The organism is Bartonella sp. bp_1 (assembly GCF_055808085.1).
The window spans coordinates 1,037,263-1,497,500 of sequence record NZ_CM147851.1; the positions used below are offsets into that span (position 1 = coordinate 1,037,263).

At 46.0% G+C, this 460,238-nt stretch carries 444 protein-coding genes, 10 tRNA genes, 2 rRNA genes, 2 other RNA genes, 3 pseudogenes and 2 riboswitches (1 of these 463 running past the window's edge); of the genes and pseudogenes, 213 read left to right on the plus strand and 248 right to left on the minus strand.

Annotated elements, in window-relative coordinates; all coding sequences use genetic code 11:
* Nucleotides 1–33 precede the first annotated feature (33 nt).
* From ACYZ97_RS05115 to ACYZ97_RS05130, 4 genes are all read left to right on the plus strand, one after another.
* Nucleotides 34–672: a uracil-DNA glycosylase family protein gene (locus tag ACYZ97_RS05115; protein WP_473300395.1), complete on the plus strand. Its 639-nt coding sequence runs from the start codon at nt 34–36 to the stop codon at nt 670–672.
* Between the two features lie 93 nt (nt 673–765).
* Complete coding sequence (locus ACYZ97_RS05120; protein ID WP_473300396.1) at nt 766–1,254, plus strand: Lrp/AsnC family transcriptional regulator; 489 nt, start codon at nt 766–768, stop codon at nt 1,252–1,254.
* Between the two features lie 2 nt (nt 1,255–1,256).
* Nucleotides 1,257–1,901 (plus strand): hydroxyethylthiazole kinase, encoded by a 645-nt coding sequence (gene thiM / locus ACYZ97_RS05125; protein WP_473300639.1) that lies wholly within the window; start codon nt 1,257–1,259, stop codon nt 1,899–1,901.
* On the plus strand, nt 1,843–2,058 hold the full coding sequence (locus ACYZ97_RS05130; protein ID WP_473300640.1) for a hydroxyethylthiazole kinase: 216 nt from the start codon (nt 1,843–1,845) through the stop codon (nt 2,056–2,058). Before thiM ends, ACYZ97_RS05130 begins: the two co-directional genes overlap by 59 nt.
* Here ACYZ97_RS05130 and cobT read toward each other — a convergent pair.
* Nucleotides 2,055–3,074 (minus strand): nicotinate-nucleotide--dimethylbenzimidazole phosphoribosyltransferase, encoded by a 1,020-nt coding sequence (gene cobT, locus ACYZ97_RS05135; RefSeq protein ID WP_473300397.1) that lies wholly within the window; start codon nt 3,072–3,074, stop codon nt 2,055–2,057. The genes ACYZ97_RS05130 and cobT overlap by 4 nt on opposite strands.
* Before the next feature lie 99 nt (nt 3,075–3,173).
* Here cobT and cobS point away from each other — a divergent pair, with 99 nt between their 5' ends.
* On the plus strand, nt 3,174–3,947 hold the full coding sequence (gene cobS, locus ACYZ97_RS05140; RefSeq protein WP_473300398.1) for an adenosylcobinamide-GDP ribazoletransferase: 774 nt from the start codon (nt 3,174–3,176) through the stop codon (nt 3,945–3,947).
* An 85-nt stretch (nt 3,948–4,032) separates the two neighbouring features.
* Entirely contained in the window at nt 4,033–4,728 is a 696-nt protein-coding gene (locus ACYZ97_RS05145) for a TIGR02281 family clan AA aspartic protease (protein ID WP_473300399.1), read from the plus strand.
* On the opposite strand, the gene dusA is transcribed toward ACYZ97_RS05145, so the two are convergent.
* Complete coding sequence (gene dusA, locus ACYZ97_RS05150) at nt 4,725–5,735, minus strand: tRNA dihydrouridine(20/20a) synthase DusA (protein ID WP_473300400.1); 1,011 nt, start codon at nt 5,733–5,735, stop codon at nt 4,725–4,727. The genes ACYZ97_RS05145 and dusA overlap by 4 nt on opposite strands.
* A complete protein-coding gene (locus ACYZ97_RS05155; RefSeq protein WP_473300401.1) occupies nt 5,732–6,883 on the minus strand; it encodes a pyridoxal phosphate-dependent aminotransferase in 1,152 nt (383 codons plus the stop codon). The genes dusA and ACYZ97_RS05155 overlap by 4 nt, the downstream gene beginning before the upstream one ends.
* 118 nt (nt 6,884–7,001) lie before the next feature.
* On the opposite strand from ACYZ97_RS05155, the gene ACYZ97_RS05160 reads away from it, so the two are divergent.
* The 5 genes from ACYZ97_RS05160 to aat all read left to right on the plus strand — a co-directional run bounded on the left by ACYZ97_RS05160 (nt 7,002) and on the right by aat (nt 12,104).
* Nucleotides 7,002–8,426 carry a M48 family metalloprotease gene (locus tag ACYZ97_RS05160; RefSeq protein WP_473300402.1) on the plus strand — a complete coding sequence of 475 codons (1,425 nt, stop codon included), beginning with the start codon at nt 7,002–7,004 and terminating at the stop codon, nt 8,424–8,426.
* Nucleotides 8,427–8,460: 34 nt separating this feature from the next.
* A complete protein-coding gene (locus tag ACYZ97_RS05165; protein ID WP_473300403.1) occupies nt 8,461–9,327 on the plus strand; it encodes a DsbA family protein in 867 nt (288 codons plus the stop codon).
* Between the two features lie 318 nt (nt 9,328–9,645).
* Nucleotides 9,646–10,125, plus strand: a complete 480-nt coding sequence (accB, locus tag ACYZ97_RS05170) for an acetyl-CoA carboxylase biotin carboxyl carrier protein (RefSeq protein ID WP_473300404.1) — start codon at nt 9,646–9,648, stop codon at nt 10,123–10,125.
* A gap of 11 nt (nt 10,126–10,136) precedes the next feature.
* Nucleotides 10,137–11,492, plus strand: a complete 1,356-nt coding sequence (gene accC / locus ACYZ97_RS05175; protein ID WP_473300405.1) for an acetyl-CoA carboxylase biotin carboxylase subunit — start codon at nt 10,137–10,139, stop codon at nt 11,490–11,492.
* A 6-nt stretch (nt 11,493–11,498) separates the two neighbouring features.
* The gene (aat, locus tag ACYZ97_RS05180) at nt 11,499–12,104 is read left to right on the plus strand and encodes a leucyl/phenylalanyl-tRNA--protein transferase (RefSeq protein WP_473300406.1); all 606 of its coding nucleotides are present in this window, start codon (nt 11,499–11,501) and stop codon (nt 12,102–12,104) included.
* A gap of 29 nt (nt 12,105–12,133) precedes the next feature.
* Here the strand turns inward: aat and ACYZ97_RS05185 are convergent, their stop codons facing one another.
* Nucleotides 12,134–13,246 (minus strand): ABC transporter substrate-binding protein, encoded by a 1,113-nt coding sequence (locus ACYZ97_RS05185; protein WP_473300407.1) that lies wholly within the window; start codon nt 13,244–13,246, stop codon nt 12,134–12,136.
* Between the two features lie 128 nt (nt 13,247–13,374).
* Nucleotides 13,375–13,459, minus strand: a tRNA-Leu gene (locus tag ACYZ97_RS05190).
* A gap of 328 nt (nt 13,460–13,787) precedes the next feature.
* Between ACYZ97_RS05190 and ACYZ97_RS05195 the strand changes: the two genes are divergently transcribed.
* Nucleotides 13,788–14,426: a YrbL family protein gene (locus ACYZ97_RS05195; RefSeq protein ID WP_473300408.1), complete on the plus strand. Its 639-nt coding sequence runs from the start codon at nt 13,788–13,790 to the stop codon at nt 14,424–14,426.
* An 11-nt stretch (nt 14,427–14,437) separates the two neighbouring features.
* Here the strand turns inward: ACYZ97_RS05195 and hisI are convergent, their stop codons facing one another.
* Complete coding sequence (hisI, locus tag ACYZ97_RS05200; protein WP_473300641.1) at nt 14,438–14,842, minus strand: phosphoribosyl-AMP cyclohydrolase; 405 nt, start codon at nt 14,840–14,842, stop codon at nt 14,438–14,440.
* Nucleotides 14,842–15,468: a GTP cyclohydrolase I FolE gene (gene folE / locus ACYZ97_RS05205; RefSeq protein ID WP_473300409.1), complete on the minus strand. Its 627-nt coding sequence runs from the start codon at nt 15,466–15,468 to the stop codon at nt 14,842–14,844. The genes hisI and folE overlap by 1 nt, the downstream gene beginning before the upstream one ends.
* A 143-nt stretch (nt 15,469–15,611) precedes the next feature.
* Between folE and ACYZ97_RS05210 the strand changes: the two genes are divergently transcribed.
* The 4 genes from ACYZ97_RS05210 (at nt 15,612) to cueO (ending at nt 20,500) form a co-directional block, all read left to right on the plus strand.
* On the plus strand, nt 15,612–16,049 hold the full coding sequence (locus tag ACYZ97_RS05210) for an iron-sulfur cluster assembly scaffold protein (protein WP_473300410.1): 438 nt from the start codon (nt 15,612–15,614) through the stop codon (nt 16,047–16,049).
* Nucleotides 16,046–16,375 carry a membrane protein insertion efficiency factor YidD gene (gene yidD, locus ACYZ97_RS05215; protein WP_473300411.1) on the plus strand — a complete coding sequence of 110 codons (330 nt, stop codon included), beginning with the start codon at nt 16,046–16,048 and terminating at the stop codon, nt 16,373–16,375. The genes ACYZ97_RS05210 and yidD overlap by 4 nt, the downstream gene beginning before the upstream one ends.
* Before the next feature lie 114 nt (nt 16,376–16,489).
* Entirely contained in the window at nt 16,490–18,469 is a 1,980-nt protein-coding gene (gene thrS / locus ACYZ97_RS05220) for a threonine--tRNA ligase (protein WP_473300412.1), read from the plus strand.
* 411 nt (nt 18,470–18,880) lie between these two features.
* Nucleotides 18,881–20,500, plus strand: coding sequence for a multicopper oxidase CueO (gene cueO, locus ACYZ97_RS05225; RefSeq protein ID WP_473300413.1), 1,620 nt, complete (start codon nt 18,881–18,883; stop codon nt 20,498–20,500).
* A 42-nt stretch (nt 20,501–20,542) separates the two neighbouring features.
* Here cueO and ACYZ97_RS05230 read toward each other — a convergent pair whose 3' ends face one another.
* Nucleotides 20,543–21,556, minus strand: coding sequence for a hypothetical protein (locus tag ACYZ97_RS05230; protein ID WP_473300414.1), 1,014 nt, complete (start codon nt 21,554–21,556; stop codon nt 20,543–20,545).
* Between the two features lie 26 nt (nt 21,557–21,582).
* A complete protein-coding gene (gene erpA, locus ACYZ97_RS05235) occupies nt 21,583–21,909 on the minus strand; it encodes an iron-sulfur cluster insertion protein ErpA (protein ID WP_473300415.1) in 327 nt (108 codons plus the stop codon).
* A gap of 87 nt (nt 21,910–21,996) precedes the next feature.
* Between erpA and ACYZ97_RS05240 the strand changes: the two genes are divergently transcribed.
* The 6 genes from ACYZ97_RS05240 (at nt 21,997) to ACYZ97_RS05265 (ending at nt 30,493) form a co-directional block, all read left to right on the plus strand.
* Nucleotides 21,997–23,217, plus strand: a complete 1,221-nt coding sequence (locus ACYZ97_RS05240; RefSeq protein WP_473300416.1) for a deoxyguanosinetriphosphate triphosphohydrolase — start codon at nt 21,997–21,999, stop codon at nt 23,215–23,217.
* Nucleotides 23,218–23,246: 29 nt separating this feature from the next.
* Complete coding sequence (argS, locus tag ACYZ97_RS05245; RefSeq protein ID WP_473300417.1) at nt 23,247–25,001, plus strand: arginine--tRNA ligase; 1,755 nt, start codon at nt 23,247–23,249, stop codon at nt 24,999–25,001.
* 157 nt (nt 25,002–25,158) lie between these two features.
* On the plus strand, nt 25,159–27,726 hold the full coding sequence (locus tag ACYZ97_RS05250; protein WP_473300418.1) for an SPOR domain-containing protein: 2,568 nt from the start codon (nt 25,159–25,161) through the stop codon (nt 27,724–27,726).
* An 85-nt stretch (nt 27,727–27,811) separates the two neighbouring features.
* Nucleotides 27,812–28,531 carry a lipoyl(octanoyl) transferase LipB gene (lipB, locus tag ACYZ97_RS05255; protein ID WP_473300419.1) on the plus strand — a complete coding sequence of 240 codons (720 nt, stop codon included), beginning with the start codon at nt 27,812–27,814 and terminating at the stop codon, nt 28,529–28,531.
* A 2-nt stretch (nt 28,532–28,533) separates the two neighbouring features.
* Nucleotides 28,534–30,081 carry a glucosyltransferase domain-containing protein gene (locus ACYZ97_RS05260; RefSeq protein ID WP_473300420.1) on the plus strand — a complete coding sequence of 516 codons (1,548 nt, stop codon included), beginning with the start codon at nt 28,534–28,536 and terminating at the stop codon, nt 30,079–30,081.
* Nucleotides 30,068–30,493: a GtrA family protein gene (locus tag ACYZ97_RS05265; RefSeq protein ID WP_473300421.1), complete on the plus strand. Its 426-nt coding sequence runs from the start codon at nt 30,068–30,070 to the stop codon at nt 30,491–30,493. Before ACYZ97_RS05260 ends, ACYZ97_RS05265 begins: the two co-directional genes overlap by 14 nt.
* A 3-nt stretch (nt 30,494–30,496) precedes the next feature.
* Here the strand turns inward: ACYZ97_RS05265 and ACYZ97_RS05270 are convergent, their stop codons facing one another.
* Complete coding sequence (locus ACYZ97_RS05270; protein ID WP_473300422.1) at nt 30,497–31,381, minus strand: carbohydrate deacetylase; 885 nt, start codon at nt 31,379–31,381, stop codon at nt 30,497–30,499.
* Nucleotides 31,378–32,328, minus strand: a complete 951-nt coding sequence (locus ACYZ97_RS05275; RefSeq protein ID WP_473300423.1) for a glycosyltransferase family 2 protein — start codon at nt 32,326–32,328, stop codon at nt 31,378–31,380. The genes ACYZ97_RS05270 and ACYZ97_RS05275 overlap by 4 nt, the downstream gene beginning before the upstream one ends.
* 166 nt (nt 32,329–32,494) lie before the next feature.
* On the opposite strand from ACYZ97_RS05275, the gene parE reads away from it, so the two are divergent.
* Entirely contained in the window at nt 32,495–34,594 is a 2,100-nt protein-coding gene (gene parE, locus ACYZ97_RS05280; protein WP_473300424.1) for a DNA topoisomerase IV subunit B, read from the plus strand.
* Between the two features lie 3 nt (nt 34,595–34,597).
* Here parE and recJ read toward each other — a convergent pair whose 3' ends face one another.
* From recJ to ACYZ97_RS05305, 5 genes are all read right to left on the minus strand, one after another.
* Nucleotides 34,598–36,385 carry a single-stranded-DNA-specific exonuclease RecJ gene (gene recJ / locus ACYZ97_RS05285; protein WP_473300425.1) on the minus strand — a complete coding sequence of 596 codons (1,788 nt, stop codon included), beginning with the start codon at nt 36,383–36,385 and terminating at the stop codon, nt 34,598–34,600.
* A 105-nt stretch (nt 36,386–36,490) separates the two neighbouring features.
* Nucleotides 36,491–37,480 carry a class II fructose-bisphosphatase gene (glpX, locus tag ACYZ97_RS05290; protein ID WP_473300426.1) on the minus strand — a complete coding sequence of 330 codons (990 nt, stop codon included), beginning with the start codon at nt 37,478–37,480 and terminating at the stop codon, nt 36,491–36,493.
* Nucleotides 37,481–37,650: 170 nt separating this feature from the next.
* Nucleotides 37,651–38,970, minus strand: coding sequence for a homoserine dehydrogenase (locus ACYZ97_RS05295; protein WP_473300427.1), 1,320 nt, complete (start codon nt 38,968–38,970; stop codon nt 37,651–37,653).
* Nucleotides 38,971–38,981: 11 nt separating this feature from the next.
* The gene (locus tag ACYZ97_RS05300; RefSeq protein ID WP_473300428.1) at nt 38,982–40,166 is read right to left on the minus strand and encodes an LL-diaminopimelate aminotransferase; all 1,185 of its coding nucleotides are present in this window, start codon (nt 40,164–40,166) and stop codon (nt 38,982–38,984) included.
* A 28-nt stretch (nt 40,167–40,194) separates the two neighbouring features.
* Nucleotides 40,195–40,536, minus strand: coding sequence for a hypothetical protein (locus ACYZ97_RS05305; protein ID WP_473300429.1), 342 nt, complete (start codon nt 40,534–40,536; stop codon nt 40,195–40,197).
* Between the two features lie 516 nt (nt 40,537–41,052).
* Between ACYZ97_RS05305 and ACYZ97_RS05310 the strand changes: the two genes are divergently transcribed.
* On the plus strand, nt 41,053–42,024 hold the full coding sequence (locus ACYZ97_RS05310; protein ID WP_473300430.1) for a YcbK family protein: 972 nt from the start codon (nt 41,053–41,055) through the stop codon (nt 42,022–42,024).
* 74 nt (nt 42,025–42,098) lie between these two features.
* A tRNA-Glu gene (locus ACYZ97_RS05315) sits at nt 42,099–42,173 on the plus strand.
* Nucleotides 42,174–42,283: 110 nt separating this feature from the next.
* Here ACYZ97_RS05315 and cbiB read toward each other — a convergent pair.
* The 4 genes from cbiB to cobA all read right to left on the minus strand — a co-directional run bounded on the left by cbiB (nt 42,284) and on the right by cobA (nt 46,689).
* A complete protein-coding gene (gene cbiB, locus ACYZ97_RS05320) occupies nt 42,284–43,258 on the minus strand; it encodes an adenosylcobinamide-phosphate synthase CbiB (protein WP_473300431.1) in 975 nt (324 codons plus the stop codon).
* 5 nt (nt 43,259–43,263) lie between these two features.
* The gene (locus tag ACYZ97_RS05325; protein ID WP_473300432.1) at nt 43,264–44,484 is read right to left on the minus strand and encodes an MFS transporter; all 1,221 of its coding nucleotides are present in this window, start codon (nt 44,482–44,484) and stop codon (nt 43,264–43,266) included.
* A 112-nt stretch (nt 44,485–44,596) separates the two neighbouring features.
* Nucleotides 44,597–45,895 carry a cobyrinate a,c-diamide synthase gene (locus tag ACYZ97_RS05330; RefSeq protein ID WP_473300433.1) on the minus strand — a complete coding sequence of 433 codons (1,299 nt, stop codon included), beginning with the start codon at nt 45,893–45,895 and terminating at the stop codon, nt 44,597–44,599.
* A complete protein-coding gene (cobA, locus tag ACYZ97_RS05335; RefSeq protein WP_473300642.1) occupies nt 45,892–46,689 on the minus strand; it encodes a uroporphyrinogen-III C-methyltransferase in 798 nt (265 codons plus the stop codon). Before cobA ends, ACYZ97_RS05330 begins: the two co-directional genes overlap by 4 nt.
* Nucleotides 46,690–46,801: 112 nt before the next feature.
* Between cobA and ACYZ97_RS05340 the strand changes: the two genes are divergently transcribed.
* Together ACYZ97_RS05340 and ACYZ97_RS05345 are read left to right on the plus strand one after the other, a co-directional pair.
* Complete coding sequence (locus tag ACYZ97_RS05340; protein WP_473300434.1) at nt 46,802–47,905, plus strand: cobalt-precorrin-5B (C(1))-methyltransferase; 1,104 nt, start codon at nt 46,802–46,804, stop codon at nt 47,903–47,905.
* Nucleotides 47,892–48,638, plus strand: coding sequence for a cobalt-precorrin-6A reductase (locus ACYZ97_RS05345; protein WP_473300435.1), 747 nt, complete (start codon nt 47,892–47,894; stop codon nt 48,636–48,638). The genes ACYZ97_RS05340 and ACYZ97_RS05345 overlap by 14 nt, the downstream gene beginning before the upstream one ends.
* Here ACYZ97_RS05345 and cobM read toward each other — a convergent pair.
* From cobM to ACYZ97_RS05360, 3 genes are read right to left on the minus strand one after another with little or no spacing between them, the layout of a single operon-like run.
* Nucleotides 48,611–49,354 carry a precorrin-4 C(11)-methyltransferase gene (gene cobM / locus ACYZ97_RS05350; RefSeq protein ID WP_473300436.1) on the minus strand — a complete coding sequence of 248 codons (744 nt, stop codon included), beginning with the start codon at nt 49,352–49,354 and terminating at the stop codon, nt 48,611–48,613. The genes ACYZ97_RS05345 and cobM overlap by 28 nt on opposite strands.
* A complete protein-coding gene (locus ACYZ97_RS05355; protein ID WP_473300437.1) occupies nt 49,351–50,727 on the minus strand; it encodes a cobalamin biosynthesis protein in 1,377 nt (458 codons plus the stop codon). The genes cobM and ACYZ97_RS05355 overlap by 4 nt, the downstream gene beginning before the upstream one ends.
* The gene (locus ACYZ97_RS05360) at nt 50,727–51,149 is read right to left on the minus strand and encodes a tellurite resistance TerB family protein (RefSeq protein WP_473300438.1); all 423 of its coding nucleotides are present in this window, start codon (nt 51,147–51,149) and stop codon (nt 50,727–50,729) included. Before ACYZ97_RS05360 ends, ACYZ97_RS05355 begins: the two co-directional genes overlap by 1 nt.
* Nucleotides 51,150–51,311: 162 nt before the next feature.
* On the opposite strand from ACYZ97_RS05360, the gene ACYZ97_RS05365 reads away from it, so the two are divergent.
* Nucleotides 51,312–52,097 (plus strand): TSUP family transporter, encoded by a 786-nt coding sequence (locus tag ACYZ97_RS05365; RefSeq protein WP_473300439.1) that lies wholly within the window; start codon nt 51,312–51,314, stop codon nt 52,095–52,097.
* On the opposite strand, the gene ACYZ97_RS05370 is transcribed toward ACYZ97_RS05365, so the two are convergent.
* The 6 genes from ACYZ97_RS05370 to ACYZ97_RS05395 form a co-directional block, all read right to left on the minus strand.
* Nucleotides 52,086–52,514, minus strand: coding sequence for an EamA family transporter (locus ACYZ97_RS05370; RefSeq protein ID WP_473300440.1), 429 nt, complete (start codon nt 52,512–52,514; stop codon nt 52,086–52,088). The genes ACYZ97_RS05365 and ACYZ97_RS05370 overlap by 12 nt on opposite strands.
* A 34-nt stretch (nt 52,515–52,548) precedes the next feature.
* Complete coding sequence (gene cobO, locus ACYZ97_RS05375; RefSeq protein ID WP_473300441.1) at nt 52,549–53,175, minus strand: cob(I)yrinic acid a,c-diamide adenosyltransferase; 627 nt, start codon at nt 53,173–53,175, stop codon at nt 52,549–52,551.
* Nucleotides 53,159–56,896, minus strand: a complete 3,738-nt coding sequence (gene cobN / locus ACYZ97_RS05380; protein WP_473300442.1) for a cobaltochelatase subunit CobN — start codon at nt 56,894–56,896, stop codon at nt 53,159–53,161. The genes cobO and cobN overlap by 17 nt, the downstream gene beginning before the upstream one ends.
* A complete protein-coding gene (gene cobW, locus ACYZ97_RS05385) occupies nt 56,896–57,960 on the minus strand; it encodes a cobalamin biosynthesis protein CobW (RefSeq protein WP_473300443.1) in 1,065 nt (354 codons plus the stop codon). Before cobW ends, cobN begins: the two co-directional genes overlap by 1 nt.
* Complete coding sequence (gene cobU, locus ACYZ97_RS05390; protein WP_473300444.1) at nt 57,961–58,473, minus strand: bifunctional adenosylcobinamide kinase/adenosylcobinamide-phosphate guanylyltransferase; 513 nt, start codon at nt 58,471–58,473, stop codon at nt 57,961–57,963.
* A gap of 29 nt (nt 58,474–58,502) precedes the next feature.
* Nucleotides 58,503–58,719: riboswitch (cobalamin riboswitch) on the minus strand.
* A gap of 9 nt (nt 58,720–58,728) precedes the next feature.
* Complete coding sequence (locus ACYZ97_RS05395) at nt 58,729–60,183, minus strand: cobyric acid synthase (RefSeq protein ID WP_473300445.1); 1,455 nt, start codon at nt 60,181–60,183, stop codon at nt 58,729–58,731.
* A gap of 344 nt (nt 60,184–60,527) precedes the next feature.
* Here ACYZ97_RS05395 and ACYZ97_RS05400 point away from each other — a divergent pair, with 344 nt between their 5' ends.
* Together ACYZ97_RS05400 and ACYZ97_RS05405 are read left to right on the plus strand one after the other, a co-directional pair.
* Nucleotides 60,528–61,331 (plus strand): glycosyltransferase family 25 protein, encoded by an 804-nt coding sequence (locus ACYZ97_RS05400; protein ID WP_473300446.1) that lies wholly within the window; start codon nt 60,528–60,530, stop codon nt 61,329–61,331.
* 14 nt (nt 61,332–61,345) lie between these two features.
* A complete protein-coding gene (locus ACYZ97_RS05405; RefSeq protein ID WP_473300447.1) occupies nt 61,346–62,446 on the plus strand; it encodes an AbrB family transcriptional regulator in 1,101 nt (366 codons plus the stop codon).
* A 1-nt stretch (nt 62,447) separates the two neighbouring features.
* Here ACYZ97_RS05405 and ACYZ97_RS05410 read toward each other — a convergent pair whose 3' ends face one another.
* From ACYZ97_RS05410 to gyrA, 8 genes are all read right to left on the minus strand, one after another.
* On the minus strand, nt 62,448–63,431 hold the full coding sequence (locus ACYZ97_RS05410; protein WP_473300448.1) for an LLM class flavin-dependent oxidoreductase: 984 nt from the start codon (nt 63,429–63,431) through the stop codon (nt 62,448–62,450).
* A gap of 66 nt (nt 63,432–63,497) precedes the next feature.
* On the minus strand, nt 63,498–64,640 hold the full coding sequence (tgt, locus tag ACYZ97_RS05415) for a tRNA guanosine(34) transglycosylase Tgt (RefSeq protein ID WP_473300449.1): 1,143 nt from the start codon (nt 64,638–64,640) through the stop codon (nt 63,498–63,500).
* A 3-nt stretch (nt 64,641–64,643) separates the two neighbouring features.
* Entirely contained in the window at nt 64,644–65,699 is a 1,056-nt protein-coding gene (gene queA / locus ACYZ97_RS05420) for a tRNA preQ1(34) S-adenosylmethionine ribosyltransferase-isomerase QueA (protein ID WP_473300450.1), read from the minus strand.
* A 7-nt stretch (nt 65,700–65,706) separates the two neighbouring features.
* Complete coding sequence (locus ACYZ97_RS05425) at nt 65,707–66,171, minus strand: DMT family transporter (RefSeq protein ID WP_473300451.1); 465 nt, start codon at nt 66,169–66,171, stop codon at nt 65,707–65,709.
* Between the two features lie 3 nt (nt 66,172–66,174).
* Nucleotides 66,175–66,690: a peptidylprolyl isomerase gene (locus ACYZ97_RS05430; RefSeq protein ID WP_473300452.1), complete on the minus strand. Its 516-nt coding sequence runs from the start codon at nt 66,688–66,690 to the stop codon at nt 66,175–66,177.
* 11 nt (nt 66,691–66,701) lie between these two features.
* Nucleotides 66,702–67,286, minus strand: coding sequence for a peptidylprolyl isomerase (locus tag ACYZ97_RS05435; RefSeq protein WP_473300453.1), 585 nt, complete (start codon nt 67,284–67,286; stop codon nt 66,702–66,704).
* A gap of 13 nt (nt 67,287–67,299) precedes the next feature.
* The gene (coaD, locus tag ACYZ97_RS05440; RefSeq protein WP_473300454.1) at nt 67,300–67,794 is read right to left on the minus strand and encodes a pantetheine-phosphate adenylyltransferase; all 495 of its coding nucleotides are present in this window, start codon (nt 67,792–67,794) and stop codon (nt 67,300–67,302) included.
* Nucleotides 67,795–67,827: 33 nt separating this feature from the next.
* Entirely contained in the window at nt 67,828–70,557 is a 2,730-nt protein-coding gene (gyrA, locus tag ACYZ97_RS05445; RefSeq protein ID WP_473300643.1) for a DNA gyrase subunit A, read from the minus strand.
* Nucleotides 70,558–70,845: 288 nt separating this feature from the next.
* Between gyrA and ACYZ97_RS05450 the strand changes: the two genes are divergently transcribed.
* A complete protein-coding gene (locus ACYZ97_RS05450) occupies nt 70,846–71,469 on the plus strand; it encodes a MarC family protein (protein WP_473300455.1) in 624 nt (207 codons plus the stop codon).
* A 7-nt stretch (nt 71,470–71,476) separates the two neighbouring features.
* On the opposite strand, the gene ACYZ97_RS05455 is transcribed toward ACYZ97_RS05450, so the two are convergent.
* Nucleotides 71,477–71,989, minus strand: a complete 513-nt coding sequence (locus ACYZ97_RS05455) for a single-stranded DNA-binding protein (protein ID WP_473300456.1) — start codon at nt 71,987–71,989, stop codon at nt 71,477–71,479.
* Between the two features lie 235 nt (nt 71,990–72,224).
* Between ACYZ97_RS05455 and uvrA the strand changes: the two genes are divergently transcribed.
* Together uvrA and ACYZ97_RS05465 are read left to right on the plus strand one after the other, a co-directional pair.
* A complete protein-coding gene (gene uvrA / locus ACYZ97_RS05460; protein ID WP_473300457.1) occupies nt 72,225–75,131 on the plus strand; it encodes an excinuclease ABC subunit UvrA in 2,907 nt (968 codons plus the stop codon).
* A gap of 8 nt (nt 75,132–75,139) precedes the next feature.
* On the plus strand, nt 75,140–76,597 hold the full coding sequence (locus ACYZ97_RS05465) for an FAD-binding oxidoreductase (protein WP_473300458.1): 1,458 nt from the start codon (nt 75,140–75,142) through the stop codon (nt 76,595–76,597).
* A gap of 83 nt (nt 76,598–76,680) precedes the next feature.
* On the opposite strand, the gene ACYZ97_RS05470 is transcribed toward ACYZ97_RS05465, so the two are convergent.
* Entirely contained in the window at nt 76,681–78,207 is a 1,527-nt protein-coding gene (locus ACYZ97_RS05470) for an NAD(P)H-hydrate dehydratase (protein WP_473300459.1), read from the minus strand.
* 208 nt (nt 78,208–78,415) lie between these two features.
* Here ACYZ97_RS05470 and ACYZ97_RS05475 point away from each other — a divergent pair, with 208 nt between their 5' ends.
* From ACYZ97_RS05475 to ACYZ97_RS05490, 4 genes are all read left to right on the plus strand, one after another.
* Nucleotides 78,416–78,754, plus strand: coding sequence for a P-II family nitrogen regulator (locus ACYZ97_RS05475; protein ID WP_473300460.1), 339 nt, complete (start codon nt 78,416–78,418; stop codon nt 78,752–78,754).
* A gap of 38 nt (nt 78,755–78,792) precedes the next feature.
* On the plus strand, nt 78,793–80,202 hold the full coding sequence (gene glnA, locus ACYZ97_RS05480) for a type I glutamate--ammonia ligase (protein WP_473300461.1): 1,410 nt from the start codon (nt 78,793–78,795) through the stop codon (nt 80,200–80,202).
* A 156-nt stretch (nt 80,203–80,358) separates the two neighbouring features.
* The gene (locus ACYZ97_RS05485; RefSeq protein WP_473300462.1) at nt 80,359–80,925 is read left to right on the plus strand and encodes a hypothetical protein; all 567 of its coding nucleotides are present in this window, start codon (nt 80,359–80,361) and stop codon (nt 80,923–80,925) included.
* Nucleotides 80,926–80,944: 19 nt separating this feature from the next.
* Nucleotides 80,945–81,490 carry a hypothetical protein gene (locus ACYZ97_RS05490; RefSeq protein ID WP_473300463.1) on the plus strand — a complete coding sequence of 182 codons (546 nt, stop codon included), beginning with the start codon at nt 80,945–80,947 and terminating at the stop codon, nt 81,488–81,490.
* Between the two features lie 66 nt (nt 81,491–81,556).
* Here ACYZ97_RS05490 and ACYZ97_RS05495 read toward each other — a convergent pair whose 3' ends face one another.
* The 4 genes from ACYZ97_RS05495 to ACYZ97_RS05510 all read right to left on the minus strand — a co-directional run bounded on the left by ACYZ97_RS05495 (nt 81,557) and on the right by ACYZ97_RS05510 (nt 84,525).
* A complete protein-coding gene (locus tag ACYZ97_RS05495) occupies nt 81,557–81,985 on the minus strand; it encodes an organic hydroperoxide resistance protein (protein ID WP_473300464.1) in 429 nt (142 codons plus the stop codon).
* Between the two features lie 105 nt (nt 81,986–82,090).
* The gene (locus ACYZ97_RS05500; RefSeq protein ID WP_473300465.1) at nt 82,091–82,873 is read right to left on the minus strand and encodes an ATP12 family chaperone protein; all 783 of its coding nucleotides are present in this window, start codon (nt 82,871–82,873) and stop codon (nt 82,091–82,093) included.
* Nucleotides 82,866–83,528, minus strand: coding sequence for an HAD-IA family hydrolase (locus ACYZ97_RS05505; protein WP_473300644.1), 663 nt, complete (start codon nt 83,526–83,528; stop codon nt 82,866–82,868). Before ACYZ97_RS05505 ends, ACYZ97_RS05500 begins: the two co-directional genes overlap by 8 nt.
* A gap of 13 nt (nt 83,529–83,541) precedes the next feature.
* Nucleotides 83,542–84,525 carry an RluA family pseudouridine synthase gene (locus ACYZ97_RS05510; RefSeq protein WP_473300466.1) on the minus strand — a complete coding sequence of 328 codons (984 nt, stop codon included), beginning with the start codon at nt 84,523–84,525 and terminating at the stop codon, nt 83,542–83,544.
* A 177-nt stretch (nt 84,526–84,702) separates the two neighbouring features.
* Between ACYZ97_RS05510 and ACYZ97_RS05515 the strand changes: the two genes are divergently transcribed.
* A complete protein-coding gene (locus ACYZ97_RS05515) occupies nt 84,703–86,526 on the plus strand; it encodes a glucan ABC transporter ATP-binding protein/ permease (RefSeq protein ID WP_473300467.1) in 1,824 nt (607 codons plus the stop codon).
* Between the two features lie 56 nt (nt 86,527–86,582).
* Here ACYZ97_RS05515 and alaS read toward each other — a convergent pair whose 3' ends face one another.
* The 36 genes from alaS to rpsL form a co-directional block, all read right to left on the minus strand.
* A complete protein-coding gene (alaS, locus tag ACYZ97_RS05520) occupies nt 86,583–89,246 on the minus strand; it encodes an alanine--tRNA ligase (protein ID WP_473300468.1) in 2,664 nt (887 codons plus the stop codon).
* A gap of 236 nt (nt 89,247–89,482) precedes the next feature.
* Nucleotides 89,483–90,577, minus strand: coding sequence for a recombinase RecA (gene recA, locus ACYZ97_RS05525; protein ID WP_473300469.1), 1,095 nt, complete (start codon nt 90,575–90,577; stop codon nt 89,483–89,485).
* 225 nt (nt 90,578–90,802) lie between these two features.
* Nucleotides 90,803–91,474 (minus strand): YiaD family glycine zipper/OmpA-like lipoprotein, encoded by a 672-nt coding sequence (locus ACYZ97_RS05530; RefSeq protein ID WP_473300470.1) that lies wholly within the window; start codon nt 91,472–91,474, stop codon nt 90,803–90,805.
* Nucleotides 91,475–91,592: 118 nt separating this feature from the next.
* Nucleotides 91,593–92,912, minus strand: coding sequence for a replication-associated recombination protein A (locus ACYZ97_RS05535; RefSeq protein WP_473300471.1), 1,320 nt, complete (start codon nt 92,910–92,912; stop codon nt 91,593–91,595).
* 6 nt (nt 92,913–92,918) lie between these two features.
* Nucleotides 92,919–94,277 (minus strand): DegQ family serine endoprotease, encoded by a 1,359-nt coding sequence (locus ACYZ97_RS05540; protein ID WP_473300645.1) that lies wholly within the window; start codon nt 94,275–94,277, stop codon nt 92,919–92,921.
* Nucleotides 94,278–94,518: 241 nt separating this feature from the next.
* Nucleotides 94,519–94,944, minus strand: coding sequence for a 50S ribosomal protein L17 (gene rplQ / locus ACYZ97_RS05545; RefSeq protein WP_473300472.1), 426 nt, complete (start codon nt 94,942–94,944; stop codon nt 94,519–94,521).
* A gap of 22 nt (nt 94,945–94,966) precedes the next feature.
* Entirely contained in the window at nt 94,967–95,974 is a 1,008-nt protein-coding gene (locus ACYZ97_RS05550; RefSeq protein ID WP_473300473.1) for a DNA-directed RNA polymerase subunit alpha, read from the minus strand.
* Nucleotides 95,975–96,064: 90 nt separating this feature from the next.
* The gene (rpsK, locus tag ACYZ97_RS05555) at nt 96,065–96,454 is read right to left on the minus strand and encodes a 30S ribosomal protein S11 (protein WP_002964339.1); all 390 of its coding nucleotides are present in this window, start codon (nt 96,452–96,454) and stop codon (nt 96,065–96,067) included.
* A gap of 135 nt (nt 96,455–96,589) precedes the next feature.
* Nucleotides 96,590–96,958 carry a 30S ribosomal protein S13 gene (gene rpsM, locus ACYZ97_RS05560; protein ID WP_473300474.1) on the minus strand — a complete coding sequence of 123 codons (369 nt, stop codon included), beginning with the start codon at nt 96,956–96,958 and terminating at the stop codon, nt 96,590–96,592.
* Between the two features lie 186 nt (nt 96,959–97,144).
* Nucleotides 97,145–97,723, minus strand: a complete 579-nt coding sequence (locus tag ACYZ97_RS05565; RefSeq protein ID WP_473300475.1) for an adenylate kinase — start codon at nt 97,721–97,723, stop codon at nt 97,145–97,147.
* Nucleotides 97,720–99,069, minus strand: a complete 1,350-nt coding sequence (gene secY, locus ACYZ97_RS05570; RefSeq protein ID WP_473300476.1) for a preprotein translocase subunit SecY — start codon at nt 99,067–99,069, stop codon at nt 97,720–97,722. Before secY ends, ACYZ97_RS05565 begins: the two co-directional genes overlap by 4 nt.
* 256 nt (nt 99,070–99,325) lie before the next feature.
* The gene (gene rplO / locus ACYZ97_RS05575; protein ID WP_473300477.1) at nt 99,326–99,793 is read right to left on the minus strand and encodes a 50S ribosomal protein L15; all 468 of its coding nucleotides are present in this window, start codon (nt 99,791–99,793) and stop codon (nt 99,326–99,328) included.
* A 22-nt stretch (nt 99,794–99,815) separates the two neighbouring features.
* Nucleotides 99,816–100,022, minus strand: coding sequence for a 50S ribosomal protein L30 (gene rpmD, locus ACYZ97_RS05580; protein ID WP_473300478.1), 207 nt, complete (start codon nt 100,020–100,022; stop codon nt 99,816–99,818).
* Between the two features lie 30 nt (nt 100,023–100,052).
* The gene (gene rpsE, locus ACYZ97_RS05585; protein ID WP_473300479.1) at nt 100,053–100,613 is read right to left on the minus strand and encodes a 30S ribosomal protein S5; all 561 of its coding nucleotides are present in this window, start codon (nt 100,611–100,613) and stop codon (nt 100,053–100,055) included.
* 96 nt (nt 100,614–100,709) lie between these two features.
* Entirely contained in the window at nt 100,710–101,072 is a 363-nt protein-coding gene (gene rplR / locus ACYZ97_RS05590) for a 50S ribosomal protein L18 (RefSeq protein WP_473300480.1), read from the minus strand.
* A gap of 12 nt (nt 101,073–101,084) precedes the next feature.
* Complete coding sequence (gene rplF, locus ACYZ97_RS05595) at nt 101,085–101,618, minus strand: 50S ribosomal protein L6 (RefSeq protein WP_473300481.1); 534 nt, start codon at nt 101,616–101,618, stop codon at nt 101,085–101,087.
* 34 nt (nt 101,619–101,652) lie between these two features.
* A complete protein-coding gene (gene rpsH / locus ACYZ97_RS05600) occupies nt 101,653–102,051 on the minus strand; it encodes a 30S ribosomal protein S8 (RefSeq protein WP_473300482.1) in 399 nt (132 codons plus the stop codon).
* A gap of 15 nt (nt 102,052–102,066) precedes the next feature.
* Entirely contained in the window at nt 102,067–102,372 is a 306-nt protein-coding gene (rpsN, locus tag ACYZ97_RS05605; protein ID WP_473300483.1) for a 30S ribosomal protein S14, read from the minus strand.
* Nucleotides 102,373–102,396: 24 nt separating this feature from the next.
* The gene (rplE, locus tag ACYZ97_RS05610) at nt 102,397–102,954 is read right to left on the minus strand and encodes a 50S ribosomal protein L5 (protein WP_473300484.1); all 558 of its coding nucleotides are present in this window, start codon (nt 102,952–102,954) and stop codon (nt 102,397–102,399) included.
* Nucleotides 102,947–103,261: a 50S ribosomal protein L24 gene (gene rplX, locus ACYZ97_RS05615; protein WP_473300485.1), complete on the minus strand. Its 315-nt coding sequence runs from the start codon at nt 103,259–103,261 to the stop codon at nt 102,947–102,949. The genes rplE and rplX overlap by 8 nt, the downstream gene beginning before the upstream one ends.
* Nucleotides 103,262–103,271: 10 nt before the next feature.
* A complete protein-coding gene (gene rplN / locus ACYZ97_RS05620) occupies nt 103,272–103,640 on the minus strand; it encodes a 50S ribosomal protein L14 (RefSeq protein ID WP_047144810.1) in 369 nt (122 codons plus the stop codon).
* A 161-nt stretch (nt 103,641–103,801) separates the two neighbouring features.
* A complete protein-coding gene (rpsQ, locus tag ACYZ97_RS05625; protein WP_473300486.1) occupies nt 103,802–104,035 on the minus strand; it encodes a 30S ribosomal protein S17 in 234 nt (77 codons plus the stop codon).
* 11 nt (nt 104,036–104,046) lie between these two features.
* Nucleotides 104,047–104,247 carry a 50S ribosomal protein L29 gene (gene rpmC, locus ACYZ97_RS05630; RefSeq protein ID WP_473300487.1) on the minus strand — a complete coding sequence of 67 codons (201 nt, stop codon included), beginning with the start codon at nt 104,245–104,247 and terminating at the stop codon, nt 104,047–104,049.
* Nucleotides 104,248–104,260: 13 nt separating this feature from the next.
* Nucleotides 104,261–104,674 (minus strand): 50S ribosomal protein L16, encoded by a 414-nt coding sequence (gene rplP / locus ACYZ97_RS05635; RefSeq protein ID WP_473300488.1) that lies wholly within the window; start codon nt 104,672–104,674, stop codon nt 104,261–104,263.
* Between the two features lie 38 nt (nt 104,675–104,712).
* Nucleotides 104,713–105,426, minus strand: coding sequence for a 30S ribosomal protein S3 (gene rpsC, locus ACYZ97_RS05640; RefSeq protein WP_473300489.1), 714 nt, complete (start codon nt 105,424–105,426; stop codon nt 104,713–104,715).
* Complete coding sequence (gene rplV, locus ACYZ97_RS05645) at nt 105,426–105,815, minus strand: 50S ribosomal protein L22 (protein ID WP_473300490.1); 390 nt, start codon at nt 105,813–105,815, stop codon at nt 105,426–105,428. Before rplV ends, rpsC begins: the two co-directional genes overlap by 1 nt.
* 2 nt (nt 105,816–105,817) lie before the next feature.
* On the minus strand, nt 105,818–106,096 hold the full coding sequence (gene rpsS / locus ACYZ97_RS05650) for a 30S ribosomal protein S19 (protein WP_473300491.1): 279 nt from the start codon (nt 106,094–106,096) through the stop codon (nt 105,818–105,820).
* Nucleotides 106,097–106,111: 15 nt separating this feature from the next.
* The gene (gene rplB / locus ACYZ97_RS05655) at nt 106,112–106,945 is read right to left on the minus strand and encodes a 50S ribosomal protein L2 (RefSeq protein WP_473300492.1); all 834 of its coding nucleotides are present in this window, start codon (nt 106,943–106,945) and stop codon (nt 106,112–106,114) included.
* Nucleotides 106,946–106,965: 20 nt separating this feature from the next.
* Nucleotides 106,966–107,259: a 50S ribosomal protein L23 gene (locus ACYZ97_RS05660; protein WP_473300493.1), complete on the minus strand. Its 294-nt coding sequence runs from the start codon at nt 107,257–107,259 to the stop codon at nt 106,966–106,968.
* Nucleotides 107,256–107,876, minus strand: a complete 621-nt coding sequence (gene rplD / locus ACYZ97_RS05665; RefSeq protein WP_473300494.1) for a 50S ribosomal protein L4 — start codon at nt 107,874–107,876, stop codon at nt 107,256–107,258. The genes ACYZ97_RS05660 and rplD overlap by 4 nt, the downstream gene beginning before the upstream one ends.
* Nucleotides 107,876–108,643 carry a 50S ribosomal protein L3 gene (gene rplC / locus ACYZ97_RS05670; protein WP_473300495.1) on the minus strand — a complete coding sequence of 256 codons (768 nt, stop codon included), beginning with the start codon at nt 108,641–108,643 and terminating at the stop codon, nt 107,876–107,878. The genes rplD and rplC overlap by 1 nt, the downstream gene beginning before the upstream one ends.
* 26 nt (nt 108,644–108,669) lie before the next feature.
* Nucleotides 108,670–108,978, minus strand: coding sequence for a 30S ribosomal protein S10 (gene rpsJ, locus ACYZ97_RS05675; protein WP_007477064.1), 309 nt, complete (start codon nt 108,976–108,978; stop codon nt 108,670–108,672).
* A 71-nt stretch (nt 108,979–109,049) separates the two neighbouring features.
* Nucleotides 109,050–110,225 carry an elongation factor Tu gene (tuf, locus tag ACYZ97_RS05680; RefSeq protein WP_473300087.1) on the minus strand — a complete coding sequence of 392 codons (1,176 nt, stop codon included), beginning with the start codon at nt 110,223–110,225 and terminating at the stop codon, nt 109,050–109,052.
* A gap of 60 nt (nt 110,226–110,285) precedes the next feature.
* Nucleotides 110,286–112,370, minus strand: coding sequence for an elongation factor G (fusA, locus tag ACYZ97_RS05685; RefSeq protein ID WP_473300496.1), 2,085 nt, complete (start codon nt 112,368–112,370; stop codon nt 110,286–110,288).
* A gap of 30 nt (nt 112,371–112,400) precedes the next feature.
* Nucleotides 112,401–112,871 carry a 30S ribosomal protein S7 gene (rpsG, locus tag ACYZ97_RS05690; RefSeq protein WP_473300497.1) on the minus strand — a complete coding sequence of 157 codons (471 nt, stop codon included), beginning with the start codon at nt 112,869–112,871 and terminating at the stop codon, nt 112,401–112,403.
* 17 nt (nt 112,872–112,888) lie between these two features.
* Nucleotides 112,889–113,260, minus strand: coding sequence for a 30S ribosomal protein S12 (gene rpsL, locus ACYZ97_RS05695; protein WP_473300498.1), 372 nt, complete (start codon nt 113,258–113,260; stop codon nt 112,889–112,891).
* A 612-nt stretch (nt 113,261–113,872) separates the two neighbouring features.
* Here rpsL and xth point away from each other — a divergent pair.
* From xth to ACYZ97_RS05720, 5 genes are all read left to right on the plus strand, one after another.
* A complete protein-coding gene (gene xth, locus ACYZ97_RS05700) occupies nt 113,873–114,652 on the plus strand; it encodes an exodeoxyribonuclease III (protein WP_473300499.1) in 780 nt (259 codons plus the stop codon).
* A 161-nt stretch (nt 114,653–114,813) separates the two neighbouring features.
* Nucleotides 114,814–115,725, plus strand: coding sequence for a transporter substrate-binding domain-containing protein (locus ACYZ97_RS05705; RefSeq protein WP_473300500.1), 912 nt, complete (start codon nt 114,814–114,816; stop codon nt 115,723–115,725).
* Nucleotides 115,726–115,857: 132 nt separating this feature from the next.
* Nucleotides 115,858–116,589 carry an amino acid ABC transporter permease gene (locus tag ACYZ97_RS05710; RefSeq protein WP_473300501.1) on the plus strand — a complete coding sequence of 244 codons (732 nt, stop codon included), beginning with the start codon at nt 115,858–115,860 and terminating at the stop codon, nt 116,587–116,589.
* Between the two features lie 12 nt (nt 116,590–116,601).
* Nucleotides 116,602–117,267 carry an amino acid ABC transporter permease gene (locus ACYZ97_RS05715; RefSeq protein ID WP_473300502.1) on the plus strand — a complete coding sequence of 222 codons (666 nt, stop codon included), beginning with the start codon at nt 116,602–116,604 and terminating at the stop codon, nt 117,265–117,267.
* Between the two features lie 12 nt (nt 117,268–117,279).
* A complete protein-coding gene (locus ACYZ97_RS05720) occupies nt 117,280–118,026 on the plus strand; it encodes an amino acid ABC transporter ATP-binding protein (protein WP_473300503.1) in 747 nt (248 codons plus the stop codon).
* Between the two features lie 149 nt (nt 118,027–118,175).
* Here the strand turns inward: ACYZ97_RS05720 and ACYZ97_RS05725 are convergent, their stop codons facing one another.
* Nucleotides 118,176–118,961 (minus strand): tetratricopeptide repeat protein, encoded by a 786-nt coding sequence (locus tag ACYZ97_RS05725; protein ID WP_473300646.1) that lies wholly within the window; start codon nt 118,959–118,961, stop codon nt 118,176–118,178.
* 326 nt (nt 118,962–119,287) lie between these two features.
* Here ACYZ97_RS05725 and ACYZ97_RS05730 point away from each other — a divergent pair, with 326 nt between their 5' ends.
* Nucleotides 119,288–119,524, plus strand: a complete 237-nt coding sequence (locus ACYZ97_RS05730; protein WP_473300504.1) for a hypothetical protein — start codon at nt 119,288–119,290, stop codon at nt 119,522–119,524.
* An 84-nt stretch (nt 119,525–119,608) separates the two neighbouring features.
* Here the strand turns inward: ACYZ97_RS05730 and ACYZ97_RS05735 are convergent, their stop codons facing one another.
* The 5 genes from ACYZ97_RS05735 to ACYZ97_RS05755 form a co-directional block, all read right to left on the minus strand.
* On the minus strand, nt 119,609–122,332 hold the full coding sequence (locus ACYZ97_RS05735; protein WP_473300505.1) for a valine--tRNA ligase: 2,724 nt from the start codon (nt 122,330–122,332) through the stop codon (nt 119,609–119,611).
* Between the two features lie 144 nt (nt 122,333–122,476).
* Nucleotides 122,477–123,067 carry a DUF2497 domain-containing protein gene (locus ACYZ97_RS05740; protein WP_473300506.1) on the minus strand — a complete coding sequence of 197 codons (591 nt, stop codon included), beginning with the start codon at nt 123,065–123,067 and terminating at the stop codon, nt 122,477–122,479.
* 180 nt (nt 123,068–123,247) lie between these two features.
* Nucleotides 123,248–124,603 carry a TolC family outer membrane protein gene (locus ACYZ97_RS05745; protein WP_473300507.1) on the minus strand — a complete coding sequence of 452 codons (1,356 nt, stop codon included), beginning with the start codon at nt 124,601–124,603 and terminating at the stop codon, nt 123,248–123,250.
* A gap of 148 nt (nt 124,604–124,751) precedes the next feature.
* The gene (locus ACYZ97_RS05750; protein ID WP_473300508.1) at nt 124,752–125,426 is read right to left on the minus strand and encodes a protein-L-isoaspartate O-methyltransferase family protein; all 675 of its coding nucleotides are present in this window, start codon (nt 125,424–125,426) and stop codon (nt 124,752–124,754) included.
* A 170-nt stretch (nt 125,427–125,596) separates the two neighbouring features.
* Nucleotides 125,597–125,670: transfer RNA gene (locus ACYZ97_RS05755), tRNA-Cys, on the minus strand.
* 367 nt (nt 125,671–126,037) lie between these two features.
* Between ACYZ97_RS05755 and ACYZ97_RS05760 the strand changes: the two genes are divergently transcribed.
* Nucleotides 126,038–126,112 (plus strand) — tRNA-Asn (locus ACYZ97_RS05760).
* 159 nt (nt 126,113–126,271) lie between these two features.
* Here ACYZ97_RS05760 and ACYZ97_RS05765 read toward each other — a convergent pair.
* From ACYZ97_RS05765 to ACYZ97_RS05815, 11 genes are all read right to left on the minus strand, one after another.
* A complete protein-coding gene (locus ACYZ97_RS05765) occupies nt 126,272–126,787 on the minus strand; it encodes a ClbS/DfsB family four-helix bundle protein (RefSeq protein ID WP_473300509.1) in 516 nt (171 codons plus the stop codon).
* Between the two features lie 10 nt (nt 126,788–126,797).
* Nucleotides 126,798–128,192: a D-serine/D-alanine/glycine transporter gene (gene cycA, locus ACYZ97_RS05770; protein WP_473300510.1), complete on the minus strand. Its 1,395-nt coding sequence runs from the start codon at nt 128,190–128,192 to the stop codon at nt 126,798–126,800.
* Between the two features lie 252 nt (nt 128,193–128,444).
* Entirely contained in the window at nt 128,445–128,978 is a 534-nt protein-coding gene (locus ACYZ97_RS05775) for a GNAT family N-acetyltransferase (RefSeq protein WP_473300511.1), read from the minus strand.
* The gene (gene sseA, locus ACYZ97_RS05780) at nt 128,978–129,826 is read right to left on the minus strand and encodes a 3-mercaptopyruvate sulfurtransferase (RefSeq protein ID WP_473300512.1); all 849 of its coding nucleotides are present in this window, start codon (nt 129,824–129,826) and stop codon (nt 128,978–128,980) included. Before sseA ends, ACYZ97_RS05775 begins: the two co-directional genes overlap by 1 nt.
* Nucleotides 129,827–129,831: 5 nt before the next feature.
* Nucleotides 129,832–130,860, minus strand: a complete 1,029-nt coding sequence (locus ACYZ97_RS05785; RefSeq protein ID WP_473300513.1) for a cysteine synthase A — start codon at nt 130,858–130,860, stop codon at nt 129,832–129,834.
* Nucleotides 130,861–131,012: 152 nt separating this feature from the next.
* On the minus strand, nt 131,013–132,431 hold the full coding sequence (locus ACYZ97_RS05790; protein ID WP_473300514.1) for a DEAD/DEAH box helicase: 1,419 nt from the start codon (nt 132,429–132,431) through the stop codon (nt 131,013–131,015).
* Nucleotides 132,432–132,705: 274 nt separating this feature from the next.
* Complete coding sequence (locus ACYZ97_RS05795; protein WP_473300515.1) at nt 132,706–133,242, minus strand: hypothetical protein; 537 nt, start codon at nt 133,240–133,242, stop codon at nt 132,706–132,708.
* Nucleotides 133,243–133,252: 10 nt separating this feature from the next.
* Complete coding sequence (gene ilvA / locus ACYZ97_RS05800; protein WP_473300516.1) at nt 133,253–134,518, minus strand: threonine ammonia-lyase IlvA; 1,266 nt, start codon at nt 134,516–134,518, stop codon at nt 133,253–133,255.
* A 281-nt stretch (nt 134,519–134,799) separates the two neighbouring features.
* On the minus strand, nt 134,800–135,528 hold the full coding sequence (locus ACYZ97_RS05805; RefSeq protein WP_473300517.1) for a class I SAM-dependent methyltransferase: 729 nt from the start codon (nt 135,526–135,528) through the stop codon (nt 134,800–134,802).
* 161 nt (nt 135,529–135,689) lie between these two features.
* The gene (locus ACYZ97_RS05810) at nt 135,690–135,902 is read right to left on the minus strand and encodes a hypothetical protein (RefSeq protein WP_473300518.1); all 213 of its coding nucleotides are present in this window, start codon (nt 135,900–135,902) and stop codon (nt 135,690–135,692) included.
* The gene (locus tag ACYZ97_RS05815; protein ID WP_473300519.1) at nt 135,899–136,651 is read right to left on the minus strand and encodes a hypothetical protein; all 753 of its coding nucleotides are present in this window, start codon (nt 136,649–136,651) and stop codon (nt 135,899–135,901) included. The genes ACYZ97_RS05810 and ACYZ97_RS05815 overlap by 4 nt, the downstream gene beginning before the upstream one ends.
* A gap of 393 nt (nt 136,652–137,044) precedes the next feature.
* Between ACYZ97_RS05815 and ACYZ97_RS05820 the strand changes: the two genes are divergently transcribed.
* Nucleotides 137,045–137,130, plus strand: a tRNA-Leu gene (locus ACYZ97_RS05820).
* A 110-nt stretch (nt 137,131–137,240) separates the two neighbouring features.
* Here ACYZ97_RS05820 and ACYZ97_RS05825 read toward each other — a convergent pair.
* Together ACYZ97_RS05825 and ACYZ97_RS05830 are read right to left on the minus strand one after the other, a co-directional pair.
* Nucleotides 137,241–137,504: a hypothetical protein gene (locus tag ACYZ97_RS05825; RefSeq protein WP_473300520.1), complete on the minus strand. Its 264-nt coding sequence runs from the start codon at nt 137,502–137,504 to the stop codon at nt 137,241–137,243.
* Entirely contained in the window at nt 137,504–139,819 is a 2,316-nt protein-coding gene (locus ACYZ97_RS05830; protein WP_473300521.1) for a mechanosensitive ion channel family protein, read from the minus strand. The genes ACYZ97_RS05825 and ACYZ97_RS05830 overlap by 1 nt, the downstream gene beginning before the upstream one ends.
* 175 nt (nt 139,820–139,994) lie before the next feature.
* On the opposite strand from ACYZ97_RS05830, the gene ACYZ97_RS05835 reads away from it, so the two are divergent.
* The 5 genes from ACYZ97_RS05835 (at nt 139,995) to ACYZ97_RS05855 (ending at nt 146,967) form a co-directional block, all read left to right on the plus strand.
* Nucleotides 139,995–140,978, plus strand: coding sequence for a SecDF P1 head subdomain-containing protein (locus ACYZ97_RS05835; protein ID WP_473300522.1), 984 nt, complete (start codon nt 139,995–139,997; stop codon nt 140,976–140,978).
* A gap of 64 nt (nt 140,979–141,042) precedes the next feature.
* Entirely contained in the window at nt 141,043–141,402 is a 360-nt protein-coding gene (locus ACYZ97_RS05840; protein ID WP_473300523.1) for a hypothetical protein, read from the plus strand.
* A gap of 65 nt (nt 141,403–141,467) precedes the next feature.
* Nucleotides 141,468–144,008 (plus strand): protein translocase subunit SecD, encoded by a 2,541-nt coding sequence (gene secD / locus ACYZ97_RS05845; RefSeq protein ID WP_473300524.1) that lies wholly within the window; start codon nt 141,468–141,470, stop codon nt 144,006–144,008.
* Between the two features lie 150 nt (nt 144,009–144,158).
* The gene (locus ACYZ97_RS05850) at nt 144,159–145,940 is read left to right on the plus strand and encodes a cation:proton antiporter domain-containing protein (RefSeq protein WP_473300525.1); all 1,782 of its coding nucleotides are present in this window, start codon (nt 144,159–144,161) and stop codon (nt 145,938–145,940) included.
* Nucleotides 145,927–146,967 carry a lysylphosphatidylglycerol synthase transmembrane domain-containing protein gene (locus ACYZ97_RS05855; RefSeq protein WP_473300526.1) on the plus strand — a complete coding sequence of 347 codons (1,041 nt, stop codon included), beginning with the start codon at nt 145,927–145,929 and terminating at the stop codon, nt 146,965–146,967. Before ACYZ97_RS05850 ends, ACYZ97_RS05855 begins: the two co-directional genes overlap by 14 nt.
* A 19-nt stretch (nt 146,968–146,986) precedes the next feature.
* On the opposite strand, the gene ACYZ97_RS05860 is transcribed toward ACYZ97_RS05855, so the two are convergent.
* The 3 genes from ACYZ97_RS05860 to ACYZ97_RS05870 form a co-directional block, all read right to left on the minus strand.
* Nucleotides 146,987–147,991 (minus strand): dihydroneopterin aldolase, encoded by a 1,005-nt coding sequence (locus ACYZ97_RS05860; RefSeq protein WP_473300527.1) that lies wholly within the window; start codon nt 147,989–147,991, stop codon nt 146,987–146,989.
* Nucleotides 147,992–148,005: 14 nt separating this feature from the next.
* Nucleotides 148,006–148,572, minus strand: coding sequence for an NADPH-dependent FMN reductase (locus ACYZ97_RS05865; protein WP_473300528.1), 567 nt, complete (start codon nt 148,570–148,572; stop codon nt 148,006–148,008).
* A 128-nt stretch (nt 148,573–148,700) separates the two neighbouring features.
* Nucleotides 148,701–150,260 carry a TerC family protein gene (locus tag ACYZ97_RS05870; RefSeq protein ID WP_473300529.1) on the minus strand — a complete coding sequence of 520 codons (1,560 nt, stop codon included), beginning with the start codon at nt 150,258–150,260 and terminating at the stop codon, nt 148,701–148,703.
* Nucleotides 150,261–150,669: 409 nt separating this feature from the next.
* Here ACYZ97_RS05870 and ACYZ97_RS05875 point away from each other — a divergent pair.
* Both ACYZ97_RS05875 and ACYZ97_RS05880 read left to right on the plus strand, forming a co-directional pair.
* A tRNA-Lys gene (locus ACYZ97_RS05875) sits at nt 150,670–150,745 on the plus strand.
* Nucleotides 150,746–151,183: 438 nt separating this feature from the next.
* Nucleotides 151,184–151,259: transfer RNA gene (locus tag ACYZ97_RS05880), tRNA-Ile, on the plus strand.
* 225 nt (nt 151,260–151,484) lie between these two features.
* Here ACYZ97_RS05880 and ACYZ97_RS05885 read toward each other — a convergent pair.
* From ACYZ97_RS05885 to ACYZ97_RS05900, 4 genes are all read right to left on the minus strand, one after another.
* Nucleotides 151,485–151,976 (minus strand): thermonuclease family protein, encoded by a 492-nt coding sequence (locus tag ACYZ97_RS05885; RefSeq protein ID WP_473300530.1) that lies wholly within the window; start codon nt 151,974–151,976, stop codon nt 151,485–151,487.
* Nucleotides 151,976–152,185, minus strand: a complete 210-nt coding sequence (locus ACYZ97_RS05890; RefSeq protein WP_473300531.1) for a helix-turn-helix domain-containing protein — start codon at nt 152,183–152,185, stop codon at nt 151,976–151,978. The genes ACYZ97_RS05885 and ACYZ97_RS05890 overlap by 1 nt, the downstream gene beginning before the upstream one ends.
* Before the next feature lie 387 nt (nt 152,186–152,572).
* Nucleotides 152,573–152,791 carry a glutaredoxin-like protein NrdH gene (nrdH, locus tag ACYZ97_RS05895; protein ID WP_473300532.1) on the minus strand — a complete coding sequence of 73 codons (219 nt, stop codon included), beginning with the start codon at nt 152,789–152,791 and terminating at the stop codon, nt 152,573–152,575.
* A gap of 366 nt (nt 152,792–153,157) precedes the next feature.
* A complete protein-coding gene (locus ACYZ97_RS05900) occupies nt 153,158–153,808 on the minus strand; it encodes a helix-turn-helix domain-containing protein (RefSeq protein WP_473300533.1) in 651 nt (216 codons plus the stop codon).
* A 215-nt stretch (nt 153,809–154,023) separates the two neighbouring features.
* On the opposite strand from ACYZ97_RS05900, the gene ACYZ97_RS05905 reads away from it, so the two are divergent.
* From ACYZ97_RS05905 to ACYZ97_RS05940, 8 genes are all read left to right on the plus strand, one after another.
* Complete coding sequence (locus tag ACYZ97_RS05905) at nt 154,024–154,413, plus strand: hypothetical protein (protein WP_473300534.1); 390 nt, start codon at nt 154,024–154,026, stop codon at nt 154,411–154,413.
* Complete coding sequence (locus ACYZ97_RS05910) at nt 154,414–154,812, plus strand: helix-turn-helix domain-containing protein (RefSeq protein WP_473300535.1); 399 nt, start codon at nt 154,414–154,416, stop codon at nt 154,810–154,812.
* Nucleotide 154,813: 1 nt separating this feature from the next.
* Nucleotides 154,814–155,065 carry a DUF2312 domain-containing protein gene (locus tag ACYZ97_RS05915; protein ID WP_473300536.1) on the plus strand — a complete coding sequence of 84 codons (252 nt, stop codon included), beginning with the start codon at nt 154,814–154,816 and terminating at the stop codon, nt 155,063–155,065.
* Nucleotides 155,065–155,499 (plus strand): RusA family crossover junction endodeoxyribonuclease, encoded by a 435-nt coding sequence (locus ACYZ97_RS05920; protein WP_473300537.1) that lies wholly within the window; start codon nt 155,065–155,067, stop codon nt 155,497–155,499. The genes ACYZ97_RS05915 and ACYZ97_RS05920 overlap by 1 nt, the downstream gene beginning before the upstream one ends.
* 4 nt (nt 155,500–155,503) lie before the next feature.
* Nucleotides 155,504–156,301, plus strand: a complete 798-nt coding sequence (locus tag ACYZ97_RS05925) for an ATP-binding protein (RefSeq protein WP_473300538.1) — start codon at nt 155,504–155,506, stop codon at nt 156,299–156,301.
* Complete coding sequence (locus tag ACYZ97_RS05930) at nt 156,301–156,804, plus strand: DUF669 domain-containing protein (RefSeq protein WP_473300539.1); 504 nt, start codon at nt 156,301–156,303, stop codon at nt 156,802–156,804. The genes ACYZ97_RS05925 and ACYZ97_RS05930 overlap by 1 nt, the downstream gene beginning before the upstream one ends.
* 95 nt (nt 156,805–156,899) lie before the next feature.
* Nucleotides 156,900–157,199: a hypothetical protein gene (locus ACYZ97_RS05935; protein WP_473300540.1), complete on the plus strand. Its 300-nt coding sequence runs from the start codon at nt 156,900–156,902 to the stop codon at nt 157,197–157,199.
* A gap of 1 nt (nt 157,200) precedes the next feature.
* The gene (locus tag ACYZ97_RS05940; RefSeq protein WP_473300541.1) at nt 157,201–158,157 is read left to right on the plus strand and encodes an oxidoreductase; all 957 of its coding nucleotides are present in this window, start codon (nt 157,201–157,203) and stop codon (nt 158,155–158,157) included.
* A gap of 2 nt (nt 158,158–158,159) precedes the next feature.
* Here ACYZ97_RS05940 and ACYZ97_RS05945 read toward each other — a convergent pair whose 3' ends face one another.
* On the minus strand, nt 158,160–159,245 hold the full coding sequence (locus ACYZ97_RS05945; RefSeq protein WP_473300542.1) for a hypothetical protein: 1,086 nt from the start codon (nt 159,243–159,245) through the stop codon (nt 158,160–158,162).
* 55 nt (nt 159,246–159,300) lie between these two features.
* Between ACYZ97_RS05945 and ACYZ97_RS05950 the strand changes: the two genes are divergently transcribed.
* The 5 genes from ACYZ97_RS05950 (at nt 159,301) to ACYZ97_RS05970 (ending at nt 165,202) form a co-directional block, all read left to right on the plus strand.
* Nucleotides 159,301–159,594: a DNA methyltransferase gene (locus ACYZ97_RS05950; protein ID WP_473300543.1), complete on the plus strand. Its 294-nt coding sequence runs from the start codon at nt 159,301–159,303 to the stop codon at nt 159,592–159,594.
* Nucleotides 159,591–161,213, plus strand: a complete 1,623-nt coding sequence (locus ACYZ97_RS05955) for a DEAD/DEAH box helicase (protein WP_473300544.1) — start codon at nt 159,591–159,593, stop codon at nt 161,211–161,213. The genes ACYZ97_RS05950 and ACYZ97_RS05955 overlap by 4 nt, the downstream gene beginning before the upstream one ends.
* A complete protein-coding gene (locus ACYZ97_RS05960; RefSeq protein WP_473300545.1) occupies nt 161,206–161,559 on the plus strand; it encodes a DUF6511 domain-containing protein in 354 nt (117 codons plus the stop codon). Before ACYZ97_RS05955 ends, ACYZ97_RS05960 begins: the two co-directional genes overlap by 8 nt.
* Nucleotides 161,559–163,859, plus strand: a complete 2,301-nt coding sequence (locus ACYZ97_RS05965; protein ID WP_473300546.1) for a bifunctional DNA primase/polymerase — start codon at nt 161,559–161,561, stop codon at nt 163,857–163,859. Before ACYZ97_RS05960 ends, ACYZ97_RS05965 begins: the two co-directional genes overlap by 1 nt.
* A 410-nt stretch (nt 163,860–164,269) precedes the next feature.
* Nucleotides 164,270–165,202: a DUF6161 domain-containing protein gene (locus ACYZ97_RS05970; protein WP_473300547.1), complete on the plus strand. Its 933-nt coding sequence runs from the start codon at nt 164,270–164,272 to the stop codon at nt 165,200–165,202.
* A 57-nt stretch (nt 165,203–165,259) separates the two neighbouring features.
* On the opposite strand, the gene ACYZ97_RS05975 is transcribed toward ACYZ97_RS05970, so the two are convergent.
* The 4 genes and pseudogenes from ACYZ97_RS05975 to ACYZ97_RS05990 form a co-directional block, all read right to left on the minus strand.
* Nucleotides 165,260–165,589 (minus strand): hypothetical protein, encoded by a 330-nt coding sequence (locus tag ACYZ97_RS05975; protein ID WP_473300548.1) that lies wholly within the window; start codon nt 165,587–165,589, stop codon nt 165,260–165,262.
* 287 nt (nt 165,590–165,876) lie between these two features.
* Entirely contained in the window at nt 165,877–166,146 is a 270-nt protein-coding gene (locus ACYZ97_RS05980) for a hypothetical protein (protein ID WP_473300549.1), read from the minus strand.
* A gap of 490 nt (nt 166,147–166,636) precedes the next feature.
* Nucleotides 166,637–168,409: an ATP-dependent nuclease gene (locus ACYZ97_RS05985; protein WP_473300550.1), complete on the minus strand. Its 1,773-nt coding sequence runs from the start codon at nt 168,407–168,409 to the stop codon at nt 166,637–166,639.
* 160 nt (nt 168,410–168,569) lie between these two features.
* Nucleotides 168,570–169,034: pseudogene (locus ACYZ97_RS05990) on the minus strand (transposase); the annotation flags it as partial.
* 477 nt (nt 169,035–169,511) lie between these two features.
* Here ACYZ97_RS05990 and ACYZ97_RS05995 point away from each other — a divergent pair.
* The 30 genes from ACYZ97_RS05995 (at nt 169,512) to ACYZ97_RS06140 (ending at nt 193,791) form a co-directional block, all read left to right on the plus strand.
* Nucleotides 169,512–169,940 carry a type II toxin-antitoxin system HicB family antitoxin gene (locus tag ACYZ97_RS05995; RefSeq protein ID WP_473300551.1) on the plus strand — a complete coding sequence of 143 codons (429 nt, stop codon included), beginning with the start codon at nt 169,512–169,514 and terminating at the stop codon, nt 169,938–169,940.
* 635 nt (nt 169,941–170,575) lie between these two features.
* A complete protein-coding gene (locus ACYZ97_RS06000) occupies nt 170,576–170,842 on the plus strand; it encodes a hypothetical protein (protein WP_473300552.1) in 267 nt (88 codons plus the stop codon).
* A 59-nt stretch (nt 170,843–170,901) separates the two neighbouring features.
* Nucleotides 170,902–171,456: a hypothetical protein gene (locus tag ACYZ97_RS06005; protein ID WP_473300553.1), complete on the plus strand. Its 555-nt coding sequence runs from the start codon at nt 170,902–170,904 to the stop codon at nt 171,454–171,456.
* A gap of 215 nt (nt 171,457–171,671) precedes the next feature.
* Complete coding sequence (locus ACYZ97_RS06010; protein ID WP_473300554.1) at nt 171,672–172,163, plus strand: hypothetical protein; 492 nt, start codon at nt 171,672–171,674, stop codon at nt 172,161–172,163.
* On the plus strand, nt 172,160–174,148 hold the full coding sequence (locus ACYZ97_RS06015) for a phage terminase large subunit family protein (protein WP_473300555.1): 1,989 nt from the start codon (nt 172,160–172,162) through the stop codon (nt 174,146–174,148). The genes ACYZ97_RS06010 and ACYZ97_RS06015 overlap by 4 nt, the downstream gene beginning before the upstream one ends.
* A 10-nt stretch (nt 174,149–174,158) precedes the next feature.
* Entirely contained in the window at nt 174,159–174,377 is a 219-nt protein-coding gene (locus tag ACYZ97_RS06020) for a phage head-tail joining protein (protein ID WP_473300556.1), read from the plus strand.
* Entirely contained in the window at nt 174,377–175,933 is a 1,557-nt protein-coding gene (locus ACYZ97_RS06025; RefSeq protein WP_473300557.1) for a phage portal protein, read from the plus strand. Before ACYZ97_RS06020 ends, ACYZ97_RS06025 begins: the two co-directional genes overlap by 1 nt.
* Nucleotides 175,920–177,083: a S49 family peptidase gene (locus tag ACYZ97_RS06030; RefSeq protein ID WP_473300558.1), complete on the plus strand. Its 1,164-nt coding sequence runs from the start codon at nt 175,920–175,922 to the stop codon at nt 177,081–177,083. Before ACYZ97_RS06025 ends, ACYZ97_RS06030 begins: the two co-directional genes overlap by 14 nt.
* The gene (locus ACYZ97_RS06035; protein ID WP_473300559.1) at nt 177,080–177,340 is read left to right on the plus strand and encodes a hypothetical protein; all 261 of its coding nucleotides are present in this window, start codon (nt 177,080–177,082) and stop codon (nt 177,338–177,340) included. Before ACYZ97_RS06030 ends, ACYZ97_RS06035 begins: the two co-directional genes overlap by 4 nt.
* Complete coding sequence (locus tag ACYZ97_RS06040; protein WP_473300560.1) at nt 177,340–177,705, plus strand: head decoration protein; 366 nt, start codon at nt 177,340–177,342, stop codon at nt 177,703–177,705. The genes ACYZ97_RS06035 and ACYZ97_RS06040 overlap by 1 nt, the downstream gene beginning before the upstream one ends.
* Before the next feature lie 14 nt (nt 177,706–177,719).
* A complete protein-coding gene (locus ACYZ97_RS06045; RefSeq protein ID WP_473300561.1) occupies nt 177,720–178,799 on the plus strand; it encodes a major capsid protein in 1,080 nt (359 codons plus the stop codon).
* A 10-nt stretch (nt 178,800–178,809) separates the two neighbouring features.
* On the plus strand, nt 178,810–179,130 hold the full coding sequence (locus ACYZ97_RS06050; protein WP_473300562.1) for a head-tail joining protein: 321 nt from the start codon (nt 178,810–178,812) through the stop codon (nt 179,128–179,130).
* Nucleotides 179,131–179,143: 13 nt separating this feature from the next.
* Complete coding sequence (locus ACYZ97_RS06055) at nt 179,144–179,683, plus strand: hypothetical protein (protein ID WP_473300563.1); 540 nt, start codon at nt 179,144–179,146, stop codon at nt 179,681–179,683.
* The gene (locus ACYZ97_RS06060) at nt 179,676–180,317 is read left to right on the plus strand and encodes a phage baseplate assembly protein V (RefSeq protein WP_473300564.1); all 642 of its coding nucleotides are present in this window, start codon (nt 179,676–179,678) and stop codon (nt 180,315–180,317) included. The genes ACYZ97_RS06055 and ACYZ97_RS06060 overlap by 8 nt, the downstream gene beginning before the upstream one ends.
* Nucleotides 180,314–180,652 carry a GPW/gp25 family protein gene (locus tag ACYZ97_RS06065; RefSeq protein ID WP_473300565.1) on the plus strand — a complete coding sequence of 113 codons (339 nt, stop codon included), beginning with the start codon at nt 180,314–180,316 and terminating at the stop codon, nt 180,650–180,652. Before ACYZ97_RS06060 ends, ACYZ97_RS06065 begins: the two co-directional genes overlap by 4 nt.
* Nucleotides 180,649–181,581, plus strand: a complete 933-nt coding sequence (locus ACYZ97_RS06070) for a baseplate assembly protein (RefSeq protein WP_473300566.1) — start codon at nt 180,649–180,651, stop codon at nt 181,579–181,581. The genes ACYZ97_RS06065 and ACYZ97_RS06070 overlap by 4 nt, the downstream gene beginning before the upstream one ends.
* Nucleotides 181,574–182,815: a phage tail protein I gene (locus tag ACYZ97_RS06075; RefSeq protein WP_473300567.1), complete on the plus strand. Its 1,242-nt coding sequence runs from the start codon at nt 181,574–181,576 to the stop codon at nt 182,813–182,815. Before ACYZ97_RS06070 ends, ACYZ97_RS06075 begins: the two co-directional genes overlap by 8 nt.
* Before the next feature lie 9 nt (nt 182,816–182,824).
* On the plus strand, nt 182,825–185,098 hold the full coding sequence (locus ACYZ97_RS06080) for a hypothetical protein (RefSeq protein ID WP_473300568.1): 2,274 nt from the start codon (nt 182,825–182,827) through the stop codon (nt 185,096–185,098).
* 12 nt (nt 185,099–185,110) lie between these two features.
* Nucleotides 185,111–185,278: a hypothetical protein gene (locus tag ACYZ97_RS06085; RefSeq protein ID WP_473300569.1), complete on the plus strand. Its 168-nt coding sequence runs from the start codon at nt 185,111–185,113 to the stop codon at nt 185,276–185,278.
* Nucleotides 185,259–186,827 carry a phage tail protein gene (locus tag ACYZ97_RS06090; RefSeq protein ID WP_473300570.1) on the plus strand — a complete coding sequence of 523 codons (1,569 nt, stop codon included), beginning with the start codon at nt 185,259–185,261 and terminating at the stop codon, nt 186,825–186,827. Before ACYZ97_RS06085 ends, ACYZ97_RS06090 begins: the two co-directional genes overlap by 20 nt.
* Nucleotides 186,828–186,835: 8 nt before the next feature.
* Entirely contained in the window at nt 186,836–187,516 is a 681-nt protein-coding gene (locus ACYZ97_RS06095) for a DUF4376 domain-containing protein (protein WP_473300571.1), read from the plus strand.
* Nucleotides 187,513–188,097, plus strand: a complete 585-nt coding sequence (locus tag ACYZ97_RS06100) for a phage tail protein (RefSeq protein WP_473300572.1) — start codon at nt 187,513–187,515, stop codon at nt 188,095–188,097. The genes ACYZ97_RS06095 and ACYZ97_RS06100 overlap by 4 nt, the downstream gene beginning before the upstream one ends.
* 81 nt (nt 188,098–188,178) lie before the next feature.
* Entirely contained in the window at nt 188,179–188,721 is a 543-nt protein-coding gene (locus tag ACYZ97_RS06105) for a phage tail protein (protein ID WP_473300573.1), read from the plus strand.
* Between the two features lie 137 nt (nt 188,722–188,858).
* Nucleotides 188,859–190,262, plus strand: a complete 1,404-nt coding sequence (locus ACYZ97_RS06110) for a phage tail sheath C-terminal domain-containing protein (RefSeq protein WP_473300574.1) — start codon at nt 188,859–188,861, stop codon at nt 190,260–190,262.
* Nucleotides 190,262–190,768, plus strand: a complete 507-nt coding sequence (locus ACYZ97_RS06115; protein ID WP_473300575.1) for a phage major tail tube protein — start codon at nt 190,262–190,264, stop codon at nt 190,766–190,768. The genes ACYZ97_RS06110 and ACYZ97_RS06115 overlap by 1 nt, the downstream gene beginning before the upstream one ends.
* A gap of 1 nt (nt 190,769) precedes the next feature.
* Nucleotides 190,770–191,033: a phage tail assembly protein gene (locus tag ACYZ97_RS06120; protein ID WP_473300576.1), complete on the plus strand. Its 264-nt coding sequence runs from the start codon at nt 190,770–190,772 to the stop codon at nt 191,031–191,033.
* A gap of 23 nt (nt 191,034–191,056) precedes the next feature.
* A complete protein-coding gene (locus tag ACYZ97_RS06125) occupies nt 191,057–191,170 on the plus strand; it encodes a GpE family phage tail protein (RefSeq protein WP_473300577.1) in 114 nt (37 codons plus the stop codon).
* A gap of 1 nt (nt 191,171) precedes the next feature.
* Nucleotides 191,172–193,169 carry a phage tail tape measure protein gene (locus ACYZ97_RS06130; RefSeq protein WP_473300578.1) on the plus strand — a complete coding sequence of 666 codons (1,998 nt, stop codon included), beginning with the start codon at nt 191,172–191,174 and terminating at the stop codon, nt 193,167–193,169.
* A gap of 5 nt (nt 193,170–193,174) precedes the next feature.
* Entirely contained in the window at nt 193,175–193,570 is a 396-nt protein-coding gene (locus ACYZ97_RS06135) for a phage tail protein (RefSeq protein ID WP_473300579.1), read from the plus strand.
* On the plus strand, nt 193,570–193,791 hold the full coding sequence (locus ACYZ97_RS06140) for a tail protein X (RefSeq protein WP_473300580.1): 222 nt from the start codon (nt 193,570–193,572) through the stop codon (nt 193,789–193,791). Before ACYZ97_RS06135 ends, ACYZ97_RS06140 begins: the two co-directional genes overlap by 1 nt.
* Nucleotides 193,792–193,829: 38 nt before the next feature.
* Here ACYZ97_RS06140 and ACYZ97_RS06145 read toward each other — a convergent pair whose 3' ends face one another.
* Nucleotides 193,830–194,168 carry a 7(1) septoil knot domain-containing protein gene (locus ACYZ97_RS06145; protein WP_473300581.1) on the minus strand — a complete coding sequence of 113 codons (339 nt, stop codon included), beginning with the start codon at nt 194,166–194,168 and terminating at the stop codon, nt 193,830–193,832.
* 146 nt (nt 194,169–194,314) lie between these two features.
* Here ACYZ97_RS06145 and ACYZ97_RS06150 point away from each other — a divergent pair, with 146 nt between their 5' ends.
* The 4 genes from ACYZ97_RS06150 (at nt 194,315) to ACYZ97_RS06165 (ending at nt 196,957) form a co-directional block, all read left to right on the plus strand.
* On the plus strand, nt 194,315–195,562 hold the full coding sequence (locus ACYZ97_RS06150) for a phage late control D family protein (RefSeq protein WP_473300582.1): 1,248 nt from the start codon (nt 194,315–194,317) through the stop codon (nt 195,560–195,562).
* A 10-nt stretch (nt 195,563–195,572) separates the two neighbouring features.
* Entirely contained in the window at nt 195,573–196,238 is a 666-nt protein-coding gene (locus tag ACYZ97_RS06155; protein WP_473300583.1) for a lysozyme, read from the plus strand.
* Entirely contained in the window at nt 196,235–196,504 is a 270-nt protein-coding gene (locus tag ACYZ97_RS06160; protein WP_473300584.1) for a hypothetical protein, read from the plus strand. The genes ACYZ97_RS06155 and ACYZ97_RS06160 overlap by 4 nt, the downstream gene beginning before the upstream one ends.
* A 78-nt stretch (nt 196,505–196,582) precedes the next feature.
* Complete coding sequence (locus ACYZ97_RS06165; protein ID WP_473297462.1) at nt 196,583–196,957, plus strand: hypothetical protein; 375 nt, start codon at nt 196,583–196,585, stop codon at nt 196,955–196,957.
* On the opposite strand, the gene ACYZ97_RS06170 is transcribed toward ACYZ97_RS06165, so the two are convergent.
* A complete protein-coding gene (locus tag ACYZ97_RS06170; protein ID WP_473297463.1) occupies nt 196,958–197,314 on the minus strand; it encodes a hypothetical protein in 357 nt (118 codons plus the stop codon).
* A gap of 141 nt (nt 197,315–197,455) precedes the next feature.
* Complete coding sequence (locus tag ACYZ97_RS06175) at nt 197,456–198,628, minus strand: phage antirepressor KilAC domain-containing protein (RefSeq protein ID WP_473297464.1); 1,173 nt, start codon at nt 198,626–198,628, stop codon at nt 197,456–197,458.
* Between the two features lie 359 nt (nt 198,629–198,987).
* Between ACYZ97_RS06175 and ACYZ97_RS06180 the strand changes: the two genes are divergently transcribed.
* Nucleotides 198,988–199,854, plus strand: a complete 867-nt coding sequence (locus ACYZ97_RS06180; protein ID WP_473297465.1) for a hypothetical protein — start codon at nt 198,988–198,990, stop codon at nt 199,852–199,854.
* A 343-nt stretch (nt 199,855–200,197) separates the two neighbouring features.
* Here ACYZ97_RS06180 and ACYZ97_RS06185 read toward each other — a convergent pair whose 3' ends face one another.
* The 9 genes from ACYZ97_RS06185 to ACYZ97_RS06225 form a co-directional block, all read right to left on the minus strand.
* Complete coding sequence (locus ACYZ97_RS06185) at nt 200,198–200,797, minus strand: HD domain-containing protein (protein WP_473297466.1); 600 nt, start codon at nt 200,795–200,797, stop codon at nt 200,198–200,200.
* Between the two features lie 190 nt (nt 200,798–200,987).
* A complete protein-coding gene (locus ACYZ97_RS06190) occupies nt 200,988–201,179 on the minus strand; it encodes a helix-turn-helix transcriptional regulator (protein ID WP_473297467.1) in 192 nt (63 codons plus the stop codon).
* 105 nt (nt 201,180–201,284) lie between these two features.
* Nucleotides 201,285–202,556, minus strand: a complete 1,272-nt coding sequence (locus ACYZ97_RS06195; RefSeq protein ID WP_473297468.1) for a tyrosine-type recombinase/integrase — start codon at nt 202,554–202,556, stop codon at nt 201,285–201,287.
* Between the two features lie 693 nt (nt 202,557–203,249).
* Nucleotides 203,250–204,590 carry a DUF3100 domain-containing protein gene (locus ACYZ97_RS06200; protein WP_473297469.1) on the minus strand — a complete coding sequence of 447 codons (1,341 nt, stop codon included), beginning with the start codon at nt 204,588–204,590 and terminating at the stop codon, nt 203,250–203,252.
* An 86-nt stretch (nt 204,591–204,676) separates the two neighbouring features.
* Nucleotides 204,677–206,221, minus strand: a complete 1,545-nt coding sequence (locus ACYZ97_RS06205) for an aldehyde dehydrogenase family protein (protein WP_473297471.1) — start codon at nt 206,219–206,221, stop codon at nt 204,677–204,679.
* Nucleotides 206,222–206,239: 18 nt separating this feature from the next.
* A complete protein-coding gene (locus ACYZ97_RS06210; protein WP_473297472.1) occupies nt 206,240–207,112 on the minus strand; it encodes an NAD(P)-dependent oxidoreductase in 873 nt (290 codons plus the stop codon).
* A gap of 275 nt (nt 207,113–207,387) precedes the next feature.
* Nucleotides 207,388–208,329: a LysR family transcriptional regulator gene (locus ACYZ97_RS06215; RefSeq protein WP_473297473.1), complete on the minus strand. Its 942-nt coding sequence runs from the start codon at nt 208,327–208,329 to the stop codon at nt 207,388–207,390.
* 55 nt (nt 208,330–208,384) lie between these two features.
* Nucleotides 208,385–209,545 (minus strand): M20 aminoacylase family protein, encoded by a 1,161-nt coding sequence (locus ACYZ97_RS06220; protein WP_473297474.1) that lies wholly within the window; start codon nt 209,543–209,545, stop codon nt 208,385–208,387.
* 254 nt (nt 209,546–209,799) lie between these two features.
* Entirely contained in the window at nt 209,800–210,810 is a 1,011-nt protein-coding gene (locus tag ACYZ97_RS06225) for a LysR family transcriptional regulator (protein WP_473297475.1), read from the minus strand.
* Between the two features lie 60 nt (nt 210,811–210,870).
* On the opposite strand from ACYZ97_RS06225, the gene ACYZ97_RS06230 reads away from it, so the two are divergent.
* The 8 genes from ACYZ97_RS06230 to ACYZ97_RS06265 all read left to right on the plus strand — a co-directional run bounded on the left by ACYZ97_RS06230 (nt 210,871) and on the right by ACYZ97_RS06265 (nt 219,855).
* The gene (locus ACYZ97_RS06230; RefSeq protein WP_473297477.1) at nt 210,871–212,007 is read left to right on the plus strand and encodes an iron-containing alcohol dehydrogenase; all 1,137 of its coding nucleotides are present in this window, start codon (nt 210,871–210,873) and stop codon (nt 212,005–212,007) included.
* A 102-nt stretch (nt 212,008–212,109) separates the two neighbouring features.
* Nucleotides 212,110–213,633 carry an aldehyde dehydrogenase (NADP(+)) gene (locus tag ACYZ97_RS06235; protein WP_473300647.1) on the plus strand — a complete coding sequence of 508 codons (1,524 nt, stop codon included), beginning with the start codon at nt 212,110–212,112 and terminating at the stop codon, nt 213,631–213,633.
* A 149-nt stretch (nt 213,634–213,782) separates the two neighbouring features.
* A complete protein-coding gene (locus ACYZ97_RS06240; protein WP_473297479.1) occupies nt 213,783–215,084 on the plus strand; it encodes an MFS transporter in 1,302 nt (433 codons plus the stop codon).
* Between the two features lie 57 nt (nt 215,085–215,141).
* Nucleotides 215,142–215,927, plus strand: coding sequence for a transporter substrate-binding domain-containing protein (locus ACYZ97_RS06245; protein ID WP_473297481.1), 786 nt, complete (start codon nt 215,142–215,144; stop codon nt 215,925–215,927).
* Nucleotides 215,928–216,010: 83 nt separating this feature from the next.
* On the plus strand, nt 216,011–216,682 hold the full coding sequence (locus ACYZ97_RS06250) for an amino acid ABC transporter permease (RefSeq protein ID WP_473297482.1): 672 nt from the start codon (nt 216,011–216,013) through the stop codon (nt 216,680–216,682).
* 31 nt (nt 216,683–216,713) lie between these two features.
* Nucleotides 216,714–217,463, plus strand: coding sequence for an amino acid ABC transporter ATP-binding protein (locus ACYZ97_RS06255; protein ID WP_473297483.1), 750 nt, complete (start codon nt 216,714–216,716; stop codon nt 217,461–217,463).
* A 24-nt stretch (nt 217,464–217,487) separates the two neighbouring features.
* Complete coding sequence (locus tag ACYZ97_RS06260) at nt 217,488–218,642, plus strand: fumarylacetoacetate hydrolase family protein (protein ID WP_473297485.1); 1,155 nt, start codon at nt 217,488–217,490, stop codon at nt 218,640–218,642.
* Between the two features lie 34 nt (nt 218,643–218,676).
* On the plus strand, nt 218,677–219,855 hold the full coding sequence (locus tag ACYZ97_RS06265; protein WP_473297487.1) for a pyridoxal phosphate-dependent aminotransferase: 1,179 nt from the start codon (nt 218,677–218,679) through the stop codon (nt 219,853–219,855).
* 383 nt (nt 219,856–220,238) lie between these two features.
* Here the strand turns inward: ACYZ97_RS06265 and ACYZ97_RS06270 are convergent, their stop codons facing one another.
* Nucleotides 220,239–220,832, minus strand: a complete 594-nt coding sequence (locus ACYZ97_RS06270) for a helix-turn-helix domain-containing protein (RefSeq protein WP_473297489.1) — start codon at nt 220,830–220,832, stop codon at nt 220,239–220,241.
* 55 nt (nt 220,833–220,887) lie between these two features.
* Here ACYZ97_RS06270 and kbl point away from each other — a divergent pair, with 55 nt between their 5' ends.
* Nucleotides 220,888–222,090 carry a glycine C-acetyltransferase gene (kbl, locus tag ACYZ97_RS06275; RefSeq protein ID WP_473297491.1) on the plus strand — a complete coding sequence of 401 codons (1,203 nt, stop codon included), beginning with the start codon at nt 220,888–220,890 and terminating at the stop codon, nt 222,088–222,090.
* On the plus strand, nt 222,087–223,040 hold the full coding sequence (locus tag ACYZ97_RS06280; protein ID WP_473297493.1) for an NAD-dependent epimerase/dehydratase family protein: 954 nt from the start codon (nt 222,087–222,089) through the stop codon (nt 223,038–223,040). The genes kbl and ACYZ97_RS06280 overlap by 4 nt, the downstream gene beginning before the upstream one ends.
* A gap of 202 nt (nt 223,041–223,242) precedes the next feature.
* Here ACYZ97_RS06280 and ACYZ97_RS06285 read toward each other — a convergent pair whose 3' ends face one another.
* The gene (locus ACYZ97_RS06285; protein ID WP_473297495.1) at nt 223,243–224,157 is read right to left on the minus strand and encodes a PhzF family phenazine biosynthesis protein; all 915 of its coding nucleotides are present in this window, start codon (nt 224,155–224,157) and stop codon (nt 223,243–223,245) included.
* 157 nt (nt 224,158–224,314) lie between these two features.
* On the opposite strand from ACYZ97_RS06285, the gene ACYZ97_RS06290 reads away from it, so the two are divergent.
* Nucleotides 224,315–224,656, plus strand: a complete 342-nt coding sequence (locus ACYZ97_RS06290; RefSeq protein ID WP_473297497.1) for a BA14K family protein — start codon at nt 224,315–224,317, stop codon at nt 224,654–224,656.
* A gap of 79 nt (nt 224,657–224,735) precedes the next feature.
* Here the strand turns inward: ACYZ97_RS06290 and ilvC are convergent, their stop codons facing one another.
* The 5 genes from ilvC to ACYZ97_RS06315 form a co-directional block, all read right to left on the minus strand.
* The gene (gene ilvC / locus ACYZ97_RS06295; protein ID WP_473297499.1) at nt 224,736–225,755 is read right to left on the minus strand and encodes a ketol-acid reductoisomerase; all 1,020 of its coding nucleotides are present in this window, start codon (nt 225,753–225,755) and stop codon (nt 224,736–224,738) included.
* A 10-nt stretch (nt 225,756–225,765) separates the two neighbouring features.
* Nucleotides 225,766–226,425 carry a TetR/AcrR family transcriptional regulator gene (locus ACYZ97_RS06300; RefSeq protein WP_473297501.1) on the minus strand — a complete coding sequence of 220 codons (660 nt, stop codon included), beginning with the start codon at nt 226,423–226,425 and terminating at the stop codon, nt 225,766–225,768.
* Between the two features lie 210 nt (nt 226,426–226,635).
* On the minus strand, nt 226,636–228,546 hold the full coding sequence (locus ACYZ97_RS06305) for a potassium transporter Kup (protein WP_473297503.1): 1,911 nt from the start codon (nt 228,544–228,546) through the stop codon (nt 226,636–226,638).
* A gap of 124 nt (nt 228,547–228,670) precedes the next feature.
* Entirely contained in the window at nt 228,671–229,405 is a 735-nt protein-coding gene (locus ACYZ97_RS06310) for a pyridoxine 5'-phosphate synthase (RefSeq protein ID WP_473297505.1), read from the minus strand.
* 184 nt (nt 229,406–229,589) lie between these two features.
* On the minus strand, nt 229,590–230,711 hold the full coding sequence (locus ACYZ97_RS06315; protein ID WP_473300648.1) for an ATP-dependent DNA helicase: 1,122 nt from the start codon (nt 230,709–230,711) through the stop codon (nt 229,590–229,592).
* Between the two features lie 98 nt (nt 230,712–230,809).
* On the opposite strand from ACYZ97_RS06315, the gene ACYZ97_RS06320 reads away from it, so the two are divergent.
* Complete coding sequence (locus ACYZ97_RS06320; RefSeq protein WP_473297507.1) at nt 230,810–231,895, plus strand: NAD(P)H-dependent flavin oxidoreductase; 1,086 nt, start codon at nt 230,810–230,812, stop codon at nt 231,893–231,895.
* Between the two features lie 72 nt (nt 231,896–231,967).
* Here ACYZ97_RS06320 and ilvN read toward each other — a convergent pair whose 3' ends face one another.
* From ilvN to miaA, 3 genes are all read right to left on the minus strand, one after another.
* Entirely contained in the window at nt 231,968–232,540 is a 573-nt protein-coding gene (ilvN, locus tag ACYZ97_RS06325) for an acetolactate synthase small subunit (RefSeq protein WP_473297509.1), read from the minus strand.
* A gap of 21 nt (nt 232,541–232,561) precedes the next feature.
* Nucleotides 232,562–234,361 (minus strand): acetolactate synthase 3 large subunit, encoded by a 1,800-nt coding sequence (locus ACYZ97_RS06330; protein WP_473297511.1) that lies wholly within the window; start codon nt 234,359–234,361, stop codon nt 232,562–232,564.
* Nucleotides 234,362–234,571: 210 nt separating this feature from the next.
* Nucleotides 234,572–235,471 (minus strand): tRNA (adenosine(37)-N6)-dimethylallyltransferase MiaA, encoded by a 900-nt coding sequence (miaA, locus tag ACYZ97_RS06335; protein WP_473297513.1) that lies wholly within the window; start codon nt 235,469–235,471, stop codon nt 234,572–234,574.
* Between the two features lie 23 nt (nt 235,472–235,494).
* Between miaA and serB the strand changes: the two genes are divergently transcribed.
* Together serB and ACYZ97_RS06345 are read left to right on the plus strand one after the other, a co-directional pair.
* Nucleotides 235,495–236,385 carry a phosphoserine phosphatase SerB gene (gene serB, locus ACYZ97_RS06340; RefSeq protein WP_473300649.1) on the plus strand — a complete coding sequence of 297 codons (891 nt, stop codon included), beginning with the start codon at nt 235,495–235,497 and terminating at the stop codon, nt 236,383–236,385.
* Nucleotides 236,376–236,918: a GNAT family N-acetyltransferase gene (locus ACYZ97_RS06345; RefSeq protein WP_473297515.1), complete on the plus strand. Its 543-nt coding sequence runs from the start codon at nt 236,376–236,378 to the stop codon at nt 236,916–236,918. The genes serB and ACYZ97_RS06345 overlap by 10 nt, the downstream gene beginning before the upstream one ends.
* A 1-nt stretch (nt 236,919) precedes the next feature.
* Here the strand turns inward: ACYZ97_RS06345 and ACYZ97_RS06350 are convergent, their stop codons facing one another.
* The 5 genes from ACYZ97_RS06350 to ACYZ97_RS06370 form a co-directional block, all read right to left on the minus strand.
* Entirely contained in the window at nt 236,920–238,419 is a 1,500-nt protein-coding gene (locus tag ACYZ97_RS06350; protein ID WP_473297517.1) for a Do family serine endopeptidase, read from the minus strand.
* A 276-nt stretch (nt 238,420–238,695) separates the two neighbouring features.
* Nucleotides 238,696–239,577 carry a protease modulator HflC gene (gene hflC, locus ACYZ97_RS06355; protein WP_473297519.1) on the minus strand — a complete coding sequence of 294 codons (882 nt, stop codon included), beginning with the start codon at nt 239,575–239,577 and terminating at the stop codon, nt 238,696–238,698.
* Nucleotides 239,574–240,800, minus strand: coding sequence for an FtsH protease activity modulator HflK (hflK, locus tag ACYZ97_RS06360; RefSeq protein WP_473297521.1), 1,227 nt, complete (start codon nt 240,798–240,800; stop codon nt 239,574–239,576). The genes hflC and hflK overlap by 4 nt, the downstream gene beginning before the upstream one ends.
* Before the next feature lie 101 nt (nt 240,801–240,901).
* The gene (locus ACYZ97_RS06365) at nt 240,902–241,426 is read right to left on the minus strand and encodes a dihydrofolate reductase (protein WP_473297523.1); all 525 of its coding nucleotides are present in this window, start codon (nt 241,424–241,426) and stop codon (nt 240,902–240,904) included.
* Complete coding sequence (locus ACYZ97_RS06370) at nt 241,423–242,217, minus strand: thymidylate synthase (protein WP_473300650.1); 795 nt, start codon at nt 242,215–242,217, stop codon at nt 241,423–241,425. Before ACYZ97_RS06370 ends, ACYZ97_RS06365 begins: the two co-directional genes overlap by 4 nt.
* 210 nt (nt 242,218–242,427) lie before the next feature.
* On the opposite strand from ACYZ97_RS06370, the gene ACYZ97_RS06375 reads away from it, so the two are divergent.
* Both ACYZ97_RS06375 and ACYZ97_RS06380 read left to right on the plus strand, forming a co-directional pair.
* On the plus strand, nt 242,428–243,744 hold the full coding sequence (locus ACYZ97_RS06375; RefSeq protein ID WP_473297525.1) for an MFS family transporter: 1,317 nt from the start codon (nt 242,428–242,430) through the stop codon (nt 243,742–243,744).
* Nucleotides 243,745–243,929: 185 nt separating this feature from the next.
* Nucleotides 243,930–245,237 carry an MFS family transporter gene (locus ACYZ97_RS06380; protein WP_473297527.1) on the plus strand — a complete coding sequence of 436 codons (1,308 nt, stop codon included), beginning with the start codon at nt 243,930–243,932 and terminating at the stop codon, nt 245,235–245,237.
* 49 nt (nt 245,238–245,286) lie between these two features.
* On the opposite strand, the gene ACYZ97_RS06385 is transcribed toward ACYZ97_RS06380, so the two are convergent.
* Nucleotides 245,287–245,595 carry a DUF2853 family protein gene (locus ACYZ97_RS06385; protein WP_473297529.1) on the minus strand — a complete coding sequence of 103 codons (309 nt, stop codon included), beginning with the start codon at nt 245,593–245,595 and terminating at the stop codon, nt 245,287–245,289.
* A gap of 84 nt (nt 245,596–245,679) precedes the next feature.
* Between ACYZ97_RS06385 and ssrA the strand changes: the two genes are divergently transcribed.
* From ssrA to ACYZ97_RS06410, 5 genes are all read left to right on the plus strand, one after another.
* Nucleotides 245,680–246,036, plus strand: a transfer-messenger RNA (tmRNA) gene (gene ssrA / locus ACYZ97_RS06390).
* 193 nt (nt 246,037–246,229) lie between these two features.
* A complete protein-coding gene (locus ACYZ97_RS06395) occupies nt 246,230–246,799 on the plus strand; it encodes an SspB family protein (protein ID WP_473297531.1) in 570 nt (189 codons plus the stop codon).
* A gap of 26 nt (nt 246,800–246,825) precedes the next feature.
* A complete protein-coding gene (locus ACYZ97_RS06400) occupies nt 246,826–247,035 on the plus strand; it encodes a DUF4169 family protein (RefSeq protein WP_473297532.1) in 210 nt (69 codons plus the stop codon).
* Nucleotides 247,016–247,285, plus strand: coding sequence for a ribbon-helix-helix domain-containing protein (locus ACYZ97_RS06405; RefSeq protein WP_473297534.1), 270 nt, complete (start codon nt 247,016–247,018; stop codon nt 247,283–247,285). The genes ACYZ97_RS06400 and ACYZ97_RS06405 overlap by 20 nt, the downstream gene beginning before the upstream one ends.
* Nucleotides 247,286–247,312: 27 nt before the next feature.
* Complete coding sequence (locus tag ACYZ97_RS06410) at nt 247,313–248,410, plus strand: serine/threonine protein kinase (protein WP_473297536.1); 1,098 nt, start codon at nt 247,313–247,315, stop codon at nt 248,408–248,410.
* On the opposite strand, the gene ACYZ97_RS06415 is transcribed toward ACYZ97_RS06410, so the two are convergent.
* Nucleotides 248,367–248,819 (minus strand): hypothetical protein, encoded by a 453-nt coding sequence (locus ACYZ97_RS06415; protein WP_473297538.1) that lies wholly within the window; start codon nt 248,817–248,819, stop codon nt 248,367–248,369. The two genes, ACYZ97_RS06410 and ACYZ97_RS06415, sit on opposite strands and share 44 nt — an antisense overlap.
* Nucleotides 248,820–248,922: 103 nt before the next feature.
* Between ACYZ97_RS06415 and ACYZ97_RS06420 the strand changes: the two genes are divergently transcribed.
* The 3 genes from ACYZ97_RS06420 to ACYZ97_RS06430 all read left to right on the plus strand — a co-directional run bounded on the left by ACYZ97_RS06420 (nt 248,923) and on the right by ACYZ97_RS06430 (nt 252,889).
* Complete coding sequence (locus ACYZ97_RS06420; protein ID WP_473297540.1) at nt 248,923–251,406, plus strand: ATP-dependent helicase; 2,484 nt, start codon at nt 248,923–248,925, stop codon at nt 251,404–251,406.
* Between the two features lie 153 nt (nt 251,407–251,559).
* Nucleotides 251,560–251,799 carry a hypothetical protein gene (locus ACYZ97_RS06425; protein WP_473297542.1) on the plus strand — a complete coding sequence of 80 codons (240 nt, stop codon included), beginning with the start codon at nt 251,560–251,562 and terminating at the stop codon, nt 251,797–251,799.
* A gap of 34 nt (nt 251,800–251,833) precedes the next feature.
* On the plus strand, nt 251,834–252,889 hold the full coding sequence (locus ACYZ97_RS06430) for an alpha/beta hydrolase family protein (protein WP_473297544.1): 1,056 nt from the start codon (nt 251,834–251,836) through the stop codon (nt 252,887–252,889).
* 145 nt (nt 252,890–253,034) lie between these two features.
* Here the strand turns inward: ACYZ97_RS06430 and ACYZ97_RS06435 are convergent, their stop codons facing one another.
* On the minus strand, nt 253,035–253,658 hold the full coding sequence (locus tag ACYZ97_RS06435; protein WP_473297546.1) for a DapH/DapD/GlmU-related protein: 624 nt from the start codon (nt 253,656–253,658) through the stop codon (nt 253,035–253,037).
* Between the two features lie 153 nt (nt 253,659–253,811).
* Here ACYZ97_RS06435 and ACYZ97_RS06440 point away from each other — a divergent pair, with 153 nt between their 5' ends.
* Both ACYZ97_RS06440 and ACYZ97_RS06445 read left to right on the plus strand, forming a co-directional pair.
* A complete protein-coding gene (locus tag ACYZ97_RS06440) occupies nt 253,812–254,393 on the plus strand; it encodes an SCO family protein (protein ID WP_473297548.1) in 582 nt (193 codons plus the stop codon).
* A gap of 2 nt (nt 254,394–254,395) precedes the next feature.
* On the plus strand, nt 254,396–255,265 hold the full coding sequence (locus ACYZ97_RS06445) for a 50S ribosomal protein L11 methyltransferase (RefSeq protein WP_473297550.1): 870 nt from the start codon (nt 254,396–254,398) through the stop codon (nt 255,263–255,265).
* A 36-nt stretch (nt 255,266–255,301) separates the two neighbouring features.
* Here ACYZ97_RS06445 and ACYZ97_RS06450 read toward each other — a convergent pair whose 3' ends face one another.
* Nucleotides 255,302–256,057, minus strand: coding sequence for an alpha/beta hydrolase (locus ACYZ97_RS06450; protein WP_473300651.1), 756 nt, complete (start codon nt 256,055–256,057; stop codon nt 255,302–255,304).
* A gap of 27 nt (nt 256,058–256,084) precedes the next feature.
* Nucleotides 256,085–256,348 (minus strand): hypothetical protein, encoded by a 264-nt coding sequence (locus ACYZ97_RS06455; protein WP_473297551.1) that lies wholly within the window; start codon nt 256,346–256,348, stop codon nt 256,085–256,087.
* Nucleotides 256,349–256,436: 88 nt separating this feature from the next.
* Between ACYZ97_RS06455 and ACYZ97_RS06460 the strand changes: the two genes are divergently transcribed.
* Nucleotides 256,437–258,257 carry an aminopeptidase P family protein gene (locus tag ACYZ97_RS06460; RefSeq protein ID WP_473297553.1) on the plus strand — a complete coding sequence of 607 codons (1,821 nt, stop codon included), beginning with the start codon at nt 256,437–256,439 and terminating at the stop codon, nt 258,255–258,257.
* Nucleotides 258,258–258,356: 99 nt separating this feature from the next.
* Here the strand turns inward: ACYZ97_RS06460 and ACYZ97_RS06465 are convergent, their stop codons facing one another.
* The 21 genes from ACYZ97_RS06465 to rsmH all read right to left on the minus strand — a co-directional run bounded on the left by ACYZ97_RS06465 (nt 258,357) and on the right by rsmH (nt 284,520).
* Nucleotides 258,357–259,301: a DMT family transporter gene (locus ACYZ97_RS06465; RefSeq protein ID WP_473297555.1), complete on the minus strand. Its 945-nt coding sequence runs from the start codon at nt 259,299–259,301 to the stop codon at nt 258,357–258,359.
* Entirely contained in the window at nt 259,298–261,454 is a 2,157-nt protein-coding gene (gene ligA / locus ACYZ97_RS06470) for an NAD-dependent DNA ligase LigA (protein ID WP_473297557.1), read from the minus strand. Before ligA ends, ACYZ97_RS06465 begins: the two co-directional genes overlap by 4 nt.
* 105 nt (nt 261,455–261,559) lie before the next feature.
* Nucleotides 261,560–263,248, minus strand: a complete 1,689-nt coding sequence (recN, locus tag ACYZ97_RS06475) for a DNA repair protein RecN (RefSeq protein WP_473297559.1) — start codon at nt 263,246–263,248, stop codon at nt 261,560–261,562.
* Nucleotides 263,249–263,254: 6 nt separating this feature from the next.
* The gene (locus ACYZ97_RS06480; protein WP_473300652.1) at nt 263,255–264,187 is read right to left on the minus strand and encodes an outer membrane protein assembly factor BamD; all 933 of its coding nucleotides are present in this window, start codon (nt 264,185–264,187) and stop codon (nt 263,255–263,257) included.
* 251 nt (nt 264,188–264,438) lie between these two features.
* Nucleotides 264,439–265,317 (minus strand): UDP-3-O-acyl-N-acetylglucosamine deacetylase, encoded by an 879-nt coding sequence (gene lpxC, locus ACYZ97_RS06485; protein ID WP_473297561.1) that lies wholly within the window; start codon nt 265,315–265,317, stop codon nt 264,439–264,441.
* A 266-nt stretch (nt 265,318–265,583) separates the two neighbouring features.
* Complete coding sequence (gene ftsZ / locus ACYZ97_RS06490) at nt 265,584–267,323, minus strand: cell division protein FtsZ (RefSeq protein ID WP_473297563.1); 1,740 nt, start codon at nt 267,321–267,323, stop codon at nt 265,584–265,586.
* Between the two features lie 85 nt (nt 267,324–267,408).
* Complete coding sequence (gene ftsA, locus ACYZ97_RS06495; RefSeq protein WP_473297565.1) at nt 267,409–268,707, minus strand: cell division protein FtsA; 1,299 nt, start codon at nt 268,705–268,707, stop codon at nt 267,409–267,411.
* A complete protein-coding gene (locus ACYZ97_RS06500; protein ID WP_473297567.1) occupies nt 268,704–269,633 on the minus strand; it encodes a cell division protein FtsQ/DivIB in 930 nt (309 codons plus the stop codon). The genes ftsA and ACYZ97_RS06500 overlap by 4 nt, the downstream gene beginning before the upstream one ends.
* Nucleotides 269,600–270,517: a D-alanine--D-alanine ligase gene (locus tag ACYZ97_RS06505; RefSeq protein WP_473297569.1), complete on the minus strand. Its 918-nt coding sequence runs from the start codon at nt 270,515–270,517 to the stop codon at nt 269,600–269,602. Before ACYZ97_RS06505 ends, ACYZ97_RS06500 begins: the two co-directional genes overlap by 34 nt.
* Nucleotides 270,518–270,751: 234 nt before the next feature.
* Nucleotides 270,752–271,207: a GNAT family N-acetyltransferase gene (locus ACYZ97_RS06510; RefSeq protein ID WP_473297571.1), complete on the minus strand. Its 456-nt coding sequence runs from the start codon at nt 271,205–271,207 to the stop codon at nt 270,752–270,754.
* Nucleotides 271,204–272,178, minus strand: a complete 975-nt coding sequence (gene murB / locus ACYZ97_RS06515) for a UDP-N-acetylmuramate dehydrogenase (RefSeq protein WP_473297573.1) — start codon at nt 272,176–272,178, stop codon at nt 271,204–271,206. Before murB ends, ACYZ97_RS06510 begins: the two co-directional genes overlap by 4 nt.
* Nucleotides 272,178–273,584: a UDP-N-acetylmuramate--L-alanine ligase gene (murC, locus tag ACYZ97_RS06520; protein ID WP_473297575.1), complete on the minus strand. Its 1,407-nt coding sequence runs from the start codon at nt 273,582–273,584 to the stop codon at nt 272,178–272,180. Before murC ends, murB begins: the two co-directional genes overlap by 1 nt.
* Entirely contained in the window at nt 273,581–274,702 is a 1,122-nt protein-coding gene (gene murG, locus ACYZ97_RS06525; protein WP_473300653.1) for an undecaprenyldiphospho-muramoylpentapeptide beta-N-acetylglucosaminyltransferase, read from the minus strand. The genes murC and murG overlap by 4 nt, the downstream gene beginning before the upstream one ends.
* A gap of 4 nt (nt 274,703–274,706) precedes the next feature.
* The gene (locus ACYZ97_RS06530) at nt 274,707–275,852 is read right to left on the minus strand and encodes an FtsW/RodA/SpoVE family cell cycle protein (RefSeq protein ID WP_473297576.1); all 1,146 of its coding nucleotides are present in this window, start codon (nt 275,850–275,852) and stop codon (nt 274,707–274,709) included.
* 103 nt (nt 275,853–275,955) lie between these two features.
* Nucleotides 275,956–277,350: a UDP-N-acetylmuramoyl-L-alanine--D-glutamate ligase gene (gene murD, locus ACYZ97_RS06535; RefSeq protein WP_473297578.1), complete on the minus strand. Its 1,395-nt coding sequence runs from the start codon at nt 277,348–277,350 to the stop codon at nt 275,956–275,958.
* Nucleotides 277,351–277,354: 4 nt separating this feature from the next.
* Nucleotides 277,355–278,461: a phospho-N-acetylmuramoyl-pentapeptide-transferase gene (mraY, locus tag ACYZ97_RS06540; protein WP_473297580.1), complete on the minus strand. Its 1,107-nt coding sequence runs from the start codon at nt 278,459–278,461 to the stop codon at nt 277,355–277,357.
* 29 nt (nt 278,462–278,490) lie between these two features.
* Complete coding sequence (locus ACYZ97_RS06545; protein WP_473297582.1) at nt 278,491–279,912, minus strand: UDP-N-acetylmuramoylalanyl-D-glutamyl-2,6-diaminopimelate--D-alanyl-D-alanine ligase; 1,422 nt, start codon at nt 279,910–279,912, stop codon at nt 278,491–278,493.
* Complete coding sequence (locus ACYZ97_RS06550; protein ID WP_473297584.1) at nt 279,909–281,360, minus strand: UDP-N-acetylmuramoyl-L-alanyl-D-glutamate--2,6-diaminopimelate ligase; 1,452 nt, start codon at nt 281,358–281,360, stop codon at nt 279,909–279,911. Before ACYZ97_RS06550 ends, ACYZ97_RS06545 begins: the two co-directional genes overlap by 4 nt.
* Before the next feature lie 11 nt (nt 281,361–281,371).
* The gene (locus tag ACYZ97_RS06555) at nt 281,372–283,114 is read right to left on the minus strand and encodes a peptidoglycan D,D-transpeptidase FtsI family protein (RefSeq protein WP_473297586.1); all 1,743 of its coding nucleotides are present in this window, start codon (nt 283,112–283,114) and stop codon (nt 281,372–281,374) included.
* An 8-nt stretch (nt 283,115–283,122) separates the two neighbouring features.
* A complete protein-coding gene (gene ftsL / locus ACYZ97_RS06560; RefSeq protein WP_473297588.1) occupies nt 283,123–283,536 on the minus strand; it encodes a cell division protein FtsL in 414 nt (137 codons plus the stop codon).
* A gap of 3 nt (nt 283,537–283,539) precedes the next feature.
* Nucleotides 283,540–284,520 carry a 16S rRNA (cytosine(1402)-N(4))-methyltransferase RsmH gene (rsmH, locus tag ACYZ97_RS06565; protein ID WP_473300654.1) on the minus strand — a complete coding sequence of 327 codons (981 nt, stop codon included), beginning with the start codon at nt 284,518–284,520 and terminating at the stop codon, nt 283,540–283,542.
* 211 nt (nt 284,521–284,731) lie between these two features.
* Here rsmH and ACYZ97_RS06570 point away from each other — a divergent pair, with 211 nt between their 5' ends.
* The gene (locus tag ACYZ97_RS06570) at nt 284,732–285,946 is read left to right on the plus strand and encodes an MFS transporter (protein ID WP_473297590.1); all 1,215 of its coding nucleotides are present in this window, start codon (nt 284,732–284,734) and stop codon (nt 285,944–285,946) included.
* Nucleotides 285,947–285,953: 7 nt separating this feature from the next.
* On the opposite strand, the gene ACYZ97_RS06575 is transcribed toward ACYZ97_RS06570, so the two are convergent.
* A complete protein-coding gene (locus ACYZ97_RS06575; RefSeq protein ID WP_473297592.1) occupies nt 285,954–287,240 on the minus strand; it encodes an Nramp family divalent metal transporter in 1,287 nt (428 codons plus the stop codon).
* Nucleotides 287,241–287,508: 268 nt separating this feature from the next.
* Between ACYZ97_RS06575 and ACYZ97_RS06580 the strand changes: the two genes are divergently transcribed.
* A complete protein-coding gene (locus tag ACYZ97_RS06580) occupies nt 287,509–287,865 on the plus strand; it encodes a hypothetical protein (RefSeq protein WP_473297594.1) in 357 nt (118 codons plus the stop codon).
* A gap of 10 nt (nt 287,866–287,875) precedes the next feature.
* On the opposite strand, the gene rnpB is transcribed toward ACYZ97_RS06580, so the two are convergent.
* An RNA gene (rnpB, locus tag ACYZ97_RS06585) (RNase P RNA component class A) lies at nt 287,876–288,279 on the minus strand.
* A 65-nt stretch (nt 288,280–288,344) separates the two neighbouring features.
* Nucleotides 288,345–288,782 carry a lytic transglycosylase domain-containing protein gene (locus tag ACYZ97_RS06590; RefSeq protein WP_473300655.1) on the minus strand — a complete coding sequence of 146 codons (438 nt, stop codon included), beginning with the start codon at nt 288,780–288,782 and terminating at the stop codon, nt 288,345–288,347.
* 329 nt (nt 288,783–289,111) lie between these two features.
* Here ACYZ97_RS06590 and ACYZ97_RS06595 point away from each other — a divergent pair, with 329 nt between their 5' ends.
* A complete protein-coding gene (locus tag ACYZ97_RS06595) occupies nt 289,112–290,857 on the plus strand; it encodes a chloride channel protein (RefSeq protein ID WP_473297595.1) in 1,746 nt (581 codons plus the stop codon).
* Here the strand turns inward: ACYZ97_RS06595 and ACYZ97_RS06600 are convergent, their stop codons facing one another.
* Genes ACYZ97_RS06600 through ACYZ97_RS06610 form a run of 3 tightly spaced genes read right to left on the minus strand, consistent with a single transcriptional unit; the run spans nt 290,858 to nt 292,459 of the window.
* Nucleotides 290,858–291,616 carry an N-acetylmuramoyl-L-alanine amidase gene (locus tag ACYZ97_RS06600; RefSeq protein ID WP_473297597.1) on the minus strand — a complete coding sequence of 253 codons (759 nt, stop codon included), beginning with the start codon at nt 291,614–291,616 and terminating at the stop codon, nt 290,858–290,860.
* Nucleotides 291,610–292,323: a TerB family tellurite resistance protein gene (locus tag ACYZ97_RS06605; protein ID WP_473297599.1), complete on the minus strand. Its 714-nt coding sequence runs from the start codon at nt 292,321–292,323 to the stop codon at nt 291,610–291,612. The genes ACYZ97_RS06600 and ACYZ97_RS06605 overlap by 7 nt, the downstream gene beginning before the upstream one ends.
* Nucleotide 292,324: 1 nt before the next feature.
* On the minus strand, nt 292,325–292,459 hold the full coding sequence (locus tag ACYZ97_RS06610) for a hypothetical protein (protein ID WP_473297601.1): 135 nt from the start codon (nt 292,457–292,459) through the stop codon (nt 292,325–292,327).
* A 115-nt stretch (nt 292,460–292,574) separates the two neighbouring features.
* Between ACYZ97_RS06610 and ACYZ97_RS06615 the strand changes: the two genes are divergently transcribed.
* Both ACYZ97_RS06615 and ACYZ97_RS06620 read left to right on the plus strand, forming a co-directional pair.
* Complete coding sequence (locus ACYZ97_RS06615) at nt 292,575–293,417, plus strand: glycoside hydrolase family 25 protein (protein WP_473297603.1); 843 nt, start codon at nt 292,575–292,577, stop codon at nt 293,415–293,417.
* A 254-nt stretch (nt 293,418–293,671) separates the two neighbouring features.
* Nucleotides 293,672–294,892: a lytic murein transglycosylase gene (locus tag ACYZ97_RS06620; protein ID WP_473297605.1), complete on the plus strand. Its 1,221-nt coding sequence runs from the start codon at nt 293,672–293,674 to the stop codon at nt 294,890–294,892.
* Nucleotides 294,893–294,982: 90 nt separating this feature from the next.
* Here the strand turns inward: ACYZ97_RS06620 and metF are convergent, their stop codons facing one another.
* Together metF and ACYZ97_RS06630 are read right to left on the minus strand one after the other, a co-directional pair.
* The gene (gene metF, locus ACYZ97_RS06625; protein WP_473297607.1) at nt 294,983–295,870 is read right to left on the minus strand and encodes a methylenetetrahydrofolate reductase [NAD(P)H]; all 888 of its coding nucleotides are present in this window, start codon (nt 295,868–295,870) and stop codon (nt 294,983–294,985) included.
* Nucleotides 295,870–296,874, minus strand: a complete 1,005-nt coding sequence (locus ACYZ97_RS06630) for an ArsR/SmtB family transcription factor (protein WP_473297609.1) — start codon at nt 296,872–296,874, stop codon at nt 295,870–295,872. The genes metF and ACYZ97_RS06630 overlap by 1 nt, the downstream gene beginning before the upstream one ends.
* A 96-nt stretch (nt 296,875–296,970) precedes the next feature.
* Here ACYZ97_RS06630 and ACYZ97_RS06635 point away from each other — a divergent pair, with 96 nt between their 5' ends.
* Complete coding sequence (locus tag ACYZ97_RS06635; RefSeq protein WP_473297611.1) at nt 296,971–297,273, plus strand: DUF2293 domain-containing protein; 303 nt, start codon at nt 296,971–296,973, stop codon at nt 297,271–297,273.
* 54 nt (nt 297,274–297,327) lie between these two features.
* Here the strand turns inward: ACYZ97_RS06635 and ACYZ97_RS06640 are convergent, their stop codons facing one another.
* The 4 genes from ACYZ97_RS06640 to ettA all read right to left on the minus strand — a co-directional run bounded on the left by ACYZ97_RS06640 (nt 297,328) and on the right by ettA (nt 301,631).
* The gene (locus ACYZ97_RS06640) at nt 297,328–297,996 is read right to left on the minus strand and encodes a L,D-transpeptidase (protein WP_473297613.1); all 669 of its coding nucleotides are present in this window, start codon (nt 297,994–297,996) and stop codon (nt 297,328–297,330) included.
* A 554-nt stretch (nt 297,997–298,550) separates the two neighbouring features.
* A complete protein-coding gene (tam, locus tag ACYZ97_RS06645; RefSeq protein ID WP_473297615.1) occupies nt 298,551–299,318 on the minus strand; it encodes a trans-aconitate 2-methyltransferase in 768 nt (255 codons plus the stop codon).
* 23 nt (nt 299,319–299,341) lie between these two features.
* The gene (locus ACYZ97_RS06650; protein WP_473297617.1) at nt 299,342–299,971 is read right to left on the minus strand and encodes an RDD family protein; all 630 of its coding nucleotides are present in this window, start codon (nt 299,969–299,971) and stop codon (nt 299,342–299,344) included.
* 10 nt (nt 299,972–299,981) lie between these two features.
* Nucleotides 299,982–301,631, minus strand: a complete 1,650-nt coding sequence (gene ettA, locus ACYZ97_RS06655; protein WP_473297619.1) for an energy-dependent translational throttle protein EttA — start codon at nt 301,629–301,631, stop codon at nt 299,982–299,984.
* Between the two features lie 350 nt (nt 301,632–301,981).
* On the opposite strand from ettA, the gene ACYZ97_RS06660 reads away from it, so the two are divergent.
* The 3 genes from ACYZ97_RS06660 to ACYZ97_RS06670 all read left to right on the plus strand — a co-directional run bounded on the left by ACYZ97_RS06660 (nt 301,982) and on the right by ACYZ97_RS06670 (nt 303,718).
* On the plus strand, nt 301,982–302,545 hold the full coding sequence (locus ACYZ97_RS06660; protein WP_473297620.1) for a hypothetical protein: 564 nt from the start codon (nt 301,982–301,984) through the stop codon (nt 302,543–302,545).
* A gap of 95 nt (nt 302,546–302,640) precedes the next feature.
* Nucleotides 302,641–303,375, plus strand: a complete 735-nt coding sequence (locus ACYZ97_RS06665) for a glycosyltransferase family 2 protein (RefSeq protein ID WP_473297622.1) — start codon at nt 302,641–302,643, stop codon at nt 303,373–303,375.
* On the plus strand, nt 303,368–303,718 hold the full coding sequence (locus ACYZ97_RS06670; protein ID WP_473297624.1) for a lipid-A-disaccharide synthase N-terminal domain-containing protein: 351 nt from the start codon (nt 303,368–303,370) through the stop codon (nt 303,716–303,718). The genes ACYZ97_RS06665 and ACYZ97_RS06670 overlap by 8 nt, the downstream gene beginning before the upstream one ends.
* Here ACYZ97_RS06670 and ACYZ97_RS06675 read toward each other — a convergent pair.
* Complete coding sequence (locus tag ACYZ97_RS06675) at nt 303,700–305,193, minus strand: ArnT family glycosyltransferase (RefSeq protein ID WP_473297626.1); 1,494 nt, start codon at nt 305,191–305,193, stop codon at nt 303,700–303,702. The two genes, ACYZ97_RS06670 and ACYZ97_RS06675, sit on opposite strands and share 19 nt — an antisense overlap.
* Before the next feature lie 8 nt (nt 305,194–305,201).
* Nucleotides 305,202–306,500 (minus strand): UDP-glucose dehydrogenase family protein, encoded by a 1,299-nt coding sequence (locus tag ACYZ97_RS06680; protein WP_473297628.1) that lies wholly within the window; start codon nt 306,498–306,500, stop codon nt 305,202–305,204.
* Between the two features lie 86 nt (nt 306,501–306,586).
* Here ACYZ97_RS06680 and pncA point away from each other — a divergent pair, with 86 nt between their 5' ends.
* Nucleotides 306,587–307,198, plus strand: coding sequence for a bifunctional nicotinamidase/pyrazinamidase (gene pncA, locus ACYZ97_RS06685; protein WP_473297630.1), 612 nt, complete (start codon nt 306,587–306,589; stop codon nt 307,196–307,198).
* Nucleotide 307,199: 1 nt separating this feature from the next.
* Here pncA and ACYZ97_RS06690 read toward each other — a convergent pair whose 3' ends face one another.
* On the minus strand, nt 307,200–308,258 hold the full coding sequence (locus tag ACYZ97_RS06690) for a DUF475 domain-containing protein (protein ID WP_473297632.1): 1,059 nt from the start codon (nt 308,256–308,258) through the stop codon (nt 307,200–307,202).
* A gap of 256 nt (nt 308,259–308,514) precedes the next feature.
* Here ACYZ97_RS06690 and ACYZ97_RS06695 point away from each other — a divergent pair, with 256 nt between their 5' ends.
* Both ACYZ97_RS06695 and ACYZ97_RS06700 read left to right on the plus strand, forming a co-directional pair.
* Nucleotides 308,515–309,126: a YceI family protein gene (locus ACYZ97_RS06695; protein WP_473297633.1), complete on the plus strand. Its 612-nt coding sequence runs from the start codon at nt 308,515–308,517 to the stop codon at nt 309,124–309,126.
* Between the two features lie 234 nt (nt 309,127–309,360).
* On the plus strand, nt 309,361–309,660 hold the full coding sequence (locus ACYZ97_RS06700; RefSeq protein WP_473297635.1) for a DUF2218 domain-containing protein: 300 nt from the start codon (nt 309,361–309,363) through the stop codon (nt 309,658–309,660).
* A 21-nt stretch (nt 309,661–309,681) separates the two neighbouring features.
* Here the strand turns inward: ACYZ97_RS06700 and ACYZ97_RS06705 are convergent, their stop codons facing one another.
* Entirely contained in the window at nt 309,682–310,626 is a 945-nt protein-coding gene (locus ACYZ97_RS06705; protein WP_473297637.1) for a ketopantoate reductase family protein, read from the minus strand.
* A 302-nt stretch (nt 310,627–310,928) separates the two neighbouring features.
* Here ACYZ97_RS06705 and ACYZ97_RS06710 point away from each other — a divergent pair, with 302 nt between their 5' ends.
* The 5 genes from ACYZ97_RS06710 (at nt 310,929) to ACYZ97_RS06730 (ending at nt 315,049) form a co-directional block, all read left to right on the plus strand.
* Nucleotides 310,929–313,013: a carbon starvation CstA family protein gene (locus ACYZ97_RS06710; RefSeq protein ID WP_473297638.1), complete on the plus strand. Its 2,085-nt coding sequence runs from the start codon at nt 310,929–310,931 to the stop codon at nt 313,011–313,013.
* Nucleotides 313,014–313,072: 59 nt separating this feature from the next.
* The gene (locus tag ACYZ97_RS06715; protein WP_473297640.1) at nt 313,073–313,273 is read left to right on the plus strand and encodes a YbdD/YjiX family protein; all 201 of its coding nucleotides are present in this window, start codon (nt 313,073–313,075) and stop codon (nt 313,271–313,273) included.
* Nucleotides 313,239–314,321 (plus strand): CobW family GTP-binding protein, encoded by a 1,083-nt coding sequence (locus tag ACYZ97_RS06720; protein WP_473297641.1) that lies wholly within the window; start codon nt 313,239–313,241, stop codon nt 314,319–314,321. The genes ACYZ97_RS06715 and ACYZ97_RS06720 overlap by 35 nt, the downstream gene beginning before the upstream one ends.
* A 117-nt stretch (nt 314,322–314,438) precedes the next feature.
* The gene (locus tag ACYZ97_RS06725) at nt 314,439–314,834 is read left to right on the plus strand and encodes a phage tail protein (protein WP_473297643.1); all 396 of its coding nucleotides are present in this window, start codon (nt 314,439–314,441) and stop codon (nt 314,832–314,834) included.
* Nucleotides 314,834–315,049, plus strand: coding sequence for a tail protein X (locus ACYZ97_RS06730; RefSeq protein ID WP_473297644.1), 216 nt, complete (start codon nt 314,834–314,836; stop codon nt 315,047–315,049). Before ACYZ97_RS06725 ends, ACYZ97_RS06730 begins: the two co-directional genes overlap by 1 nt.
* A gap of 91 nt (nt 315,050–315,140) precedes the next feature.
* Here ACYZ97_RS06730 and ACYZ97_RS06735 read toward each other — a convergent pair whose 3' ends face one another.
* Nucleotides 315,141–315,470, minus strand: a complete 330-nt coding sequence (locus tag ACYZ97_RS06735) for a 7(1) septoil knot domain-containing protein (RefSeq protein ID WP_473297646.1) — start codon at nt 315,468–315,470, stop codon at nt 315,141–315,143.
* A gap of 17 nt (nt 315,471–315,487) precedes the next feature.
* On the opposite strand from ACYZ97_RS06735, the gene ACYZ97_RS06740 reads away from it, so the two are divergent.
* Entirely contained in the window at nt 315,488–315,625 is a 138-nt protein-coding gene (locus ACYZ97_RS06740; protein WP_473300656.1) for a tail protein X, read from the plus strand.
* Nucleotides 315,626–315,663: 38 nt separating this feature from the next.
* Here ACYZ97_RS06740 and ACYZ97_RS06745 read toward each other — a convergent pair whose 3' ends face one another.
* From ACYZ97_RS06745 to ACYZ97_RS06780, 8 genes are all read right to left on the minus strand, one after another.
* Nucleotides 315,664–315,963, minus strand: a complete 300-nt coding sequence (locus tag ACYZ97_RS06745) for a 7(1) septoil knot domain-containing protein (RefSeq protein WP_473297648.1) — start codon at nt 315,961–315,963, stop codon at nt 315,664–315,666.
* Nucleotides 315,964–316,347: 384 nt separating this feature from the next.
* On the minus strand, nt 316,348–317,802 hold the full coding sequence (gene gabD / locus ACYZ97_RS06750) for an NADP-dependent succinate-semialdehyde dehydrogenase (protein WP_473297650.1): 1,455 nt from the start codon (nt 317,800–317,802) through the stop codon (nt 316,348–316,350).
* 64 nt (nt 317,803–317,866) lie between these two features.
* Nucleotides 317,867–318,517, minus strand: coding sequence for an ABC transporter ATP-binding protein (locus ACYZ97_RS06755; protein WP_473297651.1), 651 nt, complete (start codon nt 318,515–318,517; stop codon nt 317,867–317,869).
* A complete protein-coding gene (locus ACYZ97_RS06760; protein ID WP_473297652.1) occupies nt 318,510–319,265 on the minus strand; it encodes an ABC transporter ATP-binding protein in 756 nt (251 codons plus the stop codon). The genes ACYZ97_RS06755 and ACYZ97_RS06760 overlap by 8 nt, the downstream gene beginning before the upstream one ends.
* Entirely contained in the window at nt 319,262–320,200 is a 939-nt protein-coding gene (locus ACYZ97_RS06765) for a branched-chain amino acid ABC transporter permease (RefSeq protein WP_473297654.1), read from the minus strand. Before ACYZ97_RS06765 ends, ACYZ97_RS06760 begins: the two co-directional genes overlap by 4 nt.
* Entirely contained in the window at nt 320,197–321,093 is an 897-nt protein-coding gene (locus ACYZ97_RS06770) for a branched-chain amino acid ABC transporter permease (RefSeq protein ID WP_473297655.1), read from the minus strand. The genes ACYZ97_RS06765 and ACYZ97_RS06770 overlap by 4 nt, the downstream gene beginning before the upstream one ends.
* 63 nt (nt 321,094–321,156) lie before the next feature.
* Entirely contained in the window at nt 321,157–322,443 is a 1,287-nt protein-coding gene (locus ACYZ97_RS06775; RefSeq protein ID WP_473297656.1) for an ABC transporter substrate-binding protein, read from the minus strand.
* 70 nt (nt 322,444–322,513) lie between these two features.
* Nucleotides 322,514–323,671 (minus strand): iron-containing alcohol dehydrogenase, encoded by a 1,158-nt coding sequence (locus ACYZ97_RS06780; protein ID WP_473297658.1) that lies wholly within the window; start codon nt 323,669–323,671, stop codon nt 322,514–322,516.
* Nucleotides 323,672–323,794: 123 nt separating this feature from the next.
* Here ACYZ97_RS06780 and ACYZ97_RS06785 point away from each other — a divergent pair, with 123 nt between their 5' ends.
* Nucleotides 323,795–324,571 carry an IclR family transcriptional regulator gene (locus ACYZ97_RS06785; protein WP_473297659.1) on the plus strand — a complete coding sequence of 259 codons (777 nt, stop codon included), beginning with the start codon at nt 323,795–323,797 and terminating at the stop codon, nt 324,569–324,571.
* Nucleotides 324,572–324,586: 15 nt separating this feature from the next.
* Here the strand turns inward: ACYZ97_RS06785 and ACYZ97_RS06790 are convergent, their stop codons facing one another.
* Genes ACYZ97_RS06790 through ACYZ97_RS06810 form a run of 5 tightly spaced genes read right to left on the minus strand, consistent with a single transcriptional unit; the run spans nt 324,587 to nt 328,340 of the window.
* Complete coding sequence (locus tag ACYZ97_RS06790; RefSeq protein WP_473297660.1) at nt 324,587–325,312, minus strand: amino acid ABC transporter ATP-binding protein; 726 nt, start codon at nt 325,310–325,312, stop codon at nt 324,587–324,589.
* Nucleotides 325,309–326,052, minus strand: a complete 744-nt coding sequence (locus ACYZ97_RS06795; protein ID WP_473297661.1) for an amino acid ABC transporter permease — start codon at nt 326,050–326,052, stop codon at nt 325,309–325,311. Before ACYZ97_RS06795 ends, ACYZ97_RS06790 begins: the two co-directional genes overlap by 4 nt.
* An 8-nt stretch (nt 326,053–326,060) precedes the next feature.
* Nucleotides 326,061–326,822, minus strand: coding sequence for an amino acid ABC transporter permease (locus tag ACYZ97_RS06800; protein ID WP_473297663.1), 762 nt, complete (start codon nt 326,820–326,822; stop codon nt 326,061–326,063).
* Between the two features lie 16 nt (nt 326,823–326,838).
* Entirely contained in the window at nt 326,839–327,675 is an 837-nt protein-coding gene (locus tag ACYZ97_RS06805) for an ABC transporter substrate-binding protein (RefSeq protein ID WP_473297664.1), read from the minus strand.
* A gap of 41 nt (nt 327,676–327,716) precedes the next feature.
* Nucleotides 327,717–328,340, minus strand: coding sequence for an RraA family protein (locus tag ACYZ97_RS06810; RefSeq protein ID WP_473297666.1), 624 nt, complete (start codon nt 328,338–328,340; stop codon nt 327,717–327,719).
* 251 nt (nt 328,341–328,591) lie between these two features.
* Here ACYZ97_RS06810 and ACYZ97_RS06815 point away from each other — a divergent pair, with 251 nt between their 5' ends.
* Nucleotides 328,592–329,491 carry a LysR family transcriptional regulator gene (locus tag ACYZ97_RS06815; RefSeq protein ID WP_473297667.1) on the plus strand — a complete coding sequence of 300 codons (900 nt, stop codon included), beginning with the start codon at nt 328,592–328,594 and terminating at the stop codon, nt 329,489–329,491.
* A gap of 112 nt (nt 329,492–329,603) precedes the next feature.
* On the opposite strand, the gene ACYZ97_RS06820 is transcribed toward ACYZ97_RS06815, so the two are convergent.
* Nucleotides 329,604–329,680: transfer RNA gene (locus ACYZ97_RS06820), tRNA-Ile, on the minus strand.
* A gap of 163 nt (nt 329,681–329,843) precedes the next feature.
* On the opposite strand from ACYZ97_RS06820, the gene ACYZ97_RS06825 reads away from it, so the two are divergent.
* A complete protein-coding gene (locus ACYZ97_RS06825) occupies nt 329,844–330,548 on the plus strand; it encodes an SIMPL domain-containing protein (RefSeq protein ID WP_473297668.1) in 705 nt (234 codons plus the stop codon).
* A gap of 6 nt (nt 330,549–330,554) precedes the next feature.
* Here the strand turns inward: ACYZ97_RS06825 and ACYZ97_RS06830 are convergent, their stop codons facing one another.
* Entirely contained in the window at nt 330,555–330,971 is a 417-nt protein-coding gene (locus ACYZ97_RS06830) for a YcgN family cysteine cluster protein (protein ID WP_473297670.1), read from the minus strand.
* Between the two features lie 131 nt (nt 330,972–331,102).
* Between ACYZ97_RS06830 and ACYZ97_RS06835 the strand changes: the two genes are divergently transcribed.
* The gene (locus tag ACYZ97_RS06835) at nt 331,103–331,831 is read left to right on the plus strand and encodes a TIGR00645 family protein (protein WP_473297671.1); all 729 of its coding nucleotides are present in this window, start codon (nt 331,103–331,105) and stop codon (nt 331,829–331,831) included.
* Nucleotides 331,832–331,860: 29 nt separating this feature from the next.
* Here ACYZ97_RS06835 and ACYZ97_RS06840 read toward each other — a convergent pair whose 3' ends face one another.
* From ACYZ97_RS06840 to dnaG, 3 genes are all read right to left on the minus strand, one after another.
* A complete protein-coding gene (locus tag ACYZ97_RS06840) occupies nt 331,861–332,151 on the minus strand; it encodes an HlyU family transcriptional regulator (protein WP_473297673.1) in 291 nt (96 codons plus the stop codon).
* A 21-nt stretch (nt 332,152–332,172) separates the two neighbouring features.
* On the minus strand, nt 332,173–334,182 hold the full coding sequence (rpoD, locus tag ACYZ97_RS06845) for an RNA polymerase sigma factor RpoD (RefSeq protein WP_473297675.1): 2,010 nt from the start codon (nt 334,180–334,182) through the stop codon (nt 332,173–332,175).
* A gap of 188 nt (nt 334,183–334,370) precedes the next feature.
* Nucleotides 334,371–336,281: a DNA primase gene (dnaG, locus tag ACYZ97_RS06850; RefSeq protein WP_473297676.1), complete on the minus strand. Its 1,911-nt coding sequence runs from the start codon at nt 336,279–336,281 to the stop codon at nt 334,371–334,373.
* A gap of 240 nt (nt 336,282–336,521) precedes the next feature.
* On the opposite strand from dnaG, the gene ACYZ97_RS06855 reads away from it, so the two are divergent.
* Nucleotides 336,522–338,186 (plus strand): Na/Pi cotransporter family protein, encoded by a 1,665-nt coding sequence (locus ACYZ97_RS06855; protein WP_473297678.1) that lies wholly within the window; start codon nt 336,522–336,524, stop codon nt 338,184–338,186.
* A gap of 87 nt (nt 338,187–338,273) precedes the next feature.
* Complete coding sequence (locus tag ACYZ97_RS06860) at nt 338,274–338,522, plus strand: GlsB/YeaQ/YmgE family stress response membrane protein (RefSeq protein WP_473297679.1); 249 nt, start codon at nt 338,274–338,276, stop codon at nt 338,520–338,522.
* A 204-nt stretch (nt 338,523–338,726) separates the two neighbouring features.
* Here the strand turns inward: ACYZ97_RS06860 and ACYZ97_RS06865 are convergent, their stop codons facing one another.
* The gene (locus ACYZ97_RS06865) at nt 338,727–339,179 is read right to left on the minus strand and encodes a GatB/YqeY domain-containing protein (RefSeq protein WP_473297680.1); all 453 of its coding nucleotides are present in this window, start codon (nt 339,177–339,179) and stop codon (nt 338,727–338,729) included.
* A gap of 287 nt (nt 339,180–339,466) precedes the next feature.
* Here ACYZ97_RS06865 and carA point away from each other — a divergent pair, with 287 nt between their 5' ends.
* The gene (gene carA, locus ACYZ97_RS06870; RefSeq protein ID WP_473297682.1) at nt 339,467–340,663 is read left to right on the plus strand and encodes a glutamine-hydrolyzing carbamoyl-phosphate synthase small subunit; all 1,197 of its coding nucleotides are present in this window, start codon (nt 339,467–339,469) and stop codon (nt 340,661–340,663) included.
* A 32-nt stretch (nt 340,664–340,695) separates the two neighbouring features.
* On the opposite strand, the gene ACYZ97_RS06875 is transcribed toward carA, so the two are convergent.
* Entirely contained in the window at nt 340,696–341,235 is a 540-nt protein-coding gene (locus ACYZ97_RS06875) for a hypothetical protein (protein WP_473297683.1), read from the minus strand.
* A 347-nt stretch (nt 341,236–341,582) separates the two neighbouring features.
* The gene (locus tag ACYZ97_RS06880; RefSeq protein WP_473297684.1) at nt 341,583–342,881 is read right to left on the minus strand and encodes an MFS transporter; all 1,299 of its coding nucleotides are present in this window, start codon (nt 342,879–342,881) and stop codon (nt 341,583–341,585) included.
* Between the two features lie 131 nt (nt 342,882–343,012).
* Between ACYZ97_RS06880 and ACYZ97_RS06885 the strand changes: the two genes are divergently transcribed.
* Nucleotides 343,013–343,534 carry a DUF3592 domain-containing protein gene (locus tag ACYZ97_RS06885; RefSeq protein ID WP_473297686.1) on the plus strand — a complete coding sequence of 174 codons (522 nt, stop codon included), beginning with the start codon at nt 343,013–343,015 and terminating at the stop codon, nt 343,532–343,534.
* A 254-nt stretch (nt 343,535–343,788) separates the two neighbouring features.
* Complete coding sequence (locus ACYZ97_RS06890) at nt 343,789–344,175, plus strand: hypothetical protein (protein WP_473297688.1); 387 nt, start codon at nt 343,789–343,791, stop codon at nt 344,173–344,175.
* A 212-nt stretch (nt 344,176–344,387) separates the two neighbouring features.
* Here ACYZ97_RS06890 and ACYZ97_RS06895 read toward each other — a convergent pair whose 3' ends face one another.
* Together ACYZ97_RS06895 and ypfJ are read right to left on the minus strand one after the other, a co-directional pair.
* Entirely contained in the window at nt 344,388–346,793 is a 2,406-nt protein-coding gene (locus ACYZ97_RS06895; RefSeq protein ID WP_473297690.1) for a hypothetical protein, read from the minus strand.
* A 177-nt stretch (nt 346,794–346,970) separates the two neighbouring features.
* On the minus strand, nt 346,971–347,861 hold the full coding sequence (ypfJ, locus tag ACYZ97_RS06900) for a KPN_02809 family neutral zinc metallopeptidase (RefSeq protein WP_473297691.1): 891 nt from the start codon (nt 347,859–347,861) through the stop codon (nt 346,971–346,973).
* 288 nt (nt 347,862–348,149) lie between these two features.
* Here ypfJ and carB point away from each other — a divergent pair, with 288 nt between their 5' ends.
* Entirely contained in the window at nt 348,150–351,635 is a 3,486-nt protein-coding gene (gene carB, locus ACYZ97_RS06905; protein ID WP_473297692.1) for a carbamoyl-phosphate synthase large subunit, read from the plus strand.
* A 48-nt stretch (nt 351,636–351,683) separates the two neighbouring features.
* On the opposite strand, the gene ACYZ97_RS06910 is transcribed toward carB, so the two are convergent.
* Nucleotides 351,684–355,688: an O-linked N-acetylglucosamine transferase, SPINDLY family protein gene (locus tag ACYZ97_RS06910; RefSeq protein WP_473297694.1), complete on the minus strand. Its 4,005-nt coding sequence runs from the start codon at nt 355,686–355,688 to the stop codon at nt 351,684–351,686.
* A 294-nt stretch (nt 355,689–355,982) separates the two neighbouring features.
* Here ACYZ97_RS06910 and ACYZ97_RS06915 point away from each other — a divergent pair, with 294 nt between their 5' ends.
* The 4 genes from ACYZ97_RS06915 to ACYZ97_RS06930 all read left to right on the plus strand — a co-directional run bounded on the left by ACYZ97_RS06915 (nt 355,983) and on the right by ACYZ97_RS06930 (nt 359,281).
* Complete coding sequence (locus ACYZ97_RS06915) at nt 355,983–356,516, plus strand: iron transporter (protein ID WP_473297695.1); 534 nt, start codon at nt 355,983–355,985, stop codon at nt 356,514–356,516.
* Between the two features lie 144 nt (nt 356,517–356,660).
* Nucleotides 356,661–356,996 (plus strand): cupredoxin domain-containing protein, encoded by a 336-nt coding sequence (locus tag ACYZ97_RS06920; RefSeq protein WP_473297697.1) that lies wholly within the window; start codon nt 356,661–356,663, stop codon nt 356,994–356,996.
* Nucleotides 356,993–357,898: an FTR1 family iron permease gene (locus tag ACYZ97_RS06925; RefSeq protein WP_473297698.1), complete on the plus strand. Its 906-nt coding sequence runs from the start codon at nt 356,993–356,995 to the stop codon at nt 357,896–357,898. The genes ACYZ97_RS06920 and ACYZ97_RS06925 overlap by 4 nt, the downstream gene beginning before the upstream one ends.
* Nucleotides 357,899–357,910: 12 nt before the next feature.
* The gene (locus ACYZ97_RS06930) at nt 357,911–359,281 is read left to right on the plus strand and encodes a 4Fe-4S binding protein (protein WP_473297700.1); all 1,371 of its coding nucleotides are present in this window, start codon (nt 357,911–357,913) and stop codon (nt 359,279–359,281) included.
* Here the strand turns inward: ACYZ97_RS06930 and ACYZ97_RS06935 are convergent.
* The gene (locus tag ACYZ97_RS06935; RefSeq protein WP_473297701.1) at nt 359,262–361,076 is read right to left on the minus strand and encodes an ABC transporter ATP-binding protein/permease; all 1,815 of its coding nucleotides are present in this window, start codon (nt 361,074–361,076) and stop codon (nt 359,262–359,264) included. The two genes, ACYZ97_RS06930 and ACYZ97_RS06935, sit on opposite strands and share 20 nt — an antisense overlap.
* Nucleotides 361,077–361,417: 341 nt before the next feature.
* On the opposite strand from ACYZ97_RS06935, the gene ACYZ97_RS06940 reads away from it, so the two are divergent.
* From ACYZ97_RS06940 to ACYZ97_RS06965, 6 genes are all read left to right on the plus strand, one after another.
* Nucleotides 361,418–362,620 carry a pyridoxal phosphate-dependent aminotransferase gene (locus tag ACYZ97_RS06940; RefSeq protein WP_473297702.1) on the plus strand — a complete coding sequence of 401 codons (1,203 nt, stop codon included), beginning with the start codon at nt 361,418–361,420 and terminating at the stop codon, nt 362,618–362,620.
* Nucleotides 362,621–362,722: 102 nt separating this feature from the next.
* Nucleotides 362,723–362,949, plus strand: a riboswitch (cobalamin riboswitch).
* A gap of 40 nt (nt 362,950–362,989) precedes the next feature.
* Nucleotides 362,990–363,673, plus strand: a complete 684-nt coding sequence (locus ACYZ97_RS06945; RefSeq protein WP_473297704.1) for an energy-coupling factor ABC transporter permease — start codon at nt 362,990–362,992, stop codon at nt 363,671–363,673.
* A gap of 30 nt (nt 363,674–363,703) precedes the next feature.
* Nucleotides 363,704–364,090, plus strand: a complete 387-nt coding sequence (locus tag ACYZ97_RS06950; protein ID WP_473297706.1) for a hypothetical protein — start codon at nt 363,704–363,706, stop codon at nt 364,088–364,090.
* A 52-nt stretch (nt 364,091–364,142) separates the two neighbouring features.
* Nucleotides 364,143–364,664: a copper chaperone PCu(A)C gene (locus ACYZ97_RS06955; protein WP_473297707.1), complete on the plus strand. Its 522-nt coding sequence runs from the start codon at nt 364,143–364,145 to the stop codon at nt 364,662–364,664.
* A gap of 134 nt (nt 364,665–364,798) precedes the next feature.
* Nucleotides 364,799–365,272 (plus strand): transcription elongation factor GreA, encoded by a 474-nt coding sequence (gene greA, locus ACYZ97_RS06960; RefSeq protein WP_473297709.1) that lies wholly within the window; start codon nt 364,799–364,801, stop codon nt 365,270–365,272.
* The gene (locus ACYZ97_RS06965) at nt 365,272–366,324 is read left to right on the plus strand and encodes a glycosyltransferase family 4 protein (RefSeq protein ID WP_473297711.1); all 1,053 of its coding nucleotides are present in this window, start codon (nt 365,272–365,274) and stop codon (nt 366,322–366,324) included. Before greA ends, ACYZ97_RS06965 begins: the two co-directional genes overlap by 1 nt.
* Before the next feature lie 14 nt (nt 366,325–366,338).
* Here ACYZ97_RS06965 and ACYZ97_RS06970 read toward each other — a convergent pair whose 3' ends face one another.
* Nucleotides 366,339–366,809 (minus strand): Lrp/AsnC family transcriptional regulator, encoded by a 471-nt coding sequence (locus ACYZ97_RS06970; protein WP_473297713.1) that lies wholly within the window; start codon nt 366,807–366,809, stop codon nt 366,339–366,341.
* Nucleotides 366,810–366,916: 107 nt separating this feature from the next.
* Nucleotides 366,917–368,302: a TrkH family potassium uptake protein gene (locus ACYZ97_RS06975; RefSeq protein WP_473300657.1), complete on the minus strand. Its 1,386-nt coding sequence runs from the start codon at nt 368,300–368,302 to the stop codon at nt 366,917–366,919.
* Between the two features lie 276 nt (nt 368,303–368,578).
* Between ACYZ97_RS06975 and trxB the strand changes: the two genes are divergently transcribed.
* Both trxB and ACYZ97_RS06985 read left to right on the plus strand, forming a co-directional pair.
* Nucleotides 368,579–369,553: a thioredoxin-disulfide reductase gene (gene trxB, locus ACYZ97_RS06980; RefSeq protein WP_473297715.1), complete on the plus strand. Its 975-nt coding sequence runs from the start codon at nt 368,579–368,581 to the stop codon at nt 369,551–369,553.
* 30 nt (nt 369,554–369,583) lie between these two features.
* Nucleotides 369,584–370,489 carry a LysR family transcriptional regulator gene (locus tag ACYZ97_RS06985; protein ID WP_473297716.1) on the plus strand — a complete coding sequence of 302 codons (906 nt, stop codon included), beginning with the start codon at nt 369,584–369,586 and terminating at the stop codon, nt 370,487–370,489.
* A gap of 263 nt (nt 370,490–370,752) precedes the next feature.
* Here ACYZ97_RS06985 and ACYZ97_RS06990 read toward each other — a convergent pair whose 3' ends face one another.
* A complete protein-coding gene (locus ACYZ97_RS06990) occupies nt 370,753–371,139 on the minus strand; it encodes an acyl-CoA thioesterase (protein WP_473297718.1) in 387 nt (128 codons plus the stop codon).
* A 113-nt stretch (nt 371,140–371,252) separates the two neighbouring features.
* Between ACYZ97_RS06990 and ACYZ97_RS06995 the strand changes: the two genes are divergently transcribed.
* Together ACYZ97_RS06995 and ACYZ97_RS07000 are read left to right on the plus strand one after the other, a co-directional pair.
* A complete protein-coding gene (locus ACYZ97_RS06995; protein ID WP_473297720.1) occupies nt 371,253–372,401 on the plus strand; it encodes an alpha/beta hydrolase in 1,149 nt (382 codons plus the stop codon).
* Nucleotides 372,402–372,486: 85 nt separating this feature from the next.
* Nucleotides 372,487–373,131, plus strand: coding sequence for an SH3 domain-containing protein (locus ACYZ97_RS07000; RefSeq protein WP_473297722.1), 645 nt, complete (start codon nt 372,487–372,489; stop codon nt 373,129–373,131).
* Between the two features lie 608 nt (nt 373,132–373,739).
* On the opposite strand, the gene ACYZ97_RS07005 is transcribed toward ACYZ97_RS07000, so the two are convergent.
* Nucleotides 373,740–374,024: a hypothetical protein gene (locus ACYZ97_RS07005; protein WP_473300715.1), complete on the minus strand. Its 285-nt coding sequence runs from the start codon at nt 374,022–374,024 to the stop codon at nt 373,740–373,742.
* A 112-nt stretch (nt 374,025–374,136) separates the two neighbouring features.
* Between ACYZ97_RS07005 and uvrB the strand changes: the two genes are divergently transcribed.
* From uvrB to ACYZ97_RS07020, 3 genes are all read left to right on the plus strand, one after another.
* Nucleotides 374,137–376,764 (plus strand): excinuclease ABC subunit UvrB, encoded by a 2,628-nt coding sequence (gene uvrB / locus ACYZ97_RS07010; protein WP_473297724.1) that lies wholly within the window; start codon nt 374,137–374,139, stop codon nt 376,762–376,764.
* A gap of 488 nt (nt 376,765–377,252) precedes the next feature.
* Entirely contained in the window at nt 377,253–377,468 is a 216-nt protein-coding gene (locus ACYZ97_RS07015; protein WP_473297726.1) for a cold-shock protein, read from the plus strand.
* 231 nt (nt 377,469–377,699) lie between these two features.
* Nucleotides 377,700–378,164 (plus strand): BA14K family protein, encoded by a 465-nt coding sequence (locus ACYZ97_RS07020; protein ID WP_473297728.1) that lies wholly within the window; start codon nt 377,700–377,702, stop codon nt 378,162–378,164.
* 137 nt (nt 378,165–378,301) lie between these two features.
* Here ACYZ97_RS07020 and ACYZ97_RS07025 read toward each other — a convergent pair whose 3' ends face one another.
* Entirely contained in the window at nt 378,302–378,946 is a 645-nt protein-coding gene (locus ACYZ97_RS07025) for an MBL fold metallo-hydrolase (protein ID WP_473297730.1), read from the minus strand.
* Nucleotides 378,947–379,045: 99 nt separating this feature from the next.
* Here ACYZ97_RS07025 and ACYZ97_RS07030 point away from each other — a divergent pair, with 99 nt between their 5' ends.
* Nucleotides 379,046–379,750, plus strand: coding sequence for a response regulator (locus ACYZ97_RS07030; protein ID WP_473297731.1), 705 nt, complete (start codon nt 379,046–379,048; stop codon nt 379,748–379,750).
* A gap of 22 nt (nt 379,751–379,772) precedes the next feature.
* Nucleotides 379,773–381,113 (plus strand): ATP-binding protein, encoded by a 1,341-nt coding sequence (locus tag ACYZ97_RS07035; protein ID WP_473297733.1) that lies wholly within the window; start codon nt 379,773–379,775, stop codon nt 381,111–381,113.
* Between the two features lie 26 nt (nt 381,114–381,139).
* Here ACYZ97_RS07035 and ACYZ97_RS07040 read toward each other — a convergent pair whose 3' ends face one another.
* The 4 genes from ACYZ97_RS07040 to ACYZ97_RS07055 all read right to left on the minus strand — a co-directional run bounded on the left by ACYZ97_RS07040 (nt 381,140) and on the right by ACYZ97_RS07055 (nt 383,653).
* Entirely contained in the window at nt 381,140–382,114 is a 975-nt protein-coding gene (locus ACYZ97_RS07040; RefSeq protein WP_473297735.1) for a hypothetical protein, read from the minus strand.
* A gap of 27 nt (nt 382,115–382,141) precedes the next feature.
* Nucleotides 382,142–382,483, minus strand: a complete 342-nt coding sequence (locus tag ACYZ97_RS07045) for a tRNA-binding protein (protein ID WP_473297737.1) — start codon at nt 382,481–382,483, stop codon at nt 382,142–382,144.
* A 15-nt stretch (nt 382,484–382,498) separates the two neighbouring features.
* The gene (locus tag ACYZ97_RS07050; protein WP_473297739.1) at nt 382,499–382,999 is read right to left on the minus strand and encodes a type III secretion system chaperone family protein; all 501 of its coding nucleotides are present in this window, start codon (nt 382,997–382,999) and stop codon (nt 382,499–382,501) included.
* A gap of 357 nt (nt 383,000–383,356) precedes the next feature.
* The gene (locus tag ACYZ97_RS07055) at nt 383,357–383,653 is read right to left on the minus strand and encodes an accessory factor UbiK family protein (protein WP_473297741.1); all 297 of its coding nucleotides are present in this window, start codon (nt 383,651–383,653) and stop codon (nt 383,357–383,359) included.
* Between the two features lie 184 nt (nt 383,654–383,837).
* On the opposite strand from ACYZ97_RS07055, the gene lgt reads away from it, so the two are divergent.
* The 6 genes from lgt to ACYZ97_RS07085 all read left to right on the plus strand — a co-directional run bounded on the left by lgt (nt 383,838) and on the right by ACYZ97_RS07085 (nt 389,280).
* The gene (gene lgt, locus ACYZ97_RS07060; protein WP_473297742.1) at nt 383,838–384,686 is read left to right on the plus strand and encodes a prolipoprotein diacylglyceryl transferase; all 849 of its coding nucleotides are present in this window, start codon (nt 383,838–383,840) and stop codon (nt 384,684–384,686) included.
* On the plus strand, nt 384,683–385,792 hold the full coding sequence (locus ACYZ97_RS07065) for a class I SAM-dependent methyltransferase (RefSeq protein ID WP_473297744.1): 1,110 nt from the start codon (nt 384,683–384,685) through the stop codon (nt 385,790–385,792). Before lgt ends, ACYZ97_RS07065 begins: the two co-directional genes overlap by 4 nt.
* A gap of 51 nt (nt 385,793–385,843) precedes the next feature.
* Nucleotides 385,844–386,632: a peptidoglycan editing factor PgeF gene (gene pgeF / locus ACYZ97_RS07070; protein ID WP_473300658.1), complete on the plus strand. Its 789-nt coding sequence runs from the start codon at nt 385,844–385,846 to the stop codon at nt 386,630–386,632.
* On the plus strand, nt 386,632–387,780 hold the full coding sequence (locus ACYZ97_RS07075; RefSeq protein ID WP_473297746.1) for a M24 family metallopeptidase: 1,149 nt from the start codon (nt 386,632–386,634) through the stop codon (nt 387,778–387,780). The genes pgeF and ACYZ97_RS07075 overlap by 1 nt, the downstream gene beginning before the upstream one ends.
* A gap of 8 nt (nt 387,781–387,788) precedes the next feature.
* Entirely contained in the window at nt 387,789–388,244 is a 456-nt protein-coding gene (locus tag ACYZ97_RS07080) for a hypothetical protein (RefSeq protein WP_473297748.1), read from the plus strand.
* Between the two features lie 103 nt (nt 388,245–388,347).
* The gene (locus ACYZ97_RS07085) at nt 388,348–389,280 is read left to right on the plus strand and encodes a ribose-phosphate pyrophosphokinase (RefSeq protein WP_473297750.1); all 933 of its coding nucleotides are present in this window, start codon (nt 388,348–388,350) and stop codon (nt 389,278–389,280) included.
* Nucleotides 389,281–389,463: 183 nt separating this feature from the next.
* Here the strand turns inward: ACYZ97_RS07085 and ACYZ97_RS07090 are convergent, their stop codons facing one another.
* The 4 genes and pseudogenes from ACYZ97_RS07090 to ACYZ97_RS07105 all read right to left on the minus strand — a co-directional run.
* Complete coding sequence (locus tag ACYZ97_RS07090) at nt 389,464–390,816, minus strand: MFS transporter (RefSeq protein ID WP_473297752.1); 1,353 nt, start codon at nt 390,814–390,816, stop codon at nt 389,464–389,466.
* A gap of 202 nt (nt 390,817–391,018) precedes the next feature.
* A complete protein-coding gene (locus ACYZ97_RS07095) occupies nt 391,019–391,459 on the minus strand; it encodes a DMP19 family protein (RefSeq protein ID WP_473300659.1) in 441 nt (146 codons plus the stop codon).
* 259 nt (nt 391,460–391,718) lie between these two features.
* Nucleotides 391,719–392,225: pseudogene (locus ACYZ97_RS07100) on the minus strand (ATP-binding protein); the annotation flags it as partial.
* Between the two features lie 83 nt (nt 392,226–392,308).
* Nucleotides 392,309–393,260, minus strand: a pseudogene (locus tag ACYZ97_RS07105) (helicase HerA domain-containing protein); the annotation flags it as partial.
* Between the two features lie 241 nt (nt 393,261–393,501).
* Here ACYZ97_RS07105 and ACYZ97_RS07110 point away from each other — a divergent pair.
* The gene (locus ACYZ97_RS07110; protein WP_473297754.1) at nt 393,502–394,131 is read left to right on the plus strand and encodes a 50S ribosomal protein L25/general stress protein Ctc; all 630 of its coding nucleotides are present in this window, start codon (nt 393,502–393,504) and stop codon (nt 394,129–394,131) included.
* 56 nt (nt 394,132–394,187) lie between these two features.
* On the plus strand, nt 394,188–394,886 hold the full coding sequence (pth, locus tag ACYZ97_RS07115) for an aminoacyl-tRNA hydrolase (protein WP_473297756.1): 699 nt from the start codon (nt 394,188–394,190) through the stop codon (nt 394,884–394,886).
* A 9-nt stretch (nt 394,887–394,895) separates the two neighbouring features.
* Here the strand turns inward: pth and ACYZ97_RS07120 are convergent, their stop codons facing one another.
* Nucleotides 394,896–395,606, minus strand: a complete 711-nt coding sequence (locus ACYZ97_RS07120; protein ID WP_473297758.1) for a hypothetical protein — start codon at nt 395,604–395,606, stop codon at nt 394,896–394,898.
* 69 nt (nt 395,607–395,675) lie between these two features.
* The gene (locus ACYZ97_RS07125) at nt 395,676–396,437 is read right to left on the minus strand and encodes a L,D-transpeptidase (RefSeq protein WP_473297760.1); all 762 of its coding nucleotides are present in this window, start codon (nt 396,435–396,437) and stop codon (nt 395,676–395,678) included.
* Nucleotides 396,438–396,665: 228 nt separating this feature from the next.
* Here ACYZ97_RS07125 and ychF point away from each other — a divergent pair, with 228 nt between their 5' ends.
* Nucleotides 396,666–397,769 carry a redox-regulated ATPase YchF gene (gene ychF, locus ACYZ97_RS07130; RefSeq protein WP_473297762.1) on the plus strand — a complete coding sequence of 368 codons (1,104 nt, stop codon included), beginning with the start codon at nt 396,666–396,668 and terminating at the stop codon, nt 397,767–397,769.
* 164 nt (nt 397,770–397,933) lie between these two features.
* Here ychF and ACYZ97_RS07135 read toward each other — a convergent pair whose 3' ends face one another.
* From ACYZ97_RS07135 to petA, 5 genes are all read right to left on the minus strand, one after another.
* Nucleotides 397,934–398,425 carry a PRC-barrel domain-containing protein gene (locus ACYZ97_RS07135; RefSeq protein WP_473297764.1) on the minus strand — a complete coding sequence of 164 codons (492 nt, stop codon included), beginning with the start codon at nt 398,423–398,425 and terminating at the stop codon, nt 397,934–397,936.
* 70 nt (nt 398,426–398,495) lie between these two features.
* Nucleotides 398,496–399,047 carry an adenine phosphoribosyltransferase gene (locus tag ACYZ97_RS07140; protein ID WP_473297766.1) on the minus strand — a complete coding sequence of 184 codons (552 nt, stop codon included), beginning with the start codon at nt 399,045–399,047 and terminating at the stop codon, nt 398,496–398,498.
* Nucleotides 399,037–399,876, minus strand: a complete 840-nt coding sequence (locus ACYZ97_RS07145) for a cytochrome c1 (protein ID WP_473297768.1) — start codon at nt 399,874–399,876, stop codon at nt 399,037–399,039. The genes ACYZ97_RS07140 and ACYZ97_RS07145 overlap by 11 nt, the downstream gene beginning before the upstream one ends.
* Nucleotides 399,870–401,129: a cytochrome b gene (locus ACYZ97_RS07150; RefSeq protein ID WP_473297770.1), complete on the minus strand. Its 1,260-nt coding sequence runs from the start codon at nt 401,127–401,129 to the stop codon at nt 399,870–399,872. Before ACYZ97_RS07150 ends, ACYZ97_RS07145 begins: the two co-directional genes overlap by 7 nt.
* A complete protein-coding gene (petA, locus tag ACYZ97_RS07155) occupies nt 401,130–401,678 on the minus strand; it encodes a ubiquinol-cytochrome c reductase iron-sulfur subunit (RefSeq protein WP_473297772.1) in 549 nt (182 codons plus the stop codon).
* Between the two features lie 253 nt (nt 401,679–401,931).
* On the opposite strand from petA, the gene ACYZ97_RS07160 reads away from it, so the two are divergent.
* Complete coding sequence (locus ACYZ97_RS07160) at nt 401,932–402,519, plus strand: hypothetical protein (RefSeq protein ID WP_473297774.1); 588 nt, start codon at nt 401,932–401,934, stop codon at nt 402,517–402,519.
* Nucleotides 402,520–402,690: 171 nt separating this feature from the next.
* Nucleotides 402,691–403,812, plus strand: coding sequence for a hypothetical protein (locus ACYZ97_RS07165; RefSeq protein WP_473297776.1), 1,122 nt, complete (start codon nt 402,691–402,693; stop codon nt 403,810–403,812).
* 48 nt (nt 403,813–403,860) lie between these two features.
* On the opposite strand, the gene ACYZ97_RS07170 is transcribed toward ACYZ97_RS07165, so the two are convergent.
* Nucleotides 403,861–405,702, minus strand: a complete 1,842-nt coding sequence (locus ACYZ97_RS07170) for an ABC transporter ATP-binding protein (protein ID WP_473297778.1) — start codon at nt 405,700–405,702, stop codon at nt 403,861–403,863.
* Between the two features lie 467 nt (nt 405,703–406,169).
* Here ACYZ97_RS07170 and ACYZ97_RS07175 point away from each other — a divergent pair, with 467 nt between their 5' ends.
* Both ACYZ97_RS07175 and hemF read left to right on the plus strand, forming a co-directional pair.
* Nucleotides 406,170–406,631, plus strand: a complete 462-nt coding sequence (locus tag ACYZ97_RS07175) for a tRNA (cytidine(34)-2'-O)-methyltransferase (RefSeq protein WP_473297780.1) — start codon at nt 406,170–406,172, stop codon at nt 406,629–406,631.
* A gap of 69 nt (nt 406,632–406,700) precedes the next feature.
* Complete coding sequence (gene hemF, locus ACYZ97_RS07180; RefSeq protein ID WP_473300660.1) at nt 406,701–407,615, plus strand: oxygen-dependent coproporphyrinogen oxidase; 915 nt, start codon at nt 406,701–406,703, stop codon at nt 407,613–407,615.
* Between the two features lie 83 nt (nt 407,616–407,698).
* Here hemF and ACYZ97_RS07185 read toward each other — a convergent pair whose 3' ends face one another.
* Both ACYZ97_RS07185 and ACYZ97_RS07190 read right to left on the minus strand, forming a co-directional pair.
* Nucleotides 407,699–408,937: a CCA tRNA nucleotidyltransferase gene (locus tag ACYZ97_RS07185; protein ID WP_473297782.1), complete on the minus strand. Its 1,239-nt coding sequence runs from the start codon at nt 408,935–408,937 to the stop codon at nt 407,699–407,701.
* Nucleotides 408,937–409,554, minus strand: a complete 618-nt coding sequence (locus tag ACYZ97_RS07190) for a CoA pyrophosphatase (RefSeq protein WP_473297784.1) — start codon at nt 409,552–409,554, stop codon at nt 408,937–408,939. The genes ACYZ97_RS07185 and ACYZ97_RS07190 overlap by 1 nt, the downstream gene beginning before the upstream one ends.
* A 164-nt stretch (nt 409,555–409,718) precedes the next feature.
* On the opposite strand from ACYZ97_RS07190, the gene ACYZ97_RS07195 reads away from it, so the two are divergent.
* Genes ACYZ97_RS07195 through ACYZ97_RS07210 form a run of 4 tightly spaced genes read left to right on the plus strand, consistent with a single transcriptional unit; the run spans nt 409,719 to nt 416,559 of the window.
* Complete coding sequence (locus ACYZ97_RS07195) at nt 409,719–410,750, plus strand: AAA family ATPase (protein ID WP_473297786.1); 1,032 nt, start codon at nt 409,719–409,721, stop codon at nt 410,748–410,750.
* Nucleotides 410,750–411,658 carry a DUF58 domain-containing protein gene (locus ACYZ97_RS07200; RefSeq protein ID WP_473297788.1) on the plus strand — a complete coding sequence of 303 codons (909 nt, stop codon included), beginning with the start codon at nt 410,750–410,752 and terminating at the stop codon, nt 411,656–411,658. Before ACYZ97_RS07195 ends, ACYZ97_RS07200 begins: the two co-directional genes overlap by 1 nt.
* Nucleotides 411,655–414,486 carry a DUF4159 domain-containing protein gene (locus ACYZ97_RS07205; protein WP_473297789.1) on the plus strand — a complete coding sequence of 944 codons (2,832 nt, stop codon included), beginning with the start codon at nt 411,655–411,657 and terminating at the stop codon, nt 414,484–414,486. The genes ACYZ97_RS07200 and ACYZ97_RS07205 overlap by 4 nt, the downstream gene beginning before the upstream one ends.
* Entirely contained in the window at nt 414,487–416,559 is a 2,073-nt protein-coding gene (locus ACYZ97_RS07210; protein ID WP_473297791.1) for a glutamine amidotransferase, read from the plus strand.
* Between the two features lie 3 nt (nt 416,560–416,562).
* On the opposite strand, the gene ACYZ97_RS07215 is transcribed toward ACYZ97_RS07210, so the two are convergent.
* The gene (locus tag ACYZ97_RS07215) at nt 416,563–417,078 is read right to left on the minus strand and encodes a GNAT family N-acetyltransferase (RefSeq protein WP_473297792.1); all 516 of its coding nucleotides are present in this window, start codon (nt 417,076–417,078) and stop codon (nt 416,563–416,565) included.
* A 450-nt stretch (nt 417,079–417,528) separates the two neighbouring features.
* Between ACYZ97_RS07215 and ACYZ97_RS07220 the strand changes: the two genes are divergently transcribed.
* Together ACYZ97_RS07220 and ACYZ97_RS07225 are read left to right on the plus strand one after the other, a co-directional pair.
* On the plus strand, nt 417,529–418,242 hold the full coding sequence (locus ACYZ97_RS07220) for an OmpW/AlkL family protein (RefSeq protein ID WP_473297794.1): 714 nt from the start codon (nt 417,529–417,531) through the stop codon (nt 418,240–418,242).
* A gap of 144 nt (nt 418,243–418,386) precedes the next feature.
* Complete coding sequence (locus ACYZ97_RS07225; protein ID WP_473297795.1) at nt 418,387–419,295, plus strand: metallophosphoesterase family protein; 909 nt, start codon at nt 418,387–418,389, stop codon at nt 419,293–419,295.
* 125 nt (nt 419,296–419,420) lie between these two features.
* Here the strand turns inward: ACYZ97_RS07225 and leuA are convergent, their stop codons facing one another.
* From leuA to ACYZ97_RS07250, 5 genes are all read right to left on the minus strand, one after another.
* On the minus strand, nt 419,421–421,124 hold the full coding sequence (leuA, locus tag ACYZ97_RS07230) for a 2-isopropylmalate synthase (protein WP_473297796.1): 1,704 nt from the start codon (nt 421,122–421,124) through the stop codon (nt 419,421–419,423).
* Between the two features lie 293 nt (nt 421,125–421,417).
* A complete protein-coding gene (locus tag ACYZ97_RS07235; protein WP_473297798.1) occupies nt 421,418–421,993 on the minus strand; it encodes an NUDIX domain-containing protein in 576 nt (191 codons plus the stop codon).
* A gap of 17 nt (nt 421,994–422,010) precedes the next feature.
* A complete protein-coding gene (locus ACYZ97_RS07240) occupies nt 422,011–422,919 on the minus strand; it encodes a cation diffusion facilitator family transporter (protein ID WP_473297799.1) in 909 nt (302 codons plus the stop codon).
* A gap of 1 nt (nt 422,920) precedes the next feature.
* A complete protein-coding gene (locus tag ACYZ97_RS07245; RefSeq protein WP_473297800.1) occupies nt 422,921–425,104 on the minus strand; it encodes an anthranilate synthase in 2,184 nt (727 codons plus the stop codon).
* A gap of 253 nt (nt 425,105–425,357) precedes the next feature.
* The gene (locus ACYZ97_RS07250; protein WP_473297801.1) at nt 425,358–426,356 is read right to left on the minus strand and encodes a small ribosomal subunit Rsm22 family protein; all 999 of its coding nucleotides are present in this window, start codon (nt 426,354–426,356) and stop codon (nt 425,358–425,360) included.
* Between the two features lie 181 nt (nt 426,357–426,537).
* Here ACYZ97_RS07250 and ACYZ97_RS07255 point away from each other — a divergent pair, with 181 nt between their 5' ends.
* Nucleotides 426,538–427,353, plus strand: a complete 816-nt coding sequence (locus tag ACYZ97_RS07255) for a TrmH family RNA methyltransferase (RefSeq protein WP_473297802.1) — start codon at nt 426,538–426,540, stop codon at nt 427,351–427,353.
* 18 nt (nt 427,354–427,371) lie between these two features.
* Here ACYZ97_RS07255 and mnmA read toward each other — a convergent pair whose 3' ends face one another.
* Nucleotides 427,372–428,568: a tRNA 2-thiouridine(34) synthase MnmA gene (mnmA, locus tag ACYZ97_RS07260; RefSeq protein ID WP_473297803.1), complete on the minus strand. Its 1,197-nt coding sequence runs from the start codon at nt 428,566–428,568 to the stop codon at nt 427,372–427,374.
* 316 nt (nt 428,569–428,884) lie between these two features.
* Between mnmA and sciP the strand changes: the two genes are divergently transcribed.
* Nucleotides 428,885–429,160 (plus strand): CtrA inhibitor SciP, encoded by a 276-nt coding sequence (gene sciP / locus ACYZ97_RS07265; RefSeq protein ID WP_473297804.1) that lies wholly within the window; start codon nt 428,885–428,887, stop codon nt 429,158–429,160.
* 239 nt (nt 429,161–429,399) lie between these two features.
* On the opposite strand, the gene ACYZ97_RS07270 is transcribed toward sciP, so the two are convergent.
* Nucleotides 429,400–429,786: a flagellar export protein FliJ gene (locus tag ACYZ97_RS07270; RefSeq protein ID WP_473297805.1), complete on the minus strand. Its 387-nt coding sequence runs from the start codon at nt 429,784–429,786 to the stop codon at nt 429,400–429,402.
* 585 nt (nt 429,787–430,371) lie between these two features.
* Here ACYZ97_RS07270 and ctrA point away from each other — a divergent pair.
* Nucleotides 430,372–431,073 carry a response regulator transcription factor CtrA gene (gene ctrA / locus ACYZ97_RS07275; protein WP_473297806.1) on the plus strand — a complete coding sequence of 234 codons (702 nt, stop codon included), beginning with the start codon at nt 430,372–430,374 and terminating at the stop codon, nt 431,071–431,073.
* 57 nt (nt 431,074–431,130) lie between these two features.
* On the opposite strand, the gene chpT is transcribed toward ctrA, so the two are convergent.
* Complete coding sequence (gene chpT / locus ACYZ97_RS07280; protein ID WP_473297807.1) at nt 431,131–431,760, minus strand: histidine phosphotransferase ChpT; 630 nt, start codon at nt 431,758–431,760, stop codon at nt 431,131–431,133.
* 298 nt (nt 431,761–432,058) lie between these two features.
* On the opposite strand from chpT, the gene ACYZ97_RS07285 reads away from it, so the two are divergent.
* From ACYZ97_RS07285 to ACYZ97_RS07295, 3 genes are all read left to right on the plus strand, one after another.
* Entirely contained in the window at nt 432,059–432,640 is a 582-nt protein-coding gene (locus ACYZ97_RS07285) for a DUF1134 domain-containing protein (protein ID WP_473297808.1), read from the plus strand.
* A 126-nt stretch (nt 432,641–432,766) separates the two neighbouring features.
* Entirely contained in the window at nt 432,767–433,504 is a 738-nt protein-coding gene (locus ACYZ97_RS07290) for a hypothetical protein (protein WP_473297810.1), read from the plus strand.
* 120 nt (nt 433,505–433,624) lie between these two features.
* On the plus strand, nt 433,625–434,977 hold the full coding sequence (locus ACYZ97_RS07295; RefSeq protein WP_473297811.1) for an NCS2 family permease: 1,353 nt from the start codon (nt 433,625–433,627) through the stop codon (nt 434,975–434,977).
* On the opposite strand, the gene ACYZ97_RS07300 is transcribed toward ACYZ97_RS07295, so the two are convergent.
* The 4 genes from ACYZ97_RS07300 to ACYZ97_RS07315 form a co-directional block, all read right to left on the minus strand.
* A complete protein-coding gene (locus tag ACYZ97_RS07300) occupies nt 434,974–437,133 on the minus strand; it encodes a vWA domain-containing protein (RefSeq protein WP_473297813.1) in 2,160 nt (719 codons plus the stop codon). The genes ACYZ97_RS07295 and ACYZ97_RS07300 overlap by 4 nt on opposite strands.
* Nucleotides 437,133–437,639: an RNA polymerase sigma factor gene (locus ACYZ97_RS07305; RefSeq protein ID WP_473300661.1), complete on the minus strand. Its 507-nt coding sequence runs from the start codon at nt 437,637–437,639 to the stop codon at nt 437,133–437,135. The genes ACYZ97_RS07300 and ACYZ97_RS07305 overlap by 1 nt, the downstream gene beginning before the upstream one ends.
* A gap of 64 nt (nt 437,640–437,703) precedes the next feature.
* Nucleotides 437,704–438,822 carry a DegT/DnrJ/EryC1/StrS family aminotransferase gene (locus tag ACYZ97_RS07310; protein WP_473297814.1) on the minus strand — a complete coding sequence of 373 codons (1,119 nt, stop codon included), beginning with the start codon at nt 438,820–438,822 and terminating at the stop codon, nt 437,704–437,706.
* Nucleotides 438,823–438,942: 120 nt separating this feature from the next.
* Entirely contained in the window at nt 438,943–439,908 is a 966-nt protein-coding gene (locus ACYZ97_RS07315) for a Gfo/Idh/MocA family protein (protein ID WP_473297815.1), read from the minus strand.
* A 272-nt stretch (nt 439,909–440,180) separates the two neighbouring features.
* On the opposite strand from ACYZ97_RS07315, the gene ACYZ97_RS07320 reads away from it, so the two are divergent.
* The 3 genes from ACYZ97_RS07320 to ACYZ97_RS07330 all read left to right on the plus strand — a co-directional run bounded on the left by ACYZ97_RS07320 (nt 440,181) and on the right by ACYZ97_RS07330 (nt 441,720).
* A tRNA-Met gene (locus tag ACYZ97_RS07320) sits at nt 440,181–440,257 on the plus strand.
* Between the two features lie 21 nt (nt 440,258–440,278).
* Nucleotides 440,279–440,638, plus strand: a complete 360-nt coding sequence (locus ACYZ97_RS07325; protein WP_473297816.1) for an MmcQ/YjbR family DNA-binding protein — start codon at nt 440,279–440,281, stop codon at nt 440,636–440,638.
* Nucleotides 440,639–440,766: 128 nt separating this feature from the next.
* The gene (locus ACYZ97_RS07330; protein WP_473297817.1) at nt 440,767–441,720 is read left to right on the plus strand and encodes an aldo/keto reductase; all 954 of its coding nucleotides are present in this window, start codon (nt 440,767–440,769) and stop codon (nt 441,718–441,720) included.
* A 52-nt stretch (nt 441,721–441,772) separates the two neighbouring features.
* Here ACYZ97_RS07330 and ACYZ97_RS07335 read toward each other — a convergent pair whose 3' ends face one another.
* Nucleotides 441,773–444,835 carry an autotransporter family protein gene (locus tag ACYZ97_RS07335; protein ID WP_473297818.1) on the minus strand — a complete coding sequence of 1,021 codons (3,063 nt, stop codon included), beginning with the start codon at nt 444,833–444,835 and terminating at the stop codon, nt 441,773–441,775.
* A gap of 323 nt (nt 444,836–445,158) precedes the next feature.
* On the opposite strand from ACYZ97_RS07335, the gene ACYZ97_RS07340 reads away from it, so the two are divergent.
* Both ACYZ97_RS07340 and ACYZ97_RS07345 read left to right on the plus strand, forming a co-directional pair.
* Nucleotides 445,159–445,941 carry a 3-hydroxybutyrate dehydrogenase gene (locus tag ACYZ97_RS07340; protein ID WP_473297819.1) on the plus strand — a complete coding sequence of 261 codons (783 nt, stop codon included), beginning with the start codon at nt 445,159–445,161 and terminating at the stop codon, nt 445,939–445,941.
* A gap of 35 nt (nt 445,942–445,976) precedes the next feature.
* Nucleotides 445,977–446,909 carry a 3-hydroxyacyl-CoA dehydrogenase NAD-binding domain-containing protein gene (locus ACYZ97_RS07345; protein WP_473297820.1) on the plus strand — a complete coding sequence of 311 codons (933 nt, stop codon included), beginning with the start codon at nt 445,977–445,979 and terminating at the stop codon, nt 446,907–446,909.
* 44 nt (nt 446,910–446,953) lie between these two features.
* Here ACYZ97_RS07345 and ACYZ97_RS07350 read toward each other — a convergent pair whose 3' ends face one another.
* Nucleotides 446,954–448,162 (minus strand): pyridoxal phosphate-dependent aminotransferase, encoded by a 1,209-nt coding sequence (locus ACYZ97_RS07350; protein WP_473297821.1) that lies wholly within the window; start codon nt 448,160–448,162, stop codon nt 446,954–446,956.
* Nucleotides 448,163–448,341: 179 nt separating this feature from the next.
* Entirely contained in the window at nt 448,342–449,652 is a 1,311-nt protein-coding gene (gene hisD / locus ACYZ97_RS07355) for a histidinol dehydrogenase (protein ID WP_473297822.1), read from the minus strand.
* A 763-nt stretch (nt 449,653–450,415) separates the two neighbouring features.
* Here hisD and ACYZ97_RS07360 point away from each other — a divergent pair.
* The 3 genes from ACYZ97_RS07360 to ACYZ97_RS07370 all read left to right on the plus strand — a co-directional run bounded on the left by ACYZ97_RS07360 (nt 450,416) and on the right by ACYZ97_RS07370 (nt 452,398).
* On the plus strand, nt 450,416–450,844 hold the full coding sequence (locus ACYZ97_RS07360) for a hypothetical protein (RefSeq protein WP_473297823.1): 429 nt from the start codon (nt 450,416–450,418) through the stop codon (nt 450,842–450,844).
* Between the two features lie 603 nt (nt 450,845–451,447).
* A complete protein-coding gene (locus ACYZ97_RS07365; RefSeq protein WP_473297824.1) occupies nt 451,448–451,801 on the plus strand; it encodes a hypothetical protein in 354 nt (117 codons plus the stop codon).
* 180 nt (nt 451,802–451,981) lie between these two features.
* Nucleotides 451,982–452,398 carry a hypothetical protein gene (locus ACYZ97_RS07370; protein WP_473297825.1) on the plus strand — a complete coding sequence of 139 codons (417 nt, stop codon included), beginning with the start codon at nt 451,982–451,984 and terminating at the stop codon, nt 452,396–452,398.
* Between the two features lie 408 nt (nt 452,399–452,806).
* Here the strand turns inward: ACYZ97_RS07370 and ACYZ97_RS07375 are convergent, their stop codons facing one another.
* Complete coding sequence (locus tag ACYZ97_RS07375; RefSeq protein ID WP_473297826.1) at nt 452,807–453,325, minus strand: PAS and helix-turn-helix domain-containing protein; 519 nt, start codon at nt 453,323–453,325, stop codon at nt 452,807–452,809.
* Between the two features lie 136 nt (nt 453,326–453,461).
* Here ACYZ97_RS07375 and ACYZ97_RS07380 point away from each other — a divergent pair, with 136 nt between their 5' ends.
* The 5 genes from ACYZ97_RS07380 to ACYZ97_RS07400 all read left to right on the plus strand — a co-directional run bounded on the left by ACYZ97_RS07380 (nt 453,462) and on the right by ACYZ97_RS07400 (nt 457,826).
* Entirely contained in the window at nt 453,462–454,175 is a 714-nt protein-coding gene (locus tag ACYZ97_RS07380) for a CoA transferase subunit A (protein WP_473297828.1), read from the plus strand.
* A 2-nt stretch (nt 454,176–454,177) separates the two neighbouring features.
* Nucleotides 454,178–454,822 carry a 3-oxoacid CoA-transferase subunit B gene (locus ACYZ97_RS07385; RefSeq protein WP_473297829.1) on the plus strand — a complete coding sequence of 215 codons (645 nt, stop codon included), beginning with the start codon at nt 454,178–454,180 and terminating at the stop codon, nt 454,820–454,822.
* Nucleotides 454,823–454,901: 79 nt separating this feature from the next.
* Entirely contained in the window at nt 454,902–456,089 is a 1,188-nt protein-coding gene (locus ACYZ97_RS07390) for an acetyl-CoA C-acetyltransferase (RefSeq protein WP_473297830.1), read from the plus strand.
* A gap of 215 nt (nt 456,090–456,304) precedes the next feature.
* A protein-coding gene (locus tag ACYZ97_RS07395) for an IS3 family transposase (RefSeq protein WP_473297831.1) occupies nt 456,305–457,461 on the plus strand; the annotation gives its coding sequence in 2 pieces (ribosomal slippage) (nt 456,305–456,566 and nt 456,566–457,461; 1,158 coding nt in all).
* A gap of 113 nt (nt 457,462–457,574) precedes the next feature.
* Complete coding sequence (locus tag ACYZ97_RS07400) at nt 457,575–457,826, plus strand: hypothetical protein (RefSeq protein ID WP_473297832.1); 252 nt, start codon at nt 457,575–457,577, stop codon at nt 457,824–457,826.
* Between the two features lie 275 nt (nt 457,827–458,101).
* Here the strand turns inward: ACYZ97_RS07400 and ACYZ97_RS07405 are convergent.
* From ACYZ97_RS07405 to ACYZ97_RS07415, 3 genes are all read right to left on the minus strand, one after another.
* A tRNA-Met gene (locus ACYZ97_RS07405) sits at nt 458,102–458,178 on the minus strand.
* Nucleotides 458,179–458,280: 102 nt separating this feature from the next.
* A 5S ribosomal RNA gene (gene rrf, locus ACYZ97_RS07410) occupies nt 458,281–458,395 on the minus strand.
* 77 nt (nt 458,396–458,472) lie between these two features.
* A 23S ribosomal RNA gene (locus ACYZ97_RS07415) occupies nt 458,473–460,238 on the minus strand (it continues 1,043 nt past the right edge of the window).

Here is a 460,238-nt window from a genome sequence, read left to right on the forward strand (position 1 = left end):
CGCTTCCGATAAAGATAACTGAAAAATCATATCATGACGAACGCACCACACAATATCAATGTATTAAATGAGCAGATCAAGACTTGTCGCCTATGCGTCGATCACCCTCAATATCTACCTCCCCTACCAGTTCAACCACGTCCTGTTGTCTGCCTATCGGATAAGGCCAAGATTGCAATTTCCGGTCAAGCGCCGGGACTGCGTGTCTTCGAAAGTGGTGTGCCGTTCAACGACCGCTCAGGTGATCGTTTGCGGGAATGGCTCGGCGTTAAACGCGAAAGCTTTTACAACAAAGACTATTTTGCCATAGTTCCTATGGGGCTCTGCTTTCCCGGCTACGACAAGAACGGACATGATTTGCCACCCCGTAAAGAATGCGCAAAACAATGGCACGAAAATATCTTTGCAGCCATGCCGCAAATCGAACTTGTTCTGGCCATTGGTGGTTACGCGCAAAAATGGCATATAGACGGTATAAAACAAGCCAAGGTCAATGATATTGTCCATCACTGGCAAACGATCTTTCAACAAACGCAAAGTCGCGGATACCATGTCATCCCTTTACCCCATCCTTCATGGCGCAACACCGGATGGCTAAAGCGCAATCCATGGTTTGAACAAAAATTGCTCCCCGTCATGAGACAAGAAGTCAAAAAAAGAATAGACAATTAGAATTATTTTACGGATTTTTGATTTATTTGAATTTATTTTCTATAAAATATCAGCTAGATACTGCTTAATCAGAATAAATTGCGGATTGTAATTATGGATCGGTTGGATAAAAAAATTCTTCGCTTGCTGCAAGAAAACGCAACACTGGCTGTTGCAGACATTGCCAAAAAAGTAGGGCTGTCAACAACGCCTTGCTGGAGACGTATCCAGAAACTGGAAGAAGATGGCGTTATTCGCTCCCGCGTGGCAATTCTTTCACCCGAAAAGATCAATGCCCGCGTTACCGCCTTTGTTGCTATCCGAACCGGCTCTCATAATCATGAATGGCTCAAACGCTTTTCCGAAGTGGTTCAGGATTTCCCTGAAATCGTTGAATTTTACCGTATGAGCGGTGATGTCGATTATCTTTTGCGCGTCGTTGTACCCGATATTGCAGCCTATGACACTTTTTATAAAAAACTCATTGCAAAAATCGAAATTCGTGATGTTTCCTCATCTTTCGCTATGGAGCAGATCAAATATACGACACAACTGCCACTTGATTATATCGTACTCGAAAAAGACAGCAACAGACCAACTTGAAAATGGTAATTGGCACGCCCTTGAAACTTGGTAAAAACCTTGCTGCCTTGCGGCAAAACAAACCGCTTATTCATTGCATAACCAATCCGGTGTCAATCAAGCTTGTCGCCGATATTCTTTCCGGCATGGGCGCTTCTCCCATTATGGCAAGCCATCCTGAAGAAGCCGCTGAAATAACCCAAAAGAGCGATGCGCTGCTTGTCAATCTCGGTATGCTGACACCGGAAGTCTTCAACGCCATGAAATTAAGTGTTGCCGCCGCAAACGCAAGAAATATTCCTTTTACACTCGATCCAGTTGCCCATTTTGCAACTCGAATGCGTCGCGATGCTGTCAAATATCTCATCGCCCAACAGCCCGCCATCATTCGCGCCAATGCTTCTGAAATCCTAGCTCTCTCCACAGCACATCATGGCAAAGGCGTTGATAGCATAGCCGAACTGGAACAAGCCGAAACAGCTGCTCGTGATCTAGCAGCCCGCCAGCAATCTATCATCGCCATGACTGGTGAGACCGATCTTGTCACAACACCAGACACAGCCTTCTCCATCAAAGGTGGCTCCCCCTTGATGGAAAAAAATATCGGCAATCGGATGCACTCTCAGCGCTCTTTGCGCTGCCTTTTCAGCTGTTACAGGACCAGCTGAAGCGGCATTGACAGCATTGGCACTTTTCAAACAAGCAGGCCAAATCGCCACCCTTCATTCACAAGGTCCGGGTAGCTTTATCAGCCACTTCATTGATAGCCTCGTCCAATTAAGTGATGGAACCCTTGCTTTTGAGGCTCATATTGAACAAGTTTAATCAGCTGCTTTTTGGCTGATCTTGGCATCCGCGAAAGTTGCCATTTGTGCATGGGTCAATACAGCCGCTTTAACAACACCTGCAGCCATGGCTGCACCTGTGCCCTCGCCAAGCCGCATACCGAGATTAAGCAATGGTACCTTACCAATCTTTTCCAGCAATTTTATATGGCCAGGTTCAGCAGAAACATGCCCAACAATACAATGATCAAGGGCATGAGGATTGCTTGCATGTAATATAGCCGCGGCTGCAGTTACAACGAATCCATCCAATATAACCGGAATTTTTTCCATACGCGCGGCAAGAATAGCCCCGACCATAGCCGCAATTTCACGTCCGCCCAAACGACGCATAACCTCAAAAGGATCATTACAATATGACTTGTGCAAATCGACGGCTGCTTTAACAGCAGCCACCTTGCGCTCATAATAATGACCAGTCGAACCCGTACCCGGGCCTGTCCAATCCTCAGCCGCCCCCCCATAAAGAGCATGGGCAATGGCTGCAGCAATTGTCGTATTACCAATTCCCATTTCGCCAAGACATAAAAGATCGGTACCACCGGCAATTGATTCCATTCCAAATGCCATCGTCGCAGCCGCACCACGCTCATCCATGGCTGCGTCCTTGGTGATATTCATTGTCGGATAATCAAGCGCCAGATCAAAAATCTTCAATCCCAAATCATAAGCGACACAAATCTGGTTGATGGCAGCACCACCTGCTGCAAAATTTTCAACCATCTGTTGGGTAACCTCACGGCCAAATGGCGTTATTTCTTCATCTGTCACCCCATGATTACCAGCAAAAACAGCCACCAAAGGACGGGTAACAATGGGCTTTTCCTCGCCACGCCAGCTGGCATACCAAATAGCAATATCTTCAAGTTTTCCCAATGCACCTCGTGGTTTTGTCAGCTCGTTCTGGCGCTTGCGCGCCAAAGTTGCTGAAAACTCGTCAGCCTGTGGCATTGCAGTTAAAAGGGCACGAAAATCATCAAAAGGGCTTACGCTCACAAAAATAATCCTGTCTTGATCTTGGGGTTAGGCTATAGAATCGTCTATATCCAAATTCTATACCCATCTTCATCATTGATTTCAAAGGAATGAATATTTTTGACAAAATTTGTTGCTTCACTCCTTCGTGCATTGGGATTTCTCACCCGTATTCCTATCCCCTCAGCTGCCTATGCCGATAAAGGTACGATCGCCGATGATGCCTATATCTTCCCATTAGCCGGCGCCATTATCAGTAGTATTTGCGCGATAATTCTTATCATATGCATGATACTAGGATTCTCGGCCCTTACCGCTTCATTCATGGCAATCTTGGTCATAACCGTCATGACTGGCGCCCTACATGAAGATGGGTTAGCAGATGTTGCGGACGCCTTTTTTATGCCTAAAGATATACAAACACGGCTAAAAATCATGAAAGATTCGCATATTGGTACTTTTGGTGTGTTGGCTTTAATCGGAAGCATCGGATTAAAAACATTACTGTTTACCGAATTGGCGGGGCAAGGGTACGCAATTCTTTTCTGTACACTCATTGGTGCTGATTGCATGAGCCGCAGTGCCATGATCTGGATATGGACAACAACCCCCCTCGTCCGGCCTGATGGCGTAGCAGCCCAAGCGGGAAGACCAGATGGCCAACAAGCCAGCAAAGCTATTCTTATAGCTTCTCTCATAGTACTTTTAGCCGAATTCATATTAAGCGGCATATTAGCCTCAATCTTGGCTCTTCTCGTAACCGCACTTTCCGGTTATGCCTTTAAAAAACTAACATTGAACAAGATCGGCGGGCATACCGGTGATGTATTGGGAGCTTCACAACAAATCACCTATATTGGTTTTTTGATTGGAACACTGCTTGGACTAGGCTAGAAACAAATCTTAAAAGTCACAACAAGAAGATATTGCAAGTACCCTCATATTTGACATTCAACATATCAGCCGAAAGAAAGTCATAATGAATAAATTCTGGATATTGATCAGTATTATCGTTATCGTCATTCTTCTTTTAACATTTCGAGACAATTCATATCCGACATCCATGAGTTCAGATAATATTGCTCAGCTTACTTTTTATGGCTTGTGGGGACTTCTTTTAGCATCCGGCATTCTTGGCTCGGGCATAAAGCTCACCCATTTTATCCGTAACGGCCTGATATGGGGTGCCACATTTTTACTGCTCATCATCGGTTATAATATGCGCTATGATCTGCAGGATTTCGGCCATCGTGCTACTGCCGGTCTCATCCCGGGCAGTCCGGTCACACGCTACAATGAAGATGGGCTAACTGTTACACTAGAGCGCATGCAAAGCGGCCATTTTGAAGCGCGTGGACAGGTAAACGCCACCAATGTCAGCTTTATGATTGATACAGGTGCCAGTAACGTTGTCTTATCCTATGAAGACGCACGCCGCATCGGAATTGATGTCAACAAGCTCCTTTTTACAACTCTCGTCAGCACAGCCAATGGCAAGACCGAAGCTGCACCTGTCTGGCTCGATACCCTGAAAATCGGTGATATCCAGCGCGATAACATTGCTGCACTGGTTGCCCAACCCGGTGCATTAGACGGCAATCTGCTTGGTATGAGTTTTCTGGATCGTCTAAGTGGTTACAGTATCCGCGGCGACCGGATGATTTTAGTCGATTAGTTCATTTGATCTGTTGCAAAATGCTGGCGCACATTATGATAGGCTTTTTGTAATATATCGGTTGTCGCATCATAGGCAGTCGCTTCTGTTGATAATATCTGCCGCCACAAACGGGCACCTTTTTCCCCATGAAACATACCGATCATATGGCGTGTAACATGTGAAAGACGCCCACCTCTCTCGATATGACGCGCCGTATAATCTATCATTGCCGCAATGATATCATCATAATTGACCGTTTCTTGAGGAGCACCAAAAAGAAGATGGTCAACATCTTTTAATAGCAAGGGATTATAATAAACAGCCCGTCCTATCATCACGCCATCAACTTGTCCAAGATGCAGCAAGCCTTCATTCAATGATTGAATGCCGCCATTTATCCCAATAAAAATATGACTGTTTTTTTCTTTTAACCGATAAACACGCGAATAATCCAAAGGCGGAATATCTCGGTTCTCTTTGGGACTTAATCCTTGCAGCCAAGCCTTACGCGCATGGACCCAAAAGGCATCAACACCTTCTTTCAAAACAGCTTCCGCTAGTTGATCAAGCGCCTTTTCACTATCTTGATCATCAACACCGATGCGGCATTTGACCGTAACCGGAATGGAAACAGCCTGTTTCATAGCACGCACACATCGCGCGACTGTATCCGGCTCGCGCATCAAACAGGCACCGAATACACCAGACTGTACACGATCTGATGGACAACCGACATTCAGATTGATTTCATCATAACCGAAATCGGACGCGATACGCGCTGCCTGCGCCAATTTTTCAGGGTCACTTCCCCCCAACTGCAAAGCCAGTGGATGCTCATATCTATTAAACTCGAGAAGCCGATTTCTATCGCCATGAATAACAGCATCTGCGACCACCATTTCGCTATAGAGAAGGGCTTCCTTCGACAACAAGCGATGAAAAAAACGACAATGACGATCCGTCCAATCCAACATTGGCGCCACAGCAAAACGTGGAAAATTATCCTTATGATATAGCACAGTCATGCAAGCCATTGTTCCAATCGGCCAAGAGCCTCATCCATCTTCATGGGATCACCCGCATAGGAAAATCGCATAGTACGATGTCCCTCGATAGGATCAAAATCAAGCCCGGGCGCTGCGGCTACATTAATTTGTGCCAACATTTTTTTGGCAAAATCCATACTGTCATTGGTGAATCGGCTGATATCACAATAAGCATAGAATGCACCATCAAGCGGCGCCATAAGATCAAGCCCCATTTTCGGCAACCTTTCCATAAAAAGGGCACGACTTTGACGATAATTATCCTTGATCTTATCCAGTTCTGCCGTTGCATCAAAAGCCGCGATAGCTGCACGCTGCGACAATTCAGGCGCTGAAATATAAAGACTCTGTGCTATACACTCGACACGGCGCACCAGATTTTCCGGCAACACCATCCAACCGATCCGCCACCCTGTCATGCAATAATATTTCGAGAATGAATTAATAACTGTCACATCGTTATCAAAAAACAAAACAGTCAGATCATCCCTACTATAATTCAGACGATGATAGATTTCATCAGAAATGATCTTGATATTGTTTTCTTTCGCCACATCGACAATTGCACGCAAAGATTGCGCATCCAGCGAAACACCCGTAGGATTTGCAGGCGACGCAAAAAGAACACCTTTCAAGGATTTTTCTCTGTGGGCTTCCAATAAAGATTCTGCGGTCAAGGCACCGGCGCGTCTCTCATCGGTAGCAATCTCAACAACATCAATACCCACAGCCTTCATGATATTACGATAGGCGGGATAACCGGGACGGGTAATCGCCACACGATCACCAACATCAAAAAGCGCCAAAAAGGCCAGATTAAAGGCGGCAGAAGAGCCGGTCGTCACAACAATCCGCTCTGCCGGGATATCAAGGTTATGATGTTGCTGATAATATCGGGCAATCTTTAATCGCAATGACATAAGCCCCAAAGCATCCGTATAACCGATAGAACCACTTTTAAGAGAGACTTCGGCAGCAGCCAATATCGGGGCCGGTACTTTTGCAGAAGGCTGTCCGAGCGCCATAGATATGACAGGGCGCCCTTCATCAATGGCTTTATTGGCCGCGGCCAATACATCCATTGCATAAAAAGGCTGCACGTCACTGCGTGATGAAAAGCTATCCAAGTAAATTCTCCTGAGAAATATCTGGCATTAAAGCTACAGTGCCGTATAAATGCCTGAAAGTCATGCGTTTAACAAGGCTGATCTTTTATACAATTTGTGCAATTTCATAGGCAGTTTGATGAATACCTCTATATCCCGATTTCTTATAGTCTATTGGAAAAAAATACAAAAACTGCCCCGAAAGGCACTGGCCAGCATACTGATTCTGTCTCTTGCTTTCAGTCAGTGTGTTGTAACATCAGCACAAGCCCAAAATGCTGTTCGAATCATCCGTGATGCCGAAATAGAACAACTGGTTGCCGATTACACCATTCCTATTTTGAAAGCAGCTGGGCTGAATGCCAATAATATCGAAATCATTATTGTTAACGACCAAAGCTTCAATGCTTTCGTAGACGGGCAACGTATTTTCGTCAATATCGGTACACTGATGCAGGCAGAAACCCCGAACGAAGTTATCGGTGTATTGGCACATGAAACCGGCCATCTGGCAGGCGGCCATCAACAGCGCCTGCGTGAACAGCTCAAAACAGCACAAACACTTGCTGTTATAGGATTGCTTGTCGGCATTGGCGCAGGCATTGCCGGCGCCTCTACCGGCAATAGCGAAGCAGCCGGCGCCGGTGGCGGCATTGCCGCAGGTAGTCAAGAAATGGCCATGCGCTTTGTCCTAAACTATCAGCGCAGCGAAGAATCGGCGGCTGATCGTTCAGCCATCAATTATCTCAATAAGACGCAGCAATCTCCGAAAGGAATGTTGACGACATTTGAACGCTTCTCAACAGCACTATCCCTATCAGGTGCACGGGTTGACCCTTATCGCTCTAGCCATCCCTTGCCGCGAGAGCGTATCGCAGCACTTGAAAAACTGGCTCATGCCAGCCCCTATTATGACAAGAAAGACCCACCGGAGCTGCAGCACCGCCATGATATGATGCGGGCAAAAATTGCAGCCAATACCGGCAAATTTGCTGAATTGCGACGTATGTTCAAAGATGATCCACGCGGCCTTGCCGCCCGCTATGGTGAAGCCATTATGGCAGTCGGAAGCGGTTCACCCAAAAAAGCAATGCCCAAAGTAACCGCACTCGTTAAAGAGCAGCCCAACAATCCTTTTTTTCAGGAACTTCTGGCTGATCTGTTGATTAAGGCTAATGATCCAGCTGGGGCAGCCGCAGCCTATAAACGCGCCTCCGATCTTGACAACAACCGCTCCAGCCTTTTGCGCATCAGCTATGGCCGCGCCTTATTGCTCACCAATAACCCCAAAGACGTGCAAACTGCCATCACTGAAATCAAACGAGGAATTGCTCGTGAACCTGAGTTTTCTGCAGGCTATGGCTATCTCGCTATGGCGTATGGGCGCACCGGACAAACCGGCCTTGCCGATCTTGCAACTGCCGACATGCATTATTATTCAGGCAATCGCACACAAGCACAAGTATTTGCCACCCGTGCACAACAAAGACTAAAACCGGGATCGCAAGACTGGTTGCGTGCGCAGGATATTCTGAATACAACTAAACCGGTCAAGAAAAAATAACGGGCTTTTGCCATTTCTCAAAAAGGCTTTAAATATGAAAATTCTGCACATTCCATCCGTAGCGGTATTAGCCAAATACAAGACAGCACTGGCCCTCGTCACATCCTTGACGCTTTCAGCCATAATACCCGTTACTGCACAAGCAGCACCCGTGGATGAACAACTAGTAAATCAAATCAAAAGACAACTTTTAGAAGACAAAGACTTTATCGCCCAAATAGGTCAAAAGACACAGGCTAAAGATGAAGAAAAAATCCAGCAGGTTGTCAAAGACTATCTATTGAAAAACCCTGAAATCCTCGTAAAAATGCAGGATGAGCTAACAGCAAGACAAGAAGCCGAAATCGTCAAGAACCAGTCAAAAATCATCGAGACGATGAAAGATAAAATCTTTTCATCCCCGAATGATTTCATTTTGGGTAATAAAAACGGAAAAGTCACAATCGTGGAGTTTTTTGATTATAACTGCGGCTATTGTAAACATTCTTTCCCCGACATGCAGGCTCTGATCAAAAATAACCCTGACGTCAAATTTATTCTTAAAGACTTCCCTATTTTAGGACAAGAATCATTCAAGGCCCATATCGTTGCCCACGCCTTTCAAAAGATCAGCCCTGATAAATATGCCGCTTTCCATACCGCAATGATGACCCGTGAAGGGCGCAGCACCGAACAAACCGCTATTGATGTCGCCAAGTCATTAGGAGCAGATGAAAAAAAGCTTCGCGAAACCATGAAAAATCCAGATATCCAGAAGCCGTTCATGGAAAATGGTCAGATCGCTTATGAACTGAATATTAATGGTACGCCTTCATATATTATAGGAGACCAAGTCTTTGTTGGCGCTGTAGGTGGTGATATCCTGCAAAAAAAGATTGATACAATTGAAAAAGCGCAATAAGCGTTTCATCATCTTTTGACATATTGCTTACTGATAGAAGGCAACAAAGCGTTTCATTGGTAGTGCTTGACGGCAAGAGATGTGCTTTATGTTGATAAGGGCGCTAAAATAGCTGAATGATATCGAATTTTGGCTTTCGCTTTTTGTTTAACGCACTTATAACGGAAAAGCGCTGTTCTATGGTTCTAGATATTATATCTGAGCAACATGATGGCGCTGATATGATCGGCCTTATCCAATAAGGCAAATAAATTTAAAGAAGCGGCCCCTTCGGGCTGTGCAAGACGTACTGATCGTAAGATCAAGGAGTTGAATAAAATGGCAACAAAAGATTCAAGCGCCAATAAAAATACAGGCTTCAACACAGATCTGATCCGTGATCTTGCTGGCATCCTCAATGACACCAATCTTTCTGACATTGAGGTTGAACAGGGTGAAATGCGCATCCGCGTATCACGCAGTGCCGCACCGGTTGCACAAACCGTTTACGCCCCTGCTCCTGCCACTGCAGCACCTGCCGCCGCTTCTGTCGCACCAAGTGCGCCAACAAAAGAAGACACCTCAAAAAATGCTGTGCCGTCTCCAATGGTAGGCACTGCCTATCTTGCACCGGCACCGGGTGCCTCTGCCTTTATTAAAGTCGGACAGAAAGTGAGCGAAGGTCAGACCCTGCTCATCATTGAAGCCATGAAAACAATGAACCAGATTCCTTCCCCGCGTGCCGGCACGGTTACAGCCATTCTTGTTGAAGATGCGCAGCCTGTTGAGTTTGGTGAACCTTTGGTTATTGTTGAATAGGGCCTGATGAGATGATCCAGAAAATCCTTATTGCCAACCGCGGCGAAATTGCGCTTCGCGTATTGAGGGCCTGTAAGGAGCTCGGCATCAAGACTGTCGCAGTCCATTCTACTGCCGATGCCGATGCCATGCATGTCAGGCTGGCCGATGAAAGTGTTTGTATTGGCCCCCCGCCATCACGCGATTCCTATCTCAATATCCATCAAATTGTTTCAGCTTGTGAAATCACCGGTGCTGATGCGATCCATCCTGGCTACGGTTTTCTATCTGAAAATGCCAAATTTGCTGAAATTCTTGAAGCACATGCCATTACCTTCATCGGCCCAACCGCCGCCCATATCCGTATCATGGGTGATAAGATCGAAGCCAAGAAAACAGCCAAGCGTCTTGGTATTCCCGTTGTTCCAGGCTCTGACGGCGGTGTAACCGATGACAAAGAAGCCGCTCGCGTTGCTGCTGAAATTGGTTTTCCCGTCATTATCAAAGCGTCTGCTGGCGGCGGTGGACGTGGCATGAAAGTTGCCCGTACTGCCGAAGAATTGCCAATTGCCCTACAGACAGCGCGTAGTGAAGCCGGTGCCGCCTTTGGTGATGATGCTGTCTATATTGAAAAATATCTTGAAAAACCGCGCCACATTGAAGTTCAGGTTATGGGTGACGGTGCAGGCAACGCTATCCATCTTGGAGAACGCGACTGTTCATTACAGCGTCGCCACCAAAAAGTATGGGAAGAGGCAAACTCCCCTGCCCTTAACGCCGAAGCACGTGAAAAAATTGGCAACATCGTTGCCAAAGCCTGTGCCGAGTTAGGTTATCGTGGTGCGGGAACAATCGAATTTCTCTACGAAGATGGCGAGTTCTATTTCATTGAAATGAACACCCGTTTGCAGGTTGAACATCCCGTAACCGAAGCCATTACCGGTATTGATCTTGTCCACGAACAGATTCGTGTGGCATCCGGTGGTGGCCTGTCAGCCAAACAAAGCGATATCCATTTTTCCGGTCATGCCATTGAATGCCGTATCAATGCAGAAGACCCGCTTAACTTTACACCATCACCGGGACTGATCACACATTTCCACACACCGGGTGGCCTAGGTATCCGCGTCGATTCCGGTGCCTATTCAGGCTATAAAATACCACCCTATTACGACAGCCTTATTGGTAAGCTCATTGTCCATGGTCGCAACCGTATCGAATGTATGATGCGCTTACGCCGTGCTCTGGATGAATTTGTTGTTGACGGTATCAAGACCACATTGCCGTTGTTTCAAGATCTCATCGACAATCATGATATTGCCAATGGTGATTATGATATTCACTGGCTGGAAAAATATCTGGCTGCCAAATCAGCTGATTCAGCCTGACGTCACTTGACTAACAATTCAAATACAAATCTTACACCTGCGCTTTTGCTTCAAGCCTATGCGCAGGGTGTTTTTCCGATGTCGGATGGGGCCGAAACGGTTGATTATTATTGGGTGCGTCCCAAGCTACGAGGCATTATTCCTCTCAACCATTTCCACATTTCCCGCAGCCTGATGAAAAAAATCAACAAGGCACCTTTTGATATACGCTTTGATACAGATTATGACGGCGTGCTTGACGGTTGTGCAAAATCGCGCAAAGGGCGCCGCTCAACATGGATCAATAGTACCATACGTCAGGCTTATGGCGAGCTGTTCAAACTGGGTTACTGCCATACAGTTGAGGCATGGGAGAATGAAAAACTTGTAGGCGGCCTCTATGGAATTGCATTGGGAGGCGCATTTTTTGGTGAAAGTATGTTTTCTTATGCAACAGATGCATCAAAAATCTGTCTGGCGCATCTTGTTTCACATTTAAGAGCCCATAAATTCATATTGCTGGATACGCAGTTTATTACAGACCATCTCGCCCGATTAGGCGCGATAGAAATACCGCAGGAGGACTATGAAGTCCTCCTTGTCAATGCATTAAAAATAGATACATCATTTTAAAACAAATGGCAGAAAAGTCTGCCATCTATTTATTCAGCCGATACAATTTCACCGTCATGCCACTTGAACATCGAGAAAACCTTCGATGTCATATCACCACGATCACCATAAGTGACCGTACCAATTGTCGTCTTGATCGGCTCACCACTCTTGATCATTTTGGCAACAGCTTCCGGATCGTCACTCGAACCGGCCTTTTCAATACCGTAGGCAAGAACCTGTACGGCAGCATAAGCGTTCATCGTAAAGGTTTCAGGCGGAATGCCCTGTGCATCAAGAGCCTTCACAGCTTCGGCAGCAGCAGGATCTTTACGCACATCAATTGGATTGGTGAACATTGTACCTTCGGCAGCCTTGTCAGCGATCGCCCATAATTCAGATGTTGTAAAACCATCTCCGCCAATCAATGGCGCTTCCAACCCCTGTTCGCGCATTTGTTTGAGCAACAGCCCTGCTTCCGGATGATAGCCGCCAAAATATACATAATCGACCTTCTCATCCTTAAGTCTTGCAACAATCACGCTGTAATCTTTTTCCCCAGGCGTAATAGAACCATAATAGACTTCTTTTACCCCTCCGGCATTGAGCGCATTCTTAAACGCATTGGCAATACCTTCGCCATAAGTCGCCTTATCATGTATAACAGCAATACGCTTATCCTTGAAATGCTTGATCACATAATCAGCGGCATAATCGCCCTGCTGATCATCACGACCAATAGTACGGATAACATTCCACATACCACGAGCCGACAATTCCGATGTTGTCGATGATGGTGTCACCATCAAGATGCCGTTTTCTTCAAGAATATTGGAAACAGGCATAGCCGAATTCGATGTAACCGGTCCTACGACATATAAAATACCGTCTCCAGCAATCTGGTTAGCAACTGACACACCTTGTTTTGGATCAGCAGCATCATCATAAACTTTCAAAACCAGCTTTTCGCCGTTCACGCCACCCTTTTTATTGATCTCCTCAACAGCAACCTTGGCACCATTTCTGGCCTGTATGCCATAGGCGGCAACAGAGCCTGAGACAGGGCCGATAAATCCGATTGTGATATCTGCATAAGCGGCACTCGCCCACAGGGATCCTGCGACAAAAGCTGCAGAGACTTTTACAAAACGGGACAAACGCATACGGATCTCCTTCATGAAATTATTATTAAAATCCTTATCCCATCTTTGGGTGTAAGGATCAAGAAAAGTCAATCTTTCATATCAAGATGACCTAACGAGTTCAATAAACAATATCCAAGAAGAAAAAATGGTGCGGTCGAGAAGACTCGAACTTCCACGGGTTGCCCCACAGCGACCTCAACGCTGCGCGTCTACCAATTCCGCCACGACCGCACTCGCATGAATTCCTTACCTTCTTACAAAGAGGCAAGTTCTCCTGCAAATTCACAATGTCTAAAAAAACCATAGTCAAACATGTGAAACCGAATATGTCGGTTCGCGGCATGTAACAAATCAAGCCGGTCTATACAAGCCCCTTTTGTCGGATAAACATATTATTTTTCCATTCCTGCCTTATGTCGACAATTCAGTGCATGGCGTTTTTATTCAATGCATATTTTATGCTTTGACCTTATCATTAATTCTCAAGTTTTATTTGAATGCTTGCAAAGGGCTAACAGACCCCTCTATAAGGCAAAAAAAGATTATACGGACAAAGAACATGACAGACAGCATCATCAGACTAAAAGACAAGAAACCATTATTTGAAAATGGTCGTCATCGTGCCGTCTATCTTCATCCTGAAAATGATAATCTTCTTATAAAGGTCGTCCGTCCCAATCAGGAAGAACGATATAGTCGTGACCCTAAAATCAAACGGATTTTTAGATCAACCGGTGCCACATCGATCAATCTTTATGAATTCACCGAAGCGTTGCGCAAACATTTAGGTCCGGAACACAAACAACCTCATATTTTTACACCTGTAAGCCTATCACGCACGGATATGGGATGGGGGCTGATATGTGAGGTCGAGCGTCATAAAGACGGTTCTTTTGCGCGAAACCTTCTACAACTCAAAGATGAATTGAAAGATTATCGCGAAGCCTTCCAGCAGTTTCATGATTGGATTCATCAAACAGATACAATCATCACCGGAATCAAGTTGGAAAACATTGTTATGAGCTGGCGGGACAATAAACCGGAGCTTGTTATTATTGACGGTATCGGACGGCGGCACACTGTATTTTTGCGCCCCTTCTTTGCTTCAATAAACAGATCCAAGAATATCAAACGTTTTCACAAGATCATGCGTGCCGCAAATCTCGATAAAGTATGGCCGGAAATGCTAAAGAGTTAAAACGCAGCGCTCTATTCTTTTTCCAACCATAAAGACTGGGCATCCTTTGCAAGGCGACGGTAAAAACAGCTTCTACGCCCTGTGTGGCATGTTAAACCGTCTCCCTCGACCAAAACCTTCAACCAAAGGCAGTCCTGATCGCAATCAATATGTGCTTCCTGAACACGCAACACATTACCGGACGTCTCGCCCTTTTTCCATAACTTCTGCCGTGATCGCGACCAGAAATGGGCAACACCGCTTGTCATTGTCAGCTGCAATGCCTCTTCATTCATATGCGCAACCATTAAAAGCTCACCGCTTTGAAAATCTGTAATAACAGCCGTTAGCAAACCTTGCGAATCGAAACGTGGAGCAAAAACATCGCTCTCTTCCTGCTGGTGCTGATCACTCGAAGGCTTTGCAAAAGACATTATCAACCGCGCAATCCACGAACCATAGACATGAAAACAGCCTGTGCTTTTTCATCTTTTTCATAAGTACCACGGAATGTCGCCGTAATAGTTGTCGCTCCCATCTTCTGCACACCGCGCATTGCCATGCACATGTGCTCGGCTTCAATCAACACAGCAACACCGCGTGGCTGAAGGTAATCATTCAAGGAATCTGCAATCTGCGCTGTAATGCTTTCTTGTGTCTGCAGACGACGTGCAAAAATATCGACCACACGTGGAATTTTTGAAAGGCCAACAACCTTGCCATCAGGCAAATACCCGATATGAGCCTTCCCGATAATTGGCACCATATGGTGCTCGCAATGAGAGAAAAAGGGAAGATCACGCACAATAACCGGCTCATTATAACCGGAAACCTCTTCAAAAACCGTTCCCAAAATTTCTTCCGGTGATTGGTTATAACCACCAAAAAGTTCGCCATAGGCACGGACAACACGCTCGGGCGTCTTCAAAAGTCCTTCGCGATCAGGATTATCACCTGCCCATAACAACAATGTGCGAACGGCTTCTTCTGCTTCACGTTGACTAGGTCGCTTAGGCGCATCCCGGCCATCCGTTTTGGCATCGACATGTTTTACCGTTTTCATCGCGTCACTCCATTGATGTCATTCCCCCTGCATAAACACAGCAAAAGGCTTGGCGCATTCTCTTGAAGCCACTATATAACGATAGACGGCAGGAATAAAAAGATCGTTTATAGATTGAAACGACATTTTTGGATAAATGTTCTATGATTAATGAAATTTACAATCAGAAGATCCTTGATTTTGCTGCCAATATCGACCGTCTTGGTCGACTATCGGCACCGGATGCCTCAGCAACTAAGCATTCACGGCTTTGCGGTTCTACCGTAACAGTCGATATAAAAATGGAAAATGGTATCGTAACCGACTTTGCCCATGAGGTGCGCGCATGTGCGCTCGGTCAGGCCTCTTCAGCGATTATGGCCCGCCATGTTATTGGCGCAACAGCGCAAGAGCTCAAAACACTGCACCATATTGTTACAGCCATGTTACATGAAGATGGTCCGACACCGGAAGGAAAGTTTGCCGATTTTGCCTGTCTTTTACCGATCAAGGATTACAAGGCCCGCCAGCCCTCTACCTTATTGACCTTTGATGCTGTTGTTGATTGTATCAGGCAGATCGAAAACCGGCAAAACTCATGACTCCAAGACAAACACGAAATTATAGCGGTCCTTGGAACAAAACGCCGGGACGCATCATCGGAATCAGTCTTATTCGCCTTTATCAGCTGACACTTTCAGGCTTTATCGGCAATCATTGCCGTCATGCACCGACCTGTTCCGAATACGCCTATGAAGCTATTGCACGCTTTGGATTATGGACGGGTGGCTGGATGGGGCTCTTCCGTATCTTGCGCTGCGGCCCCGGTGGCACCCATGGCTATGACCCCGTACCGGAAATACTGGATGCAGATCTCCACTGGTTTACCCCGTGGCGGTATTGGCGGCTAAGTGCAAAAGCCAAATAAAACTTTTCTTTCGACATATTTTTCTCTAAAAGGCATGCATTCAACGGCCTCTCAAAAAAGGTCATTTATCACAACCACCCGCATTCGTTGGCGGGACTGGATCATGAGGTTTTTATGTCTTCTTCCGTTTCCCTTAACTTTCCCGATGGTTCCAAGCGTGATTATCCTGCCGATATGAGCGGATTGCAGCTGGCCGAATCCATCTCGAAATCATTGGCTAAAAAATCCGTTGCCTATAGTATTGACGGTGTTATCCGTGATCTTTCAGACCCACTTGAACATTCCGGTAGCCTTGAAATCATCACTCGCGATGATCCTCGCGCACTTGAAATGATCCGTCATGACTGCGCCCATGTGCTGGCTGAAGCCGTACAAGAGCTTTTCCCGGACACACAAGTTACAATCGGTCCGGTTATTGAAAACGGCTTTTATTATGACTTCGCACGCAGTCAGCCTTTCACACTTGAAGACCTGACGACCATTGAAAAGAAAATGCGTGAAATCATCCAGCGCAACAAGCCATTCAGCAAAGAAGTCTGGTCACGAGACAAAGCCAAAAAGGTCTTTACAGACAAGGGCGAGCTCTACAAAGTCGAGTTGATTGACGCGATTCCTGAAGATCAAGATGTCAAAATCTATTACCAAGGAGACTGGTTTGATCTTTGCCGCGGCCCACATATGCAATCGACAGGACAAATTGGCAGCGCATTCAAACTGATGAAGGTTGCGGGAGCCTATTGGCGTGGGGATTCAAACAATCCGATGCTAACACGCATCTATGGTACAGCCTTTGCCTCTGATGATCAGCTGAACGCCTATCTCCACATGCTTGAAGAGGCAGAAAAACGCGACCACCGCCGTCTGGGACGTGAAATGGATCTGTTCCACTTTCAAGAAGAAGGCCCCGGTGTCGTTTTCTGGCATGCCAAGGGTTGGAAAATGTTCCAAAATCTGGTGAGCTATATGCGCCGTCGTCTTGATGACTATGGCTATCAAGAGGTCAACGCCCCTCAAGTGCTGGATAAATCCCTCTGGGAAATTTCCGGCCATTGGGGCTGGTACAAAGAAAATATGTTCAAGGTACAGCCTGCAGGCGATGATACCGATGACAATGATCGTGTATATGCCCTCAAACCAATGAATTGCCCGGGCCATGTACAAATCTTCAAACATGGACTTAAATCCTATCGCGACTTACCAATCAAAATGGCAGAATTCGGCAATGTCCATCGTTACGAACCTTCCGGTTCACTACACGGATTGATGCGCGTACGCGGCTTTACGCAAGATGATGCACATATATTCTGTACTGATGAACAGCTGCGTGAGGAATGCCTGCTTATTAACGAGCTTATCCTCTCAACCTATGCCGATTTCGGTTTTGACCACATCACTGTCAAACTCTCGACCCGTCCCGATAAACGTGTTGGATCGGATGCTCTGTGGGATCGTGCAGAGAAAGTCATGGCCGAAGTGCTGGAAACGATCAAACAAAATTCAGAAGGCAGGATTGATACCGACATCTTGCCCGGCGAAGGCGCATTCTACGGGCCTAAATTTGAATATACACTCAAAGACGCCATTGGACGTGAATGGCAATGCGGCACGACACAGGTCGATTTCAATCTGCCTGAACGTTTTGGCGCATTCTATATCGATCAGGAATCAGAAAAACGTCAGCCTGTGATGATTCACCGCGCCATATGCGGTTCCATGGAACGTTTCCTTGGCATCTTAATCGAAAACTTTGCCGGCCATATGCCTTTATGGTTTGCACCGGTACAGGTGGTTATTGCAACCATCACGTCCGAAGCAGATGATTATGCTAAAAAGGCTGCAGCACGTTTAAAAGCGGCTGGCCTACAAGTTGTGACGGATTTCCGTAATGAAAAAATCAATTACAAAATCCGCGAACATTCCCTACAAAAAGTGCCTGTGATCCTTGTTTGCGGCATGCGGGAAGCCGAAGAAGAAACAGTCAATATGCGCCGCCTTGGCAGTCAGGATCAGGTTTCCAAACCTCTAGAAACCGTTATCCGTGAATTGATCGAAGAAGCAACACCACCGGACCTAAAGCGTCTAAAACAGGTGTAAAATTGACAATTGTCCGGCGGGGCGGCTCATGCTAATCTGCCGGACATAATGTCATCAATACTCAAAACATTACGATTTCTATTTCTGATTGCCACGATTACCCTGATATCTGGCAACACAGGTCTTACAGCTCAGACTTATAACGCCGATTGCAGTCGTCATCACATTGAAAAGAACCTGCACGACAACAAGCATACAACGACTATACCAATGATATGCTGTATCACCGTCTTTGCACCTTCTATTGCTGCCCAAAGTCTTTTTTCAAATCAAAATCTATGGATCAAAAGACCTTTCTCATTCAATATAACCGCTTATGACGACAGTATCCCTGCACCACTTGTACAACCACCAATCTATCCTCCTGCCTGATAAAATCCATTTTACACTTCAAGCAAAAGGAATAGCGCCATGTTTACAACCACCCGCCGCCAATTATTAAGTTCAGCGGCCGCCCTACTTTCTGTGCCATTTATAACAAAACTGTCCTATGCAGACAGCCCCCAGAGAAAGCTGGCCATACCATATCTTTTGACTCCTGAGGAAGATGCCAAGATCACTTTACGCATGCATAAGGGAACACACAGTTTTACACCGGGATTGCACTGCCTTTCCGGCGGCATTAGCGCATCTTCCCATCCCCTAACGGGAGGCGGCTATAGCTATGCCATCGACTATCTGGGCCCGACAATCCGCCTCCAAAAAGGCCAAACTGTCAATTTTAATGTTGTCAACCATCTCGATGAACCGACCACCTTGCATTGGCACGGATTATTTGTGCCATCAACACAAGATGGCGGTCCACATAACACCATCGAGGATAAGGGCGAATGGAATGTCAAAATAAAGGTAGATCAAGCTGCCTCGACTAACTGGTATCATCCCCATCCCCATCAAAACACGGCTCGCCAAGCCCATATGGGGCTTGCCGGATTCATAATCGTCGATGATGGAAAAGACGAGGAATTGGGGCTGCCCAACCGCTATGGCATAGATGACATTCCACTCGTCTTGCAGGATCGGCGCGTTCTTGAAGGCAGTAAAATCTATGAACCGGACTTCATGGATATGATGCATGGTTTTCGTGGCAAGCATGTCATTGTAAATGGCTCAATCGAACCGGTTGCAGAAATCCCTGCCGGCCTTGTGCGCCTACGCCTGTTGAATGGTTCCAATGCCCGCATATTCAACCTTGCCTTTACCGATAAAAGACCCATGCATGTCATTGCATCCGATGGCGGAGCGATCGGCTCTACTACACCGGTTGCGCTTGAAAAACTCGTCATTGCGCCGGGTGAACGTTATGAAGTGCTTGTCGACTTTTCCAGTAATGACAAGGCTACTTTTGTCACCTCCGCCTACGATAATGGCCAAGGCGGCGATCTGAAATTAATGGATTTTGTCACTTCAGCCGAGCTTACCCCCGCTATCACTGCATTACCGGCAAAACTCGATACCCCCGCTATTGATCGCAAGAAATGGGATATCAAAGACATACGTGAGCGGTCTTTTGTTTTTAACGAACGCATGATGGAAAATATGCAGACCATGATGGGAGACAAAAAACACAAGATGGATCATCCTATGGCGGAGAATGAGGCAACAAAGCACGACAATTCGGATATGACGGATCACGCTATGATGCATGGTGGACGCTCGAGCGAAGAGACCGGCCCTACTGTCATTGCTGCCCAATCACCAATGCGAATGGCTCTCAATGAACAGACATTCGATATGAACCGTATTGATGTCGAAGCCAAGCTAGGTTCCTATGAACTCTGGCGCCTTGCCTCACTCGAAATGCCACACCCCTTTCACATCCATGGAGCCTCCTTCTTCATCTTGTCAATCAACGGAGAAGAACCGCCAGCCCATTTACGCGGATGGAAAGATACGGCCCTTGTTGACGGTACGATGGAAGTTATCATCCACTTTAACCGCAAGGCTGACAAAGATCATCCATTCATGTTCCATTGCCATGTTCTTGAACATGAGGATCTTGGCATGATGGGGCAATTTATCACAAGCTAAACAGATATAGGGGCGGCAAAACCGCCCCTCTCTCATTCCACATCAGTCAACAGAATCAATATCATCATCAGCGGTTGCCTGATTTTGTACATCGGCAAGCAGATTGATTTCCTGATCAACACCAGATGAGACCGAAAAAGCTTTCTGATAAAATTGATCCTTGTTTTTGGCAATCGCGACATAATCGCCTTCTGCCAAAACCATTGTGGCATAAGCACCGACAGTTTCGCGGACAATATCGCCAGAATCATTGGTAATCGACCAACTTGTATCGGCAAGAGCTTCGCCCCCTTCTTGACGGACAAGCTTGAGCGTTACCAAGGCGGCATGATGTTGTAATGTTGCTTCAGTAATCTTTCCCGCATCAACACGGATATCGGAACGCGCAATCGCATTGGCCGAACCATAATTGGAAACAATATGATATGTTCCAGCATTGAGACGCGTCACGACACCCGGCTTGATATTCTTTGCGATAAGGGCCTGTTCGTCATTCTCGCTATCATCGGAATAAATTGTAAAGGACAATAATTGTTCATTAATTTTGCCCTCCGGCAGACTGGCATTCAGTTCAAGCCCGCCAGCGTCAAGAACAAAACTCTCACTGATATGTTGACCCTTTTGCAACATAACACGACGCGTTGCCGTAGCACGGCCAAAAGCCACATAAATAATATAACTGCCCGGCTCCAGATCAATTTGCGTTGCCCCCCCCTGCCTTTCCGCAATAAGAGGCAATTTTGAATCAATACCGGCAAGTGGTGAATAAATACGCCAGATAAGCCCCTCTTCAATCTTTGGTCCCTTATCGACAAGTGATACAGACAGTTCCAACTGTGCTTTTTCCACAACAGGCACTGCCTCACTAGAAGGCATTGCCAAGTCATGTGGCGCTTGTTGATTGTCCTCATGACTGAAATCAAGATCTGGAATCTGGACATCCTGCGCCGCAAGACGCGCTGTAGCGCAGATGCATACAATAAAAATTATGACAATACGGGCACATATTTTCATTATCTGTAAATAAACCGACATCATGACAGGCGCATCAAACATTATTCTCTGGCTCAAATATTTCTAGATTAAATGGCAAAACTTGTGCCGCAACCACATGACGATACAGCATTCGGATTCTGTATCTGGAAAGACTGCCCCATCAGATCATCAACAAAATCAATTTGAGCCCCTTCAAGAAAAGGCAACGACACCGGATCAATTAAAATCACAGCACCGTCCCGATCAATCACCAGATCGTCGTCTTCTCGCTCATCTACAAGATCATATCTATAAGAAAAACCTGAACAGCCGCCGCCCTCGACAGAAATACGCAGGGCACTTTTATCAGGTTCTGCCGCCAAAATTTTGGCAATTCTTTTTATCGCATTGTCGGTTGCACTGACACCAGTCATCAACATATCCTTGCAGTTTAAGCAGCCTCACCTTAAATAGCGGGCATCATCCAATAATGAATCTAGGATGAGAACGGGAAAGATGCAATGGATTTGGAAAAAACTTCTGATTTTAATGCAATCGGTTTTGGCTATCGTGAACGCGCACATTATGCATGTGACCCGGCCAAAAGCCGTGGACGTTTATTTGCCGAACCAGAAAGCCCAACCCGCACACCTTTTCAACGCGACCGTGACCGGATCATCCATTCCAATGCATTCCGGCGCCTAAAGCATAAAACGCAGGTCTTTGTTGCCCATGAAGGCGACCATTACCGGACAAGGTTGACCCATACTATTGAAGTCTCACAAATTGCCCGTGCACTTGCCCGCGCCTTGCGCCTTGATGAAGACCTTGCCGAAGCGATAGCTCTTGTCCATGATTTCGGCCATACACCATTTGGCCATGCCGGCGAAGAAATACTCGACGAAATGATGCACAATTATGGGGGCTTTGACCATAATGCCCAAGGCTTGCGGATTGTAACCAGACTGGAACATCGCTACGCCGCTTTTGACGGCCTGAACCTGACTTGGGAAACATTGGAAGGACTTGCCAAACACAATGGCCCACTTACCGGCCCCAACAGCCGTGAAACAGATCTACCGGAAGCTATTAGCGACTTTAATTCAATGTATGATCTGGAACTCGACAAATTTGCCTCACTTGAAGCGCAATGTGCTGCCATTGCCGATGATATCGCCTATGACGCCCATGATATTGATGACGGGCTACGCTCACACCTTCTCAATCTAGAACAATTGCAAGAGATTAAACTAACAAGAAATATCCTATCTAACATTCAGGAACAATATCCCGATCTTGATGCAACCCGCCGCGGTTACGAACTCGTCAGACGACAAATTACAACATTGGTTGAAGATGTCATACAGGAAACACAATCACGGATAGAGGCATTCAAACCACAGTCGGTTGAAGATATACACAATGCAGGCCGGATGATTGTCGCTTTTTCCGACAAGATGAAGGCACAGGAAAAAACGCTTAAGACATTTCTTTACAAAAACCTTTATTTCCATGAAAAAGTTATGGAACGACGCCATGCAGGTGAGGATATTGTACGGGATTTATTCGCTCGCTATATCCATGATCGCAATGCACTACCCAATGAATGGCAGGAAGAGGCAGCCTCTCTTGATCCAACCTCTTATGCACGTCTGATCTGTGACTTTATTTCAGGCATGACCGATAATTATGCAATCCGTGAACACCGACGATTGTTTGACCACACCCGATATTTGGCTTAAGCCATTTCCTTCAATACGGAATCTGCAGAATGAACACCTTTAAAGTTTTCGAGAAAAAAATTAAAAAAATAATAGAAACGTCTGATATTAAAGATCAATCAGGCGAACCGCTTGATGTTTCACGCCTAACCGTCGAAGCGCCGCGCGATTCTTCGCATGGTGACCTGGCAACAAATGCAGCAATGGTTCTATCGAAGTCCGTAGGCGAAAATCCACGCCATCTGGCCGAGCACATTTGCACATTGCTGCAATCCGACAAGAATATTGCCTCTGTATCTGTGGCCGGACCGGGTTTTATCAATTTACGCCTGACCGATGATTATTGGCGCGAACAGTTACGCTTTATGATCGACGAAGGTCTGAATTACGGTCGCTCAGACCTCGGCAAAAATATTAAAGTCAATATTGAATATGTTTCAGCCAATCCAACGGGCCCTATGCATGTAGGTCATTGCCGAGGCGCCGTTGTCGGCGATGTATTAGCAAACCTGCTTAAATTTGCAGGCTTTGATGTCGTCAAAGAATATTACATCAATGACGCCGGCGGCCAGATTGACGTATTGGCACGCTCTGTCCTATTGCGCTATCGTGAAGCCTTGGGAGAGCCTATTGTTACTATTCCAGAAGGTCTCTATCCGGGCGATTATCTTGTTCCGCTCGGTCAAAAATTAGCAGCAGAATTTGGTGACAGTCTGTTGAAAAGCAATGAAGATCCGCTACCTTTAATCAAAGAACGCGCCATTGCCGCCATGATGGATATGATCCGCGACGACCTTGAAGCACTCAATATCCATCATGATGTTTTCTTTTCGGAAAAAACCTTACATGCCAATGATTCTCAAGCTATACGCTCGGCCATTAATGAACTAACACTCAATGGTTTTGTCTACAAAGGCACCCTGCCTCCGCCAAAAGGTCAAGTGCCGGATGATTGGGAAGATCGTGAACAAATCCTGTTTCGCTCGACTGATGTCGGTGACGATCAAGACCGAGCACTTATAAAATCGGATGGTTCATACACCTATTTTGCAGCCGATGTTGCCTATTTTAAAGACAAATATGATCGCGACTTCAATGAAATGATCTATATTCTTGGGGCTGACCATGGCGGTTATGTCAAACGTCTTGAAGCCGTTGCCAAAGCTATTTCAGGCGGCACATCTAAACTGACAGCACTTTTATGCCAACTGGTCAAACTCTATCGGGATGGCGAACCGGTAAAAATGTCCAAACGTGCTGGTTCTTTTGTCACGCTGCGCGATGTGGTCGACGAAGTTGGCCGTGATCCTGTGCGCTTCATGATGCTCTACCGTAAAAGTGACGCGCCCTTGGATTTCGACTTTGCAAAAGTGACAGAACAATCCAAGGACAATCCCGTCTTTTACGTCCAATACGCTTCGGCACGCTGCCATTCCGTATTCAGACAAGCTCGTGAACAGCTGGGCATCGATGACTTTGACGCAAAAAAAGCCTCAACGCACCTTGATCTACTCAATGACGAGAGCGAAATTGCACTGATTCGAAAACTAGCTGAATATCCACGCCTCATTGAACAGGCTGCCAAGCATCAAGAACCACATCGACTGGCTTTCTTTCTTTATGATCTGGCATCTACATTCCACGGACATTGGAATAAAGGCAATGACAATACAGATTTACGTTTTATCAAGCAAAACAATACAGAATTGTCTCTCGCCAGACTGGGATTGGTGAAAGCCGTATCGAATGTTCTCGCGTCAGGTCTCCATATTATCGGAGCCGAAGCACCGACGGAAATGCACTAAGATTAACACGGAAAAAGAGTATACTACTATTGTTTTTGTGCATTACCCTGAAATAAAACGACAACTGGTTATGTATTCAATTTTTTTTACAAAATTGTTTGGCATACTAATAATAGGCTCATGCCGAATCATATAACCGGCTGAATTGGGATTCATAATGACGGACAAAAGCAACAATGGCCGCCCACAGCAACCAGGAACAGAGATCGACAATGATCCTCTGATGGAATTGACGCGCCTATTTGATCTTGATGATAAAGATTTTGCGCAAGGACCTGATTTTGATATTCCCTCGATAAACGAGACACCCGTCGCACAAGAAAAAGCAGACCCCGTACAATCGGCAGATGACTTTGATCTTTCTTTTCTGGATTCCGAGCTTGAAAACACTATCGACCAGTCATTGGCCGACACGATTCAAGATTCAAACTTCCCCTTCACCTCGGATGACGACCTGCCGTTTGATCTGACCGAAGATGCTATCGAACCAGCCGTTGAAAACGCCAATATTGAAAATCCGGCACAGCAACAACCCGATGTTCCTTTTGATGATTTCTACGATCTGCCCTCACCTGTCTCGACAACACGCTCGCCATCCCCTCTGATCGAGCCCATTTCTAATGACAGGCCTACCCCTGCAGCCCCCATGCCGCCACCCCAGACACCTTCGGCACCGGCAAGTTTCTTCCCTGACATGCAGGCGTCAGCCTATCAAAGCAGGGCTAACGAACCAACTTTTGAAGATGAACTGCAAGATCTTCTTGATAACAACCCGATGCCTTATGCTGATGAACATCAGCAGGTTGAGCACAACATAGATGACACGTCTAATACCTATGCTGAACCTATATTTGCGCAAGCGACATCCATCAAAGACACCTTGCCCGATCTACCGATTGATGAAACACCTATTGTTTCACCTATGGACGATCTTCCTATCGATCCTTTTTATGATGAGCCACAAGACCTTCAACCACCATCAATGCCTGATACGGAAGCAACTACAATTGAAGGCAATGATCCATTCGGTTTCAATCAGGTTTTTGAGGAAACAACAAATCAATCGGCAACACCTGATGTCTATATGGCCCAACCGCAAACGCCGCCGCCCTCTCCAATGGAATCGGCCAATTATGTTGTTCCTGAGCAGCCAGCCCAACATATCCAGCAACAGCAAGTCAACCAGCCGACCGAAGCCTTATTCCCCGACCAGAGTGAAGACTATGCCGCGCAAAACCCGATTGATATGTCTACGCCTCAGGAAAGCGAAGCATCCGTTGTCGCTACATTGGATGAATATACGCCCGTTAATAATGCCGTAAGCGCTGATCAACCACCAATTGTTGACAGTTACAACTTTGATGATGCGGTTGTAACACCGAGTGAACATTTTGAAATTCCAAACGTTCCCTATAATGAGAGCGAATCTGTTCCCGAAGATCAGATATATTCACAAGAGTTTGATGAAATTTTCAGTGTTGGCCAACCGGTAGCGCCACTACAGCCAAATGAATCTGAAGATTTATTTTATGAAGAAACACGACAGGCCGCACAAGCCTATGCACAAACAACACAAGTTCAAAAACCCGACCAGCCTTATGAAACCCAAGCCAATGCAAATTATATCAATAACGATATAGACCCAGAAAGCGATTTTGGTTGGAACGGCGCTGCTGCCGCTGCTCTTGCAGGCTCACAAACAGGACGACGACGCCTTGTTGGAGGCAAGACAATTGCTATAGCGGCTGTTTCCCTCATTATTGCTGTTGGCGGCATCGCAAGCACCCTATATCTCTTGAATAACCCTGCAAGCACAACTCCGACTGTTATTCAAGCAGATCGCGATCCAATCAAGGTTGAAGCAGAAGGCAGCACGCAGACGAATGTGCCCAATCAAGGACAGGCCGTCTATAATCAGGCAACAGGCACAAACCAGAACAATACGCAACAAGACCAGCTTGTCGACAATTCTGAGACCCCTGAAGACCTGACAGCATTGAATGAGCCGGCACCAAGCACAGTTGACACGCCGATTGAGCCAACCAGTATTGAAGCTGCCATTAAATCGGCTGAAGACCAGACAGTGCCAACACGGATTGCTCCATCCATTACGATTGATACAAAAGGTAATGTTGTACGAGACAGCCGGGTAAAAACCGCGCAGAATGATGATAATCTGACAGTTCCCGAGGGAAGTACGCCGTCAAACCAATCTGCTGATACAGATAATGATGTTATTTCCAACGAGATAAAAAATGCACCAGTTGAGGATTTGCCGCAACCGGCTTGGGCAACGCCACAAAATAATGATGCAGGAAGTATGCAAAATACCGCGGCACAACCGCAGCCCCAATCGCAAACATCAACACCTGCAGCACAACAAGCTCCTCAGGCACAAACCCCAGTTGCTGCTCCTGCACCGACTGCAAAACCGACACAGACGGCTGCCCAGCCTGCCAACACCACTACACCACCGCCAGCAGGCAGCTATTATGTACAAATTGCCTCTAATCCATCACAAGAGCTGGCTCAAAGTGCAGTGACATCAGCAAAAAGCCGTTATGGTGCTATTATTGGAAATCTTCCTATCAATGTTACAGCAGCCAACATCCCCAATCGCGGCACCTATTACCGTGTACGCATACAAGCAGGCAGCCGTGAAGATGCTACATCCCTATGCGAACGTTACAAGCAGGCAGGTGGCAGCTGTTTTGTCGGCCGTTAATTCTCTATAGCTAATCTATCACACTCACTTTAGTGGTGTGATATTTCCATTGCTAGTTCTACATTTTTGGTCTTAATGTTACCCCATGCAACCCGAAAATTATCAAACACGCGATAAGCTGAATATAAAATTCTTGCCCACTGCGCCTATCGCGGCTATCGAGTGGCGCATTGAAGACGGTTTGACACCTTATGATAGGGCGCTTAAATTCATGGAAGAGCGGGTTGAAAAAATACGCCGCGGTGAAGCTGGCGAACTGATCTGGCTGGTTGAGCACCCCCCTCTTTATACTGCTGGTACAAGTGCACAGATGTCCGATCTGTTGGAGCCTGACCGTTTTCCGGTTTTCAATGCCGGACGTGGCGGCGAATTCACATATCACGGCCCCGGCCAACGTGTTGTCTATGTCATGATGGACCTGAAAAAAAGGCGGGAAGATATTCGTGCCTTTGTTGCCGCTCTCGAAGAATGGATCATTCGCACAATTGCAACATTCAACATCAAAGGTGAGCGACGTGAGGACCGTGTCGGTGTATGGGTTTCTCGTCCTGAAAAGCCGCTTCTTCCAAACGGCGAGATTGCGGAAGACAAAATAGCCGCAATTGGAATCCGCATCCGTAAATGGGTCAGTTTTCATGGTTTTGCTATCAATGTAGAACCGGATTTATCCCACTATAATGGTATTGTCCCCTGTGGTATTGCGGACTATGGCGTAACAAGTCTTGTTGATTTGGGACTTCCTGTAACAATAGACGACTTGGATATTGCGCTTAAAAAAACCTTCACGCCTATATTCGGAGAGTAAGAGTGCAATCAACGCCCGGTTCTTCATCCTGCAAACAGACAATATTCGGCGATATACGCTTTGTACGTCTGGTTTCAGGTAGTCTACTGCTTTTCTACTTTCCTATCTTGCTTAATCCTTATTATTATCGTGACGATTATCGACGCGCTATAAGCGAACAGCCCGGCTATAGCTGGCTAGGACGCCCTATCGGTGATATGGCAGCCTATCTCTTCAGTTCCAATTGGCAATATATGCCTGATTCATCACCATTATTTCTGATTATAGCGCTTTCTATTACCGGTGCGACGATACTATACGCACTTAAATTACGTGCCATTCCCTTTAATGCCCAAAATAGCCTTGTTGTAACCGCCTTTATTTTTAATCCCATCTATATCCAGTGCCTGCTATACCGCTTTGACTGCCTGACAATGTCAATAGGCTATGGGCTAGCAATTTTAGGATGGGCCGTTCTCAACCGCTCCGCAATAACTGCAATCACATTATGGGTTCTTTCGATGATGGCGTATCAAACCTTCATCAACATCGCCATCATGCTAATCCTCATGGAAGCAGCCTACGCATTATACCATGGACAAAATATAAAACGTTTTATGGTGCAGACGGGACGCCATCTATTATATATTATTATTGCGCTGGTCATCTATTTCATTATCAGCAAATTTTTCCTGACATCCAACGCTGCCGCACGTAGCGATTTACCAGCCCATGCAGGTGAATATTTTATAGCAATAATGCGCCGTATAGAAGCAGCTTATTCACGCTATTTCGGTGCCTTGTCGATGAGTGGAAAGATATTCTACGCTTTTGTTATCATTGTCGCCTTTATCGAAATCCACCTGCATATCTACCGATCAACGTCCTATTCCTTGCGTATTGTCCGTTCAACACTGTGTAGCTTTTTTGTCGTTTTTTTTATCGCCTTTTCACTTGGCATCATGATCCCCATTGCAAGTGAAAACCTGATTATGCCGCGTACCATTGTCGCAGCGGGAACATTTTCATGTATCTTAGTATATCTGGCATGGAAGTTTTTTAACAGATTCAATCATCTAGCAGCATGGTGCATTATACTTCTTTTTTTGCTAGCCCCATTAAGCTTCAGCTATATTGTGAACAGAGATGTCAGCAAACAACACCATTACACCCAATTTATTGTTGAACAGCTGGCCATGGACCTCGGTAATATGGATCAAGGCCATAATATCATTGTAAAAGGACGCCTACCGTTTTCTCCCTTGGTAAAAAACGATATCAACCATATGCGTCTGGCACGCCATATCGTCCCGCCTGCTGATGGCTGGATTATTTCTTCATGGCTTCAAGTATATGACATCACCCAATTGGATGAAAACACAACATCGGAAAAAATCGATACCTTAATGACGCATATATGCGAGAAACGATTGGCCCCTATTATCCAGCGTAAAAATTATTCAATCTATGAAGACAACACTATATATTTTGTATGGCTTGTAGAAAATAATGCAGAAAGCAAGAACAAGGCCTGTAAAAAAGATATAAAGACAGACGATGAGACCGATTAGACACGTCGCATCAAAATACAGTTCTTTTTTTTGGTTTTGTGCTTCTGGCGCAATAGCTCTGATTGTTGACTTCGTGTGTTTTATACTTTTTCAGAAAACTATCGGCAACATATGGATCGACCGTGCCTTGGCATTCCTATGTGCGGCTACCTTTACATGGCATTTCAACAGACGTGTGACCTTTAGAAAACGCAAGGCAAAATATTTATCAATCAAGGGTTGGGGTATCTATGTAGGCCTAGCCATAATCGGCTTCATTTTTAATTATTCTGCAAGCATGTTTGTCATGACACGTTTTGAATCCCCCTCACCCAGCGTTGCTTTTTTATCTTTATCATGTGGATCACTCGCCGGGCTTTTTTTTAATTTTATCAGCAATAATTTTTGGTTTTTTACAGGAAAAAAAGATTAAATATTACAATCCCAACACTATGTTTTTGCGCTGTAAAATCTCAAGTAACACATCACTTTGCAATAAGTCCAATTCAGCCTTACGCTCTTTAGTCGAATGGGCTGAAACATAGCGACTATCCTTATAATAGACTTCTGAGAAATCAGCACAAACCAACGGATGCATCATGATCTCAATCACGGCATCTTTATTGCCGACATTGGCTATAACTGCCGCCAAAGCCTTTTCAATATGCTCCATTGTCATGGCACAACTTGCTGTACTGCCAACAAAATAATCTGCCGTTGCAATGCCTTTGGAAGCTAACAAGGTTTTCATCGGGCGCGCCCAATAAGAAAGCAAATTACGCCTAAGCATCCCTGAAACCTTTTGTTTAAAGGCTCCTTCCCACGAATAGGCGATTTCAAGAGGCGTACGCACATAAGACACTTTATACCGCGTGAAAATTTCAGTCATAACTGAATGGAGCTGAGGAAGAACATGGACATGGAGATGTCCATCAAGGCGTAAGGGCCGCTCTGGAAACATCATCAAAACGGCGTCAATCTGCGCACAGAATTCATTCAGAACCCATCTCCGCACAGACTCACCACCTGTGGTAAGTTTCCATATCAAGCGTCCCAATGTCAGATGGAAAAAACCGTCTTGTGTCACCAGTCCGACTGCTTCTCCGCCTGTTGTCAAAGCCTTACCTTCAAGTAGATTGAGATGAACGCCAACATGGCATGACGGATAAGTATGCAATTGTTCAAATGATGTAACATCAGCCCCACCCGGCATCAACGAGGTTGATTGTATTCGTCCCGCTTTAACAGCAGCCAATATTCCCTTGGAACAGCCCTGATCCAGCCCAAAGTCATCCGCATGGAAAAAGCAGCGCAAGCTCATCGCCGTTTCTCTTTTGACGATCCTTTATCCTGATCAAGCCGTGTCTCTATAATAAAACGAGGACGCGATTTGATCTCGTAAAAAATCTGTCGGATATAAATGGATAAAAGGCATAGGGAAGACAATATCGCAATGCCTGTAATCAAGACAACGAAAACAAGCGTCGAAAACCCGCTGACTGATAGGCCCATTATTTTCGAGATAAGCGCGTCCCCTGCAACAATAAAGGCAAAAATAGCAAACAAGCCAAGCATAACCCAGATCAGCATCAAAGGCTTTGCTGAAAAACCGGTAAGGGAATCCAGCCCTAAGCGTATCTTTTTGAAAAAAGACCAACCACTTGTTCCATCAAGACGATCCACCGGAGTGAAACTGATCGTTTCTTGCTTAAAGCCTAACCAATGGACGACACCACGATAAAAAAACAGTTTTTCAGGCATGGCGCGCAAAATATCAGCAACCCTGCGATCCAACAGGATAAAATCACTTGCCGTTGAAATATCGGTATCTGTCACCCATTTGAATAATTTATAGAATCCGCGCGCCATCAATCGGTCAAAGAAACTTTCTTTCTGTCTTTCCAGCTTAACGCCTATAACAATATCCGCGCCATTCATCCATTTTTGCACCATCTCACCAATAAGCTGCGGTGGATGTTGCAAGTCACAATCAATTGTTACCAAGGCATCTCCGCTGGCAGCTGCAATCCCTGCAGCAATGGCACCCTCCTTACCAAAATTTTTCGCAAGCTTGATGCCAATAACATGGGATTTCTTGCTATTTTCATCAACAATATTGCGCCAGCTATTATCGCGAGAACCATCATCAACCAATATAATCTCATATTGATAATCGAGCCCGGAAAACACATCGCCAACTGCAGCAATAAATTTGGCAATATTTTTGCCCTCATTATAAACCGGTGCGATAATCGATATTTTTTTCATAATTTCTATCTGCCTGTTTATGATCTTTTGACATGAAATGGTTATGAAGAAAAGCCCTGTGAACAGAGTAAGAACAAGCTCGCAATCCACAGGCTGACATGACATTATAGCGATGATTCTTTATAAACCTGTCAGCAATCAACAACTGTAAGAAAACAACCTCCCTATGGATGATAATGAAACCGATCTGTTTGACGTTCTAAGTAATACACAGGCGCGTGCCCGTCAGACAGAACCCAGCCAGATACAACCCCAGAACAAGCAGGCACCCGTTCCACCTGCCGTCACACCGATGCCTGCCGCACCGGCCAGCACAACATCTTCAAGCAAGGCCGAAGAAGCCTATGATGCATCGGCCATCCGTGTACTGGAAGGACTGGAACCGGTTCGTTTGCGTCCCGGCATGTATATTGGCGGTACAGATTCCAAGGCTTTACACCATCTTTTTGCCGAAGTGATCGACAATGCCATGGATGAGGCTGTTGCCGGACATGCCAACTTTATCGAGGTTAATCTTGATGCAGACGGCTATTTAACAGTTTCAGATAATGGTCGTGGTATTCCGGTTGAAAACCATCCGCAAATGCCGGATAAGTCGACGCTAGAAGTCATTATGACCCAGCTTCATGCCGGTGGTAAATTCGACGGTAAAGCCTATGAAACATCGGGCGGGCTGCATGGTGTCGGTATTTCTGTCGTCAATGCGCTTGCCGATGATCTTGAGGTTGAAGTTGCTCGTGGTAAAAAACTCTATCGGCAACAATTTTCTCGCGGCGTACCACTCGGCCCCTTGCAAGAGCTCGGCGATATCCATAACCGCCGCGGCACACGCGTACGATTTCACCCCGATGCCGATATTTTTGGTCCACGTGCCGCGTTCGAACCAGATCGCATTTATAAAATGGCGCGCTCCAAAGCCTATCTTTTTGGCGGCGTTGAAATTCGCTGGAGTTGTGATCCTTCAAAACTTGATCCCAATAAGGATATTCCTGAAAAGGCTGTCTTCCATTTTCCGGGTGGATTAAAGGACTTTCTCACCTCTTCATTAGGGCCTGAACAGCGTATTACGGCTGAAGTTTTTGCCGGAAAAACCCAAGACCGCGGCGGCCACGGCTCGGTCGAATGGGCCGTTGCATGGTATGGTGGCGATGGTTTTGTCCATTCCTATTGTAATACAATTCCGACTGGCGAAGGTGGCACCCATGAAGCCGGCTTGCGTCAGGTGTTGATGCGTGGTCTCAAAGCCTATGGCGAGCTGATCAATAATAAACGTGCCAATATTATCACCACAGACGATGTGATGATCTCAGCCGCAGCCATGTTATCCGTCTTTATCCGCGAGCCCGAATTTGTCGGACAAACAAAAGACCGCCTGGCTACCGTCGAAGCACAACGCATCGTCGAAAACGCAGTCCGCGATCCGTTCGACCATTGGTTGGCCAATAGCCCGCAAGAAGCTTCGCGCCTGTTGGATTGGGTTATCGACCGTGCAGACGAGCGTCTGAAGCGCCGGCAGGAAAAGGAAATTACCCGTAAAACAGCCGTGCGCAAATTGCGTCTGCCCGGCAAACTTGCTGACTGCACACAAAATGCGGCGACCGGAGCAGAGCTTTTCATTGTCGAAGGGGATTCTGCTGGCGGTTCAGCCAAACAGGCGCGCAACCGTGCCAATCAGGCTATTCTACCGCTGCGGGGTAAAATATTGAATGTTGCCAGTGCCGGACGGGACAAACTGGTCGCTAACCAGCTGATTGGCGACCTCATACAGGCTTTAGGCTGTGGCACACGCTCCAAATACAAGGAAGATGATCTGCGTTATGACCGCATCATTATCATGACTGACGCCGACGTTGATGGCGCACATATTGCATCCTTGCTAATTACTTTCTTCTACCAAGAAATGCCCGATCTTATCCACGGCGGCCATCTTTATCTGGCCGTACCGCCACTTTACCGCATTGCACAAGGCGGCAAGGTTGCCTATGCCCGCGATGATGCACATAAAGACGAATTGCTCAAAACCGAATTTACCGGCCGCGGCAAAATTGAAATAGGCCGTTTCAAAGGTCTAGGCGAAATGCGTGCGGATCAATTGAAAGAAACAACCATGAACCCGAAGAAGCGCACGCTTTTGAAGGTCGAAATTGATCAGCTAAGCGATCAGGATACCCGCGAAACGGTTGATGATCTGATGGGAACAAGACCGGATGCACGATTCCGTTTTATTCAAGAAAATGCCGAATTCGCTCACGATCTGGATATCTGATCATTAAGTAGCTGCAGCATCAATAACCCGTATTTGCGGGGTAACACGGCCATTCCAAAAATTCAGTGTCAAATTACCCGCCAGATGGATGGCCTCTCCATTATGATCGGTTAAAAAATCACCCAATGGTGTTCCAACTGATCGGAATGCAATAGCTTTTATTTTTTGCCCCTGGCTATTAGCCATAGTCAGACTAAGATGTCCCTTACCGACTTCACGCAGATTGGTCAACCGATGATCCGGCAAAACCAGAACAGGCATCGGATTACCGGCACCATACGGCCCGGCTTTTTCAAGGCTTTCATAAAGCGAAACATTTGCCCCGCCTGCAGAGACAAGTCCATCAACAAACAATGTTGCTGTATGCCTGATTTTATCGACTGTCGAGCCTATTTTCTGCTCCATCCATTGACGAAAGGTATCAACCCTATAGTCTGCAATGGTAATACCCGCGGCCATGGCATGACCTCCGCCTTTCAACAATAAGCCATCCTCCACCCCTTGGCGAACAAGTGCACCTAAATCGATCCCCATGACAGAGCGCCCAGACCCCGTACCGCTTCCATCACTCTTCAACGCAATTGCAAAAGCAGGACACTGGAAACGTTCCTTCAAGCGGGCAGCCAACAGGCCAACAATACCCGGATGCCAATCCGCACTTGCCACAACAATCACAGACGGTGTCTCTCCCGTCATCAAAAGTGGCAGTAAACTTGCTTCGGCCTGCTCCAATTGTTCACTTTCCATAGCCTGACGCATTTCATTAAGGTCATTTAACTGTTCCGCAATCTGATCCGCTTCATCAGAATCATCGATGGATAGCAGTTTGGCACCAAGAGCCTGGTCACCTATACGGCCACCTGCATTGATCCGCGGACCGATAACAAATCCGAAATGGAAAGTATTAAGAGGTTCACCAATACGCGCTACTTTTGCCAACGCAGCAATCCCCTTGTTTTGCAATGTCCGTCCAACCTGTAAACCTTTAACAACAAAAGCACGATTAACACCGATAAGCGGTACAACATCACAAACAGTCGCCAGTGCCACCAGATCCAAATAAGAAAGAAGATCCGGCAAAGGACCTACCTCCTTACCCCGTAATTGCCGGCATATCTGCGCCAACGCCATAAAGACCACGCCAGCAGCGCAAAGATGTCCCTGCCCTGATAAATCATCGGGGCGATTGGGATTAACCAATGCATTGGCCTTATCATGGATCGCATCCATCTGATGATGATCCAGTACCACAACATCACCACCCGCATTACGGGCCGCCGCAATTGCCTCAGGACTATTCGCGCCGCAATCCACCGTGATGATAAGCGAAGCACCATCCTCAACCAGCATGCGCATGGCATTTTCATTCGGACCATAGCCTTCAACCATACGATCCGGAATATAAATAGGACAGGAAATACCGAAATGCCGTAGAAAGCGGGCCATAATAGCTGATGAACATGCGCCATCAACATCATAGTCACCAAAAATTGCTATCTTTTCCCGCGATTGGATCGCCTGGGCAATACGATTTGCCGCCTTATCCATATCTGTAAAGACCAGCGGATCAGGCATTAGATTTTTTAAAGTCGGATCAAGATAGGAAAGCGCATCATATTCATCAATACCACGAGCAGAAAGAACAGAAGCAACAAGATCGGAAAGTCCGAATTTCTGAGAAATCGCCAAGGCATTATTGCGCTGCTGAACATCCAGCCTACTAAGCCAGCTTTGCCCTGATGCCGATTTTTCAACATTTAAAAGATACTTCTGATCAATACTTTGTGCCATATCTCATCTTATCCCAATCCCCTCCACCAAAAACAGGAAAAAATACATAACAATAAAAAAGCCCGATAAATCGGGCTTTTTTAACCAATATACAGACAACCTGCATCAATCAAACTTGGCTATATCCTGATGGCGCGCACGAATATTACGCACCGTACCTGTATGTGAGCGCATGACAATCGTATCGGTCTGGATATAGTTACGGGCAAACTTAACCCCCATAAGCATATTGCCATCAGTCACGCCGGTTGCAGCAAACAACACATCGCCACGGGCCATTTCACTCATGTCATAAACTTTTTTAGGGTCAGACACCCCCATTTTGGCAGCACGGGCAATCTTTTCTTCCGTATTGAGCTGCAAGCGGCCCTGCATCTGACCGCCGATACAACGAAGCGCTGCCGCTGCCAACACACCTTCAGGCGCACCACCGATACCGATATAGATATCAATACCGGTTTCATCCGGATCTGTTGTATGGATAACACCGGCCACATCGCCATCACCAATCAAACGGATTGATGCACCAGTCGCCCGAACCTCATCAATCAGCTTGGCGTGACGTGGACGATCCATGATACAAGCGGTGATCTGATTGACCGCAACACCTTTGGCTTTGGCCAATGCGTGAATATTATCAGCAGGCGCCGCATCAATATCAACAACCCCCTTAGGATAGCCCGGTCCAATAGCGATTTTTTCCATATAGACATCGGGAGCGTAAAGCAGATTGCCTTTTTCAGCGATGGCAATAACAGCCAATGAATTCGGCAAATTCTTGGCACATATTGTAGTGCCTTCCAGCGGATCAAGAGCAATATCGACAGCTGGACCTTTTTTTGTGCCAACTTCTTCACCAATATAAAGCATCGGTGCCTCGTCACGCTCGCCCTCACCGATAACAACAGTACCATCAATCGGTAATCGGTTAAGCTCTTGACGCATAGCGTCCACAGCCGCCTGATCTGCAGCCTTTTCATCACCGCGACCACGAATCCGTGCCGCCGCAACAGCTGCACGTTCCGTTACACGGGCTAATTCCAGTGTCAGAATACGGTCAAGACCTTGAAAGGAAGCGTCAGATGATTTCGGCATAATAATTTTCCCAGCCAAATAACAGAATTTACACACGTATCTGTCTTCATGACAAACACATTATTTATATCTTTTCGCAAGAACTGACGCCGCTCGCAAGAGGGAGCCATTCAAATTCCTATGATAAATGAAACATAACACCAATTTATGTGACTACCAGTCCCATTATTTTATCCCGCAGGCCGCTCAATCCTGATCATTTGCGGCTTATCAACCAGATTATTATCAGCAGTAATCGCATCAAGCGCCTTGCGTACTGCTGATTCTGTCGTCTCATGCGTAATCAGAATAATTGTTTTGGTGCCTGGCTGGATATTTTCCGCAACAGGCCGCTGAACAATTGATTCCAGCGAAATATCATTATCCGCCATACGTTTGGCAACACTGGCAAAAACCCCTGTACGGTCATGAACCGTCAAACGAATAAAATACCCACCAGCATGAGCACGCATACGCGCTTTCTTATAAGGCGCAAGTGCCATAGCCGGCGTACCAAAAACAGGACCATGCTGAAAACCCGGTTGAGACTTGGCTATATCGGCCAAATCACCAATAACGGCAGAGGCTGTTGCATCACCACCCGCGCCAGGCCCCGACAACAAAAGCTCACCCAACAGATCAGTCTGAATAGAAACGGCATTGGTAACACCTTGAACCTGTGCGATCACCGAGGATGTCGGCACCATAGTCGGATGAACGCGTTGTTCGATACCAGTATCGGTTTTAACTGCAACACCAAGCAATTTTATGCGATAACCAAGCTCATCGGCAGCCCGAATATCAGCCAGCGATATATTGCTAATGCCCTCGATATAAATATCATCAACCGCAAGGACAGAACCGAAAGCAAGGCTTGTCAGGAGTGCCAGCTTGTGCGCTGTATCATTACCTTCGATATCAAAAGCCGGATCGGCTTCTGCATATCCCAGCTTTTGTGCATCTTTAAGACAATCGGCAAATGAAATACTCTCTGCCAGCATACGGGTTAGAATATAGTTACACGTGCCATTTAGAATACCATACACACGACTGACACGATTACCGGAGAGCGATTCACGCATCGCCTTGATAACCGGAATACCACCAGCAACAGCAGCTTCAAAGTTGAGCAATACCCCCCTTTTTTCAGCAATCTTTGCTAACAATACTCCGTGACGCGCCAGAAGTGCCTTATTGGCTGTCACAACATGATGACCTGCTTTCAGCGCCTTTTCAACGCTATGATAAGCAGCCCCATCTTCACCGCCTATAAGTTCGACAAAAACATCAATCTTGTCGGATATCGCCAGCTCTTCAGCATGATCAAACCATTCGATATTATCAGCATTAAAGCCACGATCACGCTTTTTGTCGCGTGCACTGGCAGCAACAACATGGATAGGACGCCCACATTGGCGAGTCAGCATCTCTGCTTTATCCTGCAAGATGCGAACCACCGAACTACCTACCGTGCCTAATCCGGCAACACCGATTTTTAATGCGTCGCTCATTATATTTCTGTCTATTTATTCTCTTCTGAGAAGAAGCGTTTAATATTACGCGCCGCCTGTCTTAAGCGATGCTCGTTTTCAACCAGCGCAATACGCACATGATCATCACCATGCTCACCAAAGCCAAGACCGGGAGCTACAGCTACATCGGCTTTTTCAATCAACAATTTTGCAAATTCAACGGAACCAAGATGCTTGAACCTTTCAGGTATCGGCGCCCATGCAAACATAGTCGCAGCAGGTGGTGGCACATCCCAACCGGCACGCGCAAAACTTTCAACCATGACATCACGACGCTTGCGATAAACATCACGAACCATCTCAATATCATTGCCATTACCGTTCAGCGCAGCTGTTGCTGCAATCTGGATCGGCGTAAAAGCACCATAATCAAGATAAGATTTGACACGGGTCAAGGCTGCAATCAACCTTTCGTTGCCAACAGCAAACCCCATACGCCAGCCTGGCATCGAAAAAGTTTTCGACATCGAGGTAAATTCAACTGCAACATCCATTGCACCCGGTACTTCCAACAAAGATGGCGGCGGATTGTTATCAAAATAAATTTCAGAATAGGCCAGATCCGACAAAAGAATAATGTCATGCTTTTTAGCAAAAGCGACAACCTCTTTATAGAAATCAAGATCAGCCACATAAGCAGTCGGATTGGATGGATAACTTAAAATAGCCGCAATGGGCTTGGGAATCGAATGACGAACAGCCCGGTCAAGCGCCTGCATAAATTCATCCCCCGGCTTGGCCGGCAAAGAGCGAATAACACCGCCGGACATGATAAAGCCAAAGGAATGAATCGGATAGGTTGGGTCTGGACATAGGATAACATCCCCCGGTGCCGTAATGGCCTGCGCCATATTGGCAAAACCTTCCTTAGACCCCAAGGTTGCAACAATCTGAGTATCTGGATTGAGTTTAATACCAAAACGACGTTGATAATAATTGGCCTGTGCCTTGCGCAAGCCCGGAATGCCTTTGGATGCCGAATAACGATGGGTACGTGGATCATGAACCACTTCGATCAGCTTATCGACAATATGTTTAGGTGTCGGCAAATCAGGATTGCCCATGCCAAGATCAATAATGTCGGCTCCACCCGCTCGTGCCGCCGCCTTCAGGCGGTTAACCTGCTCAAAGACATAAGGCGGGAGGCGACGAATTTTATGAAATTCTTCCGACATCATTTTTCCATTAGTTTAGGTTAGTATTCTAGCGATTACCGCTTTTTTCAATTTCTTGCAGGGTCTTTTCAGCTTCCCGACGCGCATCTTCTTTTGCATCGACAGGAGATTCTGCCTTTGCGGCAGCGACACCCGGCAGGCTCTTCAAACGACGCTTATCCCGATCAAGCTGAGTGGTAAGCTTTTCACGCTCTTCATCTGTGAACTGCGCCGTTGCCGCCTGCGGCTGGGTAAAGTGTGGATAGGTATTTGTCTGCTGGGCGCTTTCATTCGCTGCAAATGAGAATTCCTGTCCTCTACCACAAGCCGACACAAGCCCGCACAGCGATAAAAGCGCCACAAAGCGCCATAATTTGGATTTAATCACCATGTGCCATCCATTCATCCTGCTAATATTGACATCTACCAATTGATTATTGTGCGCTTGTCGTCAAGACGTGTTTTACAGTAAGTGGCTGTCTTCATACAATTTTGGTGGTTTTATCGCAATAACTTGATAGAAGCACTATAAATTTAAAGCCTGAAACACAACGTGATGAACAATTGGGGACATAAACAGCGCTAACATTGCACCCTGTGCTATGATCCTTTATTCACAATAGAACGAAGCGGAAGATTTTCTGATTCTTTAACACAAGTGAATGTGCCCAATCGGAGTGGTCTTTTGGCAAAATGTCGTCAATCCTTTAAGATGCCATTATTGTATCGACTTTATCCCCTATTGAAACGGGCACTCCTATTTGCATCATTGGTTCTCACCTTATCTGCCTGTAACACGACCGGGTCCCTGTCACCCGACCTTGCCCAATCAACACCTACCAACGAAGCCAGCGCAACACCCCAAGACGCTGATTCGCCAACGGACAGCTCACAAACACAGACAGACATGCCAACCGAATCCGTAGCCACCGATCCCAATGCAACAACGGTGCCCTTGCCACAAAGCAACCCTCAAGATTCGGCACCAAAAGTCCAAACCGCTTTGGCCGAACAACAACCGACCGAAAAACCTAAAAAGACGGCGTTGTTTTCATTTGGCAAAAAAAAACAAGAACCTGAATTAACGCCCCAGCCCACACAACAGGCTGAAACACAACAAACAACGACACCACAAGTCGCTCAACAGGCCCAGATCGCCGATGACACAGCCTCAAACAGTCCAAGCGAACCATCCGGCACTGTGCAAGTTCCACCACAACGCGATGCACAAAGCCAGCAAAAGGGATCCTTGATGCGTCTTTTTGGGTCCAGCAAGAAAGAACCCAAATTGGGCTCTCCAAAACCGGAAGAAAAACAGGTTGCTGCCATCGTGCCGCTCCCCAAAACCCAACCGCCTCATAAAAAAGACCCCAGTGAATATAATGACGTTCTACCCGGTGTGCGCCCTAATGGCGGGATTGTTATCAAACACCGCAGCAGTCTTTATGACGACACAGATATCGATGCCAACGAATCAGATTATACGCCAACCTATACATTAGCCTCGCTCGGCGGTCTGGGCCGCAATCTGCCTAACGGCCTACGGGTGGCCCGGGAAGGAATCGAAGTTTCATGTCTCAAACCCCAGCTTGTTGGTATATTGAAAACAATTGAACGGCGGTTTGGCCAACCGGTTATCATTACATCCGGTTATCGCAGTCCTGCCTATAACCGCAAGGTCAACGGTGCCAAGCGCTCGATGCATATGGCGTGTGCAGCCGCTGACATACAGGTACCAGGCGTTAGCAAAATGGAAGTCGCTAAATTTGTCCGCGCTTTACCCGGCCGGGGTGGGGTCGGCACCTATTGTCATCAGTCTATTCATGTTGATGTCGGTCCAAAACGTGATTGGAATTGGGCTTGTAGCGCAAAAAAGTAATTTTTTTTGAAAAAAAACACAAACTGGGCTTGCGGATAAAAAATATCCTCTCTATAAGCCAGTCTCACTGGTCCGCGCCCATCGTCTAGCGGTTAGGACGCCGCCCTTTCACGGCGGAAACAGGGGTTCGATTCCCCTTGGGCGTACCAGTATTGTCCTACATAACCATTTGATTTCCCAAGATAATTATTGATTGATTTCAGAGTGTTTTTTGAAACACAGCGCTTTTGTGTCCCAAACTGAACAAAAAAACATACAATTAAATTAAAAAAGCAGACGCACAGATAGCCAGCAAAGCGGTCATTAAATCAAGTGTCCAACGATAAAGCCGCAAAGCTCTTTTTATATCAAACGGAGTTGGGACAGCTCCATTTTCGTTTTGATAAGAATCATCCGTCAAAATACCACCATAAAAACGTGGCCCTGCGAGACTGATCTCAAGCGCCGCCGCAAAAGCAGCTTCCGGCCAACCGGCATTAGGCGAACGATGACGAGAAGCGTCAGCGAAAAGAATATGCAATCCACGTCGAAAAGCCGCTCTACCCTTTCTCATCCAGACAATGAATAGAACCATCAAGGCGTTCAAGCGTGCGGGAATATAATTGGAAAAATCATCCAATTTGGCAGCAGCGTAACCAAAGTCACTAAACCGTTCATTCTTATGGCCAATCATCGAATCTGCGGTATTGAGCATCTTATAGGCAAAAAGCCCCGGTAACCCCAAAAGAAGAAACCAAAAAACCGGAGCAACAATACCGTCGGACATATTTTCCGCAAGGCTTTCAATCGCCGCGCGACAAACACCCGTTTCATCCAATTTTTGTGGGTCACGCCCAACAATCTGCGATACAGCATGTCGCGCCCCGGAAATTCCCGCACTGTCAAAAGCTATTGCAACCGCCTGCACATGATCACGTAGACTTTTCTGGGCAATAAAGACCGAACCGATCAAGGCTTCAATCACACTTCCCCACCAGCCAAGCGGATACAATAAAAGCTGGATTATATATGCAATACAGATACTGACAAAAAGACACGCAACAATTGTCAGCCAACCATAATAGAAACGTTTTCGCGCAAGAAAATTGGCATTGTTCAAATGTTGCTCAAACCATGCAATCAAGCGGCCAAAAAGCACAACCGGATGCGGCAAACGCCGCCATAAGCCATCAGGGTCTCCAATAAAACGGTCAAAAACAACCGCCAGCAAGACAACAATAAAGACATGCCCCAATGATTTTATTCCGTATCCTTATACGCAGAATCGCGCTTTTCCAGATACCATGAATAACAGAAAATAACCAAGCCGGTTGCTGTAAGTGCAGCTCCTAGAAATCCAGTGGCATCATAGCTGAACCCGAGAGATAGCATGATACCACCACCAAATGCCCCCAAGGCATTACCGGTATTGAAAGCCGACTGGACCAGCGCACCAGCCAATGTTTTGGCATGGGCTGCAACATCCATAATCCGCGTCTGGATCGACGGCATGCTGGCAAAAGACGTCCCAACCAGAAAACAGCCTATCGCTGCACTGACTTTAGCATGTGATAGGAAGTAAAAAAGGAAATAGATCAATGCGCTAGTTAAAGTTGTAAAACAAATTGTCTTCATAATACCGATACGCGACGAAATCATCGGTCCGACAAGATTGCCTACCACCATGCCACAACCGATAAGCGGCATGATAAAAGGAACCATATCCAATGAATACCCGGCCTCTTCAATCAATATTTTTTTGATATAGGTAAAAACTGCAAACAGCCCTCCACTCCCAATGGAAACAACAGCCAACATCAGCCAAACCTGTTTCTGTTTTAATGCGCCAAGCTCCAACAGCGGACTGGAGCTGATAGCGGTCGCAGAAGTTGGTAGATAAAATGCCACCATAATGGCACAAAAAACCGCAACAATACCAACAAGGATGAAAGCCACCTGCCAATTAAAAATTTGGCCGATAAATGTAGCCCCGGGAGCTCCAACAACGGTTGCAATCGTCAACCCCAGCATAATATAGCCAATGGCTTTCGGACGGTCACGAACCGCCACCATACCAGAACCGGCAAGAGCCGCGACACCGAAATAGATACCATGTGGTAAACCACTGAGAAAGCGCAACCCCACCAAACTTGCATAACTAAAAGCAAAAGCACTGGTAATATTGGCCAACGCATAAAAAAGCATCAACCCAATCAGCAAATTCTTGCGCGGCATTTTAGCCGTAGCAACAGCCAATATTGGCGCTCCAATCACAACCCCCATAGCATAAGCAGCAATATAATGGCTAGCTGTCGGATCATCCACACCCGTTGTTTTCGCCATTTCCGGTAACAGGCCCATACTGACAAATTCAGCCGTACCAATAGCAAAACTGCCCACGGCAAGCGCCAGCAAAGCCAAGCGGCGGCTCCGTGCACTCATATCCGGCAAGGGCGCGGATTTATAAATGATATCCGACATATTTATAGAGCCTGAAATTTAAGCAAATAACGATTGATATGCTATCTGCTGTTTTTAAATCGCCATTTCAAGAGGTAACATCATCTTGTCAACCTATTACGATTGATACAGATCATTCTTCCATGTCGAGAATATGGATGAACGAACCTGCTACATTGCCCTCGCGTAATCCCATATCACCGAGCGATGTTCCTAACGCATCACGCGCTTTGAACAATGGTGTTGCGCCACTTTCCGATATAATCGATGTATAATGATATTCATGGCCACGCAAATGGCCGCGCCATGGAAAATCCCCCATAGCCTCCAATAACCGATACCCCAAATGAAGCTTTTTCTGCTTGAAACTGGTTTCAAGCGGCAGCAGGCCAAGCATATCATGCTTGAATCCATTTTCATCTTCCAAAGACCGCCCCAAAACCATGTAGCCACCGCACTCTCCGTACACAGGCGCCCCATTGGCTGCCATCCGGCGTAGGCCATCCATAAATATTTTATTCTGACTCAGCTTTTGTGCGTGCAATTCGGGATAGCCCCCCGGCAAATAAACCGCATCAGCTGTTTGACTAGGAACTTCGTCATTCAAAGGCGAAAAAAATGATATTTCTGCCCCACGACGGCGCCACCCCCCCAATAAATGGGCATAGCAAAAACTGAAAGCATCATCGCGCGCCACGGCGATATGCTGTCCTAAAGGAGCCAACCGTGGAATCGCCGCAGCTTTGGCAAGATTGCCTGCAAAGTCTGAAATACGAATGATCGTATCAATATCCACGCAAGATGCAATTTTATCCGCTGCCTTCTGAATGAAAGAATTCAGTGTTTTACATTCTTGCGCCTGCACCAAACCCAAATGGCGCTCTTCCAAAACAAGATCCGGGTCACGATGGATGACACCTAGAATGGATACAGCAAGCGGGGCAAGTGCATCACGCAACATCCGTTCATGTCGCGGACCACCAACCTTGTTCAGGATAATACCGGCAATATAAAGCCCCGGCATATGACTGATAAAACCACGCACAACAGCCGCAATAGAGTGGGATTGTTTGGCGCAATCGACCACCAAAACAACAGGAAAAGCCAACATATAAGCAAGATCAGCTGAAGACCCCGTGCCATCGGCAGCACCGTCATAAAGTCCCATCATGCCTTCTATAACAATTGTTCTTCCACCTTCATTCAAACGAGAAGAAAGAGCACTGATCAAATCAGGGCGCATAGCCCATGGATCAAGATTATAACTGGAAACATCACAAGCGGCCTGGTGGAATAAAGGATCAATATAATCGGGTCCGGCCTTAACCGGAGATAAAGCAATTCCTCTATCTTTCAAAGCCCGTAACAAAGCCAATGTGACAACAGTCTTTCCGGAACCGGAAGTCGGCGCAGCGATTAAAAAACCTTTCATTCGGTACCCTCCCCGCTTTTCCACCACGCCAGGTCTTTGTGCAATGAGGCAACCTCGCCAATAACGACAACACAAGGTGCTTCCATTTTTTCCCGTTCGGCAACAGCAATGGCATCGCAAAGCCGTGTCTCAACCATGCGCTGTCTTGTCGTCGTCGCATGTGAGATAAAGGTAACAGGGCAAGTTCCATCCATACCGGCGCCCTGTAATTTCTGCACAATTTCACCGATATGACGTATAGCCATATAAAGGATAAGAACCGGTGCAGCCTTGACAATCGCGGGCCAATCAAAGGACTTAGGCACACCGCCATCGGCATCATGCCCCGTCAGAAAAAGCACACTTTGGTTGATCGTGCGATGCGTAATTGGAATACCAGCATAACTAGGGCCGGCAATGCCAGCCGTAACACCGGGAATCACCCGAAAAGTTATACCTGCTTTGGCCAGCGCCAGAGCTTCTTCACCTCCGCGGCCAAAAACAAAAGGATCCCCACCCTTAAGCCGCAAGACGCGTTTGCCCTCACAGGCAAGCTTAATCATCCGGTCTGTAATTTCCTTTTGCTTAGGCGATGGTATGCCACCTCTTTTACCGGCAAACTCAATGACCGCATCCTTGCGCGCCAATGTCAAACAGGACTGATCTACCAAAGCATCATAAAGAATATGATCAGCTTGGGAAATGGCGTGTGCAGCATGTAACGTCAAAAGACCAGGATCGCCCGGTCCAGCGCCGGTCAACCAGACATGACCGCCCTCAAATTCGGGTAACTTAAAAGGCTGCGGTAGCTGCATCAAAGAGACTTTCCGGCAAACAGATAAAACAGGAATCATTTTTCCCGTTATTTATTATCTTATCACAAGATAAATACTATAAAGTTTTACCTTAAAGAACTATAAAAATATCATGAAAGAACAAACGCCGACTATTGCAAGAAAACCGGACAGCCCATTAAAAAAAGGCTGGACAACCGGCGCTTGTGCAACAGCCGCCACGAAAGCCGCCCTGACAGCTCTTATTACCGGTGAGTTTCCCGACCCTGTCGGCATCATTCTACCTAAAGGCGATGTTCCCTATTTTCCTCTGGCTCTGGCAAGCCTTGGCGAAGGCTATGCCATAGCCGGCATTATCAAAGACGCCGGAGATGATCCGGATGTCACCCATGGCGCAACCATTATCGCCACAGTGCATCCTGCACCACCAGGCAGCGGTATTATTTTCAAAGCTGGCGAAGGTGTCGGCACAGTCACACGCGCCGGATTGCCGATCAAACCGGGTGAAGCTGCCATCAATCCGGTCCCACGCCAACTCATGCGTGCTGTCTGTGAAGAGCTATGCTGTGAATATGGTTTACCAGCCGATCTCGTCATTATTATTTCCGTTCCAAATGGCGCAGAAATAGCCCAAAAAACCATGAATGGCCGCCTCGGCATTGTCGGCGGCATATCCATTCTTGGCACGACCGGCGTTGTTAATCCTTTTTCCTGCTCATCATGGATCCATTCCATCCATCGCGGTATTGACGTTGCACGCGCAGCTGGTCAACAGCACATCATTGCCGCCACAGGATCGACATCAGAAGAGGCCGCTCAAAAACTATATGACCTACCTGAATTTGCCCTAATCGATATGGGGGACTTTATCGGCGGCGTCCTCAAATATCTGCGCCACCATCCTATAAATAAAATTACCCTTGCAGGCGGTTTTGCAAAATTGACCAAATTCGCCCAAGGTGCACTTGATCTCCATTCATCACGCAGTAGTGTCGATTTCAAACAATTATGGCAAATAGCACAAAAAGCAAATGTGGATGCCTCTTTACAAGATGCCATCATCAACGCCAATACAGCCAAGCAGGTGCTTGATCTTGCTGGCAGCAAAAGGGAAATACTTGCCAATTTTGTTGCGCAATCATGCCAAAGCCACGCGCTTAATATATTGCAGGGTACGCCGGTCAGTGTTGAAATTATTATTACCGATCGCGAGGGTAGCATAATTGCCCAAGTCTAGGCGTATTCTTATTCTCGGCGGCACGCATGAAGCTTATTTATTGGCCCACCATCTGATTGCACAGGGCCATGATGTGGTCTCTTCACTGGCAGGACGCACATGCAATCCGCGTTTGCCAGAAGGTCGACACCGAATTGGCGGCTTTGGCGGCATAGACGGCCTTGCCAACTATATAAAGCAACATGAAATTGCACTTATTATTGATGCAACCCATCCCTTCGCCTTTCAAATTCATGACAATGCACGATACGCGGCAACCTTAAGTGCTATACCGCTGTTACGGCTGGAACGACCAATATGGCAAAGGCAGTCTGGAGATAACTGGATCACGGTTGATAATCTGGATCAGGCAGCCTCAAAACTACCGACTGGCTCAACCGTATTTTTAGCACTGGGACGACAACACCTTACTCCTTTTTTGAAACGCCCGGATGTCAAGCTGATAGCTCGCATGATTGATAAGCCAAACCATATTGAAAATACGAGCACGTTTAAAATCATTCTGGCAAAGCCTAAAACACTAGAAGAAGAAATAAGCTTTCTTATGGAAAACCATATTCATCTGATTGTATCGCGTAATGCTGGCGGAGAACAATCCTATGCCAAAATTGCTGCCGCACGACAGCTTGGCTTACCCGTTATCATGATCAATAGACCCAAAGGTACCCCCCCCTGCGACTGTACAACAATAACAGAAATCGACAATCAACTGTCGCGCTTATTACCGGCATAGAGAGATGAAAAATCGAATTGTTCTGATGCCAAGGCTCGGCCAATAAAAACAATTGCCGTGCGTTCAATCTTTTCATCGCTCATCCGCTGTGCAATCTGCCCCAATTCTGCCCGTATAATCTTCTCATCATTATAACCGATACGATAGGCTGCCACAGCCGGACAATCATCCCCATAGAGAACACTCAACTCATCAACCATGGATGCAATTTGTCCCGCAGCCAAATGAAGCACCATTGTCGCACCGGATTGCGCCAGATTGGCAAGCGTTTCACCTTCCGGCATGGCAGAAGAGTTTTTTGCAGCCCGCGTCAAAATGAGTGACTGGTTGATACCCGGCAACGTCAACTCCTGCTTCATTGCAGCCGCTGCTGCTGCAAAAGCCGGTACGCCCGGTGTTACATCATAATCAATACCGAGTCTGTCTAATTGTGCCATTTGTTCAGCAGTCGCACCATAAATAGACGGATCACCGGAATGCACCCGAGCCACATCCAACCCACGGTCATGCGCAGCTTCCATTTCGGCAACAATCTCGTCAAGTGACAATGCGAAACTATCGATAAGTCTTGCACCTTCAGGCGCATTCGCAATAATTTCTTGCGAAACAAGAGAACCAGCATAGATACACACAGGACAAGACCGGATCAATTCCAATCCGCGCACCGTTATTAAATCCGCAGCCCCCGGCCCTGCACCAATAAAATGAACTGTCATTTCTTTGCCCCTTTTTGATAGGCAATAGCAATTGTCGCTCCCTTTATTTTTGTTTTTTCTAATACCAGTTCAGCGCCTTTTCCAGCCGTTGCTAGAGCCGCAGATTCTGCTACGCCATGGCACCCAATCTTTTTGAAAACACTATTGGACGGATTGGCAATAAATGGAGTCATATATTCAAGAAAATCGCTATCATATTGTTGTAAAGGCACGGCAAAACTACGCTGCAACGGCTCAATCAACTGCATTTGGTTTTTATCATCATATTTTATCAAAGTCGCTATCGCATTAAAGCATTCAATATCAAGCTCTTTCATTTTCTGCTGGATTAGATTGATAACGTCACCCACGTCCACATGACTAGAAAAGCCAAACCCCAGAAAATAACCTTGCCCATAGAAAAGCGCATTCAAAGCAAACAAAATTTCAAAATAAGCATCACGATCCTGCTTATCGAGAAATTCCGGCTTTTCGGTTGACAAAAAATCAACCGCAATTTGTGGGTGAATTTCCTGTCGCTCTACCCGTGCCAACAAATCATAGAAAAATTCCGCATTATTTCCATAATACCATGCGCCAAGACTCATCACCCAATCACTATCGTCCCCTGGAACAGCCTCTTCCAAAGTGGCATAAAACAAGGTGTCAAAATCATTGCCCTTGGCGTTATAAAGCAGATCATAAGGCCAGAACCACAAATAACTATCCAGCATTGTGTTTCTTTGCCCCTCCAAAATAAGCATATTGGCGCAAGAGCCGGCATGATAACGTCGCATAATATCGCAAAAAAAAGACCGGCTCCATGGCATATAGGAGACAATAGGCATCACACTTGAGCCATCCGCTATATTGACACTCAAAAAGGCCCCGACCGATGCATTGCTTTCCCAATCAACAAAGATAAAAACATCGCCATATTTTTGCGCTTTGATCTGTTTGCCATCACGTTCTAACACAATGGAAACAGCGTTATCTTCCGCCCGCCAGACACCGCAAAAAATACCATACTTAAAAAAGCCGTCATAAAAATCGACAATAAATGAATGGCTTGGCCAAAGAAGCGATGATGCCCCAGGATAATCGGCACTATTTTCGGTTTCTTCACCGTATTTTTGGGCCGACAACAGGATATAACAGTTATCGTCTGTGATTTTTGTCAAAAAAGCATAAATATCACAAATGAATGGACCGCGGAAAATAGTCAGCGCCATATCATCTTTTTGCGTATGAAATAGGCATTGCCAATCTTCTTTGAAGCAGTCACGACCTGAAAAAATAAAGCTTCCATCGTCTTTCTTGGCTGCTTCATCGGCAAAATACTCATTGAGCCTGTTGAATATAAACTGCCTTAAAGCGTTAGTGATTTCAGCCATCAGCTTTTGCGCGCTGCAGCCACTTCTTCGGCTGTCACACCAAGAATAGCGGCAATACGCTTGATCAGCGCCACTTCGTCGGCATCGATATGTTTATCGGCAACAGCAATCTGCATCAAATTTTCGATCAATGAAAAACGCCGTTCAGGTGCCATCTCTCCAAAGAGGGCCGCCGCCTGACCAGTTGTTGTCTCATAGCCAAAATCACGCAAATACTGGATGACATCAGGCAATGCATCGCGCTCGATACCGAATTGCTCCTTGGCAATTTTTGCAAAAGTCTGCGCTTCCCCCACGCTTTGTTCGCCATCGGCAAAAACAAGCTGGATCAGTAAAAGCAATTCAGCTGCCGTTGCCGGATCATCAGCAACCTTGCGCACCGCATTATGACGGGAAAAATAATTAGCAATCCGTTGAAACATATCCCGCTCCATTCAGCCTGTTTAAATTAGTGCGAGAGTGACAAGAGCAAGCGTAAAACACAAGCCTGTTACACACAAAAACCCAAAATAAAATTATCTTTATTCGCGATAAATTGAAGATTAGACGGTTTGCATATCTAATTTTTAGGCTAAAGAAGAAAAATGGATTTTTTTAGTGACCATACACTGTGGATTTTGGTCTTTGCCGCTTTTTCAGCTGGCATGATCGATTCTATATCCGGTGGGGGTGGCCTGATTACCCTTCCGGCTTTTCTGTTAGCCGGAGTCCCCCCTGTAACCGCACTTGGCACAAACAAGTTGCAATCCCTGTTCGGCTCACTATCGGCAACCATCGCCTATGCCCGTGCCGGTCATGTCAATTTAAAAACCCAATGGCAACAAGCGCTTTGCGCTTTTATTGGCAGTATTATCGGTGCCTGCGTCACAGTCTTACTGCCGCCTTCCATCCTGCAAGCCTGTCTGCCAATCCTTTTGATTTTTGTTGCTGTATATTTTGCTTTTAAACCCAACCTCAATGATGTGGATCGCAGCCATCGCATACGCCCTATCATATTCTGTCTGACAATAGCACCGCTTATCGGCTTTTATGACGGGCTTTTCGGCCCCGGTGCTGGATCATTCTATATGCTGGCCTTTGTTTCTTTAGCCGGATACGGCATTTTAAAAGCTACCGCCCATACAAAATTATTAAACTTTTCATCCAACATCGGTGGATTTATTGCTTTTGCCTTTGTTGGCAGCATCGACTTTCGCCTTGGCATTGCTATGGGCATCGCCCAATTTATCGGCGCCCAGATAGGGGCACGTATCGCTATGCGTATTGGTGCACGCCTGATCAAGCCCTTACTGGTGATTGTCTGTATTGCACTGGCTGTCAAATTATTATGGGACCCACATAATCCGCTGCGCGAATTCCTACATCTTTAATGATAAGAAAATCACGCCGATACCGATCATCGCAACGCCGAACCAATTGATCAAAGAGAGTTTTTCACCCAAAAATGAAACACCGAAAATTGCCACTAAAATAACCGAAAGCTTGTCAATTGGCGCAACGCGAGCCGCATCACCAATCTGCAAGGCACGAAAATAGGCAAGCCATGAAGCTCCCGTCGCAAGTCCTGACAAGACCAGAAAAATCCATGATTTGAGACTAATTTGCGATGGCTTATACCATTGGTCGGTCACCGTTAGAAAAAAACATAAGGCAGCAGTAATGACCAATGTACGTACCAACGTTGCAAAATCGGAATTAATGCCATGAATCCCGACCTTGGCAAAAATTGCCGTTAATGCCGCAAAAATTGCTGATAAAAACGCCCAAAATTGCCAGCTCGCCGCCATTTTATCCCATCCTTATTCTTGTTTATACGATCTTTTAAAATTCAACTCCCTGCTGGCCTTTAATACCGGCCCGAAAAGGATGTTTAACCAATTCCATTTCGGTAACCAGATCAGCCTTTTCAATCAATTCATCCTTAGCATTGCGCCCCGTTATGACAACATGTTTCATAAAAGGCCGTCTTTCAAGGGCATTTAACACCCTATCGAGTGATAGATAATCATAACGCAAGACAATATTGAGTTCATCACAAACAACAAGATCTGTCTCATCATCCAAAATCATGGCTTCCGCCAGCGCCCATGATTTTTCCGCCATCTCAATATCACGGTTGCGATCCTGCGTTTCCCATGTAAACCCTTCACCAAAGGCGTAAACCTTAACCTGATTACCAAATTTTTCCAGTGCCAGCCGTTCACCTGTTACACGCGACCCTTTGCCAAACTGCACAATGCCGACTTTCATACCATGACCCAATGCACGAAACACCATTCCGAAAGCAGCTGTCGACTTGCCTTTGCCTTTGCCCGTATTGACAATCAGCAAACCTTTTTCACCGGTTTTATCGGCGTCTATTTTTTCCCGAGCCAGTGCTTTTTTTTGCATTTTGACCGCATGACGTGCATTAAACTCTTCCTCATCCATATCAGCTTTTTGTGTCATTATTCTTGCCTTCTATAATTTGTTCCAAATCAAATTGTGCTGCATTGGAGCGCGGATTCCATAGCTTTCTACGGACCGCTTCCTGTAATCTTTGAGCTATCTCACGCAAAGCGGCCGGATTGGTCTGCTGTAAAAAAGCTCTTACATTTTCGTCACCAAGATAAGCATCATAAAGCACTTCAAAATGATGGTTCTCAACCGCCCGTGTAGTCGCGGCAAAAGCAAAAAGATAATCAACCGTTGCCGCCATCTCGACACCGCCCTTATAGCCATGCCGCATAGCACTGGTGATCCATTTTGGATTAACAGCACGAGCCCGCAAGGTACGGCCAATTTCATGACGCAGTGTTTGGATCAAAGGCCGCTCGGGACGTGAAAGGTCGTTATGATAAATTTCCGGCTGCCTATCTGAAACTTTTCTAATTGCGGTCGCCATGCCACCTTCAAAAGCATAATATTCACCTGAATCCAGCAAATCATGTTCACGGTTATCCTGATTCTGGATAACGCCTTCAATGTCAGCCAAACGTTGTGGCAATATATTACCTGCCTCACCTGCACTTTTACCATAGGCATAAGACGAATTGGCAATCCATGCCTGCGCCAGATCATCATCGTCTTGCCAATCACCACGATCAATCAATTGTTGAACACCGGTACCATAAGCCCCTGGACGCGCACCAAATATACGATAACCAGCCTTTATGCGTGCCTCATCGTCCGATACTCCCTCTGACCGCAACACTGCATAGTCATGCCTCATACGGTGGCCAATCGGATTATCCTCGACCAGTTCATCCAAAGCCCCAACAGCACGGACAGCCTGATCAAAAAGCAGAATCTGTTCAGGAAACGCATCACGAAAAAAACCGGAAACACGTAAAGTCACATCGACACGTGGGCGCTTTAGCTCGGCAAGAGGAATGATTTCATAACCCGTCACACGGCGAGAAGCATGATCCCATAACGGTTTGACGCCGATCAGGGCCAATGCCTGCGCAATATCATCACCGCCCGTGCGCATATTGGATGTACCCCATGCTGTGAGACCAAAAGAGGTTGGCCACATGCCATTATCCTGCACATAACGCGTAATCAGCAAATCAGCCGACCGCCTGCCTAAATCCCAGGCCGATGAAGTCGGTACAGAACGATTATCAATCGAGAAGAAATTACGTCCCGTTGGCAAAACATCAAGGCGTCCCCGCGTCGGTGCGCCCGACGGCCCCGGTGCAATAAAGCAACCATCCAGCGCACGAAGAAAAGCTTTTATCTCACGCGGACCACAAGCGAGCAGCGCCGGCTTGATTTCTGCTTTAACATTATCCAGCACAGCCTTGGTTTGACTCATTTTTTCTTCAACAACAAAATACTCCTGCACAAACTTTAGCGCCGCCAACTCAATACGCTCCACCGTATCACCAAGACTACGCCATGGACTATCACTGACAGAGGCAAGAAACTCGGGTTTCAAACCTTTGTAAGGTATGGAAAAGTCACAATCCAACGGGTCAAAACCAAGTTTTAGGTCATCGGCAATGGCACGATGCAAACTTCCCTGCCCACCTTCGCCGCGCGGCACACGCGCCAAAGCAACCAGCAGATTATCCAGCTGTTCGTCTTGCGGGTTACAGCCAAAAATATGCAGACCATCTCTGATTTGCAGTTCCTTAAGATCACAGAGATAAGCATCTAATTTTTGCAATGCCATGTCACCATCATCATGGGCATGGATATCGGCATCCCGATCAAGCCCCGTTATATGGACCAGTTGAAGAATTTCCTCTTTTAACTTTACCAATCGACGTGGATCGACACCCGATGCCTGATAATATTCATCAACCAAAACTTCGAGATCTTTGAGCGGGCCATAGCTTTCAGCCCGCGTCAAAGGCGGCGTCAAATGATCAATAATAACGGCACTACTACGCCGTTTAGCCTGCGTCCCCTCACCCGGGTCATTGACGATAAAAGGATAGATATGAGGCAAAGGCCCCAAGGCAATTTCTGGATAACACCGCGCAGAAAGCGCCAAGGCCTTGCCGGGCAGCCATTCAAGGTTACCATGTTTGCCCATATGGACAACGGCATCGGCAGCGTAAACATAACGAAGCCAGAAGTAGAAGCTCAGATAATGATGAGAGGGCACAATATCAGCAGCATGATAAACCTGCTTGGCATCCATCCCGTATGCGCGTTCAGGCTGTATAGCCACAACAATCTTCCCGAAACGCATGACTGGAAGGGCAAAAGCATCATCCCGCACATAAGCGTCCTGACCGGGATCGCCCCAATGGGCTAGAACCTCAGCTTGAATCTCTTTAGGAAGCTTTTCAAATAAACACCTGTAATCATTAAGCGACAAGGCTTCACGAACAATCCGCCCCTGCATTCCTTCATTGGTTGGCCCCCGCGCCAGCAAATGAATCAGTGTATCACCATCAATCGGCAAATCCTCAATATTGTAACCTGCCTGTTGCATCTCCTGCAGCGCCAGAAGTGTAGATGCCGGCGTATCCAATCCAACGCCATGTCCAAGCCTGCCGTCGCCACCAGGATAATTGGCAATGACAAGTGCAACATGGCGTTCATGTCGCGGCTTTTTTTTCAATCTTACCCAATTAGCGGCAAGGGCAGCCACATAATCAATGCGATCCACCAAAGGCTGATAGAATACAATATTGCATTGCGTTTCTTCATCGTAATGATCGGCAATCTTGAACGAGACAGCACGAGTCATAACCCGACCATCAATCTCGGGCAAGGCGACATTCATTGCAAGATCACGAGCTGAAAGTCCTTGCGTGGATTGACTCCAGCTCGCTTCATCCTGTCCCGAAAAAATAACCTGCAAGACCATCGCATCCTTATATTCAAGAATGGTCGCCTCGCGATCATCAAGCCCCGTAGAAACGGCAAAACCCGTGGCATTCAGCACAATATCCGGCGGGCAATGGTTGAAAATTTCTGAAACAACCTTGCAAGATAGCGGATCCTTCAAACTGGAAACAAAAATTGGCAGCGCCTGCATACCTTGACAATCCAAAGCTTCAATCAAAGCCTGTACCGGCTTCAATTGACCACTTTGTACCAATGCCCGATAAAAACATATCGCAACAACCGGCCTGCCATCAGCCTTAAAACGTGCCAGCAGATCATCAGAACGATTACTACCTTCCGGCCACCACAATCCTGCTTTCATTAAAGGCCGCGCAGACAAAGGCTTTTCATCCCGCCCGATCAGAAAAGCCATATAATTTAAAAACTGTTGGGCATTTTCAGCCCCACCTTCTAACAAATACTGCCACAACGCATAGCTATGTTCACGCGGCACTGTCGAAAAACGTTCAAGATTTTCATCCCATTTATCATCACCAGGGATCACAACCAGTGCAATATTATGTTCCAGTGCAGTACTATGAAACATCTGAAGGCCATAAGGCCAATAGGCTTCTCCGCCAATTACCCGTACAACAATAATTTTGGCATATTGCACGGTACGGTCAATATAAGTATCGACCGACATAGGATGCGATAATTGCATCAAATTAGCCAAACGCAATTGAGGTAGACCCTGTCCAAGCACTGCCTTAGCCGCACTCAAACAGGCAATTTCTGTGTCCGCTGCAGACAAAAAAAGCATATCTGCCGGAGACTGCCCAAGATCAATAGCTTCCTCAGCATCACTTAAGGTGCCTTTTTGTGCCAGCAATAAATGCATTAGAAAAAACTGGCCATTTCTTGTTTTATTTTTTCCTGATCCATCTCGTTCAAACCAATCACGACAAGACGGCTCTGACGTTTTTCCTGCGCCGACCAAGGCCGATCAAAATAACTATCAATGCGTGAACCGACAGCCTGAACAACCAGCCGCATCGGCTTGCCGTCCACATCAACAAAACCTTTAAGTCGTAGAACATCATGCCGAGCAATCACATCCTCGAGCCGGGCAAGAAATGCTTTCTGATCAACAATCTTATGTCCCTCGACAACAAAACTTATAAAATCGTCATGGCTATGCGGCACCCCGTCTTCATGGTGCAATTCATGATGGGATTTTCGGTTGCCGATATCCATTTCCGTGCCAATCCCAAGCCCCAGCAAAAGATCAGCGCCGAGATTACCGAAGCTCGCCTCGAGCATGCGGACAGGCCGGGTTGAACGACTGGATACTTCTTTTCTAACAATATCCATCGCCTTTCCATCAAGCTGATCGACCTTGTTCAAAACAATGAGATCAGCAGCATGAATCTGGTCTTCAAAAAGCTCTTCCAAGGGACTTTCATGATCCAACGATTCATCGCTACTACGCTGATGATCAATCCTGTCATGATCATCAGCAAAACGCCCTTGTGCCACAGCAGGTGCATCAATAACGGTAACAACACCATCAACTGTTACCTGCGTCTTGATTTCCGGCCAATTAAAGGCAGCCACCAAAGGCTGGGGAAGCGCCAATCCCGATGTTTCAATAACAATATGATCTGGCCGGTCAGCGCGTGCCAGAAGTTTGCCCATTGTCGGAATAAAATCTTCTGCCACTGTACAACAGATACAGCCATTATTAAGCTCGATTACATCCTCGTCACGACAGTTTTCAATGCCGCATCCCTTTAAAAGTCCGCCATCAACCCCCATATCGCCAAACTCGTTGATGATGAGGGCAATCCGTTTGCCTTGTGCATTCTCTAACAAAGAACGGATCATTGTCGTCTTACCCGAACCCAGAAACCCCGTAATAACAGTCACGGGTATTTTGGATGATAAAAATTCCTGACCCATCATCTATCCTTTCAATTTGAGCGGCAGACCGGCAGCGATGAAATAAACTTCATCCATTTCTTTTGCCATTTCTTGATTGAGCAAACCGGCAAGATCACGAAAACGGCGCCCCAATTCACTTTCGGGCACCAGACCAAGCCCCACCTCGTTGGCTACAAAAACTACAAGCCCCTGCATTTTTTTCAGCGATTCAATAAAGCGGTCAAATGTCTTTTCAACTTTTGCGTTATAATAAAGCAGATTACTCAGCCAAAGCGTCATACAATCAACCAAAATGGCAGAGTTCTCATCCGTTTCTTCAAGCAGTTTTTCAGCTAGCTCAAGCGGCGCATGAAGATTGTGCCATTCAGGCCCGCGCCGCGCCCGATGCCGAATGATCCGCGTTGCCATTTCTTCATCAATAATTTCAGCCGTAGCAAGATAAACGGGTTTCAAACCGCTTTTTAAAATGATATCTTCGGCAAATTGCGATTTGCCTGAACGTGCCCCGCCGAGCACCAATATAAGTTTTGCCAAAACAACCTCCGTGTCGGCACCGAAAAATCCGGCAAATCAACCAATCGGCAGGTCTCCTGGCTCGCGCTTTGACAAAATCTGCCGCCTTCCCGATTTCTCAGTGGCTGCTATAAAGCCTTGGCATCTTCTAACGCTCTACAGTCGCGGGGTCGGCTGTGATATAGCAATGAAGCTTTCACATTCCCTTTTCACTCTTTTGTTCATATTTTGAATAATCACAAAAAAGACCGATAATTGACGTTAGCGTGCCCCTCATCAACGCGCAAGAGCAAAAAGCGCATCAATATCGATTGCTTGCGCCAATGCGTTGGCAATGTCATCCAATGCCTGATCAATAATATCATGTTGATTGCAACCGGACGAAAAACCACCAAGCCTTTTAAGAAACTTCTGACGAAAAGTACCATTATTAAACAGTCCATGCAGATAAGTTCCCCATACTCTGCCATCTGAAGAAGCCGCGCCTTCCTTACGTCCATCAATTTCAAGAAAAGCATTATCACAATCAGGGCCGGCGCTTTCTCCCAAATGGATTTCATATCCCTGCAAATCAGTATGATCGCGATAGGAATGAGCCATTATATTGCGCGTAATCTTTTCAGGTTTTAAAGCTGTCACGATATCAAGCAGCCCCAAACCATTAATCCGGCGCGTGCGCCCTTCTATTCCGTCCGGATCATCAATAATACGGCCAAGCATCTGAAACCCACCACATATCCCGATGATTTCTGCACCGTTTTCATAACAACGGCGAATATCATCAGTCCATGACTGATTCTGAACCGTCTCCATATCTGCAATGGTTGCCTTGCTACCTGGAATAATCACGGCATGGCAATCATAAGCGATCGGTTCACCCACACGGACAAAAACAAGATCAACATCTTTTTCCTGAATCAGAGGATCAAAATCATCAAAATTGGCAATATGCGGCAAAACAGGAACAGCAATTTTAATCCGCCCGGTTGAAGCTCCTCGAACCTTAAAAAGGCCGACAGAATCTTCTGCCGGCAATCGGCTCATAGCCTCAATCCACGGGACAACCCCATAGCTCGGCCAGCCTGTATATTTTTCAATCTCTTTAAGTCCATCATCAAACAATGAAGGGTCACCACGAAATTTATTGATGAGATAACCGGCAATACGCTCCCGGTCGCACGAGTCCAAAATGGTATGTGTGCCGACAAGCGAAGCAATAACACCACCACGATCAATATCCCCTATAAGCACCACAGGAATATCGGCCTTTTCTGCAAATCCCATATTGGCGACATCATTTTTGCGTAGATTGGTTTCAGCAGGTGACCCCGCACCTTCAACCAAAACAATATCGGCTTTACTTTTTACTCTTTCAAATGATTTCATCACATAAGGCAGCAGCTTGCCTTTCATATCTTGGTATTCATATCCCTTGGCATTACCATAGACTTTGCCTTGAACAATGACTTGTGCACCATTTTCACTTTGTGGCTTCAACAAAACTGGATTCATATCAACGCAAGGCTCTACACCACAGGCAAAAGCCTGCAGCCATTGTCCTCGTCCTATTTCTCCCCCTCCCGAAGCAACCGCAGCATTATTAGACATGTTCTGCGGTTTAAAAGGCCTCACACGCAGACCTTTATGACGCGCAAGACGACAAAGGCCAGCAACCAGAACGGTCTTACCAACATCCGATCCCGTTCCCTGAAACATTAAAGCCCGCGCCATATTACCACCTATTCCATAGTCTTTCCGGCATCTGCATATAATAACATTTTTTCAAAAAAAAGAGCGTGATTCATACTTATTTAAGCCTTCGATAACCTGGAATTAACAGATTGCCTTTAAACAGAAGGTCAAGAGCAAATTGAAAAGCCTCTTCTTTCCGGATCAGGTATTGCGTACCGGAATGTTCCTCATAGTTCGAGGAAAACTAGTCTTAAAAAAACTGCGTATCGGCCACGTCGAACGCAGTTTTTTTTTATTTTAAGCACCTCAATCAACTGCCTGTGCATGGACTTCACCACAATGCCACGCTAAAAGACAGCATCTGCAATTTGTATTCTAAAATAATGGTATCTCCAATTCAAATACCCCAATTCTATATTATCAATCTCGATCGCGCAGCCGAGCGCTGGGCTCATATTGAGAACCAGTTCAACAAACTTGATCTAAAACCAATCCGCGTCAGCGCCGTTGATGGTAAATTATTGCGTCCCGAAGATACCCTTCTCTACCATACAGGACGATATCGGCATTTACGAGATGGAGAAATAGGCTGTTTTCTTAGCCATCGCAAATGCTGGCAAATGATTGTCGATGGCGATCATGATTATGCCTTTGTATTTGAAGATGATGTCTACATTTCCTCAAAAATTAAAGACTTTCTGAAAACCGGTTTATGGCAAAATGCGCCCGGTCTAATTTCTGTTGAACAATTCTATCCCGATATTCTCGTGCGGGGCAAAATCGTTACGGGAAAAGGCGGATTCAACGTCCATTTTGTTGCTGGAGAGAACCCTGGTACCGGCGGCTATTTGGTTTCAAAGACATTTGCACGGATTTTACTCGAAAACTCTGATCCGTTTTACCATCTAGTTGATTCATTTATGTTCAGTCCAAAAAGATTCATCGCTTCAAAATATGGCAGTTACCAGCTTGATCCCGCTCTATGCCTGCAAGGACGAAAAAACCAAGATTTTGCCGCTTCCCATCATGTCATGCCGACAATGATCGGTGGCAGTGAAGATCTTGCATCCCAAAGCCAATGCCAACCTTATGGATTAAAAGGTGAAATACAACGCGGGTGGATCAACATCAAACGTCTGTTACGCCGATTTGGAGCACGAAAACTACATATCCGTTTTGAAGAATAAAACCGGAGAGGATAATGACGCGCTTTCACACAGTCTGGCCTGACCTTGAAAACACATCTCGATATGTACAATGGCCGCTTCTTTTGGTTGTTTCCGGACTGCTTATCTTTATCCTTGAATATATCCATATTCCTGCAGCTCTTTTAATGGGGCCCATGATTGCGGCCATTATAGTTGCAACAAGCAATGGTAATATATCTATTCCCAAACCCTTCTTTGTCGCAGCCCAAGGCATTGTCGGCTGCATGATCGCCCAGACAATTACCCATAATATTATTACCGAAATTCTGGCCGACTGGCCTCTTTTTATCGGCGGCGTCCTATCTGTTGTCATCATATCAAACTTTATCGGCTATATATTGGCCAAAAAACAGATACTGCCCGGCACAACCGCTGTCTGGGGTGCTGCGCCGGGTGGGGCATCCGTTATGGTCATCATGGCCGAATCTTATGGCGCCGATGAACGGCTCGTTGCAGTTATGCAATATCTGCGTGTTGTACTTGTTGCTGGGCTAGCTTCACTTCTTGCGCGCATTATCGCTCCGGATGCAATTGCCGCTATACAAATAGACTGGTTCCCAAACATTGACCTTACATGGTTTTCTGTCACACTGGTCATTGCACTTTTTTTCTCGGTTGGCTCCAAATACTTAGGTATTCCTGCAGGTGGTATTTTAATACCGTTTCTCGTTACGGTAACCTTGCAATATTTTAATCTGATTACGGTTGTTCTGCCGCCATGGTTGTTAGCTATCAGTTATACGATCATCGGTTGGACAATCGGCCTACGTTTTACCCGCAAAATATTGAGTTATGCATTAAAAGCCCTACCCGTTTTATTCTGCACAACACTGCTCCTTATTTTTCTGTGCTCGCTTTTTGCACTCGTTATGTCATATTTAACCCAATACGATCTTCTGACAACCTATCTGGCGACCAGTCCGGGTGGAGCTGATTCTGTAGCCATTATCGCCAGCAGCACGGCGACAGCCATCAATGTGCCCTTTGTTATGGCATTCCAGATTACCCGTTTTATGGTTGTCACCGTAACAGGTCCATTTCTATCACGCTTCATTGCCAGCCGTATCGGCTTACCGCCCGCCAAAACGTCCTAATTCAAAGTGTCTTGATAACTTCGGCCAATAAAGAAAACGAATATTTGCGTTTTTCAGGATCATGGATTGGCGAAGTAACAATCAATTCATCAGCCTGTGTCTGATCCAAAATGGTTTTAAGTGCCTCACGCACGGTTTTTGATGACCCAACGGCTGAACAGGACAAAGCATGATCCAGAATAAGCCGATGCTGGGATGGCAAACTATCAACATAACCCTTGATAGGATGCGGCAAAGGACCTGCACGACCCGTCCGTAAATTAACAAAAGACTGCTGCTGTGACGAAAAAAGAAATGCCGCTTCATCATCTGTATCAGCAACAATGGCATTGAGCGCAACCATCGCACACGGTTTTTCCAAAACAGAAGGTGTAAAACGCTCACGATAAACAGCTAAGGCATGATGCAATTCAGCCGGTGCAAAATGCGAAGCAAAAGCGTAAGGCAAGCCTAATATTGCAGCAAGTTGGGCACCAAAAAGACTTGAACCCAAAATCCACATCGGTACATTCAAACCAACGCCCGGCACAGCACGAAGCTGCTGATTGGGTTCAACAGGTTTGAAATAGCTCATCAGTTCGACAACATCGCGGGGAAAGTCATTGGGGTCCGTATCAAGATTGCGCCGCAATGCCTGTGAGGTCATCTGGTCCGTACCGGGCGCACGACCCAGCCCCAACTCGACACGTCCCGGATAAAAAGATTCCAATGTGCCAAACTGCTCGGCAATAACCAATGGTGAATGATTGGGCAGCATCACACCGCCTGAGCCCACCGTAATCGATTTGGTTGCAGCAAGAACCTGCCCCATCAATACAGGCGTTGCTGCGCTTGCAATACCGGTCATATTATGATGCTCGGCATACCACACACGCGGAAAACCCAATTCTTCGATATGTTGCGCCAAGGCAATCGAATTTTTCAACGCTTGCTCAACCGTGCTGCCTTCAGGCACAGGGCACAAATCAAGTACAGAAACTTTCATCGGATCAACCACCCAATTGAGTAAGAATATAAATCAAATATAGAGCAGTATCCGATGTTCACAAGGCTAAAGATTCCCTTTAAAAGGTTCAATATCGCCTTTACCCCATAAATCTATTGTTTCATCGCTAAAGTTTTTGAAATTTCCAGTTTCGATAGCAGCGCGTATGCCTTGCATCAAATACTGGTAATAGGCCAGATTATTCCATGTCAGCAACATGCCGCCCAACGCCTCTCCGGCTTTAACAAGATGATGCAAATAGGCGCGGCTATAATCACGTGCCGCCGGACAGGACGATTCAGGATCAAGTGGGCGCGGATCATCAGCATGACGAGCATTGCGCAGATTAATCTTGCCAAAGCGGGTAAAAGCCAGACCATGACGGCCCGCACGGGTCGGCATGACACAGTCAAACATATCAATGCCACGGGCAACACTTTTTAAAATATCATCCGGCGTGCCAACACCCATAAGATAACGGGGCTTGTTTTCCGGCAAAAGGGGACAGGTTAGATCAAGCATATCCATCATGACTTGCTGTGGCTCACCCACAGCGAGACCACCTATAGCATAACCTTTCAGTTCCATATCCTTTAAAGCCAGTGCCGAACGCTCCCGCAGCCGAACATTATCGCCACCTTGTACAATACCAAACATCGCCTTACCGGATTGCTGACCAAATGCAATCTTACAACGTTCAGCCCAACGCAGCGAAAGCTCCATGGCTTCGGTCATTTCTTTTTCCGTTGTCGGCAATGCAACACACTGATCCAACTGCATCTGAATATCGGAATCAAGAAGCCCCTGAATTTCAATCGACCGCTCAGGTGTCAAGTCATAATAAGCCCCATCAATATGGGACTGAAACCGCACACCTTGCTCACTCATCTTACGCAAGCCTGAAAGCGACATCACCTGAAACCCGCCTGAATCCGTTAATATCGGTTTAGGCCAACGGGCAAATTCATGTAAGCCGCCAAGACGCGCCACACGTTCAGCACCCGGACGTAGCATCAGATGATAAGTGTTACCGAGAATAATATCGGCGCCCAAATCATTGACCTGTTCCATATACATGGCTTTAACCGTACCAGCGGTACCTACAGGCATAAAAGCAGGCGTACGAATACTTCCACGCGGCATATTGATCTCGCCGCGACGTGCTTTGCCATCTTGGGCCAATAATTTAAAACTAAATGTGTCGCTCATGCTTCAAATTTTCCGTTCAAGCAAACTTGTATCGCCATAAGAATAGAAACGATAGTTGTTTTTTATTGCATGCTCATAAGCAGCCTTCATGACATCCAACCCGGCAAAGGCCGAAACCAACATAAAGAGCGTCGAGCGTGGAAGATGGAAATTTGTGAGAAGACAATCAACAAAACGGAATTGATAACCCGGTGTAATGAAAATATCGGTTGCCCCCGACCACGCCTGCAGATTGCCATCTTTATCCGCAGCACTTTCAAGTAAACGCAAAGCCGTCGTTCCAACAGCAACAATACGCCCGCCCCGCTTTTTTACCGCCATCAGTCTTTCAGCCGTTGCAGAATCAATATGGCCTATTTCGGCATGCATCTTGTGATTTTTCGTATCTTCAACCTTGACCGGCAAAAAAGTGCCAGCTCCCACATGTAAGGTCACAAAATGTTCTTCAACACCGCGCAACAACAGCTTTTCCATCATGGCTTTTGTAAAGTGCAACCCAGCCGTCGGCGCAGCTACAGCCCCCTCTTCACGCGCATAAACAGTCTGATAATCCTTGGCATCCTGCGCATCTTCAGCCCGCCTTGCCGCAATATAAGGAGGAAGAGGCATATGACCGACCATAGCAATAGCAGCATCAAGTTTACCACCGGCCTTATCAAAGGCAAGCAGCATTTCACCATCCTCACCCTTATGGGCCACCACCGCATTAAGCATCATACCATTACCGGAAAAAACAATAGTTTCTCCTTGTTTCAACCGTTTTGCAGGCTTGATGAAAGCCTTCCATTCACTCGGCCCCATACGCATATGCAAAGTTGCGCCAATATGGGCAACAGCCTCACCACGATAACGTACTCCTTCAAGGCGAGCCGGAATAACCTTGGTGTCATTAAAAACGAGCGCATCACCGGGCAGCAACAACGCATCAAGATCCGCAACAAGACGATCTTCCAACCTGCCTTCACGAACATAGAGAAGTTTGGCTGATTCACGCGGATTAACCGGACGCAGAGCGATACGCTCTTCCGGTAAATCAAAATCAAAAAGATCAACCTTCATCTTAATATCAATATTTACGAATGAGAATAACGCCGACAATCAGCAAAATGACACCACTGATCCGCCCCAGTGTAATTTCACGCACCGTAACGCCTAAAAACCCGGTCTTATCAATAATCAATCCAGCCAAAAGCTGACCTGTAATCGCCAGTCCCATTAGGGCCGTTGCACCAATACGAGGAATAAGAAAAATTGCCATGACCACATAGACCGTACCAAGACAGCCGCCTGCAATATAGAATGGCCATGCTATATTACCCCAACCGGGGGAAACGGAACTGGTCTGGATCGTTATAAAAGAAATGCAGCCCAGAACAATCGCACCGGCAGTAAAAGAAATAGCCGCAGCCAGAACCGGATAGCCAAGCCCCATAGCAAGACGTGTATTGACCGGCGCCTGCGTCGCAAGGCAGGCACCGGCAAAAACGGCTAAAAGAGATAAAATGAGCATTGTCATTGTATCTGATTGCATGGCTTATTTTTTATCAGCCCAAATATAGGCTTTAACAATGCTATCAGGATCAGCAACCGGCTCACCGCGCTTGATCTTGTCAACATTATCCATACCTTCAATAACCTGGCCCCAGACTGAATATTGGCGGTCAAGCCATGGTGCATCCTCAAAGCAGATGAAGAACTGCGAATTACCAGAATTCGGATTTTGGCTACGCGCCATCGACAAGGTGCCACGCTTATGCGGTATATTGGAAAACTCAGCTTTCAAATCAGGCTTGTCGGATCCACCCATCCCGGCACGTGATGGATTAAACTTCTTACCATCTTTCTTACCGAACTCGACATCACCGGTCTGGGCCATAAACCCGTCAATTACACGGTGAAAAACAACATTGTCATAAGCACCTTCACGCGCCAATTCCTTGATACGGGCGACATGATCTGGTGCCAAATCGGGCAATAGCTCGATAATAACATCGCCTTTTGTTGTCTCCAGAACAAGTGTATTTTCAGGATCTTTAATTTTATCGGCCATGAGGCACTCCTTTATTTACCGGCCTGCAAACGGGCCTTGATGATGACATCGGGATTACTCACCGCGCCATTATTATTGCGCAAACCTTTTTTAATCTTATCGACAACATCCATACCGGAAACAACCTCACCAACAACGGTATATTGACCATTCAGGCTTGAGGCGTCATCAAAACAGATAAAAAATTGAGAATTGGCGGAATTGGGACTCTGCGCCCGCGCCATACCGACCGTACCACGTTTAAACGGCGTCTTGGAGAACTCTGCTACAAGATCGGGATATTTGGATCCCCCCATACCGGCACGCGCAGCGGAAAATTCCGGGCCGTCTTTCTTACCATACTGGACATCACCAGTCTGGGCCATAAAACCCGGAATAACACGATGCCAAAGTACATTGTCATAGGCGCCGTCTTTAACAAGCTTTTTAATCTGCGCCACATGCTTGGGAGCAAGATCAGGGCGCAACTTGATAACAACATCGCCATCTTTCAGTGTAAGGACAAGCATATTTTCGTTATCAGCCGCCTGCAAAGGAGAGGCAAATGAAAAAGCCAAAAACACAAAAGCCAAAATGGAAAATAATCTACGCAACACAATCAGTCTCCTATCAGGATTTAAATTTATCTTTTAAAGCGGACGAGACATTTTCAGGTACAAACGCTGAAACATCCCCGCCCATTGAAGCAATCTGGCGAACCAATGTGGCCGTAATCGCACGCACCGAAACACTGGCCGGTAAAAAGACGGTCTGCAATGTAGGCGCCATTGTACCATTCATACCCGCCATCTGCATTTCATAATCAAGATCGGAACCATCGCGCAGTCCGCGAATGATAAGCGAGGCACCAAGCTCTCTGGCTTTATCAATCAAGAGATTATCAAATGAAACTACATGCAAACGATCTGCGCTCACCCCTAATAATTTATCGCCTACCTCGTCTATAAGCTCAACACGCTCTTCAAAACTGAATAGAGGCTTTTTACCCGGATGCAAACCAATCGCAACAACAACCTTATCGGCAATATTCAAGGCACCCCGAAGCACATCAATATGACCATTGGTAACAGGATCAAACGAACCGGCATAAATAGCTATTTTCATCGCTGTCCCTGTCTTTCCTCCAAATAAGGACGATTATTCATCGTCCTTATTATCAGCAGCAGCATTGTCTGCCATTTCAACAGCCGTTTCAATAGCATTGCTATCCAAATCTTCTTCGCCGTCATCTTCCGGCTCGGAAATTCGTTCGACAGAGACCACTTTTTCACCCTGAGCCGTCTTGAAGATTGTCACACCCTTGGTTGAACGACCAGCGATACGAATACCATCGACCGGCACACGGATCAGCTGACCACCATCCGACACCAGCATGATCTGGTCAACCGGTTCAACAGGGAAAGCTGCAACCAGCTTACCGATTTCACCAATCTTGGATGGATCGGTTGCCCGAATACCTTTACCCCCACGGTTGGAAATACGAAATTCATAGGATGAAGAACGCTTACCATAACCGAATTCACTGATTGTCAGCAAAGTCTGCTCACGGGCCTGCAATTCGGCATAACGCTCATCATTCAATTCCGCCTCGGTGCCGACATCATCTTCACCGACAATCGTAATATCATCCGCTTCAGCACCTGCTGCACGACGCTCGGCAATCGACCGCTTGATATAGGCAGAACGCTCCGCCGGTGTCGCATCGACATGGCCGAGAATAGTCATGGAAATAACCATATCCCCCTTGCCAAGATTGATACCACGCACACCAATGGAATTACGTCCGGCAAAAACGCGCACATCAGTCACGGCAAAGCGGATCGCCTGACCTAAAGCCGTTGTCAGGACAACATCGTCCTGTTCGGTACAGGTCTCAACAGAGAGGATTTCATCACCTTCATCATCAAGCTTCATGGCAATCTTGCCATTACGGTTGACCTGAACAAAATCCGACAATTTATTACGACGTACCGTACCACGTGTTGTCGCGAACATTATATCCAGTTCGCCCCAGCTTGCCTCGTCTTCCGGCAATGGCATGATGGTCGTGATACGTTCACCCTGTTGCAATGGCAGCATATTGATCAGTGCCTTGCCGCGCGATTGCGGTGTTCCGACGGGTAGACGCCAGACCTTTTCCTTATAAACAATGCCACGTGACGAGAAAAACAAGACCGGTGTATGGGTATTGGCCACGAACAGGCGGGTCACAAAGTCCTCATCCTTGGTCGACATACCCGAACGGCCTTTACCACCGCGGCGCTGGGCGCGATAGGTAGAAAGCGGCACGCGCTTGATATAGCCGGAATGGCTAACGGTAACGACCATATCCTCACGGGCAATCAGGTCTTCATCGTCCATTTCTGCGCCACCAAGACCGAACTCTGTGCGACGCGGTGTGGCAAACTCATCACGTAACGCTACCATTTCATCCTTAACGATGCCCATAATCCGCAAGCGAGAGCCAAGAATATCAAGATAATCGGCTATTTCGACGCCAATTGAATTCAATTCATCAGCAATTTCGTCACGCCCCAAGGCCGTCAGTCGCTGCAAACGCAATTCAAGGATCGCGCGTGACTGTTCTTCCGACAAATTATAGGTATTGTCTTCATGAATAATATGGCGTGGATCATCGATCAGCTTGATCAATGGTGCCACGTCAGAAGCCGGCCAGCGACGTGTCATCAACTGGTCACGTGCGGTTTGCGGATCTGGTGCCTTACGGATCAATGCAATGACTTCATCAATATTAGCAACAGCAATCGCCAATCCCACCAAGACGTGGGCGCGCTCGCGGGCTTTGCGCAACAAATATTTGGTACGACGGCTGACCACTTCCTCGCGGAAGGTAACAAAAGCACGCAGCATATCAAGCAGAACCATCTGTTCCGGCTTGCCGCCATTCAACGCCACCATGTTGCAACCAAAAGAGGTCTGAAGCTGTGTGTAGCGATAAAGCTGGTTTAATACCACATCGGCAACCGCATCACGCTTCAATTCAATAACAACACGATATCCCTCACGGTCAGACTCATCACGTAGGTCGGAAATGCCTTCAATACGCTTATCACGTACCAGTTCAGCCATTTTTTCAATCATCGTGGCTTTATTGACCTGATAAGGAATTTCAGTAACGACGATTGCCTGACGGTCACCACGGATTTCTTCGATATCAACCTTGGCGCGCATAATGACCGAACCACGGCCCGTCTCATAGGCCGAACGGATACCGGAGCGCCCAAGAATGATACCACCCGTCGGGAAATCAGGCCCTGGAATAATCTCGATCATCTCATCTAATGTGATGTCCGGATTATCGATCAGTGCCACACAGCCATTAATGACCTCGCCCAGATTATGCGGTGGAATATTCGTTGCCATCCCAACGGCAATACCACCCGAACCATTAACCAGAAGATTGGGGAAGCGCGCCGGAAGAACAGCAGGTTCCTGTTCACGGCCATCATAATTGTCCTGAAAATCGACTGTATCCTTGTCGATATCCATCAGCAAGGTTTCTGAAACTTTTTCCAGACGGCACTCGGTGTAGCGCATGGCTGCCGGAGGGTCACCGTCAATCGATCCAAAATTACCCTGACCATCAATCAAGGGGCTACGCATCGAAAAATCTTGCGCCATACGTACAAGCGCATCGTAAATCGAGGAGTCTCCATGCGGATGGTATTTACCCATCACTTCGCCGACAACCGTTGCTGATTTGCGATAGGATTTATTATACCCCAGCCCCAGCTCATTCATGGCGTGGAGAATACGTCGATGCACAGGTTTCATACCATCGCGCACATCGGGAAGCGCACGTGACACGATTACGCTCATGGCATAATCGAGATAGGAACGCTGCATTTCCTCAATAATATTTACAGGCTCAATACCATTGGGCTCATCAAAAGAAGGCGGCAAGGTTTGATCGGTCACGACAACAACACTCTCTATTTCAGAATCAATTCAATCAACTTTATAGCCAAAAAAGCATCAAAGCGCCACTTGAGGCACCTTTTTTCATCCGTAATTTACTATTTTATTTCAACAACTTAAATCATCAACATAAAAAGCAGTGGATGACTTATTTTTTATAAGGTCATATTGTGGGCATTTAAGTGCGAATTAAGAATCAAACAGGGAAGTAAACCGATGATAGAAAATACCACCATCATCAGCGCCCTTATTACATTGCTGGTCGCCATCGATCCACCTGGTCTCCTCCCCATATTTTTAGGGGTAACGGAGGATATGAATAAGCATCAGCGCCACTTTACCGCACTTTTTGCTACCATTGTATCCTTTGCCGTGTTGGCATTCTTCGCTTTTGGCGGCATATCGATATTGGCGACACTCGGCATTTCCATGGGGGCTTTTCAAGTCGCAGGGGGGATCCTGCTCTTTACCATCGCCTTTGAAATGATCTTTGAAAAACGCTCAACACGCAAAGAAAAAAGCATACAAAACGACATAACCAAAGACCACATCCGCAATGTCGCCGCCTTCCCCCTTGCTGTGCCAATGATAGCCGGCCCCGGCTCAATCTCTGCCACCATACTCATTGCCAGCGACCATCATGGCATTCGAGGGGCTGGCACGACACTCTTCATCATATTGATATCCGTCATCATATGTTACGGATTCATGGCACTTGCAGGGCCAATTGACCGCCTTTTAGGCTCTACTGGCCGTAGTATTGTAACCCGTCTGTTCGGCCTTCTGCTTGCGGCATTGGCCGTGCAATTTGTTGCCAATGGGATACGCACCCTGTTGTAAGGTAAACCTAAAACGGCACTTCGTCATCGAGATCGCGGGAGAAATTACTGCTGCCAGATGATCCACCCGACTGACTACTGCCAAAGCCGCCCTGATCAAAACCGCCTTGCGAACTACCGTAACCACCGCCGGATTGATCACTAATCTGTCCACGGCCGCCGCCTTCACCACGACTATCAAGCATCTGCAATTCACCGCGATATTTCTGCAGCACCACTTCCGTCGTATAACGGTCATTACCGTTCTGATCCTGCCATTTACGTGTCTGTAGCTGACCTTCAATATAGAGTTTGGCACCTTTTTTGACATATTGCTCGACAACCTTGGTCAGATTGTCGTTGAAAATAACAACACTATGCCATTCGGTACGCTCTTTACGCTCGCCAGTATTACGGTCCCGCCAGCTTTCCGATGTTGCAAGACGCAAACTTGCAACCTGATCACCAGAATTGAGGCGACGGATTTCAGGATCAGCCCCTACATTTCCAACCAGAATAACCTTGTTAACACTGCCAGCCATAACACCACTCCAAGCAAAAAGGCGATACGCCTAAAAAAGATCGCGTCACCATACAGTCTTTTGTACATAACGGCAGTGCATGCGGATGGATTTATATGTCTTTCCACAGAACTTATAGCCATTTCATTCGTTCATGATATGCATAATGATATTATCAAAGCCATTGCATTTTAATATAAAAACACCTATCTGATAACCTTCTTGTTCCATTTTTGTTCTTATTCTGGAATCCTCCATGGTCGATCATAAATTCATTTCCATTCGCGGCGCGCGTGAACATAATCTCAAAAATATCGATATCGATCTGCCTCGCGACAAACTCATTGTCATGACCGGACTATCGGGATCAGGCAAATCATCACTTGCCTTTGATACGATCTATGCAGAAGGCCAGCGCCGTTATGTTGAAAGCCTTTCAGCTTATGCACGCCAATTTCTAGAAATGATGCAAAAACCCGATGTGGACCAGATTGACGGATTATCGCCCGCCATCTCCATCGAGCAGAAGACCACCAGCCGCAATCCACGTTCGACTGTTGGTACCGTGACTGAAATCCACGATTATATGCGTCTACTTTTTGCCCGCGTTGGCGTTCCCTATTCACCGGCGACCGGCCTGCCGATCGAAAGTCAAACCGTAAGCCAAATGGTAGACCGTGTCATGGAACTGGATGAAGGCACCCGTCTTTATATCATGGCACCAATTGTACGCGGCCGAAAAGGTGAATATCGCAAAGAGTTTGCCGAACTTTTGAAAAAAGGTTTTCAACGCGTCAAGGTTGATGGCGTCTTTTATGAAATTGCCGATGTCCCTGCTCTCGACAAGAAATACAAACATGACATCGACGTTGTGGTTGACCGTGTTGTCGTACGTGCTGATCTAGCAACGCGTCTTGCCGACAGTCTGGAAACATGCCTAAAGCTGGCCGATGGACTTGCTATTGCCGAACTTGCCGACAAGCCTCTACCGGAAAACGAAACATCCGGCGGCTCAGCCAATAAATCAAAAAATGAAACCCATGAGCGACTGATCTTCAGCGAAAAATTTGCCTGTCCCGTATCCGGTTTCACAATACCTGAAATCGAACCAAGACTTTTTTCATTTAACAATCCCTTTGGCGCCTGCCCGACTTGTGATGGTCTGGGAACGCAACAGGCGATAGATCCTTCAATCGTTGTACCCGATGAAAGCCTGACCGTACGCAATGGCGCTATTGCGCCATGGGCCAAATCATCATCGCCCTATTATATACAAACATTGGAAGCACTCGCCAAAGCCTATGGCTTCAAAGTTACAGAAAAATGGTCAACACTTGATGATGAAGCGCGCCACGCCATTTTATATGGCACCGGCAAAAAAGAAATCGACTTTATCTATAATGATGGTGTGCGCTCCTATACGACAACCAAAACATTTGAAGGCGTCATTCCCAACATGGAAAGACGCTGGAAAGAAACAGACTCAGCCTGGTCGCGTGAAGAGATCGAGCGCTACATGTCATCTTCGCCCTGCCCTTCGTGCAAAGGCTACCGTCTAAAACCGGAAGCACTTGCCGTAAAAATTGGCGGGCTGCATATTGGTGAAGTCTCGGAAATGTCGATTTTGAAATCTGACCAATGGTTTCAAAATATCGACAAAAATTTTAGCGAAAAACAAAAGGACATCGCCTATCGTATTTTGAAGGAAATCCGCGAAAGGCTAAAATTTCTCAACGATGTCGGGCTGGAATATCTGACCCTTTCACGTAACTCCGGCACACTTTCAGGCGGCGAAAGCCAGCGCATACGGCTGGCCTCACAAATCGGCTCCGGCCTGACGGGTGTACTTTACGTGCTGGATGAGCCTTCTATCGGCCTACATCAGCGCGATAATGCCCGTTTACTTGATACATTGCGCCATCTGCGCGACCTCGGCAATACAGTCATTGTTGTTGAACATGATGAAGATGCCATTCTGACAGCCGATTATGTGGTCGATATCGGACCGGCAGCCGGCATACATGGGGGTGAAGTTATCGCCAAAGGTACGCCGCAAGAAATCATGGAAAATCCGGCCTCTTTGACCGGCCAATATCTTTCCGGCAAAAAAGAAGTCAGCCTGCCGGCAGAACGGCGTAAAATTGACAAGAAGAAAAAACTGCACGTCGTGGGAGCACGTGGCAACAATTTGAAAAATGTCAGTGCCGATATACCGCTAGGCACGTTTACCTGCGTCACTGGCGTTTCGGGTGGCGGCAAATCGACTTTCCTGATTGAAACGCTTTTCAAAGCCGCATCAAGACGCATTATGGGCAGTCGTGAACATCCTGCCGAACACGACAAGATTGACGGATTGGAACTGCTCGACAAGGTAATTGATATTGATCAGTCCCCAATTGGACGCACACCACGCTCCAATCCCGCCACCTATACCGGTGCCTTTACCCCGATCCGCGACTGGTTTGCCGGTTTGCCGGAAGCTAAAGCACGTGGTTATCAACCCGGCCGTTTTTCATTCAACGTCAAGGGTGGCCGCTGTGAAGCTTGTCAGGGGGACGGTGTTATCAAAATCGAAATGCATTTTCTGCCCGATGTTTATGTGACCTGCGACGTCTGCCACGGTAAGCGCTATAATCGTGAAACACTCGATGTTCTGTTTAAAGGCAAATCAATCGCCGATGTGCTGGACATGACAGTAGAAGAAGCCGCTTCTTTCTTTTCAGCCGTACCGGCCATCCGTGACAAAATGGAAACATTGGTCAAGGTTGGTCTCGGCTACATTAAAGTCGGACAGCAGGCAACCACATTATCAGGCGGCGAGGCACAACGTGTCAAATTGGCCAAAGAATTGTCACGCCGTGCGACAGGTCGCACATTATACATTTTGGATGAACCGACAACCGGCCTACATTTCCATGACGTAGCCAAGCTTCTTGAAGTATTACATGAGCTGGTTGATCAGGGTAACACAGTAGCCGTCATCGAACATAATCTGGAAGTCATCAAAACAGCTGACTGGATCATCGATCTTGGCCCTGAAGGTGGTGACGGCGGTGGTGAAATTGTCGCCGTTGGACGACCGGAAGATATTGCTGAAGAAAAACGCTCCTATACCGGCAAATTCCTAAAAGAGCTGCTGGAACGACGGCCGATTCATAAATAGGCCTGATTATGTTCAAGCGGGGACGGCGACAATTTTTAAAACAGGGAACGGCATTCGGCCTATCATCGATTGCCACCCCTTTTTTAAGCCACCCGGCTTTGGCAAGTGTCGGAATTAATGATGCAAGCGGTCTCAATTGGACACCCCTACACCATATCGAAAATATTGCTGCCGACCAAAAAGAAAAAGCAATCATTGCCTTACGCAACGTCCTTTACAATGCTCAAAAAGCCGATGTTCCTTTTCTCACTGCTGGTGCCTTACACAGTATGGGCGGACAGGCTATTCCTAAAAATGGCGATCTCGCCCTCTTTAAAAATGGCTGGATCAATATAGACCAAGCAGCACAAACAGCCTCTGTCAGTGGCGGCATGTGTTGGAACAGGATTATTCCCATTCTTGACAAACTGGGGCTTTCACCCAAAATCATGCAATCCAATAATGATTTTTCAGTGGGCGGCACCCTATCGGCCAATGCTCATGGATGGGCTGTGCCTTGGGGACAATTTACTAACAGCATCAAAAGCTTCAACCTGATGATGGCATCCGGCAACGTCATCTATTGCAGTCGAAATAAAAACGCGCATCTTTTTCATGCTGCTATTGGCGGCTACGGTCTTATGGGTATTATTGTCGATGTAGAAATCGAACTGGTACCAAACCAAAAGCTTGTTGCCCGATTTGACGAAATACCAAGTGCCGATATTGGCCCGTATTTTGTCAAAGAAATACACAACAACCCAAACATCAACATGGCCTATGGCCGCGTCGACATAAGCCTCTCCCGCGGTTTTGAGCAGGCCATGCTGATCAGCTATCATCTCGACGATGACCAGCAGAATCTGAAACCGGTTACAGGTGCGGGTCTTATAGACAAGGCAACCAAACCCATATTGCGCAAACAGGTTGGATCCGAGCCCATGAAAAAAATGCGGTGGTTTCTTGAAACAGATATCCAGCCATTTTTATCAACAGCACCGACAACACGTAACAGCCTGCTCAATGTTCCCTACGCTGTATTGGCAGACAAAAACCCAAAGCGTAGCGATATATTGCATGAATATTTCATCCCCCCCACCCAATTAGGCGAGTTTTTAAAAAGCGCACACCAAATCATCCGTGCATCAAAGCAACAGCTCCTCAACATCACCCTGCGCTATGTTGTTGAAGATCATGAAACATTGCTCAGCTATGCTGCCGGTGAGCGCATTGCCGCTGTCATGCTTTTCAGCCAGAAAAAAACACAAAAAGCAGAAGAAGATATGGCCGCCATCACTCGCACCATGATTTCCAAAGCACTGGAATTGGGCGGCAGCTACTACCCGACCTATCGTCTGCATGCAACGGAAGATCAATTCGCTCAAGCCTTTCCCAAAGCACACGAATTTGCAGCTCTCAAACGAATGTACGATCCATCACAACGCTTTTCCAACGCATTATGGAAAACCTATCTGGAGCAAATCTAAGGCCTGCTGTGTAAATTAATCCGGCTTTGCAATAAACAAGAATACGTATCATCTGAATTCAATATATGTGCCACACTTACAACTTATAATCTCTCCTCAGCAAGCGATGATAAAACTGTTGGAATCGCTTCAACCAGATCATCCGCTATTAGCCCCACCCCAACAGATCGGGCAGCCTCGGCATGAATATAAACGGCTTCTTTGGCCGCGATAGAAGCAGCTCTACCGGACGCAGACAATCCACCAACCAACCCAGACAATACATCACCGGAACCTGCTGTCGCCAGATAGGACGTGCCATTTGTGTTAATCGACGCTAATGAACCACAAGCAATAATCGTATCTGCCCCTTTATAGACCAATGTTGCACCGTTACATCTTCCTACCGCAGCCTTTGCCTTCTCAATACGGGAGAGAGAGGTTTTCGATAGATCGGGGAAAAGACGCAAAAATTCACCCTCATGCGGCGTTAAAACAACCTGAACCGCCGATTGCCGGATCGCTTCAAACAATTCATCCGTTCGTCCTTCAAAAGCGGTAAGGGCATCCGCATCAAGAACAAGGGATTGAATAATCTCTGTCTCCAGTATCGCCAAGACAAGCTCTCTAGCTTTCGCAGCATCGACAAAACCCGGACCAAGAATGACAACCCTGACCTTGCGCTTGCGCAAGAATTCTAGGGCATCGTCCGTTGTTTCATAGCCATGCAGCATGATTGAAGTGACATGCGCAGCATGAATTCGCAAAGCCTGTTTATCACCCAACAATGTTACAGCCCCCGCTCCTGCCCGCATTGCAGCCTGTGCAGCCAGACGCGATGCGCCAGTCATGAATTCCGGCCCTGAAAAAACGGCCACATGACCACGTTGGTATTTGTGAACATCATAATTGAGAATAGGCAATTGTGGCCGTATATTAAGCTTGGCATTACTATGGATCTGACGCAGAACATCTGGAGAAATACCGATATCGACAACATGGATTTCGCCACAATAATCACGCCCGGGATAAAGAACATGACCGGGCTTTAACCGGAAAAATGTTACTGTATGATCTGCCCGGAACGCACTTCCCTTTATTATGCCTGTTGCCCCTGAAACACCACTTGGTAAATCAACGGCAATAACACTTATATTCTGGCCTTCTCTATTATGATTATGATGGATTGCTTTAATCAGGTCACCAATGCACTCATCAAGCGCGCGATCAAGCCCTGCGCCGAAAAGCGCATCAATAACAAGATCATGTTCATCAACCTTGAACTGCTCAAACGGCCTGGTCTCTCCCTGCCAATTTTGAAAAGCTTGCGCTGCATCAGTTCCTGTTCTTGGCATTTTCAATTGATAGCACGTCACCATCACACAGGAACGACGTAAAATTTCAGCCGCAGCATAACCGTCTCCCCCATTATTGCCACCGCCACAAAGAACCGCAACACTCTGTGCAGACGCATAATGTTTCCAGACACAATCTGCCACACCATAGGCTGCCCGCTGCATGAGATCATAACCACTCAAACAGCCATTTTCGATCGTGTATCGATCAGCCTCTGCCATTTGTTCCGGTGACAGCAACCGCTCATCATGACCATTCACACGATAAAAATCCATCACAGCCTCAAAAACATTCAAAATGCCTAAAATTTAATCACGCCCAAATAAAATAGTTTCAAAAAACAAACAAAAACACAAGAAGCATATTTCTACCGAGCCAAAAACGCCGAATTTCCAGCATACTTTCAAACTGGCATGATTTATGCTTACATATGAGTAGGTGCGCTTTAACGCGCAGAGTTTAAACCATGGAGGCTGTTTTCATATGAAAAAGATCGAAGCCATCATCAAGCCGTTCAAACTTGATGAAGTCAAGGAAGCGCTGCAAGAAGTCGGCTTGCAAGGTATTACAGTTACCGAAGCCAAAGGTTTCGGGCGACAAAAAGGCCATACTGAACTTTATCGCGGTGCCGAATATGTTGTCGACTTCCTACCCAAGGTAAAAGTCGAAGTTGTTGTTGCCGATGAAACAGTCGAAGCCGCGATTGAGGCCATTCGGAAGGCCGCCCAGACAGGCCGCATAGGCGACGGTAAAATATTCGTATCGAATATTGAAGAAGTTATTCGTATCCGTACCGGAGAATCCGGTGTCGATGCCATTTAATCATCAAAGACAATCGGTCATTTAACAAGGAAAACATCATGACGACTGCAAGTGACATTATGAAACAAATCAAAGACAACGACATACGCTTCGTTGATCTTCGTTTTACCGACCCAAAAGGCAAATTACACCACGTCACAATGGATATAGCCGAAGTCAATGAGGACATGTTCGCAGATGGCGTCATGTTTGACGGCTCTTCCATTGCCGGCTGGAAAGCAATCAATGAATCCGACATGGTATTGATGCCTGATCCGGCAACCGCCCATATTGATCCCTTTTTTGCCCAGTCGACACTGGTCATCATGTGTGACATCCTTGACCCGATCTCCGGTGAATCTTATGAACGCGATCCGCGTTCCACAGCCAAAAAAGCCGAGGCCTATATGAAATCGCTCGGTCTTGGCGACACAGTCAACGTTGGTCCGGAAGCCGAATTCTTCATCTTTGATGATGTTCGTTTCAAAAATGAACCATACAACACAGGGTTCAAGCTTGACTCATCAGAATTGCCATCCAATGACGACACCGAATATGAAATGGGCAACCTCGCTCATCGCCCTCGCGTCAAAGGCGGTTACTTCCCTGTTCCTCCCATTGATTCATGTCAGGATATGCGTTCCGAAATGCTGACCGCCCTGACAGAAATGGGCGTACGCGTTGAAAAGCACCACCATGAAGTGGCAGCGGCCCAGCACGAACTTGGCATCCGCTTCGATACATTGGTGCGTGAAGCCGACAAGATGCAGATTTTTAAATATGTCGTCCATCAGACAGCCAACAGCTACGGCAAGACAGCAACCTTCATGCCGAAACCGATCTTTGGCGACAACGGCTCGGGTATGCATGTCCATATGTCGATCTGGAAAGACGGCAAGCCGACTTTTGCTGGCAATGAATATGCAGGCCTTTCTGAAACCTGTCTGTTCTTCATCGGCGGCATCATCAAACATGCCAAGGCCATTAACGCTTTCACCAACCCGTCAACCAACTCCTACAAACGTCTGGTTCCTGGTTATGAAGCACCGGTTCTATTAGCCTATTCTGCACGTAACCGTTCGGCATCGTGCCGTATTCCATTTGGTTCATCACCTAACTCCAAACGTGTTGAAGTCCGCTTCCCGGATCCGACTGCCAATCCTTATCTGGCTTTTGCAGCCATTTTGATGGCCGGTCTTGACGGTATCAAAAACAAAATCCATCCTGGTCCGGCAATGGATAAGGATCTTTATGATCTTCCGCCAAAAGAATTGAAAAAGATCCCGACTGTTTGCGGTTCTCTACGTGAAGCCCTACAGTCGCTGGACAAGGATCGTGCCTTCCTGAAAGCTGGCGATGTTTTTGCCGACGACCAGATTGATTCATTCATCGAATTGAAAATGCAAGAAGTCATGCGCTTTGAAATGACACCGCATCCTGTCGAATTCGACATGTATTATTCGGTATAATCAATAAAGGGGGCGTGTTTTGCCCCCTTTCCTTTTCTGTTTACACTGCGGACAACCGCTCTTTTCCATTTGCCTTTTATAAGTCTTGCGTTACAAGCTCCTATAGCGGGATTATATACCTGCCTCTACTTTTGCTTTTAACGAAAGCTCTTCTTGATGCTATTTTCTTTCCCGCATTGCAAAACGGCTTTGCTTCTGATCATAAGTTTCTTCATATCCATTTCGCCGCTTCATGCCCGACCACTTGATGATAATGACCTAAAGCAACTTGAAGAGACGAGCGAATCTTACAAAAACGCACTACAAAGCAAAAATATCAAAGTGCTTATGGATGCCTATCCACCACAAGCGATCAACGCACTAGCCAAAAAAGCCAATGTCACCCCAGACCAGATTCGCCAAGCTATCTATAATCAGCTGATCTTATTCGTTTCAAAAGCTGTTATTGAAAATATAGATATCAACCTTAAAGAAAAAAGTATCGGCAATCTCGACAATGGTGATCCTTATGCCCTATTGCCTTTTTCTGCCCGTGTTACCACGCCGGAAAAAGGCCGCATTGATGTCAAAAGTACCATCGTAGCCCTGAATATCAGCAATCGCTGGTATCTAGTTCGAGCCGATAACCAACAATTCTCTGCCATTATGAAAAGTGTTTTTCCAGGCTTTGAAAAAATCGTTGTCCCTGCACCACAAGCAGCGCCAGCAAAATCCAATAAATAAAACAAGAGGAATATAGTCAATGACTTTGATGAAGAAAACAACTCTCGCAGCTATGATCTTCGCGCTTGGCTGTTCAATCGCCCAAGCCCGTCCTGCCACAGAAGCAGAAGACAAAGCCCTAGCACAGACAGCTCAGGATATCGCCAGCTTGATGGATAAGGGTGAGATGCTCAAAGCCATCACACAAAGCATTCCGCCAAAAGCATTGACAAAATTTGCAGCTATGACAGGTAAAAGCGAAGACGAGTTCATGCAAATGATGAATCAGCAAGTTTCCGCCATGGCACAACAGGTCAAGATTTCAGAAACAAAATATGACCTCAGCCAGAAAAAAGCCGGCGAATTTGATAATGGTGATCCCTATTACATTATTCCAATCTCTCAAACCGGCGAAGCTTCTGGCAAAAAATTCAAAGTAGATACACAAGCCGTCGCCATTCTTGAAAATGGCACATGGTATCTGATCGGCAATCAAGGCGGCGGGCAAAAAGCAGCTCTAGAAGAAACTTATCCGGGTTTTGCCAAGATCAATCTGGCAGCGCCTGTTACAACACCGATCGAATAAGTAAAATAGCCCAAACTATTCATCCGCCCCCTTAAACAAGGGGGCGGATTTTTTGATACGATCAGGTCAAACCACTTTAATCACAACATCTACATTACCGCGCGTGGCATGTGAATAAGGGCATATTTCATTATGTGCTGTGTGAACGGCAAGCTCAGCCTGCTGTTTATCCAAACCCTCAAGATGAACCGTCAACTCGACAGCCAGCTGAAAGCCGCCGGCCTTACGTGGCCCAATCCCCACTTCCGCCTCGACATAACTGCCCTCGCCAACTGTAAAACCGGATTTTTGTGCTGCCAATCGGGCTGCTCCTTCAAAACAGGCCGCATAACCTGCAGCAAACAACGTTTCAGGATTAGCGCCGACACGACCATCGCCGCCCATTTCCTTCGGTACAACCAGTTGGAGATCAACAGTACCGTCTTGTGATCTTACATGACCATTACGACCACCTTCAACCTTGACTTTTGTTTTATAAATAACAGTTGGGGTCATCAAGAATCTCCTTAAAACAAGTGAACATGGATATTGTTATGCCTATTCCAAGATCATGCGCCGAAATCAACCCTACGTCAAAGCAAAGTTTGACCGATTACTTTTTTAAGAGACTGCTTCCAATACAGCGGCAGCCGCAATCATTTCTGCCTCACGATAACGGCGGCGTGCCATCGCCTCTTCGTCCTCACCCCAATGTTCAATCGTCCAATCTTCATCCAGATGGGCTATTTTCCATGCGTCATGAACACTGATAGTACCATCGGCCAAAGCAAGAGCCAGAAGGCCGGAGCCTGTCAAACTGGCCATTGTATGAATCGCGGCAAGACGAAAGGGAGACGTAATTTGCTGTATATGGGCACCTAGTGCACCGATTGCCTCGCGCGGCTGTTCGACATGCATAACCCCCTCACCTAAAATAAAGCGAGCACCAAAACGCGTCGCAGCCCAATCAATAATCGGATCCCACTGTTTGTTCTGACGTTCGACCAGCTCTTTGGGGCTATCGGCACGATAAAAAAGCATATCGCTAGCCACAAACCGCAACAAATCTTCTTTCACCGGTTGCATATCATCAATCATGCCATCAACAACTGTATTCACAAGCCGCGTAATGGGCATTTTTGACGGATCGATCACATCGACCTGTATCGTGAATTCATCAGCAACCAATTGCCCTAAAGCAGTATTCACCAGCTTCAGATCGCGGCGTGCCGGTGTTTTGACCGCCTGCCCATCCAAAAATACGCCAAAAGAATCATCCAGTTCACGCAGTTCAACCACCTCATAAAACTTTTTAGGCAGTTTTGTGCGAGCGTGTTCACGCGCCTTACTCAAGGCATCACGTTCTTCGCCACCATCATCAAGGTCTTGCAAAATATCACGCATGATTTTTCTGTTCCAAATATTGAAGTAAATCCATGGGCCGTTCAAGAACGTCAAGCGCACCGGCATTTCTCAGAGCATCAGCCGAATGATAGCCCCACATAACCCCGATCGGTTTTGCCTTTGCAGCCTTTGCCATTTCCATATCATAAATTGAATCACCAACAACCCATGTTCGTTCCGGATCAATGCCAGTTTGGATACAACATTCAAGCACCATAGCCGGATGGGGTTTGGAAGGACAATCATCTGCCGTACGCACAACAACAAAACAGTCAAGACCATGCTCTTTCGAGATAACCTCGACCCCGCGACGTGATTTTCCAGTCACAACACCTAACAGGATATGATCGTTCACGGATAATATATCAATAAGCTCTTGAATGCCGGTATAAAGCTTTTCTTTGATTTCATTGCGTGTACGCAATGCATGATAAGTTTGCTTATAACAAACGACCATTGCTTGAACTTCTTTATCAACCGGCTTTTGCAACAAAACCGCAATGGCCTTATCAAGCGACAAGCCGATAATCGCACGAGTTGCTTCAAAGCTTGGCAGCGAATAATCAAATGACCGAAAAGTTTCTTCCATACAGCGCTGTATAAAAACTGCGCTATCAACCAGCGTACCATCGCAATCGAAAAGAACCAGTTGCAGCTCCTTCTGCATCTCAGTCTTCGTCACCATCCACCTCGTCAAAGGCCAAAAGATTGAAACTCTGTACCATATGGGGTGGAAGCGGCGCCGTTACATCAATCATACCACCGGATGGATTGGGAATACGAATACGCCGCGCATGCAGATGCAGCCGGTTCTGTATGCCTCCGGGCATATCCCAATTAGTATCAGCAAAAAAATATTTCGGGTCACCGATGATCGGGTGGTCAATAAAAGCCGCATGAACACGCAACTGGTGTGTACGTCCCGTGTAAGGCTCCATCTCCAACCATGACAATGTACGACCAGCCGTATCAATCACACGGTAATGCGAAACAGCATGATCAGAATCTGGTTCACCATGTTCACATACACGCATCTTATCACCATCCGGTGTTGATTCCTTGACCAGCCACGTTGATATCTTATCCTGTTTTTTCTTCGGCACCCCACGAACCAATGCCCAATAAGTCTTTTTTGTTTCCCGTGCACGGAAAGCCGCCGTCAAGGCTTGTGCCGCCCCTCTTGTACGTGCAATCACCAAAACACCTGAGGTATCACGATCAAGACGATGCACAAGACGTGGCTTTTCACCCTTTTTGTTTCGCCATGCCTCCAGCATGCCATCAACATGGCGCGAGACACCCGAACCGCCTTGCACGGCAAGCCCCGCCGGTTTATTCAAAACAAAAACCTTGGCATCCTCATAAATCAGCATCTGCTTTAATACATCGCCATCATCCTGAGAGCGCATTGTACGCGCCGTTAGCGGCACTTTCGACTTTTCATCAACTCCCAAAGGCGGAATACGCATCAACTGCCCGACTTCCAGGCGCGTATCGGATTTGGCACGTTTGCCATCGACACGAATCTGTCCTGAACGCAGAAGCTTTTGTAAATGCCCGAATCCCAACCCCGGATAATGCACCTTGAACCAGCGGTCTAAACGCATACCATTTTCATCATTTTCGATTTTTTTTTGCTCAACGCCAGCCATATTCTTTTTCCTTTGGGCGCTGTTTACCACTAAGAGAAAGCAATTACGAGATTGTTTATCACAAGACGTTACAATACGTATCCAAAATTGGTTTCTCACACCACAATTAACACACTAGCGCACATTATATTAAGCCCTTGGTCGCTATAACGATAACGATCTTTGATGGAGAACAGCGTGACATTATTTGGAACCTACAAGCGGGCTATTTCATATCTTGAAAAAGAAAAAAATGCAGCTTTGCTAATTTGCGCCGCCAATATAGCGCTCGCCATCATCATGGTCTACATTCCAATGCTCTTTGGCGATATCATCAATATCCTCAAAGAAAAAGCACTGACGTTTTCCAATGTCATTCCACCCTTGATTGAATGGACCGCACTCGGCATTTTCAGTATTATCGCCACCGTTCTGGTTGCGCGCGGGGCAGACCGGCTCGCCCATCGGCGCAAACTGGGCGTATTGCGTGAATCCTATGAGCGTATCATCACGATGCCGCTGGCATGGCACCAACAACGAGGCACATCCAATGCACTACATACAATGTTACGTGCAACAGATGCCATGTTTACCATGTGGCTTGAATTCATGCGCCAGCATCTGGTGATGATTGTCCAGCTTGTCATCATGCTCGTTGTTGCAGTCAAGATGGATTATCGCCTGTCGGCTGTTCTCGTTTCACTGGGCATCATTTATATCATGATCGCCCGTCTGGTGATGCAAAAAACAAAAGACGGTCAATCCGCCGTTGAGAAATATCATCATACACTTTTCGAGCATGTAAGCGACTCCATCTCCAATGTGTCGGTCGTTCAAAGCTATAACCGCATTGATCTTGAAACCGAAACATTGGCCCAAAACAGTAAAAATGTGCTCACGGCACAATATCCTGTCCTTAACTGGTGGGCGTTAGCTTCTGGTCTCAACCGTATGGCCTCGACCATCACCATGATTCTGGTTATTGCACTCGGCTCCTATCTGGTGACCAAAGGACAGATTAAAATCGGTAGTGTGGTAACTTTTGTTTTTTTTGCCCAGATGATGATTGGCCAGCTTGACCAGATCAGTAATTTTGTCAATCTGATCGGTTCCAATCGTGCCAAGCTTGATGAGTTCTACGAAATGATGGATTCCACCATTGATGCACAGGAGCCCAAAGACCTGCCTTCGCTGGAAAATGTCAAAGGCGAAATCCGCTTCGATCATGTTACCCATGAATTCGCCAATAGCGGTGTTGGCATTTATGATATCAGCTTCAAGATCAAACCGGGCCAGACCATTGCCATTGTCGGACCTACAGGCGCTGGTAAAACAACGCTGATCAATCTGCTGCAGCGTGTCTATGATCCGGCCATTGGTCAAATCAAAATTGACGGTATCGATACAAGAAGCGTCAATCGTGCGTCTCTGCGCAATGCCATGGCAACAGTCTTTCAAGACGCAGGCCTATTTAATCGCTCCATTCGAGAAAATATTGCTGTTGGGCGGCGCGATGCCAGCGAATCCGAGCTCCATGAAGCTGCAAAAGCTGCTGCTGCCGATGATTTTATTCAGGCAAAAAGTAATGGCTATGATACTGGCGTTGGTGAGCGCGGCTCGCTTTTATCGGGTGGGGAACGCCAGCGCTTGGCCATTGCCCGTGCCGTATTGAAGAATGCACCTATTCTAGTGCTAGACGAAGCAACAAGCGCGCTTGATGTTGAAACTGAAGCCCGCGTCAAAGAAGCTATTGATACGGTGAGCCATAATCGCACAACAATCATTATTGCACATCGCCTTTCAACCGTGCGGAATGCCGATCTGGTACTGTTTATGGATCGCGGTCGCCTGATTGAAAAAGGAAGCTTTGACAAGCTTGCCCGCAAGAAAGGCCGTTTTGCCGCACTGCTTAAAGCTGGAGGTCTAACCATTGATGAGACGCCAGAAGAAAAAAGTGTACAAAAAACACCCAATAATGTTGTTCCGCTTCCGCTAAAAAAGCGTTTGATTGATCGGCAATAGCCACGACAAAAAAGGCGTGTCAAAGACACGCCTTTTATTCAATCTATATTTTTATCTTATAAAGCCTGCCGTATAGCTTGAATAGCGGCTTCAGCCTTATCCCCATCAGGGCCACCGGCCTGGGCCATATCGGGACGTCCACCACCGCCCTGCCCGCCAAGCGCATTCGAAGCAATGCGAACCAGATCCACGGCGCTATATTTTCCAACCAGATCATCGGTCACACCGACAACAGCACTGGCCTTTCCATCTTCGGCTACCCCGATAAAGGCAACGACACCGGATTTCACACGGTTTTTGCCTTCATCTGTCAATGGCTTGAGATCTCTCGGACTAACACCGCTAACAACACGCCCCATAAAGGCAACGCCATTGATCTGTTCAATATCGTTCCCTCCCTTTTGGTCGGAACCGTCACCACTCAGTGCCAGCTGCTTGCGTGCATCATTCAGCTCTTTTTCCAATTTGCGACGTTCATCCATCAAGATACGCACACGCTCTACTGCATCTTGCGACGTGGTTTTCAGACTTGATGCAATATCATGAACACGTGCATCCTGCATGGCAAGATATTGGCGTGCCGCCATACCTGTAAGCGCCTCAATACGGCGAACACCGGCGGCTACTGCACTTTCCGAGACAATACGAATAAGACCGATATCGCCGGTACGACGCACGTGTGTACCGCCGCAAAGCTCGACCGACCATGCACGATTTTGTTGTTCATGCCCATCCAATTGATGTCCCATCGAGACAACACGCACTTCATCACCATATTTTTCACCAAAAAGCGCCATTGCGCCTTCTGCAATAGCATCATCAACCGCCATCAAGCGGGTTGTGACCTTGGTATTTTGCAAAACAATCTCATTTGCCAGATCTTCAATGATCTTGAGCTCATCTCCCGAAATCGGCTTAGGATGGGAAAAATCAAATCGCAAACGATCTGGTGATACAAGCGATCCCTTCTGCGCCACATGGGATCCTAATGTTTCACGCAGGGCCTCATGTAATAAATGGGTTGCCGAGTGATTGGCACGAATTTTACTTCGCCGCTTATGATCGACAAAAAGGATCGCCTGATTAGCAACAGCAATCTTGCCTTTGACGACTTTACCAATATGGATAAATACGCCATCCGCTTTTTTCTGGGTGTCTTCAACCTCGAAAGCAAAACCATCGCCTTCAATACGACCCGTATCACCAAGCTGGCCACCTGATTCACCATAAAAAGGTGTCTGGTTTAAAACCAACATAGCCTGCTGTCCCTCGCCAATATTATCCACCATCTTGCCATTATGGACAATCGCGGTGACAACAGCTTCAGCTTTTTCAGTCTCATAGCCCAAAAATTCGGTAGCACCCGTTTTTTCACGGACAGCAAACCAGATGGCTTCAGTTGCCGCCTCCCCCGATCCCGACCAGTTGGCACGGGCTTCGGCTTTCTGGCGTTCCATAGCCTTGCTAAAAGAATCTGTATCGACACCGATATTACGACGACGTAAGGCATCCTGCGTAAGATCAAGCGGAAAACCATAAGTATCATAGAGTTTGAAAGCGACTTCACCATCTAGCTGATCGCCATCTCTCAATTTATCCGTGGCTTCATTGAGAAGCCCCAGACCACGTTCCAAGGTTTTACGAAAACGCGTCTCTTCTAATTTCAATGTTTCAGAAATCAGAGATTCAGCACGTAAAAGTTCAGGATAAGCCTGCCCCATTTCGCGCACCAATGTCGGCAGAAGACGATACATCAACGGATCTTTTGCCCCAAGAAGCTGGGCATGACGCATGGCACGACGCATAATACGGCGCAAGACATAGCCGCGTCCTTCATTGGACGGCAACACCCCATCGGCAATCAAAAACGCAGATGAACGCAAATGGTCAGCAATCACACGATGACTGGCTGTAAAATCACCCTCAGCCTTGATACCGGTTGCGTCTTCTGAAGCCCTGATCAATGTTTTAAACAGATCGATGTCATAATTATCATGAACACCTTGTAAAACAGCTGCGACACGCTCCAATCCCATACCCGTATCAATAGAAGGCTTGGGTAAATCAACACGCTCTTCCTTTGTAACCTGTTCATATTGCATAAAAACAAGGTTCCAAATTTCAATGAAGCGATCGCCATCCTCATCCGCACTTCCCGGTGGTCCGCCCCAGATCTTGTCACCATGATCATAAAATATTTCAGAACATGGACCGCAAGGCCCCGTATCACCCATTGCCCAAAAATTATCGTTCGTTGTAATGCGGATAATTTTTTCATCACTAAGACCGGCAATCTTCTTCCAAAGCAATGCCGCATCATCATCCGTATGATAGACGGTAACAAGAAGCTTTTCCTTCGGAAGGGCAAATTCCTTGGTCAAAAGGTTCCAAGCCAAAGAGATCGCTTCTTCCTTGAAATAATCCCCGAAGGAAAAATTACCAAGCATCTCAAAAAAAGTATGATGACGAGCCGTATAACCTACATTATCCAGATCATTATGCTTACCACCTGCACGAACGCATTTTTGCGACGTTGTTGCACGGCTATAAGGTCGTTGCTCAAAACCGGTAAAGACATTCTTGAACTGTACCATACCCGCATTGGTAAACATCAATGTCGGATCATTACGCGGCACCAATGGACTTGAAGATACGACTTCATGACCATTGCGATTAAAATAATCAAGAAATGTCGAGCGAATATCATTAACGCTATTCATAAAAACACCTGTATAACGCCCGTAAGCAATCAAAACAATCAGAGCTATAGAGCAATAAACTGACATAGCTCAACTTAATTCCCTGCTGCTTTTAGAGCATTTCCAGCGTTGAGGAAACCGTTTTTCACTCCATATCCGGAAAACTTTCTATGCAACCAGACAAGAGAAAACCCCGCCGACCAAAAGGCCAACGGGGTATAAAACGGTACGCAATACACACACCTTAAAACAGGTGCTTACACCGCTTCACTCTCTTCAATATCAGAATTTTGTGCATCAGGACCACCATTTTCAAGTAATTCCGATGCAATCAAACCTGCATTCTGGCGCAATGCTGTTTCGATTTCCTCAGCAATTTCAGGGTTTTCACGTAAGAACGTTTTGGCATTTTCACGTCCCTGCCCCATACGCTGTGAATTATAAGAGAACCAAGCACCCGATTTTTCAACAACGCCGGCTTTAACACCGAGATCGACCAATTCACCCAGCTTTGAAATGCCTTCACCATACATGATGTCAAATTCGACCTGCTTGAAGGGAGGCGCCAACTTGTTTTTAACAACCTTCACGCGGGTCTGGTTACCAATAACCTCATCACGCTCTTTCAAAGCACCGATACGACGGATATCAAGACGGACAGACGCATAAAACTTCAACGCATTACCACCCGTTGTCGTTTCTGGCGAACCAAACATAACACCGATTTTCATACGAATCTGGTTGATAAAAATAACCATACAATTTGAACGTGAAATTGAAGCCGTTAGTTTACGCAGAGCCTGACTCATCAAACGAGCCTGAAGACCGGGGAGTGAATCACCCATTTCGCCCTCAATTTCAGCACGTGGCGTTAAAGCGGCAACAGAATCCACCACGAGAACATCAATAGCGCCCGAACGTACTAATGTATCGGTAATTTCCAAGGCTTGCTCGCCGGTATCCGGCTGCGAAATCAGCAGGTTTTCAAGATCAACGCCAAGTTTGCGAGCATAAACCGGATCAAGAGCGTGTTCAGCATCAACAAAAGCACAAATGCCGCCACGTTTTTGGGCCTCAGCAATTGTATGCAGCGCCAATGTCGTTTTACCTGAACTTTCCGGTCCGTAGATTTCGACAATACGTCCCTTTGGCAAACCACCAACACCCAAAGCAATATCCAGAGACAAGGAACCGGTTGGTACAGTTTCAATTTCTACAACCTTGTCATTCTGGCCAAGACGCATGATCGAGCCTTTACCAAAAGAACGTTCAATCTGCGAAAGTGCCGCGTCCAAAGCCTTTGATTTATCCACTGAATTATCCTCAACCAGCCGTAATGAATTTTGCGCCATTTTAACTACCCTCTTGTCCTATGAGAAGCCTTAAGCCTGTATTGCCACAATCTTCTTGTACCTCTTTTGTTCTCATTTTGCAACATGGCTATACTGTTGATTTTAAATGATATTTAAATTTTGTTCTTTTAATGTTCTATTTACGTTTTAATATTTTTTGGTTTTTGATAAAAAAAACCGCCCCGAAAGGCGGTTTCATCATGCCATCATAGCAATCGGATAGAATCAGTAACCACCCTGACGCAAAGGAGCAATCTGGATTTCAACACGACGATTCTGTGCGCGACCTTCCGCAGTTGCATTGGAGGCAATCGGGTTTGACGGGCCGTAACCGACAACAGAAAGACGCCGACCATCAATACCCTGATTATTGAGGTAATTGGCAACAGATAAAGCACGGCGTTGTGAGAGATCCTGATTATACTGCAAGCTGCCGGTCGAATCGGTATAACCATTTACATCAACCAATGACTGGTTATATTTTTTTAAAACAAGGCCGACAGAATTTAACACCGGATAGAACTGCGATTTTACCGCATCCTGATCGGTATTGAATGTTACATTGCCTGGCATATTAAGAATGATATAGTCGCCATTACGGGTAACAGACACACCGGTTCCCTGAAGCTGCGCTCTAAGCTCCGCTTCCTGGCGATCCATATAATTACCAATCAAACCACCACCCAAAGCGCCAACCCCAGCACCGATCAGTACAGCATTACGCTGTGCACGGCTGGAGCCACCAACAAATAGTCCACCTAAAGCACCAGCGGCGGCACCCAAAGCTGCACCACCGGCTGTTTTGGATATATGCTGTTCACCCGTATAAGGATCGGTCGTCATGCAAGCAGACAAAAACGTACCCGCCAAGCAAAGGATTGTTATTTTCTTCAGCATTTTGTTTCTCCAGTTTTTATCAGCCTGTCGCCCGATATTCCGATAAAGATAAAGTATGGCCAAAAAAGGTAATCACTGTTCGATTTAAAACCTTAAAAGATTCTTGCGCAAATAAAATCTATTTTTTTTGCTGTCTTTCCGTACGTAGGCGATTCCACCACTCAAGTCTCTTGTTGATTTCTCGCTCAAATCCACGATCCGGCGGACGATAAAAATGCTGCCGCCCTAATTTTTCAGGAAAATAATCCTGTCCTGAAAAAGCATCAGGTTCATCGTGATCATAAAGATAGCCGACATTATAACCTTCATTTTTCATCAATTTGGTTGGTGCATTCAGGATATGTTTAGGAGGCAACAATGAGCCATTTTCACGCGCTACACGCATAGCCGTATTAAAGGCGACATAAGCAGCATTTGATTTGGGCGCAGTGGCCAGATAGATGCATGCCTGTGCCAACGCCAGTTCGCCCTCAGGCGATCCCAGATAATCATAAGCATCTTTGGCTGCATTACATATGGCAAGCGCATTCGGATCGGCAAGACCGATATCCTCAACCGCCATGCGCACAAGACGTCGGCCAATATAAAGTGGATCCTCACCCGCATCAAACATACGGGCCAGATAATAAAGGGCAGCATCCGGGTCGGAACCACGAACCGATTTATGCAATGCAGAAATAAGATTGTAATGCCCATCCTGTCCCTTGTCGTAAACAGGCGCCCGTCGCTGCACAATATTTTGCAGACTTTTAACGTCAAAGACCTCGTCCTTACGAGCAGCCCGCCAAACTTCTTCAGCCAATGTCAAAACCGCACGCGCATCACCATCAGCCATCTGTACCAAAAGCGCGCGTGCATCATCATCAAGCGGCAATCTTTTCTCTTCAACCGCTTCTGCTCTCTCCAATAAAACAAACAAACTACCATCATCATGCGGTTTGAATGTCAAAACCCGTGCCCGCGACAACAAAGCGGCGTTGAGTTCAAAAGAAGGATTTTCTGTTGTCGCGCCGACAAGAATGACAGTGCCATCCTCCATCACAGGCAGGAAGCTGTCTTGTTGGGCACGGTTAAACCGATGTATCTCATCCACAAACAGCAAGGTCTGGCGGCCAGACATGCGCCTTGCCCGCGCCCCCTCAAAAACCCGTTTGAGATCAGCAACACCGGTAAAAATCGCCGAAATCTGCTCAAAAGCCAGATCGGTTTCATTCGCCAGCAATCGAGCCACTGTTGTCTTGCCAGTACCGGGAGGCCCCCAGAAAACCATGGAGCCTAATGACCCTGCATCAATCATGCGTCGAAGCACACCTTCAGGTCCTGTCAGATGTTCCTGCCCCGTAACTTCATCAAGATGGACCGGGCGCAGACGATCCGCCAGAGGACGGTTGCGGTCGACTTTCGGATCAAGTGAAGTTGCGAATAGATCGTTGCTCATATCACCTCAGCGAACAAATTGCTGGATGAGAACACCGCCACGTTCAAATTCAAGTTTCCATATGCGCGGTGTGCCAGCAGCAAGAACCTTCTTCAGATCATTGATTGTCGTAATCTCGATACCGTTGACTGCCCGCAATATATCACCATAATTGAAAAGCCCTGCAGCATTGCTGCCACGCTTCACATCGCTGATCACCACACCTTTAGCCTGTGGTGCCTGACGAAAACGATGCGCATTTTGTGGTGTCAAATTGGTAACCTCCGCACCGGCAAAAGGCGAATCACCACCGATACGCTCAGGGCTTCCCATCTGCTCTTGCGGCACAGCAACCAACTGCAACCGGGCCTTTGCTTGCTTGCCGTCACGCATATAATCTATATCCAATACGTGACCAATACCGGTTGTCATTAGTCTATATCCTAAACCATCAGGGTTATCGACACGCGTTCCTTGTGCACCGACAATAAGATCACCGACTTTAAGACCGGCTTTATCTGCCGGACTATCCTTGATAATATCGGTAATCAACGCACCATAAGGCTGTCCCAGCCCCAACCCTTCGGCAACATCGGCTGTCACGGTCTGGAAAGTCGCCCCAACAAAAGGCGGCTCAAATATTTTATCACCACGTTTAACAGCGTCAACGACAGCACGAACCAGATTAGCCGGAATGGCGAAACCGATCCCGACAGAACCACCGGAACGCGAATAAATAGCCGTATTGATGCCAATCAGCTCGCCCTTCATATCAATCAAGGCGCCACCAGAATTACCAGGATTAATAGCCGCATCTGTCTGGATAAAAAAATCAAAATCTGAAATACCGACACGGGTGCGAGCCTGCGCAGAAACAATACCACTGGTGACAGTCTGCCCTACTCCAAAAGGATTACCGATAGCCAAGACCAGATCGCCAACTTCTACAGCATCAGAATCACCAAGCGACAGTACAGGAAACTTCTCTCCCTTGGTATCAATCTTCAAAATAGCAATATCGGTTGCCTCATCTTTCAACATGACCGTGCTTTCAAACTCACGGCCATCAGAAAGCGCAACCTTAATCTCATCCGCATCACGGATAACATGATAATTGGTTACAATTAACCCGTCTGCATCGACAATCACACCAGAACCAAGCGAAGATTGAACACGCGAGGGACGATTAGGGGAAGAACGTCCAAAAAACTGCTCAAAAAACGGATCACCAGCAAAAGGTGAACGCACCTGCACCTGACGAGCGGCGTATACATTGACGACAGAAGGTGTTGTCCGCTTGACCAATGGCGAGAAAGAAAGTTTGATTTGCGACTGGGAAGCCGGTATCTCAGCTGTATCTGCAGGATTACCTTGCGCAAAACCCATTCCTATTGTCATAAAGACCATGGACAAAGCATATATAAAAAATTTCATAACCGATTTCATCCAGAGCTCTCCATCATTACGGCAGATTAAAGCCATCTGTGGGATAAATAAACCCACATGCCACCTTGTTATCAGCTTTATAAAAGAAAACGGAAAATAAACGACTCCGCACTTCAAATTTACGTGCATAAAAAAACCCGCCAGAAAGGCGGGCTTTTTGATTTTTGAAAATCAACCGGTCTTATGCAGCATCAGCCTCTTTGGCTTCCGCTTCAACACGGGCACGATCGACTGCACCCTTTGCGTCAACGTCGCGATCAACAAATTCAACAACGGCCAGAGGCGCATTGTCACCAGTACGGAAACCGGCTTTCATGATGCGAATATAACCACCATTGCGTGTTGCATAACGTGTAGCCAATGTATCAAACAATTTGGCAACCAACTTTGCATCGCGGATCGCTGAAATTGCCTGACGACGGGCATGCAGATCACCACGCTTACCGAGGGTGACTAGTTTTTCAACAATAGGACGGATTTCCTTGGCCTTGGGCAGCGTCGTCACAATCTGCTCGTGATCGATAAGAGATGCGGCCATATTGGCGAACATCGCTTTACGATGACTAGCAGTGCGGTTCAGCTTGCGGCCTGATTTACCATGGCGCATGAGCTTGCTCCTTCAAATTCTCTTAGTATTGATCTTCGTAACGCTTAGCGAGATCATCAATATTTTCAGGCGGCCAAGCGGGGATTTCCATACCAAGATGGAGGCCCATGGATGCCAGAACTTCTTTGATTTCGTTCAGCGATTTGCGGCCGAAATTCGGAGTGCGCAGCATTTCCGATTCCGTTTTTTGGATAAGGTCGCCAATATAGACGATATTGTCGTTCTTGAGGCAATTGGCCGAACGGACAGAAAGCTCCAACTCGTCCACTTTCTTGAGCAATGCTGGATTGAAAGCCAATTCGGATACTTGTTCCGGCTGGGCTTCTTTCTGCGGCTCTTCAAAATTGACAAATACAGACAGCTGGTCCTGCAAAATGCGAGCAGCAAAAGCCACAGCATCTTCACCATTGACAGCGCCATTTGTTTCAATCGTCAATGTCAGTTTGTCATAATCAAGAACCTGACCTTCACGGGTGTTCTCAACCTTATAGGAAACCTTGCGAACCGGTGAATAAAGACTATCAACCGGAATAAGACCGATCGGAGCGTCTTCCGCACGATTACGTTCTGCCGGAACATAGCCCTTGCCATTATTGACAGTGAATTCCATACGGATCTCAGCGCCTTCATCAAGCGTGCAGATAACGTGCTCGGGATTCAAGATTTCAATATCGCCGACCGTTTGGATATCGCCAGCTGTAACAACGCCCGCGCCTTCCTTACGTACAACCATACGCTTAGGACCATCGCCTTCCATACGGATAGCAATTTCCTTAATATTAAGAATGATGTCGGTAACATCTTCACGAACGCCAGAAATCGACGAAAACTCGTGAAGGACACCATCAATTTGCACAGCCGTTACAGCAGCACCGCGCAATGACGAAAGCAGAACACGACGAAGCGCGTTACCCAATGTAAGACCAAAGCCGCGTTCCAAAGGCTCTGCAACAACGGAAATCTTGTTGCCACTGCCCTGAAATTCAACCTTGTTCGGTTTAATCAGTTCCTGCCAGTTTTTCTGAATCATATTCATATTCCTGTTCTTGACTTCTGCCACTATTCAACCGTGACAGTCAGCGTGAACGCCGGATAAATCCGGCAACTAAACAACGGTAAATTAGACGCGGCGTTTTTTGCGCGGACGGCAACCATTGTGCGGGATCGGAGTGACATCACGGATAGATGTAATCACAAAACCGGCGGCCTGAAGGGCACGAAGTGCAGATTCACGACCCGAGCCCGGTCCGCAAACTTCAACTTCCAATGAACGCATACCATGCTCTTGAGCCTTCTTGGCACAATCTTCTGCAGCAATCTGAGCGGCAAAAGGAGTTGACTTACGCGAACCCTTGAAACCTTGCGCACCAGCAGATGACCAAGCAATCGCATTACCTTGTGCATCGGTAATGGTAATCATGGTATTATTAAATGTCGAATTCACATGGGCAACGCCCGATGAGATGTTTTTACGTTCGCGACGGCGAACACGTGTGGCTTCTTTGGCCATTTTCATCCTTTCAATGATCTCTGCACCGCCGTAACACCAGCGGCTCCACCTATATCCGTATTGGTTTTCACCATAAGGCGTACGGGCGCCTGCCTTTTATAAAAGGCGAAACCCCGCCACAAAGCGGGGAATAGCTTATTTCTTCTTACCGGCGATTGCCTTAGCCGGACCTTTACGGGTACGAGCATTCGTATGAGTACGTTGACCACGCACCGGCAATGAACGGCGATGACGCAGACCGCGATAGCAGCCCAAATCCATCAAACGCTTGATATTCATTGCAACTTCACGACGCAGATCACCTTCAACCTGATAGTCACGGTCAATCGTTTCACGGATCTGAAGGACTTCTGCGTCCGACAGTTCGTTTACACGACGTTCAGCAGGAATACCGACCTTATCGACGATTTCCTGCGCAAATTTCTGTCCAATCCCGTGAATATACTGAAGCGCAATAACCACACGCTTGTTTGTCGGGATGTTGACGCCAGCGATACGAGCCACGCCTGTTCTCCTTAAATTTTAAAGTTACCCGCGACCGAATACTAAATTATATCCGGCAACACAAAACGACCGGTTCCGGTTAAAATACCGATGCCGATCATCTCATTGAAATGAATTGAAGGTGTCTTAGACGGATTTACCCGTAAAAGTCAACTCCCCTTCCCAGTCTTTCTGACCGTCTCTGCCCTATTTGAGCAAATTTTCAATAACCAATGTCACCTGAGCCACATCAAGCATACCGTCAACCTGCTTCAGCTGACCTGTCTTTGCATAAAAAGCCGAAAGTGGCGCCGTCTTTTCACGATATTCAATCAATCGCTTAGCAAAACTTTCAGGATTATCATCCGAACGCACTTTACCACCTGCAGCAATTGTTTCCTCAACACGCTTTTTCATGCGATCTATCAGTGCATTTTCATCAACAACAAGCTCAATGACACCGTCAAGCTCAGTGTTTTTCGATTTTAAAATATCTTGCAATGCTTCTGCCTGACCGACTGTACGCGGATAACCATCAAGGATAAAGCCATTGGCACAATCTGCTTCATCAATACGATCCGATACAATCTGGTTGACAATATCATCCGAAACAAGACCGCCATCATCCATGATAGCCTTGGCTTTCTTGCCAACTTCCGTCTGCGCAGCCACAGCTGCACGCAACATATCACCGGTTGAAAGCTGCGGAATAGCATATTTTTCCGTCAGAATTTTTGCCTGCGTGCCCTTACCTGCTCCGGGTGGCCCCAAAAGTATCAGTTTCATCGGCCTTTTCTTCCTCCACGAAGTTTCGACTTCTTGATCAAGCCTTCATATTGATGCGCAACAAGATGTCCTTGTACCTGCGCAATAGTATCTAGGGTTACCGTTACCACGATCAGCAATGATGTACCGCCCAATGTAAAAGGAATGACAGGGAAGATAGCACGGGCAAATTCAGGCAACAGACAGACAAGAATAATATAGATTGCACCGACCACGGTAATACGGGTCAAAACATAATCTATATATTCTGCGGTACGCTCACCCGGGCGGATACCCGGAATAAAGCCTGAATGTTTTTTCAACTGATCTGCCGTATCCTTTGGATTGAAGACAATCGCTGTATAGAAAAAGCAGAAAAATGCCATCAATGCTGCAAATACCACCATATAAAGCGGCTGGCCATGACTAAGCGAAAATGCAATCGACTGAAGCCATTGCGGCATATTGCTTGAAAAATTGGTAATCGTTGTCGGCAACATCAAAATAGATGAAGCAAAAATCGGCGGAATAACACCAGCAGTATTAAGCTTTAACGGCAAATGCGATGTATCGCCCTGAAACATCTTATTGCCCACCTGACGCTTGGGATATTGGATCAAAAGACGGCGCTGGGCACGTTCAATAAAGACCACGGCAGCAATGACCAAAACAATGATAATAAAAATCATAATCAATGCAAAGGCTGAAAGATCACCGTCATTGAAGGAACTGATCAGCTGCGCAAACCCTCTAGGAATTTCAGCCACAATACCAGCATAGATAATCAACGAAATACCATTACCGACACCACGAGAAGTAACCTGCTCCCCCAACCACATCAAGAACATCGTACCGCCGGTCAAAGTGATGATAGCCGATATCCGGAAAAACCAGCCCGGTTCCACAACAAGTTGATAAGGTGTTCCCATACCGCTTTCCAATGCAAACGCGATACCTCCAGCCTGGATAATCGCCAAAAGAACTGTACCATAGCGGGTATATTGATTAATAATCTTACGGCCGGATTCACCTTCTTTTTTCAATGCTTCAAGAGCTGGTACAACCGATGTCATCAACTGGACGATAATCGATGCCGAAATATAGGGCATGATTCCAAGTGCAAAAATCGCCATACGACCGACAGCACCACCAGCAAACGTATTGAACAGACCAAGCATACCATTAGCATGCTGCTGCACCATCATCTTCAAGGCTTCTGTGTTCGTGCCCGGCATAGGAATATAGGTTCCAAGACGGAAAACCAGCAAAGCGCCGATAGTAAACCAGATACGCTTTTTAAGTTCCGTCGCACGCCCGAAAGAACTGAAATTGAGATTGGATGCAAGTTGTTCTGCGGCTGATGCCATCAATTTTCTCCGTTTATCGACGCGTTTCGCGTCAACCTCTTAACGCTCAATATCCGCTACCTTCAAGAAAGGCAAAGGATATCATTCGTTTTCAAACAGATCATCGTAAAATTCTGTCGATTAAATACTATAAGTATAACAAAACAGATTCCTACAACAAGTTTTCAAGCTTTTATAAAGCTCAAGATGACAATGGCCCGGAATGGTGCGGAAAAATCCGCCCGCTCCAGGCCACTATCGAATTCAGAATCAAACCTTATTCAGCAGCAGCCGGAAGTTTGATTGAACCACCAGCCTTTTCAACCTTTGCAACAGCAGCCTTGGAGGCACCTGCAACATCAAAGCTGACCTTGGTTTTCAACTCACCGTCCGAAAGCAAACGAACACCGTCTTTTTCACGACGGATGACGCCAGCTTCTTTTAGGCTCTTCTGGTCAATAGTCTTCTTGGCATCAAGCTTGCCCGCATCAATTGCCGTCTGGACACGACCCAGCGAAACAACATTGAAGCTTTTAGCAAAAAGATTGGTAAAGCCGCGCTTCGGCAAACGGCGATAAATCGGCATCTGGCCGCCTTCAAAACCGTTGATAGAAACACCCGAACGCGATTTCTGACCTTTTACACCACGACCGGCTGTTTTGCCCGAACCCGAACCAATACCACGACCAACACGTTTACGGTTCTTTGTTGCGCCTTCATTTTCACGCAGTTCATTCAACTTCATGATTTTTACTCCTGCGCTTAAATCAAGCCTCGTCCACAACACGTACGAGGTGCTGGACTTTGGCAATCATGCCGCGTACAGCAGGTGTATCCTGCAAAGTACTACGACGGTGCATTTTATTAAGACCCAAACCGATCAACGTTGCACGCTGAACAGCAGGACGACGGATGGGGCTACCGATCTGTTCGACCGTTACCGTCTTGCCCGTCTGAGACTTTTTCTCAGCCATTTTAAAAATCCTTCCCTGACAAGCCGGAGATTATTCTTCGCCACCGACCAAATGCTGGCGACGTGCCTGCAAGGTCGAATATTTAATTCCACGCTGAGCGGCGATGTCTTTAGGATGCATCTGGCGCTTCAACGCATCGAAAGTAGCGCGAACCATATTGTAAGGATTCGATGAACCCAATGATTTAGCAACAACGTCCTGCATGCCAAGGGTTTCAAAAACAGCACGCATAGGACCACCAGCAATAATACCGGTACCAGCCGTAGCCGAACGAAGCAGAACCTTACCGGCTCCATGACGGCCTTCAACATCGTGATGAAGGGTACGGCCAGAACGAAGCGGAACATAAATCAGCTCACGCTTGGCAGCTTCTGTTGCCTTACGAATAGCTTCCGGCACTTCACGTGCCTTACCATGACCAAAGCCAACGCGGCCTTTCTGGTCACCAACAACAACAAGAGCAGCAAAACCGAAGCGACGGCCACCCTTAACAACTTTGGCTACGCGATTGATATGGACAAGCTTGTCAACAAACTCGCTATCGCGCTCTTCACGACGTTCGTCGCGATTTTGACGTTCTTTTTGTGCCATTCCTCATTCCTTTTTCTTTTCCGGAAGCACTTGGTGAAAAAGCCTCTCTACCGAGAAGCTTTGCTATAAAACCGGCAACAATGCCGATTATATTCTTTAGAAGCTCAAACCACCTTCACGAGCGGCCTCAGCCAAAGCCTTGACACGACCATGATAAATATAAGGGCCACGATCAAAAACAACTTCCTTGACGCCGGCTTTCTTTGCACGTTCTGCAATAAGTTTGCCAACAGCAGCAGCAGCTTCTTTACCAGCACCGCTTTTCAAAGTTTTTTTCAGATCGCCATCCATTGTCGAAGCAGAAGCCACGGTATGGCCACGCAGATCATCAATGATCTGAGCATAAATATTGAGGTTTGAACGATGAACGCTCAAACGAAGACGACCATTAGCCACCTTCTTGACCTGACGGCGCACGCGCAACGCACGCTTGCGGAGAATTTCCTTAGACGAAGCCATGTTGCCGTTTCCTTACTTCTTCTTACCTTCTTTGCGGACAATACGTTCATCCGCATATTTAACACCTTTGCCCTTATAAGGCTCAGGACCGCGATATTCACGAATTTCAGCCGCAACCTGGCCAACCTGCTGCTTGTTTATACCAGAAACGACAATTTCAGTCGGCTTCGGTACAGCAACGGTAATACCAGCAGGAACTTCATAAACGACATCATGAGAAAAACCAAGAGAAAGCTGGATATTCTTACCCTGCATCGCAGCACGATAACCAACACCATTAATTTCAAGTTTCTTCTCAAAGCCGTCTTTTACACCCTGAAAGATATTCTCGATCATTGTGCGTGACATACCCCACTTTGAACGGGCGTCCTTAGATTCATCGCGCGGCGTAACCGTTACGGCATTTTCTTCGAACTTAACCAGAACTTCGTCATTAACAACGTATTCCAGCTCACCTTTAGGCCCCTTGGCCTTGACCGTCTGGCCTTCTACCGTGGCAGTAACGCCAGCAGGGACCTGAACGGGTTTTTTTCCAATACGAGACATTGTTTTCTAACCTGTTTTTTTCGAGCTAGCGACATCAGAAGATGCGGCAAAGAAGCTCCCCACCAACATTTTGTTCACGTGCATCATGATCAGCCATCACACCCTTAGGTGTTGACAAAATCGAAATGCCAAGACCATTCGCAACCTGCGGAATAGATTTGACCGAGACGTAAACGCGACGACCGGGCTTGGAAACACGTGAAATTTCACGAATAACCGGAGCACCTTCATAATATTTCAATTCGATTTCAATTTCGGACTTGCCGTTACCAAAATCAACCTGACTGTAACCACGAATATAGCCTTCAGACTGTAGAACATCCAAAACGCGTGCACGCAACTTGGAAGCTGGTGTCGACACTTTGGTTTTCTTACGACCAATAGCATTACGGATACGTGTCAGCATATCGCCGAGAGGATCAGACATAGACATCTTTAAATACTCCCCTTACCAGCTTGACTTGACAACACCGGGAATATGTCCCAGCGAGCCTAAATCACGCAATGCGATACGCGACATTTTCAATTTACGATAATAAGCGCGCGGACGACCCGATACTTCACAACGATTACGAATACGAACCTTCGCAGAGTTGCGCGGCATTTCTGCCAACTGGATCGATGCTTTAAAACGCTCTTCCAATGGAACCTTCTGGTCCATAACGATTGCCTTCAAACGGGCACGACGAGCAGAGTGGCTTTTAACCAACTTCTGACGACGCTTATTCTTTTCAACGGCACTTGTCTTGGCCATAACTTTACCTCGCTTCGCTTGCCGTTACGAACGGAAGGGGAAATTGAAAGCACGCAACAATTCACGTGCCTCATCATCCGTCTTCGCTGTCGTACAAACGATAATGTCCATACCCCAGATTTGATCAACTTTATCATAGTTGATTTCCGGGAACACGATATGTTCCTTGATGCCCATGGCAAAATTGCCGCGACCATCAAAGCTCTTGGGATTCAAACCGCGAAAGTCACGTACACGCGGCAATGCGATAGTGACCAAACGATCAATAAATTCATACATGCGGTCTTTACGCAAGGTTACCTTGGCACCCAGCGGCATATCTTCACGCACTTTAAAGGTTGCAATTGAATTGCGTGCATGCGTGACAACAGCTTTCTGACCAGCAATCATAGCCAAATCTTCCGCTGCAATTGCAGGCTTCTTAGAATCCGCAGTGGCTTCACCAACCCCCATATTGATAACAATTTTATCAATACGTGGAATCTGCATCTCATTCTCGTAGCCGAACTTTTCAAGAAGAGCCTTGCGGACAACTTCTTGATAATGCTTCTTCAGACGAGGCTCTTGTTTTTTCTCAGCCATCGATCTTTTCTCCCGAGCGCTTGGCAACACGAACCTTACTGCCATCCTTTTCAATACGGAAACCGACACGGGTCGGCTTACCGTCCTTGGGATCGGCAATTGCCAGATTAGACAGATGGATCGCGGCTTCTTTGGAAATAATTCCAGCTTCCTGTGTCTGCGTCTGACGTTGGTGACGTTTTACCATGTTGATACCACGAACGAGAGCTGAATCTTCCTTCGGGTTTACCTTGATAACTTCGCCATTGCGACCTTTATCTTTACCGGTCAGCACAACGACTTTATCGCCTTTACGAATCTTTTGCATCGTTGGCTCCTTATAGAACTTCTGGAGCCAGCGAAATAATCTTCATATGGTTCTTAGCGCGAAGTTCACGCGGAACCGGTCCGAAGATACGAGTGCCGATTGGCTCTTTCTTGTTGTCGACCAAAACGGCCGCATTCTTGTCAAAACGAATAACGCTACCATCAGGGCGACGAATATCCTTGGCAGTACGAACCACCACGGCTTTCATCACATCACCTTTTTTAACGCGTCCGCGCGGAATGGCTTCCTTGACGGAAACGACAATAATGTCGCCGACCGAAGCGTATTTACGCTTCGAACCGCCAAGCACCTTGATGCACATGACACGACGGGCGCCGGAATTGTCCGCGACGTCGAGGTTTGTTTGCATCTGTATCATGACTGGCTGCCTTCTCTTAATGTTTACGTCCGGCGGTGCCTTTGACACATCCGGACCTGCCTGTCAAACTCGATTTGAACATTTTGCCTTAAAAACAAGAAATCGGGACGCGAAAATGCGCCCCAAACTCTTTTTCCGGCAAAAAGCTCGGTTAATTACGTTCAGCCGTTATTGACGACGACCCAACGCTTATCTTTCGAAATCGGCTTTGATTCCTGAATAGAAACCTGATCACCAACTTTGAACTGGTTGTTTTCGTCATGCGCTTTGTACTTCTTCGACTGACGAATGATCTTCTGAAGCAGCGGATGCGCATAACGGCGCTCCACCTTGACCACAACAGTCTTGTCGTTCTTGTCGCTGACGACAACGCCCTGCAGAATGCGTTTCGGCATAGTATTAATCCTTAAGCCTTGCTTTCGGCCGCCTTCTGGCGGGCGATTGTTTTAATACGCGCAATATCACGGCGAACCTGTTTTACGCGTGCTGTCTTTTCCAACTGGCCTGTTGCTTTCTGAAAGCGCAAATTAAACTGCTCTTTCTTCAAATCAGCCAGTTGATCGTTCATTTGGTCGAGCGTTTGCGCCCGAAATTCTGCGGCTTTCATCGCTTAAACCTCTTTATTCAGCAATACGCTGGACGAAACGGGTTTTAATGGGCAGCTTTGCAGCACCCAAACGGAGTGCTTCACGTGCCACATCTTCGGGTACGCCGTCAAGCTCAAACATGATACGACCGGGAGCAACACGTGCTGCCCAATAGTCCACACTACCCTTACCTTTACCCATACGAACTTCCGTTGGCTTTGAAGTCACCGGAAGATCTGGGAAAATGCGGATCCACACACGACCTGCACGCTTCATATGACGTGTAATGGCACGGCGGGCTGCCTCGATCTGACGCGCGGTAACGCGTTCTGGCTCAACAGCCTTCAGACCGTAAGCACCAAAATTCAAGTCCGAACCACCTTTCGAAACACCGTGAATACGGCCTTTGAACTGCTTACGGAACTTTGTGCGCTTGGGCTGCAACATTGTTCTCTACTCCAAATCTAGGTTCCAACCACAAAAACTTAAGCGTTTTCGCGGCGGCGGTTCGTATTATTCGAACCCTGATTATCACCTTCGGTGGCACGACGCTCAGAAGCCATCGGATCATGCTCAAGAATTTCACCCTTGAAGACCCAAACCTTAACGCCACAGATACCATAGGCAGTCTTAGCTTCAGCTGTACCATAATCAACATCGGCACGCAGTGTATGCAATGGCACACGACCTTCACGATACCACTCCATACGCGCAATTTCAGCACCACCCAAACGGCCGGCACAATTGATACGGATACCTTCAGCACCAAGACGCATTGCAGACTGCACAGCACGCTTCATAGCGCGACGAAAAGCCACACGGCGTTCAAGCTGCTGGGCAATCGACTGGGCAACCAATGTTGCATCAATTTCAGGCTTACGCACTTCGACAATATTCAAAGATGTATCGACATTCGTCATATCTGCAATCTTACGACGCAGCTTTTCAATGTCGGCACCTTTTTTGCCAATAATAACACCCGGTCGAGCTGAGTGAATCGTAACGCGGCACTTTTTATGCGGACGCTCAATCACAACCTTGGCAATTGCAGCCTGCTTCAATTCGTCCATGACATATTCACGGATTTTCAAATCTTCATGCAACAGCTTGCCGTATTCACCGGTATCAGCATACCAACGAGAATCCCAAGTGCGGTTGATGCCGAGGCGAAGCCCAACTGGATTAATCTTCTGACCCATTATGCGGCCTCCCCTTTTTCCGAAACTTCACGGACAACGATGGTGAGATGCGAAAACGGACGCTCAATGCGACTTGCACGGCCACGTCCACGGACATGAAAACGCTTCATAACAATCGACTTGCCAACATGCGCTTCAGCCACAATCAGCGAATCAACATCGAGATCATGATTGTTTTCAGCATTAGCGATAGCCGATTCAAGTGTTTTCTTTACAGTTTCTGCAATACGTTTACGCGAAAAAGTCAAATCAGCAAGCGCTGTATTGACCTTCTTGCCGCGAATCATTGCAGCAACCAGATTAAGTTTTTGCGGACTGACGCGAATTGTACGGGCGACAGCTTTCGCTTCATTGTCTTTGAGCTGGCGGGGAGCCTTGGCTTTACCCATCGTTATTTCCTCTTCGCTTTCTTGTCCGCACCGTGCCCATAATAGGTACGGGTCGGCGCGAATTCGCCGAACTTATGACCAACCATTTCTTCAGAAACAGAAACAGGCACATGCTTGTTACCGTTATAAACACCAAAGGTCAGGCCGACAAACTGCGGCAAAATAGTGGAGCGACGGCTCCACATCTTGATGACCTCATTACGGCCGCCTGAACGTACCTTCTCAGCTTTCTTGAGAAGATAGCCATCCACAAACGGACCTTTCCATACTGAACGAGCCACTGGTAACTACCTCTCTTATTTCTTACGCTGATGACGTGAGCGCATAATGAACTTGTCCGTCGATTTATTCGAACGGGTCTTCTTACCCTTGGTCGGTTTACCCCAAGGTGAAACCGGATGACGACCACCAGATGTACGGCCTTCACCACCACCATGCGGGTGATCAACAGGGTTCATGGCAACACCGCGAACATGAGGACGCTTACCGCGCCAACGTGAACGACCAGCCTTACCATCATTGATATTGCCATGATCCGGATTGGAAACCGCACCGACTGTTGCATAGCAACTACCGGATACTAGACGCTGCTCACCGGAATTCAAACGCAAGATAGCCATACCCTGATCACGACCAACCAACTGGGCGTAAGTACCAGCAGAACGGGCAATCTGACCGCCCTTACCCGGCTTCATTTCCACATTGTGGATAATGGTGCCGACTGGCATATTGCCAAGAGGCATCGCATTACCTGGCTTGACGTCGGTATTGGCAGCTGCCAGAACCGTGTCACCAACAGCCAAACGCTGTGGAGCCAGAATATAGCTTAGCTCACCGTCTTCATAACGGATCAAAGCAATAAAAGCTGTACGGTTGGGATCATATTCAAGACGCTCTACCTTCGCCGGAATATCACGCTTGGTACGCTTGAAATCCACAAAGCGATAGGTGCGCTTGTGACCGCCACCCTGAAAGCGGGCCGTTACACGGCCTGCATTGTTACGACCGCCCTTTGACGACAGACCTTCGGTCAACGCCTTGACGGGCTTACCCTTATACAGACCTGAACGGTCAACAATAACAAGCTGACGCTGGCCCGGGGTGGTCGGATTATAGTGCTTAAGTGCCATTGTTCTTAACTCCGAGCCTCTTAAAGACCTGTAGAGACGTCGATTGTCTGGCCTTCAGCCAGAGTCACGATCGCTTTCTTAACATCACTCTGCCGACCAACAATGCCTTTAAAGCGCTTTACCTTACCCTTACGGGTGGTGGTGTTGACCGCTTTGACCTTGACGCCAAAAAGCGCTTCAACAGCAGCTTTAATTTCGGGCTTTGTCGCATTCGGCGCGACTTTAAACACAACCTGGTTATATTCTGAAACCATCGTTGCTTTTTCGGTAATAACCGGACTGACAATCACGTCATAGTGGCGAAGATCTGTCATTTGAAACGCTCCTCGAGGGCCTCGACAGCGGCCTTTGACAAGACCAGCTTACCGCGACGCAGAATGTCATAAACATTAATGCCCTGAACCGGCAGAACATCCACATTAGGAACATTCGAAGCGGCACGTGCAAAATTTACGTCAACTTCCTTACCGGCAATGAGCAGAGCATTGGTTAGACCGAGCTTTGCAAACTTGCCGTTCAGCAACTTGGTTTTAGCTTCCTTAATGGAAAGCTCATCAACAATGATCAAATCATTGGCTTTAGCCTTAGCTGAAAGAGCATGCTTGAGGCCAAGTGCGCGAACTTTTTTCGGCAGATCATGCGCATGATCACGGACAACCGGACCATGGGCCTTACCACCACCACGAAACTGCGGTGCACGACCGGAAGAGTGACGGGCACGACCAGTCCCCTTCTGTTTGTACATCTTAGCACCAGTACGCGAAACATCGGCACGACCTTGCACCTGATGTGTACCTTGCTGACGACGGGCAAGCTGCCAACGCACGACGCGCTGAAGCAGATCTTCACGCGGATCAAGACCGAACAATTCGTCCGACACCTTGAGTTTTCCGGCTTCCTTGCCTTCAAGTGTTGTAATCGTGAGATCCATTATTCGGCTCCCTCAGTTGCTGGGGCGTCGACAGGCGCATCTGCTACAGGAGCGGGAGCTTCTGTTGCGGCGGATTCTTTTTTAGCAGCATTGGCCTGACGCAGAGCAGCAGGTTTAGGCGCATTGTCGGGAAGCGCAAACTTCACAGCATCACGAACTAAAATCCAAGCGCCCTTTGAACCAGGAACAGCACCACGAACAAGAATAAGTCCGCGTTCGACGTCGGTGGAGACCACCTCTATATTTTGTGTTGTCACACGGGTAGCACCCATATGACCGGCCATCTTCTTGCCTTTGAACACCTTACCCGGATCCTGACGCTGACCGGTAGAACCGTGCGCACGGTGGGTAATGGAGTTACCATGCGAAGCGCGGTGACCACCAAAGTTATGACGCTTCATAACACCGGCAAAACCTTTACCGATTGTTGTCCCTGTCACATCAACCATCTGCCCAACAACAAAATGCTCGGCCGTGATTTCTGAACCAACATCAAGAAGATTGTCAGCACTAACACGGAACTCAGCAAGTTTTGCCTTGGGCTCTACACTAGCCTTAGCAAAATGACCACGCAAAGCCTGCGTTGTATTTTTCACCTTAGCTAGACCTACACCGAGCTGTACTGCGGTATAGCCATTTTTTTCAACTGTACGCTGGGCGACAACCTGACAATTTTCCATACGGAGAACTGTAACAGGCACGTGCTCGCCAGCATCATTATAGACGCGGGTCATTCCCAGCTTCTGTGCAATTACACCTGAACGCATCGGTTCGTTCCTTCTGTCCCCAAGCCCTAAAGCTTGATCTCGACATCAACACCAGCAGAAAGGTCGAGCTTCATCAGCGCGTCCACTGTCTGCGGCGTCGGATCAACAATATCAAGAAGACGCTTGTGTGTGCGCATTTCAAATTGCTCACGGCTCTTCTTGTCGATATGCGGCCCACGATTAACCGTGAACTTCTCAATCCGCGTTGGAAGCGGAATAGGTCCACGGACATTGGCGCCGGTACGCTTGGCGGTCGACACAATCTCACGTGTCGAGGCGTCAAGGATCCGATGATCAAACGCTTTCAAGCGAATGCGGATATTCTGACCGTTCATACTCTTCTTATCCTTGTCATGTCGAACACCCCCTCTACAAGGAGGTGTTCTTTATAACTCTAATTAATTAATTACTCGATGATTTTGGCGACGATGCCAGCACCGACGGTACGACCACCTTCACGGATAGCAAAGCGGAGCTTTTCTTCCATGGCGATCGGCACGATCAAAGCAACATCAACGGCAACATTATCACCAGGCATAACCATTTCTGTACCTTCAGGAAGCGTTACAATACCGGTAACGTCTGTGGTACGGAAATAAAACTGAGGACGATAGTTTGTAAAGAACGGCGTATGACGACCACCCTCTTCCTTCGTCAGAATATAGGCTTCTGCCTTAAATTTCGTGTGCGGTGTAACAGAACCCGGCTTAGCCAGAACCTGACCACGCTCAATACCATCACGTTCAACACCACGAAGCAGCGCACCGATGTTATCACCAGCTTCACCCTGATCAAGAAGCTTACGGAACATTTCAACGCCGGTGACTGTCGTCTTCGAAGTCGGACGAATACCGACGATTTCGATTTCTTCACCAACCTTGACAACACCACGCTCAACACGACCGGTTACAACTGTACCACGACCCGAAATCGAGAAAACATCTTCAATCGGCATCAAGAACGGCTGATCAACAGGACGTTCAGGTGTCGGAATATAAGCATCAACTTCGCTCATCAACAGACGAACAGCATCTTCACCGATTGTCTTATTGCTATCTTCAAGAGCAGCAAGAGCAGAACCCTTCACGATCGGAATTTCGTCTCCAGGGAAGTCATACTTCGAAAGAAGTTCACGAACTTCCAATTCAACCAATTCAAGAAGCTCTTCATCGTCAACCTGATCAACCTTGTTCAGGAACACAACAATCGCAGGAACACCAACCTGACGGGCAAGCAAAATGTGCTCACGTGTCTGGGGCATCGGGCCGTCAGCTGCAGAAACAACAAGAATAGCACCATCCATCTGCGCAGCACCGGTGATCATGTTCTTCACATAGTCAGCGTGACCAGGGCAGTCAACGTGTGCATAGTGACGGTTTTCTGTTTCATATTCAACGTGAGCTGTCGAAATCGTAATACCGCGTGCACGCTCTTCAGGAGCAGCATCAATCTGGTCATACGCCTTGAACTCACCAAAAAATTTCGTAATCGCCGCTGTCAGCGAGGTCTTACCATGGTCAACGTGACCAATCGTGCCAATGTTTACGTGCGGTTTATTACGTTCAAATTTACTCTTTGCCATCTGAGATCTCCATCTCTTGCCCTAGGGGCCTAAGTTTAAAGTTTATACACAATCAATTGATTATGCGTATTTTTTCTGAATTTCCTGAGCCACCACACTTGGTACCGGCTCATAATGATCAAACTGCATAGTATATTGCGCACGCCCCTGGCTCATCGAGCGAAGCGTATTCACATAACCAAACATATTAGCCAACGGAACCATTGCATTGACCACAGCGGCAATACCACGACTTTCCGTTCCGGAAATCTGACCACGACGGGAATTCAGATCACCAATTACATCACCCATATAATCTTCAGGTGTCACAACTTCGACCTTCATAATGGGCTCCAACAACTGAGCACCAGCCTTCTGAGCACCCTCACGGAAAGCAGCACGAGCTGCAATCTCAAACGCCAAAACAGAAGAGTCAACATCATGATAGGCACCATCAATCAAAGTTGCCTTCACACCCAACATCGGGAAACCTGCAAGCGGACCCGCACCCATGACGCTTTCGATACCTTTTTGAACACCAGGAATATATTCCTTCGGCACAGAACCGCCAACAATCTTGGAATCAAAGATAAAGTCATCACCCTCATGCGGCTCAAACAGAATCTTGACACGAGCAAACTGACCAGAACCACCCGACTGTTTTTTATGGGTGTAATCAATTTCAGCAGCCTTGGTAATCGTTTCACGATAAGCAACCTGCGGCTGACCAATATTAGCCTCAACCTTGAATTCACGTTTCATACGATCAACGATAATATCAAGATGAAGCTCACCCATACCAGCGATAATGGTCTGACCAGATTCTTCATCAGACTTGACACGGAATGAAGGATCCTCAGCAGCAAGACGATTAAGCGCAATACCCATCTTTTCCTGATCCGCCTTAGTCTTCGGCTCAATCGCAATCTCGATAACCGGCTCAGGGAATTCCATACGCTCAAGAATTACAGGCTTAAGCGGATCACAAAGCGTATCACCAGTTGTCGTTTCCTTCAAACCAGCAAGAGCTACGATATCACCGGCAAAAGCCTCTTCAATATCTTCACGTGAATTGGAATGCATCTGCAACATGCGGCCGATACGCTCTTTTTTGCCCTTTACGGTATTTTCAAGCGAAACGCCTTTATTCAACTTGCCGGAATAGATACGGCAGAAAGTCAACGAACCAACAAACGGGTCATTCATAATCTTGAAGGCCAACATTGAAAGCGGCGCATCATCTGAAGACTCACGTGTTGTTTCAGTTTCTGTCTTAACATCAATACCCTTGATAGCAGGCACATCAATCGGAGAAGGCAGATAATCAACAACAGCATCCAGAAGCGGCTGAACACCCTTATTCTTAAAGGCCGTACCGCAAAGAATCGGATGGAACTCAACATTAATAGTACCCTTACGGATCAACGCTTTCAACTGCGCTTCATCCGGCTCAGTACCTTCAAGATACGCTTCCATCGCCGCTTCATCAACCTCAACAGCCAACTCAACAAGCTTCTCACGATATTCCGCAGCTTTCGCCTGAAGGTCAGCAGGAATTTCGCCAATCGTTGCAGCAGCACCGATCGAACCATCCCATGTATGGGCCTTCATGGTGACCAAATCGATCACACCTTCAAATTCATTTTCCGCACCAATCGGAAGCTGCACAACAAGAGCCTTAGCACCAAGACGCGAACCAACCATCTCTACCGAACGGTAAAAATCAGCACCGATCTTGTCCATCTTATTGACAAAAACCATACGTGGAACACGATATTTCTCAGCCTGACGCCAAACAGTTTCAGTCTGCGGCTCAACACCGGCATTCGCATCCAGAAGAGCGATCGCACCATCAAGAACACGCAATGAACGCTCAACCTCAATCGTAAAATCAACGTGTCCAGGCGTATCAATAATATTGAAACGACGCTTCTTACCATCCTGACCTTCCCAGAAAGTGGTCGTCGCAGCAGAAGTAATCGTGATACCACGTTCCTGCTCCTGCTCCATCCAATCCATAGTGGAAGCACCATCATGGGTTTCACCAATTTTATGATTCTTACCAGTATAGAACAAAATGCGCTCAGTCATCGTTGTCTTACCAGCGTCAATGTGCGCCATAATACCGAAATTGCGGTAATCTTCAATTTTATATTCGCGGGCCATGATGTCTGCCTTCGATCCTTAAAACAATTCTTACCAACGGTAATGCGAAAATGCGCGGTTGGCTTCAGCCATACGGTGTGTATCTTCACGCTTCTTGACAGCTGCACCACGATTATTGGCAGCATCCATCAATTCACCTGACAAACGATCAACCATTGTCGTCTCGTTACGCGAACGAGCAGCAGCAATCAACCAACGGATTGCCAAAGCCTGACGACGATCGGGACGCACATCAACCGGAACCTGATATGTTGCACCACCAACACGACGAGAACGAACCTCTACATGCGGAGCAACATTTTCCAAAGCCTGATGAAACAGCGGAACCGGCTCGGACTTAGCCTTACCTTCAACCGCATCAAGCGCACCATAAACGATACGCTCAGCAACAGACTTCTTACCATCCAACATGATGGCATTCATAAACTTCGTGATAACCAGATCACCGAACTTCGGATCCGGATTAATTTCACGTTTTTCAGCTTTATGGCGACGGGACATATCTTAGTCTCTCACTCTTACTTCGGACGCTTCGCGCCATACTTGGAACGACGCTGCTTACGATCTTTAACACCTTGCGTATCAAGCACACCACGAATGATGTGATAACGCACACCCGGCAAATCCTTGACACGACCACCACGGATCATGACAACGGAGTGCTCCTGAAGGTTATGTCCCTCACCGGGAATATAACCGATAACTTCAAAGCCATTAGTCAAACGAACCTTGGCAACCTTACGAAGCGCGGAGTTCGGCTTCTTCGGGGTCGTTGTATAAACGCGAGTACAAACACCACGCTTTTGCGGATTCGCCTGCAAGGCAGGAACCTTATTACGCTTCCCCGGCACTGTGCGCGGCTTGCGGATCAACTGGTTTACGGTAGGCATTCAACCTTCCTCTTTCAAAACACAATTCTTACTGGCCTTGTTAGACCGCCAAACTTTCACACCCATAAGGGCAGCAGTTTTACTCATGCACAAAATCGGGCCACACCAAATTCTTGGCTTACCCGATTAAAAAGCAGAGGAAGCGTTACCACTTCATGCACCTTGCATATGTTTTTCAAAACTGCAAAACGAACCCTGTTTGAGACGAACTCCAGAACGCGGCGTTCCGGAAAAGCCTGACTCACATTGATCCAGTTGGCGTTCTGATAATAGTAAAGCACCATGCCGTCAAGCCATAAAGCGCAAAAAAGTTAAAGAATCTGGCCATCATCGGTATTTTTGATAAAAAAAGTAAAACTACACTGCCAATTATGTAGAAGAGGCGATCGATCGGCCCACTTCAAACAAGCATAGCGCATCAACCTTATAAATATGCAATGTGACAGAGCATTATTTCATAAAGGAAAATAGGCCCGACACGACCGAATCTCACCTTTTATACAGCCCCTGCCCTCTACCCACAATATTCAATGCAATCATCATTATGGGCATAGTTTTGTATTTTTCCAGCAAACGGCTTGCATCCCCAGACAGCAAACCATAAAACAGGCTATGAAAATAGCAACATGGAACATTGCCGGAATCAAGGCGCGACTCGAAACACTAACAAAATGGCTTCAAGAATTTGAACCCGATATTGTCTGCCTACAAGAAGTTAAGAGTGTTGACGAAAACTTTCCACGCGCCCCGATAGAAGCACTTGGCTACCATATTGAAAGCCATGGGCAAAAAGGCTTTAATGGCGTTGCCATCTTATCCAGAAAATCACCTGACGAGGTTTTTCGCGGCCTTCCAGGAGATGAAAATGACGAACAGGCCCGTTACATAGAAGCTGTATATTCTACAAATGGAGGCGTCATACGCGTTGCCTCTCTTTATCTACCGAATGGCAATCCAGTCGACAGTGATAAATATCCCTACAAATTGAAATGGATGGATCGGCTTTACGCACATGCAAAGACATTGCTTTGCCATGAAGAGCCTTTGGTGCTTGCAGGCGATTACAATATCATACCATCGCCCGAGGATGCCAAAAATCCTACTCAATGGATCAATGACGCACTTTTCTTACCGCAAAGTCGCGAGCGTTTTTTCCGTCTGATCAATCTGGGACTAATCGATTCTATCCGCGCTATCAGCGACGCGCCTCTTTATTCATTCTGGGACTTTCAAGCCGGAGCATGGCCAAAAGACAATGGCATTCGCATCGACCATTTCCTACTGTCACCAGAAGCCAGTGATTACCTGAAAAATGCCTTTATCCAAAGAGACATCCGGGGATGGGAAAAACCATCTGATCATGTACCTGTATGGATCGAACTTGATCTTTGATACGAATAGAATTCGTTCAGTTGATGATTACAGCATGACATGAGAATAAAACTCTTTTTTTATATCAAATATTTATGTTACATTAACAACAGATATTAAAGATCGCACTTATAATGGCGACTTTAATCATCAAAAACAAATGTAAACCAAGGAGAACATTCATGAAAAAAACCTTGTTGGCATTAGCCACTGCGGCAGCAATCGGGCTGACGGGTTCAGCCTATGCGCAATCCGGCGGCACACTGGACAAGATCAAAAGCAGCGGCGAAATCACGCTAGGCGTGCGCGAATCCTCCGGTCTGGCCTACGCTCTCGGAAAAGGCGAATATGTCGGTTTCCACACGGAAATGGCCCGCCAGATCATTGACGATATTTCCAAAAAAATCGGCAAACCGATCAAAATCAAATACCAGCCGATCACATCTGAAAACCGTATTCCTCTCGTTCAGAACGGAACGATCGACTTTGAATGCGGTTCGACAACCAACAACAAAACACGTGCAAAACAGGCCGACTTTGCCTACACAACCTATGTTGAGGAAGTGCGTATCGCAACGCGCAAGGATTCAGGCATTAAAAAAATTGAAGACCTGAACGGTAAAACCGTCGCAACCACCACAGGCACGACATCGGTTATCACATTGCGTAAAAACCAACGCGCCAAAGATCTTAAACTGACTGAAATCAACGGCAAGGATCATGCTGACAGCTTCCTGCTCCTTGAATCCGGTCGCGCCGATGCTTTTATCATGGACGGCTCTATTCTGGCTGCAAACATCTCAAAATCCAAAAATCCTGACAATTTTGTCATTCTGGATGAAGTTCTTTCTGTAGAGCCAATCGCATGTATGCTGCGCCTCAATGACGAAGAATTCAAAAAGGCCATTGACGACAGCATTGTCCGTCAGATCAAGGACGGCTCTTTGGAAAAACTCTATAATAAATGGTTCATGGAACCTATCCCGCCAACAAATACCATCGTTGGTCTACCTCTTTCCAAATCCACACGCGAAGCTTGGGAACACCCCAATGCCAAGCCGATGGAAGACTATCCTGAAAACAACCCACAATAAATTCTATCACTTGCAACAGGCCTGAGTATGTTTTATGCGCAGGCCTGTTGAAAATTTTGAACAGACAAATATTTAAGCCTGCTTGATATGTCGTTTGAAACATTGATGTATGTGAATATAAAGAGCCACTAAATGGATTTTTCTTTTCTATGTGACGATAGCCTGTTTCCGGGTGAAAAAATTCCCGGCTGTTTTGGCAGCGGAAATATCCAAACCAATCTGGATATGCTTCTCGAAGCTTTTATGAATACAGCCTTCTTGTCGATCACGGCACTCATTGTTGCCATCATATTCGGGATTATTATCGGCACAATCCGTACATTGCCAAACGCCAAGTTTTGGCCATTTATTGGCACCTTATGGGTAGAGCTTTTACGTAACGTCCCATTATTGGTACAATTATTCATCTGGTATTTTGTTCTACCTAAAATATTTCCGATCCTGCTTACAATCATGCCAGCTTATCTTCTGGTCATTATTGGGCTTGGTTGCTTTACATCGGCCAGAATTGCAGAACAGGTGCGCTCCGGCATAGAATCAATCCCACAAGGACAGCGCTATGCAGCTATGGCTGTAGGTTTCAGCACATTTCAAACCTATCGTTACGTATTATTGCCGCGGGCACTACGAACGATCATGCCCCCTCTTATTTCCGAATCCATGGGCATTATCAAAAATTCTGCCGCAGCCTTTGCCGTCGGCATTCCCGAACTATTACACAATGCACGACAGGCAACAGATACGACAAGTCTGCCAATTGAAAACTATTTTGCTGCGACCGTACTATATGTTCTGCTAGCCCTCATTGTTTTTGCCGTAATGGCATTGATCGAGCGGGCCATCCGCATTCCTGGCTTTAAATAGGATAAAAACATTATGAATCTTGATTTCAGCAGTTTTTCTCTTCCTATTCTTAGAGAATATATTCTAGCGGGCTTGCAATTCAGCATCGAGGTAACTGTTGTAGCAACCCTGCTTGGTCTCTTTTTTGGCACTCTTCTCGCCATGATGCGGCTTTCATCCTACAAAATTATATCCGCACCGGCGACAATTTATATTGTCGGCATGCGTTCGATTCCTCTCCTTATGGTGATTTTGTGGTTCTTTCTGCTCATTCCACTTATCACAGGCTATCCGATGGGTGATCGCTATTCAGCCTACATCACCTTTACTGCTTTCGAAGCCGCCTATTTTGCCGAAATCATGCGCGCCGGCATCAAATCGGTTGCTACCGGGCAGAATGGTGCCGCCCTCGCCTTAGGCATGAACTATTGGCAAAGCATGCGTATCGTTGTATTACCTCAAGCATTCAGAAACATGCTGCCGGTCCTATTGACACAAGTGGTCATCCTTTTTCAGGATACATCACTGGTCTATGTCATCGGGGCTTATGATTTGCTCAAAGGTTTTGAACAAATGGGTAAAAACTATGGCCGCGTTGAAGAATCATATCTGCTCGCAGCAATTGCTTATTTTGCTATCTGCTTTGTTTTATCCCTCGGTGTAAACAGACTTCAGAAAAAAGTCGCCATCATTCGCTAATAGGAGACCTCGATGTCCAACCATATGATTGAAATGAAAAATGTCTCCAAGTGGTATGGCAAATTCAATGTATTGAAGAATTGCTCGACCGGTATTGATAAAGGTGAGGTTGTTGTTGTCTGTGGGCCATCCGGCTCCGGCAAATCAACGCTGATTAAAACCATCAATGCACTTGAACCTTTTCAGGAAGGTGAAATCTGGGTCGATGGCATAGCTGTTCACGATAAAAGCACCAACCTGCCCAAACTGCGTAGCCATGTCGGCATGGTGTTCCAGCATTTCGAACTTTTCCCACATCTCTCGGTGATGGATAATCTAACCGTTGCCCAAATCAAAGTATTAAAGCGCAACAAAAGTGAGGCTGTCCAACACGGCCTGAAATATCTTGAGCGCGTCGGTCTGATTGATCACAAGGATAAGTTCCCGGGCCAGCTTTCAGGCGGTCAGCAACAACGCGTTGCGATTGCCCGTGCTTTGACCATGGATCCGATTGTAATGCTGTTTGACGAACCGACATCCGCGCTGGATCCTGAAATGGTCGGTGAGGTTCTTGATGTCATGGTCGGCCTTGCCCATGAAGGCATGACCATGGTCTGCGTCACCCATGAAATGGGCTTTGCCAGAAAAGTATCCAACCGGATTATTTTTATGGATGAAGGTGCAATCCTCGAAGATTGCCACAAGGAAGATTTTTTCGGCAATCCCGATGCCCGTACACCGCGCGCCAAAGACTTCCTGTCCAAGATTCTCAGCCACTAATCTATATTCCGAAAACCGCATCGGTTTTCGGAATATAAATGCTTCAAAAATAAGATTTGTAGATATGACATAAGCCTTTATGCCAAAAGCATAAACGCCCGAAACACTCTATTATTCTTACCCATTAAGAAAACTATGCGATTTAAAAATCAGAAGCCGTGATTGTCAACAATATCGGTTGCCAAAGAAATAGCGGTGCGACGATCGGATTCACCAACAATAGCAAAAGCCCGCTCCTGCATCGGACGAATCCATATCTGATCTTCCGGTTTTGCGCGTTCATAAGCGGCCGTCATCATGGCAAGTCCCCGCACAGTCTTACCAGCTTGAAAAAGCATATTGCCCAGCATAGCCTGCGCAGCAGGATTGCCTTTTTTAGCCGACTGTTGAAACCAGCGGGCAGCCTGTACCGAGTTTTTCTCGCCACCCTCTCCCGCAAGCAACATACGACCCAATTGGTACTGCGCCTGCGGATTGCCATAGTTTGTTGCAGCCTGAACATAAAGTCCACGCGCACGCGATAAATCGGCTTTCACAGGTGTTCCGGGAATCCCGCGTCTCAAATAACCGGCAATTTCAACAAGCGCATCCGAGACATAGGTCTCATTTTCCGACCCCGGATCAGCGCCATCATTAACAATTTTAACAAAAAACTGATAGGCTTGGTAATCATTCTCTGCGACACCATCACCATCGGCATACATACGTGCCAATTTCCAATTGGCACCCGGATGCCCCATTTCAGCCGCATAACGAAGCGCTTTGATTGCCTCATCCTTATGGCCGTTTTTATAAGCAGAAATACCACTTTTAAAAAAACTGAACGGACTTTCGCCATTATCATTTTTCTTAACATCAAGTGCATAGGCTTGAAAAACAGTGCATGACAGGGCAACCCCTGCCAATATTATTTTCCATTGCTGTTTGCATTTCATCATCGATAATCCTGACTTTTGCCCCTTGAAACCCTATTCCAAATAGGCATACTAGACAGTGCGCCGTATTTGTGGCGGGAAATAGGCGGCTTCAATTGATAAAATCCTATCATAGGAAATACATAAAAGCTGTTACACAAATGCAACAAATATGCCTCTCACCTGAATTGGTTAATATACATTCCCATATTACCCTATGCCCCAGTCCCTTTCCTCTTGACTTTTAAACTGTTTTTCATCTTTCTAGCACCGTCAAATGGTGGCAATAATGCACAGCACTTTTGGCATCCTATTAGTGAACTGTTTATCAAGAACGGAAATCATAAATGAAGAAACTGCTGTCAGCCGCATCGTTTATTTTCATCGGCTCTATTCTTTCGGCCTGCTCGACAACAAAAAATGACCAACCCGCCATTGATCCCGATACCGCACCTACCGGCTATTGGTATTTAAGTGACGATGGTGTGAAACATTGGCGTTCAATCCAGCCTGGCCAAATTCCACCACCACCTACTCCTGTCCATAAGAAATACGATAAAGATGTCGGTAACGGTAATAGCTAAAATATAAAGACTGTCATAAATCTATGACAGTCTTATAATATTTCAAAAAAGGTTTTGGATACGAAAAGTATTAATCCGGCCGCTTCAGCCAAGCCGTGTTAACGCGGTCTTCAATTTTTCACGTGCTGTTGTAAGCTCACTCAAACGTTCGCGTTCAGCTTCCACCACTTCCGGCTTGGCATTGCTAACAAATTTCTCATTGCCAAGCTTTTTATCAATTTTTTCAAGCTCATCATCAATCTTACCAATTTCTTTGGCAAGGCGGGCGCGCTCTGCATCAAGATCAATCAAAGCACCAAGTGGCAGACAGAAAGTCGCCTCCCCTAAGACAAGCTGTGCGGAAACAGTCGGCGCTTTATCTGCAAGCGTAATCGTATCAATACGCGCCAAACGCTTCAAAGCAGCTTCATGGCGGTCCAGTCTTTCACGCGTCAATACATCTGCATCAATGACCACAAGCGGCGCAATTGCACCGGCAGGCACATTCATTTCAGCACGTACCGAACGGATTCCTGTAACAGCATCAACTAGCCAGTTAATATCGTCAGCGGCCTCGGCATCTTTAAAATCAATATCCGGCCAAGCTGTAACTGCCAACATTTGATCCCGTTTCTGCCCCTCACCTGCCGTATGAGCCCAAAGCTCTTCCGTCATATAAGGCATGAAAGGATGCAGCAGTTTGTAAACTGCATCAAGAACAAACGCGACCGTATTTTGCGCCTCCTGCTTGGCATTTTCATCATCGCCATGGAAAACAGGCTTAAGCAGCTCCAGATACCAGTCGCATAAATTATTCCATGTAAAGCGATAGAGGTGGGAAGCTGCTTCATTAAATTTATAGGCTTCGATTGCCTCGTTTACAGCTTTCTGTGTATGGCTTAATTCCGTCAAAATCCAACGATTGACCGCCAGCTTTGTGTTTTCCGGCTTAAAGGAAGGATTGTGTGCCGCTCCATTCATTTCGGCAAAGCGTGTCGCATTCCATAGCTTGGTCCCAAAATTACGATAGCCGGCAATACGCGTCGGATCCAATTTTACATCACGCCCCTGCGCCGCCATGATTGCCAAAGTAAAACGCAAGGCGTCGGCACCATATTCATCCATCAACTCCAATGGATCAATAACGTTGCCTTTCGATTTTGACATTTTAGCGCCATGCTTATCACGTACCAACGCATGTACATAGACATCAGGAAATGGGACTTCACCCATAAAGTGGATACCCATCATCATCATGCGGGCAACCCAGAAGAAAATGATATCGAACCCCGTGACGAGAACGCTTGTCGGATAATAGGTTGTCAATTCCGGCGTTTTATCCGGCCAACCCAGAGTAGAAAACGGCCAAAGTGCCGATGAGAACCATGTATCCAACACATCCTCATCACGGGTTAACGGCACGGCTTTGCCATAATACTTCTGGGCCGAAGCCATGGCGTCGGCTTCGCTTTTCTCGACAAATATTTCACCATCAGGACCATACCATGCCGGTATCTGGTGCCCCCACCATAATTGACGGGAGATGCACCATGGTTGGATATTTTCCATCCAATCATAATAGGTCTTTTCCCAATTGGCCGGTATAAAACGGGTCTTCCCTTGACGAACCGCTTCAATAGCCGGCTTTGCCAGTTCTGCCGCATTGACATACCACTGGTCTGTCAGGAGCGGTTCAATCGGCACCCCACCACGGTCCCCGTGCGGTACCGTATGGGGATGGTCTTCAATATCCTGAAGATAACCACCTTCTTCCATCAAGGTAACAATTTTTTCACGCACGACAAAACGGTCCAACCGATCCAAAGAATCAATCAGAGCCTTCAACTCGTCATTAAGCACCAAACCATCAAGAAAATCCTCATTATCACGCAACAGGATTTCAGCCTTCTGGCTCATAATATTGATGGCTCTCAAACCTTGACGACGGCCAACCTCAAAGTCATTAAAATCATGGGCCGGTGTAATTTTTACAGCACCACTACCGGCTTCCGGATCAGCATAATCATCGCCGACAATTGCCAGTTTGCGCCCGACAAAAGGCAAAATCGCATTCTTGCCAATCACCCCCTGATAGCGTGGATCCTCAGGATGCACTGCAATGCCGGTATCTCCCAACATTGTTTCGGGACGGGTTGTTGCAACCACAATAAAGGTCGATGGATCATCGGGATTAAATACCTTGCCTTCCAATGGATAACGGAAATGCCACAAATGGCCTTTCATTTCCTTCTGTTCGACTTCCAGGTCGGAAATAGCCGTCAGTAATTTTGGATCCCAATTAACAAGCCGCTTATCCTTATAAATCAATCCCTGCTTATGTAATGTCACAAAGACTTCCAATACAGCCTTGGATAAACCTTCATCCATTGTAAAGCGCTCACGCGACCAATCGCATGACGCCCCAAGACGACGCAACTGATTGGCAATCATGCCGCCCGATTCATCTTTCCATTGCCAAACCCGTTCAATAAATTTTTCACGCCCAATATCATGGCGGTTCGGTTCTTTTTGCGCAGCCAACTGTCGCTCGACAACCATCTGTGTCGCAATACCGGCATGGTCCATACCCGGCTGCCACAATACATTTTTGCCTTTCATGCGCTGATAACGCACCATAATATCCTGAATAGTATTATTAAGCGCATGCCCCATATGCAACGAACCGGTCACATTGGGAGGCGGAATAACAATGCAGAAACTTTCGCTATCCTTGACCGCTCCGGCACCAGCTTTAAAAGCTCCCGTTTTATCCCAAGCTTGCGCAATACGCGGTTCTGTCTGTTGGGGGTCATAGTTTTTTTCAAGCATTTTATGATCCGGCATATAATAGATGACAATGATGCACTGCCTAAAAACAAAGCACCGATAAGCAATGGAATAGGTTAAAAGTGTTGATGACGCAAGACTGCGGCTATCAAAATAACCACGAGGGGAAAACAGCCCTCTATCTGCTTAAAGACCGGCTTTAAGCGCCTTGACCATCTCTTCACGTAAAAGACGCTCAATAAGGGTCGGCAGATTACGATCCATCCATGCGGAAATATAAGGGCGCAATATGTCATCGGCAACCAATCCAACAGCATCCGAAAAGCCGGGGCGTTGAATGGAACCAGAGTGATCAGACGTCTCTATTGGGGCCGCAGCATCATGATTAGTAACACCTTCCTTCATAGTGTTTTCATCATGAATCTTGTCATCACTTCCTTCACAAGCAGCAGAAGCATCTTCAACCGGCTGTGAATACGCCAATCCATTTTCATCAGCCACGACACCGGAATCTGCTGCGCCTTTAAGACCAATACGCTGTGCCAATGCATTCATAGCATCTTCAACGGAAACAGCAGCCTGTTCAGACTCAGGACTATCATTCCCATTCGCCGTATCAGCCATTATTGATGCCGATTTCGTCTGACATTCCGCTGCAGATAATGCTATGGGGGTGTTCTCATTGGCAAGAGCTGTAGATTCTTCAATGATCTCACGAATGGACGTCAGAATTTCATCCATTGTCGGCTCACGCAATGCAGCTGAACTTTGTGCCATATTTAAATCCGTATCAATATTATTATGCGCCACGAATCATGCGCTGGAATTAAGAATTTATAAAAATACGAAGGCAACAAAAAGCCAAGACTTCATATTTGCCTAACTACACACAGCTTTCATGCACAAAGACAATAAAAACGCCGGAATATCCGGCGTCTTGATAGATAGCAACAATATTTAACGCCCATCCGGCGTTTTAATTCCAATCCATTTGTTACGCACCTTGTCGTAATGTTCTTTCGGATCATATTTGGCAACCTGCAATCCTAGCTGATCAGCCGTAAGCTGCCCCAATGCCAATTTGACATTATAGCTGGTGATAACCACATCACGTTCTGCATTCACCAAAGCAACCTGCATATCAATCAACTGGCTACGTGAATTCAAAACATCCAATGTTGTCGCTTGACCAACACGGTTTTCCTGAATACGACCATCCAAAGCGATCTGGGCCGCCCGCACACTGTCACGATAAGCACTAACAGATGCCTTGGCTCCGTCAAAAGCCGCCCATTGGCCGACCAATGTCTGGCGCACAACGTCCTTTGCAACATCAACCTCGATGCGGGCCTGACCAAGCTGTTCCTTAGCTTGTCGTATCTGTGCCGATGTTCTGCCACCCTGATAGAACGGTACAGTAACCTGCACACCAACCGAATTGGAACGACCGGCACTACCCGGACCATTATAAACCTGATTATAAGATGTGCTGGCTGACAAATCGACCTGCGGCAGCAATGCACCTTCATTCGCTTTCACATTATAGCTACTGGCATCGACGGCATATTGGGCACCCAAAATGGAAGGATGATTGGCCAAAGCCAGATCAAGGCCACGGTCAAGACTTTTGGGAATAGATTTGAGGACTTCCGGTCGTGATAATTTATCGGGCATATCGCCAATAACTTGCTGGTAAACAGCCTCGCGCGACTTAACATCGGCAACAGCCATACTCAATTCCGACACAGCACGTGAACGGGCTGCTTCTGACTGTGCAAGATCTGTACGCGTTCCTTCACCCACTTCCAACCGCGCACGATCTGAACGAACCTGCTCTTCAAGTGCCGCAAGGTTTTCACGACGCAAAGCTGCAATACGCCGTGCCGCATAAACATCTGCATAAGCACCGGCGGCATTATTCAGCTGGTTCTGTTCCTCATTACGCAAAGCTTCGCGCTGCGCCTGTGCCTTGGCTTTTGTTGCCTCGACATTGTTATAGGTCTGAAAGCCGTCAAAGAGCTTCTGGTTCAGCTGGATACCGAGAGAACCAACTGTCGAATAGTAGGTTGTCGTCGCACTACGCCCGCGTGAATAGGCACCAACACCTTGAATAGTCGGCCTAAAACTCGACTTGGCAATAGCAATATCTTCATCGGTAATACGCACACCGGCACGTGACGAATTCAACGTCGAATTATTGGCATAAGCTTTTGCAAGTGCTTCCTGTATTGTATCGGCATTCGCAAAAGTACTGCTCAACGCTGTACTTGAGAGAACCAAAGCAGTCAAAAAAGCCTTTTTTATTGTCACCACGGACTTTACCTCTTTTTTAGTCAGCACCTGACTTCCCCGATATGTGAAGACACATTTAAGAGGATCAGCACTGTCTGAACAGACCATTTTGTCACTTCCATGACACTATAGTCAATAAATTTACAACCGTTGCAGATACGCAACTTGTTTAGAAAACAAATTCAGGTGTTTTCAAAAATCCCTGCAGCGGCTTCACCGCCAGATTGAAAGCACGACGTGATGAGACAACACCATCTTCACGCATATAATAACGTGCAACACCGCCATTACCATGACCTTCAACCACAACAAGCCGACCGCCCTCTTTAAGTTGATCCAGAATAACCTCTGGAACAAAATCGACAGAACCTTCAATGACAATGACGTCATAAGGTCCTTCAGCGGCATAACCTTTTTCAAGCGCCCCTTCGACAACAACCACATTATCACAACCATTGGCGCTGAGCGCTTCACTTGCGGTTGCAGCAAGCTGTTTATCGCTTTCCAACGCAATAACCGATCCGGCCAGTTGAGAAAGAATAGCTGCGCCATAACCACTGGTCGCGCCGATATCCAACACGATATCGTCTTCTTTTACATCCGCAAGCTGGATCAATTTGGCCAAAGGCGCTGGCTCCATCATATAACGCGCGCAATCGCCAGCAGTCGGCGCACGCATCAACAAATCTTCATCAAGATAGGCCAGCTCCTTCATATCGTCCGGCACAAAAGCCTCACGCGGCACAGCCAAAAAAGCATCAAGAACAGAAAGACGTGTGACATCGACTGTCCGGATTTGATTATCGACCATCTTACGGCGAAGTTCTGAAAAATCGGCGGCCATAATCTGCCCTTTCATACCTGTAAACGAAAACTGTGGCGTTGCACAAAGCTAAAACACCACAAACGGATATGGAAACAGGATGTCGCAAAAAACACGCCAACAGTCAATGACAAGATTGACAAGAAACATCACGCCTTTGTCAAATCATCAAAATTGTTGATAGAAAAAAATGGAGGCCTCACCCAGAATCGAACTGGGATACAAGGATTTGCAGTCCTCTGCGTAACCATTCCGCCATGAGGCCTCATTCAAACATCCGTTATCAAAGTCGGGTGTTCAATCTATAAATGGCTCAATAAGTGAAGGGGCGGGCCACGTCAAGCCATTCAAACGACAGAGCGGGTTTTTTCTTTATCCATCCCCTCTCATTTTGCCATCTACGCAGCCATAACCATAAATTCATTTTGATACACAAGAAGAAAATTAAAATTAACCATCCCCTCATTTTGCCTCATATTAACAGCATTTTCAGCCTTTTATCCGGCAATTTGTCGGAGATTTTCAGGCCGCTGGAGAAGATTATTAAAAATAATTTTGCAAAATGAGCTTATCCCCCTTGGCAAAGGTAGATTTCATTTGCTATAGCGGCGCAACGCTTCGCGTGAAACTGTTCCTCGGTAGCTCAGTGGTAGAGCAATCGGCTGTTAACCGATCGGTCGCTGGTTCGAATCCGGCCCGGGGAGCCAAACTTTTCCATCTAAGACATTATTTTATTCGATTGGATGTTGTCAGACTAACTCTAACACGTCTGCAAGAAGAGAGATGACTATATTTCTCGCAATAGCTAAATCATGCCACGCATTGAGAGCATGTCAGCACATCACTGCCTGAATGCATCTACCTGATCACCGATCAAACGAAATAGTTTTCATCCATTTGCGTAAGCGGACATGAGCATTACTATATGGCGAAGATGTATTGAATTGTATCATTCTTCCCATAGTCCATTTTCCATACCATTCACGCTCATAAAGCTCTGCGTTATCGCGTCTATCAATCTCTTTAACAATTTTCTCTTTTGCAGCTTTAAGCTGATTGATCAATTGAACAAAAGGGATATCTTTATAATCGGTGTAAAATCTTTGTGCCAATTTTCCCAATTCATTCCATTTATATCCGGTTTCAGGAAAATCTGTATATCTACCATTGGCATCATTATCGAGCCATTTCAAAACCAACTTATTCCATCCCAGAAGATAAGCAACAAGATCAGAAACACTCATCCTTGTATCTTTTGCGTGGCCATCCATATCTGGCAGACCAGTAATATAAGTCGGCAGCTTTTCCAAATCCGAATAAAGCTTGTCAAAAGTAGAACTGATAGCTTGTAACAATTCCGTTTTGTTTTGCGGTACAGCCACATCGCAACCTTTATGTTTTGTAGTAGCGGTTCTTAGCGATAAACAAATACAAAATGGCCAGAAAAACAAACCAAAGAGGCGTATAAATCAGCGCAATCAATGTATCTGGCTCAAGTGTTAAAAGCACAAGAATAAAAACAAAAAACACCAGCACCAGCCCACACATAAAAACACCGCCAGGCATTTTATAGATAGATTTTTTATGTTGCTCCGGACGTTTGTAACGGTAAACCACATAACTCAACAAAATCATTGACCAAACAAACATAAATAAAATTGCTGAAATAGTTGTGACGACAGTGAATGCGCCCATAATGGTTGGGATAAGCGATAAAATTGCATAAGCTAACAAAATGCAGAGACAAGAGAAAATCAAGCCGTTCGCAGGCACACGTTTACTCGACAATTTACCCAAAATTGCTGGCGCGCCTTGCTTTTCAGCCAATCCATAAACCATTCGACTTGTGGAAAAAACCCCACTATTTGCAGAGGATGCCGCTGAAGTTAAAACTACAAAATTTACCAAACTTGCCGCAATAGGAATACCGATCAGAACGAACATATGAACAAACGGGCTCTTATCAGCAACAACCTGATTCCAAGGTGTCACAGACATGATAATGATCAATGAAAAGACATAAAAGAAAATAATTCTTATCGGAATGGAATTGATAGCTTTCGGCAAATTACGTTCTGGATTACGCACCTCTGCTGCCGCAGTTCCTGCCAATTCAATACCAACAAATGCAAAAACAGCAATCTGAAACCCAGCAAAAAAGCCCATAAGGCCTTTGGGGAAAATATCTCCACCATTCCACACATTGCTCAAAGATGCCACCGTACCATTAGGCGCGGTAAAACCTGTGAAGATCATATATAGCCCCATTATGATCAAGGCAAGAATAGCAATGATTTTGATGAGAGCAAACCAGAATTCCAGCTCACCAAACAGCTTAACTGCAACAATATTCAATGCAAGAAAAACTGCAACACAAAGCAATACAGGTATCCATGCATTCAAATCAGGCCACCAAAATTGCGCATAGCCTGCAATGGCAATAACATCGGCAACACCTGTGACAATCCAACAAAGCCAATAAGTCCAACCGACGAAAAAGCCAGCCCAAGGCCCTAAAAGATCAGTAGAAAAATCGATAAATGATTTATAATTGCTGTTTGCCAACAACAACTCGCCCATCGCGCGCATCACAAAAAACAGCATGAACCCGATAATGGCATAAACCAAGATGATCGATGGCCCAGCAACACTGATTGTCTTACCAGACCCCATAAAAAGGCCAGTGCCGATTGCTCCGCCGATTGCAATCAATTGTATATGCCGATTATCCAATCCGCGATGAAGCTCTTCCTCTGGAGCATCAAATGATTTTTGTTCCGAATCCATATGTCATCCCCTCCCATTTAGAAACCATATAACAATGTTTTCCTCTGAACCGCCCCGAGATTGTCGAAGCCCGATTTATTTAATTAAGCTGCACATTTTTTAATGTCTAGTAATTTTTCTCCGCCTAATGTTGTCAGACTAACTCTAACTCGGCTGAAAGGTACAAACCAGCCATGCTTTGCGCAATAGCTAAACCGTACCACGCATTAAGAGCAACATCCGCGAAGTAATTCTGACGATGTGCCCTATTTATCAATTCCATGCTTCGATTGTTGCTTCCGAATATCGTACCGGAGAGAAACCGAATTTTTGATAAAGCTGTAAAGCACGAGGGTTATCCAATGTATTGGTCTGGATAATCAGCTTATTAGAACCATGCGACCATGCCGCATCGACAATGTCGTGAAAAAAGAAAGATGATAGGCCGCGTTGTTGATAATCCGGCACAAGCCCGAAATAGACAATTTCAACATAATCCGGTGCAGCACGCCGGTTTAATTCACTAAAACCGGCCGGACAGCCATCAACATAAAGAATATAGATATCCGTCTTGTCATCATGGATAATTGCCGACAGCCCTTCATCCGAAAGGCCTCGCCGCGATACCCAGTGATGCGCACGCCCTATCTGCTCATATAAATAACGGTAAAAATGAAGCGGAATATGATGTGTCCGCATTATAGCCATTTGTAGCCCGACGGGTGGTGGAACATGCACCGCATGGGGCCGCTCCATTTCCAGATGGGTAATACGCGCGGTCACCAAATTCGGTAAATGTACTTTCATCAGGATGGCTCACCTGTCGCCACAGATGTATCAGCACGACCGCCCCATTCGCTCCAAGAACCATCATAAAGGCGATTTTGATGATTGCCAAGGCTTTCCAACGCCAATGTCACCACTGCAGCAGTCACACCGGAACCACAACTGGTAATAACAGGTGCATTGACATCAATCCTCGCTTTATCGAAAATATCACGTAATTCCTCAAGGCTCTTGAAATAACCGTTTTGTGACAATGTCGATGCCGGTACATTGCGCGCTCCCGGCATATGGCCTGAACGCATCCCGGCGCGCGGCTCGGTATCCTGCGCCGTAAAGCGTCCATGTGGGCGCGCATCGACAATCTGTACATCACCGGAATCGACCGTCTGCCGCATATCCTCAAATCCGATAACCCGCGCAGCATCAAACTTGACCTCGAATGTACGCGGCACAACCTTGCCAATATCGGATGTTACCACACGCCCATCCGACTGCCAGTTATCAAAACCGCCATCAAGGATGAAAACCTTATCGGCGCCCATAATACGAAACATCCACCAGACACGTGGTGCCGCAAAAAAACCGGGGCCATCATAAACAACAATCGTATCGTCTGCTGCAATCCCCATAGCGCCAACATGACGGGCAAATTCCTGTGGTGACGGCAATGTATGCGGCAAGCCCGAACTTGTATCGCAAATCTTGTCCTGATCAAAAAATACGGCACCGGGAATATGCGCCTTTTTATATTCTTCTTTCCCGTCACGCTGTCCGGGAAGGTACCATGATGCATCGACGATACTGACACCAGAGCGACCCACACGTTCGCTCAACCAGTCTGCTGAAACGATAAACGGACTGCTACTCATGTCTTTCACCCCTCAAATGGTACGGCAATATCTCTTTTATGCGTCAACCATGGTGGCAATGGCAATCCTTTTTCACGTAAAAATTGCGGATTAAACAGTTTAGATTGATAACGGTTGCCATAATCACAAAGCACCGTAACAATTTTATGCCCCGGCCCCAAATCACGCGCCAAAGCTATAGCTCCGGCAATATTGATCCCCGATGAACCGCCAAGACAAAGCCCTTCATGCTCTACCAGATGGAATATTTCATCCAGCGCATCCTTGTCACTGACCCGATAGGAAAAATCCGGCGAAAACCCTTCCAGATTGGCTGTAATACGCCCCTGCCCGATACCCTCGGTAATCGAACCGCCCTCGGACTTCAATTCACCTTGAGTATAGTAGGCATAAAGTGCGGCCCCATAAGGATCGGCAAGCGCAATCTTGATGTCACGGTTTTTGTGGTGCAGGCCCATAGCCGTGCCAACCAATGTTCCACCCGAGCCTGCCGAGGCAACAAAACCGTCAATACGGCCATCCAGATCACGCCAGATTTCCGGTGCTGTCGTTTCAATATGGGCATTGCGATTGGCGACATTATCAAACTGGTTGGCCCATATCGCACCACCCGCTTCACTCTGGGCCAATTGTTTGGCAAGCCTGCCCGACAGTTTGACATAATTATCAGGATTTTTATAGGGAACCGCTGGCACTTCAATCAGTTCTGCCCCCAACAGACGCAAGGCATCTTTTTTTTCCTGCGCCTGTGTTTCAGGAATAACAATAACGGTACGATAACCAAGCGCTTTAGCAACCATGGTAAGCCCGATACCGGTATTGCCGGCCGTCCCTTCGACAATTGTACCGCCTGGCTGAAGATGGCCTTTTTTTTCCGCATCCCTGATAATATAAAGGGCCGCTCTATCCTTGACCGATTGGCCGGGATTAAGAAATTCGGCTTTGCCATAAATATCGCAACCCGTTATTTCCGAGGCGCGCTTGAGATAGATAAGCGGCGTATTACCGATAACATCAAGAACAGATTGGGCCATTGTCTTTACTTTCAACAAAACGGAATACATCAAGCTTATCAGCTTTTATGCATCAAGACCAAATAATAGAATGAAAGACAAGGAATGTATTTGTAGGCTATGGGGAGTTTACGAAATAGTTTTCGATAAAATCCCCATAGGATAGATAAAACCTAAGCAGCCCGCTTGACCGATTTACGAAAACGGATCGGTTTTGCGCGTTTAGCTTTTTGCTTAGCCTGCTCATGACGCGATGATGTCTTAGGCTTTTTTTGCCCTTCATCCTGTGTGCTCTTATGTTCGCTGTTTTTACGCGCAAAGGGCTTTTTACCCGGACGACGGTTTCTATTCTTGGCGTGAGGACGGCCTTTATCCGCATCACGCTCATCGCGCCGATCATCTTCGGTTTCTTCACGACGCGTTCTCACCGGCAAAGGACCAAACATATCCGGCAATGGCGATGTGGTCAGACGCGTACGAATAACACGCTCTACACCGCGCAGACGTGCCCGTTCGGTTGACTCGTCATAAAGCGTAATAGCATCACCCGATGCGCCGTTGCGCCCTGTACGTCCAATACGATGTACATAACTTTCCGCTTCGTCCGGCAAATCATAATTGATCACATGGGTAATACCAGGCACATCAATACCGCGCGCCGCAATATCGGTTGCCACTAACACGCGAATCGAACCATCGCGAAAAGCTTTCAAAGCCCGTTGACGCGCGTTTTGCGACTTATTGCCATGGATAACATCAACCGAATAACCTGTCTTATCAAGATGGCGGGTTACCGCATCAGCCCCGTGCTTGGTACGGGTGAAAACAATAACGGACTTCAATGCCGGGTTGGTCAAAAGAGAAGCCAATGCCGCACGTTTATCCTTGGTCAGCACACCATGGACAACCTGCGTAATTTCAGACGCTGTTGTTCCCTGTGGCGCCACTTCGACACGCACAGGATCATTCAAGAGCGCCTCAGCCAAAGAAGCAATTTCCTTGGGCATTGTAGCCGAGAACAAAGCCGTCTGACGATCACGATGGACCAGCTTGGCAATCTGTCGAACATCCTTGATAAAGCCCATATCAAGCATACGATCAGCTTCATCCAGAACGAGAAAATGAGTGGCCGACAGGTCAATGCATTTATCACGCACCAGATCCATCAAACGGCCGGGGGTCGCAATTAAAACATCAATGCCCTGTGCCATTCTTTTAATCTGCGACAGACGCGATACACCGCCCAGCACCAGACAGGTGGACAAATGCGCACCTTTTGAAGCCATACGTACGGCTTCTTCGATCTGCACTGCCAGTTCGCGTGTTGGTGCAAGAATAAGGGCACGGGCCGTTTTTGGTTTACGCTTGTCACCCTTAATAACAATTGCATTCAAAATCGGCAAACTAAATGCCAATGTCTTGCCCGAACCGGTCTGGGCTATACCCAGAATATCATGGCCTTCCAGCATCGCCGGAATAGCTTCCTGCTGAATCGGTTTGGGCGATGTCATCCCTGCATCCTGAAGATTTTTCAGCAGAATAGGTGACAGATTAAGAGCTGAAAAATCAGCTTCATTTTTATGTTGATTCAAAATAAACTCTTTTCTTGAGTGCAGGCGACATCATCTGACGGCAAGCACAAAACGGCTTCATCCGCGCAACGGGACAAAGATATGATTTTGGATGGGACGCTTATAAACATGTTAAACAACATAAAAAGCGACTTGCGCAGCCAATGGACCATCATAAAGATGGGTCGACGCTACACAGTCTGCTTACAGAAAACCGCATACACGGCCCAAGCGTCACGCGCCTTATGCCTGCTTTCACGACAAATAGCAATACACAAGATATTATCGGCAATAATTATTTTTTCTCAGTAATAACAGGAGCCGGTATAACAACATCCGTCATATCAGGATAAACCAGCAAAAAGGCCGGATTTTGTACTGTCTGCTGACCGCCATAAATAAGATGCCATTGGGTATTATCGAAAATCGCCAAGGTCATATAATTGACAATCTGTTTGTCTGTTTCCAAACGGGTTGGCACCAGCCCGTAGAAATTGCGCTTATTGGGCGTTTCAATAAATTCGATTTTTTTCTCATCCAGCCGGTAAGCACCATCTTTTAGGTTTGAAAACTGCGCATTCAAACGTTTTTTAAAATCGGCCCGCAAGGCTTCCTCGCTGGTATTCATAGCCTTTGCCATCTGTTGGTAAAGGCGTGACGGCATATTGGATACAATGGCATCACCGACATTATGGGCAATCGCATTATTCATATCCTTGACCAGAATACCAAGTTCCTGTCTCTGTAATGAATCTGGCTGTAATGCCTGTGCCCATGACGCAGGCAGTAAAACAGCAATAACAACAGCAAACCAAACCGATATTTTTTTCATAACACGTCCTTTAAATAACAAGATCGAACAATATCTGGTCATTGGTTATGTCCCGATAAGCCCAGCCCGACTTTTTGAATTTTTCTTCCATCAGAGCAAAGTTCTCATGATGTTTGGTTTCAATTGCAATCAGAACAGAACCGAAATTGCGCGCCGATTTTTTAAGATATTCAAACCGTGCCACATCATCATCCGGCCCCAACTGGTCAAGGAAGGCACGTAACGCACCGGGACGCTGAGGGAAACGGAAAATAAAATATTTTTTTAGTCCCTGAAAACGCAAAGCACGCTCTTTTACTTCCGGCAAACGTTCAAAATCGAAATTGCTGCCTGATACAACAAGAACAATCTTCTTGCCCTTCAACTCTTGTGGCGAAAAGCTTTTCAAGGCATCAACAGACAAAGCACCGGCAGGCTCCAGAACTACGCCCTCGACATTGAGCATCTCAACCATTGTTACACAAAGCCGATTTTCCGGTATAACCTTGACATCTGATGGTGAAAATTTCTCCAACATTTTCAAGTTGAGCGCCCCGATTTCCGCAACAGCTGCACCATCGACAAAATTATCGACATCGGTCAATTTTACACGCCGCTTTTCACTCAAAGACGTATAAAGACTTGCTCCGCCTTCCGGCTCGGCAAAATACATTTTGGTTGCCCAACCTGATTCATGTACAAAATGACTGACACCTGCGGCCAGACCGCCGCCGCCAACTGGAACAATAATCATATCCGGCGCATCTGCGCTATTCAGCTGTTTCCACTGGTCACCGATTTCAGCAGCCAAAGTTGCCTGACCAGTAATAATACGGATATCATCGAATGGAGGGGCCATAACACCACCACCATTGGCGACAAAATTTTGCGCGGCTGCATAACATTGATCAAATGTATCACCAATCAAACGGATTTCGATAAATTCTCCGCCAAAAGTGCGTGTTTTATCAATCTTTTGTTGCGGCGTTGTAACCGGCATAAAAATAACGCCTTTGCGCCCGAAATGGCGACAGGCATACGCCACCCCCTGTGCATGATTGCCGGCAGAAGCGCAGACAAAAGCCGCATCTTTGGGCACCTGATCAAAAGTCTGAGAAATGAAATTGAAAGCGCCACGGATTTTATAGGATCGAACCGGCGTCAAATCCTCACGCTTCAAGTAAATATCGGCATCATACTTTCGGGATAAAAAGTCATTTCTCTGCAGCGGTGTTTCTGCAAAGAGATTGCGTAGCGACTTTCTGGCCTCGGCAACATCGCGGACAAATTCACTCATAATGACGGACGCTTTCTATGTTTTCATAATTTAGCTGGCGTTGTTCTAAACCGAATACGGCCATTTGTCAGCCTAAAATTGCGGATAGATGTGAACATATAGAAATCCAACACATCCTATTCCCCAATCGGCTGCGACAACCGGTAAAACCATTTTAAAATACATGAAAATCCCTCAATACGGGCCTCACGTCCAACGGAACATCCCTTGACCACACCATAAAACATTACTCATTGTTTTATGGGTTGTATTGGCAACATTTGATGATGCCATATACCCTTTTATATCTTTCTGGCACTGATCAACAAAAACATCGGGCGGTTCAGCTCAACTTTCCATTCAGGATTTTCTTCCAGCTGCTCTGAACTTGGGCACCATTCTTCGACATGTTGAAGCACAAAGCCATTATTAATCAAACAATTCAATGTTGTCCCCAAAGTGCGATGATATTTGATAACACCTTCTGCCAACCAGTTTGTCTGCCTTTGTCCTTCCAATAGATAATTATTAAGCGGCCAAATGACTTTGTCATCATTCTCTATAAAAGCCACCATATCCGGTGCCATGTAAATCGGATGTTCTATAGAAAAAACAAAAGCACCATCTTTGACAAGAGATTGGTGAATCGTTTTTACAAGCCGGTCGAAGTCCTCGACATAATGAAAAGCCAAAGAACTGAACGCCAGATCATAACAGGCGCTTTGAAGTATGATTGTTTCCAAATTTTCATGATGATAGCGGACTTTTAGACTTGCTGTATGCTTAATAGCCTCATCAAGCATGTTCTTTGACAGATCATAAGCATCTATCAATTTTGCACCATGCTGAATCGCATATCGGGCAAACCAACCAAAACCGCATCCAAGATCAACAATAGATTTGCCATCGAGTGCTGGCAAAAGACGCTCCAGCGAGTGCCATTCGGCAGCCCCCGCAAGCCCTAATTGCGAGCGTGGTAAAAGACGGTAATTTTCATAAAAATCAACTTGATCATATATGTTTTGTGCCATTTTATCTTGTTTTCCATCTATTTGTTTGCCTAAAACGATAATACATTTCGCGTATCAAAACGCTTGAAATCATACGCTATACCTAAGCTTTAGAAAGAGACGAACACGCCCCTTATCAATCTAGCTGCGCCTTTTATTTCAACAGAAATATACGGGCATATTTATAGATCGCCGCACAAACGGTTGTAATATTCATCCCTGTAATAGGCGGCATAAGCTGCTGCCTCGGGACCATCCTGATAAAGCCAATAGATCATGGCCGATTTCAGGTCATCCAAGCTCAATGCGGGTGCCATCGCATGCGTGACACCGTTTGATGCATAAATCCCACCAAGGGCAAACGTACCGGCTATGAATGTTCTGCGCTTCATCATTTAATCCATTTTCCATGCCAACCTTCGGGACGCCAGTCAGGATCTTCAAACCATATTTTAATGGGGATCGGCTTTTTTTCATCGCCATTGATAGCCAGATTGCGCGCTTTTCTTAATGCAAAAAGTTCTCCGTTGTATTCGCTTTCGAGACTTATGCTGACGTCAACGAGATAGGTTGCAGGCGCATCCCTTGGTATCGGTGTATTGAGCGGCGTCGTAAATGTTGTATATGCCATTGTATTATAGTTTTTTACTACCAAATCCATTTCTATGGGTACCGGGGAACTTGTTGCCCATGTTCCAAAAATATCCCATGAGCCGGAGGATTGGTCTCCAAATGTTTTTTGTGACAATTGCTCGTTCAAACGTTTGAGTTTGTATCCCCTACTTTCAAAAGACTTTGCAATTTGCCGGCACATTTGTAGTGCCTGGTCGAACGACACGGTTTCAAGTGGTAGAAGGCATGAGATGAAGTACAGCAAGCCCACATCATGATTAATGGAGATAAACCTCCCCGCTGGAAATATGACAGGATCTTTTTCGCCAAAATGCAAACTGTAACCGGCAGGGTCAACAGGCTTGTTTTTATCTGCCTGGAAATAAAAAGGGATATAAGCATCTGTAAGCAAAAGAGCATGATTATTGTATTCAGAATAGAGATATTTGGTGGGGTCCACCTGATTAACAGCGATGAACTCTTTGCAAGTCTCAGGAAAACGAGCCTTGATGGGAATAATTTTGTCAGACATTGTGTATGCTCCTTCGGGCCGGTTTAATGAGGCATCTAGTTTTTCGGGAATGGCGTATAATTTTTTAGAACCTTGGGTTTAAACACATTGTAGAATTCAATCCGTTTCGCAGCATCCGTCAAGTTCCCTTTGAAAGGTAGACTACCCTGAAACGTCCCACCAAAGCTGCCGCACTCCGTTATCCGAAATACCGATAAAAATTAAGCCTCCACACTTCAAAAGCATTCAAATATCTATCCTGAAATAGTTTAAGCCATTCCCCATTTTAAAACAAAAGTTTTCTGCTTGAAGGTACATTTTTAATGACACAACAACAACATAGCTGGTTATAAATTTAGATAGATGATTTCTGGGCTTCACATTGTACAATTCATTGCCTATAAAGCGGAAGCCGCGGACGTGGCGAAATCGGTATACGCAAGGGACTTAAAATCCCTCGGTCTTAGACCATGCGGGTTCAAGTCCCGCCGTCCGCACCATAATCTCGACAAGCTTTCAAATCATTTGGTACTTAATTATCTGCCTCACAAAAACCGACCGAGCCATAGTTACAAAATTATATTATCCCACACCCTGTCTTCAATTGTATCTAATGAAAATTAGCACGCCCGCCATTGATCTCGATAACCTCGTTTCCCTGCAAAGCAAAACGGTCACCATTGGGAAAAGTGACAAAGCAGCCTTTAGGGCAAATATCAATCTGGCTATCGGTTTTAATCGCAGCATCACGACGCGAGCTTCCCTCTGCCACAACGACTGATTGTATTTTGGAATCGAGATTTTTAATCGTTGCCGCCGACGCCCATACAGGCATGATCACAGTCATGACACATAAAAGAACAAACCGTTTCATTACAAGATTCCTTCATCACTGAACCGCTTATAAATTGCAAGACGGATGGCATTGCTGGTTGCTGTAGTCGAGGTAATGTCAGGCACATAAACACGAAGCTGGAACGTAAAATTATTACTGTCAAAATCGGCAAAGCTTACATAAGGTGCAGGATTGCGCAATATACCATCTGCTTCTGCTGCAACCTGATTTAACAACTCTATAATATGCTCAGGATCAACCATTGTCGGAACAACAATAGGTAAATCAACACGTCCGATCTTGTTGCGATGGGTAAAGTTGCCGACATTATTATTGATCAAGCTGGAATTGGGAACAATAATTGTCTGCCGCTTGAACGTTTCCACCTCGGTCGCACGCACACTGATGCGTCTGACAATACCACTTGTCGAACCTGTCTCGATATAATCTCCCACCTTGAAGGGACGCTCAGCCAACAAAATCAAACCAGAAACAAAGTTCTGTACAATATTCTGTAACCCAAAGCCGATACCAAGCGAAAGACCGCCGGCAATAAGTGCCAGACTAGAGAGATTGAAACCTGCAACCGACAAGCCGATCAACGCAGCTACAGCTGCTGCGCAATAACCGACAACAGTACGGATAGAGTTGCGCACGCCGGAATCGACCTTGCTACGTGCCAGAACCGTACCATCCAGCCAACTGATAAACCAGCGCATCAATAACCATGCGACAAGGAAGAATCCTATACCGGTCAAAATAGCCATGGGAGAAATAGAAATCGAACCGATCTGAAAGCCTGTTAACAAGCGGATAAATCCGTCAACAAGTTCATTCCATGAAAAACCGATTTGCAAGGCAATAGGTGGAATACAGACCAGAATGATCACAAAGCCAAGAATGATACCGACCAGCAAACCATATTGATCAAGCCGATCATTATCGACACCAAAACGGGAGTGGAGAAGCTGGCCAATATGCATCTGTCCGAAAGAGCCTTCTTCCGTTATTGCCTTTGCGCTCATAATCCCCAAATACATCAACACCAGAAAAGCACCGCTGACAACAATTTGTTGCGTAAGATAACGCGCCAGACCGATATAACCTGCCAAAGCAAAACCAACCGGCACCAGCGCCAGAATAAGAATAATGCCCCTTACCCACCATGGCCACGCTATGGACCGGCCAGCAACAGTAATACGCGGGCGAATAAAAGAAATAGCAACAATAAGCATGCCAACAATCATAACAATGACAAAGCTTTTCAACATTGTCAGCGCAATCGGTGCCGCCACAACGCGATAGACTGTACTCAGCCATGATTCAATGCCGATAACCAGCGCTATACAGCTCATCAAGAAAACCAATGCACGCGCAGGTCGAGGTGCGATGTGAACCAGCTGCCATTCGGGCGCATGAGGCGAAAAAATAGCTGTTCCCATTCTTGTAACAAAAAACACAAAAACAATCTGCAAACCAGCAGAATGAAACATTGGCCGAACATCACTTTGAAGAACACCGAATATCCTCAGTAGCACCAAAGTCGCTGCAACAAATAAAAAAACACTGATGAGTGGTATAAAAGCTGATAAAAAAGCGACGGTAAGCCTTTTGAAATAGGGAATTTTTCCATCTTCATAAACAGGTGCGACAACCGCAGACCGACCAACAAGTCTACGCCCTAAAAAAAGCAGTCCAAGCGCAACGAAAAGCGGAATCAAAATCGCAGCAAAAAGCGCTAACAGTTTGAAGTCCATAACATAATGCCACCACACTTTAACAATCATCGTAAAATGCGATGTTGTCTCAATACTGGCTTTATAAATGTCATCAAGCAGTGCGGGATTATATTCGACACGCCGTGTCAAATTCGCTGAAAAAAGCTCTCTTGTTTGAACCGCTATTGTATCAATAAGGTGGTTGCTTTTCAGTGCTATGTCCTCAAGCTTACCAACCAGCGCATTGATTTCAGCTTTCTGGTCGCGCAAGGCCGCGCGTTCGTCAATCACGCTTTGGGCTTCTTCCACGCCGTTTTGTGCCACACCCAGCTGATCAAGACGCAGATTGATATCATTCAAAGGCGCACGAAAAAGCAGACCGGTTTGTAATAGCTGCGCATTCAAATCCTGCATATGCAAGCGCAACTTATTAAGGGCAATTGAATCATCAGATGACGCATCAAATTGCTTGAGCGCCGAAGTAAACTCTTTATCAAATTTGTCAATAACCGGCTTCTGTGCTGTGATCAGTGCCTGCGGGGTAACATTTTCCAATACAGGTGTTTGGGCAAAACTGGCGACAATCAAGCCCAACAGCATAACGACCACAACAAGCAAATGTTCTAAAAAACGCACGATTTCATTAGTCTCCCAAACGACTCGACAACACAGCTAGCAAATATAGCGATTCAATATCAATAGGTTGAACAACAACTTTGATTCAATCTGTAAAATTCACCATACCTGCTTTACTTGCGATTTCACAACTCATAACAATGGATCAAGCCATTACTACAACCCCGAGAAAACCATGAAATATTTTCTTTTTGTCTTTTTTGCGTTGCTGGCAACGATTTCTACTGGCCACACACAACCCAATGAAGCGGCTCTGACATACCAAGTCGATGTCAACGCCTATCATAAAGAGATATTGACCCGAATTTATTGGCGCGTGGTGCTGCGCTATAGTAATAAATTGGATCATAAAGTAATAGCCCCCTATCCCGACTGTCCTATCCAGAATGACCATATCTTAATATCGCTTAAAGACGCTTGGATACAAGGCATAGAGGATCTCGATAAGACCGAGATCGGACATGGTATTGTTGCAGCCGACGACATTATCGCAGTGAAGGTAGATAACAAACCACAGATGACTATCGGCCTGACGAACAAGGCATGGCAGAAGATCGATGAACAGCTATTAATGAAGATTACGGACACTATCAGATTCCGTCTCGAAATGTCTAACATCGGCATTGCCAGCATTGAGCAAGTCGGCACAGATCGCCTCCGCTTCATAATTGATAACAGCAACAGGATTGATGAGGTCAAAAAACTGCTGCAAACTGGCAAACTGACCATGCATTATGAAGGCCGCCTCATAAAAGCCAATCCCGACAGCGACAGTTTTCTTGCTAAGGACTTTAACGGCAACACATTTGTCATCAATAAATTTCCCATTATGACAGGTAAAACCATTATTGAGGCAAAAGCATTCATGGACAGCAGCACCTCCCCGCCGCAAGTCGCGATTCACATCCGCCTTGATAAGCAGGGGGCGAAGACATTTCGCCAATTGACGCAAGATTCAATTGGCAAAAGACTGATAATCCTGATTGACGACAGGGTCGTGACCGCGCCTACCATCAATAGCGAGATACCGAATGGGCAACTGATAATTACCGGCGACTTTGACATCAAACAAGCACAAAACCTTGCTACAATATTGGAAAAAGGCTCTTTCCCCACCCCGATAACATTGGTAGAAGTAGCGCTAATACAACCGCTTTGACGATAGAAAAAGTGCATCACTTCAAGAACCGGCTTTTAAAATAATGTTTTTACGCCCCTTAAAAATGATCAATAACAAACAGTTACGCTTTTGCGTCTGGGTCATTGTTGGCGGATTCTTCATTTGGTTTCTGGGTGGAATCGGTGTGCAGTTCAACCTTTCAACAGGACGAACCACGCAAGCTGTTCAAAGCGCAAAAAATAGCGCCAAGGTACTCAAAGACAGAAAAACCATCCTCAGTTGTGCCGATATAAAAAAAACAGCCAAGCTTATCCACAACCAAGATGGTGCCATTACAGTCGCTTTTTACAATCGTGACAGATCAGATCATTACATACCTACTCTCAGTAGAAAACAGACAAAATATTCTCCTTATACCCAATCAGCGTTCAATCCACGCGGGCCACCGCTGCCTATCGTCTGAACACTCTAACGCCGATTTCTTCTTCGGCTCTCTTTACTTAGCCTCTTTAATTTCGGAATTTATCTATGCGTACCAATCGTTGGCTTACCCTGCTTTACTCTATCATCCTGCTTGGTGGCGTTATTGTTGCCCTGCCCAATCTCTTTACCGAAGACCAGATACAAAGTGCTAAAAAACACTTTTCTCTGATTCCTGATACACGTGTAACGCTGGGGCTTGATTTGCGCGGCGGCTCTTCACTGATCCTGCAAGTTGACGAAAAAGGGCTCAAGACTGAACAGACAAAAATAGCCATGGAAAAAGTGCGCAATGAATTGCGCAATGCTAAGATCAGACCTGATTCCATGCGCATGATCGATGATGCCATCGTTGTTGCCATTGCCGACAGCACAAGCCGTGAAAAGGCTGTCAAGGAATTACAAAAGATCATTTCACCTGTTGCAGCCAGCACTTTTGGTTCCTCGATCAATGATCTGGAAATTACAACACAAGACAACGCAATCCGCATTACCCTGACACAAGCTGGCATTGATTACCGTATCAATAATGCCATCGAACAAAGTATTGAAATTATCCGCAACCGTGTTGATCAGGTCGGCGTTGCCGAACCATCAATCCAGAAAATTGGTAGCGCCCGTATCCAGGTACAATTGCCCGGTTATGACAACCCGAAAGAATTACGCAGTCTGCTTGGCGATACCGCTAAAATGACTTTCCATCTGGTGCGCAGCGGCGTTAATCCGGCCTCTCCACCTTTGGGTGTCACCATGATGCCCGGTTATGACGACCCAAACCAGACCTATCCAGTTGAAAATCAGGTATCCTTGGACGGCGCAACATTAACAGACGCCCGCGCCCGTTTTGACCAATCCGTTCCCGGCGGGCAGGTTGTTATTGACTTTACCCTGAATTCAGAAGGTGGCGCCATTTTCCGCCAGATCACACAAGAAAATGTCGGACGGCCTTTTGCCATTGTTTTGGATGGAAAGGTACTAACAGCACCACGTATCAATGGTGTTATTCCTAACGGAAGAGGTCAAATTACCGGTTCTTTTGACCTGAAAGAAGCAACAAAAATTTCAGCCCTTTTACGCGCTGGCGCGCTTCCAGTACCACTGACAGTCGTTGAAGAACGCACTGTCGGTCCCGACCTTGGTGCAGATGCTATCAAAATGGGACTTTATACAGGTATAGCAGGCTTTGTTCTGGTTGCTGTCTTTATCTTCCTACTTTATGGCATGTGGGGCCTGATTGCCGATGTGGCCTTGGCTCTCCATACCGTTTTAACCTTTTCTGCCTTAAGCCTTCTAGGCGCAACACTCACATTGCCAGGTATTGCCGGTATTATTTTGGGTATTGGCATCGCTGTTGACGCCAATATCCTAATCAATGAACGTATCCGCGAAGAAAGTCGTAAAGGCATGGGCGCCATGGCGGCCCTTGATCGCGGCTTTAAACATGCTTTTGCAACAATCGTTGATGCCAATGTCACGGCTGTTATCGCAACTATTCTGCTTTACTGGCAAGGCACAGGCGCCGTACGTGGGTTTGCCGTTACAATGTTGCTCGGTATCATCATTTCAATGTTTACCGACATCACTCTCGTCCGCATTATCATGGCGTGGGTCGTCAAAAAACGTAAGATGAAAACGCTGTCCATTCAGCCTTTCTTGAACTTCATTCCCCAGCACACAAATTTCCGGTTCATGAATGCCCGCTTCCTTGGGATCGGTGTTTCTATCGTACTATCAATCGCCTCGATTACCCTTTTCTATAAGCCCGGCCTTAACTATGGCATTGACTTCAAAGGCGGTATCCAGATCCAGATTACCACAAAAACACCTCCCGATCTCGGTCTGCTACGCAGTTCGTTGCAACAACTTAACATCGGCGAAGTTGCCCTCCAGAATGTCAACAATCAAAACTCGGTTATGATCCGCCTCCAACGTCAGGAAGGCGGCGAGGAAATCCAGACACGAACAGCCGATCGCGCGAAACAGGAGATCCAACAAATCTATCCTGATGTTGTTTTTGGCGGTATAGATATTATCGGCCCGACCATATCAGCCGAACTGGCACGCAATGGCCTTATCGCCGTGGTTCTGGCCTCTCTTGCCATGACAGCCTATATCTGGTTCCGTTTCGAATGGTTCTTTGCCGCCGGGGCCATTGTTACACTGGTTCTTGACACAACCAAAATGGTCGGTGTTTTTGCACTCTTCCAATTTGACTTCAACCTCACAGCTATCGCAGCCCTACTCACCATTGTCGGCTATTCTGTTAACGACAAAGTAGTCGTCTATGACCGCATGCGTGAAAATCTGCGTCTCTATAAAAAAATGTCCTTGCGCGAAGTTATCGACATGTCGATCAATCAGGTTCTGGTCCGCTGTATTTTTACCTCGACCACAACGGTTCTTGCCATGTTGCCTATGGCCATTTGGGGGGGAGCAGCCGTACATAATTTTGCCGTCCCCATGGTCATCGGTATTATTATCGCAACCTCATCCTCGATCTTTATTGCCGCACCGGTTCTGCTCTTCCTTGGTAACTGGTGGCACAACCACAATGAAGGGCGCGAAAGTAAACAGGTTGTCTCCAAATAAAATAAGGCGCGGCCATATCCGCGCCTTATTTTTTTATAAAAACCAATACGATAAAACAATCACATGAATCAAAAAGAAAACTGAATCATTTTACAAAAACCAATCAACACCCCATTGATTCAACAATAAAAACAGGAAAAAGACCACAACATGCCTCATGATGAGCCTCTCATAACAACGATTGTTGTAGGCCTATGTTTGGCTTTCCTTTTCGGCATCATTGCCAATCGTCTACGCATCTCGCCACTGGTCGGATATCTGTTAGCTGGTGTTCTCGTCGGCCCCCATACCGGCGGCTTTTCTGCCGATCCAGAACTGACAGACGAACTGGCTAAAATCGGTATTATTTTGCTTATGTTCGGTGTTGGTCTGCATTTCTCGTTAAAAGATCTGCTCTCTGTCAAGGCCATCGCCCTTCCCGGCGCCATTGCACAAATGACCCTCGCGACCTTCCTCGGTTTTTCACTCGGCTGGTTAATGGGCTGGAACACCGGTGCCAGCCTTATCTTCGGTCTATCACTTTCTACAGCCAGTACCGTTGTCTTGTTGCGCGCCATGCAGGAACGTCGGCTAATCGAAACAGAACGCGGACGCATTACTATGGGCTGGTTGATTGTTGAAGACATCGCCATGGTCTTTGCTTTGGTTCTTGTCCCTGCCCTCGCCGGCGTATTGGGCGGTCACGAAAACAGCTACCCCGATCCCATTGCCAATTGGCTCAATGTTGGAATTTGGGGCATTATTGCTTTGACACTTGTCAAAGTCATTCTTTTTATTGCCGTCATGCTCGTAGTCGGGCGTCATGTTATTCCGTGGATTTTAAAAATTACCGCACAATCAGGCTCCCGTGAATTATTCCGTCTTGGGGTTCTGGCTATTGCTTTAGGGGTTGCATTCGGTGCAGTGCAACTATTCGGTGTATCATTGGCATTGGGTGCGTTCTTTGCCGGTATGATTATGAGTGAATCGGAATTAAGTCACCGCGCAGCAGAAGAAACTTTGCCCTTACGTGACGCCTTTGCCGTTCTGTTCTTCGTATCGGTCGGCATGCTTTTCGATCCTTTTAAATTATGGACTAATTTCTTCCCTTTACTTGCAACACTCTCCATCATTATCATTGGTAAATCGACCGCAGCTTTTTTACTTGTCCGCCTTTTCCGTCATTCCAATGGAACAGCTTTTACTATATCGGCCAGCCTGGCACAGATCGGGGAGTTTTCTTTCATCCTTGCTACGCTTGCCACAAGCCTTGGCATACTGCAAAATGATGCATGCGATCTCATTGTCGGCAGTGCCATCTTATCCATTCTACTAAACCCGCTGGTTTTCATTGTTACCGAAAAGATCAAGACACGGCTGGAACATAATCAACAATCAGCCAATGATCCCAATAGTATTCTCGATATCGATCCTGATGAACTATTAGAGGAAATATTTGTCTCTTCCCAAACCGGCCATACAATTGTTATCGGTTATGGACGCATCGGTGAAAAAGTAACTTCACTTCTACATCAAGCCAATACACCACTCGTCATCATTGAAGATAGCTTGCGCATCCGGCAAAAAATCGCAATCGACAATGCCGACATCATTGCCGGAAACGGTATTGATGAAAAAACGCTTGAAGCGGCTAACATCAAAGCAGCAACAAAGCTGGTTGTCACCATTCGCAATACATTTGAAACAGGCCAGATTGTTGCCTCGGCACGCCGTATCAATCCAACACTGGTTATTGTTGCCCATGCCATTGCAGATGCTGAGACAAAATATCTTCTTGACCTGGGCACCGATATTGTGGTGACGGATGATCAAGAAATCGCTAATGGTATGATTGAATATCTTTTGGGCAAGCGGGATATGAATATTGTCCGTCCCCAAGCGAACGAACAAAAGGCGCGACAAAAAGGAAACAGCCCGCGTGAAACTGCGTAAATACATATGGCCGCTGGTAGGTGTTGCAGCAATGATCTTGTCAATTCGCGTCCTTTATCGCGAATTTTCAAATCCCAACAGCGACCTTTCACAGCTTTCGCTACACGAACTGTTCGAGCGAATCGGCAATCTTAATTTGCATCATTGGGTTCTTGCCTGTTTTTTCACAATGGTTGCCTACGCTGCACTGGCCGGCTATGACCGCATTGCACTACAGCATTTAGGGCGAAAAATATCTTTAATATTCATAGCTTTGTGTTCATTTACAACATATGCCTTATCACATAATATCGGTGCTTCTGTCTTTTCCGGTGCTGCCGTACGCTATCGTGCCTACAGTATGAAAGGCCTTGCCGGCTCAGAAGTCGCTATCCTTGTCGGTTTTTGCTCTTTTACATTTGCTCTAGGTACAATCCTTCTATCCGGTTTTGTACTGGCTATCCGGCCGGAAATGATACTGGTGCTACGCCCTTATCTCGTCAATTATGTCAGCCCTGAGATTTCGGACACAGTGTTGACAGGCACAGCCTTTACAATAGGCCTTGCTTTGCTCGGTCTGGTCTTGCTCTATATCCTTGGCAGCCTACTCGGCATGCGTCCACTCAAAATCGGCAAAAAATTCAAGATTTCCTACCCAAATCCTAAAATTGTCATCCAGCAATTGATTATTGGCCCGCTTGAACTGATCGGTGCCGCAGGAATCATTTACGCAGCCCTTCCGGATGCTTCCAACCCCGGCTTTATCATCGTTCTAGGAGCTTTTTTGGCATCTTTTACTGTCGGGCTTCTTTCCAATGCCCCCGGCGGCGGTATCGGTGTACTCGAAATCGTCTTCATTAACATGATCCCTGATATTGATGCCGCCGATCTTCTGGTTGCCTTGATTGTCTTCCGCCTACTCTATCTTATCATCCCACTCTTTATATCGCTCTTTCTGGTCGCATTATTTGAGATCCAGCAATATATTGAACGACACAAGAGCGATGACAGACACATAGAGCCAACACAAACACCGCCAGACAATTAAGGTTTTTCTTCTGGATTACTTATTTACGGCGGACAATTTCAATACCGACAGCCCCCGGCCCAAGATCAAGTTTCTCAACCCTTACGCAAACTTCACGCACCAATTCGTGCGCTAAAATAAGGGCGGCAATTCGTTCAGCCAAGGTTTCAACCAATGGCACATGCCCAAGCGCAACCAGATTACGAATACCATCGGTAATCAGATCATACGAAAAAATGTGACTCATATCCTCAGGGTTTAATGACAAACGCGCAACATCCGCTGTCACATTAAAACGGACATTTTGTTTCCGGCCATATTCATGCTCATAGACACCGATTTCTATTGGCAATACAAAATCACGCACCAATATCCTGTCTGTACCGATATCAGGTAAGCGTCCATCCAACCTGTCACGGCGCAAACGCGGAAGAAGCATACGGATCATACGATTTGTAGCATGATGGCCAAACTTGCCCTCAACCAATGGATGATGAATTAAAAAACCCATCCAGTCTGGAGAAAAAGGCAACAGACGCGGAATGTCCGGTGCTTCCAAACCGCCCAGAATACCAACCTCCAGATGATGGCGATGTGTTTCAAGCATAAAAGCCCCAAGAACGGAAATATCAATCTGTGACAGCACAGACTGCGCCCCATCCTGCGCCATCACAAAGATACCCTTGAAGCCTATAGATTCAAGCAAGGAGGGCCACGCCATATCCAACGAACCATTGGCAACCGAAACAGCACCTATCAGCGGATAACTCCCTATATCCGGTTTTAAAAGCCGTACCTCATCCAACGCCTGAAGGTTATCCAACTTGATACAAAGAAAATCCACATCAAGACCGATATCATGCTGATTAAAAGCACCAAGCTCTGCAGGGGTAACGCTCAACATGACCTTAAGACCGGCTGGTATCTCAAGTCCGTCAGGTTGTTCATTGATCTGTTCATAGTCAAACTGGATCATATCTGCCTTGGCGTCCAGAGCAATCGGCAAATCGCTAAAACTATCAAGATGAACAACAAGTCCGGTCATAATGTTACCTGTATTCAGTTACGGATAATCCGCAATCCCTTATCCATTTTCAGCAATTCATCAAGAACACTTTTTGCACTTGCTTCGATCCGTTCATCGGGCGCAAAGATATCATCCTGTGTTAGATACTGACCATAATGAGGTACCGGAACAGTCTCCAATATAGGCACCATCTTGACGGCATTGACCATAAGGCGTGCCGTTTCCACCGAACGGATACCACCTGATACACCACCATAGCTTAAAAAAGAAACAGCCTTATAATTCCATTCGTGATTAAGATAGCTCACAGCATTAACAAAAGAAGACGGTGGCAGATGATCATACTCAGGCAAGACGAAAACAAAAGCATCCGCACGGGAAATAACACTGCTCCATGCCTTGGTGTGCTCATGCTCATACTTGTGCATTCGAGGATGATGGGGTTCATCAAAAACCGGTAGATCAAAATCGCCAATATCAACACGTTCAACGTCAAAAGCACCGTGATTTTCAGCAAATGCTACAAACCAATCCGCAATCTTTGGCCCCTGCCGTCCCGGACGTGTCGATGTAATAATAACTTGCAGACGTGGCTTCATTGTCTTTTCCTATATCCTGGTCACCTGAAACAACAAAAACATACCAATCAAGGCATATAGAATCCTTAAAGCCGACCAAGCAGAACGACAAGCAAATATACGCATTAAGCCTTATATTTGCTTTATACCTACATTGCCGATAAAAGCGGCACAATCAAAACGCGGGCAATGTTGCGCCGATCCATCTCGACAACTTCGAAGCGGAAACCATCCGCCTCAAAACTTTCCCCAACTGTCGGCAAATGGCCAAAATGCCACAACATATAGCCTGCAAGCGTTGTATAACGATCAGCATCATCCACCAGATCACTGTCCAGAAAACCGCTCAATCGACGTATATCGGCAAAACCTTCGACAATAAGGCTATTATCTTCCTTACGTTCAACAATGACCGGCTCCTCGTCGTCATCGGGGAAATCACCTGCAATGGCTTCCAGAATATCGGTAGGCGTCGCGACGCCTTCAAAAGAACCATGCTCATCCACCACAATAGCCAGTTGGACCGGTGACCGACGCAACTGCTCCATTAAAGGCAAAACATTGGTGTTTTCATGCACAACCAAAGGCTGGCGCATAGCTTTCTGCCAATCCATTTTTTTGCCTTCGGCAAGATCTAGCAGCAAATCCTTTGTCAGCGCAACGCCAACAAACTCATCAACCTTCTCGTGCGCCAGAATAATACGGCTATGCTTGAAAGCCTGCAAATCCCGACGCATTTCATCCTCACTGCCAGACAAATCCAACCACTCAACCTCATTACGTGGCGACATGATTGAGCGGACGGGCCGATCTGCCAAGTCCAGCACCCCACGTATCATTTCTTTTTCTTCCGGCAAAAAAAGTTCGGTTCCTGCCGCTTGCTCAGCGATAACATCGACAGTTTCGCTCAGAATACTATCCTTCTTTCCACCACCTAAAAGTCGTAAAACAGCGCCTGCCGTACGTTCACGCAGGTCATTGGTGCTGACCAATTTTTCACGGTTGCGACGTGCAATCTGGTTGAAAGCCTCAATAAGCACTGAAAAACCGATAGCGGCATAAAGATAACCTTTTGGAATATGATGGCCGAAACCTTCAACAATCAGGCTGAAACCGATCATCATCAAAAATCCGAGACATAAAATAACAACGGTTGGATGCTTGTTTACAAATTCCATCAATGGTTTGGATGCAACCAGCATCACAACCATCGCAATAACAACGGCGATCATCATAACGATCACATACTCTTCCGATAGCATGCCCACAGCCGTGATAATGCTATCAAGCGAGAACACCGCATCCAAAACCACAATCTGGATAATCACCTGCCAAAAAATAGCATGTTTGAGATTTCCACTTTGCGCCTGATGTCCGCCTTCAAGCCGCTCATGCAACTCCATCGTGCCTTTGACAAGGAGAAAAATACCGCCAACAAGCAAGATGATATCTCTACCCGAAAAAGCATGTTCCCATATATGGAACAATGGCTCCTTCAGCGCCATGATATGCGCCATATAATAGAGCAACACCAACCGCATAACGAGGGCACAACTCAAACCGATGATACGTGCGCGATTATGCTGGTGAGGTGGAAGCTTTTCAGCCAGAATAGCAATAAAGACAAGATTATCGATACCAAGAACAATTTCAAGGACGATAAGTGTCGCGAGCCCGATCCAAGCCTGAGGGTCGGCAATCCATTCCATTATTTCAAACCTTGTGAAATTTGTGGGGCAACGGCATGATGCAAGCACACATATTCCTTAAACTTAAAGAACATACATACCATAAAATACAACATCGACAAACGCTGTACTATAAGATCATTTGAAGAAATAACCACAAGCGGCGCCGAACGCCGCATGCGACAACTATAAGGATCGTCAGAATTTTGGTCGGGCATTACGCTCGATCATCCTCCGAATTTATATGAAATAATATACGTCCTATCATCATAACGTTTATAATGGATATATTTAAACAAGACTTCAAGTAGCCAAACCATTTTCCAGCAGGATAATTCCACTCCACATGAAAATCACCAACATTAAAGCTGGACAATAATAATCAGGAAGGCTATAGAACCGCTCGTTCGATGATTTTCAACGACACTGTGGGTGATTAGCTCAGTTGGTAGAGCAGCTGACTCTTAATCAGCGGGTCGTAGGTTCGATCCCTACATCACCCACCAATAAAATCAATAAGTTAGACGTAAAATTTTCATTTTAAAATATGATGGTTCTTCTTGGGGTAACCGCTGGGGTACCCCAAAGGCACGACTGACAATGGCTGTAATTGTCTGAAAATGCCTATATTGAAATAAAATGATATTTTGATATTTTAAAAACAGCGACATAATAAGACCCCTACCGTCTCTCAACGATGCGCACCGCTTGGGGTTGCTTATTCGCCCATGATATTAACCACCTGCGATTATCCGGCAGAATGGCGAACTCATGGGCTTCATGAACGTGCTTAAAACCACTCAACCAACCAGCACGTAAAGCAATCAGGGGAGCTTTAGAACCTGTGACAGCCGGAAAGACGGCACAAACATTTACAGACCCATTGGCGTGCCATGGGCACAAAGGCCATCAAGGAGCAATCCTCGGTGGCTTTTGCTTTATTTACCTGTGTAGCATAACGGTTAATGCCCGCTGCTCATAACAGCGTTGATATTGGTTCAAATCCATTCGCAGGTACCAATTACGGCAGAATGTGAGAGACAGGATTTTAATCCTCTGCTAAAAGCATCTCGAACATTCATGAGAGGTTTCCATGCACTCTTTTTTTAAGGTTATATCAAATCCAATAATCATTTTAATGGCTTGTGGGATGGTTTTAGCTGGGTGTAGCCATGCTCAAGACTACACCCTAATTCAATGTGGAAACCGAGTTCAATCATTCCAAAGCCCTAGATAAGGGAGTGATTATTTCCGTTTCTTTTTATGCCGCCATTCCCACGGCAACTCGAAGGTTCCCTGCCAGACACCAGCGCTTTTATAAATAGCTTCTTTCTGATAGGGAGCATAACGGCCTTTTGAGTAATGCGGCCAATCAAGAGCATAACCATTCTTGACCATGTAAGAGCCTATGTCTTGGCCGTCATATCGAGAACAACGGGCAACAAAGCGTTTATAGCGGTCTTTATATTCAGGTGTGCAAATTACAGGCTGTGATTGATCAAGCCATTCAGAAAGCGCAAGAGCAGACTTTTGACCGCAGCGATATGAAGCACCCTGCCCGTCAGTGCAGGTTTGACGGCTTTCTGGTGCATCAATGCCCCATATTCGAATACGCTGACCTTGTATGTCGATTGTGTCGCCGTCCACTACAGAAGCGCGACCGACGATAGGTTCAAAGTCCTTTGCAATGGCAGGCAAGGATAACAGGAAGATAAGAAAGGCAATAGAAAGGCGCATTATTCAGCGCCCCATGGTTTTATACCTTTTGCAATCGCAGAACAAGCAAGAGCAACCATCAAAGGGATAACGACCTCTCTGCCATCTTCACGACGAGTTCCTTTATCATAGTTTTCAACTGTTGCCTTGGAAATGCCAAGAGCTTCAGCTGCTCGTGCTTGTGTGAAGCCCATTTCTTTACGCCAGTTCTTGAAATCTTCGGGTTTCATGTTATATTCCTTTTTACAGTGAAGGAGGTTACAGACTTTCTTCGAAGGTGGACGGGGCTTTCGCCCCATCCGATTTTGCTATTCTAAGATTATTGTTAGCTGGAAACCAAACAATCTGATCTTAAAAACAAATCTTCGAAGTTTCATCTTGTAACCTCCTTTCTGTTTATGAAAGCTTGATTGCTTCCATGTGTTTATATATATCGTACTCAGTACGAATTGTAAAGCATAAAAACACATAAATCTGAAAATATTTTTGCTTATTTTACTGCTTATCAATAGCTGTTTTCTGCGTTGCAGGAACAACAAACACCCAATCAACTGAGCATAAATAAGAAAAACGGCAAAAGCTCAATAAGCATTTTACCGTTTTGAAGTGTTGCAATTTTATTGAATGGTTTTGATCTTTTCCGGCTGGAAACCTGCCCAGTGGTTTTTGCCAGCTACAACAACCGGTACCTGACGATAGCCAAGCGCTTGAATATAAGTTAAAGCTTTGTCATCTTTGGTTACATCAATGATCTGATATGCAATGCCTTGTTTGTCCAGCGTACGATAGGTGGCATTACACTGTTGGCAATCTGGCTTAGAATATACTTTGATCATTTACTCCTCCGACGCATAACAATGTCGTAACCAAGAGCATTTGCAAATGTGATAAAGTTTGTCATTTTTGGATCACGCTCACAATTACGCCAGCTATAAATAGTCCTAATCCCAAGACCTGATCTCAATTCAAAATCAATCCGCCCCATTGTTTTGCAAATATGCTTATCCATGAGGTGAGTTACAGTACGAGATACATCGCCTAAAATTATTTCATCGTCACAACTATCCACCTTGCCACTCCACAGTCGCGGCAAGCCCAAATTTGAACCAATCAAGTTTATAAATAATAGCGTTCACAATACACGTATACATTTTGTGAACGCAGTTGACAATATATATTCTATGTTTTTTTAGATACTCACGTTATGGAGCAATAAGAAGCGCTTGCACTGGTGCAAAGGCTACCAATTCGGCATCATAAATTGGCGGGACATTAGCGCCATCAAGCGTGTAGCGATTAGGCAATTGACCTTCTTTCACTCGACGCAATAAAACCCGTCCATCGGAGAGCCAGACTAAATTATTGCGTAAAAGCATAGCAGCAGGATCAATATCCCGCTTTTCAAGAATCACAGCGACAGATCCGTCAAACATAGCAGCCGGTGTATTTTCCGTCTTATACTGGAGAGCATATGCTCCAATGCCGAGCTTAATATCTACCTGCACATTTTCATAGTCATAATCATCGGGGAAAAAGACAACTGAAAAACGGTCATCAATTGTACCTCTAATCATTAGCTGATGATTTTTTTCCATATTATCTAAAGCTTGAAGAAATTCATATGGCTTACCACCTAATTTTTCAGCCAATTCACGCGGCGTTACCTTCAGCACCTTAGCCATTTCAATCAGGTTGTCTTCCTGAATGTTTCTCTTGCCTTTAAGAATATATGTTATCAACGATCTATTCGAGATACCGCTACGTCTACCAAGCTCAGCATCAGAAGAGATACCAACCTCAACCATTTTTCGACGAACCCATTTAATATCTACTTGATTATCAATACTGGTCATATCTCGCTCTCATTTTGTTAACGCGTACAGCAGTAAAGAACATTATGTCAACATGCACAACGTAATTAAACTAAATATTTCATAACCGGTTGATTTTTTGTTAACGCCCCCTTGCTCTTTTTGTTAACATTTTGTATACAAATGAAATGTGAGGCGCATTGGCTTCGTTTTTTTAGTGTTTTTGTTAACAAAATGTTGACTTAAAAGGTTTGACGATGAGCGATCTACTACAGCAAACATCAGATAAATGGGCGCAGGGTTATTCTATCGCCAATATCGCACGATTGTTGAATATTAAATACAATGTCGTTTTAGAATTGATGGCTGCTCACCCAGCTTCTTTTTTGAGAAAAGGTGATGAGTCGTGCTTTGCGTATGACCCTATAAAAGGTCGTATGCCGCCAAAGGTCCCAGGCAGTAATGGTATTCCTGCTTATCTAATAATGTCAGGTCAATGCCGATTTCCGCTGTGGGGCGATGCGGAAAAGCCAACATCAATATCATTGATGTGTGGTGAGCCGATTGAAGTTGATGGTGATTGCTACTGTAGCTTTCATCACAAGTTAGCCTACACATTCGCTCCAAAAAGCGTTTTGGAGGGTTGAATGACGCATACAAAAGCAATCCCCCAAATTGATATTAACAACGCCTCGCCAGAGCAACTACGTCAACACGTGGAAGTTTTGCGCTTTAAATTGGAAAAGGTGATGCCAGATGATGGCGATATCTCTGCGTTGCAGATCCATTACAACCTCACGTCACAACAAGCGCTCATATTGGCTGCGCTTTCTAATGGAAGGTTATGGACAAGCAGCCAGTTAATGAGCGTAGCGGCACAATGGAAGGCAGATGTTGATCGCCAAGTTGTCAAAGTGCAGATCAGTCGGTTGCGTCACAAACTTCCCAAATCAATCGAAATAACAACCGAGTGGGGCGTTGGTTATCACGTCACACATGGGATTGAAGAACTTCAAAAAGTTATCTCTGAAATGAAAGGTGCTTAAAATGGAAGATGAAACCCAAGCCATTGCCGTTGGACAGTTACGTTCTTTCATAGAGCGTATTGAGCGTTTGGAAGAAGAAAAGAAAACAATCGGTGACGACATCACGGATGTTTATGCAGAAGCAAAAGGCAATGGTTTTGATACTAAAGCAATGCGCGAGATAGTGCGTCTACGCAAAAAGGAAGACCACGAGCGCGTCGAAGATGAAGCAATACGATCGCTTTACATCGAAGCATTGGGCATTGTGATCTGATGACCATTGCCAGCTTCACCATGCCAACCCCACCAAGCACCAATGCGCTTTTCAGCAATAGAAAAGGCATTGGTCGGGTCAAGACGGCGAAGTACAAGGACTTTATCATGATGGGTGTGGCCTCAATCCGCAACCAAAAGATCAAGCCGGTCAAAGGCAATGTCCTGATCCTTATTGGTGTAGAACGCATGTCGGAGCGAGCAGATATAGACAACCGCCTGAAAGCCCTTCTGGACGCAATTGTAACTGCAGGAACCATTGAAGATGACCGTTTTGTTACGGCTCTTGCAGTTTCTTGGCTTCCAAAAGCCAATGGGCTTTCACACGTTTCTATCCTTCCAGTCAGCCAAACCACGCTGACGTTTCACCCCTCACAAAATGGCACAAGTGGCGGGTGGTTTATCAATGTGCCCCAACCTGAAAACAAGGAGTAAGACAATGGCTATAAGCCTATCTGACTTGAGAAAAGTAAAAGCAGACAAGCCACCGCGCATTCTAATTTATGGCCCACCCGGTATCGGTAAAACAACATTAGCAAGTGAATTCCCTGATGCTGTATTTTTGCAGATCGAGGACGGAACCCCCGGTGATCTTGAATTGACGTCGTTTGGTAAGATCGACAGCTTTCAGCAATTGATGGATGCACTCGCTGCACTATACAGCGAAGATCACAGCTACAAAACAGTGGTTATTGACAGCATCACAGAATTGCAAAAGCTGGTCTTTAATGAGACTTGTGCGCGTGGCGATGACAAAGGCAACGCCAAGGCGAATATTGAAGACTTCGGCTATGGAAAAGGCTATGTTTACGCGCAACGCGTGTGGCAAGAATTTCTTGACGGCGTCAATGCGTTACGCAGCGACAAGAGTATGGCCGTTGTTTTGATTGCTCACTCAACCGTGTCACGCTTTGATGATCCAGAAACTGTTTCATATGATCGATACGAAATTGACCTTCACGGCAAAAGCGTCGGTACTATTGAGCGTGACATGGACGCGATACTGTTACTAAAACAGCCAGTTACAGTTAAAACCGAAGATGTTGGTTTCAACAATAAACGGGCGGTGGCGCAAGGCGGTGGAACAATCCTTATCCACGCTATCGGCAAACCGGCTTATACCGCAAAGAACCGTTACGGCATTCCGCCAACTTTACGTTACGACCGAGGACAGGGCTATGCGGCTCTGGCTGAATATTTCCCAACAAACAAAACAGAAAATCAGGAGTCCGCATAATGGTACAGATTGCAGGTGGATACGACCAAAACGCAGAAGCGCAAACAACCTATGAACCAATTCCAGCCGGTGAATACCGCGCAAAGCTGATTGCAGGTGTTATGGAAGAAATCGGCAAAAATGGGGACAAAGGTAAATGTTTAAAGTTTACGTGGCAGATTGAAACTGGCGCATATGACGAACGGCTTATCTGGCAACGCTTGAACCTATGGCCGGAAAATATGAACAATATGGAAAAGGTAATTCAAATAGCCAACTCCCAATTTGCTGCCATTCGTGAAGCTACAGGAAAGCCCACGCCCGAAGACACGGACGAGTTGTTGCATATTCCTTGCACTATCAAAGTTGGTATTCGGCACGATAAAACCGGGCAATATGAGCCGAGCAACGAGATCAAGGGTGTGAAGCCTATTGGTACACAAGCTAGCAATTCTGCTCCTGCAGCCAACAACGGCACACCGTCGCAGGCAACAGGCAATAAATCTTTGCCTTGGCAAAAATAAACGCGGACGAGTGATCTAAGGCTACCAACCAAACAAGATCACCCGCCCCTTCCCTTAACAAACAATTTTAACATTGCTCGAAAGGAACCGGGACAATGGACGATAAAGCTGCGCCTAGCAATAGACATCCTGTCGATCAACTGGCAGAAGTCCGCGAATACATCAAAGCCTATCAGAAAAAAGAAGAGTCTCTCAAAGAGGAGGTATCAACTCTTATGGGAGACCGAGACAGCATCGGTGGCGATGAATATATCGCAACCCTAGTCACAAGCCAACGAAGCGGAAGCCTTGATACAAAGGCGATGGAAAGTGATGGCATCGATGTTGAAAAATATCGAAAGCCAAAAACAACCAGCACTTCAATACGTGTTGAACGCCGCGTGATGGAAGTGTGACATGGTTGCTCTTCCTCCACAAAAGAACCAAACCATTGAAGCTATTGATCGAGCCGTAAAAAGTAAATCAAACAGTTATTTCTCGGCTTCAATTGGCGGTTCGACAATCGGGCATCCATGTGAGCGGTACTTATGGTATCGCTTCCGGTGGGCTTGCCCTCCTCAAGAATTCGACGGGCGCATGTTGCGCCTGTTTGAAACAGGCCATGTTGAAGAAACCCGCATGATTGTGTGGTTGCGTGACGCTGGCGTTATAGTTGAGGACGTTGATCCGGAAACTGGTAAGCAATGGCAAGTTAAAGCCATTGACGGACATTTTAAAGGATACGCAGACGGCAAGGTGAGAGCCTTGCCGGAAGCTCCCGCAACCGAACATCTTCTTGAATGCAAGACACACAACAAAGAAAGTTTTAAGCAACTCGAAAAAGCTGGTGTGAAAGATGCCAAGCCAGAACATGAAGCGCAGATGCAAGTTTATATGCACTTGCTTGGTCTGCGCCGCGCCTTTTATCTGGCAAAATGCAAAGATGACGACAAACTGTATTCAGAGCGCATCAATTATGACGCGGCACACGCCGCAGCGCTAATGGCAAAGGCCGAGCGCATTATTCAGTCAAACGAGGCTCCGGCCCGTGTCAGTGACAAACCAGATTATTATTTGTGCAAGGCATACAATTGCTCGTCATACGGTGTCTGTCATGAAAGTGCTTTTGCGCTGCGCAATTGTCGGACATGCCTTCACTCATCCCCTGCACAAAACGGCCAGTGGTACTGCAATCGTCACAATATCAATCTGGCATATAACGACCAAATGGCCGGTTGTCCTTCTCACCTCTACCTTCCCGCACTCGTCAATGGCGAACAGGTGGATGCCGATGAAGCCGCCGAAACAGTCACCTACAAAATGGCTGATGGCGCAGCATGGGTTGATGGTGAAAAGCGGGGGGAAACGGTATGAAATCAAATTTTATTTTTTGTTTCATAACAACCAATTATGAGATGTTTTTCTTTGGGTTTGTATTGTTTAAGATGCCTTTTCAAATCTTCAGGCAAGTCAACATCCCCCACATAGAAGCAGTTATTAAAATCGGCCGTGTCATAATCAAAGACACCCAAAAAATGCGTAAAATCACAATTGTTGAAGATGAATCTAGTTTTATCCATTACATCCTTCTGAGGAGCATGCATAATCCCGTAAATCCGACACTGATGGAATTGTGCGAGATCAGAAAAAATAAGATCGTCAGTTATATCGCATCTGGTAAATTTGCAGTCTCTGAATATACCATAATAAGACATCCCCTTTGCCGGATAAAAAGTTTTAAAATCAAAAAAATAAAATCTATATTTATGATAATTGAGGCAAAGGTTGTAACGATAGTCTTCTATTCTGACGTAATCATCTTTACCTGTAAGAATTATATTATTCAAACTTATTTGCTCCTGACAGGCTTCTCCTATGGCATTAAGATTATCAAGGGCACGAATAAGCAGCGGATTGTCGCTGCCCTTAGGCTCTACAGTATAAATAAAATCGCGAAGCAACTGAATAGCATCAGCCTGCAACCAGATGTCCTTCTGCATGCCTATTGTACGCAAGAGACCAAGACCGGCAAATTGTTCGGTTTTGCTAACACTGGTCAAAAGTTTGGCGGCATCAAAGAACGTCTTAACCAGATTGTTCTGTTTTGTTTCTTTCAATTGTTCATCTGCAAGCCTGATTTGTTCAGTCGCATTCGCAAGTTGCCGCTCGAATCTTTTGCCCTGATCAAATTGAAGTTCATTTTGTATGGTTCCAACATGGCTGCGCCAAGCAGCAAGGCCAAGGCCTATCAAAGCGATAATACCAAGGGCTATTTTACTGAACTCATCAAAATTAACAATCCAGTTGTAATCTGGATTGAGGCGCACATAAATCCACCAACTCAAAAGGATCAGGCACGCCGTTCCAACTATAAACAAAATGCCCACAACCAGCGACCAAAACGATGGTTTGGCACTTTGATTCTGATGTTCATGACCATCCTTTTTCATAAGTATATTCATAACAAAGCTTTGGAGCACTTTTCAATTCTACTTTGCAACTTGCGGAGGAATTGCTGTGCGTAACTTTGTGATTGATCTTTTTACCGAGGAAGTCCGCACAATCAACATCCGCGAGATACTGCTTCAGTTGGATCTGTCATGTCCGAAAGGTGGCACTGTTCTTGACCCATTTGGTGGTGCAGGCACAACGGCACTCGTGGCGCTGCGGCATGGCCGTGAAGCAATTCTGATCGAACTCAATCCCGAATATGCCGAGATTTCAGAGAGGCGCATACGGGCTGAATGGCACGAACCTGTCGCGCCCAAGGAACAAGACTTCGGCCCATTATTTAAGGAAATTAAATCATGATCAACTTGCGTTATTATCAAGATGAAGCCTTAAAATCTGTCTTTGATTACTGGGGCAATGGCGGCGGCAATCCTCTAATTGAAATGGCGACGGGTACCGGAAAAAGCATGGTAATCGCCAAGCTGACGCAGGACATCATTTATCAATACCCAACGATGCGGGTACTTATGTTGACCCATGTCAAGGAATTGGTGGCACAAAACTTCTCTGCTCTGTTACGTGTCTGGCCCGATGCTCCTGCCGGTATCTATTCGGCTGGTCTTGGAAAACGTGACACTCACCAGCGCATTACCTTTGCCTCAATCCAATCGGTCTATAAACGCGCTCAACTTCTCGGACCACGCCATCTTATTCTTATTGATGAGGCACATCTTGTTCCGGGTAAAGGTGAAGGTATGTATAAAAAGCTGTTGGATGACATGTATCAAATCCAATCAGATGCCCGCGTTGTTGGCTTTACCGCGACACCCTACCGCCTTGATAGCGGTCGATTGGATGAAGGTGACGAACGATTATTTGACCGCATTGTTTACAGCTACGATATAGCGCGTGGCATTGATGATGGTTTTTTATCGCCGCTCATGTCAAAAGCATCAGCCACTGAAATTGATGTGTCTGACGTAAAAAGGGCTGGTGGTGAGTTTGTGGCTGGCGCATTAGAAGAAGCTGCAGACAAAATTACGGCAGAGGCTGTTAGCGAGATACTAACTTATGCCGAAAACCGCAAATCATGGCTAATCTTTTGTTCAGGTGTGAACCATGCCTACCATGTCCGTGATGCATTACGGGCTGCTGGCATTTCATGCGAAACCGTGACCGGCGACACGCCGCAAGGCCAACGCGACTCTATCATTCGCCGTTTTAAATCTGGTGAAATACGAGCGCTCACCAATGCAAACGTTTTAACAACTGGCTTTGATGCGCCGCAGGTAGATTGCGTCGTCATGCTTCGCCCTACCCTGTCAACAAGCCTTTATGTCCAGATTGTGGGACGCGGTACTCGGTTGGCACAAGGCAAAGAAAACTGCCTCATTTTAGACTTTGCCGGTAATGTCAGAAGACATGGCCCAGTTGATGCCGTTTCAGTCTTGCCAAAAAATAAAGGCAAAGATGCCGGCAAGGTCAAAGTGGATGATGTAAGGGCAAAGACTTGCCCGAATTGTGAAGAACTGGTCGCTATCAATGCACGTAGTTGCAAATGGTGTGACTATGAATGGCCTCACGAAGAAAAGCCAAAACACGATGCTCATGCCGAAGCGGAAATTGGCATTCTTTCAACTGAAAAAGTACCGCCTACCATGTTGCCGGTTGTACGCTGGTATTTTCAGCGGCATGAAAAGTTAGGAAGCCCAGATAGTCTGCGTGTCACCTACATGGCCGGTATTGCAGAATATCCAGAATGGGTAGCGCTGGAACATAAAGGTCAAGCCGGATTAAGAGCGCAACAATGGTGGCTCTTACATGGTGGCAGAACTCCATTTCCTAAAACCATAACCGAGGCCATTGACCGACAACATGAATTGATGATGCCGCAAACCATATCGGTACGAAAAAACAAAAAATACTATGACATTATTGGCCGGTCATTCCCGGAGATCAAGGCGATAGCAAATGGTTGAACGATTTGATGATGCAGTATGTGGCTGTTGTGGTCGTAGTGCTATCGGTATCGGCTACACAGATCAACCAACCAAAAACACTAGACCAATTTTATGGCTCTGCGATGACCCTGAATGCATAGAAATAGCGAAAGCGACCTACACAATGAAACAGGATATTTTTAGCAGAATTGAAAGCCTAGCAGCCGGAAAAGGCGGAAGCGAAGGCGGTGCTTACCTTGATCAAATTGGAAAAACCGATCTGGCACAACTGTCACAAGAAGAATGGTTTGAGTTTTGTCGCCGCATTGTTGCTGGTTATCGCAAAGCCTTAAAAAATGAACTGAAAGATGAAGCACCTTTCTGATGAACAACACACCCGAACATAATCTTAAAACGGCGCTAGAACTTGCTGGGCAAGGGCTATCTATCTTTCCATGCCAATCCGGCGGCGAAGGTGTGAAACGGCCTCAACCATTCATAAAATGGCGCAACGCATCGACAACCAATCAAAGTCAGATAAGACAGTGGTGGACCAAGTGGCCTGATTCCGCCATTGGTCTGGATCTGGCAAAGTCAGGCTTGATCGTCATTGATTGTGACCGACATGGCATTCATGACGGCGTGAAAGCTTTTGGTGATCTTTGTGAAACTCATAATCACGACATTGACCAGTCTCCGCTTGTTGCCACTCCGAATGACGGCATGCACGTCTTTTTTAAACAACTGGAAAAGAACCGGAGCAATAAACGCGGTTCATTGCCGGATGGCATTGATGTGCGTGGTGAGGGTGGCTATGTCATAGCGCCCGGCACTGTCATGCAAGACGGACGGGAATATGAACTTGCTGGCAATCTGGATGCTGTGCCGCCGTTGCCGCAATGGCTGGCTGATATTTTGGATAACGATGTAAAACAGGTGGCAACCACCCCTGCTCCTGCTCCGATGCCTAGCATGACACGCAATAAGGATGAACGCATCGCCGCTTATTGTGACGTCGCAATCGGTGAAGAACTGGCACGGGTTACTAACGCTCCAAAAGGAGCGCGCAATAATACGCTGAATGAAGCAGCATTCGCGCTTGGTCAGCTTGTGGGTGCTGGTTGGGTGTCCGAGGGTGATATATTTTCTCATTTGAACAACGCCGCACTTGCCGCCGGTCTTAATGCGGTTGAGGCAAAGAAGACAATTCAATCCGGTATGCAGGCAGGTCGTAAAGAGCCGCGTGCCATGCCAGAAAGCGACTGGCCAGAAGTCGATCATCAAGAGGCGGAAAAGATCAATGCCACCTTGCTGCAATCGTTTGAGGAGAAGAAGCTAAAACAAGAAGGTTCACGTCAATTTATAGAGCAAGATGATGGCACTTTAATTGATAGTGAGACTGGTGAGATTATAGATGACCAACCAGATACAACAATCATCAAACAAATGTCCTTCACATACCCACCCGGTTTGGTCGGGGATATAGCCAAGTGGATTGTTGCAACGGCGCGTTATCCGCAGCCTGAACTCGCAATCGGAGCAGCGCTGGCGCTGGTTGGTACTTTTGCTGGACGACAATATGCTGGGCCTACACGTTCAGGCACGCATCTTTATGTTTTAGGGCTAGCTCCAACCGGTAAAGGTAAAGATCACGCACTGCAACAAATCATGCGCATAATGGGCGCAACAAAACTACCACAACATATCGGCCCTTCCGAATTCATATCCATGCCAGCCGTTATCAATTTTCTAACGCGCAAGCCGCTTTCGATCTGTGCGATGGATGAATTCGGCGACTTTATGAAACGGATCAATTCTCGCCGGGCAAGTGGTTTTGAAAACGCAATTGCAAAAGTGTTGCGCACATTATGGTCGGCATCCTTTGCTCCCTTTGTCACACCCGAATGGGCATCGCGACCAAGTGAAACAATTTTTTGTCCCGCTATTACAATTTATGGTGCTTCGACGCCGGAACAGTTTTATTCCGCAATGGAAAGTTCGAGTCTTGAAAATGGCACATTGAACCGCTTTTTGTTGATAAATGGCCGCAGCGGCATTGTTGAAACAGATCCGCAAGATGATGCAACAAAGGTTCCAGACAATATAATCACCGCATTAAAACGTATCTATGAACGCAGCGGTCAACTTGCCACGAGCTTTCGTAACGACGCAGGAACTGATCCGGCGGCAAATGGCCAATTGCGTGAACTTAAATGGTGTCCCGATGGGGCACATGAACTCTATAAAAGCTTTTCGACTGAAATTGCTACAATAATGTCGACACAACCAGAAACAGATGCGTTTTTTGCCCGAACCACTGAAATGGCACTACGCATTGCAACGATCGTTGCTATTGGCAGGTTGGATGATGAACAGGTACGCATGACCGACATGGAATATGGAATCATGATAGCACGGCAATCAGCCGAGTTTATGGAAATTGGTGCGGCAGACTATATGTCAAGCAATGAAAATCAAGCCAACGCCCAACGTATTATTAGAACACTAAAGAGCCATAAGGGACGCATCAGCTATCGTGATCTGTCTCGCTCGTTACAAAATTCAATTAAAAGCAAGGATTTAAAAGACCTTTTACAAGGCATGTGCGAATCTGGACAAATTGAAAAACAGGAAGTAAAAAATATCCGTGGTCCGTCGCATGTTTGGTATAAATTACAAAAATGAAGGCTGTTACAACTTAGATTTCACATCTTTTGTAGTCCCTCCCCATTTTCTTATAGTACCGATTGGCACGATTTTATAGGAAAGAGAGCCAAATCTGGAATGACGCTTTTTTTTCTGTGCTGATCATGCTATTAAAAATAGAATAGCGTGAGGGATGACATATGGCAGAAGAAGGAAAACAACCTGAATGTGAGGAGTTTTTTTTCGGAAGCAGGAATGGAACAAAAAAATTCTTTTCAAGAGAAGAATTTATGAAATTCATCAAAATGAACACACTATGTTGACGCCCTATAATATCAGAGATATCTGACATAAGCTCACCATTGGCCTCACTAAGTAATTTAATCAGTTTCATCGATACTAGATTAAGAAATTATTCTCTCGCTCAAATTGCCAATGATTCCAATTTTATGAACTATTTGAATGCCGCTTATAAAAGTTATGATCTGCCTTTATCCAGCACCCCCTTATTCAAAGCAATCCAAAAAATTCATGATAAAGACCCACAGATAGCCTACAGCGCTATGAAGTTTTGTGTGAATAAAAACCCATCTTTTAACAGACGGGAAGATTTTATTGCCGCGACGATCATGGCCAAGTATTTTGCCAGTCTTGTTGATATACCTAAAGCAGTGACGGATTCTTTGAAACAGATTTCGGATGAATACAATGAAAAAATAGCGGATGAATCAAAGCAGCAGATTGAATTACAAAAACAGGCAAATGAACTGCAGAAAAAGATTGAATATGATATAAAGCGCGCTTATCGCAAACTCTTGGGTAGAGAGAGAAAAAAGACCCATATGACACAGGAAGCGATTGAACGTATAGAGGCAACGAATAAAGCCTATAGTGAATTTATGCGATTGAAAGCGCCTGTCGATTATTGGCAGAAGAAACGAAAGGAGCATGAGAAAGAAGCAAATAGTTGGGGGCAATATCTCATGAGCTTTGCTTTTTTCGGTGGCGGTGCGCTTATCATTGCACTCTTATGGTTGGCAGACCATGTTGGGAAGGTTGCAGAACAAGGGAAGCCAGTGGTTATCTACGTTTTATATGCAACACTAGCGATCGCGACTTCAACTATCATCTTCTGGATAGGGCGAATACTGTCAAAAATCTATCTTGGACAATATCATCTAGCGGTTGATGCCGGTGAGCGGGCAACCATGGTACAGACCTACCTTGCCTTGACGAAAGACAATCAGGCAAATGAGGCAGATCGTGCAATCATTCTGGGGGCGCTTTTCCGACCGACCGAAGATGGCATTGTGCGCGACGACGGTGTACCAGATATATCCTATCTGTCGCAAATATCCAAAATGGCGGGCGGGAAAAATTAGGCTGAGAGCGTTTGATCTTTTACTGACATGATTGCACGATCACCGCCCGACCCAATCTTAATCAGAAACAAGATCATTATGACTTTCATGGCACACCTTTAAATATTCCAGCGCCTCTTGCGCCTTGACATGAATAATTGCGGCTAAGGTTGGATTGCTATTTGATAATTCCGCTGCCGCCTCGCGCAAATACGTCACCATTTCATTCAGCTTAAAATTACTACTACCCAGATCAGTTTCTGCCACCGAGGCCATAATCTTTGACAGTGCATTGTTGACGTCACGCACCTCACGTGACATGGCAATAATGGTACGGTCACGATCAAGCTTTTCTTGTTCAAGCAGCTGAATTTTACTCAGCAGTGCAGCTTTGGTGTGGTTGGTCATCACGCACTGCCTTTACGGGCGGCACGAATACGATCAAACGTCCGCTGTTTAAGTGCCATCACGCAGCCTCCATGTTCTGGACGGTAAAAGTGTTATGAAATGGAAGTTTTTCATCTATTATTCGATTATTCAAAGAAGCTGCAACTTTGCAGGCATCATAAAAATCAGAATATATCTTAGCCTTTGATTGGGCAGGGCTAATTCCAACCCCTGTTTCATTAAGCAGCGAACAAAGTACAATCGATCATTGTGTGTCGTGATAATAATGTGTTTCATCACCACCGCTCCTAAGCCGCTATAGGAAAATCTTCGACGCTAAGACGCTCGTTTGGCTCTAATGCCATTTCAGCACCACGTCGGGTTAGCCAGAAGATATAATCACCACCGCTTATTTCATTGCCGGCACGTCTTTTGGCTAAACCAGCTTCGACCATGGCACGCCAATCGGCGTAGTTAGGACAACCAGCGCCCGTGACAAAATGATTGCGATAGGTCTTGTTCATTTTATTTGGCAGACCGAGGGCGTGTCGTGCGAATTCTTTTTGTCGCAGTGTCATTTATTTATTCTCCATCAGCAAGCAATCCATCATTTTTTCAGCTCTGAAAACCTTCATGCGGCATCAAAAGCTACATTCACTGCATCATCTGATGCACCTTCCATCCATTCACGGTCAAAGGTATCAGCAAAAGTGTCTTTAATTTTTTCAATTGGGGTTGTCATAATCAAATATCCTTTTATGTTTACGTTTTTATCATTAGTTAACAAAATGTCAACAATTAAGATGCGCCAATTATTTTTTTCAAAGGATAAAAATCTGATCTTGATACTATTCGTGATCATATAAAGGTAAATAGAGATTTTGTATGGCTCGCTAGGCTATTGAAATTGTAACTAGTCGAAAAGTACTGACAGGGTACCCTGCCAATTGATGTGGAAGCGTTTATACTATAATTCTCTCAACTACAGCATCAGACAAGAACATTTTTGAGCCAAACAGTGTCCAATAAAATGAAAACGAACCCAGAAGAGCGTTTTAACTATATAGATTAAAGGCGCAACCAATCCATTGCGTTGATAACCGATCGGTAATCTGGTAGACTGACTTTATATTCTTCATTAGAAAGGTTGGTTATAAACTCTATGTGATTTGAATTTTTTTTGCCTATGCCAAGGTGCGCTTCAATCGCTCCTTTCGTCCAAAGCCAAACATTTTTCTTTTTTAATTCGTTATGCAATCTCGCAATGCACTCGATTGCGTTCTTTTCTTGGGCAAGCTTTTCAAAAGCTGCTGCTGCAGGAGTTCCATCGTGTTTAGTAGGCAACCCATTTGCATCAAGGCTAACTTGACCACTATTTTTTAGTTCTTGCAGTATTGCTTTGCACATAATGAGATCAGCATGATCTGATGCGAGAAAGCCGCAACTAGGGGCTATCCTAAAAACAAAATCTAAATCTACAATCGCCTTGCAAGGCACTCGCATCGATTGCAAAACTTTCATAGCGTGTGGAATATTAGAAGTTCCATCGATATCAACAAATCCGATTTTATCTTCACCCGGAGTCGTTCCAAAAGAGTTGTAATATATCGCAGGAAGAATTGTTCGCTCGGTTTTTCCTTCTGTGATCACAATTTTCTCGGAAAAAAGAATTTTACTTGAATTTGAAAGGGAAAATAGCATTTCTGACTGATGTTTGGCATCATCAATTTCAGCCACCACAGCATCTTTTATTCGTTTATAGCATCCTGTCCCATGAGCTACGCTTCTTCTAATAAGAAGGGTATTGGGGGCATCTTCTCGCGAAATCATATTTGCTGAATGCGTTGTAATGACCACTTGATAGCCGTCGCCAGCGATTCGGTTTAATGCTGCACGTACAACTTCGATAGCTTGAGGATGTAAATAGAGTTCTGGCTCATCAATCAAAAGGAGAATCGTTCTACCGATATTACCACCACCGGCTCTTCGAACTTCAGCTAGACACTTAATAAGCGCTATTTGTATAGAGCGTTGGGCGCCATGCCCAAACGACGAGGCATCCCTTCCGTCAGGATTATCGAACCCCTCTTCAAAAATGCGTATCGTCGCTGATTTCATAAAATCAGAAAAATCTGGGATAGGTATGTGGATCTTGGCCGAGACTCCGGGGAATAACTTGGACAGTTCGCCTTGAATACGGCCGTCGAGATCGACTAAAGTTTCGTCTTTATTCTTAGCATTGGCTGAAAGACGCTGGCTCACATCTCGCAGCGCCTCAGCAACAGCGGGTGAGTGCCTATCAATTACGGGATCCATTATCTCTTTAAGAAGCTTGCCGATTGTTGTTCCGTTACCAAATTTCGCTACGTCCTCAGTTGCGTTTTCCATCGCTCCAATAAAAATAGGGTCCGGAAACAGAGCACCTATTGCCGCGTCGATTCCCGTTGGATTGACAACCCAGTTATCTTGGCCGGAGTTTTGCTGTAATACCTCAAAACGTATATCTTTAACTGGCTGCCCTGGTGTGGCTTGCGTGCGCCGAATGCGTATCTTGCCATCAACAACGAGCGGCTCGATACGTCCACGGTGAGCATCACCAATCGCTTCAAGAACTTCACCACTAATGCCAGAGATTTCCGCTTCTACAATAATTGGCTGATCGACAAGGTGAAAGTCTTTTGCAGAAAGACTAGATCGTTTGATGACCCAGCCAATAGCCTCAATTATATTAGTCTTTCCAGCGTTGTTGTAGCCAACCAAGGGGGTGTAATGGGAAAGTGGAAACACTCCTTGCGCAATTGATTTGTAATTCTGTATTTTAATTTCTGAGATATGATGCATTGCCTCCTCCCGGTAGAAATGCGTGGCTTATCTGAACAGCTTGAAGCTTTTATTAAGCGGACTTCCGCCTTAATTAAGCCGCTAACATAACTGATGTCAGCGTTTTGTAATGCGCCTGATTCTGTATAATCCGGTCAAACAACAAAGACAAGCATCGGTTATACTCAAAATGGATTTCGTCTATCCGGCGCATCAGTGTCAGATCGCCATCCGATAAAGGACGCGGTGAATAATAAATATTGCCACGGCTGGAGCCGAGAAGCTTCAACTGGCGTGAGATCGATAGTTTGTGCTCACGGTCAATCATTTCTTTGCACTCAGCATTTCCGCCTTGCTGAGCGTTCCTGATAAAAAATCATTCTCTAAAATCAGCTCTCCAATCTTGGTATGAAGTGTTTTGATATCAACACTGGAATCTGCCGGTTCCGCCTTGGTTTCATCGCCAAAATGCAAGTTGTCCCCTCATCTCTTCATTGTTTGATATGGTTCGCGTGCACATCAAAATGCTGGATAATTCGACAAGCGTCTGTTCGCCTTAGATCGCAGCAAGCGCTACTTTTACCTTAAATACGGGGCTATGGTTGCGTCGTGGTCGTCTCATCATGCTATCTCCTATTATCGGCATATAAGTCGAAGTCAGGCTAAAATTCCACTTATCCTTACTATTCAAATTTCCCGAACCACCTCTAATACTCATAATTATCCATAAACAAGCCTCTCTTAAACGCGTAATTACTACATTCCAAGTACTATGATTTAACGATAAATAGACTAAAAAACGTACAAAAATGAACGAAATAACACTTGACATTCGTACAAAAATGAACGATATTAGTTTCATAGAAAGGAGGTAATGATTGAAAAGAGAAGCCCTTTTACGGGAACTTCGAAAACTAGCCAACAAACAGGGCGTTGATTTCAAAGTTCTACCAAACAAAGGAAAAGGGTCACACTATAGAATAATATTCAACGGAAGACTTACAACAATCCAATCCGGCGAATTAGACAACTACAGAGTGACCCGTATCAAGAAACAGTTGGGGATCGAATGATCCCCAACCCCTTCAAAGTGAAATGTAATGTAAAAAATCAGGAGTCGCAAATGGATTATGTCTATTATGCAAAAATTGCGCTCGATCCCGATGGTGAATATGACGTCGAGTTTCCTGACGTACCAGAAGTTGTCACAGGCGCAAAAACAAAAGAAGAAGCATATAGCAACGCACGTGAAGCCTTAGGGCTTGCGTTGCGTGGTTATCTGGATATGGGGCGGGCTTTACCTATACCTAAAAAATATAGAGGGCTTACGCCGGTTCCAGTTGACACCGCCGATGCTCTTAAGTTGGCGGTAATTGAAACTTTTAATGCTTCCAATATTACAAAAACCGAATTGGCAAATCGGCTAGGTAAACAGGAAGGTGAGGCACGACGTATTCTAGATCCCGATCATCCAACAAAGCTGCAGGCACTGGAGCAGGCATTAGCCGTTCTTGGCAAGCAAGTTGTCGTAACGGTAAAAGACGCGGCTTGATATAACCAAATAAAAAATAGCGCTGGTGTTTACCGGCGCTTTTTATTGTCTGTCATAGAGTGTCTTAAAAAGTCTTGTTCTGCGCTTAACTGTCTTAGGTTTTCACGACACTGTCTTAGTCTGCGCTTAACTGTCTTATCTTGCGCTTAAAAGTCTTACTTTTTCATGGTTGCGTCTTGAAGTGTCTGACATGACCCAAGTTGACAGGTTGACAGGTAAGTGACAGGTATGTTGACAGGTTTTACCCTTATATTATATATATATTTCAATATATTAGTTATAAAAAATAGAAACCTGTCAACATGTCAACCTAATTGCAAAGATCAAAATTCCGACCCTTAAATTTTAGGGGTCTATATAGGAGTTTTCCATTTTTAGTTGACAGGTTTCCAAAATGAACAATAACCCATTGATATATAACAATAAAAAAATCGAAACCTGTCAACTTAATGAAAAGTGACAAGTTGACGGTAATAGTAACGCATTGTTTTTATTAAATATTATTTTTAAACCCGTCACCACCACAGTTGACAGGTTTAAAAACAAAATAGAATTGTTTACCTAGTTGACTTTTTGTTTACATTTGTTTTAAATAACAACCAACTATGTCATCACACCAATATGGAGCCTTAACCATGAAAGCAGTTGTCACCCGTCCCATGAAGGTTTTAGGCGATAATGGCACTTTACAAACCTTTATCCCTTCAACAAACAGCGACCCTTATGTTGAAGTTTCAGATGCAACTTATTTGCGCCTTGTTCGCACCGGTGCGGCGAAGCCTTATCAAGAAAAAGGTGAGGTTGAAGCAACTAAAAAACGTACTCGTAAAGCCACAACAAAAACAGAAAGCAATCAGTCTGGTGACACTGAAAACACAAACAACGACCCTATCATTGAATAATGGCCAACGCGGCAATCATCATTCATACCAAATGGCAGTTGAAGCAAGTTCAAGAACTTATGAACAAGCTTCAACCACCACGATTGAACTGGGCACTGCGTAACGCCGTCAATGACACGGCCAAACAAACCGAACGTTTTGCCGAACGTGAAATATCCAAAGCAACATCTATTCCAAACAAACGTGTCAAGCCCGGGATATTTATCCGGCCATTAGCAACCGACAAACTTTTAGAAGCCACGATTGTTGGTTCCGGTTCACCAATTCCACTCAAGGTATTTAAAGCAAAAGAAAACGGTTCCGGCGTCTTGGCCAAAATATGGGGCAAGCGGCAACAGTATGACGGCGCTTTCATCATGGGTGGCCGTGTCGGAAATCGTGTCGCCCTAAAAATGGGGGGGCATGTCTTTGAGAGGGTAGGCCCTACTTGGATAAAAAAAGGCGGCAAAAATGTTCGTGGAAAAATACGACGTGTACCCGGCGTCTCAATCGCAGAAGGTATGACACAGGTTGCCATATCAAACGCTATTGTAGCCCAAGGCCAAGAACGCATGATAGTAAATCTTAAGCGGCAACTGGATCGCTACACCCGCTCACGCGGTGGTACAAAATAGGTGGACGCATGACATCATCCACCCCTGCCCCATCACATCAACCCATGTCATCAAATGGTATGAGTCATAATCTAATCACTGCAAAAAATAATTACCAAAAAATATACAAATATTTCAATAAGTTAGGTACTTCCCTCGGTCTCCCCCCTTGCGGGGGCACGGCTAGCGCAAGATTCCTCTAGCGTCAGAGTTTTTGAAATCGGTTAACGGTTAACATGGACATTCCAGCAACAGAGACAAAGGCAGCATTTGCAAGGCGCATCGGGCGCTCCAAGCCTTATGTCACAAAACTGATTTCAAAAGGCTTACCGTTAACCGATGACGGAACGCTTGTAATAGTTGAAGATGCTTTGGCTTGGATTGAAGGAAATATTGCAACCGGTAAGGGTGAGAAGAATATTGATCTTGTAACGGCTAAGGCGCGATTGACTCTGGCGCAGGCGGAGATGGCCGAATTTGCATTGCAACGTGAACATGGTCGCTATGTTTTACGGGACGAAGTGAAACTTGCCGCTCGCGCTTTTGGTCGCGCACACCGCGACGCAATGCTTAGCTTTGCTAATCGTTACGGCGCGTCAATTGCTGCCAAGGTGGGGTGCGATCCTGTTTTACTGACAAATCAGATAGAAGCAAATATGCGCCAAGCCTTAACGGAGGCAATCGGCATTCCAGTTCCATATAGCGATGAAGAGGATGATGCAGAATGAATATCCGCATTGATCCCACTTTACTCAATGGTGCTGCGCTATTCACCATCAATGCAAACGAGGCGCGGCAACCTGACCCGCCTTATACCGTATCAGAATGGGCTGATAAGAATCGCTATCTTTCAACAGTAGCAAGTGCGGAGCCGGGCTTATGGCGTACCAGCCGCACACCGTATTTGCGTGAGATAATGGATAACCTATCCAGTTATTCAAGTATCCAAACAACGGTGGTCATGAAAGGGGCACAGATCGGCATGTCCGAGGCTGGTTTGAACTTCTGTGGCTATGCCATCCATCACAGTCCGGGACCGGCACTATATGTCATGCCAACGGTCGATACCGTTAAAAAGCTTTCTAAGACACGCCTTGACCCGATGATCAAGGCAAGCCCTGCCCTATCGGAACGCATTGCACCGGCACGTGCTAGAGATAGCGGCAATACAATGCTTGCTAAAGAATTTGACGGCGGCGTTTTGATGTTGACTGGTGCAAACAGTGCAGCAGGTTTACGTTCAATGCCTATCCGCTATCTAGTGCTTGATGAAGTAGATGGCTATCCGACGAGTGTTGATGAAGAAGGTGACCCAGTCATGCTGGCCATTAAGCGTACGGCCAACTTCATGCGTCGTAAAATATTTGAATTGTCGACTCCGGCCAATAAAGGGTCAAGCCGTATTGCTCAGGAATTTGAGAAGGGTGACAAACGATATTATAACGTGCCATGTGATGCTTGCGGAACGTTGCAGCCTATCGTTTGGTCTCAAATCCGGTGGGACAAGGGAAAACCAGAAACGGCCCGTTTTGTTTGCGCTCACTGTGGACATGAGCATGAGGAACACCGCAAGTCCGATCTAATGGATGAGCAAAACGGTGCGTGTTGGATACCGACGAAGGAATCAAGCCGCAGCAATTTACGATCTTATCACATCTCCGCTCTTTATTCGCCATGGTACACATGGGCGGAATGCGCCCGCGATTTTATTGACGCCGAAGATCCGGCAAAGCTGCAGCCTTTTATAAATACCGTCCTTGGCGAGCCTTGGGAAGATCGTAGCGGTATTACGGTTGATGCTGAATCACTCTACAATAAGCGTGAGGACTATACATTACTGCCGCCGCGTACAGTCATATTGACTTGCGCCGTTGACGTGCAGCCCGACCGCTTAGAGTTAGAGGTTGTGGCATGGGGACGTGGTGAAGAAAGTTGGAACGTTGATTATCAAGTTATACCCGGCGACCCGTCAAGTGATGAGGTTTGGGAACTGCTTGACGAATATCGTAAAAAGAAATGGCCGCATCCCGCTTTTGATAATGGCATGAAGATCATGGCGACAACGATTGATACAGGCGGTTCCAATACGCAGTCAGTCTATAACTATGTCCGCACTCGTGAAGGCCAACGTGTGTGGGGCATAAAAGGTATGGCGGGAGCGCGACCTGTTTGGCCAAAACGTCCGAGCCGCAACAATAAGGGCAAAATCAACCTTTATATTGTTGGTGTTGATTCTGCTAAAGACACTATCATGGCGCGTTTGAAAAAGGTTGGTTCTGGTGCATCAGGCGCTGGTGCAACTCATTTCCATGCCGACCGAGACCTTGAGTATTTTGAACAGTTAACAGCGGAACGTAAAGTCACCCGCTTTGTCAAAGGCTTTAAAAAAGTTGAATGGGTCAAAGGTGATAAGGATCGTAACGAGGCTCTTGATGTACGCGTCTATAATTATGCCGCTTTGCAAGGGCTTTTATCTGCAGGCATTGTTCTTGATCGAGAGGCAAATATGATTGAACGAAAACTACAAGAACGTGGCATTATTTTAGAAGAACAGCCTGATACAGAGTCAGTTGAGCCAGATCACAATAACGAAATTGTTGTGAGTCAAGACGATGACACTGCGAACAGTCGTGCAATGCTTTCGCCCGTCTCAACTGCTAAGACAAAAAAGAAGCGCAACCGTGGCGTTAAGAAAAGTTCCTATATGGGTTGAGGCATGTGATGTGACTGATCGTTTAACTGAATTAAAAAAACGTCGTGCCAGTTTGGAAGCGTCCCTATATTCAGGGGCGCAGTCAGTGCGTCATGGTGATAAGCAAGTTAACAACCGCTCCGTTGATGAAATCAAGAAGGCTTTAGAGGGCCTTGATCAAGAGATCGCAGTTATTGAAGGTCGTCGTCGGTCTAAGGTTGGTTATATCAATGCAGGTCGTGGCTATTGATGGTTGGTATGTTTAAAACGGTGACCAGGCGAATGGCTGATGCTTTTCGCATTTCAAGTGGTTCCACGCCTCATTTTGAGGCGGCAAGCCAAGGCCGTCGTATGCGCAATTTTAATCCGTCGAAAAATCATATCAATCGAGCAATTGAAGCAGCAGGAGATACGCTCGTTGCTCGGTCGCGCTGGCTATATGATAACGAAGGCATCTATGGCTCTGCCGTCGACGAATGGGTTTCTGCTGTTGTAAGTGACGGTATTAAACCTCATCCACGTATCAAGGGATTTAAGAAGGAAAAGCGTGAGCTTTTGGATCTGTGGTGGCAATGGGTTGATGAAGCTGATTACGAAGGTGAGAGCGATTATTATAGCATGCAAGCAACCATTGCTCGTGAAGTCTTCATGGCTGGTGAATGCTTTGTTCGGATGCGTATTGTTGATCCATTAGAATGCGAAAGTGTTCCACTACAACTTGAAATTTATCCAACTGAAATGCTGGATTTAACATATGATTCACCAGCAGAAATCGAAGGTAATTATATTCGTATGGGGATTGAATTCAATCCCGAAGGCAAACGTGTTGCTTATCATTTTTGGCGCTGGCATCCCTATGACGATAAACCAAACTCCTTATTTGCGATTGATCCACGAGAGCGAGTGCGCATACCCGCTGAAAATATCATTCATGTAAAAGAGCGTCGCCAAGCCAAACAGCTACGCGGATCGCCAAAGATTACAAGATCATTGGTAAAATTATTCCAGCTTGAAGCTTATGACGACGCGGAACTTGATCGTAAGAAAACAACTGCGCTGTTTACTGCCTTCACGGTAGGCCGTGGTGATGTGCCGCTGGAACTACAATATGATGAAGATGATAATGATCTTCCTGAAATGCAGCCCGGTGCGGTGGTCGATCTTGGTGAAGATCGTGATGTGCGTTTTGCTACACCGGCGGAAGTTGGCGGCTCTTACGAACCATTCCAATATCGCAATCTCCTAAAGATATGTGCCGGATTGAACATGCCTTATGCAGTTGTGACTGGCGATGTGACACGTGGCAACTTCTCGAATGTTCGCACCGCAATTATTCAGTTTCGCCGTCACGTAAAACAATGGCGTGGCACTGTTGTTGGTTTTCAATTGAACCGTATCATCTGGCGGCGATTTGTAGAGGTTGCTGTTATGTCTGAAAACATAAAGCTTCCTGATTTTGAGATAAATCCTTTACCTTGGATTCAATGTGAAAGCTTCGCGCCGCCTCTTGAAATGATCGAACCAAATAAGGATATTGCGGCAGAGAAAGATGAAATTCGGGCTGGTCTCAAAACTCGCACAATGGCTCTTAACGAGCGTGGTTATGATCGCGAAGACATTGATGCAGAGATTGAAGAAGAGCGTAAGGATGCTAAGACACGCGGCTTAACCTTCGATACTGATATTGCTGCCGCCCCAGATCAAATCGGACAAAATGGTGACCAACCTTTGGATGAAGAATATGAATCCAATCAAGGTAGCGAGGCACATAATGACAATGGGGGCGGTGGCGATGAAACAGCCTGATCTTCCTCACATCGTTTCAAAACTTTTTCAAACACCACACATGGTGCAGGCCGGTAAGCTGGACATTATTCTGACTGCGTTACAGTCTCGATTGTTCGATGGCGGAAAATTGCCGGTCGGTGCGTGGTATGACGCTGATGATGATATTGATAATACACCGCCTGAAGCTTATAGCGTCCGACGCGGTGTTGCAATCATTCCAGTACATGGCACACTTGTCCGACGCGGCGCATGGCTTGGCTCTTTGTCAGGATTGACGTCTTACGAAGGTTTACGATCCAGCTTTTATGAGGCAATGACTGATCCAGATGTGAAAGCTGTTCTGCTTGATATTGATAGCGGTGGCGGTGAGGCCGGTGGTGTTTTTGATTTGGTTGACGAGTTCAAACGGTTGTCAGTCAAGCACAACAAACCTATCTGGTCTCATGCAAATGAGAGTGCATGCTCTGCGGCTTATGCAATAGCTTGTGCTGGTGAACAGATATGGGTTGCTCGAACCGGTGACGTTGGCTCTATTGGTGTTGTTTGTGCCCATGTTGATCAGTCCAAAGCTGATGAAAAAGCCGGTATTAAATGGACATTTATTTTTGAAGGCGACCATAAAACACATGGCAATCCTCATGAACCTTTGGCGGACGCTGCTCTCGAAAAAATTCAGGCCGATTGTCACATTCTTTATGAGATGTTTGTTGATCAAGTTGCGAACAGTCGTGCAATGACTTCTGATTCAATTCGCGCTACAAAGGCAGAGACTTTCATAGGAAAGCGAGCCGTTGAATATGGTCTTGCAGACTATGTTGGAACATTTGAAGAAGCTTTGCAGTCGCTCGTCTTGCGAGTCAACAAAATGTTGACAAAGACAACAGTGACTATGAAAAGGAGTAAAGGCACATGGGTCGTCGAAACCGTTACCGCGCAGAAAACCGCGAAGAAGAACTCGAAGACGAACTGCAGAATGAAGAGGCGGAAAACGAAAACGAGAACATTGACGCAGAAGACGACGAAACCGATCCAAATGCAGAAGATGAAGATGACGACATCAACGCAGAAGATGACGAACTTGACCCAGATGCCGAAGGTGAAGACCTCGACCCTGACGCAGAAGACGAAGATGAGCCGAAAAGCAAACGCGCTAAAGCTGTCCAAATGAGAGAGCGACGCCGTAGTGCCGGTCTTACACAGTTAGCTAAAATTGCCCGACGCTTGGGTGTCAAATTTGATGCTTCTGCAGCTATTGCAAACGGCACAAGCCTTTCTCGTGCAAAGACACGTGTGTTGAATGCTGCGGCAGCTCGAGACCGTAAAATGAATGTTTCTCCACATACTCCAAATTCAGAGCGTCGTTTTGGCGGGGCGTCAAGGGCTCAAACAAAAGCGATGTGGAAAAAAGCGAAAGGTAAAAAGTAATGGGAACTGTTCTTCATGAAGGCCGGTGGCCCGGCGCTTATATTATCAGTGATGACCCTCATCTCTCCCGTGAAGAAGTCACCTTTGCCTCCGGTGCGGTAATTGCACCAGGAACGGTGATGGGAAAAATCACAGCAAGTGGCAAGTATGTTCCGCTCGATTTTGCGGCAACAGATGGTAGCGAAGTCGCCGCCGGTATTGCTTATGACAATGTCGATGCTTCGGCAGAAGATCAGAGCGCAACCGTTACGGTGCGTCAATCTGCTGTCAAAGAATCCCAACTTATTTGGCCCGAAGGTATTACCGAAGCACAATTGACAAGTGCTATCGCCGCCTTTGAAGCTGCAACAATTATTCTGCGCTAAACGGAGAAACGCACATGCATATGAATGTTTTTAACGACGACGCCTTCTCCGCCGTCAGTATGACGGAAGCGATGGAGGATTTTGATTTTAAACCTGATTTGATTGGGTCTCTTAATCTTTTTGAAGATGAGCCTATTTCAACCACTCATGTATCAATCGAACGCCGTGGCAATGAACTGCGCCTCATCAAAACCTCGCCACGTGGTGCGCCATTGGAAGAAGGTGATCGCGATCAGCGCAATATCCGCTTGTTTGAAACGGTACGTATTGCCAAGGGTGATACCATTCAGGCATCTGAAATTCAAAACATGCGTGCCTTTGGTCAGGAAAGTGAACTTGAAACGGCCATCAGCTTTATTTCTCGCAAACAGGATAAGCTGATCAATGAAATCGAACTGACATGGGAGAACCAGATGTTCGGTGCCATTCAAGGTGTTGTACTTGATGCTGATGGTTCTGTTATTGTTGATTGGTTTAAGGAATGGGGAATTAAAGCTCCATCAAGTATCGATTTTCAATTGGATAGCGAAAGCACTAATGTTGAGGGTATTTGCCGCAATATTATCCGTAAAATGCAAGTCTTGTCTAAAGGCTCCTTCCGCAGCGGATCACGCGTAATCGGTCTTTGTGGTGATAATTTCTTTGATAAGTTGACCAGTCATAAGACCATTCGTGAAACTTATCTGAATACACAACAGGCGCAGACACTTAATCGGGCCTTTGGTGTTGCAACTCAAGAAGCACTGCAATCTGGTAGTTATGCAGTCTTCGATTATGGCGGCATCACATGGATCAATTACCGTGGTGTGGATGATTATGATGAAAAGGCACAGGCTGGAACGCAGCGTGCCCTTGGCATCAAACCTAATGAAGTGCAGTTTATTCCGGTGAATGCACCGGGGGTTTTCAAGAAGGCTTTTTCTCCAAGTGAAAGCTTTGAATTTGTAAACACAATGGGACGCCCACTTTACTCGCTGATGCTCAGCGATAAGGATCGCAACTTTTGGGTACGTCCGGAAGTTTATTCCTATCCACTATTCATCTGCACTCGTCCTGAAATGCTGATGAAAGGTGTTACCTCGGTCAAAAAGTAAGGCGGTAGCCATGTGGGACGGTCTGCTTGATAAAATGACGGAAACTATCCGCGATACATTTGGGCAGACTGTCACTTATACCCGTTTTGACACTGGTGAGATTTTTGAAATCCAAGCGATTTTTGATGTGACCTATTCACAATCAGAAGCTGGTGGATCTGTGCCAACCATGATTCCTATCAAGGAACTGGACGTGCGGATTAAAGATTTAGGCAACGTTCCTCCCAGACCAGAAGACCGCTGCCTTATTGATCGAACGCAATATCGCGTCACAGACATAAAACCAACAACCTCTGGCATGTGGAAAGCAGTGCTACGTGAGGTCAATTGATATGAGGTTTTGAATGGAGCATCCCCGCCAAATTATTCGACAGACGATTGTCGAGATGATTACGGCTGGCGCCACTCTTGCCGGTAATCGTATCTTTGATAGTCGTGATTTTACACTTAGCACAAATGCTACACCTGCAATTATCATCCGAACAACCAATGAGCGCTTAGAAGATTCAGAACAGCAAGATTTTGGTCTTCGCCGTCGCGTCATGACAGTTTCAATTGAGTGCTATCATACAGGCGATGGTGGCGCGATTGCTGTTGATGAAATGGCTTGGCAGGTTGAAAATATTATTCATGCAGATCCAGTCTTAAAAAACAAAGTTGAGTGGTGCCGCTTACTCGATACCACCATCGATTTTGCTGATGATGGAAGCATGGCACTTTATGTGGCAGCTTTGAATTTTGAAGTGATTTATTGCACCCATCTTTATGAAAAAGGTGGAGAACCACCAGTCACCATTCTCATCGGCTTTGATCCTGATACAGGAGTCGGCAATGAAGATCATTACGTTGGTGAAGATGATCTGACGGAGGTGTCAGATGTTTGAACGTCGCGATAATGAACTGACCGATCTCAAACGCCGTGTCTCCAATCAGGTTATTATTGGCAAGATTAGCCAGGTTGATCATAAGAAAGCACGTTACCGGGTCAAATTCGGCGATATAGAAACGGACTGGATTCCTGATACGCAGGCGCGGTCTGGTGGTACAAAAACGTGGGAAGGTCGTGATATTGGCGAACAGGTTATTGCTGCCTCCCCTTCTGGTGATTTGTCACAGGCTGTTATTGTTGGCTCAATACATACAGATGCAACGCAGGCTGGCGATAAAGGCAGTTTGCACCGTACCGTTTATCCTGATGGCACAACGCTTGACTATGACGATCAAGAAAAAAGCTATAAATTGTCGGTTGCCGAAGGCGGGTCTTTTGATCTGCTGATCAGCGGTGGCGCAAGTATTGGTGCGAAGGGTGGTAGATTGACCTTCAAGGCACCAGAAGGAATCGACTTTGATTCCGATGGCGATCTAACCATGAAGTCTCGTGGCGGACTTAACGTTGAGACATCGAAGGCTATCAACACACGTTCACCAAAATTCACACATAATGGGAAAGATACCGGATCAACACATCAACATAAAGATGTGCGCCGTGGCTCTGAATTGACGGGAGAACCGCAATGACGACCGGCATGAATAGATACACAGGAAAGCCGCTATCTGGTCTCGACCACTTACGTCAATCCGTCATTGATATTCTGACCACGCGTGTCGGACTACGAGTGATGCTCCGTGATTATGGTGGCAATGTTCCCAATCTTATTGATAATCCAACAAACCAGTTTTTTGCCGTTGATCTTTATGTAGCTGTTGCAGAAGCTTTGACACGATGGGAGCCGCGTATCAAGTTACAGCAGATTGTTTACAAACTATCTGGTGATGGCAAAGTCGATTTTAGTTTTGACGGTATCTATCTTCCTGACGGAAAACCATTGAAAATGGAAGGGCTGATCATATGACGACGATCCCTTATTTCCGTACAATCGACCTAACCGGTGTCCCCTTCCCTGATTTTATCGAAGAATTTTCGTTTGAAGAAATCAAAGCGGAAATGATTGCGCATCTTTTACGCTTGCAGCCCGATTATATCGTTCTGGAGAGCGACCCTGCCATTAAAGTTATTGAGGCAGCAGCTTATCGTGAAATGTTGCTACGGCAACGTATCAACGATGCTGCTCGTGGTAATACAATTACGCAGGCACAAGGAAATGATCTTGAGGTCATCGGCGCTTTTGTTGGGGTTGAAAAGTTGGATGGCGAGGATACAGAGCGTTTTCGCTCACGTGTTCAGCAAGGTCTAACGAGATTGGCGGCTGCAGGGCCTCGTAACGCTTATATTGCGCATACCATGTCTATTTCAACGGATATAATTCATGCCGGTGTTCATAGCCCTGCACCTGGTGAAGTTGTTGTCACTCTTCTAGCTTTTGAAGATGTTGATGAAGCGAGTAAAAATGAAATAAAAATTGGAGCCGCATTGTTTGAACAGCCAAGAGACAAGAAGCGTATTCTTACTCGATCTGGTTCAGATATCATCGTCAATGTTCGCAACAAACTAAATGAAAACGATATTCGTCCTTTAACTGACATGGTTACGGTGCGTCCTGCCGATGTCATTCCTTATGACGTTTCAGCAAGGCTTGTTATTTATCCGGGGCCTGATGCTTCTGTTGTTAAAAACGAAGCATTAAAGCGACTGAATGCTTATCTGCGTTCAATCCGAAAAATTGATTATGACGCAACACGCTCCGGTATTATCGCCGCACTAAACACTCCGGGCGTTCAAAACGTTATTCTTGAAACACCGACGCAAGATATCCACTGCGGACCGTATAACATCGCTGTTGCGACTGATGTTGTTGTGGAAGTGGATCGTATCGATGTTTGAAACCATCCTTCCCAACAATGCCACCCCCTTTGAAAAGAACCTCGAACACGCGGCTAATTTTGCCGATATGCCGATTGGTAATCTTTCTCATCTGTCTGACCCGTGGACGATTGATGCACGCTATTTGCCATGGTTGGCCTATCGTTTTTCCATTGAGATATGGAATGACAACTGGTCTGAACAAAAGAAACGTTCAGTTATAGCCAAGGCCATTGAATTACAGCGCATCAAGGGCACTGAAAAAGGCTTGCGTGAATATGTAGATCTGGCTGATGGAGAGGTTAAACAGATCGTTGTGCCACCACAGCGCACATATTTGTCTGCCGGCATTAGCAAAGATCAGATGGATGACTGGTTGCGAACTATGCCGCAAATCCGCGTCCATATGGCCAGTAAAAAAGGGGATGCCAAGGGTTTTTCTTTTTATGGGAAAAGCTTTCTGAACCATTCATATAGCCGTTATTCTATGGGACCGGTACTTTATGGCCGTGATGCAAGGCTATGGGACAAAGGCATTGAAACGCCGCTTCAAGTTATAAATTTAACAACGGCAAAAGAGCAGCGTAAAAGCATTCGTGTTGAGCGTTACAGCATTTCAGGCGATGCAGGTCGAGCCGCTTTCTACAATAAAAGCTTTATCAGTCATGGCTTTTTAGGCGGCATAAAAAAACAGGCTGAATTAGTCACCATTCGTCAAGACACTGAATATGAACACAGCCAGTCTCAAGTAACATTGCAATCGGCTGTGCCATCGTTACAGCCTATTAGCATTCGTTCCGAGCGTATATCGGAAGAAGGCAACGCTGGTTATTCGGCCTATTGTGGGCGTTTCCTCGGTCGCAATTTCTTAACACGCTCAAACGCTGAATGGATGATGTACGACCGAATTGTGCTACATGACCCCAACCGTGCCACGCCACGATTGAAATCATGGTCATTCTTTGGGCACTCCCGACTTGGAATGCCACCTTACAATGCAGAAGTGGTTATCGACCTTAAAGACAAGAAACGCTACAAATCAGCCTATTTCAATAAAGGCTTTTTGAACGCCGCGTTTCTTTATGCCGACGACCAAAACCGGATTAAAGAAGTCCATTCATCTGTCGTCATATCAAAAGCCACACGCGACAAAATTCTAGTCACACATCAACTTCAACGCCGCCGTACGTTCGCTGATGGACTGCCACTTGATGGCTCCATTACCTTCGATAGTTACGTCCCTTACCGCCTTTAGGAGCGCAAAATGGAAAGAAATGTTATTTTTCACGAAAATCAGGAAAACCTTGATACCGATATGAACAATATCGGGGCATACGCTCGTGATTCTATTGACCACGTTGTTCATGATGCAATTGATTCAGGTCGCAAGTTTTGGAACTTTCCTGTTGTCAAAACTGGACCACTAGAGGTCAATGTAGGCGAAGGCCGTTATTATAACAACGGCAAGGTATTCATCCGCAACGATGATGGTGGTGTTACACTTCCTCTTGCTGATTTTGCGCCTGCGGTCACGAAGAAAATCATTACAATTGCTGTCTGGGGCAATGAAGTTGAAACGGATATGAAACCCGTCAACTTTTTGACCAATGTTGATACCGGCAAAACAGAGTCAAAGGTTGTGGCTCGTACCAGCTTACGTTCGGCTGAAATCAATTCGGTGCCAGGCTTAGAAAATGCCAATCCGCAACCACCTGCTTTGGATGCTAATGTTCTGGCCATTGCGTACGTCACAATGTCTCCAAGCGGTATTGAAGAAATCAAGATGGTTGAGGACAATCGTATTGTTTCATCTTCAAAAAATGCAGCTGCTATCAAACAAATCGACGGATGGATGACATCAACCGGCAAGCGTATTGATACACTCGACACCGATATGGCTGCGCTCGCTTCTGGTATTAAAGGAACGGTTCGCCAAGAAGAGTTTTTCAACGCAACCGCTGATATTGCCCGTATTAAAAATAAGTTGGAAATGCCCGATGGTCTTTCTTACTGGGCGGCAGATCACTTCTTGTCACGCGAGCAATCCGATACTGACAGTGAACACCCTGATACAATGTGTAAGGTTGAAGAAGGTTTGCGCTTTTCCAATCATGCAGAACGGCAGGCCAATATCAATCTACTGAACCCTCTCGAACCGCGTGTAAAGCTGACAGGTAATTTTGCATTACCTGATTATAAGCCGCGTGTTCGCCTTGATCTTTCGGGTAAAGATGGTGAGATTATCCTTTCTCAATATCCAATTCAAACCCCTGCTTTGGTTGAAAAAAAGCGCAGCCGGACGCGGTTAAGGTATGGTGGAACCATGTCTGTTTGTACCAATGCCGCTTGGTGGCGTTCTGGCTCTTATGATCCAGTTACAGGCATTTTCCGTCGAGCTGGCGAGACATGGGAAGTTAATCCAGAAGATCGTGGCCGTACCGGCATCAATCACCAAATGATACGTGTTACACAGTTTTGGTATGATTCTTATACAGAAGCTTATTGGGAAGCTGTTGTTGAAGAATTCGGTGTTCGTGGCGCAATTGCTGGTCAAAGCTTTTTGAATGCACAAGACGGTTGGCTAACCAATATTGATCTTTTCTTTTCTCAAGTTGCTGCAACCGGTGATATTCATGTCATGATCACTGAAACGACCAATGGTGCGCCTGATCTTAAAAAGATCATTTCCCGCGTAACGCTTCCTGTTGACAGCATACAGGTTCATCCAAAAGCAACCAATATCCCTATTGGCCCAGTATTTTTGACTAAAGAACGCTATGCTCTTGTGCTTGTGACAGAAGGTAGTCACGTTGCTTGTACAGTTGACGGCAATAAATATGGTCAAGGCCAATATTTCTATAGCGGCGATGGTGGTGGCTGGTTTATGGGCGATTCAAAGATCGACCTTGCCATGCGACTTTATTTTGCAGAATTCACATCGACACGTGCCGAGGTACAAATTGAATCTTGGCTGCTCGATGGTGGAATTGTTGCGGTTGACATTATGGCAGAAAGCTATGTTCCAGAAGGCTGTGAATTAGCGTGGCAAATCAGAGTAGATGGCAATTGGAGAACCCTTGGCTCCGGTGAAGGCAACCTTCTAAATGGCCTTGTACCACAATACGAAGCCCGTGTTGTATTTATTGGAACAACTGACCTTATGCCTTCACTGACTTTTGGTGCAGCATCTACAATAGAAACATCAAGGCCGCGTACAGACTACCGCCATGTTACCAAACCACGCATGTTGGAGGCCCCTGTTAATATAATCGAGGTTCGACTTCGTTTGGAATCATGGGAAAAAGAACGCCATGATTGCGTGGTTGATCTATTAACTGGCGACGGTTTCAAGACACCTATTGCAGCAAGTAACTTTGAAGACCGCAAAACAGAAGATCCGGCAGCAATCGAACGTCGGTTCTATTTTGATGTCGAAAATATCAGCGCTTACAGACTGCGTACCAAAGGCACCACCGATAATGTGATGGTTACTTATCACGTTGCCGAACGTGTCGATATGGCCCGAATGAGCAATTAAAGGAGATTACCAATGGTACAAAAAAAATACGATGAGAACGCTTATTACATTGTGAAACTTAAAACGCCCGTCAATTTAAACGGACGTATCTTGTCACCGATTAACGAGCATACATTGCTCGGTAAAATTGCTGCAAAACTCGATCAAGAGGCTGTTGAGGATGCAAAAATCAAACAGTAGATATCTCGCCTATGAAGTAAAACCTTCCGAAGCTTTCACTGCGCAGAGGATGAACGGCATCTTTAAAGATATGGATGCCCGTTTAACCTCTGTTGAGGACAAAAAGGTTAGTTTTGAAAATAGTGAAAAACAGCTTCTCGATCTTGGTCTGCGTCGTATCAACGAGATATTGGGGCCGGCGGCAGAGCGTATTCAAAAAGTGTCGGAACTCGGCTTTCTAATTGCGTCATCAGCTTCGCAATTAGAGGTCAAGGACGGTGAGATTGTCTCGGTTCATTTGGTCAAGGGTGAGCAATCCGATATGTTCACGCCATCTCCCTTTGTGGCACTGACAAGACGTTCAACAGTCAATGATTATGCAATTGGGCAAACAATATATTACGACCGTGATCAGGCTCGTCTTGATGTGCGTATTGTTGCGGTTTATGGCAATGCTGGTCCCCATGACGATTGGGACGTTTCAGCGCTGGCCGGTGCTGCGATGGCATCAGTCAATGCGCTGTTTGAAACTCGATCAATTCGTGATTCTGTTGAAAGAGATCGGGCATCTATTGCTGGTGTTAAAGATAATGTTGCGTCTGATTTGGTTAAAAGTACAGCCGAGCGTAAAGCGGCAGAAGTGGCAAGAAATAAGGCTGATAATCTATTAGCTGATTTTAAAAGTCGCTATCTCGGTCCGCTAGTGAATTTACCACTTGATGTGCCTGTAGGTACTTTGGCTATGGATATAGGGCAAAAACCCAATATCATGAAACAAATGACCGAAACAGGTTGGGCGCCAACGGTAACAATCTCGATCGGTGGCTCAAGGCTACAAATCTTTATTGCCAATTCTGACGACACTACTGGGCCATTCAAGGTGGATGGCGGTTTTAGTAATGGCGCGGTGTTTGTTAATGGTGTGATGCTTTTTGATGGGCATGGTGTAACGTTTGACACGGGAGAAGGTAGCTTTACACTTGATCACGGGGTGCGCAAAGGATCGCAAATCGTTTTTCAAGGTACATTAGCAAATGATGTAACAGACATTTACACGAAACAGGAATTAGACCGCTTATTATCAGAGCATGAAAAGCGTATCCGAATACCAGTCGGCTTTGAAGGTTTTATTGAAGATACATTGCCTCCTGATGGATGGCTCGTAGCTAATGGTAATCTACACAACATCACTGCCTATCCTGATCTTTCTAAATGGTGTGGCACTAAATGGGGTGGTGATGGTATCAAAACTTTTGCTGTTCCTGACCGACGCGGATTATTTCTGCGCGCATTAGATAAAGGTCGCGGCATTGATACTGATCGCATTCTGGGTTCAGAACAGGAAGATGCCATTAGAAACATAACTGGGGCTTATGGTGGAAGTTCTTGGGGTTATATTGATCCAGGAAGTGGGGCAATAGCAACATACTATTCAAGCAGAGATGGTGGCTCTTATACTGCTAATGGTGGTGGTAGGCACGGTTTAACTTTCGACGCTTCTCGTGTCGTCCCCACGGCCGAAGAAAACCGCCCCCGCAATGTTGCCCTTCTCCCAATCATAAAATATTGAGGTTTATTATGTCCGTATGGTTCAGAAATCCTGATGTCATCTTCCCTACAATTTACAATTATCATGCCGAAACGGGCGAATATCTAGGCGAAGGTTACTCTGACCCGTCGCCGCTAGAAGAAGGTGTGTTTGCTGACCCTGCTCACTCAACACGTATTACACCCCCTACTTTCAAAGATAAACAAAAGCCGATATGGAACGGAAAAAACTGGCTGGTGGTTGCTGATCATCGCGGCGAAACGTGGTTTGATAAAGATGCTAATGAAGTTGTGATAAAAGAACTTGGCAATCCCGCAGATAAAAGTCTGTTTTCTAAAAAACCGTATATTCCAGAACCTGCTCCTACAATGGAAGAACTGTTAGCTTACGCCGCCGACAAACGCTATCAGATTGAAACAGCCGGTATTACGCTAAAGGGTTTTAAAGTTGCTACAGATGATCGCTCTAAAACCTTGATCACAGGATTGCGCATAAAGGCCGAGTCTGACCCTGCCTATACAACCGAATGGAAAGGCGAAGACGGTAAGTTTGTAACCATTGACGCTAAAACTGTGATCGGGATTTCTAATGCAGTGCTTGAGCATGTAGCCCAATGTTTTACCCAAGAATCAATCATTGTGGAACAGATCAAACGTGGTGAGCTTGCCACAGAAAAGCAGATTGATGAAGCATATGGAGTACTGGCATGAATCCGGCAGAACGTCTCGCACAAGCAGTAACCGAAATAGGAACAATTGATGAGAAATTTGTTCATACCTTTCCTGCTGGAACAATACTTATCGGTGCCTTTACACAGCCACCAGTTGGATATTTAAAAACACATGGCGGTGCATACAGCAGAATAAAGTATTTAGATTTATTTGAAGCTATTGGCACAACATTCGGAGCCGGTGACGGTAGTACAACTTTTAATGTACCAGATACCCGAGCATACACTATTCGTGGGTGGGACGCGGGGCGTGGTATTGATGCTGGACGTACTTTCGGTAGTTATCAAGAAGATGCGATCAGGAATATTACGGGTAGTCTATCCGCAGCAGGCGCAGCGGCTTGGCAAGGTGGGGATGGCGCTATTTATCTTGCTGGAGATAAAGTAAGAAATCCTGCTCAATCAAGCGGGCTAAATTCAACAGGACTAATTTTCGATGCTTCGAGGGTTGTTCCTACTGCCTCCGAAAACCGTGTTAAAAACATCGCCCTATCCTTTTTTATAAAATACAGTGGCTTGGCCTCGCCCCATGGGGGGGGGGGGGGGGGGGGGGGGGGGTAAAATTCTCCTTTATTTTCATACTATTAAAGGGATTGTTAGATTCATTTTATCAAGCGCCCTCTCAAAAAAAAGGGGCTTAGTATGATAAATTATGCAGAGATTCTTTCACAGCTCATTGATGATGATGGTTTTGTCAGGTCGGAAAAAATAAGAGATTCACGACCTGCCGGTTTCATAGAAAGCTTTGCCGGAGATGTATTGCCAATTGGATATCTTCCCGCGCATGGCGGTGCTTATAATAGAAAAACATATTCGAGCCTATTCAAAAGCATTGGAACGCTTTATGGCGATGGAGACGGCAAGGCGACCTTTAATGTTCCTGACGTTAGAGGATTGGTTATCCGCGGATGGGATGCAGGTCGCGGTCTTGACCCAGATCGCATCCTTGGTTCGGAACAAGGTGATGCCATCCGAAATATAACTGGGGCTTATGGTGGAGATTCTTGGGGTTACATCGGCAACGGATCTGGTGCAATAACAACATCCTATAGAAACAGTGATGGAGGCGCTTATGCTAGCAGGGGTATTAGGCATGGTTTAACTTTCGATGCTTCTCGTGTCGTCCCTACGGCAGAAGAAAACCGCATGAAAAACATCGCCTTCACGACCTGCATCAAATACTAAAATCACAAAATTTTAAGGGTCTTGCCTCGCTTTTGAGGCGCTTTTTTTATGATTTTTCCGCTTTGCGAACAGTCGTGCAATGCTTTAATTGTTTACGTAGTATATATTTTGTCAACTCTCTATGGAAAGGTGACAAAATGGCAGCGACAGATTTCCTACATGGCGTAGAGGTCATTGAAATTGATGACGGCCCACGTCCTATTCGTACTGTTAATTCTGCGATTATTGGGATTGTGGGTACTGCGCCTGATGCCAATGAAGCCGAATTTCCTCTCAATAAGCCGGTTCTAATCGCTGGCTCACGGCTTAAAGCCTCTAAGCTTGATACAACAGGTCAGCGTAAGGGCACTTTGCCTAATGCACTAGATCTAATCTTTGATCAAATTGGAGCGGTAGTTGTTGCAGTGCGTGTCGAAGAAGGAAGTAGCGACGAAGAAATGGCTCGCGTCCTTGGCGGTGTAAATAAAGATGGTCAATATGAGGGACTTCATTCGCTTCTCGGCGCTCAATCTGCGCATGGCATTTCTCCTCGCATTCTGATCGCTCCCGGCTACACACATCAACGACCAGTTGGTGTGAATGAAATTGAACTTTCCAAAAACGGCTCAAATTACACACGTGCAGAAGTCACAATAGTTGGCGGTGGCGGTGTAGGAGCAAAGGCCGAGGCTGTTATTGTTGAAGGTAAGATTGAATCTATCATCGTAACGGCTCCCGGCGTAAATTATACCGGCATTCCTGAAATCAAGATTGAAGGTGATGGCAATGGTGCAGCCGCCATTGCGAAAGTTGGCGCTGCGGCAAATCCTATTGCCGCAGAAGCTGTTGGTATTTCTGAACGGCTACGTGCTGTGACGCTACTTGATGGGCCAAACACAACTGATGAAGCGGCTGTTCAATACGCTGGTGATTTTGGTTCAAAGCGTCTGTTTATGACTGACCCATTTGTAAAGGTGGCTCGCGGGCTTAATATTGTCAACGAGCCATCCAGTGCTGCGATTGCGGGTATGATTGCCAAAACCGATTATGAAAAAGGGTTCTGGTGGTCACCATCCAATCAGGTTATTAACGGTATTAGTGGTACTGCTCGTCCGATTGACTTTGCACTTGGCGATCGTTCTAGTCGGGCAAACCTGCTGAATGCTCAAAATATTGCGACAATTATCCGTGAAGACGGCTATCGCTTGTGGGGTAACCGCACTCTTTCGGATGATCCCAAATGGGCCTTCTTATCGGTAGTTCGCACCGCTGATATTATCAATGATTCCGTTCTACGTGCGCATAGATGGGCGGTAGACCGCAACATTACCAAAACCTATTTTGATGATGTATCAGAAAGCGTCAATGCTTACATGCGTGAACTAAAGGCGCTTGGGGCAATCCTTGGCGGCACTTGTTATCCTGATCCAGAATTAAACAGCCCTACCGCGATTGCAGACGGCAAGGTGTATTTCAACCTTGAATTTACACCGCCCTACCCTGCCGAGCATGTGATTTTCCGCTCTCGTTTAACAAATGATTATTTGGAGGAACTGGTCTAATGGCCCTTATTGCTCTCCCGCGTGTACTAAAAAACTTTAACTTCTACTTGGATGGTGATTCATATGCTGGACGAGCTGACAGCATCACCCTCCCTAATATTACATCTGTCGTGGAAAGCCATCGTGCGGGTGGCATGAACGGATCTGTTGAAATCGCATTAGGCCTTGAGGTTATGACGCTTCAAGTTGTTATTTCTGATTATGACCCGAAGTTGATTGCAAAATATAACGATCCTAATTTGCCAGTTACTTTACGCGGTTCATTCCAAGCGCAAGGTCAGAGAGCCGAGCCGATTGTTATAAATGCAAGGGGGCTCCACAAAGGGCTTGAATTTGGTCAATGGCAGGGCGGTACAAAGTCTACCGCAACACTCAATTACAGTCTTAATTATTTCCGCTATCGACAAAAAGATGTCGAATACGCAGAAATTGATTTGCTCAACATGGTGCAAAAAATTGGCGACGTAGATCAACTCGCTGATGACCGTGCAAATATTGGGTTGTAAAATGGATATTAAACAAAAACATAAAATCGACCTTATTGAGCCTATCGAATTTGAAGGCCAGCCTCACACCTTCATTGAAATTCGACGCATCAAGGCAAAAGATCTACGTGGATTAAGAGCCGATTCTGATGATATGGGCGAGACGCTTGAACTGATTGCAAAACTATCAGGGTGGCCTCCAGAAGGTGTAGATGAACTTGATCAAGCCGACATCGAGGCAATTGGTGAGGTTATTCAGGGTTTTACCAAGAAGCGCCGCCCATAGACTGGGATAGCGCTGCAAATCTTATGGCTGATCTGGCGACTATTTTCCACTGGTCGCTGTCTGAAATGCTAGAAATGGAACCGGCTGACTTAATTTTCTGGCGTGAAAAAGCCGCTGAACGCAATAAGGCGAAATGATATGGCACAGGCTGCAGAAGCAAAAGTTACGCTATCCTTAGAGGATAAGATAACCGCGCCGATCAAGCGCATCAAGGCACAGTTCTCCTCGATATCAAAGAGTTTTGGCGTTGACCGTATCGTTGCCTCAAGTAAAAAAGTAATGGCCAGCATTAAGGGTATTGGAGTAGGATTTGCAGAAAGTGCAAGGCGTCTTGGTATCTTTACTGGCCTACTCGGTATTGCGGGCGGTGGTGTCATTGCCGGGTTGATGTCTTTGTCAAAAAACACGGCGGAGATGGGAGCATCTCTTAATGATGCGTCTAAACAACTTGGTATTGGTGTTGTTAACTTACAGCTATGGCGTTTTGCCGCTGAACGTTCTGGCATGGAAACTGGCAAGTTTGATCAAGCCTTAGCAAGTCTTTCTAAAAAATCAGCCGAAGCGGCCAAGGGCAATAAGGCCAGTGCTGCAACGTTTAAGGAGTTGGGTATCTCCGTAAAAGACTCAAGCGGCAAACTGAAATCAAACAGCGTCTTGATGGAAGAGGTTGCGGCCAAGATGGGCAAGATCAAAGATCATGCCCAACGTCAGCGCCTAGCATCGTTACTTTTTGGCGGTGACGGCAAAGAGATGGCTGCTATGATGGCGGAGGGCATGGACCCAATAAAAGAAATGTTTAATGAAGCCAGAAAAGGTGGGTGGCTGATTGGAAAAAAAGTTGCCGAGGATAGTTCCAAGCTGATGGATAATCTAGGTGATTTACAAGATAGACTCAAAGGTATGCGTTCTTTTATTGGCGCAAAATTCATGCCTGTTTTTAATGATATTCTTATCGGAATGAAGGATTGGATTGATGCTAATCGCGAATGGATACAAACCAAAATTGGAGAGTGGATAAAAAAACTACGATCCTTTATAGCCGATCTCAAAGATCCTACATCTGATTTACGAAAAAGCATTGATGGCGTGATTGAGAGCGTCAAGGGCTGGCTAAAGTGGTTAGAACCTATCACTGGTAAGCTTGGCGGGTTCAAAATAGCGATTGGAGCCATTGCTCTATTTATTTTAGGCCCTTTAATTTCTGCTCTTACAGTGGCCGGAGTCGCAGTCATTGGATTTGGTGTGACTCTTATGTCTACACCAATCGGCTGGATCATTGCTGGTATTGCTGGTTTGATAGCAGTGGGTTACGCACTTTATAAAAATTGGGATAAGATTTGGGGTTATTTCAGCGATATGTTTGAGCGCGTTCGTTCCGCTTTTGATGAAGGAATCATCAAAGGCATTATGGCGTTGCTTTATGAATTCAATCCGCTGAAATTAATTGTAGATGCAATAGGCGGTATTTCAGAGTACCTCTTCGGTGTTGATCTGACCGAGCCAGCCGTATCAATGATTAAATCATTTTTTCAAGGCATCACAGACACCTTCACAGGAATTATTGATTTTTTTGCCAATATTGGTTCTCAAATTTGGGCTGCTATCACCAGTGGTGATAGTTTTTCAGATATAGGCATGAATATTATTAACATCCTTTGGGAAGGATTGAAAACAGGCTGGTCTGGAGTCTGGAATTGGTTTGTTGGGAAAATTAAAAGTTTAACCAATCTCATGCCGGATTGGCTTAAAAAGAAAATGGGCCTTGATTTTACGGTTGATGAAACAAGCAAATCCATCACAGAAACGGTTGAGAAATCAACTGCAGCAGTCAAAGATATAAAGTCCAACACTCCTATAAGTCCTGCGTCGCTGTCTCTTGCTGCGTCTCCACAAAATGAAAATCAAAATATTGATGCTGCGATGATGGAGGCGACACAGGTTGAGACACAAAAATTCGTTGTACCTGAACCTATAATTGCGCATCAACCAGCCAATATAGACGCCTCTGTGACAATTCAAAATCTCACTATTGAAACCAATGGCGATCCCGCTGAAATCAAACGCATTGTTAATGGTGTCATGAAGGATCACGCAGACCGTCAGCAACGCTCCATTACATCGGCATTGGTGGATTAAAGCCAATGTTAATGGGACTTGGGAAATTTCGTTTTAAAATTGATACGGCGGCGTTTGATACATATTCGCGCACTGATAACTATCCTTGGGTCGAACAAAAACGCCTTGGGCGTAAGCCGGCCATGCAATTACCAAACGAAGATTCAACAAAAATAGACTTGGATGGCACGATTTATCCTGACTGGCGTGGTGGCAAAAACCAACTTAAAGCCATGCGTGATATGGCAACAAAAAAACAGCCTTTAACACTCGTTGGCGGTGATGGGCATGTTTACGGTGAGTATGTAATACTTTCAATAACGGAAACTGGCACATTTTTAAAACCAAATGGCGATCCGCAAAAACAAACATTTAAACTCTCATTGCAAGAATATGGTCGTGATTTTTGGGGGGCAATCTAATGGCGGACCATTATTTAACCAAAGATGACGATATGGTGGATGAAATCTGCTGGCGCTATTACGATCAAGGGCAACAGGCGCTCGCTGTAGAGCAGGTTTATAAAGCTAACAATCGACTCGCTGATGTCGGTGAGAAGCTACCAGCCGGCATCATCATCATCTTGCCCGATTTACCACAGCCGCAATCAAGGCCTGTTGTCCGTATCTGGGGAACACATTAACATCCTAGAATAAGCTTAAAAGCATTCTTTTAAAAAGACTAATGAAGACCTGCCGCAGCCCAATTATCTGTATATTTAATAAAAAAATCTGCTGTAGCCCAATTATCTGTATATTTAATGGAAAAATTCGCCGTAGCCCAATTATCTGTATATTTCCACTTACCACAACTATTTGGTGTGCCATTCCCCATATAAACATATAAATCAACCATTCCGCCTTTTTTAGCATAAACCGTAAAATCTGCTCCTCCAGACTTCTTTACATAAACTTTTCCATAAAGCGGAATGCCCTTATAGGTACAGTCCTTCGATATTTTCCCCGCATGTGCGAAGGAAACAGTCAGTAACAACGCCAAGAACGATAAAAGTGTACGCATTTTATACCTCCTCTTTTTACCTATAAATTAAGAGACCTGAACACAGCATGAATAAGCATCACATATTTTAGCGAACAGTCGTGCAATGGCAATGCATAAGCTTTCCTCTATACTTCTAAATAGTTTTATCAATAGGACTATTTTTTATGATCCCCTTTTGCCTCATAATTTCTAATGGCATAGATGTCACACCACTAATATCAGAATATTTGCTCTCTATAACGATCAAAGATGAAGCTGATGACAAAAGTGATACCGTCGAAATTATCCTTGATGACCGCTCTCGTCTTATTGACAATGCCTTCTTAGAAATACCCTTAGTAGGTAGTATTGTTGAAGTAACAATGGGCTACCGCGAAGGCCGTTTTCGTTCAATGGGCGCATACTTCATCAATGATATTACGGTCAATTCGTCGCCACGAACCATAACAATAAACGGTAAAGCAGCGGCAATGAATACTTCCTATCGCACACCACGCTCACAATCCTATCATCAAATGACACTCGGGACAATCATTTCTACTATTGCCAATCGCCATGGCTATGAAGCGAAGTTAGAACCTTCTTTGGCCAATATCGTCATTCGTCACATTGATCAGCATAATGAAAGCGACATGGCCTTTACTACACGTCTTGCTGGTGAACATGACGCTGTAGCAAAACCTGTTGATGGCAAATTGGTATTGGCCAAAAAAGGTACTGGTAAATCAATCAGTGGTGAAGACCTACCTTATCTTCTTCTCAATGAATCCATGTGCAGCACTTGGAAGTTTCATTATACGGCACGCGATGAAGTGGGCGAAGCCAACGGATTACAAGCAACTGGTAATAACGACCAACAAGCAGCAGGAGAGCGTAACAACAAAATTAGTGGTTCAAACGTAGCCCCCCCAGCCCCACAAAAAAATGAAAATACTAAACAATCAACTGGTGGAGTTCGAGCGCAATATCACGATATACGAACCGGGCAGAAGCAAGAGGTCAAATCTGGTTCAGAGCCCTTTCATAACCTGCGATACAGCTACCACAATGCATCAGAGGCTTTAGCGGCAATCGCCAGTTATCGCAATCGATCGCTGCGTGGAACAGCCACTTTTGATTTTACCATAGGAGGAGACCCCTTTGTTATGGCAGAGGCGCGGATGACACAATTACCAATTTTCCGTCCCTATATTCCTCCACATTGGCGCATCAAAACCGCAACTCACACATTTAATAGCAGTGGATACACTACTGAATGTAACTGTGAACTTTTTGACGAGACACAAGAAGATGCAGCTAAAAATATCAAGAAAAGCAAACCATCAACTGATGACACCATAGATCCTAACGCCCCTCCACAAGCCGTGGAAGATGCAAATGAGGGTGAAGGTGTCATTCAATCAGACGATTAGGAGAAAAACAATGACACGTAAAATCAACGCAGAAGGCATCAAGCTGCTAAAGCAATGGGAAGGCTGTAAATTAACAGCTTATCGAGATTCCGCAGGAGTTTTGACCATAGGTTATGGACATACCAGTGCCGCAGGTGAACCAGCCGTTTATGCAGGCATGAAGATCACAGCAAAACAAGCAGAAGAAATGTTAAAGCAAGACCTCGGACAGTATGAAAAAACCGTCGAGGATGCGGTTAAAGTTCCGCTGACTGATAACCAGTTCGCTGCACTCGTTTCCTTTACCTATAATGTTGGCCCTGCAGCATTTCGTCGTTCTTCACTTTTGAAAAAGCTTAACAAAGGTAACTGTGATGCAATACCGGCTGAATTAGCAAAATGGAATAAAGCAGGCGGCAAGGTCTTAAAAGGGCTGTCCAACCGACGTGCCGCAGAGTCTTATCTTTGGGCTAAAGGTGAATTTGTTGCATCACGTGATGTTCAACCAGCACCAGTTCGTGACAATCCTTTCAAGAAACCAGCCGTGATTGGGCCTGTTATCGGTGCAGCATCTGGTTTGACAGGTTTTGCAACCGGTGCCGGTCCGTTTCAATGGGCACTTGCAGCCGTCATGGTTATCGGTGCTTTGACCGGAGCGTGGTACTTTATCCGCCGCATGATGGCAGAAAACGCATGATTAGCAAATTTAAAATTTATGCCATCGGAATATTGGTCTTTGCGGGAATTTACGCAACTGCTTTTTACAAAGGTTATGTGTCAGGTCAGGCTAAAGCAAAGATTGAAACATTAGAGGCGGTAATTGCTGCCAAAGAAATTCGTCAGGAGATCGAATATGAAATTGATAAGCTTGATCCTGTTGATGTCTGCGTTGCCCTTGGCGGGGTGCGCGACAAATGCAATGACCGGTTGCGCCGGATGGACCAGACCACCGAAGGTCAATGAACCGGTTCGCATCGTTAAGGTCGAGCCGGAATTATCAAAATGGATTGTGGCAACTGACCGTTATGGACAACAACAAAAATGCTGGAAAAAGTGATGCCTGAAAAAAACATCCCGCCTGAATGGCTCGTGACGATAGGAGCAATATTATCAACTGGTCTTGCCGGGGTGTTTGGTGCGCTGTTACGTCAGCTTGCAAATCCACGGAAGGGATGGTTTGAACGTGTCACAGAATGGATTGTTGGCGGCGGCATGGCGGTTTTTGCTTCACCAACCGTCGCAGAAATTATCTACCACCTTCTATTAAAATGGGATATGATTTCGCTGGATGCTGGATTGAGTCCGGCCAACATTGTTGGACTGGCCGGTTTCATTTGTGGCGCAGTTGGCGTTTCCGCGATGGAAGTATTTATTATTTGGCTTCGCAAGCGTTTAGGAATACCTTATCAAAGATAATCAACTCAATCCTTCTGGTCTTTTGATCAAGGCTGGATTGAAATTGTTTTCTTCACTCAATGCACAATTATTCATATAAGCGGCAACCACCAAGAATTCAGAAAGCCGACCTAAAAAACCGTCGTGTTGCCCATCCAGATAAAGGCAGGTGTCTTTATCGTTGGCTTGATTGTAAAACGTATTCCATGCCGCCATCAATGCAGGTAGCATAACGTTGTAAATATTTATCTCTCCCGATCCCATCAAAGACAGAAAACAGTTAGACATCTTACGACCAAATACCAAACCGCTTTCATAATCGCCGGTCCCTTGATGGTCCCATTGTAATTTGTAATTCACCTCTTTTTTATTCTTCATTTGTCTGTTGCTCCATACGCTTTACTATAAAATAAGATAGAACAAAAAGAGAACAAAAATCAAGCCACTATATTAAGAGATGGTTAACCAAGAATTCGCAAGATATAGAAAAGGCCACCATGCAGGTGGCCTGATCTACCGTTATCGTTTCAAGAGGTTTCTTATCAATTCCTGACCTTTTTCAGTGATGCGCACCTCTGACCATACACGGCGGCGTTTGGTGTCGTGATATTCGTTTTCTTGAATAAAAAAGTATCCTTCACGTTCGAAATAAGCGGTTGGCATATTATCTGTTTTCAATATTCCGTTGGACCTCAAGAAATTAAAAAATCGGGTACGGCCAACTCGTAATTGTCGGGCAAAGTCAGTAAAACCAACACTATTGATTGGTTGCAGTCGTTGGGTAATAACCTGTTCCAGCCGCTCGATGGATTCGTGGATTTTAGCGATTTCCAGCACGGTTTCCGACAGCATAGGTTGGAATATTGGCACATTATCCTGCTGAACCTGCTCCTCCAGTTCTTGCCAGCGATCGACGAGCCTTGCTGTAAATTCTGGCGAAAGCTGCGCAACGATGACGTAGCTATCACGCTTGCCAATCCGGTATTCTTTAGCGGAGCGACCGAGGTTATCACGGTATTCCCCCAGTGGGGGAAGAGCAATAACACCCCGTTCTGCAAGACGTTCAATGGATTGTTTTACTTTATCATGTCGTGAATTTACCAACTCGGCAATTTCACGACTGGACATAGTAAGTGTATCGCTCCCCACTTTTACAAGAGCTTGTTCATTCTTCTTTTGCCCTGATGCAGACTTTGGCTCAACGTCCTCTTCCTTCATCCAGACGGGTGGATAGGCCACGGCTTCGGGATTGTACTTATTTTCGGGCGTTAGACCCTGCCAGTTCATATAGGCGGCGGGTATTATAAATTTAGAGAGTTCGGAGAAGAAGCCGAAATACTGCCCCTCGAAGCACTGGTATTCGGTGCTCTGGCTCCGTTTACCTGCCTTCATCATTTTTGTTCCGCCTAGCCTTTCGAAGTGCATCATCATAGATGTGACAATGGGTGATAGGATATCGGTACTGGCCTCACACTCACCGGAACCGAAGAACTGCAGTAGTTTCTTTGCCATTTCACTTCCAGTTGAATGTCCGTAAAGTGACCCGCCGTTAAATGGCAGGTTCCACCACGGCGTTTCGCTCTTTGTGGTCAGCGATACGAAGGGAAGTTTGGATTCAAGGAAGGCGGTGTAGTCGCGACCTGTCCGATTGTCGTGATTAACGGTAAGGGGATGATTCTGTGTCTGTGCCATAGCGGCTCTCCTAGTATATTTTTGAGTTGTTGCCCCTTTTGAGAGGGCAGTCGGGTGCTCAAAACAGTTACTAGGTACTGCTCACAGCTTTCCCGTTGCCGGTTTTGTATAACTGTGAACACCCGACCATATGCCTGACAAAGCAGCGTAACTGCTCTGTAAAACTCATGATCTGGGTAAATCGCGCTTTCGTTGCGACTCCGCCTAGTAATTGGTGTTTTGAGCACCGTTAGGCACGATTGCCTCAAAATGGCGATTTGTCAAGTCTATAACATAAAAATTAAACGTTGACAAATTGTTAACTGTTGATTTTCAAAAAATAAAAACATAAAGGAAATTAGAATGAGAGGGGATGTGTGATGGTTTTTTGGGGGTGGATCATCCAAAGCGGTGTTTGGGTCACATTTTTGTGCCTTGTTGGTGGCTTTTTCATCTATTTAGCCAAAATATTTATTCCCAAGCACATTGAATATAAATTCACGGAAAAAGCAGATACTTTTAGATCACAACTGAAAAAAAATGAAACAGAGATAGATCAACTACGATCATTCCTTGTGTCATCACAACGTGAAATCAATCTCGCCTTACAAGCCAAACGAATGGCAGCAGCAGAAAGCCTATTAGTTGAACTTAAAATATTATCAAAATTTGATGTAGCTGTTGAGCTTATGAAAACGCTTACCACCAAGGAAATATTCGAAAAAATTAAAGATAATAATATTTTTTTTAAAAAATTATCTAAGTCATTAAATATTGAAGAAAATATTATATCTTTATCAAATCACGAAAAATCATATTATGATATATACCTAAGTGAAAAAACAATAATATACTATAATGCATATTTTCATATAAAAATTTATCCAGCAATGATCATAAAATTATTTAGTGAAAATATACCTGATAAAGCAAGCTTGATAAATCATAAAAGCCTGCAAAAAACAGTGATAGATTTGTTCCCACATGCAAAAGAAGGTTTTGAAAAATATGGTGATGGACACGCATTCTATTATTTGCCTACCATCTATAATAAATTAATTGAACAAATTCGTTTTGATATTTCTGGTAAGTATGATCATGATGATAATATGCAGTTCATGATGCAAACATGCATGGATATTAATGAGGTGCAAGCGTCTTTAAAAGAAAACTTCAAAGCAGCTGGTATATCGGATGAGACCATAGATAATGCGATCAAAACTATAAATAGCAATAAAAACATTTGAGGTTTGAATATGAAAAAACTGATTCTTTGTTCCGTTTTGGCCTTGCTATCTTATCCAGCCTTTGGGCACACAGGAAAAACTGACAATCAACTTGATTTTAATATGGTAGCAAGCTGCACAAAATAAACAGAAGGATATGGGAAAGGAGCCTATGACAGGCGCTTCCAACTTGAAATGAAATCAATAAAATCTTTTACGGAACTATGGCCTCGCCTTGCACATCAACAAAAGCAGCAATGTTATGAAACTACTCAAAAAGAGGGTGAGTTTTACATGATACTCGATGTATGTGCGCATGAGGCGCTTGGGATGCCAATCAAATAATTTATAGCATCCCAAGGTTTTAATCATCTTTTGCAATCAATGATTGAAGGTTTTTCACCCACTGCAAGAATTCAGCAGCATCTAGATCCTCGTTGACCGTGTGAGCATATCGGCAAGCATAGGGTTCTGGCAGTTCCTCGTGCCATGCCATATTGGGCTGGTGCAGCCAATCGCGTTTTTCAGTCGCCAGCATTCGCAGGTCAACCATTTTTACAAGCCGCTTCTGAATGTCAGTCATAGTAGCATCAAGACCGGCAGCTTCAAAAATGGCGCGATCGGCTTGATCAACGACACGGTTCAATTTTTCAGAGGAACCGTAGAGTTGTTTAATCAAGTTTTTGACTGGTGAGATTATGTCGCCAAAAATATACTCATGCCCGTCATGCAACAGGCCATAAAAGACCGTTGTCCATGGCACATCATGTTCAAGCCAAAGGGCTTTGGCAACATTGAGGCTATGCCGGGCAACGCTGATATTCTTAAGCGATGCTCCGGTATAACGATAGATCCGTGAAAGTTGAACGGCCATATCCTCGAAATCAATATGCTCTGGCTTGATATCATTGATCGGCATCATCATGCCGGACAAGCTTTGTTTATAAATGGGTTGATGATGCATCACGACCTCTCTGTTGACTATTTGTTGACAAAAAAGGCGCAATTCGAGCGTCGTTTGTCTCAAATTGCGCCTGCAGCAACGCAAAACCTGTTGCTGTAATTTGAATTTTGGCGGGCAACGACAAGCTGGAAAACACCAAAAACTGTGGCCAGCTCCCTTTGTAGGAAATGAGAGTGGTGAATGGATGATTTTAGTCTTGTTGATTTTTTGTTATAAAATTTTGTATCTCATCCTTGATGAAAAATCTCCGGCGATTCATCACTACAGGGGCTGGAAATTCTAAATTTGGCATATGCATCCAACGATAGAGCGTTCTATCAGAAATACCACCAAGCATCTGGCAGGCTTGAGTTGCGGTTACTAAAACTTTATCTTCTGTCATATCGACCTCTCTATAATTTCATGTTTACATTTTTATCATATGTTAACATTTTGTCAACTATTATTTTAAGACAAGTCCAGATTTTTTCTGCTACGGAACAAAATGTCACTGACGGATTGGGATGATTTGCGCCGTTGTGCTTGTTGGATTAGCGTTACTCAGCCCTTCTAAATGGGCTTGCCACACCGTTAACGCATGCTTCTTTTCGGCATAATAACCATGACGATTATAGACGCCGGCGACACCAGCCATAGCACCGGAAACGTGATTGAGTACGGACTCAACAATATGGGGGGCGATTCCCAAGCCAGCCATGCCCGTTGCAACAGTGCGACGGATATCATGAATTCTCCATGGCTCAAGTATTGAGCCATGATTTGATTCTTCCATTAAAACGCTCATGTGTTTTTCTAAGCGTTCTTTTGCATCTGAAAATCCAGCTAGTGCCGTTTTACCTGTCACAGTAAAAACATACTCACAATCCTTTACGGGATCTATGCGTTTCAGCAAGTCTACAACCTGTTGAGGCAGAGGTAAAATATGCGCTCTGCCATTTTTCGTGCGGGTTGCCGGGATGATCCATTCCGGTTGAGCATCACTTAACTTATGCAACTCTTTCCACGAACACGAGGCCGCTTCGTCGCGTCGCACACCTGTATATATCAAGAGCCTAAAGAATTCCCCCCAAGGCTTTTCCATTTTAAATGTTGCCTTTAACAAAACTGCCAATTCAACATCGGTTAATATGCGGTCACGCTTCACTTCTTTTGCTGCAGGCATGACGCCGTCACATGGGTTGTTCATTAAGCCTTTATAATCGCGTGCGCGTGCCCAATTAAAAAATTTACGTAAATGAGCCAAGGTTCGGTTTGCCATATAGGGAGCGCCCCTATTGACGATCCCATCAAGCAACGCAATGACATCACCACGTTCAATTTGCTCAACACGCCTATCACCCCATTTAGGCAACACTTCTCTTTTAAAAACTCGAATGATCTCGTGTCCGGATTTTTTTTGAGAAACATGGCGAATAGTGTAATCATCAAAAACATTTATGATTAAGTTTTTTGATGCTGTTTGTTTCTCCTTGGCTTTTTCAGCTTTAACCGAAACTTTTAAGGCGGCGGGGTCAATACCAACTGCTACCTTTTTCATGGCCTCTCGCGCAGCATCACGTGCATCAGACAATAAGACTGCCGACACAGGGCCAATAGTCAACTTCTTTGCTTTTCCCTCAAACTTGTAACGCACGACAAATGATTTCGCGCCCGATGGTTGAACAACCACCCATAAATTCGGCTCTGCATCACCAATTTCATAACGTTTCTCCGTTGGTTGGAGCGCATTGATAGAAATGGCAGTGAAGCGTTTTCTCATGATGTCAAACCTAAGTCAGCGGGGCAGGAAAGAAAATCAGCGGGTCGCATGGGGTAACCGCTGGGGTAACCCGACAATGATTCTACGCATAACTGAAAAAGTCAAGACACTTCGCAACAAAGACTTATAAGCTGTTGTTTTTAAAATAAAATAAATAAATTTCAAAAATGCCAATTCTTAACATTGCCGGTCAGCTATTTTTTCTCTTAATCAGCGGGTCGTAGGTTCGATCCCTACATCACCCACCAACAACCACTTGTTTTTATTACTGTTTTCAGAACAGAGAAATCTGTAGTCACTACAGTTAGACACTTTTTTAAAAGGGTTAGACACTTTTTGTTTTCCGTCTGTTCACTTCCTGCTCCAAGTCCACAACAACCGGAGCAAGCTTTTTCGATCTATTAGCTGAACGTGAATAATGCTGCGCTATACCTAACGTACAACTCCACCTTCCAACCCAAAAGTTATCATCCCTCCTCAAAATAGCATGTTTTAGAATACATGCTATTTCTAATTATTTATTCCCAGTCAGTGCCTTTGAGAAAAAATGAGGTTCTTGATAAGAGAATCTGCCTGTTTCATTAAAACAAATATGTCAAAAAACCTTGATGGCGAACCAACACCGTCAAGGTTTTTCTATTCATCCAAACTTTTTTATGACAACACAGCTCACTCTTAATTCTGGACAACGAACTAGTGGAAGAACTCGGCGATCAACGTTCCGAAGATAAATGTACCCGCATTAGCAACCAACGACACAAGAATAATTCTCCACCCTAGACTTTTGAGAATGGGCAAATCTTTGGCCAACGAAAGCCCCGCAAAGGCCAATACTGGTGTTACCAATGGCAACAAACCAACCTTTGACGATAATTCACCCACATAATGCGCAGTTGGTGAAAAAGGTGCATTGGCAAAAACAGCGACTAGCGACACCCAACATACAAGCGGTATATGCAGGAAACGAAAGATGCGATAAGCAGTATAACCGATAAGCACCAACACAGCCATCACAACAAAAGCTAATATCGTATCATAAGGGGATACGCCTGTCGCAATCCAGTTACCAAACATCGCGGTTAATCCAGATACCAGCAATGTGGTAAACATTGCCCAAAGTGGTGTATTTTCGGTAACCTCAATTGAATCAATTGCTTCTGCCAGCTCTTGTGATTCAGTATTTTTATAAACCGATTTTTTCGGGCTCAAGACCGGTTCCAATTTAGCATAAATCCAATTGGCCAATGGCAACGAGAGAAATAGGGTAAAGTATGTACCTATTGTCATTGTAATCAAATTAGCTGCAGCCGCAAAAGCGGCAATTTCTGTACCTTGTTCAGGGTGTTGTACAGTAATAGCAGCAACAGCAGCCGACATCATACTCCCAGAACCGACACCGGCACCCATAGCAAGTGACCACGGATGGAACCAACCAAGACTTGTCATTGTTCCGGCTAGAGCTGCAATAAACAATGCTCCAATTACCGTGCCAATCACATATTCGGCGAGAACACCACGCCCTTCAGGCGAACTCATACCATAGCGTTCAGAAATAATGGCAACACTGAACTCACGCCCAATTGAAAATGTTGCGCCAACAGCTTCCCTTTTGATACCAAGCAACAATGCCAGCGGTAAGGCAATAGCCATTGTACCAAACAGATGCCCTAATTCCTGAAATGCCAAAGCCCACCCCGCTGCATAAATTTGTGGTAAGGATTCACCAATAATAAAACCAAGCTTAACAACAAAAAACGAAATCGCCGCTTGTATGAACATTGATGCAGTCATCTGTGCTGATATAGAGCTTTCTTTTTGCCCATGCACATTTCTATGAATGAGACTGATGACACCACCAATCAGCAAAGCCCATACAATCGGAAATAATATAATATCTGTTAACCCCATAGGCACACTGACATTTCCAATAGTCTCCGCGACCAAAACGCAAAAAATCATAGCAAAATAGACAAAAGCCATAGATGGTATTGTTAGCAATTTCCTGCGTTGTTTTTTCTGAATGACTGACGTCATATCAATCTCCTCCCCTTTTTTATCTACAAACACCGGAAGGAATCCTCAGCCTTCCGGTATTTATACAGTCATATAATTTCTGCTGTTTATTCGTGCGCCATATAACCGAAAGATACCGCTGGATTTGCGGCAGTCTCTACCCATACGCTTTTGATCTGAGTATAAGATAAGAGGCATTCATAGCCACTCGAGCGGCCATAACCACTTTTTCCAAATCCACCAAAGGGCGACATGACATTTATGGTTTTGTAGCTATTAATCCAAAATGTTCCAGCACGCACCTGTGCGGCTACACGATGAGCACGAGCCACATTTTGTGTCCATACAGCACCGGCGAGGCCATAAGCATTATTATTAGCAAGGGCAACGGCCTCTTCCTCACAATCAAAAGGAGTGACGACCACAACCGGCCCAAAAACTTCTTCACGTGCAATCATCATTTCAGGTTTAACGTGATCAAGAATGGTAGGAGCATAGTAAAAGCCACCCGTTTCTTTGAGAGCATCTGGACAGCTACCACCGGTTACAAGCTCTGCCCCCTCTTTACGGCCTTCATTTACCATGTCGGCAATCTTGGTCCATTGACGCTGATTATTGATCGGACCAATCTGAGTTTTGTCATCATAAGGGTCGCCAATCGGAATATTTTTTGAACCAGCAGCATATTTTTCGATAAATTTTTCATGAATCGAACGGTGCACAAGCAACCTTGAGCCCGCGACACAACTTTGCCCTGCCCCACCAAAAATAGCAGCCTGCGCCCCCAGGATAGCCCGATCTATTTCAGCATCTTCAAATACAATATTTGCTGACTTTCCGCCTAATTCAAGAATTGAAGGAACAACATGTTTCGCAGCCGTCGAGGCAATCATTGCTCCAGCCTGTGCAGAACCAACAAATACTACCAGTGCAGCCTTACTATTTGTAATAGCAGCCTGTCCCGCTGTTGGGCCTTGACCAGCAACAACGTTAACTAGGCCTTTGGGTGCACCAGCCTGTTCGCACAAATATCCCAATATAAGTGTGCTAAGCGGCGTAAGTTCTGATGGTTTGATAACAACAGCATTCCCGGCACAAATGGCAGGCGCAATCTGCCAACCTGCTGTAAAAAGTGGCGCATTCCATGGGGTGATTTGGACAACAACACCAACCGGCTCACGGCGAGTATAATTCATATGACTAGTCGGAACAGGAATAACTCTGCCTTCAAGCTTATCAGCCCACCCTGCATAATATTCAAACATTTCAGCAACTTTTAATGCCTCTCCACGAATATCGCGGATCGGTCGACCTGCTGAGCGGCTTTCAATCTCTGCAATCAAATCGGAATATTGACGAATCTTTGTACCTATCTCATAGATAATGCGCCCACGTGCAGAAGCCGTCAATGCAGCCCACTTTTTTTGTGCTTTTTCTGCCGCACACATTGCTGCATCAACCAGACCTGAATCTGCATCGTTATAACGGGCAAAAATCTTTCCGTTGGCAGGATTGACAAGATTCACAATCTCACCTTTGCCTTCAACGATTGCACCGTCAACAAAGCTACCAATTACACGTGTCAAAAACACCCCATGCAAAAGTGTTTCTATCCTGTTGTTCAATATCTCATCAAAATGATAGTTTGCCATTTTCATCTCCCAGTATTTTTATTTAAACGCCCCCATCAAGGTAAAATCATCACTATCTCTGGCATCCGATTGCTCCCATAAAGTTGCAACTAATTGTGCCATTGGTAAACTTACTCCTTTAGCGCTGGCCAAAGCACGAAATAAACGTATATCCTTGCGCATTAGCGCCATAGTGAAACCACTATTGAAATGATCATTCATAATCCAAGTCGGAAAATGCACCTGCGAAATTGTCGAGCCACCAGATGCTGAATTAATCACATCTAGTGCAGCCTGTGCATCTATACCACCGGCGACTGCAAGCTTAAGCGCTTCACCTGTTGTTACAAGATGTGCAGCAGCCAAAAAATTATTAACCAGTTTGGCAACATTCCCCGCACCACTAGCCCCCACATGCAAGACCTTAGCTGAAAGCGCTTCAATAACTGAACTAGCAAGCGTAATATCTGCATCGTCTCCACCAATCATCATGGTTAGCTTGCCGCTTTCAGCCCCTGTCGGGCCTCCACTCACTGGTGCATCAATAAACCCATGTCCCATGTGCGCCAATTTTACTGCCAGTTTACGACTAACATCAGGTTCAGAGGTCGATGTATCTATAACAACCGTTTTGCCATGCGCCCTTCCGCCTAAATGCGACATATTTTCGTCAACAACACGCTCAACAATCTGAGCATTGGGTAACGAAAAAACCAAAAAATCAGATTGATCGAAAGCTTGTGAAGGCGCCTCACAAGGAATGGCCCCAAAATCCTGTGCCAAAATACGCCGCTCGGCAGAAAGGTCGAACCCTTTGACATTGAAACCCTGGCGCACCAGTGTTTTCGCCATACCAAGCCCCATACTGCCAAGTCCGATAACTCCAACGTTAGTTGAGTGTTCCTTATTCATTGTTTGAAATCCCATTGACCTAAATTAATATTTTTTAGTTAGTCTTGCGGATAGAAATAAAAGTGGGAAGATATATTTGTAGGAACATTGCGTTGCGTTTCAAGCAACAGCAAACCATCTGTGAACCTACCCCTGAAACATATCAGCAAAATTGGATCCACACCTGCAATTAAAACAATAGCTTTCAAGCCATTTCGGGCTCAATCAAAATTGCGTTGCGCTAACAAGCGTCTGAAAAGGCAAGATTATGGGCGTTGAACACGCTACAATAGTACTTAAATATTGTCTTCTGTTATAGAATGATAAATGGATGTCTTGAAAGCAACCATATGCGTGCCAAGAACATTAACCAATGTTTCTATAGAACGTGGCAATCTCTTATGTGTCTTTAAAAGAAGATGGGCGCTTGCCTTATAGAGCAACGTATCACACAACTCTGTTGCTACCAGTTGATCCATACGTTTATCACCAGAAATACAAAAGCGTGGTAGAAAGGTCACTCCAACATCATCATGAACAAATTGACGCAACAGATCAATAGAAGTAGTCTCAATCAAAGGCTGCAAAACAATCGATTGATCGGCAGCAACTCGTCCAAGCATTTGCCCTATACCATGGCTTTTTTCAAGTAAAGCATAAGGACTTTCAAGGCACTCATACAAACGCAGGCCCTTTTTACCGGCTAATGGATGCTGGGGCAGTGAAATCAAGCATAAAGGCTGCTGGGCAATTGCAAAAGAGCGAATCTTGCTATCCGTGATCGGATTATAAGCAATGCCTATATCAACCTCCCTATTTGAAACAGCTTCTATTACACGATCTGTCCCCCCTGTCGTGATATGAAAAGATATATCCTGCATATGATGGCGAAATGCTTTCAGACCATTACCCAGCAAATCACCAAGAAAGCCTTCCCCGCTGCAGATTGAAATCGACGTCTGGCCTATCCCTTTAAGATGCAGGAGTTTCTCGGCTAGAATTGCGTTATCATTCAGCATCTGACGGCCATGCTCAATAACCAAATCTCCTGCATTTGTGGTTATTACACCACGTGATGTCCGCTCGAAAATCGGCATCCCGATATTATATTCAATATCGGATATATGACGACTGATAACGGATGGAGCAACATTAAGGTTTTCTGCTGCTCTGCGGATAGACCCCGCCTCAACAACCGCCATCAATATGCGTAAGGGTTTGCCATCAATTGTTTCCATGCCATCAATATTATCTGTTGAGCGAGAAACGTCAATTATACTTTGTGATTGGAATTCACCTTACGGGCAAAAGGCTCTCAATTATTTCAAGCCATAACGTACTCCCAATAGGCAACAAGGCATCATTAAAATCATAATGTGGCGAATGAAGACCAGGATTGGCTCCCGCTTTTTTGGCTCCAAGCCAAAAATAGCAGCCCGGTCTTTCTTGCAACATAAAAGCGAAATCTTCTGCAGCCATACTGGGTTCACACTCTTCTATCATAAGTCCACTTTTACTAGCTGCCGCTATCTTGCGAATTTTTTGTGCGCATGCAGGTGTATTTATAGTTGCAGGATAACGCACCTCATGATGTATGTCAGCCTGACATCCCATTGCAACAGCCACAGACTGAGCAATATCTCGAATGCGCTTGTCAATTATTTCACCCGCTTGAGAAGAGAACCAGCGCGTTGTGCCACGGATTACAGCCGTTTCCGGAATAACATTCCATGCATCTCCCGCATGAATTTGTGTTGCCGAGACTACAGCCGACTGCAAAGGCGAAATATTGCGGCTTACAATAGTTTGCAAAGCTGTCACAATTTGACTTGCAGCAATAACCGGATCGACACCTTCATGTGACATCGCTCCATGAGCGCCTCGTCCTTTTACTATAATTTCAAATAAGCCCAAGGCCGCCATCATTTCCTGATCCCGCGCCACGCATTTTCCAACATCCAATGCCGGCCAATTATGCATACCATAAATCTCATCTATGATTACATCTCTAAACAGCCCGTCCTTTATCATCTCTTTGGCTCCAGCCTCATTTTCCTCCGCAGGCTGAAAAATAAAATGCAGCACTCCATCAAATTCCAACTGCCCTACAACCTTTGCCGCTGCAAGTGCTGTCGCCACATGTCCATCATGACCACAAGCATGCATAACTCCCTGTGTCTTTGATGCATGAGCTACTCCGGTTTCTTCTACAATTGGTAAAGCATCCATATCGGCACGGATAGCAATAGATCTATTGCTCGTACCCTTTGTAAGAGTGGCCACAAGACCCGTCTTGCCATAACCACTTCTGATCTGATACCCCCATTGTTGAAGTCGCCCTGCAATAAATTGTGAAGTCGCCCTTTCCTCATAAGCCAGTTCAGGATAGCTATGCAGGTACCTGCGCCATTGAACAGCCTCCTCTATATTCTCTGCAGTCAAAAGCTTATGCATAATAAAATCCCCTCACTCCTGTTCCAAACCTTCATAATGTAAATTAATTTGTCAATCTGGGTAGAAACAAAATTCCAAACAAATTGTTGCAAATTACGCAACACTAGGATTTCCGCCACAGCCTTTGAAAAAGGAGAAAGGCTCAAGAAGCCGATTAAAAAATAACGAAGACTTATTTACCAGAGAATGGAAAGACACGGGGAGCAGACCGCTAATTGAGCAGTTTAAGTTGCATACAGATTTTATGAAATAGCCTATTTTAGAATTGTGTCGATAAACTCTTTGGCTGTGGGAGATAGAATAGTATTTTTACGCGTGATAAGTTCATAGGGCTCGCTCTTCGACTTCAGTTGAAAATTCAAAGCACACGCCAAACCAGAATCAATGAAAAAATCAGCTACATCCTTGGCCAACAACGCAATATAATTGGAATCGGCCTGAATAAGAGACATCGTTGTAAATGCTGACCGTGTTTCAACCAAAGTACGTGGAAAGTTTTCTCCTTCCAATCGATATTCTTGTTCAAGGGACACCCGCATAGGCATATGAGACGTATAAACAATCCATCGTGATTGTGATAAATCCGAGATATTCAGTTTTTTACAACCGACCAACGGGTGGGCAGGATTTGCGATAACAGCAAGCGTTTCATCATAAAAGGCAAACACATCATAAAGATCAGGAGTTTCGGAAACCACGCTACGTCCGATCATTAAATCTATCGCCCCCCGATCCAGTAAGCGAAACAATTCAATACTGGTATCTTCTATAATTTCAAATGACGTATTAGGATAATCTTTTGTAAATAGCTTTATTGCTTTCGTTACGATGGGAACAGCCCCCATAATCGTGCCTATACGAAGTTTCGCCCATTTTCCTTGTGTTATATAAAGAAGCTCTTCTTGTAGGTTATTTGCCTGTGAAAGAATTGTACGTGCATGCTTGATCACGCACTCCCCTTCTTGCGTTGCGATCATTCCTCTATTGGTACGATTAAATAACTGTCGCTTTAATAGATGTTCTATTTCTTGCAGTGCTTTGGTGGCACGTGGCTGGCTCAGCCCAATCTGTAACGCAGCCTGTTTCAATGAACCATAATCGTCAATTGATGCCAAAAGAAGAAGGTCTCGTAAATTTAAACGGAGAACAAACAGCCTATAATTTATCATAACCTGATATCCATTTTTGTTATACCTGTATTCAATAATTGCGGATTTACGACCAAATACCTGATTAGATAACCTCGACAATACGGGTTTATTCAATGTTGAAGACCAAAGGTTACATCATTGAGATAACACTTGCAAATATCTGAGGAGGTCGAAATGGGATTGATCAATTATGTAACACGTGTCCAGCTTGGCTATGGCATCTTGGAAACACTCCAAGATGAACTCACGCTTGCCGGCGTTAAAAATCCAATATTGGTCACGGATAAAGGAGTGCGCCAGCTTGGGATGGTTGATCTCATCAAACAACATCTCAACCAAAAAGATATAGCTATTTTTGATGACACGCCGGGCAATCCAACCGAATCTGCCGTTCGCAATGCCGTAGCCTTGTTCAAGCAAGCAAATGCAGATGGCATCATAGCCTTAGGCGGAGGCTCCGCCATTGACCTTGCAAAAGCCGTTGCTATATCGGCAGCCCATGATGGCCCTCTTAAATCTTTTGCAGCAATTGAGGGAGGCGTCGCCAACATAACAAGCAAAACTTATCCAACCATTGCCATACCAACAACTGCCGGCACAGGAAGCGAAGTAGGACGTGGCGCAATCATTATTCTTGATGATGGAAGAAAAGTTGGACTGCTTTCACCCTATATCGTGCCGCGCGCTGCAATTTGTGACCCTACACTTACGCTCAGCTTGCCTGCAAAATTGACTGCGGCAACCGGTATGGATGCTATTTCCCATTGCATCGAGACTTATCTTGCCCCCTCATTCAATCCACCTGCAGAAGGCATTGCACTGGAAGGTTTGCGTCGCGCATGGAAAAACATCACAATTGCAACCGATGAACCTGACAACAAAGATGCACGTCTAAATATGATGATTGCCTCAACTATGGGTGCCATGGCCTTTCAGAAAGGCTTGGGATGCGTTCATAGTTTGAGCCACTCTTTAGGTGGACTAGAACCGAGATTACATCACGGCACCTTGAATGCAATTTTTCTACCTGCTGTTCTTGATTTTAACAGCACAAGCGAAACAGCAATTAGTGAAGAAAAATATCAGCGTATGGCAGAAATCATAGGAGCAAAGTCAGCAAAGGATGTAACCAGAGCTGTCATTGAAAAAACACAAGAGCTAGGCCTGCCAACAAAATTATCGCAATTGGATGTCAAGCGCGATCTTTTCCCGTCCATTATTGCAGGTGCACTCAAAGACCATAGTCACGCTACAAATCCTCGCAATGCAACAGCAGAAGACTATCAAAACATGCTGGAGCAATCTTTTTAATTCGGAAAAAACGCGATCATTCAGCGATGCCTGCAAGAAATACCAGACAAGCATCTGTCTTGACAGCGCATGATTATGACTATGTTCAAAAAGGATAATTCAATGGAATTGACGGGTAATTTATTGATTGGCGGCACCAGCCGAAAGGGAACAAACGGTGCGATTCAAGCAATTCAGGCCGCAACCGGACAACATCTGCCGACACAGTTTGGTGGTGCCTCGCTAGAAGACATGAAAGAAGCAACAGAACTAAGCTGGACAGCTTTTCCAGTCTACCGCGAAACAAGCCTGGAAAAGCGTGCTGCTTTTTTAGAAAAGATTGCTGCCCTTATTGCAGCTACCGGCGATGATTTGATTGAACTCACTATGGCTGAAACGGGTCTTCCAAAAGCCAGACTTGAAGGTGAGCGTTTGCGCACTATCAACCAATTAAAAATGTTTGCGGAAGAAGTGCGCCTAGGCCGTTTTCTTGATAAGCGAGAAGATAAAAAAGATCCGACACGGGACCCCGCCAATAAACCTGATCTTAAATTTCGCAACATAGCAATCGGTCCGGTGGCTGTTTTTGGCGCTTCTAACTTTCCCTTTGCTTTTTCAGTTGCGGGTGGCGACACGGCTGCAGCACTTGCAGCGGGCTGCCCTGTCATTGTCAAAGCACATTCTGCACATCCTGGCACATCAGAAGTCATGGGTCGCTGCATACAACAAGCTGTAGCCGAATGCGATTTACCTGCTGGTACTTTCGCGCTCTTGCATACCGCTCAGCGTGACATTGCGCAGGCTCTCGTTGCAGATCCACACATTCGTGCGGTTGGATTTACAGGCTCACGTCATGGCGGCATTGCGCTAATGGACATCGTAGCCAAACGTAAACAGCCTATTCCTGTTTATGCCGAAATGAGCAGCATCAATCCTGTCATATTATTGCCAGAAGCCTTAAAAACAAACGCCTCTTCTATTGCAACCGCCTTTATCGATTCATTAGTAATGGGGGCTGGACAGTTCTGCACCAACCCCGGACTCGTTCTTGCAATTGAAGGCGCAGGGCTTGAAACTTTTATTTCGACAGCAGCCGATGCTGTGCGCTCACAAAGCCCACAAACAATGTTGACACCACAAATTGCTGCGGCATATCGCCAAGGCATATCCACTTTATCTAATAATAAGCATGTCAAGAAATTGGCAGAAGGTCACACAGCCAATGACGTTCAGTGTCAGGCAGCATTATTTGAAACTACCGCAAAAGATTTTCTTTCTGATCATACTTTACATGAAGAAGTATTTGGCTCAGCCAGTTTAATCGTACGCTGCAAGGATACTGAAGAGCTTTTTAGTGTACTACAAACCATTGAAGGACAATTGACCATAGCCATTCACATGAATGATGGTGACGAGACACTGGTACGCAAACTGTTGCCGCTACTTGAAGTTACAGCAGGGCGTATTCTCATCAATGGTTTCGGTACAGGTGTTGCAGTTTCGCCGGCTATGGTACACGGAGGACCATTCCCTTCGACATCTGATGGACGCTCTACGTCCGTTGGCACAGCGGCAATATATCGTTTCTTGCGCCCCGTCTGTTACCAAGACTTTAACGCGGAGATTCTACCGGATTTACTTAAATAAGCATAAAATTACATGCTGTCTTACACAGCACGAATATTTTTACTTTAAATTCGGTTTTAAAATTAAGCACTTTATAAGTCTTCATAGAAAACTTCTGAAGACTTAAGAGCTACTAAGCAATTTAACATTGCTAAGACGGGAGGGTTTTTATGAAGACGGAAAAAAATAAACTTAAACGCCTAAAAGCTATTCAATATACTGCGATAAGCTTCCTTATTATCGCAGGAATAGTTAATTATCTTGACCGAAGTGCTCTTTCTATTGCCAACACAACAGTACGAGAAGAATTAAATCTAACAGCTTCAGAAATGGGGCTTTTATTATCAGCCTTTTCACTTTCCTATGCAATCGCACAACTTCCTGTCGGTGGTCTTCTCGACCGTTTCGGTGCCCGCATCATGCTGGGTCTATCGATGTTTGTCTGGTCTGTTGCACAATTTACAGGCGGTATCGTCCACTCCTTCCATCAGTTCTTCATTGCCCGTGTCATGCTTGGCATTGGTGAAGCGCCGCAATTTCCTGCCGGCGCCAAAGTTGTGAGTGAATGGTTCAATCCACAAGAGCGCGGCACACCAACAGGTATCTTTGTAGCTTCATCAACAATCGGCCCTGCCCTGGCCCCTCCTATTCTAACAGCCATGATGCTTGTCATGGGTTGGCGCTGGATGTTTATCACACTCGGCATTATGGGGGTTGCTGTTGCGATCGGGTGGTACTTGATCTATCGCAATCGTAATGAAGTTTCTTTGACGCAGGATGAAATCAATCATCTTAGCATTGGTGAAGACCAACAAATTTCGGTAGAATCTGTCAAACCAAGCCTTTACGAATGGATACAACTTTTCAAGCACCCAACAACATGGGGACTGATTTTTGGTTTCATGGGTGTAATCTATATGCTCTGGCTCTATTTAACATGGCTGCCGGGTTATTTAGAACATGAACGTGGCCTCAATGTTCGCGAAACAGGCTGGATCGTTTCCATTCCTTATATTTTTGCCACAATAGGCATGATGGGCGGCGGCTGGTTTGCTGATAGGCTTCTTGCCAAAGGTCTTTCTCCGCTTGCCAGTCGCAAATGGCTTATGACTATAGGCCTGATCCTTGCTGGTTCTTTTACTATTCCCGCAGCCTATACACCCAGCCTTGTACTCGCAATAATCTTTATTTCAGCCGCTATGTGTTTTCTCAACATGGCAAGCGGCATAGCATGGGCCACTGTTAGCATTAGCGTACCCAGCCGATTAGTGGCATCTCTTGGAAGTTTAATGAATTGCGGTGGGTATCTGGGGGGATCCATTGCACCTTATGTGACAGGACGCATTGTTGACTCGACAAACTCTTTTGTCATGGCTTTGGTTGTCAGTGCAGTCGTCTCTATTGTCGCTGCTATCATTTACTTCATTCTAGTACGCAAACCTATCACAGAAGCGGATGTAAAACGTATGTAGTTTTTGGACCATCCCACTTTATCAATAAAATTATATTTTCATTACAGGAGGACTCTGATGAAAAAAAAGCTTTTACTTTTAATAACATTAATTGCATCATCTTTTACTTATGGTGCCAAAGCCGATACGCTAAAAATAGCGACCGCATCTGCCAATCTACCTTTTGAATTCGAAGATGCCAGCGGAAAAACCGTTGGTTTCGAAGTCGATATGATGAAACTTATCGGTGAACGTTTGGGGATGGATATCCAATTATCATCCATGCCTTTCAATGCTATTTTCTCTGCTGTCCAATCGGGACGGGCAGATGTAGCCATAGGCTCAGTAACAATAACACCACGGCGTCTTGAAAGCATTGCGTTTGCCCAACCTTACTTTGATTCAAAACAATGTCTGACCGTCAAAACAAACGGCACAATCAACAGCTTGAAAGACATGAAAGGGCATGCCGTAGGTGTGTTAACAGGCTCGACAGGTGACATATGGGCAACAGAACAGCTTGCTAAATATGGTTTTTCCGAAATCCGCCGTTATGATACGACAACGGAACCTTTCCTTGACATCCCCTCGGAACGGATCGGAGGCGTTATTCACGACTGTCCGCTGGATTATTATTTCATCAAGGACAAGCCACAATATAAAATTGTTGATCACATCAATACAAATGAACAATTTTCCGTCTTCATGAAAATTGGAAACCCCCTTCAAAAACAGATTAATGACGAAATTACGAAGTTGAAACAGGAAGGAAAATTGCAGGAAATCTATGAAAAATGGTTTTCAGAAAAGCCTGCTGAAGATTCAAGTTCCAATCAGGTGACTGAAATTCCTGTCCTGAAGTAATTCTATTCGCCTTAAACCTGCTTCATCATACAAAAGTCCATGATGAAGCACTCAACCTAATCGTTTAAGAAGGCTGTATACCTATGGGTTTTATCGATACCTTTATGAACTGGAATGTCATGTCACAAGCAGGACCACTTTTGCTTGAAGGGTTCTGGCTCACTATTCTTCTTGGTTTGACAAGCATTATAGCCGGTTCAATTTTAGGACTAATTATTGTTCTTCTCAGGCTTTATACGCCGTGGCCAATCAAGGCTATCACCATTGCGTATATTGACCTTTTCCGTGCCGTCCCACTTCTGGTCTTACTCATTCTTGTTTATTACGCCTTACCTTACGCGGGTATCCGGTTTACACCGTTTTGGGCAGGTGTTGTAGCTCTCAGCATTGTTGGCGGCGCCTATATTGCCGAAGTTTTTCGCGCTGGCATTGAAGCTGTCCCCAAAGGACAATTCGAAGCTGCACAAGCATTGGGATTTTCATGGATGCGTATGATGTCAGACATTGTGCTGCCGCAGGCTTTCAAGTTGGTCATCCCTCCAGCAACAGGCGTCGGAGTCAGTTTGATCAAAGATACAGCTTTGGCCTCTGTCGTTTCCATGCCTGAACTCCTCAAACAGGCAACACAAACCCAGGCATTCTATGCCAACCCCTCTCCGCTTGTCGCTGCTGCCCTTCTATATCTTGTTCTTTTATTACCCTTAGTCCGCTTTGTCAGCATTCTAGAAGCGCGCCAGTCACGTTTGCGTAATTGAAATAAGACTTTACGTTATATAGGATTTCAAAATGACCAATAAAAAATCCGAACAAGCAATTATACAGATTTCGGATCTGCAAAAATATTACGGTCCTTTCCATGCCCTCAAAGGGATTAATCTTTCCGTTAAAGAAGGGGAAGTTATTGCATTGATCGGCTCATCAGGATCAGGAAAATCAACATTAATACGCTGTATAAACCTGCTCGAAGAATATACGAGCGGTTTAATCGAAGTGGATGGCGTTGCTGTTAAAAAAGGTAAAAACCTTGCACAAGTTCGCGCTGAAGTCGGCATGGTTTTTCAATCTTTCAATCTTTTTCCGCACATGAATATTCTGCGCAACGTTTCAATCGCCCCCATTCGCGTGAGAGGAACATCAAAAGCAGAAGCAGAATCTTATGCGAAAGAGCTTCTCACACGTGTTGGCCTTATCGACCACATCCATAAATATCCCAGTCAGCTATCAGGTGGCCAACAACAGCGTGTTGCGATTGCTCGCGCTTTGGCAATGAAACCGGAAGTCTTACTGTTTGATGAACCGACCTCCGCACTTGATCCTGAAATGGTCGGTGAGGTTCTTGATGTTATGCAGGACCTCGCAAAAACCGGCGTAACAATGATTGTTGTCACACATGAAATGACGTTTGCCCGTAAAGTTGCGGATCGAATTGTTTTTATGGAAAAAGGCGTCATCATTGAAGAAGCGGAACCCAATATGTTCTTTGATAATCCACAAACAGAGCGTGCAAAAGAATTTTTGCAATCACTGGTTCATTAGTCAGATATCGTGAAGGATACTTGTATGGCACTCGATCTATCCATTTTCAATCAAGGAACTTTTGTTGGTCGTATCTGGCGCGCCGATGTTCAAGGCCCAGCGATCGTTGTTATCCGCGATGCCGCCATTTTCGATATCACCTCAAAAGAGGCCGCAACCATGACCGATCTTATTGAAAAAGATGATCCGGTCAATTTTGCCCAACAGACAAAGGGGGATATTCTCTGTTCACTTGAAGAATTATTTTCCAACTCTAGAAAGAACACAACAGAAGATAAGCATCATCTTCTAGCACCATGTGATCTACAAGCCATCAAAGCATGTGGCGTCACATTTGCCCAATCCATGCTTGAACGCGTCATCGAAGAAAAAGCGGCAGGAGATCCACATAAAGCACAAAAAATACGTGAACGGATAACGTCCATCATTGGCAACAGTCTTCGCAATATCAAGGCGGGCTCTCAGGAAGCACAAAAAATCAAACTCGCTCTGATTGAAGAAAATATGTGGTCTCAATATCTTGAAGTTGGCATCGGCCCGGATGCGGAAGTATTTTCCAAAGCCCAACCCATGTCCGGCGTCGGATATGGTGCAAAAGTTGGATTGCACCCCATTTCAACATGGAATAATCCTGAACCCGAAATGGTTGTCATCGTAGACTCAAGAGGACAAGCCAAGGGTGCCACACTGGGTAACGATGTCAATTTGCGTGATGTCGAAGGCCGCTCTGCGCTTCTTCTAGGAAAAGCCAAAGATAACAATGCATCAGCTGCGATCGGTCCCTTCATACGCTTATTTGATGAAACCTACTCCATGGATGATGTCCGCCATGCGGAAGTTGGCTTACATGTAGAAGGTGTTGACGGATTTGTCCTTGATGGTCGCAGCTCCATGAAAGAAATCAGCCGTGACCCGACCGACCTGATCTCACAAACAATCGGAAAACATCACCAATATCCGGATGGTTTCGTTCTTTTTATGGGCACCCTATTTGCGCCAACCAAAGATCGCGATATTGTCGGCGAAGGTTTCACCCATAAGCGTGGTGACATTGTCACAATTTCCAATGAAAAACTCGGCTCTCTGATCAACACAGTCGATTTCTCAACCGAATGTCCGCCATGGAAAATGGGAGCAGCCTCCTTAATGAAAAATCTGGCGCGACGTCATCTTCTCTAAACTGTTTGTCTTACCGCACGGAAGTTTATTTATTATGTCAAAAACACCCAATACAGCCGAACCACGCTCTGTTATCAAAAGCCTAGGTGAATCTATTATTCGTGAAGTCGCCAATAGTGCAATGGGACGGCCCGACGTCATTCCATTCTGGTTTGGTGAATCCGATCAGGTTACCCCACAATTTATCCGTGATGCAGCCATCACCTCTTTAAATAAAGGGGAAACGTTCTATTCGCAAAACCTTGGCCGTCCCTATCTACGTGAAGCTATTTCTAGCTATATGAGCAAGCTCCACGGTAAACCGACACCTGTTGAACGTATTGCAGCCATAGATTCCGGTGTATCGGGGCTCATGCTCTCTATGCAAATGCTTTTAGCACCAGGAGATAAAATGGTGGCCATAACACCAATCTGGCCTAATATTACTGAAATGCCAAAAATTCTCGGTGCCTATGTCGAACGCGTTCCTCTCATCATACGAAATAACCGCTGGACGCTGGATGTTGATCAGCTTTTAAAAGCATTAACACCAGACACGAAGCTACTGGTTGTTAATTCTCCCAACAACCCAACTGGATGGACGATTGATGATTCAGATATTACTATAATCCTTGCCCATTGTCGTAAACATGGCATCTGGATTTTAGCCGATGACGTCTATGAACGTATCATCCATGATGAAAAGTACCTATCGGCCCCTTCTTTTATAAAACAATATGAAGATGGAGACAGAATCATTTCCATTAACAGCTTTTCCAAAGCATGGCTTATGACCGGTTGGCGCCTTGGTTGGATCACCGCACCAGAAGAAATCATCAACAATATCGGAAAAGTTATAGAGTATAATGCATCCTGCATATTTGAGCCTGTACAGCGTGCTGGAGCTACAGCTCTTGAGCAAGGAGAAAATATCGTTTTAGAACTAAGAAAACATTTGCGATATACGAGAGGGATGCTCGTGGATGCCCTTTCGCAAATGCCCGGTGTGGTTGCGCCTGACGCAGATGGCGCTATGTATGTCTTTTTCCGGATGGAAGGACAGGATGACACCGTCCAACTTGCCAAAGACCTCATTGCCCATGCCGGTATTGGGCTTGCTCCGGGTGGCGCTTTCGGGCCTGAGGGTAACGGCTGGTTACGCTGGTGCCATGCGGTCGAAACAGCTAAACTTGAAGAAGGAATTGCACGATTGAAAAACTATCTTTCTAAATGAACGATAGTTTTTGCGAATGATCCAATACCATGCAATTGGCTATTTATATAAACTATTCCCCGTCAGCATACTGAGATATAGTTGGATGAATTTCCAAACACTAACGTCTATCTCAAAGATGCTGATGGGGACCCTACTTCTTTATATAGATTTTATCATTTATCGGTTTTCCATTTTAAACAGGATAAGAAACCATAACTGTCCCACAAAATGGAAATAAATAACTAAAACAATACGATAAAAATACTTACGAGTTCCCCCTCTTATCTTTGATCCCGCCATATATGATATTATGCCGCCCAGACTAGACAGCATCTTCACTCAATATCGCACGCAAGGTACCCCGAGGGCATGACGACATAGAGTCATTGCCTATCACAAAACTAATATTGAACCACTAAAATAGCACGGGCGCATTGTTGCGTATCATTGATAATCGCATGTTCCCGATCACAAGCATAACGCGCTGTTTCCCCCTCATGGATTGTTTTAACATCATCACCAACCTCGATGCATAAAGTGCCATCAAGTAAGGATAGATGCTCCTGAGATCCGCTTTGATGGGCATGTGATTGCAATCGTCCAGCTGGATCCACCGTCAATTCATACCATTCAATTCGACCGATCAACTCTGTCGGGCCGAGTATACGCAAAACACATAAACCGTCAGGACTACGAATAACAGGTGTGGCATGTGCTGATACAAGAGCAATAAGCCGTTCAGGCATTGCATCTTCATCCACGGATAAAAAATCCGACAATGCAACATTGAGCGCATTGGTCAATCGCCACAAAACCGCAACCGTCGGATTTGCTTCATTGCGTTCAATTTGCGAGAGCATAGATTTAGAAACACCGGCAAGGCTTGAAAGCTCTTCCAATGTTAATTTGTTTTTTTTACGCAAACCGAGAAGGCGTGCTCCGATAGCCGGTAACTCTGCCTGTTCACGATATGATGAAGTGTCTTGATTAGCCATTTATTTCCGATATGATGAACTAAATTCCACTATAGTGTATTTATGGGTGAAAAACGTGTCAACAACAGATCATTTTTATCAGTTTATCGATAGCGAACTCGACAGCATAAAGAAAGCCGGTCTTTTCAAACAGGAGAGATTGATTGTTACACCACAATCAGGCGAAGTCAAAACAGCAGACGGTAAATCTGTCATCAATCTGTGTGCCAACAACTATCTCGGCCTTTCTGCGCATCCCGATGTTCTCAAGGCAGCCCACGCCGCTTTAGACGCCCGCGGTTTCGGTTTAAGCTCGGTACGCTTCATCTGCGGCACGCAAGACGCCCACAAAGAACTTGAAAAACGTCTGTCAAAATTTCTTGGTACCGAGGATACCATCCTCTACAGTTCGGCATTCGACGCCAATGGCGGTCTCTTTGAAACACTTTTCGGCGCTGAAGATGCCATTATCAGTGATGCCTTAAATCATGCTTCAATCATTGATGGCATAAGACTGTCCAAAGCAAAACGCTTTCGTTATAAAAATAATGATCTTGATGACCTGCGTCTACAACTGGAAGCTGCCAAGGCAGCAAAAGCGCGCCATATCATTGTCTTTACCGATGGTGTCTTTTCAATGGATGGCACCATTGCCAGACTGAAAGAACTTCGAAGCCTTTGTGATGAATTCGGCGCTCTTCTCGGAGTTGATGATTCCCATGCAACCGGTTTTATGGGCAAAACCGGCCGTGGCACCCATGAATATTGTGACATGATCGGTAAAATTGATATTATTACCAGTACACTAGGTAAAGCATTGGGGGGGGCATCAGGCGGCTTTACCAGCGGGCGCGCCAATGTGATTGCACTTTTACGTCAACGCTCACGCCCCTATCTCTTCTCTAATTCCTTGGCCGCCCCCATTGTCGGTGCCACGCTCAAAGTACTTGATCTACTTGAATCCAGCACGGAATTGCGTGACCGGTTGGAAGAAAATACAAAATTCTTCCGTGCCGGAATGGAAGCACTCGGTTTCGACATCAAACCCGGCACACATCCTATCACGCCGGTGATGGTCTATGATGCCGTCAAATCACAACAGCTTTCTGAAAGACTTTTACAATTAGGCGTTTATGTCGTCGGCTTCTATTATCCAGTTGTACCAAAAGATCAGGCGCGGGTGCGGGTGCAAATCAATGCCCAGCACACAAAAGAACAACTCCAACAAAGTCTTGATGCTTTTGCTATGGCTGGACGCGAATTAGGAATTATAAAATGAGCACACGCATTCTTCTCACCGGAGCCGGCGGTCAAATCGGTGGTGAACTGGCAGAGGCTCTGGCACAAAAATATGGTGCTGATGCAATCGTTACCAGTGACATCAAAGACCAGCCAACACTGCACAATGTAGATCATGAAGTGCTTGATGTAACCGATGCTTCAAAACTGGATTCTGTCATAAAAAAACACAAGATCACCCAGATATACCATCTGGCGGCAGCTCTTTCAGCTGTTGGCGAAAAAAAACCGCAATGGGCATGGTCACTTAATATGGGTGGTCTACTTAATGTCATGGAAGCGGCTTGCCAACACGGCATAGAAAAGGTCTTCTGGCCAAGCTCTATTGGTGCTTTTGGCCCCTCGACACCGTCAATCAACACCCCACAAGAAGCGGTTATGGAACCTGAAACTATTTATGGCATCTCCAAATTGGCTGGCGAAGGCTGGTGTCGTTGGTATGCGCTACATAAGGGGCTTGATGTACGCAGTGTACGTTATCCAGGATTGATCTCCTACAAAGCACCGCCCGGTGGCGGCACAACCGATTATGCCATTGATATTTTCCATGCTGCTCTTGCACACAAGCCATATGAATGTTTCCTGCGTGAAAATTCATGTCTACCCATGATGTATATGCCAGATGCATTACGCGCTACAATCGAGCTGATGGAAGCCGACCGTGAGGACATCAAGATCAAAAGCAGCTATAATCTGGCCGCTATCAGTTTCACACCGGCGCAGATTGCAGATGAAATCAAAAAAAGAATAAGCGATTTTTCCATTATCTATAAACCCGATTTTCGTCAGGCTATTGCCGACACATGGCCAGATTCTATTGACGATTCTGCGGCACGCCATAACTGGGGATGGAAACCTGCCTACGGATTAGGAGAAATGGTCGAAGATATGCTGCTCAATCTTTCAAAGCAGATTAAAAAGGTGGAATGAAACCGCTTACTAATCAAGTCAAACCTTCAACTCAGGAGCTGTTTATTTTTTAAGCGCATAGTAATTTGTGTTTGAGAAACATAAAAAAGTTCCTGAACTGCAGGTAGGCCTTCCTTGAAAAGATCTAAAATATCTGGAAATTTCATCTTTATATTTCTTTAAAAAGCCCCAGCCATTTTAATAAGGCTGATAGGTCTTAAGTCTAGTCCAAAGTAATGGTCCCTTGTGCAATCTTTACTGCATGTCCTCCCAGACGTGCACCGACAAGCTTGGACTTGACCACTTCCCATTCAAGCCGGATGCGTGACGGGCGCCCCATTTCCATGCCTTGTTCAAGCCATATCTGCTTTAACCCATCCAGTGGACTATCGAAATGCTGGACAACACCGCAAAAAGCCGATGCCGCCGATCCGGTCGCTGCATCCTCGCTGCCATCGGCACGGATCATGCGGGCGTGAAAGGCGCTCTGGAAAATCTGTGTCTCTCGGCAATAGAGATAGAAGGAAGGAATAATACCTTCAATATCGGGAAAGTTTTCGGCAATATAGATCGGATCAGGAATAGCGCTTGCAACTGTTTTTAACGTTTTTACAGGCACAAAATAAAAAGGCACCCCTGCTGACCAAAATGAGGAAACATGATTTTCAAAGCCAATTTCATGGCTTTCAAAACCAAAAGCAGCTGCAAAGGTTTCCTTCTGGACATCACTTGCCAGCTGTTCCGGCAATTTGGGTAGATCAAACTCTGCAAAAACAGCACCATCACCCCGATCGACCGCAGCACGAATAAGACCAATTTTTTCTTCAAGTATGATCAAGGCGCCATTTTGCTGTTCGCAACGTAATGCCAGCGCAATGACTGTGCCAATTGTCGGATGCCCGGCATAAGGCATTTCGTGGGTCGGTTTGAAAATGCGGATATATGCCTTATGCATAGGATTTTTCGGCGGCAGGACAAAAACCGTTTCCGAAAGATTGAACTCTCGGGTAATGGCCATCATCTCGGTGTCAGACAATGTCTGCGCATCATAAACAATTGCCACGGGATTACCGCTGAACTGCTGATCGGTAAAAACATCAAACCGTTCATAGACATATTGACGACCTTTTTCGGCCATATCATCCTATCCTTAAAGTCATGAGCACATAACACCATATAAATATCTTGGAAGCACTACATTAGACGGATTACCTACCAATATGCAATATGGGCTAATCCGATATTGCGCAAATAGGGTTCGGATATATGAAACCGATATGAAGAAAGGTTGATCAATGCGTAGAATATTAAACTTGGGCATGCTGTTGGGTGCATGCATATCGGCGTCCATGGTCAATACGGCTTTTGCAATTGAAATCACCAACCCCTATGTCGGAAAGATTACACCGCCCCGCCCCGGTCTCGGCATCCAGCCGCAACACAATGGTGGTGTTGCGCATCCACAAAACAGTACACGCAATATTCCAGCACCCAGAGATACATTGAAAATCGATAAAGGGCCGGATTCCCGCCATACACTTTGGTGCCAGAACCGCTATAAAACATACCGCCCTTCCGATAATAGCTATGCCTCGCAAATCGGTGTACGCAAGACCTGCCAATCGCCTTATCAATAAAGCCATCCTTCAAATTCTATATCTAACAAAAAAGGACGGCCAAGGCCGCCCTTTTCATGATTATTTGAAGATTATCAAATCAGTTGCGGGCCTTATCGACCAATGCATTGGACTTGATCCAAGGCATCATACCGCGCAGCTTTTCACCAACCTGCTCAATCTGGTGAGAATCGTTCAACCGGCGAATACCCTTGAAACGAGCAGCGCCTGCACGATACTCCTGCATCCAATCCGATGTAAACTTACCGGTCTGGATATCAGTCAGAATACGCTTCATTTCAGCCTTTGTTTCGGCTGTTACAACGCGTGGGCCTGACATATATTCACCCCATTCCGCTGTATTAGAAATCGAGTAATTCATGTTGGCAATACCGCCTTCATAGATCAAATCGACAATAAGCTTAACTTCATGCAAACATTCGAAATAAGCCATTTCCGGTGCATAGCCGGCTTCAACCAATGTTTCAAAGCCGGCGCGGATCAGCTCAACCAAACCACCGCACAAGACAGCCTGTTCACCGAAAAGATCGGTTTCACACTCTTCCTTGAAAGTGGTCTCAATAACACCTGAACGGCCGCCGCCAACACCACAAGCATAAGAAAGAGCAACATCATGGGCATTGCCAGATGCATCCTGCTCAATCGCGATAAGGCATGGCACACCGCCGCCCTTCTGATATTCGCCACGTACTGTATGGCCAGGACCTTTGGGAGCGATCATGACGACATCAACTGTCTTCTTAGGCTCAATCAGACCGAAGTGAACATTCAAGCCATGGGCAAAAGCAATCGCAGCACCATCACGCAAATTATCATGGATGTGTTCTTTATAAATATCGGCCTGCAACTCATCCGGTGTAGCCATCATAATGAGATCAGCCCATTTGGCGGCATCAGCAACACTGACAACCTTAAAACCATCGGCTTCGGCCTTCTTGACGGTGGCAGAACCGGCACGCAATGCAATCTGCACGTCCTTGGCACCCGAATCTTTCAGATTAAGCGCATGGGCACGGCCCTGTGAGCCATAGCCGACAATAGCTACTTTTTTAGACTTAATAAGATTGAGGTCGGCATCACGATCATAATATACACGCATGGAAAACTCCCTAAATTAGCGTTAGTTGTGATTGTTGGATTTCTTTTGTTCCGTAAAGAACAAAAAACTGACGTGTTGCGGCTTGCGCTTCACGAATAATGGTCGTTTCAGACATACTAAGATCATCACCAAGCAATAGACGTATCTGCATATCACGAACGACAAGACCAAAAAAAACACGGAATGTTTCTTCAACATTCTCAAAAGCAAGCAATTCATGCTCACGACCAAGCTCAAGTACCGGCAACAACCGCCGTCCCATGGCAAAAGGCCCATTATGTAAAACAATAGCTCCAAGACGTGATTTTCTAGACGCCGCATCACTGACAGCAAGACGGTTCAATGCAATTGATGTCTGGGAAGAAAGAACGCGAAGCCAGTCACAAGCAAAATGTTCCAGACTTGAAAACAAGGCCTCATAATCGACACGCCCACGTTGCAACGGCACAACCCGCACTCTGGATGCCTGCCATTGCACCATAGCTTCCAAAAAGGAATCCCTGTCACCAAACCACTTATAAAGAGTTTCCTTGGAGCAGCTGGCAGCACGTGCAATATTAGACATGGTCAGCGCATCATCTCCCTCGACAAGCAGATGCAATGCGGCATCGAGAACGTCTTTTTGACGCTCACTCAATTCTCCCCTATCAGCAATTGCCGTTTGCGACATATAAGCTCCAAATAGCAGAAATCCACGCCCTCAAAAACAGTACCGTACCGTACGGTTCGGAAGTATGGCGCAAGTTTATTACTTTAGCAAGTACTTTTTGCTTGTTTTATTACTTTTAAAAACAAACACTAAAGCATCAAAGCTGAATCAATTCCTCAACGCCATAAAATACGTGCCTGACCGAGACAAAGCCGCAGCCAAGCTATTTGACTATACCGTGATCTGGGTGCCAATCTCGACCACCCGACCGGTCGGAATCTGGAAATATTCTGTAGCATCCGATGCCGTACGAGCCAAAAAGATAAAATACTTATCCTGCCAAAGAGGCATATCAGATTTGGCTGCTGGCTTGATGGAGCGACGCGATAGAAAGAATGATGTTGTCATAATATCAAATGACCAGCCAAGCTTGCGACATATGGCAAGGGCGCGTGGAATATTCGGCTGTTCCATATAACCAAATGTGACCGTGACCTGCATAAAACGTTCATTGAACTGTGAAACTCGGGCGCGATCCGCTCTTGCAACACGCGGTGTTGCTGCGGTCTTGACTGTCAAAATTACATTGTTTTCATGCAAAACCTTATAGTGTTTCAGGCTATGCATCAAAGCACTGGGCGCGCTTTTTGGGTCACCCGTCAAAAAGACAGCTGTACCTGGGACAAGTGTTGGCGGATTTTCACCAAATTTTTCAACAATAAGATCAAGCGGAACTTCACTTTTACGCGTTTTATCAAAGAGTTGACGGCTGCCACGTATCCATGTCCACATTGTCAATACAATCAGGGCAGCCAAACCGATCGAAGCCCAGCCTCCTTCATGCACTTTCGCCAAATTGGCGCTGAAAAACAAAAGATCGATCACAAGGAAGCAGATTGCAATGGCAAGGCAGAGCGGTAGACTCCATTTCCATATTCTCACCATAACAATAAAAAGAAGTGACGTTGTCACTAACATATTACCGGTTACCGAAATACCATAAGCCGCAGCCAAATTAGTGGACTTTTCAAAGCCGATGACCAGTACAATAACAACCAGCCCCAAAATCATATTGACCCGAGGCATATAAATCTGCCCCAAAGTTGTCTCTGAAGTATGCAATATTTCAAGACGCGGCAATATATTGAGCTGTACGGCCTGACGCGCCATTGAAAACGCACCGGTAATGACGGCTTGTGACGCAATCATAGTAGCAAGAGCTGCCAGAATAATCATTGGAATAAGTGCCGACTGCGGCAACATCTGATAGAAAGGATTGGCCGCCGCTTCGCCATGGGCCAAAATGAAAGCCCCCTGCCCTAGGTAATTAAAAATAAGGCAGGGAAAAACAATCCAGAGCCATGCGGCAACAATTGGCTTGCGACCGAAATGGCCAAGATCGGCATAGAGTGCCTCGGCACCTGTTACCGCTAGAAAAACAGCGCCGACAGCTGCAAAGGAAGTTGCCGGATTATCAAAAATATAGCTCACTCCATACCATGGAAGAAGTGCCCGAAAAATCGTCAGATCATCAAAGATATGATAAAGACCGAACCCACCAAGAGCCAAGAACCACAAAAGCGTAATTGGACCGAAAACAATTGCAACCTTGCCGGTACCAAAGCGTTGAACAGCAAAAATAGCCACCAGAATGAGTACCGTTAACGGCACAACATAGGGTTCAAGGTCGGGGGCAACCACTTCGATACCTTCAATTGCCGAAAGCACCGATACAGCGGGGGTAATCACCGCATCACCAAAGAAAAGAGATGCACCGATAACACCAATTGCCATCACCCAGCTGCGCCGTTTTTTAAATGTGGAGCCGGCAAGCGCCGTCAGCGATAGGATACCGCCTTCACCATTATTATCCGCCCGCAGAACAAAGACCACATATTTGACTGTAACGATCAGCGCCAAAGCCCAAAAAATCAATGAAATTACGCCAAAAATATCACTGGCAACAATATCATTCTTCCCTGCACCAGCATGCAATGCTTCACGAAAAGCATAAATGGGACTGGTACCGATATCGCCATAAACAACACCGATCGCACCGATAAACAAAAGGCGGAAACTTTCCTTGGAATGATCCGTACTTTCTTCAGGTGCAAGATCGTCGTTCTGCTGCATATCCGCCATATTATTTTCCTTCAATGCGCAATAATACGACAAGCCGTCATTATGGCGCATGATTTTATATCTGTGAGTGAAATTATCGAACCCGACCGTACTGGTATGACTGTTAAGCCTCGTTCATCGTTATTCATGATAGCGCGGCGATGAATCGCCGGACGGTTTCCTTCATACCATATTCCAAGGCATCTGCAATAAGCCCATGTCCAATAGACACTTCTGCAAGCATTGGTACGGCTTTTACAAGATCAGGCAGATTTTCCACCGTCAGATCATGTCCTGCATTAATGCCAAGCCCTGAACGGTAAGCGCTTTCAGAGGCTTTTTCAATGCGTGTCAATTCTACCTTCTGCTTGATTTTGTCATCATAGGCATCCCCATAGGGACCAGTATAGAACTCAACTCGATCCGCCCCTATTTTTTTAGCAATATCAATTCCTTGGCTTGTTGGGTTGGCAAAAAGGGATACACGGATCGATTTTTCTTTCAACCTGTTGATAATCGGTGCTAAAAAATCAGCCGATTGTTCAAAATCCCAACCATGATCGGATGTCGATTGTGCCGGATCATCCGGCACCAACGTAATCTGATGGGCATATTTTTCAACCAAATTCAAAAAAGAGTCACTGGGATAACCTTCAATATTGAACTCTGCTGCACCAAACTCCTTATCAATCAAGCTACGAATTACACTAAGATCAGAAAACCGTATATGGCGCTCATCCGGACGCGGATGCACTGTCAATCCGGCAGCCCCCGCCTGAAGCGCAAGCCGCCCCATATGGATAACATCCGGCCACGGTAGATCACGCCGATTGCGCAACATTGCAACCGCATTAAGATTGACTGAAAGAACTGCCGTCATAAGGCCACCCTTAAATAAGCATATAAACGCATTGATTTATACAAAAGCCGATACTTATCGCAAATACGATGAAACACCATATCAAACCTTTGTCAGATATTGCGAGCTCTAAAATTCTCACCGGCAATGAAATGATCCGGTATTTTAAAATAACCGGATCATGAAACATGAATAGCAACACACCTCAACGCACGATTGTCAGCTTTTCGGCGGCACGGGTAATTGCCGTATAAAGCCAGCGCTCACGTGTATCACGAAAAGCAAAGCTTTCATCGAAAAGCACGACATCATCCCATTGCGAGCCCTGTGCCTTATGAACAGTGAGCGCATAACCATAATCAAAATCGTCATAGCGCTTTTTCAACTGCCAGCCGATTTCCTCTTCCGGATTTTCAAACTGCGCCTTGAGCAATTTGATTTTAGCCACGCCACGATCTTCATCTTCTGGTGTCACCAGCAAATTAATACCCGGCTTGATGGTTTCCTTCGAAGATGTCATCACCTTCCATAAAGAACCATTAAGCAAACCTTTCGCCGGATCATTACGCAGACAAACCAGCTTGTCTCCAGCCTGCGGATAATCTGCCGTAAAACCTTTCAACTCACGTAGACGCCGATTATAAAGACGACGCGTACGATTTGTTCCGACCAACACCTGATCCGCAGCTAAGACAATATCCTGATTGATATCTTTCTTGCCAATAATCTTTGCAGCACCATAATCCCCCTGCGCCAGATCACGTCCCTCGCGAACATCCATGGCAAGACGGATAATGGGGTTATCACGTGCCTGACGATGGATCTCCTCCAGCAAATAATCAGGCTCGGCTTCGGTAAAAAAACCGCCACCGGAAATGGGCGGCAACTGTCCGGGATCCCCAAGCACCAATATAGGGGTGCCGAAACTTAACAGATCACGGCCCAACTGCTCATCAACCATAGAACATTCGTCAACAACAATAAGCTTGGCCTGCGCGACAGGGCTTTGGCGATTAAGCGAAAAAGTCGGCGCTATAGAGGTCTTTCCCGTTGTCTCGTCTGCGACTTCTTCCTCACCGCGTGGACGATAGATCAAAGAATGGATTGTACGAGCATTAACCGCTCCCTTGGCACGCAACACTTGTGCTGCTTTGCCGGTAAAGGCGGCAAATTGTACCTGCCCATCAACATTTTCGGCAAAATAGCGCGCCAATGTCGTCTTGCCGGTTCCAGCATAACCAAACAGACGGAAAATAGGCGAACGCCCTTCCTTGAGCCATTTTGCAACGCTTATAAGCGCTTTATCCTGTTGAGGTGAAAACTGCATGATGGATGAAGACAAGATTCTTGTGAACGAGGCAAGCCTTTTCATCCTCTATCAACCGATGTTACAAATCATATAAGACTCTTGAAACAGGATAAATCATGACCGCGGCACAAGATTTTCAGACACGTTTTTTACTTGATATTCCACTTATTCAAGCCCCTATGGCCGGCGTCTCTTCACCGGCACTTGCCGCTTCTGTATGTAATGAAGGCGCTATTGGCTCCCTCGGGCTTGGCGCCATGACAGTTGAAGGAATGCAAAAAGCGGCAAAAAAACTGAAAGACGCAACTTCAAAACCCTTCAACTTGAACTTTTTCTGCCATCAGCGTCGCCCTCTCGACGAAGAAAAACAAAATATATGGCTGAAAAGGATAACGCCTGAATTTGCCCAATATGGCCAAAAGCCACCGCAAAAGCTGGCAGAGGTCTATTCATCATTCTACCAAAACGATGCTATGCTCAAGTTCCTGCTCGATGAAAAACCTGCCATTGCAAGCTTCCATTTTGGCTTGCCGGATGAACCTGCAATCCGAGCACTAAAAGAAAAAGGTATCTATCTCATAGCCTCTGCAACATCGCTCGAGGAGGCTTGTCTGGTCGAAAAAGCAGGATTTGATGGCGTTATCGCCCAAGGATATGAAGCCGGCGGGCATCGTGGTATATTTGATGAAAATGGCTCCGATGCGTGTTTGGGATTGATAGCACTATTGCCGCTTCTCGTAAGACATATATCCATTCCGGTCATTGCAGCCGGCGGCATTATGAACGGCCAAGCCATCCGTGCTGTGCTTGATATGGGAGCCGCTGCAGCTCAAATGGGAACCGCCTTTATTGCCTGCCCGCAATCACTGGCCGACGAACATTACCGTAAAAGACTGGCAAGCCATGACGCAAAACATACACACATGACTCGTGTAATTTCCGGCCGTCCTGCCCGATCCCTGCACAGCCGTTTTACCGAGTTTTCCAAAACCGTCCCAGACTATGACGTTGCGCCCTATCCCTTTGCCTATGATGCTGCCAAACAGCTTCATACCTTGGCAAAAGAAAATAATGACTTTGGTTATGGTGCCTATTGGGCCGGTCAGGGCGCGCCACTATCTCGAGCCCTAGGCACATCAGAACTCGTTAAAACTCTCAAACAGGAATTCAAACAAAATCAAAAAGATAACCACAAGAAGTGAATCAATTTCGAAACAACTTGAATCATTTTCTTAAAAGAAAAACGCCGCAATTTGCGGCGTTCAATCTTCTTTTTACATACCGTCAGATCCGCGATTCATCGCCGATACACCCGTTCTGCACACCTCGATCAATCCTAAAGGTTTCATGATAGACACAAACTGGTCGACCTTAGAGCTCTTACCAGTAATCTCAAAAATGAAATGTTCAACTGTAGCGTCAACAACCTTGGCATGGAACGCTTCTGCCAGCCTCAAAGCCTCTATACGTTCTGCCCCCTCACCAGCAACCTTGATCAAGGCCAACTCACGCTCGATTGGTGCTTCTTGTCCAAGTTCTCGCGCTCTGATTGTTAAATCAACAACACGATGAACCGGCACAATCCGCTCCAATTGATGACGTATCTGAACAATCACATTCGGCGTAGCACGCGTTACAATGGTAATACGCGACAGATGTTGCTCATGTTCAGTTTCCGAAACGGTGAGACTTTCAATATTATAACCACGACCAGAAAAAAGGCCGATCACACGGGCAAGAACCCCCGGCTCATTATCCACAAGGACAGCAAGCATATGGGTTTCCGTCGGGTCATTATCCGGTTCAATGAAATAGGCGGAACCGAAACTCAAGCTTTGTGCATTCATTTTATCATTCCCTCTATCTTATTAAACCAATCGACGGCCTTCAGCATCAATGGCATTGGCTACCGCTTCATCTGTCGCCTCATCCGGCAATAACATATCATTATGGGCGCGTCCTGACGGAATCATCGGGAAACAGTTTTCCAAATTGACAATACGACAATCAAAAATTACCGGCTTATCGCAGTCAATCATCTGTTGAATCTTTTCATCCAACTCCTGTGGTTTGGAACAACGGATCCCAACGGCACCATAGGCTTCTGCCAATTTGACAAAATCCGGCATCGCTTCTGTATAGGAATTGGACAGACGATTGCCATGCAGCAATTGCTGCCATTGGCGTACCATGCCCATATATTCATTATTGAGAATGAATATTTTGACCGGCGCATTGTGCTGTATCACTGTCGACAACTCTTGAATGTTCATCTGGATCGAGGCGTCACCGGCAATACAGATCACCAGATCATCCGGATGGGCAATCTGCACCCCGACAGCAGACGGAAAACCATACCCCATCGTACCCAGCCCGCCAGAAGTCATCCAGTGGTTGGGCGCATCAAATCCATAATATTGTGCAGCCCACATCTGATGCTGGCCAACTTCGGTCGTAATATAGGCCTGCTTATCCTTGGTCAGCTCATAAAGCCGTTGGATAGCATATTGCGGCATGATGACATCTTTTTTCTGCGCATAGGCCAAAGAGTTGCGCTTACGCCAGCGGTTGATCTGCTCCCACCATGTTTTACGCTCGGATGTTTTCGTATCAATCTTCAAGGCTCGCAAACGCCGGTTAAGATTTTCCAGAACATTGGCAACATCACCGATAATCGGCACATCGACTTCGACATTCTTGTTGATCGATGAAGGATCAATATCAATATGGATAATCTTCGCCTCCGGTGCAAAAGCATCGACACGTCCGGTAATACGATCATCAAAACGTGCACCGATAGCAATCATCACATCGCAATCATGCATTGTCATATTGGCTTCATAAGTGCCATGCATGCCGAGCATACCCAACCAGTTTTTGCCTGAAGCTGGATAAGAACCTAGGCCCATCAATGTCGAGGTGATTGGAAAATCACCGATTTCGACCAATTCGCGTAGTAAACGAACAGCATCAGGCCCGGAATTGATAACACCGCCGCCGCTATAAATAACCGGTTTTTTAGCTTCCGAAATCATAGCAGCTGCAAATTCAATTGCCTTGGAATCGCCTTCCATATGCGGATGATAACTGGTACGCGGCATGGATTTTGGCGCAGTATAAACACCGCTGGCAAACTGTACATCCTTTGGGATATCAACCAGAACGGGTCCGGGACGACCTGTCTTTGCAACATGAAAAGCCTCATGGATAATACGAGCCAGATCATTTACATCCTTAACCAGCCAATTGTGCTTGGTACAAGGGCGTGTAATACCAACCGTATCGGCTTCCTGAAAGCCGTCAGAACCGATCAGGGTTGTCGGCACCTGCCCGGAAAAGCATACAATAGGAATGGAATCCATCAAGGCATCCTGCAACGGCGTTACCGCATTGGTCGCACCCGGCCCCGACGTTACCAACATAACGCCAACCTTTCCGGTAGAGCGCGCATAACCTTCTGCCGCATGTCCGGCTGCCTGTTCATGACGCACCAGAATATGACGGAATTTATCCTGCTGGTAGATTTCATCATAAATTGGAAGAACAGCACCACCAGGATAGCCAAAAATATGTTCCACCCCCTGATCAATCAGGGCCTGAATGACAATTTCCGCTCCCGACATTGTTTTTCCATCGGCACTTTCCGTCTTCATTTGCTGTTCTGCCATTTTATTTTTCCGTCTTGCTTCTTTCATAAAAGTTTCAGCTAATAAAAAAGGCCCCTGATAAGGAGCCTGTGTTGCGCATGGGAGGACTATTGCCAGATGGTTACACCACCTCACCCATACGCACACCCACCACGAGAAGAATATTCTGTTCCATAGGGTAAGACCATAAATGTGTCATTTCCGTTCGTCAATCATAAATTTCAAGCAATTTTATTTCAACAGATCCGCAGGCGACCCAATACGCTGCCAATGCTCGTCCAACTGGTTACGAAACCATGTCATCTGGCGCTTGGCATAGTGGCGTGTCTGCTGTTTGGCCCTATCAATCGCTTCTTCAACAGAAAGACTACCGGCAAGATAAGCACCCAACTCTCCTACCCCGATTGCCTTCATAACCGGAAGATCAGCCGGCAAATGCAAATCAAGAAGCAGCTTGACTTCATCGAGCGCACCTTTTCCAACCATCGAATCGAAACGGCGATTGATATTGTCATATAACAATGTACGCTCAGGCATCAGAGCTATTTTCTCGCTCTGTTCCGGATCAATAACAGGCTCTTCTTTTTGTGCCTGCCAATAAAGCAATGACTTTCCGGTTGCTTTATAAACTTCAAGTGCGCGCAAAATACGCTGACTATCATGAGGGGCCAATCGTGCGGCAATCACAGGATCAACCTGCTCAAGACGCCGATAAAGAATATCGCCACCCGTATCAGCCATTTCCTGACGCAAGCTCATCCTGATCGTATCCGGTATATCGGGTATAATAGCCAGTCCACCCGTTAGCGCACTGAAATAAAGCCCCGTACCGCCAACAAATATCTTTTCTCGCCCCTTATGATCACCCAGTATTTTTTTGACATCGCGCAACCACTGGCCGGTCGAATAGGAAATAGCCGGATTGACTGTACCATAAAGAAAATGGGGCGCTTTTGCCAAAGCGGATGCATCCGGACGAGCTGTTAACACATCCAACACATCATAAACCTGCATAGAATCGGCATTTATGATGATCGCGTCATGTTGTTTTGCCAGACATAATGCAAGATCGGACTTGCCGCTGGCCGTCGGGCCAGCTATCAGAGTGGCTGTTTCTTTTATTCCAGTCACGGATAATCCTTATGCCTGTTCATATCCAGCTTGTCGCTACACTAATTGTCAATCCGCAAAATCCAGTTTTGACGTCAGATATAGCCAATAGCGCGCAAACAGCCCTTAATGCAACCACTCTTCATTGGCTCGAGAACGCAGTTGCCTGTGATATTTACCTGCCCCAAGAGCTTGATCATGACGAAGCCTTGAACCGGGTAAAAGCCGTTATCGGTAATTGCCCAATCGATTGCGTAGTACAAGCACAAGAAAATAGACGCAAAAAATTACTACTGGCCGATATGGATTCCACCATGATCCAACAGGAATGCATTGATGAACTGGCTGAAGAAGTTGGTTTACGCGATCATATTGCGACGATCACCAAGCGGGCTATGAATGGCGAAATTGATTTTGAACCGGCCCTACGCGAACGCGTCGCACTGCTTAAGGGCCTCTCCATTGATGTCATTGACCGGGTCATTGAAAAGCGCATCACCTTAATGCCCGGCGGACGAGAACTCATTGCCACGATGAAAGCCAACCATGCTTACACCGCACTTGTATCGGGTGGCTTTACACTTTTTACAAAGGTTATTGCTCAAAAGCTTGGTTTTGATGAAAATCATGCCAATCAACTGCATCATGAATCAGGGAAATTATCTGGCACCGTCGAAGACCCTATCCTTGGCAAACAAGCAAAGCTGGAAAAACTCAATACATTATGCCATAAACTCGGCATCTCGACAGATCAAGCCATGGCTGTCGGCGATGGCGCCAATGATCTGGCTATGTTGCAAGCGGCCGGTGCCGGTGTTGCTCTTCATGCCAAACCAGTGGTTGCCGAAGCTGCCAAAATGCGGATTGATCATGGCGACCTAACAGCCCTCCTCTATATTCAAGGATACCAGAAAAGAGATTTCATATGCGCCTGATTTCAACAGAACGTCTCAAAATTAGAGACTGGCAGGAAACAGATCTGCCGGTATTCCATCGCCTCAACAGCGACCCAAAAATCATGCAGTTTTTTCCCTCTCGTTATTCGCTTGAACAATCAGAAGAAAAATTCAAGGCACATTATCAAAGCTTTGAAAACTCCGGCTTTGGCTATGCTGCTCTAGAAGCGCGCGAAACTGGTAAAGTCATCGGTATGTGTGGATTATTAAAAACCGACCTTCCGCCACAACTTCCCTATAATACAACTGAAATAGGTTGGCGCCTGCTCCCTGAATATTGGGGATTTGGCCTTGCTAGCGAAGCCGCCAAAGCATTAATGGCTTACGGCTTTGAAACGCTGAAATTACGTGAAATAATCAGCTTTACCAGCAAAAGCAATGAAGCATCAATTGCAGTTATGGAGAATATCGGCATGAAGCGATGCACCGATCTTGATTTTGATCATCCCAATGTGCCGGAAAGCCATCCCGAACTCATTCCCCATATTGTCTATTCAAAAAAGCAGGAATAAATCAATCCATCCGCACTGTAACATAGCGCAAGGCACCGTTGCGGTCGGCAACAAGCAAAAATGCATTCTTGCGGCCTGTCCCGCGTAATGTCTCAATCCTCTTCTTGACATCGTCAGGACTCTTGACCGCTTCCTGATTGACATCTACGATAACATCGCCTTTGTGTAAGCGTTTTTCAGCTGCCGCACTACCCGGAACGACATTGACGACAACAACACCGGCAACACTGGGGGCAATACTCAACTCTTTACGCACCACATCATCAAGAACAGCCAAATAAAGCCCCAAAACGGGTTTGGCCTCAGTATGATCTTCCTGCGTCTTATTATTATCTTTGTCCTTATCACCCTTTTCTTCAGCGACGGCTTCATCATTATCTTTTTCTTCAAGACGCCCAAGCTTTACCTTGACGGTTTTTTCCTCTCCCTTACGGATAACCGTAACATCAACAATCTGGTTGACAGGACTTTCTGCAACAATACGTGGCAGGATGCGTGCATCCTTAATAGCCTTGCCGGCGAAACGAATGATTACATCACCGTCTTCCAGAGCCTTATTATCGACCTTGGCATCCTCAATTTTACCAGCAACTAGCGCGCCTTCGGCCTTATCTAGGCCAAGGCTATCGGCAATTTCCTGTGTTACCGGCTGAATACGGATAGCAAGCCAGCCACGGCGTGTCTCGCCAAATGCTTTCAACTGGTTGATAACACTGATTGCCATTTCGGAAGGAATTGCAAATCCAATACCGATAGAACCACCCGATGGTGAAATAATTGCCGTATTGATCCCGATAACCTTACCATGCATATCAAAGAGCGGTCCCCCTGAATTGCCACGGTTAATTGCCGCATCTGTCTGGATGAAATCATCATAAGGACCGGCATTGATGTCACGATTACGCGCTGAAATGATACCGACCGTCACCGTCCCGCCTAGGCCGAACGGATTGCCAATTGCCATCACCCAATCACCGATTTTAGCCTCTTCGGAATCTCCGAAAGAAACCGATGTCAGTTTTTTAGCACCCGGATCCACTTTCAACAAAGCTAGATCCGTTTTTGCGTCTTTACCAATCAATCTGGCTTTTAATTTGGAACCATCGGTAAAATTGACTTCTATATCATCAGCCTCATTAATCACATGATTATTCGTCACAATATAACCTTGTGCAGCGTCAATCACGAAACCTGAGCCCAATGATTGCACCTTGCGTGAACGACTATTGGCACCATCACCATCCTTGGAGAAAAAATCATTGAAGAGATCTTCAAAAGGTGCCCCTTCCGGCACTTTGGGTGCGGGAACATTGTCCCCCTGTTCAGTTCCCTTGACAGTCTGTGATGTCGAAATATTGACAACGGCATCCAGAAGGCCGGCAGCAAGAGATGAGACCGATTCCGGCGCGTTCTGGGCTAATGGCGCCTGTGCCACAGCTGACAACGGCAACAAAAAAGTGCTCGAAACGGCTAATACAGCCATAAAACGCGATAAAGACATCAATCAATCCTGAACAATTTGCTTTGCAAAGCGGAATAAGAAACCTTTTAGAGCATTTTGTGACACAGGAAAACATCCATAACAATCAGGAATATAAATAACACACGATTAGAATAGCAATCTGCCTTTAAATTATTATTATAAGCCCGTATCAACATGCCGAATTCATGTAACGCCACCACCACACACAACATTTTCCCATAAAAAGAACCCGCCATCGGTCATCCTTTAAAGAAAAAACAATGGCGGGCCGATATCATACAGCAATATTAATGCTTATCGTGCAGACGGCTTATTTCCAGAACTTTGTCCGAAATAACGGAAGAAAGATGAATCCGGTGACAAGATCATCGGCGTGTCATGCAATTTGGAATAGGCATCCATCGAACGCCAGAAAGTATAAAATTGCGGATCCTTGTCCGTAGCCTCGGCAAATAGACGCGCGCGTTCCGCTTCACCTTCACCACGAATAATTTCCGAGTCACGGGTGGCCTGTGCAACAATTTCTACAGCCTCACGATCGGCTCCAGCCTGAATACGTTGGCGCTCTTCATTACCCAAAGCACGCAAACGTTCAGCTTCGGTCTGGCGTTCCTGAATCATTTTCTGGAAAGTTTCCTGAGAAACTTCGCTTGTCAGTTCGGTTTTCAAAATACGCAAATCCACAACAGTAATACCGTAATTGGCTGCTTTCGGTGTAATCATTGTCTGGACTTCACGCATCATATTAGGTCGTTCTGCCGACAACGCCGCATCAAATTCACGACTATTATAAACAATATCCAACATCGACTCGAATTCCGGACGCAACCGGCCTTCAGCAATACTCGGATCACCACTGCCAACAGTAGAAAGAAAACGGGAAGCATCCGAAATATGATAAATCAAAAAGGCATCCACCATATAAAAACGTCCATCCTTAACCTGTACACGACGGGTCGGCAGATCAAAACGACGCTGGCGATTATCAATAACAACCTGCTGATCAATAAATGGCAATTTAAAATAGATACCCGGTTTGTTTTTTACGGTTACAACAGCACGAAAGCGCAAAAGGGCAACCTGTTGTGCCGGATAGACAATAAAAATCGAAGACCAGCCGATAACCAGAAGAACAAGAATACCGACAAGAATAACAAGAAAACGGGACGAATTCATTTTGCACCTCCGACTGATTGCGGCTGTGCCTGCATCTGTGTCTGTGATGAGGCCGGCGTTTTAACCGGCACATTCTGTTTCATAAACTCATTAATCGGCATATAGGGTAAAATGCCATTGGCAGCGCCGCCACCAATAAAAAGTTTGTTAGGACCAGAAAAGAGCTTTTCCATGGTTTCTGTTTCCAAGCGGAATTGCGTCAACTCACGTGCCTTGGACGCTTCAGCATAAAGCGAAAGAAACCGCTGTGTTTCACCAGTCGCCTCTTCTACAACCTGAGATTTATAGGCTTGCGCCGCTTCACGAATTTGGGCTGCCCGTCCGCGTGCCTGTCCCAAAACACGGTTACGGTATTGCTGACCGGCCCCACGCGCACGATTTTGTTCCTGTTCGGCCTGTTGAACGGCATCAAAAGCCGATGCAACTTCTGCGGTTGGCGGTTCTGCTGTTTCAATTGCCATACTGACAATCTCAATACCGGCCTTATAACGATCAAGCGTATCCTGTGTAATGGCCTTAACCTCATCTTGAATAGCCGCACGCGCGGCGCGATAGACATCCGTTACCGGACGACGGCCTACAACCTCACGCATCGCACTTTCAGAAACCTGTTCCATCGTACGAACCGGATCCAGTATATTAAAGAGATAAGAGCGTACATCCGACACACGATAGGTCACGGTAAAACGCACATTGACAATATTCTGATCTGCCGTCAGCATCAAACCAGTCGGCTGGGTTGTGCTAGAAGAAGAACTGATACTACGCGTCACCGAAGCCCCACCTATTTCACGAGTCTGGGTTGCAATAGAGACAATTTGCACCTGTTCAACCGGCCAGAAAAGGAAGTGGGCACCCTGCCCCTCCATTTCGGCTTTCGGTACACCAAAGCGTAGTTCAACAGCCTGCTGGTTAGGCCCGACCATATAAAAACATTGATAGGCCCACAAAGCCAGTACAGCCAGCACAATAATGGCAACAAAACCACCACCACCAGCTTGTCTAAGCTTGTCCTGCCCTTTACGCAGCATATCATCGAGATCAGGGCCACCATTTCCACCACCAGAGCCGGAAGGTTTCTTACCCCATGGATTGTTTTGGTTGTTTTTATTACCGTTATCATTACCGCCGCCCCAAGGACTGCCGCCATTTTTACCGGTATCATTGCCACCATTATTGCCGCCACCCCATGGGCCGCCACCGTTCTGATTACTCCAGGGCATTCTCACCTCTTTGCTCACGCAAACATTATTCACGCTTTTTTGATCGTTTTCTGTTTATAGGTATACAGGGCCATGCTTTCAACAAAGCAACAGCATTTTTTTTATGTTTTACTAGATTTTTGTCTTTGATAAACAACAAAGCGCGTTGGATGGCTATCTTTTTCGCCAGCTGGCACCATTTCATGAGAAACAGCCTGCCATTCATCCGCCTCGAATATAGGAAAATAGGTGTCGCCATCAATATAACTAAGAATTTCAGTCACATAAAGCTTTTCAGCCAAAGGCAAAGCCTGTTTGAAAATTTCACCGCCGCCAATAACAAAGAGACAAGGTGCATCCGTTTTCTCTGCCTCTTCCTCTCCTATGCGCAATGCTTCGGCAAGTGTATGGGCAACGATTGCCCCCTGCGGTACAAAAGCCGCATCACGGGTAATCACAATATTGGCCCGTCCGGGCAATGGGCGGCCTAGTGAATCCCATGTCTTACGCCCCATAATAACAGGCTTGCCAAGGGTCAACGCTTTGAAGCGTTTTAAATCGGTTGACAATTGCCATGGCATACCGCCATCGCGGCCTATAACCCCATTTTCAGAAACAGCAACAATGAGATAGACGGGCAATGTCATACCGCAACCGGCGCCTTGATATGCGGATCAGCCTCATAACCAATCAGCTCGAAATCTTCAAAACGGAAAGCAAAAAGATCTTTCACCGCCGGATTGATTTTCATCACAGGCAGTTTCTTCGGACTGCGTGACAATTGCTCTTTTGCCTGATTAAAATGGTTGGCATAGATATGAGCATCTCCGAATGTATGAACAAAATCCCCAAGCTTTAATCCTGCAATCTGCGCAACCATCATGGTCAAAAGCGCATAAGAAGCAATATTAAAAGGCACGCCAAGGAAAATATCGGCTGAACGCTGATAAAGCTGGCAGGACAACTTTCCATCAGCCACATAGAACTGAAAAAGACAATGGCAAGGCGGCAAAGCCATTTCATCAACAAGCGCCGGATTCCAAGCCGATACAATCAGGCGGCGTGAATCGGGATTACTTTTTAATGTTTTCAAAAGATTGGTAATCTGGTCTATATGGCGACCATCCGGAGCTGGCCATGAACGCCATTGATAACCGTAGACAGGGCCAAGGTCACCGTTTTCATCAGCCCATTCATCCCATATCGATACACCGTTTTCTTTCAGATAAGCGATATTGGTATCACCCTTCAAAAACCACAGCAATTCATGGATAATAGAGCGCAGATGCAGTTTCTTGGTCGTGAGAACCGGAAACCCAGCATTAAGATCAAAGCGCATCTGATAACCAAAAACAGAACGCGTACCGGTACCGGTACGATCAGAGCGATCAATGCCGGTTTTCATAACATGGGAAAGAAGATCAAGATATTGTTTCATAGCACTCTGTTTAAGCCAGAATCGTGCAAGTGTAAAAGCATGGATTACGCTTTTCACATAATATTCTCATCCCATTCCTCCGTTGACAGCGTCTCCTATAAAAACGCCCCCAACCATCGTCAATAAGCCTTTCACTGCTATGTGATTAGTCTCATTTAGCAATGAGTATAAATTATTGGAAAAGCCAAGGTATGATTTCGGGAGGTATTCATGTCTATTACCAACGATCAATCCACACCAGATCCCCACGACACACGCAAACGCATCTTTGCCATTGTCGCCAGCGCTTCTGGCAATCTGGTAGAGTGGTATGATTTTTATATCTACGCATTTGCCTCAATCTATTTTGCTAACCAATTCTATCCATCCGGCAACGATCAAGTTGCAGCTTTATTAAAAACCGCTGGTGTCTTTTTTATCGGATTTTTAATGCGCCCAATCGGGGGATATCTCTTTGGCTTTATCGCCGATAAATATGGACGCAAGGTTTCCATGTTGATCTCAGTCACCATGATGTGTGCTGGTTCTCTGATCATTGCCATATTGCCCACTTATGCGAGTTGGGGAAACATAGCTGGCATCCTGCTCTTACTGGTACGCATGCTGCAAGGTCTATCTGTCGGCGGTGAATACGGAACAACCGCTACCTATATGAGCGAAGTCGCATTGAAAGGTCGACGTGGTTTTTTCAGTTCGTTTCAATATGTAACATTGGTTGGCGGCCAGTTATTAGCCGTATTTGTTGTTGTCATGCTGGAGATGTTCCTTGATGATGCCGAGTTGAAAGCATGGGGTTGGCGCATTCCTTTCTTTATTGGTGCGATTACAGCACTTGTTGCTTTCTATCTACGCCGCTCCTTACATGAAACATCAACCAAAGAAACACGTTCACGTGTTGAAGCCGGCAGCCTTATCGCCTTATTAAAAAATCACACACGTGCTTTTCTTCTTGTTGTCGGCTTTACAGCCGGTGGTTCGCTCACCTTCTACACCTACACCACCTACATGCAGAAATATCTGGTAACCACCAGCGACTTCACCCCCAAAGAAGCCAATGCACTGATGTTGGGCGCCCTGTTTATCTTTATGGTTTTGCAGCCTTTGTTCGGTATGTTGGCCGACAGAATCGGCACTCGTACGTCATTGCTTATTTGGTCTACCCTATCAGTAATACTGACGGTTCCCGCCCTTGGCTTTATAGGTAAAACCCATAGCCACTTTGCTGCATTCTTGATGATTGTCGTCATGCTGGCCATAACCTGCATGTACACCTCTATTGGCGGCATTGTAAAAGCAGAAATGTTCCCTGCAGAAGTACGTGCATTAGGCGTCGGCTTTTCCTATGCTGTAGCCAATGCCTTATTTGGCGGCTCTGCCGAATATGTCGCCTTATGGTTCAAAGACGTCGGGCATAACAACTATTTCTACTGGTATGTTGTGATTATGATGGTGATCGCCTTTATCGCTGCCTTTGTTATGAAAGATGCACGCAAAAATGGTTACTTACAAGGACATGGCATCCATTAACGCCTTATATTATCCCTTGAAATACACAATAAGAATTCCCAGGCAACAGCCCGGGTTTTCTTTTTGATTTCTACTGTTTTTCACTGTTTTCACAATTTTACGCCATATTTTAAACAAAATTAATGACGTGCCCATTTACGTTTGATAGAGGAATTAAAATACAAAACTAATTTTTGGGAGCATTCATGAATACCAATACCACACAAGATCCGCATGATACACGCAAACGCATTTTTGCCATTATTTCAAGCGCATCTGGCAACCTTGTTGAATGGTACGACTTTTACGTTTATTCATTTACCTCAATTTACTTTGCATCACAGTTTTTCCCATCAAATGGCGATACAGTGGCCGAGCTTTTAAAAGCGGCTGGCGTTTTCTTCATTGGATTTTTAATGCGTCCGATCGGAGGGTGGTTGTTTGGTCGCATTGCGGACCGTTATGGTCGCAAACGCTCCATGCTTATATCGGTTCTGATGATGTGCGGTGGTTCATTCATGATTGCCATACTGCCAACCTATGACAGTATCGGTGTTATGGCTGCGGTTCTGCTGCTGCTTGTACGTATGCTGCAAGGCCTATCGGTCGGTGGTGAATACGGTACTACAGCAACTTACATGAGCGAAGTAGCGCTGAAAGGCCGTCGTGGTTTTTTCAGTTCATTCCAATATGTGACATTGGTTGGAGGTCAGTTGCTGGCAAGCCTTGTTGTCTTTATTCTTGCTTTGTATCTAAATGAAGACGAGTTGAAAGCTTGGGGCTGGCGTATCCCATTCGTCATTGGTGGTCTAGCAGCCATTGTTGCGCTTTACCTGCGAAGTTCGTTACATGAAACCTCGACCAAAGAAACCCGTTCCAGCGTTGAAGCCGGCAGCATTATTGGTCTACTCCGCAATCATGGCAAAGCTTTCTTCCTTGTTGTAGGCTTCACAGCCGGTGGTTCACTAACTTTTTACACCTACACTACCTATATGCAGAAATACCTCATTACAACGACAGGTTTTGACAAGCATACAGCCACAACATTGATGACTGGCGCCTTGTTCATTTTCATGATTCTTCAACCGGTATTTGGAACCTTGGCAGACAAAATAGGTACCCGTACATCGTTATTGATCTGGAGCGCTTTATCAATTGTCCTCACTATTCCGGCTTTGACATTGATTGGCAATGCAACGAGCACTTGGGTTGCCTTTATGGGCATCGTCGCCATGCTTTGTGTTGCATGTATGTATACGTCCATTGGTGGTATCGTGAAAGCCGAAATGTTCCCCGCTTCCGTACGGGCACTCGGTGTAGGCCTATCTTATGCGGTTGCCAATGCGATTTTCGGTGGCTCGGCAGAATCTATTGCTCTCTGGCTTAAGGATATCGGCTATGGAAGCATCTTCTATTATTATGTCACCGGCATGATGGTTATATCCTTTATTGCCGCATTGCTCATGCCTGATGCACGCAAAAGTGGATATCTGCAAGGTCATGACATCCACTGACCTTTACGGATCCATAAAAAAACCCGGTAAACCGGGTTTTTTATGACTTTTACAACTGATCAAAGGCTTCCAGATTTTTAGCCACCAAATAATAAAAAGTCACACGACTCTTATTCTTCACACCATCCATTGATTTAGCTGCTTGCGATACCGCAACGGCAGCAGATTCAGGATCGGCACCCAGCTTTTTCTGCGCAAAATTCTTGCAAACCAGTTCAACTTCCTTGGAATCCGATGTCGAGACATAACGTGCATCACGATTGGTCATGGTAAGACGCAAATTAGCGGCAATAGCATTAACAGCCACTTCATTTGGGGCGGCATCATATTTTTTAATATCCTGAATAAAATCAGACATTTCAAAGTTCCTTCTATCTTCTGTTCCATATTGAAACAAATAAGATGAAGAGAAGTTCCATTTTAAAAATTTATTTTTAATTGTGCGCTTTTCATCCTGTTTGCTTTTGCCTATATATGAAGGGCCGGTTTACCGGCTATGGTAATAAATGGACTGTGAAATAAACCCATTGGACCCGGGGGCGGTACCCGGCGCCTCCACCATAAAACCATCCAGAAGGATGGTTTTATGAGGGGGGCGAAATAGGATCGACAAGGGCGTAAAGACTGCTCTTTTACTCGGTATTGTACCACCGTTATCGGGCTAACTTAGTAGTTGCAAATGACAACTATGCGGAAGCTCGTCTCGCTGCTTAATTGCGGTGCGACACTTCACTTTAAGCCTTAGACCGTCGCAGGTCTAAGCGGGGTTCGAAGGCACCTGGCAACAGAAGCCTTCACTTTACCCCTTGAATCAAAAAAATCATTTTCAGATCAAAACGCATAAAAGCTTCAAGAATCTTGAACAAAACGTATTCTTCATTTGATTAAACTGATGCATAGAAAAAAAAATATGCTAGCTATACATTACAGCTGATTCAATCAGATGGCTGATAAACTTAAAAGCAATTGAAAAAATATAGGGACACTGAACAATGGTACATGATCAAATCAGATATGACATCCTTGTTCAGAACGCATTGCGCAGTGTGATCGCTAAAGTTTTAAGCGAAGTCGCGAAAGCAGGATTGCCTGGCGAGCACCATTTTTTTATCACTTTTTTGACCAATGCCCCCGGTGTAAAAGTTTCACAACGCCTTAAAGAACGATATCCCGACCATATGACTATTGTTCTGCAACACCAATTTTGGGATTTACTGGTCTCAGACCATCACTTCGAAGTTAGTCTTTCCTTTGGTGATGTACCGGAAAAGCTGGTTGTTCCCTTTTCGGCTATACAGGTTTTCTATGACCCTACGGCAGCATTTGAAGCCGCTTTCGATCTACCCGGTGATCTGCCCCAAAGCGATAACGACAGTGTTGAAGAAACCATTATCAAAAAACCATCCATCGAAAAGAAAGAAAAACGTCCGGCCAAAAAAACAGTAAAATCAACGGCCAAGACAGCAAAAGAAGAAAAGAGCAATACGCCCGATGTCGAGGCAGACACTGACAAGCCGAGCGCTGATGTTGTCTCGCTTGATGCTTTCCGTAAAAATAAATAGTTTTATATCTGCATATTGAATCGGACATGAACAAGATCATCAATCTGCGTCAATTCAAAAAGCGCAAAAAACGCGACGAAGAAGAGCAACAAGCCCATCAGAACCGCGTTACATGTGGTCGCTCGAAAACGCAAAAATATATGGACGGACAAGAAAACGACCGCATAAACAAATTTCTTGACCAGAGCAAACTTATAAAAAAAATCAAAATCAATCATGACGATATCGAAAATTGACTGGAATGATCTTCAATTAAAAAAAATATCGGTACGCCTCGGGCGGCATGCCACGAGCTTTTCGCTCGAACCGCCCTTCATTGAAATTTTGACAAACATGGCACAAGAACGCGGTATTTCCTTCGCAAAGCTTGTACAATCCATTGACGTGACGAGACAATCCGGCGTTAATCTTTCATCGGCTTTGCGTCTTTATGTCTTACGCCATGCGTTAGAAAGCCATGAACAACCTAACCGGTTGCTTGATTAAAACGAGCGAACAAGCTAACGCGTCTATATGGAACATTTTCAAGATCAGCATAGCCCTACCCCACCCCTGCCAGATCCAGCTGATCTGCCAGAGTTTGTTGTCTCAGCTGTATTGAAGCGTGATGTCTTTTCAGAAACACGGGCCGGTTATTTTATCAATGATCCAGAAACGCGTATCATCCGTCGTATTGTTACCGCATCACCTTGGTGGTCACGCCCCTTGGCATGGATATTGGCAAAGCGTGAAATCCGCGGCTTGAAAAAAGTGCGCGGTCTGAAAGGTGTACCGCAACTGATTGCCGTCGACCGCGATGGCCTATACCGTTCATGGACGGAAGGAACGCCTTTGCATCTGGCACGACCCGACCATCGTGAATTTTATTTGAGTGCCCATAAAATCTTACGCAATATGCGGCGTATGGGGATCACCCACAACGATCTTGCCAAACCACAAAACTGGCTCATGACACCAGAAGGTGAAGCTGCAATTATCGACTTCCAGCTTGCCAGCGTTCATAAAAGACGTGGCCTCCTATACCGGTATTTTGCCTACGAAGATTTTCGCCACCTGATCAAGCAGAAAAAAAGCTTTGCAAAGAGCTTGATGTCACCAACCGAAAAACGCATTGCCAAACAACGCTCATGGCCGTCACGTTTATGGATGGCAACAGGCAAACGATTTTATAATTTCTGGACCAAAGGTGTTTTTAACTGGTCAGATGGTGAAGGAACAGGCGATCGAATTCAGGACCAAGGACCACTTATTCGTGAAGCTTTCATGAATAACGACAAAATTCACGATTTTGCACTAGCCACCTATTCATTGCCTGCCAAGGGGGTTGGCCTCTATGCCTTTGTCGAGACAGAACTTGATGAAAAAGCCATTCGTCCGCTTCTCAAAGGACAAAAGGTCGAACTGATCCAGCCGGTAAAAGAATTACCGCGACGCGCTGACGGTACAATACGCGATGACATATTGAAACTTATCGCCATGAATGAAGTCAATGATCTGGAAGCCTTGATCGAGCGTGAACCGGAAATGGGCCATATTATAAAAACCATCGCAACCAAGCGCCTTAACTTTACCGACCGTCGCGTCTGGGAATATGAGACGAACCGGCATTAATATTTTTTCGGCATAAAATAAATAGACATAAAACAGCAAACGCCAGCGCATAGATAAGCCATAAAATGGCCAACCGTTTTTCTGCGAACGTTATCGGCATATCATCCGCACCATAGCCTGGATAAATAGCCGCGCAAAATCCTATTCCTTCGACCACGGCAAACTTATAAAATCCCCAAGCAAGATAAATCAGATAGAATGAGAAAAGGCCAAGCGGCAGCAGGCATATTTTTGTCAGTGTTCCTGCACCACGCCAAAGTAGGATACCCGCAGCAACAAGAAAAAGAATGACCGACAACACAATAAGCTCTGCAACATCGGCATCCCCCATCGTACAGGTATTACCGACATATGACATAAGAGCATTAAAACTCGCCAGATAAAGAAGAAAGACAGCTATCGCCTGCATTTATGATCATTTCCGGTTCCATCCAGCATTGGCTAGCATGTTTTTGCGTGTAAAACAAAACAAGAACCTAGCATTCCCGCTATAAAAGATTTAAATCACCACCATGAGCGATTTTCCCGATGATATACCATTTTTCGATGATGAGTCCCCCAAACCAGTACTATCAGGTGGGGAATCTACGAATCATGTAACAGGAGGCGGAATCGCCGCCCGTGCTATGGCTGCACGCCAAGCCACCCAAAAAGAACCCGACTATCTTCAAAACCTTAATCCTGAACAACGTCAGGCTGTTGTAACAACAGAAGGGCCTGTTCTGGTTCTTGCCGGTGCAGGCACCGGAAAGACACGCGTTCTCACCACACGTATCGCCCATATTTTATCTCTCGGCCACGCCTATCCCAGCCAAATCTTGGCCGTCACCTTCACCAACAAGGCGGCACGGGAAATGAAGCATCGTATTGGCGATCTGGTCGGCGGTGCCATTGAAGGCATGCCGTGGCTTGGCACATTTCACTCAATTGGCGTCAAGCTATTGCGACGCCATGCCGAACTTACCGGCCTCAATACCGATTTCTCTATTCTTGATACCGATGATGTCAACCGTCTGCTCAAACAACTCATTCAGGCCGAAGGGCTGGATGACAAACGCTGGCCGCCGCGTCAATTGGCACTGATGATTGATGGCTGGAAGAATAAAGGGCTGTCACCCAACCAAATTTCGGAAGGTGATGCCCGCTCCTTCGGCAATGGTCGCGGACGTGAACTTTATCATGCCTATCAGGAACGATTGAAAACACTCAATGCCTGCGATTTTGGTGATCTGCTACTCCACCCGATCCGCATTTTCCAACACCATCCCGATATATTACGCGAATACCATAAAAAATTTCGCTATATTCTTGTCGACGAATATCAAGATACCAATACGGCTCAATATTTATGGTTACGCTTACTTGCGCAACGTCCACAAAAAGAAAAAGTCAATCTGTGCTGTGTCGGTGACGATGATCAGTCGATTTATGGCTGGCGTGGGGCAGAAGTCGACAACATCCTGCGCTTTGAAAAGGACTTTCCTGGTGCCACCGTTATCAGGCTGGAGCGTAACTACCGTTCGACCGCCCATATTCTGGGCGCGGCTTCCCATCTGATTGCACATAATGAGGGACGTCTTGGCAAAACACTTTTTACCGATCGCAATAACGCCGATGAAAACAAGGTCAAGGTTCATGCGGCATGGGATTCAGAAGAAGAAGCGCGTGCCGTTGGCGAAGAAATTGAACAATTGCAGCGCCATGGCCATGCCTTGAACGATATGGCGATATTGGTGCGTGCCTCATTCCAGATGCGTGAGTTTGAAGACCGTTTTATAACATTGGGCCTCAACTACCGCGTTATTGGCGGCCCACGCTTTTATGAGCGCATGGAAATCCGTGATGCGATTGCCTATATGCGGATTATCACCCAACCGGCTGATGATCTTGCCTTTGAGCGTATTGTCAACACCCCCAAGCGCGGTCTTGGAGAAGCGACAATCCGCCAATTACATGACACGGCGCGATTGCGTGGTTTACCAATGCTGGCAACCGCTGCAGAAATGATCGAAACCGACGAACTAAAGCCAAAAGCCCGCAGTGCATTGCGATCGGTCGTCGAGAATTTCCGCCGATGGCAGAACTTGCTTGATAACACGCCCCATACAGAACTGGCAGAAATGGTGCTTGATGAATCGGGCTATACAGCCATGTGGCAAAATGACAAATCGGCCGATGCTCCAGGACGCCTTGAAAATCTAAAAGAATTAATCCGCTCGATGGAGAATTTTGAAAGCCTGCGCTCTTTCCTTGAACATATATCGCTGGTCATGGATACAGAGCAGAACGAAGATCTTGATGCTGTCAATATCATGACGCTTCATTCAGCAAAGGGGCTGGAGTTTGACACAGTCTTTCTGCCCGGTTGGGAAGAAGGTCTGTTTCCTCATCAGCGTTCTCTTGACGAAGGTGGGCGTTCGGGGCTGGAAGAAGAACGCCGCCTCGCCTATGTTGGCCTGACAAGAGCCAAAAAAAATCTACATATCTGGTTCGTTTCCAACCGTCGTATCCACGGCCTTTGGCAAACGACCGTACCATCACGCTTTCTCGAAGAATTGCCCGAAAGCCATGTCGAGATCGCCGAGGTAGAAACATCATATGGCGGCTATGGTCAATCGCGTTTTGACCGGCAAGACCCATTTGAGAACAATTACTCAACACCCGGATGGCAGCGGGCACAGAAAAACGCCAATGATGCGACACGCAACAATTGGGGAACGCGTTCAGGCGCCCATATAGAACGCATCGGTTATGGCGAGGTCGATTCCGGTTTTGGAGCAGGAAAAGGCTCTGCAAAGGCAAAAACAATCGATGGGGAATTATTAGCCAAATCGGTTTCTTCCACAGTTTCAGCCTTCACGATCGGTGATCGTGTTTTCCATATGAAGTTCGGCAATGGCAATATCGTTGTCATCGATGGTAACAAGCTGACCATTGATTTTGATAAAGCAGGGCAAAAGCGCGTTCTTGATTCTTTTGTCGAGAAAAAAACATAACTACTTAGAAAATGGGAGCACCATGAAAAAAGTAATCACCTATTCAATTTTCGGCATGGACAAAAAAATCTATATAAGGCACTTTATTTTCGGCCTCTTTTTTTCGTATTTGTATATATTTTCAATCATAAAATGATCACTAAATTATGGGCCATGACCATTATTCTTGCCGTCAACACAGTGCTCTACCCTTATGCTCGCCTAGCTTATGAAACGGTGGTCAACTACATTGTTGGCGACAATATCATTATTTCATATTTACCAATTTTTGTCATAGTGAAATTTATAACAATGTTGCTTTGCTGGAGCTTTGCTATTTTCATCGCACCGATTGGTTGGCTACTGCTTTATTTCCAAAACAAAAAAGCATCAAACAAATCAGCAAAAGCCTGAAACAGCACAATTTTAAAAATCGGAATAGATCTATATGAAAGTCGTTATTAGAGCCATCCGCCTTATCGCCATCTTTATTGTCGCCGTCACCGGATGGAGCTGGGGACAAAATATTTCACGGGGAGATTATTCATTACCAAGACTTTCACAAATTCCGGTTTTAAACCAGCTGGCGATAAAACTTGCCGGCGGACCTTCTTTCGCGCTTTCCCCCATTAGCCTGCGTGAAGCCCATATCCAACATAAAAAGCCACAATATAAACGTGTTCTCACGGACCATAAATATCCGGACACACCACCATCAGATATATTTAATTTAGTTCACTATAAGGCGCAGGATGGTGACATGGCAGCCTATGTCACACCCGATCCCAAGGATGGAAAACAACATCCGGCCGTTATATGGCTGCATGGTGGTTATGGTGGCATTGGCCCATGGCTCTGGGAACCTTTGGATAAAGGTAATGATCAAAGCGGCCGCGGCTTGCGCGAAGCCGGTATTGTTATGATGGTGCCTTCATTTCGTGGAGAAAACCGTAATCCCGGTACATTCGAAATGTTTCTAGGCGAATTGGATGATCTGGAATTTGCTCTCAATTACCTTAAAAGCCAGCCTTATGTCGATCCAAAACGTATCTATCTTATCGGTCATAGTACCGGCGGCACCAATGTGCTGCTTGGCAATGAATATATCGATGGCTTCCGCGCCGCCTTTTCGCTTGGCGGCGTGCCGGATCTCAAAACCCGTTTAAGTTATGGCCCAACCGCTGTTGACATGCCCTTTCCTGAAACAGATGAGGAGTTCAATCTGCGTTCGCCACGTCGTTTTATCAACGACATAAAATCACCTACTTTCTATTTTGAAGGCAGCGAAAGCTGGTGGAGGGAATTTGAAGAAGTCGAACAGGTTGCACAAAACGCATCTATCCCATTCTCTATCTATGAAATTCCCGATGCCGATCACTTCAACTATCTCCATGCGGCAGTCAAACTGATTGCCGAAAAAATAGTGGCCGATACGGGTGATAAAACCAATATCACATTCTCAACAGACGATATCAAAAGCATTTCACAAAATATCGGGCGCTGACAGAAACATTGTTGATTGATTTATTTTACAAAATTGTCGACCAACAAATTCTTCACATCTTTCAACTGTCCTTGCAAAACAGCCTTGGCACCATATAATACCATGCCGGAAACTTCTCCGGCTGTAATTTTGGGCGACATAAAAGTCACTTCCACTTGGCGATAAAATCATCGACATGCATATTTTGCATATCCGGAATGGCTTCATAAAGCTCATTGAGCGACCAATTCCACCAATCAAGATCAAGCAGTTTCTGGATCGTCTCACCGCGAAAGCGCATGCGAATACGCTTGGCAGGAACACCGGCAACAATCTCATAAGGTATGACATCTTTTGTCACCACCGCATTGGCTCCCACAACAGCCCCGTGGCCAATAGTAATACCCGGTTTGATAACCGCCCCATGCCCGACCCAGACATCATGACCGATGGTGACACGCTTGTTATGGCGATATTCCCGAAAATCGGAATCAAGTGTCATAAAACGAAAATATTCATTAGGACGATAAGTCATTTTATGCTGGCTGACCCGCTGCATAGGATGTTCCAAGGCATTGATGCGTACATTGGCAGCAATCGAGCAGAAACGGCCTATATCACTATAGATCGCCTCGCCCTGACGCTCGAAGTAGGAAAAATCGCCTACCGTTACATCACGAAGGATGACACGCTCGCCGATTTCAACATAACGTCCCAGTTTCGCCCCATGTAATCTGGCTGTTGTATGAATCCGGGGTTCACTATCATGATAGCGTTGATCTGTATTCATGGCTGCGACCTTTTTTCTTTACCTTTACAGTTGAAGCGCCCTTCGCCAACCGCTATAATCTATACCAACCGCTTACACGCATTGCTTCTTTCATTATGCGCTAAAAACGTCCTCTATCTCAATCATGCTTTGCTGTTTTGGTTAAGGTCTCAAATGAAAAACGTTATATATACTGTTCTTGCTACCATTCTCTTCATTGCAGCTGTCACCAGTTACAATCATTTTTATGGTCCCAAACCCTTCGGCACGCCTTTTGAGCTAACAGATTCCAACGGTCAAAAAGTGACCTTGGATGATATTTATGCCAAACCGGCAGTCGTATTTTTCGGCTATACCAACTGTCCCGATGTCTGCCCGACAACCTTAATGGACATAACCGGCTGGATTGACAAGCTAGGCCCTGAAACTGCCAATAAGCTGGGCATATGGTTTTTTACTGTAGACCCCGAGCGTGACACTCCGGAAGTCATGCATAATTATCTGGAAGGCTTCACAAACCATATTATCGGCATCAGCGGCGATCCAAAAAAGGTTCATGAAGCTGTCAAAGGATTCAATATTACAGCTCTGCTTGTACCCGGTATCGATGGTGATTATACCTATGACCACACGGCGGCGGTATTATTGCTTCGCAAAGGTGGGAAAATGGCAGGCTACATTGCCTATGACCCCAACGGAGCAGATGAACGCCAGCAATCTGCCGTAGAGAAATTGAAAAATCTTGCCGGAGGCTGATCTTGTCGCAACACCGCCTGTCTATAAGTGCCGATAAAAAAACGGCTGAACATTATTATGCTCTTCTCGATACTGCGCTGGAAGATGATGGTTATCCCGTTGCCATCACCGAAATTGACGAAGCAAAAGCAATCTATGAAACCTCGATTTATATAGACAGCAGTGAGAGTGAAAGTCTCAAACAAAGGATGGCAACGATTATCCATGTTGCACCCAGCGCCATCGAGACAGAAATTCTGCCTGACATTGACTGGGTCAGCCATTCCCTCGCCGGTCTGAAACCCGTGCGTGCCGGCCGCTTCTTTGTTCATGGCAGCCATGACCGTGACAAGGTACAGCCAAATGATCTCGCGATCGAGATTGATGCCGGACAGGCTTTTGGCACCGGCCATCATGGTACAACGGCTGGCTGCCTTGAGATGATTGAAGATGTTTTGAAGGTTGAGAACCCGAAAAACGCACTGGATCTTGGAACCGGAAGCGGCGTCCTTGCCATTGGCATTGCCCTGATAGAACCAATCGAGATTGTTGCCAGCGATATTGATCCGATTGCTATTCAGGTCACAGATGAGAATATTGCGCTCAACAAAGTTGCCGATCATATTACAACGGTTGTGGCAACCGGCTTTGATCATCCCGATCTTGCCGCACGCGCGCCTTTTGATCTGGTCGTTGCTAATATTCTAGCCAATCCGCTGATCGAACTTGCCCCTGAAATGGCAAAAGCGCTTGCACCGAATGGCTCAATGATCCTCTCCGGCATATTGGATGAACAGGAAGCCAAAGTGGTTGAAGCCTATATTCAGGCAGGGCTTCAACACATACGCACGACCCATAAAGAAGGATGGGTCACCATCCATCTCAAACATTGATGTATAGAGCGCCCCATTCTTACGAATGGGGCTTTTTTATTCCGCCAGATGCTTATTGAAAAAGCGATCCACATCGGCAAAATGTTGCTTTGTCTCGGCTTCCGGCAAGATCATATATTGAAAATGTGATAGGCCTTCAAAAACTACCATTTCAGTTTCAACACCCGCATCCAGCAATTTGCGTTGAACACGTGCTGTATTACTCAAAAAGAGATCGCGCGTTCCTGTTGTTAAAAGCGTTGGCGGAAAATTGGAAAAGTCGCCATAGACAGGCGATAACATCGGGTCCTTTAAATCATGGCCATTAGCATAAAGCTTGGCTGCATCCTCAATCCAACTTTCATAACGATTGAGTAAATTATCAACTGTATCATTAACAAAATAGCTATCACCCGTTTTCGTTAAATCCGACCATGGCGTTCCCGGTGCAATGGCTGCTGGCAGCGGTAACCCTTCTGCCTTGGCACGTAAAACCGATGCCAGTACCAAGCCACCATCAGTTGAAGCACCGTCCAATCCTACATATTCCGGCTTATAATCTTTTATAACTTTTTTATAGACACTCATCACATCATCCAGCGCTGCTGGATAGGGATGATCGGGTGGCATACGATAATCAACCGCAATCACTTTAATATGGTTATACCCAGCCATCATCATGGCTTCATAAGCACTGGCTTTGCCCGGATTTAACACGTAGCCGCCACCATGAAAATTGAGAATGATACGATTTTTGTTTTGGGGTGCAAGTATCTCGGGCGTAACAATATAGACCGGTACATTATCAATGATCTGTTTTTCAACCTTAACTTTTAAAGCTTACTCTAAAGCCGGCAAGGACTGTTCTACCGCCGCAGCATTTTTTGCAACCCAGCTTTTCCATTCTTCAGCCGTTTGGGGACGTTCCAAAAACGCGGGATCAGGCGGTTGCTTTATCAATTTTTGTGCTTGTTGACTGATTGTTTGCGGAACCGGAAGATAGTATTCAAGAATCAAGCGACCATCTTCCTGCGCCAAAGCGCTCGATGAAAGAGGCAAAATCGACAACAATAATAAATTGATAAGAGGCGCATATTTCTTCATGAATTCTTCCTTGTTGGCCAGAATAATTTACTGATATAACAACTATATACGAACCCCATAAATGCGTTACAAGAGCAAAGAGATTTTCATGTTCCAGTCATTCGACGTCAAAAGCGACCCGACAAAATCTGCTGTCCGTGTACAAAGATTGCGTGCGGAAATAGATCGACTGGGACTTGACGGTTTTCTTGTGCCGCGTGCGGATGAATATCAAGGCGAATATGTTGCACCGCGCTCTAAAAGGCTTAGCTATACAACCGGTTTTACCGGCTCTGCTGGCATGGCTTTGATTATGAAAACAACAGCAATTATCTTTGTTGATGGCCGTTATACATTGCAGGTTAAAAGCCAAACCGATCCGGCCATTTTCCAATATGATGATCTTGTCAACCATCCTCCTGCACAGTGGTTACGAGAAAATGGCAGCGGTCTCAAAATCGGATTTGATCCATGGCTGCACACAATCGCCGATGTTGCAAATTTGAAAGATGCCTTGAAAGCAGCAAACGGCAAACTAATTGCGGTTGAGGAAAATCCGGTTGATGTGATCTGGGATGACCAGCCTGCCGCTCCCATCACACCGGTATCCATTCAACCGCTTGAATTTGCAGGTATTGAGGCAAAGACCAAGCTTGCAACACTCTGTCAAACCCTTAAGAACAAAAAGGTTGATGCCGTTGTTCTGACTGATCCATCATCCATTGCATGGACATTCAATATTCGCGGAAAGGATGTTTCCAACACGCCTTTTACGCTTTCTTTTACGATCATCTATGCTGATGGCAAGGCAGAGCTTTTCATTGAACCTGCCAAGTTAGACCAACAGGTTCGCACCTATCTTGAAGCCTCGTGTGCAATTCTGCCGCCAGAAAACTTTGTCCCCCATCTGGAAGAATTGTCCAATAAAAAACTCCATATTGCGCTTGATCCTTTATTGACGGCGGAAAAAATCCGCCAGATTATCAGCCAAAATGGCAAGATCATTGAAATGTCTGATCCTGCAAGGCTGCCCCGCGCTGTCAAAAACACAGCAGAACTTGCAGGATCACGCCATGCGCATAAGCGTGACGGTGTCGCACTGGTTCGTTTTTTTGCATGGCTTGACCGACAAAAAAGCGGCACAATGACAGAAATCAGCACAGCGCAAAAACTTGAAACACTCCGCGCAGAAACGGCCACGGAGATGGGGTCAAAGCTGGAAGACCTCTCCTTTGACACAATTTCAGGCAGCGGACCGAATGGTGCCATCATCCATTACCGTGTTACTACGCAAACCGACCGTCCCTTAAATGAGGGCGAACTTTATCTTGTCGATTCCGGTGCGCAATACCGTGACGGCACCACCGATGTCACCCGAACCGTTGCTATCGGCGAAGTGGGAGGCCAAGAAAAACGCTGTTTTACGCTCGTCCTCAAAGGCATGATTGCCATGTCGATGGCGCATTTTCCTGTTGGCACACGCGGACAGGACATTGATGTGCTCGCCCGTATCAACCTATGGAAGGCCGGGCTTGATTATGGTCATGGCACAGGCCACGGTATTGGTTCCTATCTATCTGTACACGAAGGGCCGCAAAACCTTTCAAAGCGTGGCACACAGGAACTTCTTCCCGGTATGATTATCTCCAACGAGCCGGGTTATTATCGCGAAGACGCTTTTGGCATCCGCATTGAAAATCTATTAATCGTAAAAAAAGAACAGCCTTTGCAAGGTGGCGAAATTAAAATGCGCTCCTTTGAAACTCTAACCTTATGCCCCATCGACCGGCGGCTGATTGCCGTGGAACTGCTCACACGTGAAGAGCTAAGCTGGTTGAATGCCTACCACCAGCGTGTCTGCGCTGAAATTAGCCCGCATCTTAACGAAGATGATAAAGCGTGGCTGAAAGCGGCAACGGCAGAGATATAAAAATCTCCATATAGGTACCTATCCCAATAATCCTTAAAAAAAACATGCGCTTTCTTGAAGACGCTATGACATTTGACCTTTAACGTACTGGTGAACAAATTACCTTGTTTTTATCCTCTTGACCTGCCGCGCGCGAATCTGCTCACGGAAGAAAACAAAAAGACCGCTGCCGACAACAATAATTGCACCGACAAAGGTCCAAAAATCCGGAATGCCTTTAAAGACAATATAGCCGACAATCACCGACCAGACGAGTTGTAGATAATTGAATGGCTGGATAATCGTCAATGGCGCATAGGTCAGCGCCTTGATCATCAAGAAATGGCCAAGAATGGATGTACAACATACCGAAACCAGCATCCAGATATGGGAAGCATCCATTGACACCCAGAAAAACGGCAGACCTGATGTCATAATGACCATGCCAACAATCCCGACGTAGAAAAAGGAGGTTGCCGGTTTATCAACGCCGCCGACCATTCGGGTCAAAGCCATATAAAGCGCAAAACAAATACATCCCGCCACCGCATAAGGCGCACCGGAAGATGCGACCCCCATTCCCGGACGCAGTATAATCAAAATACCGGCAAAGCCGATAACCAATGCCGACAAACGCCGCCAGCCAACCTGTTCTTTCAATAAAAAAATAGCAAATAATGTACCAAACAAAGGATAGGCTTCAAAGATCGCCGTAGCTTCGGCCAACCCCATCATCTTGAAAGCCATCCCTAACAGAATCAGTTCGGACATCAAAAGAAGCCCGCGCAGGCACTGAACCACTGGACGCTTCGATTTTATATTGGCTTTAAAACCGCCGCTCGCCTTCATCACCATGAATAGGCCAGCCAGCAAAAACGCCCAATAACGTACCATAATGATAAATGTAACCGGATAATTCACGACAAGCGTTTTGGTCATTGCATCCTGCATCGAAAAAATCAGTGTTGCCAAAACAACAAGGACAATACCAATCCAGGTGCGATTGCCATTATCAGGTATCGACGGAACGATTTTCGTTGCAGCAACAGCAACAGGCTTTTTCACGATGATGCCCCTTCTACAAGATCAAACCATTGATCTTCGCTGATGACTTCTATTCCCAATTCTTGTGCTTTGGCAAGCTTGGAGCCTGCTCCTGGCCCAGCGACGACAAGATCGGTCTTTTTAGAGACAGAGCCGGCGGTCTTGGCGCCCAATCGCTCTGCCATGGCTTTAGCCTCATCACGCGACATACGCTCAAGACTGCCTGTAAATACGATTATCTTATTGGCGACTGGCGATCCGCCAGTCTTCGGCAACTCCTCATCAAGAGGGGTTATTTCAGCCAACAAAGCGGATAAAACATCACGATTATGCGGCTCGCTATAAAAATCGACTACCGCCTCGGCAACAACAGCACCTACACCTTCGATATTGATCAGCTCTTGCCAACTATCATTGCCCTTGTCTTTTTTATCTTGTGGAATTTCAGCCGTACACGCAGCCTTTTCAAAAGATTCATAACGCTCATAAGCACGTGCCAATCGCCGCGCATTTACCTCGCCAATATGGCGGATGCCAAGCGCATAGATAAACCGGCTCAATGCAATCGTACGACGCGCATTGATAGCATCATATAATTTGCGCACGCTTGTGGTGCCAAATCCTTCAATATTTTCAAGCTTTGCCAATGATATCTGTTGGCGTTTTTCAAGTGTAAAAATATCGGCAGGCGTACGTATCATAAGTGCAGGATCGACAGCACCAAAGAAAAACTCAACCTGCTTCTCGCCAAGCCCTTCGATATCAAAAGCATTGCGCGAGACAAAATGGCGAAGCCGCTCCATGGCCTGTGCTTGACAGATCAGACCGCCGGTGCAGCGGCGGACCGCCTCCCCCTCCTCACGCACTGCATGCGAACCACAAACCGGACAAATATGCGGAAACTTGAAAGGAGCCGTATTATCAGGCCGCTTTTCCGGTACAATATCGACGATTTGTGGAATAACATCACCGGCACGCTGGACAATCACTGTATCACCAATGCGTATATCGCGTCCTTCACGGATTGGTTCGCCCTTATTGCCAATCCCCTTGATGTAATCTTCATTATGCAATGTCGCATTGGTAACGACAACACCGCCTACCGTGATTGGTTCAAGCCGCGCCACTGGCGTCAAAGCACCGGTACGTCCTACCTGTATATCAATACCGCGTAACAACGTATAAGCTTTTTCTGCCGGAAATTTATGCGCAATAGCCCAGCGCGGAGAGCGTGAAACAAAACCCAGGCGGGCCTGCAGATCAAGCCGGTTGACCTTGTAAACAACGCCATCAATATCATAATCGAGTGCAGCACGTTGTTCTTCAATCAAATGATAATGCTCAACCAGCTTTTTCGCACTGTCAAAAACCTTCATCAATGGATTGACAACAAAGCCATATTCACGAAACTTTTCCACCATATCCATTTGAGTTGATGCAGGCATTTCACTGACTTCACCCCATGCATAGGCAAAAAATTTCAATGCACGGCTAGCCGTAATGCTTGAATCAAGTTGCCGCAGGGAACCCGCTGCAGCATTACGCGGATTGGCAAATGTCGGCTTGCCTTCGGCTTCATGGCGGGCATTCAAAGCTTGGAAATCGGTACGCCCCATATAAACCTCGCCACGCACCTCCAGAATATCAGGGACCGGTCCGGTAAGTATATGCGGAATATCGGCAATCGTGAGTGCATTAAGCGTAACATTTTCGCCCACAGTGCCATCACCACGCGTTGCAGCAGAAACAAGCTTTCCCTTTACATAACGCAGGTTAAGTGAAAGCCCATCTATTTTAGGTTCGGCCGTAATCTGCAGGCATTCATCATCACCAAGGCGTAAAAACCGTCGTATACGATCAATAAAGTCAACAACATCGCTATCCACAAAAGCATTATCCAAAGAGAGCATCGGGACTTTATGGGTTATTTTTTCAAATTTTTCCGAAACCGCAGCACCGACTTTTTTCGATGGTGAATCGGGTCGCACAAGATGGGGAAAGCGCAATTCAATCGCGCTATTGCGCCGCCGCAACGCATCATATTCAGCATCCGATATTTCCGGTGCATCCTCGGTGTTATAAAGCATATCATGACGGGCAATCTCTTTTGCAAGAAATTCCAGTTCGCTTACAGCTTCCAAATCCGTCATATTATCGACAGGGGTTGTAGTCATAATTGTCTTTCAATATTCGTTTCAGCCAACATGCCGTGCATTGATAAAAGGCGCAAAGGTAAAATTTGTTGTATCCATAAAAGCGGACAGCTTTTTATATACTCCCTATAAAAGCAGGGATGACTGTCCCGATGAAGCATCAAGCAGTCTTTTGGCTGCCGCACGCGCTTCATCAGTCAAATGCTCACCCGCCAACATACGGGCAATTTCTTCGGCACGCTCTTCACGATTCATCGGCTTAACCTTTGTTGCCAGACGCCCCTCACCCACAGCCGCCTTAGAAATAAGATAATGCGCATCGGCCTTGGCCGCTACCTGCGGTGCATGGGTAACAGACAGGACCTGCACCGTTTTTGACAATCTGGCTAGGCGCTGACCGATCGCATCAGCAACAGCACCACCAACACCGGTATCAATCTCGTCAAAAACAAGGGTCGGCGCCGAACCACGATCGGCAAGCGCAACTTTAAGCGCCAACAGAAAACGGGACAGTTCGCCGCCGGATGCCACCTTCATCATCGGCCCCGGCTTGGTACCCGGATTGGTGCGCACCCAATATTCCACACGGTCAATCCCGTCAGCACTGCGTCGTTCATCATCGCGATGCATATCAACGATAAATTCTGCATGTTCAAGCTTCAGGGCCGGCAATTCGGCCATAACGGCTTCACGCAATTGTTGTGCCGCCGCATGACGGCGTTCCGAAAGCACCAAGGCTGCCTTATCATAAGTCTGGCGTACGACAACCAGCTCATCTTCAAGCTTTTTCAGTGTCGCCTCTCCGGCATCAAGGTCAATGAGCTCGGCGTCCATCTTGTCACGTAAATTACTTAAATCCTCAACCGGCACATTGAATTTTCGGGCCGCGCCACGTAAGGCAAAAAGTCGCTCTTCAACGCGTTCAAGTTCATGCGGTTCATAATCTAGTGCCCGCATAGCATTATCAATATTGTCCTGAGCCTGCGCCAAGGCATTCAACGCTTCATCAATTGCCTTGACAACCGGCACAACCAGCTCCTCGGCCTGTGCAACCTTACGTTCCAACCGACGGGCCAGATTGGCCAATACTGGTACCGGCGACTGAGTTCCGTTGAGTATTTCTCCCGCTTCATTGATGTCGGTGGCAATTTTTTCTGCCTTCATCATCGTGCTGCGACGTTCCGCCAAGACTTCCTCTTCACCCGGCTGCGGATCAAGAATTGTCAGTTCATCAACGCTGCTCCTCAGATAATCAGCCTCGCGGGCAGCTTCGGCAACACGCTTTTGATATTCATCAAGGCGAACCACCAGATCATGCCAGTTCTTATAAAGTACTTTTAAAGCTTCCACATCTGCTTCAAGACCACCGAAGGCATCGAGCAAACGACGATGCGCATCAAGATCGACAAGAGCGCGCTCATCATGCTGTCCGTGGATTTCAACAAGCTTACTACCCACTTCGCGCATCAAAGCAACACTGGTTGGCTGATCATTGATAAAAACGCGCGAGCGTCCATCCGCCGACTGGATACGCCGCAGAATCAAATCACCTTCATCATCCAGGCCATTATCTTTGATCAATTGGCGCGCAGGATGATCAAACGGCACATCAAAAACGGCACTCACCTGCCCTTGTGACTGACCATGACGCACAAGCGAAGCATCACCCCGTCCACCAAGAGCCAGAGACAGACTATCCAGCAGAATAGACTTTCCTGCGCCGGTTTCGCCCGTCAAAACCGACAGGCCCGAACCGAAGCTGATATCGAGCCTTTCGATCAGTACAATGTCGCGGATCGAAAGCTGCTGCAGCATGGACGATTAAGAGGCTTTATTCTTGGCTTTTTTTGTCGGTTTTGCAACGCTGCTTGGCGGCGGTGTATCAGATGACATTTTCGTTGGAGACGGACCAACAGCCGTTTCAGCCTTTTTGCTACCTCCAAATGCACGTGAAATCCACGAACCTTTGTTTTCTTCAGGCGACAAACCACCCTTTTGCAGCAAGCTATAGGCATCCTTATACCATTTACTATCCGGATAGTTCTGCCCCAAAACAGCAGCCGCTGTCTGTGCCTCGGTTGTCAAACCCATGGCATAATTGGTTTCAACCAAACGATACAAGGCCTCTTCAATCTGGTTGGTATTGGAATAATCTTCCACCACAGTACGGAAGCGTTTAATTGCCGCAAGATATTGCTTGCGTTCCTGATAATAACGGCCAACCTGCATTTCTTTACCGGCCAACTGCTCACGCGCAAAACGAATCTTCGTATTGGCATCTGCGACATATTCCGAATCGGGAAAACGGTCGACAACTTCCTGCATGGCAGCAATCGCGCGCTTTGTATCTTTCTGGTCACGCGTAATATCGGGAATCTGACGGAAATAGGAAAGCCCGATAATATAATAGGCATATGCCGTTTCTTCCGATGTCGGGTAGAGAGAAATATAACGCTTGGCCATATTAATGGCCTCATCATTCTTTCCTTGACGATAATTGGTGAACGCGCCCATAACCAAGGACTTACGCGCCCATTCGGTATAAGGATGCTGACGATCGACCGCTTCGAATTTTTTCGAGGCTTCACTCAAACGACCATCCTGCAAATTTGCAAGCGCCTGATTATAGAGAACGTCTGGCGGATCAATTGTTTCGACATAAGACGCAAGATCAATCTCTTTATCTTTGTTGGAACATCCAGCCAAAAGACAGGCACCGCTTAATAAAGCGGCAACAAGGAATTTCCCGCGCATTGCGGTACATTCGAATTTCGATGAAATGGACTTGGTCATTCGTTCTCCAGCCTTCCGGCATACATCAATAACAATAAGATCAACCCGCTTGTTATACTAAAAATAAGTTTCTGCCAAAACCTTTAATCACAAGCGTCCTACAGCGGCAACTGTTTTACAGGTTTCATGCACGTGAATTACAGATTTTACAAAGCTTGGTCAATCATTCTATCGCGACTGAATTATGACAACCTACAGCTTTTCAAATGATTTCAAGCGATAAATGAGGATAAAACGCCAATTTCATAACTCTGCGGACGAGACAAAAGAGCCTTAACCAATTCGGCATTCAAGCGATGCCCGCCCTTATAAGAAGAAAAACGGCCAATAAAAGGATAGCCTAAAAGGGCCATATCACCGATAGAATCAAGTAATTTATGGCGAACAAACTCATTCTCGAAATGCAAGCCGCTACGATTGATAATCTTCTGATCAAAACCGATAACAACAGAATTATCCAGAGAAGACCCCAAAGCCAGACCACTTGCCCACAGGGTTTCAACATCTTTGAGAAAGCCAAAAGTGCGCGCGGATGCAATCTCGGCAGAAAAATCATCATGATATAGGTCAAAAACAATATGCTGGCGTCCGATAAGCGGAGATGGAAAGTCGATTGTTACATCAAAAACACAACCTGTATGCGGTTCAAATTGTGCATATCCATTTTGTGTCTCGACCCGCACCATCTCCTTGACCTTGATATAAAACCGCGGCTGATCTTGTTCAAAATGTCCTGCTTTGGAAAATTTCTGCATAAAACACAAGCTGGAACCATCAAGGATTGGTATTTCATTAGCTGAAACATCAATTCTGAGATTATCAAAGTGGCTTGCATATATTGCGGCCATAATATGCTCAATCGTCTCAACGCGAACGTTACCATGTCCTAAAACCGTACAAAGATCTGTTCTACCGGTATTGGCAGATACAGCTGGAAGTTCCACGACATTATCTTGCCCATCATGACGAACAAATACGATACCATGCCCGGCAGGCGCAGGCTCAACACGTACTGTACATGGAATGGCACTATGTACACCATAGCCGAAAAACTCGACTGGCTCAGCCAATGTCGCCTGATTTTTTTTCACATTATTTCCCTTACTGTCGAAAGAGGTCAGCTTATAATAATTTCAATAAATAGCTATGAAAAATAATATCGATATCAAGCCTTAAAACATCAAAAACGACACTTATTCAAACTTAGATGCGTATATATAAAAAAGCCCTGCAATCATAAGACCACAGGGCAACGAGAAGGTTGAGGGCTTTAAAGTGCTTTTTCTAGCTGTTACGCTGACAAGCCTCTTATTATGGAAAAACAGCCCTTCGCCAGAGGCGAAGGGATTATAATTTATCAGTTGGCCTGACGACGAAGGAAAGCTGGAATTTCCAACTGGTCTTCTTCTGTCATGGCGCGAGACTGTGTGCGCATCTGGGCTTCCTGTGCCTTGCGTGGTGCATAGACAGCCGCATCAGGTGAAATACCACGCTGTGTCTGTGGCTGGACTGTACGCTGCGGCTGGGCAACAGGCTCAAGACGGGCTGTCTCATTTTCCTCATCACGATGCATCAGACTTTGCGTCAATTTCTGCCACAAGCTGCGCTGACCTTGCGGCTGGCTTTGCGTCTGCGATGAGCGGCTTGCACCAACCTGCTGGCGAGCAACCGGCGGAAAATCATCCAGTGCCGGCATACGCTGGCTGACAGGACGTTCCATCTGTTGAGCCGGTGCATGGTTGACAACAGGTTGCTGTACTGCCGATTGCGAAGCAATTGCCATATTAACCGGCGGCAGCTCGGTCATTTCATCAAGAACACGGGCTGTTGCCTCCATTGAGACAGCATTGGCAATCGGCTGAGCAACAACCGGACGCAGATTGCTACGCGGTGTTTGCGGCATACGCGAAACGGCAGAGGCTTCAGGTGCCTTAAATAGCTGGCTTTGAGGTTTAAAAGGCTCTTCAGCAGGCTGTGCCATTTCAACTTCCAAAGCTTCCATCACTTCAACCATGGCCTCGGGACGGCTTTTGGGAGCTTCTGGAGCAGCGGCTGGAATTTCAGCCTTTTTTACCGGTGCAGCAGGAGCCCGATGGGTTGAAAAATCAGTTGGCAAAGCATTTTCACCATTAGCACGATCAATACCCGTTGCAACAACCGATACCCGGATAACGCCTTCAAGTGATTCATCATCAATCGCACCAAAAATAACATTGGCATCCGAATCAACTTCTTCACGAATACGATTGGCGGCTTCATCAACCTCGAACAAGGTCATATCACGACCACCAGTGATGGATATCAACAGACCGCGGGCACCGCGCATAGATGTTTCATCCAACAACGGATTGGCAATTGCAGCTTCAGCAGCAGCCAATGCACGACCTTCGCCGGAAGCTTCGCCTGTCCCCATCATCGCACGACCCATTTCATGCATCACCGAACGCACATCGGCAAAATCAAGATTGATCAAGCCTTCTTTGATCATCAGATCGGTGATCGAGGCAACACCCGAATAAAGCACCTGATCAGCCATGGCAAAAGCATCAGCAAACGTTGTTTTTTCATTGGCAATACGGAAAAGATTCTGATTTGGAATAACAATCAGCGTATCAACACATTGCTGCAATTCCTCAATGCCGGCTTCAGCCGTTTTCATACGGCGCGCACCTTCAAAATGAAAAGGCTTGGTTACCACACCAACCGTCAGAATACCTTTTTCACGTGCAGCACGAGCAACAACAGGCGCAGCGCCTGTACCTGTACCACCGCCCATGCCGGCCGTGATAAATGCCATATGTGAATTAGAAAGCTGATCAATAATTTCATCAAGGCATTCTTCAGCAGCAGCACGGCCAACTTCGGGAAGCGCTCCAGCGCCTAGCCCTTCGGTAACAGCCTCACCCAGCTGGATCACTCGTTCAGCCTTTGACATGGTCAAAGCCTGCGCATCTGTATTGGCCACAACGAAGTCAACACCCTGCAAACCGGCATTGATCATATTATTGACAGCATTACCGCCACCACCACCGACACCAAAAACGGTGATACGCGGCTTCAATTCGGTAATGTCCGGCCGATGCAGATTAATAGTCATAATTCAATTCCTTCTCAAGTATACCGCAAGCCCATAGCGGTTCATTGTTTGTCTTAAACTCAAAGCACTAAAAAATCGTTAGGACTCAAAAACTATCGCGCAGCCATTGGCCGACACGTTGAAAACGCCCCCCCGTGCCCGTCATACGATTTTGTGCGACACGAATTGATGTTTCTGCAAAACCCGCAGATTGCGGATAAATCAAAAGCCCGACAGCCGCTGAAAATGCGGCCCCCTTGGCCGTACTGGGCAAACCGGACACCCCAAGTGGTCGTCCGATACGCACATTGCGCCCCAATATCTTACGTGCAACTTCCGGCAACCCCGTCAATTGACTGGCGCCACCGGTCAGCACAATACGTTTACCGACCACATGGCCATATCCCGAACGGTTAAGACGATCCCGTACCATTTCCAACGTCTCTTCGATACGGGCAGCGATAATCCGGCTCAACACACGACGAGGGAATTGCGTCTCATGCTGCTCACCGGCAATCGGTGCAATTTCAATCATATGATTGTCTTCAACACCACCCGCAAGCGCCGAGCCATGCATCACCTTAAGCCGCTCAGCCGCTTCAACCGGCGTTGAAAAACCACGCGCGATATCCAGCGTCACATGATTACCGCCGACAGCAATCGCATCGGCATGGACAAATTTACCATCCATAAAGACAGAAACACTGGTTGCCCCACCGCCAAGATCAATACAAGCCGCACCGATACGCGCCTCATCCTCGACCAAAGCGGCAAGACCGCTTGCAAATGGCGTTGCTACCATAGCTTCAACAGAAAGATGGGCGCGATTGACACAAAGCTCAAGATTACGCAACAACGCTGAATCAGCACTTAAAACATGCACATCAACACCGAGATTTTCCCCCATCATTCCCAAGGGATCATCAACACCTGTCTCACCATCAAGAGAAAATGATATCGGCAAAGAATGGACAATATGACGATCAACGGCAAAAGCCTTGCGCGACACCTCGGCAAGCGCCATACGAATATCACGTGACCTTGCCTGACCATTTTCCAACACAACAGAGCCACTGACCATCTCGCTTTTCAGACGGCCAGACGAGAAATTAACAATAAGCGAGTCAACAATCAGACCCGACATACGCTCTGCTGCATCCACAGCCAGACGTACCGACTGTTCTACAGCCGACATATCAACGACAACACCTGACTTGATACCACGCGAGCGTTGCACGCCGAAACCGAGCACTTCCATTGCGTGGGTGCGGCCATGCAAATATTTGCCACCATCGAGCGGGCGCAGCTTGGCAATAATACAAACAACCTTGGTCGAACCAATATCAAGAACCGTCAAGAAACGTGTTTTACGGGAGCCCCCATGCGATGAACCAAGAATATTCATGCCCGACCTGCTTTCTTCGCCTTTTCCTGACGTTCCAATTCTTTGACTGTTTGCGCACGACGCTCCATAGCCCCCGGTGTCAACGCCACAGTCACCCGATCATCAAGGCGAAGATCAACGCTGGACACATCACGCGACAACACACCCGCCGCATCGGCATCGGCAAAAAACGCCTTCAATCGTTCTTCAACGGCAAACTCGGGCAACTTGACCCGAACACCATTATCGAGAAGCACATCCCAGCGACGACCACCAACACGGATATAAGCGCGCGCATGATCATAGATCGCAGGAAACGAAGCCATCTGCTCCATAAAACCTCTTGCCTTGTCCTCAGCACCACGCCCAACCAGCAAAGGCAGACCATCGGCCAATCCTGCACGGAATGGTACAATCACCCGTCCCTGCCCATCAACAATATCCATCTCGCCATCATGCTGCCAAACCGCAAAGGGCACACGCTCCACCAAGGAAATCCGCACGCGGCCAGGATAGACCTTTTGCACATCGACACTTTGAACCCACGCAAGCTGCGACAAGACATCCCGCGCATGCGCCACATCAAAACCGATCATCGAGGTCTGACCATCAAGCCCCAAAGCACCGAGAATATCGATTTCAGAAAGACGATGATTACCAACCACATCGATATCTTCAACAGCAAAACCGGCTGTCGACGTTGCTGCATTAACAACATCATCGGTATGCCCACCAGCAACAATACCATACACAGAAGCCGCCGAAAAAATCGCAACAACGCCCATCGTCCCGGCAAAACGTGGAAGACGCATATCGGTAAGAACAAAACGATGGAATGAATGACGCAACCGACGATAAAGACGCGTCAAAACCGACGCACCTACCACCCGTCCACCCCAATCATTCCGATCATTCAACGCATGCATGACGCGTCCTCTACCATCCACCGGACAATATCCTCAAAAGACTGCCCTGCAACCTTCGCAACATCAGGCACAAGCGATGTCGGCGTCATGCCCGGCTGGGTATTAATCTCCAACCAAACAAGTTCGCCCCGATCTTCATCATAACGAAAATCCGAACGACTAACGCCGCGACAGCCAATAGCCTGATGCGCACTCAACGCCATCCTTTGCACATCTTGGTAAATATTTGATGAAAGCGCAGCCGGACAAATATGTTTTGAGCCGCCCGGCTTATACTTTGAATCATAATCATAAAATTGAAACCCTTCTTCAGGCACAATTTCACAGACATCCATCACCATATCACCAATCACAGGACAGGTAAATTCACGACCGGCCACATATTTCTCCACCATGACAATATCGCCATAGCGCCACTCGGACCCACGCAAAATCTGCGGCGGCGCTGACTGCCCCTCACGCACAATCACCACACCGAAGCTCGAACCTTCACTAACCGGCTTAACAACATAAGGCAGAGCAATAGGATGATCCTGACCAATATCAAAACGGCTCATCACCCTTGATGACGCCACACTAACGCCAGCAGATGCCGCAACAATTTTAGCCCGCCCCTTATCCATCGCCAAAGCCGACGCCATAACACCGGAATGCGTATAGGGAATCTGCAGATATTCAAGAACACCCTGAATCATCCCATCCTCACCAAATGGCCCATGAAGCGCATTAAAAGCAATATCCGGACGCAAATGAGAAAGCACCGCCGCCACATCACGTCCGACATCAACCGAACTAACGCGATAACCAAGTGCTTCCAGCGCCGCCGCACAAGCCTTGCCTGACGACAGACTAACCGGACGCTCCGACGAAAAACCACCCATCAACACAGCGACATGCTTGGCCATAAGAATCCCTCAAACACCACATATAGTCCCCACCACTCTTAACATCACCATCCCTAGATGAATTACGATTCATCCTTGCGAATCAATAAGGTAGCGTTTGATCTCAGTGAATCAGAGAGTTGATTCCATGACAAGCCCTACAAAGCCACATGCAACGGCAAATCGCTATTCATACGATTCATCCCCTTGAAATGACTCAAAAAAAATTTCATATTTTTTTAACAAGCACAGCGCTCAAATAGCATCCGAGACAACAACACGGTTTTTCACCAAACGCAGATCGCCTTTTTGATTGTGGCCCGCCTCGCACCAACCTTGACTTAAATAAAAGAATTGCGCCCTTGAACTGGGCTCTGTTTCAAGCCAGATCATTGAATGATAGCCAAAAAGATAGTCTTCGGCCTTTTTTAATAGCTGACGTCCGATTCCCAGCCCCTCAAAAGCGCAATCCATGAAAACCGCAAAAAGGCAGGCATCCTGCCGATCCGCCATCGAAAAGCCAACAATACGTCCACCCATATCGGCCACCCATGCGCTAGGCTCGGCCACGATCATATCGGCAATCGACTGCGGCGTAATACCGAGTGCGGCCATTTCCTCAATGCTCATATGGTTTTCTTTAACGGATGTACGAATGCGTATAACAGCAGCAATGTCAGCAACGGTCATAAGGCGTATAATTACATTCATGAAACAACAAAGGGCTTAACAATACGGTCTGCCTCAAACAGACCGATACGCTGGATTTCCCAATGCAGGTCATGACCGGAATGTTCATAAACCCTCTGGCGCACTGTCTCACCTAAAAGTTCAAGATCATAAGCCGTCGCTGCACCGCGGTTGATCATAAAATTACAATGCATCTCGCTCATCTGCGCATCACCGACCATAAAACCACGGCATCCCGCTGCATCAATTACCTTCCACGCAGATATTCCTTCAGGATTGCGGAAGGTTGAACCACCGGTTTTTTCCCGAATAGGTTGCACCATTTCCCGATGATGGGCAACCTCATCCATCGCTTTCTGGATATCCTCACGGCGCCCCACCTCACCTTGCATCAGGGCCGAAACAAAAATAAATCCATCCGGTGTCTGCGAATGACGATAAGCATAATGCATATCATTGACATCAAGCACATGACGCTTGCCGTGCCGGTCAAGAGCATGAACCTCGACAACGCGCTCGCAGGTTTCAACACCATTAGCACCGCCATTCATTTTCAAAGCACCACCCAGATTGCCGGGAATACCATGATAGAAATGAAATCCGGCAATCGATGCTTCCAATGCAGCCATGGCCAGCTTTTTGTCTGGCGTTGCGGCACCCGCACACAAATGCCGATCATCCATCTGCTCGACATGACCAAAACCTTTGGCCGACAATCGTATAACAACACCCTTGATACCGCCATCACGGATCAACAGATTGGAACCAATACCAACAACGGTGACAGGCACCTCCGCAGGTATCTGCTGTAAAAAATAAACGAGATCATCTTCATCGGCAGGTTGAAAGAAAATTTCGGCCAGACCACCTGTACGAAACCATGTTACCTTGCCCATATCGACATTGGCAGCAATCCGCCCACGCAATTGCACTAATAAAGGTTGCAATTGCGCCAATAAAGCCTCACCATCAATGAGCGGATATTGTGCCATCAGCTATCCAGTTTAGCCAACTCTTGCGGCAAAGCATAGGCCCATTGGGTAATATTGCCCGCCCCCAGAAAAACAACATAATCACCCGGCTTGGCAATATCGTGGACAATTGGCGCTATATCCTGCGGCCCTTCGATCAGACGCGCATCACGATGTCCGCCAGTCTTAAGGCGTTCGACCAAAGTCTTTGAATTGGTACCTTCTATCGGATCCTCACCGGCTGTATAAACTGGTGCGATCATGACCGTGTCAGCATCATTGAAACAAGCGGCAAAATCATCCATCAAATCATGTAGACGGGTATAGCGATGGGGTTGTGCAATCGCAATAACACGTCCCTTGACACTATCGCGCGCGGCTTTAAGAACAGCCTTTATTTCAACCGGATGATGGCCATAATCATCAAAAATATCGACACCGTTCCAACTGCCCGTATAGGTAAAGCGGCGCTTGACGCCACCAAACGAAGCGAGTCCCTTTATAATCGCCTCATCTGAAATTCCCAATTCATGGGCAACAGCAATTGCTGCGGTTGCATTGGAAACATTATGGCGACCGGGCATTGGTAAAACAAGGTTCTTCATCTCGACGATCGCCCCTGTCTTGCGACTGCGGATTGTAACATCAAAATGGGAATGGGCACCTTCCGTATGATGATTTGAAAAGCGTACGTCTGCCTGCGGATTGGCGCCATAAGTGACAATACGGCGATCATCAATGCGTCCCACCATATTCTGCACTTCAGGATGATCAAGACACATCACGCCAAAACCATAAAACGGAACATTTTCGACAAATTGGCGAAAGGCCTCACGCACAGCATCGAAACTGCCGTAATGATCCAAATGTTCAGGATCAATATTAGTTACGACAGCAATATCGGCAGGAAGCTTGAGAAAAGTACCATCACTTTCATCAGCCTCAACCACCATCCAGTCACCTCCTCCCATACGGGCATTGGTGCCGTAAGCATTGATGATACCACCATTTATAACGGTAGGATCAAAACTACCAGCCTCCAACAAGGTCGCAACCATGGATGTCGTCGTTGTCTTACCATGCGTTCCACCAATGGCGACAGCCTGACGGAACCGCATCAACTCTGCAAGCATTTCGGCTCGGCGCACAATTGGCAAGTGACGCTCTTTGGCTGCAGCATATTCAGGATTATTCTTCTTGATAGCTGTAGAAACAACGACCACTTCCGCTTTACCGAGATTTTCAGCCTTATGACCGATAAAAGTTTCGATCCCTTTAGCGCGCAACCGCTCGACATTGGCATTATCAGCCTGATCAGAACCTTGCACCTTATAGCCTAGATTGTGCAACACTTCGGCAATACCGCTCATACCGATACCACCAATACCGATAAAATGGACGAGACCGATGTTTAGCGGCATTTTCATGTCAGTTGATCCTTTATCTCTGCAAGCGGTTTATCCGCTATCAATCCTTCTGCCAGATCCGCTAAAAGTACAGCAGCATCCAGTCGCCCGACCTTTTTAGCAGCCTCGGCTTGTGTCATCAAAAAGTCTGGCATTCTCATTGCCGCTTTTATCACATCACACATACGCTGGGGGGTAAGTTCAGCCTGTTCAACAACTTTTACACCACCACATTGCGCCAAAGCAGCAGCATTAGCAGCCTGATCATGGTCCAGTGCATAGGGATACGGCACAAGCAAGGCCGGACGTCCGATAGCGGCAATTTCAGAAACAGTAGAAGCACCGGAACGCGCTATAATGAAATGTGCTTTCGCTATACGCTCAGCCATATTATCAAAAAACGGAGCGATCTCGACATGAATTTCCAGTTGCTGATACATTTCATTCAAAGCAGCCTCATCATGACGTGACTGCTGAACCAGATCAAGACGCTTGAGACTTTTATGATCAAGGTGCTTCAAAGCCTGCGGCATGATTTCATCAAAGAAACTTGCCCCTTGACTTCCACCAAAAACCAACAGATTGAACCGTCCCTCATCTTCAGCAGGCCGATAATCTTTTTTGGCCGCATCAACAACACTTTCCCGTACTGGATTACCCGTTACAATAATTTTGTCGGCATATGCCCCTTCCGGACTTAAAAAACCGCCGGCAATGGCATCAACCCGTGCGGCAAGCGCCTTATTAGCCCGCCCCATAACACCATTCTGCTCATGAATCAGTGTTTTAATACCGGCAGAACTTGCAGCATAAAGTGGCGGCAATGTTGGATAACCGCCAAAACCGATCACCAATTTTGGTTTCAGCTGGCGATAAAGGGCACGGGACTTTCTAACACCCGACAATAGCTGCCATAATGTTTTTGCTAATGAAAAAGGGTTCTTGCCAGTGATGGTTGCTGAAGGAATGACATGGACATGCCCGTTGGCAAAGCCCTTAGCAAAGCGCTTGGCCCGTTGATCTGTCGCCAGATGGACATTGTAGCCGCGTTTTGACAACTCATCGGCGCAAGCTTGCGCTGGAAAAAGATGGCCGCCGGTTCCACCAGCACAGACAATAATTGTACCGCGATCCGTCATCATGCTACCCCTGCTGTGCCATCATGGTGGGCATTGATGCCGACAATCGGGCCTCTGGACGACGCCGTGTCAAACTGAGAAGAACACCCATACTAATTGCAATCGCAACAAAAGAAGATCCCCCATAAGAAATGAAAGGAAGCGTCATGCCCTTGGGAGGCATCAAATGCAGATTAACCGCCATATTGATAATAGACTGAAGCCCGAAAATCATCGCAATACCCGTAATTGCATAACGTTTAAAAAGATCACGCTCTTTGGCGGCAACACGCATCGAATGCACTACAATAAAGGCAAAAAGAAGCACGATAATAATACATAGGATAATGCCGTATTCTTCTGCTGCGACAGAAAAGACAAAATCGGTATGGCTATCAGGGATAAACCGTTTGACGGTCCCCTCACCCGGCCCCTGCCCAAGCCAACTACCGTTGAGAATAGCCTTTTCACCTACAGCTGTCTGAAACGCTTTTTCTCCACCAAGAAAATCATTCACACGCTCATGTACATGGTGGAATGTCATGTAAGCACCAAATCCACCGACAACAGCCAGCGCGATAAACAATACCACAACAATAACCGGCATACCGGCAAGAAAGAAAACACCGCCCCATGTCGCACTGATCAACATGGTCTGTCCGATATCACGCTGCAACACGAGCACCGCTGCACAAGCCAAGAAAAGTATGGCGGACAAAATAATATTCTTGAGGTTCCCAGCCTTTGACTGCTGAGCAAAAAACCATGCCGTCAAAACAATAAAGGCCGGTTTGACAAATTCTGAGGGCTGCAAGCTGGTGAACCCCAAATCAATCCAGCGACGAGCCCCCTTGATCTCCATACCAAACAGCAAGGCACCAATCATCAACAAAAAAGCACAGATAAAAAGCAATGTACAAAAACGTCTGATATTTTGTGGTGAAAAAAACGACACCATAATCATCACAACAAGAGCAGGAATGGCAAACACGATCTGCTGGCGCGCAAAATGAAAACTGTCAGCGATATTGATACGTGCGGTAATTGCAGGACTGGTTGCAAATGAAAGAAGAATACCAAGCCCCATCAACATAAGACAGGCCGCCAATATGGCACGGTCTATTGTCCACCACCAATCGGCAATCGGGCCACGATCCGCACGTGAGATCATGTTCTATCCTCTCATAATCAAGAAACCTTGCGACAAAGCGCAGTCAAAACCCGATTATAAAACGAAACAGATACCGGATGGTTAACGCGATTATAAGAAGTTTTTATAATGCATTGACAAGGCTGACAAAGGCAGCCCCTCTGGCACCGTAATTCTTAAACTGGTCATAGCTAGCGCAGGCTGGCGACAATAAGACAGCACATTCATCATCACCGGCATGAGCAGCGTCATATGCAGCCTGACGCACAGCAACCTCAAGTGTACCCGCCATTGAAATTTCAAATGCGCCATCAATTGTACGGGCAAAACTTTCAGCAGCATCGCCGATGAGATAGGCTTTGCGTATTTTTGGGAAAAAGGACTTCAAGGCTTCAATCCCACCTTCCTTGGCAAGCCCCCCGATAATCCAGTATATATGATCAAACGTCGCCAAGGCTGGCGCACTGGCTTCCGCATTAGTTGCCTTGCTGTCATTGATAAAAAGCGTGTGCCCTATTTTACGCACCTGTTGCATACGATGCGGTAGACCGGGATAGCTTGCAAAAGCGCCATACAGATCGTTAATCCCAATATCGAATCTATCAATGGTCGCCAAAGCCATCAGGGCATTTTGTGCATTATGCCCCCCCCGCAACGATGCAATGCCTTCCAATGACAAACGCTGCTGACGCACCCCATTTTTGACCGAATAAAGCTGTGTTCCTTCAGCAAAATAACCGTCTTGCACCAGAACCTTTTCCTTGGAAACCGGATAAACTTTATGACCTGCTTTTTGCAATTTTTCAAAAATGGCCTGACAATGCACATCATCGACCGCAACCAACGCTGTTTCAGCCTGTTTTACCAATCTTTCCTTGATTGCACAATAATGCGCAAAACTACCATGACGATCAATATGGTCAGGTGTCAGATTGAGCAATATCCCGACACTGGGATTCATAGAAGGCGTCAGATCAATCTGGAAAGATGAACATTCAATGATATAAATTCTGTCTTTTGCGAAAGGCGCAAGCGCCAAAATAGGCGTACCGATATTACCGCCCATCTGGGCATCACAACCCGCCTCACGCAAAACATGGTCAATCAGCGCTGTTGTCGTCGACTTCCCATTGGTACCTGTAATCGCCACAAAGGGACAATCATGACCATCCTGCCCATTAGCTTCAAGATAATGATTGCGCTGGCGGATAAAAAGTTCGACATCACCGATGATTTCAACATTATAGCGCTTAGCTTCTTCAACGGTCCAATGCGGCTTGGGATGGGTTAATGGAACACCCGGTGCCAAAACCAGAGCACTGAACACCGACCAATCCACCTGATTAAGATCGATAACAGGCACATCATGTTCACGCGCATTTTCACGCGCCTGTTCATTATCATCCCATGCCGATAACTGCGCTCCACCTTCAACCAGTGCCTTGGCTGTTGCCAACCCCGAGCCACCAAGCCCGAACAAGGCAATGTTTTGTCCTTTAAAGCAATCAACAACAATCATAACATCAACGCAGTTTCAGGGTGGAAAGACCAATCAAGGCCAGAATAATGGATATAATCCAGAAACGGATAACAACCTGACTTTCTGTCCATCCCTTCTTTTCAAAATGATGATGGATAGGCGCCATGAGGAAAACACGCTTACCGGTCATCTTGAACCAGCCAACCTGAATAATAACCGAAAGCGCTTCCATCACAAAAAGACCGCCTATAATAGCCAGAACAATCTCGTGTTTGGTGGCCACAGCCACCGCACCCAACATACCGCCCAACGCCAATGAGCCGGTATCTCCCATAAAAATGGCGGCAGGTGGTGCATTAAACCATAAAAATCCCAATCCGGCACCAATGACTGCACCTAGAATGACGGCAAGTTCGCCTGTACCCTTGACATAGGGGATTTGCAGATAATCAGCAAAAACAATATTACCGGAAAGATAAGCGATTACCGCAAAAGAAGCGGCAGCCACCATAACCGGCACGATGGCAAGACCATCAAGCCCATCAGTGAAGTTGACCGCATTACCGGATCCAACCATAACAACCGCAGCAAAAGGAATAAAGAAGACACCGAGATTAAGAACATATTCCTTGAAAAAAGGCAGCCCCAGATCAGAAGATCCGGCAAGCATAATAACCAGCCCCGCAATGGCCGCGATAATAAATTCAAGCCCCAAACGTGCCTTGCCTGAAAATCCCTTGTCACTCTGTTTAGTTACCTTGAGATAATCATCATAAAAACCGATTGCCCCGAAAGCCAGCATGACAATCAAAACAACCCAGAAATAGACATTGATAAGATTACCCCAAAGGAGTGCCGAAACAGTTGTCCCACACAAAATCATAAGGCCGCCCATCGTCGGCGTACCGGCTTTTTTAAAATGGGTTTGCGGCCCATCGGCACGGATCGGCTGCCCTTTACCCTGTCGTACTTTTAAAGAAGCAATAATACTAGGGCCGAATAAAAAGACGATCAAAGCAGATGTAATCATCGCGGCAGCCGTTCTAAACGTAATATAACGAAAAACCCCGACTCCCGGCAGAGACGCGATATAACGAAAAAACGCAACGCCCGGCAGATAGTCGTTTAAAAGGGACAATAACATCAACATCTGCGCGGTTCTCCGGTCCGTTTAGTATCTTATGCAGCCAACGGCTTATAGCGCTCAAGTAAGGCGGCGACAATAGCCGAAGAGCGGATAGAATTGGATGATTTGATCATGATCACATCACCATCACGAATATCATGGCAAATAGGCTCAATCAGCGCTTTCGCATCGGCTTTCCAAACTGTGGAAAGCTCATCGTCAACATCCCGCTGCAAAGCCTGCATCTCGTGGCCAATCAGATAAAGCTGATCAATAGCCGCCTTTACAACGGGCTCCTTTAAAGAACGATGTAAATCTTTCGAGAAAGAGCCCAATTCCAGCATGTCGCCCAGAACAGCAATACGCCGGCCACGTTTATGAACTTCGGTATTGTTCAACAAATCCAAAACGGCCACCATGGAAGTCGGGTTGGCATTATAGCTTTCATCAATCAAGGTAAAACTACCGCCATTGGGCAAACCAAGCCGATAACGTGCACCACGGCCTTTTTCCGCACTGAAGTTGGCCAAATCCAACGCCATCATAGCCGGATCAGCACCGAGCAAAACACCCGCACCAATAACAGCCAATGCATTTTGCACCATATGACGTCCGGGAGCACCAATCTTGATCAGTGCTTCTTCTCCTTTGAGAGACATTTTTATACACGAACATTCCGGCATCAAACGATAGTCAAGCAGGCAATAATCAGCGCCCTTGGCCTCACCAAAAGAAGCGATGGTCTTAACCCTGCATTTTTTCGCTTTTTGAGAAAGATAACTGAAAAATTCATCATCATGGTTCAACAAGGCGATAGAACTTTCACTCATCGTCTCAAAAATCTCGGCCTTAGCATCGGCGATCTCTTCAAGACTTTTAAAATATCCCATATGGACGGCGGCAATGCGGGTAATAATGGCAAGATCGGGCTTAACCATGCCCACCAAATGGCGGATTTCCCCAGCATGGTTCATACCGATTTCAAAAATACCATAATTGCTATCTGCAGGCATACGCGCCAACGTCAACGGCACGCCCCAATGATTATTGAACGATGCCGGATTGGCATGAACCTTGCCCTGCCCTTCAAGACAATGACGCAATGCCTCCTTGGTTGTTGTCTTACCGACAGAACCGGTTATCGCAATAATTTTTGCCTGTGACCGGGCCCGAGCGGCACGTCCAAGCTGCTCCAACGCCACCAAGGCATCATCGACAACAATAATCGCAGCCGCAGACTTAGCAAAATCCGCTTCATGCGCCTTATCGATAACCAATAAAGACGCACCATTCTCAAAAGCCTTGAGACCAAAATCATGACCATCGAACTGGTCACCCTTGATACAGAAGAAAATATCACCTTTTTCAACCGTACGACTATCGATAGATACACCTGAAAACCCATCAGCAACCGGTTGCCGAATTTTACTATTCAGTGCTTTTTCAACATCTTGAGCAGTCCATAAATAGGTCATGATTTTATTGAATCCAGAGCATAAAGAGCTTCTTGTTCATCCGAAAAAGGAAAAGTTTGAGAACCGATAATCTGGCCATTCTCATGCCCCTTGCCAGCCACAACCAGCGTATCACCCTCGCGCAGCATGCCAACCGCATACTGGATCGCCTCACGACGATCCGCAATTTCCATCGCGTCAGGAGCCGCATCTAATATTTCACGACGAATAACTTTGGCATCTTCACTGCGTGGATTATCATCCGTCACAATAACAATATCAGCTTTATCCGTGGCAATCTTACCCATAATAGGACGCTTGCCCTTGTCACGATCTCCGCCACAGCCAAACACAACGATCAAACGACCGCGGGTAAAAGCACGCAAGGATGAAAGTACATTTTCCAGCGCCTCCGGCTTATGGGCATAATCAACATAGACCCGTGCACCTGCAGGCGTAGCGCCAATCATTTGCAGCCGTCCCGGTGCGCCATGGAGACGCTCCAACATTTTAACGACAGCTTCTTCGACAACTCCTGTGGTAATAGCAAGGCCAGCAGCAACAAGTGCATTCGAAACCTGAAAACAACCAGCCAACGGCAACATGAATTCATATGTCCGGCCATCAATCTCGATTTCGACATATTGACGTAATTGTTCCTGTTCAACTCGTTTAAGCTTGATGAAATTGCCCCGTCGTCCCACACTCAACACCTGACGACTAGCTTTTTTAACATGGGCAATAGCACGCTCGCTAAATACATCATCCGCAAAAATAACAGCTGGCGCATCACGCGGCAAAAGCGTATCAAACAACCGCATTTTAGCCTTGAAATAATCATCGACCGTAGCGTGATAATCCATATGATCACGGCCAAGATTAGTGAAAGCGGCTGAGGCCAGACGCACGCCATCCATACGGCATTGATCGATACCATGGGAGGACGCCTCAAGCGCAACATGGGTAACGCCATCATCAGACAATCTCTTCAACAAAGCCTGCAGCGTAACAGGGTCAGGCGTAGTCAAGGAACCATATTGTGTATATTTATCAGACTTAACCCCGACTGTACCAATACTAGCGGCAGAAAAACCCGTACCCATCCATATCTGACGTAAAAAGGAAGCCACAGAAGTCTTGCCGCTTGTACCGGTAACAGCGGCAACAGCCTCGGGCTGGGCACCATAAAAACGCGCTGCGGCAATCGCCAAACGGTGACGGATATTATCAGCCTTTATAATCGGCACAGACTTATCGGATATCTCGACCTGATGGTCACAAATGATTGCGGCCACGCCCCTCTTGATCGCATCGTCAACATAATTCGTTCCATCGGCATGACTACCTTTGGCTGCAAAAAACAACGAGCCTTTATGCACCTGACGTGAATCGGCGGTAATATCCGAAACATCTACATCGGGAATCCTACCTTCTATCCCTTTAGCTTCAATTAATCGCTCGAGTTTCATTCCTCTTCCCACTAATCATTATTTGATGTTTCAGGCAAATTCTGACCAGCCGTCAAAATCGGCTTATATTCCTCGTTAAAGTCCGGTCTCACGCCCAAAAAGGTCGCTGATCGACGAATAATATTAGCAACCATCGGGGCAGCATTAAGGCCAGCCGTTGCGCTAAATTTGCCTTCCTCCGGTTTAGGCTCATCAATGATGGTCAAAACCACATATTGCGGGTTTTCAATCGGGAAAGATGCCAAAAACGCATTAAAGCGCACATTATTGGCATATTTGCCATTAATTACCTTTTCAGCGGTCCCCGTCTTACCACCAACCCGATAGCCATCAACACGCGCACGCCGCCCTGAACCAATATCGGCATTCAGCTTATAGAGATAACGCATGTCACGACTCGTTTCGTCCGAAACAACACGTGTTGAATGGGCCATAGCATCCGCCACACTGCGCTTGAGAAAAGTCGGTTCGAAAAGATGCCCGCCATTCATCAATGCAGCGGCTCCTACGGCTGTCTGCAAAGGTGTCGTCATCATACCGTGACCAAATGAAATCGTCATCGAATTAACTGTTTTCCAAGGATGCGGCTCAACCGGCCGAGCAACTTCAGGCAGCTCTGTCTTCATACGATCCAAAAGCCCCATCCGCTTGATAAACTCACGATGGCCGTCAATCCCGACTTCCAATGCTTCCTTGGCAGAGCCAATATTGGAAGAATAGATAAAAATTTCCCAAGCAGTAAGCGGACGATATTTACCATGGAAATCCTTAATAAAACGACCACGTCCAGCCGCAAGGGGCTTGGAAGCATCAATAACGCTATTGAGATGGAACTTGCCTGAATCCAATGCCATAGCGGTCGTAAAAGTCTTAATTGTCGACCCCATCTCGTAAGTACCCGCACTCATTCGGTTAAGCCGGTCTTTTTCCAAAGCGTTATATGGATTATTGGGATCAAAATCCGGCATGGATACCATTGCAATAACTTCACCAGTTTTGATATTGAGGACAACCGCACCAGCAGCTATCGCCTGATAGCGTTCCATGGCTTTCGCCATTTCATCGCGCATAATCGCCTGCACCCGCACATCAATGGACAGTTTAACAGGCTGCAATGCCGATTCATTCACAAGACCGGCTGCACGCAAATCGCTCAGACCAGCCTGATCGATATATTTTTCCATACCGGCAATCCCCTGATTGTCGATATTAACCAGACCCAATATATGCGACGCAGTTGGCCCGCCCGGGTAAAAACGTTTGATTTCAGTACGAAAACCGATGCCGGGAATACCCAACGCCATGATTTGCGCTTTCTGAGTCGGTGTCAGACCGCGCTGGACCCACGCAAAAGCCGCATTGCTTTTCAGCTTTTTATAGGTACTGCGCCAATTAAGGTCAGGCAGCACCTTGGATAAAAGCTCGATAGTTTCATTGGGCTCTACAATTTTTCTCGGTTCCGCATAAAGTGAGAACGTCTTGATATCGGTTGCCAACAGCTCGCCATTACGGTCGACAATATCAGGCCGTGAAGCCGAAATATGAACTTCAGGTCCCTGCGTTTCGACCTGTTTTTCGCTTTCAATACCGTAATAGACAAGGCGGGCACCGATAACAGCATAAACCCCGATAAAACAGGTTGCAATCAAACCCAAACGACGGCGGCTGCTTACCAAACGGTCGACCGGCTTTTTCGTCGATGATGTTTTTGAACCTTTATCATGACCAGCACCAAGCGTTTTTTTATTTTTCATAAAATTTATCATGGCCGTACACTGCCTGTCATTATTGTATCAACCGCCGCGCCCTTACGTCGGGCAGCAGCCAGCAATTCACTTCCTTCGTCTATATCGCTGTCCTTAATGAGATTTTCGATCTGATCCGGCAACCGTTCAGGCACATCCTTGAAACTTACAATCTGGCGCGGCTCTATGGTTTGTAAGTCCAGCTGCACAGCATAACGCTCTACCAATTGTTGCATACGGATTGGCTGCGTCATCAAAGCCCAATCGGCTTGCAATAGACGGATTGTGTTCTGTTCGGCCTCGATCTGGCGCTCGATATGACGTACTTCATCAATACGCTTTTGCGCATCATATTTGACCTTGTAGGTTACACCGGCGACTGCAATCATCAGCACCACCAGAACCATATCAAAAGTACGAAAAAGCGTCATAACTCAAATCCCGTCTTCTATGGCCAGATCAGGAACGCCGAAAATCGACATATCCTCTTTCTGGACCGGATATTGTGTACGCACTCCGACACGAAGTTTGGCAGAGCGCGCGCGCGGATTGAAACTGATTTCTTCCTCGCTTGCTGTTTTTGCACCTTTAAACAAAGGAATAAAAACCGCCTGCTGCTCATGCCGGTCCGGTAAATGGCGCGATGCATTGACTTTACCTGATCGGGCGTTAAAAAATCGTTTGACCATACGATCTTCAAGAGAATGGAATGTTACCACCGCAAGCCTACCGTCCTTTTTCAAAACACGTTCGGCTGCAAAAAGTGCGCGCGCCAATTCACCCAACTCATTATTGACGTAAATGCGCAAAGCTTGAAAAACCCGGGTTGCCGGATGAATATGATCCCCCGGCTTGCGCCCGACAAGCGCCTCAATAGCATTGGCAAGATCAAGGGTGCGCTCAAACGGTTTTTGCGCCCGCTTCTGCTCGATCATGCGCGCAATACGTCCGGCATGGCGCTCTTCACCAAGAATATGGAATATGCGCGACAGATCATTGGCTTTCATCTGATTGACAACATCGGCAGCACTTTTACCCGCCTGCGCCATACGCATATCAAGAGGCCCATCTTTCTGGAAAGAAAACCCGCGCTCTGCTTCATCAAGCTGCATAGATGACACACCGATATCAAGGACAACAGCATCTACCATCCCACAGACAGCATCATCCAGACGCGAAAACTGCTGCTGTATCAAAGTAAGGCGTCCGGGAAAACAATCCAACATAGCTTGACCATCCCGGATCGCATTGGGATCACGATCAAGCGCGATCACATTGCCACCCTTTTCCAAAAAAACACGCGAATATCCGCCGGCACCAAATGTACCGTCGACAATCAACTGACCTTTAACATCACCCAGACTCTCCAGTACCTCATGGATAAGAACCGGAATATGTCGCTCTGCTGAAAGCATATTCTTTTGATAATCCCTGGGATCCACACTTGCTCTTTTTACCTCGCCCGAGCAAAAAAAGAGCATGAATCCACATTTCAATCTGTCACTATTCTGGGCAAATAGTGACATATTATGCTTAAGGAAGTGTTAGGATTGCCTCTTCACATTTTTTTTCTTTGCCTATCTGCAATAAAAGTTGCATGGCTATAAACAAGCAAAGGAAAAGAAAATGAATGCGCAATATACACCTGATACAGAAGATGGTGTAAGAAGCGGCACAAATGCCTATAGGCGTATATGTTACGCCATGTTCTTCGCAGGCTTTGCTACCTTTTCCCTTCTTTATTGCGTTCAGCCCCTATTTCCATCCTTTGCCGACTATTATCAGATTACTCCGGCACAAAGCGCCTTGGCATTATCAACCTCCACAGCTATGCTGGCTATTTCAATCCTGCTTTCAAGTGCCTTTTCAGAAGCCTTGGGCCGACGTGGCCTTATAGGGATATCCATGGCGCTGGCTTCTATCTGCAACATCATTGCCGCCATTGCGCCCAATTGGCATTGGTTGCTGGCTGCACGTGCACTGGAAGGTTTCCTCCTTGGCGGCGTTCCTGCTGTGGCCATGGCCTATCTGGCGGAAGAAATAAGCCCTAAGGGATTGGGCAAAATTATGGGACTCTATATTGGCGGCACGGCCTTTGGCGGCATGATGGGACGTGTCGGTATGGGTATCCTGATTGAATGGCTAACTTGGAAAGACGCCCTTGTCATCATCGGCATCATCGACCTTGCTGCAGCCATCGCATTTTTGCTGCTCTTACCGCCATCTAAAAACTTCATTCGTCATGGTGGCTTTGATATCCACTATCATATGCGGGCATGGATCGGCCATATCGGCTCAATCCGTCTTGTCTATATTTTCTGCTTTATCTTTCTAGCCTTCGGTGTCTTTGTCGCCATTCTCAATTACACCAGTTTCCGGCTAATCGGCGCACCTTTCTATCTTAGCCCGACAGCCATCGGCTTTATCTTTATCAGCTATATTGCCGGTATGATTGTCTCGCCAATTGCTGGTAGCCTGACAGGAAAATATGCCCACAGCACATTGCTCCTCTTTGCCCTTGCCATGTACGCACTGGGCATCATAACAACACTATCAGATCATCTTGCTATTTTTATCTTTGGTATTATTCTGCTCACAATAGGTTTCTTTACCGCCCACTCAGTAGCCAGCTCATGGGTCGGACGCATTGCCATGGGTGCCAAAGGGCATGCCTCGGCTCTCTATCTGCTCTTCTATTACATGGGGTCAAGCTTTATCGGCGCCTTTAGTGGCTGGTTTTGGTTCCATGGCGGCTGGAACTGGGTCGTTATCTTTACACTCTCACTGCTGTTGATCGCCCTTGTTTTTTGCCTATTATTGCGCAACCGTGAAAAAGCATGATCCATTTTCAGATTGAGAATGTCAGATAAAGCAGAACGAAATTCAATACCAAAACAATCACCGCACATAAAATAGCAATCCATTGCGTCAATCTGCTATTGGCAAAAGACCCCATAATCTTTTGGCGACCGGTAAAAATCAACAATGCAATCATCGGCACCGGCAGAGAAATACTCAAGATCACCTGACTGATCACCAGTGCCTTGGTTGCATTGACCCCCATTGCGACTACGGCAAAAGCCGGAACCATGGTTATAAGGCGGCGCAGCCAAATCGGTATCTGAAAATTGACAAAGCCTTGGCATATCATCTGGCCTGCCATAGTGCCGACGACTGAACTTGATATACCCGAAACAATAAGCGAAACCAAAAAAATACCGGCAGCTCCCATACCCAACAACGGTGTCAAAGTATGATAGGCATCCTCAATTTCGGCGATATCGCTATGGCTACCATGAAATGTACTGGCCGCCATAATCACCATGGCCATATTGACCATACCTGCGACCGCCAGAGCAATAACAACCTCTCGATTGGAGTAATGCACCAACTTGCGCCGATCCTCTTCACCTTCCACCTTGACGCGATGTTGCGTAAGACCCGAATGCAAATAGAGTGCATGCGGCATCACGGTTGCACCGATAATACCGACCGAAATCATCAATGCATTGGCATCCGGCATTTCAGGCTTGATAAGATGCAAGCCAGCTTGCGTCCAATCGACAGGCGCAATAATCATTTCCAGCAAATAACAGATACCGATAATTGAAACGAGTATGCCGATTAATATTTCCATTGGCCGAAAACCATGCCGGTCAATTATCAACAACATATAGGTAACAATAGCCGTTACAATCATGCCGGTCATTAAAGACATATTGAACAGCAGCGCCAAACCGATAGCGCCGCCTAAAAACTCAGCTAAATCAGTCGCCATAGCGGCAATCTCACTCACCACCCACATCATATAGACAACGGGCTTGGGAAACTCATCACGACAAAGTTCGGCAAGATTTTTACCTGTAACAATGCCAAGCTTGGCAGAAAGCGCCTGAAACAGCATGGCAATCAAGTTAGCTGTCAGCACAACCCATAAAAGCGCATATCCATAACCCGAACCAGCCTGGATATTGGTCGCAAAATTACCCGGATCCATATAGGCAATAGAAGCAATTACCGCAGGCCCGAACATAAGAAAAATCGAACGTCCACCGGAATGCTTACCTGCCAAAAGCGCCGATATACCGGCTGTTGTCCTTTCGCTCAAACCTATTTTCTTTGACTTTTTTGCCATGACTCACAATCACAATTGCACTTCATTTGCAATTATGAAATATTCATGGAAAGGTCAAATAACATAAGCTGTTATAAGCATAATTTTATCATGAAGTGAAATGTACAGCTATATTACAGGCACAATAGACGAAGATAACTATAAGGATTTCGATTGTGCACAAATTCTATCTTTTCCAAGGACCTACCTCACAGAAAAGAACAATAATCTAACATTCCACATAGATGGATTGATCAATCAGGGTTTCATTGTCCTCTTTGACAATTGCATGCGCAAACTTAAAAAATCTGTTTGTAAACACAAGGATGATGACTTTCAAATTGAGCTATTTAATCAATGCTATCTTGGCGAATTTGATGACTGGGTAGAATTGAAGACCCCTCCAGAATCCATTCAAATGCTCCATGACAACATTATACAGTTCTGTCTGGATAATCATATTCATGAAATAAGTCTTTGGCTTATTGACTACTACTTTGAAGATGAAAACACACCCGATGACATTAAACATTTCGAGTCTAATCGCCATGATTTTATCGAAAAATTATTCAGTAGGTCTTGGCATAATCCTGATGAAGGAATCTTTGCCAAAAATATATGTATTAACTTGAAACTCAATATATAAACGAAAAGAAAGCGTCAGTTGGCCTGTAAGCCGGGTTCTGTATGGCAAAGCTTTCGCTTTACGTGGCAGCCATTCATCTGGGACGCCTGTTACCAGACGCCTCATGCAACCCACCCGGATGACTAGCCTGGAAAAAGCTGCGAACCAAATTTCGCACGTCATCCCTATTCGGTCTTGCTTCCAGTGGGGTTTACCTTGCCATAACCATTACTGGCTATGCGGTGGGCTCTTACCCCACCCTTTCACCCTTACCTGAGTTTTCATCTCTGAAAATACAGGCGGTTTGCTTTCTGTGGCACTCTCCCTAAGGTCACCCTCGCCGGGCGTTACCCGGCACCGTTTTTCCACGAAGCCCGGACTTTCCTCACCCTTCACCTTTCGGCATTGAAAAGGCGCGGCTGCCCGGCCAACTGACGAAAATGCTTATAACCCGCTTTCCTCAAAAGCCAAAAGAAAAAGCGCAGAACCTACAACCATCATTATTTAAGCGAGGCCAGATAGATTTTCACCTTGCTACAATAACGGGCCGAAGCGGGATTCATCTTCCAGGCAGCATGACCGGCATTATATTTTAAAATTGTTTTACAGGTATCACCACCGCTGAGGCGATGGGCTTGTGCCAAATACTTCATGCCATATTCCAAATTATTATGTGGTTCGTAAAGGTTTTTAACCGAACCTGAATAGCCAAGTGCACGCGCTGTTGACGGCTTAATCTGCATCAACCCAACCTCGCCTGCTGCCCCTTTGGCATCAGGGTTATAACTACTCTCGGTTTTTACAACAGCATGGACAAGATCGGCCGGCAATTGATGACGTGCTGCAATCTCTCTTATCAGCTTCTCATAAGGCCGCTGATCTTTCATCGGTGAAGCAACTTTTGGTGCTGCATTGGAAGACGTCAACGAAAGAAGCATTATTGAAACGAAAAAAAGGACTAAAGTCGCGATATATCGTATCTTGCCAAGTTCTACCACAACCGCGCGTGGTCGTTTTTGATTATGCATATTCTATACTCTCTTGATATAATCATATGAATGCAGACAAAAACATCCGCTTCAGACACAGCTTTCTGCCAACCAAAAGAAACCAAAAGACGACAAGGGTATGGTTATTCCAAGGTCATTTTATGATAGCGTGTCACAATGAAACAAACGCATCATCTTTTTTACAACTGATTGTGCATTGCATCAGAAGATGAAGCGTTCCATCAAGAATATATATGACTGAAACATAGGAAAATGCCATGCGATACCGCTATCAAGGCCTGAGAGGTTTGAACTGGCTACGCCACAAGTTCCGTGCCAGTGAAGGATGGTTTATCATTCTTGCCATTATAATCGGTGCGTTGGCTGGTGTCTTTGCTGTCGCATTGACGACAATCGCACATTTTATGCAGGGCATATTTTTTAATCTCGTTAACAATGAACGCCTTAGCACCCATCCACTCACATTATCACAATTGGCCGTATTGCCATTAGGCGGTATTGTTCTCGGCCTCTTCACATATCTCGTCCACGCCAAAGGTCGCCCTTTGACCGACGTTGTAGAGGCCAATGCATTGCATGGTGGCAGACTATCCATCCGTGACAGTCTGATCATTTCTGGCCAAACTTTAATATCCAACGGTTTTGGGGCCTCCGTTGGGCTAGAAGCCGCCTACGCCCAAATGGGCGGTGCGGCTGGCTCAAAGCTTGGTCAACTTGTCAATCTCCGCCGCTCGGATATGCGCATTCTGGTCGGGGCCGGCGCCGGAGCTGCAATAGCTGCATCCTTTAGCGCTCCTCTGGCCGGTGCTTTTTATGCTTTCGAAATTGTCATCGGCGCTTACACATTATCGGCATTGGCACCAGTTGTCGCTGCTGCACTCACCGCCGTTCTAGTTGCCGATTTAATGGGGTCTCACCCCTATATCATCACTGTTATCAATAACAACCAGATCGATTTTCTCCACTATGTCCTTTATGCCATTCTAGGCCTCATATGCGCCTTGCTCGGCATTTTTCTCATGCGGGCCGTAAGTTTCGTAGAGGCATGTGTGCGCGGTATAAAAATCCCCCAACTTGCCCGACCTTTCATCGGCGGCATCTTGCTTGTTCCCATTGCGGCCATCACCTCACAAGCACTTTCAGGCGGACATGGCGCATTACATATAGACTTTGTATCAGCAGCCTCCTTCGGTTTTATCGTCATCATATTATTCACCAAAGCATCGGCATCGATCATCTCGCTTGGGTTTGGTTTTCGCGGTGGTCTCTTCTTCGCATCCCTATTTTTAGGAACACTGATCGGACGACTTTATGCCGATAGCATTGACTACCTCTTTTTTGATACACTGCTTGATAGCAAGATCACTGCCCTCGTCGGCATGGCCGCCTTTGCTGTATCGGTTATCGGCGGCCCCTTTACGATGACAATGCTCGTCTTGGAGACAACACAAAATCTTAGTCTGACAGGCGGCGTTCTCATTGCTGCTTTAGTTGCATCTACAGTTGTTCGTGATCACTTCGGCTACTCATTTTCAACATGGCGATTACACCTGCGTGGAGAAACAATAAAAAGCGCACGTGATGTTGGCTGGATAAAGACCCTGACGGCAGGAAAAATGATGCGACGGGAAACCCATGCTACACCGAATACGCTAACAATAAGAGCCTTTCGTCAACGTTTCCCGCTCGGCTCTACAAGCCGCGTCGTATTAATTGATGATGAAAACCACTATGCCGGTATCATCGAACCGGCTACAGCCTATGTTGAAGGGCTGGAGAGTGAGGCTCCCATTTCAAGCCTGGCAACAACAAAAACCTATACACTCACTGCAGATATGGATGCCAATGTGGTTATGGAGCGGTTTGATAAAGCCGCAACCGACCAACTTGCTGTCATCGATAATGATCGGCATGTATTGGGTATTTTATCCGAAAGCCATGTGCGCAAACGCTATGCAGAAGAACTAGAAAACAGCCAGCGGCAAATCTATGGCGAGACATAATTATGACAACGACTTCAGTGTTCCTAATAATTGATGCAAAGTCTTGATTGTCGACTGGTCAGCCACACCATCAATCTTTGCAGGACGAAAATGACGTTGAAAGGCCTCGACAACCAGCCTTGTCTGGTCGTCATACATACCCGTAATCGGCAAACCATAACCATAAAGTGCCAGCATGGATTGTAGGGCGGCAACCGGTTGTCCGTTTTCTCCCATACTCATAAAACGCCCACCGGAAACAGCTTCCGGCACAACCCAGTGGCCAATGCCGATCTTGGACAAAATATCCCACGGGAATTTTTCACCCGGATCAATCTTGCGATCCGGCGCTATATCACTATGACCTATAATATTGCGATCCTCTATATCAAAACGCATCTTGATATCGGCACATAAAGCAATCACAGATTCAATCTGTTTCTCGGAAAATTCAGGAAAATCCTGCAAAGGACCGGCATTTACAATTTCAATGCCGATTGAGTGTGAATTAACATCTTCAATCCCCCGCCAATAACTCTGGCCAGCATGCCATGCACGTTCTTTTTCTGCCACCATTTGTACGACAACACCGTCCTCGCGCACAACATAATGGGCAGACACCTTGGCCTGCGGGTCGGCCAGACGCAGCTCAGCCGCTTCGGCATTTTCCATACCCGTATAATGCAAGACAATGATTGTTGGCTGCACACCATCCTTGCGCGGTTCACAATTGGGCGATGGACGCAACAAAGCATTTTGATAATCAACACGCGTCAGCATGGCACAGACAGCTCCTCACGAATATAGGCCCAGGCCTCATTAATGGCCGCCAGCCTTTCATTAGCAATCGTAATGAATTCTTTTGGCAAGCCACGCGCAATAACATGGTCAGGATGATGTTCACGCACCAAGGCATGATAGCGTTTTTTTGCCTGTTGATAGCTGACATCAGGCGTAAGCCCCAAAACGGCCCATGGGTTTTTCCGCCCTGTCATATGACGCATTGCAACGGCCTCGAAACGGGCCTTAGAAAACTGAAAAACAGAACTGACATTTTGCAAGAAAAGCAATTCATTTTCATGTAATGCTCCATCAGCCTTGGCAATATGGAAAAGCCCATCCAAAACATCTTCCAGCAACAGGCCATCGCAATCACTGTCACGGCAAAGTTTAAAAAGACGTCGCGCATAATAGTCAAAACCGGCAACATCCTGCTTTGCAAGATTATAAAGACGCTCAACATGGCGCGCCTCTTCAACCGGCACAGAAAAAATCTCATAAAAGGCACGAGTCTCCGCATCTGTCACAATACCATCGGCCTTGGCCATTTTAGCCGATAGTGCAATCATCGAAACAGAAAACGCTACCTGACGGCGTGTTTCTGGATCCCCAGAAAAAACAGTCCGTATCTGTTCAATAACAGTTGTAAAAAGCTGTGCCCCCGTCTGGGTAATAAGATCGGATAGTTTTTTCCAGATTGAATGCATATCAGTTTTTGTCCTGTACCTGACTATTCAACGGTGTATCGGCACCATTCATGCGCAATACAATATTGGCAACAGTCAATAGCGCAATCAAAAACACAAACAAAACAACTATTTTTTTATGATTGAGTTTTTTCAAATACGATCATCCAATATATTCAATTTATATGCCATTTTTTTACTCTTTATTACAATGCTATTCATTATGAAGAGAACAAAATTGTTACAAATCAATAATGGCAAAGGCAAGACACATGAAACGCTTCCATCCTACCTCACTTGGCATCATGTCCCTGCTTTTCCTGAGCGCCTGCGCTTCAACCACATATGATCTGGGGGATATTCGCCCCACCCCACCAGAACCGACACCAGCGACAACATCTGTTGCCGACAACACACAGCTGCCCGATAGGTCTTCCCTTTTACTAAAATTCGATGACCGCAAGCCACATGAATGGAATAAAATTGCTCCATGGCATTATCCTATCCACGGCACTGACGTTTCCAAATATCAAGGAACCATCGATTGGTCTGCGGTAAAAACTGCCGGCATTTCCTTTGCCTTCATCAAAGCCACCGAAGGCGGTGATCGTATCGATGACTATTTTACCCGCAACTGGAATAGTACAAAACAGCTCAATATCAAACACGGTGCCTATCACTTCTATTATTACTGCCGCTCGGCCAAAGATCAGGCCAAATGGTTCATCCGCAATGTCCCGAAAGACCCAAGCGCCCTACCGCCGGTTCTGGACATGGAGTGGAACCATCTTTCACCGACCTGCAAAATACGCCCGCCCGCAGCAACCGTGCGCAGCGAAATGAAAATTTTCCTCTCCATGATTGAGAAACACTATGGCAAAAATCCAATCATCTACACCACGGTCGACTTTTTCGACCGCAATGACTTGAAACAAATCACTGGCTATACTTTCTGGCTACGTTCGGTGGCCGGTCATCCAAATGAAAAATATGGTTCCCATCCATGGACATTCTGGCAATATACCGGCACAGGGCGTATCCCCGGCATCAAGGGAGATGCGGATATTAACGTCTTCTCAGGCAGTAGGGCCGAATGGCAAAACTGGAGCCAATAATAAAAAACAATATTGATAATGCAGATTTATAGCCTGTTCCGGCTGTATCATCTGCATGATATTGAAACGCGACATTTTCATTTACCAATTATGCTGCATGGCAATATGGATTACCCGCCCTTGTCATTACCCTTACCGGCTTATTCTTGCGCCGATATAGTGATATAAACAGTCAAATTGCCGCAACCCCTTCATTTTCCGACCAAAATAGTGCATGACAGTTCTATCAATATTGACTGGAATGGAAGTGCGCTATGAAAAAACGCTTGGTCACCCTTTTGGCATTTCTTTATGCAACGACAGCTTTAGCCCCCGCCTTCGGCGATCAAAGCCCCGCGACAGAAGATGCTGCAATGACCAAACCGGCCTGCGGCGGCGATCTAACACCCTGGATTGAAGGTGTAGCGCAAGAAGCCCGACAAGCCGGTGTCAGCGAAGCCTCGATCAAACAACTCGAACACGCCACCCTTGACCAAAAAGTTCTGGGCCGTGACCGTGCGCAAGGTTTTTTCAATCTGACCTTTGCCGATTTTTCTAAGCGTGTCATACCGGAATCCCGCTTGAAAAAAGGCAAGGAAAATTTACAAAAATACGCCCATATTTTTGCCAAGGCTGAAGATACCTATGGCGTTCCCGGGCCGGTTATTGCTGCCTTTTGGGGGCTAGAAACCGATTATGGTGCCGTACAAGGCGACTTTGACACATTAAATGCATTGGTCTCGCTTTCTCATGACTGCCGCCGCCCCGAATTGTTCCGTCCGCAGTTAATTGCACTACTTAAATTATTCGACCAAGGTGTTGTCAATGCCAATACAACAGGGGCATGGGCCGGTGAAATTGGCCAGATGCAACTTTTACCCAAAGATTATCTTGAGCGTGGTGTCGATGGCGACGGCGATGGAAAAATTGATCTTAAAAATTCTGTTCCTGATGCCATTATGACAGCAGCCTGCATGATTAGTGATCTTGGCTGGAAACGCGGACAACCATGGCTGGAAGAAGTACGTATTACACGTGATGACTTACCGTGGCAGGAAGCTATCCGTACCAATCGCAAGCCGCATTCACAATGGGCTCAATGGGGTGTTACCGGCATGAACGGCCCGCTTGGCCCCGATGATGGCGATGCATCCTTGATGCTGCCGATGGGCCGCAAAGGCCCTGCCTTTCTGGCCTATGAAAATTTCGACATTTTTGTCGAATGGAACAAATCCATCGTTTATGCAACAACCGTTGCCTATTTTGCCTCACGTCTGGCCGATGCCCCACCCTTCGATCTCGGCAATCCCGAACCCGGCCTATCAACAGACGAATTAAAACAACTTCAGGAAAAGCTTGCCAAACGTGGTTATGAAATGGGCAAGATTGACGGTATTTACGGCGTCTTGACACGCGACGCCGTTCGCAGCGAACAGCAACGTCTTAATATGCCAGCAGATTCATGGCCGACAAAAGAACTTCTGGATAAGCTTTGATCCCGGCTATCGACGATCGAGGCAAATAAAAGGGACGATAATGACAGAACAAAACTTATCGCGCCCCTCTTCATGTGAGTGTCATAAATGTTAGGGTCTGATGCCAATCAGATGACACATAGCATAAACAAGATCAGCCCGATTCAATGTATAAAAGTGGAAATCGGTCACACCGCGCTCGACAAGATCCAAAACCTGTTCAGCGGCAACAGCCGCGGATACCAATGCATGAGTATTGGGATCTTCTTCCAGTCCTTCAAAGCGACCTGCCAGCCAGTCAGGAACATGAGTACCGTTACGACCACAAAAATTTTTGACCTGCCAAAAATTATGAATCGGCAGAATCCCCGGTAAAATTGGAATATAAATACCAGCGCGTCTTACTTTTTCGACAAAGTCCTCATAAACATTATTATCAAAAAAACACTGTGTGATAGCCTTGGTCGCTCCATTATCGATTTTACGCTTAAGAAAATCGATATCAGTCGCAAAGTCGGGACTTTCAGGATGTTTTTCCGGATAAGCTGAAACAGTCACTTCAAAAGCGGGATCAATCGCCTTGATACCGGCAACCAGTTCAATGGCATTGGCATAACCACCAGGAGTCGGCTCATATTTCCCCCCAATGCCATTGCTTGGATCACCACGCAAGGCAACGAAATGGCGAATGCCCATCGCTGAGAACTGGCGCACAACCTCGTCGACCTCTTCACGCGTTGCATCGACACATGTCAGATGTGCTGCGGCCGGAATAGTTGTTTCTTTCAAAATACGTTCGACCGTACGCCCCGTACGTTCGCGCGTTGAGCCACCCGCACCATAGGTAACAGATACAAACTTTGGCCGCAGTGGTTCGAGCCGTTTGACAGTCGACCACAACATATCTTCCATCTTTTCTGTTTTAGGCGGAAAAAATTCAAAAGATACATTGAGATTGTCGCCAAGATCGGAACGGCGGGATAATTTAAGCGCAGCCATTAGGCTTTCTCCGTTGTTGTATGATCGGCCATCAACATACGCAGATCGCGGCATAACCATAGTTTTACTGTCAATCCGGGTGTCGTGCGCCCATTGTCTTGTGGTTTGAATTCAAGTGTTTGATCCAGAACCAGTCCGGCATCAGACAACCATTCACTAATTTGCAAATCGGAAAACCCCAATCGCAAGTGGGCATGCTCATCCCGCAGATAATCAAGATTATGTGGCGCAAAGTCGACAATGAGCAACCGCCCACCTGCCCGCATGACACGGGCAGCCTCGCGGATGGCCAATTGCGGCTCATCTAGGAAGTGCAAAACCTGATAGATGGTAACGAGATCGAAACTTTCCCGTTCAACCGGCAAAGTAGCAACATCACCTTGGCGCACCTGTGCATGAGTAATGCCGGCATTATCAAGATTGACACGGGCAACCGCCAACATGTCACGATTAATATCAACCCCTAATCCACGGTCATAAAGAGGCGCAAATAATTTCAACAAGGATCCTGTACCAGTACCAATGTCCAGCATGGACTGAAAAGGCTGCGGACCGATAACATCCTGCATGGCTTTTTCAATAGCATTATCAGGAGCATGAAGCAGACGAATTTTATCCCAGCTAGCCGCATTGGCACTAAAATAAGCCGCCGCCTTTGACTGACGCGCAGCTTTCACCTGCGCCAAACGCTCTAGATCAAGAGAAATCAAATGATCATCTTTTCTAAGTGGAGCCAGAATATGATTAATTATGGCACGGTGTACAGACCGGTCACTCAAACGAAAATAAGCCCACGCCCCTTCCTGATAGCGTTCGATAAGCTGGGCTTCCAACAACAATTTGAGATGACGCGATACACGCGGCTGGGATTGTCCCAAAATCGTTGTCAGATCAGAAACGGTTAAGTCACCCAGATTTAAAAGTGCCAGAATACGCAGACGGCTCGGCTCGCCTACGCCTTTTAAAATCTCGATCATCTCATCCAAAGATAAATTACCGGTCATAGCTTTCCTTTAAATTAGACATAAAGATATGTTTATATCTAAGGATAATGTCAAGCTATAAGATGCCACTTGATATATTTTGTGCTAAAAAAAGATATGATCCATCGTAAACGCGCTATTGCCAAAGCCTTGACCGCCTTACTGCCTGCTGCACCCTTTGCGGATTGCGAATATATACGCACAGCCGCTAATGCGCCACATATGAAAAAACTTCCGCCAACAATTGCTGTCTGGCTGGCAACCATTGCCCATATACGCCACCAATATACAGAATATGACACCCTGCGCGATGAAGGCTACGATAAGGATTCAGCCCATTTTTTCGTGCGCGACAGCATCAATGACAAACTTGATCAATGGCTGGCAACCCGACATCTGGAAATAGATGAAACGATATAAAACAAAAGGGCGGCTAAAAGCCGCCCTTCATTCATATGCTGGGTACATATCTAATTAGCGTACAATGACCTTTGCACCCGGTTTGACACGTTCATAAAGATCAACCACATCATTATTGAGCATACGGATGCAGCCGGCAGAAACATTTTTACCAATGCTTGATGGCTGATTGGTGCCATGAATACGATAATAGGTATCGACATTATTCTGGAACAGATACAATGCACGTGCGCCAAGAGGGTTACTCAAACCCGATGCGACACCTTTTTCATAACGTTTATATTGAGCCGGCTTACGTGCAATCATATCCTTAGTCGGGATCCATCTTGGCCACTTCTGTTTCCATTGCAAATTGGCCTCACCCTCGAAACCAAGACCGGCAGCGCCAACACCAACACCATAGCGGATGGCTTTGCCATGCCCGGCAATCAGATACAGATAGTTGTTATGCGGCTCGACAATAATTGTACCCGGCGCTTCACGGCTTGGATAAGAAACAACCGTACGCTGGAATTTTTCAGGAATCTTTACCGAAGTGACCGGCGCAATCTTAAATGGCTCATCATCGGACTGTCCGATACGTTCTTCCAAAGGTTTAATATCGACAAGTGACGAACCTTTTGTCGATACGCCCGTTCCAGTGCCTGTACCGGTTGTTGTACATGCCGCCGCGGTCATTCCAAGCAGACCAACAAACAACGCTGTCGCGATATTTTTCGCCAACGATTTTTCCATAGCAATACTGAGCCTTCAGTTATGGCGAGGTTAAACCCCACTCCAGTTTCCAAAATAAAACTTTGGTTAATAGAAGGAGAACAAAATGAAAAGGACTGCACCCCGCAAAAAGGTTTTTTACCCATAAACATAAGCGTGATGATTATTTTTAATACCAATTAGGACAAAAATGTCACATTATGGTTCCTATAAATACACCCGATATTACCAACGAAGCCGAAACCATAAAAAAAGTGCGAATCACACTCCAATCGGACAAACTTGTTATTCGACAGTTTCTGTTCTGGCCGTAAACAGCACTCAAAAAGAACATTTATGCTATCAGCACTGAAACGATGTATGAGAAGCCGCTTAATGATGATTTCTGAATACGGCTTTACAACAAAAAGCACCAACGCTACCAATAAACAACCCTGCCAGCGATGTCCTTTACAGCTATTTCGCCGAGCTTGCCGATTTTGACTATGACAATCCCATTATAGCCAATACATCCATTGAAAATACAACTTTTAGCTTTGACTACGCCACACTAGATCAACATTCTATTTTTTAACCAGTATCATGAATATGCGCGGAAAAGGCAGTAAAACGCGCCCATCTTTTTGCGCCGGATAACAGGCTTTGATTTTATCCAGATAAAGCGCCAAATAATCCGCGCGTTCATCCTCACTCAAAGAATCGATAAAAGGCCGCAAGCCGGTACCTTTGACCCATTCGACAATCGCCGGATGATCGGCCATGACATGATTATAACGGGTATGCCAAATATCGATCTTGTCACATTGGTCGATAAAGGCATCATAATAGAGCGAGACATCAGGCAATTTATCACGATGGACATGGCCGATACACGCAACCCAGCGCTTGTCCTGGGCCACCTCGATCATCGCACGATGGGTCGGCTCATGAAGATTATCCGGCATTTGAACGGCCAGAACAGCACCTGTTTTCATTGCATTCAAAATACGCTGCATTTGCTGGATATGATCAGGCAGCCATTGAAAAACCGCATTGGAAAAGACAAGATCGGTGTCTTGGTCTGGAGTCCATTTGTAAACATCAGCAACGCTAAAATCATATTGCGGCAGACGGGTTTTTGCCTTTTCGATCATATCGGGCGATATGTCAAAACCGGAAATTTGCGCTTGCGGCCAATGCTGCGCGATGACTTCTGTCGAATTGGCCGGCCCGCAACCGATATCAACAATCTTCTTGGCATCAGGCAAAGGAATCGCCTGACAAAGATCATGCGACGGGCGGGTGCGTTCATCTTCGAATTTTAAATATTGCTTGGCTGACCAGTCTTTCATGTCTTATCTTCTTCAAGATGCATTCACCACAAAGCCAGATTAAGAAAAGCGGCAACAAGCGTCAATGTTGCAGATATAATAATGCGTTTTTGTGTTAAATGATGCGTCTGGACAAGAGGAAGGAAAAGCGTAGCTGGTCTATCTTTTTGGCTCCATCTTTTTATCCAAAAATAAAGTCCTACTGGAAAGATGAGAATTAGAAGAGCATAACGAATCTCGCGGCCCATATAAAAGCAAAAGCGGCTTTTTCCTTCAGGCGTGATAAGTTCAAGATTCCATATTTTCTTGCCTAAACTATTGCCAAAAATTGATGATGCAAGTCCATTCATCAGGCAGCTCACAAACAATAGAAGTATAATAAAGACAACCACCCAATGCTCAAAGATCATCATGATTACAAGGTAAAGTAAATCGGACGGTGGTTCAGGCGCGTAATATGAAAGACGGCGGTTACTTTCCGTCAACATATGATAAATCTCAAAAGGCCCATTGTGAAGAAGAAAGTCGGCCGGTATTAAGGCGGAAATGATCCCGAATACCACGCCAAACAGAAACGATAGGATCAGGCTCCATAATGTAAAGTCAATGAACCTCGCAAAAACCCGCCGCCAGCCATAGAGCTGGTAATCTTGTGGTTTTGCCCCCTCGCCCATTACAGCCCCCTTAGCGTGTCAGGCGCTTGTATGTCACACGTTTGGGATTGATCGAGTCAGGGCCGAGACGGCGCACCTTGTCAGCTTCATATTCTTCAAAATTGCCTTCAAACCATTCTACATGGCTATCACCTTCAAAGGCCAGCATATGAGTAGCCAAGCGGTCAAGGAACATACGATCATGGCTGATAACCACAGCGCAACCGGCAAAATTTTCCAACGCATCTTCAAGGGCTGCCAGCGTTTCCGTATCAAGGTCATTGGTCGGTTCATCAAGAAGCAACACATTGCCTCCCTCTTTCAAGAGCTTGGCAAGATGCACACGGTTGCGCTGACCGCCGGAAAGATTGCCGACTTTCTGCTGCTGGTCGCCCCCTTTAAAATTGAAGGCACCACAATAGGCGCGGCTGTTCATTTCAAACTTTCCAAGCTTGATAATATCATTGCCGCCGGAAATTTCTTCCCAAACAGTCTTGTCACCCTCCAGCGCATCACGGCTTTGGTCAACATAACTCATATCAACTGTCTCACCAATACGCACCGAACCAGAATCCGGCTGTTCTTGTCCTGTCAGCATTTTAAACAGAGTCGATTTACCGGCACCATTGGGCCCGATCACACCGACAATGCCACCGGCAGGCAATTTGAAAGAAAGATTATCAATCAGAACACGTTCGCCATAAGCTTTAGTCAGGTTTTCGACCTCAATAACCACCTGCCCAAGGCGCTCACCCACGGGAATAATAATCTGTGCATCACCTGGACGCCGATCATTAGCCGCATTGACCAATTCGTCATAAGCCTTGATACGAGCTTTCGACTTGGCCTGACGGGCTTTCGGGCTTGAAGCCATCCATTCCTGTTCGCGGGACAAAGCCTTCTGGCGGGCTGCTTCTTCGCGGCCCTCCTGGGCCATACGCTTGGCCTTGGCTTGCAGATAGGCTGAATAGTTTCCTTCATAGGGAATGCCATGGCCACGATCAAGTTCCAGAATCCAACCGGTTACATTGTCAAGGAAGTAACGATCGTGGGTAATAATCATGACAGCACCAGGATATTCACGCAAATGCTTTTCAAGCCATGCAGTTGTTTCAGCATCCAGATGGTTCGTCGGTTCATCAAGCAGCAACAAATCAGGTTTGGATAGTAGCAATTTACACAAGGCAACACGACGCTTTTCACCACCTGATAATTTAGAAACATCGGCATCAGCCGGCGGACAGCGTAGTGCATCCATCGCCATTTCAACCTGAGATTCCAGATCCCAAAGATTCTGGCTATCGATCAAATCTTGAAGTTTTGCGCCTTCTTCTGCTGTTTCATCGGAATAATTCATCATCAATTCATTATAACGGTCGAGAATTGCCTGCTTGTCGGCAACCCCTTCCATCACATTACCACGCACATCCTTGGATTCATCCAACTGTGGTTCTTGAGGAAGATAACCACAGGTTGCACCTTCCGCGAGCCATGCCTCGCCTGTAAATTCCTTATCAAGGCCTGCCATGATTTTGAGAACTGTCGATTTACCGGCGCCATTTGGCCCCAAAATACCAATCTTGGCATCAGGATAAAAAGATAAATGGATATTTTCCAGAATCTTCTTGTTGCCGTAAGCCTTATTGAGACCGGACATATGATAAATGAATTGACGCGCCATATTCGTTTCTTTCCAAGATCGACAAATTTTGCGTTTCTTTATCAGAAAAATAACCAGAACCGCAATGCTCCATAGCGGCAGAACACAAAAGACAAAGACTTTTCAGAAAACAGAAACAATTGACCGGGCGTGGATATTTCCATCACCCGGCCTTTTTCCCCTCTGGCAAACAGGTTCGGTAATGAATGCATCCACCACCACTTCACACTAGCCGCATATCGACTTTTGGCCTATATACCGACTTGGCAATATCACCAGATCAAGCATATAATGATCGCAGATTTTTTCTTTTGCAAGCAAAAATGAATATTTTACATGCGTTGCTTGAATTTTAATCATATTGAATGAAAATGCCTTCAAAACAAACATTGAAAGACACAATTATCATCACGATGTCCGGTGAAGTGAACACCACCGGTACGTCGCCTCGCTGTCTTGCCTTGCCGCTCAGCCTACGTGAGACACCTCTCCTTCTTGAAAAAACAAATCTTGACCGGAAAAACTATCTTCTGTCTCGAAAAAAACACATAGACCCCAGCCCCCCATTATCCGGCATTTATCTCTACGCCCCTTCTGTCCTCGGCCTTTGGGCTGTCTATGCCGCAGAAAAAGAACCACAACATTTTGCTGGCCTTGTGATCAATTACAGCCAGATTTCATCAAGTTTCTGGTTATTTGTCACCCGATGGCGGCTCTTCAACGAACGTCGTCTGATGGGGTCGGATGTTCTAAGCCCGATGATGATGCGCGCATTACGTCGACATGTCGAAATTGCCGAACATTTTACACTGACAATTGGGGAATGGATCATGATACTGGAGGCTTTTCCCAAGAACATACAACGTCTTTCCTGCTCTTTATTCAATCTTGACTCCAAAAGTGCAAATACCCGGATAGAGCATTTCTTTAAATAAATATGCTCTCCCGCCCTATCTGTCGTTTCGCCATGGACGCCGCATAGTTTCAATGCTATGAGCGGTAACCTAAGAAAAATGAGCCGTAAGTATCCATGAAACTTTCCATCGTCATTCCCTGCCGCAATGAAGCAGACAACCTTGCCTTTTTGCTTGACGAAGTTGATGCCGCCATGAGCGGACGTGATTATGAAGTGCTTGTTGTCGATGATGGCTCAACAGACGGGACAGCCACGGTACTGGCTCAACGTATGAAGGAAAAAAAACCTTTACGTCACATCCGCCATGACCGCTCGGCAGGGCAGAGTGCAGCAGTACGCTCTGGCGTCTTTGCGGCTGCAGGAGATATTATCATCACTATGGATGGCGACGGACAGAATGATCCGAGCTATTTGCCACAATTAGCCGATGCGCTTGTGGCTGCGGGTGACAATTACGGTATTGCCGCCGGACAACGACTTAAACGTACCGATACAAAAATGAAGCAATTTTCATCCAAAATGGCCAACAAACTACGTCAATGTATTTTACATGACAATACACGTGATTCTGGTTGTGGATTAAAAGCTGTTTACACTCATATTTTCCGGACCTTGCCATTTTTTGACGGCTGGCACCGTTATCTACCTGCCCTTGTAATGCGCGAAGGCTATCAGGTTGCCCATATCGATGTTATTGATCGTACACGTGTACACGGCAAATCCAATTATGGTATTTTTGACCGCGCTGCCCGCGGCATCCTCGATCTCTATGGTGTCTGGTGGCTACGCCGCCGCCGCAAGGTTGTACCGCAAATCAGCGAAATCAAACCGGATAAGAAAAATGGCTGATATTTTTTCACAATTCACACAATGGCTGCATGATGTTTTTGTCGCCCAGTGGGACGCATGGGTTATTCTGGGTTTTGTAGCACAAGCATTATTCATGATGCGTTTTGTTATCCAATGGCTAGCATCGGAAAAAGCCAAAGAAAGCGTCATGCCGGTTGCCTTCTGGTTCTTTTCATTAGGCGGCGGTTTTCTGCTCTTTATCTATGCGCTCAAACAAAAAGACCCTGTCTTTATTGCCGGTCAGGGCTTGGGCCTCATCGTCTATCTACGCAATCTATTCCTTATCTACGGAAAACACGGCAAAAAATCCAAACAAGCCGACGATCAAAACCTGCCGACATAAATATAATAGATATGGCGTTTGAAATTAGACATGCCTTCATAGCCAAGCTCTACTTCATGCACTGGAAATTTCCCGAGAATAGGATAATTTGGCAGTCTAATACCGCCATCATGAGCAATTTTAGCAAGCTTATCCGGTATGGTTTCACTATTTTCCCACATAATGACAAGCGGTAATTGAAGCTTTGTTGAAGCATCCGGTGTTTCTTCATGCACTGTCTTTATATCGGGATTACGCAATCTTAAATTACCAGCAATCGTCGGGCGATCAGCCAAAATCATCTTATAGTCGCCCTGCGCCTTCAAGGCTTTATCCAACGGCGCATAATCAAGTAACTGAATAGGCGGTTCATTACGCCAGTTGCTGGCAATATTGATATAAAGCACAACAGGTACAATGAGGGCCGCTACCATACCGATAAAACCATAATACTTGACAATGCGCGTTGATAATTCAAACCGCGACAGCACCAACACCAGATAGGCCGGCACGAGAAAAAGAACCGGTTGCAACCAGCGGTCTTTGACATTGGTTATTCCCATAATGGCCACCAGAATGGCAACCAACAGGATACCCGACAACAAGACACTGCCAACAAAATGGAAGGCTTCGGCATTTTCATTCGATCTTTCCCGTTTCCAAAGCCGAAAATGGATAAAACCGACAAGAGCCGTCACCAGCGCCACAGCACTGAAACTCAACCCCGCAAAAGCAAAATCAAAAAGACCGGTCAAACGATCAAGAATAAAATTGCCTGATTCTGCAATAGCAAGCTTTGAAGTCCGGTCCGACAAAGCCTGAGGATGCATAACAATAAAACCGACAACCGGTGCAATAGCCCCAGCCATCACAATAAGGCCGATATAGAAATAGAGACTTTTAAAGTAATGCCGCATCATTGGCATACAAAGGCCGCCGATCAGAAGCGCGACAAGGAACAGACCACCATTGAACTTGCCCAACAGCGCACAAGCAAAAGCAAGCCCCATAATTACAGCCGACAACAAAGAACGTCTTCGCACAAAGAAGATAAAAGCAGCAAAACTCCATGCTGAACCGGCCGTCCCCATGATAGAATGGGTCAGCGCTCGCTGTGATTCCCATCCAATCTGCGGCAACAAGAATATGCCCAACATGGCACTGGCTGCTGTCAGCCTTGTTGTTCCCAACATCCGCAACGCAGCATAAACAGCTAGAAAAGTACTAGCCAGCAGCATATCCTTGATAATTTGCAACAACCAGAAATGTAATCCAAAAAGCTGACAGGCGAAATAGGATATCCATGTATAAAGCGGTGGCTGCGACCCCCCATAGCCAAAACGGAAGAAACTAATATTTGAGATCAGCTCCGCATCGTCAAGTCCTGCCCCTTGCGATATCGCACTGACATAAAAAGCCTCGAAAATAAAATAGCCCAGAATAAAGGCAACAGCCCACAATCCTCTATCATTTTTAGATGCAGGCTTATTATACATTTTCAAATTCAACGTCCGATTGATTGGTATTGAAGCCCCGTGCCGACAAAATCCTCAGTCTTATAGATATTACGTAAATCTATGAATTGATGGCCTGTCATGGTTTTGGCAATCGCATCGAGATCAAGCGCACGATAAGCATTCCATTCAGTCAAAATTGTGCACACACCTGCTCCCTGCACAGCTTCATAAGGTGACGAACACCAGACCACATCACCCAATATAATCTTAGCCTGATCCATAGCCTCGGGATCATGTGCCCTGACGGTCAATCCAGCTTCCTGCAACGCCTTGACAATATCAAGGGCGGGAGATTCTCTAACATCATCTGTATTGGGCTTAAATGCCACCCCGAGAACAGCCACGACATCCGAATTTTCTTTGCGTGCAGCCGCAATGATGCGCTTCGCCATATCGAGTTTACGCGCCTCATTGATTTCAATCACTGTTTCAATCAACTGTTGTGGTGCCCCGTATTTCTTACCCGTTGCAGCAAAAGCACGTGTATCTTTGGGAAAACAGGAACCGCCAAATCCGGGTCCGGCATGAAGGAATTTCGAGCCCACACGCTTGTCCATCCCTAAGGCCTTGGCGACTTCCTGCACATTACCGCCCACCTTCTCACAAAGATCGGCCACCTGATTGATGAAAGAAACCTTCATGGCCAAAAATGCATTGGCTGCATATTTGATCAATTCAGCATTTTCCAAAGATGTAACGACAAGAGGCGTTTCACGCAGATTAAGCGGACGATAAAGCTTGCGCATGACCGCATCAGCATGCTTATCCTCAACACCAACCACAACACGGTCAGGCCGCAAAAAATCTTCAATCGCAGAACCTTCGCGTAGAAACTCGGGATTGGATGCCATAGAAAAGGACACACCAGGACGACGCTTGGCAATCTGGTCACGGATACGCGCATTGGTACCAACAACCACTGTCGATTTTATCACGATAACCGCGCCATCACGCATGGCATCGGCTACCTGATCGGCAGCCGCTTCGATATATTGCAGATCGGCCTCGCCATCGCCACGACGAGACGGGGTACCAACAGCCAGAAACACGACATCGGCCTCAGCCACACTTGTAGCAAGATCCGTCGTAAAAGAAAGCCTACCCGCTTTGACATTGCGCGCCATCAATTCATCAAGCCCAGGCTCGAAAATCGTGACCTCTCCTGCCTGAAGACGCCCGATGATAGAAGGATTTGCATCAACGCAAGTCACATCAAATCCGAATTCAGCAAAACAGACACCCGAAACAAGACCAACATATCCTGTTCCGATCATGGTGATTTTCATCTATCTCAATCCTTGCGTAACAAACTTGCCTTTTGATAAGACTGTTTTACAGTGACTGCAAGCCCGATCAACCAAAGAAGCCTAACATGCACAGTAATGACGCATTGATTGTCATTGATATCCAGAATGATTTTTGCCCCGGTGGCGCATTAGCGGTTGAAGAAGGTGATGAAATCATACAGGTTGTCAACCATCTGATTGCCAATAGCAATCATGTCATCATCACCCAGGACTGGCATCCGCTCAATCACTCAAGTTTTGCCAGCAATCATGAAGGCCTTTCCCCCTATGATACAATTACGATGGACTATGGCAGCCAGACATTATGGCCCAACCATTGCGTACAAGGCACAAAAGGGGCGGCCCTCCACCCCGATTTACGCATAGCAAAGGCTGAACTGATTATCCGTAAAGGTTACCATCCTAACATCGACAGTTATTCTGCTTTTTTTGAAAACGACCACGAGACCCCAACAGGCCTTGGTGGATACCTAAAAGAGCGCAACATCCAGAATCTTACCTTTTGCGGTCTGGCAACGGACTTCTGTGTGGCCTATTCTGCAATTGATGCAGCAAAACTGGGCTTCAAATCCCGTGTCATTTTAGAAGCCTGCCGCGCTATTGACCTCAATGGCTCGCTTGATATGGCCCTTGATGCCATGCGCGAAGCCGGTGTCGAACTACTCTTGAAAGCCTGACTTATTCATCGGGCACTTTCAAGTGCCAATCCGGATGATTGCGATTATAGCGAATGGATGAATAGAGCGCAGTCAAAATAAAACACATACCGATTAATCCGGTAATCACTTCCGGTATATGGACGAGTGTCTGCACATACATAATCACGGCCAACACCAGAATAGCATAGAAAGCACCGTGCTCGAGATAACGATATTGGCCAAGCGTTCCTTTCTCGACCAGCATAATAGTCATCGAACGTACATAAAAAGCCCCAATACCAAGTCCTATGGCAATAACAAACAGATTCTTGGACAAGGCAAATGCGCCAATAACCCCATCGAAAGAGAAACTTGCGTCCAATACTTCCAGATAGATAAATGCGCCGGCAGCACCTTTATGGATCGCATCAACATTAGGCTTCTTGGTATCCAGCAAAGCACCAACACCCTCAACCAGCAAAAAGGTCAATAAACCCCATATTGCAGCAATCAGAAAAGTATGTTCGTCACTATCTTTGACCAAAGAAGAAAATAAAAGAATGAGAATAAGCGCAACCGACACTTCTATTCCCTGAACGGAGGCAAATTTCTGTGCGCGCGATTCAATAGCGCGAATCCAGTGAACATCTTTTTCGGCATCGAAAAAATATTTCATGCCAACCATCAACAAAAAGGTACCGCCAAAAGCTGCAATGCCAACATGAGCCTCTTGAATTTTCAAGGCATAACCCTGCGGATCCCATATGGCCATTTCCAAGGCCTTCAACGGACTTACCCATGCAGCAAAAGCAACAATGGCAAGAGGAAAGATAATGCGCATGCCGAAAACGGCGATGATAATGCCCCATGTCAAAAAGCGGTGCTGCCATTCCGGCGTCATGTCACGCAAAATACGCGCATTAACAATGGAATTATCAAATGAAAGCGAAATTTCCAGAACACCCAGAACGCAACAGATAAAAAAGAAAGAAAACATACCTGACATGGTACCGGTTTCAATCCACCCCAGCCACGAACCAAGCAGAAGACCGATAATTGTAAATGCGAAAGCCCATGTAAAATAGCGCAAAACGCCCATATTTATCCTCATTTATAACGCAGTCACAAAGCTGCTGGAACAGTTCCAGACAATCAAAATCGCCATCTGGATAAAATTGCGCATCTTTGTCCTATATGGATTTGAGCAATCACAAACACAAGAGGCAGTCGAGATATTTTTATTGTCAACATAGTGAAAACATTCTGTCGTTTTTGTAGGTATTTTAAATACAATCAATCCCGTTATATTCCTGCCTGAAATTAAACGCAATTTTATCTTTTCGAGAGGAAGTTTCATGTCTACCATTAAATCAATCATTGCCGGCAGCGCCTTTTTACTAGGTATTTCCGCAGCTTCAGCGGCCAGCATTGATATTCCGGCAGGCCAATACCAGAATGACCCGGCCCACTCCAATCTTTTGTGGCATGTTTCACATTTCGGCCTATCAAACTATTATGGCCGTTTCGATAATATCAAAGCAACACTTGAGCTGGACTCCGCCGATGTCTCAAAATCCAAACTCAACGTGACCATTGATCCCAAATCCGTCGATACAAATTTCCCCGCGTCTCCCAATACTTTTAATGAAGAAATTGCTGGTGAAAAATTTTTCGATGCTGCCAAGTTCAATGCCATTACCTTTAATTCGACAAAAATCGAACTAACCGGTGACAAAACCGGAAAAGTAACCGGCGATCTTACATTCCACGGCGTTACCAAACCTGTTGTTTTAGATGTTACACTCAACGCAGCTATGAAATCACATCCGATGTCAAAACAACCTGCTATCGGTTTTTCAGCAACCACCACCATCAAGCGCAGTGACTTCGGTGTCGATACATTGGTCGGCCCAGTTTCCGACGATGTTAATCTCATTATAGAAACAGAATTTGCACCAGCAAAATAAATCGATAGGCCCGCTCAATGAGCGGGCCTTCTTTCCAAAAAAACCACCATAAACCGCGTCTTGATTTTGATGCCTATCAACAAAATGATTGCAATAGGCAAGAGCTCGATAAAACCATATTGCTCGACATCAACTGTCACACTCACGACAAAATAAAAGTGAATGGCATGAATATTGTACTCTGCAACGGCACACTTTATATATGAGAAAAACACTCAAGAAAAGGACAAGCAGATGATTGAATCACGTGCGCTTATCAAAACAGAAAACGCCAGCAAATATCTGCAACAATTATCAAAACACTGGATCCATAAATTCACGACGCTCACCTATAGTGAAACAGAAGCCCATATTCCGTTTCGCGAAGATGTTGATCTTCGTATGTTTGCCCAAGGTCCAGAACTGGCTGTTGAATTGATAACACCAGACGAGGAAACAGCGCTGAAAATCGAAGGAGTCTTTGACAGCCACATCGAGCGCTTTGCCTTTCGTGAAACACTGATCATCAAATGGCATCGAAAAACAAAAGCCTGAAGTCGCTATCCTTTATAAAAATCAAACCTTGTCACGCCCTGATTTTATGCGTTCTTCATAAGCTTTCACATGGGTATAGGCCAATTTTGCAATCGGATGAGCAATACCTGCCGCTTCTGCCCTTTTAATAAGATCTCCAAGGATCTGTTCACCCTCGACACGCGCACCATTTTCAAGATCGCGCAGCATAGATGCCGTTGCGGTTGATTGTTCCCCATAAAGGAATGAAGCTGTATCATCATTGGTCGCATGATTAACCGGAAAACCATAATGCGAAGCAATGGCCTCATTAGCGGTCAAAAATGCTTCCATCGCCTCGCGACCGCCTACAGCACGGTTGATTTCACCGACATTGGCACGCATCAGGCATGTCATACCAGCAAGAACCGATAGGCGCACCCATTTATCCCACATACGCTGCATAATATTATCATCAGCACGTACTTTGAGACCCTTGGCATTTTCAAACATCGCTTGAAATGCCTCAGCCCGTGGATCATGTCCGCCAGCTTGCGAGCCGACAAACATCAAGGCCCCATCATTAAAATGTTTGACAACTCCCTCATCAGTCAAGGTTGCCTGAATAATCACCGTACCGCCAAATACATTCTTCTCACCGAATATCTCGCTCAAACGTTCCATATGCGCCATGCCATTGAGAAAAGGTATAATTACCGTTTCAGGGCCAACCGCCGGGCGGATCGATTCAATCGCACTCTCAAGATCATAGGCTTTAGAAGCAATCAGGATATAATCATATTCCGGCTCCAATACACTTGAAAGAACCGTTTTGACATTCAAGGTTGCATCCCCTAATGGGCTTTCAATCCGCAAACCTTTTTCCTGCATCAGTTTCTGGCGTTTCTCACGCACAAGAAAAGTGACATCGCCGCCAGCCTGCTGCAACCGACCGCCAAAATAACCGCCGACACCACCGGCACCCAATACAAGAAGTCTTTTCGACACGACGTCACCTCTCTGCAATAAAATCCAGTCGGCATAAGACCACAAGCTATTCATTGAGACAATGCCAAATGGCATAGCTGCATCATTATTTATTGATCGTTTCAAACCGTTCGTCAATCTGTCGTAACCTTATTGATTAGAGACCCAAAGCATGATCTGTTAGAATTGAGTTGATTCTGCTTTCACAACATGTGATTTTATTTCAAAGCGACCGGATAATTCGAGGTACTCCTGTCCGTTTTGGTAACATGATAAAAAGTCGGAATTGAGCATTCAAGATCATTCAAGAGGAGGAGAGGTCAATGCTGCAAACTGCACACAAACCCATGACCCCCATACAATATATAATTATCATTCTTCTGGCCATTATCGGTGCATTTGCACTTGGCTATATTGCGTTGCAACACGGTGAACAGATCAATGCAATGTGGATTGTGGTTGCCGCAGTCTGTGTCTATCTCGTCGCTTACCGTATTTATGGTGTTTTCATTTCAAGCAAGGTGCTTCAGGCCGATCCAACCCGTATGACGCCGGCCATCAGGCATAATGATGGCCTTGATTATGTGCCAACCGATAAGAACATTCTTTACGGACACCATTTTGCAGCCATTGCCGGTGCCGGTCCTCTGGTCGGTCCCGTTCTTGCCGCACAAATGGGCTATCTTCCCGGTATGTTGTGGATTTTGGCCGGTTGTGTACTCGCCGGTGCGGTTCAGGACTTCATGGTCCTCTTTATTTCTACACGCCGTGACGGTCGCTCATTAGGAGAACTGGTCCGTGAAGAAATGGGAACCATTCCAGGTGTTATCGCGCTGATCGGTTGTTTCATGATCATGATCATAATCCTCGGCGTTCTTGCCATGGTTGTGGTCAAGGCTCTTGCTGGCAGTCCTTGGGGCACTTACACTGTTGCCTTCACTATTCCACTGGCACTCTTTATGGGTGTTTATCTGCGTTATATCCGTCCGGGCCGTATTGGTGAAATCTCAATCATCGGCCTTTTCTTTTTGCTCTTTGCCATTATTTCCGGTGGCTGGATCAAGGACAGCGCTTATGCCTCATGGTTCACTTTTGATGCTGTCCAGCTGACATGGCTCATCATCATATACGGCTTTATTGCCGCTGTTCTGCCTGTCTGGCTGTTGCTTGCACCACGTGACTATCTGTCAACCTTTTTGAAGGTCGGCACAATTATTGCACTTGCAATTGGCATTGTTGTTCTACGTCCGACATTGGAAATGCCAGCCTTGACGAAATATGTCGACGGCACCGGCCCTGTCTGGGGTGGCGGTTTATTTCCATTCCTCTTCATCACCATTGCCTGCGGTGCAGTCTCGGGTTTTCATGCCCTCATCTCATCGGGTACAACCCCCAAAATGCTCGCCAATGAAAAACAGGCTGTCTTCATCGGTTATGGCGGTATGTTGATGGAATCCTTTGTGGCTATCATGGCTTTGATTGCCGCATGCGTGATCAATCCACATATCTATTTTGCCATGAATATGCCGTTAGCATCCCTTGTACCTGCTGGCATGACGGCAACTGATCCCGGCTTTTTGCAAGCGGTCTCGGATACAGTCAATGCCTTGCCGATCATCCGCGATACACTGGTGACACCTGCCGATCTACAATTGATTGCCTCGCAAGTCGGTGAAGCATCGGTTATTGCCAAAACCGGTGGCGCACCAACATTGGCTGTCGGCATGGCCCATATTCTCCATCACGCCCTAGGTGGATGGATGAATATGTCCTTCTGGTATCACTTTGCCATTTTGTTTGAAGCCCTCTTCATTCTTACGGCAGTGGATGCAGGTACCCGTTCAGCACGCTTCATGTTGCAGGATTTGCTTGGTCTCATTCATCCAAATCTGAAAAAAACCCACAATCTTTTCGCCAACCTGCTGGCAACAGCACTTGTCGTCATTTTCTGGGGTTACTTCGTCTATCAAGGCGCCATTGATCCACAAGGCGGCATCTATTCATTGTGGCCTCTATTCGGCATTGCCAACCAGATGCTGGCGGGCATGGCACTTCTGCTCTGCACAGTTGTTCTCTTCAAAATGAAACAACAGCGCTTTGCCTGGGTTGCCATTCTGCCTGCCATATGGCTTTTCGCATGCACCATGACGGCTGGCTGGCAAAAAGTGTTTGATGCCAAACTCAGTTTCTTTGCCGCTGCTGCCAAAGCAACCAAAGCGCAGCTGAAATTGGGAAACCAGATCAATGGCATTTTGACAATCTTTTTCATGCTCTGTGTTGTGTTGCTGGCCTTGTTCGCCATCAAGACCTGCCTCAAAGCTTTGAAAAGCGAAAAGCCGACCACCGCGGAAACACCTTATGAACCACTCCCTGCCAATTGGGAAAAAATGGTCAGCGGCGGTCACTAATTCTGCCCTATAAGGATGGCAGTCTATCTGCCATCCTTCCTTGAATAAGGAGATGCATTATGTTTTCAAAAGTTGCGCAAGCAGGCAAATATCTTGGCCAAGCAGCCAAACTTATGATCGGTGTCCCAGACTATGACAATTATGTCCAGCATATCCGCCTGACCCATCCCGATCAGGAGCCTATGACCTACGCCGAATTTTTCCGTGAACGCCAAGATGCCCGTTATGGTGGCAAAGGCGGCGGCTTCCGTTGCTGCTAAACAATCTAAAAAAATGACTGTAAATAATGTAGTTCCTGTAACACTTTTGACCGGTTTTTTGGGTTCCGGCAAGACAACGCTGATCAATCAGCTACTCAAGAATAATCATGGTCAACGCATTGCCATTGTCGAAAATGAATTCGGTCCGGCCAATATTGATGGCGCCCTACTCGAAAGCAATGAAGACATCAGTCTGGTAGAACTGACCAATGGCTGTGTATGCTGTTCGGTACGTGGCGAATTTACCGATGCAATGCTTGACCTCTTACAGCGCCGACAACACGGTGAATTGGCATTCGAGCGCATTATTATCGAGACAACCGGTCTGGCCGATCCATCACCCATTACTCAGGCTTTCTTTGTTGATGAAAACCTACGCGAAATGATGCGTCTTGATGCTTGTATTTGTCTTGCCGACAGCGAACATATTCTCAAACAACTGGATGAACACCCTGTTGCCGGTGCGCAAATCGGGTTTGCCGACCGTATCATTCTGACCAAAGGCGACAGAATTGATACTGTCCTTAGAACACATGTTTTACAACGCTTGCACCAAATCAACAATAAAGCCGATATCTATGAAATCAACCACGGCATTTGTGATGCCGATATCTGGCTTGATCTACATGCCTTTGAGCTGAGTGACCCTATCGGCATTGCATCAGGCAGCTATCGAATAGACAACAATAAAAAGCCGGTTTTTCGCCAATTTGGAACCGCACAAGCCGTTTTTGAGCAATCATGGAATGATAATATCCAGAGCTTCCTGTTTGAAGGAAAAACAATGGATATTGAAAAGATCGGCACCTTTATGGAGCAACTGATTGAAAACCACGGCAATGATATGTTGCGTTACAAGGGCGTTCTCGCCGTCGCTGGTGACAATCGCCGCCTCATTGTACAAGGCGTTCATAAAGTTGTCGGCTTTGATTATGGCTCACCATGGTCAAACGATGAAGAAAAATGCTCGCGTCTTGTCATCATCGGCCGCAACCTACCGATTGAAAAAATACGAAACGGCTTCAAACTGGCCGAAATACGTAAATAAAACCTATTCTAACCTGCTATAATATCTCACTTGCGATGCCGCAGGAGCAGGAAGTTGCGGTTTGACCGCGTTTTCTGATCTGCTATAATTTACATCGGCATTGGTGGATTAAAGCCAATGTTAATGGGACTTGGGAAATTTCGTTTTAAAATTGATACGGCGGCGTTTGGTACATATTCGCGCACTGATAACTATCCTTGGGTCGAACAAAAACGCCTTGGGCGTAAGCCGGCCATGCAATTACCAAACGAAGATTCAACAAAAATAGACTTGGATGGCACGATTTATCCTGACTGGCGTGGTGGCAAAAACCAACTTAAAGCCATGCGTGATATGGCAACAAAAAAACAGCCTTTAACACTCGTTGGCGGTGATGGGCATGTTTACGGTGAGTATGTAATACTTTCAATAACGGAAACTGGCACATTTTTAAAACCAAATGGCGATCCGCAAAAACAAACATTTAAACTCTCATTGCAAGAATATGGTCGTGATTTTTGGGGGGCAATCTAATGGCGGACCATTATTTAACCAAAGATGACGATATGGTGGATGAAATCTGCTGGCGCTATTACGATCAAGGGCAACAGGCGCTCGCTGTAGAGCAGGTTTATAAAGCTAACAATCGACTCGCTGATGTCGGCGACAAATTACCGGCGGGTTTGGTAATCGAGCTTCCTGAACTGCCGCAACCGGAGGCGAGGCCGGTGATACGGATTTGGGGGTGAGTCGGGATGAGATTTAAAAGAAATGCAAATGAATGGATAATGAAATGAATGACGAGATGGGCAAATGGATAAAATCCCACTCCCCTTTTATCTATAGTCCTTCCATACCGGGAGAATTGACATACCGAACCGTAAAATCTTCCATACCGGGAGAATTGACATACCGCACTGTGAAATCTTCCATACCGGGAGAATTGACAATCTGCCACAATCCACACCTTCTTCCGGAAGTAGATGTTTTGAGGACATTCAGATCCGCAGCTCCTCGCACCAGCCGCACGTCGAAATCCGCTGCTCCGGAAACTATCCTGACAGATCCATATAAAGGCACACCGTTAAAGGTGCAGTTTTTCGAGACCTTGCCGGCATGGGCAGAGCATAGGGCCGAAAGCGACAGGGCAAGTGTTAAAAAAATCCGCATAGTCAATCCTCCGTTTCATTGTAGAGCAGGTTTATAAAGCTAACAATCGACTCGCTGATGTCGGTGAGAAGCTACCAGCCGGCATCATCATCATCTTGCCCGATTTACCACAGCCGCAATCAAGGCCTGTTGTCCGTATCTGGGGAACACATTAACATCCTAGAATAAGCTTAAAAGCATTTTTTTAAAAAGACTAATGAAGACCTCTCCAACCTGGATGATCTGTGAATTTAATGGAAAAATCAGCCCAACCTGGATGATTTGTGAATTTCCACTCGCCACAGCTGCTTGCTGTGCTTGTTGTTTTATAAACACTTAAATCAGCTGTTCCACTTTTTTCAACATAGATCTCAAAATCTGCTCCTCCAGACTTCTCTATATAAACTGTTCCATGAAGCGGAATGCCCTTATAGGTACAGTCCTTCGATATTTTCCCCGCATGTGCGAAGGAAACAGTCAGTAACAACGCCAAGAACGATAAAAGTGTACGCATTTTATACCTCCTCTTTTTACCTATAAATTAAGAGACCTGAACACAGCATGAATAAGCATGGATGGTTTGATATCTTGAACGAATAGCTAATCAGAAAACGCGGTCTGGCCGTTAACAAGCTAGATAGCACCAAATAAGGAAGCTCCTCCGGGAGCTGTTTCTATTATAAGCCTATATAGGCAAATTAATACATGCACCGATTTATTGGGTTTCTGAGACTTTCCTTGAACCAGATGTGTGCATCCAGTCGCTATCATCCACCACCTGCCAATAGAAAATAGGTATATGGATTTGAGCAAGCCAAACCGCAAGCGCTTGAAACAAAAGGAGGGTGCGGTCAATAAGATGCGTGCCCGACAGGATGGCCGGACACGCATATACCGATTATTTCACTTCACCAATGCAGACATATTTAAGCTCGATAAAATCGTCCATGCCGAAATGCGATCCCTCACGACCAAGCCCTGAAAGCTTGACACCACCAAAAGGAACTTCAGCCGTTGAAATCAGACCGGTATTAACACCAACCATACCGTATTCCAGTGCTTCGGAAACACGGAAAACACGAGCCATATCCTTGGCATAAAAATACGAAGCAAGACCGAATTCCGTATCATTGGCTTGAGCAATCACATCATCTTCATCCTTGAAGCGGAAAAGTGGGGCCACTGGCCCAAATGTCTCATCCCGTGCAACCACCATATCGGATGTAACATCCGCAATAATGGTCGGTTCAAAAAAAGTACCGCCAAGCGCATGACGTTTACCACCAAGAAGAATGCGTCCACCCTTTTTGGTTGCATCCGCAATATGCTCTTCAACCTTTTTGACCGCATTAGCATCGATCAGAGGCCCCAAAACAACATCTTTTTCCATGCCATTGCCGATTTTGAGTTTCTTGACAGCTTCCGCGAGTTTCTCGGCAAAAGCATCATAGACCTTATCCTGGACATAGATACGGTTGGCACACACACAGGTTTGGCCATTGTTTCTGAACTTGGCAATAATCGCCCCCTGTACAGCGGCATCAATATCGGCATCATCAAAAACGATAAACGGTGCATTGCCGCCCAGTTCAAGGCCAAGCTTTTTGATCGTGGGGGCACATTGTGTATAGAGCTTCGCCCCGACTTCGGTTGAACCAGTAAAAGTGAGCTTTCGCACAATCGGACTTGCTGTCATGACCCCGCCGATTTCCGAAGCACTGCCCGTCAGCACACTGAACAGGCCTGCCGGTATACCAGCCTCTTCCGCCAAAACAGCAAGTGCGATAGCCGAAAAGGGTGTTTGCGCCGCCGGTTTTAAAACCATAGCACAACCGGCAGCCAAAGCGGGACCAGCCTTGCGCGTAATCATCGCATTTGGAAAATTCCACGGTGTAATTGCTGCGACAACACCAATGGGCTGCTTCATCACCAGAATACGCTTGTCAGGTTGGTGTCCGGGAATAGTTTCACCATAAATACGGCGTGCTTCTTCCGCAAACCACTCAATGAAACTTGCACCATATTCGATTTCACCGATTGCTTCAGCGAGCGGCTTGCCCTGCTCCAGCGTCAATATCCTGCCAAGATCGTCCTTATTGGCAATCATCAAGTTGAACCACTTGCGCAAAATGCTTGAACGTTCCTTAGCTGTACGGCGCGCCCATATTTTTTGTGCTTTTTGTGCTTCGACAATAGCTTTTTCAGTCATCTCAGCCGTGCATTTGGGCACATATCCGATAATTTCCCCGGTTGCAGGATTGGTAACAGCAATACCGTTTTTTACATCGGCTTCCACCCATTGACCCGCGACATAGGCAGCTTGGCGTAATAATTTCTCATGTTTTAACATCATTTTTTACCCTTGCCTTCCCGAAACATTGATCGCTTTAACGCGAAACACAAAACACATCGATAGCTTAAAGAGGTTGTTTTTCTACAGTTCCCCGCTCAATGACATAAAGATCATCTAACAGGCTTTTGGAATGGACATGATCAGACTCTGATAACAAGATTGTCAGCCCTTCACTACGGAGTGCAGCAATTACCTCAATCAGGCGCTGCGCCAATGCAGGTGCAACACCTTCAAAAGGTTCATCGAGCAACAATAGAGAACGACCAATAATCAACGCACGGCCTAATGCCACTAATTTTTGTTGCCCTCCGGATAAAGTAACCGCTTTGCGCTCGGCAAAACGGGCGATCTCCGGCATAAGCTCATAAATCCATTGTAAGCGTGTCATATCCTTCTTTGCACCAGTCGCTTCCAAAGGGAGCAAAATGTTTTCTTCCACGCTAAACTCTGGGATCAAACGACGATCTTCCGGCATATAACCGACACCCAACTTGGCTCGTAAATGTGCAGGCTCCTTGGTCACATCGCGGCCTTCAATGGCAATAGATCCTGCAGAGATAGGAAGAATTCCCATAATGGCACGCATAAAGGTGGTTTTACCGGCACCGTTACGTCCAATAAGACCAACCGTAGTCTTGGCTGCCATAGAGACACTAACAGAACGAAGAATAGGTGTACCGGCAATGGCAGCATCTAGTGAATTTGTTTTAAGCATGTGACTTCCCAATCACGTAATCACGGACTTTTTCATTATCCAACACACTATCCGTTTCTCCATCGGCGAGTATTGTACCTTCATAAAAAGCAATAACACGCGTAGCAAAACGGCGGACAATATCAACATCATGTTCAATAAACAAAATGGTGGCATCTATTTCCTGTAACGGCGCAATGACCTTTTCCATCATATCCATTTTTTCATCGACACTGACACCTGAAGTCGGTTCATCCAGCAACATTATTGCCGGATTCCCCACAGAAGCCATAGCAATGTCCAGTTTTTTGCGGGTTCCCTGCGGCAAAGTACCTGCAATTTCACCGGCAATATCCCGCAACCCAAAATATTCAAGCATTCTAAGTGCTTCATCAAGGCGCTTTTCAGTCAAACTACTCGCCCACAATGATATGGCTGATTCCATGGCGGCATCGGCAATAATCATATTTTCCAAAGCCGTTAACTCAGGAAAGACCTGTGCAATCTGGAAAGAACGCCGTATACCTGTCTGCGCGGTACGTTTGGGATCAAGGCCGGTAATATCGCGTCCTTTAAACATAATTGTTCCGGCTGATGGCTTCAGATAGCCCGTCACCATATTGACGAAGGTAGTTTTACCGGCTCCATTAGAACCGATAATCGCAATATGCTCACGCTGGCTTACCTGTAATGAAATATCCTTAGCGGCAATAACACCGCCAAATTTTTTCTCAAGACCTTCAACAACAAGAATAGATTGATCGCTCATCTACGCCTCCCTTGAACAAGTGACCACAAGCCATTAGGCAACAGCAAGATGACTGCCAACATGACAAGGCCGAGAATGAGCTGCCATGCATTCGGCACATAGCCTAGCGCGTAGGTACGTACAATCTCAAGCAGGAAGTAACCGATAATCGGGGCAATGACACTGCCGCGGCCAGCCAGCAACGCCACAAAAACAAAACTGCCCGATGTGGTCCAGTTTGTCAGCTCTGGATCAATATGGCCGGTTGAAATAGCAATCAAACAACCACCGATACCCGAAAGAACTGCAGCTGTCACATAACAACAAAAAGCCACAACACGGGGGGATGCACCAAGATAATTAAGGCGTACTTCATTTTCCGCCAATGCATCCAGCATGGCACCTGCATTGGATGCAAGATAACGAGCAACAACAAAACCGAGGATGACAACAACAATCGCCGAAAAACCATAGGCATAGGCATCACGCAATTCCGCTGTAGGCTTAAACCCGAAATAGCTGACCGCCGGAATATTAAAACCGTCGGTGGATCCCAAAGTTGCCGATTTGACGAGTACACCATAAAGGATCATCGAAAGTGCCATTGACAGCATAGCAAAGAAAATCTCGCGATAGCGAGACAACAAAACACCCAAGACTAAACTAAACACAAGTGCGACAAGCGCAGAGACAGGCAAAAGAATGGCAATATCATGGATGCCATAAACAGCTGCCAGCATACCAACAGCATAAGCCCCTAGACAATAGAACAGTCCTTGACCAAAGGAAACCAGCCCCGCACGCATTTGGATCATCACACCGAGCGCAACCAGACCACCCGCCAAAGAAGTTTGCAGCTGATAGCGCATCCATGCGGGCAAAAAGAAACCAGCAATCAATAAAACAGCCAGTATAACGACGCGATATCCGTCTTTCCTGAAATCAATTGTCATCATATTTTTCGTACCGTCTGTTTTGCAAAAAGACCATGGGGACGTACTGCCAATACAATTGCCATAATAGCGTAAATAGCAAAAAGCTCGAATTCAGGTGCCAAATGCACACTCGCTGCACGCGCAAAGCCCGCAAGCAATGCGCCAACACCCGCACCCGAAATAGAGCCAAGCCCGCCAATAACGACAACGGCAAAGGCAAGAATAATTACCTCAACCCCAATATCGGGCGTTACCGATATTTTAGGTGCAGTTAATGCACCACCGATCATCGCCAATATCGTGCCAATCGCAAAAGTCAGCGCAAAAATTCGTGTCACGTTAATGCCCATAGCCGCACTGATTTCACGATCGGCCACCACGGCCACCATCATCTTTCCAGTGCGCGTATGATTGATCCACCAATAAAGACCAATACCAACAAATGCGGCCATGACAACAACCAGAAAATCATAATTCTGATAGAACATGCCATTAACATCGGAATAGCCAAGATAGGCATAAGGCTCCATCGCATAATAGCCCTGCACGCCCCATACAAGCTTGACCACATCGGACAAAATAAGAAAAAGCGAATAAGTAACCAGAACCATTAAGACTTCATTGCGTCCGTAGAGCCAGCGCAAGATGCCACGCTCAACAATCAAACCGACAACAAAACCCGCTACTATAGCGGCAACCCCCATTATAAGAAAGGCACCCGCCCCCGGCAAACCACTTCGATAATAGACCGCCAATGCAGTCACACAGGAATAAGCCCCAATCGTATAGAAAGCGCCATGCGCAATATTAAGGATGCGCATCACCCCAAATATCAGTGTCAAACCAACGGCGACAAGAAAAAGCCATGCCGCATAGTTCAACCCGTCCAAAAAAATTGCTGTTACAATAAGCATATGATTTTCATTCTTTTAGAAAGACAAAAAATACGACGGCAAATACCGCCGTATTCTAAAACCTTATTCACATTGTGCGCCGGGGAAACCGTCTTTGATCCACTGCGAGGCAGTCGTACCCTCAGGCGGATTGACACAAGTTGCTGGATAACTGCGAACATCCTTCAAAACGATATTACCCTTATCGTCCTTGACTGTTTTGCCATAAGCAATGCTCTGTATAGCCTGATGGCCTTTATTTATTGCCATTTTGACTGTACCCGATGGCGAGTCAAACTCAAGATGCTCAAAAGCAGCAACAGCACTATCCTTATCTGCATCCGGCCCTGCTTTTTCCCAAGCAGCTTTCAATCCGAGAATAGCCTGAGCCATTTTCCATGCCGGATAAGAAGGTTCCTTACCGTATTTTTCCTTGAATGCTGTCGAGAACCACTTAGCAAGATCGGTATCCGGTGCAAAGAAACTATAAGGACCACGGGCGCCGATAATCGCACCTTCAGGGAAGTTTTTACCGATACTCAAAACGGCTGCTTCACCACAGGTCATCAGAACAGGCGTACGAGCAAAAATGCCACGCGGTGCCGATTGCAACACAAAAGCATCCTGATCACCGCCCCAGAAGCTGGTAAAAACCAGTGTCGGGCGCGATGTCATCAAAGCCGAAATTTCTGCACCATATTGACCGGCACCCAATTTAGGGAACTGCTCTGTCGCAATTTTTGAATCCGGAAAAAGAGATTTCATCGATTGCGTGAAATTTTCCCAATTATCCTGACCAAAAGCATAATTCTGATTGATACCGGCAACACGACTTGCATCGACACCCATATCTTTTAAATAGCGGGCAGCACCGATTGCATCACTGGTTTGGATCGGACCGGTACGAAAAAGATATTTAGGATTTTCAACAACCTGCTCAAATATCTGATTGGTACCGCAATCAACCATAACTGTCGGTGTTTTCATCTCTTCAACAACCGGTGCAATCGCCTTACAATTGGCTGATGATGTATAACCCACCACCGCTTCAACCTTATCACGCTCGACAGCGTTGCGATATTCAGTTACCGCATCAGCAGCCTCATCAATAAAGACCGGTTCAATAGTACGGCCATTAATACCTATCGTTGTATAAGGTGCAGGCATTTTTCCGCTGTTCAAGGCTTCGATCAAAAGCTCAGCGGCCTGTTTTTCGGGTTCGCCGAAAGGCCCTGCCGAAGCAGTCGAAAGAAAAACAGGAAACGCGATTTTAATCGCATCTTTCTGCTGCGCATGTCCAACCGATGCAATGGCTGCCATGGCCACGCCGGCCAATGCCGTTAAAATACGTCGTTTCAATGTTTTCTGCATAGGTAATGACCTCCCCTAGAGTAAATGGATATAAAAACACAAAGCCTAACGGTTCTACATCAATCAAGAATTAGAATGCCGCGCGATAAAGTGCCAAAGCATCAGCTTCGCTCACATCGATAGGATTATTGATTAACAGACGCTGCTGATCCATTGCATCACGCGCCAAGATAGGCAGACTATCTTCGGTAACATCAACATCGCGCAGACGCCGCGGCGCACCCGTCTTGTTCATCAAATCAACCATAAAGCTAACAAAGGCCGATGAACGTCCTTGCACGCCTTGCGCTTCCCCAACCCCGACAACATCGGCCAGCTCAGCATATAGAGGGGCGGCTGCCGCTGAATTAAACTGCAGAACTGGCTCCAACATCAGGGCATTGGAAAGACCATGCGGAATATGATAATGACCACCAAGCGGATAGGCCAGCGCGTGAACCGCGGCAACCGGCGCATTGGCAAAAGCCTGACCTGCCAGCGTCGCCCCCAGCAACATCGCCTCGCGTGCCTCACGATTTTTCCCATCTTCACATGCAGCAACAATATTGGAAGACAAAAGGCGCAATGCCTCACGCCCCAAAGCATCCGAAATCGGGTTTTTCTTGTGCTTGGTCGTATAGGCCTCAATAGCATGAACCATGGCATCAATACCGGTTGCAGCCGTATGAAGACGCGGCAATCCAATCGTCAATTCAGCATCCAGCAAAACATGATCTGCATAAAGCTGTGGGGCAACAACACCCATTTTGGCAGACTGGGCTGTCGTCAAGATTGATATATTGGTAACTTCCGATCCCGTACCTGCTGTTGTCGGCAACTGGATAAGCGGCAGACGCTTTCCCTTAACCTTGCCAATACCGTATATATCCTCGAGTTTCTGGTCAGATGCCACAAGAACAGCAGCAAGCTTGGCAACATCAAGCGATGAACCACCACCAAGACCGACAACGATCTCGACCTTGCTTTCACGCGCCATTTCCAGACATTCAAACAACACATGCTCTGGCGGATCAGCAACAACTTTATCAAAAACAATAAATTCAAAACCGGCTTTTTTCAAAGACTCTTTGGCGGGCTCGAGCACACCGGCATCATTCAACCCTTTATCCGTAACCAACAAAATACGGCGACCATCTTCACGTTCGCTCAGAAACTCGCCAAGACGACGAGCGCCGCCCCATTCACTAACGAGAGAAGGAACAGTCGAGAAAGAAAAACTTTTAAGCACTTAAATCGCCTCCCATCACGTTCACACAATAAAAACAAATAAATTAGTTCATTATATTGAACTTAGTTCTACATTGTGTACAATGTGCCAATAAAAGTGTTTTGTCAATATAAAGGTAGAACAGTGGATAAAAACGACACACCCTATAATATTCCCGCTTTACGACGGGCTGTTGCCATTCTTGATTTACTTCAAGAGAACCAGACGGGCTTAAATGCCGCCGACATTGTCAAGAAAGTGAAAATACCCAAAAGTACAGGACACGGCCTGATCCATGTCATGGTCGAACTGGAAATGATCCAGCGCCATACCGACGGGACATTTACACTAGGTCCACGTCTATCAAAATGGGGCAGCGGCTTTCTATCCAATGTTGACCTACTTGAAGCCTTCAATCGAATTTCTGTCGAGCGCAAGGATCTGCTTCCCTATACATTGACATTATCAGTGCCGGAAAAAAATGAGGTCGTCTACATAGCCTGTAGAAACAGTACAGCGCCTTTAGGTTTTACATTCAAGATCGGCATGCGGCTGCCAATTATTTTTACAGCAACCGGAAAAGCCATGATGGCAACATGGTCAGACACCGATATAGAACAGCTTGCCAACACCTATCCTTGGCATAAACCATTGACCAGTCGTAGCACGATGACACTACCCAAATTGATGGATGAATTAAAAGCAGCACGGGAACGGGGCTTTTCTATCGATGACTGCCAGATCAGAGATGGTATGATCTGCTTGGGCGGAGCCATAAAAAACCACACAGGTCAAGCTGTTGCCGGCATCGCCGTTAGTCTAATGGAAACAGAGGCCACGGAGGAAAAAATCAATGTAATCGGTCAGAAAACAAGCCAAACAGCCCTGCAGCTTTCAAAACTACTGGGATATCAACCCTAAAATATATCGCAATTCCTAGTGTTTCAAATCGGCAAGAAACTTTTTGGCACGCTCATGCTGAGGATTTTGAAAAAAATCTTCAGGCTTAGCTTCTTCGAGTAAGACACCTTGATCCATAAACCAAATTTCGTCGGCAACCTCGCGGGCAAATCCCATTTCGTGTGTCACGCACATCATTGTCATGCCGGAACGCGCCAAATCCTTCATGACCGCTAAAACCTCATTGACCATTTCCGGATCAAGAGCACTTGTCGGTTCGTCAAACAACACAATTTCTGGATCCATTGCAATGGCGCGTGCTATGGCAACCCGCTGACTTTGTCCGCCTGAAAGCTGTCCCGGATAGGCATCAGCCTTATGCGCAAGCCCGACGCGTTCAAGCAAGGCCTTGGCTTTTTCATTGGCTTCTTCGCGCGACAGCTTAACAAGCTTACGCGGTGCAAGCGTTATATTATCAATAACCGACATATGTGGAAACAGATTGAACTGTTGGAAGACAAAACCGATCTTGCTACGCAACCGGTTGATATTGACGCCCTTATCATTCACATTGATATTATTGACCCATATTGCCCCTCCCTGTATCGGCTCCAGTTGATTGACCGTTCTAATCAACGTTGTCTTACCAGAGCCTGACGGACCACAGACAACAACAACCTTACCGGCAGGAACACTAGCACTGACATCCGTCAGACATTGATGATTTCCATACCATTTGTTCACATGCTCAAATCTTATCATGTTGATGCCTTCACCGTTTCATCGGAAGAAAGAGGAACGTCCGGCAAACGATGATGCCGATTACGCTTATTATTAATATAGCGCTCAAAAAACCGTGCTGTCTGAGTCAAAGCAAAACAAAGCACAAAATAGGTCAGCGCCAGAATGGAAAAAACCTCAACGGGTTTATCGAGAAGTTGATTATTGACCTGCGTCGCAGCAAAAGTGAACTCATTAACGCCGATGACATAGCCAAGCGATGTTTCCTTGATCGTCGACACAAATTGCGTCAGCATATTGGGCATCGCATTAAACAAGGCTTGCGGAAGAACGACATAAAACATGGTGCGCCAATAGCCCAAACCAAGTGATCGTGCAGCTTCCATCTGCCCTTTTGGCAAGGCATTGATCCCTGAGCGGATGACTTCAGCCATATAGGCTGATTCATATACCACCAATGCACCAATCAGCGTATAAAATCCATCTATCGTAACGCCGATCATTTTAGGCAGGGCAAAATAGCTCCAAAAAATCACCATGAGGAAAGGTGTGCCCCGCATGATCTGCACAACCATTGTCGCCACGTAATTAATCGGACGATAGGGGTTGATACGTCCCAAAGCCAAAAGCATAGCCAGAACAAAAGACAGAATAACACTGACAAGTGCCAAAATACCTGTTGCCACTAATCCACCCAATGGTCCGTAAGGATACGAACCAATCAGAAAAAGCAACCAGTTGTCTTGGATAACCTCAAACATCGTGGCCCCTATCGCGTTTTCATGGCAAGCCAGCGTTCCATCAACGTTCCTGCTGTCATAATAATAAAGGAAATAACCAGATAAATGAGCGTGGCCACAGCAAAAATCTCGAATGTCTGGAACGTATCATTTTCTATCTTGCGTGTCTGATAAATCAGTTCATGAACACCAATAGCCATAGCAATAGTAGTATTTTTGAACAAAAGCAGAGAATAATTGGTCAAAGGCGGCACAGAAAGGCGCAATGCTTGCGGCACGATAATAAAGCGCATTGTCGCGAGATAGCCAAAACCAAGCGCACGACCCGCCTCATACTGCGTTTTGGAAATAGCACGAAGACCACCTCGCAAAGCTTCAGACATATAGGCACTGAAACAGACAGAAAGAGCCAGAAAGGCTAGTATAAATTCACTATTATTCTGGTTGAGCCAGTCGGTTACTGGCTCCGGCAAGAGCGGTGGAACGGCAAAATACCAAAAAAGCACATGGACAAGAAGAGGTACATTCTGTTGAATCTCAACAAAAAGAGCCACAAACCACTCAAACGGTTTGAAACCGCTAGCACGCATCAAGGTCCATACAATAGCCAGAACAAAAGCAAGTATCCACGCGACAACCGACATCTTGAGCGTGACCATAAGGCCATCACTTAAAAGACCAATATTGCTGCTGGTCATGATTTTCGAAAAATCGAATGTCATAATGGAAAACGCTTCAAACAATAGAAAACATAGACGAATGAAAGCAAAGGCCGAAGCCTTTACTTTCATTATTTGATCATGGCAATCAATATTGCGCTGGACGCAATTCCGGATTGCCAGCCTTAGACGTGAACTTGAAGTTCTTCTTGATATTGAATGGCGGCTCACCAAACCAGCGGGCAAAAATCTTTTCACCTTCACCGGTTTCTTCAAGCTTAGTCAAAACTTTATTCACTTCAGACAAAAAGCGATCTTCGTCCTTACGAACTCCGAGTCCCCAGAACTCAATCGCCAGTGGTTGGGCGACGATTTCATATTTATTTCCTGTCTTGGCAATCAGCGGCATCATGCCCAATTCCGATAGAGCCATCGCATTGACCTTGGATTGTTGAAGAGCCAGAAACGCACTTGGCGGATCCTGAAAGGTCAAAATAGTCGCATTGGAAAGAACCTTGGTCGAAAGCGCCTCCGAAGACGTACCTTTCGGTGCGCTAACACGCTTACCGCTCAAATCATCCAAAGTCTTAAGACCGCTATCTTTCTTGACCATAACCATCTGGCGACTGACAAAAGAAGTCTGACTATAATTGATCTGGGTAGCACGTTCATCAGTATAGCCCAGAGCAGCAGAAAGAATATCAACACGTCCCTGGGTCAGCTCGGGAATACGTGCTTCCGTTGAGACAGTTTTGATTTCTAACTTCACGCCCATATCATCGGCAATCGCTTTACATAGATCAACTTCATAACCGACGATTTGACGTGTTTTAGGATCCTGAAAACTGAACGGCTGCATTGTACCCATTGTCGCACAGACAAGAGAACCACGGCTCTTTATATCATCAAGCTGATCCGCGCGGGCACCACTTAACGCTGTAGCTACGAAAGCTGTCGCCAATAGTGTTTTCATCAATATCTTCATACTATTCCCCTTGGGTTGTTATCTACTGAAAAATCGGTCTTTTATTTTGCATAGGCACCCTGATAACGGCCTTCGACAATACTTGTAATAATGTCCTGTTCGCGCTGTTCCTGTGCGCGCACTTTCTGCAATAGGTCTGCAGCAATATCGGGTGAAAAAGCAACAACACCATCGCAGTCCCCCACCACAATATCACCGGGATTAACGACAAAACCGCCAATCGTAACAGGTACACCGATTTGACCGGGACCGTTCTTATAAGGACCGCGATGGATAACATCACGTGCGAAAACAGGAAATGATGAACATGCAATCGCGTCGCTATCACGGATTGCCCCATCAATAACCATACCGGCAGCACCCCGTGTCGATGCAATCGTCATCATGATTTCACCAATAAGTGCACGGCTGGTTTCACCGCCACCATCGACAACAATCACATCACCCGGCTTGAATTGGTCAAGCGCCTTATGGATATAAAGATTATCACCGGCACAAGTACGCACTGTAAAAGCGCGGCCAACCATAACATGGTCGTTTTTATGATAGGCACGTATACCCACAGCACCAGGCAAACGATCAAGATTATCACTGATGACAGCCGTTGCTGCCGTACGAAAACCGTCAATAAGACTATCAAAATCATGGGATTGTTGGTCTGTCATAACACCACCATTTATTATTACTTTCGCGTTATGATAGGTAAAACCCAAAGGCCCGCATAACGATATTTATGCATCACAAAATATTCCTTTAAAGAATAATAAAAACCATTTTCTTTTAAAGAAAACAATTGGACCACAAGTAAGTTCATTTTATATCAGCGCTTTACATAGCTACACTCAAACTGGTAATGCCTTTTTGTAATAGCTAGATCAGATTCCCATCTTATATAGACGACATGAAGGAATAAACATTGGTATCTTTCAAACAACTTCAAGCTCTTTACTGGATCTGTGAACTTGGCACGTTTGAAAAAGCGGCAGTCCGCCTCAACACAACACAATCAGCTATATCCAAAAGAATACAAGAGCTTGAAACTGTAACAGGTATTACCATTTTTATCCGCAACAACAGACAGGCACAACTGACTGAAAAAGGCGAACTCCTGCTAGAAACAGCACGTGAAGCCATCGAGATGATCGACAAAATTGCATCAATCAGAAATGATGATCATGCCATTGTACGAAAAATGCGTATCGGAGTAACAGAACTTTCATTGCTGACATGGCTACCAAAATTCGTTTCACTTGTCTCTCATACCTACCCGACCCTTATTATCGAACCACAAGTTGAAAGTGCAAGACGGCTGCATGAACAACTCGTTGAAGGGGACATTGACCTAGCAATTATGCCCGATGTCATGCCGCAAATAAATTTAACCAGTGTGCGCATTGCCGAAGTCCAAAATGTCTGGATGGGAAGGCCCGGTCTCGTCGAAGAAGGAAAAGTGCTAACCGCAGAAGACCTTGCCCAATATTCTATCCTCTCTCAGGGGATGGAATCCGGTACGGGGCTTTTCTATCATCAATGGATGAATGCGGAAGGCATACACTTTAATAAAAAAATATCTACAAACAGCATGCTGGCAATCGCTGGCCTTACTATTGCAGGCGTCGGTATATCCTATCTCCCCCATGAATGCCTCAAAATGCTGATTAAAATTGGCAAATTGACTGTCATACCAACTGATCCTGTTTTGCCGCCGGTTCCCTATGCCGCCATATATCGGGGTGAGCAGCCGTCTGAAATATTACGCTCTGTCATCTCCCTCTTGCGTCAAAGCTGTAATTTTTCATCCCTATTGCAAGAATAAAAGCCAAAAGCCCAACAAGGCGAACAATAACTGTTTTGTCCGCATCTTTTCAGGCTTGCTCGCATCCTTGATATTTTATGCTTCAATCGATAAATAGATAGATAGAAAAGGTTGGTGGGCCCTGAGGGACTCGAACCCCCAACCGAGCGGTTATGAGCCGCCAGCTCTAACCAATTGAGCTAAAGGCCCCACACGATGTTCGCTCTAACCTATATTAACATTATGTACAAGCCTACTATCGCCATATCGATAATCTTTTCCATATATCAAATATAAACAATGCAGAAGATATCTTAATTTAACCCGATTCAGCGACTAATCTGGACCGACCAACAAATGTGAAGGAATTCTTATGAAAATAAAATCGGCTTTATTATTAACAACGTTGCTCATCGCACCAAGCTATAGCTATGCGGAAGATAATATAGTACCCGCCCCGACGATTATGGTAAGCGCTACCGGAGAAACACAAGCCGAACCCGACATGGCTATTTTAAATCTCGCTATCGTCACACACGATAAAACAGCGCAGGCTGCCCTAACAGCCAACAATGAAGCCATGAATAAAGTCATTGAAAATTTCCGCAAAAACGGAATTGATAAAAAGGATCTACAGACATCGGGCCTATCCATCTATCAGATACACACAGAAGAAAAAAACGCCAAAAGATCAGAGCAACCCTATCAAGTCAGTAATGCGCTGACTATTCGTATCCGCAAGCTGGATACAGCCGGCCAACTCTTCGATACCGCCATGAATCTTGGGGTCAACAACGTCAACGGATTAAATTTCACCAACGCCGATCCCAAACCTTACCTTACCAAGGCGCGTGAAAATGCGGTTAATGAAGCTCTGGAAAAGGCAGCAACGCTAGCACGTGCAGCCAATGTAAAACTCGGTCGCATCATCAAAATTTCTGAAAATGAAACCGGCCCCATCATACGTCAGCCAATGGCAAGCATGGTTCGTTCCGCCGATTTTTCAGACAGCGCATTCGCCAGCGGCGAACTCAACTATAAAGTCACTGTTACAGCCACTTTTGCGATTGATGAATGACTTCTATTATCGGCCCTCATCAAGCGGGCCGATAATATATTCAAGATAATCCTCGTCACAGCTCATATCGGTTTCCAAGGCACAAATTTTTCCACGAATAGAAATACCTGCTTCGTGTACGCTTTCCGCATAACCTGAAACAAGAGGATGCCACCATTCAAGATCACGCCCCTCATCAATCTGACGATAAGCGCAGCTTTTCGGCAACCATCGCGCTGTTCGGACTGTACTGAGATCCAACTGGATGCAGTCATGAACGATTGATTTTCGCTGTTCATAATTGCGACACTGACAAGTCTCTTTATCAAGCAATTGACAGCCGACACTGGTCACATAGATATCACCCGTATCCTCGTCTTCCAATTTATGCATACAACAGCGGCCACAGCCATCACAAAGGCTTTCCCATTCAGCAACAGTCATCTCATTCAGCTTTTTGCATTGCCAAAACGGTAAGCTAGATAATCTCATTTTCTCAACATTATTAATTAGATAGTTGAAATTTATACAATAATCTGATATACAAATATAATTCCAAAAAAGAACATAGCAACATGAAACGTAAACCCATTAAATTTCTAGAAAATTTCATTGAAAAATCAATGGTTACGTCGCGTTGGCTACTGGTTATATTCTATGGCGGACTTGCAACCGGCCTCGCTATATATGCTGTTTATTTTCTATTTAAATTATGGAATTTCGCTATCCACATCATAGATACTGACTCTAACGGTGCGATCTTGGGCGTATTAGGGCTTATAGATGCAGCACTGATTGCTAGCCTCGTCATTATGGTTATTATCTCCAGCTATGAAAGCTTTGTTAACCGCTTTGACTTCGATCGCCTTGATGTCCGCTGGATTGGCTCCATTGATTCAGATTCACTCAAAGTTAAAGTAGCAATGACCATCATTGCTATTTCGTCTATTCATCTTTTGCAAATTTTTCTTAATTTGCCCCAACATATGACAACCGTTTATGCTTCAGAGCTTGATCCTAATTTGCTCATCAACAAGGAAGTATTCTGGTACACTATTTTACACATTACATTCATTGCATCCGGCATATTTCTGGCGATTACCGATCGCGTCAATGCATCCAAACATCATGCTGAACAATTAATACAGCAAACATCTTATAAAGAATGCGAGTATTGTGCGCATTGGAATAACAGTGACTGCGATTACAACAATAAAACTGAACTGTCTCAATCAGCTAATCAGAGAAAATTCCAAGAGCAGCCATCTTGCTTTGAACAAAGACACATGAGAACTCAAAAATAAGACCAAAAAGAAATGTGGCATGCAGGCATTTATTTAAAAATGCTCTGTCCTTGTTCATCAATAATCTGTCGTCCTTTGAGATAAATCATCTCAACAGCCGATTCAAAAGAAGAAAACCTATCTGCACGAATAAACCGATATTCTTGCAGTTCACCATCAATCATTTTTATAATAACACCGCAGCTCTGAAATTGGCCTTCAGATTTGAATGGTGTCGGGCGGATGACAAACCCCTGATACTCGATCTCTTCACCAGCAAAATTTTCAGGCTCAGCCTGCTTATTGTGATTGCCACCAAAAAGCTTTTTCAAAAACGACATGTCATCCCTTATATAATAATATTATGAATCAAGGAACGAACGCAGCTTGCGTGAACGACTCGGGTGTTTGAGTTTGCGCAATGCCTTGGCTTCAATTTGACGGATACGTTCGCGTGTCACAGAAAACTGCTGTCCGACCTCTTCCAGCGTATGGTCGGTATTCATTCCAATACCAAAACGCATACGCAAAACACGCTCTTCACGCGGCGTAAGCGATGCTAGTACACGGGTCGTCGTATCACGCAAATTGGCCTGGATGGCTGCATCAATCGGCAACAGTGCATTTTTATCTTCGATAAAATCACCCAAATGTGAATCTTCTTCATCACCCACGGGTGTTTCAAGTGAAATCGGCTCCTTGGCAATTTTCAAGACTTTACGGACTTTTTCCAGCGGCATAGCCAGCTTTTCAGACAGCTCTTCCGGCGTTGGTTCACGTCCAATTTCATGCAGCATCTGGCGTGATGTGCGCACAATCTTATTGATCGTTTCAATCATATGAACTGGAATACGGATTGTACGGGCCTGATCAGCAATCGAACGGGTAATAGCCTGACGAATCCACCATGTCGCATAGGTCGAAAATTTATAACCACGGCGATATTCAAACTTATCAACCGCCTTCATCAAACCGATATTGCCTTCCTGAATGAGATCAAGGAATTGCAAACCACGATTGGTATATTTTTTAGCAATCGAAATCACCAGACGTAGATTGGCCTCAACCATTTCCTTTTTGGCAATGGTGGCTTCACGTTCGCCTTTTTGTACCTGATTGACGATGCGACGGAATTCGCCAATTGTAATCGCTGTCTCCTGTGCCAAATTCTGGATTTCGCTGCGCAATTCGCCAATAGCCTTGGCCTCGCGCGTTGAAAACTCCTTCCAGCCTTTGCCCGGTAGGGTTGCTATATAATTAATCCAATCCGCATCCAGCTCTCGCCCCTGATATTCCTGCAAAAACTCCTCATGACGAACGCCATAGGAATCGGCGAGACGCTTCAATTTGCCCTCGTTTTGCACCAAACGCTTGTTGATATCATAGAGTTGTTCAACAAGAGATTCGATACGATTCTGGTTCAGCGACAAGGATTTGACCGCATTGATCAGCTGATCTTTCAATTCCTTGTATTTTTTCTTCTGAGCCGGAGAGAGTGCACCATCATCATGGGTTGCCAGACTGCTTTCAACCTGCTGATCCTGCAACTTGCGCAAATTCATATAAGTGCTAGCAATAAAGTCGAGTGTTTCCATGACCTGAGGACGTAGTTCTGCTTCCATTGCAGCCAAAGACAAGTTAGCCTCGTCTTCGTCATCCTCGTCTTCTTCGACCTGTCCTTCACCGCCGACATTGGTAATATCGTCATCGTCCGAGCGCGAAGCCCGACGAGGCGCTTCTTCCTTAGGTTTGATCTCTTCTACGCGTTCAATAGCCGGTGCCTGCTTGGCTTCCGGTCCTGCATAGGTCGTTTCAAGATCAATAATTTCACGCAGCAGAATGCGTTGTTCATTCAATTCTTCACGCCAGATAATCAAAGCCTGAAATGTCAACGGGCTTTCACACAAACCGGCGATCATGGTTTCACGGCCAGCTTCTATACGCTTGGCAATAGCAATTTCACCTTCGCGCGATAAAAGCTCTACAGCCCCCATTTCGCGCAAATACATTCGCACGGGATCATCCGTGCGGTCTGTCGGCTCACGCTTGGTAGTTGTGGCAACAGCGGTTGTCCCGGCTTCAACAAGTTCGCCGCCGACTTCTTCCTCACCTTCGGCTTCGACTTCTTCATCATCCTCGACAACATTGATGCCCATATCCGAAAACATGGACATAGTGTCTTCAATCTGTTCAGATGTCACTTCTTCAGACGGTAAGACCGCATTGATCTCGTCCATCGTCACATAGCCGCGTTTCTTGGCAAGCTTGATGAGTTTCTTTACGGCATCATCCGAAAGGTCAAGAAGGGGACCGTCGGCGTTAGGCTCGCGCTCGGTATCCTCATTTTCATTTTTCTTGCTCTTAACAGCCATTCTATCTCAACTCCAGACAACTGATATGGAAACATACACATTCCCGACAGCTGCGTTATAACAACCTACATCCTTAAAACCGGATGTGTTTAATCCACCAAAGCGAATCATCCGTCAAGCTTTCGTCGCTGATTCGCGTTAAAAAAGCGAATCATTTTGCTGATTCGCCTATATGATTCGCCTATTTCTTACGCCCCATCTTCATTCCACGTACCAAAACCTTCAATCAAAGCCTGCGTATCATCCGTATCGGAAAGCTCCCGTTTCAGCGCTTGCAGACTGGCAAATGTGGCTTCATCGGGAGATTCCAGAAGCTTGTCTTCGATAATCATCAAACGTTTATTTAGGTTATGTGCGCGAAGATGCAAGTGTACCGCCTGATTAAGAGCTGCCTTTGCATCCTCGAAAGGCGCGGTTGTAAAAGCACAACGCATACCCGCTTTCTTAATTATTCCATCCATCTGGGCCAGAATATCGCCTTCCCCCTTTTTCAATAAGAGATCACGCATGGCAGCAGCATCATCCGGCTGCCAGACCGCCAACACATCAAGAGCTGTGCGATGAAGCTGTTTCAAACCGAGGTGGTCAAATTCCAACGCTGCCAGGCGCTCAAAATCTTCATCCCATAAGGTAGGATGATTGATGAGAGTAAGTAAAATAGCCGCCTCCCGTAAAGGTAGAACCGTTTTCGAGGTACGGATAAGGGGCGAATTGGCAAGACTATTCAATACCGATGGATCGCTAACAATGCCCCCGTCACGCTTCTGATTACCACGCCTTTTCCATTCATTTTTAAACGGTGTCTGAAAGAACTGGCGCAATTTTTCGCGCATATCACGTTGATAATAACCACGTAATGTATCGTCCTTGATCGCATAAATCGTCTGGAACAGAACTTTTTCTAACCCCGCACGCTGTTCCGGCGTATCGAATATTTTACCCGCAGTCTCCCGCAACCATAACATTTCTGCCAAAGGTTTTGCCTCTTCAATACGCTTGACAAAAGCTTCACGCCCTTCTTCACGCACCAGATCATCAGGATCTTTACCACTGGGCAAAAGCGTAAAACGGAGCGACACTTCACTGCGTAAAAGCGGTAAAACACGATCAAGCGCCCGATAGGCAGCCTTCAAACCGGCTTCGTCTCCGTCAAAACACAAGACCGGATGAGGCGAACAACGCCACAACAGATTGATCTGTTCTTCGGTCAAGGCCGTTCCCAACGGAGCAACAGCCTGATGGATACCCGCCTGATCAAGGGCAATCACATCCATATAACCTTCCACCACAATCATCGGTTGGGCCGGGCGCCCTTGTTGCGGCTGGCAAGCACGACGGGCATTGGCACCGTTATAAAGCAAAAGCCCCTTATGGAATAAATCTGTTTCAGGCGAATTGAGATATTTGGCACGGGCATTATGGGCAAGCGCACGTCCACCAAACCCAATCACACGCTCACGCATATCAAGGATAGGAAACATCACACGGTTGCGAAACCGATCATAGGGCACCGCAATATCATCACCGGTCACCAGCAGACCGGACGCATTCAACAAATCAGCCGAAATATTTTTCGATACCAGATATTCTTTCAAAGCATTAGAACTGTCTGGCGCATAACCAAGCCTGAATTTTTTGATTGTCTGTGCCGAAAGACCGCGTGTGGACAAATATTGCCGTGCCTGACTACCCGCATTGTTTTCATAGTTATGTGTGAAAAATTGTGCCGCCAGTTCCATCACCTGATAAAGATCAGTCTTCTGCTTTTCTTTTTCAATCGATTGCACATCACGCGCCGGCATGGCAACACCAGCTTCTGATGCCAGCCTTTCCACCGTCTCAGGAAAACTCAAACCGTCAAGTTCGCTGACAAAGCGGAAAATATCACCGCTAACCCCGCAGCCGAAACAATGATAACGCCCTTTGGGATCCTCGCAATGAAAACTCGGGGTCTTCTCACCATGGAAAGGGCAACAGCCCCAAAAATCACCGCGTGAAGGATTACTCTTTTTCTTATCAAAAGTCACACGTTTGCCAACCACCGTTGAGATGGGCAGACGGGCGCGAATTTCATCAAGAAAATCTGGGCCGAAACGCATAAAATAACCAAATCCTGAAAAAGAGCTTGCCTCTACTTAAGCATTTTAATGCCATATGCCAACAGGCGAATATAAGCAAATTTGTTCCTCTGCGCCCATAACATACAATACAACAACAGAGATGGTAACATGATTATGATGAAAATACTTTCATAACACATTGACTACTCTGGACAAAGATCACCCTCCCCCTATAGTCTAATAAAAAGGCATAATGCAATCAACAAAGGAGGAGCTCCAGTGGCTGGATTGCTGGTTCTTCTTCATCTTGCGGGCAGCGTAGCACTGCTTTTATGGGCAACACGCATGATCCGTACCGGCGTTGAACGCGCATATGGTGATCGCCTGAAGCGTAAATTACGCAATGTCATGAAAAATCCGCTATTTGCTGTCGGCTTTGGTTTGTTCATGGCCGTCGTACTACAAAGCTCCACAGCGGTCACTCTTCTGGTCGGCTCTTTTGTAGGCTCGGGTTTTGTCTCCGGCATAGCCGGCCTGATGGCCGTACGCGGCGGCGAACTAGGTTCGGCGCTGGTTGTCAAGATCCTGTCCTACAATCTGACAGCGCTTGTACCGCTATGCATCCTTATCGGTACATTCATTTTTATGACCACGCAGCGACGCGATTGGCGCCAAATCGGGCGTATCATTGTCGGCATTGGCCTACTAATCCTATCACTGGAAATGACTGGAGAAGCGACCGCCCCCTTACGCGATAGTGCAATTCTACCTAATATCATCGCCTATCTTTCCACGGATCCGCTTTCATCCTTCCTGCTCGCGGCTATCCTCACCTATCTTTTCCATTCTTCTATTGCCGGCATCATTTTGCTCGTAAGTTTTGCTTCACATGGCCTCATCCATGCCGAGCTGTGCGTTATTATGGTATTAGGTGTCAATCTGGGTTCTTCCGTGATCGCACCGCTGCTTACCCGCAATAGCGATGCAGAAACGCGCATCGTCCCTATGGGCAATCTGTTGATGCGCGGTGCCGGTTCCCTCATCATGCTCGCCCTGTTTTTGATATGCAAACCGCCTGTATCCCTGCTTGGTTCCGATCCTGTCAGCCAAGTTGTCAACGCCCATATTGTTTTCAATATCATTATCCTACTTGCCGGAATTCCGCTTTCATCAATCGTCTTGAAGTTTACCGATAAAATCGTACGCTTAAAAAAGACCATACCTGAATCCGCAGAAACACTCGATGTCATGGCACAAAGCGCACTGGATGACGCCGTCATCAAACAACCTGCACTGGCACTCGCCAATACAATGCGGGAAGTCGTCCGTATATGCGATCTGGTCGATATGATGCTGGAAAAGATTATGAAGCTCTATGAGCAGCCGGATAAAAACATCATTAACGAGCTCTACATGCTAGATGATGTACTGGATAAAAAACATGCTGCAGTCAAACTTTATCTGGCACGGTTGGCTGCCAACAAGCTCAGTGACGAAGAAGCCCTACACACACAAGAACTCCTCGGCGCCTGTATTAAGCTCGATCAGACCGGCGATATTATCACTCATAATATGCTGGCGCAGGTAAAGAAAAAAGCGCAGTCAAACCTTGAGTTCACCGAAACCGGCTGGCAGGAGCTTTCTCACTTTCATTCTATCGTTCTGGCCAATGCGCATATGGCCTTCAACGTGCTTGTCTCACGCGATACACGTACCGCACAAATTCTCGTTCAAGAAAAAGATAATCTGCGTGAACTTGAAAAAGAAAGCAGTTTACGTCACTTCCAGCGGCTGCGTGAAGGCGATGAAAAAAGCATCGAGTCCTCCAGCCTTCACCTTGATACGATACGCGATCTTAAACAGATCAATTCCCTGCTGACATCGATTGTTTATCCGATATTGGAAGAACAGGGCCTATTGAAAAAATCACGCCTCAAAACCTAAACCATTCATTATTTGCAGCATTGGCCTTGCTTATAAACCACGGTACCCTATGTCTGTATTCAATAACAATTTGAAGGAGACTTACAAATGGGTACAGCAGGTGTAGGCTGGATTGCAGCCATTATTATTGGAGGATTGGCTGGTTGGCTTGCCCAGAACTTTATGAAAAGCAATACCGGTATGATTCTCAATATCATTCTCGGCATTGTAGGCGCTTCATTGGCAAGCTTTATTTTGGGCTTTTTTGGCGTTAGCTTTGCCGGCTGGTTCGGTTATCTCATCGCCGGTTTTATTGGTGCATGCCTATTGATCACCATTGGTCGCGCCATCCGATAAAACACCCCAGCGAATAAATATCGGGACCCGACCTGCAAGGTCAAAAATTATCCCATTCCTCTTCCATCATAAGAGTATAGTATTTTTTGACCTGAATTTTCTAGCATACAACCCATCGCAAAAGTCTCCAACTTTAGCGGGAGTGCTTTATACCCCTTTAACGCGCTGCCTTATCGCAAAAGTCTCCAACTTTAGCGGGAGCGCTTATTGAAGACGGGAACGGATTGCCCCACTGGCCTTTGAAAAATCCATGGAACCGGTATAACGCTCTTTCAAATAAGCCATCACTTTGCCCATATCACGCAAGCTTTCAGCTGCAGTCTCGGCAATAGCCTTATCAATAGCTTCAGCCACTTCATGCTCATCAAGCTGCCGAGGCAGAAACTCACGAATAATAGCAATCTCTGCACGCTCTGCTTCAGCCAGTTCATGACGTCCGCCTTCTTCATAAATCTTGGCAGATTCTTCGCGTTGCTTAATCATACGTGCCATAATGGCCTGTAGCTCACTGTCATCAACTGCTGCCTTACCTTCACCCCGATTGGCAATATCACGATCTTTCAAAGCCGCATTGATCAATCTCAATGTCGACAAACGGGTCTTGTCCTGATTTTTCATTGCGCTTTTAAGCGCCTCATTGATCGTTTCACGCAACATGATATTTCATCCGATAGTTAAAGCTATGAAACGCTTCTCTACGCAATCGCGTCACGGCTTGCAATAAGCGCCTATGAATTTATCTGCATAAGCGGCAAAAAGAACATGTCGGCCCTTTACCTCCTCGTATAACGGCGTTATATATCAAAACTTAGCTGAACATAGAGCACTTTTGCAGGATTAGAGGCAAGCCGCTAATCCCCGATAGTCATGCCGCAAGAAATTATATCCGGTCTAGACAAGCCTGATATGGATCTGCAGCACACTAAAACCGAGAGATGAAAACAATGACCAACGCTACGCCCAAGACACCATCATGGACTACAACCAAACCAACTGCCGTATTGGTGCTGGCCGATGGTACAGTCGTTGAAGGCATGGGGCTAGGTGCAACAGGTGCCATCGAAGCCGAAGTATGTTTTAACACAGCGCTCACCGGCTATGAAGAAATTCTGACCGACCCGTCCTATAGCGGACAGATTGTTACCTTTACCTTTCCCCATATCGGTAATGTCGGCACCAACGAAGAAGATATTGAAGACCTCAGCCCTGCCAACCGTCATGGGGCTGTAGGCGCAATTTTCAAAGCTGACATCACCCATCCTTCCAACTATCGTTCGGCCCAAGGGCTGGATCAATGGTTAAAAACACGTGGCATTATTGCCCTTTGTGGCATCGATACACGGGCCTTAACCGCACTCATCCGTGAAAAAGGTGCGCCCAATGCCGTCATCGCCCATGATCAACAGGGAAAATTCGATATTGATGCTTTAAAAGAACGGGCCCAAAAATGGTCCGGTCTTGTTGGTCTTGATTTGGCGAAAGACGTTACATCCGGCCAATCCGCCATATGGAGTGAGACACCATGGGTATGGAATGAAGGCTATAGTCACGAAAAAGAAAATGCGTTCCATATTGTCGCCGTTGATTATGGCATCAAGCGCAATATTCTACGTCTGCTTGCCGGCCTTGGAGCCAAGGTTACAATTGTTCCCGCAAAAACAGCAGCTGAAGATATTCTATCCATGAATCCGGATGGTATTTTTCTTTCCAACGGCCCCGGTGATCCGGCAGCAACCGGTGAATATGCTGTTCCCGCCATTCAAAAGCTCGTAGAAAGTGGCATTCCGCTTTTTGGCATCTGTCTGGGGCATCAGATGTTGGCGCTTGCTACCGGTGCCAAGACCGTCAAAATGCATCAAGGCCATCATGGTGCCAATCATCCGGTCAAGGATAACACAACCGGCAAGGTTGAAATTGTCTCGATGAATCACGGCTTTGCTGTCGACACAGCTAGTCTTCCAGCAGGCGTTGAAGAAACCCATATCTCGTTATTTGATGGCTCCAATTGCGGCATCCAGTTAACAGGTAAACCAGTCTTTTCCGTGCAACATCACCCTGAAGCTTCTCCCGGCCCACAAGACAGCCATTATCTCTTCCAGCGTTTTAAAGATTTGATCATCGCCCATAAAAAAGCAGCATGAATAGCAGGCTCTATAGGAACACTTTTTTGATCCTATAGAGCCTTTTGTATATATTGCTGCATAATTGTTGGGTCAAAACTCATCGTTGTAAACCGGATACGGCCATTCAAATCAGCAAATCTCTGAGCAATTGTATTTTGCAACAGGCCTGATGCCTTAACACCAACAACCATTACTTTCTTATTACGAAAAATATGATTATCAATTGGAGTCAGATTTAAAACACCCATATCAATCATTTCACCTGTATTGATGTGGATGAAATTGCTACCCAAAAGAGGTCTTGGATCTTGCTGTATTTCATTTTTCAGAAATGTTGAAAGACGGGTTTCACCAACAATCGCTTTATAGCCGTCCTTCATTTCACAACGTACTTCAGTAAGAATATAATCCCCCAGCGCAATAGAATTAAATGCACCTTTAATATCATTATAAGACAGATTTTTAGCTGCGCTTTCAATAGTAAGCGGATGAAATATATTCAACGGCTTTTTCATATCATTGGACATACCCACAAAAACATAATTTGTTTTTGTTACAGCCAACGTTTCAACATGGTCCTTATCAATCACACCCTCTTGGATTTTTCGCAGTTTGATCGTGCCATAATCACAAAGGGCTTTATCAAGCGTCACACGAAAAGCAAGCGCGGCACCTGCCTTTGACGTCAAAATCGAAGGTTCAAAAGATTGGTTCCTGATGTCATATTTTTTGTCGCTATTACAAGCCACCAATATTATCGTTGCAATTGAATTGATCAATTTTTTAGATATAACATCAGCGCCTATCATCAATAATGAGGCTTGATATTTCACAGCGTTGAAATAAAAACAATCGAATTTATTTTATATGTAAAATATTTCTCTTGGAAAAGCAGATAAATTACAAAATCTCAAACGAATAATGTTTCTTTTACAAACTAAGATTTCGTCTGAACATCTTTAGGATCTTTGGGCGGCTCTACCAAATCGTCAACAACAACCATAACCGGATGAGGCTTAGGCGGGCGCACAAACAGCCCCATAACCATAAGAGCGGCAACAAGCGCAAAGAACGCAGCAACAAAAGGGGCGCCATAAAAAACATTAACCGCTTCACGACCGGCATAATGCTGGAATATGGTTGTATAAAAAATAGGCCCGATCATCGAAGTAATTGATGTGATGGATGTCAAAGCGCCTTGCAACTCGCCTTGCGCATTTTGTGGCACTTGAGCCGCAGCAATCGAACGCATCGGTGCATGCGCTAGATATTCAAGCATAGTGCAGGCAAACACCACATAGACCAGCCACCCCTGATAGGCCAGCGTATAGCCGATCATACCAATAACAGCAAAAATGAGTCCTGTTATTGAAATGCGCCAATCTGTCCAGCGCTTGGCAACATGAGGCAATACCACACCCATGATGATAATCTGCCCTAGACCAAACGTGCCATAAAGCACGCCGATCTGTAGCTCGCTCCATTGATAACGTTCCTTGAATACAAACGGACCTGCCGCCGGCCAGACTGCAATAGCCAGCCAATAAAGGAAGAAAGCTAGACAAACCCAGAGCACAGCGCGATATTGTTTAAGCTGCAGCAATGCACCAACCGGATTGGCACGCTTGATATCGAAACGGCGGCGTAAACGTTTATGCAGGGTTTCCGGCAGCATGAACCATGCGAAGATAAAATTGATGAAAGAAAGAGCGGCCGCGACATAAAAAGGAACACGTGGCCCAATTTCACCTAACAACCCGCCAATTAATGGGCCCAGCATAAATCCGGCTCCAAAAGCAATACCTATCAGACCAAAATTACGTGTGCGGTTCTTATCATCGGACAAGTCCGCCAGATAGGCTGAGCAAGTTGAAAAACTGGCCCCACTGATACCGGCAAGTATACGGCCGATAAAGAGGATCGAATAACTCCACGCAACAGCACAGATCAGATTGTCGAGAGCAAAAGTGATAATCGACACCAACAAGATAGGGCGACGGCCATAACGATCAGACAAATTGCCAATCAGAGGGGCAAACAGAAACTGCATGGCTGAATAAACAGTTAGTAATATACCGCCATCGACAGAAGCCCGGGCAATGTCATCCCCCGTCAGCTGGCTTAAATATTCAGGCATTATCGGCACAATAATGGCAATGCCAATAATATCGAGCAGCAAGGTGATAAAGACGAGGATTAGCCCGCGACGAGCAAACTTAGGATCAATGGCACGCATGGAAGAATCCTTATTGTACTATTCGGCTTTATCCGATTGTGAACGCCAAGAAAACAAGATTTCAACTTGAATAACAAAAAGATGTTCAATAAAGGATTTTATTGGATATAAGCTAAGGCGAATAGATATTAATGCAACATAATTTCGAAGTAAGAAATACGCCCAGCTCTAAAGGCCTTTTAAGGTTTGCTCCTATCTATCTATTCGTCTTCGGCCTACTCTGGCTTGGCGCCGGAGTTGGCTTATATATCTATACAAATTCTTTCATCCAAAAAGCAGCCAAAGCAGAAGGAACCGTCACCGAACTTATACGCGTAAAAAACGATAAAGGCGGCGCAACCTATGCACCGGTCATCATTTTTCATGACCAAACAAACCGCGAAATCGAATTTACAACCAATTCCAGCAGCAATCCTCCCTCCTACAGTGTAGGTGAACAAGTCAATATTCTCTATGATCCTACACGACCAGAGCAGGCACAGATCAATTCATTTATGGAACTGTGGGGGGGCGCTCTATTTTTTGGCGGCTTAGGCTTTATCATTGCCATGAGCGGTATTATTGCATTTTTCATCATGCGAAGTCGCAAGAACAAGCTGACCGAAACGCATCGACAAGATATCAAAAAAACAACAGTTATTCAGCGCCTTTAAAATCCTTCATACAATATTTCTAAAACGCTCATATTGACATATAAACACATGATCGGCATCCACATCGCTGCTCTGATAATTTCAAATCGGTCAACCTATTGTTCCAGCAGGCTCAATAGTCACCTTAAGAAACAACGTGCATCAATAAGACAAATAAATGAAATGGGTTATTCACAGCGCTAATATGGATATCTTTCTCCCAGTAGTTTAGGAATTTGCTCTAAAGCTTTGACTTACTCTGGAAGGAAACAGACGTGCAATCCTATAACCAAATTATAAAAGAAAACATAGGAAAACTGATAGATGTTGTTGAGGTTTTCCGTGAGGTAGACATCAAAATGGAGCTCAACCAAGTTTTGGTGTTCTTGGCTATCGCCCGAAACGAAGGGGCTGAGGCCATAGAAATTAGGGAGTCTACGGGTTTGCTAAAGCAAATTGTCTCCCGTAATATCCTCGCATTATCCCCCTTGAGTTACCGCAAAGACGCCCAAGGGAACCCATTACCGGGGCATGGCTTAATCATTCAAAAGCCGTCCCCACGGGACGCCCGTGCAAAAGAACTTTATCTGACCTTTGACGGACGACAGTTGGCCGACCGAATAACACGAATATTGATGGAGAAAAAAGGAGATGGCCCGTAAGTATGGACGCCGCTGGCAAGCGGATGTGCGGCTAAAAGACGGTACACGTCTTCCTTATTATACGCATGCTCTATCAGATTGAGAGGATCAAACAACTAATATTTCAAATTAACTAAAACATGTTTAATCAAGGCCGCTAGAATAAAATTGGCTACCCCGCTTCATTGGAAACGAATAAGAATAGCTCTGTTTCCTCAAAATACTATCTGAACCTAGAACTGGTATTTGAGCTTGATGCCACCACCACCACCTTGGCGTTGCCCGCCATAAGCCTGACCATTGACATCAATGTTAAGCGCCTTGTTGGTCGCTAGCGGCTGGAAGCTGAAGCCTGTCTCGAATACGCCCGTGCTGCCCTTTAATGATGGACGTTCAAGGTCAAGCTCATAGGCCTTGGCCTTGACCTCGCCTTCAAACTCATATTCATAGGCTGCACCAATATAAGGCTGGAACTGATCACTATAGGCATAAGCATAACGACCACCCAACTGAATACGGGAACTATTGGCATTGTCAAAGCGAAGCTTCTCATTGGCGACAGTCACTGTATCACTGTCCATATATGTCCAAAGATAACGCCCATAGACATCCAATGACTGCTTGTCATCAAAGTTAAACACATAACCACCAGCAGCATGACCACCATAATAGGTTGCCTTGCTGTCATAAGATCCCTGATAATCACTTATCGCTGAACCGACACTAAACTTGCTCTTGGCACGACCGGCACGCAACGAAGCTTCAACATAAAGCCCATCCGCCTGATAAGGGGGGAGATTGTTAACACGGCCAAGGCCTGTACCGGCAAATTCAATACGACCAAAGATGCCGCCGCCCTTATAATCAGTATCGCCATCACCATGCACCGAAGCATAATCAGCAAAGCTGTTATAGGTATCATAGGTACCACGGCCATATTCAAAGAAAGCCCCCAATGTTGCCTTGTGGCCGGATGCAAACTCGAAACCTGTGGCAAAACCCATAGCCGTATTGAAGCCTCTGACATCAATATGGCTGCCTGTTTTGTAACGTTGCGATGAACCATTGGCGATAACAAAAGGGATCAAGGCTGGACGATTGACATCGTTCTCATGGGATAACACCATATACCGGATATTACTAATACCGGCATTGGCAATCAGATCATTTCCCTGATTGAGAAAACCCAGTGCTGCTGCACGACCTTCCGAATAGCTCTTCGATTGCGAATTGCTACGCACCTTATCAATAGCCAGAACGAGCCCTGTATCACTGCCATTTTGTTGTTGTGAAAGCGTTGAATCATAAATAATGAACTGGCCTTCCTTCACCGACAGATTGGACGAAGGCCCATAAGAACCACTGATGGTCTTGCTAATCATTGTAATCTTATCGCCAGCCTTCAAACGGTTGCCGCCAGCATAAACACTCACTGTATGCTTGGTGCGTGTCAGATCAACCGCTTTACCACCATCGGCAATCGTGACCAGTGTCTCACCATTGGCCACATTCTTAGGCAATATCCAATTATAGTTCTCGAAATTATGAATGCCCGAGACCGTACCGCGATAACCTTCAAGGTTTAACGTATTGCCTTTAATAACCTTATCAAAATCGGTGACGAGTTCTGTACCAAGAGAAACATCCCTCCCTATAAAACCACCCCAGATCGAACCATAAGTGGTCACACCGCCATCATCTCTAGTCAGCGTAATCTGATCACCGATCAATGAGACTGTATTGTTAATAACCAAACCATCATTGGCAGTAACAGCACCGCCCGAAATATTATAGGCAACACTGCTGCCGCTGATCTCAACACGGTTCCCAGTCACATTTATGGAATCGGCACGAGCACTGCTGTTATCACCGCCTGCACCACCCACAACAAGCACGCCAACACTGCCATTATGTATCATCACAATATTATCACTGAGCGTAATTTTATTGTTGTTGGCGTTATTATTAACAGTTCCACCATAAACAATAAAACCAACACTGCTATTATTGATTATCACAACATTATTACTGACCATAATAGTGCTGTTGTTATTGTTGGTATTAACCCAGCCACCATAAGCACCAACGTCAGAACTGCCACCGCTCATTGTCACAACATTATTATTAACCTTAATGTTGCTGCCATTATTGTTATCATCAACCAAGCCACCATAAATACCAAGACCGACACGACCACCACTTACCGTCACAACATTATCACTATTCATAACATTGCTGTTGCTGGTGTTTTTTACATAACCACCCCAAACTGCTATAACCACATTGCCGTTTTTAATAAAAACCTTGTTGTTCAGAGAGTTTCCATTTTCAACCAGCCCACCATATACACTAGAAGGGTCAGGCAACCCTAGTTTTGTATAATCAACAATCACAGTATTATCAGATGATGAAGGCGCTGTTGGTGTCCCGACATAAAGGTCATCAAGAACACCTGGAAAAGGAACAAATGAAGGTGCTTGTCGAAGCTCTGCCGATTCTGCCGTATCATCATAGCGAATGGTCTCACCTGCCAAAGCAAATGAAACACCCACACCACCAATCACCGAAACAACAAGTACGCCGCTTAACGCAAAGCGAGAGATCAAGCCGCCCAAACCATTACCATATACCAAATTCATCTCTGCATTTTTTTATAAAATCTCGCCCGCTTATTCCTAGTACTATTGTTCCTAAAATAACGTCAATTTATATCATTATCAAATCCTTAATTTTTTTGTGTCGGTGTCTCTCGAAGTTAGCATTCTAGCCAAATATTAAGTTCCCTTTATTATATGTTTCCAGTTTACCGCCATTTTTTAAAGATTACCATTAAAGGTGTTACAAGCTTCTATATCGCCATTTTCATATCCCCTCTTGAACCAGTCGGCACGTTGTGCAGAAGTACCATGCGTAAAGCTATCTGAAACGACATAGCCTTGGCCCTGTTTTTGCAATGTATCATCACCAATCTGATGGGCCGCATTCAATGCGGCATCAATATCACCGTCCTCCAGCAATCCTTTTTGATCGGTGAAATGGGCCCAGATACCGGCGTAGCAATCGGCCTGCAATTCAATACGTACAGAAACGGCATTTGCATCGCGGGTACTCAAACGTCTTTTTTGCATATCAGCTGCATTCAATATACCAGCCAAATTTTGTACATGATGTCCAATTTCATGCGCGATGACATAAGCCTGCGCAAACTCGCCCGGCGCATTAAACTGGCGTGCGAGTTGATCAAAAAAACGATCATCCAAATAAAGCTTTTCATCACCCGGGCAATAAAACGGCCCAACAGCCGCACTAGCCCTTCCACAAGCTGAATGAACAACACCACTATAACGCACGAGAACCGGTTTGCGGTATACTTCATTGTGGTTTTTAAAGATAGTTGTCCAAGTATCTTCCGTTTCAGCCATAACTGTCGCAATAAAACGACTGCGTTCATCACGATTATCAAGAGCTGTATTTTGCTCAACACGTGTTGATTCCAGTGCACCATCACCAAATAAGAAGCGCGTCGGATCAAATCCAAAAACAGAAAGGCCAATAAATAGCAATATCAGTATGAAAATACCTTTACCGCCACCACGCCTCAAAAGGCCAAACCCAACACCGCGCAAACCTGTATCTAGGATGCGTCCGCTCTTTTGACCGCGACGATCTTCGATATTCCTGCTTTCTCGGCGGCCTTTCCAACGCATAGCCTTCTCCATATAACTGTCATAGAAACAAATATATAGAAAAGCCTTGTAAAAAAAGAAGCCACAGCGGCAGATATAAATAGAAAAAGCCCAAAAACGCCAAGTTTAAAAGCCTCATAACACAATCCATGTCGATTGAACTGTGGTTAAAGATATAAAAAGTTCCTAAAAAGGCATTTTGGGGGTTACTTTTTTTGCGCATTTACCTATAAAGCAAGCTTAGCCTTAACAGTTCACACTTTTACCCTGCCGGTATTACCGTGCAGGTGCTTGCCATGAGGAAAAACAATGCCCAAACGCACAGATATAAAATCCATCCTGATTATCGGTGCAGGCCCCATTGTTATTGGACAAGCATGTGAGTTTGATTATTCCGGCACGCAGGCATGTAAAGCCTTAAAAGCAGAAGGCTACCGGATCATTCTGGTCAACTCCAACCCTGCGACAATCATGACGGATCCCGATCTGGCCGATGCAACCTATATAGAGCCGATCACACCGGAAGTTGTTGCCAAAATCATTTCAAAAGAAAAGCCGGATGCGCTTTTGCCCACCATGGGCGGACAAACAGCGCTTAACACCGCACTATCCCTTAAACGTATGGGAGTATTGGATCGCTATAATGTCGAGATGATCGGTGCCAATGCCGAAGCGATTGACAAAGCAGAAGATCGTGCCCTTTTCCGCGAAGCCATGGCTAAGATCGGTCTTGAAACACCGCGTTCAATGTTAGCCAATGCTACAGAAATCAAGGAAGAAGACCGGAAACGTCATGAAGAGGCACGCAGCAAGCTCAAAGCCGAGCTTTCAGGCGATGCACTCGACAAGGCCCTCGACAAGCTGGAAACCGAATGGCAATTGGGCGAATCCGATCGCAAACAGCGTTATATGGCCCACGCCATCGGCAAAGCCGGTCAGGCGCTTGACTATGTCGGCCTGCCAGCCATTATACGTCCGTCTTTTACGCTTGGCGGCACAGGCGGCGGGATTGCCTATAACCGCTCGGAGTTTTATGAAATCATCGAGCGCGGCCTTGATGCCTCCCCCACAACAGAAGTGCTGATTGAAGAAAGTGTTCTGGGGTGGAAAGAATACGAGATGGAAGTTGTCCGTGACAAAAAGGACAATTGCATTATCATCTGCTCGATTGAAAATATCGACCCGATGGGCGTCCATACTGGTGACTCGATTACCGTAGCCCCGGCCTTGACGCTGACAGACAAGGAATATCAGATCATGCGTAATGCCTCGATTGCGGTATTGCGCGAGATTGGTGTTGAAACTGGCGGCTCCAATGTTCAATTTGCCGTTAATCCGGAAAATGGTCGTCTGATCGTTATTGAAATGAACCCGCGCGTTTCACGTTCTTCAGCGCTTGCCTCCAAAGCTACAGGATTTCCAATTGCCAAGGTTGCCGCAAAACTCGCTGTCGGCTACACGCTGGACGAGTTGGAAAATGATATTACCGGCGGTGCCACACCGGCTTCTTTTGAACCATCCATCGACTATGTCGTTACCAAAATTCCACGTTTTGCCTTTGAAAAATTCCCCGGAGCATCACCTGTACTCACGACAGCGATGAAATCCGTTGGCGAAGTCATGGCCATTGGCCGGACATTTCAAGAATCCTTGCAAAAAGCATTGCGTGGTCTGGAAACAGGCCTCACAGGGCTTGATGAAATCACCGTTCCCGATCATGAAGAAGGGGACGAAAAAAATGCCATCCGTGCCGCGATCGGCACACCGACACCGGACCGTCTGCGTTTTGTTGCCCAAGCCATGCGCATGGGGATGCCATTGAATGAAATCCATCAGATTTCCAAAATTGATCCATGGTTTCTGGACCAGATTAGCGACATTATTAACATGGAAACACGCATCCGCGAACATGGTGTACCACAGGATACAGAAAATTTGCGTATGTTGAAAGCCATGGGTTTTTCGGATGCACGGTTGGGCAGCCTGACCGGTCAATCCGCCGATGATATTGCTGCCTTGCGCAAGAAACTCGATGTTAAACCAGTCTTCAAACGTATCGACACCTGTGCTGCAGAGTTTGCATCACCCACAGCCTATATGTATTCAACCTATGAGCAGCCCTTTGCCGGTGCCTTACGCTCCGAAATCGGCGTTTCAAACCGCAAGAAAGTTGTCATTCTAGGTGGTGGGCCCAACCGTATCGGTCAGGGTATTGAATTCGACTATTGCTGCTGTCATGCCGCATTTGCGCTTCAAGATGCCGGCTTCGAAGCGATCATGGTCAATTGTAACCCTGAGACTGTCTCAACCGACTATGATACATCTGACCGCCTCTATTTCGAGCCGCTAACAGCCGAGGATGTATTAGCTATTCTGGAAGCGGAAAAAGAAAAAGGCGAGCTTGTCGGCGTCATTGTCCAATTTGGTGGACAAACCCCGCTAAAACTGGCTGAATCCTTGGAGAAAGCCGGTATTCCTATTCTGGGCACCTCGCCTGATGCCATCGATTTGGCAGAAGATCGCGACCGTTTCCAGAAGCTCTTGATCAAACTCAATCTGACACAGCCGAAAAACGGTATTGCCTATTCCGTTGAACAGGCCCGTCTCATTGCCAATGAACTGGGCTTTCCGTTGGTTGTGCGCCCTTCCTATGTTTTGGGCGGCCGGGCCATGCAGATCATCAACCATGAACGTGAATTACAGACCTATCTGCTTGATACCGTGCCAGAACTGGTGCCAGAAGATATAAAAGCACGCTATCCCAATGACAAGACCGGACAGATCAACACGCTACTCGGCAAAAATCCGCTTTTGTTTGACACCTATCTAACCGAAGCAATCGAAGTCGATGTTGACTGTCTATGTGACGGCGAGAATACAATGATCGCCGGTATTATGGAGCATATCGAAGAAGCTGGCATCCATTCCGGTGACTCGGCCTGTTCGCTACCCGTACACACTTTGTCAAAAGAGATCGTCACCGAACTCGAACGCCAAACCAAAGCTCTGGCGAAGGCACTTCATGTCGGCGGCCTAATGAATGTACAATACGCCATCAAAAATGACACCGTCTATGTGCTGGAAGTCAATCCACGTGCCTCGCGTACCGTGCCTTTTGTTGCCAAAACAGTCGGTCGTCCGGTTGCAAAAGTTGCTGCACGCATCATGTCAGGAGAAACGCTGGATCAGGCTATCAACAATTATGGCGGCAAACCACAAGAACCTAAAAAACCGCATATTGCGGTTAAGGAAGCCGTCTTTCCTTTTGCCCGTTTCCTTGGCGTAGATACACTGCTCGGGCCGGAAATGCGTTCAACCGGTGAGGTTATGGGCCTTGATTACGATTTTGCCCTTGCTTTTGCAAAAGCACAACTTGGCGCCGGTGTCGATTTGCCACGAGAAGGCACATTATTCGTTTCAGTCAAAGATGGAGACAAAGCCCGTGTTCTAGAACCGGTCAAAAGGCTGGCCAAACTTGGCTTCAATATTCTGGCAACCGGGGGCACCCAGCGCTATCTTGCTGAAAACGGCGTTGAAGCGAAAAAAATCAACAAAGTGCTCGAAGGCCGTCCGCATATTGAAGATGCAATCCGCAACCGTCAGGTCCATATCGTCTTCAATACAACCGATACAGCAAGCTCGGTTTCAGATTCAAAATCCTTGCGCCGCGCGACCTTGATGCAGAAAGTACCCTATTACACTACCATTGCCGGGGCTGAAGCCGTAGCAGAAGCTATTGAAGCGCTCAAAGCAGGCACATTGGACGTCCGCCCATTACAGGCCTATTTTTCTTGAAACTATAACCGCTATGGCAATATTTAATGCCATAGCGGTTATCTTATTCTATTGCGGATCAAGCACAATGGCTTCACGTTTGCCTAACTGATGCTGTTCCCACATATTCTGATAAAGACGTTCCAAGTCACGAATATAACGCTTATTATCAAAGAGTGGTGAATTCTGGCTGTTGACTTTCAACTCCTGCTTCAATGTTGCACGAAGTTCATCATTCGTTGCCAGATGGAAATTGAGACTAAACCATTCATCTGCCGTATCGGCAACCAGAACCGGACAATTATTAGCCATAAGCACACTAGATGACATGCGCGAAGCAAATGTTTTTCCCTTAAGTGATACCAATGGAATACCGGCATAAATGGCTTCAGCTGCTGTATGACTTGCCGTATGAGGAAAAGTATCCAACATAATATCAGCCAATTGCAACCGTGCCAAATGTTGTTCGTAAGCAAGACGCGGAGCCAATATCAAACGCTTTTCATCAATGCCACGGTTGGCAAGTTCTTTCTTGATATTGCCCCGTGCAAATTCACGCACAGGATCAAGCATCCACAAAACACTATCATCGACACTCAACAATAATCTGGCCCATAGATCAAACTGATCCGGATCAATCTTGGCCAAATCACTGAAACAGGCGAACACGACAACACCTTCAGGCAACCCTGCCTGACTGCGGCTTGGTGGCGTTGGTTGTAAGGCAAATGGAGAAACTGGCATAAAACAATGCGGCATCAGAGCCAGTGTCTCACTAAAATCATGACCAGCATCAATCGGTGTTACAACCGGATCACCGATAATATAATGTGCAATATTCGGATGACCAACCGTACCGGCATAACCAAAACCATTAACCAGAACCGGAGCGGGACGAAGTGCCATAATACCGCCCCGCGATATTGTATCATTACCATCCAAATTGACAAGAATGTCAAAGTTCTTGCTGGCAATAAATTCAGCCGCCTTGCTATCGCTCATCTTATACAGCTCATGAATAGGAAGATGACTAGAACCACTGGCAGCATTTGTGCCATCATCATGCGAAAAACCAGATAGAAGATGGATGTCAAACATATTATTATCATGCAGTGACAAAATATTCTTCAATTGGTTATGCTGCGTATCATAATGAAAATCCGCAGCCAAATAACCGATACGCAACTTATCTCTTGAATGATTTTCTTGATAGAGCGGTTTATTCTCCATCGCTGCGCCATGCAACAAGCTCACATAGCGATGTGAATATTCAAGAAATTGTTTATTATTAATCCGGCGTATATTCAATGCACTGAACGGATTGCCGATATTATCTTTATTGAGTTCTTCTTGTTCAATATTATCGATAAAGAGTTCATCCGTTTTTGAAAGCGAATCCCAAACACCCAAACGACGCATCAATTCTTGGGTTTTAGCCCAATTTTTTGCTTCCGAATAGTTGAACAAAGCAGGTTCCAGACTACCTGTTTTTTCATATAGCTCCGCCAGAATTTTAGTGTAGACATAGCCTTCTGGTTGCGTTTCTATGGCATTTTTCAATAATATCTCAGCCGATCCCAATTTGCCCGTCTCAATATAATTGAATGCCAATGCAATCGTAGCTGCCATATGTGTCGGGTTCAGTTCAAGCGCCCGTTTGAAATACTCCTCAGCCTTATCAAGTTTTGCCGTACGTTGCATAACAAGCCCCATACCGCATAAAGCATGGGCATTTTCTGGAAAGGCTTTTATGAAATCATGATAAAGTTTTTCAGCTTCTTCATGACGCTCTTCACCAAGATAAAGCTGTCCGAGATTGAAGAAAGCATCCTCTCTCTCCTCATGATCAAGCTGATCTTGCTTCAATAAATCATGCCATAAATCCATTGCCTCAGTCTTGAAGTTCAAAAGCTTCAACGTCTGCGCAAGAAGGTGCTTAACACGGATATTATCCGGGTCGGATTGCAAAATCGTTTCACACTCTACCTTGGCTTTACCGTAAGCAAAAGTCTCATAACTTTTTAAAGCATCTTCATAGGTAAGATGGGTATTAGAGCTATCCGATACCTGCGAATGAAGTATCGTTTCATCTTCCGACGGCAAGATAATATGGTCATGCTTGCCATCCAGATGGTTTTGCCACATCTGCCGGAATAGACGTTCCATATTTCGTGTAAAACGCTGTGTATCAAAAAGAGGTGCAGTTTTACGCTTCTCTACAAGCTTGGCCCGCACATCGGCAAGACGTTTTCTATCTTGAGCCAAAGCAAGAGTCATCTCATAGGCTTCATCAATACTATGGGCAATAAGCTCGGGACATTCCATTGCTGTCAGCAGACTTGCCGCAACGCGTGAGGCAAAAGTCTTGCCAGTGATAGCGACAAACGGCACACCGGCCCATAAAGTATCACTACCCGTTGTATGTGAATTATATGGAAAACTATCCAAAGCCAGATCCGCTAGTTGAAGACGAGCTGTATGAGCGTCAAGAGAAAGCATATTTGCAAAGATAATACGATCTTGAGGAATACCGAATTTGGCCGCCTCTTTATAGATATTATTTTTTGCTTCCTCTTCATCCGGCTCAAGCATCCATAAAATACTGTCAGGCACATTATTCAACAACTTGCACCACATTTTGAAGACATCGGGTATCAATTTACGAAATGTATTAAAAGAACAGAATACGAAAGCGTCTTCTGGTAACCCCACTGTGGCACGTGTTGGAGGATGCGGAATGGCATTGGTATTATCATTGCTCTGATAGCTATGCGGCATTTGGGCAATTTTCTCACAAAAATGCGCTTCATGTTCAAGCGGCGTGACCAGTGGATCGCCAATAATATAATCAGCCAAACCGGGAACCCCTAAAGTCCCAGGAAATCCCAACCAGCTGGCAATAACCGGCGCCGGACGGCGGGCTACAATTTTCAACCGGTTGTCTTGGGTATATCCTTTCATTTCTACTATAATATGCAAATCAAGATCCGCTATATAACGAGCGGCTTCTTCATCATTCATATGATTGAGATCATGAAATGTTACCGGATAGGCTTTAATACGATCCGTATATTCATCGTAGCGCACTGGTGAATGGGAAAGGAGATGGATATCGAAATTTTCCTGATCATGAAGATTGAGAACACCGGAAAAAAGACGCATTGTTGCGTGCAGGACAAAATCAGCCGACAAGTAACCAATACGAAGACGTTTTGAATCCGCGACCTTGGTTTTATAGGGTTTTACATCAAGTACCCAATTGATATCCAGCTCGGCAAAACGACGGTTATATTTGAGCTGCTGCAAGCCATCCAATTGCGGCAAGTGACAACTGGCAAAAGGCGTGACACAATTGAACAATTCCACCTTGCCCTTTTCCATGTGCTCAACAAGCTTCTGCCCAGTTTCATCAAAACCATCCCAATAGGCACCGTAAAGCTGCATATATTGAGCAAAGCCGAAATTATGTGCTTTTTTCATGGCCTCGAAAGCTTGCAGATATCGTTTGTTATCATAATAGAAAAAGCCCAAACACGCATACAGCATCAATGAATCGGGGTCTTGCTGGCAGGCCGCCAGCATGAGGTCTTCAACCTCTTTTTTTTCTTTTTTTCCAATAGCCAATTCAGACAAGTTACTTAATAAATTGGCATTTTGAGGCTCAATAGAAACTGCCTTTTTTGCAAGCCTGAAAGCCTCACTATGCTCACCTTGCTTTTCTTTTTGCTTTGCAACCAAATGATAAGCTTCAGCATCATCGGGGAAAAGATCAACAAGCGTATCGCATAATTCCAAAGCCATCGAATTGCGATTTGTGCGAACATAAAAATCGATAAGGTCTTTATAGAGATTTAGATTTTTCTCGACAGCCAGCCCTTGATGATAAAAACTTTCTTCTTGTGCATAGTCCTTAAGCCGTCGGCATGCGTAAGCTGCCAGCACATAAAGTTCTATTTTTTTAGGAGACTGCAGAATTTCCTTTTTGCATAATTCAATGGCTTTTTCAAATTTTTCCTGCTGCAATGCCTGCATTGCCTTTGATTTTATTTTCTGTTTCTTGATTTTTAAAGCCATGGAATGCTCCTTCAAAGCACCGGAAAATACACATTTTTACATTCAAAATAGTGTTCTGGTTATTTCAAATAACACCTATAACACTCATCTTACTGCCAAATATTTAACATAAGTGCCATTATAGCATCTGAAGAAGTATTTTTTGCCTTATATGAAGCCACGAAGATTATAGGCGCCCTTTGATACTCCTGATAATTATGTGAACAAAAACATAGATTTTATCATCAACTATGATTGGACACCCCGAATAAACATGATATAAAAACTCATGTTTTAACGGAAAGGCATAAAAACATGCATTTAAAAACTCTTCTTCTGGCAGGCACTTCTCTGGTTTTTGCATCATCGGCTTTTGCTGCCGAATTTCCCATTGGCGAACCACAAATGTGTGGTGGCATGGAAATTGCAGCCGTCTATCTTCAGCCTATTGAAATGGAACCAGAAGGAATGATGCTGCCAACGTCAGAATCCGATATTCATCTGGAAGCCGACATTCATGCCACAGAAGATAATAAGAATGGTTTTCAGGAAGGAAGCTGGGTGCCCTATCTCGGCGTTTCCTATACATTAAAAAAAGAAGGCAGCAACAAGACTCTCGAAGGCGCCTTTCATGGTATGGTTGCCAATGACGGCCCCCATTATGGTGAAAACATAAAAATGGACGGTCCCGGCAAATATCATCTGACCTTTACCGTAACCCCTCCCTCAAAGGACTCCATGTTCGGCCGACATGTCGACAAGGAAACCGGTGTTGCTCCATGGTTTGATAAATGTGTAGTGGAATATGATTTCACCTATGCCGGAACCGGTAAAAAAGGCGGCTACTAAAAAAAGAACCTGATTTTTATACAATCGGCGTTCTAAAATTATGCTCATAATTTCGGACTGTTTTACAGCATCCCAATTAAAAACAGTACACATGCCAGATCGGTAATGCCTATTTTCCGATCTGGCAGAATTTAAAGGTCTATAATGCGCTTTATCCTTGTTTTTATGCTAATGCTTTTCCCGTTTGCCGCAAAAGCAGCCCCTCTTCCTTCCTATGAAATTTCAATCAAGGACGGTGTTTTTGATCCACCTTCCATTGATGTACCAACTGGGCAACGCTTTAAAATAATCGTGACCAACACCGGCAGCGGTCCGGCAGAATTCGAAAATCTTTCATTGCGTGTCGAGAAAGTGCTTGGTCCTGGTGTCCAATCTTTTGTTGTGATCCATCCACTCAAAGAAGGACGCTACCATTTCATTGACGAGTTCCATATAGAACTACCCGGCTTTGATATTAATGCCAAAGAGACCGCACAATGATCACATCATCACTTTATCTATTTTATCATGACAGTGTTCGATTCCTTATCTATGGTACAGGGCCTTTTCTGATCGTCTGGCGGGAAAGCGTCGAGGCCCTTCTTGTCATTGGTATCCTATATGCCTGGGTTAACAACAATGATCTAAAGGATGCGAAAAATAAGTTATGGATCGGAACGGCAGGCGGTGCAGCCCTTGCCATTCTTCTAGCGTTCGTTTTCTGGTTTGCAGGAAACTGGCTTTCCGGTGTTGCAGGCGACTGGTTCTTTTCCATAATGATGGCCATTGCCGGTTTACTTATTCTACAGATGGTTGTGTGGATGCATCGTCATGGCAGAACTATGAAAGCCCATCTTGAAACCGAAGCGGCCAACAGTCTACACAAATCAGGCAATTGGGGCATTGCCTTTATCGCATTGGCAGCCATTGCCCGTGAGGGAAGCGAAATTGTCATTTTTCTTTATGGTCAGGCAGTCAACGAACGGGCTACATCAAGTCTCATTTTCATCCTTGGCACATTTGCCGGTTTTGCCGCCGGATTTTTGACATTCTATCTCTTACAACTTTTCCGCAACGCTATTTCATGGAAATGGTTCTTCCATATTTCAGAATTTGCCCTACTGTTATTGGGCGGCGCAATGATGGTCGGAGCCATAGATCGGCTATATCAGATCATTCCCAATTATGATGTACCGGAATTTGTATATACGCTTTTTGAAACTACACTTTGGTCAACCGATTGGCTAATCAGCGACAACAGTACATTAACAAGCCTAACCGGCTATCATGCTGAACCGTCTATCATCCAATTCGGCATATTGCTGCTCTATTGGGGCAGTGCAATCTTGCTTTGTTGCATCGGGAATGCCAATAGGCATCATCCTAGAATTAAAACGGCCTGATGGAATAAAGTAATGTCAAGGACAGCCCAGATTATACAATCTTTCGGCATGGCCATGCAGCGCCACCGCCGACTGATTCAATCAATCCAATGGCTTGTCGTTTCTATTTATCTGATATTGCTTATTATTCCAGCCTTTTTGTCCTTGCCGCCACGCGGGGCTCATATTCTCGACAACCTGGTTTTTTTTGCCCAATTTATCTTTTGGGGTATCTGGTGGCCCTTTGTCATTATTTCCATGTTGGTGATGGGGCGCATGTGGTGCGGTGTCTTTTGTCCCGAAGGCACACTGACTGAATGGACAAGCCATTCATTTGGCCGCAACTTGACCATCCCACGCTGGATCAAATGGCGTGGCTGGCCAGCGGTCGCCTTTGTTCTGACAACGCTCTATGGCCAGCTAATCAGCGTCTATGATTATGCGCAAGCCACTCTTCTCATTCTTGGAGGCTCGACAATTGGGGCTATTATTATCGGCTATCTCTATGGCCGCGGCACAAGAGTTTGGTGCCGTTATCTCTGCCCGGTCAACGGTGTTTTCAATCTGCTTTCACGACTAAGTCCCATTACCTTCAAAACAGATCAAAAACGTTGGGCAAACTATCCAGAAAAGCCTGCGACCAATCCTCATTGTCCGCCTATGATCAATATACACCAGCTACACGGTGTTTCGGCCTGTCACATGTGCGCACAATGCGCGGGCTACCGAAACGCGGTTGCTCTTACTCCCCGCTCCGTCAATGAAGAAGTTCTTCTATATGGCAGTGACAAACATAATATATGGGAGCATATTCTGCTGCTTTACGGCATGATCGGGGTGGCTATAGGCGCTTTTACATGGACTGTCAGCCCATGGTTTATCTACTTTTATCAGACCGTGACCACATGGCTGGTCCAGCACGATATTCTTTGGCCGCTTAATAATAGCGCGCCATGGTGGATACTAACTAATCATCCCGCCAATAATGATACATTCACACTGGCCTACGGCTTCTGTGTCACAACCTATATTCTCGGCAGTGGTATTCTTTATGGTAGCTTTCTCTCGGTGATCTTCTGGATCACCGGCAAACTGGCTAACCGTGAAACCTTTGGCCATCATCTGGCATTGGCATTACTACCACTGGCAGCATGTGGCCTTTTTCTGGGACTAAGCGCAACAACTGTCAAACTATTACAGTTTGACGGCTTCTTTCTGCCTTGGTTAAGCACGGCAAGAGCTTTATTGCTTATAGGCGCTACAATCTGGAGCTTTTATCTCGGTTTTCGGATTATCTGGAACAGCCACAATTCGCTGCATCGCTCTTTTGCCATTTCAACCCTCTATGGCATTACCATATTGCCTATTCTGACCGCATGGTGGCTTATGTTCTGGGGTTGGTAAGCGGTGTTTCACTCGGCGAAAATTCCACATCAATAATATGTTCAAACAAATCAATCCTATCGCGGCGACGACTGATATAAACCATTGTCGTTTCTTTCAAATGGTCTTTGATTAACATCGTAATTCGACTGCGGACTTCTTCATCAATGCCATCCAGCACCTGATTGGCAATAATCCAATCAGGCTTGGACAATAACAAACGGGCAAAAGCCAATGCGCGGCGTTCGGTATCATTCAAACGCTTTTCCCAATCAATATCCTCGTCAAGGCTTTCCAAATATTCACCAAGTCCGCTTAAGCGCAAAACCGCCTCGATATGCTGCTGATCCGGTTCGATATCATGACGCGGATAAAGAAGAACCGTACGCAAACTTCCTGGCGGGATATAAGGTTGATCCGGAATATAGCAGATTTTGGCATGAGCAGGCAGGACAACCTTGCCTTTTCCCCATGGCCACAAGCCAGCTATAGCATGATAAAGCACAGTCTTATCAATATCCTGCCCTGCATAAATCAATGTATTTTGGCCGCGTTTGATAACAGCATTATCAAGCGTCAATGTCAGTGTGCCATTCACTGCCCGCACACTGAAATCCGAAAAAGCCAGTTCATCTGACTGCCCGTTTTCCATGCTTATATGTTCAATACGGCCATCATCGACATGATCCATCTGTTGTACAGCCTGACGGAAAGTCGCCGTACGCAGCATCGTGGCGCGCCAATCGGCCAAGGCACCATAATTATCCACAAACCACCGCAAGGATTGATGCGCCTGATTGAACGCTTGAACGGCAGCCTGTAACCGGCCAAAATCAATACCGCCACCAAAATAGATAGGAGCCGCAATAATATAGGGCGCAACATTACTTACCCAGCCATAACCGGCCGTAATGCCGGTCAATTTGGTTGTTGCAATGACAATACGCCATATAGCTGCCAAGACATTATTGACCCGCCCATCAAGATAGCGTTTTTCATCCGCTTCACTGCCCATCAGCGTCACGGAATCAATTGACCGGTTTGTATGCATCAAAGCGGCACGCAAATCAGCTTCGCGTGCATAGCGATTAGCATTGATTGTTACCAGATTACGGGCCACAAACCAGGTCAGGAATGAAGCAAAGCCGACATAAAGGATAACCGCCCAGATCATATAACCGGGCAGCGGAAAACTATAACCGGCAATAGTAAAGACAAAACCGGCAGTCATCGACCACAGTTTTGGTACAAACATCATCAATGTTACTGACGCTTGCAAAAGATTGATCCCCAAATCAGCCGTCGCTTCTGCCAAATGGCGGGCGTCTTCATGCAACCGCTGATCCGGATTGACACCGACTTCACCGGCCATGGAAAGCCGAAATGCCCGACGCGGTTGCATCCACTGGCTGATGAGATCATCTGTCAGCCCTTCACGTAGCTTGAGTTTAAGATATTGGTTGAGAAATGTCTGCGTCACATTGAATACCAGCAGCACACTGGCAATCGCAAAGAAAACCCCCAATTGAAAAATAAAGCCGTTGAAGTCACGACGGCTTAGCGCATTGAAAAAATCTTCTGTCCACGTAACAATCTGCAACTGTCCACGACCGATCAATATGATCAGTACAAAAATACCGAAAGCGGTAATCAACAGCGCATTACGCGTATGCGATTGCCAAAAAGCAATAAACATCAAACGCGCCTGATGTAAAAAACCTGTATTGGCGACTTCGCCTTCCCGCAACAGACCGGGTGTCACAGCAGCATCATCATATCCCGCTTTGCCTGCCTGTCTTTTTTTCTTGTCCACCATACAGTTCTTCCTTATCAGGCCGTTCTCTTAACCGGCAATAACGGCAGGAATGCGAGAGTCGCATAAAGGCAGACATTGTAAATGTGCATGGAAATAAAAGCCTTCGATCATAAAATTATACTATGCTACCACTTTCTTAAAAAAAACATTCAAAGCAGAAAATAAAATTTTTTCCTATACAGTTTTTTGATCAATGTTTTCTTGCACTTTGCCTCATCTTGCGACATAGATTGCGACATCTGGTTTTCTGCCATTGAACGGTATTTTGCAATATTGGAATATACACAGCAATGTCATTTAACCAATCATGGTCCATTTGCCGATTTTGAGGAGACGAAATCATGGCTTTTATTGCTGATGCCCTTTCCCGCATCAAACCTTCTGCAACCATCGCTGTTTCACAAAAGGCCCGTGAGCTGCAGGCTAAAGGTCGTGACGTCATTGCATTGAGCGCTGGCGAGCCTGATTTTGACACACCTGACAATGTCAAACAGGCAGCTATTGCTGCCATCCATGCCGGTAAAACCAAATATACACCTGTTTCAGGTATTCCGGAATTGCGTGAAGCCATCGTCAAAAAATTCAAACGTGAAAACAATCTCGATTATAAGCCTGAACAGATTATTGTCGGCACAGGCGGCAAACAGATATTGTTCAATGCATTCATGGCAACCCTCAATCCCGGCGATGAAGTCATTATCCCGGCGCCTTATTGGGTAAGCTATCCAGAAATGGTCTCGTTGATGAACGGCACCCCTGTTTTTATCGAAACCAAAGAAGCGCATGATTACAAGTTACAGCCGGATGAGCTAGAGAGTGTCATTACCGATAAAACCAAATGGTTTATCTTCAACTCCCCTTCTAATCCATCTGGCGCAGCCTATACCCATGATGAACTTAAAAAGCTGACCGATGTTCTGCTTAAATATCCGCAGGTCCATATCCTGACCGATGATATGTATGAACACCTGACCTACGGCGATTTCAAATTTGTCACCCCCGTCGAGGTAGAGCCTAAACTTTATGAACGTACATTGACCATGAACGGCGTGTCAAAAGCCTATGCCATGACCGGCTGGCGTATCGGCTATGCCGGTGGACCGCTACCTTTGATCAAGGCTATGGATACGATTCAAAGCCAGCAGACATCCGGTACATCTTCTATTTCACAATGGGCCGCTGTTGAGGCTCTCAACGGACCACAGGATTTTGTCAACAAAAACAAGGCGATTTTCCAAGCCCGCCGTGATTTGGTTGTCTCCATGCTCAATCAAGCCAATGGAATCAAATGCCCTGTGCCGGAAGGTGCCTTTTACGTCTATCCTTCCTGTGCAGGCCTCATCGGTAAAAAGACACCATCCGGCAAAGTAATCGAAACAGACGAGGATTTCGTGACTGAACTTCTTGAAACAGAGGCCGTTGCCGTTGTCCATGGCAGCGCTTTCGGTCTGGGGCCCGCATTCCGTATTTCCTATGCAACATCGGAAAAACTGCTTGAAGAAGCCTGTTCACGAATTCAGCGTTTCTGCGCAAGTCTGCGTTAATCGCATACGAATAGAACGTATTAAATAACAACGCGCACCATAAAAAAACCGCCCTTTAAGGGGCGGTTTTTTATTCATTGCATTGCGTTGATATCTGATCCGTTTTATGGATATTTTGACGGTTTTCCAAAAGACAGACGTCTGGCGGAATATAAAAGGGAAAACGGTAAGATTGACCAAACGAGGGATCAAAGCCGTGACTGCCCCCGCAACTGTATATGAACGGGCTTATACAATCGGGTGAAAGCTCGGCCACTATGTAAATGGGAAGGTTTGTATAAGCTGTTTCGGTCATGAGTCAGGAAACCTGCCGTCATTATTGTTACGAATCCGATTAAAAGGCACGGTGGGTGCCAAAGGAGATAAAATATGCATATTGAACCAGGCGTTGTCACAGGCGCAAAACTTGTTCTCAGTTACGCAACAGCAGCAACCGCTTTTTCCATTGCTGGCAAAATGGCATGGGATACGATCAGAAAAGATGGCGGTGTTCTATCACTGGCTGCACGTAGCCTGATCACAACCGCACTTGTTTTTTGTTTTTTCGAAGTTTTACCCCATCATGCGGTTGGTGTATCCGAAGTCCATCTGATATTGGGCTCGACCCTGTTTCTGATCTTCGGCGCTGGGCCAGCAGCAATTGGTCTGGCATTGGGACTACTTGTCCAAGGTCTTTTTTTCGCCCCCTTTGACCTGCCTCAATATGGCATGAATGTTACAACTCTGCTGGTGCCGCTCTATGGCATGAGTCTGTTAGCCAAGCGTCTCATCCCCAATAAAGTCGCGTATAAGGATGTCAAATATTCACAGGCGCTAGCACTCTCAACCAGCTATCAGGCCGGCATTGTCGCATGGGTCGCATTCTGGGCCTTTTACGGCGAAGGTCTAAGCGTTGGCACTTTGGCCAATGTATCGACTTTCGGCATTGCTTATATGAGTGTCATTCTGGTTGAGCCATTGGTTGATCTTGGCGTCCTTGCCATAGCTAAAGCTTTTGACAAGATTGAAAACAGCGGCCTTGTGCAACAACGCCTCTATCAATCTGCCAGCTAAGAAAAAATCCTTAAGGAACGCAATACGATAATGCGTGACGCAACCGCCAAAGCTCATTCTAAAAAAAAGATGTTCAGACTTTTTCTGGCCTTTGCCCTTTTTGTACAGTCCATGGGTATGGCCATGGCTGGGCCGGCGGATGCGTCACCCCTAACCCAATATGATGCCTTTGGCAGTATTATTTGCGGTACACAAAACCACAGCCATAATGCATCCAATCATCCTATCGCGACCTGTTGCGGGACGGGATGCATCCTCAATGGCATCACAACACAAGACTTCGGCCAGCATGACGCTATTTTAAACCTGAATATGCGTGATGGTGAAAGACTTGCCCTGTCACATCCTCAAGACGAGAAACATGTTCTTTACCGAGGCCCCTTCCGCGCCCGGCCCCCTCCTCTCCAAAGATTTTAACAACATCCTTTTCCAATCATAAACAGATTTTAAAAATTCTCAGGAGATATCCATGTTTCATTCTTTTTTCCAACGTCTCAATAGACGTGCTTTTGCTCTGCTTCTTATGACAGCTCTGCTTGGCTTGACAAATTTTGCCCATGCCCATGAATATAAAGCCGGATCACTCGAAATAGATCATCCATGGTCACGTGCCACCCCCAATGGAGCCAAGGTTGCCGGCGGATACCTTAAAATTATCAATCATGGCAATGAAGCCGACCGTTTGGTTTCTGTTTCATCCGAGCTTTCAGGAAAGGCCGAAATTCATACCATGTCAGTTGAAAATGGTGTCATGAAAATGCGCCATCTGATGGATGGCGTTGAAATTCCTGCCGGCAAAACCATAGAATTCAAGCCCGGTGCCTATCATATCATGTTCATGAATATCACAGCACCGGTTAAGGCCGAGACAAAGTTCAAAGGCAAGCTGGTCTTTGAAAAAGCCGGTACAGTAGATGTTGAGTTTGCTGTTGAAGCTATGGGAGCACAAACACCTGAACATAATCAGCATCAGGATAAGCACCAACATTAGTTTAATTTTTGCAAATTAAAAATTTTACGCTATATTAGATATCAGATTGATCAAATGTAACGGGTTCCAGAAGAAATTCTGGAAGCCGTTTCTTTTTATACTGGCCACAAGGCAAAACAAGAAAGGGGACTTAGATGGAAACGGTTCCAATGACAAAAACAGGTTTCGAGCGCCTTAAGGAAGAGCTCCGCTGGCGTCAACAGGACGAACGTCCGCGTATTATCGAAGCCATTTCAGAAGCGCGCGCCCATGGCGATCTGTCTGAAAATGCCGAATATCATGCAGCCAAAGAAGCACAGAGTCTGAATGAAGGCCGTATCAATGAACTGGAAGGCTATGTTGCCCGCGCTCAGGTCATTGAGATTTCTTCGCTTTCAGGCGACAAGGTTGTTTTTGGCGCCACTGTGAAGCTGATTGATGAAGATACCGAAGAAGAAAAAGTCTATCAGATTGTCGGTGATCAAGAAGCCGATGTTAAAGATGGCAAAATTTCAATCTCTTCCCCCATTGCACGAGCTTTAATCGGCAAAATGGAAGGCGATACGATTGAAGTCAACGCACCGGGCGGTGCGCGTGGTTATGAAATCATCGAGATTTTGTTTATCTAATGAATACATCGCTTGACGATACGGATATTATCGCCCCGAATTTCAAAAAACGTCTTTCGGGGGTGACATCCACAATCATACAGTTGGTACCTTTACAGCGCCGTCATGGCGTCCATATCACCACACTCGGCCCCGGCCTTCCTGACAGTCTGCCTTCCTTAAGCTGGTTTTCACTTTTCGGCCTATGGAAAAAACCGAAAAACAAACCTTTCCGTATCTGGCATGCCCGACGCAATATTGAAATGGCGTTTGGCATTATCCTGCGTGATCTTTTGCGCATGCGTATCAAGCTACTTTTTACCTCTGTTGCACAGCGCCATCATAAACCTTTTACCAAATGGCTGATCCGCCGCATGGATAAGGTTATTGCAGCCAGCCGCCGCTCTGGCTCTTATCTTGAGGTGCCTTATGAAACCATCATGCATGGTATAGATCTGGAGCGTTTCACACCACCACAAACCACGGATGATGAATATGCCGCTGCCAAACTTCCGGGGAAATACGCCATTACATGCAGTGGCCGTGTACGCCCCTCCAAAGGAACTGATCTTTTTGTTGATGCCATGATTGCGCTATTACCCAAATATCCGGATTGGACAGCCATCATTACTGGTCGCACAACAGCAGAATTTTCCGACTTTGAAAAAGAATTACGTGAAAAAATTGCCAAAGCCGATCTAAGTGACCGTATCCTTATCCTTGGCGAAGTGCCGGATGTGCGCGTATGGTATCGCCGTGCTACACTTTATGTAGCACCATCACGCAACGAGGGTTTTGGCCTTACGCCTCTAGAAGCGATGGCATCACAAACGGCTGTTGTTGCCAGCGATGCAGGGGCCTATGAAGAACTGGTACCTGAAGGTACAGGAAGCGTTGTGCCTGCCGATAATGGCGAAGCATTGACAAAAGCTATTGAACTTTATCTCATGGATCCTGCCAAAACCATCGCTATGGGGAAGACAGCGCTTGAACATACAAGGCAAAATTTTCCGCTGAAAAAAGAGGCTGAAGGCATCGCGAAGGTTTATGGCGAAATGTTCAATACCGTATAAACCGATAAAACCTTTTATAAAGCAAAAAAAGGTTCATCCTTGACAACACGGATGGAAAGCGATGTACGCACCGAGCCGACATTGGATGCAGCGGTGAGTTTCTCGACAACAAAGTTCTGGAAACTTTTCAAATCCGGCGCGACGCAATACAGTAGAAAATCCGATTCCCCCGACAGCATCCAAGCCTTGCGCACATAGGGCCATTGATAGGCCTGTGCTGCAAAGCCACGCAAATCTGCTTCTGACTGTTTATGTAGACCGACAGAACAAAAAGCCACCAGCTCCTGCCCAATCATTGCACCATTCAACAAAGCCATATAACCTTTGATCACACCGTCTTTTTCAAGTTTTTTAACACGGCGCAGGCAAGGTGGCGCTGAAATTCCGACCTTGGATGCCAGTTCGACATTAGTCATACGACCGTCATTTTGAAGCTCTTTGAGAATTTTCCAATCAATGGCATCAAGATCGGCTTTAATCGGCATTATCAATACTCTGAAATAAAAATTGCGCCCTGATCTAACAGAGTTATCGCAAAAGGTCACGATATAAAAATATGCATCACAACATTAATATATTTGACTGTTTCGCATCATCGTTTCCAGAAAATAGGTGTGAATAGAATAAACACAGTGACAATTTCCAATCGCCCCGCCAGCATCAAAAAACTTAATATCCAAAGAGCCGGATCATGGATTGTCGAGAAATTACCGACCGGACCGATTGTATCGCCAAAACCCGGCCCTACATTGGAAAGCGCCGTCAAAGCACCCGTAAAGGCCGAGATAAAATCAAGGCCGGTCATCACAAGACAGATAGCCCCGACAATCAGCGATACCATATAAAGACACAGAAACAATAAAACAGTCTGAGCAATATCACCGGAAATTTCCGAACCCGCATAACGAATTTTAACAACTGTATGAGGTGAAATCAGCCGGGTAAGACTGGCCAAAGTCAAACGCCATAAAATGATAATACGGTTAATCTTGATACCCCCGGATGTCGAACCCGAGCAGCCCCCGATAAACGAAACAAAAAAGAAAATGCCAAGGGCCAAAGGCCCCCATTCAGAATAATCCTCAACCGCATAACCGGTTGTGGTGATGACCGATACAAGATGGAAAATGGCATCGAGAAATGCCTTATGAAAAGCAAGGTTTTTGTCGAACCGTAACCAGACAGCCAATGCAAAGCTCATCAGCAAAACCAATACGGCAAAGAAAATCACCTGTGGGTCGGCCAGACGGCGCATCCGCCCAGGCAAAACCAACTTGACATAAAGTACAAAGGGCAATGCCGCGAGAAACATGAAAATCGTTGCAATAATCATGATCAATGGCGAATTGAAAAACCCCAACGACTGGTCATGGGTTGAAAAACCAGCTGTTGCAATCGTTGTCATCGCATGATTAAGCGCATCGAAGATCGTCATACCTGCCGAAAAATAGCTAATCATACAAAGCAGAGTCATACCCAAATAAGCAATGATGATGCTATTGGCGATCTGATTAACACGCGGCAACACCTTGTCCGATTTATCCGATGATTCCATATGGAAAAGCTGCACCCCACCGACACGCAATGACGGCAACAATAAAAGTGCCAAACCAATAAAGCCGATACCACCTATCCAACAAAGCAACGAACGCCACAAAAGAACCCCACGCGGCAGCTTGTCTAACTCTGTCAGAACCGTAGCACCGGTAGTGGTAATACCGGACATGGATTCAAACACGGCACCGGCAAACGAAATTTCCAGATGCGAGAAATAAATTGGCAAGGCCCCGAGCACTGTCGCAGTTAGCCATAAACAGATTGTCAGTAAAAATCCCAGACGTGTGGAAAAACGCTGCGTCTCACCCCATGTCGCCAACAAAAACAATGTAGCAAACATCAAGGTAATAAATGAAGCACGAATAAAAACCAGCCAGTCGGGATTGCCATCACGCAGATCAACCAGTGCCGGCAGTAACATTGCAACGCCCATAATAAATGCAAAACGCGCACAAATATTGAAAACAAAACGATAAATGGTCAATTCTTTCTTGGCTGACAGGAACTTTACGCTCTTCATAATCCAATTGGAGGCTATGATCAAAGAAATTGAACAATCCTATGATCCAACCTGTGATAAATGGGGTGACTTGATGCTCTACGCCTTGCAATCGGCGTTATATCGCCATAGTTTAATGATAAAATCCGATATGTACTGCAGCCGTACTTTTCATGCTGTTACCAAGAAAGGCCAACCATGTCTGAACGTCACGTTCCTGTGCTTATTGTCGGCTCGGGGCCGGCGGGTTATACCGCCGCTATTTATGCTGCACGCGCTATGCTTAAACCTTTACTAATCACCGGCCTACAACAAGGCGGTCAGCTTACTATTACGACAGATGTGGAAAACTATCCCGGCTTTGCAAAACCGATCGAAGGCCCATGGCTGGTCGAGCAAATGGCAGCGCAGGCAGAACATGTCGGCACTGAAATGGTCTATGATACAATCATAGAAGCCGATCTTTCCAAACGTCCTTTCGTACTGAAATGCGACAGCGGCGACCAATATTCCTGTGATGCACTGATCATTGCAACCGGTGCCCAGGCCAAATGGCTTGGTTTGGAAAGCGAACAGAAATTTATGGGTGGCGGTGTTTCTGCCTGTGCCACATGCGATGGATTTTTCTACCGCGACAAGGATGTCATTGTTGTTGGCGGCGGCAATACGGCTGTTGAAGAGGCCCTCTATCTTTCGCATCTGGCCAAATCCGTTACGATTGTCCATCGCCGTGATGGATTTCGCGCGGAAAAAATCATGCAAGATCGGCTTATGGCGCGTGACAATGTACGCGTTGTATGGAACCACATTGTTGAAGAGATTATTGGCGAAGAGGCCAAACCGCCTATGGGCGCTACAGTAACAGGAGCAAGACTAAAAAACACCCTGACCGGAGAAGAGCAGACCCTTTCTGCTCATGGGGTTTTTATTGCTATCGGCCATGCGCCGGCTGTCAGCCTATTTGAAGGACAGCTTAAACAAAAACCGGGGGGCTATTTATGGACAGCACCGGATTCAACGGCCACAAGCATCAAAGGCGTCTTTGCTGCCGGCGATGTTGCTGATGATATCTTCCGTCAGGCTGTAACGGCGGCTGGCCGTGGTTGTATGGCAGCATTGGAAGCAGAACGTTTTCTTGACATAGAAAGCATAAATCGAGAAACAGCCGAATAAATAAAAAGACTGGATGAAGGAAAACGTTTTATGGCAACACCGTTAGATTGGGATAAATTGCGCATTTTCCATGCCGCGGCCGAGGCAGGTTCCTTTACCCATGCCGCTCAGACATTGCATCTTTCTCAATCTGCCATTTCCAGACAGGTCAGCGCACTCGAACTGGACGTTGGTGTACCGCTGTTCCAACGCCATGCACGCGGCCTGATTTTGACTGAACAAGGAGAAATCCTCTATCGCACTGCACATGAAGTGTTGATGCAGCTTGAAAATGTCCGCTCGCGTCTATCAGAAAGCCGTGAAAAACCAAGTGGTAATCTGCGTGTTACAACAACATTCGGCATGGGTTCCGGCTGGTTGGTAGAGCGTATGGCAGAATTTCTCACCCTCTACCCCGATATCCATTTGCAATTGCGCCTTGATGACGAAGAGCTCGACTTGACCATGCGTCACGCCGACTGCGCCATACGCTTACGCCAACCCCAACAACCGGACCTTATTCAGCGTCGTCTGTTTACAGTACATATGCATGTCTATGCTTCGGCTACCTATATTGCAAATTTTGGCAAGCCAGAATCTTTGGAAGAACTCGACAACCATAAAATCATTTCCTTTGGTGAGCCGGTTCCTGCCTATTTGGCTGGCCTGAATTGGTTGGAAATTGCCGGTCGCGGTGATCGCCCTCCCCGTATCCCGACACTGCAAATCAATAATACCATATCTATTCGCCGCGCAGTCAGCCGCTCGATCGGCATTGCAGTATTGCCCGACTATATTGCCGGAAAAGACGAACGCCTGATCAAACTTTTTCCAGAAATGACAGATATTCCTTCCTTTGATACCTTTTTCTGCTATCCAGAAGCTTTGAAAAGCTCTGCAAAGTTACATGCTTTTCGTGATTTCATATTTTCCAAATCCCGAAACTGGAGTTTCTAACCACATCATCAACAACAAGCTATGCATATTTGCATAGCTGATCTGCAGTTTATTTTATTGCAGATGACATAGAAACAAAGCATAGTCAGAACATCTCAGGAATTCGTCTCCTCCCATTGCGTTTTCTTGAGTGTTCCCCTCTGAAGGTTAGCTACATATGCACCTTCACACTTAGCCGGACATCAAGTTCCGGCTTTTTTTTTGCAAAAACCAAATATCGTTCCGATGAAACAGATTTCACCCAACACCTTATAGATACTCTATCATGAGCCTTGAACAAGTCGTGGTCGACCATGTTCGTCTAATGCAACCATAACAAATTCCGCATGGGTCACTTTTTCCATTTCGTGTGTCAAATAACGGATGGCCCAAGCCTCAACGCGAAACCGGATGGATGTATGGCCAATACGAATATCATCGGTATAAATAGCAAGTGTATCCCCGACTTTGACCGGACGCTCAAATGCCATCTCTTTCACAGCGGCGGTCACTGTACGACCATGGGCAACCTCGGATGAACATAAACCTGCCGCCGAATCCATTTGTGCCATAACCCACCCCCCGAAAATATCGCCTGCGGCATTGGCATCCTTCGGCATAGCCGGCACTTTCAAAGTAAGAGAACCTTTCGGTTTTTGAATTTCTGACATAGCTGCCTTTCCTTTTCCACATTTAGCTCTATTATATTTATACCTTAGCCTTTTGAAAATCGCCTAACAGGATCCTCTCTTATTTTTGAATGACCCAAACATCCTCCCTTTTCATGCTGCTAGCAGTATTGTGCTTAAGTGGCTGTTCCAGCCCGCGCGCCATTTTATGGAACGATGCCAAAGCAACCGCGTCTTCTATTGCCGCACAAAAAGCCGCGATAAACCAACCGGCCCCACCAAAGGCAGTCGTCCCAGTCTATGTTGCCACCAGCCGCAAAAGACAGGATGATCTGGCTCAACCCTTTGGCTCAAAGCGCGCAAAAGAGCTATCATTTGTCCGTGTTGATGTCGGTATACCGCAAGCCCATAAGAAAGGATCTGTCGAAGCTAATGGCAACAAACCGGATCCGGCTAAACATTTTGCTGCAACAGCCATGCAAAACTATCAAAACCAAAATGAATTTCTACGCCAGATCAACAAGGCACTCGAAACAAAGCCGAAAGGTAAACGAGAAATTTTTCTATTCATCCACGGCTACAACAATAATTTTGCCGACAGCACCTTCCGTGCCGCCCAGTTTGCCTATGACTTCAAGCTAAACTCTGTCAGCGTTCATTATGCATGGCCATCTGGCGGTTCCTTACCGCTCTATGTCTATGATCGCGACAGTGCCGATTATGGCAGTGACGGTCTGGCTGAACTGCTAACCTTATTGGCAAATAGCAATGCCGATACGATTACTGTTGTCGCCCATTCCATGGGCAACTATGTCATAATGGAAGCTCTTAGAACACTTGCCTTAACCGGACATCGCAAACCGATTGACCGTATATCCAGCCTTTTGCTGGCTTCGCCCGATATTGATGTCGATGTATTCGAACGTCAGCTCAAAGACATCAAGAAAATGCCAAGACTCACCGCCGTGCTTGTATCCAGCAATGACAAAGCACTAAGTATTTCCGGCACAATTACCGGCGGACATTCACGAATAGGAGACGGATCAAGCATTGCACTCTTACAAAGCAATGGCATTACTGTTATTGATATGTCCAATGTTGATGGCGGCTCACACGGTGTTTTTGCCTCTTCTCCAACCCTTATGGCACTTGTTCAAGACGGTTCGCTATCGCGCAATGTTCTGGCCGGTGAAGGCCAAAAGCCCGGTGATTCTGTACTAGCTGATAGTGGATCTGTTGTTCGCGGTGCAACATCGCTCATTCTTTACACCCCTGGACGTATCCTGTCTTCAATTGCGCAATAGGCCGATAGGAAGAAAACATGATAAAACTGGTTTTCTCATAAAAATCGCTTATCTTATAAAGAAAGAGACAAAGGAAAGGCGGATAATGAAAAATCTTATACGCTCAATAATATTTGGAACCGTAGTTGTTGGAAGCTCGATAACCGGAGCATGGGCTACCGATGCCATCACAACAGCTAATCTGAATTTTCGCGCTGGGCCCGGAACAAATTATGCCCTGCGTGGATCCATTCCGGCAGGACAAACTGTAACGGTACGCACATGTTCAGACAACTGGTGCCAGATCAATTATGGGCCACGGACCGGTTGGGCATCCGTCAATTATCTAGCCTTTGCCACTGGCCAGGAAACCTATAACAGCTATAATAACTATGCTTCTCCCTCTCCATCTTTCAATGTCATTATTGATGGGGGGTATTGGGATAATGACTATTATTGGAATCATCCACACCGCCCACCACATTGGAACAGCCACCGGCCGCCCCCCCCTCACTGGGGAAACGGGCATCCCCCAAGGCCTCCTCATCCCGGTTGGCGTCCACCACTCCCCGGTTCCGGTGTACGGCCACCGGAAATCGGCCGTCCACCACATTGGACCAGTGGCCATCCAGAAAGACCCGGCCCGACAATGCGCCCGCCGTCAGAGGGGCATTCTGGCATGAGACCCAATGGAAGGCCTGCAGGCAACTATCCTCCAACAGGATATCACCCAGGCCATGGTGGTCGATAATAATAAATAAGGCCGGTTAAGCCGGTCTTATTCATGTTTATTATATGTTCAACCTATTATTTTTATCCTGTCACAACCAGAGCAACATAAAACAATAATAACACTCTCGATTCTTATCGCTGCGATATTTATCTTGTTTTCATAGCTAAATGAAAAACTGATAGGTAATAGTCACAATGGAGTGAGACTATGATTCAGAAACTATCAGCCTATAGCTTTTTTTGTGCTTCCCTATTGATGACACCATCATTGGCCTCGGCTGGCGATGCCATTGTCACCAAAGCCTTGAATATGCGAGCAGGCCCCAGTGTTCGTGATAAAATTATTGCAAAACTACCGGCCATGGCAAATATTGATGTTCAAAAATGTACAGCCAACTGGTGTTATATAAATTTCAAACAAAAAATGGGCTGGGTCTCATTTAAATATATAGCACTTAAAATAGGCAGCCCGAACTACAATACCTATTTAGGCCCTATGTTCGGTGTAATAGCCGCCCCTGCTACAACAAGAAGCAGATATAAATCCTATAATGATGACTATTACGATGACGATTATTATGATCGCAATCGTTATTATGATGATGATAGGTATAATCATCACCACCGTCACCATAAAGACCATGATCGTGACGATAATAATACCTCTTCATGGTCTCCTCCACCTTCACGTCCCTCACCGTCACCGGAGTCAAGACCTTCAGATAACGATCGTAGACCAATGGATGACTTAATAAAGTCACCACCACCGTCATCACCGCCACCATCACCGCCTTCAAGCAGCGGTCCCAAGCCAATGGATGATTTAATACCACCATCCCCACCACCATCGTCACCGCCACCATCGCTACCTTCAAGCAGTGGTCCCAAGCCAATGGGTAATTTATAATCCAAAATAATAGTCCTGCTCCAGAAACAGGAAATAGTATGCAGGAACCAATAAAAAACCATAAAGAAGGGCCTCATGGCCCTTTTCAATCATCGGTAGATCATCCATATAAAAACGATGGCATCAAAAAATAAAACACCATCAGACAAGACAGGCTTTGGCGAAGGACCACAGACTCCTTTTCAAGGCACCCCTTTACATGGCTCTATTGCTGAATGGGCAGACGAGATCACCCGCACTACTGATAAAGCGCCAAAGAAAACAAAAACAAAACAAACAGCCCGCACAGCACGCGGCACATCGATTGGCGGGAAAGCAACAGCAAAACAGAGGGCTGCAGCAGGCCTCAATCCGGTGTCAGGTCTTGATGTTTCGCTTGAAGAGGCTTCCGGCGTTAACAATAGCGGCGCAACAGCCACTGTAGAAGCACTATCCGCCCTGATTTCATCAGGCAATCCGCTCTTCAAAAATGGTAAATTGTGGACGCCGCATCGCCCTGAAAGGCCTCAAAAATCAGAAGGTGGCATTTCATTCCAGATGCAAACGCCCTTCGAACCCTCTGGTGACCAACCGACGGCCATCCAGGATCTGGTTAATGGTATCCATGATGATGATCGCACGCAAGTTCTGCTTGGCGTGACCGGTTCCGGTAAAACCTTTACTATGGCCAAGGTGATTGAAAAAACACAGCGCCCTGCCCTCATTCTAGCTCCTAACAAAACGCTGGCCGCACAACTTTATGGCGAATTCAAAAGCTTCTTTCCCAATAATGCGGTCGAGTATTTCGTCTCCTATTACGACTATTATCAACCGGAAGCCTATGTGCCGCGCTCCGATACCTTTATCGAGAAAGAATCCTCGGTCAACGAACAAATTGACCGGATGCGCCATGCTGCCACGCGCGCCGTGCTGGAACGTGACGATGTCATTATTGTCGCCTCGGTTTCATGCATTTACGGTATCGGATCAGTTGAAACCTATACGGCCATGACTTTTGAGATGGCGATCGGTGACCGTCTCGATCAACGTCAACTTTTAGCGGATCTCGTAGCCCAGCAATATAAACGTCAGGACATTAATTTCGTACGCGGTTCTTTCCGTGTCCGTGGTGATACAATCGAGATTTTTCCAGCCCACCTTGAAGACCGTGCATGGCGCATTTCTCTTTTTGGCGACGAAATTGATATAATTACCGAATTCGACCCCCTGACTGGCCAAAAAACCGGCGATCTTCAATCCGTCAAGATTTACGCCAACTCGCACTATGTCACACCGCGTCCAACGCTCAATCAGGCCATCAAGTCGATCAAGGAAGAACTACGACATCGTCTAGATGAATTAAACCGCGCAGGACGACTTCTAGAAGCGCAAAGACTGGAACAGCGCACAACATTTGACCTAGAAATGATGGAAGCCACCGGCGCTTGTGCCGGCATTGAGAATTATTCACGCTATCTGACGGGGCGTAAACCCGGCGAACCGCCGCCAACATTGTTTGAATATATTCCCGACAATGCGCTAATCTTTATTGACGAAAGCCATGTGACCATCCCGCAAATCGGCGGCATGTATCGCGGCGACTTCCGCCGTAAAGCCACATTAGCCGAATATGGCTTCCGTTTGCCTTCCTGCATGGACAACCGCCCTCTACGATTTGAAGAGTGGGACGCGATGCGTCCGCAAACAGTAGCTGTATCAGCTACACCTGGTCGATGGGAAATGGAGCAGGCAGGCGGTGTCTTTGCCGAACAGGTTATCCGCCCTACCGGCCTCATTGACCCGCCGGTCGAAATTCGTCCAGCCCGTAATCAGGTTGATGATGTCTTGGGCGAAATCCGTGAGACAGCCAAAAAAGGCTATCGCTCACTGGTTACAGTATTGACCAAGCGCATGGCGGAAGACCTGACCGAATATCTTCATGAACAGGGTATTCGTGTGCGCTATATGCATTCCGACATTGACACACTGGAACGTATTGAGATTATCCGTGACCTTCGTCTTGGCGCCTTTGATGTATTGATCGGCATCAATTTGCTGCGTGAGGGGCTTGATATTCCAGAATGTGGCTTTGTTGCCATTCTTGATGCAGACAAGGAAGGTTTCCTGCGCTCCGAAACCTCGCTGATCCAGACAATTGGCCGTGCAGCGCGTAACGTCGATGGTCATGTCATACTCTATGCAGACAAAAAAACCGGCTCAATGGAGCGGGCCTTGAGCGAAACAGCAAGACGCCGAGAAAAACAGATTGCCTATAATGAGGAACATCATATCACACCGGCAAGCGTCAAGAAGAATATCAATGATATTCTCGATTCTGTCTATGAACGCGACCATGTGCGTGCCGATATCTCTGGCTTTGCCGAAGAAGGCGCAATGATGGGCCATAATTTGGCGTCTCATATCGAGCATCTTGAAAAACGCATGAAGGAAGCAGCAGGCGATCTCGACTTTGAAGAGGCTGCACGCCTGCGTGACGAGATCAAGCGGTTGCGTGAAACGGAGCTTGCTATCGCCGATGACCCGATGGCCCGTGAAGAAAATAGACGCTATGAAAGTCCAAAAAAACAGGGGCTTTTTGCCAAACCAGACCTTGACCACATGGGTCCCAATATGGATTCGGGTGTTTTGCTCAATAACGCCAAGCCGATCCAAAGGGAGCGCAGCGGTATCGGTTCTTATGAAACGCCCTCTGACATGAGCAGACAACGACGACGCCCGGGCAAGACAGGCCGGCCCGGACGCTAATACCTTTCAACAGCGTTCCATTAAACTCTGCGACAATATTCAAAGATCTCCAGACAGACAACATTTTCATCATGCAAACATTAAATCGTGACGGCTATGCCCTTTAAGAGATATTTCATGATACATCTCCGACTATTCCTTCATTCATTATAGCATCTGCTACACTGTTCGTCGGATATAGATAATCAATTCCATAAAGATTAAAATTAACATCATCATAATGGTTTCGATAAAAAATACTTGCCAAAACCATTGATTTCTGCGCAATCTTGTAGTGTTCGGGCACTTTACGAACATTGGAAGACGACAACAAGCGTACTGAGCCGCATTAGTCTCGGATTAGTCGGGTTTATATTTGACTAATAAATTGAATGCTTTCCAGACTTCAAAAACTGCCTGTATCGTGCTGTCATACACATACACATATGGCATGGCAGTTTAACCATATAAGCCCGTGGCAGAGCGGGACATTTTTAAGGAAACATTCTATGGCCCAGACCGGCGAAGTAAAATTTTTCAACAATGACAAAGGCTTCGGCTTCATCAAACCTGACGATGGCAGCGCTGATATTTTTGTTCACATCTCAGCAGTTCAAGCTTCTGGCCTTACCGGCCTCAACGATGCCCAGAAGGTCTCGTTTGACACAGAACCGGATCGTCGGGGCAAAGGGCCCAAGGCTGTCAATATCAGCATTATCGGGTAATCAAATATTAGAATCGTTGGATATTCAACGAATCCATAATTATGCGCTTTAAAAATCGGGTCCTGTACCCGATTTTTTATATCTAGATATATTTCAACTGAAATATAAAGTGACGGGAATTTCGTTCTCTTTCGCTTCTCAATCCTTTTGCTGCCTGAATAACCGTTCAGATTAGGTTCAGCTTAAATCTTTTAAGTTTGAGCAATGAGCAAGATTGCAAGGAGTTTTAACGTGAACCGCTTGGCAAAAACTACATTATTATCGACTTTGGCTATGACCGTGTTCATTGCGCCAGTCATGGAAGCATCAGCACGCAGTCATCATCATGGTGGCTGGGGTGGACCGCCACCTCGCTATTATGAACGCCATCATCGTCACCATCGTAACAATGGTGGCGCTATCGCGGCTGCCGGCATTATCGGACTAGCTGCTGGCGCTATTATTGGCAGTGCCACATCCCAACCAGAACCACCGCGCGTGATATATCAAACACCGCCACCACCACCGCCTCCAGCTTATTATCCGGCGCCACCACCCGTCTATTATCCATCTGCACCGATTGCCTATCGTCCGGTCTATGAGCCATGGAGCCAAGGCTGGTATCAAGTCTGCGCCAGTAAATACCGTTCCTTCAACCCGCGCACCGGCACATATCGCGGCTATGACGGATTAGATCATTTCTGTAATGCCAATTAAACAAGCACCCTGCTTATGCAGGGTGTTCCATTTCAGAATATCAAAATGAAAACAGCCCATTCAGCCGCGTGGAGTAAAATCCGCAGACTTTAATCGGGGGCCAGCATTCTATTGTGCCCCCATCTCTATCAAGAAAATCAAATGCCCTGCAAAAACGGATTAGTCCTACGCTCATCGCCAATACGGCTACCCGGGCCATGGCCGCAAATAAAGCCAACATCATCACCTAAAGGTAGAACCTTCTCCCTGATCGAACGCATCAAATCCTCATGGCTGCATAGCGGAAAATCCGTGCGTCCAATCGAACCATGAAAAAGTACATCACCCATCAGTACAAACCGGGCTTTTTCATTATAATAGATAACATGCCCGGGAGCATGCCCCGGTGTATGCAGCACTTTAAAATCATGCCCAGCACAAGAAACAATATCGCCATCGTTAAGCCAGCGATCAGGTACACAATTGCGTACATTCTGCATGCGATAAGCAACAGCCCTTTCTTCCAGATCATCCATAATCGGCTTATCGTCCTTGTGCGAACCGATAATCTCAACATCAAGCGCTTCTTTTGCATCCATAGCGGCTCCAGCATGGTCGATATGGCCATGCGTGATCCATATTGCTTCAATTGTAACGCCCAATTGTCTAATCGCCTCTTCAATACGCGGCCAATCGCCACCAGGATCAACCAGAACACCCTTTTTGCGCTCATCATCAAACATAATCGTGCAATTCTGCTGGAAAGCTGTCACTGGCACAATATGTGCATTGAGATTACCCATTTAAAATACCCTAAAAATTAGTGTTGCTGGATATTTGTCACATCGACAAAACTTTGCAAAGGCAATATGATCAACTTAATTAACAATCAGGACATTTGCATGACAGAGACGCCTCCTTCACTTTCCGATGATGCAGCCCATATTCTTGTGATTGACGATGATACGCGTATCCGAAATCTATTGTCTCAATTTCTTTGCCAAAACGGTTTCCGTGTTTCGGAAGCAGCCAGCGCTACCGAAGCACGCCGCAAACTTGAGGGGCTAGATTTTGATTTGCTGATTGTCGATGTCATGATGCCCGGTGAAACCGGCGTTGAATTAACACGCGCGTTGCGCCAAACCAAAGACGTTCCGATCTTAATGCTCACAGCCCTATCGGAAATCGAAAGCCGTATTGATGGGCTGGAAGCCGGTGCTGATGATTATCTACCCAAACCCTTTGATCCACGCGAGCTGCTGTTGCGCGTCAATGCCATATTGCGCCGCGGCTCAACTCCTGGACAGCTAAAAATAGAACAGGTTGTTTTCGGCCCTTATACTTTCTCTATCCCGCGCAAAGAATTGAAAAAAGAAGGGGAAACTATCCGCCTGACAGATCGCGAACAAGAAATCATGATCATCTTTGCCGAAAAAGCCGGTGAGGTAATTCCCCGTCATGAACTGGCCAATGGCGAAGGCGATGTTGGCGAGCGTACAATTGACGTACAGATCAACAGATTGCGCCGTAAAATAGAAAATGATCCCGCCAATCCGGTCTGGCTACAGACCGTGCGCGGCATCGGCTATAAACTGTCACTTGAATAGAGCGCAGCGGGGATTGTTGTTGATGGCAGGGCCCTTGAATACAATTGGTCGATGGATTGCGCGGCGCATGCCCAAAAGGCTTTATGCGCGCTCGCTGATCATTATTATTGCGCCAATGGTATTGTTACAATCGGTCATTGCCTATGTTTTTATGGAACGCCATTGGCAAATGGTAACAGAACGTCTATCCACGGCTGTTGTTGCCGATATTTCAGCCATTATTGACATTCTTGAAACCTATCCTCAGGATGACAACTACAATAATATCATCCGTATCGCCCAACAGCGTCTCGGACTCAATATTTCTATTCTACCGCCTGAACCTTTGCCACCACCGGGACCCAAGCCGTTCTTTGCCATTCTTGATTATTTTCTGAGTGAAGAAATTACCCGTCAAATTAATCGCCCTTTCTGGATTGATACGGTAGGCGATTCCAACTTTGTTGAAATCCGTATCCGTCTCGACCGTAATGTATTGCGCGTTTTTGCCACCCGCTCTCAAACCTATGCTTCTAATACCGGTATTTTCCTCAGCTGGATGATCGGTACAGCGCTTGTCTTGCTGATTATTGCAATTTTCTTTTTGCGCAACCAGATCAAGCCTATCCAACAATTGGCTGCTGCCGCTGAAAGTTTTGGTCGCGGAAGGCCCCTGCCGGAAGGCTTCCATCCACGCGGAGCCGATGAAGTCCGGCGTGCAGGCATTGCCTTTTTACGGATGCGCGAACGTATTGAGCGCCAGATCGAACAACGCACCACTATGCTTTCCGGTGTCAGCCATGATTTGCGAACAATTTTAACCCGCTTCAAGCTGCAACTGGCCCTAGCAGGACAAAAATTCGATACAGCACCGCTTGAGCAGGATATTACCGATATGCAAAACATGCTGGAAGGCTATCTGGCATTCGCACGAGGAGAAGGAACAGAACCTGTAAGTCAGCTTGACCTTATCAGCGTTATGGAAAAGCTTGCCGAAGATGGTGCCTTACGCCAACGCGGCTTCTCATATCACCTTGATGGTGACGCGGTAATCGATGTGCGCCCACGTGCTTTCACCCGCCTTGTCACCAATCTGGTTTCCAATGCTTTCCGCTATGCCCAGAATGTGACCGTTAATATTCATCGCAACGCCGAGAACCTTATCATCACCATTGATGATGATGGTCCGGGTATTCCACATGATATGCGAGAGGAAGTTTTTAAACCGTTTTTCCGTCTTGATGAAGCCCGCAATCAGGACGCCAGCGGCACCGGCCTCGGCCTCTCCATTGCCCTCGATATTGCACGTACCCATGGCGGAAACATCACACTCTCGGACAGCCCGCTTGGCGGATTACAAGCGACTATTGAAATACCGGTTTAGTCTTCTTCCTGAACTATCGCTAACAGTTACCAGTAATTTGAATTTTCAAGTTTATAATGCATTTTGGGTCGTTCTGCGTCATTCGGCCTGACCCAATACTCCAGATTGGCACCAATCTGGTCATAAAAACCGTGCCTTTCATCCCAACGGTTACCTCGAATGCCAAAAAGCAGCTGTGTCGCGCCTCCCAAATGAATCGCTTTTTTACCCAGAGACTTGGCATATGCTGCCAGACACAGGCCATAAGCACCAGCACCGACAATCAAATAATCAAAATCTATTTGGGCCAATTGATTTTCCATAGATTTCAACGCAGCAAACCAATCTGTATAATCGACTTGTTCCGAAACATTGCTTAAAACCGCCTTGATTAGAATAAGATCAAAATCAGGAAGCGTTTCAGGATTACGAAACAACAAATGTCGTTTTTCATATTGGCGCTGAATACTGCCTACAAAAGGATGAATTACAACAACCTTTTTATCTTTTAGAAAACGTGACCATGGACGAGATTTCCCCAAAGGAGAAACATATTCAAAAGGTACCGGAACAACACTACAATTATAGGCCTTCATGACATATTCTTCTATCGGATATGTCCGTTTGTTTCCCCACACACCTAATATATCGGCACCTTTGAAATCACTTAATATCCGCTGTGAAAACCGCATATATACATCTTGCGTTTCTGGAAAAAAACCGGATTCAAAACTTGCTTTTGACATAAACTTTTTGCCCATTGTTTTCTTCAAGCCATTGGCAATTTTCAGGCTTTCATAAACAACGTCAAGCTCCGTTGAACCCCAACGGCACATCATGGCAGGCTTATCGCCTGTCATAAAATAATCTATCTTATCTAATGCAGAAGAATCATCCAGAACAGGAATACGGAAAGGTACTTTTTCAGTCCAGATACCAAAGGTCTTGCGTAAAATACGCCGTTGATACCACTTCAATATTTCAGCACGATAGCAAACAGATCGAAAATCAGATCTTACCAATATTGAATCCATTGCTCCATCCAATAGTCAGAATAGCCTGCCCCCATTGGGAATATCCATTGAAGGTGACAATAAAACAACCTCACCTTTTTCATCAGGAAGGCCTAATGTCAACACTTCCGACATAAAGGGGCCTATCTGGCGCGGAGGAAAATTAACTACCGCCACAACCTGTTTTCCAATAAGCGCTTCAACCTGATAATGAACCGTAATTTGAGCCGATGACTTTTTAACGCCGATTGCCTCACCAAAATCAATCTGTAATTTATAAGCAGGCTTACGGGCTTGCGGAAAAACTTCAGCGGCAATTATAGTACCGACACGAATATCAACTTTCAAAAAATTATCAAAAGAAATTATGTCGCTCATGCCACTGACTGTTTCTTATGCATTACCAACGGTTTCAAACAATGTAATCTTTAAGGCCTGATCTGCAGGTAAACTGGACCAGGCGACCATCTGGAAAGCCGAATAATAATTCTCGCAAGCTTCGACCGCATTCAGCAGCAATGTCTCGACCTGCATATCGGAAGGATGGATACCGCCAGCAAGCAGCAAAGCCTGTCGATAGACCAGCGAACCGGAATTTTCCCAAAAATCGAAATGGCCAATCAGCAACTTGCCATTGACATCCGACACCAGACGTCCGGTTTCAGCCTTGCGATTTTCCGGTACGCGCATATCGAATCCACACGCCAAATGCAGGGCTTCGACCTCTTCAAGCCATGAGAAAGACACATGATAATCGGCCCACTCACCGGCAACACACACCGTAATTTCATCTTCTGCTGTGCGTTCAAACGACCAATCATGGATATGGGCAATCTGCTCCACCAGGTCAACCGGATGGGCGTCACGCTGTTTGTTGGCAATGGCCAGTCTCATTTTAATCCCTCAATCTTGCAAGTCTGCCCTCAGCTCCAAGCAAAGGCACATCAATCCAAAGGTCACGCAGAACCGCAACCCATTCACCCACAACAACAAACACTTGTAAAAAACACGACTGGGCAGAACGATTAAGACAAACAAAACAAGTCAACCTGCCACCGACTCGATGGAACCGAAAAACGAATCATCGAATAATTTCAGTCTATTGATCCAGAATCAGAGCGCTAGCCCCCTGATTCAAAAAAAAGTTTTTTTTTCAAAAAAAAGAGATCGAAACGGGATTCACACACACGCATAAACGACTCTGCGAAAAGCACTTTTCGCAGTTTTACACAGGGCAGATTTTTCTTGGGATTATTTTTTAGAAGTCGACTTGGATTTAGTCGATGCCGCAGAAACAGAAGACGATTTCCCCTTATCCATAGCATCAAGACGCCTTTTCAAGGCAGCATTTTCATCCAACGCTTTGACAGCCATGGCCTTAACCGCCTCGAATTCTTCACGCTGAACCAGATCAAGCTTGTTCAATGCTTTTTCTGCCTGCGCACGAAAAGCTGTCTCAGCCTCACGCCGCACCCCTTGCGCCGCACCGGCGGCATCGGTCATCAATTTTGCCAATTCATCCAATATGCGGTTAGGACCGGAGCTCATGATTTTTTCCTTTATTCAAAATCTATCTCCTTCCTATATAAGGGAGCAATAGTTCAATGTGAAGCACCAGAGACCAAAATGCTTCGTCTGTGGAAGGAGCAATGAATATGCTTGAAAAACTTGACCTATTTTTATTGCTCAGCCATGTTCGCCACAACACAATGGAAAAAGAGGCTATCGCTCCATGAATCCTGCCGACATCTGCAGTGCCATCGCTTTCCCTCCGGGACTTTCACCGGTTATCGTGGATATCGGCTTCGGACTCTCCATTCGCTGGTATGGGCTTGGTTATGTTGTCGGCATTCTTTTTTCCTGGTGGTATGGACGTCTCCTACTGAAAAAAAATACTTTATGGCCTAATGCGACTCCACCCATGGCCGCTATCAAACTGGATGATTTTGTTATCTGGTCCGTCATTGCAGTTGTTATCGGCGGACGTCTTGGCGAGGTTCTATTCTATCAACCGGCTTATTATTTTTCCCATCCCTCAAAAATTCTTGCTGTTACCGATGGCGGCATGTCATTTCATGGCGGCTTTCTCGCCATGGTAATAGCTATGATGTTTTTTGCACTTAAAAACCGCATTGCCATCTGGTCGATGTTCGATCTGATTGCCGCGGGTGTACCGGTAGGACTTGGATTGGTACGCGTTGCCAATTTTATCAATCAGGAACTTTGGGGACACCCAACAAATGTGGCATGGGCCGTCTGTTTCCCAAATGACCCCGATTATCTACCGCGCCATCCGAGCCAACTTTATGAAGCAGCCCTTGAAGGTGTCGGTCTTTTCATTATTCTTACCCTTCTTGTCTTTGTCTGCAAGGGCTTGAAAAAACCAGGCCTTGTTGCCGGTGTTTTCGTAACCGGTTACGGTATCGCACGTATTTTCGTCGAGTTTTTTCGCCTACCTTCTGATCCGTCCTATTATATCACCGACTGGTTCACATTGGGCATGGCCTACTCCACACCAATGCTGGCCTTTGGTTGTTTTGCCATTATCCGCGCGCTCTATAAAGGGCGGCCTTCTGCGTGAAAGATATCAATCCTCTTGAACGAAAAATCAAGCTTTTGATTGCCCATCAGGGGCCAATCAGTGTCAGCCAATATATGACACTCTGCCTCTCTGATCCCCATTATGGCTATTATCAAAGCCAGTCTCCTTTTGGGCGAAGCGGTGATTTTATTACGGCACCCGAAATAAGCCAGATGTTTGGAGAACTCATTGCCATATGGACCTTTCAAGCATGGCAAACCATCGGATCACCGACCCCCTTTCTTCTCACAGAGATGGGCCCCGGACGCGGTATCTTGATGGATGACATGCTACGCAGCCTGTTACGACTTGCCCCCGATATGATAGCTGCCGCCCAAATTCGAATGATTGAGACCAGCCCTAAGCTGGCTGAAATCCAGAAAAGCCGTCTAGAAAAATATTCTTTGCCCATCACCTGGCAGACACAATTCAACACGCTACCATCACTGCCGCTGATACTGGTTGCCAACGAGCTTTTCGATGCATTGCCGATACACCAATATATATGGAAAAACGATTGTCTTTTCGAGCGCATGATCGCACTCGATAACAATGACGAACTGTGCTTTATCAAGGGACCAGCCTGTCTGGACAAGACCTTTTTACCTGTCGCGGCCGATCAATTGGCAAATGGAACAGTGATCGAGCTTTCACCTGCACGTGATGCTTTGATGCAGGAGATGAGCGATCATATCAAAGAACATAATGGTACAGCACTGATCATCGATTACGGCGAAACCGAGCCTGCGACCGGCGATACACTGCAAGCCATGTCAAAACATGCCTATAGCGATGTCTTTACCAATCCAGGAAAAGATGACCTGACATCACATGTCGACTTCTATACCCTTGCCAAAACAGCCCGCCATTATGGCATTGAAAGCCACTCGATGACCCAAGGGGACTTTCTTCTGAAGCTGGGACTGCTGGAACGTGCCGGACAACTTGGCCACAACCAAAACATAGACACACAAAACCGCATACAGTCTGAAGTTGAACGACTGGCAGGCGACAGGGCCATGGGCAGATTATTCAAAGTCATGTGCATAGGGCGCGCTGTTTCACGCTTCACACCTTTTTCCATACAAGGACCAAACACGGATTGACATTAAATCAAGCCTCAGCCACGATCCCCTATCATCATGACGGTACAAACCATGACCAATGCAATTACCCCTGTTCTATCTTCGCTTCTTTCCCCCATGGAAGAGAACGGCATCAAACATGCTTTTTTTACGCGCCAAGGCGGCGTCTCACAAGGCATCTATCAAAGTCTCAATGTCGGGCTGGGATCAGATGACAAAGCCGAGAATGTCATTGAAAACCGGCGCCGCGTTGCCAATTACCTTGCAGTAAAACCCACACACCTTATCACAGCCTATCAAGTGCATTCTGCTGAAGCTGCCATTATTACACAGCCCTTCACGAACAAGCGTCCGGAAATAGATGGTCTTGTAACCGCAACACCAGGCTTGGCCATCAGTGTATTGACAGCTGACTGCGGCCCTATTCTTTTGGCAGATAAAAATGCACGTGTTATCGGCGCTGCCCACGCTGGCTGGCGAGGTGCTTTTTCAGGCATCATCGAAAGTACTATCAAAAAAATGGAACAGATCGGTGCCAATCGCCATGACATCAAGGCTGCAATAGGGCCTTCTATTGGCCCGAAACATTACGAGGTAGGCCCTGAATTTATCGCAACATTTATCCAACAAAATGTTACCTTCAAAACATTTTTTAAGCCCTCCCCTAACAAAGAACATGTCCTTTTCGATCTATGGTCCTTTACCCTTATGAAACTGGAACAAAGCGGGGTTGAAGCTGAAATATTGGGATTATGCACCTATCAAGACGAAGAACGCTTCTTCTCCTATCGACGTAAAACTCATCGCTCAGAACCAGACTATGGAAGGCAGATATCGGCCATCGTCATCGAGGAAAAATAATGTTATATTTTTCAAATGAAGAGTTTAGCCAACGTCAAACCAAGCTGCTTTCCCGCATGGCAGAGGAAAAGCTTGATGCCGTTTTACTCTTTGCGCAAGAAAGCCTTTATTGGCTCACCGGCTACGACACATTTGGCTTCTGCTTTTTTCAATGTCTTGTTGTTAAGGCCGATGGCCGTAAAGTCCTGTTGACCCGTCTGCCCGATCTAAGGCAGGCCAAGGCAACCTCCAATATCGAAGAAATTATTTTATGGCGGGATCGGGCCCAAGCCAATCCGGCACTTGATCTGCGTAATCTACTCAATGAAATGGGCCTGCTCGGTTGCCGTATCGGCGTTGAATATCAAGCGCACGGTCTAACTGCAGCAAATGGCCGTCTCGTGGACGAGCAATTGACAAGCTTTGGCAAAATTTTCGATATATCCGGCCTTGTCGATCATTTGCGTCTGGTCAAAAGCGATAGCGAAATCGCTTGTGTACGCAAGGCAGCAGAGCTTTCCGACAATGCATTGGACAAGGCGCTTAAAATCATCCGTGCTGGCACCAACGAAGCTGATATTCTCGCCACGATGATGAAAGCCAATTTTGCAGGCGACGGTGACTTTCCAGCCAATGAATATGTTATCGGCTCTGGCAATGATGCTTTGTTGTGTCGTTACAAATCTGGCCGCCGCAATTTAAGTGATACCGATCAGCTGACGCTGGAATGGTCGGGTGTCTATCGCCATTACCATGCACCGATGATGCGTACCATTATTATCGGCCAACCGACAAAGCGCCATCACGCGCTTTATGATGGTGCCCGTGAAGCCTTGGAGGCCATGGAAAACACGATGAAACCGGGAGCGACTTTCGGTGATGTTTTTGATGCCAATGCCACTGTCATGGAAGCCCATGAACTGACACGTCACCGCTTGAATGCTTGTGGCTATTCAGTCGGGGCACGATTTACCCCGTCATGGATGGAGATACAACAATTCCATGCTGGAAACACACTTAAAATTCAAGCCAATATGACGCTTTTTGCCCATGTGATGATCTTTGATTCAGAAACATCGACAGCCATGACCCTTGCACGAAGCTATCTGGTGACTGATACTAGCAATGAACCTCTTTCCCGCCACCCCCTTGACCTTATTATAAAATAGAGCTGACTATGCGGATATTGTTTGTTCTTCTCATGGTAATCTTCCCTGTCTTTATGACAGCGTGTAGCAAACATGCCAACACGGGTATTACAAATCAGCTCTCCAATACGCAGCACACTGAATTTTCTATCCGTGCTTTCGATAATATACCGTCTGCTTCTGCTACGGCACTGCGTCAAGCATTACAACGTAAAGCGCCCGATTATGCCTTACAGTTTTCTGCTAACACGGCCTCTATCGAACTCAAAGGATATTTTTCAACAGAAAGCGATGATGGTGTCCAGCTTGATGTTTTCTATGTTGTTGATGTTTTCAATAAAAAAAACCAACGCATCGCACGTCTTAATGGCCGCCTTGATACAAGAATGAAAAGTTCAGATCCGTGGCAAAATATATCATTTCCACAATATGAGCAGCTTGCGGATAATATTCTAACAAAGCTTGCCAGACAGCTAAAAAGATAAACACCACAAAAAATTGACTGCTGCGACGATTGTTTCCTTGCAATCTGTTAACAAAAAGTTAAAACGCTTTTCATACCCGATGACGATCAGCCCGAGGACCAGCATGAAACTTTTCTGTGGTAACGCCAATCCCAAGCTCGCTCAAGATGTGGCGAATTATCTTAATATCCCGTTGGGTAGCGCAACTGTAAGGCGATTTGCCGATCAGGAAATATTTGTCGAAATTCAGGAAAATGTACGCGGCAAGGATGTATTTGTCTTACAATCAACGTCCTATCCGGCTAATGACCATCTGATGGAATTACTGATCATGTGTGATGCATTGCGCCGTTCTTCAGCGCGCCGCATCACTGCCGTTATTCCCTATTTCGGTTATGCGCGCCAAGACAGAAAGCCCGGCCCACGCACACCAATTTCTGCTAAACTGGTCGCCAACCTGATTACCGAAGCCGGTGCACATCGTGTTTTGACACTTGATCTTCACGCCGGTCAGATACAGGGCTTTTTCGACATTCCAACAGATAATCTCTATGCCGTTCCGGTGATCGCCCGTGACGTCAAGGCTAATTATTCCCTTGATAATGTCATGGTTGTATCACCCGATGTTGGTGGCGTTGTACGCGCACGCTCATTGGCTAAACGGCTTGATTCTCTACTCGCCATTGTTGACAAACGTCGTGACCGCCCCGGTGAATCGGAAGTCATGAATGTGATCGGTGATGTAACCGGTAAAGACTGCCTATTACTGGATGATATTGTCGATTCAGGCGGAACATTATGTAATGCGGCGGAAGCCCTATTGAATATGGGCGCCAAAAGTGTCACAGCCTATATTACACACGGCGTACTTTCTGGCGGGGCCGTTTCACGCATTACCGGATCAAAACTGAAAGAGCTGGTTATTACTGATTCTATCCAGCCGACACCGGCAATCGAACAGGCACACAATATCCGCGTCCTATCAATCTCCGACCTGATCGGTGAGGCTATTTCCCGTACAGCTGCAGAACAGTCTGTTTCAAGTCTCTTCGACTAGATTGAGGCCTCACCCTCTAATCAATATGAGGATGGAAAAAGTACCAACTTGCTGATAGGTCCTCACTGGCCGCAGCAAGGAGGCTGTGTGGCTACGATAAATCCAAAAAACAACACGGCTTTTGTCAAATAGTCATTGCCAATACGCTATGAAAAGGGCGCCTGAATAGCGCCCTTTTATGAATCAAGCTTTTGCTTTTTCCATGTCTTCATCTTCCAGCACAACCCCTATCGGCTCATCAACACTGGCAACCAAAATGAAACTGATCAACGATCCGATCGCAAGGGCCATAAAAACATGGCTCCAACCATAACTATCCAATAGAAAACCGACAATCATAGGCGCTGCAGCACCGCCAATCTGCCCACCTGTATTAACCAAGGATACAGCCAGCGGGAAGGTTTTCTTTGTGGCAATGCCCATAGGATACGCCATATAAGCAGAAAAGCCGATACTTAAGCAAATCCCTGTTGCCAGTAATAATAATGCATACAGGGTCGGATCAGCAGGTGAATTAATCAACGCATACATCATACCCGCTGTTGCCAAAGCCGAAAACAGCATACCGGGTTTACGACGTTTTTTAAACACGCGATCAGAAATCCAGCCACCTACAATATTACCAATCACCGCCCCAATCCATGGCGCGGAAGCAACCAGCCCCGTACCCATAATCGAAAACTTCTTGACTGTAATCAGATAAGTAGGAATCCAGGCCAAAAGCACATTGCTAATCGAAAGCTGGAAAGCATAGCCCAATGCACAGCCCCAAATATTCCATGATGCAAAAACCCCTTTCTTAGTACGCACCACATTCGGTTTACGCACACGAATGAGCTTATCAAGAAGACCAAAAGACTTCTCTTCTGCTATACCAGTATTGCTATTAACCGCCTTGATCTGTTCTTGATTGATCCTATCAAGCTCAGCGTGCGACACAAATTTGCTTTCGGACGGGGTACTGGGAACAAGAACAAACCATACAATCGCAATGATAATTCCGGGTATAGCAAAAAAATAAAAAATTTCACGCCATCCCCATATAGAAACAAGAACAGCACAAATAGGCGGAACAATAACCGGACCGAACTTGACCGCGGCCAGATATAATCCGCTAACCGTCCCCTTTTCATTCGGTGCAAACCAGTTATTGATCGTTGTACTAATCCCGATAGGCAACGGTCCTTCTGCCAGACCAAGCCCGAAACGGGATAATTTAAGTCCCAAAGGAGAATTGCTCAACCCAACAAATACGGTACATATTGATGTCAGGAACATTGAACCCGCCATCATTTTACGAACACTGAATTTGCTCATCGCAAATCCCGATGGTATCTGCATAATAGCATAGCCCCACATAAACAGGCTCAAAATAGCACCAGCCTCGGCATTGCTCATTTCAAATTCTTTACGAATGAACGGCATTGCAAACCCGATATTGGCTCGGTCGGAACATGCAATGGCATAAAGTACAAAAATCATGCCTGCAACAACCCATCGGAAATGGGTCTTTTTAACCGGCTGTTGAATATTCATATTTCCCTCCTCAAAAAGCGGTTCCCTTAATCGCTCACACATAGGAAAATAATTTATCGACAAGTCCTGATTGCAACAAAACGATATTTAGCGATGAATTGATATCACTTTTAGGAATATAAAAGTAAAAAATAACTAAAATCAGGCGCCCCGTGACTGCAAATAATCACAATTACGTTCGCGACATTAAAGGCATCGCTTCTTAATCACCGCAAAACGCCTTAAGCTCTTTGCTTGTTCTTAGTTTGAAATCATTCAGTTCCGGCGTATTTGCAATCACATCAGAAATAGCCTGTAATAGATCTTTTGCTGTACCGAATTGCTCTGGTAAATAATCATCTTCTTTTGGCTGTCGCGGTGATAAAGAAGCAAAAACATCATCTGTTGTAGTTTCTCTGACCGCAGGGGGATTTCTGATGATCTTGACAATCCTATCAAATATTTGGGCCTTTTCATCCATCCCGCTATTATGAAGTGCCTCACTAACATGATCGGCAAAATAGAAATCATCAGAATTAATGAAACTGATAATGCCGTTGTTTCCGATTAGCTCTCTCTCCAAAAAAAGAAGCCATAAAATATTACGCTCTTCTATTGGCAGCGTTTCTATATAGGCAAGTGTTTCTTCGGCTACAGACTTCATACGTTGCAATGAGCGCTCATCATAATAAAAAACCCCAAAGCTTTTTACACCGGACCGATCCTTATCAGCCTTGTTCATTTCAGCCTTATAATAGCTGGCTGCCGTTCCCAATCTGCCAACGGTTTCATTGGCCCATAACTGAGCTGCCTGCGCATAATCATAAGACGAATGTTGACATATTTCGAGAGCGCTTCTTTGTACGTCCTGCGCTAAAGCGAAAGACAAGCTGGCATAGAATGCCAAGCCTAAACATAATAATCTATTCCGCTGCATCATGGGTAATCTCAATCTCATCCGGCGCATCAGGATTGCCGGGCGCTGTTTCCAATCCAAGATCAGGAAAAACAGCAATACGCTTGCCGGCAAAATCGGTACGGATAACAAGTAAGCCACGCTCTTCAAAATAGGTCAGAAGACGGCGCGCGCGGCCGAGCGAATGGGTGCCATAAAGTCGTGCCAGCGTTGCGTCGGACGGGCATGGCTTACCAGTTACCGCGGCTTGCGCGATATTGAGAAAAACCCCTTGCACATCATCCGTCAGACTTTCCGACAATTGCAATGCTTGCTGCCAGACTTCACCGGCAGCCGTATCTTCGTCAACCGCTGCCTGCGCAACTGCCAATTTGCGACGAAAAGCACTTAGATCCAGCGGCTCCCCGACAACACGATGAATACGGCAGCGCACTAAAAAATCTTGATAGAGTACAGCAACCGAACGATAAGCCGCTTCCGGATCTTCGACAATCTCACGCATAACCCGATCAAGCTGTGCATCACGTTCTTCAGTTGAAAATTGCTGAAAAAGTGATTGTTCTTCTTCCGGTGCATCACGCTTCTGATTCACCATCTCTTCCAAGATTTCATTGGTCGGCTTAGGAGGTGGAGGCGGTGGATTACGGCGCATCGGAGTTAAGATTTCTGTTGCCGACGGTGTGAAGATCAACTCATCCGCATCAATCGGCGCTTGTGGTAACGGCATCAATTTGGGACTGGTCGAACGTGCCGAGGTCTCGACATCGCCAATAACAATCGGCAAAGGACGGCGTGAAAGAGCCGGTCCCAAAGCAATAAAATGGCCACGCTCCAGATCACGGAACATTTCCGCCTGACGTCTTTCCATCCCTAACAGATCTGCTGCACGCGCCATATCAATATCAAGAAAGGTGCGTCCCATTAAAAAATTCGACGCTTCAGCCGCCACATTCTTGGCAAGCTTGGCCAAACGCTGGGTAGCAATCACGCCAGCAAGACCACGTTTACGGCCACGGCACATCAAATTGGTCATGGCACCAAGAGAAACCTTGCGCGCTTCATCCGAAACTTCACCGGCTGCGGCCGGCGCAAAAAGCTGCGCCTCGTCAACCACGACCAGCATCGGATACCAGTAATCACGTTCAGCATCAAATAATCCACCAAGAAAAGCAGCTGCAGCACGCATCTGCTGTTCGGTATCAAGCCCTTCAAGATTGAGCACAACCGAAACACGGTGCTGGCGGATACGACCGGCGATACGGGTCAATTCCTGCTCAGTGCGCTGAGCTTCAACCACAATATGGCCGAACCGGTCAGCCAATGTGACAAAATCTCCCTCCGGATCGATAATGCACTGCTGTACCCATTGGGCACTCTGTTCCAACAAACGGCGCAAAAGATGTGATTTTCCAGAACCGGAATTACCCTGCACAAGAAGGCGGGTTGCCAGCAATTCCTCAAGATCAAGCACAGCCGGCACTGAACGGCCAAGCGCACCAGCGCCCAAGCCTCCTTCAGAACCCGTCCCCATATTGATCTCGACCTTCATAAAACCCCCTTGCTGATTCTTGTAAGCCATTGCATAGCATTTCAAAGGCAGCTCTTGGGAAAATGATGTTTAATTCCCACAACTCTTGCATCTTGACATCATTTCCATTATGAAAACCCGTCCCGTGTAGACACCCTTGGAGGCAACATGGGGTGAAAGGCTTTAAACAGCCTTTCATATTCATCATTCAAGCATCAAGCCAAAGATGGTGGATCTCCAATAATTTTAAGGATTTAAAGCCATGAGTAAAACATACACACTCAAGGCCGAAGCACGCGAACGGGTTGGTAAGGGGTCCTCCCGTGAACTTCGCCGCAACGGTCTCATTCCTGCCGTCATCTATGGTGACAAGCAGACTCCCCTTGCTATCGCCCTTTCCTATAAGGACGTTTACTATAAGATTCACGGTGGCGGTTTCCGTACCACTGTAGCAACGATCGAACTCGGCTCTGAAAAAATTCAGGTATTGCCTAAGGATTATCAGCTTGATCCAGTTCGTGACTTCCCAATGCATGTCGACTTTTTACGCGTTACAGCCAAATCGGTTGTTCACGTCAATATTCCGGTCCACTTCCTCAATGAAGAAGCCGCTCCCGGTATCAAGCGCGGTGGCGTATTGAACGTTGTCCGTCACGAAGTCGAATTTACCGCACCGGCTACAGCCATTCCGGATGCCATTGAAGTGGATCTCACAGGTTATGAAATCGGTGATTCAATTCATGTTTCATCCGTCAAGTTGCCGGAAGGTGTGAAGCCTGTCATTCAGGATCGTGACTTTACAATTGCAACTATTGCAGCGCCTGCATCTCTACGTTCAGAAGACAATGAAGAAGCTGCTAGCGAAGAAGTAACTGAAGAAAAGTCTGAATAAAACAGACAACAAGGCGGGAAAGATTTTTTCCGCCTTTATTTACCGGAGGCAAAACCATGCTGCTTATTGCCGGTCTTGGTAATCCCGGACAGGAATACCTCAACAACCGCCACAATATCGGCTTTATGGCTGTCGATGAAATCCACCGTCGCCACTCCTTTTCCCTCTGGACTAAAAAATTTCAAGCGCATATTGCCGACGGACAGTTGAATGGTGAAAAGACCATTCTAATCAAACCGCAAACCTACATGAATCTTTCCGGTCAGGCGATTGGCGAAGCCATGCGCTTTTATAAAATTCCGCTTGAACAGCTTGTTGTGATTTATGATGAACTTGACCTGCCTGCTGGTAAACTCAAGGTAAAAACCGGTGGTGGCTCCGGTGGCCATAATGGAATCAAATCCATTGATGCCCATTGCGGCAAGGACTATCGGCGCATCCGCATCGGTATAGGCCATCCCGGCTCGAAAGAACTGGTCCACAACTATGTGCTCGGCAATTTTGCCAAGGCAGACACCGATTGGCTAACGCCTCTGCTTGGCGCCATTGCGGACAATGCAGCCATACTGACAGGCACAGATGATAGCAAATTCATGAATAAAGTAACACTGGCGCTTAGCGGCGGCGACCCACGCAAAGTCAAAGCCCCCAAGGCACAAAGCCATATCCGTCAGGCTCGCCCTTCAAGTAAACCTGACTTGCCGCAATCCGGCCCAATGGCCGACATGCTGAAAAAGCTATTCAGTAAAGAGTAACCCTGCTGGTCAATACTGTTTTTGGGTCTTACCGTCAAACTCATAGAGCATGCCCATATCATCAAAACGGATAAGCGGTTTTTTCTCAAGGGTTTCTTCGCTTTTCGATGTGATTTTTTCATCACTATCCATTTCTAAATAGCGGGCTTTTCCCTCAAGATAATCGTAATAATCTTCACGGCTTTCATGGGTCATACGGTGAAGTGATGAATAACTGATGCCAACCAAATAAAGTCCATCCTTTACCCAGGCAAAATTGGCATAAATTTGCTCTAATGACGATCCGAAGTTACCGGCGGTAATCACCGCCTGTCCTTCAATGATCTCAATGCCACCAGCGACAACACCGTCAAAGGCATCATTGGCATCTTCACCTTTTGCCGGAATCATTTCATGATTGCTGCCACCAAGGTGATACCCGTTAGCATCAGCAATAAGATAGGCAAGAATACGCTCATTGTTATCAAAGATCGTGCATTCATCACATCCCTCATTCTTGATAAAAGCTTGCGGATCTTGATCCCTGAAAACAACAAAAACATCTGCTTTGCCATCCCCATCCAAGTCACCTTCGGCTTTCATTTCAATACGCCAGCCTTTAGGCAAAAAATCTTCAACGCTCTTGCCAGACTTTCGTAAATCAGGCCACGGATAAGCTGCATCATCTGCTATAGCAGCGGTTGCAAAGAATGTCAGGATAATCAAAAATGCAATTCTCATATACATTTATCCAGCCCCTCTAAGTAAAAACAGCCCCCGCAGGGACTGTAGAATAATGATGTATGAATATCAATACAAACCGCTGCCGCGGCCACCCGAAGAGGGAGGCGTCGACGGTGCAGAAGCATTTTCAGCATAACCTTCACTTGCACCGCCACCATGCTGCAACACGACAACACGTGTCTCGTTAGGAACACGACCATATAAATCAATAACATCCTGATTGAGCATACGAACACAGCCGGACGAAACGGCACGGCCGATCGACCATGTTTCATGTGAGCCATGGATACGATAGAGCGTATCGCGACCATTGCGGAAAAGGTAAAGAGCGCGCGCACCTAAAGGATTATCTATTCCCGGCGCCATTCCCTGCCCCAAATGGCCATAACGTTCCGGATCACGTGCCATCATATCGGGTGTTGGTGTCCAGCGCGGCCACTGCCGTTTGAATTGTACCACAGCCTCGCCTTCAAGCGCCAAACCAGCCTTGCCAACACCAATACCATAACGCATAGCCTGGCCGCCCGGCAGCACAAGATAAAGAAAACGATTTTGCGTATCAACAACCAGTGTCCCAACTGGATACCCACCATCATAAGGCACAATCTGACGCCAATATTTGGGATTGATCTTACTCATATCGGCCGCTGGAATAACATAAGGTTCGTTTGTTACCGTACCATACATGGCGCGCACATCGGCAGGCACCTGCCAGCTTGGCGTTGGAGCCGACATAGGTTTAAGCGGCCTATTGTGCTGATTCTGCACACAACCTGCAAGAGCGAGTGGAGCTCCTATTAAAAAAGCGCGTCGCGACAAATAAGACATTTCAACTCCGAAGTAAGATATTCCAGTCTTTGCTATAATCTAAAGCTTGAGTTTGAGTTAACAGTAAATAGGGTATTTTTACGACATGCACAGACTTGATATATTTTCACTGCCGCGCTGTTGCCTTTTTACCATAGATTTTATGCTTGCAGACTGGCAATCGAACAGAAACATGCTATGAGAGACCAAACTCGAGCAACGTAAATTGAACAGAAAAAGAGAGACCCCATGGGTTTTAAATGTGGTATCGTCGGATTACCAAATGTCGGTAAATCCACCCTTTTCAACGCTTTGACCAAAACAGCGGCAGCACAAGCGGCCAATTATCCGTTTTGTACCATTGAACCCAACACCGGAGAAGTCGCCGTTCCGGACCCGCGCATGAAAAAGATTGCCGCCATTGCAGGCTCGAAAGAGATTATCCCGACCCGCATATCTTTTGTCGATATTGCCGGCCTTGTGCGGGGTGCTTCGAAAGGTGAAGGGCTGGGGAACCAGTTTTTAGCCAACATCCGCGAAGTCGATGCCATTGTGCATGTTCTTCGTTGTTTTGAAGATGAAGACATCACCCATGTCGAAGGCAAGATCGATCCGGTTTCGGATGCCGCCACTGTTGAAACAGAGCTGATGCTTTCCGATCTGGAAAGTCTTGAACGGCGTATTGTACAAATCCGCAAACGTGCCACCGGCAAGGACAAGGAAGCTTTAAGCGTACTGCCAATGATGGAAGCTGCCTTGAAACTCTTGCAAGATGGTAAGCCAGTACGCCTTCTATTAAAAGACATTGCGGCTGAAGACCGCATCATTCTTGATGGGCTCAATCTTCTAACTTCAAAACCGGTCCTCTATGTCTGCAATGTCGCAGAAGGCGATTCAGCAAACGGGAACGACTTCACCAAGGCCGTCGATAAGATGGCAGCCGACCAAGGCGCCGAAACAGTTATTATTTCTGCTGCCATCGAAGCCGAAGTTGCGCAATTACCGGATGAAGAAGCCGCTGAATATCTGGAAGCGATGGGCCTGCACGAACCCGGCCTTGATCGTTTGATCCGTGCCGGCTACCATCTGCTTGACCTTATCACCTATTTTACCTGCGGCCCCAAAGAAACCCGTGCATGGACTATCAAACGCGGCACCAAGGCCCCACAGGCCGCCGGTGTTATCCATTCCGACTTTGAACGCGGCTTTATCCGCGCCCAGACCATCGGTTTTGATGACTATGTTACATTGGGCGGTGAAGTAGCCGCCAAAGAAGCCGGCAAAGCACGCGATGAAGGCAAGGAATATGTTGTACAAGACGGCGATATCATGCTGTTTCGTCATAATACATAAGAGTATTTACACAGCGTTCATCTTGCACATCTTCAGCAAAACAAATGATGGTTTTGTTATGAAACCGAACCACAGAAGATTAAGTCTGCTAGGCTATTCAATACCAATAAAAAAGGCATAGAGATATATTTTCTATGCCTTTTTATTCGTCCTATCGCGATAAATTATAACGCCCAGCGACCTTCATATTTAAACTCAGGTGCCGCTTTCAGACTATCCTTGGTAGCATTAGTAACGATTTTCCATGTGTCGTTCTCATTGGTCATCTGGATTGTTTCGGGATCAATCACGACATAGCGCTCACCCATGCCCAAAAAACCACCGACTCCGATCACAATGCCTTCCACCTGATTATCACGGATAACAACATCCTTAATCTCACCGATTGTCTCACCCTGCATATTCTGGACATTTGAATTGATCAGGCTTGAAGCCACAAAGTCTGTCTGGGCAGGCGTGACATATTGAACTGCACGATCCATCGCACCATTGATCTTTTTGGTAGCTGAATTAACGGCATTTTTTGCACCGTTAATCGCATTATGCATTGTATCACCCGCTTTATGAGCCGGATCATTAGCCATGATTGCAGACTGGGCATAGGCACTGCCGGCCATCATGGTTGCAATAAATGTCGAGAGAATAAGTTTTTTCATAAGTACCTCCATTAATATCGAAGGCTAAATGATCAAATAGAATGATAGTTCCATATAAGAAGAAGAATTATTATATATGCTCTTCATAGGTTAGTAGCGTACGCACATCGACACCAAGCTTTTCAAGCTTTTCACGACCACCCAATCCTTGAAGATTGATCACAAAACAGGCACTGACAATATCAGCGTGCATTTGTTGTAAAAGTTCTGCCGCAGCAACTGCAGTACCGCCGGTTGCAATCAGATCGTCAATCAGCAGAATACGCTCATTAGGTGCAATTGCATCGCGATGCATTTCCATTTCATCAATGCCATATTCAAGACTATAGGCAATGCGCACCGTATCATAAGGAAGCTTACCTTTTTTACGAATCGGGACAAAACCTGCTCCCAATTGCTGTGCAACCGCGCCGCCAAGGATAAAACCACGAGCCTCAATCCCTGCTACTTTATCTATCTTTTCGTTTCGATAAGGCGCCACAAGCGATTCAATAGCAAGATGAAAAGCCGCAGCATCACCCAACATTGTCGTAATATCACGAAAGGTAATCCCCGACTTGGGATAATCTGCAATGGTACGGATTGACTGCTTCAAACAATTTTGATCAATCTCATTCATCATCTTGTCCTTGTACATCGCGCCAGATCTGCCTTTGAACGAAATAGGACAATCCCGCCAATAAAAAAAGAAATATCATAACTTGCAAACCGGTTTTTTTACGTGTTTCCATATGCGGGTCGGAAGTCCACATCAAAAAAGCGGCAACATCCTGCGCGTAATGTTCGACATCCATCGCCGTACCATCACTATACTGAACCAGCCCATCGCTAAGTGGCGGCATCATGGCCAGTATATTTCCCGATGCAAAATAAGGATTATAATAATTACCCTCGGCAACCGTGCCCCCTTCAGGAGCCTCTCCATAGCCGGTCAGCAAAGCAGCTATATAATCCGGCCCGGCGGTTGTATAATTGGTCAGCATATCACCTATAAAGCCGGGAAATGGCGAAGGGACAGCCCGTGCGCGTGCCATCAAGGACAAATCGGCGGGGATTGCACCATTATTAGCAAGTTCTGCCTGTTTGTCATTAGTATAAGGTGATGGAAAATAATCACTCGGCAGCGCAGGCTTCATGGTCATTTCACCATCCTGATCGGGACCTTTCAAAACCTCGAACTGCGCAGCAAAGTTTTTGATATCCTCCTGCGTGTATCCCAAAGCCGAAAGATCACGAAACGCAACATATTTAAGAGAGTGACAGGCTGCACATACTTCGCGATAAACTTGCAAACCACGCTGCAACTGGGCCTTGTCATAGGTGCCGAAAGGCCCTGAAAAAGACCAGACACGCTTTTCAGGCAGAATTTGCGCATCATTGACCTGATCCTGCGCAAGAGCAGGAACTGCCGTAAGCAATATGATAATAAAAAGAACGAGACGCTTTACCATAACCGCCCCTGCATTTTTTTGCGTTGGGCCAAATCGGCACTAATCGAAGCTGGAACGCCACGTATTTTTTCAAACCGCGGTAAAAGCGGCATAACAATAAAAAAGAAACAAAAATAATAAAGCGTCGCTATCTGCGCCCAAAATACACTTGTTCCGTCTACCGGCTGACTACCCAGCCAACCAAGCAAGACCACATCGCCGATAAAGGCCCAAAAAAAGATTTTATAGCTTGTGCGATACCGCGCCGAACGTACTTGCGAGCGATCTAACCACGGCACAAACAACCAGACCAAAACCGCAAGAGCAAGAACAATGACACCACCCAGTGTCGAAGAAATTGGCCCCATATCAAAATTAATCGCCCGTAGCATGGCATAAAAGGGCAGGAAATACCATTCCGGCACAATATGGGCAGATGTCTTGAATGGATCACCTTCAATGAAGTTGTCAGGATGGCCCATATAATCAGGCATATAGAACAGAAACCATGCAAAAAAGATCAAAAAGACCGAGATCGCAAAAATATCCTTGACCATTGCATAAGGTGTAAAAGGCACCGTCTCGCTCTTATCACGCACATCAAGACCAGTGGGATTATTCTGTCCCACCTGATGTACCGCCCATATATGTAAAACAACCAGAAAAGCCAGAACAAAAGGCAATAGATAATGCAAGGCAAAAAAACGGTTCAGCGTCGGCTGTCCAACATTATAGCCCCCCAACAATGTTTCATGCAGCCAGGAGCCGATCAAGGGGACGGCCTTAAAGAGACTGGAAATAACAGCTGCGCCGGATGTAGACATCATACCCCAGACCAGCACATAACCTAAAAAAGCTGTTGCCATCATGGTAAGATAAATCAGAATGCCAATAATCCAGACCAGCTCGCGTGGACGCTTGTGCGAACCATAATAAAGACCACGGGCTAAATGAATATAAGCAGCAATGAAGAAAAAGGACGAACCAACCGCATGCCAAGGCGCAAATAGCCAGCCAAACTGACCATCACGCACAAAACGCTCACGCGATGCAAATGCCAATACGCTATCGGGCACATAATGCATAGCCATGACAATGCCGGTCAGAACCTGACTAAGCAGCATCAAAGTTAATATGCCGCCAAATGTATAAAAATAATTGAGATTGCGCGGCACCGGAAAATCAACAACCAGGCCATGCAATAGGCGCGGCAAGGGAAGACGCTTGTCAAACCAGCGCGCAAGCCGACTCTTCGGGTGATAATTTGCAGCCATCTATCCGATCCTCAACAATGTATCGGACAAGAACTCATAAGGCGGAATAGCCAGATTTTCATTTGCCGGCCCTTTACGCACCCGTCCGGCTGTATCATAAAGCGAACCATGGCACGGACAGAACCAACCCTTATATTCGCCCTTCTGGCCCAACGGTACACAGCCCAGATGCGTACAAAGATTGATCACGATCAACCAGTTTTCGCGCCCCTCACCCGCAGAACGGAACAGGTCATTAGCTGTCGCATTGTCATCAAGATTGGCATTGCGCGCTTTTTTATCGTTCAATTGGTCAAGCGTTACGGCTTTTGCCGCTTCGATTTCTTCTTTTGTGCGATTGCGGATAACCACCGGTTGTCCTCGCCATTTTACCGTTACCGACATGCCTTCAACAATTGATGATAAATCCACTTCAAGTGCGGCGTCAGCATACACAGCAGCATCAGGACGCAATTGATCGATAAACGGCCATCCAAGTGCCGCAACACCGACGGCACCGGCAGCACCACTTGCCAAAAAAAGAAAATCACGTCGGTTTGTCTCAGTCATAATGCCGTCATTGTGTAGAAGAGAATATCTGTCTTTAACATGCGTCTCTTCTTTATCCAATGCCTATCTATGTCGCAAGGTAAGCGTAAAGCTTATGCCGTGATATGCAGGTATCAGCATCTTTAACAAATATAATCATAAAATATTTACTATTTAAAATAAACCTTCCTTAAAGTTTGCTTGCTAGGCTTTACCCAAACGTCTGGATCAATGGAAATTTTACCGGACAAAATGGATTATACCGAGGATGAATATGGTAGGCTCACCCACATCATGGCAAAAAGGTCAGGCTCCCAGCGTACAAGATGTCATCAATCTGGTTGAAGCCAAACGCAAATTCAAAGAAGCCGTTGCAGCCGATGACAAACCTTCAATGTCGGCAAAGACAGCTTCTACAGCAAAGCAAGCCGCGCCCAAAGTAAAAACAGCCCAAAAGAGCGAACCACCGAGTGAAGCTGAAAAACTGCAAAAACAGTTGCTTAATAAATTGGCTGAAAAAACCGGCGTCGACACCAGCGGCAAAAATACCGATGAAATCGGCAAGGCGGTTGAAGATATTCTATTACATATGAAAGAAACCCTGCCCGATGGGTATTCGGTCTGGATGAGCGAGACAGAAAAAGAATTTGGCCTCGACAAGGCCGGTATATCTCTTGACGATTCAATCAAGGCATTTATTGATCCCGAATCCGAAGAAGCGCGACAAGTAAAAGAAAACCTAGCCCATCTTGCGGATAAGCCCAACCAAGATCAAACGACAACAGACACGGCCGCACAAGATAGCGTCATTCAGGACCCCGTCATCGGTACTTATCAACCTAAAAACTATCCTTATCGTTAGACTGACGATATATCCCTTTTCAATGGGATTAGATAATTATTGATCTTCGCAATTTTCATGATACAATCTGTGGAAACCGCATGCAATGTTCTCTATGCATGTTTAGATATTTTTCCGCTTGATAGACATGATGGCTAGCTGAGTGGGCTGTATAAGCCACGAGGTCTCGTTATGTTGAGAACACCTCTTACCACAATGCAAAAAGTATCACTTGCCAGCATGCAGGAATTGTCCGAGCGCATGGAAACAAGACAAAAAGAAAAAAGCACTGTCAAAAAAATTATCGGCATAGAAAACAAAACGCCGGCACAAAAAACCAAAGACAGCAAATCAGCTCAAAATACTCTCGATAAAGCCACCGAAAAATTTACCGGTCCGGCCGCCTTTGATCATAGCCGTCTGAATGCAACCGAAATAAAAGCCCAGATGCTCATGCAACTGGCTGAAGAACTTGGCGTCAACACACGAGAAAAAAGCGACGCGGATATCGGAAAGTCGATTACCAATGCCTTACAGAAAATCCATGATAATGCTGGTGATGACGAATATCAGAACACAATCAAAAAGCTCGAGAAAAACCTCGGGCTTGATAGAATGGGCATATCGCTTGGCGACTTTATAAAGTCCTTCACCAACCCAGATTCAAAAGAAGCGCAAAGCATAAATGCTGTCTTTGAAAAAGCAGCTATAGATTATGCATTCACTGCCTATAAAGACCTTCATGCCTTACATACTGAAACCGAACAGGATATCGGCATTTATGCTCCTTCACCTTTTCTATCTGCTCCAAACACCGAAGAGAAAAACAAGTTACAGCCCGCTAAAAAGCAGGATATAACAACGGATAGCAATATAATCAATCGCGCTTTGTTAAACGAAGCATCTGATCAGGCAAGTCAGGATAAGCTAAATCTCTTGTTACAATCTGCCGATACAATAGGCGTTGAGACATATGAAAAAGACACGAAGGATATCGGCAAAGCAATACATGAAATTTTGATGCGCTTTAAATATGGCAGCGACAAAGGCGAATATGAGAGTATAAAAAAATCGCTTGAGGAAACGCTTGGACTGGACAAATTGGGAATATCTCTGGACGACTTTGTCAAATCTTTCACGGATCCCAATTCCCATGAAGCAAAAAAGGTCAATAGTGTTTTCGAAAAAATGGCAGCAAATGATTCAACCCGTGTCGATACATTATTACGCGACATGCAGATTTTACATGATACGGACTCCGGCCTATACCAGCCTTTAAATTTTCCATCAGGATTTAAAAGCCGCATCTATTGATGACATCACCAACCAATAAAAGCCCTTTGTAAGGGCTTTTATATCGTTTTATGCCGTTTCACCATCAAGATCGAGATGACCGCCAACCTGACGTTTCCACAAAGAGGCATAGATACCAGCTTTAGCAAGTAATTCCTCATGGGTGCCATCTTCAACAATCTTGCCTTTGTCCATAACAATCAACCGGTCCATTTCAGCAATGGTTGACAGACGATGGGCAATAGCCAGCACAGTCTTTCTCTGCATCAAACGGGTCAGATTTTCCTGAATAACGGCCTCCACCTCTGAATCCAGTGCCGATGTTGCTTCATCCAGAATAAGGATTGGTGCGTCTTTCAGCATAACACGAGCAATAGCAATACGCTGCCGCTGACCGCCAGAAAGACGTGCACCACGCTCACCCACATAGGCTTCATATCCTGTATTGCCCTTATGGTCGCGCAATCCGCTGATAAAATCTGCTGCTTGCGATTCCTGCACAGCCTTGAACAAATCTTCATCGGATGCATCAGGACGCCCATAAAGCACGTTGTCCTTTAACGAGCGATGTAAAAGTGCGGTATCCTGCGTTACCATACCGATATTGGCACGCAAAGATTCCTGTGTCACATCCGCAATATTATATCCGTCAATCAGAATACGGCCTTCTTCAACGTCATGGAACCGTAGCAACAGATTAACCAAAGTCGATTTACCAGCGCCCGAACGCCCAACAATACCGACCTTTTGCCCCGGCTTTATATCAAGATTCAAATTTTCCAAAACGCCATTCCCTTTGCCATAATGGAAAACCACATTCTCAAACCGGACATTACCTTGGCGGACAATCAGTTCTTTGGCATCTACCTTGTCCTCAACCATACGATCCTGTGCAATTGAATTCATGCCATCTTCAACAACGCCGATATTTTCAAATAAGGCCGACATTTCCCACATGATCCATTGAGCCATACCATTCAAGCGCAAAACAAGACCAATACCGGCGGCAACGGCACCAGCCGCAATTACTCCCTGAGACCACAAAAAAATACCAAGACCGCCAAGACCGAAAAGCAGCAAACAATTCACAAAATAGACACTGGCCGAAAACATCGAAATCAATCGCATCTGCACATAAACAGTATGCTGAAAACCTTCAAAACCTTCTCGTGCAAAACCTTCTTCACGTGCATTATGCGAAAAAAGTTTGACCGTTGCGATATTGGTATAGGAATCCACAATGCGACCAGTCATATCTGAACGGGCATCCGCCTGTTTTTCAGAAGCCTTCTGTACCTTCGGAATAAAATACGCCAGCAATCCGATATAGACAGCAAACCACGTCACAAACGGCAAAGTAAGCCGCCAGTCAGACATAGCCGCAATTAACAATGTACCGGCAAAATAGACAAGCACATAAACTAGAACATCGCAAAGCTTCATCACTGTTTCGCGTACAGATAAAGCTGTTTGCATCACTTTGGCCGAGATACGCCCTGAAAACTCATTCTGGAAATAGGACATAGATTGACCGAGCAGATAACGGTGCATCTGCCAGCGGATACGCATCGGATAATTACCAAGCAATGTCTGATGCATGACAAAATTATGCAAAGCAGAAACAATTGGCAATACGATCAGCACCATAGCGCCAATACCAAGCAATGTCAGCTTCTGCTCCTGCCAGAATGTAGTACGGTTATCTTCTTTAAGCCAATCGACAATTGAACCAAGAAAACCGAAAAGCGAAACTTCCATAATAGCAATTGCCGCTGTCAAAAGTGCCATAACACCAAGCCATAGCCAGACACCTTTGGTATAATGTAGACAAAAAGCAACCAATCCACGCGGCGGCCGTGATGGCGCCTCGGCAGGAAAAGCATTGATACGTCGTTCAAACCAAGAAAACATGGCTGATCTCCTGATCTATCTGCTGGAACAGATGACGCGTGCAAATGTTACAAACAGACAAATTTTGAATATGACCTGTAAAAACAGGCAACTGACTAAGCCTGAGTGAATAGGCAAGAATACCGGAAAAAACCGGTAAAGCGATAAGGTTTTAATTCATAGCTGTTATGAATTTAATACCAAAATGAACATTGAAATAAAAACAAGATCATAAATAACGATCTGGCGAACCCGCTTTTTTAAAGGTGTCTCAAGCTTTGACACCCGAAAAAAGGCGGCCCATGCGATCAATGACACTATAATGAATAATCATGATACCAACCTCCTTTCTCTCGTTTCAAGTTGGCTCCTTATAAGCGAACTCTTTCCAGAATTCCACCCATGATCTATGCGTTTTTGACAATACAGCTATTAAAACCGGAATGTCGGACTTTACAAACAAGGCATGACACGACTATTCGTTTTGTATGAGTCTTCACATTGCCCTTTTCCAACCTGACATTCCCGGTAACACCGGTACGATCTTACGTCTGGGTGCCTGTCTCGGCATCCACATCCATATCATCGAACCGGCAGGTTTCGATGTATCGGATCGCAATCTCAAACGTGCCGGTCTTGATTATCTCGAACTTGTCAATCTTACCCGCCATATTGACTGGCAAAGTTTTCTTGATTACATCCAGCAAAACAATCAACGGCTGCTGTTGTTGTCCACGAAAGCCGACAAACCCTATACACAATGCCAATATCGTGATGGCGATGTTATGCTGTTTGGTCGTGAATCCGCAGGCGTTCCCGATTATATCCTGCCACATATGGATGAAAAGCTGACCATTGTCATGCAGCCCCAAGCCCGCTCAATCAATCTGGCCCTCTCTGTTGCCATGGTTGCTGGCGAGGCCCTCAGACAAATAAAAAGCTTGCAATAACATTCTTTCAAACTTGCGCCTTTTTAGAATTCATCTAAAATTCAAAACATGAAAGATGAAATCATGACCATGAAAGCGCAAGATATACCGGTTGATATACCGGAAAATATTGATGAAAAGAAACACCGCGCTGAAATCTGGTTTCAGAATCTGCGCGACCGGATATGCCAAAGCTTTGAAGACCTCGAACGAGAAATGTCAGGACAATTGAGCGAATTTCCGGCGGGCCGTTTTCAGCGTACACCATGGACGAAGCCTGATGGACTGAATGGCGGCGGAGTCATGAGTATCATGCATGGTCGTGTTTTTGAAAAGGTCGGCATCCATACCTCGACCGTTTATGGCGAATTCTCACCAGAATTTCGAAGCCAGATACCCGGTGCCGAAGAGGACCCACGCTATTGGGCATCCGGCATATCATTGATCGCCCATCCTCAAAGCCCCCATGTCCCAACCGTTCATATGAATACACGTATGATGGTAACAAGCCGCCAATGGTTTGGCGGTGGTGCCGATCTCACACCGATGCTCGGCAGCCGTCGCACACAAAATGACCCCGACACCCAGACCTTCCACAAAGCCTTCCGCTTTGTTTGCAACAAACACGTAGACATTGTCGATTATGACCAACTGAAAAACTGGTGTGACGACTATTTTTTTCTCAAACACCGCAATGAACCGCGCGGCGTTGGCGGTGTATTTTATGACTGGTTACATTCACCCATGGAAAAAGGAGGATGGGAAGCCGATTTCAATTTTACCCGCGATATCGGGCGCACCTTTGCAGTTGTCTATCCTCATATCGTCCGGCAAAATTTCAATAAACCGTGGAATGCAGCAGAACGCGACGAACAATTGATCCAGCGCGGCCGTTATGCCGAATTCAACCTTCTTTATGATCGCGGAACGATTTTCGGCCTTAAAACTGGCGGCAATATTGAATCAATCCTGTCATCAATGCCGCCCGCCGTAAGGTGGCCTTAAAAACTTTACAATATTTTTCGACTATCATGACATATACAGCCTTGCAAACCACAAGGCCGTCCAATTGCGTCATGACTACACAGCTAAATCATTGCAAGCAGTTCTTCACGGCTCAATATAAAGCCGGACTCCAGCCATGTCTGCTCCAACTTTTTAAGCTGCTCGCCCAAGACGGGCCCCTTCTCGTAACCCCGTTCGATCAGATCCTGCCCTTTAAGCGGAAAAACCGGTATATCAGGGTTTTCAGCCACATCAATCAAATGGGCATAGCGGGCAAGATCAATCAATGCCTTGTCATCCTGCATAGCTTTGGCATGATAGCGGGCCAACGCCAGTTTCAAATGATCCAAAACAGGCGCCTGCCCCTCCCTATAGATTATGCCACGCAATGCCATATCTGAAATATCGGCACCAATGGTGCTAATTTTAGCCCAATCGATAAGGCGACAGGATTGGACATTGGATAATTTCAACCGCTCGGATAGCGCCTTCATACGCATGGCATCCACCGGAACAATCGCTTCCAATCGCAACAGGGGATCATGAGGCCAATGCCGTTCACGCTCGATTGCAACCAATGGATGGATTGTATCAATACCCCATTTCTCACTTTCCGGCAGGATGACACTCAAGACACCGCTCTGACGCATCCATAACAAAGCACGTGAAGGGTCTGGGGCCGCAAGCGTTTTATAAAGCTCGGACCATATACGTTCTGCCGACAAACCGGTCAGTCCGCTTTTATGGCGGGCACAAGCCTTAAGCCCTTCGGCATCGGGCCGCCCATTGCCATACCAAGCAAAAAAGCGGAAAAACCGCAAAATACGCAAATAATCTTCTTCTATGCGACGGTCGGCATCACCGATAAACCGTAAAAGCCTTTTTTCCAGATCATCCAAACCGTTGAAAAAATCGTAAATTTTGCCCTGTCCGTCCATGTAAAGGGCATTGATGGTAAAATCACGTCGCTCGGCATCCAGCACCCAATCACGTCCGAAAACCACTTTGGCATGACGGCCATCCGTCTCGATATCGGCGCGCAATGTCGTAACCTCAAAAGACAGGCCATCCTTGACTGCGGTTACCGTACCAAAATCAATACCCGTCGGAACAACCTTGAAACCGGCACTTTGCGCCCGTAATATCGTGACATCCGGCAGACTTGTCGTTGCAATATCAATATCGGATATAGGATGCTGCATCAAACTATTGCGCACCGCACCACCAACCACACGCGCCTCATCACCATCCACACAAAGCGCTGAAAGCAGGGTTTGCAGATGCGGCTCGTTGATCCAGCCAAAATCACTTGTCTTCTTCATTACGCATAAAGCCTTTCATAAAGCGCACGCAGCATACCCGCCGTAGCCCCCCATATATAATAATCATGATAGGAAATAGCGAAAAACTTGCGTCGCTCGCCTTGAATGTCCATGGCAATACGCTGATAGTTTTTAGGTTCCATAACAAAACCAAAAGGAACTTCGAAGACCTCGTCAACCTCATCACGGTTGATCTGTAAAGATGCTTCAGTCGCAACAATAGCAACAACCGGCGTCACCTCATAACCAGTACCGGTAAAATAAGGCGGCTGTTCACCAATAATTTCAACATGCCCCCTATGCAATCCAATCTCCTCATCGGCCTCGCGCAAGGCAGCCGCATGTGCATCTTTATCTACAGGATCAATCTTGCCACCTGGGAAGGCAATCTGTCCGGAATGTTTGCTAAGACGGGTTGATCGCCGTGTCAAAATAAGCGATGCACCCTCTTCATGTGCGCGTAAAGCTATGAGTACAGCTGCTTTTTTCCAGCTCTGTCGCTCATCGCGTGTACGCCCGACAGGCGGCAATAGATCACCCGTTTCATTTACAGATGCCGGACGCTGCGCCAGACGTTGGCGTACATCATCAAGTGAATAAAGAGGAAAATCGCTCAAGCGTATATCCGTTTCAGGTTTCTTGTGACAATTGATCATTTTTGTTGGTTTTCTGTTACAAGCCATGAAATGGTCATTCTTTCAATGACAAAATGTACTACAAAATGTAACGATAAAATGACGCCCTATAAAATGTTTCATTACAAACAGGTTAGAGAAGACGAATGAGCCGAGCAGCAGCAACCCCGACAAAACGCGGTCAGAAAAAAATAATCCATTCCTCCGCGCAGGACATAATCAAGGATGCTGATGCCGTCCATGAAGAAATCAGCCAACTGAAAACAGGCATTGATAAAGTAATCTTTGGACAGGAAGACGTGATTGAATATGCCTTAAGTGCCATTTTTGCCGGTGGACATGCATTGCTTGTTGGCGTACCCGGTCTCGCCAAGACACGGCTTGTCGAAACATTGGGGCAGGTTCTCGGCCTTGACCAGAAGCGTATCCAGTTTACGCCCGATCTAATGCCTTCCGATATTATCGGTTCCGAAGTATTGGATGAAAAAGCCGGCAAGCGCTCATTCCGCTATATTAAAGGACCGGTTTTTGCCCAATTGCTAATGGCTGACGAAATCAATAGGGCATCACCCCGTACCCAGTCCGCATTACTTCAGGCCATGCAGGAATACCATGTTACCGTTGCTGGCGAGACCTATGCCTTGCCACAGCCTTTCCATGTATTGGCCACACAAAATCCGCTGGAACAGGAAGGCACCTATCCTTTGCCGGAAGCCCAGCTTGACCGTTTTTTAATGCAAATCAACATCACCTATCCCGATATGGAAACCGAGCGACGTATTATCTTGGAAACCACAGGAGCAAAAACCGGAGACATCAAAGTCGTGATTACCCCGGCCCGATTGATAGAGATCCAACAGCTTATCCGTCATATGCCGGTTTCTGAAAAAGTCATTGATGCCATTTTGAAACTTGTACACGCCGCGCGCCCGGGTGCCGATAACCGACACGCCCGATCCCATATTGCATGGGGACCAGGGCCGCGCGCCTCACAGGCACTTTCCCTTTGCGTACGTGCCCGCGCCCTTTATCAGGGACGCCTGGCCCCATCGCTCGATGACATTGCTGCATTAGCCGAACCAGTCTTACAGCACCGCATGGCGCTCAATTTTACCGCACGTGCCGAAGGTTTGCGCATGAGTGACATTATTGACGACCTGGTGAAAGAGACCCTCTAATGGCCATCGGCGCGCAAGCGATCCGTTCTGATCTTAACAATCTTGCAGCATCGGCACGCGAGCAGGCTGCCCGCATGCCCGATCTACTCATCGAAGCTGCCCGCATTGCCAACCATGTCCTTCTAGGCTGGCATGGCCGCCGACGCCGAGGCACGGGTGAAAGCTTCTGGCAGTTTCGGCCCTATGTCGAAGGTGAATCGGTTGCACGTATTGACTGGCGTCGCTCGGCGCGTGATGACCATACCTATCTGCGCGACCGCGAATGGGAAGCCGCCCAGACAATCTGGATATGGCCGGACCAGACACAATCCATGGCCTATCGTTCACGCTTTGCACAACGCTCCAAAATCGATCATGCCTTATTACTGTCATTGGCCCTTGGCGATTTGTTTTCGCGCGCTGGCGAGCGTGTCGGTATACCTGCAACCATGCAGCCGACCCACACACGTGATGCAGCGGAACGCATGGCCATGTCCCTAGTAAAAGATAACCGACCAGCACTACCCGATGCGGCACTCCTGACCCGCTATAGCGAAGTTATCCTGATTAGCGATTTCCTTGATGAACCCGGGCAGATCAAAAAAAAGCTCGGCCTGTTAGCACAACTCAATATCCGTGCCCATCTCATTGAAATCGCCGATCCGGCAGAAGCCCAATTCCCCTATCAGGGACGGATCGAATTTAACGACCCAGAATCGGGTGAACGTTATCTTGCAGGTCAAGCCCAAAGCCTACGCGACGATTATCAGCGTATTTACAAGGAACGCCGCGATGAAATAGAAGCTTTTGCCGGTAGACATGGTTGGAGTTATACAATCAGCATGACCGACAAGCCGTTGACTGAAACCATATTCCATCTTGCCAATGTCATGAATGCCGTGCACGGCTATCGGCGGGAGGGCATATGAACTTTTTAACATTCGGTTCCCCCTTCTTGTTGCTTGCACTTGTTGCACTACCATTAATCTGGTGGCTATTACGCGCTATACCACCACGTCCGCGGCAGGAAAGATTTCCGCCCTTCATCCTGTTAAAAAAGCTCAGACTGAAAAAAGAGACCCCCAACCGCACGCCGTGGTGGCTCTTACTCTTGCGCCTGTTAATAGCCGCTCTTGTTATCATCGCGCTGGCCCATCCCGTCTGGCAACCACAAAAAACCATACTGGATGCTAAAGGCCCTCTCGTCATTATGATTGATAATGACTGGGCATCGGCGTCAGACTGGACAAAGCGGATAGAACAGGCACAGACACTTCTACGCCAATCGGCCGATGATAATCGCCCAGTCTATCTCATTGCCACAGCAGAACCACAAAACCAAAATATAGGCCCTGAAAGTGCAAAGGTCATAGCCGACCGGCTGTCGGCATTGACACCACGAGCACTGCCGGTTGATCGTCAAACGGCATTTGGATTGCTTGAGCATACATTCGAAAAAAGCAACATAGTCTTTGATCTCGCCTATTTCAGCGATGGCTTAAAAAGCCACAATGATGATCGTGTTTTCACCGATATAGCCAATCTTAAACTCAATAGAATTCTGCTTATAAACAGTGATCTTTCGACACTTGCCGCGCTTGACGGCCTATCCAGCGATGCAGACAGTCTGACCATTTCAGCGATACGTCCTGCCGATGGCCATGAAGCAAGCAGCCATATTGCAGCTTATGATATCCGCAACCATCGGCTTGGTGAAACCGATATAAAATGGCAAGCCGGAGAAACAAGGCAGGACATCACCTTGTCACTGCCCTTGGAACTGCGCAACGATATCGCCTATATCCGCATTGACAACCAGAACCATGCCGGCGCTACCTATCTTGTCGATTCATCTAACCGGCGCAAACGTGTCGCCCTCTTATCGATATCGGCAGCAGAAATGACCCAGCCCCTGCTTAATCCGCTTTATTACGTGGCTAAATCGCTAGAAAACAATAGCGATCTCGTCCTAGGGGGTAATGGTGAACTCAATGAAACATTGCTACGGCTACTCGCACAAAACCCTTCGGTCTTTATTATGGGCGATGTTGTCAATCTACCAAAGCCGAGTGAAAATGCCCTTAATGAATTTATGCTGAAAGGCGGCACACTGATCCGTTTTGCCGGCCCCAATCTAGCGGCTGCAGCCTCTGACGATAGTCTGTTACCTGTGCAATTACGCCGTGGCGAACGCTCACTAGGCGGGGCCATGTCATGGGCAGCCCCCCAAAAAATCGGTACATTTGCAGCCAACAGCCCTTTTTCCGACCTTTCTATACCCGACGATGTAACGATCAGCCGCCAGATATTGGCCCAGCCGAGCAGTGATCTTTTTGACCGGACATGGATCAGCCTTGAGGATGGCACGCCTTTGGTCACGAGCCAGAAACGCGGTCAAGGACGTCTGATCTTCATCCATACAGCAGCAGACATGACTTGGTCCAATCTGCCGGTTAGCGGATTCTTCGTCGAAATGATGCATCGCCTTATTGCCAGTGCTGGCATGACAGCACCTGATCATCAGCTTACAAGCGGTCCGATAAAATTATCACCCTGGCGTACTTTATCGGCAAAGGGAGAACTTGAATCCCCGCCCGCTTATGTAACACCGGTCGCATTTACACCCCAAGAACCACCGCATCCTGCATTCAATCAACTGCCTGGCCTTTATGGCATGGAAGATAATCTTTCCGCACTTAATCTGCTTGAAAAAAATACAATGCTCGAGCCGCTTGTCATGGCAGTTCCCGGCCACCGGATTGAAAATGCCAGCTATGAAAATGACAAGACCATGGAATTGGCTGGTCCTCTCTTGACAGCAGCATTGATGTTGTTTGCGTTTGATTGCCTTGTTACCTTGCTGCTTTCAGGCATTCTGCTGCGCCGTCGTTTGATATGCCTGATCCTGCTCAGCGCCGGACTTGGTCTATTCGGCCCAGCGATCAATCCTCTCGACACATTATCCGCTTATGCACAATCAGCGCATGGACAGGCTGCCGATGGAAAATCCCTTATCGAAGCGGCTGCCACCACCCACCTTGCCTATGTCAAAACCGGCAATCGCGAAATTGATGAAACCAGCCAATCGGGACTTGAATCACTGAGCCTATTCATCCAGTCGCGCACAACCATATCACCGGGTAAAGTCATCGGACTTGATCTAGAGAAGGATGAGCTGGCCTTCTATCCTCTGATCTATTGGCCAATTGATGAAACCAGCCCGATGCCATCCGATCTTGCCATACGTAAAATAAATGCCTTCATGCAGAATGGCGGCACCATATTATTCGATACAAGAGACCAGTTGAATGCAGGCATGGATCTACACAACAGCGTAACTCCACAAACCCAGCGTCTACGCGATATTCTTGCGACCCTCAATATACCGCCACTGGAACCGGCCCCGACCGATCATGTCATTGCACGCTCTTTCTATATTATGCCTGACTTTCCCGGTCGTTATCGTGGATCGCCGCTATGGATCGAACAATCCGACACGGCAGGGCAATCCACACGCCCGATCCATGCCGGTGATGGTGTCAGTTCCATTCTCATTACCGGCAATGATCTTGCCGGTGCTTGGGCACATAATAATAAGGGTGGATGGAAATATACCCTGATCCCCGATGACCAGATGCAGCGCATATGGGCTTTTCGCGGTGGTCTCAATATCATTATGTATATGCTGACCGGTAATTACAAAGCGGATCAGGTACATGTACCTGCACTACTAGAACGTTTGGGAAAGGAACCCTAGATGACACAATCTATGGCATTTTTCCCGCTTGTTCCTCCGTTCTGGTTGACCGTTATCGGCACGATCTCACTCATATTGATTATTGCGGGACTTATTTTGCGTCGCCGCGGTATGATGCTGCGCTTTCTAGCGCTCGTATCCCTATTACTGGCGCTTGCCAATCCATCATGGATTGAAGAAAAACGTGAGACACTACCAACAACACTGGCTGTCATTATAGACCGCAGCCCAAGCCAAAAATTGAACGGGCGTACCCATGATACCGATGCAGCACTGGCAGCCCTTAAAAATAAATTGGCGCAATATCCCGATATCAAACCACGCTATATTGAAAGCAGAAGGGATACGGATGCGGCACAAACATCGACAAGGCTTTTTGAAACCCTGTCAAAAAGTATGGACGATGTCCCGCCCGCCCGTATTGCTGGCGCGGTTCTAATTACCGACGGCGAAGTTCATGACATTCCCGATACAGTCAAAAAACTGGGTTTTGATGCCCCGATCAATGCACTGATAACCGGCCATAGCAATGAATTCGACATGTCTGTTCAATTTATCGACCCGCCACGTTTCGGGCTTGCTGGTAAAGAACTGACCCTGACCCTTCTGGTCGAAGAAAAAGGCCGCGCCTCGAATACATCCTTGATACCGGTAACCATTTCGATTGATGGAAAACCTGAAAAAGTTGAAAACTTGTTGGCCGGCACACCGCAAAAGATAACGCTCACCCTGCCCCATGCAGGAAAGAATATTATTGAAGCGGCTATTCCTGTCGAAGACGGGGAACTGACATCAACCAACAACGAAACCGTTGCCATTGTTGATGCCGTACGTGAAAATTTGCGCGTATTGCTGGTTTCCGGTGAACCACATAATGGCGAGCGGATATGGCGCGATCTACTGAAAAGCGATACCAGTGTCGATCTGGTCCACTTTACAATTTTGCGTCCGCCTGAAAAAGCTGACAACACGCCGCTTAACCAGATGTCACTGATTGTCTTTCCGACAACCGAACTGTTTGTCGAAAAAATCAACGACTTCGATCTTGTGATTTTCGATCGCTATCAGCATTATGATGTGCTGCCGCTGATCTATTATGATTATATCGCCCAATATATACAAAACGGCGGTGCACTTCTCATGGCGACCGGCCCTGAATTTGCCGGCCAGACCTCTTTGGCCCGCACACCGCTGATCAGCGCCCTGCCAGTCCTACCAACGGGCAAAGTCATCGAAAAAGCCTATACACCCGAGCTGACCATGAAAGGCAAACGCCATCCTGTGACACGCGGATTGGAAGGCGCACAAAGCACTCCGCCGCATTGGGGACGCTGGCTGCGCCAAATCGATATCCAGTCGGCTGACAATAAAACCGTCCTCATGAAAGGTGCAGACAACAAACCGTTAATGCTGCTTGACCATGTCGGCAAAGGGCGTGTCGGCATGCTGTTGTCAGATGAAGGCTGGCTATGGGCACGTGGATTTGAAGGCGGTGGTCCCTATGCTGCCCTTTATCGACGTATGGCCCATTGGCTGATGAAAGAACCGGAACTGGAAGAAGAAGCGCTGACCGCAACAAGCGTAAACAATACATTGAGTATTCGTCGCCAAACTATGGCGGACAAGGCAGAGAATGCTATTGTTACCACACCTTCCGGCCAGACACAGTCATTACCGCTTGTCAAATCGGAAGAAGGCGTCTTTACCGCAACCATAAAGACCGACGAAATCGGTCTTTTCCATATCAGTAATGGTGACTTGAAAACCCTTATCCATATCGGCCCCGTCAATGCACCCGAATTCAATGACATGATTTCGACGACAGAGAAACTGGAACCTATCGCCAAGGCCACGGGTGGTAATATCATGCGGCTTCATTCAAAAGCGGCCTCCCCCCTTTCAGTGCCTGATATCCGGATCAGCAATCAGAAGAGCAATGATGCCATTATGTTAAAACCGGCGAGTGAAACACGGCTCATCAGCACATCATCACTGCCCATTTTCAATGGTGCACTGGCTCTCCTATCCATTCTGCTGCTATTCTGCGCCATGTGGTATCGCGAAGGACGCTGACGATTATAATCCCCGCCAGCGTTTTTCATGTAAAACCACGCCGCATGCTTCTTTCAAGCCCCCTTTTTTTAACTCAAGGGCAAGCAAGCGGTTCGGATTGACAGGTGCGGGCATCTGCATGGATTGGTATGCCACCGGACTAAAACCAAAACGCCTATAATAGGGCTCATCCCCAACCAGCAGGACAAGAGCCGCATCAGTTTTTTGTGCTGCCTCCAAAGCAAGTTTCATTAACTGGCCACCAATACCACTGTTCTTATAGTGGTCTTCAATCACAATCGGCCCCAAAAGATAGGCAGCAACAGCACCGATACGAATACGGGTCATACGCACCGAACCAATCAATGTATCATCTTTCATCACAACAAAAGAACACTGATAGTCATGCGGTCCACCTTCACGTATGAGATGCGCTGCACGAGAAAACCGCCCCGGCCCAAAAGCTATTTCATTCAAATGTTCTATCTGTGCATCATGCGCAGGCATTTCGCTTATGAAGCTTAAATCGGGTGAGGTCATGAGATGTTTCCGGAAAATGATTTTTTAAAACGGACGAAAACAGGCGATCGATGCAACAAAGTGCAAACAACCTGTCAGTTTTCTGTTCATCGTCGGTCTAAAATCGTATGTATCATGCCAAAAACATCTTCCACATAAACTGCCTCACGCTCTTAGCATCAATTATTTTCAGCGTAAATTGCTATTTTACATCATAAGATGCGAATCATCATTCACATTTGATTCGTTGTTGCAGGGTAAAAAATAATGAAAAAACGTAAACCCTTATCCAATTATCCACATCCCGATTAAATTTTTGATGCAAATTTGCAACACACCTCGTCTAAACAAACCATGAAGATACTAATCATAGGGAAATTGATTCAAATCAATGGATATTTATGTGGTTATAGGGTTCAAGGGATTTAATCACTGATATGTGAAAACCTATTGCACTCAAGGAGATGAAATATGAAAAAATTGATCGGTTGCAGCCTACTCGCTATCGCTGCCTCGCTTTCTTTCACTGGCTCTTCCTCAGCTGCCGACATCCAGGGTTCACCTGTTGTTCAGGCTAAGAGCCCTTGGCAGATCCGCGTTCGCGCCTTGGGCGTTGTTCCGCGTGACAAAGGCCATGTCCGTCAGATTGACCGAAGCGAGTTGGATTTTTCTTCAACTGTCATTCCTGAGCTCGACATTTCCTATTTCTTCACCGACAATATCGCTGCTGAATTGATCTTGGGCACAACCCGTTCATCAATTGACGGAAAAGGCTCTTTGCATAAAGCTGGTGCAGGCGTCCTTGGCGATACATGGATTTTGCCTCCGACCCTTACCTTGCAGTACCACTTCACACAGTTCGGCGCTTTCAAGCCTTATGTCGGTGCTGGTGTTAACTACACCATCTTCTACAAAACCGATGGCGACCACAATGGTGCCGGTGTAGGTCTTAAAGATCTTGACATTGACAACACATGGGGCGGTGCTCTTCAGGTTGGTTTCGACTATATGCTCGACGAACATTGGGGCTTCAACTTCGATGTCAAGAAGCTCTATCTGCGTCCTAACTTCGATGGCAAGCTGAATGCAGCAACTGCAGGTGCTCTTAAGATGGACGAACATGTCAGCGGTAAAGCCAAACTTGATCCTTGGTTGATCGGCGCCGGTGTTACATACCGCTTCTAATCAGGCCTTATCCCGCCTCTGGCGGGGGCCTTCTTACAGATCGAGGGGTTGATCTGTTTTCAATAAAAGGACGCTTTTGCAGCGTCCTTTTTTGTATCTAAAATAGGCTTTTGATTTTTCAGCCATTTCGTCTAGTTTTAAGCCATGTTTCATCTTGCCCATATTTCTGATATCCACCTTGCTCCGCTGCCTGAACCGAGCTGGGGTGAATTATGTAACAAACGTATAACCGGTTATCTCAACTGGAAAAAACACCGCCAAAGCGCCATGGACAACCATACGCTTCCCACCCTGATGAAACATTTGCATGGACAAAATCCAGACCACCTCGTCATTTCCGGTGACCTTGTCAATCTGTCACTGGATCGCGAGTTTTCCAATGCTCGTCGGTGGATAGAAGAACAGAGCGTACACTGTAATATCTCTACCATATTCGGCAATCATGATGCCTATATACCTGGAGCCTTCAATAAAGCCTGTCATATTTTCTCACCATGGATAAAGTCCGACAGGATAAACGAAAAATCCTCTACCTTTCCCTATATGCAGGTACATGATCAGGTTGCTATTATTGGCTGCTCATCAGCCATTGCCACACCACCATTTTGCGCTGCAGGCTATTTTGATCGACAACAGGCCATCCATTTAGGCAGATTGCTGGATGCAGCCAAAGCACAAAACCTCTTTCGCGTCATCATGATTCACCACCCTCCCCTTTATCATGCAACATATTTCCATAAAAAACTGATCGGAATCGGCCGCTTTCAGGACATTATCCATCGTTATGGCGCCGAACTGGTCCTACATGGACACACCCATCTGCCAACATTGAACTTTATGCAGGGAAAAACAAACAAAATACCGGTTGTCGGTGTTGCATCGGCAAGCCAAGCCTTTGGCGGTAAAAAGCCACCGGCCAACTACAACCTGTTTCATATCGAAAACAAGGATACCGATTGGTACGTCAAACTGGAGCGCTACACCGTCACAGATAAAAACAATACAATCGCACTAAGCGAGCAGATAGAGTTCATCCAACCTTTTGACCACTAGTTGTCATCAATGCCCGATGCCTCAACCCCAAATCTTTTTCTGCTTATGGTGCCGGATATTCTAAAACACCCAAGAAAGGCATTTAAGATATAAGGCGGGATGAAAACATCCCGCCTCTTTTTGAATTAAAGCGATATCCGGTTAGCTGCGGCAACAATTGCTGCAAGTGATGCCGTTGCAATGTTATCATCAATAGCAACACCGAATGTCTTACCTTTGGCATGAGCAATTTCCATATAGCAAATTGCTGTTGCATCCGATCCCTGCTGCAACGAATGCTCGGAATAATCGACAACCGACAAACTTTGCCCCAAATATTTGGACAAAGCATCGATAAAACTGTCAACAACACCAGTACCGCGGCCCTCGATCGATTTGACAACACCATTATCAGTAATTTCGGCTGTACAGATACGCTTGTTACGATCCGATGAATCAGTCGTACTTGTATGATCTACAAAGATAAAGCGTGATTGCGGACCACTGACATAGGTTTTAATAAACTCGTCATAGATGCGTTGCGATTGCAATTCTTTACCTTCTTCATCGGTAATTTTTTGAATCACATCACGAAATTCTACCTGCAATGCACGCGGCAGGTTCAAACCATAATCCTGCTGCAAAATATAGGCGATGCCACCTTTGCCCGATTGTGAGTTAATACGGATAATCGCCTCATAAGAGCGTCCAACATCCTGCGGGTCAATTGGCAGATAAGGAACTTCCCATATTGGCTTGTTCGCTGTCTTGATAGCCTTCATGCCTTTGTTAATAGCATCCTGATGGGAACCTGAAAAAGCCGTATAAACCAATTCACCCACATAAGGATGACGCTCACCAATTTTCAACTGGTTGGAGTATTCGTAAACTTCCTTCATCTTTTCAATGTCGGAGCAATCGATCTGCGGATCTACGCCTTGTGTGAACATATTCAGTGCCAAGGTCACAACATCGACATTGCCTGTCCGCTCACCGTTCCCAAAAAGTGTGCCCTCTACACGGTCAGCACCGGCCATCAATCCTAATTCGGTTGCAGCAATACCGCAGCCACGATCATTATGCGGATGCAACGAAATAATAATGCTGTCACGGCGATCTATATGGCGACACATCCATTCAATCTGATCGGCATAAATATTAGGGGTCGACATTTCGACTGTTGATGGCAAATTAAGGATCATCTTGTTATCCGGAGTCGGATTGATAATCTCGATCACTGCGTTGGAAATTTCCAATGCCACTTCAAGTTCGGTTCCAGTGAAACTTTCCGGCGAATATTGGAAACGATACCCGCCGCCGGCTTTCGCTGCCATATCGCTAATCATTTTAGCCGCATCGGTCGCAATCTGCTTGATACCGGCGACATCCTTTCCAAAAACGACACGACGCTGCAATTCACTGGTCGAATTATAAAAATGGATAATCGGATGATGGGCGCCTTCCAATGCCTCGAATGTACGAGTAATCAATTCAGGACGGCATTGCACCAAGACCTGCAAACTCAGATAATCAGGAACATTGCCTTTTTCGATACACCAGCGGGCAAAGTCGAAATCAGTTTGCGAAGCGGAGGGAAAGCCAACTTCGATTTCAGGAAAGCCCATATCAACCAACAGGCGGAACATACGCTCTTTGCGATCCTGCCCCATCGGATCAATCAAAGCCTGATTGCCATCACGTAAATCGACCGAGCACCAGATTGGCGCCTTTTCGATACGTTTATCCGGCCATGTCCGGTCTTTTATATCAATTTGCGGATAGGGTTGGTATTTGACAGCCGCATCGGGCATGCCTTTTACAGTCGCATTTGTCGCAGTAGAAATTGTCATATTCTTACTCTTCTATCTTCAACCTACAAAAGGTTTCTATTGGAAAAATCATTTAAAGAAAAGAGGAGCATTGACCCGACAGGCTTACGGCCGCCGGGCGCTCCTCAGCGGACCCGGCAACCGCCGATAAGGTCAAGAAGAAGAGAGCTGAAAAGGCAAAGACCTGCGCCCGCTAACGCGGCGCTTTTCTTATAACAAATTTTTACATTGTCTGTCTTCATAGCAAAAATATGGCACAGTAATTTTTGTCATGCAATCCTTTAATCAAAAGATTACAATGCAAAATAGCGACGTCATCCTTCAAGTTTTTTTGATAAAGCCCATAAAAGCAAAGCCGTCTTCATATCGCGAATGGAACCTTTGACCATTAAGTCCCAAGCCTGATCAAACGCCATTTCAATTATTTCAATATCTTCGCCTTCTTCTTCCAGACCACCGCCGCTATTAATTTTATCACCTTGCCGATAAGCAGCCAGATAAAGATAACTGATTTCACTGGAGTTGCCGGGACTACAAAAGCCTTCAAAGACTTTTTCTTCCAGCCTAATGTCATAGCCAAGCTCTTCACGCGCCTCACGCAAAGCTGTCTCTTCAGGCTGATCTTGACGATCGATTACACCGGCACAAGCCTCAATCATATCCCCCTCTTGCGTTGCAACAAAAGCAGGCATCCGAAATTGGCGCACCAGTAAAACCGTACCGCGCTGTTTATCAAAGGGTAATACAGCAACAGCCGGCCCTCGTTTTAAAACCTCGCGTGTCTGTTTAATCCATCGGCCATCACGACGCTGGTAATCATATGAATACTCACTGAATTCACTCCAACCGGAAACCAGATTTTTTTCATGAAGATTACGAATAAGCATCATTCTATTATCCCATATTTTCAGGCAAAGGGAACAGCCGTTGTCCCCGGCGGCAGTTTTGCCTCATCTTCAGGCTCAACATGTATCACAATGCGCGCACTCTGGATTTCATCACGCAATGCATCTTCAATCCGATCACATATCTTATGTGACGTACCGACAGTCATTTCTGACGGCACCACCAGATGAAATTCGATAAAAGTTGCGCGACCGGCAATACGGGTTTTCAAATCATGAGCTTCAATTGCTCCTTCGGCATTAGCTGAAATAATATTTTTAATGCGCACATTTTCTTCCAATTCAACACCGACATCCATCAGTCCCTGAACAGACGCATTAATAACCTTCCATCCCTGCCACAGAATATTAAGCGCGACAATAATCGCCAAAACCGGATCGAGAATGGCCCAGCCTGTTAGCAAAGCGGCAACAAGGCCGACAAGCACACCGACAGATGTTACCACATCGGTCATAAGATGGATGCCATCGGCTTTCAATGCCGGCGAGCGATAATAATTACCTTGATTAATCAACAAAAAAGCCCACGCCGCATTAAGAATACTTGCGACACCATTAATAAACAATCCGGTTGTCGACTCTTCCAACATATGGGGCCTACCGAGTGCGCCCCAAGCCTCATTAAGAATAAGAATAGCCGCAACAATGATCAATGCGCCTTCAATAACAGCTGAAAAATATTCAGCCTTATGATGACCGAAAGGATGGTCATGATCAGCCGGTTTCATACTGATGCGAATAGCCCACCATGCCGCAATAGCCGCAATAACATTAACAATCGATTCCAATGCATCCGAATAAAGAGCAACAGAACCAGTCAAGGCATAAGACCAATATTTGAGCCCGAACACAATCAAAGCAACAGGAATAGATAATCCCGCCAGAGCCTTTATACGTGCCTTGGGTACCATATCAGCGTGTGCCCTTCCGACAAAAATGAGCCACCACATTGGCAATCATCCGCATACCGGCCTCACCGCCCAAAGTCATAATCGATTCAGGATGAAACTGGACCGCGGCCACCGGCTCCGACTTATGCTCAATGCCCATAACAATACCATCCGCTGTCTCGGCAGTTACATCAAACACATCCGGCAAACATGACGGATCGGCAAAAATCGAATGATAACGACCAACTGTTATTTCTTTTGGCAAACCGGAAAAAACAATGCCCGGCTGATTAATGCTGATACGGGATGGTTTACCATGCATGGGTAGCTCTAATTGGCGCAGCCCGCCACCATAGGTTTCGACTAACGCCTGCAATCCGAGACAGACACCAAATATCGGCAGATTACGAGCCCGGGCCTTAGTAATTGTTGCCTTGCAATCAAAGTCCTTCGGCATACCGGGACCAGGGGACAGAACAACCAGATCCGGTTTTAACGCATCAAAAACTTGTTCGGCAACAGGTGTACGTACCGTCGTCACCTTGGCACCTGTTTGACGGAAATAATTGGCCAATGTATGCACGAAGGAATCTTCATGGTCCACCAAAAGAATAGAATATCCCTGTCCAACCTGATGAGAAACAGCCTCGACCTTTTCATGGTTGCTTTTACCGCTTTCGCGAATGGCAGCCAGCATAGCCGATGCTTTCAATTCTGTTTCGGCCTCTTCTTCTTCCGGATTGGAATCAAATAGCAAGGTTGCGCCTGCACGCACCGCCGCAATGCCATCCTTGATGCGTACGGTACGCAATGTAAGGCCGGTATTCATATCGCCATTGAAATGCACCATGCCGACCGCGCCGCCATACCAGCTACGCGCCGATTTTTCGTGATTTTCAATAAAGCGCAGGGCCCAAAGCTTTGGCGCACCTGTCACTGTCACCGCCCATGCATGCGAAAGAAATGCATCAAATGCGTCCATTCCTTCACGCAGACGTCCCTCAATATGGTCAACCGTATGAATCAGGCGTGAATACATTTCTATCTGGCGGCGCCCGATAACACGAACCGATCCCGGCTCGCATACGCGGCTCTTATCATTGCGATCGACATCCGAACACATCGTAAGCTCGGATTCATCCTTTTTGGAATTGAGCAATTTTATAATCTGTTCGGCATCGGCAATCGCATCTTCACCGCGTTTGATCGTACCCGAAATCGGGCATGTTTCGACACGGCGGCCAGATACACGCACAAACATTTCAGGAGAAGCGCCAACCAGATATTCATTCTCGCCCAGATTGATAAAAAAGGAATAAGGAGACGGATTTGTTTTTTTGAGCTGTCGTGAAATCGTTGCCGGAGTGGTTATGCATCGCTCAAAGAAAGTCTGCCCCGGCACCACCTCAAAAAGATCACCCCGCTTGAAGCTATCCTTGGCAGCCTTAACCAATTCCGCATATTCCCCTGGCACGTGATCACCGCGCTCTGGCGCCTGATCTGACGCCTTGAAACTTTGACTTGCCGTTTCACGAGCCAAACCTTCCGTCGAATGGCCCTCAACCTCGAAATCATAATGGTCAATCCATGACTTGGCAGAATAATGATCGACCACAAGGATAGAATCCGGCAGATACAAAACCAGATCACGCTGGTCATCCGGACGTTTGATCTTGAATTCAATCGGTTCGAACTGGAAAGCAAGATCATAACCGAAGGCACCATAAAGTCCGAGACTTTGATCCTCACTTGAAAAAAACAAGCCGACAATCGCACGCAATACAGTAAAAACAGAAGGCATACGGGAACGCTCTTCTTCAGTAAAAATCCGCCTCGGCTCGGCGATATCCACATCAAAGCCATGTACTTGCACCCTATTGACGCTCACATCATCCAATAGGGAAACCACCTTGCAGATTGCCGGTAATAATATTTCACCTCGTTTATTCAAGGCTTCTATTTTCATATGACGGTGACGGGCTGTGATCGCGATCGGCGGATCAATAATGCCGGTATCCCAACGTGTATAGCGACCGGGATATTCATAATTGGAAGAAAAAATCGCACCACAACGGTTATCCAGCGCATCGACCAGCCCGTCAATTGCACCCGCATAAGGCACACTATCCCGCTGTCGTTTAACGCCTATGCCACCTTGCGTCACATAGCTCAAAACAGAAGCTTCGTTTTTCATTACTGTATCCATTGTCGATTTTCTCCCGACCTGTCACTTATCCTTACCGACAACAATCCAGACCACGATTAAAAAAGGCCGCCCGGAAATCCGTTGCGGCCATTGATTATACTATACAAACGCATTGAAGCGGGCCGCTATCAGCAACCCCACCACCAGATATTGTTTTGTTTAGTCAATCTATTCATATCCGAACTTTTACCCAGCCTACCTCTTATATGCAACTAAAAAAATAGCCTCCTCCCATCAATCCAGCATCTCATCCCTATTTATTTTCAACTTTTGGCACTTCTATAATATCCCCCCACATACTGCGTCGAGCCAAACGATAGGTTTCTTTCATCGACTTTGTTACGAGGTGATTATACATTTTACCACTATGTTGGCACAATTTTAACTCGATCTTGTTACTGCTTTTCCTAACCGGGGCAATAATACGGTCAAATGCATAAGGCTGCCTGCCCACGGCAACTTTAGAAAAAGCCAGATAGATGAACTTCTCATCTTCATAGGATCGTTCAGCGCCTTTTGTTCTCATATGCATTTTTGATCGGTCCAGCCGGACACTAAAATGACACCAATCAGGTACTTTCAACGGGCATTGTCCTTGATGTGGACAAGGAGCAATAAGATAACCGCCCATATCCAGCAACCGTTGACGCTGATGCATCAGACGCAGCCATCCCTGTGGAGTTCCCGGTTCTACAAGCAGCATGACCCCGTTTGTTTTTTGCCAAAGCGCCTCAACCAGCCGATCCTGATCAAGAGACGACAATTCATCCAGAACGTAGCACAGACTAGTCAGATCAGCGGCTGCAAACCCGCACGCATCGGGGGTAGACAGATCAGCCTGATGCCAATGGGGGCGGCAATCAGAAAGCGAAGCGGATAATGCTTCACCAATATTGCGGATTGCAGCACTTTGCTCATAAAGATCGGCACGAACGAGACTATCAAAAACATTGCTTGCAGCTAAAACCGCAGTTGCCGGGCCGGCCCCAGCATCCAACATGGTTTCAGGAGAAAAATCCGGATATATATTAACAATCTGCTCCAAAGCAGTATGGATAGCCGCATAGGTTGCAGGAAAACGCGCAGCAATATAGGCCTTGGCAGCTGCATCTGTATCCAGATGCATGTGCCCATCCACCACCTCACCACGATAGCGTGTTGTCAAGCGAGCAGAAGCTATCGCCAATTCGCCCACGGCAGCACCTGCCAGCAATTGATCAACAAGACTGCGTAATTCAATGGGAAGCTGCATCTCTATTCACCTTGTTTTATGCCTTATTTCACTTTCCCCCCTAAATGTCTATTTTTTGCAATGTCACATTATAACCAAATCGATTATGCTATAAGCTTGGCGAAATCTTAAAAAGCCAACTTTACAAAGTATGTCATTCCTGCTCTGGCAGATTATAACAAACGATGGTAGATATTCGCTTATGGCTCTGAATATACAAACGATCAATGATGCAGACGATCCCTGCCTTTTGCCTTTTCGTAATATTCGCGAAAAGGATCTGGTTGGTCGTGAACATCACTTTATTGCCGAAGGTAAAGTTGTCTTACAGGTATTACTACAATCCAAACGCCTCAAGCCTTTATCATTGGTTGTTGTTGCCGCCAAATTACTGAGCCTTATGCCATTGCTGGAAAAGTACACGCCAAGCTGTCCGATCTATTGCGTCCCGCAAAAAGTGATGAATGAAATTGCAGGCTTTCCTGTTCATCGCGGCATGCTGGGACTAGGTGAACGTATCATGCCCCCCTCGCTGGACGAGACCTTGGCCACACTACCAGAAGAAGCTTTAGTACCAGTCCTTTGCGGTATATCCAATCATGACAATATGGGCGCAATTTTCCGTAACAGTGCAGCCTTTTCTGCCGATTGCGTAATCCTCGACAAAACATGTTGTGATCCGCTTTATCGCAAATCCATACGTGTCTCGGTCGGCGCAGCCTTAAAAGTACCTTATACCCAAGGCGAAACAATCGAAACAATCATGAGCAAGCTTACAGATTCAGGATTCGAGATTTTCGCCCTCAGCCCGGCGGCCCCCTCCTATCTCAATGAAGCGAGACGCGCCAAGCGTGCCGCCCTACTTTTCGGGACAGAAGGCGATGGTCTACCCAAACAAATTCTAAAACAGGCCAGAACTTTGCGAATACCGATTGCCTATGATTTTGATAGTCTTAATGTTGCAACAGCAACCGGCATTGCGCTGTCACACTTTGCCGATCCCAATCGCCTGAACTAATCAACCATCTAAATGAAATTAGATGGCATTATCCAGCTCAAAAGATGAAAGCAGTTTTTTCAATAAAACTTCAGCATGCTTCTCGCGCTCACAATGCGCGATAAAACCACCTCCCAATACACGGGCCTCATTGCTATCATCTGTATAAAGCACGCAAGCCTGACCGGGCGCAACGCCGCTTTCCCCCTCGAGTAGTTCAACCGTCAGTGCATCATCCTGCCAGCGAATAATCGCAGGACGCGGTGGGCGAGTCGAACGAACCTTGGCAAAAACCGGTTCGCCTTTGACACCCAAAGTTTCAAGTGCTTTATCACCCAACCAGTTGCAATCCCGCAGCACAATCTTATGGGTTTCAAGTGCCTCACGCGGACCAACAATAACACGGCCATTAGCGGCATCCAGATGCACCACATAAAGTGCCTCACCTGTTGCTATGCCAATACCGCGGCGCTGGCCGATTGTATAATGGACGATGCCGCTATGACGGCCCAATACACGACCGTCAATATGGACAATATCTCCTTCTTGCGCTGCTTCAGGGCGTAATTTAGCAATTATATCGCTATATTTTCCCTGCGGCACGAAACAGATATCCTGACTGTCATGCTTATCGGCAACGACCAATCCCATTTCAGCAGCCAGTTCACGCACCCGCGGCTTAGGCAGCTCTCCAAGAGGAAAACGCAGATAATCGATCTGTTCCTGTGTTGTCGCAAACAAAAAATAACTCTGATCGCGGTCTGCATCAACAGGACGATAAAGAGCGCGATGCGGGCCATTGGCAAGACTGCGTATATAATGGCCGGTAGCCAATGCATCAGCTCCCAGTTCCCGCGCAGTTTCCAAAAGATCCGCAAATTTTACAGTCTGGTTACAGGCGACACAAGGAATAGGCGTCTCACCATGAACATAACTTTCAGCAAAAGGATTAATGACAGCCTCACGAAAGCGCGCTTCATAATCAAGAACATAATGGGGAATACCCAAAGTCTCACTGACACGTCGGGCATCATCAATATCCTGCCCTGCACAGCATGAACCAACACGATGGGTTGCAGCGCCATGATCGTATAGCTGCAAAGTAATGCCGACAACGTCATACCCTTGTTTTTTCAACAAACCTGCAACAACGGAAGAATCTACGCCGCCTGACATAGCGACAACAACACGCGTCGCTTCTGGTGCCTTGGGCAAATCCAGACTATTTAATGACATAATTTTACCTTTATCAATCAGTTCAAGAGCTGATAGCAATATATGCCTTCATATTTTGCATATGGCAGCATACATTCCTGCCCCCAACTTAAAAAAAAAAATAAAAAAAAGAAAGCAATGAAATTTTGGCCTACAAACAAAATAACAACAAAAACAATATAACCCATTGATTTAATTTAACTTATTTAAAATTAGTCTTCTTTTTAAAAGGCTCAAATATTAAGCAAATCTTATCATCAGTTTAGCGCTTTTTTAAAGCTCAGCTGCTAATGTCGTCATTGTGCGATTGGTTCCTTGAGTAAAAGTAGAGAGTACAATGACCGATCTTTTAAGACCGCGAGTAAAATATGTTATCGGCCCGGACGGAAGTCCACTGACCATTACTGATCTTCCGCCTACGAGTACCAGGCGTTGGGTTATCCGCCGCAAGGCAGAAGTAGTGGCAGCAGTCAGAGGCGGCCTCTTGAGCCTTGATGAGGCATGTCAGCGTTACACGTTGACAGTTGAGGAGTTTCTATCATGGCAAAGTTCAATTGATGAACATGGCCTTGCTGGATTACGTACCACGCGTATTCAGCAATACCGCCATTAAATCAAAAACACGATACCATATCCATAAAAACGGCCGGATTAATCATCCGGCTGTTTTTTTAAGATATTCTCTTTTTCATCAAAAAGCCGCTTATCAAGCGGCAACAAAATATATCGAAAGCTTTTACATACTTCGGATATTTAATGGGCAGTATTACAACAATCACCTACTTAAAAACGAAAAGAAAAAGGCTGCATAGTCCCCCTATACAGCCTTCAACCTATATTCTTTAGTCCTGATTAGCCAATCATCGAACGGCGCTGGACAAAAACAATCTCGTCTTCACTTAGAGCACGGCCATCGCGCTCCTCAAGAGCTTGAGCGCGTTCCAATTCTGCTTCTGCTTCATGCAACGCAATTTCGGCACTGGCTTTTTGGATATGCAAATCACGGATGGAATTGATCAAATTTTCACGACGATTGCGAGCTGCGGCGGCAAAAGTCGGATAGGCAAAATGATTTATATCTGTAATGCCCGCCTTTTTTTCTTCCTGCGCAATCTGCAATTCAAGTTCGCCGGACATACGCTCAAACTCGGCTATCATCATATCAAGCTGAGCCAATTGCCGACGTTTTTCACGTACCTGAAACAACTTCAACCGAACAACACTATCACGCGGCTTCATACACTTTACTCCCTCACACATGTTAAACATGTTTACGCAAACTCATACCGGACAAAAAACACCACCTCACATCTATCTATTTTTGACACAAGTGATTCGGCCTTTATCCGTTTTTTTCCATTTCAATATGGTTCAGATACGTCAAAAGAGACTTTTATCCCCTCTTGAACGAACCTAATTTTAACGGTCTGACGATAATCTACATGACGAGACTTAAGGCTCGGTAAACAGAAAAAATATTTTTTATATGCGAAAAAGCATGAGTCTGATGAATCACTTAAGTTAATTTCTTAATGTAAAATTAATACCTCTATAAGCGGTAGATTCACTCATGAATCAATAAGGTACACTGATTCTTTTATATTTATTTTTATTAACCTCTTGCCAAAAAGAATCATATTTTGTTAACCATTTCCGTGCATTCTCAATTTCAAAGGCAACGACTGTTCCGCGTGCTGCCGAAAATTGGTTTTTATCTGCAAGGGATAGATAGAAAGCAATCATTTTAGGTTTGAGCTGGCCGGTCCGTAATCAACCGGCAGTTTTATTATGAACACCCATCGGGTGGCGGAAAGGGGATTACCAATGCGCGTATTATTAATCGAGGACGACAGTGCAACCGCACAAAGCATCGAACTGATGCTCAAGTCTGAAAGCTTTAACGTATATACAACAGATCTCGGCGAAGAAGGTGTCGATCTGGGCAAACTTTATGATTATGACATCATTCTGCTGGATCTTAACTTGCCTGACATGTCCGGCTATGAAGTATTGCGCACATTACGTCTATCAAAAATCAAGACACCTATTCTTATCCTGTCCGGCATGGGCGGCATTGAAGATAAAGTGCGTGGTCTCGGTTTCGGTGCCGATGACTATATGACAAAACCCTTCCATAAAGACGAGCTTGTCGCCCGTATTCACGCCATTGTACGCCGTTCCAAAGGGCATGCACAATCTGTCATCACAACCGGTGATCTGGTTGTCAACCTTGACGCCAAAACTGTTGAGATTGCTGGCCATCCGGTTCATCTTACAGGCAAAGAATACCAGATGCTCGAATTGTTGTCGCTACGCAAAGGCACAACATTGACTAAGGAAATGTTCCTAAACCATCTTTATGGCGGCATGGACGAACCGGAACTGAAAATTATCGACGTTTTCATCTGCAAACTGCGCAAAAAACTAGATTCGGTCTCGGGCGGAATCAATTATATAGAAACCGTTTGGGGACGCGGTTATGTACTGCGTGAACCAATGGGCGAGACATTGCGCGAAACTGCGTAATTTATAATATGCTTCAATAAAAAACCCGCCATTATGGCGGGTTTTTTATTGCCATTTTTATCCAACACGAAAAATAATTTCTTCTGCCTTCACTTCTATCTTGATCGCCATATTACTCATATCAGCCAGCAACTGCGTATAATAAAACTGGATTGAATGAGCATCGACCGGTTCTTCAGGAATGGCACCAGAATGAAGTTCCAAAAACTTCGGTGGTACACGTAACATCTTACCGCTGACCACCAATGTAAAACTAACATTTTCGCCCTCTCCCGCAATCGTCAAACCGATATCACCACCACGCGGAATAGAAGCGTTGGCCAAAAGTACAAGATTAAGTAGCAATTTGACCTTATTCTTAGGCAGCAAAAGCCGTGGCCCATGCCAGGCAAGATTGGATTTTTCATTGGCTATAAAGTTCTGTGCAACATTCTCGGCATCGCCTGTATCGATCTCGCTACCGGCAGAACCCGCAGCCCCAAATGCAATACGCGCCAACTGCAAACGTGCCGAAGCATTAGCTGCTGACATGCGGATTAGTTGCAATGCATCTTCTTCCGCGCCCCCCTCGTCATAAAGCTCCATCGCGTTGGCAATGGCACCAACCGGTGAAATAAGATCATGGCAGATACGACTTGCGAGCAAAGCGGCAAGATCGGCTGCAGAAAGAGTGACTGAAAGAGGCATAGAAAACTCCGATGATTCGTTTATCCCATAAGAACTGGAAATGATCGAAGTTTCAATGCCGCCGCATCTATGCCGCAAGGAGAAGATAATTTTTCTTGTGGGTTTAACGCCTATCAAAAAATAGGAAGCCGCTTTCAAGACAAATAATGCAGCAAACAAATATTTGAACAGCATATTGCATGAATTCAATAATCCGTAACATACATTAAGACTTTAAATAGCTTTGCTCCTTAAACTGGAAGATGAGTCGGGTATTTACCCATAAAGAAACCAATTCTGGCAGCAGAAAGGTAAAGATATGACCATTTCACCCCTGTCAATGTCGCTACGTATTGCGGCTGTCATCCTATCGCTGGTATTTATATCCGTCGGCACAGCCGCAGCGCAGAACCAGAATAATCAATACAGCTCACAGGAAATCGTTGATTCCGGTCACCGGTTCTTTGGTGAGACATCCGGTGGCCTAGCCACAGCCATTGAAAACATCTTTTCAAAATACGGATTGCCCAACGGTTATATCCTGGGAGAAGAAGGATCCGGCGCCTTTGTTGGTGGCCTGACCTACGGCGAGGGCACTCTCTACACCAAGAATATCGGTGATCATAAAACCTTTTGGCAAGGCCCCTCGATTGGTTGGGACTTTGGCGGACAGGGCTCACGCCTGATGATTCTTGTTTATGATCTTGATAATTTGAATAGCCTTTGGGGACGTTTTGCCGGTGTTTCAGGCTCTGCCTATCTGGTAGCCGGTGTCGGTTTTAATGTTCTCAAACGCAAAAACGTACTGCTTGTTCCTGTTCGCACCGGTGTCGGCGCCCGCCTCGGCGTCAATATCGGCTATCTCAAGCTGACACCCAGCGCAACATGGAATCCGTTCTAAACATATCATCCGCTAAATAAAGAATGAGGCATTGCTTTTAAAAGGCAATGCCCATTTAAAAAAAAGCTACTTTTTGCTAAAAGATCGAAATGTTTTTTTAAATGACATATCCGACAGGGCATTTTAATGATCATCCAATCCGTACTTTTCTTCATTCTCGGTGTTGTCGTTACAGTCTTTCTATTGACACTTTGTGCCCCTATTCTCTGGCGTCGTGCGCTTTATTTGGCCCGCAAAATTGTCGAAACAAATGTACCAATTTCCTTACGTGAAGTAGAAGCAGACCGCGACTTTCTTCGTGCAAAACACGCAATTGCACTGGTGCGCGAACGCGAAATGCGTCTGGCCGTTGAAAAGCAGAATGGTGAACAGAAAGTCCGCCTCAGCCTTGCCAAAGAACAAGCCTATCATCTGGGCGAACTAGAGCTAAAAAATGCAGAACTTCAAGACCTGTTGCAGGAAGCTCGTGAAGAGCTTGCCACAGAAAAAGAACTGAACGCCCATATTGAAAATATACAGGGAACAAGCATTGAAGAGCTCCGCAGCCAGATCATGCAAAACCATCTAGACCGCGCCGACATTGCAAACAACGAAGCACAAATCAATGCCTTGCATGAAGAAAATGAAAAATTGCGCCAACAATTACAAAACGCAATATCTTCCAATGGCGAAAATCCTGACAAGGATATGTTGGACGCATTACGTGAAGATATTAAAACGCTTGCAGCCAACATTGTGGCCCAAACAATGCAGGCAGAAGGCAAAACATCGCCGATTATTGCCCTGACACAATCCGCAACAGGCTCATCGAGCCTTGCCGCTCGCATCAAAAAATCCGCTGCAGCACTGGATAAATCCGCCTGAGCGTGTCAAATATCTGTGAATCATCTAAGGCCGACGCGCTATATTTTCACTCCACCTCTAACGATTAAAACCAATCTCCCTTAATCTTCGCGTGATTATCGACAAGAAGGTTTATTGAGCATGTTGGAAAAGCTGTTTCGGTTACAGGAAAAAAAGACCAGTGTTGGCACCGAAGTGACTGCCGGACTGACAACCTTTTTGACCATGTCCTATATTCTGGCTGTCAATCCTATCATCCTTAGCGAAACCGGCATGGATAAGAATGCCGTTTTTGTTGCAACATGCACCGCCGCTATTATCGGCACACTGATCATGGCCTTTGTTGCCAATTGGCCGGTTGGTATGGCACCCGGTATGGGACTGAATGTATTTTTTGCAACAATCGTTCTGTCACCGGAAATGGATTACACATGGCAGCAAGCTTTAGGGGCTGTTTTCATTTCGGGTATTATATTTTTTATTCTGACAGCCACCGGTGTACGTAAATGGCTCATCGAAGGGGTTCCACAATCCTTGCGCAGTGCAATTGCAGCAGGTATCGGCATGTTTCTAGCGATTGTCGCCCTGAAAAGTGCTGGCGTTATAAAAGCCGACCCGCACACAATGGTTGCACTTGACGATGTCACTCAAACAGCTCCGCTTTTAGCCGGCCTCGGTCTACTGATCATTGTGCTGCTTGAATCCTTTAAAATTCGTGGTTCTATTCTTATAGGCATACTGGTCGTCACCATTATTTCTTTCGTGACCAATCCTGATAGCCTGGCAAAGATAATCGAAAGCGGACCTGTATCCCTTCCCCCATCCATTGCTCCAACCTTTTTGCAGCTGGATATAAAAGGCGTTCTTCACACGGGTCTGTTCCATGTCTTGCTGGTCTTTGTGCTGGTCGAAATTTTTGATGCCACAGGCACATTGATCGGTGTCGGCAAGCGAGCCGGATTAATTGAAGAAGGAAAGCCCAACACATTGGGACGGGCGCTCTTTGCCGATAGCGGAGCCATTCTGGCAGGCTCTCTTATTGGTACCAGCTCGACAACCGCCTATGTCGAAAGTGCAGCCGGTGCAGCAGCAGGCGGACGCACCGGACTAACGGCGCTAGCCATTGCTTTTTTCTTTGCTCTGGCCTTGTTCTTTGCTCCTGTTTTTACATCCATTCCGGCCTATGCCACAGCACCGGCACTGATCTTTGTTGCCAGCTTGATGATGCGTGAATTTGTCGATATCAAGTGGGATAATTTTACTGACAGTGTACCCGCAGCACTTACAGCATTAATGATGCCGTTAACCTACTCCATCGCCAATGGGCTGGCTTTCGGCTTCATCAGCTATGCCCTATTGAAAAGTTTCAGTGGCAAGTGGCGGGAAGTCCATCCTGCCACTTGGGTAATTGCCGCCCTTTTTGTCATCCATTTCCTCGACAAAGCCGATAAACTTTCAACAATCTACAACGGTATTGCTATGTGGTTTTCTTAATGATTAAGACTTTTAGCAAGATCAACCAGCGATATAAAACCTGAACGATAACCGGATGGATCATCACCACGTGCCTTCACGGCCATATCCCTAATCGCGTCATAGCTATAATCCTGCAACTGATCGATACCGCGCAGCTTTTGTGCAAAAGCGGCAACTGAAACCGAGAAACGCACATCCTGTGGGGCTACATCAAAGCTCTGCACCATTTGCGCCTTTGTTACCGGTGTCTCAATCAACTGGCTTTTATCACTATCCGGCTGTTTGTAGCGTATCCGCAGGAAAGCAAGTTCCTGATTGTTATTGTCAGACTTTTCTGTAGGCTGATAACGTAAATCGTCACGTAAACGTGCAGGACTATCTACCGGTGTTATTTCATAGATAGCCGTCACCTTATGACCGGATCCAATATCACCAGCATCCACCTTGTCATTGTTAAAATCCTCACGTGCAAGCGCACGGGTCTCATAACCGATCAGGCGATATTCGGCAATTTTATCAGGATTGAACTCGACCTGAATTTTCACATCCTTGGCAATGGTAAAGAGATTGCTGCCTGCACCTTCAACCAGCACCTTGCGTGCTTCTGAAAGGTTATCAATATAGGCGGCAACGCCATTGCCGTTCTGTGCCAATGTCTGCATCATGGCATCTTGATAGTTGCCCATGCCGAAACCCAGCACCGATAGAAAAATACCATCCTTGCGCTCTTTTTCAACCAGCGTTTTCATTTCGTCATCACTGGAGGCACCTACGTTGAAGTCACCATCTGATGCCAGAAAAATACGGTTGACGCCATCTTTGATAAAGCCCTTACGTGCTTGGTCATAGGCAAGCTTCAAACCGTCACCACCTGCTGTACCTCCACCGGCTTCAAGCCGATCCAATACATCAATAATTTTCTGTTTATTGGCAACAGACGTCGATTCCAGCGCAGTCGAAGCATCGCCCGCATAGGTGACGATAGAAACCTTGTCTGTCGGTTTGAGCTGATTCAGCAGCATTTTAAGCGACGTTTTCAGAAGTGGTAGGCGGTCAGCCGAATACATAGAACCGGAAATATCAATCAAAAACACCAGATTAGCATTCGGTGTTAGCTTCTTGTCCACATCATACCCCTGAATAGCAACATGCATCAACTCTGTCCCTGCTTTCCATGGAGTCGGCATGAGTGTGACCGTGGTACGGAATGGAACTGATTTATCTTCAGGCTTCGGCCAATTATAAGGAAAATAATTGACCATTTCCTCGACCCGCACCGATTGCGGATCAGGCAACTTCCCACCTTCAAGGCTTCTGCGCACATAGGCATAGGAAGCAGTATCGACATCAATCGAGAAGGTTGAAACCGGCTGCTCCTTGACCTGAGTCAGCGGATATTCATTCGCTTTAGGAAAACGGTCACCACTAGATTGAGAAGGATATTGTCGTATATCATCTTCATTCCCACGCGCATCAATACGGGCATATTTTTGTTCTAGAGAATAAGGCTCACCGTCCGTTTTTGCGTCCGCCCTTACTTGTCCGCCAACATAATGTCCCTCCCACTTAAACGGTGGCACAGCCTCATTAAAGGGAACGTCACCAGAAGTAGAAAAGTCGCCCCCCCAGTCGGCGGAGCGCGAAGTAGAATATCTTACTATCTTTGATGTCGATTCTACTTTTGCAGTCTGCTGAGAGTCCGGCATATTTACAACGGCCTCCTTGGCGTGTTCTGTCGACATGTCAGAACCTAATATTGGCGACTGATCACTATTCCCTTTTCTTACTGAATCTGGATATTCAGTCCCAAGAGGGCCAAACGGTGAGTTCCACATCACTGTTACACCGGCCTGTGCTAATAGCTGAGACGATTCTCTTTTAATAAAATGTTGATAGCCATAATAGCCGCCAAACCCCAACACTAGCATAGACGCCAAAGCTGTTCCGCTTGCAAATTTATGGTTCATTGTCTGTCTCCACAGTTGTTTCAATACAACATTGAGACGTTCTCCCATGACCATTCCTTGGGATGACTTTATATTTTTTTGTCTTTCTTTCTCAAAAGCCGATACCGCCTGCGCAATAATATCGTCACGCCGTTTATGATCGGCCTGTGGCGTATTCAAACGGGACAAGGCATCCAGATCAAATTCTTCAAACTTATCTTTCACCATCACGCCACCTCTGTTAATGCAAAAGTTTTCAGCATTTTGCGCGCTTCCATTAACCGCCATGAAATGGTCGATTCCTTGCATCCCAACACTTTTGCAGCCTGAGCATGATTTAAACCTTCGCCATGGACCAGCAATACAGCATCACTCAAATTTTCCGGCAATTGACGCACCAATGCCCATAATTCGTCTACCGCCCCATCATCTGCCTGTTCATGAAGCGGCCTTTCCCGCGCCCATTCGGCACGTTTTGTATGTTCACGTAACTGACGACGTTTTAAATCCCGTACAGCATTGAGTGTTATTGTATAAAGCCATGTACGAAACTGGGCGGTTTTGCGAAAAGACGAAACACAACGTGCCAGACGCATACAGACATCCTGTGTTACATCTTCAGCATCTTCGCGATTAGCGCACCAGCGCCAAGCGACAGAAAAAATAAAGTCATAATGCTGCGCCAAAAGGGCAGTGAACGCCCCTTTATCGCCTTGTATGGCTGCCTCTAACACATCCAACAGTTTTCTCCTGTTTATGGCTTAGACGTCAGCCCGATAGGATTCCTTGATAGGAATTTTATTTTTTATAAAATTGGCGGATTGAATCAATAACCAATGTCTGATCGCTCTCGCTCAGATAGGGCGAGAAAGGCAGACTCAGCACATGATCGGCTGCATAGGTCGAAACCTTCAAGCCGCTCGGTGTCTGTGGATATTTTTTATAGGCCGTCTGCGCATGAAGCGGCTTGATATAATAGATCATGGTGGGAATGGAAGCAGCCTGCAAATGTACTTTCAAAGTATCACGCGCCTCAACCTCAATTGTATATTGGGCAAAAGCCGAACGGCTACTCGCCGGAATTTCCGGCACTTTGACAATATCACGTAACGCATCATTATAGCGCGCCGCAATTTTCGCACGCACTTCCATCTCATCTTCAAGAATAGCCAGTTTTTCAATCAGAATAGCTGCCTGTATCGTATCAAGACGCGAATTAAGACCAATACGCACATTGTCATATTGTGTTTCGCCCTTGCCATGGAAAAGTACCGAACGCAGTGCGTCAGCCAGATCATCATCATCGGTGAACATGGCACCGCCATCGCCATAGCATCCCAAAGGCTTGGCCGGATAGAAACTGGTTGCCGCCACATTGCCGAACGCACCGCACATAGCATTATCCCGTTTGCCGCCAATAGACTGCGCTGCATCTTCAATGACAAAAAGGTTTTCCTTAACAGCAATAGCCGAAATCGCATTATAATCGGCAGGCAAGCCGAAAAGATCAACCGGAATAATCGCCTTGGGTATGAGGCGACCTTCCTTTTTGATCATATCAATAGCGTTGAGCAAGCTTTCAGGATCCATATTATAGGTATCAGGCAGAACATCGACAAAAACCGGTTCTGCGCCAACCAGCGCAACAACTTCGGCCGTTGCGGCAAAAGTAAAACTTGGTACAAAAACAGCATCACCCGGACCAATTTCACGGGCCATAAGCGGCATCATCAGCGCATCTGTCCCGTTGGCACAACCGATTACATGCTTGACACCGACATATTCGGCAAGCTGTTTTTCCAATGTCGCCACTTCCGGCCCAAGAATGAATTTGCCACTTTTAATGACATTTAACACCGCAGTATCAATCTTATTGCTGATACGTTCACGCTGGGCACCAAGGTCGATAAATTGCATGTCGGCTCCAATTTTTGTCATAGATTGAGAATCGCTGATGATATTGTAACGATTTTAAAGACACCACGCCACTAGCGGATGATCACAGATCGATTACCAGTGTAACAGCAATTGTAAAGACTATTTATTTTTCATGGTGTGATCAACACTACCAGCCGTCAAAATTCGCAAAACAGCGACAGCTTCATCACCATTCGTGCGTGGCTCCTGACGTGTCTCGATACAATCAAGAAAATGCTGCAGCTCGCGCGTTAACGGCAAACCTTCAGATATTGCAATATATTCAGGTTCATCGGCAGTAAAAGCCCATTGATTATTATCCTGCCAGACATCGAAGCGATATATGGCCAATTTACGGTTCCATGGCTCAACATCATCAAATACCGCCATCGCCTTTCGACCAACAACAGTCAAACGGCGTTCACGATATGGATTAAGGCGGGAGGCAAACAAATGACTACGCACGCCGCTAGGAAAATTCATATGGACATGGGCAAAATCGGAAAGCTGATCAATAATAGCAGCCCCCTCGCCGCGCACTTCCAAAGGCTCACAACCGGTAATGGCTAAAATCATCGACAGATCATGCGGGGCAAGGTCCCACAAAGCATCACTTTCCGTATGAAACTTTCCAAGCCCCAAACGATGCGAATGAATATAGCGCACCTCACCCAGTTCGCCACTTTTAACAAGCTCAAGCAATTTTTCAAAAGCAGGATGGAAGCGTAACACATGGCCAACCATAAAAATACGGTTCTTATCTTTGGCAACCTGAACTTCCCGCTCGGCATCCGGCACATTTAGCGCAATCGGCTTCTCGACCAAGACATCCTTGCCGTTTTCCATGGCACGAATAGCATTTTCAGCATGGAATTGCGGCGGTAAAGCCAGCACGATTGCATCAATATCAGGACGCGTAAACAGATCATCAACAGCTATGGCCTCAACTTCATGATCGGCAGCAAAGCCTTCTGCACGATGCGGATTGGCATCGGCAACGCCAGCCAGCGCCCCCAGACTTTTCAAGGTGCGTATATGGTTGCTTCCCCAGTAACCACATCCTAATACTGCAACGCGTGACGCCATTCACTTTCTGCCTTTTATCAAAAGCCCCATCTATATGGGTATCTTCCGTTTATATAAGCTCATCACAGTAAATCAAATCATTTCCATTTGCCTACTGTCAAAGAGCGTCATCCCTATAAGGGCCGCGCTCTCAACGGCTTCTATAGTTCCTTAATTGCGATAGTGTGCAATGACAAGAGCTAAAGCGATGAAAAGGATGCTTGACAGCGCTACATATGAACGCTTATACCCGCGCTTGATCTTGAAAAGGAATAACCGTTTCAAGTCCCGATGGCAGAGTAGCTCAGTAGGTTAGAGCAGAGGAATCATAATCCTTGTGTCGGGGGTTCGAATCCCTCCTCTGCTACCATTCTCCAAAATGTAAGAATCAATGTCCCTTTATCTTCGCGATCATTTCAATCAATATGCCATATCGCTACCGTCTGTAACACTTACAGATCAGTGGCATGCACGTATAGCCAAGATTGGTCCGAAGTTTTTTGCTGCTCTTGGTGATCATGACGGTCTATGGAAACATGCCATTATTTTTAAGACGACAGCTGAAAGCTATGAAATCATGTGCACGCAGCCCGGCATTACGCGCGCACCCTATACAAGTTCGACATGGGTTGCTGTGCATCGCGACAGCGATCTCAATGACGATGAGCTGCGCGCCTATATCCGTCAGTCTTACCAGCTTGTCTGCGCCAAGCTGACCCGTAAACAACGCGAAACCTTGCACCTCACCTAGGCCCAGCATCCCCACTCACGAACAGTAAAATATTTTTTGCCTAAAATTGACTTTCAAATCCGGCAATCCTGTTTTTATAATTATCAGCCTGATAATGACATCGCTTTATCGTATAAAAGGTTTGATCCATGAAAAAACGTAAACTTGGCAACACCGGACTAGAAATTGCACCGCTTGTTTTTGGCGGCAATGTTTTTGGGTGGACAGCTGACGAAAAAACCTCCCATCAATTACTCGATGCTCTTGTCGACCTCGGCATCAATGCAATCGACACAGCCGATTCATATTCCCGATGGGTTGAGGGCAATCAGGGCGGTGAATCGGAAACCATTATCGGCAACTGGCTAAAAGCCAACCCTGCCAAACGTGACAAGGTCCTGATTTTTACCAAAGTCGGTTCAGCCATGGACAGTTCCGAGAAAAAAAGCCTGTCGGCCCGTTGGATCGAACAGGAGGTCGAAGCATCATTATGCCGTTTGCAAGTCGATGTTATAGATCTCTATCAATCACACTGGTTTGATCCCGACACGCCTTATGAAGAAACATTGGCCGCTTATGAAAAACTACTCAAAACAGGCAAGGTACGTGCCATCGGTTGTTCAAATCTTGACGCCGAACAGTTAAGCGCTGCTCTAGAGGCAGCCAAAAAAAATAATTTTCCCGCCTATCAGACCCTGCAACCGGAATATAATCTTTATGATCGAACAAGTTTTGATGGGGCACTTCAGGATATTGCGATTAAAAACGGCCTTGGTGTCATTACCTATTATAGTTTGGCATCCGGTTTTCTCTCCGGCAAATACCGCACAAAAGACGATCTTGCCGACCGCGCCCGTGGCAGCCGTGTCGAAAAATATCTCAATCCACGCGGCTGGCGCATTCTAGAAGCTCTGGACACCGTCAGTCGTGCCCATCATGCAACCCCGGCAGAAATTGCTCTGGCATGGATTATGGCTGCCAAGGGGGTGACAGCACCAATCGCCAGCGCCACCAAACTCGAGCAGCTTAAAAGCCTCGTCAAAGCAACTGAGATCAAACTGTCGGCAGAAGATCTGGATATACTTGATCAGGCCAGTGCCTAAAAACAAAAGGATGGCATCATGCCATCCTTTCATCCAATCTTATCAATATCCTTTAAAATTTGGCACGAAACCCGACAGTACCGGCCAGCTGGTAATTATCAACGGCATCATTAAAGGACGAACGGGCTTCTAACTCGCCATAGAGCGCATAAGTACCATTATGCCAACTATAGTCGATGCCAGCAGCGACGCCCCCTTGCGCTTTTTTATTTTTGCTATGAAAATCAACATTAGAGACACTCACCTTGGTACCATCCATAAAATCATAATAAAGATTACTACTAATTGAGAGCTTTAAATGACGCGCCTTGCCGTCATCACCAATCCAATCCTGATCATGCTCGAACCGCAGTCCGGCACGCCCGACTAGACTTTCGGCATTCTTCAAACGGACATCACCACCAACAAAATCCTCAAAGCGATCAAAATCAGCCTTGTTATAGGTCAACTGTATCTGTGGCGTCACCGACCATGATTGCGATATTTCAAAGCGCTTGCCTGTCTCAAGACTCAAGAGATAACCAAATCCCTGATTACCGCCGGCCATATAGCGGTCAAACCCGTTTTCACCATGACGACTGCGCGAATAAATAGAACTATCAAACCACATGGCCTGTGCCACTGCGTCAACATAAAACCCGTTATTTCCATACCATGTCAGCGTTCCGCCTAAACCATAGCCGTCTGTTTTAATGGAACCCTGCCCGAAAGACGAAGATATATCGGCACGGGCATGACCATATTGGACATACAAACCACCAATCAATGAACCTTGGTCATTTTCAGCAAGACCAAAATCAAGGCCCATTTTTGTACGCACCATATCAACATCATAGCCGGCTCCGGTTGTACTACCGGGTGAAAATTTAGCCGTCGAACCATCCATTTGTATCCAGAATCCGGTCTGCTGTGCTGCAGCCCCATCAAGAGCCGTATCTATCCACTGGCGTGCAGCAATACGCTGATGCATACTACCGGTCTGGTTCAGAGCCAAAAGGATTTGCGGATATGTCTCATAAAGCGGGGTGGCGGCGCCATAAACCGTTACTGAGCCCGACCCGGATTCAATAGCTCCGCTTTCCTTACTGCCTGATTCTCCCAGTGTTACCATTTGAAGATACCAGCGTTGGCCATCGTCTGCGGTATAGCTCATGCGGTATATATAAGCACCACCAGCGATTACATCTTCGCCCTTATAACGATAATCACCAGCCAAAGAAAAACTATCAGAGCCATATTCGGTACTTCCTGTAACCGAAATAATATTCATATTATTATTTTTCTCTAGATGATCGAGGGTTCCACGATTTTTTACGTAAATCTTCGTCTGCCCATAAACATTTCCATGAATTATAATACGATCAGTCTGCAAAGTATTTTGGGCCGATTTACCGACATTAAAAAACATAGATGCTTTATTGGCACGGTAGTCACCAGTAATATCAAGATAAACAAAACTATCCTGATCGGTTTCAAAATTATTTTGAACAAAAGTCAGGCTGGATGTATCAAGTAACAAATTGCTGAGCGATGTATTACCATCAATCATCCATACCGAACCACCCGAAAGACTAATATTGACCACAGGCTTTGCTGTATTGATAGCATTATGTTTAACAAGCCCCCGCCCGAAAACAACAGCGCCATTATCTGCGACAAGATCAAGACCGGCATTAAAATCCTGCATATTTTCTGAAGATATCAATTCATAAAGGCCCTTTTTTCCTGCCATCATGCCGCCTGATATTGACAAACTGGCAATCCCGCCATTTTTCGAACTGATTGCATAGCCATCTTCTGCGGTAATAAAACTATTGTTTAAAGAAACAGTACCCTGATAGATTGTTCCCTCATCCTCAAGTTGAGGTTTGACAAAAACAATTCCGTTTGCATCAGCACCATTGGAGGCAACAAAAACGTCTTTCAGAGTAACTTGTCCACCTTGTGAAACAACTATACCATGCGAACCGACACCATCGGTTTTTACGATAGTTCCATCCAACTTGATATTTCCGGTTTTTTGGGCATAGACAGCAGATGAGTTTTGACCTGTGGTCGTTACAGTACCACCGGTCATATTGATGGAACCGATTGCAGCAAAAAGACCAAACGAAGCTTCCCCTTCGGTCTTGATATTAACCTTCTCAAGATCAATAAGCGAGCCACCGGCATTACTTTGTACGCCATGGGCACTTTTACCTAGCGTCGAAACACTGGAGTTACGGGCATAGATATAACCGCCATTGATACCATCACTATTGGTTAAAAGCCCACGCGCACCATTGCCTATCGTCTTGACGCTTACATTATCAATATAGACTTGTGAATCCTTTAATTGTGAATATATACCATAACCAGCATCACTCGATGTTTCAATAATTCCATTTTGAAGATGGACAATACCGCCAAGCTCGCTCTGAACCCCTACACCCACCGCATTAATCTTGAAATTATTCAGTTCAACCTGGCTACCTGCTTTGAGGCCTCTACCGCTGACATGTAATCCGATACTCCCTCCCTGAATTTTAACGTTGCTCAAATTAACACGATTGATACCGTTTATGACTTGAAGACCTGTTCCATATCCAATGATCTCGACATTACTGCCTTCTATAGTCGTTGGCGTAACCATTGAGCCACCAGAATTAGTTCCCAAACCAATCTGCTGACCTTCTACTATAACCCGCCCGCTTTCACCGTCAAAAAATAGCGAACCGCCACCGCCAACATATACAGCTGTATCGCCCGATGATTGAATGACACTGCCCCCCCCGACAACGACCATGCCGCCATAAACATGAAGACCGATATAACTGCCGCTTATAAGACTATTTCCTGATATTGTTGCCCGTGCTTTATCTTCAACGGCAAGCCCGATCTGACCGCTAATATTAACCGAGTGACCAGAAAATGACGTTCCGTCCTTACTAAACCTCAGCGTGTATCCGTCGGATGCCTCAAATCTTGTATTGTCATAAATATGTTGACCACTTGTCCAATCTTGCTTTCCAAGGTTTTCGGAAGCTGAAGCGACCATTGGAATAAAGGTTGATGACAGCGCCAAAACTATAAAAGAAGGCACAATTCGAGTGGTGTTTTTAGTTGTAAAAGGCATAATAATTTCCCCGCTTGCAATGAAGGGAAAACGCCAAGCCACCCATTTGGTTGCACAAAAAAAATTATTTATTTATGCAACCAAAACGCATTTCATGTGTTTTGCTTCGTTAAACTGTAAAGTCAGCAATATCGCATAGGCCGTTTTATATAGAACCCTCCTCCCCCGGCTGACACACTCTGTAGGCATGGCCTTGACACGGATATCTCAGCCATCGCCCGTCCATAGCAAACAACAATTATCACTTAAAATATACCAGACTTTATCTTTCCAATGATCTATGTTGCGATGATATTATAATGAAACGCATCAAGGAGGGAAAAATGCTCAAAGGTAAGAATGCTCTTATTACAGGTTCCACCAGTGGTATCGGCCTTGGCTACGCAAAAGCCTTTGCCAAAGAAGGTGTCAATATTGTCATCAACGGTTTCGGTGAACCCGCGCAAATCGAAGAAGAGCGCAAGATGCTCGAACAGGACTATGGTGTCAAAGCGCTTTATTCACCCGCTGACCTGACGAAACCTGACGAAATCGAAAAAATGGTTGCGGAAGCAGAAGCTACGCTGGGCAGTATCGACATCCTCATCAATAATGGCGGTATCCAGCATGTTGCTCCAATCGATGAATTTCCAGTTGATAAATGGAATATGATCATCGCCATTATGTTATCATCTGTTTTTCATACAATGCGTTGTGCGCTGCCAGGTATGAAAAAAAGAAAATTCGGCCGTATCATCAATACAGCATCCGCCCATGGACTGATCGCCTCTCCCTTCAAATCGGCCTATGTATCGGCAAAGCATGGCGTGATCGGCCTGACAAAAACAGCGGCACTGGAAGTGGCGCAAGATAATATTACTGTCAACGCGATCTGCCCCGGTTATGTATTGACGCCTTTGGTCAGAGACCAGATTCCCGCCACAATGAAAGCCCGCAACATGACCCGCGAGCAGGTCATCAATGATGTCATGCTAGCAGTGCAGCCGACAAAAAAGTTCGTCACAATCGAAGAAGTCGCGGCAACAGCCGTATTTCTGGCACAAGAAACTTCGGGTTCGATCACCGGTACCCATATTTCTATTGATGGCGGCTGGACAGCCACCTGATTACTTTGAACCGTCAATAATAATAGGAAAACAAAATGGCTATTAAAAACATTACAGTCATCGGCACAGGGACCATCGGTAAAAGCTGGATACTTTTTTATCTGGCTAACGGCTTTCATGTTACTGCCTATGATGTTGACAAACAGGCCGATGAAAAGATTGTCAGCTTCATTAAAGAAAACTGGAAAAGCCTACCCCAATCTACAGTTAAACAAGAAGAGGCATTGGCACATTTCCAATTTTCAAACAATATTGAAACGGCATTGGAAAACGCAGATTTTGTTCATGAAAACGGGCCTGAAAACCTCTCTTTCAAACAACAGCTATTTGCCCAGATCGATGATCTGGTTGATCCCAGTACACCGATTGCTTCCAGTACATCCGGCATCCCGATGAGCGATATGCAAAAAGCCATCCACAACCATCCCGAACGGTTTCTGATCGCCCATCCGTTTAATCCTCCCCATATCATGCCGCTGGTTGAAATAGTCGGTGGTAGCAAAACAACGCCCGCCATCCTTGAACGCATGACCACTTTTTATAATGATCTGGGCAAACGCGCCGTCCTGATCAAAAAAGAGCTTCCCGGCCATGTCGCCAACCGTATTGCATGGGCGCTCTGGAAAGAAGTGCTTTGGCTAATACAGGAAGATGTTATCAGTGTTTCCGATGTCGATGCCGTTGTAGAATCCGGCCCCGGTCTACGCTGGGGTGTTATGGGCCCTAACCTGCTTTATCACCTTGGCGGCGGCACCGGCGGGCTTGCTCATTTCCTTGATCAATTTGGTGATCTATGGAATGAGGAATTCATAAAAATGAAAAATCCGGAGCTGGATGCAAATTTACGCCAAAAGGTCATTGCCGGTGTCCATGAAGAAGCCGGAAAAAGAACGATTAAAGACCTTGAAGAACAACGCAACAAAGTTCTGCTGGGACTGATCGCGCTCAAAAAAGAAGCCGGTCTTTAAAAAATATAAAAGGCCCATTCAGGGCCTTTGTCTTTTTAGAATGATCAGGACGAAAGCTTCTCGCAAGCCGCCTTGATACGCTTGCAACCCTCTTCAATTGTTTCCAGCGATGTTGCAAAAGACAAGCGAAGATAAGGCGACAAGCCGTAAGAAGTGCCATCCATAACAGCAACATTGGCCACATCCAGAAAATACATTGTCACATCAAGATCATTGGCCAATATCTGTCCTAACGGTGTCTTTTTACCAATCAATCCTGCAACATTGGGATAGACATAGAAAGCACCTTCAGGTGTAAGACATGAAATGCCATCGACATCATTCAACAACTTTACAATCAAATCACGCCGTTGTTTATAGACAGCGCGCATTGCCTCAACCGGCTTGAAATCGCCGTCAAGAGCAGCTGCCGCAGCTGCCTGACACATAGCCGCTGCACAGGTCGTGCTCTGTCCCAATAACTTGACAATGGCTGCAACCAGCGCCTTGGGGCCACCTGCATAACCGATACGCCAGCCAGTCATGGCATAGGCTTTGGAGACACCATTAATCAGCAAGCACCGATCGGCAAAGGATGGATCGACTTTCAACGGCGTAACATGACGAATACCATCATAGGTTAGATGCTCATAGATATCATCTGTCATAATGGCAACATCGGGATACCGGCGCAAAACATCCAGCAAAGCCTTCAACTCGGCCTCGGAATAAACAGCACCGGTTGGATTGGACGGTGAATTAAGAACCAGCCATTTTGTACGTGGCGTAATAAGCTTTTCCAGCTGATCGGGCAAAAGTTTGAAATGATTGTTTTCACCACAGACAGCAATGACCGGCACGCCGCCATTGACTTCAACAATATCAGGATAGGAAACCCAATAAGGAGCTGGAATAATAACTTCATCACCTTCATCAAGGGTAGCCGCAAACGCTTCAAAAATAAGCTGTTTGGCACCAATGCCGACAACAATATTATTCTTGTCGAAAGATACGCCGTTTTCACGTTGAAATTTACGACAGATCGCTTCACGCAAGGCATCTGTACCGGCTGTTGCCGTGTAATGTGTATCATGCGCCTTCAATGCATCGATAGCTTTTGCCGTAATCGCATCAGGCGTAGAAAAATCCGGTTCGCCAATCGTAAAATCAACAATATGGCGTCCTTGAGCCTCAAGCTCCCTGACACGGGCTTTCGCTGCAATACTGGCAGAGGGTTTAAGCTTTGTGACACGGGCAGAGAGCTTGATTGGCATTGTTGTTTTCCTAAAATAAGCAATAAAACGATCTCTACAGATTAACCTGTATATCCATTCAGAAAACCGATAAAAACTTATATAGATCCATCTATTTTAGGAATAACCATATCTATCGTCACCACACGAAGACAATACGAAGTCCTTGATTGAGACTTTCGAAAAGTCCAGTATGGCGATCATCGGGCCGCCTTTCCATATTCGACATTATCACCGCCGTAACGACGCACCCGCACATTAGCCTGCTCGGCATGTCCAACAAAGCCTTCAAGCAAACAAAGCCGTGAACAATAACGCCCAATATTGGCAGCCGCTTCATCTGTCATGATCCGTTGATAGGAATGGGTTTTCAAAAACTTGCCCACCCAAAGACCACCTGTATAACGACCGGCCTTTTTGGTCGGCAATGTATGGTTGGTACCAATCACCTTATCACCATTGGCAACATTGGTTCTAGGCCCCAAGAACAAAGCACCATATTGTGTCATATTGTTCAGGAACCAGTCATCGCGATCAGTCATGACCTGCACATGTTCCGAAACAATATCTTCCGAAACCTGCAACATTTCTTCATAACTGTCACAAAGAACAATCTCGCCATAATCACGCCAGCTGGCAGATGCCAATTCTGCGGTTGGCAGGATTTTCAAAAGACGATCTATTTCCGCCAAGGTACTATCAACCAGCTTACGCGAATTGGTAACAAGTACTGCCGGAGAATTCAAACCATGCTCAGCCTGCCCCAACAAATCTGTCGCAACCATTTCACCATCCACAGTATCGTCGGCGATCACCATCGTCTCTGTCGGACCGGCAAAAAGATCAATACCCACACGGCCATAAAGCTGACGCTTGGCTTCTGCGACAAAAGCATTACCCGGGCCAACCAACATCGTAACCGGATCAATTGTTTCTGTACCAAGAGCCATAGCACCAATAGCCTGTATTCCCCCCATGACATAAATCTCATGGGCGCCGGCCATATGAAGCGCCGCAATAACAGCCGGATTGGGCGCACCATGGAAAGGAGGCGTAGCGGCAATGATACGCGGCACACCGGCAACAGAAGCCGTCAGCACCGACATATGGGCCGAAGCAACCATAGGATATTTGCCACCCGGCACATAACAGCCGACCGATTGAACAGGAATATGCTTATGGCCAAGAATGACACCGGGCAATGTCTCAACCTCGACATCCAACATACTGGCACGTTGCGCTTCTGCAAAACGACGCACCTGTGCTTGGGCAAATTTGATATCTTCAATATCGGCGGGAGAAACCTGCGTAATTAGGTCATCGATTTCTTTCTGGCTGAGCTTAAACGAAGCTGGCGAATATTTATCAAATTTCTCGCTCATCGCGCGCACGGCCTTATCACCATTTTCGGCAATATCGCGCAATCCGGCTTCAACAATCTCACGCACCTTAAGATCATCACTGCCGCGTTCTGTTTCAGACTTACCGCGTTTGATATATTGAATAGCCATTACAATTTTCTCCTCTTAAAATGCAACCTTTTCGCCACCGTTACACAGCAATTTGCCAACCAAAGAGGCAATGCGTCCAGATCGTATATAACAATAAACCGGTTGAACCCAAACAAAAAAGCAACCCGAAATGAATGACAAAAAGAGTGGTTGGACAACCTCAGAAGAAAGAAGAATTAATATAGATGGCCTAGTCAGAATAATTTTGTATTTTGCAGGTGGTTTGATATTTTTAGAGGATGAGCAAGTCAGATCCTTTCAAATATTACAAAACGTCGCCCGAAATCATCCGCTTGGCGGTGATGGTTTATGTGCAGTATTCGTTAAGTGTAACTAGTCAACAATATTATTGAAAATAACCTCTTCATAATGTGTATTCTTCTTGTGCTGTCCGGCAGCACATGACCGTCTCTATATCAGTCAGCATGACAGTTTTATTCCGTTTGTTATCAAGTGACGGTTGAAAAACAACGCCTGCAAGTCCTGATCCCGATGATCAAGATGATAATAACAATGTTAGTCGCGGTGAATAAAACAAGCAAGATAGACAACGAGCCAATGACCTTGGTTATGGTAGAAGAATTCCAGCGCAAAAAGTACCATTTGATTCTCATAAGCAACAGATATTTACAAATGGAAGAAACTTTATAACTAGAGATTCTGATAGACATAAAGTAACGGATGACTGGAAAATGTTTGACAGAAATGGAAAGAGATTAGGAACTAATAATAGCGATTTAACTATTAGGGGAGGTGATTGAAAATGTTTAGATTATCCTTAAAAGATAATAAAAAAAAGTATTTAGATGGCACTATAATTATTAATGATTTTAAAGAATCGTTTACAGCCAGCTCTACCTTCTACAAAGAGCATGATTATTATAAATCATGGAAGAGGACTATAGAATTGCTATTGAAGAGAAAAAAAAGTTACTTTCTCGTTAATGTTGGCAATCCAGATAATTCAAACTGGTATTCATCTTGGTCTGTATATTTAGTAAATGAATATGTATATTTACAAAACATGATGTTTTTTTCAGAAAAATTTAATTTAAATGATGTTTTAATGTTTAATATTGAATTAAGTGAATTGTTTTTTAGAAATGAATATGGTGATACAATTTCCACATGGAAAACGAAACTGGAATATTTGCTTTCATACTATGAGGAATTAAATGAACTATTGAAATGATTTTTTAAATTGTGTAGAAATAACAGGAGGGGGAATTGCCCCCTAACAGCTGGATATCTTTATGGTTTTGATTTGAACGTGATAAACACGCGCGGCAATTTGGACATTCATGCCGATACGATCAACGATTTCAAAGAAAATATCATTGTCAGTGACATTGTCAAAATAACTTTGCCTTTGGTGGGTAGTATAAACATTAAAGTAATAGTTGAACCATACGGTGAAGGAATAATTACAGCTTATCCAAAAGGATAATTGATAATGGACGTGTCAATAAAGATATTAAATGTGCTAAAAAATCTACATTTTGAATTTCCAGATGATACAAAAAAATGTTAGCGAGTTGGTACATGCTGGTGAACCGGGTATAGCCTTAGAATTATTAATAGCCCCGCTGAATGAATATAACGGTAAAATAAATAAAAAAGTAAATTACTTCTCGTTGAATCTGCTAAATACATGAAAATGTCAAATATATTAATTCAGTATATAAATGAAATAGATATATTATAATAATATATTATATATTCTATATAAATAATGTTTTTAATTTATATTTTGACTAGGTTCAGGGTCTGTTAATTTTGAGGATTCCTATTTCGGTTGATTTATGATTCATTGGTTTTATTCCGTTGTCATCAAGTAAGAAATAGAAAGACAACGCATTTCAATGATGCCAGTGTATTAGAAAGAAAAGCACAAGAAACGTTTATACAACAGCTGGAAAATACGGCTGTCATGGTAAACACAACAATTGTTTATCATAACAAGCCTATTAAACCTACGGATAACTCAAAAGATAATGATAATAAAACGCCACCGTCGATAACAAATTCTGATTCAGGAAATACAAAACCTATAAGTCCTGATGGTGATGGGAATGATTCAAATAGTAATTCTAATAAATCTAATAATAATGCTAAAAATGATTCTAAAAAGATTGAAAGTGGTCTTTAATATCAATAACATATTCAAAAACTTAAAAACATCGGAACACCCACAAATGAACAGTATGCTAATTTTGCAGAACGTATTATGAATAATCCATCAGCTGTACGAGATTTAGGGCAAGGGAGAACTGCTATTTGTATGTTAGAATACGTACAATAGTTATAAAAAACAGCGTAACAGGTGATTATGAAAATATACAATATCAATGATGATCAGGTCATAATGTTCTTTTCAAAAAAAGAACTTGAAGGGATAAGTTATATAACAAAAGAAGTGTTGAAGCGCATCGAAAAATGGGAGTTTCCTATTATAACAGGGTTTAATTGGGATGATGGATTGGATTTTTCAAATAGATATAATGCTATGAATGATCTATCAAATGGACCAAATACAATCGGCCTTGAATTTAAAGTGCCTCGTTCAGATGTTATTAAATTGCATCAATTTCTGAATGAGGCTGTTTATGGACTAAGTTTACCTTTAACTAATGAATATACAACCAATATGCGAAATCGATTAGAAAGTGCATTATTAGTAAGCCACCAATTTATATTAAGAGTTGATTATCCCATTGATAAATACCTACATCGTTCATATGACTGACATCATATTTATGGCACTATCAGAATAATTTTGCGTTTGGCGGTAGCATGATATTTTGAGGGATGAGCAAGTCAGAACCTGCTTTCAAAATTGTAAGAATGTCCACGATCAATCAAAATGTTTATTGAGGCAGGCTTATTTGAAATGTAGTCCCGCCCATATCATTGTCCATGACTGTGATTGACCCATCCTATATATCGATAATCATTTGCACAAGTGATAGTCCTATACCGGTGCCGGGTTTATCGTTCCCCGATTTGAAACATACAAAGGGTAGAAAAGTACCCCCTCTTTCCTCAGGCGCTATGCCTATGCCGTTATCCGAATTTCCAATATGAAAGATTGATCTGCTGACCATGTGAGCAATGCAGCTACTGGGCGATGTCTCATATCCGGATAAAGTCAATTTTATCGTGAAAAATGTGCAATCAGTTCGGCTGTATTTCTGGCGCCGGTCAAGCGGGCAATGCGTAACCTATGCGTCTCCACCGTGCGTTTCGACAAGCCTAACTCAAGCGCAATATCGGCGGATGTTTTCCCCTGGGCGACAAGGGTAAGAATCTGCAATTGGCGTTCAGTCAACCTGTCCTGCGCCTGCGCCACTGGGCGGCTCATCGCTTGAAAACAATAAAGCGCCTCGGCAAATGGATCAGCCTGATGATAGGAACGGCCATTGACCTGACACCAGAATTTTTCCCCTGCTGCATTGGCCATAATACGTTCATCATAATAGATCATCGCACCGGCAAAATGCTTGCTCCATACTTTGCCGACCCGGATAAAATCGGCAATCGCCGGATAAAGGCGGGCAAAGCTGCCACCAACAATCTCATTACGCTCATAACCGAAAAGATTGGCAAATTGCGCATTACAATCACGGATGATGCGATGCACCGCATAAACAACCGGAACCGGAATTTCATCCATGTAAAACGTCAAAGGCTTATGCATTTAGACAATACGGTCTTATTCGAGAATAACAAATATTACGTATAAATACTACTTATGAGGGCCATTTTTCAAGCGTAATTTAACTGAATGCATCACGAGCAGGGAGGCTGAATTGCAAAAACAATATGCAAATGCGGTTGAAGCGTTATCGGGCTTACTGGCAGATGGTCAAACGATCATGTGTGGGGGCTTCGGATTATGCGGCATACCGGAAACATTGATTGAAGCTGTTAAACTTTCAGGCGTTAAAAACCTGACTGTCGTATCGAATAATGCAGGGGTTGATGGAATCGGTCTTGGTATTTTGCTGGAAACACGCCAGATCAAGAAAATGATTTCTTCCTATGTCGGGGAAAACAAGCTCTTTGCCGAACAATTCCTTTCCGGCGAACTGGAGCTTGAATTCAATCCACAAGGCACACTGGCTGAGCGTATTCGTGCAGGTGGTGCGGGCATCCCTGCCTTTTACACTAAGACAGGCGTTGGCACCATCATTGCCGATGGCAAGGAACTGAAAGAGTTCAAAGGTGAAACCTATGTAATGGAAACTGGTCTTTTTGCCGATATCGCCCTTGTCCATGCATGGAAAGGCGACCTTGAAGGCAATCTGGTCTATCGCAAGACAGCCCGTAACTTCAATCCGGTTATGGCAACTGCGGCCAAAACAACCATTGCCGAAGTCGAGCACTTGGTAAAACCGGGCGAAATCGACCCTGATCATATCCATACACCGGGCATCTATGTATCCCGTATTGTGCACGAACCAAATCCTGTCAAACACATTGAGCAACGCACAATACGCGCCCGCAACGGGGGAGGACAATAATTATGGCTTGGACAAGAGATGATATGGCCAAACGGGCGGCCAAAGAACTGCGCGACGGCTTTTATGTAAATCTGGGCATTGGTATTCCCACTCTCGTTTCCAACTACATACCCGCGGGCATGGATGTATCATTGCAAAGTGAAAACGGTATGCTCGGCATGGGCCCCTTCCCTTATGAAGGCGAAGAAGATGCTGATCTTATCAATGCTGGCAAACAAACCATTACAGAGTTACCAACGACCAGCTATTTTTCAAGCGCTGACAGTTTTGCCATGATCCGTGGCGGACATATCGATCTATCCATTCTCGGTGCCATGCAGGTATCCGAACAAGGCGATATCGCCAACTGGATGATTCCGGGAAAAATGGTCAAAGGCATGGGGGGCGCCATGGATCTGGTAGCCGGTGTCAAGCGCGTTGTCGTGGTCATGGAGCATGAAGCCAAAGGGCAGCCGAAGCTGTTAAAAAAATGCGACCTTCCACTGACCGGTCAAAACTGCGTTGATATTGTCATCACAGATCTGGGCGTCTTTTCTTTCGAGAAATCAGGTGGAAAAACATCCATGTCGCTGATCGAGCTGGCCGATGGTGTCTCTGTCGAGGAAATCAAAGCCAAAACGCAAGCTGCGTTTAGCATTGCCTTGTAATTGAATACCGTACGACACGCCTTACCCTTTTAAAGCTTGGGGACTTCCCCAAGCCGATTTTCTTTCCAAGGATATTCATATGACAAAAGACCATAAAAACGCCGTTGTCATCGTATCGGCTGCCCGCACGCCTGTCGGCTCATTCAATGGCGCCCTATCGACATTATCCGCCCATCAGCTTGGTGCTGCCGTTATCAGCGCTGTTGCGGAACGTGCCGGCATCCGGCCTGATGAAATTGACGAAGTTATCTTCGGCCATGTTCTGACAGCTGCTGCCGGACAAAATCCGGTTCGCCAAGCTGCAATCGCAGCCGGCTGCCGGCAGGAAAGTACGGCCATCAGTATCAATCAGGTTTGTGGATCGGGTTTACGCTCTATTGCACTTGGTATGCAGCAACTACAATCGGGTGATGCCGATATTATCGTTGCCGGTGGCCAAGAATCCATGTCACAAGCACCACATGCCGCACTTTTGCGGACAGGCATCAAAATGGGTGATTGCGCTATGGTAGATACCATGATCAAGGATGGTCTCACCGATGCTTTCAACAAATACCATATGGGAATTACAGCTGAAAATGTTGCGCGCGAATTTTCTATTAGCCGCGCTGATCAGGACCATTTCGCCGTACAATCCCAAAACAGGGCTGAGGCAGCACAAAAAGCCGGTCATTTCAAAGACGAGATTGTTCCTGTAACAGTCAAAACGCGCAAAGGTGACATTGTCGTATCAGAAGACGAATATATCCGCCACGGTGCCACCCTTGAACAAATGGAAAAGCTGCGTCCGGCTTTTGACAAAGAGGGAACCGTTACTGCAGGCAATGCTTCCGGCATTAATGATGGCGCTGCCGCCGTTATGTTGATGCGTGAAGAGGATGCCCTCAAACGCGGACTTACTCCCCTTGCCCGCATTACCTCATGGGCAACCGCCGGTGTTGCACCTGAAATCATGGGAACAGGCCCTATCCCTGCGACCAGAAAAGCCTTGGAGAAAGCAGGTTGGTCAATTGCCGATCTTGACCTTATTGAAGCCAATGAAGCTTTTGCCGCACAAGCCTTGGCTGTATGCAATACGCTGAAACTTAATCCGGAAAAAGTCAACGTCAATGGTGGCGCCATCGCCATCGGCCATCCGATCGGCGCATCAGGCGCGCGTATTCTCAATACACTATTATTCGAAATGAAGCGCCGTGACGTCCATAAAGGACTGGCAACCCTCTGCATCGGCGGCGGCATGGGCATTGCCATGTGTATAGAGAGATAAAGATAAAAGATGGCCTATTGTCTTACTTAGTTACGGTTCTACCAATTGCGCTTGCGCCTCTACCGCCAGAACAAGGCGGCGGATCATGTGGAACACATGGAACTTATAGAACAAGCAGGACCCAACGAGCTCTATAAAACTACGAAGTTAAGACCTGGACTTGCCCTGTAAAAGTGGAGAGCTTCTGTTAAAATATAGCGACAGGAGTAAGAGCATTGAAACGACGAGCATTTAGTGAAGATTTCAAACGCGAGGCCATAAGGATTGTTTCGACCAGTGGTCGCAGTGTTTGTGTTGTTGCAGATGAGCTAGGAATAGGCAAATCAACCCTTGAACGCTGGCGTCGTGTTTTCAGGGAGGAAAGCCTTCTTGCTGGCCCGCACGAAGATATGGGGTTAGAACTTGCGCGTTTGCGTAAAGAAAATGAAATCCTGCGACAGGAACGCGATCTTTTAAAAAAAGCAACGGCCTTCTTTGCACGGGAGACAAATCGATGAAGTTTGCCTTTATTGATCGCGAGAAGGCCGTTATGTCTCTGCCGCGTTTATGTCGACTGGCCGGTGTCAGTGTCAGCGGTTATTATGCATGGAAACACCGCGTTCCCAGCCGCCGGCAATTTGATGATATGATTGTGTTGGCGCATATTCGCGATTGTTTTTCACTCTCGCGTCAAAGCTATGGCAGCCCGCGTATATATGCTCAACTATGCGATGATGGCATCGTTGTCTGTCGCCATCGCGTAGCACGATTGATGCGGGAAAATGGCTTGAAGGCACGCCAGAAAACACGCTTCAAACGGACGACGGATAGTCATCACGATCATCCGATTGCCCCCAATCTTCTGGATCAAGACTTCACATGCGAGGGGCCAGACCAGAAATGGGGTGCTGATATCAGTTATATCTGGACGACTGAGGGCTGGTTATATCTTGCTATTGTTGTTGACTTATATTCACGCCGGATTATCGGCTGGGATATAGGGGAACGAATGACAAAGGAATTGCCAATTCGGGCTTTGAAGAAAGCTATTGCTCTGCGCAATCCGGCTTTGGATCTTATCCATCACAGTGACAGGGGCAGCCAATATGCCAGCCATGATTATCGCAAGGTGCTTGAAGATAACGCTATTGTGGCATCAATGAGCGGCAAGGGAAACTGCTATGACAATGCCATGGTTGAGACGGTCTTCAAGACAATCAAATCGGAACTCATCTGGATGACGGTCTTCCAGACACGCAAACAGGCCATAAAAGCTATTGGCGAATATATAAACGGGTTTTATAATCCAATCAGAAAACATTCCGCTCTTGGATATAAATCACCTATTCAATTCGAAACCGAAAAACAAAAAATGAAAGAATTGGCTCTCTAATAAATACGGGCAAGTCCAGCTGTGCTGAGGAATATGATGCAAGGCTCTTTAAAGACTTCGAAGCTAATGCAGCCTTAATAATTAAAGACATAAAGAAATTTAGCACCAGATTTATGGATGCTGTAAAAAAACAATTGCCTCATGCTGAGGTTCAAACAGGCAACGTAACTTATTATGATCCATATTTTGCAAATCCTCAAAATTTTAATCCATATTTTTATAAGCACTTTCGATATCTCTACCAAAAAGAATATCGATTTGTATGGAAAGCCAACAGTACAGATAAACTAGAATATTTTGACATTGAGCTTGGCCCAATGAACGATATTGCTGAGTTTCTAGAAGTAAAACCTGATTTAAAATGATATTTCTGTATGGCTTCCTTACCGGTGCGCCTGTGAGATGATTTGACTGTTGGCGGTCTGCCCTGCCCTAATTTCTTTTTATAAGGAGATTTAAGAATGCAAAAAGCCCCTAACCATTTGATAGTTAGGGGCTTTTTTTAATGTTTGGTTACGTTGGCAGGATTTGAACCTGCGGCCTTCAGGTTATGGTGAGGTTACGAACGACGAGCTCCCATCGCCAGCGAAGATGAAGTCTTCGCGCCAGCGATAATGTTACATGATCATATATAGGGATTTGGTTGCGGGGGCAGGATTTGAACCTGCGGCCTTCAGGTTATGAGCCTGACGAGCTACCGGGCTGCTCCACCCCGCGTCAAATATTTTGGGCTGTAAGGAATGAGCCTGTTTTTAAATTAATAATTTGGCATTGACTGCCATTGTCGTGAGAGAATTTAATATTTGATGAGTTTTGCAGACCTGGCAGCGACTTACTCTCCCGTGCCTTAAGACAAAGTACCATCAGCGCTGGAGCGTTTCACGGCCGAGTTCGGAATGGGATCGGGTGCAGCCGCTCCGCCATAACCACCAGGTCGGCGAAGCTCATCAAAGTTTCAAGAAGCTGGATTTATTTGAGATAATATTTTTTGAATAAATATGGGTAATGGGAACGATCAAGTCGATCGAACGATTAGTATCAGTAAGCTTCATGTGTTGCCACACTTCCACACCTGACCTATCAACGTGGTCGTCTTCCACGGTTCTCAGGGAATACTCGTTTCCAGGTGGGTTTCCCGCTTAGATGCCTTCAGCGGTTATCCCGTCCGTATATAGCTACCCTGCTATGCGGCTGGCGCCACAACAGGTCCACCAGAGATACGTCCATCCCGGTCCTCTCGTACTAGGGACAGATCCTGTCAATATTCCTACACCCACGGCAGATAGGGACCGAACTGTCTCACGACGTTCTGAACCCAACTCACGTACCGCTTTAAATGGCGAACAGCCATACCCTTGGGACCTGCTCCAGCCCCAGGATGCGATGAGTCGACATCGAGGTGCCAAACAACCCCGTCGATATGGACTCTTGGGGGTCATCAGCCTGTTATCCCCGGCGTACCTTTTATCCGTTGAGCGATGGCCCTTCCACGCGGGACCACCGGATCACTATGACCGTCTTTCGACTCTGCTCGACTTGTCAGTCTCACAGTCAGGCAGGCTTATGCCATTGCACTCGACGAACGATTTCCGACCGTTCTGAGCCCACCATCGCGCGCCTCCGTTACTCTTTAGGAGGCGACCGCCCCAGTCAAACTACCCACCATACACTGTCCTGGATCCGGATAACGGACCGCAGTTAGACATCCATGTCGATAAGGGTGGTATTTCAAGGATGACTCCACAATGGCTGGCGCCACTGCTTCAAAGTCTACCACCTATCCTACACATGCCGACACGAATGCCAGTGTAAAGCTATAGTAAAGGTGCACGGGGTCTTTCCGTCTAACCGCAGGAACCCCGCATCTTCACGGGGAATTCAATTTCACTGAGTCTACGTTGGAGACAGCGGGGAAGTCGTTACGCCATTCGTGCAGGTCGGAACTTACCCGACAAGGAATTTCGCTACCTTAGGACCGTTATAGTTACGGCCGCCGTTTACTGGGGCTTCAATTCAATGCTTGCACATCTCCTCTTAACCTTCCAGCACCGGGCAGGCGTCAGACCCTATACGTCGTCTTGCGACTTCGCAGAGCCCTGTGTTTTTGGTAAACAGTCGCTACCCCCTGGTCTGTGCCACCCCCATCCGGTTGCCCGAATAAGGGTCACGCTTCTTCCGAAGTTACGCGTGCAATTTGCCGAGTTCCTTCAACGTAGTTCTCTCAAGCGCCTTGGTATTCTCTACCGGTCCACCTGTGTCGGTTTCGGGTACGGTCTATATGTGGGAGCTATTTCCTGGAACCGCTTCACTGCAACATCAATCCAATAAGACATTACAATTTACGCGATCCGTCACTTCCCACAGGTCCACGAATATTAACGTGGTTCCCATCGACTACGCCTTTCGGCCTCGCCTTAGGGGCCGACTAACCCTGCTCAGATTAACTTTAAGCAGGAACCCTTGGACTTTCGGCGAGGGAGTCTCTCACTCCCTTTATCGTTACTCATGTCAGCATTCTCACTTCCGATACCTCCAGCGGCCCTCACGGGTCCGCCTTCACAGGCTTACGGAACGCTCCGCTACCACTTACTCATAAGAGTAAATCCACAGCTTCGGTGTATGGCTTTAGCCCCGTTACATTTTCGGCGCAAAGACCCTTATTTAGACCAGTGAGCTGTTACGCTTTCTTTAAATGATGGCTGCTTCTAAGCCAACATCCTGGTTGTTTTGGGATCCTCACATCCTTTCCCACTTAGCCATAACTTGGGGACCTTAGA

Bases quoted from the DNA above. Each gene is read 5' to 3' on its own strand.
- ACYZ97_RS06460 (WP_473297553.1), top strand. From the start codon at position 256,437: ATGTTCCAGTCATTCGACGTCAAAAGCGACCCGACAAAATCTGCTGTC.
- ACYZ97_RS06995 (WP_473297720.1), top strand. From the start codon at position 371,253: ATGCTGCTAGCAGTATTGTGCTTAAGTGGCTGTTCCAGCCCGCGCGCC.
- ACYZ97_RS07270 (WP_473297805.1), bottom strand. From the start codon at position 429,786: ATGAAGCCGCGTGATAGTGTTGTTCGGTTGAAGTTGTTTCAGGTACGT.
- argS (WP_473300417.1), top strand. From the start codon at position 23,247: ATGAACACCTTTAAAGTTTTCGAGAAAAAAATTAAAAAAATAATAGAA.
- ACYZ97_RS07150 (WP_473297770.1), bottom strand. From the start codon at position 401,129: ATGGCTGCAAATTATCACCCGAAGAGTCGGCTTGCGCGCTGGTTTGAC.
- ACYZ97_RS05995 (WP_473300551.1), top strand. From the start codon at position 169,512: ATGGATTATGTCTATTATGCAAAAATTGCGCTCGATCCCGATGGTGAA.
- ACYZ97_RS06385 (WP_473297529.1), bottom strand. From the start codon at position 245,595: ATGTCTGATTTTATTCAGGATATTAAAAAATATGATGCCGCCCCAAAT.
- ACYZ97_RS06220 (WP_473297474.1), bottom strand. From the start codon at position 209,545: ATGCATAAGCTTTTGACTGCAGAGAATATAGAGGAGGCTGTTCAATGG.
- erpA (WP_473300415.1), bottom strand. From the start codon at position 21,909: ATGACTGGTGTCAGTGCAACCGACAATGCGATAAAAAGAATTGCCAAA.
- ACYZ97_RS06285 (WP_473297495.1), bottom strand. From the start codon at position 224,157: ATGGCCGAAAAAGGTCGTCAATATGTCTATGAACGGTTTGATGTTTTT.
- ilvN (WP_473297509.1), bottom strand. From the start codon at position 232,540: ATGAATGCACAAAGCTTGAGTTTCGGTTCCGCCTATTTCATTGAACCG.
- ACYZ97_RS07390 (WP_473297830.1), top strand. From the start codon at position 454,902: ATGACAAAAGACCATAAAAACGCCGTTGTCATCGTATCGGCTGCCCGC.
- ACYZ97_RS06015 (WP_473300555.1), top strand. From the start codon at position 172,160: ATGAATATCCGCATTGATCCCACTTTACTCAATGGTGCTGCGCTATTC.
- recJ (WP_473300425.1), bottom strand. From the start codon at position 36,385: ATGGCACAAAGTATTGATCAGAAGTATCTTTTAAATGTTGAAAAATCG.
- trxB (WP_473297715.1), top strand. From the start codon at position 368,579: ATGTCTGAACGTCACGTTCCTGTGCTTATTGTCGGCTCGGGGCCGGCG.
- parE (WP_473300424.1), top strand. From the start codon at position 32,495: ATGGATGATAATGAAACCGATCTGTTTGACGTTCTAAGTAATACACAG.
- ACYZ97_RS07325 (WP_473297816.1), top strand. From the start codon at position 440,279: ATGTCCCTTTATCTTCGCGATCATTTCAATCAATATGCCATATCGCTA.
- ACYZ97_RS06150 (WP_473300582.1), top strand. From the start codon at position 194,315: ATGATCCCCTTTTGCCTCATAATTTCTAATGGCATAGATGTCACACCA.
- ACYZ97_RS05195 (WP_473300408.1), top strand. From the start codon at position 13,788: ATGACAGACAGCATCATCAGACTAAAAGACAAGAAACCATTATTTGAA.
- ACYZ97_RS07145 (WP_473297768.1), bottom strand. From the start codon at position 399,876: ATGGTAAAGCGTCTCGTTCTTTTTATTATCATATTGCTTACGGCAGTT.
- hflK (WP_473297521.1), bottom strand. From the start codon at position 240,800: ATGCCCTGGAGTAATCAGAACGGTGGCGGCCCATGGGGTGGCGGCAAT.
- ACYZ97_RS05870 (WP_473300529.1), bottom strand. From the start codon at position 150,260: ATGGAATGGATTGCCGACCCTCAGGCTTGGATCGGGCTCGCGACACTT.
- ACYZ97_RS06235 (WP_473300647.1), top strand. From the start codon at position 212,110: ATGGAATTGACGGGTAATTTATTGATTGGCGGCACCAGCCGAAAGGGA.
- ACYZ97_RS07225 (WP_473297795.1), top strand. From the start codon at position 418,387: ATGTTTCATCTTGCCCATATTTCTGATATCCACCTTGCTCCGCTGCCT.
- ACYZ97_RS07360 (WP_473297823.1), top strand. From the start codon at position 450,416: ATGTTTAGATTATCCTTAAAAGATAATAAAAAAAAGTATTTAGATGGC.
- ACYZ97_RS05450 (WP_473300455.1), top strand. From the start codon at position 70,846: ATGATAGAAAATACCACCATCATCAGCGCCCTTATTACATTGCTGGTC.
- uvrA (WP_473300457.1), top strand. From the start codon at position 72,225: ATGGTCGATCATAAATTCATTTCCATTCGCGGCGCGCGTGAACATAAT.
- ACYZ97_RS06240 (WP_473297479.1), top strand. From the start codon at position 213,783: ATGAAGACGGAAAAAAATAAACTTAAACGCCTAAAAGCTATTCAATAT.
- ACYZ97_RS05980 (WP_473300549.1), bottom strand. From the start codon at position 166,146: ATGACACTGCGACAAAAAGAATTCGCACGACACGCCCTCGGTCTGCCA.
- rpsK (WP_002964339.1), bottom strand. From the start codon at position 96,454: ATGGCCAAAGAAGCCACACGTGTTCGCCGTCGCGAACGTAAAAACATC.
- ACYZ97_RS06985 (WP_473297716.1), top strand. From the start codon at position 369,584: ATGGCAACACCGTTAGATTGGGATAAATTGCGCATTTTCCATGCCGCG.
- ACYZ97_RS06050 (WP_473300562.1), top strand. From the start codon at position 178,810: ATGTGGGACGGTCTGCTTGATAAAATGACGGAAACTATCCGCGATACA.
- metF (WP_473297607.1), bottom strand. From the start codon at position 295,870: ATGGCTGCGCTTAAATTATCCCGCCGTTCCGATCTTGGCGACAATCTC.
- ACYZ97_RS05705 (WP_473300500.1), top strand. From the start codon at position 114,814: ATGAAAAAAACCTTGTTGGCATTAGCCACTGCGGCAGCAATCGGGCTG.
- ACYZ97_RS05825 (WP_473300520.1), bottom strand. From the start codon at position 137,504: ATGAAACGGTTTGTTCTTTTATGTGTCATGACTGTGATCATGCCTGTA.
- secD (WP_473300524.1), top strand. From the start codon at position 141,468: ATGCGTACCAATCGTTGGCTTACCCTGCTTTACTCTATCATCCTGCTT.
- ACYZ97_RS06055 (WP_473300563.1), top strand. From the start codon at position 179,144: ATGGAGCATCCCCGCCAAATTATTCGACAGACGATTGTCGAGATGATT.
- ACYZ97_RS07090 (WP_473297752.1), bottom strand. From the start codon at position 390,816: ATGAATATTCAACAGCCGGTTAAAAAGACCCATTTCCGATGGGTTGTT.
- ACYZ97_RS06775 (WP_473297656.1), bottom strand. From the start codon at position 322,443: ATGCAGAAAACATTGAAACGACGTATTTTAACGGCATTGGCCGGCGTG.
- ACYZ97_RS05550 (WP_473300473.1), bottom strand. From the start codon at position 95,974: ATGATTCAGAAAAACTGGCAGGAACTGATTAAACCGAACAAGGTTGAA.
- ACYZ97_RS05535 (WP_473300471.1), bottom strand. From the start codon at position 92,912: ATGAGCAACGATCTATTCGCAACTTCACTTGATCCGAAAGTCGACCGC.
- ettA (WP_473297619.1), bottom strand. From the start codon at position 301,631: ATGGCGCGTCAATTCATTTATCATATGTCCGGTCTCAATAAGGCTTAC.
- pth (WP_473297756.1), top strand. From the start codon at position 394,188: ATGCTGCTTATTGCCGGTCTTGGTAATCCCGGACAGGAATACCTCAAC.
- ACYZ97_RS05965 (WP_473300546.1), top strand. From the start codon at position 161,559: ATGAACAACACACCCGAACATAATCTTAAAACGGCGCTAGAACTTGCT.
- ACYZ97_RS07210 (WP_473297791.1), top strand. From the start codon at position 414,487: ATGACACAATCTATGGCATTTTTCCCGCTTGTTCCTCCGTTCTGGTTG.
- rpsN (WP_473300483.1), bottom strand. From the start codon at position 102,372: ATGGCCAAGACAAGTGCCGTTGAAAAGAATAAGCGTCGTCAGAAGTTG.
- ACYZ97_RS07240 (WP_473297799.1), bottom strand. From the start codon at position 422,919: ATGGTACCCAAGGCACGTATAAAGGCTCTGGCGGGATTATCTATTCCT.
- ACYZ97_RS07195 (WP_473297786.1), top strand. From the start codon at position 409,719: ATGAGCCGAGCAGCAGCAACCCCGACAAAACGCGGTCAGAAAAAAATA.
- ACYZ97_RS06915 (WP_473297695.1), top strand. From the start codon at position 355,983: ATGCATTTAAAAACTCTTCTTCTGGCAGGCACTTCTCTGGTTTTTGCA.
- ACYZ97_RS06670 (WP_473297624.1), top strand. From the start codon at position 303,368: ATGGCTGATATTTTTTCACAATTCACACAATGGCTGCATGATGTTTTT.
- murG (WP_473300653.1), bottom strand. From the start codon at position 274,702: ATGACGGATCGCGGTACAATTATTGTCTGTGCTGGTGGAACCGGCGGC.
- ACYZ97_RS06120 (WP_473300576.1), top strand. From the start codon at position 190,770: ATGGATATTAAACAAAAACATAAAATCGACCTTATTGAGCCTATCGAA.
- ACYZ97_RS05985 (WP_473300550.1), bottom strand. From the start codon at position 168,409: ATGCATCATATCTCAGAAATTAAAATACAGAATTACAAATCAATTGCG.
- ACYZ97_RS05750 (WP_473300508.1), bottom strand. From the start codon at position 125,426: ATGGCCGCCGATTTTTCAGAACTTCGCCGTAAGATGGTCGATAATCAA.
- ACYZ97_RS06045 (WP_473300561.1), top strand. From the start codon at position 177,720: ATGCATATGAATGTTTTTAACGACGACGCCTTCTCCGCCGTCAGTATG.
- ACYZ97_RS05510 (WP_473300466.1), bottom strand. From the start codon at position 84,525: ATGGCTGGCGTTGAGCAAAAAAAAATCGAAAATGATGAAAATGGTATG.
- ACYZ97_RS05185 (WP_473300407.1), bottom strand. From the start codon at position 13,246: ATGCGTTTGTCCCGTTTTGTAAAAGTCTCTGCAGCTTTTGTCGCAGGA.
- ACYZ97_RS06030 (WP_473300558.1), top strand. From the start codon at position 175,920: ATGAAACAGCCTGATCTTCCTCACATCGTTTCAAAACTTTTTCAAACA.
- ACYZ97_RS07370 (WP_473297825.1), top strand. From the start codon at position 451,982: ATGAAAATATACAATATCAATGATGATCAGGTCATAATGTTCTTTTCA.
- ACYZ97_RS06370 (WP_473300650.1), bottom strand. From the start codon at position 242,217: ATGAAACAATATCTTGATCTTCTTTCCCATGTTATGAAAACCGGCATT.
- ACYZ97_RS05465 (WP_473300458.1), top strand. From the start codon at position 75,140: ATGTTCAAGCGGGGACGGCGACAATTTTTAAAACAGGGAACGGCATTC.
- ACYZ97_RS06910 (WP_473297694.1), bottom strand. From the start codon at position 355,688: ATGGCTTTAAAAATCAAGAAACAGAAAATAAAATCAAAGGCAATGCAG.
- ACYZ97_RS07295 (WP_473297811.1), top strand. From the start codon at position 433,625: ATGTTGGAAAAGCTGTTTCGGTTACAGGAAAAAAAGACCAGTGTTGGC.
- ACYZ97_RS05405 (WP_473300447.1), top strand. From the start codon at position 61,346: ATGACGCGCTTTCACACAGTCTGGCCTGACCTTGAAAACACATCTCGA.
- ACYZ97_RS05370 (WP_473300440.1), bottom strand. From the start codon at position 52,514: ATGGCGGCGAGCTGGCAATTTTGGGCGTTTTTATCAGCAATTTTTGCG.
- ACYZ97_RS06660 (WP_473297620.1), top strand. From the start codon at position 301,982: ATGCCTTCAAAACAAACATTGAAAGACACAATTATCATCACGATGTCC.
- ACYZ97_RS06665 (WP_473297622.1), top strand. From the start codon at position 302,641: ATGAAACTTTCCATCGTCATTCCCTGCCGCAATGAAGCAGACAACCTT.
- ACYZ97_RS06695 (WP_473297633.1), top strand. From the start codon at position 308,515: ATGTCTACCATTAAATCAATCATTGCCGGCAGCGCCTTTTTACTAGGT.
- ACYZ97_RS06000 (WP_473300552.1), top strand. From the start codon at position 170,576: ATGAAAGCAGTTGTCACCCGTCCCATGAAGGTTTTAGGCGATAATGGC.
- cueO (WP_473300413.1), top strand. From the start codon at position 18,881: ATGTTTACAACCACCCGCCGCCAATTATTAAGTTCAGCGGCCGCCCTA.
- ACYZ97_RS06730 (WP_473297644.1), top strand. From the start codon at position 314,834: ATGGCGGACCATTATTTAACCAAAGATGACGATATGGTGGATGAAATC.
- ACYZ97_RS06125 (WP_473300577.1), top strand. From the start codon at position 191,057: ATGGCTGATCTGGCGACTATTTTCCACTGGTCGCTGTCTGAAATGCTA.
- ACYZ97_RS07300 (WP_473297813.1), bottom strand. From the start codon at position 437,133: ATGGTGAAAGATAAGTTTGAAGAATTTGATCTGGATGCCTTGTCCCGT.
- ACYZ97_RS06215 (WP_473297473.1), bottom strand. From the start codon at position 208,329: ATGGAAACAATTGATGGCAAACCCTTACGCATATTGATGGCGGTTGTT.
- ACYZ97_RS06330 (WP_473297511.1), bottom strand. From the start codon at position 234,361: ATGGCAGAACAGCAAATGAAGACGGAAAGTGCCGATGGAAAAACAATG.
- rpsJ (WP_007477064.1), bottom strand. From the start codon at position 108,978: ATGAACGGTCAGAATATCCGCATTCGCTTGAAAGCGTTTGATCATCGG.
- ACYZ97_RS07135 (WP_473297764.1), bottom strand. From the start codon at position 398,425: ATGAAAAAACTTATTCTCTCGACATTTATTGCAACCATGATGGCCGGC.
- ACYZ97_RS05400 (WP_473300446.1), top strand. From the start codon at position 60,528: ATGGTATCTCCAATTCAAATACCCCAATTCTATATTATCAATCTCGAT.
- ACYZ97_RS07050 (WP_473297739.1), bottom strand. From the start codon at position 382,999: ATGAGACTGGCCATTGCCAACAAACAGCGTGACGCCCATCCGGTTGAC.
- ACYZ97_RS07375 (WP_473297826.1), bottom strand. From the start codon at position 453,325: ATGGATGAAATTCCGGTTCCGGTTGTTTATGCGGTGCATCGCATCATC.
- ACYZ97_RS06245 (WP_473297481.1), top strand. From the start codon at position 215,142: ATGAAAAAAAAGCTTTTACTTTTAATAACATTAATTGCATCATCTTTT.
- ACYZ97_RS05715 (WP_473300502.1), top strand. From the start codon at position 116,602: ATGAATCTTGATTTCAGCAGTTTTTCTCTTCCTATTCTTAGAGAATAT.
- ACYZ97_RS06140 (WP_473300580.1), top strand. From the start codon at position 193,570: ATGGCGGACCATTATTTAACCAAAGATGACGATATGGTGGATGAAATC.
- ACYZ97_RS06115 (WP_473300575.1), top strand. From the start codon at position 190,262: ATGGCCCTTATTGCTCTCCCGCGTGTACTAAAAAACTTTAACTTCTAC.
- ACYZ97_RS06085 (WP_473300569.1), top strand. From the start codon at position 185,111: ATGGTACAAAAAAAATACGATGAGAACGCTTATTACATTGTGAAACTT.
- ACYZ97_RS06005 (WP_473300553.1), top strand. From the start codon at position 170,902: ATGAACAAGCTTCAACCACCACGATTGAACTGGGCACTGCGTAACGCC.
- ACYZ97_RS06555 (WP_473297586.1), bottom strand. From the start codon at position 283,114: ATGAAAAATAAAAAAACGCTTGGTGCTGGTCATGATAAAGGTTCAAAA.
- secY (WP_473300476.1), bottom strand. From the start codon at position 99,069: ATGGCATCAGCCGCAGAACAACTTGCATCCAATCTCAATTTCAGTTCT.
- tam (WP_473297615.1), bottom strand. From the start codon at position 299,318: ATGAAAGACTGGTCAGCCAAGCAATATTTAAAATTCGAAGATGAACGC.
- ACYZ97_RS05805 (WP_473300517.1), bottom strand. From the start codon at position 135,528: ATGGCACAAAACATATATGATCAAGTTGATTTTTATGAAAATTACCGT.
- ACYZ97_RS06400 (WP_473297532.1), top strand. From the start codon at position 246,826: ATGAACAAGATCATCAATCTGCGTCAATTCAAAAAGCGCAAAAAACGC.
- nrdH (WP_473300532.1), bottom strand. From the start codon at position 152,791: ATGATCAAAGTATATTCTAAGCCAGATTGCCAACAGTGTAATGCCACC.
- folE (WP_473300409.1), bottom strand. From the start codon at position 15,468: ATGAAAACGGTAAAACATGTCGATGCCAAAACGGATGGCCGGGATGCG.
- ACYZ97_RS06620 (WP_473297605.1), top strand. From the start codon at position 293,672: ATGAAAAAACGCTTGGTCACCCTTTTGGCATTTCTTTATGCAACGACA.
- rpmC (WP_473300487.1), bottom strand. From the start codon at position 104,247: ATGAAAGCCGCAGAATTTCGGGCGCAAACGCTCGACCAAATGAACGAT.
- ACYZ97_RS06570 (WP_473297590.1), top strand. From the start codon at position 284,732: ATGAATGCGCAATATACACCTGATACAGAAGATGGTGTAAGAAGCGGC.
- ACYZ97_RS06350 (WP_473297517.1), bottom strand. From the start codon at position 238,419: ATGTCTTTATCGCGTTTTATGGCTGTATTAGCCGTTTCGAGCACTTTT.
- rplC (WP_473300495.1), bottom strand. From the start codon at position 108,643: ATGCGTTCAGGTGTAATTGCACAGAAGCTGGGAATGACCCGCGTCTAT.
- ACYZ97_RS06255 (WP_473297483.1), top strand. From the start codon at position 216,714: ATGACCAATAAAAAATCCGAACAAGCAATTATACAGATTTCGGATCTG.
- tuf (WP_473300087.1), bottom strand. From the start codon at position 110,225: ATGGCAAAGAGTAAATTTGAACGTAATAAACCGCACGTAAACATTGGC.
- ACYZ97_RS06265 (WP_473297487.1), top strand. From the start codon at position 218,677: ATGTCAAAAACACCCAATACAGCCGAACCACGCTCTGTTATCAAAAGC.
- ACYZ97_RS05970 (WP_473300547.1), top strand. From the start codon at position 164,270: ATGAACTATTTGAATGCCGCTTATAAAAGTTATGATCTGCCTTTATCC.
- ACYZ97_RS07120 (WP_473297758.1), bottom strand. From the start codon at position 395,606: ATGAGAATTGCATTTTTGATTATCCTGACATTCTTTGCAACCGCTGCT.
- lipB (WP_473300419.1), top strand. From the start codon at position 27,812: ATGCAACCCGAAAATTATCAAACACGCGATAAGCTGAATATAAAATTC.
- ACYZ97_RS06430 (WP_473297544.1), top strand. From the start codon at position 251,834: ATGAAAGTCGTTATTAGAGCCATCCGCCTTATCGCCATCTTTATTGTC.
- ACYZ97_RS05365 (WP_473300439.1), top strand. From the start codon at position 51,312: ATGGATTTTTTTAGTGACCATACACTGTGGATTTTGGTCTTTGCCGCT.
- dusA (WP_473300400.1), bottom strand. From the start codon at position 5,735: ATGACTGTGCTATATCATAAGGATAATTTTCCACGTTTTGCTGTGGCG.
- ACYZ97_RS06070 (WP_473300566.1), top strand. From the start codon at position 180,649: ATGACGACGATCCCTTATTTCCGTACAATCGACCTAACCGGTGTCCCC.
- ACYZ97_RS05410 (WP_473300448.1), bottom strand. From the start codon at position 63,431: ATGAAAGTTTCTGTACTTGATTTGTGCCCTGTGCCTGAAGGCAGCACG.
- ACYZ97_RS06310 (WP_473297505.1), bottom strand. From the start codon at position 229,405: ATGACGGCAGTTCTTTCAGTCAATCTTAATGCGGTTGCAATGTTGCGC.
- ilvC (WP_473297499.1), bottom strand. From the start codon at position 225,755: ATGCGTGTATATTATGATCGTGATGCCGACCTCAATCTTATTAAGTCT.
- ACYZ97_RS06305 (WP_473297503.1), bottom strand. From the start codon at position 228,546: ATGGCGGATATGCAGCAGAACGACGATCTTGCACCTGAAGAAAGTACG.
- ACYZ97_RS06630 (WP_473297609.1), bottom strand. From the start codon at position 296,874: ATGACCGGTAATTTATCTTTGGATGAGATGATCGAGATTTTAAAAGGC.
- xth (WP_473300499.1), top strand. From the start codon at position 113,873: ATGAAAATAGCAACATGGAACATTGCCGGAATCAAGGCGCGACTCGAA.
- ACYZ97_RS06790 (WP_473297660.1), bottom strand. From the start codon at position 325,312: ATGATAAGATTTGAGCATGTGAACAAATGGTATGGAAATCATCAATGT.
- ACYZ97_RS06270 (WP_473297489.1), bottom strand. From the start codon at position 220,832: ATGGCTAATCAAGACACTTCATCATATCGTGAACAGGCAGAGTTACCG.
- ACYZ97_RS06510 (WP_473297571.1), bottom strand. From the start codon at position 271,207: ATGAATGTAATTATACGCCTTATGACCGTTGCTGACATTGCTGCTGTT.
- cobO (WP_473300441.1), bottom strand. From the start codon at position 53,175: ATGACACAAAAAGCTGATATGGATGAGGAAGAGTTTAATGCACGTCAT.
- ACYZ97_RS05210 (WP_473300410.1), top strand. From the start codon at position 15,612: ATGATTAATGAAATTTACAATCAGAAGATCCTTGATTTTGCTGCCAAT.
- ACYZ97_RS05860 (WP_473300527.1), bottom strand. From the start codon at position 147,991: ATGACCGGACTTGTTGTTCATCTTGATAGTTTTAGCGATTTGCCGATT.
- dnaG (WP_473297676.1), bottom strand. From the start codon at position 336,281: ATGCGTTTCGGCCCAGATTTTCTTGATGAAATTCGCGCCCGTCTGCCC.
- ACYZ97_RS05890 (WP_473300531.1), bottom strand. From the start codon at position 152,185: ATGAAACCCGAAGATTTCAAGAACTGGCGTAAAGAAATGGGCTTCACA.
- ACYZ97_RS07310 (WP_473297814.1), bottom strand. From the start codon at position 438,822: ATGCAATTTATCGACCTTGGTGCCCAGCGTGAACGTATCAGCAATAAG.
- sciP (WP_473297804.1), top strand. From the start codon at position 428,885: ATGACCGATCTTTTAAGACCGCGAGTAAAATATGTTATCGGCCCGGAC.
- uvrB (WP_473297724.1), top strand. From the start codon at position 374,137: ATGGCATCAAAAAATAAAACACCATCAGACAAGACAGGCTTTGGCGAA.
- ACYZ97_RS05785 (WP_473300513.1), bottom strand. From the start codon at position 130,860: ATGGCCCAATCTGTTCTTGATGTTATCGGTAATACGCCGCTTATCTAT.
- ACYZ97_RS06710 (WP_473297638.1), top strand. From the start codon at position 310,929: ATGCTGCAAACTGCACACAAACCCATGACCCCCATACAATATATAATT.
- ACYZ97_RS07030 (WP_473297731.1), top strand. From the start codon at position 379,046: ATGACAGAGACGCCTCCTTCACTTTCCGATGATGCAGCCCATATTCTT.
- lgt (WP_473297742.1), top strand. From the start codon at position 383,838: ATGAATCCTGCCGACATCTGCAGTGCCATCGCTTTCCCTCCGGGACTT.
- ACYZ97_RS05540 (WP_473300645.1), bottom strand. From the start codon at position 94,277: ATGGGTTTTGCGCAAGGTAATCCTGCAGATACAGCTGAGATACCGGCT.
- ACYZ97_RS06100 (WP_473300572.1), top strand. From the start codon at position 187,513: ATGAATCCGGCAGAACGTCTCGCACAAGCAGTAACCGAAATAGGAACA.
- ACYZ97_RS05720 (WP_473300503.1), top strand. From the start codon at position 117,280: ATGTCCAACCATATGATTGAAATGAAAAATGTCTCCAAGTGGTATGGC.
- recN (WP_473297559.1), bottom strand. From the start codon at position 263,248: ATGCTGCAGCAGCTTTCGATCCGCGACATTGTACTGATCGAAAGGCTC.
- ACYZ97_RS05930 (WP_473300539.1), top strand. From the start codon at position 156,301: ATGGTACAGATTGCAGGTGGATACGACCAAAACGCAGAAGCGCAAACA.
- ACYZ97_RS07170 (WP_473297778.1), bottom strand. From the start codon at position 405,702: ATGTTTTCTTGGTTTGAACGACGTATCAATGCTTTTCCTGCCGAGGCG.
- ACYZ97_RS05940 (WP_473300541.1), top strand. From the start codon at position 157,201: ATGGTTGCTCTTCCTCCACAAAAGAACCAAACCATTGAAGCTATTGAT.
- ACYZ97_RS06810 (WP_473297666.1), bottom strand. From the start codon at position 328,340: ATGACAGACCAACAATCCCATGATTTTGATAGTCTTATTGACGGTTTT.
- ACYZ97_RS06165 (WP_473297462.1), top strand. From the start codon at position 196,583: ATGCTGGAAAAAGTGATGCCTGAAAAAAACATCCCGCCTGAATGGCTC.
- ACYZ97_RS05925 (WP_473300538.1), top strand. From the start codon at position 155,504: ATGGCTATAAGCCTATCTGACTTGAGAAAAGTAAAAGCAGACAAGCCA.
- ACYZ97_RS06885 (WP_473297686.1), top strand. From the start codon at position 343,013: ATGCAACATAATTTCGAAGTAAGAAATACGCCCAGCTCTAAAGGCCTT.
- ctrA (WP_473297806.1), top strand. From the start codon at position 430,372: ATGCGCGTATTATTAATCGAGGACGACAGTGCAACCGCACAAAGCATC.
- cobA (WP_473300642.1), bottom strand. From the start codon at position 46,689: ATGCAGCTACCGCAGCCTTTTAAGTTACCCGAATTTGAGGGCGGTCAT.
- murB (WP_473297573.1), bottom strand. From the start codon at position 272,178: ATGGCACAATATCCGCTCATTGATGGTGAGGCTTTATTGGCGCAATTG.
- ACYZ97_RS05265 (WP_473300421.1), top strand. From the start codon at position 30,068: ATGAGACCGATTAGACACGTCGCATCAAAATACAGTTCTTTTTTTTGG.
- ACYZ97_RS05500 (WP_473300465.1), bottom strand. From the start codon at position 82,873: ATGCGTGATATTTTGCAAGACCTTGATGATGGTGGCGAAGAACGTGAT.
- ACYZ97_RS06170 (WP_473297463.1), bottom strand. From the start codon at position 197,314: ATGAAGAATAAAAAAGAGGTGAATTACAAATTACAATGGGACCATCAA.
- cobN (WP_473300442.1), bottom strand. From the start codon at position 56,896: ATGCATTTATTGCTGGCACAAAAAGGCACCTTAAGTGATGCTGAGGAA.
- ACYZ97_RS07290 (WP_473297810.1), top strand. From the start codon at position 432,767: ATGATCATCCAATCCGTACTTTTCTTCATTCTCGGTGTTGTCGTTACA.
- hisD (WP_473297822.1), bottom strand. From the start codon at position 449,652: ATGGCTATTCAATATATCAAACGCGGTAAGTCTGAAACAGAACGCGGC.
- ACYZ97_RS07160 (WP_473297774.1), top strand. From the start codon at position 401,932: ATGGTAGGCTCACCCACATCATGGCAAAAAGGTCAGGCTCCCAGCGTA.
- rplD (WP_473300494.1), bottom strand. From the start codon at position 107,876: ATGGATCTCACGATTACAACACTTGAAGGCAAGGAAGCCGGAAAACTC.
- ACYZ97_RS05725 (WP_473300646.1), bottom strand. From the start codon at position 118,961: ATGAAATGCAAACAGCAATGGAAAATAATATTGGCAGGGGTTGCCCTG.
- ACYZ97_RS06920 (WP_473297697.1), top strand. From the start codon at position 356,661: ATGCGCTTTATCCTTGTTTTTATGCTAATGCTTTTCCCGTTTGCCGCA.
- ACYZ97_RS05275 (WP_473300423.1), bottom strand. From the start codon at position 32,328: ATGAAAAAAATATCGATTATCGCACCGGTTTATAATGAGGGCAAAAAT.
- ACYZ97_RS05340 (WP_473300434.1), top strand. From the start codon at position 46,802: ATGAAAGAACAAACGCCGACTATTGCAAGAAAACCGGACAGCCCATTA.
- ACYZ97_RS06300 (WP_473297501.1), bottom strand. From the start codon at position 226,425: ATGTCGCAAACGGCAATTGCTGATAGGGGAGAATTGAGTGAGCGTCAA.
- ACYZ97_RS07045 (WP_473297737.1), bottom strand. From the start codon at position 382,483: ATGAGCGACATAATTTCTTTTGATAATTTTTTGAAAGTTGATATTCGT.
- ACYZ97_RS05230 (WP_473300414.1), bottom strand. From the start codon at position 21,556: ATGTTTGATGCGCCTGTCATGATGTCGGTTTATTTACAGATAATGAAA.
- ACYZ97_RS06840 (WP_473297673.1), bottom strand. From the start codon at position 332,151: ATGTCGTTTTTGAAAAAGCTTTTTGGTGGCAATCACAATAAGCAGGCT.
- ACYZ97_RS07085 (WP_473297750.1), top strand. From the start codon at position 388,348: ATGAAACTTTTCTGTGGTAACGCCAATCCCAAGCTCGCTCAAGATGTG.
- ACYZ97_RS07000 (WP_473297722.1), top strand. From the start codon at position 372,487: ATGAAAAATCTTATACGCTCAATAATATTTGGAACCGTAGTTGTTGGA.
- ACYZ97_RS06065 (WP_473300565.1), top strand. From the start codon at position 180,314: ATGACGACCGGCATGAATAGATACACAGGAAAGCCGCTATCTGGTCTC.
- ACYZ97_RS06650 (WP_473297617.1), bottom strand. From the start codon at position 299,971: ATGGGCGAGGGGGCAAAACCACAAGATTACCAGCTCTATGGCTGGCGG.
- ACYZ97_RS05885 (WP_473300530.1), bottom strand. From the start codon at position 151,976: ATGCGCCTTTCTATTGCCTTTCTTATCTTCCTGTTATCCTTGCCTGCC.
- ACYZ97_RS05735 (WP_473300505.1), bottom strand. From the start codon at position 122,332: ATGCTTGAAAAAAACTATGACCCCCAACAGACAGAACCGCGTATTGCG.
- ACYZ97_RS06860 (WP_473297679.1), top strand. From the start codon at position 338,274: ATGGGTACAGCAGGTGTAGGCTGGATTGCAGCCATTATTATTGGAGGA.
- ACYZ97_RS05775 (WP_473300511.1), bottom strand. From the start codon at position 128,978: ATGAAAGTACATTTACCGAATTTGGTGACCGCGCGTATTACCCATCTG.
- ACYZ97_RS05470 (WP_473300459.1), bottom strand. From the start codon at position 78,207: ATGGATTTTTATCGTGTGAATGGTCATGATGAGCGGTTGCTGTCACCG.
- ACYZ97_RS07285 (WP_473297808.1), top strand. From the start codon at position 432,059: ATGACCATTTCACCCCTGTCAATGTCGCTACGTATTGCGGCTGTCATC.
- ACYZ97_RS06435 (WP_473297546.1), bottom strand. From the start codon at position 253,658: ATGAATACAGATCAACGCTATCATGATAGTGAACCCCGGATTCATACA.
- ACYZ97_RS06060 (WP_473300564.1), top strand. From the start codon at position 179,676: ATGTTTGAACGTCGCGATAATGAACTGACCGATCTCAAACGCCGTGTC.
- ACYZ97_RS06025 (WP_473300557.1), top strand. From the start codon at position 174,377: ATGGTTGGTATGTTTAAAACGGTGACCAGGCGAATGGCTGATGCTTTT.
- ACYZ97_RS05960 (WP_473300545.1), top strand. From the start codon at position 161,206: ATGGTTGAACGATTTGATGATGCAGTATGTGGCTGTTGTGGTCGTAGT.
- sseA (WP_473300512.1), bottom strand. From the start codon at position 129,826: ATGAGTAGCAGTCCGTTTATCGTTTCAGCAGACTGGTTGAGCGAACGT.
- ACYZ97_RS06950 (WP_473297706.1), top strand. From the start codon at position 363,704: ATGCGTGACGCAACCGCCAAAGCTCATTCTAAAAAAAAGATGTTCAGA.
- ACYZ97_RS05490 (WP_473300463.1), top strand. From the start codon at position 80,945: ATGACTTTGATGAAGAAAACAACTCTCGCAGCTATGATCTTCGCGCTT.
- ACYZ97_RS06925 (WP_473297698.1), top strand. From the start codon at position 356,993: ATGATCACATCATCACTTTATCTATTTTATCATGACAGTGTTCGATTC.
- ACYZ97_RS06895 (WP_473297690.1), bottom strand. From the start codon at position 346,793: ATGAATTTGGTATATGGTAATGGTTTGGGCGGCTTGATCTCTCGCTTT.
- accC (WP_473300405.1), top strand. From the start codon at position 10,137: ATGATCCAGAAAATCCTTATTGCCAACCGCGGCGAAATTGCGCTTCGC.
- ACYZ97_RS05360 (WP_473300438.1), bottom strand. From the start codon at position 51,149: ATGTTTCAACGGATTGCTAATTATTTTTCCCGTCATAATGCGGTGCGC.
- accB (WP_473300404.1), top strand. From the start codon at position 9,646: ATGGCAACAAAAGATTCAAGCGCCAATAAAAATACAGGCTTCAACACA.
- ACYZ97_RS06035 (WP_473300559.1), top strand. From the start codon at position 177,080: ATGAGAGAGCGACGCCGTAGTGCCGGTCTTACACAGTTAGCTAAAATT.
- ACYZ97_RS05840 (WP_473300523.1), top strand. From the start codon at position 141,043: ATGATCAATAACAAACAGTTACGCTTTTGCGTCTGGGTCATTGTTGGC.
- ACYZ97_RS06250 (WP_473297482.1), top strand. From the start codon at position 216,011: ATGGGTTTTATCGATACCTTTATGAACTGGAATGTCATGTCACAAGCA.
- ACYZ97_RS05495 (WP_473300464.1), bottom strand. From the start codon at position 81,985: ATGACCCCAACTGTTATTTATAAAACAAAAGTCAAGGTTGAAGGTGGT.
- ACYZ97_RS06440 (WP_473297548.1), top strand. From the start codon at position 253,812: ATGAAAAACGTTATATATACTGTTCTTGCTACCATTCTCTTCATTGCA.
- ACYZ97_RS05455 (WP_473300456.1), bottom strand. From the start codon at position 71,989: ATGGCTGGCAGTGTTAACAAGGTTATTCTGGTTGGAAATGTAGGGGCT.
- ACYZ97_RS06210 (WP_473297472.1), bottom strand. From the start codon at position 207,112: ATGAATAAGGAACACTCAACTAACGTTGGAGTTATCGGACTTGGCAGT.
- ACYZ97_RS06965 (WP_473297711.1), top strand. From the start codon at position 365,272: ATGAATACATCGCTTGACGATACGGATATTATCGCCCCGAATTTCAAA.
- hemF (WP_473300660.1), top strand. From the start codon at position 406,701: ATGAAAGCGCAAGATATACCGGTTGATATACCGGAAAATATTGATGAA.
- gyrA (WP_473300643.1), bottom strand. From the start codon at position 70,557: ATGCAGCGTTCCTATCTCGATTATGCCATGAGCGTAATCGTGTCACGT.
- ACYZ97_RS05795 (WP_473300515.1), bottom strand. From the start codon at position 133,242: ATGAAAAAAATATCGGTTTGGTTTGCTGTTGTTATTGCTGTTTTACTG.
- ACYZ97_RS05355 (WP_473300437.1), bottom strand. From the start codon at position 50,727: ATGGCTGAAATCACTAACGCTTTAAGGCAGTTTATATTCAACAGGCTC.
- ACYZ97_RS05935 (WP_473300540.1), top strand. From the start codon at position 156,900: ATGGACGATAAAGCTGCGCCTAGCAATAGACATCCTGTCGATCAACTG.
- rpsE (WP_473300479.1), bottom strand. From the start codon at position 100,613: ATGGCACAAAAAGAACGTCAAAATCGCGACGAACGTCGTGAAGAGCGC.
- cobM (WP_473300436.1), bottom strand. From the start codon at position 49,354: ATGACAGTTCATTTTATTGGTGCAGGGCCGGGGGCTGCGGATTTAATA.
- ACYZ97_RS07200 (WP_473297788.1), top strand. From the start codon at position 410,750: ATGGCCATCGGCGCGCAAGCGATCCGTTCTGATCTTAACAATCTTGCA.
- ACYZ97_RS06185 (WP_473297466.1), bottom strand. From the start codon at position 200,797: ATGCATCATCAACCCATTTATAAACAAAGCTTGTCCGGCATGATGATG.
- ACYZ97_RS06600 (WP_473297597.1), bottom strand. From the start codon at position 291,616: ATGCTGACGCGTGTTGATTATCAAAATGCTTTGTTGCGTCCATCGCCC.
- ACYZ97_RS05660 (WP_473300493.1), bottom strand. From the start codon at position 107,259: ATGACAGATCTTCGCCACTATGACGTGATTGTCAGTCCGGTTATTACC.
- ACYZ97_RS06935 (WP_473297701.1), bottom strand. From the start codon at position 361,076: ATGGTGGACAAGAAAAAAAGACAGGCAGGCAAAGCGGGATATGATGAT.
- ACYZ97_RS05165 (WP_473300403.1), top strand. From the start codon at position 8,461: ATGAAAATTCTGCACATTCCATCCGTAGCGGTATTAGCCAAATACAAG.
- ACYZ97_RS07340 (WP_473297819.1), top strand. From the start codon at position 445,159: ATGCTCAAAGGTAAGAATGCTCTTATTACAGGTTCCACCAGTGGTATC.
- ACYZ97_RS07175 (WP_473297780.1), top strand. From the start codon at position 406,170: ATGAGTCTTCACATTGCCCTTTTCCAACCTGACATTCCCGGTAACACC.
- queA (WP_473300450.1), bottom strand. From the start codon at position 65,699: ATGAAGGTTGATCTTTTTGATTTTGATTTACCGGAAGAGCGTATCGCT.
- ACYZ97_RS07220 (WP_473297794.1), top strand. From the start codon at position 417,529: ATGAAAAAATTGATCGGTTGCAGCCTACTCGCTATCGCTGCCTCGCTT.
- ACYZ97_RS06175 (WP_473297464.1), bottom strand. From the start codon at position 198,628: ATGGCACAGACACAGAATCATCCCCTTACCGTTAATCACGACAATCGG.
- rpmD (WP_473300478.1), bottom strand. From the start codon at position 100,022: ATGGCTGAGAAAAAGTCTCAGACGGGCAAGACGGTAACGGTCGAACAG.
- ACYZ97_RS06110 (WP_473300574.1), top strand. From the start codon at position 188,859: ATGGCAGCGACAGATTTCCTACATGGCGTAGAGGTCATTGAAATTGAT.
- rplB (WP_473300492.1), bottom strand. From the start codon at position 106,945: ATGGCACTTAAGCACTATAATCCGACCACCCCGGGCCAGCGTCAGCTT.
- ACYZ97_RS05915 (WP_473300536.1), top strand. From the start codon at position 154,814: ATGGAAGATGAAACCCAAGCCATTGCCGTTGGACAGTTACGTTCTTTC.
- ACYZ97_RS07095 (WP_473300659.1), bottom strand. From the start codon at position 391,459: ATGAAGTCTGTAGCCGAAGAAACACTTGCCTATATAGAAACGCTGCCA.
- ACYZ97_RS05955 (WP_473300544.1), top strand. From the start codon at position 159,591: ATGATCAACTTGCGTTATTATCAAGATGAAGCCTTAAAATCTGTCTTT.
- ACYZ97_RS06410 (WP_473297536.1), top strand. From the start codon at position 247,313: ATGGAACATTTTCAAGATCAGCATAGCCCTACCCCACCCCTGCCAGAT.
- glnA (WP_473300461.1), top strand. From the start codon at position 78,793: ATGACGACTGCAAGTGACATTATGAAACAAATCAAAGACAACGACATA.
- ACYZ97_RS05430 (WP_473300452.1), bottom strand. From the start codon at position 66,690: ATGGCCGATAAAATTAAAGATCCTGAAAATACACTTGTTCTGGAGACA.
- ACYZ97_RS06420 (WP_473297540.1), top strand. From the start codon at position 248,923: ATGAGCGATTTTCCCGATGATATACCATTTTTCGATGATGAGTCCCCC.
- ACYZ97_RS07185 (WP_473297782.1), bottom strand. From the start codon at position 408,937: ATGAAGAAGACAAGTGATTTTGGCTGGATCAACGAGCCGCATCTGCAA.
- ACYZ97_RS07125 (WP_473297760.1), bottom strand. From the start codon at position 396,437: ATGTCTTATTTGTCGCGACGCGCTTTTTTAATAGGAGCTCCACTCGCT.
- ACYZ97_RS05325 (WP_473300432.1), bottom strand. From the start codon at position 44,484: ATGTCGGATATCATTTATAAATCCGCGCCCTTGCCGGATATGAGTGCA.
- ACYZ97_RS05250 (WP_473300418.1), top strand. From the start codon at position 25,159: ATGACGGACAAAAGCAACAATGGCCGCCCACAGCAACCAGGAACAGAG.
- ACYZ97_RS05905 (WP_473300534.1), top strand. From the start codon at position 154,024: ATGAGCGATCTACTACAGCAAACATCAGATAAATGGGCGCAGGGTTAT.
- ACYZ97_RS05485 (WP_473300462.1), top strand. From the start codon at position 80,359: ATGCTATTTTCTTTCCCGCATTGCAAAACGGCTTTGCTTCTGATCATA.
- ACYZ97_RS06765 (WP_473297654.1), bottom strand. From the start codon at position 320,200: ATGATGACAATTGATTTCAGGAAAGACGGATATCGCGTCGTTATACTG.
- ACYZ97_RS07140 (WP_473297766.1), bottom strand. From the start codon at position 399,047: ATGATGAATGAGATTGATCAAAATTGTTTGAAGCAGTCAATCCGTACC.
- rplQ (WP_473300472.1), bottom strand. From the start codon at position 94,944: ATGCGCCATGGTAAATCAGGCCGCAAGCTGAACCGCACTGCTAGTCAT.
- ACYZ97_RS06770 (WP_473297655.1), bottom strand. From the start codon at position 321,093: ATGCTTATTGTAACAGCAATTTTTTTGGACGGGTTGAACTATGCGGCA.
- ACYZ97_RS06545 (WP_473297582.1), bottom strand. From the start codon at position 279,912: ATGACCTATTTATGGACTGCTCAAGATGTTGAAAAAGCACTGAATAGT.
- ACYZ97_RS06605 (WP_473297599.1), bottom strand. From the start codon at position 292,323: ATGCATTCAATCTGGAAAAAACTATCCGATCTTATTACCCAGACGGGG.
- ACYZ97_RS06380 (WP_473297527.1), top strand. From the start codon at position 243,930: ATGAATACCAATACCACACAAGATCCGCATGATACACGCAAACGCATT.
- thrS (WP_473300412.1), top strand. From the start codon at position 16,490: ATGTCTTCTTCCGTTTCCCTTAACTTTCCCGATGGTTCCAAGCGTGAT.
- ACYZ97_RS06760 (WP_473297652.1), bottom strand. From the start codon at position 319,265: ATGAGCGATCAATCTATTCTTGTTGTTGAAGGTCTTGAGAAAAAATTT.
- ypfJ (WP_473297691.1), bottom strand. From the start codon at position 347,861: ATGCGTTGGAAAGGCCGCCGAGAAAGCAGGAATATCGAAGATCGTCGC.
- ACYZ97_RS06835 (WP_473297671.1), top strand. From the start codon at position 331,103: ATGAAACGTAAACCCATTAAATTTCTAGAAAATTTCATTGAAAAATCA.
- ACYZ97_RS05810 (WP_473300518.1), bottom strand. From the start codon at position 135,902: ATGATGAAGCGCAGAACATTCATAGCCGGTACGTTTGCCCTTGGTGGG.
- ACYZ97_RS06135 (WP_473300579.1), top strand. From the start codon at position 193,175: ATGTTAATGGGACTTGGGAAATTTCGTTTTAAAATTGATACGGCGGCG.
- ACYZ97_RS06955 (WP_473297707.1), top strand. From the start codon at position 364,143: ATGTTTCATTCTTTTTTCCAACGTCTCAATAGACGTGCTTTTGCTCTG.
- ACYZ97_RS06260 (WP_473297485.1), top strand. From the start codon at position 217,488: ATGGCACTCGATCTATCCATTTTCAATCAAGGAACTTTTGTTGGTCGT.
- ychF (WP_473297762.1), top strand. From the start codon at position 396,666: ATGGGTTTTAAATGTGGTATCGTCGGATTACCAAATGTCGGTAAATCC.
- ACYZ97_RS06805 (WP_473297664.1), bottom strand. From the start codon at position 327,675: ATGAAGATATTGATGAAAACACTATTGGCGACAGCTTTCGTAGCTACA.
- ACYZ97_RS06580 (WP_473297594.1), top strand. From the start codon at position 287,509: ATGCGCAAACTTAAAAAATCTGTTTGTAAACACAAGGATGATGACTTT.
- rpsG (WP_473300497.1), bottom strand. From the start codon at position 112,871: ATGTCCCGTCGCCATAAAGCTGAAAAACGTGAAATTAATCCGGATCCG.
- ilvA (WP_473300516.1), bottom strand. From the start codon at position 134,518: ATGAGTGAATTTGTCCGCGATGTTGCCGAGGCCAGAAAGTCGCTACGC.
- ACYZ97_RS05920 (WP_473300537.1), top strand. From the start codon at position 155,065: ATGACCATTGCCAGCTTCACCATGCCAACCCCACCAAGCACCAATGCG.
- ACYZ97_RS07245 (WP_473297800.1), bottom strand. From the start codon at position 425,104: ATGGATACAGTAATGAAAAACGAAGCTTCTGTTTTGAGCTATGTGACG.
- murC (WP_473297575.1), bottom strand. From the start codon at position 273,584: ATGAAAATGCCGCTAAACATCGGTCTCGTCCATTTTATCGGTATTGGT.
- rsmH (WP_473300654.1), bottom strand. From the start codon at position 284,520: ATGCTTTCAGCAGAGCGACATATTCCGGTTCTTATCCATGAGGTACTG.
- ACYZ97_RS06700 (WP_473297635.1), top strand. From the start codon at position 309,361: ATGATTGAATCACGTGCGCTTATCAAAACAGAAAACGCCAGCAAATAT.
- ACYZ97_RS07235 (WP_473297798.1), bottom strand. From the start codon at position 421,993: ATGATGCTTATTCGTAATCTTCATGAAAAAAATCTGGTTTCCGGTTGG.
- ACYZ97_RS07335 (WP_473297818.1), bottom strand. From the start codon at position 444,835: ATGCCTTTTACAACTAAAAACACCACTCGAATTGTGCCTTCTTTTATA.
- ACYZ97_RS06200 (WP_473297469.1), bottom strand. From the start codon at position 204,590: ATGACGTCAGTCATTCAGAAAAAACAACGCAGGAAATTGCTAACAATA.
- greA (WP_473297709.1), top strand. From the start codon at position 364,799: ATGGAAACGGTTCCAATGACAAAAACAGGTTTCGAGCGCCTTAAGGAA.
- ACYZ97_RS06375 (WP_473297525.1), top strand. From the start codon at position 242,428: ATGTCTATTACCAACGATCAATCCACACCAGATCCCCACGACACACGC.
- ACYZ97_RS05475 (WP_473300460.1), top strand. From the start codon at position 78,416: ATGAAAAAGATCGAAGCCATCATCAAGCCGTTCAAACTTGATGAAGTC.
- coaD (WP_473300454.1), bottom strand. From the start codon at position 67,794: ATGAAAATAGCTATTTATGCCGGTTCGTTTGATCCTGTTACCAATGGT.
- ACYZ97_RS05815 (WP_473300519.1), bottom strand. From the start codon at position 136,651: ATGTCTGACAAAATTATTCCCATCAAGGCTCGTTTTCCTGAGACTTGC.
- fusA (WP_473300496.1), bottom strand. From the start codon at position 112,370: ATGGCCCGCGAATATAAAATTGAAGATTACCGCAATTTCGGTATTATG.
- ACYZ97_RS07400 (WP_473297832.1), top strand. From the start codon at position 457,575: ATGGATGCTGTAAAAAAACAATTGCCTCATGCTGAGGTTCAAACAGGC.
- ACYZ97_RS05300 (WP_473300428.1), bottom strand. From the start codon at position 40,166: ATGTCGGAAGAATTTCATAAAATTCGTCGCCTCCCGCCTTATGTCTTT.
- ACYZ97_RS06395 (WP_473297531.1), top strand. From the start codon at position 246,230: ATGGTACATGATCAAATCAGATATGACATCCTTGTTCAGAACGCATTG.
- ACYZ97_RS06675 (WP_473297626.1), bottom strand. From the start codon at position 305,193: ATGTATAATAAGCCTGCATCTAAAAATGATAGAGGATTGTGGGCTGTT.
- pgeF (WP_473300658.1), top strand. From the start codon at position 385,844: ATGACCAATGCAATTACCCCTGTTCTATCTTCGCTTCTTTCCCCCATG.
- rplV (WP_473300490.1), bottom strand. From the start codon at position 105,815: ATGGGTAAAGCCAAGGCTCCCCGCCAGCTCAAAGACAATGAAGCGAAA.
- ACYZ97_RS05565 (WP_473300475.1), bottom strand. From the start codon at position 97,723: ATGAAACTGATACTTTTGGGGCCACCCGGAGCAGGTAAGGGCACGCAG.
- ACYZ97_RS06990 (WP_473297718.1), bottom strand. From the start codon at position 371,139: ATGTCAGAAATTCAAAAACCGAAAGGTTCTCTTACTTTGAAAGTGCCG.
- ACYZ97_RS06130 (WP_473300578.1), top strand. From the start codon at position 191,172: ATGGCACAGGCTGCAGAAGCAAAAGTTACGCTATCCTTAGAGGATAAG.
- ACYZ97_RS06615 (WP_473297603.1), top strand. From the start codon at position 292,575: ATGAAACGCTTCCATCCTACCTCACTTGGCATCATGTCCCTGCTTTTC.
- ACYZ97_RS05425 (WP_473300451.1), bottom strand. From the start codon at position 66,171: ATGCAATCAGATACAATGACAATGCTCATTTTATCTCTTTTAGCCGTT.
- ACYZ97_RS07385 (WP_473297829.1), top strand. From the start codon at position 454,178: ATGGCTTGGACAAGAGATGATATGGCCAAACGGGCGGCCAAAGAACTG.
- ACYZ97_RS07055 (WP_473297741.1), bottom strand. From the start codon at position 383,653: ATGAGCTCCGGTCCTAACCGCATATTGGATGAATTGGCAAAATTGATG.
- pncA (WP_473297630.1), top strand. From the start codon at position 306,587: ATGCACAGTAATGACGCATTGATTGTCATTGATATCCAGAATGATTTT.
- ACYZ97_RS07215 (WP_473297792.1), bottom strand. From the start codon at position 417,078: ATGACCTCACCCGATTTAAGCTTCATAAGCGAAATGCCTGCGCATGAT.
- rplP (WP_473300488.1), bottom strand. From the start codon at position 104,674: ATGTTGCAGCCCAAGCGCACAAAGTTCCGTAAGCAGTTCAAAGGCCGT.
- ACYZ97_RS06745 (WP_473297648.1), bottom strand. From the start codon at position 315,963: ATGCGTACACTTTTATCGTTCTTGGCGTTGTTACTGACTGTTTCCTTC.
- ACYZ97_RS06800 (WP_473297663.1), bottom strand. From the start codon at position 326,822: ATGAAAGTAAAGGCTTCGGCCTTTGCTTTCATTCGTCTATGTTTTCTA.
- ACYZ97_RS07315 (WP_473297815.1), bottom strand. From the start codon at position 439,908: ATGGCGTCACGCGTTGCAGTATTAGGATGTGGTTACTGGGGAAGCAAC.
- ACYZ97_RS07110 (WP_473297754.1), top strand. From the start codon at position 393,502: ATGAGTAAAACATACACACTCAAGGCCGAAGCACGCGAACGGGTTGGT.
- ACYZ97_RS05900 (WP_473300533.1), bottom strand. From the start codon at position 153,808: ATGACCAGTATTGATAATCAAGTAGATATTAAATGGGTTCGTCGAAAA.
- rpsQ (WP_473300486.1), bottom strand. From the start codon at position 104,035: ATGCCGAAACGCATTCTGCAGGGCGTTGTCGTCAGCGACAAGAACGAC.
- rplX (WP_473300485.1), bottom strand. From the start codon at position 103,261: ATGCAAAAGATTCGTAAAGGCGATAAAGTCGTTGTGCTGACCGGTAAA.
- ACYZ97_RS05305 (WP_473300429.1), bottom strand. From the start codon at position 40,536: ATGGTGATTAAATCCAAATTATGGCGCTTTGTGGCGCTTTTATCGCTG.
- ACYZ97_RS06975 (WP_473300657.1), bottom strand. From the start codon at position 368,302: ATGTTACTGCCGGCACTGGTTGATCTGCGTGATGGCAATCCCGACTGG.
- ACYZ97_RS05850 (WP_473300525.1), top strand. From the start codon at position 144,159: ATGCCTCATGATGAGCCTCTCATAACAACGATTGTTGTAGGCCTATGT.
- hflC (WP_473297519.1), bottom strand. From the start codon at position 239,577: ATGAATTCGTCCCGTTTTCTTGTTATTCTTGTCGGTATTCTTGTTCTT.
- ACYZ97_RS06010 (WP_473300554.1), top strand. From the start codon at position 171,672: ATGGACATTCCAGCAACAGAGACAAAGGCAGCATTTGCAAGGCGCATC.
- ftsZ (WP_473297563.1), bottom strand. From the start codon at position 267,323: ATGACTATTAATCTGCATCGGCCGGACATTACCGAATTGAAGCCGCGT.
- ACYZ97_RS07250 (WP_473297801.1), bottom strand. From the start codon at position 426,356: ATGCAGCTTCCCATTGAATTACGCAGTCTTGTTGATCAATTGCTGGCA.
- ACYZ97_RS06095 (WP_473300571.1), top strand. From the start codon at position 186,836: ATGTCCGTATGGTTCAGAAATCCTGATGTCATCTTCCCTACAATTTAC.
- rpsC (WP_473300489.1), bottom strand. From the start codon at position 105,426: ATGGGTCAGAAGATTAATCCAGTTGGGCTTCGCCTCGGCATCAACCGC.
- rplE (WP_473300484.1), bottom strand. From the start codon at position 102,954: ATGGCTGAGAAAAAACAAGAGCCTCGTCTGAAGAAGCATTATCAAGAA.
- ACYZ97_RS06505 (WP_473297569.1), bottom strand. From the start codon at position 270,517: ATGGCCAAGCATGTCGCTGTGTTGATGGGTGGTTTTTCGTCGGAGCGT.
- petA (WP_473297772.1), bottom strand. From the start codon at position 401,678: ATGACTGAGACAAACCGACGTGATTTTCTTTTTTTGGCAAGTGGTGCT.
- ACYZ97_RS05395 (WP_473300445.1), bottom strand. From the start codon at position 60,183: ATGGCGCGGGCTTTAATGTTTCAGGGAACGGGATCGGATGTTGGTAAG.
- ACYZ97_RS05975 (WP_473300548.1), bottom strand. From the start codon at position 165,589: ATGACCAACCACACCAAAGCTGCACTGCTGAGTAAAATTCAGCTGCTT.
- ACYZ97_RS07035 (WP_473297733.1), top strand. From the start codon at position 379,773: ATGGCAGGGCCCTTGAATACAATTGGTCGATGGATTGCGCGGCGCATG.
- glpX (WP_473300426.1), bottom strand. From the start codon at position 37,480: ATGCCGAAATCATCTGACGCTTCCTTTCAAGGTCTTGACCGTATTCTG.
- ACYZ97_RS05530 (WP_473300470.1), bottom strand. From the start codon at position 91,474: ATGCTGAAGAAAATAACAATCCTTTGCTTGGCGGGTACGTTTTTGTCT.
- ACYZ97_RS06550 (WP_473297584.1), bottom strand. From the start codon at position 281,360: ATGAAACTCGAGCGATTAATTGAAGCTAAAGGGATAGAAGGTAGGATT.
- ftsL (WP_473297588.1), bottom strand. From the start codon at position 283,536: ATGACGCTTTTTCGTACTTTTGATATGGTTCTGGTGGTGCTGATGATT.
- alaS (WP_473300468.1), bottom strand. From the start codon at position 89,246: ATGAATAGCGTTAATGATATTCGCTCGACATTTCTTGATTATTTTAAT.
- ACYZ97_RS06280 (WP_473297493.1), top strand. From the start codon at position 222,087: ATGAGCACACGCATTCTTCTCACCGGAGCCGGCGGTCAAATCGGTGGT.
- ACYZ97_RS07015 (WP_473297726.1), top strand. From the start codon at position 377,253: ATGGCCCAGACCGGCGAAGTAAAATTTTTCAACAATGACAAAGGCTTC.
- ACYZ97_RS05710 (WP_473300501.1), top strand. From the start codon at position 115,858: ATGGATTTTTCTTTTCTATGTGACGATAGCCTGTTTCCGGGTGAAAAA.
- rpoD (WP_473297675.1), bottom strand. From the start codon at position 334,182: ATGGCTGTTAAGAGCAAGAAAAATGAAAATGAGGATACCGAGCGCGAG.
- rplN (WP_047144810.1), bottom strand. From the start codon at position 103,640: ATGATACAGATGCAAACAAACCTCGACGTCGCGGACAATTCCGGCGCC.
- leuA (WP_473297796.1), bottom strand. From the start codon at position 421,124: ATGACAATTTCTACTGCGACAAATGCGACTGTAAAAGGCATGCCCGAT.
- ACYZ97_RS06195 (WP_473297468.1), bottom strand. From the start codon at position 202,556: ATGAGAAAACGCTTCACTGCCATTTCTATCAATGCGCTCCAACCAACG.
- ACYZ97_RS06825 (WP_473297668.1), top strand. From the start codon at position 329,844: ATGAAAATAAAATCGGCTTTATTATTAACAACGTTGCTCATCGCACCA.
- ACYZ97_RS06415 (WP_473297538.1), bottom strand. From the start codon at position 248,819: ATGCAGGCGATAGCTGTCTTTCTTCTTTATCTGGCGAGTTTTAATGCT.
- ACYZ97_RS07205 (WP_473297789.1), top strand. From the start codon at position 411,655: ATGAACTTTTTAACATTCGGTTCCCCCTTCTTGTTGCTTGCACTTGTT.
- ACYZ97_RS05145 (WP_473300399.1), top strand. From the start codon at position 4,033: ATGAATAAATTCTGGATATTGATCAGTATTATCGTTATCGTCATTCTT.
- recA (WP_473300469.1), bottom strand. From the start codon at position 90,577: ATGGCGCAAAATTCATTACGGCTGGTTGAGGATAATTCAGTGGATAAA.
- ACYZ97_RS05120 (WP_473300396.1), top strand. From the start codon at position 766: ATGGATCGGTTGGATAAAAAAATTCTTCGCTTGCTGCAAGAAAACGCA.
- ACYZ97_RS05295 (WP_473300427.1), bottom strand. From the start codon at position 38,970: ATGAGCGACGCATTAAAAATCGGTGTTGCCGGATTAGGCACGGTAGGT.
- cobW (WP_473300443.1), bottom strand. From the start codon at position 57,960: ATGATGGGTCAGGAATTTTTATCATCCAAAATACCCGTGACTGTTATT.
- ACYZ97_RS05910 (WP_473300535.1), top strand. From the start codon at position 154,414: ATGACGCATACAAAAGCAATCCCCCAAATTGATATTAACAACGCCTCG.
- ACYZ97_RS07255 (WP_473297802.1), top strand. From the start codon at position 426,538: ATGGCTCTGAATATACAAACGATCAATGATGCAGACGATCCCTGCCTT.
- ACYZ97_RS07350 (WP_473297821.1), bottom strand. From the start codon at position 448,162: ATGCCAATCAAGCTCTCTGCCCGTGTCACAAAGCTTAAACCCTCTGCC.
- ACYZ97_RS06720 (WP_473297641.1), top strand. From the start codon at position 313,239: ATGGTGGCAAAGGCGGCGGCTTCCGTTGCTGCTAAACAATCTAAAAAA.
- yidD (WP_473300411.1), top strand. From the start codon at position 16,046: ATGACTCCAAGACAAACACGAAATTATAGCGGTCCTTGGAACAAAACG.
- ACYZ97_RS05160 (WP_473300402.1), top strand. From the start codon at position 7,002: ATGAATACCTCTATATCCCGATTTCTTATAGTCTATTGGAAAAAAATA.
- ACYZ97_RS06105 (WP_473300573.1), top strand. From the start codon at position 188,179: ATGATAAATTATGCAGAGATTCTTTCACAGCTCATTGATGATGATGGT.
- ACYZ97_RS07345 (WP_473297820.1), top strand. From the start codon at position 445,977: ATGGCTATTAAAAACATTACAGTCATCGGCACAGGGACCATCGGTAAA.
- ACYZ97_RS06040 (WP_473300560.1), top strand. From the start codon at position 177,340: ATGGGAACTGTTCTTCATGAAGGCCGGTGGCCCGGCGCTTATATTATC.
- ACYZ97_RS07080 (WP_473297748.1), top strand. From the start codon at position 387,789: ATGCGGATATTGTTTGTTCTTCTCATGGTAATCTTCCCTGTCTTTATG.
- ACYZ97_RS05730 (WP_473300504.1), top strand. From the start codon at position 119,288: ATGAAGAAACTGCTGTCAGCCGCATCGTTTATTTTCATCGGCTCTATT.
- ACYZ97_RS06880 (WP_473297684.1), bottom strand. From the start codon at position 342,881: ATGCGTGCCATTGATCCTAAGTTTGCTCGTCGCGGGCTAATCCTCGTC.
- ACYZ97_RS06425 (WP_473297542.1), top strand. From the start codon at position 251,560: ATGACCATTATTCTTGCCGTCAACACAGTGCTCTACCCTTATGCTCGC.
- ACYZ97_RS06725 (WP_473297643.1), top strand. From the start codon at position 314,439: ATGTTAATGGGACTTGGGAAATTTCGTTTTAAAATTGATACGGCGGCG.
- carB (WP_473297692.1), top strand. From the start codon at position 348,150: ATGCCCAAACGCACAGATATAAAATCCATCCTGATTATCGGTGCAGGC.
- ACYZ97_RS06155 (WP_473300583.1), top strand. From the start codon at position 195,573: ATGACACGTAAAATCAACGCAGAAGGCATCAAGCTGCTAAAGCAATGG.
- ACYZ97_RS05835 (WP_473300522.1), top strand. From the start codon at position 139,995: ATGAAATATTTTCTTTTTGTCTTTTTTGCGTTGCTGGCAACGATTTCT.
- ACYZ97_RS06315 (WP_473300648.1), bottom strand. From the start codon at position 230,711: ATGCAGTTTTCACCTCAACAGGATAAAGCGCTTATAAGCGTTGCAAAA.
- ACYZ97_RS06795 (WP_473297661.1), bottom strand. From the start codon at position 326,052: ATGTTTGAGGTTATCCAAGACAACTGGTTGCTTTTTCTGATTGGTTCG.
- ACYZ97_RS06480 (WP_473300652.1), bottom strand. From the start codon at position 264,187: ATGCGCGGGAAATTCCTTGTTGCCGCTTTATTAAGCGGTGCCTGTCTT.
- ACYZ97_RS06345 (WP_473297515.1), top strand. From the start codon at position 236,376: ATGCGCCTGATTTCAACAGAACGTCTCAAAATTAGAGACTGGCAGGAA.
- rpsH (WP_473300482.1), bottom strand. From the start codon at position 102,051: ATGTCTATGTCTGATCCTCTCGGCGATATGCTGACACGTATCCGTAAT.
- ACYZ97_RS06075 (WP_473300567.1), top strand. From the start codon at position 181,574: ATGTTTGAAACCATCCTTCCCAACAATGCCACCCCCTTTGAAAAGAAC.
- ACYZ97_RS06145 (WP_473300581.1), bottom strand. From the start codon at position 194,168: ATGCGTACACTTTTATCGTTCTTGGCGTTGTTACTGACTGTTTCCTTC.
- ACYZ97_RS06230 (WP_473297477.1), top strand. From the start codon at position 210,871: ATGGGATTGATCAATTATGTAACACGTGTCCAGCTTGGCTATGGCATC.
- ACYZ97_RS06320 (WP_473297507.1), top strand. From the start codon at position 230,810: ATGACCGCGGCACAAGATTTTCAGACACGTTTTTTACTTGATATTCCA.
- ACYZ97_RS06945 (WP_473297704.1), top strand. From the start codon at position 362,990: ATGCATATTGAACCAGGCGTTGTCACAGGCGCAAAACTTGTTCTCAGT.
- mnmA (WP_473297803.1), bottom strand. From the start codon at position 428,568: ATGTCATTAAATAGTCTGGATTTGCCCAAGGCACCAGAAGCGACGCGT.
- ACYZ97_RS06190 (WP_473297467.1), bottom strand. From the start codon at position 201,179: ATGACAGAAGATAAAGTTTTAGTAACCGCAACTCAAGCCTGCCAGATG.
- ACYZ97_RS05115 (WP_473300395.1), top strand. From the start codon at position 34: ATGACGAACGCACCACACAATATCAATGTATTAAATGAGCAGATCAAG.
- thiM (WP_473300639.1), top strand. From the start codon at position 1,257: ATGGTAATTGGCACGCCCTTGAAACTTGGTAAAAACCTTGCTGCCTTG.
- ACYZ97_RS06715 (WP_473297640.1), top strand. From the start codon at position 313,073: ATGTTTTCAAAAGTTGCGCAAGCAGGCAAATATCTTGGCCAAGCAGCC.
- rplF (WP_473300481.1), bottom strand. From the start codon at position 101,618: ATGTCTCGTATTGGAAAAAAACCCGTTCAGGTCCCTGCTGGCGTTACT.
- ACYZ97_RS06090 (WP_473300570.1), top strand. From the start codon at position 185,259: ATGCAAAAATCAAACAGTAGATATCTCGCCTATGAAGTAAAACCTTCC.
- ACYZ97_RS06590 (WP_473300655.1), bottom strand. From the start codon at position 288,782: ATGCTTCTTTCGTTGACGTCTTCCAATGCAGCACCAAAAGTTGCTTCA.
- ACYZ97_RS06160 (WP_473300584.1), top strand. From the start codon at position 196,235: ATGATTAGCAAATTTAAAATTTATGCCATCGGAATATTGGTCTTTGCG.
- ACYZ97_RS06290 (WP_473297497.1), top strand. From the start codon at position 224,315: ATGCGTAGAATATTAAACTTGGGCATGCTGTTGGGTGCATGCATATCG.
- ACYZ97_RS06690 (WP_473297632.1), bottom strand. From the start codon at position 308,258: ATGGGCGTTTTGCGCTATTTTACATGGGCTTTCGCATTTACAATTATC.
- ACYZ97_RS06080 (WP_473300568.1), top strand. From the start codon at position 182,825: ATGGAAAGAAATGTTATTTTTCACGAAAATCAGGAAAACCTTGATACC.
- chpT (WP_473297807.1), bottom strand. From the start codon at position 431,760: ATGCCTCTTTCAGTCACTCTTTCTGCAGCCGATCTTGCCGCTTTGCTC.
- ACYZ97_RS06365 (WP_473297523.1), bottom strand. From the start codon at position 241,426: ATGACATTGCCCGTCTATCTCATTGTTGCTGTTTCTGAAAATGGGGTT.
- ACYZ97_RS06970 (WP_473297713.1), bottom strand. From the start codon at position 366,809: ATGCCGATTAAAGCCGATCTTGATGCCATTGATTGGAAAATTCTCAAA.
- ACYZ97_RS06575 (WP_473297592.1), bottom strand. From the start codon at position 287,240: ATGGCAAAAAAGTCAAAGAAAATAGGTTTGAGCGAAAGGACAACAGCC.
- murD (WP_473297578.1), bottom strand. From the start codon at position 277,350: ATGATTGTTGTTGATTGCTTTAAAGGACAAAACATTGCCTTGTTCGGG.
- ACYZ97_RS06180 (WP_473297465.1), top strand. From the start codon at position 198,988: ATGGTTTTTTGGGGGTGGATCATCCAAAGCGGTGTTTGGGTCACATTT.
- ACYZ97_RS06530 (WP_473297576.1), bottom strand. From the start codon at position 275,852: ATGATCTCACGTGCGGATCGTGGCCCGATTGCCGATTGGTGGTGGACA.
- ACYZ97_RS06865 (WP_473297680.1), bottom strand. From the start codon at position 339,179: ATGTTGCGTGAAACGATCAATGAGGCGCTTAAAAGCGCAATGAAAAAT.
- ACYZ97_RS06830 (WP_473297670.1), bottom strand. From the start codon at position 330,971: ATGACTGTTGCTGAATGGGAAAGCCTTTGTGATGGCTGTGGCCGCTGT.
- ACYZ97_RS05740 (WP_473300506.1), bottom strand. From the start codon at position 123,067: ATGGCACAAAGTTCAGCTGCATTGCGTGAGCCGACAATGGATGAAATT.
- ACYZ97_RS05240 (WP_473300416.1), top strand. From the start codon at position 21,997: ATGGATTTGGAAAAAACTTCTGATTTTAATGCAATCGGTTTTGGCTAT.
- ACYZ97_RS06940 (WP_473297702.1), top strand. From the start codon at position 361,418: ATGGCTTTTATTGCTGATGCCCTTTCCCGCATCAAACCTTCTGCAACC.
- ACYZ97_RS05310 (WP_473300430.1), top strand. From the start codon at position 41,053: ATGCCAACCGAATCCGTAGCCACCGATCCCAATGCAACAACGGTGCCC.
- ligA (WP_473297557.1), bottom strand. From the start codon at position 261,454: ATGACTACAACCCCTGTCGATAATATGACGGATTTGGAAGCTGTAAGC.
- ACYZ97_RS06680 (WP_473297628.1), bottom strand. From the start codon at position 306,500: ATGAAAATCACCATGATCGGAACAGGATATGTTGGTCTTGTTTCGGGT.
- ACYZ97_RS06635 (WP_473297611.1), top strand. From the start codon at position 296,971: ATGATCCATCGTAAACGCGCTATTGCCAAAGCCTTGACCGCCTTACTG.
- rplO (WP_473300477.1), bottom strand. From the start codon at position 99,793: ATGAAGTTGAATGAACTGCGTGAAAATGAAGGCGCAACAAAGAACCGT.
- ACYZ97_RS05270 (WP_473300422.1), bottom strand. From the start codon at position 31,381: ATGAGCTTGCGCTGCTTTTTCCATGCGGATGACTTTGGGCTGGATCAG.
- gabD (WP_473297650.1), bottom strand. From the start codon at position 317,802: ATGATGTTAAAACATGAGAAATTATTACGCCAAGCTGCCTATGTCGCG.
- rplR (WP_473300480.1), bottom strand. From the start codon at position 101,072: ATGGCTTCGTCTAAGGAAATTCTCCGCAAGCGTGCGTTGCGCGTGCGC.
- ACYZ97_RS05330 (WP_473300433.1), bottom strand. From the start codon at position 45,895: ATGAAAGGTTTTTTAATCGCTGCGCCGACTTCCGGTTCCGGAAAGACT.
- tgt (WP_473300449.1), bottom strand. From the start codon at position 64,640: ATGAGCGACACATTTAGTTTTAAATTATTGGCCCAAGATGGCAAAGCA.
- ACYZ97_RS06405 (WP_473297534.1), top strand. From the start codon at position 247,016: ATGACGATATCGAAAATTGACTGGAATGATCTTCAATTAAAAAAAATA.
- ACYZ97_RS07330 (WP_473297817.1), top strand. From the start codon at position 440,767: ATGAAAAAACGTAAACTTGGCAACACCGGACTAGAAATTGCACCGCTT.
- ACYZ97_RS06205 (WP_473297471.1), bottom strand. From the start codon at position 206,221: ATGGCAAACTATCATTTTGATGAGATATTGAACAACAGGATAGAAACA.
- ACYZ97_RS06735 (WP_473297646.1), bottom strand. From the start codon at position 315,470: ATGCGGATTTTTTTAACACTTGCCCTGTCGCTTTCGGCCCTATGCTCT.
- ACYZ97_RS05865 (WP_473300528.1), bottom strand. From the start codon at position 148,572: ATGAAGCCACGTCTGCAAGTTATTATTACATCGACACGTCCGGGACGG.
- ACYZ97_RS07165 (WP_473297776.1), top strand. From the start codon at position 402,691: ATGTTGAGAACACCTCTTACCACAATGCAAAAAGTATCACTTGCCAGC.
- ACYZ97_RS05945 (WP_473300542.1), bottom strand. From the start codon at position 159,245: ATGAATATACTTATGAAAAAGGATGGTCATGAACATCAGAATCAAAGT.
- ftsA (WP_473297565.1), bottom strand. From the start codon at position 268,707: ATGAATATTCTTGGTTCATCGCATGGGGGCTCCCGTAAAACACGTTTC.
- cycA (WP_473300510.1), bottom strand. From the start codon at position 128,192: ATGGATTCGGAACAAAAATCATTTGATGCTCCAGAGGAAGAGCTTCAT.
- ACYZ97_RS06455 (WP_473297551.1), bottom strand. From the start codon at position 256,348: ATGAAGAAATATGCGCCTCTTATCAATTTATTATTGTTGTCGATTTTG.
- ACYZ97_RS06595 (WP_473297595.1), top strand. From the start codon at position 289,112: ATGCGATACCGCTATCAAGGCCTGAGAGGTTTGAACTGGCTACGCCAC.
- carA (WP_473297682.1), top strand. From the start codon at position 339,467: ATGACCAACGCTACGCCCAAGACACCATCATGGACTACAACCAAACCA.
- ACYZ97_RS06930 (WP_473297700.1), top strand. From the start codon at position 357,911: ATGTCAAGGACAGCCCAGATTATACAATCTTTCGGCATGGCCATGCAG.
- ACYZ97_RS07075 (WP_473297746.1), top strand. From the start codon at position 386,632: ATGTTATATTTTTCAAATGAAGAGTTTAGCCAACGTCAAACCAAGCTG.
- ACYZ97_RS06755 (WP_473297651.1), bottom strand. From the start codon at position 318,517: ATGCTTAAAACAAATTCACTAGATGCTGCCATTGCCGGTACACCTATT.
- mraY (WP_473297580.1), bottom strand. From the start codon at position 278,461: ATGTTGATGTTATTGTCCCTTTTAAACGACTATCTGCCGGGCGTTGCG.
- ACYZ97_RS07025 (WP_473297730.1), bottom strand. From the start codon at position 378,946: ATGGGTAATCTCAATGCACATATTGTGCCAGTGACAGCTTTCCAGCAG.
- rpsL (WP_473300498.1), bottom strand. From the start codon at position 113,260: ATGCCTACCGTAAACCAGTTGATCCGCAAGCCGCGCACAGTGCCGGGG.